Origin of the sequence: Flavobacterium facile (assembly GCF_036321945.1) — a bacterium.
In the GTDB taxonomy this organism is placed as follows: Bacteria; Bacteroidota; Bacteroidia; order Flavobacteriales; family Flavobacteriaceae; genus Flavobacterium; species Flavobacterium facile.
The window spans coordinates 1-457,209 of sequence record NZ_JAZAYT010000034.1 but is presented as its reverse complement, the minus strand read 5'-3'; the positions used below and the strand labels follow the sequence as shown (position 1 = coordinate 457,209).

Genomic DNA, 457,209 nt, shown 5'->3' with positions numbered 1-457,209 from the left:
ACTTACAAAGTAGCAAAAGAAGATTTGAAAAATTTTGAAAAAATTACAGAGCATGTGGTTGGTAGAATAAACGACACAATTAAAGACGCATTAATAGCAGCAAACTAATGGCAACAGAATATAACATCCCGAATTTGTTTTTAGAAGCCTTTGGGCTAAAAATACGTGATTCGTATGGTATTGAAATTGAGGACAAACCTAACGACCCTAACGGGCTGTTTAATGGAATTTCCGTAATTGAATCCGATGAAGTTACTGATGTTACAGCTTTAGGAACTCCTATAGTTTCACCAATAACGTTTTTGGAAGGAACTTATAAAGCATACAATACAAATGGCGAAATAGTTGATATTCAAAAATCGGATTTTCGTTTACCAATTTCAACGGTAGTTTCATTTAATCGTGAAAAAATAATTGGAGTTACCAAAGTTAACGGTGGTCGTGGAACCGTAAAAGAACAATATGGATTTGATGATTGGAAGATTACAATAAATGGTTTTTTTATTGAAGAATCTGGACAGCCTCAAGGTTTTAAAAAACCAAAAGACCAAGAAAAAGAAGTAATAAGTTGGGAAACATTAGCGGATTCAATAGGTGTTATCAGTCCAATTTTCAGAGAAAAAAACATTAATTATTTAACAATTTTAAGTGTTTCTATTGAAGGAATGCGAGGTAAGCCAAATATTAGAGCTTTTACAATAAACGCATTATCAGACGAACCAATTGAATTAAATATAAAATCAACAGTATGACAGTGGCTATGGTTTCTAAAATTATATTTCCAGCTCGAGAAAACCGAGAGGAAATAATAATTAGAAAAGTAAACGGAGTTACTATTGAAGAAACATGGGAAAATTTGACTAATACAGCAATTATAAAATTACCCAGAAACGTAAAGGACTTTGATAAAAAAAATGTAAAAACCATTTTTAAAAAAGGTGATCCTGTTTTAATTTATTTAGGTTATGACGAAAATTTGATATTAGAGTTTGATGGTTTTATAAATGAAGTTTCTGCAGATTTTCCAATAGTTATCAAATGTGATGATTATATGTATTTGTTAAAAAAGCATCAAGTAAACATTTCAATGCGTTCAACAAAGCTAATTGATTTAGTCAGAGCCATAATTCCTGCAGGAATTGAAATTGATGTCGCTGATATTAATATAGGGACAAAAAGGTTTCCAAATACTACTACAGCAAAAGTATTGGAAGAGTTACAAGGTATAAACATTTACAGCTATTTTAAAGGTAGAACATTAGTAGTTGGTAAAATTTATACAGATGATACGGCAATTCCTGTTGTTTTTAATTTTAATCAAAACATTGTTGATCATCAATTACAGTACAAAAATAAAGAAGACGTTTTAATAAAAATCAAAGGGGTTTCCACCTTACCAAACGGAAGAAAAATAACAGCAGAATTTGGCGATGATAAAGGCACAGAACAACATTTGTCTTATTATAATATAAAATTAGAAGCCGAAGTTTTAAAACTTGTAAAAGCAGATTATGAAAAATTTAAAGTTGAAGGCTTTGAAGGTCATATAACTGCTTTTGGGTCGCCAAGCGTTCATCATGGAATGAAAGCTAAATTGATTAGTAATGAATATCCAGATAGAAAAGGTTTGTATTTTATTAAAAAAGTGGTAAAGAATTTTGACGATTCTCCAAAGTACCATCAAGAAATATATTTAGATAAAAAAGCAGAATAATGAGTAATAAATTACTAGAATTTAAAAAGTTATTAGCTAATAAAATTCATTCAAAAATACCTGTTCAAACGGAATGGGTAAAAGTAAGTGAAATTGATTGGGACAATAAGACAATGACTGCAATTGGCGAATTGAATAATTTGGAATACCATGATGTTGTTTTAGGAATTGGATCATTTAATATTAAACCAAAAATTGGAACAATTGCACTTGTTGGAGCAATTCATAATGGTGAAGCTTGTTTTATGATTTTGTGTGAAGAAATTGAAGAAATTGAAATCATTGATAAATCGGGTTTTAAATTCAGTTTAAACGATGGTTTAATGACAATTAATGGTGATGAATTTGGAGGTGTTGTAAATGCAAAAGAGTTAAAAACTCAATTGGACAAAAACACCTTAATTATAGAAAAAATACAAATGGCATTTCAAAACTGGACACCAGTACCTAATGATGGTGGCGCGAGTTTAAAAACTGCTTCATCAACTTTTGTTGGATTGGCAAAATCAAATTTTTCTAATATAGAAAATCAAACAATTAAGCATGGAAAAGGCTAAGGATATTTTATTAGGTAATGAGAATGATTTGCAAATTATAAATGGTGATTTTTTAATTGGCGAAAGCGAAATACAAGAAGTTGGTATTATTTTACAAATGAACCAAGGCGAATTGAAAAGTGATCCTTTGATTGGAGCAAATTTAGTAACAATGATTAGAGGTGGTTTTGACAAAGAAAAAATTGAAAGACATCTTGAAACACAAATGAATTTAGATAATAAAAATTTTCAAGATATAAAACAAAAAATTAGTTATGGTAGAATTGTTTAAAGATTACATCGGTCAAATATTAATACTAATTATTACATCTTTTATTACATGGTTTATAACTAAAAGAAAACAAAACGCCGATATAAACACTACCGAAATTGATAACGGTTCAAAAGTAGTAAAGCTATATAAAGACTCACTGGACGATTTAGGAGATCGATATCAAAAAAAGTATTTAGATATTGAATTACAAGCAAAAAACATAGCGATTCTTTTTGAAAATAAAGAACAATTATTAATGCAAGAAATCGCGTATCATAAAAAACAAACCATTTTATATAAAAAAATGTACGACGATAAAGTTCGAGAATTTAATAAATATAAAAAAGAACATCCTTAAATGACTGTAATTGAAAAACAATCGTTGATTGATATTGCTATTCAAGAGCATGGTACTTGTTTAGCTTGTTTTGACGTAGCATTAGTTAATGGTGTTTCTATTACAGATGAATTAATGCCAGGACAAAAATTAGACATAAAATTATCTGAACACAACAATCCAGATTTAACAAGATATTTTAAAAACAAAAGCCAAAAAATCGCAACTTATTTAAGTGCTGAGTTAATTGATGTTTTAAACGAAAGTGGACTAGGATATATGCAAATAGAAAATAATTTCAAAGTATCATAAAATGGCAAGAAGTATCAACGAAATACAAGCACAAATATTAAATGAAATTGCATCTAATGAAAATTTGCAGGATTTAAATTCTACAAGTAGAGTTTCAATTTATAGACTGATCATATTTATAGTTTCTTTTGCTATCTGGTCACTTGAAAAACTTTTCGACATCCATTCTGCTCAAATTGACACAGCAATAAATGAGCAAAAAGCTGGGCGACCAAATGATTACAAAAACGCAGCCTTAAATTTTCAATACGGATTTCCATTATTGCCAGACTCAATTGAATTTGATAATACGGGTTACACTCCAGAAGAAATTGAAGCTTCAAAAATTATAAAATATTGCTCGGTCAAAGAATCCAGCCAAAGTGCCCGCTTGATTATAAAAACGGCGGGCGAAGTTGGCGGCGAGCTGCAGGAGCTAACTCCAGAACAGGAAAGTGCCTTTATTGCTTATATGGAGGACTGGTTTAAATGGGCGGGTGTTAAATTATCGATTGTAAACTACCCAGCAGACGAACTAAAAATAATTATGCAAGTGTTTAGAAATCCCTTAGTAATTGACGCTAATGGGCAAAGCATTTTAGACGGTGATAGACCTGTAGAGCTACGAATTAATCAATATTTAAAGCAATTAGATTTTAATGGCGAATTAGTAATAAACGATTTAATTGAAAGATTGCGTGAGTTACCAGGAGTGGATAATGTGAATATCTTATCTATGAATTCAAAGGCATATAATGAAATTGATTTTACAAATATTTCAGTTTCAAAAACACCTGAAGCGGGCTACTTTAAAATAACAGATTTTACGAATATTACTTATGTGGTTTAATATTAATTATAATCAATTAGCAGCACTATTAACGCCTACATTTTTGCGAAAACCTAAAATATTAGCCTTTTTGTCGGCATTGGTTTTGCCAATTCAATTGCTGCATATTCAATGGCTTTCAAAGCGTGAACGTGATTGGTATATAATTAATCACACAGGTCAAGTTTATTCATTGAGAAATGCTTTAAATGATTTTTTAGACCCAAGTTTAAGACGGATATATATAAGTGATGGAGATTCTTTTCCAAGAGATTACATTTATACAACATCAGAAAATAAGCCAGTTTATTTAGGTAAAATTTTCATTAAAACCAGTTCTGAATATTTTGGCACGGGAGTAGATTTTTATGTTCATGTTCCGCCAGAAATCATTGCATCCAGCATTTACGAAATTAAACACATAGTTGAATTATATAGACTAGCAAGTAAACGATATCTAATTATTCCAATATAAAATGAATACATATAATTTTTTACAAACAGGCGGATTTCCATTTGAAGTTAACATACTTGAGGGTATGCAAAAAGCCTTTGAAATATTTAATTGTTTAGGTGCGTTAGCTGGTCCAAAAACAATTATTTCAGGTTGTGTTGCTACGGGCTCAAACATTAGTAACGGATTTGTTCATATTGATGGAGAAATTTATCCTTTTTTAGGCGGTACGGCTCAAGGTAGTGTTGTTATTATAACCACAACTCAAAGCGCCGAATTTGAAGATTTAACCACAAAAGAAATTAAAGAAATAAAACACGTACAGTTTGGAACTGGTGTTGGAAGTATTTTATGGGCTGATTTTAAACGTCCAGAAACAACTACTCAGTTGACAACATTGATACAAAATTTAACTACTCGTGTTGAAACTTTAGAGGCGCAACCTGATGCAATTCCCGTAGGAATGATAGCAATTTGGGACAGACCAGCTGTAGAAATTCCTGTTGGTTGGGCGGAATACTTACCATTAAGAGGACGTATGCCTGTTGGTGTGGATCCGTCTTATACACAAGGATCAGACAATACAAATTATGGATTAGAAATTTTAAATAATACTGGCGGAAAACGTGAGCATAAATTGACTAAGCCAGAATTACCAAATTATAATTTAACAAGAACCGTCGGTAACGAAACTGTACAACCAGGTGGTACAAGTATAGCGAGTTCAGGCGCGGGCGCAATGTTTACACAAAATATACCATCAGGGGGTGAAGATAAAGCACATACTAATATGTCACCTTACAGAGTAGTTCATTTCATTAAATACGTAGGATAATGGCAACATCAAAAAATACATTAAAGAACTGGTTTAAAACAGGAATGTTTCCAACACAATCACAATTTTGGGCTTGGTTAGATTCTTATCATCATAAAGATGAAAACATACCTGTCGCTAAAATTGAAGGCTTAAACGAATTGCTTACGCCAGTTAATGAGCATTTCAATGATCCAAATGCTCATACAGAATTGTTTGATAAATTTTCCGAAATCAATACTATAGTTGTTGATAGTGGATTCATAAAACAGGATAATGTATTTAAAGCTCTTGCTAATTCACGTTGGAATATAAAAGCTCAAGAGTTCACTAATTCAGCAGATATTGAAATACCCATTCCATTATGTGCTGCAGGTATGGTTAGAACTGATAGAGTTGTTTTAAACATGAATAATCAATTTGTTTTAGTACAAGGCGTTGAAGTATCTGATAACCCAGTTCCTCCAACGAAACCAGTAAATACATTAGAATATACTTTTATTCCTGTAAATGATTCCGAAGTTGGTGAGCCAGACACTCCAACTATAGGAAATATATTCAATAAAAAAGATTACGACAAGGTATATACTTTCAATGCTTCAGGTGCTGATGTTGAAATTCCTTTTAACGTAAGTGGTTTTGGGACAATAGAATTAACTGGTTCGTTGACTTCAGTAAAAGGATTTTCTTTAATAGATTTAGCAGCTAATCCAACTTTAGCGGAATGGCCTCATAAAGGAAAACCAATTTATTTAATAAACAGAAGCGGTCATAATGTTGAATTATTACACAATAATTTAACAGCAATTGTTCCCTTTAATTTCGATAGTAATTCAAGTATTATAATTCCTAATAATGGAAAAATTTTGCTTAAGGTAATGACTAATAATATAATTGATTTTTTTAAAAGCTGGGGTGATGATCCAGCAAAACTAGACAAAGTTTCAACAGTTGATGTAGATAAAGTTTATGTGAAAAATGCTGATGGAACTCAGGGTATGAAGCCTGTTAGTGAGTTGGGCGGTGGTTTAAGAAGTCATTTTATAAACTTCGAATTATACCAAAATAACGGAGCTCAACACTTTATAAATTTAACTCCTTTTGAAAGATTTGGTTCAACATTTACAGATTTCGGTAGATATATACAAGGTGGTATGGACGAGGTCAATGACTTGTTGTATGATTATCGAACATTAAGATTTATCGTTCCTTTTAAGTCAAAAATAAAAAGAGTTTTGTGTAATCATAATAATTTAGGTGTAGATATTACAATGAGTATTTATGCTTTTGATGTATCGGGAGTTTATACAATAAATAATAGAACCGTAGCGAAATTTTTAATAAATAACGGTAATGCTGGAACTAGAAAAAACGAGTTTACAAACACTTCTGATATTTATCCAAGTCAAACTTTAGAAAAAGGCTCTTTTTTAACCGTCCTTTTGAAAACCGACACAGGATATTTAACAATCCAAGCAAATAGTTTTTTAATTGAATTAGAAGAAATTATTTAAGATGAAAGCAACAGTTTTAAAAAACCCACCTGAAGGACACGAAAATAGATTTTCAGGAAATTACGAAGACGAAAAAATCCCAATTACCAAAAAAGCAGTTTCCGAATTATATAACGGAAAATCAAATTCTTTTTTTATAGATGGAAATTGGATAGAAATCGGGGAAGAATTTACTAAAAAACCTAAAGTTCCAGAAGAAATTTCACGCATGAAGTTTAAGATTCAAATTCGTAGAAGCACTATTTATTCGTATGATATTATTTTAGAATACTTGAAAAATTTAGCTTTAAATAAAACTTTTTCGCAAGATGATAAAGATGAACTCATAGATCGTTTAGAAGATGCCGTAAGCTTCAATCGATACCATAAAGACTTCATTAATCTTGCCAACATGTTAGGCGTTTCTGATGCAATCAAAGACGAAATTTTTGTAGAAGGAAATAAAATTGAATAATTATGGGAATATTACTTTACATCATCGCCACTATCTTATGGATAATTTTAACGCCAATTAATTGGGTAATAGTTTCGTTTAAACACGGTTTAAGTAACTCTTATTTTAAAGAAACTGCAATTGATATTGATAAGTTTGGCAATAGAAACTTTCGAACGTTTTTAAACGCCACTATGGTAAAAGTGAAAAAAGAATACTGGTCTTACGATAGAATAATTGAAATAGAACCGTACAAATTCGGAAATGTAAACGAAACAATTAGCAGCGCATTAGGAAAAAACCAACGTAATAACACGCTAAGTCGACTTGGAAAAATTATTGTTTTTATCCTGGACAAATTCGATAAAGAGCATTGTAAAAATAGTATCGTAGAGATATAACTTCAATGGAGTATGAAGTAAAAAATCCTCCAGCATTAAAAAAAGCTTCTCACACCTTTTTAAACAAACGAGCCAACGGCTACTGGAGGACAAAGTCTTCTAGTTGTCGTTGGCTTTTTTTGTTATAGGTGTGAGAAGTGCAAATATAGTCATCAAAAATTAATAATCAATCATCAATCAAAAAATCGAATGGAATTAAAAAAGAAAATTTTTACATCGGCACCTTTGCCGTTTATGGGCAAAAACGAAAATTCTTAAAACAATTTAAGCCAGCATTAGAAAATTATTCAAATACAGCTACTTATGTAGATTTGTTTGGCGGAAGCGGCTTGTTAAGTCATACCGTAAAATCACATTATCCAAATGCAAAAGTAATTTATAATGACTATGATAATTTTAGTTTAAGACTTAAAAACGTAGATAAGACTAATCAACTTATTGCGGATATTAGAGTTATTCTGAAAGATTATCCAAAAGACCAACGAATTATTGGCGACAAAAGAGATCAGGTATTTAAAAGGGTGGAGCAAGAAGAAAAAAGCGGCTATGTTGATTATATTACATTATCCAGTTCGATACTTTTTAGTATGAAATATGTTCTTTCATTTGAACAATTACAAAAAGAAACTTTATACAATACGGTTAGACAATCTAACTATGATGTTGACGGATATTTAGACGGATTAGTAATTGTAACTGAATGCTACAAAGAATTATTTACAAAATACAAGGACACTGAAAATGTTATTTTTTTAGTTGACCCACCGTATTTGTCAACCGATGTGAGTACTTATAAGAATTGTTGGAAGCTTCGTGATTATTTAGATGTTTTGGAAGTTCTGAATGGCACAAAATACTTTTATTTCACATCAAACAAGTCATCAATTATTGAGCTATGCGAATGGATTGAAACTAAAACACCAATGTCAAATCCATTTACAGGAGCATCAACGCAAACAATGAATGCGACTGTTACATATCAGTCAAGTTACACTGATATAATGCTTTACAAATATGAATAAGTACCATCAAATATTATCGAAAATTATTGATAAAGGCAAAGTCCAAACCAATAAAAAAGGATCAATAACGTATTTACTAAACCAAACTTTAGAATTAAAGCCAATTGACTTACTGGAGTTGTTTGAGGGACACTCTGTTGCTAAAAAGAAGCTAAAAGATGAATTAGTATTGTTTATGGCTGGTGAACGCTCTACAGAGGCGTATAGGAATATCGGTGTGAGTTGGTGGGATTATTGCGGTCCAATATTAGTAAATAGTTATCCAACCTATTTTGAGCAATTACCTAAGTTGATTGAAAAAATCAATAAAGAAAAGCGTACATCTAAGAATTATGTATTATTTCTGGGTTCTAACAACACAGAAAGCAATCAACAGCCTTGCCTTAGTTTGATTCAGTTCCAAATAGAAAAAGGTAAACTTATTGTTAGCGCATATCAGCGCTCAAGTGATGCGAGTTTAGGTTTGCCTTCAGATATTTATCATTTGTACTTGATAAGTAAGCAAATCGGTATACAATTGAAGTCGATTACATTGTTTTTAGGTAATGTGCACATCTATGACAACAATATAGACAACACAAAGGAGTTATTGAGTGGTGAGGTGGTTAAATTCAATTTAAACGTTGGTTAATTAGCATTTAAAAAGGCATCACGATTATGTGATGCCTTTGTGTTATATTTGTCTGGAAATCGCACAATTCGTTTTATACTTTTGTACAATTCGTTTTTGCGATTATATTGAATCCGATTTTGTGTCTTGAGCTTTTACTGTATTGGATAATAAAAAAGCTAAGAATGCGGCAGATATGATACGTTTTTTCATTTCTTTAAAATATTAATTGCAACCACAACCACCACCAGTTTTTCCACCATTGGCACCAGAACTTGCTTCGCGATACAACATAAATGTGTTTTCGAATTTCTCCGATTTTCTCGCAGCTAATTCCATATCAGAATCGTTAATTTTCGATTTCTGATATTCTTTTACTTCTGAACAACTGGCTAAAGTTATTAAAGCAAATACAAATACTAATTTCTTACTCATTTAGGTAATATTTATGTTTTTTGAACTATATGTTTTATCGTAATCATCGATAATTATGCAGCCAATATTCGGAATTTGATTGATAAAATTTAAACCGACTTCAATTCCCATTACGGTTACTGGTGTGGCTAATGCATCAGCAATTTCTGCATTTTCTGCTATTATGGTCACGCTTTTAATTCCAGAAATAGGATAACCTGTTTTCGGATCTATGGTGTGAGAATATTTTTTTCCGTCAATTAGTACAAATTTTTCGTAGTTTCCTGAAGTCGCTACCGAAGTATTTGTAATATTAAATGTAGAAAATACACTTTCTTTTTTATTTGGATCTGCAATTCCGATGGTCCAAGCTTCTCCGTTTTCTTGATAACCCCAAGCGGTTAAATCTCCGGCAGCATTTACTATTCCGCTTTCAATTCCATTTTGTTGCAATATTTTTTTGGCACATTCTGCAGCGTAGCCTTTTCCGATTCCACCAAAACCAATACGCATTCCTTTGTTTTTTAGAAATACGGTTTTGTCTTTTTCATTGAGAATGATGTTTTCGTAATTGATTAGTTCAACTGCTTTTTTGGCTACATTTTTATCTGGTAAAGACGTCATGTTTAAGTCGAAATTCCAGAATTTTTTATCGATACTTCCGTAGCTGATATCAAATGCGCCTTGTGTCATTTTCGAAATCATTTGGCACCGAAAAATTAAATCAAAAACTTCTTTTGGAACAACTACGGGTTGAATTCCTGCATTTTCATTAATTTGAAATGTAATACTATCTGTTGAGAAAGTAGTAAGTAGCTTTTCGATTCTGCTGATTTCGGCTACTGCTAAATCAATTGTGGCATTGGCGAAATCTTCATCGTTGGCCAAAATAGAAATCTCAAACCGATTTCCCATCAATTTTAGATTCTTTTTGTAACGCATTATTTTTTCAATTTACCAATAAATTCTTCAACTGTTTCTTTGGGATATTCTTCCCATTTTTTAATGACATTTCCTTCAGCATCTAATAATAATATTAAAGGAAAAATGCCTTTTGAATTGTATTTGTCTGCTAACGTTTCGTTTTCTTTTTCTACTTCTTTCGCTAATTTGTTTTTAGAAAGTCTAGGAAAATCGGCGTTATAAATTACTAAATTTTCTGTTGCAAAAGTTTGAAATTCAGGAGTGTTGACAATAAATTTTTTAAATTTCACACAAGGTGCACACCAATCCGAACCAGAGAAATAAAGTAAAACATTTTTATTTTCCGTTTTGGCGGTTTCTAATTTTTGTATAAAAGTTCCTGTTTGTTGCGCAAACCCAATATTTACTAACAAAAGTACTATGGCGATTAATTTTTTCATCTGTAATTGTTTATGTAAACGTAACGAAAAAAAATAGGTAATATTGTAACATTTGTTACAACTTAAGCAGTTTATAATTAGTCTAAGTTTTAATATTATTCAAAACTTTCAATCAAAAGTAAATTTCCTTTTTCATGAGTGATAGTAACGATTCCATCTTCGGTAACATGGTTACTACTTCCTGTTCTATAACCTAATTCTAAGCTTCCGTTTTGTAATGGATAAAAAAGATTTTCTGTTGTAATTCCTTCCACTTTTCCCAAAGGAATCAGTGAAATAATTGCATCTTTTGGATACCATTTTTTGAAGGAATTAGATAGTAAAAAGACTTTAGAATGGTCATCTAACAAAACAATTTTTAAATCATTTCGGTAAGATGCTAAAGTGGATAAGTTGTTTAAGGTATGATCAGCACGTTTGCCAGTTGCCCAAACTACATTTACAGCTTTATGACCTTTTTCTATTAAAAAATCGAAGGCTTTTTGTAAATCGGTTTTATTTTGATCTGGTGTGTGAACAATTTCAATAGGATAATGGTTTTCTTTGTAATAATGAGCATCAAAATCTCTGTCAAAATCTCCTAATAAAACATCTACTTTTATGCCTAATTCAATCACCCGTTCAATGGCAGAATCTAATACAATTACATAAGGTGACCATTCTAAAAGTTGTCCTAACAATTCGTTATTGCATTCTAAACCATTCGCAATTATTAAAGCAGGTTCTTGATCGTCGCGAACAATGTGGTGTGAAGACATGTTTTTTTGTTTAAGGTTTCAAGTTTCAAGTTTTCTTAGCTGGAAACTTTAATACTGATTTCAAAGTTATAGTTTTTTATTGACTTTAGGAGTTTGACTCAAAAAAAGAAACACAGATTTAAGAAATTATAAAAAATTAATATAATTTCCTAAATCTGTGTTGAAAACAAATGTTGCTTATGTTATTGAATTACGTAGTTTCTTACATCTACTTCAGATAATCTGAAATACCCTAACGGATAATCAACTGCATTAGTTTGATTGATGATATTTCCTTTTACGGTTGCTGGTGGTGTGCTGAAAGGGCCGTTACTTAATCCACCAGAAATGCCAATTAAGATATTCATATAATTGTGATAACGTTCTGAAATACCGTGTAACGTGAAATTAATGTTTTGTCCAACTTCTAAATCTTCATCGATAATTAAAGAAAACATTTCGTTTCCATTGGTAAATTCATCATTAAAAACGCCTAAAAGAGGAAAAGGTCTGAATGGTACTTTATATTCTTCCATATAGAAATTTTCTTCGGCTCCGTTATCTTGAAAATTATATTTTAATTCGATTTCATTGCCTGTAAAACCTCCTAAATCCTGTTCAATTGATATAATCGTTGGAACTGGATATAATTTATCAGTAGAAGTATAGTTTTGTCCTTTATAACTAACAGAAAGTGTATACACTTCATTTATAACTGGGTTGAAATTGGTGCATTTGTAATTTCCAGTTGCTCCATCTTCGATAAAAGAATAAATAATAGCATTCGAATCGGTGATAGTAACGATTGCGCCATTGGCAGCTGGAACGGTGTTGTTAAAATAATCGCCAGTAGTAGTTAAACGAATGGTCTGATCATTTCCTGTAGTGCCTTTTTCCCATTTAATAGAAGCGTCAATAACTAGTTTTGGTTCACTTTTGTTTAAATTTACATCAACCACTTCTTCGCATGAAACAGTGATGATACTTAGAAATAAGATGAAATATATTGATAGTTTTTTCATGGTCTTAAAATTTAAAATTATAGGTAACACTTGGTACCATTCCGAAAATGGATAATTTCACGGCTTCGTTCAATCCTGTATCTTGGTTTTGTCGGAAGTTGATGGAAGCTGCATTTTTTCTTCCATATAAATTGTACACAGAGAAAACCCATTCACCTTGCCATTTTCTACCTTTGTTTTTGGTTGGATTTAAAGTGGCTGAAACATCAATACGATGATATGCGGGTAAATTATCTTGATTTCTATTTCCATAAACAGGAACATTTATACCTTGATATTGATATTGCGCCGTTGGAAAAGTTACAGGTTGCCCTGTTTGATAAGTGAAAATACTTCCAAAACTCCATTTTTTATTGAGTTTGTAACTTCCAGTTACGTAGATATTATGGGTTTTATCCCAACCTGTTTTGTACCAATCTCCATTGTTTATTCCGGTTTCAATTGGTGTTCTACCTTCTGTTAATTGTTCTGAACGAGACAGTGTGTAGGAAATCCAACCTGAAAGTTTACCCACGTTTTTCTTTATCATTACTTCTAAACCATAAGCGCGAGTTTTTCCTGGAAGTAATACTTGTTCGATGGCTTCATTGGCAATTAAATCGGCGCCATCAATATAATCTAATCGGTTTTTTACGGTTTTGTAAAACGATTCGACTTCTAAAGTATAATCGCCATCTTTGAAGTTTTTAAAATAACCAACGGCAAATTGATCTAAAATTTGAGGTTTTAAGAAGTTATCACTTGGAGTCCAAATGTCTAATGGAGTTGGCGACTGCGTATTCGAAATCAAATGTAAATACTGACTCATTCTGTTATAACTCGCTTTAACAGATTGCTTATCGTTAATTGTGTATGCTACAGCAACTCGAGGTTCTAAGTTATCAAAACTTGCGATTGTTTTGTTTTTACCATAATATCTGGTGTCAATTGGTGTTGCTTTTTCGTAAATGCCTAAATCGGCATCATAAGTTACGGGTTGATTGTTGGCGTAAATGTTTACAGTTTCTTCGCCTAATCGATAAAACATACTGTATCTTAATCCGTAATTAATAGAAAGTTTATCGGTTAATTTTTGTTCTGCATCGATGTAAAAAGCAGGTTCGAAAGCGTGTTTCTTGGCTAATTGTTTTTCGTTAATTCCAGAATCTGAATCTATAGGTTCAATTCTTCCGGGATTGAAATCGTAATAAATGGCATTGGCACCATAAAATAATTTGAAATTATCTGATAAATAATGTTTGAAATCGTATTTGAAATTATAGTTTTTAATGCCACTTTCCCAATTGAAACCGATGAAATCTAATGTCAATCCGTAATAATAATCACTATAAATGAAGGAAGCATTTGAGAATAGTTTATTATTAAATAAGTGATTCCAACGCACGTTTAAAACGGAATTTCCATACGTATTTATGAATTGTTTGTTCAAACTAAAAACATCTCTACCGAAATATCCTGAGACAAATAAATTATTATTTTCGTTTAGTTTGTAATTGATTTTGGTGTTTAAATCGTAAAAATAAGCAGTGTTGTCATTGTCGGCAAGTTTCAAAAATAAGTGCGCATAACTACTTCTTCCAGCCACTAAAAAAGAACCTTTGTCTTTCACAATCGGACCTTCAGCTAAAATTCTACTAGAAATTAATCCGATTCCACCTGTCATTCCGAATTTTTTACTATTTCCTTCTTTCTGATAAATGTCTAAAACAGAAGCGACTCTTCCACCAAATCGCGCTGGAATTCCACCTTTGTATAATTTTAAATCTTTAATTGCATCGGCATTAAAAACAGAGAAAAATCCAAATAAATGCGAAGAATTATAAATGGTAGCTTCGTCTAATAAAATTAAATTTTGATCGGCAGCACCACCACGAACGTTAAATCCTGATTGTCCTTCACCAGCATTTGTTACACCAGGTAAAGTTAAAATAGATTTTATGACATCTACTTCACCTAAAATAGCTGGCATGGATTTTATTTGTGCGATGGTTAGCTTGTTGACGCTCATTTCTGGTTTGTCAATTTGTAGTTTTTTCGAATTTCCAACGACTACAACTTGTTCAATTTCGTTGTTTTTTTCGGTTAAAATTAAGTCTTTTTTGGTGTTAGTTTCTAAATTAATCGTTTCAGAGAATCCAGCATAATTTAAAGAATTAATTTGAATGGTGTATTCACCTTTTGGAAGAGAAATAGAATAAAATCCGTATTCATTGGTTAATGAAGTTCGATTTATGGTGCTGTTTTCAAATGAAATGGTAACTCCAATTAATGTTTCGTTAGATTTTTGATCTTTTACAATTCCGCTAAGTGTAACTTTTTCTTGTGAAAAAGCAGTTGTGATAAATAAGGAGAATAGGAGTATAAGAAAGCTGATTTTTTTCATCGTAAATAGTTTCAGAATTTGACGCAAATTTCGCAATAATGTTACGAAACATATGTTAAGTTGTAGTTAATAAAAAAGGCGATGTAAAATTAATTCACATCGCCTTGAAATATTTAATCAAACAAAATTTACATTTTATTTATAATGGCATTTAAAGTTGCGCTTGGTCGCATTGCTGCGTTTAACAAGTCTTCATTTGGTTGGTAATACCCGCCAATTTCTTGTGGTTTACCTTGTGCGTCAATTAATTCTGCGTCAATTTTTGCTTCATTTGCTGTCATTTCTGCAGCAATAGGAGTGAAGTATGCTTTTAATTCTGCGTTTTTATCTTGAGCAGCTAAAGCTTGAGCCCAATATAAAGCGATATAAAAGTGTGAACCTCTATTGTCTAATTGTCCAATTTTACGAGCTGGAGATTTGTCATTCGCTAAGAATTTTTCTGTAGCTTGATCTAAAGTATCAGATAAAACTAATGCTTTTTCGTTATTTAAAGTTTGACCTAAATGTTCTAAAGAAACACCTAAAGCTAAAATTTCACCTAATGAATCCCAGCGTAAATAACCTTCTTCCACAAATTGATCCACGTGTTTTGGAGCTGAGCCACCAGCACCAGTTTCGAACAATCCACCACCATTCATTAATGGAACAATTGAAAGCATTTTTGCAGAAGTTCCTAATTCTAAAATTGGGAATAAATCTGTTAAATAATCACGTAAAACGTTTCCTGAAACAGAAATGGTATCTTTTCCTTCTCTAATTCTTTTTAACGTTTCTGTCATCGCGTCTTTAACATCTAAAATTCTGATGTCTAAGCCAGTTGTATCGTAATTTTTTAAGTATTTCTCAACTTTTTTGATAATTTCTCTATCGTGAGCTCTGTCTTTATCTAACCAAAATAATGCTGGAGTATCAGATAAACGTGCTCTATTAACCGCTAATTTTACCCAATCTTGAATAGGTGCGTCTTTAGTTTGGCACATTCTGAAAATATCGCCAGCTTCTACTTTTTGAGAAAGTAAAGTTGCTCCGTTTTCATTCTCCACTTTAACAATTCCAGCTGCAGACAATTGGAACGTTTTGTCGTGCGAACCATATTCTTCTGCTTTTTGAGCCATTAAACCAACATTTGGTACAGAACCCATAGTTCTTGGGTCTAAAGCACCATTTTTTTTCATGTCGTCAATAACTGCTGTGTAAAAACCTGCATACGAACGATCTGGAATCATGGTAATGGTATCTTCTTCTTTTCCTTCTGTATTCCACATTTTTCCACCACTTCTTGCTAAGGCAGCCATTGAGGCGTCAACAATAATATCAGACGAAACGTGGAAATTAGTAATTCCTTTATCAGAATTTACCATTGCTACTTTTGGTCCTTTGGCTAGTGCAGTTGCTAAATCTTGTTTGATGGCTTCTTCTTCAGAAATTCCAGAAATTTTGTTGTATAAATCTTGTAAACCACTATTTGGATGAATGTCTAAAGATTTGAATAAGTTTGCATATTTAGTGTAAACATCTTCAAAATAGGTTTCAACAATAGCTCCAAAAATAATTGGATCAGAAATTTTCATCATCGTTGCTTTCAAATGTGCAGAAAGCATCACGTTTTTTTCTTTTGCGTAAGCAATTGTTTTTTTTGTATATTCTTTTAAAGCTCTTAAATTCATTACTGAACTATCGATAACTTCACCAGCTTTTAAATTTGAAAAATCTTTTAAAACAGTTGTTGAACCATCATTTCCTTCAAAAACAATTCTGAATTTCGAATCATTTTCTACGGTAGTTGAAGTTTCAGTTCCATAAAAATCACCTTCATTCATGTGTGCGACTTCTGTTTTAGAATCGGCACTCCAAGTTCCCATTGAATGTGGGTTTTGTTTCGCGTAATTCTTAACGGCTTTTGGAGCACGTCTGTCAGAGTTTCCTTCACGTAAAACCGGATTTACAGCAGAACCTAAAACTTTAGCATATTTGGTTTTGATTTCTTTCTCGGTATCGTTTTGAGGATCTTCTGGGAAATTTGGAATAGCAAAACCATGTGCTTGTAATTCTGCGATAGCGTCTTTTAATTGAGGAATAGAAGCAGAAACGTTTGGTAATTTGATGATGTTTGCTTCTGGTGTTGTAGCTAATTGACCAAGTTCGGCTAAATTGTCTGCTACTTTTTGATTGTCTTTTAAATATTCTGGAAAGTTAGATAAAATTCTTCCTGCTAAAGAAATATCTCTGGTTTCCACTTCAATATTTGCTGTCTTTGTAAAAGCTTTAATTATTGGTAAAAACGAGTGAGTTGCCAACATTGGTGCTTCATCCGTAATGGTATAAAAAATTTTTGACATGATTTATGTAGTTTGTTTGTTTCTAAAATTTTAGGTTAGCAAATATAAGAAATTCGAAGACTAAATTAAACACTAAAATACAATTAACGTTACATTTTCGAATTTGATAATTTAAGTTCGAAAAAATACAGAATTGATAATTTTGATATACGAAAAATAGGGATAAAAAAAAATCCCGACAGAATCGGGATTTTTTATAAGTACAAATAAAAAGATTAACCTCTTCTTTCTTTGATTTTTGCTTTTTTACCAGTAAGTTCTCTAAAGTAGTAAATTCTAGCTCTACGTACTTTACCTTTTTGGTTCATTTCAATTTTTTGTAAAGCTGGCATGTTAACTGGGAAGATACGCTCTACACCAATTGCTCCAGACATTTTACGAATTGTAAACGTTTCAGTAGAAGAAGATCCTCTTTTTTGAATTACAACTCCTTTAAAAAACTGAGTTCTTGTTTTTTCACCCTCTTTAATTTCGTAGTACACAGTAATTGTGTCTCCAGCGCTAAAGTTAGGAAAGTCTTTTTTTGATACCATTTCGTTTTGAACGAAATCCATTAAATTTGACATAATAATATGTATAAATCATTAATTTTAAGTAACATACGCGTCTTTCGCCAGAGGTTAGTTAAAGTGGATGCAAAAGTAATACTATTTTTTATTTCTTCAAAACATTTCTCAAGCAAAATGCTTTGAAGCGTTAATTTTATTGTAAAGTTGTAAAAACTTCCAACTTCTAACTTCTAACTTCTAATCTTTTAAATTATATTTGCCCATTAAAATAGTATAATGAAATTCGATTTATTAAAAACTGATGCTCAAAGCCAAGCCAGAGCAGGACTTATAACTACAGATCACGGTGTAATTGAAACACCAATTTTTATGCCAGTTGGTACAGTTGCTTCTGTAAAAGGTGTTCACCAACGCGAATTAAAAAACGATATTAATCCAGATGTTATTTTAGGAAATACCTATCATTTATATTTAAGACCAAAATTAGACGTTTTAGAAAAAGCGGGAGGTTTACATAAATTTATGAATTGGGATAGAAATATTTTAACCGATTCTGGTGGATACCAAGTTTATTCTTTGTCTGGACGAAGAAAAATAAAAGAAGAAGGTGTGAAGTTTAAATCGCATTTAGATGGTTCTTATCACTTTTTTTCTCCAGAAAACGTAATGGAAACGCAACGTACAATTGGTGCCGATATTATTATGGCTTTTGATGAATGTACGCCATATCCTTGCGATTATAGATATGCACAACGTTCTATGCACATGACACATCGTTGGTTAGACAGATGTATCAATCATTTAGATACGTTGCCTTTTAAATACGATTATTCTCAAGCCTTTTTTCCTATTGTTCAAGGAAGTACGTATAAAGATTTGCGTCAACAATCCGCTGAATTTATTGCAAGTAGAAATCAAGTTGGAAATGCAATTGGCGGACTTTCAGTTGGGGAACCAGCAGAAGAAATGTATGCCATGACAGAAGTAGTAACGGCTATTTTACCAAAAGATAAACCACGTTATTTAATGGGAGTGGGTACACCAGCTAATATTTTAGAGAATATTGCGTTAGGTATTGATATGTTCGATTGTGTAATGCCAACTCGTAACGCAAGAAACGGAATGTTGTTTACTTCTGAAGGATTTATCAATATCAAAAACAAAAAGTGGGAAGAAGATTTTTCTCCAATTGATACCATGGCACACACATATGTAGATACGGATTATTCAAAAGCTTATTTACGTCACTTGTTTATTGCTAACGAATTTTTAGGAAAACAAATTGCTACGATTCATAATCTTGGTTTCTATATGTGGTTGGTTCGTGAAGCAAGACGACAAATCTTAGCTGGAACTTTCAGAGAATGGAAAGAAAAAATGGTAAAACAAGTAACAACGAGATTATAAAATTTTGTTTAAAAGGTTAGTGTTTAAAAGTTTAAAAGGGATTGTGTAAACAATCTGAATTAATTTCAAAACAAGAAACACCAAAAAAATAATATGAAAAAAATAGATTGGTACATATTTAAAAGATACTTGATCACATTTACAGCGATGTTGTTTATGTTTATTCCTATTGGAATTATTATTGACGTGTCGGAAAAAATCAATCGTATGATTGAAAATAAAGTCGCTTTTAAAGATGTTTTGGTTTACTATTACGGATTTACCATTTATTTTGCCAATTTATTATTTCCTATTTTCCTGTTTTTATCCATCATTTGGTTTACTTCAAAACTGGCCAATAACAGTGAAATTATTGCGATTTTAAGTTCTGGAATTTCGTTTACACGATTTTTACGACCTTATCTTATCGGTGCAACTTTAGTTTCTTTCGTAACTTTATTAATGGGTTTCTTCATACTTCCAGATGCCAGCGAAAAATACTGGGATTTTAGGTATACGTATCTTAAAAAGAATGTAGAAACTAGGCAGACTTCCGATATTTTCAGACAAGTTACGCCAAATGAATATATGTATGTAAGTAGTTATAATGTGTTGTCAAAAACGGGTTTCGATTTTATTTACGAAAAATTTAATGGCAATAAATTAGAGTATAAATTATACGCCAATCGTGTAAAATATAATGAGAAAACAAAAGATTATTCTTTGTTTAATTATGTAAAAAGAACAGTTGGTAAGAACGGTGATGTTATTGAAAAACAAGAAAAAATAACCAGAAAATTTGAATTTGAGCCAGACGATTTAACGCCTACGGTTTATGTAGCTGAAACCATGAATATTTTCGATTTAGTTAAATTTATCGATAAAGAAAGAGCAAAAGGAAGTTCTAATTTAGATGTGTACTTAGTGGTTTTATATAAGAAATTTAGTATTCCAGCTTCAGCATTCATATTAACAATTATTGCTGTGGCGGTTTCTGCAATGAAACGACGTGGTGGAATGGGAGTCAACTTAGCTATTGGTATTTTGGTAGCTTTTTCTTTTGTGTTTTTTGATAAAATTTTTGGAACATTAGCAGAAAGTTCAAGTATTCCTCCAATAGTTGCTGTATGGTTTCCAAACTTTATTTTCGGAATATTAGCTTTTTACTTATTAAGAAATGCCAGACGTTAATTTAAAACATAACTTACATCTTCATTTAATTGTATTTATTTGGGGATTTACAGCTGTCTTAGGTAAGCTAATTTCATTAGATGCTTTGCCATTAGTTTGGTGGCGCATGTCGTTAGCGGTTTTACTAATTTTAGGCTACATTTATTATAAAAAAACAAGTTTCAAATTATCCAAAAAAGACATTGTTTTATTACTGATTTCAGGTCTAATAATTGCACTGCATTGGATTACGTTTTTTAAAGCCATTAAAGTTTCTAATATATCCATTACATTAGCTTGCTTGTCCACAGGAGCTTTTTTTACTTCCATTTTAGAACCTATTTTTTACAAAAGAAAAATGGTTTGGTATGAAATCGTTTTTGGATTAGTGGTTCTTATAGGTTTATATTTTGTAATAGAATCATCCGAACCCAACTTCATTCAAAAAAGTTTTAGTGATAATATGTCGGGCACCATGCAAGGTGTGCTTTTAGCCTTAACTTCTGCTTTTTTATCCGCTAGTTTTTCTATCATTAACGGGAAATTTGCGCAAAGAATTGATGCTACAATTGTTTCGTTTTACGAATTGTTTGGTGGTGTGTTATTTTTAAGTGCATTTCTATTGTTTAGCGGACAATTCACTACAGAATTTTTCACCATAACAGCTTCAGATTTAATGTGGTTGTTTGTTTTAGCTTCTATTTGTACAGCATATGCATTTATTGCTTCAGTTGCAGTAATGAAGTTCATTTCGCCTTACACAGTAATGCTTACTATAAATTTAGAACCTGTATACGGAATCGCTTTAGCCGTCTTAATTTTCGAGAAAAACGAACAAATGAGTTTCTCCTTTTATATAGGTGCAGCAATTATTCTTATCACGGTGATTTTGAATGGATTAATACGAAATAACAAAAAAAATAATTAGATAAGGGTTCAAAAATTATTCAAATAATTTTTAAATAGTATCTTTGTCATTACAAACAAATTAAACAAAACTAACTTTTATGGAATATTTAGATTTTGAATTGCCAATAAAAGAGCTGGAAGATCAAATGGAAAAATGCGTTGTTTTAGGGCAAGAATCCGATGTTGATGTTTCTGCAACTTGTAAACAACTAGAAGAAAAATTAGAACAAACTAAAAAAGATATATACAAAAATCTTACGGCTTGGCAAAGGGTACAAATGTCTCGTCATCCAAACAGACCTTATACCTTAGAATATATTACAAACTTAACTGACGGTACATTTTTAGAATTATTCGGAGACAGAAATTTTAAAGATGACAAAGCCATGGTTGGTGGTTTAGGAAGAATCAACGGTCAGTCGTATATGATTATCGGGCAACAAAAAGGAATCAATACGAAAATGCGTCAATTGCGTAATTTCGGTATGGCGAATCCTGAAGGTTACCGTAAAGCTTTACGTTTAATGAAAATGGCAGAGAAATTCAACCTTCCTGTATTAACATTAATTGACACTCCTGGAGCTTATCCTGGTTTAGAAGCTGAAGAGCGTGGACAAGGAGAAGCGATTGCAAGAAATATTTTTGAAATGGCTCGTTTAAAAACACCAATTATCTCAATCATTATTGGTGAAGGTGCTTCTGGTGGAGCTTTAGGAATTGGAGTAGGTGATAGAGTATTTATGTTAGAAAACACATGGTATTCTGTAATTTCTCCTGAATCTTGTTCTTCTATTTTATGGAGAAGTTGGGAATTTAAAGAACAGGCAGCTGAAGCTTTAAAATTAACGGCTATCGATATGAAAAAGCAAAAGTTAATTGACGATATTATCCCAGAACCTCTTGGAGGTGTGCATCGTGATAAAGAAACGATGTTCAAAACTGTTGAAAAGTACATTACCAAATCATATAAGGAATTAAAAGACTTATCAACAAAAGATTTAGTAGCGCAAAGAATGGATAAATACTGTAATATGGGAGAATTCTCCGATAAATAAGTAAAATATATTATAAAGCGCCTTGTCAATCACAAGGCGTTTTTTTTGACATATCAACAAATAGTAGTAAGTTGTTAACAGTGTTTCATTAACAAGTTAAATTTATTTTTTCTACTAATTACCTTACATTCGCATTATGGAAAAATCGTTAAATATAAACCCTGTTCGAGTAGATAAAACTACTATTATTAATTTAGAAAAAGGAAAATTACCTCCTCAAGCTGTAGATATTGAAGAAGCAGTTTTAGGAGCTATGTTAATTGATATAAAAGCACCAGGTGAAGTAATCGATTTACTAAATCCAGATGTTTTTTATAAAGAAGCGCACAAATATATTTACGAAGCAATTAACCAATTGTTCCATAGCACACCACCACAACCAATCGATTTATTAACTGTTTCTGCACAATTGAAAAGAAATGGTAAATTAGAAATGGCAGGTAGCGATTTTTATTTGATCCAACTTACACAAAAAATTGCCTCTTCGGCACATATTGTTTTCCATGCTCGTATTATTCTTCAGAAATTTATTCAAAGAAGTTTAATTTCTATTTCAAGTAAATTAATTGAAGATTGTTACGATGAAGGAATGGATGTTTTCGATTTATTAGATACAGCCGAAACGAATTTATACGAAATCACTCAAGGAAATCTTAAGAAAGGATACGAAACGGCTCAGAGTTTAGTAAACCAAGCCAAACAACGTATTGAAGAAATATCAAACAAAGAAGGTTTATCCGGAATTCCAACAGGATTTAGAAAATTAGATGATTTAACATCAGGTTGGCAACCCTCCGATTTAATTATTATTGCAGCGCGTCCAGGTATGGGTAAAACCGCTTTCGTATTGTCAATGGCAAGAAATATTGCCGTTACGAATAACGAACCTGTAGCATTATTCTCGTTAGAGATGTCTTCTGTACAGTTAATTACGCGTTTGATTTCGAGTGAAACCGGATTAACATCTGAAAAACTTCGTAAAGGAGATTTAGAACCTCACGAATGGGAACAATTAAACGTAAAAGTTAAAGATTTAGAAAAAGCACCTTTATATATTGACGATACACCCTCATTATCTATTTTCGATTTACGTGCGAAAGCACGTCGTTTGGTTTCACAACACGGAATTAAACTAATTGTAATTGACTATTTGCAATTAATGTCTGCTGGTCAATCTGGAAAAGGTGGTGGAAACAGAGAGCAAGAAATTTCGATGATTTCTCGAAGTTTAAAAGCTTTAGCGAAAGAATTAAGTGTGCCAGTAATTGCACTTTCTCAGTTATCTCGTGCCGTGGAAACTCGTGGATCAAGTAAAAGACCTTTATTATCAGATTTACGTGAATCGGGTGCGATTGAGCAAGATGCTGATATTGTATCGTTCATTTATCGTCCAGAATATTATAAAATTGACAATTGGGATGATGAAGAAGCAGCTCCAACGACTAATCAAGCTGAATTTATTGTAGCTAAACATAGAAATGGTAGTTTAGATAACATTCGTTTAAAATTCTTAGGACAATTTGGTAAGTTTGATAATTTAGATGATTTCGGAATGTCTTATGATGATTCCTTTACTTCTAAAATGAATTTAGATTCACAAACAAACCCATTTGCTACTCCAAATTTACCTTCTCCAAATGATGCTTTTGGTAGCAGTATGAATAGTAATTTTGATGAAAATAGTGATGTTCCGTTTTAATTGAAATTTTTGTTAATTTTTTGATTTTTGTATTAGTTTTTTTATTATTTTTAAGAAATTAACTATAAAAATTTAACAACTATGCCAAATTACATCATCCCTCTAGCCGATGCAGAAGCATGGGCAAAGTCATGGCAAACGAATCCGCCAAAACCATTAGCAAAAGCACATTTAATTCCATTAGATGTTTTAACAGAATTACTTGCCATTCCCGAAGTTGCAAATGTTAGAGCTTATATGGGAGTTGATACAAAAGGTCAACAAAAATTAATGTTTGTTGGAGTAGATGGAAGTGGTAACGATATGACAGATACTATTTATAGTGGCACAAAACCTTGTCCTTCTGATTGTGATATTAATAGTCCTTTATATAATCCTTAAAAATTGAAATTAAAATATTATATACATATTTTATCATTTATTGTAGCGATACTCTATCTTATAGGTTTTAAAAACAAAAGTAAAGCCTATAAGATTTTTTCGCTTTTTCTTATAATTAATGTAAGTTTGAATTTTATAAGCGATAAACTTCATCCTTGGTTTAAAATCTATAACCATTTTTTTATCAACATCATATTTCTCTTTCAATTTGGGTTTTTAAGCCTTTTTTATTCTTATTCTTTTGATAGTAAAAAATGGAGAAATTTAGTTGAAATATTGCTAATTCTTGTAGTTGGATATTTATCAATAAAATATTTAGTATTTCCAGAATCATTTTTTGTTTTTCATTATCAAGATATTTATATAACTGTTTTCCCAATTATAGTATATGGAATAGTATATTTATATAATGAATATGATTATCCACAAGAACTTTATTATGCTAATTTAGGAATTCTTATGTATCTAATTATGAATTTTTTAAATTATATAACTTGGCCATTACATAGTATTTCAATAAATCATACTTATATGATTGAATTTAATAAAACGATGAATAAATCATTGCAAATTCTTGATCCTTTAGGATTTGTATTTTCGTTCTTTCTTTTATATCAGTTGAAAAAACTTAAAACTAAATAATATGGAAGTTAATCAACTAGCAGTAGATCAAATCATCAAAGCATTCTTGTTTATATTATTTGCTTTTTTTAGTGTTTTTTTAACCTTGGTGCTTTTCTTTTATTTTTCTCGTAAGAAAATCGTACAAATAGCTGTTGAGAAAAAGAATCAAGAAATTCATTACCAAAAGGAAATATTGCAATCGGTAATTCAAACGCAGGAAGAAGAACGTATGCGAATTGCTCAAGATTTACACGATGATATCAGTTCTAAATTAAATATCGTTTCTTTAAATACGCATTTGCTAAAAACGCCTAATTTATCTGAAGTAGAATTCACGGAAATTACTAATAATATTATTAATTTAACTAAGAAAGCATTAGAAAATTCTCGTCGAATTGCACACGATTTATTGCCTCCAGTTTTTGAGAAATTTGGATTACATGCTGCGATCGAAGAATTAGTTTTAGAATTTTCAACAGCTAAAAATGTTCAAATTTATTATGAAAATGAATTAGAATTCAGTGCTTTAGATGTCAATAAGCAATTACATGTTTTCAGAATTTTACAAGAATTATTAAATAATTCAATGCGACATGGAAAAGCAACTAGTATTTCAATTACTTTTGTAAGTAAAAACAAACAAAACACTTGTATGTATACTGATAATGGTATTGGTTTTAATGCAAGTTTAGGAAATCAAAAAAGAGGAATCGGAATGCAAAATATAGAAAGTAGAGTCAATTTCTTAGGTGGAAATATAAATGTCCAGTCAGAAATAAGTAAAGGTGTTCAAATTGAATTTAATTTTTAAAAATGAATACTAAAATAAATATAGTTTTAGCAGATGATGAGGTGCTGTTTAGAAAAGGGATTTCGTTTTTATTACAACGTGAACCTAGTTTTAATATCGTTTTCGAAGCTAATGATGGTCAAGAATTGGTAGATTATTTAAAATCCGTGGAAACTTTACCAGATATTGTGATTACCGATTTAAAAATGCCAAATCTTAATGGAGTAGAAACCACAAAAATTTTACATGCAGAATTTCCAGAATTAAAAATTATTGCCTTAACGAGTTATAATACACCATCGTTTATTTCAAACATGATTCAAGTTGGAGCGGTTTCTTACATTGTGAAAAATGCATCACCTGAAGAAGTAGTGCTGACAATAAATGAAGTAGCAAATAAAGGTTTTTATTATAATGATGAAGTTATGAAAGTCATTTATAAAGATATTATTTCTGGAAAACATCCTTCTAAAAGCGATTTTGATACGACACAATTAACCACAAGGGAAATTGAAGTGTTAAAATTAATTTGTAAACAATTTAATGCGGTTGAAATAGCAGAGAAATTAAGCATTAGTCCGAGGACTGCAGAAGGACATAGAAATAATTTATTATTAAAAACACAAACGAAAAATATTGCTGGATTAGTAGTCTACGCTATCCAAAATAATATAATCACTTTAGAGGAAATAGATTTGTAATTTTTTTTGAATTCAGTTCGAACAATTTAAATACATAAAGAATTGTTGAATATAAATTGAATAATCAGGTTTTCCTAAGGACTAGGAGAGGAAAATTATTCGAACTGAATTCAAAAAAAATTTAATTTATAAATAAAAATTTAGCCACTAAAACAGCGTAAATACAAATCGTAATTCCTAGTAAAACTAATCCAATTAGCCTTAAGGTATTGTTGTCTTTTTTCTCAAACATCGGGTAAATATTCATATCATTAATTTTTTACTAAATTATATGGTTTGTATCTTATATTTTAGAGTAAAAATACCTGTTTTTAAAACTAGGTAGAATTACCTGGTTTTGCCTACGTAGAATTACCTATATTTTAACATCTAGTTATTTCATCTTTTCCTTATCTTTGGTTTGTTATTAGTAAATCAACGAATTAGAACTATTTAATGAATTCAAAATTTAAGTTTTTGGCACTAGTCATTTTTATGATTTTCTCTAGTTTTCAAGCAAGGGCTTCCTCTGTGCTACTACCAATGGACAATGAAGGACAACAAAATCATTTAAAAGCCTACGGAATTACCTATTGGGCTTTAGCTAAAAGTTATAAAGTCAACTGGTTATTAAATTATCGTGGTGGTTCTTTTCTATTGCCAGATGGTGATGATATTAGAAAAGAATGTCAAATCCGTGGCGTTTCTTTTGAAGTTTTAACTGATGGCGCAACAGCTGCAATTTTAGAAGAAATAAGTAGTCCATCTCAAAATATGGAAACGGTAGTTTTAGAAAAAGCGCCAAAAATTGCGGTGTATACTCCAAAAGGAAAACAACCATGGGATGATGCCGTTACAATGGTTTTAACGTATGCTGAAATTCCATATACAGAAATTTATGACGAAGAAGTATTGTCAGATCAATTGGTTTTATACGAATGGTTGCACTTACATCATGAAGATTTTACAGGACAATACGGAAAGTTTTTTGGAAATTATAGAAATGCACCTTGGTACATTCAGCAGAAATTAGAAGCTGAAGCTTTAGCTAAAAAGTTAGGTTTCAATAAAGTGTCTGAGGAAAAACGTGCTGTTGCTACAAAAATTAGAGATTATGTAATTGGTGGCGGATTTATGTTTGCCATGTGTTCTGCAACGGATAGTTTTGATATTGCGCTTTCTGCGGAAAGTACTGATATTTGTGAACCCATGTTTGATGGCGATGCAAGTGAACCCAATTATCAAGCTAAAATAGATTATACCAATACGTTTGCTTTCAAAGATTATATTTTGGAAAGGCAACCCATGAAATATGAATTTTCAGATATTGACACTACAGAAGAACACGGAAAAGGAAGTTTTTCAATGGAAGTAGATTATTTTACTTTAATGGATTTTTCTGCAAAATGGGATCCAATTCCAACTATGTTATGCCAAAATCATACGCAAATAGTAAAGGGTTTTATGGGACAAACTACTGCTTTTGCAGCAGATAAAATAAAGTCGAATGTGTTATTAATGGGAGAATGTAAAATAAATGGTGAAGCCAGATACATTCACGGTCAGAAAGGAAAAGGAATGTTTACCTACTACGGCGGTCATGATCCAGAAGATTATCAGCATAGAGTAGGAGACGCACCAACAGTTTTAGATTTGCATCCTAATTCGCCAGGGTATCGTTTGATTTTAAATAATGTTTTGTTTCCAGCAGCTAGAAAGAAAAAATTAAAAACCTAGTTTATAAAAAAATCCCAAATTCAAATTGAATTTGGGATTTTTATTATTTTAAAGAAATGGGTTTATTAGAAACCTCCTAATTCTTGTTGTAATTCTTCTTGAGTTACTTTTTTGTATCCTTCTGGAACTGTAAAACATGTTGCAGATGGTACTTTATCAAAAGCTGTCGCTAACATAATTATTTTCCCTTTTTCGCTATTCACTTCAATTTCTAATGGAAAACCAGCTAATTTAATTTTGTCCTCTGCTTTACCTTGAGTTGCAATCGCTTCAGTAACATAAAAATTACTAGTTGTTCCTCCTGTCATTTTAACTACAGCTTTATAGCATTTGTATCCTAAAATTTCTTTAGTATCTTTTTTATCATAAGTAACAGATTCGGCATCTTTTAAAGATGCTACTTCCGAGTTTCCAAAACCTGCAGATTCACCAGTTACTTCGTATTTTTTACCCATCATGTCCATTAACATTCTAGAATCTTTTACATTAGTTTTGTCTAAAGTAATTGTTTTAATAGAAATCATTCCACCCATCATATCTATTTGAGTAGCTGAAGATTTTTCGTTAAATGAAATTTTAATAGTGTTCGTTCCCATTGCAGCCATTTCTTCATTATCCGGCATAGTCATTTCATAAGTTACTGCACCAGTTTTAGTTTGTGCGTAAAATTGAGTAGAGAAAATTGCGAATGCAACTAAGGCAATTTGTTTTAAGTTTTTCATGGTTTTTGGTTTAATTTTAAGAATTAGTATGCTGTTTTAGTAAAAAGTTACAATCTATCTTTTTTTTAGTTAAACAGATTTTTTATTTCGTATAAAAATATAAAAAATATTGTTAAATTTACATATATAATATTTTCTTTAACGATAATTTACAAAATGCGTTTACTAGTTGTTTGTTTTTTTATTACCAATTTAGTCTTTTCACAAAAGGATGTTTTTTCAATTGCAAGAAATGGTTCTGTAAATGAAATAAAAATACTTTTTGAGAAAAATCCAAACTGTGTAAATGAGGTAGATAAAAACGGATTTTCGCCATTAATTTTAGCGTCTTATCGAGGCAATTTTGAGGTGGCTAAATATTTAACTACAATTGTTAAAGATGTCAATTATCAATCACCTGAAGGAACTGCAGTAATGGCAGCAGTTATGAGAAATAATACAGAATTAATTCAATTGTTAATTGATAAAAAGGCTAATTTAGATGCGACAAGTAGAACGGGTGTAACAGCATTGATGCTAGCCATTCAATTCAAGAATATTGAAGTTATTAAGCTATTATTACAACATAATGCCGATAAATTATTGAAAGACAAAGAAGGTAGAACTGCTTTTGAATATGCAGTAAACACTAAGAATGATGCAATTATTCAACTCTTAAAAAATTAAAAAGAAATATTTATGAAAAAGAAAATTACTTTATTATTAATTTTTGCAACAGCATTTTTAAATGCACAACAAAAAACTACAGGTCAACTAAATTTTGTTCCAGGTTTATCGGCCGAATTAAATTTAAATGATGGCACTTCACTAGCCACTTTAGTTATGTCTGGTCCCTCAGATCGTTGGTTCGGTTTTAAATTGGGAAGTTTTGCAACGGCAATGTCTGCTGGTGTTGATGGAGTTTATTATAATGGGACAGGATTAACAGATGGTAATGGCGGAACGCTTAATACTGATGTTATACAAAATTGGACATTAGTTTCAAATGATGTAGTTGGCCTAATAAGAACTATTACCGCAACAAGACCATTTAATACGGGAGATGCAAATGATTTTACAATTAATTTTGCGAATACAGATATTGATGTAGCTGCTGCTCATGGTAATATACCAAATGATTATTCTATTGCTTATCATGGAGTCAATAAATCAAAATTTTTAGATACGCCTTTGAATATCCTTGGAGTTGAAGATTTTTCTTTAAAAGCAGCTACCTTATATCCGAATCCAAGTAATGGAAATTTTACTATTGCCACTAAAACATATTTAAATTCTGTTGATGTTTACAATATTAATGGTGCTTTTATTAAAACTTTTAAAGTAAATGATTCATCTGAAAACGTTGAGTTTACTATTGCAGGACTTCCAGTTGGAGTTTACTTTTTGGAACTTAAAAATGAAACAGAAAAATCTTGGAAAAAAGTTATTATCGAATAATAATCAAAAAAATAGTAATTTTACAAAGTCCCTTAATTTCGGGACTTTTTTAATATATGGCACTACTTAAAAAAATAAATAAGAAAGCAAAAGCCGAAAATAATACGGGATTTGGTTCCAATTCTCAAAATTATGGTGGTCGATTTATAAATAAGAACGGAAATGCAAATATCCAAAAAGTGGGTATTGGGTTTTTAGACAGTATAAGTTGGTATCATATTATGTTGAAAATACCACGTTGGAAATTCCTTTTTATCATCATCCTTTTTTACTTTACGGTGAATTTGTTTTTTGCAGCAATTTACTTGTTTATTGGTGTAGAAAATTTACGCGGCGTGGATTCAATTTCAAGAATAGATAAATTTGGAGAAGCTTTTTTCTTCAGTATACAAACTTTTACAACTGTTGGGTATGGACACATCAGTCCTTCTGGTTTTTTGGCTAGTTTTGTAGCTGCAGTTGAAGCTTTATCAGGTTTGTTAAGCTTTGCTATTGCTACCGGATTGTTTTATGGACGATTTAGTAAACCAAATGCCTATATTCAATTTTCAGAAAATGCTATAATTGCTCCTTATAAAGATGGTAAAGGGTTAATGTTAAGAATGGCGCCACATAAAAACACAAATTTGTATGAAGCTGAAGCATCTATTACCGTTGGAATTATGGTAGAAGAAAACGGAGTTTCTCTGAATAAATTTTATAGTTTACCTCTAGAAATGACAAGGATAAATTCGTTATCTTTAAGTTGGACATTAGTGCATCCAATTGATGAGGAAAGTCCATTGTATAATTTAAATGCAACAGATTATCAACGTACAATTGGAGAAGTATTAGTTTATGTGAAAGCTTTTGACGACATGTATAGCGCAACAGTAGTGAAACGAACTTCTTATACGTTTAGTGAAGTTGTTTATGGTGCGAAGTTTTTGCCGATGTATGATAAAAATGAATCGAATACCAAAACCATATTGCATTTAGATTATTTGAACAAATTTGTGAAAGTAGATATATAAAAATAAAGGCTATCTGAATTTAGATAGCCTTTTTAAATTAATAGAATTTGAATTATTTTTTGATGAAATTCTCCGCAAATTTTTTCCCTTCTTTAGTTTCAATACTTAAAATATAAAGACCTTCACTTAAATTTGAAACATCCATTTTTGTGAAATTGGAAGCTATTGTTTTAATTGTTTTTCCAGTCGCATCAATAATACGAACTACAGAAATATTAATAGTTTCAACATTTGCAATTGTTAAATAATCTGTTGATGGATTTGGATAAATTTTAATCTCTTTTCCATCAAATGAAGCGGCACTTAATGCAAAATTTCCTTCTATAACATTGATCGTTTGGTTTGGACTTGGATTTGGAATTACATCAACAGTTCCAGAAGGCCAAATTATTTTAATTTCTGTAATAGCAGTTGCTGTACCAATTCCGAAATGTGTATTTAAAGTACTCATAAATTCAAAACCTTCTCCACTTCTAACGTCTCTAATTTGTTTTCCCCAAGCTCCATAAATCTCTACACGTGCTCCAATACCATTTCTGTTACTTTGGATACCTTGTAAAGTGATTTTCACCCAGTTGTTTCCATTTGGAACAGCTCTATGTATGTTGCTTCCGTTTGTAATGTCAAGAAATCCATCGTTATTTAAATCTCCAATCGGACCAAGAGAAAATCCTGCAGGATAATTGGCTGCAGAAAATATATTATTTCCTTGATTAAACATGATTTTATTTCCACCAGACATAACATCAATAAATCCGTTATTGTCAAAATCATAAGCTACATAATCTCTGTTTGTAATTGAATTGATATCCCAGCCCGAACCTAATGTGATATTTGTAAAAGCTTCTTCAACACTATTTGATGTGTCTAAATTGTTTCTATACAATCTACTTTGTCCACTTCCACCATTTGAGCCTATTAAAATATCCATATCACCATCGTTATCAAAATCTGCTACAGCTGAAGACCAAGATTGAACAGGAGTATAGTTTATTTGTGCAAGCGCAGAAACATCTGTAAAAACACCATTTCCATCGTTTCTATGTAATTCACATGGCGGTCCAGAACATTTTGAAATAAACATATCTGAATCTCCATCATTGTCGTAATCTGTCCAAATTGAAGCGTAATTTCCTCCTATAGAAAGTGTACCTAATGAATAAGCACCAGATGTAACGCCAGATTGATAATGAGTAAAGGAAGTTCCATTATTTATGTAATAAACATTTGGAGCCACATCATGACATGAAAAAGCATCTAAATTTCCATCGTTATTAATGTCAATGAAGTTAGTTCTTTGACAAAAGATATATTCTGATGGGTTAATATTTGAATAAGCTGTTCCAGTATTATTTGATTGCCAAAAAGTTAAACCACTTGATCCTCCTAAAACTAAATCGTTAAAACCATCTCTATTATAATCACCAGCTGCTAAACTCCATGAAGGCATGTCACTTGTTCCCGTTATTGCAAAATCACTGTAGGTAAATGCTCCGCCAACACCTTGGTAATGTACTCTTAAGTTATTTGCACTTACTCCAACAATATCATCTTTGTTATCACCATTCATATCAACAATACAACTATTATATGTACTATTAACTGTTGCAATGGTTTGAGTTGTATAACTTATTGGTGTTGGAATTGGAGGAATATAAGTTGATTCTGTTAATTGAAATGTGAATCCATTTGCAGTCCATTTATTATCCCATGCAATGTAATATGTTGTACCTGCATTAGCTGTGAAACTTCCAACAGACGAGAAGTTTGCCCCTGAATCATCATCACCACCAACACAAGTTAGAGTTCCACAAATTCCAGAGTATACATGAAAACGTGTGTCGACTTTTGGGTTGTTTTGTGTAATATTTGAACTAACAGTTGTAGTGTAAGTTTGCGATGGTATATAAATATACCATTCACCTGTTGTGGCTCCTGCGCCATTTGCTGCACAAATAGGATTTGGTACTTGTGTTCCATTAACGGCAGTTACAACATGTAAACCAGCAGATATTGTTGGTGCACTTGCACAAGTGTCTTGTCCAAATGAAAAATAACTTGAAGCAAGTAAAAAAAGTAGAGTAGTAGTTTTTTTCATTTTATAATAGTAATTTAGTGTTTACATTTTTATTGACAAGGTTGTAAAGAATTGATCCATTGACCAATTAAATTTAATCCTTCTTCATGGATAATTGTTCTTCCGTGAAGAGGCATTCTGTAGGTTTCATTTGTTGTGTTTAATCGGTAATACATCATTGAACGATTTACGTTTCCTGGTGTAACAATTTTACTTAAAGCTGGTGCGAAATTTTGCATATCTTGTGTGTCTACACAAACTCCCATATTAGTTAAACCGTTAGTATTTCCGGTTTCGTTAAAAGCAAATCTCATAGGTCTGTAATCACAATGTTTACCATTTTGATGGCAATGTGCGCAATTAATATCCACATAAGATCGCGCTCTTTTTTCTAAAGATTTTGAAGAGTCGTTATAATCTATTGTCGTATTATTTTCGGTAGGTAAAGTGAAATTGTTTTCCAAGTATCCTTGCTCTATCCATTTGGTTAATTGGTTTTGAGAAGAAGTTCCGTAAGTGTAATTGAAATTTAAATTTTGAGGTTTTATTCCGATTGGAATATGAATCGTTTGTAAATTTCCATTTACATTTTCTGTGCTTTTATGGCAAATGATACATTGAACTTCTGAAGGTATTCTGTAGTCTGTAGTTTTTATTACGTTGTTCTCATTTTTCCAAGAAATATTTACAAAACTCCCATTTAAATCTAAATATGCTTCCGTTTGTGCGTCGTTCCAAACATAATCGGCAAAAATCCAACCTGTTTGTTTTCGAATCATAATTCGGGTTTCTAAAATTCGAGTAGTATTATTTGGTTGAACATTTTCGTAATAAAAGGTTTTGATTAGCGCTGCACCAACAGGTAATTCTAAAACATTTGAATCACCATTAAATGTAGCTTTTACACCTATTGGCATCCATACAAATCTTTTTTTATGTGCATAATCTGTAAATAAAGAACTTGCAGGAGCATAAGGAATTACATTTAAAGAAGGTATTTGGTTTTTTATATCACCTTCAAAAAAATGATAATCGGAAAGTTTTGGATAAGGAACCTGAGTTAAATCAACTTTAACGGGTGAAGTTGGGATTTCAGTATAATCTTGTTTACTGTCGTCATTATTACATGAAAATAATAAAAACAGGTTGCAAAATATCAGTGTAGTTAGTATTTTTTTACGCATTTAATATTTTTTTTACTAAAATAGTGAAAAAAATATTAATAATAAGAAAATTTGTTGTAAAAATTATTCAGTCAATTCAATTTCTAAGCGGTCTATCTTTTTTTCATTTTTTTTATCAACCTTCATTATTATTTCTCGTTCATTAAAAATATAAATTGGAACACCAGGATTATAAACATAATCATATCCATTAGTATCGTTGACTTCAAAAACCATATTTTTTGCAAATTCTTTTAAACTTTTGTCTTTTGGAGCTAGTTTTTTAAAAACATCTGCAACTAATTCTTTTGTGTCTTTGGGATCAATACTCATATTTCTGTAAAAAACACATCTTGAATTTTCCTCATCAACTTCATCAAAATATAAAGTGGAAATAGCTTTTATTGGTTTTCCACCAAATGGATTTGGTAATTCTTCTTCATAAACTAATTCTTTTTCGGTATTAAATTCTGCACCAAAAGGATAATGGAACATTTGAATATCTTTTGTTAAATACGTTTCAATACCTTCTTTAGAATTATAGATATCAAAAAGTTGTTGCATGCCTTTTTTTATCTCTGAATCTTTGTCGTCAGGAAATAATTTCATTAATTCTGACGTCATTTCTTTCATTTTTTTTGAAATTTCTTCCCAATTTTCAACGCCTGTGAAATCGCCAACTTCTGAAGTAGTATAAATGATTTCTATATCTTTTAATTTTGAAAAGGCATTTGATAATGGCCCAGGTAAATTAAAAGTTTTAGTTGCGTCAATTTTATAGCTCCACTTTATTTTATAACTCGTAGCTGTAGAGTCTAATACAGTAAAAGTGGCATCGTAAATTATAGAGTCATTTTTTACAATTTTATCATCTTTCCATTTTTCTTCAAATTTTTTGACTTTAAATTTATAAACATCTCCTTTTGACCAATAGGAAATGAAAGGGATTTTCAATGAATCTTTCTTTTCTTGAGCATAGAAAGAAGTTGAAAATGCCATTAGAAATAGGATGTATAAGTTGAATTGTAGGGATTTCATTTATTTTAAATTAAGTACAACATTAAAGTTTTTTAATTTATCTAAGGCGTCTAGTGATGAAAAATCTAAAGTTATTTCCTCTTGTAGATATTCTTTTTTGGCAGCAATTCTATTTATACTTTCGTAAAAACGACGGACTTCTTCTAAATTTGATAAAACTAATTTTGGAACTTGAACATTTTCGCCTTTATCATTCTTGGCAACCATCGTAAAATAACTAGAATTAGTGTGTTTCACTTTACCAGTTTGAATGTTTTGCGAAGTCACTCGAATTCCAACTACCATAGAACTATTTCCAACATAGTTTACGCAAGCTTTTAAGGTAACTAATTCGCCAATTTCTACTGGATTTAAAAAGTTTACGGTATCAACAGAAGCTGTTACACAATAACTTCCACAATATTTGGAAGCGCAAGCAAACGCAATTTGATCCATCAAACTCAACAAATAGCCACCGTGAATTTTTCCACTAAAATTGCTATGAGAAGGCAACATTAATTCCGATAATGTGATTTTTGAAGCGGAAACAGTATTGGTTTTATTCATTATTTGACATTAAAATAAGGTGATTTTTCTGGAGTAACTTTGGTGATGTAATAATTGGTTTCGCCCCACCATGAAAAGGTTCCATAGCGTTCGATATATTCAATTTTTACGAATTTTCCTTGATTCAGTTTCATTTGTTCAATTACTTCTGGCTTATTGTCCATAACCGAAAAAGCAAATTTTTGAGAGCCTGAAAGTCCTTGACTTAATTCGCCTTCCCAAGTTTTAAAAATATATCCTTTATGACTAAATTTAATTAATTCGCCAGTTCTAATTCCGTCACTAAAAGTAGCGTAATATAAAGCGGCGATGTACGCTGAAGCAGCTAAAACTATAGCTAATATTCCATACACTAAAATCTTTCGTATTATAGTCATATTGTTCGGTTTTTAATCTGAGTTAGTTTTCAGATTCAGTTAGTAATTCTTCGTTGTTTTCGGCTCTTTTTAAAATGGCTTCCGGTAAAGCTTTTTTCGCTTTAGCCCCCATTTTTTTTAATTTTTCTGCACTTGTCACTAAGTTTCCTTTTCCTTCTGTCAACTTATTCATAGCTGCACCATATTCTGTTTTGGCTTCTTCCATTTTTTTACCAACTTTAATTAAATCGGTAACAAAACCTTCAAATTTATCATATAATGCTCCAGCTTGACGTGCAATTTCAATCGCATTTTCTTGTTGCTTTTGATTTGTCCACATACTGTCAATGGTACGTAAAGTCGCCAAAAGAGTAGAAGGTGTCACAATCACAATATTTTTTTCAAATGCTTTGTTGTATAAATTTAAATCTTCTTGTAAAGCTAAAGCAAAAGCGGGTTCAATTGGAATAAATAACAATACAAAATCCGGACTTTCCATATGGTAAATGTCTTGATAACGTTTGTCGCTCAATTGCTCCACATGACGTTTTACAGAATTTACATGTTCTTTTAAATAGATGTTTTGTTGCACATCGTCTTCTTCATTTACATATCTTTCATAAGCCGTTAACGAAACTTTACTATCTACAATCATCTTTTTTCCATCCGGTAAATTGATAATCACATCGGGTAAAATTCTGGTTCCTTCTTCGTTAGTAAATGATTGTTGTACTTCGTATTCGCGCCCTTTTTCTAATCCAGATTTTTCTAAAACACGTTCTAAAACCAATTCACCCCAATTTCCTTGCATTTTACTATCGCCTTTTAAAGCTTTAGTTAGGTTGATGGTTTCTTTACTCATTTGCGCATTCATTTCGCGTAAGCCCAATATTTGCTGACGTAAAGCAGCATGATAATCAATACTTTCTTTATGAGTATCTTCTACTTTTTTCTCAAAATGTAGAATTTTATCTTGTAAAGGCGATAAAATATTTTTTAAGTTTTCTTTATTTTGTTCGGTGAATTTCTGTGTTTTTTCTTCTAGAATTTTATTTGCTAAGTTTTCAAATTCTTTGCTGAATTTCTCTTGCAGTTCGTTTACTTCTTGTTTTTGTTCTTTATTTCTTTCCAATAAATTATCGAAATCATTTTCTTTTTTCGCTAATAAAATGGCAAATTCTTCTTTTTCAGCTTGTACTTTTTGTTTTTCGATTTGTACATTCTGAAGTGTGATTTTTAATTCGGAAAGTTGATTGTTTTGTGAAGTTAATTGTCCGTCTAAGTTGCTTTTTTCAGCATTAGATTGGGTTTTTGAAAGCAGTTTGCCAATGTAAAAACCAATGGCTAACGAAACTAAAATGGCGAATACTAAGAGAATGGATGTGTTCATTTTTGGGATATAATTTTATAAAAAGTAAAAATAGTATTTTTTTTAAAACCAAATGCAGATTAAAAAATAAAAGTACATAGTCATATAGAATTTTGATGTTTGTAAAGTCATTTTCTTCCATATGGAAACACATTTGTTATAAAAGTTCCCGATACGTATTATCAAGTTCCCGATACGTTTTATCAAGTTCCCGATGCATATTATCAAGTTCCCGATAATTATTATCTGATTTTTAAACAGTTAATCAAATAATAGTTAACTTTTAATGCTTAATTTTTGATTTTTTTATGTGTCTATGTGATTAAAAACTATTTTTGCACCATGAAAATACACCAGCATTTTATTTTACACAAGCCACACGGATTTATCTCTCAATTTATTTACGAACTAAAACGTAACAAACGAAAATTGGGTGAATTATACGATTTTCCGGAAGGAACTATGGCGATTGGTCGTTTAGATGAAGATTCAGAAGGCTTGTTATTACTGACAACTGACGGAATGATGAGTGAGTTAGTCCGAAGTAAAAAAGTAGAAAAAGAATATTATGCGCAAGTCGATGGAATTATTACCGAAGAAGCTGTCGAACAATTAAAAAATGGTGTAGAAATCGGTTTTCACGGTAAAAAATACATCACTAAAAAATGTGATGCGAAGTTAATTCCAGTTCCAACACATATTGGTGAAGGTAGAAGAATTAGAGATGAACGTCATGGTCCAACGAGTTGGGTTTCGATAACTTTAACCGAAGGGAAATTCCGTCAAGTACGAAAAATGACTTCTGCTGTTGGTTTTCCAACTTTACGATTAATCCGAGTTCGTGTTGGAAATATTGAAATGGGAGATTTAAAAGCGGGTGAAGTGAAGGAGATTTTTAAAGAGAATTTTGATAGGATTTTGGAGTAGATTTTACCATTAAGACATTAAGTAAATTAAGATTTTAAAATCAGCTAAACTATTCTTAATCTCTTAATGGTGAGTTTTCTATTTCACAATAAACTTACCATAAATTTTATCAAAAACGATATGTTCGTCTTTAAATAAGGTATTGAAAACACCTTTTTCTATTAAATTACATGGTTGGTCTTGCACGCAGAAATCTTCAGTCATTACAATCATTTCGTCACTCAATTGAATCGCCAAATCGATATCATGTGTCGAAAATAAAATGCATTTATTGTTTTCGTTGGCTAATTTCTTCAACAATTTAAAAACCGCCACTTTATGAAATAAATCTAAATGAGTTGTTGGTTCATCTAAAATAATTAGCGGTGTATCTTGTGCTAAAGCTCTTGCAATCATCACTTTTTGTAATTGACCATCGCTAATTTCTCTATATTTTTTATATTGTAAATGACTAATATTTGTGATTTTTATCGCTTCTTCAATATGATTCAAATCGGTTTCTGTTAAGTTTCCCATCCAATTCGTATAAGGATGTCGACCTAAAGCAATTAATTCCGAAACCGTTAAATTACTGGCTGGTAATTTTTCAGTCGTAACAATGCTTAAATTTTGCGCTAGAGTTTCTGGAGAATACTCCGCTATTTTTTTATCAGAAAGAAAAACTTCGCCTTCCAATGCTGGAATAATGGAAGTGATGGTTTTTAATAAAGTCGACTTACCAATTCCGTTTCCTCCAATTAAAGTAATTAATTTTCCGGCTTCTAATTCAATATTAATAGTAGAAGCAATTTGAATATTACCTTTTTTAGAAGTATATCCGATGTTTAGATTTTTAGTATGTAAGACTTTATTTTTCATTGACATATTGGCAAATTGACACATTAAATTTATCTAATTCCTTTCTTTCTAATAATTAACCAAATCACTACTGGCGCACCTAAAATAGAGGTAATCGCATTAATTGGAATAGTAAAATCTTGATTCGGCATTTGCGAAATGGTATCACAAACTAACATCGTTATGCCGCCTAAAAGCAACGTGGCTACAAAAAGTGTTTTATGCTGACTCGTTTGAAAAATCAACTTCGCCATATGCGGAATCGCTAATCCAACAAAAGCAATTGGCCCCACAAATGCAGTAATAGTTCCTGCTAAAATACTGGTGGCAATAATACTGATATTTCGGGTTCTTTTAATGGAGATTCCTAAACTTCTCGCGTAATTTTCACCTAATAATAATCCATCTAAAGGTTTGATAATCGTAAAACTTAAAAGTAAACCTATCGAAACTACAATTGTTAATAAATACACTTGATTTTGGTTCAAATTCCCTAAACTTCCTAAGGTCCAAAAGGTGAATTTTTGTAATTGTTCGGCACTCGAAAAAGAAGTTAAAACATTAATAATCGCACTTGTTAAACTACTAAACATCAATCCGACAATTAAAATCGACATCGTATCTTTTAATTTTGAAGCCACAAAGAAAACCAATAATAAAACTAAAAAACTTCCGAAGAAAGCACCAATTAATATTCCGTAATCATTCACTAATAAATCTGCAACAAATGTTGGCAGCAAGAAAGAACCCATAATCACAATGGCTACACCTAAACTCGCACCAGAACTTAAACCTAAAACATAAGGTCCAGCTAATGGATTTCGAAATAAAGTTTGCATAATTAAACCAGAAATACTCAATCCAACACCAGTTAAAATGGCAACAATAGCTTTTGGAAATCTGTAATCTAAAACGATATAAGTCCAAGTGTGTTTTTCATGGTTTTGATTTAGTAAAATTTCGCATACATCTCCAAATGGAATTAATACATTTCCTAAAGCTAAATTAGCCAGAAAAGCTAAGATAAGTAAGGAAAATAATCCTATAAAAAGCGAGCTATTTTTAAACGTTTTTTGCATTTATTTGATTTTTGTGGCAAAAGTAAATTCGTAGTTTTTCATCAATTCTGGATGTAAAATTTTTATAAAATCTTTCAAAACTAAATCAGGACGAGATGTACTTTGTTCGTAATAAATAACGCCACTTGTTTTTCCCTTCTTAACTTCAAAACTATATACTTCTCCTTTTTTAAAGGCATCGAAAGCGGCATAATTTGGGTTGGTAGTTTTCATGTTATTTAAAGAACTGAAACTGCTTGTTATCCATTTATCTGCGGCGTGAGCGGTTTCTAAAACTTTTTCAAAACCTAAAGGCGTACTTCCAGTTCCTTTCGTTTGTTTCCATAAATAATCGCCTTTTGCCTCCTTCATATAATACGCCAACCAACTATTTCCATTAGGAACAAACCATTGATCTTGATACAACGAGCCTAAAAATATGGAAGGTTGTTTCTTTATATTTTGAACTAAAGCTAGGGTTTCGTTATAATTTTTTTCAATCGAATTAAAAATGTCATCTGCTTCTTTTTCTTTTCCGAATAAAGCGCCATATAATTTAATCCATTCTGCTTTTCCAAGTGGGGTTTGTTCCATCCAATCCGCTTGAATGACAATTTTGATTCCGTTTCGTTCTAAGTTTTTTAAGGTTGGATTCACATTATCGACACAAAAAGAAACTAAAACATCAGGATTTAATTCTATGATTTTTTCAATATTCAAACTTTCATTTTGCCCTACATTTACTATCTTTTTTTGCTCAATTAAAGCTCTTGTTTTTTCTGACGAAATGTAATCGGTATGAGGAAATCCAATTAATTTTTCTTCCACTCCTAATTGCTCTAAAAATGGAATGATAGTCGTAGAAGTAACTATAGAATTTTTTAGAGGAACGTCAATAACTGGAAATTTTGAATAAGTACTTGGGATTTTACTATTATTTTTTCTTAAAACATAAGTAAACGTTTCTTTAGCATTCGGCCAAGGATTTGAAACTTTTACGATTGTAAAATCTTTTCCTTCTTCAATAGATAAACTTTTAGCATACTTGATGTTGTTTCTTTGAAGTTCAATTTCATTAGCAGAAGTTTCTTTCTTGCAATTAAATAGGAATAAAGATAAAAAGGTAAAAATAAATAAGTAAAAGCGATTCATTGTTGTTGTTTTTGCAAATGTATAAAAAAAATGAGGGTTTAATTTTTGAAATTCGTAAAAATACTATCTTTACGAAGTGATTAGATCTTAAAAATATTTTCATTAAAATTGGAAAGCCTTTTTGATCTTACAAACCTATAAAATTATAAGAATGATATATTTAATTACTGGTGGAGAACGTTCTGGAAAAAGTAGTTATGCTCAAAATGTAGCATTGGAACTTTCAAAAAACCCAATGTATGTGGCTACAGCCCGAAAATGGGATGGCGATTTTCAGAAAAGAATCGACAGACATCAGAGTGAAAGAGATGAAAATTGGACTAACATTGAAGAAGAAAAAAACTTGTCTCAAATTGATTTTAAAGGAAGAGTTGCCATTATAGATTGCGTCACTTTATGGTTAACGAACTTTTTTGTAGATACGAAAAATGACGTGGAACTTTCTTTAGAATTGGCTAAAGCCGAAATTGAAAAGTTAGCTTTAATGGAAGACACAACGATACTAATCATCACAAATGAAATCGGAATGGGCGTTCACGCAGAAACGCATATTGGTAGAAAATTTGTAGAATTACAAGGTTGGGTCAATCAGTTTATAGCCAAAAAAGCAGATAAAGTAACTTTTATGGTTTCTGGTTTACCGATGCAAGTTAAATAAGATGAGAGTATTAAGTTCTTGGAGTGGTGGAAAAGACAGTTGTTTCGCCTTAATGAAAGCAGCTGAACAAGGATTAAAACCGACAGTTTTGCTAAACATGATGAATGAAAACGGAAAAGTTTCGCGTTCACATGGTATTCCGTTGTCGATTTTAGAACAACAAGCCAAACAAATTGGTGTACCTTTAGTAGCAGTTCCGGCATCTTGGAATGAGTATGAAAAAAATTATATTGCGATTTTACACGAGATTAAAAAACAATACGAAATTAAAGGTGTTGTTTTTGGTGATATCGATTTAGAGCCACACCGAGAATGGGAAGAAAAGGTTTGTAATGCGGCAGAATTGAAAGCTTTTTTACCCTTATGGCAACAAGATAGAATGGAGTTGGTTTTTCAAATGATTGATGCTGGAATTGAAACCATGATCGTTTCGTGTAATGTAGAAATGGGCGAAGACTATTTAGGTAAAATCGTAACCAAAGAATTAGCACTCGAATTGCAGCAAAAAGGGATTGATGCTTGTGGCGAAAATGGAGAATATCATACTTTAGTGATCAATTGTCCGATATTTAAAAATAAGATTGAATTGCCAAAATTTACCAAGAAAACATACGATAATTATTGCTTTTTAATTTGGGAAGAATAAATGATGAGTTTACACGAAATTATGAAACAAAGAAGAGATACGCGTCATTTTACAACGGATGAAGTACCTCAAGAAGTTTTAGATAAAGCCATTTTAGCAGGACATTTTGCGCCAAGTGTTGGATTGACAAATGCGACCAGATTTTATATTGTTCGAAAAGCAGAAATTAAATCTGAAATAAAAAATATATTTCAAAATTATCACGAGAAAGCCGCTAATTTAACGGATTCTCCATCTCAAAAAGAAAAATATTTACAACTAAAGTTAGAAGCCATTGAAGAAGCGCCAATCGGATTGATAATTGCCTACGACAGAAGTGTTTTAGATACTTTCACCATTGGAACTGTTGGTAGCAACGAATCCATAAAATACAGTGCGGTTTGTGCGGCACAAAATGTTTGGTTGTCTTTAACTGAACAAGGTTTTTCGATGGGTTGGGTTTCTATTTTAAATCATTACGATTTTAAAAACCTATTAAATTTTCCAGAGTATATTGAACCTATTGGCTATTTCTGTGTGGGAAAACCCGCTACAAATTACGATAATCAACCCATGTTACAACAATTAAAATGGAATGAAAAAACCGTTTTACCAGTTGTGACTGAAATTGAAAATACAATTATAAAAAAAGAAATACATTTTGAAAACGAAATCACAGAAACAAGTGCTTCAAAAATTTCAAGCGAAATCATCCAAAAAAAAATAGATACTAAAACCAAACCATTAGGTGCATTAGGAAAGCTAGAAACTATTGCGCATCAAATTGCAACGATTCAACAAACGTTAGAAATACAAATCACAAAACCCACTTTAGTCGTTTTTGCAGCTGATCACGGAATTGCCAATCACGGAGTAAGTGCCTATCCGCAAGAAGTAACCCGTCAAATGGTAGAAAATTTTCTAACAGAAGGCGCAGCAATTAACGTGTTTTGCAAACAAAATAACATTGATTTAAAAATTGTAGATGCTGGTGTCAACTACGATTTTCCAAAAATTGAAAAATTAATTGATAAAAAAGTAGCGAAAGGTACACAATCGTTTTTGCAAACTCCAGCGATGAGTTTACAAGAATTGCATTTAGCGTTTCAATTCGGTAAAGAAATTACGGAACAAATTGCCAATTCAGGAACAAATTGTATTGGTTTTGGAGAAATGGGAATTGGAAATACTTCTTCGGCTTCGGTTTTAATGTCGGTTTTAACCCAAATTCCAATTGCAGATTGTGTTGGAAAAGGAACTGGAGTTGATATTGAAAAATATAATAGGAAAGTCCAACTTTTGTCGGATGCAATTTCGACTCATAACATCACTAATTTTGAGGAAACTATAGCTTGTTTTGGAGGTTTTGAAATCATACAAATGGCTGGAGCGATGTTAGAAGCAAACAATAAAAACATGCTTATTTTAGTGGACGGATTTATTGCGACTGTCAGTTATTTAATCGCATCAATCAAAAATCCTGAAATAAAAAAGAACGCGATTTTTTGTCATTGTTCTTCTGAAAAGGCACATATCACCTTATTAAATTATTTAAATGCAGAACCACTTATTAATTTAGAAATGCGCTTGGGTGAAGGAAGTGGAGTAGCAGTTGCTTTTCCAATTGTACATTCCGCCGTTGCCTTTTTTAACGAAATGGCAAGTTTTGAAAGTGCCGGAGTAAGTAATAAATAGAAGAGCCAAGTAAAAGGAGCCAAGTAAAAAGTTAAAAGAGTCAAGTAAAAAGTAAAAGAAATACTTTGCGAGCCTTGCGAAAAACTTTGCGTTCTTTGCGGTTAAATATAAAAAACATGAAAAAACAATTAGATATATTTTTTACAGCTTTAATGTTTTACACAAGAATTCCTTGTCCTAAAAACATTACACACGATCCAACGTATCTAAACAAAGCCACCAGATATTTTCCTTTAATTGGATATATAGTAGGTGGAATTGGCGCAATAGTTTTCGCCCTTTCTTATAAAATATTTTATTTAGAATTAGCTATTCTTTTTAGTTTGTTGGCTAATGTTTTAACAACTGGTGCGTTTCATGAAGACGGTTTCGCAGATGTTTGCGACGGTTTTGGTGGCGGTTGGACAAAAGAAAAAATCCTAAAAATAATGAAAGACAGCGCCATTGGTGCTTATGGTGCGATTGGTTTAGTATTGTTATTTGCAATTAAGTTTTTCGCTTTGAAAATGGTGCTAAATGAATTTATAACTCATCCTTACATTCAAGATGATATTGTTTTTGTTTCATTTTTATTCTTTATCGTAACACATTCTCTTTCAAGATTAACCGCAATATCTATTATTTTCACAACGGATTATGTTCGTGAAGATGAATTATCTAAAAGCAAACCCATCGCTAAACAAAATACTTGGAAAGAAATTGTTGGAGCATTTGTTTTTGGGTTAATTCCTTTTTTAAAATTAATTTCTATTTCTTGGTGTTTTCTTTATTTATTGATACCATTAATTTTGACAAATGTTTCACTAACACGTTATTTTAAAAAATGGATTGGCGGTTACACAGGAGATTGTTTAGGCGCCACGCAACAAATTGCAGAAGTAGTATTTTATTTATCATTTATAGCATTATGGAAATTTATTTAGTTCGTCATACGGAAACTATTTGTGAAAAAGGGATTTGTTACGGTCAAGCCGATGTGGATATCAAAGAACCATATTTAGATATTTTTCAAGAAATAAAAGCACAACTTCCTATTGATGCTAGTGTGTATTCTAGTCCATTACTAAGATGTAAAAAAATGGCTGAATTTATTTCTGACAATATCATTTTAGATAAACGCTTAATGGAAATGAATTTCGGAAATTGGGAATTGCAGCCTTGGAACGATATTCCACAAGAAGAAATCAAACCTTGGATGGATAATTTTGTTACCGTTCGCGTTCCTAATGGCGAATCCTTTGAAGATTTACATGAACGTGTAGGTGAATTTTATTCCGAATTACTTCAAAAAAAAGTAGCTAAAATTATTGTTATTTGTCATGCTGGCAGTATAAGAAGCATTTTATCTCGTTATCATAAAACCAATCTTGTGGATGCTTTTTCTTTGTATTCTGTAAATTATGGTGAAGTTTTTCGTTTGGAATTATAAGTAAAAATAGGAATTGTTGAATTTATTCGTATTTTTGACCTCGAATTATGGTTGGATTTTGCGTTTTTCGTAAAATTCATTAAAAGGGAATCAGGTTAAAAACCTGAGCTGTACCCGCAACTGTATGCTAATAAGGTTATTGTTACTACAAATCCACTGAGTTTGCTGAATTTTTTTCAGCATCTTGGGAAGGAAAACAATAATACGCAAGCCAGGAGACCTGCCTCAATTCATTGTATCAAGCTTTCGGGAGAAAAAGTTTGGGTATGGGTAATTCTATGCTTTTTTCCTATTTTTTAAAATTTAAAAATTAAAGATGAAAACAAATTTCATTAAACTTGCCACGTTTTTAACGTTGGGAACTTCTTTTGCTATTGCACAAGAACAAGATGCTACAAAAACTATTGAAGAAGTAGTAATTACGGATACTAAATTTGCTCAGAGCAAAGCAAAATCAGGAAGAAGTATTGAGAAAATCACACAAAAAGATTTAGAACAAAGAAAAGGTCAAAGTGTAGCTACTGTATTAAGTCAGTTGTCAGGATTTGAAGTAGTTGGTAACCAAGGAAGTGCTGGAAAAAATTTAGATTTATTTGTTAGAGGTGGAAACACCAATCAAGTTTTAATTTTAATTGATGGAAATCCGGTAGTTGATGCTTCAAGTATTTCATCAACATATGATTTACGTTTATTACCAGTAGATCAAGTAGAAAGTATTGAAATCTTAAAAGGAGCTTCTACCGTTTTATATGGACCAAACGGCGCTTCAGCTGTTATTAATATTACTTTAAAGAAAGCGGTAAAGAATAAAGTTTCAGGTACAGCATATATTAATGTTGGAACTCAAAACACAACAGAAAACCACAAATTACATGGAAAAGAATCTAATCAAGGTTTTTCATTTAATGGTTCTAATGGAAAAGTTTCGTTTTTAACTTCTTTAAATAGTACAGAAGTTAGAGGTTTAAGTGAAGCAGCTGGTGTAAATTTTGAAGATGATATTTTCTCAAGATTAAATTTAAACCAACAATTTGGAGTAAAAGTGAATGGAAAACTAAATTTAGATTTTTTCGCAAATTACGATAAATTAAAATCTACTTTTGATGACGGTTCTTTTTCAGATAATGAATTTAATTCGCTATCAAGTGAGCAATTTAGAGCCGGTTTTACACCAACTTTTAAATATAAAAAAGGGGAATTTAAAATTAATTCTTCATTTGGATTATTAGAAAGAGATTATACTAATTTTGACACTTGGAATGGTATTTCAAATTCTTTTTATAAATCAAGAAATGTGAATGTTGATGCCTTTAATAAATATAATGTATTAAGTTCATTATATTTAGTAACTGGAGTTCAATTTCAATTTTTTGATATGAATCAATTTACTCCATATGGTGATATTCTTGGAAATGTTGCTAAATTTAATGTAGTAGATCCTTATTTAACAGCTGTTTATGAAACCAAAATTGGATTAAATATAAATACAGGTATTCGTTACCACAAGCATAGTGTTTATGATGATTATTTAATTTGGAATTTTAATCCATCGTACTCAATTTCTAAATTAGGATTAAAATTTTATGGATCTATTGGTGGAGCAGTTGTTTCTCCTACGTTATACCAAGTATATTCTCCATACGGAAATTCAGCACTTACACCTCAAGAAAATACAACAGCGGAATTAGGTTTTGAAAAACAATTGTTTAACAAAAAAGTAATTTTTACTGGTGCAGCATTCTTCAGAGAACAAGATAATTCAATTGTTTTTGGAAATTTACCAAGTCCACCATGGGGACAATATGTTAATATTGCTGGTATTAATAAATCTAAAGGTTTTGAAACGAATGTAACTATTAAACCAATTCAAAAAGTTACAGTGAGCGGAAATTATACATTTGTTGAAAATGATGTGTTAATTGCAAGATTTGTTGCTAAACACAGAGCTAATGCAAATTTATCTGTAGATATTACTAAAAATATTTCTTGGAGTGCTCAATATCAATACATCAACCAAAGAGATGTAGCTTATTTTGATAGTACTACATTTGCAACTGTTGCTACTCAGGTTCCTGCTTATCAATTGGTACATACAAATTTAAGTGTAAAGTTATCAACGAATTTAAGTATGTTTGCTGCTGTTCAAAATGTATTCAATGAAGATTTTGTTGAAACAGTTGGATTTACTTCAAGAGGAAGAAATTATAAATTAGGATTAAATTTAAAATTCTAATTAACTGAAATAGAAAATTAAAGTTATGTTTCCAAAAGGATTTAAGGTTTTTACTTTAAATCCTTTTTTTCTGTAACAAAATCACAAAACGAATGTCTTATCTTTGGAATAGAATTTGATTACTTAAAATATAAAATTATTTAAAAATGAAAAAAATTATTGTTTACGTAGCTTTGTTAGTTTCTTCTTTGGCGTTTTCTCAAAATGCTTTTGATAAATTAGAAGATAAAGAAGGTGTAGAAAGCATTGTAGTTTCGAAAAAAATGTTCGAAATGATGAGCAAAGTGAAAGTTGATGCAAAAGATAAAGAAATGCAACAATATATGAACTTGCTTAAAAAATTAGACAATTTGCAAGCCGTTTATACGTCGCAACCAAAATTAAGTGGCGATTTAAATGGAGCTGTAGCTACCTATTTAAAAGGAAATCCGTTAGAAGCAATTTCTACAACTACTCAAGAAGGTAATGTAATTAAAATTTATGGTAAAACGGATACGAATCAAGCAAATGTTAAAGAAGTTTTAGTTGTGGTAAATGGAAATTTCAATGGTGTAAAAACTTCAGTTTTATCTATTAAAGGTGATTTTCCTTTAAGCGAGATTGCTTTAATCGTAAAGAAGTTAAACATTCCTGGAGCAGATATTTTAAGTAAAATTTCAAAATAAAACATCATGAAAAAATTAATTGGTATTGCTTTAGTTGTAGTAATGATGAGTTGTAAAGATGAAGAACCATCTTTGCAAAAATACTTCGTAAAAAGTGGCGAGAAAAAGGAGTTTATGTCTATGGATATTTCTTCATCGATTTTAAATGTGAACGAAAGTAAATTATCTGCTTCTGAGAAAAAAGCTTTAGCTTCATTTGAAAAAGTAAATGTTTTAGCTTTCAAAAAAGATGAAAAAAATAACGCGCAGTATTCAAAAGAAGTAAAAGAAGTAAAAGAGATTTTAAAAGATACGACTTTTCAACCTTTGATTAAATTAAATGGGGTGGGACATAACGCTTCAATTATGTTGGTTGGCGATAATAAAGAAATTGACGAATTAGTTTTATTCGGAAATCAAAAAGATCTTGGTTTTACTGTAATTCGTGTTTTAGGTGATAATATGAAACCAGAAGATGCGATGCAGTTTTTCAGCATCTTACAAAAATCAAATATAGATATGGAACAACTTAAACCTATTTTGAATTTCGTAAATAAGAAATAAGTAAGTTTTTATAAAAATACAAAATCCCGATTCTGTTGAAGTTTCGGGATTTTTTTATGTTAAATAACCTATTGTTTTAAATAGTTATTTTGCCGTCAGTTCGAGTGGTTTTTTGGTATCTCATTCCAAAATGAGATGCCAAAAAAATGTATCGAGAACCTTTTCTGTTGAAAATAACTTGATTACTCTGTATACTCCAAAATATCTCCAGGCTGACAATCTAACACTTTGCAAATGGCTTCCAACGTACTAAAACGAATGGCTTTTGCTTTTCCTGTTTTTAAGATGGATAAATTCGCTAATGTCAAATTGACCTTTTCTGAAAGTTCATTTAACGACATTTTTCGCTTTGCCATCATCACGTCTAAATTTACAACTATAGCCATAATTTAAACTGTTAAATCAATTTCTTCTTGCAATTCAATGCCCCTTTTGAAAACATAGGCAATCACAAATAAAATTACACCCATAAATAACCAAACATCTCCACCTGCAATTTTTAATACATGAATGGTAGGCATTTTAATATTTTGATTCGCTAACCATTCTGTATAATTCAAACCATAATTTGTGAAAAAACCAATTCCAAAAGAGATAAATGCTTCTAATAAAATAAATTTTCTTACGGAATGATTAAATGGTGAAGTTATGGAAAGTTCTTTGTTTTCAATAATTTTAATAATCAAGTAAAACATCAAGGCTTTTAGGATAGACACTATACTCATAATTGAAGTTACTACAATAAAATGACCTTTGTCAAATTGGTACAAAGATGAAAAATCAATTTGATTCCAGAAAAATCCTGCTCCAATTGGATTATAAAGTAAGGTATAAAAAAGATTAAATAGAATTCCACAGGCTTCAATACAAAGTCCAATAAAGATAATCCAACAAAGAATTCTTAACACGATAAGCATCTGCTTCGAACTAATTTTAATTTCCATAATTTTAAATATTAAAAGTTGATGATGCAAATATCAATAAAAATTTATTGAAAAACAATAAAAATATATTTTTTTTAGATTGATTTGTAAATAATTGTAAACCCGTTAATTTATTTACAACGTCAGTTCGAGTGTTTTTTGTGTAGTGAAACGTAACAAAAAATGTATCGAGAACCAATAATTTTACTAGTTTTCGATACATTCCAATTCATGTTTCATTGGAACACTCGAACTGACGAAAATTCCCATAAAATCTAAAGATATAATTTTTTAAAAATTAATTCGAATAGTTTTTGAACATGTAAATCCAAATCATTCTTGACAATCGAAGGTTGAGAGAAGACAATAATAAAATCACTACAGCAATAATTGGAATCATTCTTAAATCGATTGTTTTTTCAAAAAATTGATGTGCGATGACGTAGGTAATTATAGCTTCTCCAACGCCTAAACCATAACTAACAAACATAGAGCCAAAGAAATAACCAGGCTCTTTTTCAAATTTATTGTTGCAATGACTACAATATTCGTTCATTTTTGGAAAACCAATACTAAAGAAAAAACTTTTATCTCTAAAGACTTTTCCTTTATAACAATTTGGACAATCATTATTCAATATGTGTTTGATAATTTGTAACATGATCAATTATTTTTATGCAAAATTAAGACATATTTATGTGCTAAAAATTTCTTATATTCGCTAAAAATGGTAATATAAAGACATTTTGTAAGTATGGAAAAATTACCCGTTTATCAAATTAAGAAATTCAATTGTGATTCCGATACTAACGATTTATATTTCAATGATTTTAAATCACATTTACGTACTCATGATTTTATTGAGAATTCGCACAGTCATAATTTTTATTTGTTCGTGCTTTTTACGAAAGGTTCCGGATTTCATACGGTCGATTTTAACACTTATGCCATTCAACCGAATTCTTTGTTTGTATTGAAACCCGGTCAAGTACATAGTTGGCAACTTTCCGAAGATATAGATGGCTATATTGCGTTTTATTCTCAAGAAGTGTACAATGTGTATTTTGGTTCGAAACAAATTGAAAATTATTCGTTTTATCGAGATTCGAAAAATTCGCCTGAAATGATTTTAAACGAATTTCAAACCCGAGAAATTTCCAATTTTTTTGATTTGTTATTGGAAGAAAATAATATAAATGAATTCAAGAAATTAGATAAATTATTAAATATTTTAGATGTTATTCATATTGAATTAGCGAGAATTTATGAATCATTACAAGAACATAATTCGCATCCATATCATTTGAAAATTAAGGAATTAGAACAATTGGTCCATCAGTATTTTAAATCTGAGAAATTGCCTTCTTTTTACGCAGATAAAATGAATATGAGTTTAAAACATTTAAATCGCATTTGTAAGAATGTTTTAGATGTAACACTTACTGAATTTATTTACAGTAAAATTATTTTAGAAAGTAAACGCTTATTATCAGCCAATGACAAGACAATAGGAGAAGTGGCGAACGAATTAGGATTTGAAAATTATTCCTATTTTACTAAAGTTTTCAAAAAATATACCAATTTGACTCCGAAAGGTTTTAGAGAATTGGTGTAGATTTTAATGCAAACTTATCACTTTCACAATTTTCCAATCGGAATTTGTTTTTTTCCAGATTATTGTAAATCTTCCTACTTTTGGTAGGCTGTTAGGTTCTTCTTTATTATGAAATTTGTGTAATCCCATTTCAATCGCACCAAAGTCTTTTATTGGATATACTTCAATGCTTCCTTTTACTAATTCTCGAGTTACTTTTCCGCAGATATTGTTTTTTGTGCCTTCTACCAAATCTATTTTCGAATTTATAAAACCACCATTATCGTGATAAAATTTTATGTTTTCATCATAAAACGCTGCATAGGTTTCCAAATTGGTTTCGCAAGTATTATACGAATGAAAAAAGGCACTATCTAAAGCTACAATTGTTTTATAAAGTTCAACATCATCTGGTTTGTAATTTTTTGTAAGTTGGTACTTATTCTTTTTTGCAGAACAAGCTGTCAAGAATCCTAGGCTAAGAATAATTAATGCGATAAAGTGTGTTTTGATTTTCATTTTGTTTCAGTTTCGTATTCATCTTCAATCCATTCATTCACATCTTGTAAAACTTGATTTCTCATAAATTGAATAAAATCAAGATATTCATTTTCAATTATACTCCAATCCGTTGTGTTTTTTTGAAAAGAAGGATGAAAAACAATTATATTTTCGCAGACTTTTTCATTTATGATTTCAAATCCTGCATAAGTATCCATGTCTTGTCTGTGTCCAAATGTCAATACTTCACGATTCGAATTGTCTTCAATTTTAAACCTTTCATTGATATCAGATTTCAATTCTAAAGTTTCATAAAAATGCCATGGAACAAATTTTGTAAGTTGTTCTCGAACAAACCATTTGTATGATTTTGGGATTTCTAATTCCATAGTTTTTGTTTGAATTTATTTCACTGTAATCTCATCAATAAAAATAAACGCATCGCCGCCAAAACCTTGGTGCCATTCTGGTAATTTTCCGTAATTTTTAGCAATTACTTTTACAAATCTTGCTTTTTGTGGTTTGGCTAAATTGATTTCGTAGTTTTTGATAACAGTTTCGTTTTCTTTTGGATTTACATCATTAATTTTTAAAGAACCAACTGATGTAAAATTGATGTTATCTGTAGAAACTAAAAACTCTAATTCTGTAGGCATTAAAATCCAAGAACGACTGTCTTGCAAGAAATTTGCTTGAAAATGCGTTAAAGTTTTTTCTACTTGTAAATCAATAATAGCTTCAAAATCCTGACTTTGGTACCCATGCCATTCGCCTTTTTTCCAATTTTCAGTTCCTAAAATGCCGTCAATTAAGGCTTCTGGTCCGCCAGCGTGATATTGTGAGTTGTATTTCGATTTGATGTTTATGGAGTAATTGTTTGGTTTTTTGTAGAAGTTTGATTTTACTATATTGCTTTCTTTTCCATCGTTGTTAATTTTTGCAAGAATTTCAGTAGTTTCACTAATTGTTAATGGTTTTGTATATAAAACCCAAACTTTGTCTTTAGTAGCATCATTAATTCCTTTTATCCAATAGAAAATTTTATCTGTTGGATTTTGTGATTTTATTTCCACTATCATTTTATCTTTAAATACAATATTTTCAGCTTGAATAGTTGGAACTGGAACAATTTGCTTTACAAAATTTTCTTCCGTTGCAGCAACATCAATATCAACTTCTAAAGTCTTTTTCCAATTACTTAATTCACTATTTATAAAATAACCATATTTTGTGCCTTTTGGTATAGTTTCATAGCCATTTGTTTCTAATTTAATTTTAGCATTTTCAAAAATTGCTTCAGTTGTATTAAGATATTCTTGTCCTGGTGTAACTTGATATAAGCCAATAGAACTCAACACATACCACGCACTCATTTGTCCGCAATCTTCGTTTCCGATTAATCCGTCTGGTGTATTTTTGTAAAATTCATTTAAAATAAAATGTACTTTTTCCTTAGTTTTTTCTGGTTTGCCAATGTAATTATACAAATACGCCATATGATGACTAGGTTCGTTTCCTTGCGCATATTGTCCGATTAAACCGGTAACATCTACTTGTTCACGACCTGTTGTTTTACTTTCACTGTTAAACATTTCGTCTAATTTGGCTTCAAATTTTGCGGGTCCACCATAAGCTTCAATCATTCCAGGAATATCTTGTGGTACGAAAAAAGAGTAATGCCAACTGTTTCCTTCTGTGAAATTATTATTCACTTCTCTTGGATCGAAAGGTTTGTCCCAACCACCATTTTTCTTTGGTCGCATAAAACCAGTTTCTTTATCGAAAATATTTTTCCAATTTTGAGAACGTTTCATGAAATAGTCGTAATCTTCTTTATGATTTAAAATCTGCGCCATTTGTGCGATACACCAGTCATCGTAAGCATATTCTACTGTTTTTGAAACACTTTCGTGATCGTCGTCAATCGCGATAAATCCGTTTTTTTTGTATGCTGCTAATCCTAAAACATCTCGCATGGCTGAAGCTTTACTCGCTTGAAATGCTTTTTCGTAATCGAAACCTGTAATTCCTTTTGCCATCGCATCGGCAATCACTGAAACGGAATGATAGCCAATCATACAATCTGTTTCGTTAGAAGCCAATTCCCAAACTGGTAATCTTCCACCTTGTTCGTATTGTGCGATGAAGGTGTTGATATAATCGGAAGTTCGTTTTTTATCAATTAATGTGTAAAGTGGGTGAGCGGCTCTGAACGTATCCCAAAGTGAAAAAACGGTGTAGTAATCATACGTATCTGCTACATGAATTTGGTTATCACGACCACGGTATTTTCCATCGATATCTTCTGCAATATTCGGTTGCATCATGGTGTGATATAAAGCTGTGTAGAAAACCGCTAGTTTATCTTTGTTCGTTTCAGTGATTTCAATTTTTGATAATTCTTTGTTCCAAAGTGCTTGTGCAGCGGTTTTTGCTTTTTCGAAATCCCAATGTGGAATTTCAGAAATGTTCAATTTCGCACCATCATAACTTGTTGGGGAAAGGGACACTTTGACTAGAATTTTTTCACCTTTTTTGACTTGCTTTGAAAAACTTAATGCTAACTCAGTTCCTTTATATAGGCCTTCTAATTTTGTGTTTTCTCCCTTGACTAAATTAACTTTTAAAGGAACATTAAACTCAATTCTTGCATATACATATTGATCTCTTGCCCAAGCTTCACTTCTTCTTAAAACTTCTATAGTTTTATTATCGATGATTCGAATTCTTCCTTCCAATAATTTATCTCTATGATTTAAATCGAGAATAATATTTGCATTTCCAGATTTGTTGAAAGTATATTCGTGAAAACCAACTCGAGTCGAAGAGGTTAAACGCACATCGATATTATGTTTGTCTAATTTTACTGCATAAAATCCAGCTGAAGCTTTTTCGTTGGCGTGAGAAAATGTTGAAGAATACACTTTATTATCGAAAGAAGGTTCACCCATTGTTGGCATTAACATGATGTCGCCAAAATCGGAAACTCCTGTTCCATTTAAATGTGTGTGCGAAAATCCGTATATAGTGGAATCATCGTAATGATAACCACCACAACCGTCCCAACTGCCATCAATTCTAGTATCTGGTGATAATTGTACCATTCCATAAGGAACTGTTGCTCCGGGAAACGTATGTCCGTGTCCGCCCGTTCCAATAAATGGATTGACGTGTTCTTGGAAATTTTGGGAGAATAAGAAAGTAGGGAATAAAAGCAGTAAAAACACTTTTTTACTTAGGCTATTTTTATTGTTATTTTGGTGATTGTTTATCTTCAATTTCATACTGGTAAATGTTGTTGTCGTAAATTTCAACAAACAAATTGAAATAAGCAATTTTATGGGATATAAAATGAGATTATTGGGAATAAAAAAACCGCAGATTCTCAGATTTTATTTTGAGAATTTACGGTTATATTTTAAGTTTTGTCTTCCTGAGTGATGTTGAAGTATTAAAAAGTTTCGACTCCGCTCAACCTGACAATTTTTAAATCAAGTTATTTTCCAATTACACCAACTCGGTTGATTTTTTGTAATTCTGATATGTTTTCATCAGTTAATGAATTGGCTTCGAAAGTAAATTTTTTATCGTATAATTTTCCGTTTAGAAAATACGTTAACATAAAATGATTGTTCAATTGCAGTACGTTGTTTTCTAATAATTCTACTTTTATAGCAGATTCTGGTAAAACTTCTGCAAAAGCGTGACGGAAACTTCCGGTTTTTCTTTCTTCGTTATTAATAATTCCTTCTGCATTAGAAACCACCATGGCCATTTCTAGTTTTTCTGAATTATTGTTTAAGATGTAAGCATACCATGAGTTTTCGCCAAAATCTTCATTCCATTCTTTAATGGCTACAATATATACGTTTTCCACTTCTGGAATAATAATATCTTTTTTCATTATATTATTTTTCTTTCTTCGCTAAAATAGCACTGTTTGTGAACACTTTTAAATCTACTTTAGGTTCACCTAATAAATCGATTTCTGTTTTTCCTGATGCTGAAATTTCAATAGATTTTTGAGCGTTTACAGAACATTTTGTATAGCTTTCTGCGACTAATTCCATATCTTTTACCGTGAACTTTTTCGCAATTAAACTCGAATTATTATCCAATCTGATTTTAGCAATTTGCGCATCGCCTTCAATTTCAGCTTCCGCTTTTTGGTACAAATCGATTTTAGCTTCAGGTGAAGCAATTAAGCCTTTAACTTTAGCATCTTTACTTAATTCAACTACAGTTTTATCAGCTTTTACGTTAATTTCAGCTTTCGATTTATCAGTCATAATTAAAGTAAAATTGGTTGATTTTACATTTAAAAAAGATTGTGATTTATCGAAATTCTTAATCGTAATATTCTCTAAAGCAATATCTGCTAATGCATTAATTTTACTTTCGTGACGGGCTACAATAGTTTTTAAACTATCATTATAATTTACTCTAATGGCTAATTTTTTTTCACCTGTAGGTTGTTTTAATGCGGTAATTTTTAAGGTATTTCCTAGTACATTATAGCTGATAATGTCGTGTAAGTTATCGTCGGCTTCAATTTCTACTGATGTTTTTTCTGATTTTACAAAATACACATCTAAAAATTCTTCAATTTCTACATTTTCAAATGATTCCACTTCTTTAGTAGTAACAGTTACAATTTTTGAACCTTTTATTTTTTCTAATTTAACTTGTGCAGTAGCGATAGTTAAGCTAAATAAAGCAAGTACTAATAAGATACTATTTTTTGTCATTTTGATGTTTTTTATTTTATTGGCAAATATATTAAAAAAAATCCCGAAAAAAATCGGGATTTATAGTTATGTATTTTTAGAATTTAAGAGAAATTCTAAACCTTTAAATGTGTTTCTAAAATATGCTTTCTATAAATTGTATTACTAACTGTACGGCAATATCAATTACTTTTATAACAAATTGTATCATAGTTATTTAGATTTTATAGTTGTTAGTTTTATAGTTTGTGTAAAATTAATTAATTAATTTGAATTGAATGTTAAAATTAAATTAAATTATTCAATAGAAACTTCTCCGCCGCTGGTTTCTTCTTTTCTTACTTCTTTTGGTTTTTTTACTGAAGTGATTGAACCTGCACTTGCTGCTTTTGCATCTAATTTTACTATAGCATAAACTTTAGTATCACTTGCGCTTGTAGCTTGTGCAAAAACTTCGTTAGCTAATAAATCAGAAGCGTCAATTTCGCTGGCACTTGAAGCGCTGGTTTCTAATTTTAGAGTTTTTCCTTTTATAGTAATTTCTCCAGTACTCGTAGCTTCTAAATGAATTGTTTCATATTCTGCTTCAATTTCAACATCACTAGAACTTGAAGCTGCTATCCTAAGCGATTTACCTTTTAAAAGATTTACCGATTGTACGCTAGAAGCGCTTGTCGTTTCGATTTCAGTTACTTGCTTCATTTTAATTCTAACTAACAGTTTTTCTGCATCTTGAATGTTTGCATCAGAACTGATTTTTAAAACACCATTTTCAACTGTTGTTTTAATGTGATTTTGTAAGTTAGAATCGGTTTCGACTTCAATACTATAAGAATCGGCTTGCTCAATTTCTACATCAATAGCTTGACCAACCACTATTTTTGAGAAATTTCCTGTTACTTCTCTGGTATCAGTTGTTACATTTCCATTTCCTCTTTTTTGATTGTCAAAATCATGACAAGAAACAAGCGTTACAGTAACGATTAGAGTTGCAAAAAACTTTTTCATCTTACTTAGATTTTATGGTTACACCGTCTTTGTTAATTTTGATGCTTTCTACGTTTTGTTTTTCAACTGTTTTGTCGCCTTTTTTGATAAGAACTCCATCTTCATTTAATATGATTTCTGAATTATCTTCGAAATTTGAAATGGTATCATTTTCTAAATCGTCATACTCATTTTCTTCTGGAGGACAATTCGTACATAAAATTTTGTTTTCACCCACTTTATAAACATATTTGTCAGAACTATGATGTAAATTAAAATAAGAATTGTCAGATTGGTCAAAGTCAGAATAGTTTTCATCTACTTTAAACGTTACACCTTTTGGTAAATATAAAAACAATTCCACATCTTGATCGTGTTTTTTATTTGCTAATTCAGTTATCCAATAGTTGTCTAATATTAAGTTATTATTTTCTATTTTATACGTATACTTAATTTTTTCAGCTGATTGTTTTGCATTTTTAATACTACTTCCTTCTGCTGATTTTTCAATTTGAAGATAGGCAATTGGTTCTTCAGTTTCTAAAATTCTGATGGAAACGTCATTTGAAAAAATAATGGCATTGTTTTTATCATCATGAATTACTTCAAAACTTTCATAATTATTAAAATCTTTGCTGTATACATTATTTGCTTGAAACTTGATATTTAATGTATCTGTAGGCTGCAAATTAATAAGCTCTTTTTTGATGTCTTTTCCTGTATAGGCATTTTGACTAATTTCTTTTACAGTTAAAAACAATACGGCTGCTAATCCAATAATCCAAATCGCTAATAAAGAATAATTTGTTGTATTTCCTAAAGATTTTACTCTATTAGATAGTAATTTCAGACCTAAAATTAGTAAGAAAAATAAAGGTATTCCAACTACAATAATAAATAAGATGCCTTGTAACCAAATTGGAGTTTCAATATCAAATGGTGTGTGAATTTTATTGTAAATTAAATTATCTGGTAAAGTTGAGAAAAACATCATGGCAATTCCTCCAATTACAACACTTAACAAAGACATTGATGAAAAGAATACTATAAAACCTCCAATTATTTTAGAAATCACTTTAAATATAGATGTGATAATATCACTCAATGTTGAACTTACTCTTTCAGCCCCATATTTTGCATTGGCAGCAATCTTGTCGTGGTCTAAGTTGGAGAATTTATCTGAAATTTCGCTAAAACCTTCCTTTACTTTTTTCTCAATGTTTGAAATTGTAATAGGTTCACCTCTCATTTCTAACTTTTGTGAAGTGGTTGTAGCTTCAGGTACTAAAATCCATAAAATTAAATACAACACTAAGCCCGTTCCAAATCCGAAAAATAAGATAACCATTATTATTCTTAACCATAATGGATCTACTCCAAAATAATGACCTAAACCAGACATTACACCACCTAATAAAGAGTTTTCTTTATCTCTGTATAATTTCTTAGTTGAAGAACCTGAGTTAGAATAACTTGAATAATATTCGTTTTTTGGTGCTTCGTCTTCAATTTTATAGTCTTCTGGTTGTCCCATAATAGCAATAACATCGTCCACTTCTTTTAAACCAATGACTTGTTTTGTTGTCCCTAGTTTTTCTGTGAAAATTTCAGAAATTCTACTTTCTATATCTTTTATAATTTCTTCTCTACCGTCTGGAGATAATGATCTTCTAACCGCATCAAAGTAATTGCTTAATTTTCTAAAGGCATCTTCATCAATATGAAAAAAATATCCTCCTAAATTTATACTTGTTGTTTTGTTCATGACCTGTTAGTTTTGATTAGTTATTGTGTTTACAGCACCAGATAATTCGCTCCAAGTGTTGTTTAATTCTTTTAAAAATTCTTTTCCTTCATCTGTTAAACCATAATATTTTCTTGGTGGTCCAGAAGTTGATTCTTCCCAACGATAATTTAATAAGTTATCGTTTTTTAATCTTGTTAGTAAAGGATAAACTGTTCCTTCAACTACAAGCAATTTAGCGGTTTTTAAAGTGTCTAAAATTTCAGAAGTGTAAGCGTCTTTTTCTTTTAATACAGATAAGATGCAGAACTCTAAAACACCTTTACGCATTTGTGCTTTTGTGTTTTCAATGTTCATTTGTTGCTCATTTTTTTGTTAGTCCTGAAAACGTCAGGATTTCGTTTTTTGATTTGATGATTGAAACTTGATGATTTGAAAATAGTACTTTAGTAAGTATGTTATTTTCTTATGCAAATATATATCTAAAAGCAGTTACCTTGTATCGCATAGTACTAATATTTAACATTTTTTTAACATTTAAAATTTATTATGAATGCATAGTATTTTTTGTTATTTTTACAAAAAATATAAGTAATTATGGAGTTCACACCGATTAAACTAAACACTTTTACGTTTTTTAAATTACCTTCTGCTTTTTGGAGTGGCGTGAGAGTAAAGTCAATTTCACCTGAAATATGTCAAACAACAGTTAAACATGGTTGGTTCAATCAGAATCCGTTTAAATCCATGTATTTTGCAGTGCAAGCAATGGCTGCCGAGTTTACAACTGGTGCTTTAGTGATGTATCGTATCAAAGAAAGTGGAAAAGACATTTCTATGTTAGTGGCTCAAAACAAAGCAGTTTTTACAAAAAAGGCTACTGGAAGAATCACATTTACTTGTAATCAAGGGAATTTAATTGCCGAAGTTATTCAAAAAGCTATTGTTACAAATGAAGGACAAACGGTTTGGTTAACTTCTATTGGCGTAAATGAAAAAGGAGAACAAGTTTCAGAAATGCAATTTGAATGGACATTAAAAGCAAGAAGTAGAAAATAAACATTTGTTAATGTAAGTTAATCTTAGTTAATGTTTGTTGTTAACAGTCAGTATGTTGTAAATTTGTATACTAAATCTTATAGAAATGAACGTATTAATAACAGGTGCTACTGGATTGGTAGGTAATAAACTAGTTGCCTTGCTTCATACAGACAATCATGTAATACATTACTTATCTACTTCTAAATCGAAATTAAAAGACAATCTTAATTACAAAGGCTTTTATTGGAATCCATCTACGGGTGAAATTGATACCAAAGCATTTGAAGATGTTTCCGTAATTATACATTTAGCTGGAGCTTCTATTTCAAAAAAATGGACAACAGCTTATAAAAAGGAAATTATTGAAAGTAGAGTGGAAGGTGCGAATTTAATTTTCGAAACCTTAAAAAAGATTCCAAATAATGTCACACGATTTATTTCTGCTTCGGCAGTTGGTATTTATCCAAACGATTTAAATTATATCTATCACGAAAATAATACTCAAATTGACGATTCATTCCTTGGTGAAGTGACACAACTTTGGGAAGAAAGTGCCGAACAATTTAAATCGCTGTCAATTTCTGTATCAATTGTCAGAATTGGTGTTGTTTTTGCCAAAGAATCAGGCGCATTAGTTGAAATGACAAAGCCAATTAAATATGGTCTTGGAGCTGTTTTATCATCTGGTAAACAATATGTTTCTTGGATACATGTTGATGATTTGGTTGGCATTTTTAAATTTATTTTAGATACAAATTTAAAAGGTGTTTACAATGCCGTTTCTCCTTATCCAATAAGCAATGAAGAATTAACAAAAGCTATCGCCAAAACGATTAACAAACCTTTGTTTCTGCCAAATGTGCCAAAATTTATGTTGAATTTACTTTTAGGTGAAATGCATATTATTTTAACAAGTAGTCAAAACGTAAGTTGTAGAAAAATATTAGATGCTGGTTTTCAATTTCATTTTGCATCGTTGAATAAATCGTTACAGAATCTTCTGAAATAATAGTAAAATAGACTAAAAATAAAAAAGTGTTACGTTTCATTTAACGTAACACTTTTTAGTTATATAATTTAAGATGAAATAAATTATGATTTACTTTTCCAAATTTAAATAATTGATTTGGAAGAAACTCTTAAAGAAATATTAAATTTTCTTCTAAAACTCCTTAAATAAAAAAATAAAGTACTGACAATGTGTCATAAATTAAAGAATGGCAACACTTTTGCAATCTGAATTTGAAAATAAAATATACAATCATGAGTCAAGAAAATACTGAAAACATCGAAAAGGAAATCATTCAGGATGAAAATGTGGTAGAAAACCAAGATGTTCAAGAAAATAATGAACCAGAAGTGTCAGTTGAAGATCAATTGCAAGAGCAAAAAGATAAATTCATAAGACTTTACGCAGAATTTGAAAATTACAAAAAAAGAACTTCAAAAGAACGTGTTGAATTGTTTAAAACAGCTGGGCAAGAAATTTTACAATCAATGTTACCAGTATTAGATGATTTCGATAGAGCTTGGGCTCAAGTGTCTCAATCAGAAGATGAAGCTTTGGTAAAAGGAGTAGAATTAATTCATGAAAAATTAAAATCAACTTTAATGTCAAAAGGATTAGAAGTTGTTGAAATAAAAGCAGGTGATGCATTTGATGCTGATTTTGCTGAAGCTATTACTCAAATTCCAGCTCCAACTCCTAAATTAAAAGGGAAAATTGTTGATGTAATTGAAAAAGGTTACAAATTAGGTGACAAAATTATTCGTTTTCCAAAAGTAATCTTAGGTAATTAATTTTGTTTCAAGTTTAAAGTTTCAAGTTTGGTAAAACCTGAAACAAAAATGACTTGAAACCTGAAACTAAAAAAAATGAGTAAAAAAGATTTTTACGAAGTATTAGGAATAGCAAGAAATGCTTCTCCTGAAGAAATAAAAAAAGCTTACCGAAAAAAAGCAATTAAATATCATCCAGATAAAAATCCAGGTGATGAAACTGCTGAAGAAAACTTTAAAACTTGTGCAGAAGCATATGAAGTTTTAAGTGATCCAAATAAAAAAGCTAAATACGACCAATATGGTCACCAAGCCTTTGATGGTAATGGTGGTTTTGGCGGTGGTCATCATATGAACATGGACGATATTTTCAGTCAATTTGGAGATATTTTCGGTGGTGGTTTCGGCGGATTTGGCGGAGGCGGAGGCGGAGGTCAACGCAGAATGAAAGGAAGTAATTTGCGTATTAAAGTAAAACTTACTTTAGAAGAAATTGCCAATGGTGTAGAGAAAAAAGTAAAAGTTAAACGTAAAGTTCAAGCAGCTGGTGTAACTTATAAAACGTGTTCTACTTGTAATGGTCAAGGTCAAGTAATGCGTGTGACAAACACTATTTTAGGTCGTATGCAAACTGCAGCAACTTGTCCTAATTGTGGTGGAGCCGGACAAATGATTGACAGTAAACCTGCCAATGCTGATAGTCAAGGTTTTATTACAGATGACGATACGGTTTCAATTAAAATTCCTGCTGGTGTTGTTGATGGTATGCAATTGAAAGTTTCTGGAAAAGGAAACGATGCGCCAGGAAAAAATAGTATTCCAGGTGATTTAATCGTAGCTATTGAAGAAATTGAACATGAGTTTTTAAAGCGTGAAGGTGAAAATTTACATTACGATTTATATGTAAGTTTCCCAGAAGCAGCTTTAGGAATTTCAAAAGAAATAGAAACGGTTTCAGGAAAAGTTCGTATTAAATTAGAAGAAGGTATTCAATCAGGAAAAATTCTTAGATTAAAAGGAAAAGGAATTCCAAGTTTAAATAGTTACGGAAATGGAGATTTACTAGTTCACGTAAATGTTTGGACACCAAAAACCTTAAACAAAGAACAAAAACAATTTTTCGAAAAAATGATTGAAGACGAAAACTTTATTCCAAATCCGGAAAAGTCTGATAAATCGTTTTTTGAAAAAGTGAAAGATATGTTCTCATAAATAAAAAATATTTCATACATTTGATAATCAGTTTTTTAATGAAGCTGAGGTTTTTTTCATAGCAATTTTTCCCATCCTAATTTTTTAAAGTAAGGATGGGATTTGTTTTTTAAAATCAGTTGAGTTTTTATTTACTTTAATGTTTGAAAAAAATGTAACAAAATCCCTATATTCTATACTAACTAAGAAAAGAAATACTATATAATGAATAATATTTTAGAAGTTAAAAACGTAGTGAAACAATATGGCGATTATACCGCGCTAAATTCCGTTTCATTAAATGTTCCTGAAGGAAGTATTTATGGTTTATTAGGACCAAATGGAGCTGGAAAAACCTCATTAATTCGTATCATCAATCAAATTACTTTGCCAGATGCTGGTGAAATTATTTTAAATGGTGAAAAACTAAATCCAAATCATATTTCAATGATTGGCTATATGCCTGAAGAACGTGGTTTATATAAATCCATGAAAGTGGGCGAGCAATGTTTGTACTTGGCGCAATTAAAAGGCATGAGCAAACAAGAAGCTAAAAAACAGCTTAAATATTGGTTCGAAAAGTTTGAAATTGAAACGTGGTGGGACAAAAAACTGCAAGAACTTTCTAAAGGTATGGCGCAAAAAGTACAATTTATTGTCACCGTACTTCACAATCCAAAATTATTAATTTTAGATGAACCTTTTTCTGGTTTCGATCCTGTAAATGCGAATTTAATTAAGGATGAAATTATCGAATTAAACAAAAAAGGAACGTCAATAATATTTTCTACACACCGTATGGAAAGTGTTGAAGAAATGTGCGATTACATTGCTTTAATTCATAAATCGAATAAATTAATCGAAGGTAGATTAGAAGATGTAAAACGTGAATTCAGAACAAATACGTTCCAAGTTGGAGTAATGACTCAAAATGTAGAAGGTTTAATGTATCAGTTGACTCAAAAGTTCACTATCGGGCAAACCGACTTCAAATCATTGAATGACGATTTAAAACTAGAAGTGCAATTAGGAAATCATACTACAAATGAACTATTGTCTATTTTATCTCAAAACGGACAAGTAACACATTTCGCTGAAAAAATTCCAAGTGTAAACGATATTTTTATTCAAACTGTTAGTTAATTACAATTGCAATAGAAAAATCAATATAAATAGATTCGTCACTTCGAGTGATTTTTTGTTTCTCGTTTTTTGAGAACGAGAAACGAAAATTGTATCGAGAACTAAAATAAATATAAGTTGCTTTACAATTTTTATAATTTGAAACCAAAACAACTTTAAACTTGAAACAAAAAATAAAATGAACAAATTAGTATTAATCATACAAAGAGAATTTATTGCCAAAGTGCGCAACAAATCTTTTATCGTAATGACTTTTTTAAGTCCACTTATTTTCTTAGGAATGTCGTTTTTAATTGGCTATTTATCTAGTATCAATAAAGATGAAGCGACTAAAATTGCGATTTACGACCAAGGAAATATTTTAAAAAGCAGCTTAAAATCGGATAAAGAAACGGCTTATACAGATTTGTCTGCGATGCCTTTTAATGTGGCGAAAGATACTGCAAGTAAAAGCTACGAAGGTTTATTGTTTATTCCAAAAACAGCCACTATTCAGGATTTAAAATCTAAAGTAGAATTTATTTCTGATGAAAGTGCCAGTGCCGAATTTATAATAAATGTCGAAAATAAAGTAGATTCTATCTTAACTCAAGATAATTTCAAAACGAATAATTTAGACGTTGTTAAAATTGAAAAAGCAAAAGTTGAATCGTCATTAAAATTGAGTAAATATTCTGGAGACGTTAGTTTAAAAGGAATTAATGAAATTAAAATCGGATTAGGTTTTCTTTTTGGATACTTAATTATGATGTTCATTATCATTTACGGAAACTTTGTGATGAGAAGTGTCATTGAAGAAAAAACGAACAGAATTATCGAAATTGTTATTTCATCAGTGAAACCGTTTCAGTTAATGATGGGAAAAATTATTGGAAATTCATTAGCAGGAATTTTACAATTTACCATTTGGGCCATAGTTGGAACTTCAATTTTCTTTATTGTTTCCACCTTTTTTGGAGGCGAAACCGCTGCAAGTACAATGGCGAAAACCAATCCAGAAGCAGTAAAATTAGCCGCTGAAAATAGTGGTTTAATGGCAAAATTGCCTTTGTATTTAGATGAATTAGGAAATTTACCAATAGCCACAATCATCATTTCATTTATTTTCTATTTCATTGGTGGTTATTTCTTATACAGTTCTTTATATGCTGCAATTGGAGCAGCTGTTGACAACGAAACCGATTCACAACAATTTTTATTACCAATTATAATGCCTTTAATGTTAGGGGTTTATATCGGATTTTTCACCGTAGCAAGTGATCCACATGGAAATATTGCGACTATTTTTTCTATGATTCCTTTCACGTCACCAATTGTGATGCTGATGCGAATTCCGTTTGGCGTGCCAACTTGGCAAATAATTGTTTCTTTGATCTTATTATTTGGTACATTTGTTGGAGTAGTTTGGTTCGCCAGCAAAATTTACCGAGTAGGTATTTTAATGTATGGTAAAAAACCAACTTGGAAAGAATTATATAAATGGTTGAAATATTAAAAATAGTTTAAAAGGTTTTAGTTTAAAAGTTTAGAAGATATGGATTTTTTAGTTTATGGGTTACCAATAATTTTAGCTTTTAGTTTTATTTATTCAAATTATATAATTAAAAAAGCTGAGAAAAAGTTAGATTTTGAATTTGTTAATAAATTACAAGTAATTAAAGAAAAAGATAGAAAAAAAATATTTTTGTTTTTGTTTTTTCCTATTTATTATACTTCTATAAAAACGATTTTAAATAAATTTGAAATAGATTTTTACTTCATTATTGCTTTTGTTTTTCTAATTATTTTTCTAATTCTATTTTTGTCCTACAAAAAATATAATAACTTTAAAAATCAAAACTTTCCAAATGATTTTTTAAAAGAAATTATAAAATCTGAAACAATTAAATTAATTGGAATCGTTTCAGTTTTTGTCTTTATTTTTATATCATTTTAATTAAAAAGTTTATGAGAATTCTCTAGCCTTTTACCTTAATCCATTACCTTAAAAATCGAATGAGTAAAATCCTTATCATAGAAGACGAAGCGCCAATTAGACGCGTTTTAAATAAAATATTATCGGAAGAAAGCGATACGTATTTGGTGCAAGAAGCCGAAGATGGTTTGCAAGGTGTTGAAATGGTTAAAAACGAAGATTTCGATTTAATTTTGTGCGATATCAAAATGCCAAAAATGGACGGAGTGGAAGTTTTAGAAGCTATCAAAAAAATCAAACCTGAAATTCCAATGGTGATGATTTCTGGTCATGGTGATTTAGAAACTGCTGTGAACACCATGCGTTTAGGTGCTTTTGATTATATCTCGAAACCACCAGATTTGAACCGTTTGTTAAACACGGTTCGTAACGCTTTAGATAAAAAACAATTAGTGGTAGAAAACAAAATTCTTAAAAAGAAGATTTCTAAAAACTACGAAATGATTGGCGAGAGTGAAGCGATTTCTCATATTAAAACTATGATTGAAAAAGTAGCACAAACCGATGCTAGAGTTTTAATTACAGGTCCAAACGGAACGGGTAAAGAATTAGTCGCACACCAATTACATGATAATAGTAATCGTGCTTCGCAAGCAATTATTGAAGTCAATTGTGCTGCGATTCCATCAGAATTAATTGAAAGTGAATTATTCGGACACGTAAAAGGTGCATTTACTTCTGCCGTGAAAGACAGAGCAGGAAAATTTGAAGCTGCCAACGGTGGAACTATTTTCTTAGATGAAATTGGCGATATGAGTTTGTCGGCGCAAGCCAAAGTGTTGCGTGCTTTACAAGAAAATTTAATTCAAAGAGTTGGTGCGGATAAAGATATTAAAGTCGATGTTCGTGTTATTGCGGCAACAAATAAAGATTTAAAATTAGAAATTGCAGAAGGTCGTTTTCGTGAAGATTTATATCACAGATTGGCCGTAATTTTGATTAAAGTTCCAGCTTTAAATGATAGACGTGATGATATTCCAATGTTAATTGAACACTTCACAACTAAAATTTCTGAAGAACAAGGAAACGCTAAAAAAATCTTTTCAAAAGAAGCGATAAAGTTATTACAAGAATACGATTGGACAGGAAATATCCGCGAATTAAGAAACGTAGTGGAACGTTTAATCATCTTAGGAAACCATGAAATTTCAGAATCAGATGTGAATTTATTTGCTTCTAAATAATTTCTTTACTTTAAAATACAGAAAGAGATTCGCAAAATGATTGTGAATCTCTTTTTTTGTTTTTCTTTATGTATCTTTGCACACACTTTAGAGAATTTCTTCGAAATAAAAATACAAAATGCAATTAAAAAAAATAAACCCACTTTTACAGGAAGCATTAATTGAAAACGGTTTAATTGAAGCCAACGAAATGCAACAAGAAACTTTTTCAACTATAAAAAGTGGTGCTGATGCGGTGATTCAATCCGTAAAAAAATCAGGAAAATCTACGACCATTGTTTTAAATGTGATTCAACGATTGGAAAAACAATTTATGGAATCTCCAAGAGCTTTAATTGTTGTAGAAACAAAAGAAAAGGTTTTGGAAATGGTTGAAATGTTTAAAAAATACAACCGTTACACGCAATTACGAGTGTATGGCGCACATGATAAAGGTGATATGGATTGGGACAAAAACCAAATTTCTTTAGGAATTGATGTTTTAATCGGAACGCCAAATCGTTTAGATTTAATGTTTGCCACTGCCGGATTTGATGTAAATAAATTACTTATGTTTATTGTTGACGACGCCGATATTTTGTTTAAACTTAGATTAGATGCGAAAACCAATCGAATGTCAGAAAGTATTTCTAAATCACAACGATTGATTTTCTGTAACAAAATTTCTGATAGAGTAGAAGCGGTTGCTGATAGAACAATGATTGAGCCACTTTTCTTCGAGATGGAAGATTAGAAACATTCCAATGCAAAAAATAAAGTTACTTTTAAAAATTTTAGTTTCCATTTTTGGAGGTTTATATCTAATCATTATTGGATTATTATATTTCAATCAGGAATCTTTGTTTTTTCATGCGAATAAATTAGAAAAGAACCATCATTTTACTTTTTCAGAGAACCACCAAGAAATTACCATTAAAACTCCTGACAATATTCATTTACACGGACTTTTGTTTAAAACAGAAAAACCAAAAGGATTAATTTTCTATTTGCATGGAAATGCTGGAACAGTTGAAACTTGGGGAAGTATCGCTTCAAACTATACTAATTTAGGTTACGATATTTTTATTTTAGATTATAGAGGATTCGGAAAAAGTGAAGGTGAAATTTCTAGTGAAGCGCAATTGTTTTCAGATATTTCTTCATCATACAATCAATTGAAAAAACAATATAAAGAAGAAAATATAGTTATCACTGGATATTCTATTGGTTCTGGAATGGCAGCTTATTTAGCATCAAAAAACAATCCTAAATCACTTATTTTACAAGCGCCATATTATTGTTTAGAAGATTTAGCAACGGATAAATTCCCAATTGTCCCCAATTTTGCGATAAAATATAAAATCCCAACTTTTGAATTTATAAAGAAGGTAAAATCTCCAATTTATATTTTTCATGGTGATATCGATTATGTGATTCCGTACGAGAATTCATTGAAATTAAAAACTAATTTAAAATCAAATGACAAGTTGTTTTCTCTTGAAAATCAAGGTCATTTGGGTATTAATGAAAATGATACATTTCTATTCGAATTGAAAGAAATTTTAAAATAAAAATTTAATTTTCATTGACACATTGTTAATTGACTAATTGACTAATTATCCTATCTTTGCACCTCGAAAATCCAAATACAAATACATGGGACTTATTAAAATTTTTTCTGGAAAAGAAAGCATTGCCAAAAATTTACAAACGGTTATTGAAAAAGGTAATGTAACTGTTACACAACGTGAAAACAAACAAAATTCTGGAAGTGCAGCAATTATTGAATTATTTATTGAAGAAGACGATTTTATGAAAGTTCGCGATGCTATCGAGGATTTTAAAATGAATATGTAAATTAGTGAAGAGCCAAGTAAAAAGAGCCAAGTAAAAAGGATTTAGTAATTTTCTTTTTTACAAAACCTTTTAATCTTCTAAACACATAAACTTATAAACAGAAAAAATGATTACAGTTAACGATATAGCCGTAGAATTTGGCGGAACAACCCTTTTTAGCGATGTAACTTTTGCTATTAACGAGAATGATAAAATTGCCCTTATGGGTAAAAATGGTGCAGGAAAATCGACATTATTAAAAATTGTGGCAGGTGAAAGTAAAGCAACTCGTGGTACAATTTCTGCGCCTGGAGATGCTGTAATTGCTTATTTGCCTCAACATTTATTGACTTCAGACGATTGTACCGTTATGGAAGAAGCATCAAAAGCTTTTGCTGATGTTTTAGATATGAAAAAAGAAATTGACGAAATTAATGAGCAATTAACGGTTCGTACAGATTATGAAAGTGACGAGTATATGAAGTTAATCGAACGCGTATCGGAACTTTCTGAAAAATTCTATTCTATTGAAGAAGTGAATTATGAAGCGGAAGTAGAAAAAGTTTTAAAAGGTTTAGGTTTTGAACGTGAAGACTTTACTAGAAATACTTCTGAGTTTTCTGGTGGTTGGAGAATGCGAATTGAATTGGCAAAAATCCTATTGAAAAAACCCGATTTAATTCTATTAGATGAGCCAACCAATCACATGGATATTGAAAGTATTCAGTGGTTAGAGGATTTCTTAATCAATCAAGCGAAAGCGGTTATGGTAATTTCTCACGATAGAACTTTCGTAGATAACATTACCAATCGTACTATTGAAGTGACTATGGGACGAATTTACGATTATAAAGCGGTGTATTCTCATTATTTAGAATTACGAAAAGACAGAAGAATTCACCAACAAAAAGCTTACGACGAACAACAAAAATTCATTGCCGATAATCAGGCGTTTATTGATCGTTTTAGAGGAACTTTTTCAAAAACAGAATCCGTACAATCTCGTGTGAAAATGTTGGAAAAAATTGTTCCAATTGAAGTGGATGAAGTGGATACTTCTGCCTTAAAATTAAAATTTCCACCTTCGCCACGTTCAGGACAATATCCTGTGGTTGTGGAAGGTTTAAGAAAAAAATATGGTGATCACGTAGTTTTTGACGATGCCAATTTAGTTATCGAACGTGGACAAAAAGTGGCTTTCGTAGGTAAAAATGGGGAAGGAAAATCGACGATGATTAAAGCTATCATGAAAGAAATTGATTTTGATGGTGGAAAATTAGAAGTAGGTCACAATTCTCAAATTGGATATTTTGCTCAAAATCAGGCTTCGTTATTAGACGGTGATATGACTATTTTTGAAACGATTGATCAAATTGCAGTTGGAGATGTTCGTACGAAAATTAAAGATTTATTGGGTGCTTTCATGTTTAAAGGTGACGACATTCAAAAGAAAGTTAAAGTATTATCTGGTGGAGAAAAAACACGTTTGGCTATGATTAAATTATTATTAGAACCCGTAAATGTTCTGATTTTGGATGAGCCTACGAATCACTTAGATATGAAAACAAAAGATATCATTAAAGATGCGTTACGTGATTTTGATGGAACATTAATCTTAGTTTCTCACGACCGTGATTTCTTAGATGGTTTAGCTACAAAAGTTTTCGAATTTGGAAACAAGCGTGTGAAAGAACATTTTGAAGATATTAAAGGTTTCTTAGCACACAAGAAAATGGAAAACTTAAGAGAAATTGAGAAATAGTAATTAATAAGAAATAATTAATTGATAAAAAAAAGCTCCAGATGGAGCTTTTTTTTATGCGTTTTTGTAATGTTTAAATGGAAATAATAACATTCCGAAACATTCGCCTTTGTCTTTTCCTAAATGTTTGTGATGCATTTTGTGCGCTCTTCTTAAAGCTCGTGCATATTTGTTATTGGCATTTCTAAATAACTTAAAACGTTGATGAATGAAGATATCGTGGACTAAAAAATAAGTTAATCCGTAAGCGAAAATTCCTAATCCGATTGCTAAACCAATTTCTAAAATTCCGTTTTGCCATAAGAAGAAAAATGTCATACTTACGACTGCATAAAATATAAAAAACGTATCGTTTCTTTCAAACCATGAATCATGATCTTTTTTATGATGATCCGCGTGTAAGTTCCATAAAAAGCCGTGCATAACGTATTTGTGCGTAAACCACGCCATAAATTCCATTCCGAAAAAAGTCAGTATAAATACTATAATATATAACCACATAATTTTATTTTTTTAATTTAAATTGTCAACTTCGTAAATCTCAAATCGTAAATCGTAATTTACAATAAATTTAATCTATATTTTACATAACAACGCGCTAGAAGTTCCGCTTTTTGATAATTTGGTACTCTAATTCTGGTGTTTTTTATTTCTGCTGAAGGCGTTGCTTTTAAACGAGTAAGTAATCTTTTATAATAACGGTAAGCCGTATATACTCCGAATTTAGCTTCAATTGGTAAACGTAAAATGCCTTCATAAGCTAATTTGAAATCGTTTTCAATATCTTCAATGATTTCTTTTTTTGAAGATTCTGTTAGCTTTGTTAAATCGGTATTTGGAAAATAGGTTCGGTTTAAACCTTCAAAATCGGCTTTTAAATCTCTTAAAAAATTCACTTTTTGAAAAGCAGAACCTAATTTCATGGCAGAATCTTTCAAATCATTGTATTTTTTTTCATCTCCATTTACAAAAACCATCAAACACATTAAACCAACAACATCAGCGCTTCCGTAAATATATTCGTGATATTCTTCTGTTGTTTTGTATTCTTGTTTCTCCAAATCGAGTTTCATACTTTTCATAAAAGCATCAATTAATTCTCGTTTGATATGGTGTCTGTTTACGGTATGTTGAAACGAATTTAATATCGGATTTAAACTAATTTTATTTTTAATGGCATAGTCTAATTCGATTTCAAATTTTTCAAAAAGTTCCGATTTATTATAGTCGTGAAAACTATCAACAATTTCATCGGCAAAACGTACAAATCCATAAATGTTATAAATATCTTGACGGATAGATGGCGCCAACATTTTCACAGCAGATGAAAAAGAGGTGCTGTATGCTTTTGTAACATGTACGCTACATTCGTAAGAAACGGTGTCAAATAATGCCTTCATTTTATTGATATTTTTGTATTAATTGTGCGACTAATTTCCCTGATATTAATGCTGGTGGAACTCCCGGTCCCGGAACAGTTAATTGCCCGGTGAAATATAAATTTTTAACTTTTTTGCTTTTCAAATTCGGACGTAAAACAGCAGTTTGTAACAATGTATTTGCCATTCCGTATGCGTTTCCTTTATATGAATTGTATTCTGATTTAAAATCGTTGACACAAAATGATTTCTTAAAGATAATGTTTTTACGAATGTCTTGTTTAGTGATGGCTTCAAATCTTGAAATTATTTTTTCAAAGTATATTTCTCTAAGTGCTTCATTGTCTTCTAAATCGGGCGCAATTGGTACTAAAAAGAAGCCGTTTTCGCAACCTTCTGGTGCAGTATGTTCATTTGTTATTGATGTGAAATTTGCATAAAACAAGGGTTCTTCTGGCCATTTCGGATTGTCGTAAATATCAATAGCATGTTTTTCAAAATCTGAATCGAAAAATAAATTATGATGACAAACGTTTTGTAACTTTTTATCGAACCCAACATAAAACAATAGGGAAGAAGGGGCAAATGTTTTTTTATCCCAATATGCTTCAGAATATTGACGGTTTTCTTTTGGTATTAAGGTTTCTGTATGATGATAATCAGCTCCAGAAAGTACGATATCAGCATTTAAAATTTCTTTATTTATTTTGATTCCGACAGCTTTATTATTTTCTACTATGATTTCTTCAATGTTTGCATTGGTTTGATACGTAACACCTAATTCTGTTCCAAGCTTAATCATGGCTTCAATCACATCGAAAAAGCCATTCTTTGGTTGCCAAGTTCCTAATCCGAAATCGGCATAATTCATAAAGTTATAAAAAGAAGGTGTGTCTGAAGGTTTTGCACCTAAAAACAGCACAGGAAATTCTAAAATTTGTTGTAAGTTTTTATTTTTAATTTTCTTTCGAACATCTCTTTTAATGTTGGAAAAAAACTGATCTAATTTTAAGGCAGTTTGTGGAGTTATCAATTCTAAAATACTTTCTCCTGGTCGGTAAACCAAATCTTTTATAGCAATTTCATAATTGCTTTTTGCGTTAGAAATGAATTTTTCTAATTGTTTTCCACTGCCTTTTTCTATTTTCTCGAAGTCGGAAATAATCGTATTCAAATCGTCTGAAACATCAAAATGTTCGTTGTTCTCAAAAAACACTCTATAACCTGGAGATAACTTTTCTAAACTATAATAATCTGAAGGTTTTTTACCAAAATCAGCAAAAAAACTTTCAAAAACATCAGGCATCCAATACCAAGATGGCCCCATGTCAAAAGTAAATCCTTTTTCAGAAAATTGTCTGGCACGACCACCTAAGCTGTTATTTTTTTCAAATACAGTAACATTATTTCCTGCTTTAGCTAAATAACAAGCAGCTGCTAAAGATGAAAAACCAGATCCTATTATTTGTATTGTTTTTGGCATATATTTTTATTTATAAATTTTGACAAATATAGGTTTATAGTGTAGCAATAAAATCGTGAATATTTTCAATTGATTTAATGTTTTTAGGTAGTTTCTCGTTTTCTAAAGTTTTAGCTTTTCTTCCGAAAATAAGTAATTCATTAGTATTATCTTTTAAAATGGTATTGTTGAAATCGTTTAAGTAATTATCAATTTCATCTTCATTTGGTTCTACCGTTAAGTACGTTATATAGGTTATCTTTTTGAAATGATTGTTAAGTTCTATTAAATTTTCAATAGGTAAACTTCTACCTAAATATACAGAATGATGTCCTTTGGTAATGATTTCATGGTGTAGAAATAATAAACCTAAATCGTGTATTTCGTTGAAAGGTAAGTATAATATATAGGTTTTGTCAGATATATCTTTTTGTGAAATTTGATATTTCTCTATTTCAATTAATATTTTTTGTTTTATTAGATGAGAAATAAAATGTTCATGTGCTGGTGTTATGGTGTTGGTAGTCCATAAAACACCAATTTCTTCTAATAATGGAATAAAAGTTTCATAAAATATTTCACTAAACTTTTTGTTGCTTAAAAGCTCATTATAAGTTTTAACAAATAGAGACTGATCAAAATTTAACATGGCCATTTTAAAATTACTTAAAACATGGTTGTTTATTGTTTTCTCAGTTTGAATTTTTAAAACAAATTTTTCAATTTCTTCTTGATTAAGTTTAGAGATTTTAGAAATTTTATAGCCAAAATCTGTAAGCAAAACAACATTTAAAAGTTTTTGTAAATTTCGAACATCATATGATCTAATATTGGTATCAGTGCGCATAGGTTCTAGCAAGTCATACCTTTTTTCCCAAATTCGGATGGTATGTGCTTTGATACCTGAAAGGTTTTCTAAGTCTTTAATGCTGAATGTAGATTTTATATTGTTCATCTTTTTCTTCAAAAGTTTAAACAAATATATGTAAAAAAATCAAACGAACTATAAAAAAAGAAAAAATCCTGATAAAACAAGATTTTGTAAGTGATTAAAATGGGATTCGAAACTCAAACCAAATTTACATAATTACGATTTAATAAGTCAAAGTGGTCGCAATTACAAAGAAAATACTTTTGTACAGTTCTTAAAATCCATTTTTACAGATTGATAATTTGCAAAGTGTATGACACGGTAAAGTAATACACTATGTTAGCGATTCTTGAAAACGATATGAAGATTAAAATGGAAAATCTTTAATTCAGAGTGTCATAACTGTTTTGCATCACAAACACTTTAATATTTGTCAATGTTTATTTGGATTACACTTAATTGAAAATTTATTTTGCAAAACTATTGCAATTGTAGCATCTGAAAAAAAACAGCTATTGTTATGAGTTTATTTAAACCCGAGTATATTTGAATAACAACAGGAGAGAAGAGTCGTTTAAAAGATGATATGCTTCATCCAAATAAAGAATACAATATTGTAGTTTTTCCAAACAAAAGTGAATATGAAGATTGGTATAATAAACCAACAGGATTCAATTTTATTGGATATAAAATTGAAGTAAATAATTGGCTTGAAAATTCTGATTACAAAACTGGAACTGATTTAGCAGGTGTCTATATTGATTTAATTAAGCCTATTTAACCATGTGTTTAAAAACTTATATGATTTATATGTTGTAAATCGACGTAACTATAAATTTATTTTATAAAAAAAACTATACATTTGTAGTTTAATATTGAACAGTTATATGGATTTTACTACCGCAATACTTATAGCGGGATTTCTGCTGGTGATTGTATTTCTAATTTGGAAACTTAAAGCTTCTGAAAGCAATAGAGAAGAATTGCAACAGAAATTCACTACGTTGGAAACTAAAGTAAATGGTTTACAACTAGATAGTTTAGAATCTCGATTAAATCCACATTTATTTAAAAACATTCTGAATTCCATTCAGTCTCATGCGTATCAAACTTATTTTGCCTTAGATAAATTGGCGAATGTGTTGGATTATATTTTATATGACAGTCAGCAAAAATGGGTAACACCCAAAGATGAAATCGCTTTTGCTTTAAATTTGATTGAGATTAATAAAATCAAATTAAGTCCGCTTTTTGAGTTAACGGTAAAAACTAAAATTAACGAAAATGAAAAGTTGCTGGAAGAAGCATTATTGGCACCTTTATTATCTATAGATTTAATTGAAAATGCTTTTAAACATGCCGATTTACAAAGTCCTGACGCATTCATTACCGTAATTTTTGAATTTAAAAATGATTGCTTTATGTTAACGGTTTCGAATAAAGTATCGGATAAAAAAGCGATGAAAAAAGACCGTAGCGGTTTAGGTACGAATACACTCGACCAACGTTTAAAGATTATTTACAAAAACCAATACAAACTCGACCGATTGGTAGAAAACAACATTTATACTGCTCATTTAAAAATAAATCTCCTTGACCACAAAACTCAGATGCATACTGCTGGATGATGAACTACCAGGATTAACCTATTTGAAAATGCTTTGCGAAGAAATTGAAGCATTGGAAATAGTTAAAGTGTTTAATAATCCAGAAAAGTTACTTGAAGAAATACCTTTAATACCTTTCGATTTGTGTATTACCGATATTGAAATGCCGGGCATGGACGGTTTAACATTGGCCAGCCAACTTCAAAACAAATTGGTCATTTTCACCACAGCATATAAAGATTACGCCTCAGAGGCTTTTGATATTGATGTGGTAGATTATATTACGAAACCTGTTACCAAAGAACGCTTGCAAAAAGCAGTCCTGAAAGCCATTGACAAACATAAAAGCCATCTTCAAAACAATGCTTTTATTACTTTGAATACCGATAAAGGAAAAGGAATTGTTTACATCAATCAGTTGGCTTATATAAAAGCTGCGGAGCAAGATAGTAGGGATAAAGAAGCATTTCTTTCCGATGGAAGTGTGGTGCTTCTGAAGAATATAAATTTCGTAACGTTATTACACCAACTTCCCGAAAATGTTTTTTGTAGGGTCAATAAAAAAGAAATAATTGCGATTTCTCAAGTGAAGCATTACACACATAACGAAATCACACTTTCATTGCAAGATAAAACGGATGCTTTTATTCGAGTGGCGTTGAGTGAAACGTATAGTGGTGGGTTTTTGAGGTTGGTTGGGGTTTAGATTTTGAGAGATTTGGTAAAAGGGATAAGTGGATTACCGAAGTGGTTTGTGTGATTTTTTTTGCACGCAGATTTAAAGGATTAAAAGGATTTTGGTTTGCGTTTAGTTTGTCATCCTGAACTCGTTTCAGGATCTTACACAATCCACTTCCACAATTCAAAATTCACCGCTACCGTGCTAATACTTTTAAACCTTTCAATCTGCGTGAAATCCCTCATCGCAATACAAAGAAAATTTTCAGCGTAACCATAACCACAATACAAAGAAACAACAATCCGATAAATCTGCGTTCCTATCTTATGTGGTCTTTGTTGAGCGGAGCGACTTTACCCACAATCTAACCTATGTTCCTATGTGTTTAAAAAATTTTATTACAAAGTTTCCCCATCTTATTACAATACATTAAAAAGGATTTTCATACTCCAAAAACACTTCCCATATTTGTATCAAATTAGTGATAATCGAAATTTAAAAAGTATGCAAAAGTTAAAGAATTCGTTTTTTTATTTGGTAATTATAGGTGGGTTTTCAACATTAATCTATGCTATAATTAGCAATGGGAAAAAGTTAGAGGAAGGTCAGAATATAGTTCCACATGTTACTAATTCAAATCATTGGGATGATTTTTTGGTTACCATGCAACATAATTTGCAACATCCGTTATCGATACTATTGATTCAAATTATCACTATTATTTTAGTGGCGCGTTTGTTTGGCTGGTTGTGTAGAAAAATTGGGCAGCCATCTGTTGTAGGAGAAATAATTGCAGGTATTGTTTTAGGACCTTCTTTAGTTGGTATGTATTTCCCAGAGGTTTCGGGATTGTTATTTCCGAAAGAATCGTTAGGGAATTTACAATTTTTAAGTCAGATTGGTTTAATACTTTTCATGTTCGTAATTGGTATGGAACTCGACCTAAAAGCCTTACGAAACAAAGCACACGATGCAGTTGTGATTAGTCACGCCAGTATTATTATTCCGTTTGCTTTAGGAATGGGATTGGCTTTTTATATTTATAAATCATTTGCTCCTCAAGGTGTTGAATTTACTTCATTCGGATTGTTCTTAGGAATTTCGATGAGTATTACCGCTTTTCCTGTTTTGGCAAGAATCGTACAAGAAAGAAACATTCATAAAACCCGATTAGGAACGATTGTAATTACTTGTGCTGCCGCCGATGATATTACGGCTTGGTGTATTTTAGCAGCTGTTATTGCGATTGTAAAAGCAGGTTCTTTTACTAGTTCGTTATATGTAATTGGTTTGGCACTTTTATATGTGTTGCTAATGTTGAAAGTAGTACGACCTTTTTTAAAACGCGTTGCCGATATCAATAAAACCAAAGAAAGTTTGAATAAACCTATTGTGGCTATTTTCTTTTTGACTTTATTATTATCTTCTTATGCTTCAGAAATTATTGGAATCCACGCCTTATTCGGAGCGTTTATGGCGGGTGCGATTATGCCAGAAAGCGCGAAGTTCAGAACCATATTTATTGAAAAAGTGGAAGACGTTTCAGTGATTTTATTATTGCCTTTATTTTTTGTATTCACAGGTTTACGTACCCAAATAGGTTTGTTGAATGATGTAAGTTTATGGCAAATGACTGGTGTTATTATATTAGTAGCTGTGGTTGGTAAATTTTTCGGAAGTGCGCTAGCTGCGAAATTTGTAGGACACAATTGGAAGGACAGCTTATCCATTGGAGCATTAATGAATACCAGAGGTTTAATGGAATTGGTAGTTCTAAATATTGGTTACGATTTAGGTGTATTGTCTAATGAGATTTTTACCATGATGGTCATTATGGCTTTAGTTACAACCTTTATGACAGGTCCAGCTTTAGATTTAATTAATTATGTATTTAAAACGAAAACAAGTTTTGTTCCTGAAACTATTGGAGATAAAAGTAAATACAAGGTTTTAATTTCATTTGACACCGCTAATAAAGGGAAAAAATTGCTGAAAGTAGCGAATGGTTTAGTAAAAAAACAAACGGAAAACACTGTAGTTACAACAATGCATTTAGGAATGAGTTCGGAATTACACTCATTTGATTTGAAACATTATGAGAAAGATACTTTCTTACCCATCTTAGCCGAATCAGAAGTTTTAGATCAGAAAGTATTTACCGTTTTCAAATTGTCCAACGATATCAATTCCGATATTATTGAAACCGCTAATCAAGGCGAATATGATTTATTGTTAGTAGGTTTTGGTCAGTCTATTTTTGAAGGAACGCTATTAGGTAAAGTATTAGGATTCACGTCTCAAATCATCAATCCTGATCGATTTATTGACAAATTAACAGGGAAGGAACGCTTGTTTGAAAATTCTCCTTTCGATGAAAATACCCGACAAATTATCGCGAATACTAAAATGTCAGTTGGAATTTTAGTAGATAAAGGTTTAGAAAAAATTGAAAATATTTTTATTCCAATATTTGGTAAAGAAGATGCCTTTTTATTAGAATATGCTCAAAAAATGATTCACAATAATGGTTCTCAGATAGTTATTTCAGATGTATTAGAACAGGTGAAAAGTAATATTACGATTCAAGAAAGTGTTCGTGCGATTGAACAAGTAGCTCCAAATCACATTATGATTATGCAAGATAGAACTATCAGAAAAGAGTTCTTAGACCAACAAGATCTAATGATAATTAGTTTAGATAGTTGGAAAAAACAAGTAGATGCACAAAGCGTTTGGTTGAACAATACACCAACTATTTTAATTGTAAAACCTTAATGTGTTAGAATAATGAAAGTTATGTTTTTAGTCCTTTTGTTTTCTGTTGTAAGTATTGCTCAAACAGAAGAAAAAGTAAAATCAGAAAATAAAATCGAAGCCGGGTTTGAAGGAATTTTAGGTTTGTCTTATAATGAAAGAATTGTTGCACTTCATGTGGGTGGACCAAGTTTTAAATATAAGTTAAGTAGCAACTTTAAAATAGGAATGGGTGCTTTTCCATCTTTAATAATGTTAGATGATAAAGTGATGCCGAGATTGGGTTTTTCACCAATAATCGAATATAAAAAATGGAACTTTATTGCGCCATATTACGGTTTTGATTCTAAAAATAGCCAATTATGGTCTTTCGGATTGGGTTATAAATTTTCATAAACAAATAAGTTAACATTATTTTTTGCTCTTTATATTTTAAAATCACATTTATGTTAGTTTTAAAAATATATCTCTAATTTTGCAATAAATATAACAACCATCCTTTTGAAAAATATCTTAATAATTGATGACGAAGAAAAACTTCGTGGACTTCTTGGTCGAATTGTAAAATCAGAAGGATTTGAAGTCATTGAAGCACCAGATTTAAAATCAGGTTTAAAAAAATTGGAGCAAAACAATATTGATGTAGTGCTTTGTGATGTAAAACTTCCAGATGGAAATGGGGTTGATTTTCTTCAAAAAATAAAAGCTAATTTTCCACTTACAGAAGTGATTCTTTTAACGGCTTATGGCAATATTTCAGATGGCGTTCAAGCTATGAAAAATGGCGCTTTTGATTATATTGTAAAAGGCGATGATAATGACAAAATTATTCCATTACTCTACAAAGCAATTGAAAAAGTACAATTACAAAAGAAAGTAAAACAACTCGAAAAAAGAATTTCTGATACCTATTCTTTCGATACAATTATAGGTAAATCTAAAGCCCTTGAACAAGTTATTGATTTGGCTAAAAAAGTAGCAAAAACCAACTCAACCGTGTTATTAACTGGTGAAACGGGAACTGGAAAAGAAGTTTTTGCACAAGCCATTCACGAAAATAGTACACACGCCAATAAATCATTTGTGGCTCTAAATTGTAGTACTTTCAGTAAAGAGATTTTAGAGAGTGAATTATTCGGACACAAGCAAGGTGCGTTTACTGGAGCTACAAAAGACAAAAAAGGATTTATAGAAGAAGCCAATGACGGAACTCTTTTTCTAGATGAAATTGGAGAAATGCCTTTAGAATTACAAGCTAAATTACTTCGTGTGTTAGAAACCAATCAGTTTATTCCAATTGGTGATACAACTCCAAAAAAATCAAATTTCCGTTTAATTGCTGCTACTAATAGAAATTTAAAGGAAGAAAGCGAAGCACATCGTTTTCGTTCCGATTTGTATTTCCGATTAAATATTTTTGAAATCAATATTCCACCATTACGAGAACGGGTTAAGGATATTGCACCTTTAGTTCATTTCTTCGTAGATAAATTTTCGTCTTCTATCAACAAAAAAACTTTACAAGTAGATGATAACTTTCTTCACAAATTAGAAGTATATCATTGGCCTGGAAATGTACGTGAGCTAAAAAATGTGATTGAAAGAGCCGTAATATTAGCTAATGGCGACATATTAACCGTTGATGTTCTGCCTTACGAAATGCAACATCAATCGGATAATTCTACCAAATCGATGTCGGCGTTTTCTATGAATAGTGTGGAAAAATTACATATTCAAAAAGTTTTAAATCATACCAAAGGTAATAAAGCTGAAACTGCCAGATTGCTCGAAATTGGTATTGCTACTTTATATAGAAAATTAGACGAATATAATATTCAATAGAACATCTTATCATTTTAATAAAAGCCTATCATTTTGATAGGCTTTTTTATTGGCATGAACTTGTGTAAGAACTAATATCTAATTGTTTTACAGTGGTTTACTTGTTTTGTTTTATTTATGGAATACATTTTGGCAGTAGCGATGAAGAATAAATAAATTCATCACTATGAAAACTAAAATAAAAACCATTTACAAACAAGCCGAACGTTTTGCAGAGCTTACCAACAAAGCTATTGTTTCGGGAAACATTTCAAGAGCAAAGAAACTCTTAAACATTGCTGAAAATCTTTTAGTAACAGGAAGTAAGGAAACTCAAGAAGTGATTGCAACGGTTTACATCTATTCTGTTTCCTCATTCATGGAAATTCGCCATTGTAGCATTTCAAATTTATTTCCTAAAACTCTAAAAGCAGAATATGTGAAGCAAATTAATGCCATTTCCGCTTAAATTCTAATTTTAAATCCATTATATGATAAGTACAATTCTCTTACTCGCATTAGGAATTTTCCTTTTTGCAATCTTTTTTAAATCGGTCGAATTTTTTGAAAAAATTTAAATTATGATAGCACTATTTATTGTCGCTTTAGCCGTTTTTGGCTATTTGGTTTATGTTTTAATTAAACCTGAAAAATTTTAAAATGAACAAGGCAAATCTTAAAGAAATTATACTAATTGCTTTTGCATGGTTATTAGCATTTGCGATGGTTTACTTTGTTTATATGAAAGCCAAAATTTTATTAAATAACAAATAATTAATTATGAACACAGAAATTTTTGGAGTCGTAACAGTTTTTCTTCTAACTATAGTTTTAGCTATTCCTGTTGGAAAATATATAGCAAAAGTATATTTAGGAGACAAAACGTTTTTAGATTTCATTTTTAATCCCATTGAACGCTTTATTTTTAAAATAAGTGGTATCAATGATAAAGAAGAAATGAATTGGAAACAACATCTAAAAGCACTTTTAAGTGTCAATTTAGGATGGTTTATTCTTTGTTTTTTTGTTTTACTTTTTCAAGGAAATTTACCACTCAACCCAGATGGAAATCCTTCAATGAGTCCCGATTTAGCTTTTAATACAGCTATTTCATTCGTAGTAAATTGTAATTTACAGCATTATTCTGGTGAATCAGGCTTGTCTTATCTAGGACAATTAATGTTGATGTTTTTACAATTTGTTTCAGCTGGTGTAGGAATGGCAGCTGCAGCAATGGTTTTCAACGCCATGAAAGAAAGAACAACCGAACATTTAGGTAATTTCTATAATTACTTTATCAAAAGTTGTACTCGTATTTTATTACCACTTTCAGCCATTGTTGCTGTTGTATTGATTTTCAGTGGCACACCAATGACATTTGAAGGTAAAGATAAAATTACAACTTTACAAGGTGATACTGTTGAGGTTTCTCGTGGTCCAGCAGCGACATTTATTAGTATTAAACATATTGGTACAAATGGAGGTGGTTTTTTCGGAGCGAATTCGGCACATCCTTTAGAAAACCCAACGTACCTTACTAATGCAGTGGAACTTTGGGCGCAACTAATTATTCCATTTGCCATGATTTTTGCTTTAGGATTTTATCTTAAAAAACGAAAATTATCTTACGTCGTTTTTGGAGTAATGACAATCGGTTTCTTACTCTTAGTTATTCCAACCATGACATCCGAGTTAAACGGAAATCCAGCTATTGAAAGAATGGGAATTACCCAAACTACAGGAGCTATGGAAGGTAAAGAAGTGCGATTTGGTCCTGCTATTTCAAGTTTTTGGAGTATTGCTACAACAGTAATTTCAACAGGTTCAGTAAATAGTATGCACGACAGTTCTATGCCAATCTCTGGTTCCATGCAATTATTGTCTATGATGGTAAATGCCTTTTATGGAGGCTGTGGAGTAGGTTGGTTGAACTTTTATATTTTCATCATTCTTGCGGTATTTATTTCGGGCTTAATGGTTGGTAGAACGCCTGAGTTTTTAGGAAAGAAAATCGAAGCTCGAGAAGTTAAAATTGCGGCTTTTATTGCGATTCTTCATCCGTTATTGATTTTATCTGGAACAGCTTTAGCTTCTTATTTTGCTGCTAATGATACTCCAATGGGGTATTGGTTTGGCGGAAATGCAACAGGTTGGCTAAATAATCCAGGTAATCACGGGTTTTCAGAAATGTTATATGAGTTTACCTCAAGTTCTGCCAATAATGGTTCTGGTTTTGAAGGTTTAGGTGATAACAATCCGTTTTGGAATATCACAACAGGAATTGTATTACTATTAGGAAGATTTTTACCAATTATCGGTCCACTTGCGATTGCTGGATTATTAGCTAGTAAAAAATACATTCCAGAAAGTGCAGGAACTTTAAAAACAGATACGACTATTTTCGGAATTATGGTTTTCGCTGTAATTGCAATTATTGCGGCACTTTCTTTCTTTCCCGCTTTGGCTTTAGGTCCATTAGCAGAATATTTTACAATAAAATAATTTTAATAAAATGAGTAAAAATAAATCCAATTCATTATTTGAAAGTCAGCAAGTAAAAGAAGCTTTAGTGCAATCTTTTGTAAAGCTTAACCCGAAAGTAATGTTCAAAAATCCAGTCATGTTTACGGTGGAGATTGGAACTGCCATTATGTTCATTATGTGTATTGCCATTTTAATGGGTGCGCAAAATCAAGGTAGTTTTATCTATAATTTCATCGTGTTTATAATATTGTTTTTAACACTTTTGTTTGCCAATTTTGCAGAAGCTATTGCAGAAGCAAGAGGAAAAGCACAAGCAGATAGTTTAAGAAAAACCAGAGAAGAAACACCTGCTAAAAAAGTTATAGCTATTGGAAAAATTAGTTCTGGCGATATTGAAATGATTTCTTCTTCGCAACTTAAAAAAGGAGATATGTTTTTCTGTGAAGCAGGAGATGTAATTCCTACAGATGGAGAAATTATTGAAGGTTTAGCCACAATAGATGAAAGCGCTATCACTGGAGAAAGTGCTCCTGTTATTCGAGAAGCTGGTGGCGATAAAAGTTCGGTAACTGGTGGAACAAAAGTATTAAGTGACAGAATAACAGTAAAAGTAACTACTGAACCTGGTGAAAGTTTTCTGGATAAAATGATTGCTTTGGTAGAAGGCGCCAGTCGTCAAAAAACACCTAATGAAATTGCCTTAACTATTTTGTTAGCCGCTTTTACTTTAATTTTCGTAATCGTGTGTGTGACTTTAAAACCATTCGCAGATTATGCTAACGCGCCGATTACAATTGCTGCTTTTATTTCACTTTTTGTGTGTTTAATTCCAACAACCATTGGCGGATTATTATCAGCTATTGGTATTGCCGGAATGGACAGAGCCTTACGAGCAAACGTAATTACAAAATCTGGTAAAGCGGTGGAAACTGCTGGAGATATTGATGTGTTACTTTTAGATAAAACGGGTACAATTACTATCGGAAATAGAAAAGCCACTAGTTTTTATCCAACTAATGGCGTTTCTAAAGAGGATTTTATTCAATCAGCGGTTTTAAGTTCTTTAGCAGATGATACTCCAGAAGGAAAGAGTATTGTAGAATTAGCAGGAAATGAAGTTGCTCAAAAACTTTCTATTGATGGTGCAACTTTAATCAAATTTACAGCCGAAACCAGAACTAGTGGTGTAGTTTTAAAAGACGGAACCAATATTAGAAAAGGAGCACAAGATGCTGCTAAAAACATTTCGGAACAAGCGGGACATAAATTTCCAGAAGACACGGCTAAACAAGTAATAGAAATTTCTTCCAACGGTGGAACGCCATTAGTAGTGATTAAAAACAGCCAAGTTCAAGGTGTAGTGGAATTGCAAGACATCATCAAAACAGGAATGAAAGAACGTTTTGATCGTTTGCGAAAAATGGGTGTGAAAACCGTTATGGTTACAGGTGATAATCCGTTAACAGCCAAATTCATTGCAGAAAAAGCGGGTGTTGATGATTTTATTGCTGAAGCGAAACCAGAAGACAAAATGAACTACATCAAAAATGAGCAACAAAACGGAAAATTAGTTGCCATGATGGGTGATGGTACGAATGATGCACCCGCTCTTGCTCAAGCCGATGTTGGTGTAGCTATGAATAGTGGAACTCAAGCGGCTAAAGAAGCAGGAAACATGGTGGATTTAGATAATGATCCAACCAAATTAATTGAAATTGTTGAAATTGGAAAACAATTATTAATGACAAGAGGAACACTCACAACTTTCTCTATTGCTAATGATGTTGCCAAGTATTTCGCTATCGTTCCAGCACTTTTTATTGGATCTATTCCAGCGTTACAAGGTTTGAATATTATGCGTTTACATAGTCCAGAAAGTGCCATTTTATCAGCAGTAATTTTCAATGCTATCATTATTCCAATATTAATTCCGTTAGCATTACGTGGTGTGGATTACAAACCAATTGGTGCAAGTGCCATTCTAAAAAGAAATCTTTTGATTTATGGTTTAGGAGGAATAATTATACCTTTTATTGGTATCAAATTGATCGATTTAGTGGTAGCTATGTTTTTTTAAAAAATGAAATAAAATGAAAAATATAGTATCAATACTCATCATTCCCATACTCATTCCATTAAAATTTTATAAATCAGTTGGATCAAATGCTTACTTTAAAAGTAATCTTATGCTTTATGTGTTGGGAGGATTGATGGTTCCGTTTATTGGAATCAAATTGATAGAAGTAGTTATAACAATGTTCTTTAAAAATTAAATAAAATGAAAAATATAATATCAATACTAAAATTTACTGTTTTAATAGTAATTTTGTTTGCAGTCATCTATCCTTTAACCATCTTAGGGATTGCCCAATTTGCTCCAAACCAAGGTAAAGGAGAAACCCTTTCGGTAAATGGTAAAGTGGTTGGATATCAAAAAATAGGTCAAAAGTTTGATAAAGCAAACTATTTTTGGGGACGACCATCAGCTGTAGAGTATAATGCAGCAGGAAGTGGCGGAAGCAATAAAGGAGCAAGTAATGCCGAATATTTAGCTCAAGTTCAAAAAAGAATTGATACTTTTTTAGTGGTGCATCCCTATTTGAAAAAATCGGAAATACCAGCTGATATGGTAACGGCATCTGGAAGTGGATTAGATCCAAATATTTCGCCACAAGGTGCTTTAATTCAAGTAAAAAGAGTAGCTGATGCCAGAAAATTATCTGAAGAAAAAGTAAAACAATTAGTAGAAAAAATAAGTAACAAACCAACCCTTATGGGAACTGAAACCGTAAACGTTTTAGAATTGAACATCGCTTTAGAGCAATTGAAATAAAAAATTAAATGAAAAAAATAATATTGACAGCTTTAGGAGCTTTCGGATTTACAATAGGTAACGCTCAAGAAGCAGCAAAAGAGAAAAGTCCATTAACCTTTTCAGGATATTTAGAAGCGTATTACAGTTACGATTTCGGAAATCCAGATAATCATTTAAGACCCGGATTTGCGTATAGTCATAATAAACACAATGAGTTAAACCTGAATTTAGGAATGGCAAAAGTAAATTATGCAAAAGACAATATCAGAGGAAACTTTGCTTTAATGGGCGGAACGTATGCCCAATATAACTTAGCAGCCGAACAAGATTTAATGAAAAATATCTACGAAGCGAATGTTGGAGTTAAAATTTCAGCGAAACATAATTTATGGGTTGATGCAGGAGTTATGCCTTCGCATATTGGTTTTGAAAGTGCTATTGGAAAAGATTGCCAAACTTTAACTCGAAGCCTATTAGCAGATAATTCACCTTATTATGAAGCTGGAGCAAAAATTGGCTATACTTCTAAATCTGAAAAATGGTATGTAGCAGCCCTATATTTAAACGGTTGGCAACGTATTCAAAAAGTGGATGGGAATCAAACGCCAGCTTTTGGAACGCAAGTAACTTACAAACCATCTGGAAAAACGACATTAAATTGGAGTACTTATGTAGGAAATGAACAACCTAACAAAGATAGAAAATGGCGTTATTTCAATAATATTTACGGCCAATTTAAAGTTTCAGAGAAAACCAATTTACTTGCTGGTTTTGATATTGGAGCACAACAAACTCTAAAAGGTAGCAGTGCTTATGAAACTTGGTATTCACCTGTTATTATCGCACAATATAAACCAACTGCTAAAATTCAGTTGGCGGCAAGAGGCGAATATTATCAAGATAAAAACGGAGTAATCATCGCTACAGGAACTGAAAATGGTTTTAAAACTTTCGGTTATTCTGCTAACTTTGATTATCTAGTTTCGGATAATGCTATGTTCAGAATTGAAGCGCGTTCCTTAAATAGTAAGGATGCTATTTTCTTAAGAAACAATAATCCAACAGATAGTAATTTCTTTATTACTACTTCTTTGGCTATTTCTTTCTAGTTAAAATATTAAATATAATTTACAAATCCTACAAGGTTAATTTTGATCTTGTAGGTTATTTTCGTTAACTATGGATGCTGAAAAAGAAAAAAACGTAAAACATTTTCTAGATTTAATTCAAAAATCTAGAAAAGGAAAATTCAAAGTTTATATTGGAATGAGCGCCGGTGTGGGTAAAACTTATCGAATGCTACAAGAAGCTCATACACTTTTGAAGAAAGGCATTGATGTTAAGATTGGTTATATTGAAACGCATAATCGTAAAGAAACGCATGAATTATTGGCTGGACTTCCCGTAATTCCAAGAAGAACCATTTTCTATAAAGGAAAAGAATTGGAAGAAATGGATGTGCAAGCCATTATCAATCTTCGTCCAGAAATTGTCATTGTGGATGAATTAGCCCATACGAATATTGAAGGAAGCAAAAATGAAAAACGCTGGCAAGATGTTTTAGAAATTTTAGATGCTGGAATTAATGTGATTTCCGCAGTTAATATTCAACATATTGAAAGTTTAAATCAAAATGTAAAAGACATTACTAATGTTGATGTTCAAGAACGAGTTCCAGATAATGTTTTGCGTTTAGCAGATGAAGTAGTAAATATCGACTTAACTTCAGATGAATTAATCACACGATTAAAAGAAGGGAAAATTTATACTGAAGATAAAATTCAGGCGGCATTAAATAACTTTTTCAAATCCGATCAAATACTTCAATTAAGAGAACTTGCACTGAAAGAAGTGGCAAGTCAAGTGGTTAGAAAAGTAGAAAATGAAGTACCAAAAAATGCAGCTTTAAGACACGAAAAGCTTTTAGCTTGCATCAGTAGTAATGATAAAACGGCCAAAATAATAATCAGAAAAGCTGCGCGTTTAGCTAGCTATTATAACAGTAATTGGTATGTTTTATACATTGAAACGCCAAATGAAAGTAGTGATAAAATTGCTTTGGACAAACAACGCTATTTAATCAATAACTTTAAGCTTGCAACCGAGTTAGGTGCAGAAGTTATAAAAGTTCAAAGTTCTAATATAACGGATGCTATATTAGATATTGTGGAACAAAAAGACATTACAACGGTTTGCATTGGAAAACCACACTTAAATTTATTTAAAGTAATTTTGTCTACTAATGTATTTAATAAATTATTAAATAATCTTTCATCATCTAATATTGACCTTGTAATTCTTTCCTAATGAGAATAAAAACTAAATTAAATCTAGGTGTAGGTGTATTGTTCTTACTAATAATAATACTTTCTATAATAAGTGCTTTTTATATATATTCTATAAAAAAAGACACGCAAAACATCATTAAAGCTAATTACGAAACATTAGAGTATTCTAGAAATATGCTTTTAGCTTTAGATGAAATTAAGGAGAATGATTCAAAATCTGTTGCTTTTTTTGAAGTCAATTTGAAAAAGCAGTTGAGTAATATTACAGAAGCTGGAGAAAATAAGGCAACTTATAAATTAAGAGATAATTTTAATTATCTTAAAACCAATATGCTAAACGATAGTATTAAGTTTCAAATACATCAAAATATTTTTGAGATTATGAAACTTAATATGGACGCCATTAAACAAAAAAGTGATGTAGCAAAAAAAACAGCAGAAACCGCCAACTTTTGGGTGATTATTATTGGAACATTATGTTTTCTTATTGCCTTTAATTTATTAGTTAATTTACCTAATAATATAGCGAATCCCATTAAGGAATTAACCACAAGTATTCAAGAAATTGCGAATAAAAACTATTCTAAACGAGTACATTTTATAGATCATAATGAATTTGGAGATTTGGCTGATTCATTTAATACTATGGCAGAAAAACTGGAAGAATATAATAGTACTAATTTGTTTAAATTGTTGTTTGAAAAGAAACGATTGGAAACCTTAATCAATAATATGCATGATCCAATTATCGGATTAGATAATGAGGATAGTATTCTATTTGTAAATAATGAAGCTTTAAAAATTATTGGCTTAAAAAAGGAAGATGTCATAGGTAAATCGGCTCTTAAATTAGCTTTAGAAAACGATTTGATAAGAACGCTATTAAACACTAAAAATAACTCACAGAAATCAGCACCTATAAAAATATTTGCTGATGGAAAAGAAAGTTATTTTGAAACAGAAACAGTTAATATAACAATCACACCAACTGGAGAAGATAAAACGATTGATATTGGTGATGTAATTATTTTAAGAAATATTACTATTTTTAAAGAATTAGATTTCGCTAAAACTAATTTTATTGCAACTGTTTCACACGAATTGAAAACACCAATATCGTCAATTAAATTCAGTTTACAATTGTTAGAAAAAGCTGAAACAGGAGACATCAATGAAGATCAAAAACAATTAATTGAGAGCATTAAAGATGACAGCCAAAGACTTTTGAAAATTACTGGGGAACTATTAGATATTTCTCAATTAGAAACAGGTAACATTCATTTAAGTATCGAAAAAAGTAATCCATATCACATTGTAAATTATGCTTTAGAAGCGGTAAAAGTTCAAGCAGAGCAGAAACAAATTAATCTTATTGTTGAAGCTGAAAATGATTTACCTGATATTAAAGCAGATAGTGAAAAAACAGGTTGGGTTTTAATCAATTTTCTAACGAATGCCATTACGTATTCTTCAAGTAACAGTCAAATACTTGTCAAATTAAAAAAAGTAAACCATCAAGTTGTATTTCAAGTTATTGATAATGGAAAAGGAATTGATAAGCATTATCAATCGAAAGTTTTCGATAAATATTTTCAGATTCCTGGAAGTAATAAATCAGGGACAGGATTAGGTTTAGCAATAAGTAAAGAATTCATAGAAGCTCAAAATGGTACAATTGCAGTTGAAAGTGAACTAGGTTTAGGTAGTACTTTTAGTATTGGTTTGAATGTTCTTTAAAAAGACAGTATTAAAGAAGCTTTAATGTTTAAATAAAAAGGTTTTAATTCTATTTTTAACTCTTATTGTCTAAAACCTTAGTGTCTCACAGTTTTAAGTAATATCTATGGGAAATGTGCTAAAACACATGTTTTGATGCGTATTTTTAAGGCTAAAAATATTTGGTTAACCACATGAAGTTTATTATTTATATAAAATGCAAAATCCTATCAAATATCTGATAGGATTTTTTTTGTTTTATTTATTTAGTAGGCTTGTTTTTTAAAACGGTTAATTTAATATTAACTAAAAATACTTGTAAGCCCAATAAATACGTTGTTAAAGTGACCAAAATGGGATTCGAACCCATACGCCTTGCAGCACCACCCCCTCAAGATGGCGAGTCTACCAATTCCTCCACATGGCCTTAAATAAAAAAAGAAGCTAAACAATTTGTTTAGCTTCTTTTGTGACCCCGCTGGGATTCGAACCCAGGACCCCTACATTAAAAGTGTAATGCTCTACCAGCTGAGCTACAGAGTCGTAGCAATGAAGTTGTAATTTTTATGTTTTGAATATTTTTAGTGACCCCGCTGGGATTCGAACCCAGGACCCCTACATTAAAAGTGTAATGCTCTACCAGCTGAGCTACAGAGTCTAAAACTATTCCTTCATTGCGGGTGCAAATATAGGACGATTTATTTATTTTGCAATAGCTTTTGTATAATATTTTAATATTTTTTTTGAAATAATTTATAACCCCTTAATTTATAAGTATTTGTTGTTTTTCGAATTTAAATAATAATTAAAGTTTCATTAAATTATTATACATTTATACCATAAAAAGAGATAAAATATTATGAAAATTATTCTAGTTGGTTACATGGCATCTGGAAAATCTACGATTGGAAAGCTACTTTCTGAGTCGTTAGGTATTCTTTTTTATGATTTAGACGATTTAATAAAGAATAATTTGAATTTAAAGATAAATGAAATCTTTGAACAAAAGGGCGAATTGTTTTTTAGAAAAAAGGAAAGAGAAGTTTTAGAGCAATTTTTAAATACAACTGATAATTATGTTTTAGCCTTAGGTGGAGGAACACCATGTTATTATGATAATTTCGAATTGTATCAATCTTCAAGTATTCATTCTATTTACTTAAAAGCGTCTTTAAGCACTTTGTTGGAGCGATTACACCATCAGAAAGCATCAAGACCATTAGTATCTCGTTTTAATGAAGAAGAGCTTCAGGAGTTTGTAGCGAAGCATTTGTTTGAGCGTAGTTATTTCTATCATCAAGTACAAACAATAGTTTCAATTGATAATAAAAAGGAATTGGAAGTTGTAAATGAAATTGTTTCTAAGCTAACTTAAGTATACGTAAGAATTACTTTCCTCAAAAACCACTTGAACATGTTCTTGTAAAGAAGTTGATAACGATAATCCTTTAAAGTCTGCCTTTACAGGGTATTTTTTATGATTTCTGTCAATCAATACTGCTGTTTTAAATTTGTTTAAAGGAACATTTAAAAAGTGCTTAATCGCATAAATTAAAGTTCCACCAGAATTTAAAACATCGTCAACTAAAACTAAGTTTTTATTGGCATATTCGTCAGAATTTAAAGAAGTTGTAATGGGATCTGACGGATTTTGTTTATTAATATTAACTTCACAAATAGTAATTTTTATTTCGCTAATGGTTTCTAATTGCTTGGCAATTTTTTGAGCAAATGTAAATCCACTGTTTGAAATTCCTGCAATTACTAATTCAGAATCGTTCGCAAACGTTTCATAAATTTGATAAGCTATACGTTTTGTTTTGTGTTCTATTTCGGTGTGAGTTAATATAATGTGTTGCATGGTTTATTTTTTTTCAAATGTAAAAAACAATTCTTTATTTGCGCGTGGTTTTATCGAATTATATGCAGGTTCTAATGTTTTTATTGTAAATTTTTCTGAAAACAGATTTACATATTCTTCATAGCTTCCTCCAAAAGGTGGTCCAACTTCCGTTAACGGAAAATTAAAAAACAAACCCGCTATTTTTCCTTTTTCAGACAATAAATCAAACATTTTTGAGACATATTTTTCTCGGAGATTAGGTTGTAAAGCACAAAAGAAGGTTTGTTCAATAATTAAATCATAGGTTTTGGTATGATTAAAAAAATCATCACAAATTAAATGTTTCTCTAATGCATAGTTTCTTTTTATGATAGCATCAATGGGTTGTTGGGCATAATCAATCACAAAAACATTGTGGAAACCTTTTTCAATTAAATAATCTAATTCATAAGCATTTCCAGCACCTGGAATTAGAATTTTCAATTCTTTGTTTTCCAATTGATCAATATATTCCTTTAATGGCGTTGAAATATGCCCAATATCCCAAATAGCATCATTGTTTTCGTATCGGTTTTCCCAATATTCTTTATTCAATGTCGTCATCACTATCGTTTTCAGTATAATCGGAAATATCTCTTCGGTCTTTTTTAGTTGGCCTTCCTTCTCCTTTTGCTCTATAATGTTCTTTAGAAAGTTTTATCATTTCTAAATGCTCAAAAGATTCTGCTGGCGTTTCATCTTTTCTGTATAAATCTACTAATTTGGCGGCGACTCTATTTGGCGGAATATCTAAAACCTTAACTATATAGTTAATTTGATCTCTTCTTAAAGTAATTTTATCTAAAGGAAAAACATCTCTTGAAGCTTTTGCTTTGATATTATTTACCGAAACATGTCCTTTTTTAATGGCTTCAGCCGCAAGACCTCTTGTTTTATAGTATCTGATACACCATAAGTATTTATCAATTCGCATAAAATTCAAAAATCAATGTTAATATTTGTACAAAAATAAATGAAAATCGTATCTTGCGAGCACTTTTTTAAATTAAAATATTACAAAATGAAATTATCATTAAGATTATTACTTTTATTACCATTTATATTTGTCATGGTTGGATGTCCAACAGATGATCCACCAGCTGGAGTAGAAGCAAGACCTTATTCTGAGGTTTATAATGAAGATATTGCTGAAATTGAAGATTTTATGGATTCACACTTTATGACAGTAGATGGTGATTATAACGTTACTTTTACTGAAATTACTGCTAGTACTCCTGGAGTTGCAATTTCTGCTCATCCAGATTTAGATTTTAAAACAATCAATAAAGGTGGAGTAGATCATAAATTATATTTCATAAAATTAAGAGAAGGAGTTGGTTCTAATCCTACAAAATTGGATTCAGTTTTTAGTGCTTATAAAGGACATAAAACAGATTTGACGAATTTTGATGAAGCTTCTTCACCAGTTTGGTTTCAATTAGAACAAGTAATTCAAGGATGGCAAGAAATATTCCCGGAATTTAAAACAGGTAATGCTGTATTGGATAACTCAACAGGTATTACTACTTACAGTGATTTTGGTGCTGGTGTGATGTTTGTTCCAAGTGGTTTGGCATATTTTAATGGAAGTGTTAGCTCAATATCTAGTTATACTCCAATTATATTTAATTTTAAATTGATGAAGTTGCGATATAAAGACCATGATGGAGATAAATTACTTTCTAAAGATGAATATTTAGGAACTGGTTTGGTCACAGGAACCGCAATAGATAGTGATGGTGATGGAAAACCTAATTATGGTGATTTTGATGATGATAATGATGGTATATTAACTAAGAATGAATATAAAGATAAGACTGTAAGATTAACTTCTAATCCTTTAACTCCAATTAGTATTCCAACATCAAACGGAAAATATATTTACAATCAATTACCAGATTGTAGTGGTAATCAATTTGTTTTACCAAATAAACCTAAACATTTGAATTCAAGTTGTCAATAATTTAAATAAAAAAATCCTGCTTTTAGCAGGATTTTTTTATTTGTAATACTAATTGGAAACTTTATCTTTGTTAAAAAAATAAACATGACAAATTTACAATCCATTATTGAAGCAGCATGGGATAATCGTGCATTGTTACAAGAAGAAACTACTCAAAATGCCATTAGAGAAGTTGTTGATTTATTAGATAACGGAACTCTTCGTGTAGCGGAACCAGTTGCTTCTGGTTGGCAAGTGAATGAATGGGTGAAAAAAGCAGTAGTAATGTATTTTCCAATTCAAAAAATGGAAACATTAGAAGCAGGTATTTTTGAATATCACGATAAAATTCCATTAAAACGTAACTATGCTGAAAGAGGAATTAGAGTCGTGCCAAATGCTGTTGCACGTCATGGAGCTTATATTTCTTCAGGTGTAATTTTAATGCCATCTTATGTAAATATTGGTGCGTATGTTGATGAAGGAACCATGGTAGATACTTGGGCAACTGTTGGTAGTTGTGCACAAATTGGTAAACACGTACATTTAAGTGGTGGAGTAGGAATTGGTGGTGTTTTAGAACCTTTACAAGCCGCTCCAGTAATTATTGAAGACGGAGCTTTTATTGGTTCTCGTTGTATCGTAGTGGAAGGAGTTCGTGTGGAAAAAGAAGCTGTTTTAGGAGCAAATGTTTGTTTAACAGCCTCTACAAAAATTATTGACGTAACTGGAAGTGAACCAATTGAATATAAAGGTGTTGTACCTTCACGCTCTGTAGTAATTCCTGGAACTTATACTAAAAAATTCCCAGCAGGAGAATTTCAAGTTCCATGTGCTTTAATTATCGGGCAAAGAAAAGCATCTACAGATTTGAAAACATCACTAAATGATGCTTTAAGAGAATATAACGTAGCTGTATAATGAATATTGGGTTTGAAGCAAAAAGAGTTTTTCATAATAAAACCGGATTAGGTAATTATAGTCGAGATTTAGTTCGAATTTTAGCTACTTATTTTCCAGATCATCTTTATTTTTTATATAATCCAAAACCATATAAAAAGACTCTTTTTGTTTCCAACACTATTAATGTTTTTGAGAAAAATCCTATATCTAAATTCAATCAAAAATTTAAGAATATTTGGCGTCAAAAAACAGTTGTAAAAGATTTAGTTAAGGATCAAATTGCTATTTATCACGGACTTTCGGGCGAATTGCCAATAGGATTAGAAAAAAAAGGAATTAAATCTGTGGTAACTATTCACGATTTAATTTTTGTTCGCTATCCAAATTTATACTCTTTTTTTGATAGAAAAATACATTTTTATAAGTTTAAAAAAGCAGTGGAAAGAGCCAATTTGGTAATTGCAATTAGCGAACAAACTAAAAAAGATATTATTACTTATTTGCATATTGATGCGGATAAAATTAGAGTAGTTTACCAAGGCTGTCAGGATGTTTTTAAAAAAGAATATGCTGACGCTCATAAAAAACTAGTGGTTAAAAAATTCCATTTACCAGAATCATTTGTTTTAAATGTAGGAACAATTGAAGAAAGAAAGAACGCGTTAACGATTGTAAAAGCAATTAAAAATTTAGACGTTCATTTAGTGCTAATTGGAAAAGAAACAGAATATTCTCAAAAAATTCACCAATATATTTCTGAAAATAAATTAGAACAACGAGTTCATTTTTTAAAAGGATTATCAAGCGAAGAATTAGCGATTGTTTATCAATTAGCTTCCGTTTTCGTTTATCCGTCTATTTTTGAAGGTTTCGGAATTCCAATAATTGAAGCGTTGTATTCAAAAACTCCAGTCATAACAAATAAAACAGGTGTTTTTTCTGAAGCAGCAGGACCAAATTCTTTATACATTGAACCTTTCGATGTAGAAGATTTATCACATAAAATAGAAAAAATTTTAACAGATAAATCATTAGCTTCCAAAATGAAAGCAGAAGGATTTAAATTTGTACAACAATTTAATGATGAAGTAATCGCAACAAAATTATTTTCTGTTTATAACGAATTAGTATGATAAATAAAAAACCTAATATAGTTATAGATATCGACAGAATGAAGTATCCAAATACGGGTATGTTTGAATTTTGCTCTAATCTTTACGAATCATTTAAAAACAACAATCAGTTTCAATTTATTTTCTATAAACACAAAAAAACTATTTTAGATAATTTTTCTAAATCTATAAATATTAAGGTTTTAGATAGATTATTATTAAGGGTTTCACCAAAATACGATGTTTGGCATACAACCAACCAATTGGCTACAAGAATTCCTGTAAATGCTAAAAAATTGGTTTATACTATTCACGATTTAAATTTTTTGTATGCGAATAAATCGGAAAGCAAAAAAAATAAGCTTTTAAATAAAATTCAGACCAATATAAATAGAGCGGATTACTTGACATTTATTTCAGAATTCAGTCATCAAGATGTAAAAAACAGATTGAATATTGAAGGAAAAAAGTATAAAGTTGTTTATAATGGTGTCACAATTAAACAACCAGTTAGTGAGCCAAAAATACTTCCGAATAAACCATTTCTATTTAGTTTAGGAGTTATTGATCCAAAAAAAAATATTCATACGATATTACCGTTACTTCAAGTTTCAGATTATGATTTAGTAATTTCAGGTAAAGTAACAAACGAAAAGTATTTTCAGATTATTTTGGCAGATATTAAAAAAATGAATTTGGAAAATCGTGTCTTTTTTACGAATACAATTTCAGACAATGACAAGTATTGGTATTTGAAAAATTGCGAAGCTTTTCTTTTTCCTTCAATATCAGAAGGATTCGGAATTCCACCTATTGAAGCGATGCGATTTGGAAAGCCTGTGTTTTTATCTAATTTAACGAGTTTACCTGAAATAGGAGGAAATGCCGCTTATTATTTTGATAGTTTCGATTCGGATAAAATGCAACAAGTATTTTTAAACGGAATGAAAGATTACGCTGAAAATCTTAGCAAAAAAGATGAAATTATCAACTGGTCTTTGCAATTTACATGGGAAAAAGCGAGCAAAGAATATATTGAAATTTATAACGATTTATTGTAGTTTTCATTAGATTTTACCAACTTGGTAAACATATAATACGCTGAAAAAACTGCCCAATAAAAGCCTTCCTTACCATTTAGAAAATTTCTGTCTAAGAAATATTTCTTAAAAAATTCAAATTTTGTTTTTACTAGAATCGTAATGCCAGAGAACTTTTTGTTTTTCTCTTGCGCGTATAAAGTCGTGTATTTGTTCAATTTTGTGATGTATTGCTCAATTGAAAAATAGCTGTAATGTAAAAAATCATGTTTCAATTTACTCGTATTTCCTTCAATAAGTAAATTTTCATGTACCATATTATCTGTAAACTTTCCGTGTTTTTTATTGAAAAATCTTAAAATATGTTTGTTGCTTTCACTTCCATATTTGAATATCTTATTTAAAAACACATGAGTTCTCGGAATAAAATAACCATTACAATTTGAAGAAAGCTTTAAATTTTGAATTTCGTTTATTAAGTCATCCGACAAAACTTCATCTGCATCTAATGATAAAACCCAATCATTTTTAGTTTGATTTAAAGCGAATTGCTTTTGTTTACCAAAGTTTTCAAACTTATTATAAATCACTTTTGCACCAAATGATTCGCAAATAGCAACAGTTTTATCTGTACTTCCAGAATCTACTACAACAATTTCATCCGACCAATTTAATTTCTCTAAGCATTTAGAAATTATATTTTCTTCGTTATATGAAATGATAAAAATTGAAATCTTAGTTTCCATTGTTTGTGTTTTTAACTATTCCGTTCTCAATAAAAGTAACGTTATGTTTTTTATTGAATTCTCTAATTTTGAAATTTTCTTCCCAATTTTTTTGAGTGGCATATTTTCTGTCGTGTTCCAAATGTAAACAAATAGCGCTATATCTAATTTGCTTCGATTTTATACCAGAATTAAACAATCTTTCGCCTAATTCTCTATCTAAACCGCCATAATTCATGTCTTCATTAAAACCATTTACAGCTAATAAATCGGCTTTGTAACAAGAAGAATTATGTCCGTTAAATGTTTTTTTAGTTGGTGTAATCCAATTCATAAATTTTGCAAAAAAGGCATTATGTGTCAATTTTGTCAATTTAAAATTTAATTTCAACCCATTTTTTAACAACCAATTTATTTTAAAACAATTACTTGCTTCAATATCTTGATTGGTAATTAATTTAGAAATTATTAAAGGTAATTTATAATAGCCACCTGATAAAAAAAAGCCTTTTTCTTTGTTTTTCAAATGATTAGAAATGAAATCATTTCTAGGAATGCAATCGCCATCCGTAAATAATAAATAAGTACTATTGCTTTTTAAAATGGCTTTGTTTAGGATTTTTGTTTTCTGAAAACCATTATCTTCTTGCCAAACATGAATAATAGGATGTTGAAATTTATTTGAAAAACTATCAATTAGTTGTTTTGTTTTTTCAGTTGACCCATCGTCTGCTATTATGATTTCGAAGTTTTTTTCAGTTTGAAAAAGAAAACCTTGCAATACCTTAATTAACCATTCTTCAGAATTGTAAGTGGTTATTATAATAGATATTTTTAAGGTCATTTTATGGTTTTTGAAAGCATTATTTTTCAAAAATAAACTTTAATTATTTAATTTTTTACTTCAATTTGAATTTCTTTTTGAAATCTCGTCTTTTTTCAGATTTATTAAAGAAAGCACTCGTGTGTTTCCACATTAAATTGAAAACTTCTTCTTCAGTTTTTTGATATAATTTGGCATATTCTGCACTGATTATCTGTATCATATATTCAGAAGGCGTTAATCGGCAAAGGTTTTTCATTCTTAAATTGAAATCCATTTCTTTGTGAAACGACATTCGATTTAAATCGATTAGGAAAAAATCAAAGGAACCAGATGCATTTTTCTTAATCAAAGTATTTCCTGGAGAATGATCTTTAAACTCAATTCCAGCTTCATGAAGTTGAAAACAAAAATGAGCCAATTGTTTTAAAATAGTATCTAAATCGGCATTATAACCATCAAATAAATCTTTAAAAACATAATCAACTGTAATGTGTTCGCAAACATAATAACTGTCTAAAAGGCGTAGTATATTTTTGTTTTCATAATAGCCAATTGGTTTTGGAGTCCCAATGTTTTTTTGGAGTAAAATAGTAGCAAATTCAAATGATCTTCTAGCTTTTGATTTTCTAAAATATCGGTAAATGATTCCGTTAATAAGAATAGGAACTTTAAAAGATTTTATGTTTAAAACTATATCGTTATAAGGAAATGTTTTTATAATGTTTCTTTTCCCTGCAACTAATAAATCGCCTTGATTTTCAAAATTTTTAATGATGTCTACTACCGATTTATCCATAGGTTTTGTTTGATTTACAAATGTAATTGAAATCTTTGTAAAAAAACAATATCTTTGTTTTTTAAAAATGTAAATATGTTGCCTAAAATTGCTGTAATAAGTTTTGATCATTGGAATTATGATGTGCATATTGTTAATGCATTACAGGAAAAAGGTATCGAAAGTTTTCATATCAAAATTGGAGATTTCAAGTACAAAAACAAATGGGAAAGAGTTAAAAATAGTTTAAGTAAAATATTTTTAGGAAAAAATCCCAAACTAAAAAAAAGACAGGATTACATTTTAAATCAACTTCAAGAAAAAGGTTTTCAAGATCAAATTTTAGTAATTAATCCAGAATTAATTGATTTAGAATATCATCTTAAAATTAAAAAACACACAAAAAAATATATCGCTTATTTGTATGATAGCGTTTCAAGATGTCCAGTGGAACATTTGTTAGACGGAATTTTTGATGAAATATATTCTTTCGATAAAAATGATATTTCAACGTACGGATTTTCAGCAACTTCAAATTACATTTATTTTAAATTAGAAGAAAATACTCAAAAAACTACAAACGATTTTGTGTATATTGGTTCAATTGATAATCGCGTAAATCATTTAAACGCCATTGCACAAAAACTAAAAGATGAAGGTAAAACCTATACTTTTTATGCGATTGGTAAGAAAGCTTTTGTTTGCCAGTTGAAACAGTTTTTCTTAGGAGAAAATAAACATATTACTTTTCGAAAAAACAGATTTAATCAATCGGAAACATTAGATATTTATAGGAATAGTAACGTTATTATCGATTTAGTTAGAGAAAATCAAACGGGTTTAAGTTTTAGGGTTTTTGAAGCGATGGGTTTGCAAAAAAATGTAATCACAAACAACAAATCTATTTCAACTTATGATATTTCCGATTCAGGAAAGATTGTTTATCTTGACGATTTACTAAAGATAAATAATGTGTCTTTTAATGAAGGAAATTATCCGAATGAATTAAGAGAAAAATACCATATTAATAATTGGATACAAACTGTTTTTAAAGTGTAATATGATAAAAATAGGTGTAGCAATGTGTACTTTCAATGGAGAAAAGTATTTGAAAGAACAATTAGATTCGATATTAAATCAGACTATAAAAGTGGATGAGATTATTGTTTGTGATGATAAGTCTACGGATAAAACATTAGAAATATTAGAAGAATACAGCATAAAAAACCCAACAGTTTTTAAGATTTTTAAAAATGAAATTACTTTAAGAAGTGTCAAGAATTTTGAAAAAGCAATTTCACTAACTACTTCAGATTATATCTTTTTATCAGATCAAGATGATTTTTGGAAAGCCAATAAAGTTGAAAAAACTCTGTCTTTTTTCGATAGTAATCAAGATTTTGATGCGGTGTTTTCTAATGCGAATTTCATTGACGAAAATAGCAAAATATTAGGTAGTAATTTATGGAATTCTATTTATTTTAATAGTGATTTTGTAGGTTATGATGAGCTTTTTAAATATATTGTATTAAAGAGAAATGTTGTAACTGGAGCTACCTTTTGTTTTAAAAAACAAGTAAAAGAATATGTGCTTCCTTTTCCAGTAATTCCTCAATTTCATCATGATCATTGGATGGCTTTTTTAGTTTCACAAAAAAATAAATTAGGATTTATAATTGAAGAATTAATTTCATACAGATTACATGATAAACAACAAGTTGGTTCTTCTTTAAAAGAATCTAAGTTTAAAAAATTTAAAAGTGAAGTTGTAGAAAATTATATTATTGAAAACAGGAAAAATTTCTTTTTCAAAAGCAAAATTTCTAAAACATTAAAAAATAATTTAGAAATATATAGGGCCCTTCAACAAGTTAGCGCAACTAATAAAACGGAAATTTCAGCAGCTATCAATTTATTGCAACAAAAAATAAATAATCTTTAATATCATGAGAAGTCCTTTAGTTTCCATAATTATTCCAGTTTTTAATGATGAAAAGTTTATTAAAGAAACTATTCAATCGGTTAAAAATCAGGTTTATATTAATTGGGAATGTATTATTGTAAATGATGGTTCTGTTGATAGTTCTGAAAGTATTATACAGAATGAAATAAGTAATGATTCTCGTTTTACTTATGTTTTTAAAGAAAATTCAGGTGTTTCAGACACTAGAAATTTAGCAATTAAACAGGCAAAAGGAGAATTTATTTTGCCGTTGGATTCTGATGATTTAATAAGTGTCAATTATATTTTAGATTGTGTTGCCGTTTTTGAAAAACAACCCAACACAAAATTAGTCTATTGTAAAGCGGAGTTTTTTGGTGAGAAAAAGGGTGCTTTTAAACTTAGAGCATACTTTTACAAGGATTTAATTGTACGAAATTCTATTTTTTGTTCTGCTATGTATAAAAAAGCAGATTATTTGAATACAGATGGATACGATTCTAATTTGAAATTAGGATTAGAAGATTGGGAATTTTGGATTCAGTTGTTAGACGAAAATTGCAAAGTTGTAAAAATAAATAAAGTTCATTTTTATTATCGAATTAAGGAAATTTCTAGAAATTCAATTCACGAAAATGATTCAAAATTGAAGCAAATTCATGAATATATTTTTAATAAGCATAAAGCATTATATGAAGATTTATTATTCAAAGGTCATCCTAAATTAGATTCAGTTTATAATTTAGTACATGCTGTAAATGAATTAACTAAAATTAAAAAATCATTCGGCTATCAAATTTATAAAATGGAAAGAGAAATTAAAAAACTATTTGTAAAATGAAAATTTTGAGAATATTTAAATTGTTTATAACAATTTTGCCTAAATTAAAGAAACAAGAAATTTATTTTTTTTTCCCATTTTATCATTTAGGTGGAGCTGAAACGGTTCATAATGATATTTTAGAAGTTTTTTCAAAAAAAGATTCTGTTTGTTTTATTACGAATAAATCTGTAAATAAATTTAATAAAGCAAATTTCGAAAAATCTACCGTATTACTTGAAATTAATAAGATAATTAGAAGTAGATTTTTAAAAAAAATAGCTTTAAAAAAAATATCAAGCAAAATTAACGCCACTAATAATCCAATTGTATTTGGTTGTAATTCTGAGTTTTTCTATGAATTAATTCCTTATTTAGATGAGAAAGTTAAAGTCATAGATTTAATTCATGCTTTCTCATATGAAGAAAATTCTGCTGCTGAAAAAGTTAGTTTAAAAGTAGTTGAACGTATTAATAAGCGAGTTGTTTTAGGGGAAAAAACAAAAACAGATTTTAAAGAATTATATTTGAAAGAAAATAAAAATTTAGCTTTATTAGAAAGGATTAAAATTATAAAGAACAAAGTCAATGTTCCGGAAGTGAAAATAATTAAAGATTTTTTATCACCAATGGTTATTCTTTTTGTTGCAAGAGATAGTTATGAAAAAAGGCCTGAATTGTTTTTTGAAATAGCCAAAAAAAGCTATGAAATTAATCCAGATATAAAATTTAAAGTGATAGGAGACAATTTCGAGAATCATGAAATATCTCCAAATGTTGAGATAATTGGACCAATTCAAGAAAAAAATATAATTAATACTTACTATAAAGAAGCGGATTTAATTTTAATTACATCTTCAAGAGAAGGTTTTCCAATGGTTATTTTGGAAGGAATGTCTTATGGAGTTGTTCCAATTAGTACCAATGTTGGTGAAATTTCTACTTTTATAAACGATAAAAATCAGAATGGCTTTCTAATCGATAATCATACTGATAAACAACAAATAGTAGCTGATTTTTTAGAAAGTATTCAATACATAAATAAAAACAGAAATACTTTAGAAAAATATTCATTGAATGCGTATAACTCTGTAAAACAGGAATTTTCTTCAGAAACTAATAAAGAAAATTATCTAAATTTATTTTTCAATTAAAAAAGATGACACCAAAAGTAACCGTATTTATAGCATTGTATAATGCCGAAAATTATATAAAAGAAACAATTGAAAGTGTTTTAAATCAGACATTTAATGATTATGAAATCTTAATTATTAATGATGGTTCAACAGATAACTCTGTAGATGTTGTAAATCAATTTGATGATTCTCGTATAAGATTACTTCATAATGAAAAAAATAGCGGAGAAAGATTTACAAGGCATAGAGCGCTTACTGAAGCAAAAGGTAAATATATTGCTGTTTTAGATGCGGATGATTTAGCTTTACCAAATAGATTAGAAATGCAAGTTGATTTCTTAGAAAATAATCCTGATTATGTACTTTGTGGTGGTTGGGCAAAATGTATTGATGAAAATGGTAAATTAAATAATAATTTAATGACTCCTAAAACAGCAAACGAAGAGATTAAAATGAATATGCTTTTTCAAAATCAATTTGTAAACTCAAGTACCATGTATTTGAAGGATATTGGTTTAAAAGTTGGAGGTTATAATGGAGAAGATATCCCACCTGATTACGATTTTTTTTCAAAAATAACAGAGAAATACAATATTGCAAATTTGCCTCATTATTTTATTTTGTACAGACAACATTCTAATTCAATTTCAATTACGAATAGAGCTGCATTAAGAAAAGGAGAATTAAATATTCTTAGCTTTTTATACGAAAAATTTAATTTAGAGGAAAGCTTACTAAAAGTACCTCACAGCTTTTTTACAGAAGATTTTTCTGAATTAAAATATAATGAGATTAAAATCTTTTTCGAAAAAATAATTTCAGAAAATAAACGTAACAATTACTATAGTAATGAACAGTTTGTTGAAGTAGTTTTTAATAAATGGTTAAAAATAGTTATCAATAAAAAAAATAGAAAGATTGCATTAGATTTTATAAATAATCCAATTTTTGATTATAAAAAACTTAATTTTAAAGAAAAAAGAAAAATCTTTAAGATTGTAATAAATCCCTTTAGATAATGGACATCAATACTGAAATACATAACGCGTACGAAGTCATCAAAAATGGCGGAATTATACTTTATCCAACTGATACCGTTTGGGGAATTGGTTGCGATGCCTCCAATGAAGAAGCAGTTGCGAAAATTTACGCTTTGAAACAACGTGAAGAAAGTAAAAGCATGATTTGCTTAATGAATGGCGAAAAAATGATGTACAATGTTTTTGCTAAAATTCCAGAAGTTGCTTGGGAAATTTTGGATAATTCTGAAAGACCAACCACATTGATTTTAGATCAACCCAAAAACGTAGCAAAAAATATTATTGCTGAAGATAATACACTTGGAATTAGATTGGTAAAGGAACCTTTTTGCTTCAAATTAATGGAAAGAATGAAACGACCTTTAGTTTCTACTTCTGCTAATATTTCCGGACAACCAACTCCTATGAATTTCAAAGAAATTTCTCCAGAAATTATAAAAGGAGTCGACTATGTTGTAAATTTGCACCGCGATAAAGTTTGCAAAAAACCATCGGCAATTATAAAATTAACATTAGATAGTCAGGTAAAAGTGATTAGACGATAATTCAATTAGCCAATAAACCAATTTGACAATTAGTCAATTGATACTGTAAGAATACATATTGGGAATAAAATATACGCCACGAATTCACTAATTAAAATTAAATGTCAAATATCATTTATAAAAACGAAAGTTATAAATTGATGGGTATCTTGTTTGATATTCATTCCAATTTAGGAAAAGGTTTTTCTGAAATTGTTTATAAAGATGCAATTGAATACGAATTAGAAAAATCTTCGATTTTTTTCGAACGAGAAAAAGAATATAGCGTGAAGTACAAGGACATATTTTTGAAGCATAAATTTTATGCTGATTTTGTAGTTTTTGATGCAATTATTTTGGAAATAAAATGTTGTAATTCGATTTCTGACTCGCACATTGCACAAGCAATGAATTATTTAAAAGTATCAAATAGTAAATTAGCAATAATAGTTAATTTTAATAATAATTCTCTCGAATACAAAAGAATTGTTTTATAACATTTGAAAAATTCGAAATTTGCAAAGCAAAATAATTTATTAAGAAAAGGCATTCGAGAATTCGTGGCAAAAAAAAATACACAAACTGTGGTCAAAAACTATAAAGAAAAGTTAGAAAATAAAATTTTCAATATTATCTCACAAGCTGCTTTAGAACTTAACTTAGAAAGTTATGTCATTGGCGGTTTTGTTCGTGATATTTTATTAGAAAGAAATCATAAAAAAGACATCGATATTGTTGCAGTTGGTAGCGGTATCGAATTAGCCTTAAAAGTTTCCGAATTATTACCCAACAAGCCTAAAGTCCAAGTTTTTAAAAACTACGGAACAGCGATGTTGCGTTATAAAGAAATGGATATTGAGTTTGTGGGTGCGAGAAAAGAATCGTACACACATGACAGTAGAAATCCGTTAGTAGAAGATGGAACGTTAAAAGACGACCAAGAACGCCGTGATTTCACGATTAATGCCATGGCTTTTTCACTAAATGCAGAAAATTTTGGAGATTTAGTTGATCCATTTAATGGTGTTTCCGATTTGGAAAATAAAATCTTAAAAACGCCTTTAAATCCAGATATTACGTATTCTGATGATCCTTTACGAATGATGCGCGCGATACGTTTTGCTTCACAATTAAATTTCGAAATTGAAAGTGAATCTTTGGCTTCAATCACAAAAAATAAAGATAGAATTGCTATCATTTCTGGTGAAAGAATTGTGGATGAATTAAATAAAATTCTGTCTTCAGATAAACCATCAATTGGCTTTTTACATTTATTTAAAACAGGATTACTTGATATTATTTTACCGGAATTAACCGCGTTGAATAATGTAGAAGAAGTAGAAGGTCATACACACAAAAACAATTTTTATCACACGTTAGAAGTGGTGGATAATATTTGTCCGAATACAGATGATGTTTGGTTACGTTGGTCGGCATTGTTGCACGATATTGGAAAAGCACCAACGAAAAAGTTCAATAAAAAACAAGGTTGGACGTTTCACGGACATGAATTTTTAGGTGGAAAAATGGTAAAGAAAATCTTTGAAAGATTACACATGCCGTTAAACCAAAAAATGAAATTCGTACAGAAAATGGTAATGATGAGTTCTCGTCCAATTGTTTTGGCAGAAGATATTGTTACTGATTCAGCAGTGCGTCGTTTGGTTTTTGATGCCGGTGAAGATGTAGAAAACTTAATGACGTTGTGCGAAGCTGATATCACCACTAAAAACAGTAAGAAATTTCAAAAATACCATAATAACTTTAAAATTGTTCGTCAGAAAATTGTTGAAGTAGAGGAGAAGGACCGAGTTAGAGTTTTTCAACCGCCTATTTCTGGAGAAGAAATTATGGAAATTTTTAATTTGAAACCTTGTAGAGAAATTGGTGTATTAAAAGAAGCCGTGAAAGAAGCTATTTTAGAAGGAGAAATTCCAAATGAATACCAACCCGCTCTAGATTTTGTAATGAAAAGAGCTGAAAAGTTGGGGTTGAAAAAGATATAATTAGAGTAATAGATTAACGATTGTTTAGTAAGAATATTTCAATTTTGAGCGTATTTTTACACTATAAATTTTTTAAAAATGAATCAAAATAAATCGGTCATTTATTGGCTACTTTCAGGTTGTGTTTTACTATTTATAATGGTTACTGTTGGAGGAATTACTCGACTAACCAATTCAGGATTGTCAATGACAGATTGGCATTTAGTAACAGATACTTTTCCACCTTTAACTGATGAGAAATGGCAAGCTACTTTTGAAGAATACAAGAAATTTCCAGAATACCAAAAAATCAATATCCACAACGATTTTCAATTAAGCGATTATAAGTTTATTTACTTTTGGGAATGGTTTCACCGTTTTATTGGTCGAATTATTGGTTTGGTTTTTATCGTTCCATTCGTTTACTTTTTAATTAAGAAAAAACTAAATTCTGAAACGATTAAAAAATGTATCATTCTTTTAGGAATGGGCGCGTTTCAAGGATTTTTAGGTTGGTTTATGGTAAAAAGTGGCTTAATTGATAATCCAGATGTGAGTCATTTCCGACTTTCATTACACTTAACTTTTGCATTTATTACGTTTGCTTACACACTTTGGGTAGCTTTAGATATTATTTATCCCACAAAAAATGAAGTGATTCTTCCTTTAAGAAAAATTGCTAGAGTAGCTCTTGTGTTTTTAATCATTCAAATTATTTATGGTGGATTTGTAGCAGGATTAAATGCTGGATTAATTCACAATCATTGGCCATTAATGAGCGACGGACAATTGCTTCACGAAAGTGTAATCTTAGAAAAAGATTCGTGGTTACTTAGATTAACTGAAGGGAAAAGCGGTGTACAATTTGTACACAGAACAATGGCGTATGTAGTAGTTGGATTAATTTTGTTTTTATACTTTAAAAGTAAAAAATTCACACTTTCTAATCAGCAACAAAATGGATTGAACTTACTTGTAGTTATTGTGTTTTTACAATTTTTATTGGGAGTTTTTACGCTTTTATTTAGCGTACCACTTTGGTTAGGATTAACACATCAAATCATGGCTTTTATTTTATTAGCAACAATGACGTACACTTTACATAGATTTAGTAAATAGAATTGTTTATTTTGAAACAAATAAAAAAGGCGTAAAATATTATAATTTTACGCCTTTTTTAATTTTTTGAGATTCTTATTTTTTCACTTTAATCGAACAACCAATTGCTTTTGTTAAAGGAACTTCTATTTCTTGTCCTTTTTCTAAAGCTGCAATAGCATTTTCTAAAAATTTTACTTTTACAGCAGAAGCATCTTCTACATTATCGTCAATCGCACCAATATATTTCACAATTAAATTTTTATCTAATAAAAACACATGTGGCGTTTTTGTCGCTCCATATTGTGGAAATATTTTCTGACCTTCATCAAACAAATAAGGAAAAGTAAAACCTTTTTCTTTGGCTCTTACTTTCATTTTATCAAAACTATCTTCAGGAACTACTGAAGGATCATTCGGATTAATAGCTAATAAAACAAAACCTTTCGATTTGTATTTCTTTGCTAATTCAATAACTCTATCTTCATATTTTACAGCGAACGGACAATGATTGCAAGTGAAAACCACAATAAAGCCTTTTGCGTCTTTATAATCCGACATGCTGTACATTTTTCCATCTACTGATTTTAGTTTAAAATCGGTTGCCTTGTCGCCTGGTTGGTAACCTGAAGTATTGGTAAAACTCATTAGAATTACCGTTAGTAATGTTAAAATTCCAAATTTTTTCATACTATAATTATTTAGTTATTGATTGATTTACGAATGTATTCAGTTCTTCATAATTGGAGAAATCTTGTTCTACAAATATTTTTTTATCCTGATTAAAAATTACTGTTGCCGGAATGGAACCCGACCAATTTTTATCTATTTTCGGAAGCCAACTGTTATAATCTTTATCCGCTAAATAAATAGAAGTAGAAGCAATTTTTTTCTTTTTCAAAAAAGGAATTAGTTTACTTTCAACTTGTTTTTCGAAGTCTAAACTCACTAAAATCACTTTTACATTCTGGTTTTCTTTATTTAATTTTTCAAAATAAGGTAACTCTTTTACACATGGCGCGCACCAAGTTGCCCAAAAATTGACAACCAATGGTTTCGAATTATTTTCCTTTATATAAGTGCTTAATTCATCAAAAGTTTTAAAAGTAATTAAGTCTTGTCCTTTTACCGTGTTGATAAATGAAAATGTAAATAGAAAAAGGAATAGTAAACGCGCTTTCATAAAAGTAAGATATAGTTACGAATTTAATAATTTATGCACTACTTTACATACAGATTAACATAACATTATAATAATACAAATTTAAATATAGTTATATTTGCAGTCTGACTATATTGTCGCATTTTCGTGATTACCCGTTTTAATGTCTAAACTCGCAGCGCAGGATAAATTTTTAGATTTATCAGATTATGGAAGATCTTTTGGTAAATTTTTAGCCAATCTTTTAAAAAACACCCGTTTTACACCCATTCACGTTACTTTATTATTTGGAATTTCAGGTTTAATTGCCATTGGATGTATTTTAAATGGAAATTACTTTTGGGCCGGATTTTTTATCGTTTTAAAATCTGGAATTGACGCGGCTGATGGAGAATTAGCCCGATTAAAAAACACGCCTTCTTATTCTGGAAGATATTTAGATAGTGTTTTTGATATCATCTTAAACTTCCTAATTTTCATGACTATTTGCTATGTTTCTGAAAGTACGATTTGGTTTTCGATACTAGCATTTATTGGTATTCAATTGCAAGGCACTTTATATAATTATTACTATGTGATTTTAAGAAATAAATTGGTGGGCGGTGATACAACCAGTAAAGTTTTCGAATATAAAACACCGAAAGCCTTACCTGGCGAAAGTCAAAAATCAGTAAATATTTTATTTAAAATTTATACGATTGTGTATGGCGTTTTCGATAGAATTATTCACTTTTTAGACCAAGATGCGTACAAAGTAAAATCGTTTCCCAATTGGTTTATGACTTTAGTTTCTGTTTATGGATTGGGTTTTCAATTGCTAATAATTGCCGTGATGTTGCCATTAGGTTATTTACAATTTATTGTTCCATTTTTTATTCTTTTCACACTGCCAATTATCGTTTTAATTGGAATTAGAAAATATTTTTTAGGGCATAATTAATCAATCCAAGTTTTAAAATCAGAAACTTTTTCTCTGGCTACAATAACTTCGTCGTCTTTATAAGTTGGTAAAATAATTTTTAAACGCGAATTCGAATACATTTGAATTTCTTTTACCGAATGCAACGGAATAATAAATTTTCGACTAATTCTGAAAAACTGATTCGGATTTAGTTCCTTTTCAATAACTTCTAACGAGTTGTCAATTAAATAGTTTCTATTGTCTAAAGTATGAATGTAAGTGCCTTTGTTTTCACTGTAAATACATTCAATTTCTTCTACAGTAATTACTTTTAATTGCGTACCAATCTTTACTGAAAAACGTTTTTTGTATTCTTTTTCAGCTGGATTGACTAACATTCTTTTTATGGCTTCAAAATCTAAAGAAATGGTTGGAGAAGTAGTTCTCGCTTTGAATTTATTTATGGCAACTTCCAAATCTTCTTCATCAATCGGTTTTAATAAATAATCGATACTGTTTAATTTGAAAGCTCGCAACGCAAATTCATCGTAGGCTGTTGTGAAAATCACAGCACTTTTTATGTTAATAGCTTCGAAAATTTCAAACGATAAACCATCAGACAATTGAATATCAAGGAAAATTAAATCGGGATGCGGATTATTTTGAAACCAAGCAATAGATTCTTCTACAGAATGAAGCATTAGATTGACTTCTAATCCCAATTTTTCAACTTTGCGTTGCAACAATCTTGCAGCTGGTTTTTCGTCTTCGATTATAATTATATTCATTGTTTTAAAATTTCAAAATTCAATATTCGTTGTTTTTTATTCCCACTTATTTTGTTTTTCCTTTTCCATGAATTCATTTATTTTTCGTTCTTCCCAGTTTTCACCCATTATCCAATTTGGCATAAATACAGATAATCCGTGTGATAATAAACCAATTCCCCAAAAGAAAGCTGTTAAGAAATTTTTAAATTGAAAATAGCTTTCACCTTCTGCTAAATCTCTAACATTTAGAAATACAATCATAATATTTACTAATACGTAAACTGCTGCGTGAGAATAGAATCCTTTAATTTTTTTTACTCTTTTTAAGGCTTCTTGATATTTTATGTCTTCTTGAGTTGTCATAATTTTTAGTTTTAATTAAATTTTCCTCAACACAGATCAAACTGATTATATTAATTTCTATAATTTTTTCAATCTGTGTTTAAAATATTGATATTTGTTACTGAAATTTACTTTCTTGATTTTTCTCTTTATCCATCATTTCTTTAATCTTTCTTTCTTCCCAATTTTTTCCGAAAAACGGGATTAAATCAAATGTTTTCAAACCATGAAAAACCAATCCAATTCCCCAGAAAAAGGCTAATTTGAAAGCATGCCAAATCGTTTCGCCTTCATCTATATGTTGTGTTTTTTTTATGATAACATAGATGTTCACTAAAATAAAAACGATTAAGTGCGTGTAGAAACCTTTAATTTTTTTTACTTGTTTCTGTGCTTCCTGATATTTTATTTCTTCTTGAGTTGTCATGATTTTTAGTTTTAATTAAATTTTCCTCAACACAGATCAAACAGATTATATTAATTTCTATAATTTTTTCAATCTGAGTTTAAAATATTGTTATTGATATTTATTGTTTTGTCGATTTTCTTCTTCCATTAATTCTTTAATCTTTTTTTCTTCCCAATCTTTACCGATCAAAGGTATCCAATTAAACACTTTTGAAGCATGATCTAAAAGTCCAAATCCCCAACCAGCTGCAGACCATAAAAACCATAAATATTCTGGAGTGTATTTTAAATTAATAAAAATCAATACGCTTATTACTAAAACGTAAACTGTTAAATGACTATAAAATCCTTTGATTTTTTTGACTTTTTTTCGAGCTTCTTGATATCTTTCGTGTTCTTGATTTGTGTTTTCCATGTTTACTTCCATTTATTGTTACCTTGATTTTCTTTATTCAAGATTTCTCTAATTTTCTTTTCTTCCCAGGCTTTTCCATAACCAAATGTTTCAAAGGCATGCATGGTAACTCCAAATCCCCAACCTAACATGGGAAACCAAAACCATTGAAAGCCTGATGTGTTTACATTTATGATTATCAAAATTGGAATTACAGTACAATAAGAAATTAAATTTCCATAAAACCCTTTTAGTTTTTCAACACGTTCTTTTGCTCTTACATAAGACATATTTTCTGAAGCTATAGCTTTTGTTTCCATTGACATGACTTGTTTGGTAAGAATCGGTAATCGGACTTTAAAAACAGTTTCCGATTCTTGTATAATAACATTTCGTTTGGTTAAAATGGCATATCGACTAACAATATTTTGCAATCCAACGCCTTTTCTGTCTTGTAAAACTTCTTTTATTTGTTTGTTATTTTCAATGGTTAGTTCGTTTTCTTCGATATGAATTTTAATATGTAATGGCTTTTTCTCGCTAACAATATTGTGTTTGATGCAATTTTCCAAAAGCAATTGTAAGGAAAGTGGAACCACTTTTGCCTCATCATTTTGAAATTCTGGAACTTCAAAAGTGATGCTGTTTTCAAAGCGCATTTTTAATAAATTCATGTACGTTTTAGCAAACTTCAATTCTTCTTCAACAGAAACCAATTCTTTGTCTTTTTGTTCTAAAACATAACGATAGACTTTTGATAATGAAGTGGTAAACTTTTGTGCAGCATCTGGATTTTCCTCAATTAATGAACTCAATACATTTAAACTATTGAATAAAAAATGTGGATCAATCTGATTTTTTAAACTTTCAAATTGTGCAGATGCCGAACCTGCAATAATTTTTTGCTCTTTTACTTTGTTTTCGTTGTACGCTTTGTAAAAATAAAAAGCATGAAAAGCAAGTGAAACAATCAAAGTGATTATAATTGAAACCAAGTAATTCGACATGGTTTCGTTGCTTAAAAACTCTGAAAATGAGCGTTGTTCTATAATTACATCTTCAAAAACACGAAGAAGGAAAATCAATAAAATCGAAACTAGAAATGAGGATACAAAACCGATAATAATTCTTTTGCGTGTAAATCTTTCAGCTTGAAAAACTTTATCCAAATAAATGAATAACAAAGCATTAGCAAAATATAATGTAAATCCGTACAACATTACATAACCAAAATTTGTCAATAAATCGCGATTAAAATGTATAGCGTGTCCTGTAATAAAACGTATTAATAATAATACAAAAAATATAGTTATCGAGATTATTAAAGCTCTCGGAACTTCTTTTATTAATTTATTTATCATCTCTTTTTGTTTCAAATTTTATAAAAAGCGTTTTGTGAAAATAATTTATTTACAACCTTCTGCTTCTTGTTTCGCTCTTTCTAATCCCCATGTTGGGTGAAAAGGTGTTTCTGGCTTAAAATTAGCAAATAAATTGATAGATGCTTTTATTTTTTCACACATTGCTACTGTATCACCGCCAAAATATTCGGCACCACCTTTTTCAAAACTAGCTTTATTGAAAACTACTCTCGGATTTTCAGGTGCAATTTTTTCTGCTTTTCCGTATAAAAATAATACATCGTCATATAATTTTTGTCCGTTTGTCATTGGATCATAAACAATCCAAGCCGTATGAATCATAGCTTGCATTACTAATACTTCTGCATTTTCTGGAGCTAAAGTATTATTTTCATCTTGTGCTTTTTGAGCCGCTTCTAATAATGTTTTCATTTTAGTTTTGTCTTTTTCTCCGAAAGCTTGAAAGGTGTTAATCGCTGCGATATAATAATTAGGTAACCAATTTGTTTTTTCAACCGATGCAATTCTTTCAAATTGAGCAATGGCTTCTGTGTTTTTTCCTTCGCCCCATAATTTTAAAGCGCTTCCCATTCCTTTTTCGAATTGAGTTTGTGCCGATGCTACAAAACTTATTAATACGAATGCTACTGTTGTGACTAATTTTACCATGATTTCTAAATGTTAAATTGTTTAATCTGAACTCGTTTCAGATTCTATTATTTTTAGTTTATTGTTTTTTTTGGAACTTATTTTTTGACATTGATTTTTGACATTGATTTTTGAAATTGCCATTGAATTTGTTCTTGTTTTTTGATGAAGCAAAGTTGCATCAGAAAGTTTAGTTATAAAATTTAAAACTACCGAACTGTAATTTTTTATGGATGAATTGTAGATTTTGAGTGAATAGTGAAAAGTGAATAGTCAGTTGATTACGGATAATTTTGCGAATATTTGTGTAACTAAACTTAGAATTTTTTATTTTTACTATTGAAAAACAACAACCTATGCAAACACCTTACTACGCTGTAATATTCACATCTACAAGAACTGATTTAGATGAGAATTATGCTGAAATGGCAAATAAGATGGAAAATTTAGCGAAACAACAACCTGGGTTTTTAGGTGTTGAATCTGCGCGAAATGAAATTGGAATTACCGTTTCGTATTGGGAAAGTTTAGAAGCGATTGCCAACTGGAAACAAAATTTAGACCATTTAGATGCGCAATTTTTAGGCCGACAAAAATGGTATGAAAATTATGTGGTTAGAATTGCGAAAGTAGAGAAGGAGTATAGCTTTGTGAAGTAAATACAAACTACATAAAAATCCTTCTTTGTTTTTTATTCCATGAATATATAGAATCGTTATAGTTTTTGAAATCTTTGTTTTGGTTTAAAATTTGAAATAGTTTTTCTTTAAAATTATAAAATGAAGTTTCAAATTGATTTAATTCAGCTGTTTTTATATTAATTTGTTCTGAAATATAAATCTCAGAAACTGACTTTTTGTTTTTCTGAATGATGAATTTATTATTGAAGTTAGGCATAACTAATGGCTTTTTACCATAAATATGTTTTTCGCCATTTAATGTGTCAATATAATATTCTAAAAATAATTTATTGATGCTGTTTTTTTCTTGTTTTGTGAAATTCACCTTTCCTTTAAAGTCATTATACCAATCTATTTCAATATTGCCGTTTTCTAAATTTAGAGTATAATTTTGATTTGAAATGATGACTTCCAAATTATCAACAGATTTGTTTTCACAGTTTATAAGAAGTAAAAATGATGAAAGTATAATTAGCTTTTTCATTTAGTTTTTGTTTACTCAATCCAAAAATTACCAATAGAATATGTTATAGCTTGGCCGCTAATTATCACTCTATTCTCTTTATTTGTACAATTTAAATTTCCAATTCTATCAGATAATTGCATAGCTTTAAGTTCGTTTTTTTGTAAACGATTTGCCCAAAACGGAATTAAAGAACAATGTGCAGAACCTGTAACTGGATCTTCTAAAATGGTTGCTTGAGGTGTAAAAAATCTAGAAACGAAATCGCAATCATTTCCTTTTGCAGTTACAATTACGCCTCCATGACCTAAATTAATTTGGTCGAAAAATTGTCTGTTTATTTCTATTTTTTTGATGTCTTCCTCAGACTCATAAACTAAAACATAATCTCTAGATTTATAAACTTCTTTAGGCTGAATATTTAGCGATTTTGAAATTACTTCTGGTAAGTCACTTTTAATTGGCATTCTAGAAGGAAAATCTAAAAAATAAAAATCATTTTCAGCAAGAACTGTTAAGTCGCCGCTTAAGGTTTCAAAAATTATAGTATTACTTGGATATTTAAGTATTGCTTTTAAACAATGTGCTGTGGCTAAAGTCGCATGACCACATAAATCCATTTCTAAATCTGGTGTAAACCAACGTAAATGTATTTTTTCGCCTTTATTAACGAAAAATGCGGTTTCTGCTACAGCATTTTCTTTTGCGATTTTTAAAAGCATTTCGTCTGGTAACCATTTAGTTAATGGCACAACACAGGCAGGATTTCCTCCAAAAATTTTATTGGTAAAAGCATCTATTTGGTATAATTCAAGTTTCATAGGTTGTTGGGTGTGTTATAGTTTAAAGTTGATAGGTTTTGAGCTGCAGATGTTGTAATTAAGCTTCCTCAAATATATAAATTTATCCCATAAAAAAAGACTGCTTTCGCAGTCTTCCTTATTTTTAGATGTTATTCAACTTTTTCAGTTTGTCTTTCCAAAGTTGTAATTCTTCTTTATATTTTTCAATATTTTTTTGAACTTCTTTCACAAATGGATTGTTTCCTTTTGAGTTATTAAAGAATCCAATATTGTTTTCTAATTGGTTGATTTCATGTTTCAACTCGTCAATTTTTCTTTTCATGAAAATTTGCTCGTTTACAATCGCTCTTTGGTCGTTTCCTTCCGAAAGTTGGTCTAAACGGTTGCTAAATTTCATCATTTCAGAATCTTTTTTAGATAAACTTAGTTTTTCAAACAATGCATCTAAAATTTTATTGAATTTTCCTTCAATATGACGACGATTTTGTGGCACTTTACCAAATTCTTTCCAAGTAGCAATGTGCGCTTTTATAGCATCTAAATCCATTTTGTGGTCACCCACTAATTCAAATGCACGAACAACTTCTAAGTATTCTTTTTTCTTTTCGAAAGCTTCAACCTCTACACCAATTTCTTCTTTTCTTGATTCGTGTAATCTATCGAAATACGCATTACAAGTCTTTTTGAATGTTTCCCAAATTTCGTCCGATTGTTTTCTTGGCACATGACCAATTTTTTTCCATTCGTCCTGAATTTGCTTCATAATTGGAGTCGTAGCTTCGAAATCTTCCGTTTCAACATTTGCTTTTGCTTTTTCAATTAAAGCTAACTTCAATTCTAAATTCTGGTGTTGTTCGTTTTTAATGTCTTTGTAAAAGGCGTTTTTAGTCGCGTTAAAATTACGAACCGCATTTTTAAAATTACTCCAAGTTTCTTCCGTTGCTTCAGCTGGCACACGTCCGGCTTTAAAGAAAGCTTCGCGTAACGCTTCTAACTTCACAATCTGATTTTGCCATTCTCCGTGATTATTTACTTTTTCAGCGCTTAATGCGTTTACTTGAGCAATAATTTCATTTTTACTAGCTAAATTTTCTTGTTCTTTTTCTTTGAATTGAGAAGATAATGCTTCACGTTTGTCGTGTAACAATTTCGTAATTTCGCTAAATTCTTGCCAGATTTTTTCTCTGTTTTCCTTGTCAACTGGTCCGATTTCTTCTTTCCAAACACGGTGTAACAATTGTAATTCTCTAAAAGATTTCGTTACATCTGGTTGATCTACTAAAAGTTTCGCTTTCGCAATAATTTCTAACTTTTGTTCTAAATTATTTTTAAAATCGGCATCTCTAATTTCTCTATCTAAATGTACAATTTCGTAAAATCTATCGACATGGAAATGAAAATTATTCCACACTAAATTGTATTTGTCTTTTGGAATTGCTCCAGTATTTTTCCAACGTTCTCTAATTTCGTTGAATTTTTTGAACATGTCTGAAATGTTTGAATCCGTGCTAGCAATTAAAGCTTTTACTTCTTCAATCAGTTGTGTTCTTTCAGCCAAATTGTTTTTTAACTGATTTTCTATGTTTTTAAAATTGTTCGATTTTTTAGCACGATAGGTATCTAATAAATGATCAAATTTTACTTTTAAAGGCGAGTGGTATTCAAATTCAGTTGTCGCATCATTTTCTGCATAAAAAGCCGAACGTTTTTCCTCAATCATATGATGATAGTGATTTAAGAACGCTTTTTTTACATCTTCAATTTGATTTTTGAAAATTAATGCTTTTTCATGACCAACTAAAGTAGTCAATTCATCCACTAATTCTTCTAAAGAAAGACTGTCGTAATCTTTTGACACAATATCTAAATCGGCATGAATAGAACCATCTTCACTAGCTTCCGCCAAATGATTGTCTATTTCATCTTGAGCAGAAACAGGTGTGTTTACTACTATATCTTGCGAAACAGTTTCATTTTCAGTCACTTCAGGTTCCTGAATTTCTATTTCATTTTCAACCGATACAGTTGCGTTGTCTTCTATTGAAGCTGTTTGTTCTTGTCCATCTGCGTGTTGCAGGTTATCATTCAATTCTTCTAACATGTTATAATGCTTAAGTTTAGGGTTCGAAGATACCAAAAGAGGCTGAAAATTCAAAGAAATTATCCTAATATATGATTAAATGTTACTTATTCCAGATTAACCACGCTTTTTCAGCTTGAAAAATAAGCATTTCATGTCCGTTTTTAGTCACGGCTCCTGCTTTTCTGGCTTTCTTTAAAAAGGCCGTTTCTTCAGGATTATACACTAAATCGAAAGCGATGTGTTTGGGTGTAAATAAGGAATAATCTAATTTTGGTAATTCGGAAATATTAGGAAAAGTTCCTAGTGGAGTCGTGTTAATAATAATTTGATATTCGTTAAAAATATCTGCATTTATTTCATTGTAACCAATTTCATATTCAGAAGGATTTCTAGAAACAAAATCAAATTCAATTTTTAGTTTTTTCAAGGCATAAGCAATAGCTTTACTAGCACCGCCAGTTCCTAAAATTAATGCTTTTTTATGGTGACTTTTAAGTAAGGGTTTTAAAGCTTTTTTGAAACCAAAAAAATCGGTATTGTAGCCTTTTAATTTTTTACTTTTCGTTATAGAAATGCAATTTACAGCTCCAATTTTTTTGGCATTTTTAGAAATTTTATCTAATAATGGAATGATAGATTCTTTGTACGGAATAGTGACATTTAAGCCAATTAAACCTTTTGTGTTTTGAATAATTTGGCTTACTTCTTTTACGTTTTGAATGTCGTAATTTCCGTATTCACAATTGTCAAAATGATTGTGTAAGAATTTTTCAGTGAAATGTTTTTTCGAAAAAGAATAACTTATGTTCTTACCGATAAGTCCAAACTTTCGTTGTTTCTTAAGTGATTTCTTTTTCATTTTAGTTATGCTTTAGTAAATTTCGATTTGAAAATTTTAATAAAAATAGGTAAAATCGACAGTAAAACAATACCTAAAACAACTTTTTCGAAATTATTTTTTACGATTTCAAATTGTCCTAAGAAATAACCCATAAGCGTAATTCCGGCAACCCAAAGAATAGCGCCAAGAATACAATTGATGATATAATTTCTGTATTTCATGCTTCCAGCTCCTGCAACAAAAGGAGCGATTGTTCTTACTATTGGTACGAAACGCGCCATAATTACTGCTTTTCCACCATTTTTTTCGAAGAAATCTTCTGTTTTCTCGATATATTCTCTTTTTAAGAATAAAATTTTCTTTTTTTCTTTGATCAGTTCCCCGAATTTATGACCTACAAAATAGTTTAAATTATCACCTAAAAGTGCAGCTAAAATTAATAAAGGTATGATGATAATTAAACTCAATTTTCCTGTTGTAGCTGCAATAACTCCAATAGCAAAAAGCATCGAGTCGCCAGGTAAAAGTGGCATAATTACGAAGCCGGTTTCTACAAAAACAACTAGAAATAAAATGAAGTAAATTAACGTGTTGTATTGGTCAATTAATTGTGTAATTACGGTTAATGGGTCTTTTAAAAAGTGTAATAAAAAGTCGATAAATTCCATTGATTGGGCTTAAATATTATGGTTTTTGATAATTTTTTGTACGTTTTTTGATTCCCAAACATGTGGAAATAAATCTTTTAAAATGTAATTTTTATGAAAATCGGTAATTAAAGCTAGATTTAACGCATCAATGGCATTAAATTCTTCGTCAATATTGTAATATAAACCCACCATTCTGTATTGAATTTCTGATTCGTTAGGATATAAATCTTTTGCTTGATTTAAGATTTCAAAAGCAGCAGAAACTTCTCCTAGTACATATAAAACATCACTCCAGCAAAGGAAATTATCTAATTCAATATCGCCGTTTTCAAATGCTTTTCTGTAACCTTCTTCCGCTTCTTCAATAAAATTTAAATACTGATTGATATTCGCATATCTTCTCCAATATAGCGAGTTTTCACCATCTATTCCAATTGCTTTATTGATGTAATATAACGATTTTTGATAGTTTTTTTCAGAAATGTAAAAATCGGTAATTGCTAACCAAGCCTTATCTAACAATGGATCTTCGTGAACTGTTTTTAGATAAAAATTTAAGGCTTGTTCTTTATTTCCTAGCTTTTCATAGCATTTTCCAATGCGTAAAAAGGCAAATGAAGTGGGATCGTCCAATTCAATTGTAATGTTGTAACAATCAATAGCTTCTTGATAGCGTTTAAGTTTTTCTAACGATTTGGCTTTTTCTAAAAAGGCTCCTAAAAAACCTTCGTCAATTAAACAAGCGTAATCGAAAGCCCAAACTGCTTTTTCATACTCTTTTAAAGCATAAAATTGGCGACCTAATTGATGCCAAGCCACTTCGCTATATGGATTTTTGTCGATGAAATTTTCTAAATAAACAATGGCTTCTTTGTTCTGATCTAAGAAATCGAAACAATACACTACGTTGTATAAGGCAGAATAATCTTCTTCATCGTTTTCTAAACATAAAATAAAATTGTCTTTTGCTAATTCTAAATTATCCATGAACAAGTATTCCATTCCAATCATAGAATAGATATCGGCTTCGTCATCTGTATAACGAAGTGCGTTATTTAAATGTTCGATGGCTTTTTCGTGCTGGTCTCTTTTAGAGCAAATATTAGCACGCTGAATGAAAACTTCTTCGTTAGTTGGTTCTAATAAAGCGATTTCATTTAGTATTTTTTCAGCTTGTTCAATTTTGTCGTCGTAGATTAATATTTCTACGTGAACTAGTTTTAAACCTGTAGATTTTGGATGTTGTTCTAAGCCCAATCGTAAAGCTTTTTTGGCTAGATTGATTCTTCCCGTGTCCATATAGTGCAAAACAATGTCCTCGAATTCTTCTGAATCAAAGAAAAAGACCTTGTTGGTTTTTAACATCGATTCAAATTTAGAAAGCGATAAGTTGTTTTCTTCCTCTTCTTCTTCATGACTCATATTCATAGCACAACTATTTAAAGTTCATGTAATAAAATTACGTAATTAAATGCTCACAATTTCCTTGCCAAGTGTATGTTTTGAACAATTTAATTAACAAAAATCAAGTTCAAAAACAACTATATAACAACACAGAATAGAGAAATTTTAAAAATTAATATAATTTATCTATTCTGTGTTTCAAATAAATATGATGTATTAAAGATTTAAAGCTTGAACTTCATCCATAACTTTCAATAATAATTGACAACCTTCTTCAATTTCTTGGCTGGAAATAGTAAGTGGTGGTGTGATTCTAATAGCAGTTCCTTCGAATAATAACCAAAATAAAATTAGACCACGTTTGTGACAACGTAAAATAACTTCGTTGGTGATATTCGGACTTTTTGTCATAGCTGCTAACATTAAGCCTTTTCCTCGAACTTCAGTAATTAAAGGGTGCACCAATAATTTTCGGAATAGTTTTTCTTTTTCTAGCGTTTCCGCCATTAAATTGGTTTCGGTAATTTCTTGTAAGGTTGCTAAACAAGCGGCTGCAATTACGGGATGACCGCCAAATGTAGTAATATGTCCTAATTTCGGATTGTCGTATAATAAATCCATATGTTCTTCGGACGCAACGAATGCACCAACTGGCATGCCGCCGCCCATTCCTTTTCCGATGACTAATATATCAGGAATACATTCGTAATTTTCAAAACCGAATAATTTTCCAGTACGACCAAATCCGGGTTGAATTTCGTCTATAATTAACATCGCGCCAACTTCTGTACAACGTGCTCGAACTTTTTTTAGAAAATCGTTTTGTGGTTGAATAAATCCTGCACCACCTTGAATAGATTCTAAAATAATTCCGGCAGTTTTTGTGGTAATTTTTTGAATGTCTTCTTCGTTATTAAATGTAATGAAATCGACATCTGGAATTAAAGGTCGGAATACTTGTTTGCGTTCTTCGAATCCCATTACACTCAAACTTCCCATCGTATTTCCGTGATAGGCATTATGACAAGAAATGAATTGACTTCTTCCAGTTACTCTTCTTGCTAATTTTAAAGCACCTTCCGTAGCTTCTGTTCCAGAATTTACCAAATACGTTTTTTTTAACGGATGTGGAAGATGGTGTGCCAATAATTTACAATATTCTGTTGCTGGATTTTGAGCATATTCGCCATACACCATTACGTGAGAATATTTGTCTAATTGGTCTTTTATCGCATTGTTAACTCGCTCATTTTGATGTCCTAAACTACAAGCCGAAACGCCAGCTACAAAATCTAAATATTTATTTCCAGATGTGTCGTAAATATAAGAACCTTTAGCATGAGAAATTTCCATAGCTAATGGGTGAGGAGAGGTTTGCGCTTGATATTTAAAGAAATCTTGTAACATGTTTAGTTTAGAAGTTTATGAGGTTAAAAGTTTAAAAGGGTTTGCTAATTGCTTTTCACTAATCACTTTTTACTTTTTACTTTTGCCTTTTTACTTGGCTCTTTTTTATCTGATTTCCCATAATCCGTAGTTTCTTTCATTACGTCCATGGGTTTTTTCTCTTCTTTGTCTTTCTTTTTAGTTTCTGCTTTTATTTTTTCGTCGATGGCTTTTTCTTCATCTGGAAAAATATTGTCTAAAGAAGTTATTTTCTCCTCAATTCGCCAAACAAAACCACGAAGTCTTCTGGCATTTTTAGGAAAATCTTTATCTGGATAGGTATCACTTAAAATTTGTTTGAAAGAAGTTAATTCTAAAATTTTATTATCCTCTAATTGCATGTTAATGCTACTCGACACACCTTTGTCAATACCAACCATTTCATCGGCATCGTTATACATGAAATAGATTTTCTCGGTATTTTTTATTAAATCGACTTCGTATAATTTGTTTTCTCTAAATTTTCCGTACAAAAATTGCCCTTTCACTTGGTTATAATTGTCTTCTCCAAGTGTGTCTTTTTGAACTAAAAAGGCATTATTTAAAATTTTTAGGGAATCTAATTTTTCGGTTTTGTTATTTCCAACTAAATGAATTTCGTCTCCTGTCATTTGGTTATCGGCATTCCAAATAACGGGTTTTCCGATTAGTTTTGTCAATTGTGTTTTATTGTTAGCATGAATAGAATCACATTTTCCGCTCATGTCTTTTTTAAAAAAACGAACATTATCAAACGCTCTTGTTGTTCTGTCTTCAATTGGTCCTGTTACTAATATTTTTTTACCGTGTAAGTACATAGTATCTTTTTCAACTAAAGTTTTAATCAATGCTTTTTTGGTAATGAACATTGAATCTCTTTTAGTTCCGCCAATATTTCTGTAGACTTCTGCATAATGTCCGGTCGCAATCATATTATTGATGGTATCCGTAATTTTTACATTATTTGTGGCTTTCGCGAAGTTTTTCTTTCTGTCGTAATTGATAATATCGCCTTCCACTTTCCTATTATTATATACGATATTCGATTTGTCGAGCAGTTTTCCTACATCATTTTTAGTATCGTAAAATGCTTTCGTAGTATTGATAACATTATCTTGACTAGTGATAGTACTTGGTCCGTATACATAGGCATGACCAGAATTATCGTAAAAATCTAAATTATTCGTTTTAATAGTCACTTTCGGATTTACAACAGTAACCGCCGTTTTGAAAGAATATTTTTTATTGTTTAAATAGTATCTTCCTGATTTGCTTTTTAGGGTATTTTCTTTGTTGATAATTGTTCCCCAGCTCGTGTAATAAGCTTCTTGAGATTTTCTGTTGAAATGAATGGTATCTGTAGTTAAGTTAGAATCCGGTGAACGTAAATTCACATTTCCTGTTGCGAAGGCTTGTAATGTTTTTCCATCGTATTCTGCATAACGACTATTCATTACAATAGTATCACCTTGATTTAATTGTACATTTCCAAAGGCTTTTATATAGTCTTCATCAGTGTAATGATAAGCTTTGTTACAATTAATCAGTACGCCATTGTGTTGAACTTGAACATTTCCTGTAAATACAATCGCACCAGGAATTTCATTTTGGTTTTTATCAATAAAATCGGAATGTATAATTCTAATAGCATTTGGATTTGCTGGTGGTGATGTTTCAAAAGGAGTTTGTGCATTTCCAAATACAATGGAGAACAACAAAACGACAGCATATATATATATTCTCAAGGTTTCTATTTTTTGTCAAATTTAAGTAAAATGTATAAAAAGGAATACGGTTTAAGAATATTTTATGGTTTTTTTTATAAGATGCAGGTTTTGCCACAAAGACACGAAGGCACAAAGAAAATTTTTTTAGATTGTCTTGAGTTTTAAGCATAAAAAAAATCCCGATTGCTCGGGATTTTAGTTACTGAAATAAGTTCAGAATGAATTTATCTTGTGATAGTTTGTGTTCTGTCTGGTCCGACTGAAACAACTTTTATAGGCACTTCTAATTCTTTTTCAATGAATTCGATGTATGTTTTTAATTCTGAAGGTAATTCCTCATAAGTTGTCATACCTGTTAAATCTGCTTGCCAACCTTTCATTTCTGTATAAATTGGTTGTACGTTTTCTGGTTCAATATTATATGGGAAATGTTTTAATGTTTCTCCTTTATAGTTGTAAGCTGTACAAACGTTTAACGTTTCGAATCCAGATAAAACATCACCTTTCATCATGTATAATTCAGTTACACCATTTACTTCAACAGCATATTTTAAAGCTACTAAGTCTAACCATCCACAACGACGCGCACGACCAGTAACTGAACCGAATTCGTTACCGATTTTTGCCATATTAGCTCCAACTTCGTCAAAAAGTTCTGTTGGGAAAGGTCCACTTCCTACACGAGTAGTGTATGCTTTGAAAATTCCGAAAACTTCTTTTACTCTGTTTGGTGCAATTCCTAAACCTGTACAAGCTCCAGCTGCAGTAGTGTTAGAAGAAGTTACAAATGGATACGTTCCAAAATCTACATCTAATAACGAACCTTGCGCACCTTCAGCTAAAATTGTTTTTCCAGCTTTTAAGGCTTTGTTTAAATATTCTTCTGAATCTATGAAAGTTAGTGTTTTTAATTCTTCAACAGCTGTGAAAAATTCTTCTTCCATTTCTGCTAAATTGTATTGCAAATTTACATCGTAAAAAGCAATCATAGCTTCATGTTTGTCGGCTAAAGCGCGGTATCTTTCTTTGAAATCTGCCATTTCAATATCACCAATTCTTAAACCATTTCTACCGGTTTTGTCCATATAAGTTGGACCAATTCCTTTTAAAGTAGAACCAATTTTCGCTTTTCCTTTAGAAGCTTCAGATGCGGCGTCTAATAATCGGTGCGTTGGTAAAATTAAATGTGCTTTTCTTGAAAGTAATAATTTTGATTTGATGTCTAAATTGAATTTTTCTAATCCTTCAATTTCTTTTTGAAACACTACAGGATCCATTACTACACCATTTCCGATAATATTTACATTGTTTTTGTGAAAAATCCCAGAAGGAATGGTTCTTAAAACATGTTTAATTCCATCAAATTCAAGTGTATGTCCAGCATTTGGTCCGCCTTGAAAACGAGCAATAATGTCGTATTTTGAAGTTAATACATCGACGATTTTTCCTTTTCCTTCGTCACCCCATTGTAATCCGAGTAGTAAGTCTACATTCATTGTGTTGTTGTTTGTTGTTTGTATTTATGCTTTAAAGGGACAAGTCGCGACTTGTCCTTATTTATTTTTTTGTTCCGTAAAAATATAAGGAATGTGTTTCAATGTTAATTCCGAACATTTCTTCCATAGTTTGTTTGATTTGTTGAATACGAGGATCACAAAATTCAATCACTTCGCCTGTATCCGTTAAAATAATATGGTCGTGTTGTTTGTCGAAATAAGATTTCTCGTAATGCGCTTGGTTTTGACCAAATTGATGACGACGTACTAATTTACAATCTAATAATAATTCGATGGTGTTATATAAAGTGGCACGAGAAACACGATAATTCTTGTTTTTCATTTTGATATACAAAGATTCGATATCAAAATGTTCTTGATTTTCGTATATTTCTTGAAGTATAGCGTAGCGCTCAGGTGTCTTGCGATGCCCTTTTTCTTCAAGGTATTTTGTAAAAACGTTTTTAACCGTTTCTTGGTTTTGGTTGTTATCCATTTGCTGTTTAAATGAAAGGAAATGCAAATATAGTAAAAAGTGATTAGTGATTAGTGATTAGTGAAAAGTAAAAAATGTTTTTTTATTTAATTACGATTTTAGTGTTATTTACTAATCACATTTACTCTTTACTAATTATTATAAACTCTTGTAACTTTATCAATGCCATCTACAGTTTTTATGTTTTCGATTAATTTTTTAAGAATCATATTGTTTTGAACTACAACTGTAATTTGTCCGTTAAAAATTCCTGCATCGGTATTTAAGCTGATACTTTGAATGTTCACATGCATTTGATTTGAAATTACTTTTGTTAATTCATTTGTTAATCCCATCACATCCATTCCGGTAATTCTTAAGATGGCATTGAATTCTTCTTGAGTAGAATCAATCCATTTGGCTTGTACAATTCGGTACGCAAAATTAGATTGTAAACTTATCGCATTCGGACAATCGGTTTTATGTACTTTTATCCCTTCATTTATAGTAACAAATCCGAAAACACTATCACCAGGAATTGGATTACAACAAGGAGAAAGTTTGTACTCTAACTTACTTTGTTCCGTTCCGAAAACTAATAAATCTAATTTTTTAGTAGAATCGTTTTTTTGAGCTTTTTCATCGTTAGTACTCGGACTTCTTTTAATCGTTTTCTTGAAAAAGTTGACTAAAGTATTGCTTTTTTGAGCCGCATAATCCCGTAATTGCTGGTTTTCAATCGCACCAATTCCAACACGGTAAAACAAATCTAAACTTGTTTGTAGTTTAAAATAGTTTACCAGTTCGTTTATTGTTGCTTCGTTTAAAGTAACTTTTAAGTGGCGTAATTTTCGGGTAAGAATTTCTCTTCCGTCTTCGCCAATTTTTTTGATATTATCGTTTAATACGTTTTTAATTTTGTTTTTTGCTCGGGCTGTCGTTACATAATCAAGCCAATGGATTGTTGGTTTTTGATTTTGAGAAGTAATAATTTCAACTTGATCACCACTATTTAATACATAATTTAAAGGCACTAATTTCCCGTTGACTTTCGTACCACGAGTTTTTACTCCAATTTCTGAGTGAATACTAAAAGCAAAATCTAGCGAAGTTGCGCCTTTTGGTAACGATTTAATTTCCCCTTTTGGTGTAAAAATATATATTTCTTTTGCGTATAAATTCAGTTTGAAATCTTCCACAAAATCAACCGCATTATTGTTTGAATTTTCAAGTGCTTCTTTAAGTTGATTTAACCAAATTTCTAAGCTATTTTCTTCAGTAGCATTATTTTTATATTTGTAATGTGCTGCGTAGCCTTTTTCGGCAATTTCATCCATACGTTCACTTCGAACTTGAATTTCTACCCAACGACCCATTGGTCCCATAACGGTAATGTGTAACGCTTCATAACCCGTTGATTTTGGGGAAGAAATCCAATCACGTAAACGACTTGGACTTGGTCGGTAATGATCTGTCACAACTGAATAAATTTTCCAAGCTAGGAATTTCTCATCGTGAAGATTTGATTTATAGATAATTCTAAGCGCAAATTTATCGTAAACTTCATCGAAAGTTACTCCTTGAGCTTTCATTTTTCTTCGGATAGAATAGATAGATTTCGGTCGGCCTTTAATGATAAAATCGATACCTTCTTCTAACATCGATTTTCCTAAAACATCAGAAATAGCCTTAATATAAGCGTCTTGTTCTTCTTTTGTTTCTTTGATTTTACTAAAAATATCAGCGTAAACTTCTGGTTCTGTATATTTTAAACCTAAATCTTCTAATTGTGTTTTGATATTATATAAACCTAATCGATGGGCGAGAGGCGCATAAATATATAAGGTTTCTGATGCGATTTTGGCTTGTTTGTAATCTGCCATTCCGTCCATAGTTTGCATGTTGTGCAATCTATCCGCGATTTTAATTAGAATTACTCGAACATCATCGTTTAACGTCAGTAACATTTTTCGGAAATTTTCCGCTTGAAGAGAAATTTCTTGTTCGTTTTTTACTTTTGGAATTTTGGTTAATCCTTCAACAATTTTTGCAATTTTAGGATTAAACATTTTTTCAATGTCAGAAATGGTGATGTCAGTATCTTCCACCACATCATGCAATAGGGCAGAAGCAATACCAGTTGAGCCCAAACCAATTTGAGAAGCTACAATTTTAGCCACAGCAATAGGATGAAAAATATAGGCTTCACCTGATTTTCTTCTTTGTTCGCTATGTGCTTCTACAGCAACATCAAAAGCTTTACGAATTAGTTTTTTATCTTCATCTGTAAGATTTTGATAACTAATACGAAGTAGCTCTTTATATTCTTTGGCAATGGCTTTGTTTTCTGCTTCTAAATCTATCTCTGTCATATTTGAATATTGGGAAATATAAAAATAGTGTTTAAAATTTAGATATCAAAAAAAGATTAAAGAAATATTAAGGTAAGAACAGAGATAAAAATATGTTAAAACACGGATTAGAGAAATTTTTTAAATTTATATAATTTCTCTAATCTGTGTTGTTTTTATTAGTTTTTAAATTTGCTATTGTTTATTAAAATCTAAATCCTGAAAATCGTAGCTAAAATCGGTAAGTTCAGAAATTGCTGCCATTTTAATATTGGTGTTGTTGGCTGAAAAAGTGATTAAAGCATCAGCATTAAAACTTCTATTGAACCATTTTACGGCAAATGAGTTGTCTTTATAGAAGAAAATTTCACCAGCTAATTGTGGTGAACGCTCCGAATTAAAATACATTTTTCCTTTTTTCTCAGAAATCGTAATGTTTCCAAACCAATTGTCTTTGTAAGTTCCGATGTAATTCTTAGCTTCAATTTTTAATTTATTCTTCTTGTTTTCTGCAATTTTTGCCCAAACTTCTGTGGTTACTTTATCCGCTTCTGCGATGTTATTTTTTTCTCTTTCACTTAAAATTTTGACATAATCTTTATAATCGATTTTTAAATACGCATCTTTTATAGTGTTAGTAATCGCATTGAAAGCCGCACCAGATTGCTGATTGGTCAACACTACAATTCCTAAATTTAATTCTGGAATAAGAGTGACTTGCGTTACAATTCCTTCTAAACCACCAGTGTGCGTGACTTGTTTATAACCTTTCACATCACTTAAAAACCAACCTAAACCATAACCAGAAAAATGTGTAAAATAAGGTTCTCTCGTTCTAGCTGGAATGACAGTTTGTAATTGCCACATTTCGTTATGTTGCGCTTCCGAAAATAATTTATTTTGCTTTTCTGAACCATATTTTCCTTGTTGCAATTGCATAATCATCCATTTACTCATGTCGTTGACAGAAGAATAAATTCCGGCAGCTGCATCAAAAGTTTGATTTTTATATCGAGAAATGACTTTTAATTTTCCGTCTGTTGGTACGTGTGGATCGATAATATTTGTAGTGTCTTTCAAACGTAAAAAAGAACCTGCACTATTGTTCATTTCTAGAGGTTTCATCATTCTGTTTTCTATGAAATCGCACCATGATTGACCGCTTACTTTTTCAATTACTTCTCCAGCTACGATGTATAATAAATTATCATAATCGTATTTGGTTCTGAATGCAGAAACAGGTTTTAAATATTGTAAATTTTCAATGACATCTTTTGGTTTGAAATTACTTCCGTCAGGCCAAATCATTAAATCTCCAGCGCCTAAACCTAAACCACTTCTGTGCGTAACTAAATCGCGAACGGTGAATTCAGTCGTAACATATTCGTTATACATTTTAAAATTAGGTAAGTGTTTTATCACTTTATCGTCCCAATTCATTTTTCCTTCGTCTACTAACATGGCGATTGCAGCCGTTGTGAAGGCTTTACTGTTTGAAGCCACTCCGAAAAGTGTATTTCCGTCAACTTTATCTTTTTTTAGTATAGATTTTACGCCGTAACCTTTACTGTGAATGATTTTTCCGTCTTTTACAACGGCTACAGCAACACCAGGAACGTTAAATGCTTTTAGAGTGTTTTCTGCTACTTCATCAATTTGTTTTTCTGTAATTTGAGAAAAAGCAGTGAATGAGGTTAGAAGTGAGATTAATATTATTTTTTTCATTTTATGATGTTTTTGGTTTGTTGTTTTATTTGGAACACAGATTGGAGAAATTTTAAAAATTTATATAATTTCTTTAATCAGTGTTGTTTTTGTTTTTATAATTATTTAATCGGCTCATTGACTAATCGAAAATTGGCTAATTAAAAACCTCTTTGTCTTTTGGCTTCGAATAGTAAAATCGCAGCGGCTACCGAAACATTCATAGAATCGATAATGCCTTGCATTGGAATGTTGATGTTTTTGGTTGAATTTTGTCGCCAAACTTCTGTAATTCCTGTGGCTTCTGTTCCCACAACTAAAGCGGTTGGTTCGTTATAATTTTGGGTGTGATACGTGGCCGAATCTTGTAAAGTCGCACAGTAAATATTAATATTATGTTCTTTTAAAAAGGCAATGGCTTCTTCTGAAGTCGCCACAGCAATTTGTCGTGTAAACAAACAACCTACACTTGAACGCACAATATTTGGATTGTATAAATCCGATTTTGGATTGGCAATAATTACCGCATCAATATTTGCCGCATCGGCTGTACGTAATAATGCCCCTAAATTTCCTGGTTTTTCTAAGCCTTCTGCGACTAAAATTAATGGATTTTTAGATAATTTTAAATCTGATAATTGTAAAGGTTTCGATTTCGCAATGGCGATAATTCCTTCAGTTGTATCGCGATAAGCTAATTTTTGGTAGACTTCTTTCGAAATTTCAATCAATTCCACTTGTTGTGAAGTTAATTTTTTGATTTGATTTTCCGAGATGATTTCAGGTAAAAACAAAACAGTTTCTAATTTGTATCCGCCTTTTACGGCCAATTCAATTTCACGTTGTCCTTCAATAATAAAAGTTCCCGATTGTTTTCGTGCTTTGGCTTTGTCTTGCAATAAAACTAAGTTTTTTACAAACGGATTTTGAATGGAGGTGATTTGTTTCATTTTGAGTAACTAAGTTGCTAAGAATCTAAGTTACAAAGTTATCTTTTTTAGAGATAAAAACAAAGTCGCAAAACGAATGGCTTTGCGACTTTGAAAATTAGTAATTTGAGATTTAGTTTTTCACTTCCGACTTCACACTTCCAGTTTCATACTTCCCTTTATATCTTTCGTATAATTCTGTTTGATGGCTTTCTAAACTAATTTGTCTTCCATCAATAAAAGCGTGAGATAATTTATTGGTTTTCATATCTAAAGCATCACCTTCAGAAATGAATAGGGTAGCGCTTTTTCCAGTTTCTAATGTTCCGTATTTGGCATCAATTCCTAATATTTTTGCGGTGTTGGATGTGATTAATTTTAAGGCATCTTCTTTGTTCATTCCCCAAGCGGCGCAAGTTCCGGCATAAAAAGGTATGTTTCTGGTTTGCATACGTTCCATATCACCTGAATTTTCTAAACCAACTACAATTCCTTTATCGGTTAAGATTTTCGCTATTTTGTAAGGTAAGTTTACATCTTCATCTTCAGAATTAGGCACATCATGAATTCTTCTTAATAAAACAGAAACGTTATTTTCTTTCAATAAATCGGCAATTTTGTGTGCGTTATACCCACCAATAATCACTAACTTTTTAATTCCATTTTTCTTTTTGAATAAGATAATATCTGTAATTTCTTTTTCGCCATTTGCGTTTACATACAAGGTTTTATCTCCGTTTTGTAAACCATTCATGGCATCGTAAGGAATGTCTTTTACTTTTTTATCTGAATTTGAATAACCTAAAGCTTGGTCAAAAAATAACTGAATCGCTTTAGTTTGTTCGTCGTATTTTTTGTTTGGTTCGATGCCGCCTGGTTCAGCCCACCAACCTAATCTGGCATAGCTATTTGGCCAACGCATGTGGATTCCGTCATTTTCTTTAATAACGGCGTCTTCCCAGTTCCAAGCATCTAATTGAACAACAGACGAAGTTCCAGAAATTCTTCCACCACGAGGTGTAATTTGCGCTAATAAAACTCCATTTGGTCTTGCTGCTTCTGTTAATTTCGATTCTGCATTATAGGCAATTAAACTTCTAATATGTGGATTGAATTCTCCAATTTCGCTTTCATCATCTGAAGCACGAACCGCATCAACTTCTACTAATCCTAAAGTTGAATTAGGTGCGATGAAACCTGGATAAATGTGTTTTCCGTAAGCTTCAATTGTAATGTCATGTTTGGCAGGTCTGGCTAAAGTTCCATCTGTAATAGTGGCAATTTTTCCATCAATAATAGAAATTAAACTGTTTTCCTGTATTTTTCCATTACCTAAATGCGCGGTTCCACCCATAATTAAAATGGATTTTGTTTGCTTAGGTGCTGGTGTTTGTTGCGCAAAACTTACTAATGAAGTTAGTGCTAATATGTATGTTAATTTTTTCATTAGTTGTTGTATTTAGCGTGAAATTCTCTACATTTTTCACCAAGCGTATCACAGTGGTAATGTCCAGTCGATTTTTTCTTTGGTTCTTGCGTTTTTAAGCCTTTATTTTTGGCGTCTAACAATAAATTAATCAATTCATTTCTTTCTTTTTGAACCAATTCGTTTTTGGCGTTTTCTTGATCAATATCGAAGAATACAATTCCATCAACAACTGTTTTTTCTGCTTTTGCATAAATGGTTAAAGGATTATCAGACCAAAGCACCACATCGGCATCTTTACCCACTTTAATACTTCCCACTTTATCATCCACTTGTAATAATTTAGCTGGATTTAAGGTTACGAAATTCCAAGCTTGTTCTTCTGTAACCCCACCATATTTTAAAGTTTTTGCTGCTTCGTGATTTAATCTTCTAGACATTTCAGCATCATCAGAATTAATAGAAACGGTAACACCAACATTATTCATAAGTGCTGCATTATATGGAATCGCATCGTTTACTTCATATTTATAACCCCACCAATCTGCAAAAGTGGAACCACCAACTCCATGTTTCGCCATTTTATCAGCTACTTTATATCCTTCTAAAATGTGTGTGAAGGTTTGAATTTTGAAGTTGTATTTCTCAGCTACTTTTAATAGCATGTTGATTTCAGATTGTACGTAAGAATGACAAGTAATGAAACGTTTTTTGTTTAAAATTTGACTTAAAGTTTCTAATTCAATATCAAATCGTGGTGCAATTTTTCCTTTTTTCGCATTGTAAGTATCCCATTCTTTTTGGTAAGCCAATGCACGAGAGAAATAATCTTCATATACTTGTTCTACACCCATTCTAGATTGAGGAAAACGTAATCTTTCCACGTCACCCCAATTAGATTGTTTTACGTTTTCACCTAAAGCAAACTTGATATATTTTGGCGCATCTTTTACTAACATTTCCTCAGGATTGTAACCCCATTTTAGTTTGATAAAAGCGGCACGACCACCAATTGGATTAGCAGAACCGTGTAATAAATTGGCAGCAGTTACACCACCAGCTAAGTTTCTATAAATATTAATATCATCAGAGTTAACTACATCTTCAATGGTTACTTCGGCTGAAGAATTTTGTCCGCCTTCGTTTACACCATTTGAAATGGCAATATGTGAATGTTCGTCAATAATTCCAGCAGTTAAGTGTTTTCCAGTTGCATCGATAACTTTTCCTTTTTGAGGTAAGTTTTTACCGATTTTGACAATTTTTCCATTTTCAATTAAAACGTCAGTTTCTTTTAAAATTCCGTCTTTTTCTCCTGTCCAAACGGTTGCGTTCTTAAATAGAATCGTTTCTTGTTTTGGTTTTGAAGCATTTCCGAAAGCCATATTTGGGAAAGTTATCGGATAAAAAACAGGTGCTTTTTTCTCTTCTTTTTTGTCCGTAACTGCATCTTTCTTAACTTCTGTAGTTTCTGATTTTTTAACGGCTGACCAATAAACTTCTTTGCCATTTTCTAAAATAGCTTTTCCAGATAAACCTGTTTCTGATTTTAATCCAGAAATTCTAATGAATTTAGAAGCAACAGAATCTTTACTTTTAATCACCATGGTAATCCAAGGTTCGTTGTAAGTTAGTTTTGTTCCAAATTCTACTTTATCCTGAGAAATTTTAGCGTCTAATTTTGAAATTTCACCTTCAATTGCTAAATCGTATTTCGTATTATCAAAAGTCAAATCGTATTTTCCTCTAATATCTGAAGGTTGCATTTTTTCAATTACGAATCGGTTTCCTTGAATCCAGTTTTCTTGAATCGTATTTTTAGCATCAAAAATATCACCGCTAACAATAATAAAATTGGCTAAATTTCCTTTTTTCAAAGAACCAATATTTGATTGATTCGCAATTTTTGCTGGAATTTCAGTCAAAGCAGCAATAGCTTTTTCTTTTGGAAATCCTAATTCTACTGCTTTTCTTAAGTTCGTTAAAAAGTCTTTTGGATTTTTTAAATCGGCTGTAGTTAAAGCAAAATTGATGTTGTTTTCAGCAAGTACTTTCAAATTGTATGGCGCTTGATTCCAAAATCTCATATCAGACAAAACAACCTGTTCTGCTAAAAAGGAATCTGAAACATCATAAGCATCTGGGAAATTAATTGGCATAATCAAAGTAGCATTCGTTTTTTTAACTTCTTCAATTCGCTCAAATTCGTTTCCACTTCCTTTAATGATGTAGTTTATTCCAAATTCGTCACCAATTTTATCTGCTCTTAAAATGTTTAATTTATCTCCAGCATTAAAGATTTGAAGTAAATTTTTATTCTGATTGAAAACTTCTAATGAAGCATCTTTACTTTTTGAACCACCAGCTGCATACCATTTTGCATCGTGGTAAAACTGACGAATTAACGCCATACTTCCCATTAATGAGGAAGGATAAGATTGACTAGAAAGTGAGCTTCTTTTAAAAGTAAGATGTTGAGATATTTTTTTATTTAAAATACGATTTCCATTAGTTTCTCCGTCGTTTAATGTCCAAAGTAAACCTGTTCCGGCAACAATTCCATCGTTATTAAAACTTAAAACAGTTCCGAAACCTGTATCTCTTAAATCTTTAGCAACTTTTTCATCGTAGTTTGAATTTTCAAAGGCATTAAAATCGGCTCTAATATGGTCGTTCCAATAGTATCCGTTTCTTTCCGAATCGTATTGTGGTGCTCTTGAATTTCTTGGTTTAGCTTGAGGTTTTTGAATACCAAATTCGGTATACAAATCAATAAATGATGGGTAAATTGTTTTACCAGTAGCATCAATTATTGTAGCTTCTTTAGGAATGGAAACTTGGGCTCCAATTTCTAAGATTTTATCCTCTTTTATTAAAATTGTAGCTTTTTCAATTTTGACATTTGATGAAGTGTAAACGGTAGCATTTGTTACTGCTACAACGTTTTTGAAGGATTGTTTTACGCCGTCATTTTTCGGAAAATAATCTTGGCTAAAACTTAAATTAACAGTCAGAAGAACTATTAAGAGTTTAAATATTCGCATAGTTTTGGTTTTTTGTGTGCTAAAAATAGGAAAATTATTGATAAGATTTTCCTTTGAATAGATTTTTAACAGATGTTATATCTAAAGGGAATTCTAAAATAATGTGAGTTAAACTTAATAATAATCAAAGTTTTTAAAACTATCTTCATTAAGTTTATATTGAGAAATAAGAATTAGAAAAATATTGAGTAGGTCAATATTCAATTTCGGCATTATAAAATTCCTCTTGCTTTAATTTCTAAATATTGATTGATGGTATCAATAGTTAAACTTTCTGGCTGCGTTAATAAAGCGTAAATTCCGTATTTTCTTAATTCGTTTACGATTAATCGTTTCTCAAAATCGAATTTTTCTGCAATTACTTTATCGTAAACTTCTTGAATATTTTCTGCTTTTTTATCAATTAAATCGTTTAACTCTGTATTTTTAAAGAACACAACCATCAATAAATGATTTTTTGCGATTCCTTTTAAATAAGGTAATTGTCTGTTTAAACCATCTAAAGTTTCAAAATTCGTATATAAAATAATCAAACTTCTTTGATTAATATGCTTTTTTACATCGACATACAAACGGCTGAAATCGCTTTCAAAATAATTGGTTTTGATATTGTATAAATTTTCCAAAATCAGATTCATTTGGCTGCTTCTTCTTTCGGCAACAATTTTGTTTTCTACCTTTTTGGAAAAAGTAAACATTCCAGCTTTGTCGTTTTTCTTTAAAATTACGTTGGATAAAACTAAAGTCGCATTTATCGCATAATCTAATAAACTTAAACCATTAAAAGGCATTTTCATGACACGACCTTTATCAATAACCATATACACATTTTGTGATTTTTCGTCTTGAAACTGATTAATCATCAAAGCGTTTTTCTTGGCAGTTGCTTTCCAATTTATGGTTCTCATATCGTCACCTTGAACATATTCTTTAATTTGTTCAAACTCCATGGTGTGACCAATTCTTCTAATCTTTTTTAATCCGTGTTGGAATAATTTATTAGAAAAAGCAATCAAATCGTATTTTCTTAATTGAATGTACGATGGATAAGTTGGCACCATTTGACCGTTATCGAAAGTATATCTTTTCGAAAGTAATTTTAATGGCGAAATGGTATAAATATTTAGGTTTCCGAAAGAATATTCGCCTCTTTCTGTTGGTCGAAGGAAATAGTTAATATCGGTTTTTTCTTGAGCTTTTATTTTTTTCTGAATGGTAAAATTTCGAACCTGAAATTGAAACGGAATTTCGTCTACCACATTTATTCCAATTGGGAAGGTGTATTTATTTGAAACTTTGATTATGATTTCATTTTCATCACCATTAGATAATTTTTCAGGTGTATTTCTACTCGCTATTATTTTTTGTCCGAATGAAAACAGAATTATATAATCGATAATTGTAAAAACTAATAAAATAAAAAACACATACCAACTTGCAGAATATAAAGCTGGAAAAAAGAATGAAAGTATAAAACAAGTAATGACTCCCATTAAACAATAGAAGAAAAAGTTATTGATGAATAATTGTTTGTATAATTTCATTTCTTTATAATTTATCTAGGAATTTCTACAGAATCCACAATCTGTTTGATAATTTCTGAAGCACTAATACCTTCCATTTCTCTTTCTGGGGTAACTACTACACGATGTTGTAAAACAGGAATTGCTGCTTCTTTAATATCTTCTGGAGTTACGAAATCTCTTCCTTTTATCGCAGCAAAACCTTTTGAAGCATTTAAAATAGCAATAGAAGCTCTAGGTGATGCACCTAAATATAAAAACGGATTTTCACGTGTGTTTAAAACTACTTTTGCGATGTATTCAATTAAGTTCGGTTCAATAATAATTTGCTTTAGTAAGCCTTGAAATTCTTTGATTTCACTTTTAGAAACAATTGTAGCCACGTCGGCCATTTTGTTTCTGTTTTGTAATTCGTTTTCTTTTTGAAGAATAGTAATTTCTTCAGATAAATTGGGATAACCAATGCTAATTTTAAATAAAAAACGGTCTAATTGAGCTTCTGGTAAACGATAGGTTCCTTCTTGTTCAATTGGATTTTGAGTAGCAATTACCAAAAAGGGTTCGTCCATAATGTACGTTTTTCCATCAACCGTAATTTGTCTTTCTTCCATAACTTCAAACAAAGCGGCTTGTGTTTTGGCAGGCGCACGGTTTATCTCATCAATTAAAATGAAATTTGAAAAAACAGGACCTTTTTTAAATTCGAAACTAGATTTTGATAAATCGAAAACGGAAGTTCCAATAATATCAGAAGGCATTAAATCTGGCGTAAATTGAATTCTACTGAAATCTAAAGCCATTGATTTTGATAATAACTTAGCAGTCAATGTTTTGGCAACACCAGGAACTCCTTCTAATAAAATATGACCGTTTGCCAAAATAGAAACAATCAATTGATCAATCATTTTGTGCTGACCAACAATGACTTTTCCTAATTCGTGTCGGATTTTATCCACACTTGATTTTAAAAGTTCTAAATTAATTCTCGATTGAAAATTTACATTTTCGTTTGTTTCGTTCGTTTCGTTCACTTCGTTTGATTCAAATGATTCCATATTTTATAACTATAAATTAAGTTTTTCTATTAATGTATTTAGTTCTACTAAATCTTTTTCGGTTAAAGAAGAACTGTTTTTGATGTAATTTATTTTATTGTTTGTTTTTACAATATCTGCTTTATCTTTTGATGTTTTTTGATGCAATCTGTTCATGAAGGTTTCATCTAAAACAGTCGTTTCTAAGTAATATTCTTTTCTGATTTTCTCTAAGAAATACACTATTTTCTTTTCTGCAATGTCTTTATGATTTTTTTCAATAAAGTATAAATTTCCAATAGTTTTAGCAAATTCTACTGTGGTGTTTTTCACGGGTTCTGAAATTGGAATGACACGTTGTCTTCTTTTAGCATTGAAAAGCATAAAAATAATAATTCCAAATAAACCTAAATACCAAGCCCATTTTAAAGCGGGTTGACTAAAAATAAAACGCAACGGACTATCAGAAATGGAACTTCCTTGGCTTCCTTCCACATTCCAATAAATAGTTTCGGAATCAACATGTGAACAAACGGATTCAATATATTTATAATTGTTTTTTAATAAATAATAATTGGTAAATGCAATAGGTTGTAGGTGCAATAAAAATTTTCCTTCACCATATTTCACTTCTATGTAATTTGGTAAAGTGTATTTTTCATCGTGAATATTACCTAATATTTTTGTGGTGTTTTTATCGAATTTACTAAAATAATAATCGGAAGCGCCTTTGTCTAATTCGAAATTAGTATTTGAATTTACTAAAGTGCTTTTTAGTTTTGTTTCGATATGATTTCTTAGCATGATATCAAAGTTCAAAGAATCTTTTAACACATCGGACAACGTTGTGGAACTTATAAAAACGGTGTTTCCTTCTTCAACAAAATTTAATAATTCTTCCGTTGATTTATCATCAAATTTATAAAAATCGGAAATGGAAAAAATTGTTCCTTTTTTATCATTTCTAATTTCTACACTTTGAATAACATCTTCATTTTCATACGAACTTGTATCAACAATAGAAAGAGTGTCAATTATCTGACTTGCAATAGTATCTGATGGATTGTCGTAAGAAATTGTATCTAAAACAGGAGGAATATTTTCTTCATAATAAGTACTATCGTTTTCATAAGAATTTGTTTCGTATAAAAACTCATATGGCGTTTCTGAAAACTTCTCTAAATTTTGGTTTTTAAATAATCCAAAAACTTCATCATTAAAAACTTTCAAACCAAAAGGAATTTTATCATTTATTCCGTAAGTTGGACTCCAATTTATTGGTTTTTTCTTGTTCGAATCTGCAAAAATTATCAGAGCCAAAACCAGCACCAAAAAGAAAATAAGTGTTTTGATATTTTTACTCATAATTATCGGTTCTGAATGGCGTTTATAAAATGATTTTCTGCTTTGGCGAAGTCTTCTTGCGTTAATTCAAATTCACCATACCAGCAATAATCATAGATGTAGGACAAAAATTCGAATTCTTTTTTTAGTTCAGAATTTTTAATCTCGACTAAATAATCGGTGTTTGTTTTTTCAATATCCCAATCGATAATCGTTCTGTCAGTAAGAGATTTTAATAACCATAAATAGTAATATCTTGTAGCAATTCGGAATTCGTTTTTTGATTTCGCGGTAGCAATAACATCTTTAAAATTGATGAAATGAATGTTGTCTTCATCCACATTACCAACATTGATTTTTTTTGTATTTCGACTAAAAACCCAACCGCCTTCTTTGTTTAGGATTAATTTTACAATCATAAATATTACAAATCCAATAATAGCAAATCCTAACACTTTCATGATAATTTCAAAGTTCGAAAACACTTTTCCATTATTAGAAAAACTGAATAAGCGACTAAAAAAATCAGCTATTTTTTGTTTAAATTTCTCCCAAGCTGTAAGTTGTTTGTTTTCTAATTTTACTTGGTAATTATAGGCTTCGCTTTTATATTTCGATTGAAAATTAGTTTCAAATTTCTTTTCTTTTGGTTTGGAAGTGCTGTAGAATGCGGTGTTTTCTTTAGAACGAATAGCCAAAGAATCCACTTCTTCTTGCGCATTTGAAAAAGCAACTGAAAACAAGAATACTATGTAAATAAATTTACTCTTCATTACTTCCAATTAAGTCAATTTCCGAAAGATTACTCTTTTTTTCTGTTTCATCAATCATAGAATAATACATGATTCCTTGATTTACGGTTACGATATTTTGTAATAAATAATTCAAGCTAATGGATAACATAAAAGTAATTCCAATCATAATCATCATGAAGGAAATGGTTTCTTGTTGGTTTCCTGGGTTTTGAGTATCAATATTAAACATTACACTAAATATTCCAATAAAATAAGGAATAAATGAAATAACAGAAACTAATGTATTAACTATAAAATAAAGGATAACCGTTGAACCAATTAGTGGCCAAGGTTTTTTTATAAATAATCTGTAACCTTTTGATATCGAATCAAAATACCCATCATTTGTTGTAATATAAGTATAGTAAGCAAATGAAATGCAAGTAAAAATAGCTGGAATTACAATAAATAATAACGGAATTCCGATTAAAATGAATACTAATGCAAAACATACAATTCCTAAAAGAATTGCAATTGGAAAAAGTGTTACTAAAGATAAAAGCAAGAAAACAAGTGATTTACCAATTTTTGATTTGATATATTTCCAAATATTTATAGCGTTTGTTTCTTCGTTTTTCTCAATTAATTTTAAATAGGCAATTGGATATAAGCTATTGATGAAAGTTAGCATCAAAATTAATATAAATGCCACAATTCCGTATCCAATAAAAAGCTCCATATTTTCTAGAAAATAGTTTTCAAAACCAGTTCCAGTATTTAGATTTCCATTTGAAAATAATCCGTCATAGAAAATTTTCATAAAAAAATATAGCAAAACAATTAATACTAAAAGTAATCCTCCATTAATCACAATATAATTGGCGAAGTAATTTTTACCGTGGGCTTTAAAAAAGTTAAAAGTATCTCCGATTAATTCGCTTAAATTTCTTTTTTTATAGAGTTGGAACATGTGATTTTAATTTGCGATTAACAATAAATGGATAGACTAAATAATAAAAACTGATGATTGATAATGTAGTTAAGATGATTCCAATACTCAACCAATTTGGCATTTCTACAGAATATCGGGTGATATAACCTTCTAAAAAACCTGCAGCAATAGTAAAAGGGAAAGTGCTTAAAAATATTTTAAAGGTGTTTTTAAATCCGATTTTAAAAGAATTTAAACGCGAATAGGTTTTTGGAAATAAAATACTTGCTCCTAATGCAAAACCGCAAGCCGCTTCAATTACAATAGCGAAAATTTCCATTGAACCGTGAATCCAAATTCCTCTAACACTTTGCCATAAAACGCCTTGTTGGTAAAAGAAATATTGAAATGATCCAATCATAATGCAATTGAACATATAAATATAAAACGTACCAATTCCAGCAAAAATGCCGTAGAAATACGATTTAATTCCGACCATTAAATTATTAAAAGTAATACCTATGAAACTTCCCCAATTGCTTCCCGATTTATAAATAGCAACTGGATTTCCTTTTTTAATATTTTCTAAAGTTTCATTTACATAGCCATCAGAAAGAATTAATCTCACAAAAGAATCATCAAAATGAGCAGAAACTACACCAATTCCAGTAAGTAAGAAAAACAAAATAAAAGCATACAAAACATATCTTCTGTATTCATAAACAAGCATAGGAACTTCTTCTTTAAAGAAAAAAGCCAATCTATTTGAGTCTTGTCTTTTCGTTTTGTAAATTTTTTGATACGTTTGCGAAGCCAAGTGATTTAAGTATACAACGGTTTTACTTTTTGGGTAATACGTTTGCGCGTAAGATAAATCGTTAACTAAATGTATGTACAAATTAGCTAAATCATCAGGATTTTTTTTAGTTTTACCAAAAATTGCTTGCTCAAAGTCGAGCCATTTTGGTTTATTTTGCTTAATAAATGCTACTTCTCTCATGAAGTGCTAAAATATAAATTATGAATCAATTATCCATAACAACTACACAAAATGTTAATATAAATTTTACAGCAGCAAGTGTTGGTGATAGAATTATAGGTCAATTACTTGATATAATGGTTATAGTCGCCTATATAATTTCTATTTCTTATATTTTAGATTCTACTGGATTTAGTGTTAATTTAGATTTTAAAGATTCTTGGTCTACCAGAGCAGTATATATTATGATATTTTCTCCAGTTATTATTTATAGTTTAGTTCAGGAAAGTTTATGGGAAGGCAGAACTATAGGTAAAAAAATAATGAAAATGAAAGTCATTAAAATTGATGGTTATCAAGCTGGTTTTGGTGATTATTTGATTCGATGGTTATTTAGAACGATTGATGTATTAATTGGTAGTGGAATTATTGGTTTAATTTTTATAGCGACCAACAAAAAAAGTCAAAGGTTAGGGGATATGGCAGCTGGAACTGCCGTTATTTCATTAAAAAATAAAATTAATATTAATCATACGATTCTTCAAGAATTACAAGACGATTATGTGCCGGTTTATCCAGAAGTTATTAAGCTTTCAGATAACGATATGCGAATTATTAAAGATACTTTTGAAACCTGTTTACAAGCTAAAGATTATGTTACGATTTCTAAAATGAGAAAGAAAATAATTGATGTAACAGGAATTACCTATAATTCTAATACAGATGTGGAATTTATGAGAACCGTTTTAAAAGATTATAATTTCTACACAAGAAATATGTAAGTGGGTAGAAAAGCAACTACAAATAGCTTTTTTTAAAAAACTCTAAAGCCGACTTAAAGCCGACTTAAAGGCGACTATAATGGGACTATAATGGGACTAAATAGCGACTAGTACTAAATCTTAATAATTTTATCGTTTCAATAATAAATATCCAGTTAATGGCTCTGGATAATTAGGGTCATTTAAATGTAAGATATAATAGTAGGTGCCACCTGGAGCATCCTCATTACCAACACCATTTTCTGCTTTTCCGTTCCAGTCGGGTTTGCTATGATTGCCTGTCCAAATTAATCTTCCCCAACGATTATAAATTTCTAAACTGAAATTCAGATAAATATTTCGTAAACCATCAATAAAAAAAGTATCGTTTGAACCATCATCATTAGGAGAAACGGCATTGTAAATAATTATTTCACAATTTCGTGATTTTAATAAAAATGGAGTAATAGAGAAACAACCATCCGTATTTTCAATTCGAACCCAAATTGTTTTTGGAGTGGTTATGGCTTCAAAATTTGAAGTGTTCGTAATTTCATTTATTTCTGCAATTGCATCCGTTTCTAATTCGTAAAATGAAACGATATCAGTAGCTTCAATTTTTATAGAGTCTTCATACGAAGAGAAATCAAAAAGCGCACGAGTTAACCCTAAATTACAACTTACAAGATCTTCAAGTTGATTAAAATTTGGAGAAGCTAAAAGACGAATAGGCAAACTGAAAGAATTATTACTTTCCGAAATTTCATTTATAATTCCCGTTCCATTTCCAGTATCATCAACTTGTGCCATTAAATTAAATTGAAGTGGAACAGAAGCTGGAATTGTTACAGTTATTGTTCCTGTTTCAGAACCATCAATAGGAATAATATTTTGAGTAAAAGCAGAACCAATAACTACACCATCGGCATAAAAAGTGATTGGTGTATTTGCAAGTAAATCGGCTGTTGAATTTAAGTTAGTTACCGTATAATTTATAACTAATTCTCTAACATTACAACTTAAACTGGGTGTTGGAAAACTAATTCTGGCATCTGGTAACTGACTATTTAATTTAGTTACAATCGCATTAACCATTACATAATCTTGTTGAGAAGTTAATTGAATTAGTGCTGAACTATCTCCAACTGCTATATTGTTTTGAATGTTATAAATATCCAAATCCATATTATACAATTGGTTAGAATTAGTAACCGAATTTGTTCCGTTAAATGCATTGTTTCCTGGATTTAAAGGCGGATTGCTAATAACATTTCCGTTTATTTGTAATGACTCAATTAAACCGCTTCCAACAGCTGGAATTCCACTATCACCTTCCCAAGCTAAAAATCCAATTTTTGCATCCACATTATCAATAACATTTAAAGCATTTAATGTAACATTTAAATAGTTTTGCAAACGTGAAACCACTTGCATTCCATCATAAATATTCAATTGATTTAGTGGTAAAGCAGGATTTCTATACACCACAATTAATGCCCATCCAGCAAAATTTGTGCTATTTAGAGAATGATGATCGATAAAAGAACTTACGTCTAAATCTGAAAGTGTATAAACACCATTTCCAGTTGCTTGTACTTGTGATGTTACATCAGTAAAGGCGCTAAAAAAATTAAAAATATAGGGAGCACCTTGGTCTAATATGTTTGAAAAAGTTCTGGTAGCTGTAATATCAACTCCATTTAGTTTCACATTAAAATCGCCTGTTCCACAACCAGCCCAATATAAATAAGCACTTTCAATAATGTCTCCAGAGTTTAATGTTAAACTAGCGTCAGAAGTGGTTAATACAGCGGGAAAAGATTGAAAAGAATTTTCTATTGGATTTAATGTATTTCCCACAAATGTGAAATCGTATCTTCCATTAAATTGACTGTATAAACCAATATTTTGAGAAAAACTCAATTGAAAAACAAACATGATAAAAACAAGTAATTTTTTCATCAAATGGAACTAATTTTAATATTTATAGTGAATAATTTTACCAAAGTAATAAATTTTACTAATTTCCCCAAAGATTTGATAGATGAAATCGCAACTTATAACAGTTTGCTAGCAAACACCTATAAAAAATGCGATTCATTACTACATGTTAAATATGAACTCCATTAATGAATACATATAAAATTGTAAAATATACTTCCGAGCATTTTCAAATATGGAATAATTTTGTAGCCAATGCTAAAAACGCTACTTTTTTATTTCATAGAGATTTTGTGGAATATCATGCCGATAGATTTGAGGATTTTTCTTTGTTGGTTTTCGATGAAAAAGACAATTTAAAAGGGATTCTTCCAGCAAATATTTCAAATAACAAACTCTATTCTCATCAAGGATTAACGTATGGTGGAATTGTAATTGATTCTACTTTAAAAATAGAAAAATTCATTTCGATTTATTCAGCTATTCTTCATTTCTTGAATGAGAATAACATTGAACAGATTGATTTCAAGTTACTTCCTTCCTTTTATTGTTCGCAACCTTCGGAAGAATTAAAGTATGCTTTGTTTTTATCTGAAGCGAAATTAACTCGAAGAGATGCTTTGGTGACAATCGATTTACAATCTCATTTTAAAATTGATTCAAATAGAGTAGAAGGTGTGAAGCGCGCGGAAAAATTAGGATTAGAAATTAAAAAAGAAATTGGTTTTGCTGATTTTTGGAAGGACGTTTTAATTCCGAATTTGAATGCGAAACACGAAGCGAAACCGGTTCATAGTTTGGCCGAAATTCAAAGCTTACAAAGTAAATTCCCGAAAAATATTGCGCAATATAATGTATATCAAAATGATCAAATTATTGCTGGGACGACTTTATTTATTGATAAAAAAACGGTTCACGTACAATATATTTCTGCCATTGGCGATAAAAACCAGCATGGTGCTTTAGATTATTTATTTCATCATTTAATTACAGAAGAATTTGCTAATTATTCGTATTTTGATTTCGGAATATCGAATGAAAATCAAGGAAAAAACATCAATAAAGGCTTGCAATATTGGAAAGAAACTTTTGGTGCCAGAACTTTTTGTCAAGATTTTTATGAAGTGGAAACCAAGAATTTTGTTAAATTAAATCAGGTGTTTTTATGATTAAATTTCTCGATTTACAAAAACTGAATCAGCCTTTTGAAACGCAATTTTTATCTAAAACAAAAGAATTTTTAGATAAAGGTTGGTACATTTTAGGAAATGAAGTCAAACAATTTGAACAAAGTTTCGCCCAATATTCTAATGCAAAACATTGCATTGGAGTAGGAAATGGGTTAGATGCTTTAGTGCTGATTTTAAAAGCCTACATTCAACTTGGAAATTTGCAAAAAGGTGATGAAATAATAGTACCTGCAAATACATATATAGCAAGTATTTTAGCCATTCTACAAGCGGATTTAGTGCCTGTTTTTGTAGAGCCAAATATCGAAACTTATACGATTAATCCAGATTTAATTTCAGATAAAATAACGTCAAAAACTAAAGCCATTTTATTGGTTCATTTATACGGTCAATTGGCTGAAATGGATGCAATTATTGCATTAAGTAATCAATATAATTTACTTGTTATCGAAGATGCTGCGCAAGCTCATGGTTTACATTTCAAAGGAAATCATGCTCGTGCTTTTAGTTTTTATCCTGGTAAAAATTTGGGTGCATTAGGTGATGGTGGCGCGATTACAACAGATAATGATACTTTAGCTGAAGTTTTATTCTCTTTAAGAAACTACGGATCAAATAAAAAATATCATAACGATTATATTGGTGTAAATTCTCGTTTAGACGAATTACAAGCGGCTTTTTTAAGTATTAAATTACCACATTTAAATGCTGAAAACGAAGCACGTAAAAAAGTAGCAAAACGTTATTTATCAGAAATTAAGAATACTAAAATTGTTTTACCAACTTGTGAAAATTTCGATAAACATGTGTTTCATTTATTCGTAATTCGTACCGAAAACAGAGACGATTTACAAGAATATTTATTGAAAAACGGAATTGAAACGATGATTCATTATCCCATTCCACCACATAAACAAAAAGCAATGCAACATTTTAATCAGTTGAGTTTACCAATTACGGAGAAAATTCATCACGAAGTGTTGAGTTTACCCATAAGTTCAGTGCTTACCAATGAGGAAATTTCGAATATTATCACCACTTTAAATTGTTATTAAGTGTCTGAAATTCGAAAAATAATGCAACAACCGTTATTCAAAATCACTTCTTTGAATAGTGTACATATTTTGTTGAAATTGGTTTTTGGTTTCATCACTTCCAAAGCATTAGCGATTTTTGTGGGTGCCAACGGAATGGCTTATGTTGGGAATTTTAGAGCTTTTTTAAATGTTGTTGAAAATTTTTCCTTACTCGGAATTCAGAATGCAATTGTTAAATATGTTGCAGAATATCAACATGATAAGTCGAAATTAAAATCCGTTTTAGCCACTTTCGGATTGTTGCTTTTGGCTTCTTCAATTGTGATTAGTTTAGTTTTAATTTTTGGTGCGAATTATTTATCGAAGCAAATCTTTCATCATTCCGAAATCTATAGTTTTGTATTTTATGTTTTAGCGATTTTATTTCCCTTATATGTTTTTTCAACGTTTTGTATTTCAGTTGTAAACGGGTTTCAAGAATATAAAAAAGTAATTTACATTCAGATAATTTCAAGCAGTATTGCTTTGGGGTTTTCTGTTTTCTTAATCTATTATTACGATACTTTCGGAGCTTTAATTTCTTTAGTTTTAGCGCCTGTTTTCGTTTTTTTTGTGAGTCTTTTTTATCTAAGAAACTTGATTTCGTTTTCTGATGTTTTTTCGATAACATCTTTTGATTTTTCGGTGGTTAAAAACTTGTCTGAATATGTCTTAATGGCTTTAATTTCGGGCGTGATCGGTTCATTTGTTTTATTAGAAATTCGTACAGATGTAATTGAAATCACAGGATTAAAAAACGCTGGAATTTATGAAGGTTTACAACGTATTTCGTCTTATTATTTATTATTCATTTCTTCTATAATGGCGATTTATTTTTATCCAAAATTAGCGGAATCAAATTCGAATATGAAAGTCATTATTCTAAATTATTTTAAAACGATACTTCCTGTTTTTGCGATTGGATTAGTTCTTATTTATGTATTGAGAATTTTCATTATTCAAGTTCTATTTTCAACAGAATTCGAAACCATGGAATCTTTATTTTTATGGCAGTTGGTGGGCGATTTATTAAAAGCATCTTCCTTAATTTTCGGTACGATTTTAATAGCCACAAAACAAACAAAAGCATTTATAATTACCGAAATCGTTTCTTTATTTATTATGTATTATTCGTCCAATTGGATGTTGCATGTGAATGGAATTAACGGAATTGTTATCGCTCATACGTTTACTTATTTCATGTATTTGTTGGTTTTAGTAATTTATTTTAGAAAATTATTTTTTCTCAAAAACGAATAAAATATTAAGTCCTAATTCGAATCTTTTTTCTACGATTAAATCGAAACCATTTTCTGTAAATATTTTTTTCAATTCATTTCTATCGAAATCTTGATGATGCTCAATATCCATTCCATCAATCAATTTGAAAAAGAGTAAGATACTTAAAATATAGTCAACATTTTTACTTGGAATAGTTATAATTACTCTGCCTTTTGATTGTAAATAGTCACTTAAAATTTCAGGATAATTTCTTATTTCCTCAATTGGTATGTGTTCTAAAACCGCTAAAAAAGTAATGTTATTGTATTGTTTTTTTATTGGAAAATCTTGTGGAAAATAACCAGGAAATAAAGTATAATTTTCTTTAGTAATTACTTCAGATAAAACACTATCAATTCCATCACCAGTTATGTTTTTTTTCTTTAAAACAGATTCAAATAATTCACCATTATGGCAACCAATATCTAAAACAGAATCGCCAAAAAGATATTTTTTTGCTTGTCTGATTCTTTCATTTTGTAATATGTAATCAATTTTTTTCATTTCTCAAACCTAAAATACTAAAGAAAAAACTAAATAAAATAATCTCAATTCCAATAACAATAATGCTTACGGCAGGAATAATTATCCGTAATGTTTCGGTTACATTCAATGGACCGAAATTTTCTTTAGACCAAATTGAAAACCCAAATATGCTTAAAATGATTCCAATAATTGTGAATAAAAATCCAATGACAATACCTTTTTCTAAACTAATGAATTTAAAAATGGCATCGTAACGATCACTTTTGGGTAATAATTTATGAGTAACTGCAAATACTTTAGTTAAACCATAGAAAACAAAAAACTGAAAACCGATAATAAATAGTGCCGTTGAGTACAATAAAGTATGAACATCAAATACGATATTTCCAATTTTTATAGGTGCAATAATTAAGAATAGTGAGAGTATAAAACCTGTTAGCATCATCAAAACACTTGGGTAAAAGAATAGCCATTTCGGACTGTACAAAAGTAAAAATCGTAAATGTCTCCAACCATCTTGCCAAGTATTTAAATGAGGTTTTCTATTTCTCCCATCTTTATGTAAAATGGTTGGAACTTCGGCAATTGTTAAATTGTTTAAGTGTGCTTTGACTATTAATTCGGATGCAAATTCCATCCCAGAAGTTGTAAGCTCTAATTTCTGATAAGCTTCTTTTGTGAAACCTCTTAAACCACAATGAAAATCACCAATTTTTGAGTTGAAAAATAATCGTCCTAAAAAAGATAATACTGGATTACCAAGGTATTTATGTAAAAATGGCATGGCGTTTTTTTCAATGCCACCTTTAAAACGGTTTCCAATTACAAAATCGGCGCCTTCATTTAATTTATTGATGAATAATTCTAGCTTACTAAAATCGTAACTATCATCGGCGTCACCCATAATAATAAAATCTCCTTTTGCTTGATTAATTCCGCCTTTCAATGCGTTTCCATATCCTTTTTGTGGAATTGAAACTACTTTTGCACCTAATTTTTGTGCGATATCTTGTGAGCCGTCAGTACTTCCATTATCAGCAATGATTATTTCGCCATCAATATTGTTATTTGTGAAATAAAATTGTGCCTTTTTAATGCATGTTTCTAATGTTTGAGCTTCATTTAAACAAGGCATTACAACTGTAACTGTTTTAATCATTGTGTGTTTTTATATTATTCTGAAGTAAATATAAAATAATTACAATCAATACCCAATTATTATAAAAAGTATATCGGCTTATTACATGTTCGGCTAAAGTTACCAAGGTAATATTTGCCAATAAAAGTAGAAGCATCAAGACAATAATAACGGATGTTTTTTTATTATAATTATATAGAAAATAACCGAGTAAAATTAAATATAAAAGAAGCTGTTTTGAAGTACCAATTCCTTTAGTGAGATTTTGAAAATAGATTTTAAAATATGCTCCAAAATTATTTTTTATTAAGGGTAAAACCATGCTTTTAGACATTTTATCATTAGCAATTGTTTTATCATTAAGATCTGGTTGATTTGTGAAAAATGCATCACCATCACCACTTAATGTTTGATTGGCAATCTTCGTATAATTAGCAAAGTAAAAATCGGTTTTTGTAAAAGTTTCATCAGGAATTTGATTTATTAATAATTTTCTCTTTTCAAGTTTTGAATAAATTAATTTAAAATATTCTTGCTGTTTTTTGTTTTCAAAAATTTTATAATCTTGTTTTTTTGAAACGTAAAAGGGCAGACTTGCTATTTGAATTCCTGTAAATGGAGTTGTAGTGTTTTTATCATGTTTTATACTGTGGTAACAGAAATCAATTAGTATGGACATAATTGGAATACAACACATAATTACAATTGGTTTCCAAGTATTTATATTCCATACTTTTTTATGATTTATAATTAATTCAATACCAATAATTACTGGAATAATAAATAAAAATTGACTTCTAACTTGAAGCAGATTTAATAATATAAAATAAGAAATATATGTTTTTTTGTTGTCTTTATCTTGAATCCCTTTGCTGTAAAGTCCAATAAATAATAAGTATAACGAATAGGAAAGGGATTCGGTTAAAATACTATTAAGTAATTTTTGCTCATAAAAAACGGGAATTATCAGAATTCCAAAAAATAGTATGGATGATAAATCGTTAAGTTTTAGTATGTTTTTTATAGTTTTAAAAAAGTAATGTAAACAAAAGTAAAAAATAAGGAATTGAGATATTTTTATGGCAAACATAAAATGTGAACCAAATAGAAGTTCATGTATTTCTACAAAAAAGGGATAACCTAAACTTCTATATATATCTGCGTTTATATAACCGTATGTATCTGGTGAAACTAACGTTGTCCCAAAAACAGAAAATAATGCTGAAACGAAAATCAGTGCAAAATGAAAATAATAAAAGTATTTGTTACTATAAAGTTGTTCGAATAAATTCATTTAAATTAGATTTTTATTTTGTCTTCCAAATGTTTACATATTTCTCAGCCTGAGTAATATAATGATGTTCTTTTTGAATAAATTGAATGGCATTTTTACCAATTCGTTCAATTTCTTTTGGGTTTTCAATTAAATAGGATAGCTTTTCGACTAAATAGTCAACATCCGGTAAGGCGTTTATTGCTACTTCATTATCATATAAATTATAATGTTGTAAAAATTCAGTTTCGGCACCTGTAAATACTACTTTTCCTTTTGCCATAGCTTCTAAAGCATTGTAACCTTGATCGAAACCATAAACTTGATCTAATAAAATATGCGCTTTTTCGAAGTGTTTCTGATAGTCGGAATATGGAATGTTTTTCGTAACTATGATTTCGATTCTATTTTTGTACTTTTCTTGAAGAATAGCTACAGCTTTTTCAAAAAAAGTGATGCCTTTTTTAAATGAATTTCCAGTATTTATGCCTAAAAAAATATTGATTTTATAAGAAATTTTATTTTCAATAACTGTAATTTTATCTGTGTTTATTGGATTGGCAATAAGTCCTAAATATTTCTTATTTCCTTGTAATGGTGCCACATAATCTAAATCTGAAGCAATAACTCCACGAATATTTTTATAAAGAAACTTGTGAATTTTTTGATGTGGTTTATCTACGAAGTCGAAAAAGTAATCATATTGTTTTTTAGCTTCTGGAATGTTCTCAAAATAAGGATTCATAATTGAATAGCGATCTTTTTTTTGAAGCATGTGATTCACAGTAACATAATCAATTCCACAGCATAATAAGAATACTTTTTGGTTTTGTTTGAAAAGACGCTTTATTAAAAACAATTCTAATTTTGAGAAAGTTTGTATCGGACTTTCATTAATGAACTGAACTATATCAAAGTTCTTCAACTTTCTAGAAATCCACCAAAAACGAAGGCCATGTTCTAATAAAGCTACATCTTTTTTGAAAAGCTTAAACCAAATTTGTCTTGGAACATTTCCCAATCTCGATTTAAAGAAGTTGGCACGAATACTAATATCGGCAGGGTAATTTTTGAAGCCATCGCCATTATTCACTAAAAGTACTTCATGACCTAAAGCCATAAGTCCTTCTTTTAAGGAATTATGTAACCGACTAAATTCTCCTACGAGTAGTATTTTCATTTTTTTGGAACGCGGGTTTTACGGATGCTTCGCAACGCTAATTTAAACTAATTTTATTTAGAAGGACAAACTAAACGCAATCTTGTCATTCTCACTAAAGGAAGAATCTCATATCAAATGAATATATTTTTCTTCGTTCAAATATAAAGAAAAAACCTATAAGTAAAGCTACTTATAGGTTTTGATATTTGATAAATGGTTCTCGATACCTTCCGATAAAAAATCGAAACACTCGAACTGACGTTTTTTAATTATTTTTTGATATCAAAAGTAATCGCATTTTTTACTTTGTCTTTCAAAATAGCAATGTCAATTACTTCTTTCATCGTATCTACGTAATGGAAAGTTAAGCCCGTTAAATAATCAGCTTTTATTTCTTCAATATCACGTTTGTTGTCACTACACAAAATAATTTCTTTAATATTTGCGCGTTTTGCTGCTAATATTTTTTCTTTAATTCCGCCAACAGGTAACACTTTTCCTCGTAGGGTAATTTCACCAGTCATTGCAATATTTTTCTTAATTCTATTTTGAGTAAAACTAGAAACCATTGAGGTTAACATCGCAATACCAGCACTTGGTCCATCTTTTGGAGTGGCACCTTCTGGCACGTGAATATGAATGTTGTATTGACTTAAAACTTCTGGTTCTATGTTTAGTTGTTTAGCATTCGCTTTGATATATTCTAAAGCAATTGTAACTGATTCTTTCATGACAGTTCCTAAATTTCCTGTCATAGTCATCGCGCCTTTTCCTTTTGAAACTAGCGATTCTATAAATAAAATATCACCTCCGACAGATGTCCAAGCTAAACCTGTAACCACACCAGCTGTGTCATTATTTTCGTATTTATCACGTTCCATTCTTGGTGATTTTAATACTTCAAGAATATCGGCATCCGTTACTTTTTTGTTGTATTCTTCTTCCATGGCTACAGATTTTGCAGCATGTCGTACCATTTGTGCAATCGTTTTATCTAAACCACGAACTCCAGATTCACGAGTGTAACCTGTAACGATTTTTTCTAACTGTTTTTTACCAATTTGTAAATCTTTGGTAGTTAATCCGTGTTCTTTTAATTGCTTTGGTAATAAGAAGTTTTTCGCAATTTCAATTTTTTCTTCAATCGTATAACCCGACATGTTTATAATTTCCATTCTGTCTCTTAAAGCAGGCTGAATGGTTGATAAACTATTTGATGTTGCAATGAACATAATTTTAGAAAGGTCGTAACCTAATTCTAAGAAATTATCATGAAAATCACTATTTTGTTCTGGATCTAAAACTTCTAATAGGGCAGAAGATGGATCGCCATTATGACTCGAAGATAATTTATCAATTTCGTCTAAAACGAAAACAGGATTCGAAGTTTTTGCTTTTTTTATCGATTGAATAATTCTTCCTGGCATCGCACCAATATAGGTTTTACGGTGACCACGAATTTCCGCTTCATCACGTAAACCACCTAATGAAATACGTACATATTCTCTTCCTAAAGCTTCCGCAACCGATTTTCCAATTGAAGTTTTACCCACACCTGGAGGTCCGTATAAACATAAAATTGGCGATTTCATATCGTTTCTTAATTTTAAAACGGCCAAATGTTCAATGATACGTTTTTTAACATCTTCTAAACCGAAATGATCACGGTCTAAAATTTGTTGCGCTTTTTTCAGATCGAATTTATCTTTAGAAAAAACGTTCCATGGCAATTCTAAAAATAAATCTAAATAATTACGTTGGATTCCAAAATCAGGAGAATTTGGATTCGTACGCTGTAATTTATAAATTTCTTTTTCGAAATGTTCTGCCGTTTTTGCATCCCATTTTTTAGCTTTTCCTTTGTTACGCATTTCTTCAATTTCTGCATCGTGCGAAACGCCACCCAATTCTTCTTGAATGGTTTTCATTTGTTGTTGCAAGAAATATTCGCGTTGTTGCTGGTCTAAATCAAATCGAACTTTAGATTGAATATCGTTTTTTAACTCCAATTTCTGAAGTTCTAAATTCATGTAACGAAGTGTTTCTAAAGCGCGTTGTTTTAAATCTACAATAGAAAGTAAGTTTTGTTTGTCTTCTACATTTAAATTCATGTTAGACGACACAAAATTGATTAAAAACGGATTGCTTTCAATGTTTTTTATGGCAAAAGTAGCTTCCGAAGGAATATTCGGACTTTCTTTTATGATTTCAATTGCCATTTCTTTGATAGACTCAACAATTGTTGAAAATTCTTCATCTTTTTTCTTAGGACGAATTTCGTTTACTTCTTTAATTTTTGCTTTAAAGTAAGGTTCTGTTTGTGTAAATTCCTCAATTTCGAAACGTTTTTTTCCTTGTAAAATTATGGTAGTATTTCCATCAGGCATTTTCAGTACACGCATTATTCGGGCAACTGTACCTATGTGATGAATTTGATCAGTTGTAGGATCTTCATCATCTTCATCTTTCTGAGCGACTACACCAATAATTTTACCAGCTGCATTCGCATCGTTAATTAATTTTATTGATTTATCTCTACCTGCTGTAATTGGAATTACAACACCAGGAAACAAAACGGTGTTTCTTAATGGTAAAATGGGTAAATCTGCAGGTAATTCTTCATTGTTCATTTCCTCCTCATCTTCAGGAGTCATTAATGGAATTAATTCTGCTTCTGTATCTATTTCTTGCAATGACAAATTGTCAAGCGCTAGTATTTTATGGTTCGGCATATCTATTTATAAGTCATTTTGTCATTAAAAACGGGAAGTAAATTTACGAATAATAATTGTGAATTGATGCAATTATCAATAAATACAAGGATTGTAGTATAATTTACACTTGAAGTAGTCAAGATTTATGCCATAAAAAATCACGAAGGTTAATTCGAGATTTTAGTTTCTATTTATTATTTACAAATTATGAGGCTATAGGTATTGTGCAATAATAAATTTAATACAACTATTTTTGAACTTTTAATGTTCTGTAAAGTAAGAAAACACCTGCCACAAAAAACACTACTAAAAATAAAATAGCATTTCTCATGCTTCCAGTGATTTGATCTATGAAGCCATAAATAAGCATTCCGATTACAATTCCGACTTTTTCGGCAACATCGTAAAAGCTAAAAAAAGAAGTAGTGTCTTTAGTTTCTGGAATAAGTTTCGAAAATGTAGAACGCGATAGCGATTGAATTCCGCCCATAACCAAACCAACAATTGCGGCTGTTGCATAAAACTGAACGGGTTCTGTAACAAAAAATGCTCCAACGCAAATAAATATCCAAATAGAATTAATAACTATTAAGGTTTTAATATTTCCAAATTTTGACGCTAATTTAGAAGTCATAATTGCGCCAAAAACTGCTACAATTTGAATTACTAAAATACTAATAATTAATCCAGATGTTTTTTGTTCAGGAGTTGCCCAATTTATTTCTTGTTCACCAAAATAGGTTGCCACTAACATTACAGTTTGAACCGCCATGCTGTAAACGAAAAAGGCAAATAAAAACTTCTTTAAGACTTCATCTTTAAAAAACAAAACTTGTACTTTCTTTAATTCTTTAAAACCATTAAAAAAGATGGAAAAATTTATTGGGTTGTTATTTTTATTTCCTTTTGGTAGATAGTAAAAAGTGTACTGACTAAAAATTATCCACCAAATTCCTGTAAAAACAAAGGAAAGTCGCATAGCTGCTAAAGCTGCATCCCCTTTTTTACTTAAAATAAAAAACAAGCAAATAAGTAATAAAACTACGCTTCCAACATAACCTAATGAATAACCTTTGGCACTTAATTTATCATGTTGTTCTGTGAAAGCAATGTCTGATAAATAGGAATTATAGTATACCAGACTTCCCCAAAAACCTAATAATCCAAAATAGAAACAACAAATACCAAAAATCATATTTTCTTTGGTAAACCAATATAAACCAATACAAGAGAATGCTCCTAAGTAGCAAAAAAATTGCATGAAACGTTTCTTATTGCCTAAATAATCAGCTATTCCAGATAAGATTGGAGATAAAATGGCAACAGATAAAAAAGCAAAAGCGGTTACGAAACTTATTAACGCAGTTGCTTTTATAGGAGAACCAAAAAGGACAATGTTTGGATTTTCTTTAGTAAATAAATATCCAAAATATAATGGGAATATTGAAGAAGTTATCACTAATGAATAAACCGAATTAGCCCAATCATAAAAAGCCCATGCGTTTAATAGCTTACTATTTCCTTTTTCTAAGTGTTTCATGAAGTATATTTTTATAAAAAAAAAAGTCCCGATAAATATCGGGACTAATATAAGATAATATTTTTACTATTTAAATGTTACACCAAATTTAGCAGCTTCCGCTCTAGCTTGAGGTAAAAGAGCTGTTAATTCGTTTATTCTAGTTTGGTTGCTAGGGTGCGTACTCAAAATTTCAGGTGGCGCTTGTCCGCCAGATTGCGCTGACATTCTTTCCCAAACTTTAACTGCATTAATTGGATCATAACCTGCAATCGCCATTAAAGTTAAACCAATCATATCTGCTTCACTTTCATGAGATCTACTAAAAGGTAACATACCACCAACTTGTGAAGCTGCACCATAAGCTTGCATGGCTAAAGCTTGAGTTTCTTCACTTTTATTCCCAACTGCAAGTTGTGCTCCAACCGCTCCAACTTGTTGTAATAATCCAGCGCTCATACGTTGTTGCCCGTGATTTGCTAATGCGTGTGCAACTTCATGTCCCATAACAGCAGCAATTCCTGCGTCGTCTTTACAAATAGGTAAAATACCTGTGTAGAAAACTATTTTTCCTCCTGGCATACACCAAGCATTTACTTCTTTACTATCCACTAAATTATATTCCCAGGCATAATCTTTCAAATAATCTGATTTTCCAATGGCATTTAAATATCTTTCTGATGCGACTTTAATTTTCATTCCAATAGTAGTAATTCGCTTTGCATCAGCAGTTCCTTTTACTACTTTGTTCTCAGATAAGAACTGACCATATTGTTGAAATGCTGATGGAAATATTTGACTATTTGGTACAAATGCCATCGTACTTTTACCTGTAAAAGGATTTTTAGCACATGAAGCAACTAATATCCCAACGATTAATACTGATTTTATTACTGTTTTCATTTTTTTTTAGATTTTATAAAACAAAGTTATTGTATTTTTTTTGTTAAATTCAAAAATCATTCCAAAATTTATTACCTACTTTTGTTTAAAATTTTTATTATGCCAAAAAAAGCATCTAAAGTCGATGATAGAGTTCCTAAATTGATAATCTTAATAGGCCAATTTCTATATAAAATCTCCCCAGTTTTAGCAGAAAAATATGCTCGAAAATTGTTTATCACTCCAATTAAACATAAAATTCCTAAACGCGAATTTCACATGGAGGCTGAAGCTGTTCAAACGAAATTATTTGTTCCTGCAATAAATAAAGAAATTGTGGTGTATTCCTATGGGAATTCCAATAAGAAAATACTTTTAGTTCACGGATGGTCGGGCAGAGGCACTCAATTAGTCAAAATTGCTGATGCCTTTTTAGAAAATGGTTATTCCACTATCAGTTTTGACGCACCTGCTCATGGAAAATCTGGAACCAAAACGACTTTAATGTTAGAATTTATTGAATCTATTTTAGAAGTTGAAAAATCATATGGACCTTTTGAATTTGCTGTAGGACATTCACTTGGCGGAATGTCAATTTTAAATGCCATTAAAAAAGGATTGCAAGTTAAAAAAGCGGTGGTTATTGGAAGTGGAAATAGCGTCATAAATATTGTAAACACTTTTGTGGAGAAAATAGGTTTGCCAAATAAAGTTGCTGTTTTAATGAGAGAGAGTTTTGAAAAAAAGTATCAATTTGAAATGGAAAGTTTTTCTGCTTATGTAGCCGCGAAAGAAGTCAAAATTCCAGTTTTGGTCATTCATGATAATGATGATGATGATATTCCGGTTTCGGAAGCACATCATTTAGCTGAAAATTTATCCAATAAAGAAATTATAATCACAAATAATTTAGGTCATAGAAAAATTCTTGGCGACACAACAGTTATTAGTAAAATTGTTGAATTCTTATTGATAAAAAAATAAAGGCACATTAGTATAAACAGATTATTAAATTTATTTTTGCAAAAAACTTTTTACAATGACACAACAAATTTCTAATTTAGAACAATTTACACAACAAGTTCGAAGAGACATCTTAAGAATGGTTCATGCAGTTAATTCAGGTCACCCAGGTGGTTCTTTAGGCTGTGCAGAATTCTTAGTTACTCTGTATCAACACGTAATGAAAAGAAACGAAGGTTTTGATATGAACGGAATGAATGAAGATTTATTCTTTTTATCAAACGGACACATTTCTCCAGTATTTTACAGCGTTTTAGCAAGAAGCGGTTATTTCTCCGTTTCGGAATTAGCTACTTTCCGTAAATTAAATACACGTTTACAAGGTCACCCAACAACTCATGAAGGTTTAGAAGGTATTAGAATGGCTTCTGGTTCTTTAGGACAAGGTTTGTCAGTGGCAATTGGTGCAGCACAAGCTAAAAAATTAAATAACGATACGAATTTAGTGTACGTTTTAACTGGTGATGGTGAATTACAAGAAGGACAAAATTGGGAAGCGATTATGTATGCATCTGCTAAGAATGTAGACAACTTAATTGCAACTGTCGATTTAAACGGTCAACAAATTGATGGTTCTACAAAAGATGTTTTAAATATGGGTAATATTAAAGCCAAGTTTGAAGCGTTTGATTGGGATGTTTTAGAAATTACAGAAGGAAATAATATTGAAGCTATTATTAACGGAATGGCTGATGCAAAATCTCGTTCAGGGAAAGGAAAACCAGTTTGTGTGTTGTTACATACAGAAATGGGTAACGGAGTAGATTTCATGATGCATACACACGCTTGGCACGGTAAAGCTCCAAGTAATGAGCAATTAGAAAATGCCTTAAACCAAAATCCAGCAACTTTAGGAGATTATTAAATGAGAAAAGTTTTTCTTTTATTTTTATTATTTTCTGTTTGTACTTTTTCACAAAAGAAAGATTATAGTTTTTATTTTGATTACTTTTCAAAAGTAAGTAGTAAAATTTATGGCAATGTAATTAATGAAGATGCTTATATTTTTAAAAATTCAAAAGATTCAACTTATTTTTTGGAATTAAGATATTCTAAAACAGATACAATTGCTCAAATACATATTAAAAACAAAAACGATATTATAAAATTTAAAATTGATTTTAAATATGAAAAAATTAGTGATTTAAATAAATTAAAAGATCCTATTCTTTATGAAACTGTAATTCCAGGCTCTCCAAAAAAATATAAAAATTTTCACGAAGTAATGGAACATGAAATCGATTCAATAAACGATCAAGTTTTAGTTCATATTACACAATATAAAAATAAAAAGAAGAATAAAATAATTAACGAACATTACTATTATTTTTCTAAAAAAGATAATATTGAACCAGTAGAAATACCAATATTTAAAAACAATCTGATATCTAAATATAAATTAGATATATTAGTAAATTATAATTTTGAAAAACAACTCTGTTTAATTGATGATAAGTTAAGTTCAGAATTTACAATTCAAAAAATTGAAAAGATAAGTTCTAATTTAAATTTTACAGTTATAAAAACAATTAGATAGTTTAAATAAAAACACACACAATGAAAAAATACGAAAATACAGGAAGTAAAGATACACGTTCAGGATTCGGAGCAGGAATGACCGAATTAGGACAAAAAAATGAAAATGTTGTGGCACTTTGTGCCGATTTAATTGGTTCGTTAAAATTTGACGATTTCAAAAAAAATCACCCAGAGCGTTTTTTCCAAATCGGAATTGCAGAAGCCAACATGATAGGAATTGCAGCTGGTTTAACTATTGGTGGAAAAATTCCTTTCACAGGAACTTTCGCTAACTTTTCTACAGGAAGAGTTTATGATCAAATTCGTCAATCAGTAGCTTATTCTGATAAAAATGTAAAAATTTGTGCATCTCACGCCGGTTTAACTTTAGGAGAAGACGGAGCAACTCACCAAATTTTAGAAGACATTGGTTTAATGAAAATGTTACCAGGAATGACGGTAATCAACACATGTGATTACAACCAAACGAAAGCAGCAACTTTAGCTTTAGCAGATCATCATGGTCCAGCTTATTTACGTTTCGGTCGTCCAGTAGTGCCAAATTTCACTCCAGCTGATGAACCATTCGTAATTGGAAAAGCTATTTTATTAAGCGAAGGAACAGATGTAACGATTATCGCAACAGGACATTTAGTTTGGGAAGCCTTAATTGCTGCTGAAGAATTAGAAAAACAAGGCGTTTCTGCTGAGGTAATTAATATTCATACCATTAAACCTTTAGATGAAGAAGCGATCTTGAAATCTGTTGCAAAAACAGGTTGTGTCGTAACTGCAGAAGAACATAATTTCTTAGGAGGTTTAGGAGAAAGTGTTTCAAGAACATTATCTTTAAACAATCCAACTCCACAAGAATTTGTCGCTACAAACGATACATTCGGAGAAAGTGGAACTCCAGAACAATTAATGGAAAAATACGGATTAAATAGTGCAGCTATTATTGAGAAATCATTAAAAGTTATCGCAAGAAAATAATTCGATTACAATAGATATTTAAAATCTCGTTATGCAAATAGCGAGATTTTTTGTTTTTTACGACATGTGTAATTTTTGTGCTATATTTTGAACAATTTGTGCTATTTTAGGTTGGTTTTTGATGCTAAATTTGAATAAATCAAAACAAACTAATTATGAGTAATTTAATTCAAAGACCACAATTAAAAGAAAAGTACGATAATTACATCAATGGAAAATGGACAGCGCCTTCTACAGGACAATATTTTGAAGTTGTTTCACCAGTTGATGGAAAATTATTAGCCAAAGCGGCACATTCTGCAAAATTAGATGTAGAAATGGCTGTTGATGCTGCGAGCGCTGCATTCAAATCTTGGAGCGAAACTTCTGCTACTGAAAGAAGTATTATCTTAAATAAAATCGCCGACAGAATTGAAGCGAATTTAGAATATATCGCAGCCGTTGAAACACTAGATAACGGTAAAGCCGTAAGAGAAACTTTAGCAGCAGATATTCCATTAGCGATTGATCATTTCAGATATTTTGCAAGTGTAATTCGTGCCGAAGAAGGTTCGATTACCGAATTAGATAAAGACACGGTTTCTATTATTGTTCACGAACCTCTTGGTGTTATCGCACAAATTATTCCTTGGAATTTCCCTATTTTAATGGCAACTTGGAAATTAGCGCCAGCTTTAGCTGCTGGAAATTGTGTAGTTTTAAAACCTGCAGAAAGTACACCCATTTCAATCTTGGTGTTAATGGAATTAATTGAAGATTTATTGCCTGCTGGTGTTATCAATATCGTAAATGGTTTTGGTGCAGAATTAGGTAGAACTTTAGTAACTAATCCGAAAGTAAATAAAGCCGCTTTCACAGGTTCAACTGCAACTGGTAGAATGGTCATGCAATACGCAACAGAAAATATCATTCCAGTAACTTTAGAATTAGGTGGAAAATCGCCAAATATTTTCTTCCCATCTGTAATGGATGCCGACGATGAATTTTTAGATAAAGCCGTTGAAGGTGCCGTACTTTTTGCTTTAAATCAAGGTGAAATTTGTACGTGTCCATCTCGTTTATTAATTCACGAATCTATTTATGATAAATTTATTGCCAAAGTTTTAGAAAGAGTAAAAGCAATTAAAGTCGGACATCCCTTAGATCCAACAGTTATGATGGGTGCTCAAGCTTCGCAAATTCAGAAAGATAAAATCCTTTCGTACATTAACTTAGGGAAAGAAGAAGGTGCGGAATTATTATGCGGTGGTGATGTGAATCATTTAAGTGAAGAATTAGGTGGTGGATATTATATTCAACCTACATTATTCAAAGGGCACAACAAAATGAGAATTTTCCAAGAAGAAATTTTTGGACCTGTTTTAGCGGTAACGACTTTCAAAACCACAGAAGAAGCATTAGAAATTGCTAATGATACTTTATACGGTTTAGGAGCTGGAGTTTGGACACGTGACGCACACGAATTATATCAAGTACCTAGAGCAATTCATGCAGGTCGTGTTTGGGTAAATCAATATCATGCTTATCCTGCTGGAGCACCATTCGGAGGTTATAAACAATCAGGAATTGGAAGAGAAAATCATAAAATGATGTTAGACCATTATCGTCAAACTAAAAACATGTTGATTTCTTACAACAAAAATAAATTAGGATTCTTTTAATTGATAGTAATTGAATTTTCACAAACCGCAATGTCAAAGATGTTAGTATTGATGATGTTGCGGTTTTTATTTTAAAAGTATGGAAAAAATTAAGAGGTTAGAAGCTACTGAAAAAGCATTGAATTTGATAGAAAGGCTTCAAGAAAAATTTGGCGATTTAATGTTTTATCAAGCTGGAGGTTGTTGCGAAGGAACTCAACCACAATGTTTTGAAAAAGGTGGGTTTTATTTGCGATACGAAGATGTTTGCATCGGAACAATCAATGGTTTTGAATTTTGGGTAGATAAAGATTTATTTGAATATTGGAAACACGCCCATTTTACTTTAGATGTAACTGATGCAATAGGAGCAGGCGGATTTTCTTTAGAAACGCCTTATGGCAAAACTTTTATTATAAAATACCGACTTTTCACAGAGGAAGAAAGCCAAAATTTAGAAGAAATAAAACTGAATTTGTAATCTTAATGTGAAGTAAAATTCATCAATTGGTATTGTTTGGGAGTTACGCCTTCGTATTTTTTAAACAAACGGATAAAATAATTATAATCTTCAAAACCAGTCGCGTAAGAAACTTCTGCAATGTTTATTTTCGGATTACTTAATAGTTTTTTAGCGTATTTTATTTTTTCGTTCAGAATGAATTCAATCGGACTCATGCCTAATTCTCTTTTAAAACTTCTGTAAAAAGAGGTTGTACTCATGCAAGCTTTTCCGCTCAATTGCTTTAAGTTAATCGATTCGCGAATGTTTTCTCGAATAAAATTTATAGATGCCGTAATTGGACTTGTAACATCAATAATTTCGTTTTCATACTTTTTTAAACTTTGTGTTTGAACAATTCTAATGATTAATTCTTGTAAGGTAATATCAGCAATGGCATCTTTTGTTATCGATGTGCCCATACATTCTTTAATTAGCTTATTAATCGTACCCGCTAATTCGATATTATTATAAAAAAAGTAGTTGTCTTGGTCGAGTTTCCATAGATTGTTTTTATCTTCTTTTGGGTATTTTTCATTCAAAAAACCTAAAGTATCAGTTATGATTTTATGGTCAATGGCTAATGCGATGCATTGGGTTGGGTTTTCTTTGGAAGCTTCAGGAAAATCAATTTTCATTTCCACATTGGATGGTACAATTACAGTTTCACCAGGTAAATATTCAAATTGAGGCGTATCAAATAAATGCATTATTTTTTTTCCTCGCAACATACTTGTTACCACCAAATCATTAAACTTCAACGGTACTAAATCTGATTTTTCGTAAGTTTCGAATATGTTTAATTCACAATGGTTTAAGGAGAAAATAGTTCTATTTTCCACTAAAGTTTTTAGCGATTTTTCTTGAGTTAGCGCAGGTGTTTGAAGTAATACTTTTGAGGACATTGATTTGTTATATAATTTAAAAATACAAAAAAATCCCGTTCAGAAATTAATCAGAACGGGATTTTTTATTTTATTTAACTTTTACAGAATTTCTTCTACATGTTTTTTAATATTACTCGCAATTTTTGCAATTGGTAAATCGTTTTCATCTGTTCCAAAAGGATCTTCAATTTCTTCTGCAATTAGCTCTAAACTGGCTAAAACATAAAAGATAAACACGACAACAGGAACTACATAATAACCTAAACTAAATACATATCCGAAAGGCAATGTCATCACGTAAAAGAAAATAAATTTCTTGATAAATGCACTGTAAGAATAGGGAATAGGCGTGTTTTTAATTCTTTCACAAGCACCACAAACATCTGTAAACGATTGAAGTTCAGAATTTAAAATGATTAATTGGTCGCCAGAAATTTTATTGGATTTATATAAATCATTTATCTTATTGAAAATCATTTTTGCCACCTGATTTGGTTTGTGTTTGTTGTGGTCGATTTCTAAATCTAAACCATCAAACAACACTTTTCCAACTTCTTCATTAGTTAAATGTTTTGCTAAAATGGAAGCGTAACCTGGGATTATTTTTCTGAAATAGTTTTTATCCGATTCATTTTCTAAAATGGCTGATAGTTTAATGGCTAAATTTCGAGAATTATTCACTAAACTTCCCCATAATTTTCTTCCTTCCCACCAACGATCATAAGCCGTATTAGTTCTGTACGCTAAAAGTAAAGACAACACAAATCCAACTGTAGTGTGCATGATAGAAATATTTTTCACATGACTGTCTTCTTTCAATTTAAAATAATGAATTTCAAAATAACAAACCGCTGCAGAATAGGCGCCAATTAATAACATCATAGGAATTAATTGTCTAAATGTATCTGATTTATGGAACTTAAAAATAAATGTAATCCAATCTTTTGGGTTGTATTGTACCATGGTTTAAGGTAAATGTAAAAAGTTAAAAGAGCCAAGTAAAAAGAGCCAAGTAAAAAGTAAAAAGAGCCAAGTAAAAAGTAAAAAGAGCCAAGTAAAAAGTAAAAAGAGCCAAGTTTAAAGTAAAAGTAAAAAGAAACAAGTGTTTTTACTAATTTAATTTTAAAGTTCCCGCCAATTCTTTTAAGTTGATTTCAGAAAGTTTCGTAACGTATTGTGCGTTTGAATATCTCACAGAAGCTTCTACAAAATTTTGTTGCGCCGTTCTGAATTCAATAGTTGTTATGGTTCCGATTTTAAATTTCGCTAACGTGATATCTAAATTTTGTTTGGCGATTTCTAAATTCTTTTCTTCGACTTTTACCAATTCTAAATTCGTTTGATAACTCGCAAATAATGTCGCTAATTGTGAGGTCAAAGATAATTTTTGTTGTTCTAAAAGTAAAGTCGCATTTTCCACTTGATATTTCGCGACTTTTTCATTTCTGTTTTGAGTAAAACCGTTGAAAATTGGCAATGAAGCTGAAACTCCATACACAAAACCTTGTCCTGATGATTGGGTTACGAATCCTAATGAAGCTTCCGAACGTGTGAAATTATAACCAGAAGTCAATCGAACAGTTGGATAACGATTGCCTTTTACTTGTTTCAAATTTAAATCAGCGACTTTTTTAGTTAAGATTTGCGCTTGCAATTGCGGGTTTTGTTTTTCAGCTGTTGTCTTTAATTCGTTGAAATCTAAACTTTGTTCCACCGTAATTTCTTGGTTGACTTTAAAATCAGTTTGACTATCTCGAACCAATAATTCGTTCATTCTAATTTTTGTAATTCTGTATAATTCTTTCTGTTTTAGCAATAAACTTAAATCAGTATTCAAATCTACTTGAGCGTTTAAAACTTCTAATTTCGAAGCTTTTCCGATAGTAAATCTGTTTTTAGCCGTTTCCACTCTTTGGTTTGAAATCACAATTGCCGTATCAATCGAAGCCATCATTTGTTGTTGCTGTGCTAAATCGAAATACGTTAAATACACATCACTAATTTTTGTTAAAATAGCCGATTGCAATTCCGATTTTCCTTGTTCTTCTAAAACTTTCAATTGTTCTCTTCTCGAAAACATTTTCAAACCATCAAAAATGGTCCAATCTAAACCTACACCATAACTCAAGTTCATGTTTTTAGCGCCGTCTAATTCTCTAACTGAACCACCAGCTTGGGTTTGCTTGGTGTCAATTTGACTATTATTATTCGTAAAATTTGCGGTAACGGAAGGTAAAAAACCAGCAGTTCCCAAATTATTATTAGTTTCATCGATTTTCAAATTGTTTTGAGCAATTTTGATATCGTAATTATTTTCTAAGGATATTTTCACAGCTTCTTCAAGTGTCAATATTTCTTGAGCTTGCGCTGAAAATCCTAGGAATAATAGAAACGTTATTTTATATAAATTTTGCATAATATTTTTTGTTTTTGCTGCGAATTGTTTTGCTTTTTGCCACGAATTGTCGAATTTTTTTACTGTTTTATTAGGTAATTTTAATTCGTGAATTTGTGGCTTGTATTATATTCTGTTATTTTTTTTGCCACGAATTCACGAATTTTTTTTACTGTTTTACTTAGTAATTTTAATTCGAATTAATTATCGACTTAGTCGATTCGAATTGCGTTAATCCAAAATTATTAATTCGTGAATTCGTGGCAAAAAAATAATGTTTACATTGAATTCACGATTTTTTTTTATCTTCCATCTTCCGACTCTAAACCTATTTCTCTAATGCATCTAAATTATCAAATTCTGGTCGGTGTTTTTTGGCTTTCGACCACATTAAATAAAATGCTGGAATTACAAATAAAGTCAAGACTAATGAAAACATCGTACCTCCAACAATTACAACTCCCATTCCAATTCTACTTGTAGAAGCGGCTCCAAGCGACATCGCAATTGGTAACGCTCCTAAAGCAATCGCTAAACTTGTCATTAAAATTGGTCGTAAACGGGCTTCTGATGCTTCAATAATGGCTTCGTATTTGGGTCTGCCTTGTTCTCGTAATTGATTCGCAAATTCTACAATCAGAATTCCGTTTTTGGTTACTAATCCGATTAACATGACGGTTCCAATTTGACTGAAAATATTCCATGTTTGTCCGAATAACCAAAGTGAGAATAACGCTCCAGCAACCGCCATCGGCACAGTCAAAATAATAATAAACGGATCAATGAAACTTTCAAATTGTGCGGCTAAAATCAAATAAATTAATAATAAAGCCAATCCAAATGCGAAAGAAGTATTCGAACTACTTTCCACGAAATCTCTCGATTCTCCACCTAAATCTGTAGTAAAGGTTTCATCTAAAACTTTAGCTTTGATTTCATCCATCGCTTCAATTCCGTCACCCATACTTTTCCCTGGTGCTAAACCTGCAGAAACTGTTGCCGACATATATCTATTATTGTGAAATAATTGTGGCGGATTACTTTGTTCTTCCACATCAACTACATTGTCTAATTGAATTAGTCCTCCCACTTTATTTTTTACAAACATCGAAGTTAAATCTAAAGGCGCATCACGGTCTTTTTGATCGAATTGTCCAATGACTTGATATTGTTTTCCGTTTTGCATAAAATACCCAAAACGTTGTCCGCTCAAGGAAAGTTGAAGTGTTTGCGCGACATCTAAAACCGAAATTCCTAAACTTTCTGCTCTTTCACGATTAATTGTTACGTTAATTTCTGGTTTGTTGAATTTCAGATTCACATCTACATTAGAGAACGTTTCATTTTTACTTGCTTCTTCCATAAATTGAGGAATTTTTTCTCGTAACTTCTCAAAATTGGGCGCTTGAATAATATATTGAATCGGTAAGCCACCTCTACGGTTTACCGCAATGGTTGGTTGTTCTGAAACATTGACTTTCGCTTGCGGATATTTCTTCGTCCACTTATTTAAATTATCTACGATTTCTTTTTGCGATTTTTTTCTGTCTTCAGGTTCGACTAAAGCCAAACGCACACGACCTGTATTTACAGACGAAGACATAAAACCTGGTGAAGTAATGACTAACGCCACTTTTTTCTCAGGAATAGAATCGTTAATCAAATCGGATAATTCGGTCATGAATTTATCAGTGTATTCATATGTTGCGCCTTCTGGTGTAGAAACACTTACAACTCCTAAACTTCTGTCGTCATAAGGTGCCGTTTCTTTTGGTAAGATTTTGAAAAACAACACAATCAATCCAATACAAGCAATGACAATTGGAAAACTCAACCATTTTCTTTTCATGAAATTCGTTAAAGCATTCGCGTAACCTTGATTTAAACCTACGAAATACGGCTCTGTAAAATGATAAAATTTCGTTTTCTTTTGTTCGCCACCTTTCATTAAATAAGCGTTCAACATTGGTGTTAAGGTTAACGATACGAAAGCGGAAATTAAAACCGCCGCACCAATTACCACACCAAACTCTCGGAACAATCGTCCTACGAATCCTTCTAAAAATACGATGGGTAAGAAAACCGCAGCAAGCGTAATTGAAATCGAAATTACAGCAAAGAAAATTTCGTTCGAACCTTTAATCGCAGCTTCAATTGGCGACATACCTTCTTCGACTTTTTTGAAGATATTTTCCGTGACCACAATTCCATCATCAACGACTAATCCTGTTGCTAAAACGATAGCTAAAAGCGTTAATACATTGATAGAAAAGCCACACAAATACATGATGAAAAACGTCGCAATTAAGGAAACCGGAATATCAATTAACGGTCGGAATGCGATAGACCAATCTCTAAAAAATAAGAAGATAATCAAGACTACTAAAATAATCGAAATCAATAAGGTTTCAGCAACCTCAACCACTGATTTTTTAATGAAAAGTGTATTATCTAAGGCAATATCAATCTTAATATCTTTAGGTAATTCTTTTTTCAATTTATCGAATTGCGCATAAAACTGATCGGCAATTTCTAAATAATTACTTCCCGGTTGAGGCACAATCGCTACGGCAACCATCGGATTTCCGGATTCGGTAAACTTGGTTTCTAAATTTTCTGATTCTAAAGAAGCCTTTCCAATATCGCTTAAACGAACGGTTTTGTTTTCATTAGAAATAATAATAATATCGTTAAATTCCTTTTCAGTCGATAAATTCCCAAGTGTTTTTACCATTAATTCGGTATTCGCACCCGTTAATTTTCCTGATGGTAATTCTACATTTTGTTTGTCTAAAGCGGTTCTAACATCGGAAACGGTAACTCCGTATGAATTTAGTTTGATGGGGTCAATCCAAATTCGCATCGAATATCTTTTTTGTCCCCAAATTTGTACGCCACTTACACCAGGAATCGTTTGAATTCTTTCTGCAATTACGTTTTCTGCATAATCACTCAATTCTAATGCATTTCTTGAATTACTTTGCACGGTCATCGAAATAATCGCATCCGAATCGGCGTCCGCTTTAGAAACTACTGGTGGTGCATCAATATCTTGTGGTAAACTTCTAACGGCTTGCGATACTTTATCACGCACATCATTCGCCGCTTCTTCTAAGTTTTTTTCTAGTTTAAATTCGATAGTAATATTACTCGAACCTTGATTACTCGAAGACGTAATATTTCGAATTCCGTCAATCGAATTAATCGCTTTTTCAAGTGGTTCCGTAATTTGCGACTCGATAATATCAGAATTCGCACCGGTATAATTCGTACGAACAGAAATTTGCGCCGGATCAATCGAAGGGAATTCTCGAACACCCAAATAGGTGTACCCCAAAATACCAAACAGAATAATTAAAAGATTAATTACGATGGTAAAAACGGGTCTTTTTATACTTAAAGTTGATAAAGTCATCTTTGATTTACGATTTGTGATTTTGGATTTACGAATTGTACTTTTTACTTGGCTCTTTTTACTTTTTACTTTTTACTTGGCTCTTTCAACTTCACCTTAATATCTGCTTCATCTTTTATTGCCATTACGCCAGAAGTCAATAGTGTATCGCCAGATTTGATGCCACTTGTTACCACAACATCTTTAGCAGTACGCGCTAACGTTTCAATTTTTACTTCTTTTGCTTTTCCGTTATTGGCAATATATACGACTTTTCCATTCTGAATAGGTACAACCGCTTCTGTTGGAATTACAATTGCATCTTTAATATTTTTTAGAGAAAGTTCGATAGTGGCGAACGTTCCCGGTAATAATTTTCCATTTGAATTATCAGCGATGGCACGAATTTTTAAGGTTCTTGTTGCTGTTTCAATTTCTGGTTCGATAGCGTAAATTTTGGCTGAGAACTTTTGTGGATTATTTGGAATCGTAAATAGGATAGAAGCGTTATTTTCAATTTCCGAAGCATATTTTTCAGGAATTGAAAAACTAATTTTCACTTGACTAGAACTTACTAATTTGGTGATAAGTGTTGTTGGAGTTACATATGTTCCTGGAGAAATATTTCGTAAACCAATTTTTCCAGAAAAGGGTGCTCTGATGGTTGTTTTAGCAATTTGAGCTTGAATCAATTGGGTTTGTGCTTTTAAACTTCTGAATTCTGCGCTAGCAATCTCATATTCTTCTTGACTAATCGCTTCTTTTTGTAGTAATAACTTCGCTCTTCTTTCGTTTTCCGAAGCTAATTTTTGTTTGGTAAACGCTTGAGATAATTGGGCTCTCAATTCAATATCGTTGACTTTTAATAAAACCTGACCTTTGCTTACTTGCGTACCTTCCGAAAAAGAAATTTTTTCTACAATTCCAGAAACTTCACTTCTAATTTCAACGTTTTCATTGGCTTCAATTGAACCTGATAACGAAATCGCATTAGAAAAATCTTTTGAAGAAACTACAATAGCTGTAACTGTTAAAGGCGGTTTTTTGTCCCCTTTTTTATCATTTTTTTCAGATTCCGATGAATTTTTTGTAATTCGGTAACCAATTAGTCCTAAAAGTGCTAGGGAAATTAACGTGATACTGATAGTTTTAATCTTCATAATATAAAAGCTTAGATTTGATACAAATCTAACTCTACAAAATTATACTGCCAAAACCTTACAATTTATTTAACATACTTGTAGGTACAAGTGTTTGAAATATTTGGATTAAAAATGAGTTTGTTATAAAATGGTTTTTTAGCTGCGATTACACGATTTTTTTTGATATTTTATTTGTGAATTAGTGGTAATAGTTATTTGTAACATTTTCTTTTTTTTCTTTTTTTGTTACACTTTTTGTGGCAATTATTTATTTATAACTTATTTGCCACAGTTTTCGTGGCAATTTTTCTAATTTAAAAAAATCGCCACAACTTTTTTGAGAGTTGGATTTAAAAAACTTCTAATTTTGAATATGGCTTAAAAAGTTAGGCACTATTTGGGGCATTTTTATGGAAAGAAAAGTAAAGTATAATTTTAGATTTTAGATTGAATCTGAAAATTTAATTCAAAAAAAAACTGTCATTAGAGTATCTCCAATGACAGTTTAAGAATTAAAAAAATTTGATGGTTATTATTTAACCCAAATATATGTTTTTGGTATTAAATTAGGTCCTTGAGAACTCCAGTGGGCACCTGCTCCGCTACTGGCGGTATTTAATTTTCCAGTAGCATTACCACCAAGGAATGGATCGGTAGAATTGTCTTGTCCTGAATATATCCAATGAGGATTTGCCGTGTCCCAAGCATCTCCAAGTGCATTAATTGTGCTTGGCCCAAAACAAATGTAAGCCCAGTCAGAACTATCACTGTATGGCGGAAATGCACCAGATTGTGCTCTCCAATAAAATGCAGTTAACCTACTGTCTGAACTTGTTACTGTAGCAGCGCTAGGTGTACTTGTATATGTTCCAAAAGTTGTATTTAATCCATTTAGTGTTTGATTTGATCCAAAAGTTGCAATAGCGTTATCGCCTGAATCATTTGTAAATCTTATTCTTGTAAAATTAAGGGTTGCATTTGTTGCTACCATTGCATTTCCTAAAGAACCATTATTTGCACTAGGTAACAACGGATTTTGAGGGGTATTATATGGAGCAAAATTGGTTGTGTTTGCTACAGCCATAAGTGTCCAGCCACCTCCATTTGTGGTATTGTCACAATAACAACTAAAAGGAGCGTTTCCGCCATTTCCATCTGGGTCAATTGTGTATGTACCAGAGGGTTGTCCAGCAGCAAGGTCTTTGCAGGTAGTTAGTCCTCCTACAATAACTCCAGTACAAGTTTGCGCTCCAAAAGTTAACGTATAAGTTTCTAAAATATTACTTCCTGTATGTGTTCCGGATATAGTGTATACTATGTTACCGCTTGGAGCAGTATAGGATCCAGCATTTCGGGTGAGTACCAAACCGTTTATAGTTAATGTTTCGGCTATATAGTTATTACCGTTTGCAGCAACGGTATAAGGTACCGTTACCGTTCCAGTGTAAGGTGTTATATTCTGTAATATACCGCTAGGTGTAAGAGATACAGTAATTCCTGCGCAATTTATTGTTGGAAGACTTACTGCTACAGGCACTGTTTTTACACAATTAAGTGAAATCTTAGACCAATTTCCTTGTAAGGTTCCGCTAGCAGAAGGAGTACCAGTTAGTGTGTAAGTTATTAATTGTGCTTGCCCAGCATTTAAAGTAACAGAAGCAGGGCTTACTGCACTTACTGTTATACCAGAAATTCCACTTAAAACCAAATCCCCAACTCCAAAATTAAGATTAGCTGTAGCAAACGAGTTATTTGTGACTGTTACTGTAAATTTATTAGATGCAGTAAGGGCTATACCCGATATGTAAACCCCTTCAAAACCATTAATATTACAATTACCAACCACATTTGCTTCTGGCGATGCAAAACATCCTGACCACGCGTTATTTTCATATACTTTCATACAATTAGATGAAAGATCATATATCATCATTCCGTTTACTGGCGCAGTGATTGCGGCTGTTGTTGCTACTCGAGTTAATAAAAATGCTTTGTCAGTACTTGTTAAATCAAGTATCGCAGAGCTGTTGGGAGTAGCAGTACCTATTCCTAGACTTCCTGAATTAGTAAGGCGCATTCTCTCATTAAAAAAAGGCGTTGTCGATTTTCCAGTAGAGAATATAATCGATTTACTATTGTTTGCATTGGCGATATGCATATCTTGTCCACTTCCTATGTAGGATACATCGTTAGCAAACCCAATATTGTATGCCGTAGGGTAATTAAAGTTCGAATTGTTAATTCCTAACCAAGCAAAACCTGCGTAAGCAGTTCCGTTATCTGCAGTTGCAGAATAACCACTTTGCGCTTGTGTTCCTGTATTAGTATTTTGAACGTTTATTTGTAAAAAATCATTAATATTTCCAGTCGCATTTATAACAGAGTTTGAAGCAGTTACACCTGCCGCAATATCTAATTTTGCTGTAGGAGTTGTAGTCCCTATTCCTACATCCCCAGCAGAAGTAACTCTCATTTTCTCTGTATTATTTGTTTTGGTTACCAAGTCTACAGCATCAGTAGTTCCAATGAAATTTGTTGCAGCGGATGTGCTAGAATTACCAGCTAATGACCAATTTGAAATACTACCTGTTGAAATAGGTATCCATAAACTTCCATTCCAATAATAAAATCCAGGAACAACTTGATTTGGTCCTACAGCCGAAGTAAAAGTATTGTAAATAAGTTCAGATACCGCTGGGGTTAAAATTGTTGCAACATTAGTTGCAGACAATGCAACTCTAGGAACTAATAAACCATCTGTGGTAGATATTATATCTAATGCTCCTTGTGGGGTTGTGGTACCTATTCCTACTTGACTAAAAGAGGTTAGTTTAGTCAGAATTAAAAAGATACAAAGTAGTGTTTTTTTCAAAATTAAATTTGTTAGTTGTTTTTGTATAGTTCTGCAATTTGTAATACAAAGATATAAAAATTGAAACAATATTTAATTTATCGTCTTCATAAAATACTTCTTAACGCTATGCTTTTTATATATTTTTTTTGTTATTTCTCCCAATTTTAAATTCTAATATTCTTAAAATATCTTTATTTAAGCCTTAATATATCTAAATTCCTATCATTTTTTATCTATCTAGTGTTTTCCTAATATTAATTAAAACAATATTTCCCTCTTTTACGTAAAGTAAAATATTTATTCTATCATTTTTTAAAAGGTTCTATGATTTTTAAATGTACCAATTGTTAAAAAAAATCAATCGCCCAACGATATAAAAGTATTTAGTGCCATTATATTTGTTTTTATCAAAGATACCAAGTCTTGTTATTTTATGCATTTTATTTTAGTTTTTTTGAGATTCTGAAACAAATTCAGAATGACAAACATTGTGTCTATTCTCTATATTCTTTAATCTATTTTCTCTTTAAGAAATATAATTCCAAATACTTTTCTTCTTACTAATTTCTAAGAACACTTCTTTTAGTTTGGCGTATTTGGGTTGGCATAAAAAAACTCCTAAGTGGGTAGGAGTTTTTGGGTTTTTGTTTACCACGCGAAAGGATTCGCGCGGGAGCGTGGGTTATTTTAATTCGTGAATTAGTGGCAAAATTTTTTTATAACATTTTTTGCTCTTTATTTTTTTGTTACTTTTTTTGTGGCAATTTTTTATATATAATTTTTTTGCCACACTTTTCGTGGCAATTTTTCTAATTTAAAAAAACCGCCACAACTTTTTTGAGAGTTGGAATAAAAAAAACTCCTAAGTGGGTTAGGAGTTCGGGGTTTTGTCATTTATTACGGATTACAAATTGTTACCATCTGGTTTAGCAATTTTGAAAGTTATTTATGTAAATGTTTACATATAATATTTAAGAACATACTCAATAAACCAATTTGGTAGTTCAGTCGGTTCTATTTCTAATGATAATTTATTATTTGTAATTTTAGCTATTAATTTGTATTCTTCACTTGAATTATCAAATAGATAGCATTTATCAACATTTTCAATCATTTTAATTAAATTTGTTAATGTGTTATAATAACGACTGGAAATTTTTTCAGCAGCTACGTTATGCCCACCTTTTTCAACTCTATTTTCAACTCTAGATACATTTACTTCTGGATCATCGATACAAATAAAATATAAATAAGTTTTATATCCTTTTTGTTTAGCTTCTTTTATTTCTTCAATTTTTGAAGGATGACTCATTACAGTTTCAAAACAAAAATCAATTTTGTTTTCTTGTAAGCAATGTCTTAAAAATGAACTTATTAATGCACCCTCGTAACTATGAGTTTCTTTTTCTGCATCAACTATGATGTTTTGTTTTATTGAAAAATCTATTTTATGATTGTCTTCAATTGATTTTTCTATTAAAGAAATAGCTCTTTCTGTTTTTAAAAATTTATTTAAATCATCTTGAGTTAGATTTAAATTAAATTCGCTCAAATCAATATAGCCTTTAGTTGATAGTTCGTTTTCTATTAAATCTGCATTAAGAAAAACTCCAGCATTATATTTTTTTGAAAAGGAATCAAATAATGTACTTTTTCCTGAACCATTTGGGCCTGCAAATATTCTTAATCTTGATTCAGGCATACTATTTTCGTTCTAAAATCATTCCTTTTTTTAGAGAGGATATGTCAATTGTTGGTTTTGAAATTTTTCTTAAAACTTGTATTGATGCATCAGGATTTATTGAAATAATTTCGTGACTTCTAATTACTTTAATAGTAATTCCTAAAGCCATCGAACTTCTAACAGCTTTTGAGGAAGCAATTTTTGCTGAAGCTAACAAGACGCTGTCTTCTTTAGTAGATAAAATAGAATTATTTATACTTCTTCTATTTTTTAAAAATTTTCTTCTGTTCATAAGAATTGAAACTATTTGTTCAAAATTACGAAATATTATGTTTGTTTTATACAAATTTTGGTTAATTCTATAAATTTAGAATGCTATTATTTATTTTCGTTTTTTAATTTTAGTCTTTCTTCAATATTTAGTATAAATTTGAATACAAATTTAAAATATTCAAAGGCATTATTTTTTGCAAATTCATCCATTTGTATAGATTGAAACACAGGAATAATCTTTTGATTTACATTAATCTTCTTAATTTTATTTGGATTTGAAAATGTTGATTGAAAGATTGGTGTTTCATCAGGTAAATCTTTTAAAATTTTACTTGGGTCAGAATGAGAAAATCCATTTCTCATTAATTCTCTAATTTTGTCAAAAAGTATGTTTTTTTCGATTTCAGTAATTAAATTTTCTTTTTTGCATTTTTCGATAGAGTTTCCCAAAGGAATTGAAGAGTGTTTTTTATTAGGTTCCAAAAATATAGAATCCCATTCTTCTAATGGTTTTGGTCCTATTCCAGTTTCGTTATATATTAATGCTAATTTTAAAACTCTTTCTAACACATTATTAGTTAAAGTTATTGATGCTCTGTTAAATCCAAGAATAAGACATTTGTTAATTTCAAAAATTGAACTACCTAATTCTGGGAAAGTGTAAAACTCAAAATTGAAATATTCAGAATGAATATCAAAGTTTTTATTTAAACTTTCAATAAATGCTTTTTCAAATATTTCTTTCTCCATAATTGTATATCTATGTTCGGTAATCTATTTTCTCTTTAAGAAATATAATTCCAAATACTTTTCTTCTTACTTATTTCTAAGAACACTTCTTTTAGTTTGGCGTGTTCGGGTAGGTTCATGCTTGGGTCTTCTTTTAGGAGTTTTACGGCTAAATGTCGTGCTACTTGTAAAATATCTCGGTCTTTTACTAAATCGGCAATTTGTAGGTTTAGTACGCCGCTTTGTTGTTTTCCCATAATATCTCCCGGACCACGTAATTTCAAATCGACTTCTGCGATTTCAAATCCGTCATTGGTGCGCACCATGGTTTCCATTCGGGTTTTGCTGTCTTCGGAAAGTTTGTAATCGGTCATTAAAATGCAATAACTTTGTTCGGCACCACGTCCAACGCGTCCACGTAACTGGTGTAATTGTGACAAGCCAAAACGTTCGGCACTTTCAATTACCATTACGGAAGCGTTTGGTACATTTACACCAACTTCAATAACGGTTGTAGCGACCATAATATTGGTTTTTCCTTCGGCAAAGCGTTTCATTTCTTCATCTTTGTCTGCTGGTTTCATTTTTCCATGTAAAATAGAAATAGAATATTGAGGCAAAGGAAAATCGCGAGAAATACTTTCGTAACCGTCCATCAAATCCTTATAATCCATTTTTTCCGATTCCTGAATTAACGGATACACAATATAAATTTGTCGGCCTTTGGCAATTTCATCTTTCAAGAATTTCCAAACCACCAAACGCTTACTATCAAATCGATGTACGGTTTGAATTGGTTTTCTTCCTGGCGGTAATTCGTCTATGACAGAAATATCTAAATCGCCATACAAACTCATCGCTAAAGTTCTCGGAATTGGTGTCGCAGTCATCACAAGTACGTGAGGAGGAATCTCCGACTTTGTCCAAAGCTTGCTTCTTTGTTCCACACCAAAACGATGTTGCTCATCAATTACAGCTAAACCTAAATTTTTAAATTGGACTTTATCTTCCAATAAAGCATGTGTTCCGATAATAATATCTAAACTTCCGTTTTCTAATTCTTCGTGAATGATTCTTCGTTGTGCAATTTTTGTAGAACCGGTTAGAATTCGAATGTTGATGTTTAAATCTTTGGCTAATTCGGTAATGCCATTAAAATGCTGATTGGCTAAGATTTCCGTTGGTGCCATCAAACAACTTTGAAAGCCGTTATCTTTCGCGATAAGCATACACATTAAAGCGACAATGGTTTTTCCTGAACCAACATCACCTTGTAATAAACGATTCATTTGTGCGTGGCTTCCTAAATCGTTTCGAATTTCTTTCAATACTCTTTTTTGAGCATTCGTCAATTCAAAAGGCAAATGATTGTTGTAGAAATTATTAAAATTTTCGCCAATAATTTCGAATGGGAAACCTTTAATTTTATGTTTTCGAATTAAGTTCTTCGTTATTAATTGTAGTTGAATAAAAAACAATTCTTCAAACTTTAATCGGAATTGCGCTTTGGCTAAAAGATCTTGATTTTTCGGAAAATGAATGTTGACTAAAGCTTCTTTTTTCGGAATCAATTTTAATTCTTCCATAATAGAAATAGGCAACGTTTCCGAAAATAATTGATGGGTTTCCGAAAACAATTGCATCATCATTTTATTGATGACTTTATTCGTAACGCCTTTGTTATTAAGTTTTTCAGTACTTGGATAAACAGGTTGCATCGCACTTCTTAAAGCGCTTTTGTGTTCTTCCAACAATTCCATTTCTGGATGTGCCATATTGAAAACCGAACCAAACTGTGTGACTTTTCCGAAAATGACATAAACAGTATTAATTTTCAAACTTTCTTTCACCCATTTCTGACCTTGGAACCAAACCAATTCCATTTGACCGGTATTGTCTAAAAATGTCGCGACTAATCTCGATTTTCCTTTACCTTGATCGATGGTTTTGATATGAACGACTTTCCCAACAATTTGAACCTCAGAATTGCTATTCACCAACTGATTGATTTTAAAATAGCGCGTTCTGTCGATGTATCGATTCGGATATAAATTGATTAAATCGCCATATTTATGAATGTTCATTTCCTTGCGCAGCAAATCGCCACGTTGCGGACCAACGCCTTTTAAATATTCTATGGGAGTTTCGAGTAGGTTCATTTTTTTATTTTATTGAAGGGACAAGTCGCGACTTGTCCTTACTATTTATTTTTCGGTAATAAATCGATATACCAAAAGCCATAACTAGGTTCGTCCGAATCTACATCACAAGCTGTGTTGGAAGCTGTGGTGTTTTTTGGTTTTTCGTATTTTTTATGAACGATTTCTCCGATTTCAAATGCAATAGGATTTTTAAAAATTGGACCATCAAAAGTGAAGGTGTGAAATTCGCCGTTTTCTCCACAAACATCTACATTTTCTGGTAAATCATTGATGAAACTTTCATCTATAATTCGGCCTACGAAACTTTGGTCTAAATATTTTTCGTTAACACACGTTACTATTGTTTTAAAACCTAAATGGATAAAATCGTGGATAAGTTCTGTCGTATCAATTTTCCACAATGGGAATTCGCCTATAAAACCGCCTTCTTTTAATTTGTCTTCTCGGTATTTTCTAAGATCTTCTAAAAAGATATCGCCAAAAATAGAATGCGTTACACCGTTTTCCTTAAATTTAGATAACGTGTTTTTCATTACATTTTCATAAACTTCCATAGTTGGCATTTCTGGAATCATCATTTTGGTTAGCGGCAATTGTAAACTTTCTGCTTGTAAATCTAACAATTCCACACGAACGCCATGCATTGAAATGCGTTGGTATTGTTCGCTTACGCTGGTTAGTAAGGAAACAATTTCGAATTCGTCGTTTTGTGAGATTTTGTATAAAGCAAAGGCAGAATCTTTTCCGCTGCTCCAGTTAAATATAGCTTTCTTTTTCAAGGTAAATGGCAATTATAAATTTCACTTCGTAAATAGTAAATCACAAATCGTAATTTGAAAGCGAAGATAGTTTATAATTTATAAATTAAGAAAGGAGAGAATTTGAAAATGTTTATATTCGTATCAGATTTTAAACACATATATGAAAACTTTATTTTTTCTGCTTTTTTCGATACTTACTTTTTCGCAACAAACCAAATCCGTTGATTTTTTGAAGTGTGAGGCTTTTTTGAATCCAAATGAAACTAACAAATCAATTTCGGGACAAATCAGATATGAATTTAAGGTAAAAACTAAAATTGATACGATTAGAATTGACGCAAAGAATATGCAATTTACTGAAGTATTGATCAATCGAAAAGAAGTGAAACACAAAAATAATAGCAAAGAATTACTTTTGTTTGAAGGATTTAAAAAAGGGAAGAACAAATTAACTTTTAACTATTCTGCCACACCTAAACAAACTTTATATTTTACAGGCGATTTTTCAAATGGCTCAGATCAAATTTGGACACAGGGTCAAGGACGTTATACGAGTCATTGGTTACCAAGTTTTGATGATGTAAACGAGAAAGTGATTTTTAATTTAAATATTGATTATTTAAAGTATTCAAAAGTAATAGCAAACGGAACTTTTGTAAAATATAATAATGTAAAAACTCTTTGGCAATACAAAATGCAAAAACCCATGTCGTCTTATTTAGTGATGTTGGCGATTGGTAATTTTGAAAAGCAAGAAACCAAAAGTAAATCGGGAACACCTTTAGAGTTTTATTTTGATAAGAATGACGTTTCTAAATTTGAACCAACCTATAGATATTCCAAACAAATTTTCGATTATTTAGAACAAGAAATTGGTGTGAAATATCCTTGGGGAATTTACCGTCAAGTTCCGGTTAGAGATTTTTTATATGCTGGAATGGAGAATACAACTTCAACTATTTTCTCTCAAGATTTTGTAGTCGATTCAATTGGTTTTAATGATAAAAATTATATCAATGTGAATGCTCACGAACTGGCACATCAATGGTTTGGCGATTTAATTACGGCGCAATCTGGAAAACATCATTGGTTGCAAGAAGGTTTCGCCACTTATTATGCTTTATTAGCTGAAAAAGAAGTTTTTGGCGACGATTATTTCTATAACGAATTGTACGATTATGCTTTACAATTGAGAAGTGCAGCTAAAACAGATACAATTCCAGTCATGAATGAAAAAGCGAGTTCGTTATCGTTTTACAAAAAAGGTGCTTGGGCTTTGCATACGTTAAGAGAAGATATCGGTGCGAAGAATTTTCAAAAAGCAGTAAAAATCTATTTAAAGAAATACCAATATAAAAATGTCATTACCGATGAATTTCTAGCGGAAGTCAAAAAAGTAGTTAAAGATTTTGATACCGAAAATTTCAAAAAGAAATGGCTAGAAACTTCCGGTTTCGATATGGTTTTAGCGGAAAGTTATTTGGTAAAGAATAAATCGGTTGCGGGTTATATTCAATTGACGAAAGAGAAAAAAGATTTAGAGAATTACAAAGCGATTTTGGAATCGGAAACGTATTTCCCAATCAAACAATACATTTTCTACAAATTGGCAAACACACCTTTTGAAGACAAAAAAGAATTAATTGAAATTGGTATGAAGCAAAATCTATATGTTCGTCAAGCGATTGCTGAAACGATGACTAAAATTCCAGTTGAATTCAAAGCACAATATGAAACGTTTTTAGATGACGCTTCGTACAATACCAAAGAAATGGCTTTAGTAAATTTATGTAAAAACTTTCCTGAAGATAAAGACAAATACATCAAAAAAATGTATAAAATAGTTGGGAATAATGATAGAAGTTTACAAATTACTTGGTTAAGTTTAGCGATTGTTTCTGAAGAAGATGAATTTATAAAAAAACAAATGTATCTTGATTTAATTGATTATTCTTCTGATAAATATGAAAGTTCAATTCGTCAAAATGCTTTAGAAGTTTTACTAAAATTATATCCAAATGACGGAAATGTAATCGCATCTTTATTTCATGCCACATCGCATCACAAATGGCAGTTCACGAAATTTTCAAGAGATAAAATTCGAGAATTATTGAAAAAACCAGAGTTTAGAAGTCGAGTAGAAGAGTTGGCCAAAACGGCTGATGAAAAAACGGCTGCTTTGTATATGAAGTTTTTGAAGGAGTAAAGTAATAAAACACAAATTTCACAGATTTACACAAAATAAAATCTGCGTTAATCTGTGAAATCTGTGTAAAACTTTTAAAAAACGCGTTTCAATTCTTCTTTTATAAAACTAATGGCAACGGCACTTGCGCTTTCCGTTTGTGTTAGTTCTGTAAGTAAAAAAGTTCTTAATTCACTACCCGTTTTTACTTCACCATTAACAGAAGTTTGACGAATTTGTGTGATGATACTGTTTTTAGCTTTCATTACAATTTCCCAACAATCTGCAGTCAAGTAAATCTGTTGTGCGATATTATGTTCGTATTCGGTTTGAATGTTGTGAATTAAAAATGTAGCATAATTCGGTGCATCTAAATCGCTTGGTTCAACTCGCATCATTAAGTTGATAGGATTAATTCTTTCTAAAAACAAAACCACACGTTCATATGCTTGTAATCTGATCGGTAATGCTTGTTGTTGGTTTTCGCGTAATAATTCAAATTTGCGCTTATTCTCTTCATTCCTAAAGAATTTATGTAACATTACAAAAGCAACACCACCTGTGATTATCGCTGGTAAAGTGTATGTAGCAATTTCGAGTAATTTATCTTCAATAACCATATTTAGTTTTTTTTACAAATCTAAAATATTTTTTTTAAAAACATACTTAATATTAAATTTCTTATATTTGTTTGTTTTTCAATACGATATGATGAAAAAACCCCTATTTTTTTATGTATTACTCTTTACTGTTTTGTCATTTTCTCAGACAAAGGAGATAGTTTTAATCTTTAAAGATAAAGCTACAGGGAATGTTATTGAAAATGTTTTGGTGACTATTCTTCGAACCGATGAAAACTTTCAAAGTAATAAAGAAGGAAGTATCAAATTTAAACTTCCAAAACCCTCCAGAATAGTCATTAAACATTTCGAATACAAGCAAATATCAATCAACTCCGCTACATTAAAAGAATCAGAAATTATAATAAGTTTAGAAAGTATTTCTCAAGAAATAGAAGATATTGTAATTACCAATAGACAATCGTTTAGTATTTTAAAATCGTTAATAAACAAATCAATGAAGCAATTAACCGCTCCAATTAATTTGAAAATTTATACGCGAGAATTCTTCAAATACAACAATGAATATACTTCCTATTCAGATGGTTTAGTCAATTTTTGTTTGAAAGAAAAACCAGATAAATTTGCAGCAGATATTTTGGTAGAACAAAACCGAACGTACAATTTAATCAATAACGAAAAGATTGAAAAAAAGACGTTGAGTTATAACATGTACGATATCATTCAGAATTATTACGACTTTAAATACATTTCTCAATTAGCCGAATCGAAAGCCAAAAAGAAGTTCGATTTTGAAATTAAAACCGTTAAAGGAAAAGATGATTTTTATCAAATGGTAATTGCTCCAAAGCCAGAAATTGAAGAGTTTTTACCAACTGTTACTATCATTTATAATTTTAAGAAAAATGTCATTTTAGAAATAGAATATTTTGTAGAACCAAGTCGTTTTGAATTTTCAGATACTTCTAATTTGAAAGTAATTAAAGGAAAAGTGTTCAATTCTACTTTCCGAGCCTTGTATATTTTAGATGGTGAAGATTATTTTTTAGCGAGCACCAAAGAAGAAATTGGTGTGATGGTAAAAGATAAAAAAAACGAAGAAAATAAAATTGAAATTGCCAATTATTTAATGACCACACGTCATAGCAGAAAATTAGTGCCTTATGATAAAGAAGATGTTTTTAAAGAAAAATCGCTAATCAACAAGAAAAACTCAATAATTACGGAATATTGGGAAGTAAATTCGGGGTTGTTATTGACTACCGAAGAGAAAAAAATTGTTGATAATTTGCAACTAAATGACGATTAAAAATACTTGAAATCACTTCATAATCTGTATTTTTGCTATCTTAAATATCCTTTTTTAAAATGCAACAATACATAGATCAATTAAATGAAGCACAACGTGCGCCAGTTCTACAAAAAGACGGTGCCATGATTGTTATTGCAGGTGCAGGTTCAGGTAAAACGCGAGTTCTAACCGTTCGAATTGCCAATTTGATGTATCAAGGCGTTGATGCTTTTAATATTTTATCCTTAACGTTTACCAACAAAGCAGCACGTGAAATGAAAAAACGTATTGCTGAAATTGTAGGTAATAACGAAGCTAAAAACCTTTGGATGGGAACGTTTCACTCTGTTTTTGCTAAGATTTTACGAAGTGAAGCAGAAAAGTTAGGCTATCCCTCAAATTTTACCATTTACGATTCTCAAGATTCTTTACGTTGTTTAGGAAGTATCATCAAAGAAATGCAATTGGATAAAGATGTTTACAAACCGAAACAAATTTTAGGTCGAATTTCCCAATATAAAAACTCCTTAATTACAGTTCGAGCGTATTTTAATAATCCCGAATTACAAGAAGCTGATGCGATGAGCAAAAAGCCTCGAATGGGGGAAATTTACAATAATTACGTAGAACGTTGTTTCAAATCGGGTGCGATGGATTTTGACGATTTGTTATTGAAAACCAACGAATTATTAAACCGTTTCCCTGATGTTTTAGCGAAATACCAAGATCGTTTCAGATATATTTTAGTGGATGAGTACCAAGATACCAATCACTCACAATATTTGATTGTAAAAGCACTTTCTGATAGATTTCAGAATATTTGTGTAGTGGGTGATGATGCGCAAAGTATTTATGCGTTCCGAGGTGCGAATATCAATAACATTTTAAACTTTCAAAAAGATTACGAAGGTGTAAAAATGTACCGATTAGAACAAAATTATCGTTCTTCGAAAAATATTGTAGAAGCGGCGAATAACGTTATCGATAAGAATAAAACCAAATTAGATAAAATTGTTTGGACAGCCAATAGCGATGGTCCGAAAATCAAAGTACATCGAAGTGTAACTGATGGTGAAGAAGGGCGTTTCGTAGCTGGTACTATTTTCGAACAAAAAATGCAAAACCAATTACCGAATTCGCATTTTGCTATTTTGTATCGTACCAATGCGCAATCTCGTGCGATGGAAGATGCGTTGAGAAAAAGAGATATTCCGTATAGAATTTATGGTGGTTTATCATTTTATCAACGTAAAGAAATTAAAGATGTTTTATCTTATTTGCGATTGGTTATTAATCCGAAAGATGAAGAAGCTTTAATTCGAGTAATTAATTATCCTGCAAGAGGAATTGGTGATACAACCGTTGAAAAACTTACTGTTGCAGCCAATCATTATAAACGTTCCATTTTTGAAGTGATGGAACACATTGATAAAATCGATTTAAAATTAAATTCGGGAACCAAAACTAAGTTGCAAGATTTTGTAACGATGATTAAAAGTTTCCAAGTCATCAATGAACAACAAGATGCGTTTACTTTAACGGATCACGTGACTAAGAAAACAGGTTTAGTTCAAGAATTGAAAAAAGACGGAACGCCTGAAGGAATTGCTCGTATCGAAAACATAGAAGAATTACTAAACGGTATTAAAGATTTTACCGAAGGTCAGAAAGAAATTGATGGTGCTCGTGGTGCTTTAGCAGAATTTATGGAAGATGTGGCTTTGGCGACAGATTTAGATAAAGACACAGGTGATGATGATAGAGTCGCGTTAATGACGATTCACTTGGCGAAAGGATTAGAATTTCCACACGTTTTTGTGGTGGGAATGGAAGAAGATTTGTTTCCAAGTGCAATGAGTATGAACACACGAAGCGAATTGGAAGAAGAACGCCGTTTGTTTTATGTAGCTTTAACTCGTGCCGAACATCAAGCGTATTTGACGTATGCGCAATCGCGTTATCGTTGGGGAAAATTAGTAGATAGTGAACCTTCTCGTTTTATTGAAGAAATTAATGGGGAATATTTAGAATACATGAATCCGATTGATTCAGGTTACCGATACAAACCTACTATGGATATTGATATTTTTGGAGATGTGGATAAATCGAAATTACGATTAGCGAAACCAACATCCGGAACACCACCAGAATATATTTCTAAAAACGAACCGATTTCGTCTGTAAATATCAGAAGATTAAAACCCGTAAGTAGCGGTGCAAGTTCTTCGGATAAAGCGAATTTATTTGATAACAATTTAGCCGTTGGAAACATCGTCATGCACGAACGCTTTGGAAAAGGTGAAATTGTAGGACTAGAAGGCGTTGGCGCCGACAAAAAAGCAGAAATTCGTTTTGATGTGGGCGGCTTGAAAAAGTTGCTATTGCGCTTTGCGAAGTTGAATGTGATAGGGTAAATTAAGGGATAAGTTAAAAAGCAAAAGGGATAAGGCAAAAGTAAAAAGTATGAAAAAAGTAATATTGATTTTTAGTTTGATGCTTTTTGTATTTTGTGATAAAAAACAGGACCTAAAAACAGAAAATATAACTTCAGATAGTTTAAGAACTAAAACTGAGAAACCAATATTCGAGAATATTTTTAAAAATCACTTATACATAGTTGGTCCGCAATTAGATCTTGATGGAAATTTAGAATTAGGCTGTGATTGCTGTTCAAGTGAAATTTATTTTTGTGATTCGATTCATTTTGTAGAAATAGTTTATTGTTTAGAAGTTGTTGATTTATTGGTTGGAGAATATTCAGTCATAAAGAATGGAGTAGAATTTCAATATTATGATAAGAGTTTTTCAATGGAATATGATTTTGAAAATCAAACGGATTCATTAACTGTCTACAAACCTATTTACTCTGAAATTAATAATAAAGAATTTAAGGCAAATTGGACAAAACATAATAACACAAGATTTTATAATACATCAAATGATGAGGTTTCTGAGCAAAGAGATTCTTTAAAAAGCTCTTTTATTGAAACAATTCAAAACGATAAAGAAGTTTTAAAATTCTTAAGAAAAAATAATATAAAAATTTAAGAGCTATTTTTTACTTCAAAATAAACTTAACTAATTCTTCTACTATAATTAAAATTAGAGCAAAAAAAGAAGCTCTGATAAATGAAGAATATGATAAGTTACCTAATTTAGCAAAAAAGAAATTCTAAGGTTCTCGATACAATTTTAAGCCTCTCGTTTTGGGAACGAGATACTTAAAACCACTCGAACTGACGGGCGATAAAGAATTTCTAAGAAAAAACAATATAAAAATTTAAGAGCTATTTTTATATCAAAATATATATAACTAATTCTTTTACTATAATTAAAATTAGAGCAAAAAAAGAAGCTCTGATAAATGAAGAATATGATAAGTTACCTAATTTAGCAAAAAAGAAATTCTAAGGTTCTCGATACAATTTTAAGCCTCTCGTTTTGGGAACGAGATACTTAAAACCACTCGAACTGACGGGCGATAAAGAATTTCTAAGAAAAAACAATATAAAAATTTAAGAGCTATTTTTATATCAAAATATATATAACTAATTCTTTTACTATAATTAAAATTAGAGCAAAAAAAGAAGCTCTGATAAATGAAGAATATGATAAGTTACCTAATTTAGCAAAAAAGAAATTCTAAGGTTCTCGATACAATTTTAAGCCTCTCGTTTTGGGAACGAGATACTTAAAATCACTCGAACTGACGGACGAACAATAATGTAAAATTTCTAAGAAAAAACAAAATTCAAATATAATAGGTTAAACTTTTTTATCTTTACTACTTTAACCTGAAACCAATAAACTTGAAACTAAAATATCATGGCTGAATTTCTAAAAATTTACGAAGACAAACCAAGCGAAGCTGCCATTAAAAAAGTGGTTGAGGTTTTAAGAAATGGTGGATTAGTCATATATCCGACCGATACGGTTTATGGATTAGGTTGTGATATTACCAATTCTCGTGCATTGGAAAAACTTGCGAAAATTAAAGGTGTTAAGTTGGAAAAAGCCAATTTCTCATTTGTTTGTAGTGATTTAAGTAATATTTCCGATTATGTGAAACAAATTGACACCGCTACATTTAAAATTTTAAAAAGAGCTTTACCAGGAGCTTATACGTTTATTTTACCTGGAAATAACGATTTACCAAAAGACTTCCGTAAGAAAAAAACCGTCGGAATTAGAGTTCCAGATAATAATATTGCCATTCAAATTGTGGAAATGTTAGGGAATCCAATTGTGTCAACATCTATTCATGATGAAGATGAGGTAATTGAATATTCAACAGATCCAGAATTAATTTTCGAGAAATGGCAAAACCAAGTCGATCTAGTTATTGATGGCGGTTACGGAGAAAACATAGCGTCAACCATTATCGACTTAACCGGACACGAACCGATTGTGGTAAGAGAAGGTAAAGGTGATGTGAATGTGATATAGTTCACCCCTAAAAAAACACCATTCACTAAACCTTTTTTTTTATTTTATAGTTTCTTTATGACTTTTGACTTGAATTTAAAATTTTATTTATGAAACAGTTCAAGTCGTTTTTAGGGTATTGGGTAAGTATTTTCACCATATTTTTCTTTTTATTATTATATTCTGAAAAAAATGAATCTGCAAATTTAGATGGGAAATTACATGTTCTTTTTTTCATTATTAGTTATTCTGCAATTATCGCTTTTATTCTTGAGTTTGTAAAAGTAAAATTTGTAAATGATAAATGGTTTTGGTTTAAAACAATATTTTTAAATTTACTAATCAATGTTTCGCACAGTATCTTATATCAATTAATAACTGTTGGTGATATTGAATCCATTCATGCTATTGTTTTTCAGTCTTCTCTTTCTACTTTAATTTTATTTGCATTACTTGTATTAAGAAAATATAAATTATTAAAGTTTAATTATGTAGAATTTAATTATGGTATCAAGCAAAATTTATTGCTAATTGGGAAAAGTTACTTACTATTTTGCTTAATTTTATTTCCTTTCTATCTTGAATTTTTTAAAGATTTTGAGGATTATTCGGTAGCTTTTAAATTTGTCATTTCTCCTTTAGGATTGTTATTCTCAAATTACTTTTTTTATTATTTTTTAAGAAATGTAAAAATAAGTAATTTAATTAAAATTCTATCTTGTTGTTTTTTAACGTTTCTAGTATTTAGGGGAATAAATATTCTAAATTTTGATATAAAGGATAGTAGTATTATAATACCAATTTTGATTGTTTATTTTTTTCCTGCAAGTTTTATTTTATTCTACATTTTTAATTCTTATCATAAAAGGAACGAATTAAAAAAAGAAAATTTTAATTTATCTGTATCAAAAATTCAATTATCTCAAGAATATCAAGAATTAAAAAACCAAATCAATCCTCATTTTTTGTTTAACAATTTGAATACAATGATTTCTTTTATCGAAGAAAATCCTAAAAAAGCAATTGCATTTGGACATCATTTAGCTGGAGTTTACAGACATTATTTAAAAAACTCAAATGAAGATTTTATTTCATTAATTGATGAACTTTCTTTTATTCAAAATTATTTAGATATTTATAAAGCAAAATTTAATAACTCATTAGAATTCGCAATTCCATCTGAAATTTCAAAGTCAGATTATATTTTGTCATCGGTTTTACAAGAAATCATTGATAATATTTTCAAACACAATGTTATTGATGCTGAAAACATAATGAAAGTTGATATTTCAATAAATGATGATTTTTTAGTGATTACAAATTCTAAAGTCTTAAAAAACAAGATTGATTCAACAAAAATGGGTTTAAATAACATTTCTAAACGATACGAATTATTGACAAATCAAAAATTGATAATTAACGATTCTGATATTGCTTTTGAAGTTCAAATTCCAATTTTAAAATATGAAGATTAGTACGGCTTTAATTATAGAAGATGAGATTCCGGCTTCAGCACGTTTAAAACGTTTATTAGAAGAAAAAGATATTGTTGTTGTTGGTCAAGAGCAATCTATTAAAAAAGGAATTCATTGGTTACAAAATAATTCACATCCTGATTTTGTGTTTTCAGACATAAAATTATCAGATGGTTTATCTTTTGAAATTTTCGAACGAATCAATGTGAATTCGAAAATTATATTTACTACTGCTTATGATGAATTCGCATTAAAAGCATTCGAATATAAAGGTTTAGCTTATTTATTAAAACCAATTGAGATAGATAAATTGGAAAATGTATTGTCTAATATTTCATTTTATACATCTATTTTTAATGATGGAATTCCACCTGTTTCAAACCATCAAGAAGAGTTTTTGGTGAGTTTTGGAAGTAAATTAAAGAAAATCAAATCGGAAGATATTATTAGTTTTTTTAGTGAAAACAATACCACTTTTATTCAAAGCAATGAGAACAGAAATTATCCTATTTCAATGTCATTAGATAAATTAGAAACTTCTATTAATTCTGGTATTTTTTTCAGAATTAATAGAAGTGTCATTATAAATAAAAAGTATATTGAATTTGTAAAAAATTCCGAAATCGTTCTTAAGGAGCATCTAATTCTTAAAGATAATTCCATTAGTAGAAGTCGAGTTACGGCATTTAAAAATTGGTTTTAAATTAAATAAATCGTAAATCCCAAATCGTAAATTATTTAGGGCTTACAATTTCCACATCACTAAACGCAATCGCTCCACGAACTACACCTTGTATAGTCGTTTTTAACGCATCAATGATATGAATTTTTAATTCGTTTTTAGAGAAAATTAAACTCACTTCTCTAGATGGTTTTGGGTTTGCAAATTGTTTTAGTTTTGCCTTGTTTTTTTCGTTTAAATCTAACGTATGTAAATAGGGAAGTAGTGTAGTTCCTAAACCTTCATCTGATAATTTGATTAAGGTTTCGAAACTTCCACTTTCTAATTGAAAATGGTTTTCACCAATGAAATTGTTTGTTTTACAAAGGTTCAAAACACTATTTCTAAAGCAATGACCGTCTTGTAAGAGCAATATTTTTTCGACATCTAAATCGGAAACTTCAATTTCTTTTTTAGCATTATTCTGACTACTTTCTGGTATATAAGCTACAAAAGGTTCGTAGTATAATACAATTTCTTTTAACTTTTCTTCGTCTAAAGGCGTAGCAGCAATGGCACAATCTAAATGACCATTTTTCAGTTTTAAAATGATGTCTGCTGTATTTAATTCTTCAACAATTAAGTTTATTTTCGGATACTTTTTAATGAAAGTATTTAAAAACATCGGTAATAAAGTTGGCATAATCGTTGGGATAATTCCAATACGAAAATCGCCACCAATAAACCCTTTTTGTTGGTCTACAATGTCTTTAATTCTGTTAGCTTCGTTTACTATGTTTTTGGCTTGTGTTACAATTTTACTTCCAACATCAGTTAAGCCGATTGGTTTCTTTGTTCTATCAAAAATTTGAATGCCTAATTCATCTTCTAATTTCTGAATTTGCATACTTAAAGTAGGTTGCGTCACGAAGCATTTTTCGGCAGCTAGTGTAAAATTTTTGTTTTCGGCAACAGCTAAAACGTAGTATAATTGGGTAATTGTCATTGTATCAATATTTGTGATAAAAGTAAATATTTTGATTGTAAAAAACTATTGTTTAAGAAAAGTTTATAAAAAAAACTCTTTCCGTTAAGAAAGAGTTTTGATTACTATATTGATTGTAAGCTTATTGAATAACTTTGATTTCAACTCTTCTGTTAGCTGATTTTCCAGCAGTAGTTTTGTTTGAAGCAATTGGTTTTGCTGCTCCAAATCCTTGAGAATTCAATCTGTTTTCGTTAATTCCTTTAGAAATTAAATAGGTTTTAATTGCTAAAGCTCTTTCAGCAGAAAGTTCTATGTTGCTTTCTGGTTTTCCAACATTATCTGTATAACCTTCAATGCTAAAGTTAGTCGCTTCATATTCTTTCATAATTTCAGCCATAGCGTCTAAAGTTACATAAGAATCTGCTTTTACAGTTGCTTTTCCAGAATCGAATAATACTGATTTAGAATAGTCGTTTAGTTTTTTAATTACTTTCGTATCAATAACCGGACAACCGTTATTTTCAATTGTTCCCACAACATCCGGACATTTATCATCTTTATCTAAAACTTTGTCGCCATCTTTATCTGTGTAAGGACAACCTTTATTATCTTTTTCTCCGAATAGAGTAGGGCAATTGTCTAAATTATCTGTAACTCCATCTTTGTCTTCGTCTCCCCAAGGACAACCTTTATTTTCAACAGCACCAACTATATCTGGACAAGAATCGTCTTTATCTAAAACTTTGTCACCATCTTTATCTGTCCAAGGACAACCGTTATTTTCTGTTGGTCCAAATTCTGTAGGACATTTGTCTAAGTTATCAGTTAAGCCATCATTATCAGCATCACCCCATGGGCAACCTTTGTTTTCAACTGGTCCGGCAACTTCTGGGCAACTGTCATCTTTATCATTTACACCGTCAAAATCTATATCTTTAATTTTACTTTGGTAAATTGGAATTTTTAATCCTACATGAACATCTAAAGCTTGAGTTTCAGAAAGCATTGCACTTATAATTGATCCTGAACCAACAAATAATGGTCCTGCTCTAAAACCAAATCCAGCTTGTAAACCAGAATATTCTAAATAAGAAATTGGAGTATATAAACTTAACCATTTCACTTCATAGCGTGGCGTTAAACTTACGTTATTGTTGATGTAAGAAGAGTTTTTGTCTTTTGCAGCAACTGCGCTGAAATCTGTATTTAAGTTTAAATAGAAACGTTTGTTCATTCTCCAATCTGCATTTAAATGAATGGCAGTTGGTAATTTAAATTTCACTGATTTTGTTTCTGAAATTTTAGTGTATAAATTATCAAAACTTGGGTCAGTATCATATTGTGTATCTGTATATGAAGTATTTACATTATATACACTTACAATAGCATCTTTATAGTTGATAGCACCAATATCGGTTACAGAAACACCTAATTTGAATTTGTATTTATTTTGGTCTTTATGGTAACTTTTTCCACCTTCTTTATTGGTGTATTGATATTTACCATAGTCAGGACGGTATTCGTAGGTGAAACCAAAATCGGCACCAAAACCTGTTCCTGTATTTTCTGTTGGATCATCAAAATTATCAAGAGAAGTAAGGTTTCCGGATTCTAAATATCCAGTAGATGAAGTTGTACTAGTGTTTGGATCACCAGTATAATTATAAGCAATATTAATGTTATTGGCTTTTGCATAACCTGTAAAGGCTCCGTATAAATATTTTGCTGAAAGTCCACCTTTTAGGAAATGTTGTCCTTTATCCATTAAAATTCTGGCATAAGAAACACCAAATTCTCCCCAAGCATTTGCGGCAATACTAAAATTTTGATTGTTTACTTGGTAACTTTCATCTATTCCATCCTGAATATCGTTTAAAGCTTTTCCACTAATATTACTTAAGTGGGTTATACTTCTGGCTCTTGTAAATAGTGCTAATGAACTTTTTTTGTTTAAATTGAACATAAATGAGGGTCCTAATACATCTACATTTATTAAAAAATTATTGGCATCCGTTGGAAATTGTTTTCCATCTTTTTCAAAATCATAATCACTTTTTAATAGGTCGCCAAATTTCACACTATAATAATCGTTAGTAACTAATCCGCTAAATGAAACGATATTAATGTCTGCTCTAAACCTAGAATCTACAATATTTGCTGGATTATTAATTACGGAATGGACTCCGGCATAGTTATCATTTAAATAACCAAAGTAACTTTGTGCATTAGCATAACTTATGCTAAAGAAAGTAATTGCGATTAAAATTTTGTTTTTCATAGGATGAATTTTAATTAGTAAAAATAACGATATAATTAGTGTTTAAAATTTAATTTAAGATTAAAAAAAAAGTCTAAATAATATTGAAAACTTGTTTGATATAGTATCTGAAATACATTCAGATTGACAAGCTTTCGTTATTCTTTAGACAGTTTTTTTGTTTAGAACTTCGTAATTTATTAATACACTTCAGATTCTTTTAATTTTTCTGTATTGGCTACTAATTGTAATTCGTCAATAAACTTGTGAATTTTTCCTGACATAACACCATCCATATCAAAAACATCTACACCAATTCTATGATCTGTTACACGACCTTGAGGATAATTATACGTTCTAATTTTTGCAGAACGGTCACCTGAACTTACTTGTGAAGTACGCGTTATAGCATCTTCAGCTTGTTTCTTAGCTAATTCTTGTTCGTACAAACGAGAACGTAAAACCGTTAAGGCTTTGTCTTTATTTTTATGTTGCGATTTTTGATCCTGACATTGCGCTACTAATCCAGAAGGAATGTGTGTTAAACGAACCGCTGATTTTGTAGTATTTACCGATTGTCCACCTGGTCCTGAAGAACAGAAGAAATCTACACGAACATCGTTCATGTCAATTTGTACATCAAATTCTTCCGCTTCTGGCAAAACCATTACCGTTGCAGCAGATGTGTGTACACGACCTTGCGTTTCTGTTTGAGGAACACGTTGTACACGGTGTACCCCAGCTTCATACTTTAAAGCACCATAAACATCTTCACCGGTAACTTCAAAAATCACCTCTTTGAATCCACCAGAAGTTCCATCACTCATATCTACTACAGAACATTTCCAACCACGACCTTCACAGTATTTCGTATACATTCTATATAAATCTCCAGCGAAAATAGAAGCTTCATCTCCACCAGTACCCGCACGAATTTCCACCATAACGTTTTTCGCATCTTCTGGATCTTTAGGAATCAACATAAATTTGATTTCTTCTTCCAATTGAGGCAAACGTTCTTTTGCTTCGTCTAATTGCATTTTAGCCATTTCTACCATTTCGGCATCAGAACCATCAGCAATTATTTCTTGTGCTTCCTTAATATTGGAGTCAAGGTTGATATATTCTTCACGTTTTTGAACCAACGCGTTTAAACTTTTGTATTCTTGATTTAATTGTACATAACGTTTTTGGTCGGCAATAACATCAGGTTGTATAATTAAATCTGATATCTCGTCGAAACGTTGTTTTACGTATTGTAATCTGTCTAACATCTTTATTCTTTATTTTTCGACTGCAAAGTTACAATTTTAGTTTAAAGTTTTAAAATTTAAATTTTAAAACTTTTTCTTTTTGAAAATCAATTAGTTAGAATTATTATTTTTATTTATTCTAAATAAACTTGTTTTTTTAATTTCTGCGTTTTACTTTTGCACTGTTATTTTAAATTATTCTAAATAAAAATGAAAAAGTATATATTATTATTAGCTGTGTTATCTAATGTAACCATTTCTTTCGCACAAACAGAAAGTTCAAAAAATGATGTAGCATTAGAAATTGAAAATGATACAGTTAAGAAAAGAGGACAGGTTATTGAAGAAGTAGTTGTTATTTCTAAATTACAAAAACAAGCCGTTAAAGTAGGAAAATCACCAATCAAAGCTTTGGATTTACCACAAGCAACTGCAGTAATAGACAGAGCAACAATAGATCAACAACAAGTTTTACGTTTGTCTGATGCTATAAAAAACGCAAATGGAATTTATGTTTCTGGAAATAGTACAGCCTCAGGAAACAATCAAGAAGAATTTGGTTCACGAGGATTTACATTTGGAGGTGGAAATACATTTAAAAATGGCGTTAGGTTTAATGGTTCTTTACTTCCAGAATCGGCTTCATTAGAAAGTATTGAAATTTTAAAAGGGAGTTCAGCTTTATTGTTTGGAAATGTGTCGCCAGGAGGAATTTTAAATTTATTAACTAAAAAACCTAAGTTTCAACAAGGTGGTGAAGTGAGTTTTAGAGTATCAGAATACGATTTTTTTAAACCTACAATTGATGTTTACGGAAGTGTGAATGAAAGTAACACAGCAGCTTACCGAGTTATTACAAGTTACGAAAAAGGAAATAGTTTTAGAGATGTTGTGAATAGTGAACGTTTTTATATTAATCCGTCTTTTCTATTCCATTTATCAAACAAAACTACTTTATTAGTTGAAGGGGATTACTTAAAAGACTCTAGAACTCCAGATTTTGGTATTACTACAATAGATTATAAAATAGTTAATTTACCAAGAAATACGTTTTTAAATTTCGATTGGGCAAAATTTAATAGTAAACAAGAAAGCGTAACTTCAACATTAACACATCAAATAAATAGTGCTTGGCAAGTAAAAGGAATTTTATCTTACCAAGGTTATGATACTCATTTATTATCGAGTTTACGACCAAACAGTACAAATTTAGTTGCTGCAAATGGCGATTGGACTCGTGGTGTACAACAAGTACAAACAAGTCAGGATTATGCTTTGGCAGAAATTGATTTAACCGGTAATTTTAATACAGGAAATATTAAGCATACTTTACTTTTAGGTGCAGATGCGGATAGAAGTAGTACTAATACTTTAAATTATAAAAACATAACAAAATACGATAAAATTAATATTTTTAATCCTACAGTAGCTGTTAAAAACACAACTTATGTAAATACAATTGTGCCAGTAATGGATAAAAACACAACTGCCGATGCTCAAATTAAACGTGCCGGTTTTTATGTACAAGATTTAGTAGAATTAACGAGTAAATTAAAAGTTTTAGCAGGTTTACGTTATAGTTATTTAGAAAATGTTACAAATACTTTTACACACACTTCTGGAACTGTTTCACCATCTTCTACAAATGATAATGTAATTTCATCTAAATTAGGAATTGTGTTTCAACCTATAAAAACTTCTTCAATTTTCGCAAGTTATTCTGATTCATTTGTATTAAATACAGGTACTGATAAGTTTTTAAACGCTTTACCAACTTCAACGATTAATCAGTATGAAGTAGGGGTGAAAAACGAATTGGTTAAAGGACATTTATCGGCTAATGTTACAGGTTACGTTATCGATTATAGTAATTTAGCGCAAACTGACTTTTCTAATGCTAATACAAATACAAATATTAAAGAATTAGCAGGTTCTTATACAAGTAAAGGTGTAGAATTAGATATAACAGCAAATTTAAATAATTTTAAAGTATTGGCGGGTTACAGTTTTAACGAAACGAAATACACAAAAAGTAATATTTATAATAAAGGTACTCAACTACGTTTTACTCCAAAAAACACAGCTAATACAAGTGTATTTTATACTTTTGCAAACACAAAATTAAAAGGTTTAGAATTAGGAATTATTTCTTCTTACTTTGGTAAAATTTATGGTGGAAGGTTAAGACCAAATAATGCTGTAACACAAGCAGAAAAAGATAGAAAACCAATTCCGGTTAACGGGTTTTTACAATTTGATGCATCTGTTGGTTACACTATAAAATCATTATCTATTAGAGCAAAATTATCTAATTTAGGAAATGTTACTAGTTATTATGTTTATGATGATAATACAGTTACTCCAATTGCTCCAAGAATGATTTCTACTTCGATATCTTATAAATTCTAATAATAAAGTAAAAAAGACATGACATTTAATAAAAGAAACATTCACCGCGATTTAGGCTATTTTTATGTAGGTTTAATTATTTCATTTGCCTTTTCAGGAATTTTAATGAACCATAGAGAACATTGGCATCCAGAAAAATATACAACGGAGACGAAAAGCATATCTGTAAAACTTCCTGAAGAAAGCCAAATTACGGAAGAATATGCGGAAAATCTTGGTAAAGAATTAGGTATTGATGATAAAATACGTCGTCATAATGTTAAGAAAGGAACGTTTAAAATCTCTTTTGAAAAGCACGATGTAGAAATCGATATGGAAACGGGAAAAGGTGAAATTGTTGCCTTTAACAAAACGCCAATTATTAGTCAGACTATGAAGTTACACAAAAGTACTTCTAACTGGTGGATTTATTATTCAGATATTTTCGGAATTTCATTAATTACAATTGCATTTACTGGCGTTATCATGATAACACATGGTAAAAACACCTTTGCTCGTAGAGGTTGGAAATTAGCATTAGCAGGAATTATTATTCCGTTACTTGTTTTAATTTTTGTTGGATAAATTTTAAAGTTAGTTATATAAAAACACCATCTTGTTTTAAAATGAGATGGTGTTTTTTGTTTTATGTTGTTTTTTCTTTAACAGAAAAGTTGTCATAATTCGTTTTTTTTAATTGTATTATCAAGTTCCCGATACGTATTATCAAGTTCCCGATGCGTATTATCAAGTTCCCGATACGTATTATCAAGTTCCCGATACGTTTTTAGAAGTTGTCGGAACGTTTTTAGACTTTGTCGGAACGTTTTTAGACTTTGTCGGAACGTTTTTAGAAGTTGTCGGAGCGTTTTTAGAAGTTGTCGGAGTGTTTTTAGAAGTTGTCGGGACGTTTTTAGAAGTTGTCGGAGCGTTTTTAGACTTTTCTGATATATTTTTGAAAAAAGGGTCCAACTTTAATTAAAAAGTCAAACCCCTATATTTTTAACTTACACACTTTTTAGGATAGTGTATTGATTCGTGAAAAAACGAAATATAATTCTTACTCAAAGTTGTTACTAACTTTATGATGTTTTACATAGAAAGCTTTGTTAGTGACTGGTATTTTTTAACGTCCAAATTGCTCCATTTTTCGTAGTCAATTTTTCTAATTTTCCGTTAGAGGTTAAGTTGTCTAAATATTTTTCACATTCGTTTCGTGGTGTTTCTGTCAGTTCTGAAAACTCTTTTGCTGTTAATGAATGATATATAGAAAATACAAAACTCCAAGTTTTGTCATAAGCTGTTTTGGTTGAAGTTGGATGCAATTTAAGCAAAGCGTTTTCATATGTTTGGTATGGTTTTGAACCATACACCATTTCTTTATTTCCTGTTGTGTCTGTAAAAAAAATTGTCGGGAATCCTCTTACACCTAATTCTCTACCTAATTTCAAATCTTCTTCAAAAAATTCTTTTGCTTTTCCTTCATAATCAGTTTTAAGCTTAACAATGTCAAGTCCAACTTTCTTTCCGGCCAATTCTAAATGTTCCCATTTTGTGATATTCTTTTTTTGAAGAAAAACCATTTCTCGTATTTCACGAAGAAACAAAATCGCCTTTTCATTGTTTTGCATTTGTGCTGCTTTAAATGCAATTGAAGGTGGATATGAGGAAGATAAAGGGTCTTCTAGCCAAACATTTCCGTCTATTGGCATATCATAATAAACACTCACTTCGTCCCAATGGTGTGCTACGTCAGAAGGTTTACTAATTCCACCACTATTGTAACTCCAATTCGGAAGCAAGCCACCCATTCTGTATTCAATTTCTATACTGTTTCCGTATTCTAATTTGAGTTTTCTTAGTTGTGGTTCAATTCCCCAACAAGAAGAACAGATTGGGTCGGTATAGTAAATTATTTTTACTGGTTTTTGGTTTGATTTTATCAAACTGTTATCTGCTGAATTTGTATTGTTAGTTGGAATTTCGCAAATACCACTTTCAGGGTCACATATTAAGGGGTTGTTATTTTCCATTTTCTTTTTTGTTTGAGATTGACAACTTGTATTGCCAAAAGTTAATATTGTGATTAAAATAAGATAAGTTATTTTCATTTGTTATGAGTGTCTTACACCGTTTGTTTATCTTTGTGCAAAGTTGAGGACTTAATTTCAACTACGCAATAAGTCAGAAAATTATGACTACTAAAAAAGAAATTATTGAAAATGAAACTTGTCCTGCACAAGGCCTATTGAAGTTGTTGTCTGGCAAATGGAAACCTGAAATTTTTCGTTTGGCTGTTGAAGCACCTTTGCGATTTAGCAGTTTGTTGCGTCAAATTGAAGGTTCAAACAAGCAAACTTTGTCGGTTGCTTTAAGGGAATTAGAAGAAGTTAGTTTACTAGAGAAAAATATCATTAAGCAAAAGCCATTGCATATTGAATATAATCTTACCGAAAAAGGGAAGTTGTTAATACCTGTTTTTAAGCAGTTAGAAATTCTTGGGTAGTGTCTGATATACTTGCTGCTATCGTTCCGTCGCTTGCAGAAGTGGCGAACTACGAAACTGATTATTTTCTAACAAATATAAAATTTCTTGCGAAATGTAAACGGGAACTTACTACTAAAAATGCAATCTTGCCAGACGGCTGTTGGTGGCAGGCTTTTTTCTATAAAAACATATCATTTTTCTAATTATTTACTACTTTTATCTATATTTACAGCTATTTAAGATTTTAAATGATTCTTACACAACAAAGTTTATATCGTTCAGAACATATGTACACAACAGGAGACAACCCAATTTTGGTTACTTGTTCTGATATGTCTGATTGGGTTTGTAAACATGGTAGAATGTATAGTTCGGTTTTATTTAGTGAAGTTATTGGCTCTACTTTTGCTCAATTATGGAATTTGAAGACTCCTGAAGTTTCTTTTGTTAATGTTTTGACTGAACATTTACCTAATGAATACCTGAATATAGTTCAACCAGCTTTTTTTAATAAACCATGTTTTGGTTCTAAATTAATAATAGAAAGTCAAGTTGTTGATAAAACATTATTGCCATCTTTTAGAAATGCTTTATTTAGAACTAAGATTGTAAATAAAACGGACTTATTAAAAATTGCTTTATTTGATATTTGGTTAGGGAATGAGGATAGACATCATGGAAATACTAATTTATTATTAGATCAAAGTTTGACTAATGAATATTATTTTAATGTATTTGATCACGGAGCTATTTTTAATTCTAACGCGTTGTCTTATGGTATACAATTAATTTCTGATAATGAATCCATTATATGCTCTGACTTGGCACAGATATTATTTAAAAAAGGTAAGACTTTAACAAAAAATGTTGATAACATTGTTAAAGATTTCTATCTTTGTACTTTGGATTGTGAGGCTCAATTAAGTAATATTCTTGTTGATATTCCAATACAATGGGGATTAAATGTACAAAATTTAGAAGTACTTATTCGTAATAATTTGTTTACTCAAAGTTGGAAAACTGATTGTGAAAATCATTTTAGAGTATTAATCCAAGCTAATATTTAATATAACATGAAAACATTTTTTAGTATAATTTATCTTCCTTTAAACTCTAATTTACAAGAAAAAATTAGTGTAGGTTTAGTTATGTCTAATGGTGAGCAAAGTATATTTAAAGTTTCAAATCCTAAAATGCAAATAATTAAAGGATTGATTTCATCAAATAAGTTCAGTATTTTAAAAAATTATTTTAATAATATAATGAATGAAATTGAACCTAAAATTGATGAATTTAGATTAAATATTAAATCTGAAATTTCAAATAATTGGATAAATGAGTCATATTTTAGTTACTTAAATAGATATTCTAATAATTTAGTAATTTATTCCGAACCGAGAAATATAGATTCTGAAGTTACTTTAGAAAATTTTAAGTCTATTTTCAATAAATATGTTTTTGAATTTGACGAAGAAGTTAATATTATAAAAAGTGAAGATATTTTATCTAAAGTTAGAACTAGATTATTTACTAAAATAGAAGATAGAGTAAATTTAAATGTTACTGTTAGTTCAAATGATTTCCATGAATTACTAACTCCAGTAGATGTAAATTTTATTGGCAAAAATGGAGTTATTGTTGCTGGTCAAACAATTGATTTTGTAAAAAGAATGTATAATTTAGAAAATGATTTAACAAGATATATTTCATTTACAAAAGCTGTAGATTATTCTTCTGCTAACAAAGGAAAATATTTTATTGTTGGCCAAGAACCTAATAAAATTGAAAACCCTTCAAATCATAGAACCTGGAAACATGTTAGAGAAAGTCACTTAGTAGAATATGTTGATTTGACTGAAACTGAAAAAATACAAGAATATATAATTTCCAAAGGTGTTTCTCCTTTTTTTGCTAAAGTCGAAGATTCTATTTAATAGAATTTCTCACGATTTTCGTTAAGCTTGCCACCAACTAGTATATACTCGCTACTTTATATCGCATTCCGTCCAAGTTTATATTTTGTAGCGTTTTTTCAAATATATTAATTTCTTTCATTTATACCTGTAGCAATTTTATTTTATTTTTAAAATGCTACAGGTTTCAAATTTCAATTCTTAAACGGAATATTTGCTATATAAAAAAAACACCTTCTCATTTTAAATTGAGAAGGTGTTTATAGTTTTGTGTTTTAATAGAGCTTATTAATTTTTGAAAAGGGTTTTTCCGTTTTTTGTAAGTTCTACATTTTCTCCTTTTCCTCGTAATTCATATTTGTCGTTTTTGTACCATATTCCTGAAGCTGGTTTTTGTCCCGCTAATTCAATCGTATCGCCTTTAAAATAGAGAGTTGCAATATCTTTAGTATTGTTAAATGATATTTCTAATTTATTTCCTTCTTTGTCTGTTGTGGTATTTGTGACTACATTATCATCAGTTTTTTCAGCTTTTTCTGTGGTTTTACCAGTTGTTTCTTGTTTTTGACTTTCTTTACAAGAGATTAAAAACAAACTTGAAAGCATAACGAGCGTTAAGATTTTATTTTTCATAGTTTTATAATTTAGGAATGAATAATTTGAACCCAAATTATCAAAAAGTATGCCCAGTTTTCACATAAAAACAAAAACCTCGAAAAATTACTTTCGAGGTTTCTATTATTTAGTATTTTGATTTCGTAAATCGTTAATCAAAAATCGTAACTTCTTATTTTTTCATTGGAATATTCTCCAAAATCTCTAATACAAATTTCCAGTATTTTTGAGCTGAAGCGATATTCGCTCTTTCATCAGGACTGTGAGCACCTTTGATAGTTGGTCCGAAAGAAATCATATCCATATCTGGGTAATTTGTTCCTAAGATTCCACATTCTAATCCAGCGTGACACGCCACAACGTGAGCCTTACTTCCGTTTTGTTTTTCGTAAATAGAAGTTAAAACGTCTAATATTTCCGAGTTAGCGTTTGGTGTCCAACCTGGGTAAGAACCTCCAAAAGTTACTTCGCAACCCATTAATTCAAAAGCAGAACGTAACGCATTCGCTAAATCGAATTTTGAAGTTTCTACAGAAGAACGTGTTAAATTTTCTACTTGTAATTTTCCATTTCCAACCGTAACTTTCGCAATATTGTTTGATGTTTCTACTAAATTATCAAAATCTGCACTCATTCTGTACACACCATTATGCGCTGCATAAATAGAACGAACCATATAAAATTGAGCCATTGGAGGCATAACTTTAGTTGGAGTAGTCGCCGATTTTTCAATAACAATTTCTAAGTTTGGTTCTGTAGTTTTAAATTCTGTTTTAATTTCGTTTACAATCTCTTGCATATCGAAAGTAAAAGCTTCATCATAAATAGGAGCAATGGCAATTTGAGCAACACTTTCTCTTGGAATTGCATTGCGTAAACTTCCACCATTAATCGTTGAAATTTGTAAACCAAAATCTTCAAAACCATTAAATAATAAACGGTTCATAATTTTGTTGGCATTTCCTAAACCTTTATCGATATCCATTCCTGAATGGCCACCATTTAAACCTTTTACAGTTATCGTGTAACCAACAGAATCAGCCGGAGTTTCTTCTTCATCGTATTCAGCAACAGCTGTTACATCAACACCACCAGCACATCCAATATCAATTTCGTCGTCTTCTTCTGTATCTAAATTTAATAAAATTTCACCTTGTAATAAACCACCTTTTAAGCCCATTGCACCAGTCATACCAGTTTCTTCGTCAATAGTAAATAATGCTTCAATAGCAGGATGAGGAATTGTGGTACTTTCTAAAATAGCCATAATAGTCGCCACTCCTAAACCGTTGTCGGCTCCTAAAGTAGTTCCTTTTGCACGAACCCAGTCACCATCAACATACATTTCAATTCCTTGTCTATCAAAATCGAAGTTCGTATCATTGTTTTTTTGATGTACCATATCTAAATGCGATTGCATTACGATAGTTTTACGGTTTTCCATTCCGGCAGTAGCAGGTTTTTTGATAATTACGTTTCCTACTTCGTCATTAATGGTTTCAAATCCTAATTTCTTACCAAATTCCATCATAAATGCAATTACACGTTCTTCTTTTTTAGACGGACGAGGTACAGCGTTTAAATCGGCAAATTTGTTCCAAAGCTCTTTTGGTTCTAAATTTCTTACTTCTTGACTCATTTTATTTTTGTTCTGTTTGTTGTTATTTTTTATTGTTCAAAATTCGTTATTCAACATTCAAAATTCGTTTTTTTTGAATATTTAAGCATTGTTTATAAATCGTAATATGTATTTGGATTTTTAGAAGTGTTAAATATAGAAATAATGTGAATTTTTTTGGTTTCTTCCGTAATGTAATAAAACACAATAAAAGGAAATTTCTTCAAAGGTAAACCTATATAATCTTTATATCTAATTTGAAAGTTTGGATTTATAATTATGGTTTCAATTGCGTTTTCTAAAGAATTATAAAAAACTTCTCCTAAACCTTCTTTTTTTAAGTCATAATAAGTAACAGCTTCTTGAATATCATTAATAGCATTTTGTTCAAAGAAAACGGAATAACTCATTATTTTTTATTGAAAATTATCTTTGATTTTACTTCACTCCAAGGAATGTAATTTTCTTCATTTGAGTTTTTTCGTCGCGTATCAAGTATGTTTTTTATTTCAGATGTCATTTCGAAATCAGAAATAGTAGTATCATAATTAAACTTTTCAATTAATTGCATAAAAAAGTTTAAATCTTGATCAGGAATATTTAAAGTAACTTGTGTCATAAGATTAATGCCTATGCAACAAAATTATAAAAAATATTACTATTTATTAGTCGATTTATAATAATTTTAGCAAATGAAAAAAAAGCTAAGTTTATTTTTATTCGTTCAAATTATTCTGATGAAGGTTTTGGCTTTTTTTCCAGAATTTGTGGAACGTTATTACAGTAATGGTTTGTATTTGTATCTCTCTGAAATTAGTCGAATTATTTTCGGTTGGATTCCTTTTTCTGTAGGCGATTTGTGTTATACGATATTGTTTTTCTTCATTTTTAGATGGATTTATAAAAACAGAATCGGGTTTTTTAAAAATTGGAAAGCGAATGGATTAACCGTTTTGAGTTTCATTTCGATTTTATATTTTTTGTTTCATTTTTTATGGGGAATCAATTATTACAGAATTCCATTGCATGAAAAAATCGGAATTGAAAAAGAATATTCCAAAGAACAATTAATCGCTTTAACGGAAAAGTTAATAGCAAAAACGAACGAATTACAATTTCAAATTGAAAAGGATTCCACTAAAAAAGTAGTGTTCAACTATTCAGAACAAGAAATGTATGAGATGTCGCCAAATGGTTATGATTTAATGAAGAATCAATTAGCTACAATCGAATATAAAAACGAGAGTATAAAATCTTCATTATACAGTTTGCCGTTGAGTTATATGGGTTTTGGAGGTTATTTGAATCCGTTTACTAATGAAGCGCAAGTCAATTATTTAAAACCTAAATACACTTCGCCGTTAACTATTTGTCATGAAATGGCGCATCAAACTGGAATTGGTTCTGAAAGTGATTGCAATTTCATAGGTTTTATGGCGGCTTCAAGTAATAAAGATGTTTATTTTCAATATTCGGCGTATGCTTTTGCTTTGAATTATTGTTTGTATAATTTAGAAGTGATGGAAGAAGGAAGTAGTAAATCGTATCGTAAATTCATAAACAAAGGTGTTTTGGAAAACTTTAATGAAAATAAAACCTTTTGGAAACAATATCATTCGTGGATTGATACATTTTTTGAATACTTTTACGACAAGTTTTTAAAATTCAACCAACAAAAAGACGGAATGGAAAGTTATAGTAAATTTGTTGGGTTGTTAATTAATTACGATTTAAAACACGATGTAATTCATGCAAATTAACCCATCAATAAACGGCTGGATTGAAAAATATATCAATCAGTATGCAAATGAAATTTCTCATTATGCAACTGAAGAAGAATTTTTTGTGGCTTGTCAGAATTCCGGATTAATTTATGGTTATGTTGTGAATTATCATTTAAATTCTGAGGTTGATGATAAAAAATGGGATACTGAAGAAAAGATTAAAGTTGGTTTTTTATCTACTTTAATTGCTTTGTATAAAGTCCAAAAAGGTAAAGATGTAGAAGAATTTATAGAAACAATTATTCAGTTTTATAATCAAATTTCTAAAGGGAAATTCAGTTTCATGAAAATGGTTTTGCCAGATGCGAATTCGTTTCAAAAATTGGAAAGTATTATCAATGAGCGTTTGCAAACCAATGACAATATTGTGACCAAAAATTTCACACACATGGTTACGAATGCGATGCTTTTTATTGATGTTTTGGCCTTTGAATTTTACCTAAAAAACAACACCATAAGTTTAGATTTTTTTAAAGATTTAGAACGTAAATGTTTGGCTTTAATAATGCTTTCTTTGAACGTGAAAATTGATAAGTCGGAATACGATATGATGTTGTTAAAAATGTTTGAAAATTCGTTGCGTTATTCTAAAGTTTCGAAGATAAATGAAGCGGAAATATTTGAATTAATTTTTGAAGGAAACAGAACAAATTTAGAAAGTTTATACTTGTATGAAGTAGCGCATATGACGCTTTTAAGCGATGGTGTTGTGTACAATAACGAACAAGTATTCTTAGAAGATTTTGCTTTAAAATTAAATTTAATTAAAACAAGTCAAAATACTGGTTATGAATTGGTTAATTTTATCAAAAAACATAAAAAAGAATTACCATTTTTTAACTTGAATCATCCCGTAAAACAGTTTTATAATAACACGCAGGATAATATTGGAAAGCTGGTTAGTAGGAATAAAACGCGCTTAATTAAGGAGCTTTCTGAAAGTAAAGAATTAGTGAAATTATTGCGAAAATCTACCCAACATGATTTGAGTTTTGAGGAAAAAAAGAAAGTAAAAAAACAGCTATTAGACATCTGTAAATCGATACCTTCATTGACTATTTTTTTACTTCCAGGTGGAGGTTTATTATTACCAATTTTGATAAAATTTATACCTCAATTATTGCCTTCTGCGTTTAATGAAAATTTAAACGATTAGTTTTTTTTAGCCACGAATTCACGTCTTTTTTTACTAACTAAAATCGAAAATTTATTCGAATTAATTATCGACGAAGTCGATTCAAATTATGTATTTAATTAGTTTTATAATTTGAGAATTCGTGGCAAAATTTTTTAAAAATTTAATTTAAACATTGAATCTAAATCTTTATTACAACTAAAATTCACATTTAAATCGGTTACATAACCTGAATTTAATCCGTAAACTCAACCGTGTAAATGTAATTCTTGATTGATGTTCCAAGCATTTTGAACAATTGATGTTTTGGCTAAATTGAAAACTTGTTCAATAACATTTAGCTCAACCATTCTGTTGAATTTTTTATCTTCATCAACTATTTCATTTAACTCTTCTTTATTTACTCGGTAAACATCTTTAATGTTTCTAATCCAGTTGTCAATTATTCCAATAGATTGATTTCCCATGGCCGCTTTTACACCACCGCAACCATAATGTCCACAAACAATTACATGCTTTACTTTTAGTGCATTCACAGCATAATCTAAAACACTAAGCATATTAATATCTGTATGAACCACTAAGTTGGCAATGTTTCTGTGTACAAAGACTTCGCCAGGTTTTGCTCCAATAATTTCATTTGCGGGGACTCTACTATCAGAACATCCAATCCATAATAAGGGCGGGTTTTGTCCTTTTGAAAGATCTTCAAAATAATTTTCGTCAACGGCTAATTGTTGCTCTACCCATTCTTTATTATTTTCTAATATTTTTTTATAAAAATCGCTCATTTTTTTTGGGTAAAATCCTTTTTGTTATTCAAATATAAGAAATTAACTGGAGTGTTAATTTTTAATATTTTAAATCGTTAATACTAAAATTTGGGTTTTGTTCGTCATTTATAAAAGTAACTTCATCATAAAAACTAACTTCACCTGTTTCAATATTGTGCATGGCACCTACGATACCAATTTCTCCGTTTTCTATCATTTGTTCTAAAACAAAACTACGTTCGATAATGTTTTTTACATTTCGTTTTACGTTGATTTCAGAAACATTTTCCACAAATGTTGCATTTTTTGAACTTCTGTCTTCAGTAGTTGTTTTTTCTTGGTAAACTGCTGGTTGAATTTTAGATAATAATTCTGTTAAATTACCCATTTCAACGTGGTCACATGCACCTTTTACAGCTCCACATTTTGTATGTCCCAGAACTACAATTAATTTCGAACCTGCCACTTTACAAGCAAATTCCATACTTCCTAAAATATCAGTATTCACAATGTTTCCTGCAATTCTCACAGAAAAAACATCACCTAATCCTTGGTCGAAAATTAATTCTGCTGAAGTTCTACTGTCAATACAACTTAAAATTGTGGCAAATGGCCATTGTCCGTCTCTAGTTTCATTAGCTTGCTCTAATAAATTCCTATGTGCTTTTAGATTGTTAATAAAACGGTTGTTACCTTCTTTTAAAATTTCTAAAGCTTTTCTTGGTGATATAGACGTTTGTAATTCTTTATTTAATGTTTTCATGTTGTTTTATTTTTTTAATTTATGTTCTACAAAAACGTGTTTTTCCTCTTCAGAAGTATCTTCTAGTTCGTAGGCTTCTTTAAAACCGATTAGTTTTACTTTTATGTTTTCTTCTTTTGATCTATTTTTTTTAAATTCTTTAATTAAATCTAAAACATCGTGAGCGATATAAACGGTATCCGATGCATTTATAATTACTTTTGAATTTTCAGGAATTGAAGCTATAGTTTCTTTAATTGCAGCTTTGTTTAAAAAAGATACTTCTTGAGCTAAATCAATATGAATGATGTCGCCATCTTTGTATTCTTCTTTTCTAAAATTATAAGCACGTTTCAAATTTCCTTTCAAGACAAAAATTACGCTGATAATCATTCCTAAAGCTACACCTTTTAATAAATCGGTGAAAACTACTGCTGCAAAAGTAGCAATAAATGGAATAAATTGGTATTTTCCTTTTTCCCAAAAATGCTTAATTGTTGATGGATTTGCTAATTTATAACCAACCAACAATAAAACAGCAGCTAATGTGGCTAGCGGAATTTTGTTTAAGATAGCTGGAATTGCCAAAACACTCACTAACAATAATGCACCGTGAATAATGGATGACATTTTCGATTTAGCTCCAGCGGCATTATTAGCAGACGTTCTTACTACTACAGAAGTCATTGGTAATCCTCCTAAAAGAGCACTCACAATGTTTCCAATTCCTTGTGCTTTTAATTCAACATTTGTATTTGTATATCTTTTTAAAGCATCCATTCGGTCTGCAGCTTCAATACATAATAAGGTTTCAATTGAAGCAACTACAGCAATTGTTATAGCGACTATCCAAACTTTTGAATTTGTAATGGCTGTAAAATCTGGTGTAACCAAAATGTTATTAAATTCTTCAAATGTAGTAGGAACAGGTAAACTCACTAAATGTTCTTTCGCTATAGCGAAATTACTTCCCGATTGAATAAAAAACTCATTTAATAAAATACTAACAATTACAGCTACTAAAGCGGGTGGAATTAATTTTATTTTCTTTAATACTTCTACTTTATTCCAAAGAATTAAAATAGCCAATGAGATTAAAGCAATAATAATGGAACCTAATTGAATGTGGTCAAATACTTGAAAAAGTTCTGAAAATGTGTTTTGTCCATCAGGTTGAAAAAAAGATTCATCTCCTTCAAAATCTGGGTCATAGCCAAAGGCGTGTGGAATTTGTTTTAAAATAATAATAACTCCAATTCCGGCTAACATGCCTTCAATGACATTGTTTGGAAAATAGTTTGAAATGGTTCCGGCTTTTATAAAACCAAGGGCTAACTGAATTAATCCGGCAATTAAAACAGCTAAAAGAAAGGCGTTAAACGAGCCTAAATCGGTTATTGCAGTTAAAACAATTGCAGTTAAACCTGCTGCTGGACCAGAAACACTTAAATGAGATTGACTTAAATATCCAACGATAATACCGCCAATAACACCTGAAATAATACCTGAAAATAAGGGTGCTCCACTTGCTAAAGCAATACCGAGACACAATGGCAAAGCCACTAGAAAAACCACTAAACCTGAAGCAAAATCAGATTTAAGGTTTGCAAAAAGATTGATTTTTTTTGACATACCAATAAATTAATTTAATACATAAACGATCGTTCCAAATACTTCGGAAACGTAAAAAAGCGCAATGTTTAAATTAATTCGGGTGGTGGGGAAAAAAAGTCTAAATAATGAGGGATATAATTTGCTGGAATATGAGAATTGATTTTTTTCTTTTTCAATTCTAAAGTAACAACTGCATTGAAATTATAACATTTTGTAAATAAATTTAAATCGTGTGATTTAATTTCTTCTTCAAAAAAGTTATTAATGTTCACATCAGTATATTTTTCAATATCTTCATTAATCATAATAATACCAAATACAGGTGGTGTGAACAAGCAGGTCACAAACACAAATATGATAATATGTACGAAAAATTTCTTCACTAATGTTAAACTTATTTCTGCAAAAATAAACAAAAAAGTTTTTTTTCAATTTTAAAAACTAATAATTTTTTGTTAATACCATTTTAAGATTAGAATTTAATGTAAAGAAATATGTTCCGAGTCGATAATGTTTTATAAATTTGCACAACAACAAAAACAAAATGACTACACCACAACTTATTGAGCAAATTCGTCTAAAAAAATCGTTTTTATGTATTGGTTTAGATGTCGATTTAACTAAAATACCAACACATTTATTAGAAACCGAAGATCCAATTTTCGAATTTAATAAAGCCATAATTGATTCGACACACGATTTATGTGTTTCGTATAAACCAAATACCGCTTTTTATGAAGCATATGGGTTAAAAGGTTGGCAATCGTTAGAAAAAACTATCAATTATATCAATGAAAAGTATCCAGAAATTTTCACCATTGCTGATGCCAAACGCGGTGACATCGGTAATACATCAACCATGTATGCCAAAGCTTTTTTGGAAGATTTAAATTTTGATTCGGTTACCGTTGCGCCATACATGGGAAAAGATTCTGTTGAACCTTTTTTAGCTTTTGAAAACAAACATACGATTATGTTAGCGTTAACTTCCAACGAAGGTGCTTTCGATTTTCAAACATTAGAAACAAACGGAAAAGAATTATATAAAAAAGTTTTGGAAACTTCTAAAAATTGGAAAAATAGTCAAAATTTAATGTACGTTGTAGGTGCGACAAAAGCAGAATACTTTACTGAAATTCGTAAAATTGTACCAAATAGTTTTTTATTAGTTCCAGGTGTTGGTGCACAAGGCGGAAGTTTAGCCGAAGTTTGTAAATACGGAATGAATGAAAATGTTGGTTTATTAATTAATTCTTCACGAGGAATTATTTACGCTTCAAACAAAAATGATTTTGCTGAAAAGGCTAGGGAAGAAGCGTTGAAGTTGCAAGTGGAAATGAGTGAAATTTTAAGTAAAAAGTAAAAAGTAAAAAGAGCCAAGGAAAAAGTTATATTTAAATGAAACAATTCACAGATCAACTAGGAAATATTCATACTTTCGAAAACACACCTAAAAGAATTATTTCTTTAGTGCCGTCACAAACCGAATTGTTATACGATTTAGGTTTGGAAGATGATATTGTTGGAATTACTAAGTTTTGTGTGCATCCGTTTCATTTTAAATCGACTAAAACGATAATTGGTGGTACGAAAAATATCAAATACGATAAAATAAAAGCGTTACAACCGGATATTATTATCGCCAATAAAGAAGAAAACACGAAAGAAATCGCAGAACAATTGAAGGATATTTGTCCAGTTTGGGTAACGGATATTGTTTCCATTGAAGAGAATAACAAAATGATAGAAGATTTTGGAAATCTGTTTAACAAGCGTACGAATGCGCAAAAATGGATTGATAAAATTAACTTCGGATACGAAAAATTTCAAAAGGTTGTCGCTTCAAAATTTGAAGAGAACTCAAAGCAAAAAGTGGCTTATTTTATTTGGGCAAACCCTTATATGGTTGCTGCTGGTGATACTTTTATCAACGAAATGCTAAAACTTAACGGCTTAGAAAATATCTATGATAATAACCCTAAATACGAAGGAAGATATCCAGAAGTTGTCGTCAATAAAATGCGTATTCAAGGTGATCCTGATTTTGTGTTTTTATCTTCAGAACCTTTTCCATTTAAAGACGAGCATGCTTTTGAATTAGGTCGACACACACATCACGCTAAAACCATTTTTGTAGATGGTGAAATGTTTTCTTGGTATGGAAGTCGTTTAGTAAAGGCATTCGATTATTTCACTTTGTTACAAGAAAAGCTATACATTTACAAATAAAAATGATAGCCTACACCACTTACGAAAACAAAAATACAACAGAATGGGTGACATTTGTTCACGGTGCTGGCGGAAGTTCCTCTATTTGGTTCAAGCAAATTAAAGAATTTAAAAAGCATTTTAATGTTTTACTACTAGATTTACGTGGTCACGGAAATTCTAAAGAAAAAATCTCTAAAAAATATACTTTTAAAGCTATTGCCAATGATGTTTTGGAAGTTTTAAATCATTTAAATATCGAGAAATCACATTTTGTTGGTATTTCTTTAGGCACCATTGTGATTCGTCAATTTGCAGAAATGTATGAAAACAGAGTGCAGAGTATGATTATGGGCGGCGCTATTTTAAAAATGAATTTTCGCTCGCAAGTATTAATGAAATTAGGAAACATTTTTAAATATGTATTGCCTTATTTGGTTTTATATCGCTTTTTTGCTTTTGTAATTATGCCCAATAAAAACCATAAACAATCTCGATTGCTATTCATAAACGAAGCAAAAAAACTCTACCAAAAAGAATTTATAAAATGGTTTAAATTGACTGCTGAAATTAACCCAATTTTAAAATGGTTCAGACAAGTAGAATTGCAAGTTCCCACTTTATATGTAATGGGAAATGAAGATTACATGTTTTTGCCTTCTGTACGAAAAGTAGTGGAAAGCCATTATAAATCTTCTAAATTGGTAGTTATTGAAAACTGTGGTCATGTTGTAAATGTCGAAAAATGGGAAGTTTTTAATACAGAAGTGATTCAGTATATAAAAAGTCAAAAACAGACAATTTAAGGCATAAAAAAAACAACTGAAACCTAAATCTCAGTTGTTTTTAAACTAAAAACTAACCTTAAACTAACCTATTTATTATGTTACAAATATCTGTATTTTAAATAGTTAATTCTGTTAAGGTTTTGTTATACTTCTGTTTTTGTTGTTAAATTTATTTTTTGTCTTGTAGCGCAAATACTTTTTTCAATAAATCGGATGTTCTTGCCGAAAAATTAGTTCTAATGTCTTTTTCTTCCACAGCAATCATTTTAAAAACACCTTCCATAGCTTTGTTTGTGGTATAATCTGTTAAATCTGGATTTACCTTTTTTACCAATGGAATACTATTGTATTTTGTGATAATTTGAGTCCAAATTTTATCTGCACCCACTTTTGCAAACGAGTTTTTAATTACAGGACTGAACTTTCCATATAAAGCGGTTGAAGTTGACGTTTGTAAATAATTTGTAGCAGAACTTTCGTTACCTAATAAAATATTTTTAGCATCTGTAAAAGTCATTTGTTTCACAGCATCTACAAAAATTGGAGTTGCTTCTTTCACCGCATCTTCAGCAGCTCTGTTTAAAATTCTCAAACCGTCATCTGCTAGTTTTGTCATTCCTAATTGACGTAATTTGGTATCTACTTTTTGTAATTCTTCGGGTAATAAAATCTTCACAGCTTCATTTCTAAAAAAACCATCCGTTGCTGTTAATTTTGAAACTTGTTTGGTGATTCCATTGTTTAAAGCTTCTTTTAAACCGTTACCCATTTCGGCTTGGCTTAAAATTCCAGTTTGTTGTGGCAATTGCTCTAAAACTTGTTGCATTTCGGCACAACTAACTAAGGACAAAAAAGCTATTGATAAAACTATTTTTTTCATGATTTTTGAATTTTATTTCTTGTCTTGTAAAGCAAAAACTTTCTTTAATAATGCAGAAGTTCTAGCATCTAATCCACTTCTGATGTTTTTTTCTTCCACAGTAATCATTTTAAAAACACCTTCAAGCGCTTTATTTGTGGTATAATCTGTTAAATCTGGATTCACCTTTGTTACTAGTGGAATTGAATTATATTTATCTATTATTTTAGTCCAAACCGCATCCGCACCAACATTAGCTAAAGAGGTTTTGATAACAGGATTAAATTTATCGTAAAGTGCTTTATTTGTTGAAGTTTGTAAATACGTTGTCGCAGCATTTTGATTTCCTAATAAGATGTTTTTCGCATCAGTAAAACTCATGTTCTTAATCGCATCAATAAATATTGGGGTTGATTGTTTTACAGCATCTTCAGCAGCTCTGTTTAAAGTTAAAATCCCTTCATCAGCTAAACTTCCTAAGCCAATTTGACGTAAGCGTTTATCTACTTTTTGTAATTCTTCAGGTAATAAAATTTTAACCAATTCGTTTTTATAAAAACCATCAACTGCTGTTAATTTGGTTACTTGTTTTTTTACACCGTTATCTAAAGCTTCTTTTAAACCATTTGCGATTTCTAAAGTAGATACTGCTGCTGTTTTTGTTGTTGCTTTTGTGGCAGCTTTTTTTATTACATTTTTTAATTGCGCATTACCAAATAAAGGGATACAAACTGCTAATAAAATAATTTTTTTCATGTTTTTAAAATTTATGGTTTGGCAGAATTAAAACAAAATTTATGCCGTTAATTGAAAATCTGAAACAAAGATACTTTCTTTTGATAAATTGTTGATTTTTTAGTGCAATTTATTAGAAATAAAAATTATTAAATTCGTAAATTGCACCCTTAAAATCGAATAAAATTTAAAAATGGAACCACAAATACCTTATATTCCTATTAATAAAGTAAGAATTGTTACTGCTGCATCTCTTTTCGACGGACATGATGCCGCAATTAACATTATGCGAAGAATTATTCAATCTACTGGTGTAGAAGTGATACATCTTGGACACGATAGAAGTGTTGAAGAGGTAGTAAACACTGCTATTCAAGAAGATGCGAATGCTATCGCCATGACTTCTTACCAAGGTGGACATAACGAATATTTCAAATATATGTACGACTTGCTTAAAGAAAAAGGAGCAGGTCACATCAAAATATTTGGTGGTGGTGGTGGTGTAATTCTACCAACTGAAATTGCAGAATTAGAAGCGTACGGAATTACTAAAATTTATTCTCCAGATGATGGTCGTGCTTTGGGTTTACAAGGTATGATTAACGATTTAGTAAAGCGTTCTGATTATGCTGTTGGTGATGTAATTACCGATGAAGTGGCCGAATTAGAAAACAAAAATCCTCGTGCTTTAGCAAGAATTATTTCTTCTGCGGAAAATTTCCCAGAAATTGCTAAGCCGATTTTAGATAAAATTCGTGAGAAAAACAAAGATAGCAAAACGCCAGTTTTAGGTATTACCGGAACAGGTGGAGCTGGAAAATCGTCTTTAGTTGATGAAATTGTTCGTCGTTTTTTAATTGATTTCCCTGAAAAAACTATCGGTTTAATTTCTGTAGATCCATCAAAAAGAAAAACAGGTGGTGCTTTATTAGGTGATAGAATTCGTATGAATGCGATTAACAACTCTAGAGTTTTTATGCGTTCGTTAGCAACTCGTCAATCTAATTTAGCTTTATCAAAATATGTAGCTGATGCGATTGAAGTAGTAAAAGCAGCGAATTACGATATCATCATTTTAGAAACTTCTGGAATTGGACAATCGGATACAGAAATTATGGACCATTCTGATGTTTCTTTATATGTGATGACGCCAGAATTCGGAGCGGCTACGCAGTTAGAGAAAATCGACATGTTAGATTTCGCTGATTTAGTTGCTTTAAATAAATTTGACAAACGTGGTGCTTTAGATGCGATTCGCGATGTGAAAAAACAATACCAACGCAATCATAATTTATGGGATGAAAACCCTGATTCTATGCCAGTTTTCGGAACAATTGCTTCGCAGTTTAACGATCCTGGAATGAATACGTTGTACAAATCTATCATGGATAAAATTGTAGAGAAAACCAATTCTGAATTGCAATCTACATTCGAAATTACTCGTGAAATGAGCGAGAAAATCTTCGTTATTCCACCACATAGAACGCGTTATTTATCTGAAATTGCAGAAAATAATAGAAAATATGATGAAACTGCTTTAACTCAAGTTGAAGTGGCACAAAAATTATACGGAATTTTCAAAACTGTGGAATCGGTTAATGGAAATTTACCTGAATTAGACAAGGCTGGAATTGTTGAAAGTTCTTTAAAAGTTACGGATGATAACAAAGATTTCGTTTCATTATTAACTAAAGAATTCGACAGAGTAAAAATGAATTTAGATCCATACAATTGGGAAATCATTTTAACTTGGGATGAAAAAGTAAACAAATACAAAAATCCAATTTACAGTTTTAAAGTTCGTGATAAAGAAATTAAAATTGCTACACATACAGAATCACTTTCACATTCTCAAATTCCAAAAGTAGCGTTACCAAAATACCAAGCTTGGGGTGATATTTTAAAATGGAATTTACAAGAAAATGTTCCTGGAGAATTCCCATTCGCATCTGGATTATATCCATTTAAACGTGAAGGAGAAGATCCAAGTAGAATGTTTGCTGGTGAAGGTGGACCAGAAAGAACAAACAAACGTTTCCATTATGTAAGTGCTGGATTACCAGCGAAACGTTTATCAACAGCTTTTGACTCGGTAACGCTTTACGGAAATGACCCTCATATTCGTCCTGATATTTATGGGAAAATTGGTAATGCCGGAGTTTCTATTTGTTGTTTAGATGATGCGAAGAAATTATATTCTGGTTTCGATTTAAGTCATCCAGCGACTTCAGTTTCGATGACCATTAACGGACCAGCGCCTATGTTGTTAGGGTTTTTCATGAATGCGGCAATTGACCAAAACTGTGAAAAATACATTGTTGAAAACGGTTTACAAAAAGAAGTTGAAGCAAAAATTGCTGAGATTTATAAGAAAAAAGGAGTAGCTCGTCCGTCTTACCAAGGCGATTTACCAGAAGGAAATAATGGTTTAGGTTTAATGCTTTTAGGAGTAACTGGAGATCAAGTTTTACCTTCAGCTATTTATACAGATATTAAAATTAAAACGTTAGCGCAAGTTCGTGGTACTGTTCAAGCTGATATTTTAAAAGAAGATCAAGCTCAAAATACTTGTATTTTCTCTACAGAATTCGCTTTACGTTTAATGGGTGACGTGCAAGAATATTTCATTAAAGAAAACGTTCGTAATTTCTATTCGGTTTCTATTTCAGGATATCATATTGCCGAAGCAGGAGCGAACCCAATTACGCAATTAGCATTCACCTTAGCAAATGGTTTCACTTACGTGGAATACTATTTAAGTCGTGGTATGAATATCAACGATTTCGGACCAAACTTATCTTTCTTTTTCTCAAACGGAATTGACCCAGAATATGCGGTAATTGGTCGTGTTGCACGTAAAATTTGGGCGAAAGCTTTAAAGAACAAATACGGAGCCAACGAAAGAGCGCAAATGTTGAAATACCACATTCAAACTTCTGGACGTTCGTTACACGCGCAAGAAATTGACTTTAACGATATTCGTACAACTTTACAAGCGTTATATGCGATTTACGATAACTGTAATTCGTTACATACGAATGCTTACGATGAAGCAATTACAACTCCAACGGAAGAATCAGTGCGAAGAGCAATGGCGATTCAGTTGATTATTAATAAAGAATTAGGTTTAGCGAAAAACGAAAATCCAATTCAAGGTTCATTCATTATTGAAGAATTAACCGATTTAGTGGAAGCTGCCGTTTTACAAGAATTCGACAGAATCACAGAACGTGGTGGTGTTTTAGGAGCGATGGAAACGATGTACCAACGTAGTAAAATTCAAGAAGAAAGTTTGTATTATGAAACATTGAAACATACGGGTGAATTTCCGATTATTGGTGTGAATACGTTCTTGAGTTCGAAAGGTTCACCAACGGTTATTCCTGCGGAAGTTATCCGTGCTACAGAAGAAGAAAAAGCATATCAAATTGAAATGTTAAACCATTTACAAGAAGCGAATACTGAAATAGTTGCGAATCAAATTGAGTTGCTTCAAACTGCTGCCATTAAAAACGAAAATATATTTGCTTTGCTAATGGAAGCCACGAAAGTGTGTTCGTTAGGACAAATTACAAGTGGTTTGTTTGAAGTAGGAGGACAGTATAGACGTAATATGTAATTTGGATTTACGATTTGTGATTTGTGATTTTCCGAATATTAAATTTATAAAAAAACCTTTCAGAAATGGAAGGTTTTTTTATGGAATTTTATGCACTTTCATCAAACATAATCTCATCAGAACTACCAATTTTGTATGGTGGTTCTTCAATAAGTAAACTGAAGTAAAAAGAGGAACCTTTACCTTCTACGCTTTCCACCCAAATTTCACCACCATTTTTCTCTAGAAATCCTTTCACTAATAAAAGTCCAATTCCGGCACCTTTATTTTTCTTTCTGGTTTCTGAAAGTGCTTTCATTTGTGGTGTGAATAATTTTTTTATTACTTCTTCAGACATTCCAATTCCATTATCTTGAATGCAGACAATAATTTTATCCTCTTTTGGTGTTGCAGAAATGGTTATACAACCCCCTTTTTCCGTATGTCTAATTGCATTCGAAACTATATTTTGAAAGATAGAAATCAACATTTTACCATCAGCAAAAACGATGGTCTTCTCTTCAATTTGATGCGTTAGATTTATTGTGTTTAGAAGTGCGGTTTCGTTTAAACTCTCAAAAACTTTACCAATATATTCTGTAAGTTCAATTTGCTTCGGATTAAAAACATCTGAAGCATATTTTATTCTGGCCCATTCTACTAAATAATCTAACATTTCTAATTCATCTGTGGTCGATTTATGAAGTAAATTCAACATTTCCTGTACTAATTCAGGTTTCATTCTTTGAAAATTATCTTTCAAATATTTTGCTGTTCCTATTATTGCAGAAAGTGGACTTCTTAAATCGTGGGATAAAATTGCTAAAACACTTTCTTTGTGTGTATTTAAATCTTCAAGTTCTCTAACATATTTTTTTATAGCATCTTCAGATTGCTTTCTTTCTGTTAAATCACGTAAAATTTTCACATAACCCATCATTTCTCCATCTAAACCAATAAGAGGAAAAACCAATCCGTAGGCATAAAATAATTTTTTATCTTTAGTAATGTGCCATCTGTTATCTGTAGCTCTTCCTTCTTCTAAAGCAGTTTCAATTTCTTTTTTAGGAATACCAGATTTTAAATCTTCCTCTGTAAAAATGATATCAAATGGTTCTCCAATTACTTCTTCTGTTTCATAACCAAATATTTTTGTAGCGCCTGAACTCCAGCTATTTATATTGAAATCTTTATCTAAAGTAAAAATTGAATAATCTTGTAAGCTATCAATAATTTGACTGTAAAATTCAGCCGTTGGGATGTATTTATTTCTAAGGTTTTTTTGTTGATTTAGTTTATTTTCCATGGGATTTATTTTAATCGTAGTGTTAAATTATTCCGTTATCATCTATATTTCAGACAACGTTCCCAGGTTTAGCGAGGATGTTGATTAAAGATTGCCAAATTTCTGTTAATCAATGAAATTCAAAGGTAGTTAAAAACTTCCTTTAATGTTTTAATCTAAGTGGCTTTTAAAGTTGTATAGAAAAGAATGTTATTCATTCGGTTCAACATGAATTAAGACATGGCCTAATTCTAAAATTTCACTTCTTAATGCATCTTTTAATTTGTGAGCTAAATCATGACCTTCTTTTACGGAAATATTTGCATCCACAATAGCGTGTAAATCTACGTGGTATTTCATTCCAGCTTTTCTGATAAAACATTTTTCTGTTCCGATAATTCCTTCCACTTTTAAGGATTCTTGACGGATATTTTCTACTAAATCGTCATAGCGATGTTCGTCCATAATTTCACCAAGTGCTGGTCGGAAAATCATATAACTGTTATATAAAATAAAGAAAGAAGCAAACAAAGCGGCCCAATCATCAGCAGATTCGTAGCCTTTTCCAAAGATTAAAGCAATTGAAATCCCAATGAAAGCTGCGATTGAAGTAATGGCGTCACTTCTATGATGCCAAGCATCTGCTTTTAATGAAGAACTATTGGTGATAATACTTTTTTTCATCACGATTTGAAACGAATATTCTTTCCAACCAATAATTAATGCTAAAACAATTAATGTCCATGCTTTTGGTAAATCGTGTGGTGTGCCAATATTAAGAATACTTTCATAAGCAATAATGGTAGCAGAAGTAATCAAAAATCCAACAACTAAAAAAGTGATTAAAGGTTCCGCTCTTCCATGACCATAAGGATGGTTATCATCTGCAGGTCGGTTCGAATATTTAATACCAAACAAAACTAAAAACGAAGCGAAAATATCTGTAGTAGATTCAATAGCATCAGCAACTAAAGCATAAGAGTTTCCAAAAAAACCAGCCAATCCTTTTATAAGTGCTAAACTTGTATTGCCAATAATACTAAAATAGGTGGCTTTTATGGCAGTTTGTTCGTGTGTCATTTTTTATTTAGGCTTTTTTATTGCAGTTTTCAAAGGTACGAAACAAAAAGTTGTTGCGTAATTTGAATAGAGAAAATAGTTTTAATTATTATTAAACATTTACACCAAAAAGATACCCTACAAAAGCAGAAAGTCCCATCGCGATTGTTCCCCAAACTGTGATTCTTAAAATCGCTTTAAAAACACTAGAACCTCCAGTTTTTGCAGCGGTTGTTCCTAAGATAATTAGAAAAATAGTAGTAAATCCATACAACCAATATTCCATTCCAGTTAATGGTGCAAAAAGAATGACTAATAAAGGCAAAACGCCTCCAACAGTAAAGGCACCACCAGAAGCTAGAGCTGCTTGAATAGGATTGGCTTGACTAATTTCATTAATACCTAGTTCGTCTCTGATATGAGTTCCTAAAGCGTCAACTTCGGTTAATTCGAGTGCGACTTGCATAGCCGTTTCTTTTTTCAAACCTCTTTTTTCATAGATTTGAGCCAATATTTTTAATTCTTCTTCTGGCATTTCTTCCAGTTCTTTTTTTTCTCTTTCGATATCGGCTTTCTCTATGTCGGTTTGTGAACTTACAGAAACGTATTCACCTGCAGCCATAGATAACGCACCAGCTACAAGGCCTGCTACTGTAGCCAAAACAATAGGTTCTCTAGTTGAACTTGCTGCGGCTACACCAATAGCCAAACTTGAAATAGAAATAATCCCATCATTTGCACCAAGTACTGCTGCTCGAAGCCAATTACTTCTGTGAATATAATGACTGTCTAAATAGTTATCAATTGTTACCATAGTGTTGTTTTTTTAAGTCTAATTAATTAGAAATCATAGGATTCAAAAATGTGTATTGAAAATATATAACCAAATGTAGTTAAAAAAAGCCTGTAAAATGGAAGCTTTTTTTTGTAGTGAAGAGATTCATTAGATTGATTTGAACTAATTGCTTGAATCAAGTGAGTGAATTACCCATGAACTGTAACGCCATCGCCATAATTAGCAATAATTTCCGCTTCATGTTCTAACCAAGCTTTCCATCTACTTTCCACATCAATATTTCCAGCATATTTTCGGGCTAAGTTGATAAAAGTGGTATAATGTGCGGCTTCACTTTCCATTAAATCTCTATAAAATTGAGCTAGTTTTTCGTCTTTTAAATTTTCTGAAAGGACTTTAAAACGTTCGCAACTTCTAGCTTCAATCATCGCGGCAAAAAGTAAACGTTCAATTAAACCGCCTTCGCGACTTCCGTCAGAAGATTTTTTGCAAAATTTCATCAAATCATTTACATAGTCGTCTTTACGTTCTCTTAAAAATTCGTAACCACGTTCTTTAATAATATCATGAACCATTTGAAAATGCTGCATTTCTTCAATAGAAATTTCCGTCATGGCAGTTACCAAATCTTCTTTTTCTGCATTATTAATGATAAGCATTATGGCATTAGTTGCTGCTTTTTGTTCGCACCAAGCATGATCACTTAAAATATCTTCTAAGTTTTCTTCTACTATATTGGCCCAACGTGGATCGGTTGGTAATTGCAATCGTAAAATGGACATAATCTTAAGTTTATGAGTTTATATGTTTAAGTGTTTAAAAGGTATTGCGTATAGTTTGCGATTAATTAATATCAAATTTAAAATGTTTTAAAGTTTAAAAGGTATGGAACATCAACTTTTTTTGACAAATATCAAAATTTGCATTTCTACTTTAAAAAAGTAAAGTTTAAAAGGTATCATATTCACAATACCTTTTAAACTCATAAACTCATAAACTTTTAAACTAAATTAAAAAACAAACATGGCTCTTTCGCCCATCAGCTCGTTAACTTCTTCAGCAACTTGTTCTAATAAATCTTCATCTGTATGATTCATTAAAACTTTATCAATTAAAGCCACAACAGTTTCCATATCTTCTTCCACTAAACCACGTGTAGTGATTGCTGGAGTTCCAACACGAATTCCTGAAGTAATAAATGGTGATTTATCATCAAAAGGAACCATATTTTTATTTACAGTAATTTCAGCTTTTACTAAGGCGTTTTCCGCTTCTTTACCAGAAATGTTCTTATTACGTAAATCAATTAACATCATGTGATTGTCCGTTCCGCCAGAAATTAAATTATAACCTCTTTTGTTAAATGCTTCCGCCATAGCTTTAGCATTTTTTTGAACTTGTAACGCATAACGGAAAAACTCATCTGTTAAGGCTTCACCAAACGCCACCGCTTTAGCAGCAATAATATGCATTAATGGTCCACCTTGATTTCCTGGGAAAACAGACATGTCTAAAACATGACTCATCATTCTGATTTCACCTTTTGGAGTTGTTAATCCCCATGGATTTGGGAAATCTTTACCCATCATAATTAATCCACCACGTGGTCCACGTAAGGTTTTATGAGTAGTAGTTGTAACGATATGACAATGTGGAATTGGGTCATTCAATAATCCTTTAGCAATTAATCCTGCAGGATGAGAAATATCAGCTAACAATAAAGCACCAACTGAATCCGCAATTTCACGGAAACGTTTGAAATCCATATCACGAGAATACGCAGAAGCACCAGCGATAATGATTTTTGGTTGTTCTTTTGTAGCTATTTCTTGAATTTTATCGTAGTTTAATAAACCCGTTTCTTGATCTACACCATAAAAACTTGGCGAATACAATTTACCAGAGAAATTTACTGGAGAACCATGAGTTAAATGCCCACCGTGAGATAAATCGAATCCTAAAATTTTATCTCCAGGTTTTAAACAAGCTGCGAAAACAGCCGTATTAGCTTGAGAGCCAGAGTGAGGTTGAACGTTTGCATATTCCGCTCCGAATAATTCTTTTACTCTATCGATTGCAATTTGTTCTACAACATCTACTACTTCACAGCCTCCATAATATCTCTTTCCAGGATATCCTTCAGCGTATTTATTGGTTAAACAAGAACCAGCAGCTTCCATTACTTGGTCGCTCACAAAGTTTTCTGAAGCAATTAATTCAATTCCATGAATTTGTCTGTCTTGCTCGTCTAAAATTAAGTCAAAAATAAGTTCGTCGCGTTGCATTTGTATAGTTAAATTTAAATTTTGTCAAAAATACAAAAAATGTTTGGTAAATTGAATGGATAGTTTAATTTTGATTACTTAAATAATAACAAAAAAATACAACATATAGATATGCCAAATTTTGCTAATGATCCAAGTAGAAAATCTTGGTTAGATATTAAAAAAGATAGCGATTTCCCAATTCAAAATATTCCTTTCGGTGTTTTTATTACCAAAGAAGATGTAATTACTATTGGAACAAGAATAGGTGATTATGCTATCGATATGGGGGCTTTACAACAATTAGGGTATTTTGAAGGTATCGAATTAACAGACGATATGTTCATGCAAGATACACTTAATGATTTCATTTCTGATGGAAGAAAAACGTGGCGTTTAGTTAGAAACAGATTGTCTGATATATTTTTAGATTCTAATGCAACATTAAGAGACAATTCTAAACATAAAGATGTAGTTATTTTCAAAATTGAAGATGTAGAAATGTTATTACCAGTTCAAATTGGTGATTATACTGACTTTTATTCAAGTAAAGAACATGCTACAAATGTGGGAATGATGTTCCGTGATCCAGCAAATGCATTATTGCCAAACTGGTTACATATTCCAGTAGGTTACCATGGTAGAAGTTCTACAATTGTACCAAGTGGAATTCCAGTTCACAGACCTTACGGACAAACTTTACCAAATGGAGAAACAGAACCTGTTTTTGGACCATCAAGATTAGTAGATTTCGAATTAGAAACGGCTTTTATTACTACGGATGCCAATATAATGGGTGAACCAGTTTCTGTGGCTAATGCTGAAGAAGCTATTTTCGGAATGGTCTTATTTAACGACTGGTCTGCACGAGATATTCAAAAATGGGAATATGTGCCATTAGGACCCTTTTTAGCTAAGAATTTTGCATCGTCAATTTCACCTTGGATTGTAACTTTAGATGCCTTAGAAGATTTTAAATGTGAATCACCAGAACAAAATCCAAAACCATTACCTTATTTACAACAAACAGGTAAGCATGCCTACGATATTAATTTACAAGTAGCCATTCAACCAGAAAATGCAGTGGAAACTGTAGTTTCTAACTCTAACTTTAAATACATGTATTGGACAATGAGTCAGCAATTGGCACATCATACAATCAATGGATGTAGAGTGAATTCTGGAGACATGATGGGAAGTGGAACGATTTCTGGACCAACTCCAGATTCTTTCGGTTCCATGTTAGAATTATCTTGGGGCGGACAAAATCCAATCAAAATGAATGATGGTTCTGAACGTAAATTCATTAACGATAACGATACAGTTATTATTAGAGGATATTGCCAAAATGATAGTGTTAGAATTGGTTTTGGAGAAGTGTCTAGTAAATTATTACCAGCAATTGAATTGAAATTTTAAGCAGATATATTAATTAAAAAAAAAGTGTTTAGCAGTTTGTTGTTAAACACTTTTTTAAAATAAACTTTTGAATATGAGGAAAATACTATTTATTGTATTACTAACAATTATATATTCTTGCGGTGTAAAGCAAACTCAATCTATGTTGAGTAATGGTGATTATGATGGTGCTATCAACAGAGCATTAGACGGATTAAGAACCAATAAAAACTCAAAAGGAAATCAAGATTATGTGTATCTTTTAGAAGAAGCCTTTGCAAAAGCGAAAGAACGTGATTTAAATGATTTGTCTTTATTAATCAAAGAAAAAAATCCAGCAAATTTGGAGAAAATCTATAATTTATATAATCAATTACACAATCGTCAAGACAGAATTAGAGGTGTTTTACCTTTAAAATTGATCAAAGAAAACAGAAATGCTATTTTTCCTTTCAATGATTATTCTAATGAATTAATTGCTAGTAAATCTGACTTGTCTGTATATTTATATAACAATGCGAAAAAACTTCTTGCTTCTAAAAATAAGTTAGTAATTCGTGAAGCTTTTGATGATTTAGCTTATTTAGATAAATTGAATCCAAATTATAATGACGTAAGAAGTTTAATGGATCAAGCGCAATTTAGAGGAACAGACTTTATTTTAGTTTCTACTAAAAACGATACACAAATGGTTATTCCAGTTCGTTTACAAGATGATATGTTAGATTTTAGTACGTACGGAATCAATGACAAATGGACCGTATATCACAATAAAAAGCAAAGTAATATAACTTATGATTTTGCAATGATTGTGAACTTTAGAGAAATTAAAATCTCTCCTGAACAAGTTCGTGAAAAACAATTTATTAAAGAAAAACAAATTAAAGATGGTACCAAACCACTTTTAGATGCTAACGGAGTTCAAGTAAAAGATTCAGAAGGTAAACCAATGGTTGTGGACGTTATGAAAACGATCACGGCAAGTATTTATGAATTCACTCAATTTAAATCAGTACAAACTACTGCTAAAGTGGAATATATGGATTTAAATAGTAAGCAATTAATTGATGCCTATCCATTATCTAGCGAATTTGTTTTCAGCTATATTTATGCCAATTATAATGGTGATAAACGTGCTTGTGAACAAGATTATTACCAATATTTCGATAGAAGAGCCGTACCGTTTCCAACCAACGAACAAATGGTTTATGATTCTGGTGAAGACTTAAAAGCAAAATTAAAAGCGATTATAACTGGTAACAGATTTAGAAGATAATTTAAGAATATATTAAAGTTTTAGTAAAAGCGTATTTGAAGTTCAAATGCGCTTTTTTTTGTATACTTGTTTTTGCAAAAGTTTGATTTTTAATAAATTCCATTATTTTTGTAAGAATTAATTTTAAAAATATATAAATATGAAAAGTAAATTATTACTACTTTTTGCTTTGGCGAGCAATCATTTCATTTTTTCTCAAAAGATAGAAAAAATGAACCGTGTAGATGTGGATGGATTCTACACCAATCCTGTTGTTTCTCCTAATGGAAAGTTCGCTTTGGTAACCGGGCATCATTTCAAGGGAGCCTATGTTTTAAATCTAAAAACAAACAAAATCACTCAAATTTCCGATAAAGAAGGAAGTGGTTATGGCTATTCTTGGGATAACAATAACGAAATGGTCTATTTCAAACAAAAAGAAGCAAAAGAATATTTCTCAGATTCTAAAGTCTACAGTTATTCTTTAAAAGATAAAAAAGCAACGTTAAGAACAGATATCGACATCAATATGTTGTCGTCTTATCATGGAATTGAAAAAAAGGCGACAAGTCAAATTGTGGTTTATACCAACATAACAACTCTTAAAATTGAAGCTAAAGATTTAATTTCGAAAAAAAGTTGGGTGATCACTTCAGAAGAAGGTCAATATTACAATGCGCTTTTATCGCCAGATGGAAAAAAAGTAGCTGTTCATAAGGGCTCTGATATTTATGTGTATGATATCAATGGAAATGGGAAAGGTCAGAAAATTGGAACTGGTATTGCAACATCTTGGTCGGCAGATAATCAACATTTAGTTGGATTTTTAGATACAAGTGAAGACGGACACACTGTTACCAATTCGGAAATTTATCTGTTCGATATTAAAACATTACAATCGAAAAAAGTATCTAATACAGAAGTGTTATTAGAAATGTTTCCAAGTTTCATTGGTAAAAACAAAGTACTTTTTACAGATGACAAAACAGGTGCTATTTATATGGCTAAATTAAAAATGTAATTCCGATGAAAAATATATTTAAAATAGTAATGGCTGTTTTGTTTTCAGTAAATGTACAGTCGCAAATTATAGTAATTGATCCAGGTCACGGTTATGGTGCCACAACAACAGACAATCCAGACGGAAGAACCGCAATTGAAATTGAAACCTCTTTAGAAGTAGGTTTACGTACCAGAAATTTAATTCAAAATAGTTGTACTTGGACCGTTCAAATGACAAGAACCACCAATTTAAATAGTTGGATTTCGGTAACGCAACGCGGACAAATGGCTAACAACTGGAATGCCGATAGATTATTAAGTATTCATTGTAATGCTGGTGGCGGAACTGGAACCGAAACATTTTATTGTACACAAGACGATACGAACACACCTCCAGATGTAGCTTTTGCACAAAAAATTCAAACGAATATGGTTTCTGGAGGTTCATGGAACAACAGAAGATGTGTAGAAGATAATAGCTTCTTAGCCTATCATTTGGGAGTTTTAAGATATTCAGCAGCAACAGGATGTTTAAATGAAATTGGCTTTGTTGATTCTGCTACAGATGCTGCAAAATTAACGAGTTCGACTTGGAGAGACGCTTTTGCTTTATCGTATTTCAATGCGTTAAAATCAGATTTAAATTTAACGTGTGCTACAACTCCAGCTCCAGGTAGTTTTACTTTAACGGCATCACCTCAATGTAATGGAACAACTTCTCAAGTAGCTTTAAGTTGGACAGCATCTGCCAATGCAACAAGTTATGATATTTATAAAGATGGCGCTTTGTGGGATTCAAATATTACCACTACAACTTATACGAATACAAGTGGAGTAGTAGCGGGAGTAACTTATGCCTATTCTGTAAAAGCTAAGAATGCTGGAACTACACAAACTACAAATTCAAACGGAACCGTTTCTGTTACAGCTTTAAATTGTGCAATTCCAGGAGCGTTCACCATAACTGTAACTCCAGAATGCAGTGGAACGGGAACGCCAAGAAACAAACTAACTTGGACAGCTTCTGCCAATGCGACTGCTTATAATGTGTATAGAAATGGTGTTTTATATGCCAGTAGTTTAACAGGAACAACTTATACGAATACAGCTGTAACTTCAGGAACAAGTTATTCTTATTATGTTGTTGCGAAAAACACAACAGCGACACAAACTACCAATTCAAACGGAACACAAACGGTTGTAGCTTTAAATTGTGCAGCACCAGGAGCGTTTACTATATCGGCAACGGCTGAATGTAGTGGAACTACGAGTCGAGTAAATTTATCTTGGACGGCTTCTGCCAATGCAACTTCTTACGATGTGTATCGAAATGGAAGTTTGTATGCTTCAGATGTAACAGGCACACAATTCCTAAATACGTTTGTTACTGTTGGAACTACTTACACATATTCAATGATGGCTAAAAACAATATTGGAACGGTTGCCAATTCTAATGTAACGGTTTCAGCAACAGCAATACTTTGTACACCTGGTTCGTTTACCGCGACTGCCACACCAACTTGTAGTGGAACAACAAGTGCTATTAATGTTACTTGGACAGCATCTTTAAATGCTACTTCTTATGATATTTACAGAAATGGAAATTTATATGCTTCAGATATTGCTGGAACGTCTTTCTTAAATACGTATTTAATTACGGCTGGCACTACGTATACGTATTATGTAAAAGCTAAAAACTCAGCAGGAACTTTAAATAATTCTAACGGAACTTTATCTGCAACGGCTACAAATTGTTCAGGTGCGAAAATTTCTGAAGGAAATGAAGTAAAAGAAGCAATTACGATTTCTTTCTACCCAAATCCAACCGACGGAATTTTGAATTTAGAAATCAATAGAACTGAAGTTCAAAATATTCATTACCTGATTATGGATATAAATGGGAGAGTTGTAAAAGAAGCCAATTTAGAAACGGAAAGAACTATTCATCTTTCGCAATTCCCAGCAGCAACTTACTTCATTAGAGTTGTTGTTGACGGACAAGAATTTGTAAAACAGATTATCAAGAAATAACAAATAGTTGAATAATAACAAAAAGCACTTTTGAGAAATCGAAAGTGCTTTTTTATTTAAGTTTTGATACTTTTGTAACTACTAGTGATGAAATATAAATCATAAATGAAAATAATTACACTTCCTGAAGAAATTAATATAGAAAAGATAACAACTAATTTACAAGTTTTTGATTATCATAATTCTCAAAAAATAATTAAACAACAAATTATTTTAAATCAAAATGCATTTAGTTTTTTAATTGAAGGTACTAAAGAAGTAATCTCTGGAAATTCATCTTTATCTATAGATAATTCTAAATTTCTTTTAATGAAATCAGGACATTGTTTAATGACTGAAAAACTATCCGACTTTAAGAGCTATAGAAGTATTCTGTTTTTTTTTACGAATGAAATCTTATTTGAGTTTGTACAAAAAGCGAAACTTAATTCAGAATTAAGTGCCGATACATCTGTTAGTGCATTTCAATATGATGGTTTTATAAAACGATTTGTTGCAAGTTTATTAGATGTTTCAAAACTTTCAAATAATGCGAAGTCAAAATTATTGAAGGTAAAATTTGAAGAGATTATGCAATATTTAATTGAAATGCATGGTACACAATTTTTGTTTTCACTCTTGAAAAATAGTGACAACTATACTCAGAAGTTTATCAGAACAATTGAAACTAATAAATTAAATAAATTGAAATTAAAAGAATTAGCTTTTTTGTGCGATAGGAGTGAGTCTACTTTTAAAAGAGAATTTGAAAAACATTATAATGAATCCCCAATAAAATGGTTTCAAAATGCAAGATTAGAACATGCTAAATATTTGCTCAATCAGGAACGAAAAAGTTCTTCTGAAATTTATTTAGAAGTGGGTTACGAGAATTTGTCAAGTTTTATTCAGGCCTATAAATTGAAATACGGAATTACTCCAAAACAACATAACAAATAATGAACTTTTAGCAACATTTTTTGACTAAAACACTAAATTTATTTACAATAAATACAACCTAAATTTGTTTAAGATTTTAAAAAAAAATATCTCATGAAAAAAACAAATTTTATTTTAGTGTTATCGTTGATTTTTTCAACTACACTATTTGGTCAAAAAACATTTACATTATCAAGTAAGGATTTGGGTGGTGAAGCTTCTAAAATTCAAGAATTTAATGGATTTGGTTGCACTGGAAATAACCAATCTCCTCAATTGTCATGGAAAAATGTTCCAGATGGAACTAAAAGTTTTGCAATAACAATGTACGATCCTGATGCTCCAACAGGAAGTGGGTTTTGGCATTGGTTAGTTTTTGATATTCCTGCAACTAGTAGTGAATTAGTAACAAATGCAGGAAATGTACAGCTTAACTTGGCACCAAAAGGCGCTATTCAAAGTAAAACAGATTATGGAATTAATGGTTTTGGAGGACCTTGTCCGCCAGAAGGACATGGATTTCATCAATATATTATAACAGTTTATGCTTTAAAAACGGATAAATTAGGATTAGATGCAAACATTAATCCTGCTATAGTCGGATTTAATCTTTGGAATAATACAATTGCAAAGGCAAGTATTATCGTATATTATAAAAGATAAAGTTAATTTTAAAGTAAAATTACAGTTTCAAATAAAACTATTAATCTCTCACAATTACCAGCAGCAACTTACTTCATTAGAGTTATTGTTGACGGACAAGAATTTGTAAAACAGATTATCAAGAAATAACTATTAGTTTTATAAAAACAAAAAGCACTTTTGAGAAATCGAAAGTGCTTTTTTATTGGTGTGAAATAGGTTTAAGTTAAACGCGTCGGGAAGTTCTAAAAAGGCATCGGGAACTTCTAAAAATGTATCGGGAAGTTCTAAAAAGGCATCGGGAACTTCTAAAAACGTATCGGGAAGTTCTAAAAATGCATCGGGAAGTTCTAAAAACGCATCGGGAAGTTCTAAAAATGAATCGGGAACTTCTAAAAACGCGTCGGGAAGTTCTAAAAACGTATCGGGAAGTTCTAAAAAGGCATCGGGAAGTTCTAAAAATGTATCGGGAAGTTCTAAAAATACATCGGGAAACTCTTAATCATATAGTAAACACGTTTAACTACAAGTAAACAAAAAAACCTTCCATTTCTGAAAGGTTTTTATATATACTAAAATTTCAAATTTCAAAATTTCAATACCGAAACTTCGGGAGAATATTCGTTCTTCAAAATCAAAAATAACAAATCAAAATTTCGTAAATCCCAAATCGTAAATCCCAAATCGTAAATCTTAAATTTTAAGTAAACTGCTTCAAATCATCTACAGAAATGCTATCATGCGATTCATTAAAAACCGCTTTTCCATTTCTAATTACTACAATTTGTGGCGATTGATGCACCACATTATATCTGCTTGCAATTTCATTAGACAAATCTCTATGGTTCAATAAGTCTAACAAATACCAATCTATTTTATCTTCTGGAAATTGAAACTCCGCATCAAATTGTTTTAAAACGGTTCTACTGATAATACAACGTGTACTATGTTTGAAAAGTACAACGGGTTTGGTATGAGAAATTTCATCAATTTCATCAAATTGTTCTATTTTGTTTAAAGTGAAAAATTTAGCTTCCACATTTTCATTTTGCTTGTCTTCAGATTTGTTTTCTCCAAAGATATTTTTAAAAAAACTCATATTTCGTCATGTTTTAAGACATTTTGTCGTATTTATATAAGAATAATACTTAAAAAACAGACAATTTGTCGTTTAATTTAATTTGGAATATAAATTGACCAAATTCTAGACAAATATACTATATCAATTGTATATATTAATGTTAGTTTAATTACAAAATATATGAGTTTAAATAATTTAACCATTAAATCGCAAGAAGCTTTGCAACAAGCACAGCAAATTGCACAAAGTTTCGGACAACAACAGCTGGAAAATGAACACATTTTTAAAGCTATTTTGGAAGTTGATGCAACAGTTACACCCTTTATTTTAAAGAAAGTAAATGTGAATGTCGATTTGTTCCAAAAAGTTTTAGATAGCACCATTCAGAGTTTTCCAAAAGTTTCTGGTGGAGACATTATGTTTTCTCGAGACGCTTCTTCAACCTTAAATGAAGCTTCTATTTTAGCGAAAAAGATGAACGATGATTTCGTGTCTATCGAACACATAATTCTAGCTATTTTTAAATCGAAAAGTAAAGTCGCACAAATTTTAAAAGATCAAGGTGTCACCGAAAAAGATTTACTAGCCGCTATTACGGAACTTCGAAAAGGAGAACGCGTGACTTCTTCATCGGCCGAAGAAACGTATGATGCTTTAAATAAATACGGAAAAAACTTAAATGAATTAGCCAAAAGTGGAAAGTTAGATCCTGTTATTGGTCGGGATGAAGAAATTCGTAGAGTGTTACAAATCTTAACACGTAGAACCAAAAATAATCCGATGTTAGTGGGAGAACCTGGAGTAGGTAAAACCGCTATTGCAGAAGGTTTAGCACACAGAATTGTAGATGGAGATGTACCAGAAAATCTGAAAGATAAAGTGGTTTATTCTTTAGATATGGGTGCATTAATCGCAGGTGCAAAATACAAAGGTGAATTTGAAGAACGTTTGAAAGCGGTTGTGAAAGAAGTAACTTCTGCAAACGGTGATATCATTCTTTTCATTGACGAAATTCACACGCTTGTTGGTGCTGGAGGAGGAGATGGCGCTATGGACGCAGCCAATATTTTAAAACCAGCTTTAGCTCGAGGCGAATTACGTGCAATTGGAGCCACAACTTTAGACGAATATCAAAAATATTTCGAAAAAGACAAAGCTTTAGAACGTCGTTTTCAAAGAGTTACGGTGGATGAACCTGATACAGAAAGTGCGATTTCAATTTTACGTGGAATTAAAGAAAAATACGAAGCACATCATAAAGTACGAATCAAAGACGACGCCATTATTGCTGCGGTAGAATTATCACAACGTTATATTACGAATCGATTTTTACCAGATAAAGCTATCGATTTAATGGACGAAGCGGCTTCAAAATTACGTATGGAAATCAATTCAAAACCAGAAGAATTAGATGTTTTGGATAGAAAAATCATGCAATTGGAAATTGAAATCGAAGCCATTAAAAGAGAAAAAGATGAATCAAAATTAAAAGTATTACATATCGATTTATCGGAATTGAAAGAACAACGTAATGAAATTTACGCGAAATGGAAATCGGAGAAAGATATTGTTGATGCGATTCAAAGTTATAAACAACAAATTGAAGACTTCAAACTAGAAGCAGAACGTGCAGAACGTGAAGCAGAATATGGAAAAGTTGCCGAATTGAGATATGGTAAAATCATCGAAGCACAAAAGAAAGTAGATGAATTACAAATCGAATTATTAGAGAATCAAACGGAAAAATCGTTAATAAAAGAAGAAGTTACGCAAGAAGATATTGCTGAGGTTGTGGCCAAATGGACTGGAATTCCAGTAACTAAAATGCTACAAAGTGAACGTGAAAAATTACTGAATTTAGAAGACGAATTGCATAAAAGAGTTGTCGGACAAGAAGAAGCTATTGAAGCCATTTCTGATGCTGTACGAAGAAGTCGTGCGGGATTACAAGACATGAAAAAACCTTTAGGAACGTTTCTTTTCTTAGGTACAACTGGAGTTGGAAAAACAGAATTAGCGAAAGCGTTAGCCGATTATTTATTCGATGACGAAAATGCGATGACGCGAATTGATATGAGTGAATACCAAGAACGTCATAGTGTAAGTCGATTAGTCGGAGCACCTCCAGGATATGTAGGATATGATGAAGGCGGACAATTAACAGAAGCCGTAAGAAGAAGACCGTATTCTGTAATTTTGTTAGATGAGATTGAGAAAGCACATCCGGACACCTTTAATATTTTATTGCAAGTATTAGATGAAGGAAGATTAACCGATAACAAAGGAAGGTTAGCAGATTTCAAAAACACAATTATTATTATGACCTCTAATATGGGAAGTCATATTATTCAAGAGAAATTTGAAAACCTGAAAGGAAGTGTAGATTCGGCTATGGAATTAGCAAAAGTTGAGGTTTTAGCGTTGTTGAAACAAACGGTTCGACCTGAGTTTATCAATAGAATTGACGATATTGTGATGTTTACACCATTAACGAATGCGAATATTAAACAAATTGTAGGTTTACAATTGAAATCGGTATTCAAAATGTTAGAACAACAACATATTTCAATGACAGCAACTGATGAAGCGATTGATTATTTAGCCGTAAAAGGGTACGAACCAGAATTTGGAGCACGACCAGTGAAAAGAGTCATCCAGCGAGAAGTGTTGAACAAACTGTCTAAAGAAATTTTAGCAGGAAATATTAAAACAGATTCAGTAGTTTTAATTGATTGTTTTGATAACCAATTGGTTTTTAGAAATCAGGAATAAGCAAAAAGTAATAATAATTAAAAGTCTAATCGTCGAAAGATGACTAGACTTTTTTTATATTTACTTCATCCGATAGGTATAATTATTAAATTTAATATTTATTTTTTTATTTGCCACGAATTCTCGAATATTAAAAAATAACGCAAAAATTAGTTCATCTTTGATGAAAATTCGAATTAAATCGAAAAGTTGACCCAGAAAATTCGAAAATTCGTGTCGAAATTATTCTTAAATTTATTTCATCCAATGGGTTTACATAAATTAAACTACAACTATGCATCCAGATATTCAAAAATATAATAACAATCAAATTGGAGAATGTTATCTAATTTGTACACTTCTGTCTGAGATAATTATGAAAAATTTCCCGGAAGCAGAAAATAAAGTATGGCATGCGCATCCCGTTTGGTTTTTAGAAGGTAATCCAATTGTAGGTTACGATAAATTAAAAGATAGTGTACGATTGCTGTTTTGGAGTGGCGCCAGTTTCGAAGAAGAAGAATTGAAAATCGGAACAGGAAAATTTAAAGATGCTTCTAAACGCTATACAAATGTATCTCAAATACATAAAGAAGATATTGTTCGTTGGATTGAAAAATCGAAAGTCATTCAATGGGATTATAAAAATGTTGTGAAACGAAAAGGTGTTTTGGAACGCTTGGTTTAATGAAAATTTCTGTAGATTTGAACTAAATTTTTTATCATGATACATCTAATTGTTGGAAATACAGGTTCTGGAAAAACCACCTATTGTAACCAATTGAAAGCTCAAAATAAAGGAATTATTTTTTCAATAGACACTTGGAATAAAACCTTGTTTATGCCAGACAAAAAGGAAACGGATGGTTTAGATTGGTTTTTAGAGCGTATTGATAGAGCAGAAGCAATGATTCAAAATTTACTTCTTCAATTAGAAAATGCTGGTACGGATGCTATATTAGATTTAGGTTTATCAAAGTTCTCCCATCGAGAAAAATTTAGAAAATTTGCCTTAGACAATAATATAGAAATTCAATTGCATTATTTAGATGTTTCTAAAGAAATACGTTGGCAAAGAGTTCAAAACCGCAATCAAGAAAAAGGATCTTCTTTCGAATTTGAAGTCTCTGAAAGCGATTTTAATTTTATGGAAACTTGGTTTGAAGTTCCAACAAATGAAGAATTAAAGGAAGCAATTCTTATTTCTATATAATTTGTTATATTTGAAATTCAACCTAAAATAATACAATTATGAACAAAATTATTTTAAAGTATGGAATTTTAGGAGGTATTGCTGCTTCTATAGTTATGTCATCCATAACTGTATACATGAAGTTGCATCCTGAAAAAACGGTAGGTATGTTTATGGGTATGTTTATGGGTATGTTTACCATGATATTAGCCTACACTTTCATTGTTTTAGGAGTTCTAAAATTAAGAAACGAAAACAACGGAATACTCCCATTTGGTAAAGCGTTTTTATGTGGATTAGGTATTGTTTTTATTACTTCAACAATATATGTTTTAGTTTGGTTAATCATTTATTATAATTTCTTTCCAAATTTCATGGAACATTATTGTGATTTAGCCTTAAAGCAAACGCCACCTGAAGAATTAGTGGCTAAAAAAGCCGAAATGGAACAATATAAAGAAATGTATAAGTCACCAATTGGAGTCATTTTACTTACGTATATGGAAATTTTCCCATTTGGAATTGTAGTTGCTTTAATTAATGCAGCCGTATTAAAGAAGAAATAAATTTAAATGATAAATAAACTATTCGCACTATTCCTATTTAGTACAATTTTTGTTTTTGGACAAGATAATAAGGAGAAACCAATAAAGGAAAAAATTTCAATAACACTTTCTCCTTTGTCTTTAATTGATATTTTTGACGGTTCTTCTTTGAGAATTGGTGCCGAAAAACAATTAAGTAAAAATTTATCGGCACATTTTGAGCCTGGATTTTATTTAGGAAATGTCAATGTTTATAAAAGAAACCCAAAAGGATTTTTGTATAAAGTTGGAATTAATTATTGTATCAACAGAGATTTAGATGAAGACAGTTTCAAATATATTGGTCTTGAATATCAATATAAAAATCAAGATTATGAATATGTTGATAGTTTTGCTGTAAATACTGTTCGTTTTGAGAAGCAATATAAAATGAATAGAAAAATGAATTGTATATCTCTAAAATATGGAGTAAAATATAATAGTGATGGCCATTTTTATAGTGATATGTTCCTCGGTTTAGGTGTTCGATTTATGAATTCTACAAACAATTTATCACAACAAGAAAATGACGGTTTACTTAATGGTGAAGAAAATGGATCAACACAAGCAGATAGTATCCTAACACCAATTGGAAATTATGGAACTATAAATTTTATTTTCGGATTTAAATTTGGTTATCGCATCTTTTAAATGAACCTACTCGAACTCTTTGCCCAACACGACATTTCTATATTAATTATAATTGGAATCGCATCTCTTTTTGCTGGATTTATTGACGCTATTGTTGGCGGCGGTGGCTTAATTCAGTTTCCAGCGTTTATGATTTTATTTCCAAATTCAACCATACCAACCGCTTTTGGAACCAACAAAATTGCCGGACTTTCAGGAACTTCCATCGCAGCGGTTCAATATGCTAAACGCGTAAAATTCAATTGGAAATTACTCACAATTACTGCTATAACTTCTTTTGTGTTTTCTTTTATAGGTGCGAAATTAGTCAGCTGTATCGATGTCAATATTCTCAAACCGTTTATCTTTTTTTTATTAATTGCGATTGCTATTTATACCTTTAAGAAAAAGGATTTCGGTTCCATTTCCACAAAAAAACTTACTGAAAATAAAAAATACCTTTTCGGATTCTTATTAGGTATAATTATTGGTTTCTATGATGGCTTTTTAGGTCCAGGAACAGGAAGTTTTTTAGTTTTAGGATTTGTAGCGTTATTAGGTTTCGAATTTTTAGAAGCTTCGGCTTATGCGAAAGTAATCAATTGTGTGACCAATATTTCAGCCTTGTATGTCTTCATTTCTCAAGGAAATTATATTATAGAAATTGCTATAATTATGGCGGTTTCCAACGTAATTGGAAGCATAGTTGGTTCTCGAATGGCCATTTTAAAAGGAAATATCTTTATTAGAAAAATATTTCTATTTGTAGTTTGTATTATGATTCTTCGTTATGGATATGATGTTTTTTTTAGTTAGATTTGTTTCACTCAAAAAAAACACCTCTTTTCATGAAGAAAATTCTAGTACTAGCTGTATTGCTATTTATATCTTGTAATTCCATCAAACAATTTAATGAAGGTATTTCGCAGCCTATTCCTGTCGCTAAACTACAAAGTGATGTCGATTATTCGTATCAAAAATTAAAACAATTACACCCAAAATTATACTGGTACATTTCTAAAGAAAAGTTAGATTATAAATTCGACAGTTTAAAAAAATCGATTCAAAAACCGATGACGGGTTTGACTTTTTATAAACAGTTAAGTCAGGTTACAAAAAGTGTAGGTCAAGGTCATTTAGGCATTTCACCAAGTTTAAAAAAGTATTCTAAAAAAGAATTAAAACTCCTAAAAAAAGAAGGTAAAGCGGCATTAAATCAATTTGATTTTGAATTTATCGATAACAAATTAATTATTCTAAAAAATCGCTCTCGTCATAATATAAAAGAAAATACAGAAGTGGTTTCAATTAATAATGAAAAACCTTCGGATTTAATTGCGACCTATAAAAAAAGAGTAGCCTCTGACGGTTATAATACTACTTTTCACAACCGATATTTAGGTAAAAGTTTTGGAATGTTTTATACGCTTGACAAAGGTAAACTTCAAGATAGCATTCAATTGGTTTTAAAATTAGAAGACAAAGATTCTCTTTTTGTTGTGAAACGAGATACTTTCGGTACAAATTCAAAGGAAGATAAAATCAAATTGTCTAAAAAAGAAACCAAAGAAAAAGCAAAGTTCAATAGCAAATACGGATTTAATAAAGAGACGAAAACGTTCACTAGAGAATTAAAGTTTATCGAAAACGATAGTACAACAGCTTTAATGACCATCAAACAATTTAACAACGGAAATCCGCATGATTTTTATGAAGAATCATTTAATAAATTATCCGTTGCCAATGCTAAAAATTTAATTATCGATTTACGCAATAATCCAGGTGGGAGATTGTTTGAAATTGGCGATTTATACGGCTATTTAGCCAACGAACCTTTCGTTTTTATTGACGATTATGAAGTGGTTTCTAGAACCAGTAAATTACATGTCGATTATTTTAAAGGTGGTGGACCAATTATGAAGTTTTTTAAAGTATTAGGCGCACCATTTTTCTATTCTATCAATTATTTTAGGGTACGAAAAGAAGATGATAAATATTTGTTTAGTACAAAACATTCAAAGATAAGTCAACCTAAACCAAACAATTTTAAAGGAAAAGTGTACGTATTAATCAATGGAGGAAGTTTTTCAGCATCTAGTATAATTTCATCCAATTTAAAATCAACGAAACGTGCCTTTTTTGTTGGAGAAGAAACCGGTGGAGCCTATAATGGAACCGTTGCAGCACAAATGCCTTTGGTACAATTACCCAATAGTAAAGTAAATTTACGAATCGGATTAGCATTAGTTAGCGCCAATGGTAAAACGGATATTGAGGGAAGAGGAATTTTCCCAGATAAAGAAATAATCCCAACAATTGAAGACAGAAAAAACAACATCGACCCCGAATTAAAATGGGTTTTAGACGACATTAAAAGGGATAAAGAAGTAGAGGAGTTGTTGAAAGAGCCAATTAAAGAGCCAAGTAAAAAGTAAAAAGTAAAAAGTAAAAAGAAACAAGTAAAAAGTAACAAGTAAAAAGTAACTACGATAAAAAGTTAACTGATGTTTTTTGAATCCTTATATTGTAAATAGAAATCAGTAAAATCTGCGTTGTGCAGCATCTGTTAAACCCGCGTGCCAATTATGAAAAAATTAAAAATATACCTCGTTGTATTCCTTCTCGGATTAGCACTTTCTGCTATTCAACCGAAAGAATATTTTACCTGGTTTTTAGAAGTAGTACCAGCAATTATCGGACTTTTAATATTGGTATTTACATATAAAAAATTCCAATTTACAAATTATACTTACTTTTTTATTTTACTACATTGTATCATTTTGTTTATAGGTGGTCATTATACGTATGCTGAAGTACCTTTGTTCGATTGGATAAAAGAAACGTTCGATCAAACCAGAAATAACTATGATAAAGTGGGACATTTTGCACAAGGTTTCGTACCTGCTATGATTGTCCGCGAATTGTTCATCAGAAAAAATGTAATTGCCAATAAAAGCTATTTCAATTTTATAATTGTTTCGATTTGTTTAGCGATTAGCGCTGCTTACGAATGGATAGAGTGGTGGGTTTCTATTTGTACGGGTGATGGTGGCGATGCGTTTTTAGGTACACAAGGCTACGTTTGGGACACACAATCAGATATGCTTTTAGCAACAATCGGTGCGATTTGTATGGTGTTGTTCTTTAGTAAAAGCCAAGACAAAGCGATTGTTTTTATTAAAGAGCCAAGTAAAAAGTAAAAAGAGCCAAGTAAAAAGTAAAAAGAGCCAAGTAAAAAGTAAAAAGAGCCAAGTAAAAAGAGTTACAACACAGATTTAAGAAATTATATAAATTTTAAAAATAAAACCCTAGCGCGCCTTGCGAAAATCATTGTGTACTTTGCGGTTAAAAAATAAATAGATTGTATCAACACAGATTTAAGAAATTATATAAATTTTAAAAATAAAATCCCTAGCGAGCCTTGCGGAAATCTTTGCGAACTTTGCGGTTAAAAAATATATCAATTAGTCATCATAAACATAAAAAATCATGCTTACCATAAATTTTCAACCCTTTCCAAATTTAGAATCTGAACGATTAGTTTTGAGAAGACTTAAAGACTCGGATGCTCCTGAAGTTTTTAAAATAAGAAGCAATCCAGAAAGAATGAAATACATACCACGACCGATTTTACAAAATGAAGAAGAGGCACTGGCTATGATTCAAATGATGAACTCAAAAATTGATGAAAACACCGATATTAATTGGGGTGTTTGCTTAAAAAACACCGATACAATAATTGGTTTTATGGGATTTTATAGAGTCCAACCCGAAAATTATCGTACCGAAATTGGTTATATGGTTTTACCAGAATATGATGGAAAAGGGTATGTGTCCGAAGCTGTAAATGCGATGGTGAATTACGCTTTTCATACTGCCGGATTTCACTCTGTTGAAGCTGTTATTGATCCAAATAATTTCGCTTCAGAAAAAGTATTATTAAAAAATGGTTTCAGAAAAGAAGCGCATTTTGTGGAGAATTTCTTCTGGAATAATGAATTTATTAGTTCGGTACATTATGGAATATTAAATAGAGAATTTGTAAAATGATTATAACCATCTCCAATTCGCAACTTTCAGCAACTATTAATACTTTGGGTGCCGAATTACTTTCACTAGTTAAAAACAACAAAAACTACATCTGGCAAGTAGACGAAACCTATTGGAATAAAACCTCACCCGTTTTATTTCCAATTGTGGGTCGCTTGAAGAAGGATAGTTTTACTTATAATGGAAATTCGTATCAGTTACCACGACACGGTTTTGCCAGAAATATGGAATTTTCTTTCGATAAAAAAAGTGAGCATCAAGTCATTTTTGAACTTAACGAAACTGAAGAAACGAAAGGCAATTATCCATTTGATTTTAAATTGTTAATGGCCTACACATTAATGGATAACGAATTAGTGATTGAATATTTCGTACGAAACCAATCGGATGAAGTGTTGCCTTTTTCAATTGGCGCGCATCCTGCCTTTGCAATTGAAGGAAATTTTGAAGATTATTCTTTGCAATTTAATAAAGAAGATAGTTTCGAAACCCACCATTTAGAAAATGAAAGTTTCAATGGAAAAACGACTTTAGTTGAAACGAAAAACAACAGTATCACTCTAAATTATCAGTTATTTGAAAAAGATGCCTTGGTTTTTAAACAATTAAAATCGAATGAAGTTGTTCTTTCACATCAAAACAAAAACATTCTAAAAGTAAATTTTGATCATTTCCCATATTTAGGAATTTGGACGAAACAAAACGCTCCATTTTTATGTTTGGAACCTTGGTGCGGTTTAGCTGATTCGATAGATCATAACGGAAATTTAGAAGAAAAAGAAGGTATCAATCATCTACCAGCTGGAGAGGATTTCTTAAGAGCAATACGAATAGAAGTTTTAGAATAGATTTTAAACACATAGGCTCATAGGTTGGATTGCGGATAAAGACGCTTCGCTCAAAATAGTTCACAAAAGCTATGCGTATAGTTTGTCATAATGTAAGCATCTTGCTCAATCTAATTCATTACTCTACTCTTACACCCCTAAAGTCCCCTCAAGGGGACAATCCTTCTAAGAAAATTTTGTATTAAATAGAAAATAAGAATTTAAAGATAAACGTCTTCGTAGGAATTGTCAATTCAAAGCGACAATCCAACTAATAGAATTTTGTATTAAATAGAAAATATGAATTTAAAGATAAACGTCTTCGTAGGAATTGTCCCCTTGAGGGGACTTTAGGGGTGTCTTAATCCACTTCCACAATCTTACCCTCAAACTTGTCATGCTGAGAGCATCTCACGTAATCTAATTCACTACTAATTTTACACCCCTAAAGTCCCCTCAAGTGGACAATCCTTCTAAGAAAATTTTGTATTAAATAGAAAATAAGAATTTAAAGATAAACGTCTTCGTAGGAATTGTCAATTCAAAGCGACAATCCAACTAATAGAATTTTGTATTAAATAGAAAATATGAATTTAAAGATAAACGTCTTCGTAGGAATTGTCCCCTTGAGGGGACTTTAGGGGTGTCTTAATCCACTTCCACAATCTTACCCTCAAACTTGTCATGCTGAGAGCATCTCACGTAATCTAATTCACTACTAATTTTACACCCCTAAAGTCCCCTCAAGTGGACAATCCTTCTAAGAAAATTTTGTATTAAATAGAAAATAAGAATTTAAAGATAAACGTCTTCGTAGGAATTGTCAATTCAAAGCGACAATCCAACTAATAGAATTTTGTATTAAATAGAAAATATGAATTTAAAGATAAACGTCTTCGTAGGAATTGTCCCCTTGAGGGGACTTTAGGGGTGTCTTAATCCACTTCCACAAACTTACCCTCAAACTTGTCATGCTGTAAGCATCTCACGTAATCTAATTCACTACTAATTTTACACCCCTAAAGTCCCCTCAAGGGGACAATCCTTCTAAGAAAATTTTGTAATGAATAAGAAAATAAAATATTAAGATTAACGTCTTCGTAGGAATTGTCTATTCAAAGCGACAATCCAACTAATAGAATTTTGATGAAATTGAAAACATGAATTTAAAGATAAACGTCTTTGTAGGAATTGTCCCCTTGAGGGGACTTTAGGGGTGTCTTAATCCACTTCCATAATCTTACCCTCATTTTTGTCATGCTGAAAGCATCTCACGAAAAGTCGCAGAGTCGCAAAGTTTAACAACAAAGAGCTTCACGTAAATCCCAAATAATTAAATCTTTAAGATTTTTTAATTCGAAAAATTCGAAAATTCGTGGCTAACAATTAACCTATAGTTTGTCATGCTGTAAGCATCTCACACAAACAACTTCCGTAATGATTTTAAACATATAAGTCATATAAGTTTTTTTTAACCACATAGTTTTATGTTGGATTGCGGATAAAGACGCTTCGCTCAAAATAGTTCACAAAAGCTAAGCGTTTAGTTTGTCATAATGTAAGCATCTTGCTCAATCTAATTCATTACTCTACTCTTACACCCCTAAAGTCCCCTCTAGGGGACAATCCTTCTAAGAAAATTTTGTAATAAATAGAAAATAAGAATTTAAAGATAAACGTCTTCGTAGGAATTGTCTATTCAAAGTGACAATCCAACTAATAGAATTTTGTATTAAATTGAAAACATGAATTTAAAGATAAACGTCTTCGTCGGATTGTCCCCTTGAGGGGACTTTAGGGGTGTCTTAATCCACTTCCATAATCTTACCCTCAAACTTGTCATGCTGAGAGCATCTCACGTAATCTAATTCACTACTAATTTTACACCCCTAAAGTCCCCTCAAGGGGACAATCCTTCTAAGAAAATTTTGTAATGAATAAGAAAATAAAATATAAAGATTAACGTCTTCGTAGGAATTGACTATTCAAAGTTAGAAACCTTCTAATAGAATTTTGTATGAAATTGAAAACATGAATTTAAAGATAAACGTCTTCTTAGGAATTGTCCCCTTGAGGGGACTTTAGGGGTGTCACAAACTACTTCACGTAAATCCCAAATTCCAAATCCCAAATATTAATACAATTTAATCAATTCTCTAATCAACAACCTTACATTTGGTTCTGCCATTTTAGCGGCTTTTAGGACTTCTTCGTGAGAAACTTCCGCCATGCTGTTTTCGTTACCCATATCGGTAATGACTGAAACGCCGAAGGTTTCCATATCCATATGTCGGGCGACAATGACTTCAGGAACAGTGCTCATTCCCACGCAATCACCACCGATGTTTTTAACCATTTTATATTCGGAAAGGGTTTCATAGGTTGGACCTTGTAAAGCTACATAAACACCTTCTTCAACTTTTATGTTATTCGTTTGTGCGATTTCTTTGGCTTTGGCAATCATGTGATAACTGTACGGCTCACTCATGTTTAAAAATCGAGGACCTAATCGTTCATCGTTTGCGCCTCTTAACGGATGTTCGGGCATCATGTTGATGTGGTTGTTGATTAGTACGATAGAACCCACTTTATAATTCGAGTTCACACCTCCAGAAGCATTCGAAACAATTAATTTCGAAACGCCTAAATACTTCATAACACGAATAGGAAACGTAACTTCTTTCATGTTATAGCCTTCATAATAATGAAAACGCCCTTGCATGGCTACTACTTTCTTATCGCCAACGGTACCAAACAATAGCGCACCTTTATGTCCAGAAACAGTAGAAACCGGAAAGTTGGGTATTTCTGAATAGGGTAGCGTGTATTCAATGTTGATGTCTTCCGAGAAATCTCCTAATCCAGAGCCTAAAACCACGCCGTATTCTGGAGTGAATTTGGTTTTCTCTTTAATAAATTCGCAGGTTTCTAATATTTGATTAATCATGATCGGACTTTTTTATGTTACTCAAATATACGAAGATTATTGGAGGTAATTTATGATAATTGTCATGTGGTTTTTATTTGCCGCTAAGCCGCTAAGGCACGAAGTTTATTTTTTTTCACGCAGATTGAAAGGATTAAAAGGATTTTGTTTTGCGTATAGTTTGTAATAATGGAAGCATCTTACTCAATCTAATTCATTACTAATCTTACACCCCTAAAGTCCCCTCAAGGGGACAATCCTTCTAAGAAAATTTTGTAATAAGTAGAAAATAAGAATTTAAAGATAAACGTCTTCGTAGGAATTGTCAATTCAAAGCGACAATCCATCTAATAGAATTTTGTATGAAATTGAAAACATGAATTTAAAGATAAACGTCTTCGTAGGATTGTCCCCTTGAGGGGACTTTAGGGGTGTCATAATCCACTTCCACAATCTTACCCTCAAACTTGTCATGCTGAGAGCATCTCACGTAATCTAATTCACTACTAATTTTACACCCCTAAAGTCCCCTCTAGGGGACAATCCTTCTAAGAAAATTTTGTAATAAATAGAAAATAAGAATTTAAAGATTAACGTCTTCGTAGGAATTGTCTATTCAAAGCGACAATCCAACTAATAGAATTTAGGATGAAATTGAAAATATGAATTTAAAGATAAACGTCTTCGTAGGAATTGTCCCCTTGAGGGGACTTTAGGGGTGTCATAATCCACTTCCACAAACTTACCCTCAAACTTGTCATGCTGTAAGCATCTCACGCCAAACACTTCCACTTTCAACAAAAAAAAACTGGTCACATTCTACGTATTATCAAGTTGTCGGAGGGTTTTTAGACTTTGTCGGAGAGTTTTTAGAAGTTGTCGGAGGGTTTTTAGAAGTTGTCGGAAGGTTTTTAGACTTTGTCGGAGGGTTTTTAGAAGTTGTCGGAAGGTTTTTAGACTTTGTCGGAGGGTTTTTAGAAGTTGTCGGAGGGTTTTTAGACTTTGTCGGAGCGTTTTTAGACTTTGTCGGAAGGTTTTTAGACTTTGTCGGAAGGTTTTTAGGCTTTGTCGGAGGGTTTTTAGAAGTTCCCGACGCGTATTATCAAGTTCCCGATGCGTATTATCAAGTTCCCGATACGCATTATCAAGTTCCCGATGCGTTTTATCAAGTTCCCGATACGTTTTATCAAGTTCCCGACGCGTTTTATCAAGTTCCCGATGCGTATTATCATGTTCCCGATGCATATTATCAAGTTCCCGATGCGTATTATCAAGTTCCCGATGGGTTTTTAGAACTTCCCGATAGGTTTTTAGAACTTCCCGATGCGTTTTTAGAACTTCCCGATGCGTTTTTAGACTTTCCCGATAGGTTTTTAGACTTTCCCGATATGTTTTTAGACTTTTATTTTGACGTTGCCTGAGCGTTTTTAGAAAATAGATTTATGTGTTTGAACTAATTTCAGTATCATTTTAAACTCTTTTTATTCTTAATTTACCCTTTAATGCACTTAATTTCAAAAACCATAAATGGTAGTACGGAAAACCGTAAAACCATCTCAACCCCTTTATTTATATTTACCGAAATATAAAACCAAGAGAAATATTCAAACAAAAACAGGTAGAATTACCTATTGGAACTCACATTTATTATTGGTAAGTTTGAAGAATAACTATAAGATACTACAAGCCGCATGACTTTATCTCAATATATTGAAAAAATAAATACGCTTTACAAAACAGGAAATGCACGAGAACATTCGTATCGTGGTGATTTACAGAATCTTTTAATGGCAATTTTGCCAGATGTTTTAGTAACCAATGAGCCTGCTCGAGTAGCTTGTGGTGCTCCTGATTATGTTCTAACTCGTAAGGATATTCCTATTGGATATGTAGAAGCTAAGGATATTGGTGTAGATTTAAAAGATAAAAAACTTAAAGAACAATTTGACAGATACAAAGCGGGTTTAACCAATTTGATTTTTACCGATTACATGGATTTCCATTTTTATAAAGATGGAGAATTTGTCACAAAAATTGAAATTGCACGTTTACAATTCCCCTCCTCTGGAGGGGTGGCCGAAGGTCGGGGTGGATCTTCTCTTGCAGAAATAGTTCCTATTGCCGAAAACTTTGAACAGTTTACTAATTTAATTAAAAACTTTGCAGAAACCATTTCTCAAACCATTAAAAGCCCAACCAAATTGGCGCAAATGATGGCGGGTAAAGCAAAGTTAATGGCAGACGTTATTGAAAAGTCATTAAATAATGATGACAAAGAAGAAAAACGTTCGCAAATAAAATCGCAAATGTTGTCGTTTCAACAAATGTTGATTCATGATATTGATAATAAAGCTTTCGCAGATATTTATGCGCAAACTATTGCTTACGGAATGTTTGCCGCACGTTACCACGACCCAACACTTCCAACCTTTTCTCGAATGGAAGCTGCTGAGTTGATTCCGAAAAGTAATCCGTTTTTACGAAAACTGTTTCAAGATATTGCAGGTTACGATTTAGATACACGTTTGGTTTGGATAGTAGAAGAATTAGTTTCTATTTTCTTAGCTTCTGATGTGGCGCAGATTATGAAAAATTTTGGGAAAAGTACTAAGCAAGAAGACCCAGTTGTCCATTTTTACGAAACCTTTTTAGGAGAATACAATCCAGCCTTACGAAAAGCGCGCGGTGTTTGGTACACGCCACAGCCTGTAGTAAATTTTATTGTTCGTGCTGTTGATGATATTTTAAAAACAGAATTCAATTTACCACAAGGTTTAGCTGATACGAGCAAAATTAAGATTACCAAAAAAGCTGTTACACAAACTGGAGTAGGTGCTAAATCTAAAATTAAAGAAGTGGAAACCGAAGTGGAAGTACACAAAGTACAAATTTTAGACCCAGCCACAGGAACAGGAACCTTTTTAGCAGAAGTAGTAAAACACATACACAAAAAGTTTGAAGGACAACAAGGTATTTGGAGTAAGTATGTTACCAACGATTTAATACCAAGATTAAATGGTTTTGAATTACTAATGGCTTCTTACGCTATGGCACACCTAAAAATGGATATGTTGTTAACCGAAACAGGTTACAAACCCACAGACGACCAACGTTTTAGAATTTTCCTAACCAACAGTTTGGAAGAAGCCCATCCCGACACACAAACCTTATTTAGCAGCTGGTTAAGTGACGAAGCCGACCAAGCCAACGCCATAAAACGCGATGCACCAGTAATGGTGGTGATGGGAAATCCGCCGTATGCAGTTAGTAGCACTAATAAAAATGAATGGATTCAAAACTTAATTGCAGATTATAAGAAAGATTTAAACGAAAGAAAAATTAATCTTGATGATGATTACATAAAATTCACCCGTTTTGGACAACATTTTATTGATAAAAACGGTAGTGGTGTTTTAGCTTATATCTCTAATAATAGTTTTATTGATGGTATTACTCATCGACAAATGCGTAAACATTTATTAGAAAGTTTTGATAAAATATACATTTTAGATTTACACGGATTTGCAAAACTTAAAGAAGTAAGTCTTATTGCTGAAAATGATGAAAACGTATTCGACATTCAACAAGGTGTAAGTATAAATATTTTTGTAAAAACAAGTAAAAAAGCAAGTGGAGAGTTGGCTTCAGTTAAATACTATGAACAATATGGTAAAAGGATTGAAAAATATAATTTTCTATCTGAAAATCATTTAAAAGACATTAACTGGCTTCCAATAATTCCAATAGAACCTTATTTCTTTTTTGTAGAAAAGGACTTTTCAGAAGAAGAAAGTTATAATAAAGGATTTAAAATTAATGACTTTTTTATCGATTCAAATTCAGGTATAAAAACTGATAGAGATAGTTTGTTTTACGATTCAAATAAGGATAATTTACAAAGGAGGTTTCAGCTTTTATTATCAAATGAATTTAATCAATCATTTATTGATAAATATAACATTAATGATTCTGGTAGTTATAAGATAACATCTGTAATAAAAAACAAAATATTTGACTCAAAATACATTCAAAAAAGCACTTATCGCCCATTTGATACTATATCAACTTATTATGATCCAAAAATTATAAGTCGTCCTGCACAAAAGGCTATGGTTCATTTTGATGGAAAAGAAAATGTTGGTTTAATCTTAGGAAGGCAGGGACAAGTTATCGGACATATGCCATGGAATTTAATTTTATGTACTAATTCTTTAACTGATTATAATGTGTTTTATAGAGGTGGTGGTTATGTTTTTCCACTCTATCAATACCCAGAAAAAACAGACCAACAAAGTTTATTAGATGAAGTGGTTCGTACGCCTAATTTAAATATGGAAATTGTAAATCAAATTGGGGAGCAATTGGGTATTGGGTTTAGCCCCCTAACCCCCGAAGGGGGAATTACCCGTACTGCGCAAACTCCCCCTTTGGGTGTTGGGGGGCTTTTGCCTATTGATATTTTGGATTATATCTATGCGGTTTTACACAGTCCAAATTACAGAGAGAAATACAAAGAATTTTTAAAAATAGATTTTCCACGTGTGCCGTATCCAAAAGATCAAAAGTCCTTTTTTGATTTGGTAGATTTAGGTTCGCAACTTCGCCAAATCCACTTATTAGAAAGTGAAGTAACAGAAAAATACATCACACAATATCCAGAAGATGGAGATAATATAGTGGTTAAACCAACATACAAAGACGGGAACGTTTATATCAATCCAACTCAATATTTTGCCAACGTTCCCGAAGTCGCTTGGAATTTCTACATAGGCGGTTATCAACCCGCACAAAAATGGCTAAAAGACCGCAAAGATAGAGAACTAAGCTACGAGGATATTTTACATTATCAAAAGATTATTGTAGCATTAACGGAAACGGGTAGGATTATGGGGGAGATTGATAATCTTGTACAATTTTAAAAATAAAAAATAATGGAAATTTTAAATCGTTACGCCATAACAGTAACTGCAAAACAACCTTTTATAGAATGGGCGAATAAATTGACTCCAGAATTACCAATTGAGATAAATTTTTTTAGTGAAAGTCATACTTATTTAACCAATCCTGATTTAAATAATGCTGAAGAGCATATTAAAAAATACTACAAACATATTTTTGAAGAAGAATTAGAAAGCATTTGGACTGACGAAAATGACTGGCCAAAGGAAATAGATTTTAATACTTTTTGCGAATGGTTTGATTTTGTTATTAGTGATTGGGTGCAAGATTTAAGTATAAAACCCTTATTTGAAGGTTTTTAGTGCAAAATAGCCCCACAAATTAAAATATTTTTTAGAATATAAAATACTCTATAAACCACGATTTAATAACCACGCAAAAAAAGAAGAAAAAATGAATACTGGCGAAATACTCATATATCAAAATCAAGAAGGCAGCATTAAAGTGGATGTTCGGTTGGAGGAAGAAACGGTTTGGTTAACGCAAGACCAAATGGCGCAATTGTTTGGGAAAGGAAGAAGCACCATTACGGAACATATTGGCAATATTTTTAAAGAAGGGGAATTAGATGAAAAAGTGGCTAGTCGGAAATTCCGACATACCACTCAACACGGTGCTATTGCAGGTAAAACACAAGAAAAAGAAGTTACCATTTACAACCTCGATGTTATTATTTCATTAGGTTACAGAGTAAAATCGCAACAAGGTACACAATTTCGTATTTGGGCAACGCAACGTTTAAAAGAATACATCATTAAAGGTTTTGCTTTGAATGATGAACGTTTTAAACAAGGAACTTCGATGAATTATTTCAACGAATTACAAAACCGTATTCGCGAAATTAGATTGTCTGAAAAATTCTTTTACCAAAAAATTAAAGACATTTATGCCACAAGTATTGATTATGACCCAAAAGACGAAAAAACAATTTCATTTTTTAAAATAGTACAAAATAAATTACTTTGGGCTATTTCACAAAATACTGCTGCTGAGTTGGTTTACAGAAGAGTTGATGCTAGTTTACCTTTGATGGGCATGCTATCTTATGATAATAAAACATCTAAAAGCATCCAAAAACAAGAGATAAGTATTGCCAAAAACTATTTAAACGAAGAGGAAATGAAGTTGCTGGGTTTATTGGTTGAGCAATATTTAGCCTTTGCAGAAACTATGGCGCAACAACAAACACCTATGTATATGAACGATTGGATTGCTAGATTGGATGGTTTGTTGCAATTAAATGGAAGAGAAATTCTAACCCATGCAGGAACTATTTCCCATCAAATGGCATTAGATAAATCGGAAGAAGAATTTCAAAAGTTTAAGATTGAACAAAAAACTATTGAACAAGAACAAAGCATGAAAGAAATTGAAGAAGATGTCAAACGATTAAAAAAATAAAATGCAAAAATACTCCGTAAACCAACATTTAATTGAAACGCTTTTAACTTGGGTAAAGTCAGGTGAAATTGCCATACCAGAAATACAACGCCCTTTTGTTTGGGATAGTTCTAAAGTGAGAGACTTAATGGATAGCTTGTATCAAGGATTTCCTGTAGGTTATGTAATTGCTTGGCGTAATCCAAATGTCCGTTTAAAAGACGGCAGTATGAGTGAAGGAAAAAAAATACTTATTGATGGACAACAACGTGTTACCGCATTAACAGCTGCTTTATTAGGAGAGTATGTTGTGGACAAAACCTATCAGAGAGTTAAAATAAAAATTGCCTTCAATCCTTTACAAGAAAAGTTTGAGGTACAAAACCCTGCTATTTTAAAAGACCATACTTGGATTCCAAATATCTCGGAAGCCATTAGTGGTGAAATTAGCATATTGAAATTAGTACGTAATTATTTAGCCGTTAATCCAAATGTTAATGAAGATGTGGTAGAAAGAGCGTTTACTAATTTGATTAACATACCAAAAAAGCAAATTGGAATTATTGAATTGGCTCATGACTTAGATATAGAAACGGTTACTGAAATCTTTATTCGTATCAACTCAAAAGGAGTAGTGTTAAGTCAAGCCGATTTTGCCATGAGTAAAATTGCTTCTAACACAGAATACAATGGAAATGTATTGCGTAAAGCGATTGATTATTTCTGTCACTTGGCTATTTCTCCTGAGTTTCATAAACACATTCAAGATAACGACAAAGATTTTGCGGCTACAGATTTCTTTAGTAAAATGCAATGGTTAAAATCTGAAAATGAAGATTTATACGACCCAGAATATACAGACATGATTCGTGTAGCGTTTACTTCGCAATTTAATAGAGGAAGATTATCTGATTTGGTAAGTTTACTATCTGGAAGGAATTTTGAAACTCGTTCTTTTGAAGACACCATTGCAGAACAATCATTTGAAAAATTAAAAACTGGTGTCATTAACTTTATGAATGAAACGAATTTCAAAAGGTTTTTGATGATTATTAAATCAGCAGGATTTATTTCTCCAAAATTGATTCGTTCGCAAAACACTTTAAATTTCGCTTATATTTTATATTTAAAACTAAGAGAGTTAGGCGTCAATTCTGTTTTGATTGAAAGTTATGTTCGTCGTTGGTTTGTGTATTCAGTTTTAACAGGACGTTATTCAGGTTCACCAGAATCGGTATTTGATTTTGATATTAAACAAATTCATAATCGTCCATTTGACGAGTATCTAAAAGAAAAAGAAGAAGGAGAAATGTCAGAAGCTTTTTGGAATGCATCCTTACCACAAAGTTTAGATACTTCTGTTGCAAGTAGTCCTTATTTTAATGTGTTTTTAGCATCACAAGTAAAAGCAAATGATAAAGGGTTTTTATCTAAAGATGTTTTAGTAAGTGATTTGGTTTCATTACGTGGAGACATTCATCATTTGTTTCCAAGAGATTTCTTAAAGAAAAATGGTTTAGAAAGAGGAAAATACAATCAGATTGCAAATTATGTTTACATGCAGTCAGAAATTAATATAAAGGTTGGTAATAAACCACCTAAAGAGTATTTTGCATTGATTCATCAGCAAATGGCAGAGGATAACAGATTGGTAAGTGGTCTTTCGACAGAACAAGAATTATTAGATAATTTAAAAGCTAGTTGTATTCCTGCTGATATTATCACTATGGGAATAGATGATTATAATGATTTCTTGATTGCAAGAAGAAAGTTGATGGCTCAAAAAATTAAAGAATATTATTTTTCATTGTAAAATAGTATTAAAATCAAAAACAACAAATATTAAAATGAACAAGTATTACTTACAAAATGGCAATGAGAATATTGGACCATTTACAATTGAAGAATTAAAAGCAAAAGGGATTACTAAAAACACACTTGTTTGGTGTGAAGGCATGAGTGATTGGTCGGAAGCTACTAATGTAACCGAATTAGCTAGTATACTAAACGCCACTCCGCCACCGATAAAAAAAACAACTCCACCACCAGTAATTACTAAAAAATCAAGTGGTTTAAATTTTATTCAAAAGATTGCTTTAGTTTTATTGTTGTTTATAGTTGGGGCTATTTTATATTCAAATATGAATCAATCAAATAACGAAGTATCATTTGAAAAGGAATCTATTGATAGTGTTGTGGATAGTGCAGCTACAGTTGTTGATGATTCTGATTCTGAAGAAAGTAATAAAAGAGCTGCAAGAAATTCTGTAGGGTCTAATGTAGGTGTTAATCCAAATAAATATACTGTAGATGCGTTGTTGGGAGGCATTACTAATTTAGAAGTTACATTTGTTAATAATATGGATTATCAAATTGATGAATGTGAAATTCAAGTAGATTATATTCAGGAAAATGGTTCAGTGTTTAAAACGGAATATTTAATAATAAATAATATTCCAGCACACCAAGATAAAACTATATCTGCTCCAGATAGCAACAGAGGATTAGAAGTTAATGTTAAAATTAATTTTATCAAATCTAAAAGGTTAGACCTTTGTTATTCTAGTTTAGAAGCTCCTGCAGCAGGAGATATTGATCCTTATAAATGTAAATAAATATTAAAAGATTAAAATATTGTATTTAAACCCTTCCAGAGTTCCAAACTCTTGAAGGGTTTTTTGTTTGATGAGGTTTGTGGAAGTGGAAAATTTGACACCCCTAAAGTCCCCTCAAGGGGACAATACCTACTAACACTTTTAGTTTTAAATAGAATTTTATAGACTTGTACCTAATTTTCTTAGAAGGATTAACCATTGATACGGTTTTAACATGACACAATTATTCTAAAAAAGAAACCCTTCAAAAGCACTAAACTCTTGAAGGGTTATTTTTTTGAAGTGGTTTGTGGAACTTGAAAACTTGACACCCCTAAAGTCCCTTCAAGGGGACAATACCTACTAACAGCTTTTAGTTTTAAATAGAATTTTTATAACTTGTACCAAATTATCTTAGAAGGATTAACCACTGATACGGTTTCATCATGACACAATTATTCTAAAAAAGAAACCCTTCAAAAGCACTAAACTCTTGAAGGGTTATTTTTTTGAAGTGGTTTGTGGAACTTGAAAACTTGACACCCCTAAAGTCCCCTCAAGGGGATAATTCCTACTAACACTTTTAGTTTTAAATAGCATTTAAAAATGTTGTACAATTAAAAAATACAAAGGCATTCCTATCGTAATGTTTACAGGGAATGTTATGGCTAGTGCCATGGGTAAAAACAAACCTGGGTTAGCTTTGGGTACTGTTATTTTCATAGCTGCTGGTACGGCGATATAAGAAGCACTGGCGGCTAAAATGGCGAAGATAAATCGGTTAGTGATGTCAGTTGTGATGAATCCGCTTAACCAGGCAAAGATACTTCCGTTTAGTAAGGGGATAAAAATGGCAAACACAATGGGAAACCATCCTTGTTCAAAAAACGATTTTAATTTGTGTCCGCTAGTAATTCCCATATCTAAAAGGAAAATAGCTAAAAAGCCTTTAAATAAATCGTTGGTAAAAGGTTGTATGCCTTGAGCTGCTTTCGCATTTGCTAAGAATCCGATAACTAAACTTCCTAGAATTAACAGTACACTTCCGTTGGTTAGCGAGTGTTTTAAGATATTGGTTTTATTAATTTTTTCAGAAGATTCTTTATTGAAAATGGAGATTAAAATTAAACCTACAATGATGGCTGGCGATTCCATAATAGCCATTATCGCCACCATATAGCCATGCACTTCTAGTTGTTGCGATTCTAAAAAGTTAGTCGCGGTGACAAAGGTTACGGCACTAATAGAACCATAAGCTGCGGCAATGGCACCGGCATCGTACACGTTGAGTTTCTTTTTTAAGATGAAGAACGTATATAGAGGAATTAGCGTAGCAATGGCAATTCCGAATAACATCGACCATAGGATTTCATTGGTGATGGTTTCGTGAGAGAGTTCTTGTCCGCCTTTAAAACCAATCGCAAATAAAAGATATAACGATATGAATTTGGAAGAATTTTTGGGTATTTCTAAATCGCTTTTTAAATACACTGCAACAATTCCTAAGATAAAATAGAGTAGAGCAGGGTTGGTAAGGTTTTCAAATAATAAGTTTAAGTTCATGAGTTTGTTTTTAGTTTATTGTTCTGTTTTTGTTGCGCGTTCTAGCCTGTCGTTTATAGTATTTCCTAAACCGTGTTCTGGGAAACGTTCGGCAATAATAATATCTAAATCCATATTGTCTAATTGATGTAAGGCATTGTACAAGTTGGCGGCCGCTTCTTTTAAATTACTTTCTGGAGAAAGAATTATTTGATACGAACTGTCTATATTAGGTTGAGGGGTATCAAAAAGGACCAATCCTATTTTTTTAGAAGCATGAAAATTGATGGCTTCCGACACATTTTTAGTTACTACGATACTTGTTTTAGGCGCATAATGTTTTAAAGTCATGCCAGGTGCAATGGGCGTTTTGTTGTTATTGTTTTGCACGATAATTTTACCAGTTACTTTTTGAATGTCTTCTAAAGCAAGAGCACCCAAGCGATACAAAATGGTTTTGTTGTTTTCAAATCCGATGATGGTCGATTCTACACCAGCGGAACACGTGCCACCCTCTAAAACTAATTTCACATCGTTTGGAAAATAATTGTGAACATGACTCGCTTTTGTCGGACTAATAGCCGTGTACGGATTCGCACTTGGCGCTACTAAAGGAAAACTTAAATGGTTTAATAATTCTAAGGCTACAGGATGGTTGGGCATTCTAATCGCCACCGTGTCTTGATTAGCGGTGATTAAATTAGAAATATGAGCTTTCTTTTTTAAAATTAGCGTTAAAGGTCCTGGCCAAAATTTATTTGCAAGTTCATAGGCTAGGTCTGGAATTTCTTGTGCAATTTCATCCAGTTGTGCGATGTTTTTAATGTGCACAATTAAGGGATTAAACGTAGGCCTTTTTTTAATGCTAAATATTTTAGCAATGGCTGTTTCACTATAGGCATTGGCAGCCAATCCGTAAACCGTTTCTGTAGGCAAACCAATTACTTCGTTTTCGTTTAATAAGGTTGCTGCTTTTAAAATATCGTTACTAATCATACTAATTATGGGTTACAAAAATCACAATACATGGGATCTTCAGAAGTTTTACCGTTTGGAAATGCTTTTTTGTTTTCGAAATCACATTTTTTACAGGCATACACATGAGCTGAGGTTGAGCGAGTTGGCATGCCGCATTGGTTACATTTTAAACCTGCTTCAGCTCGTACCACTCCAAACCCTGGTGTTTTACAACTAGGACAACCTGATTTAATTTTAGTGACCAGTTTTTTACAAGCCTGTTTAATCACTCGCATTCGGGTTGGATTATAATTGGCACGCATGTCGGTTTCAATAAAAAAGGATTGTTGGTTTTTAGCAAACGTTTCAAAAAGGGCGTTGAGTTGACTCTTCTTCTGAATTCCTTTTTCCATAAATTTCCAATTACTGCTCGTATCTTTTACGATGACGCCATGAGATGGAAATTGTACCACTTTTAAAAATTCGTTTAGACTTTCTTTATGGTTAATTTCTGCCATTTTAAAGTTGGTTTCTAAACTTAAAACGCGTTCCACAATTTCTAAGTTGTTTTTTAAATCGATTAACATGATGAACTCGTCATTTGCAGGGGCAAAAAATACGGTTGGATGATTGCCAAAGGAACCTTCAGTAGCCACAGCCAAATCATAACCTTCTATTTTCATGGCGAGTAAACACTTATCTCTTAGCGTGCTTAGGGCATCTTTTTTTCGTTCGATTTCCCCACTAAAGGTTCCTAAACTATCCGTATCAAATTTTTCCGGAAGAAAGCATTTTACACCCAGTTCTTTTTCTAGCATTGGGGCAATGATTTTATTCTTGTTGTGTTTGGTAACAAGTAATAGAGGTCTATATAAAAACACATCCGGATTAATCTTCATATTCAATTTCTATAAAAGAATGGATGACTAAGTTTTTATTAAGTGCTTTAGCTTCTTTTACGATGGTAGCAATATGAGCCGAGTTTTCTTTTAAAATTTCAATTTGATTCAGCGCTTTTGTATCGTCTTCTCCAAATCTGACTTGAGAACTAAAGTTTTTAATTTTATTGAAATTGATGTTTTTGTGATGTAAATCCAGAAGTATTTCTTGTGCTTCTAAAGGATTAAATTGTCCGTTAATGAAATTGAATTTTCTAGTTTCCATGATTGATTTCTGTTAAGTTAGCTAATGTTTTAAAAATGATAAGTAAGAAAAATACAGTAAGACCTGAAAAGAGTTGTTGGTGCATTACATTTGAAGTTTCAAACATTTTATAAATTGAAAATACTTCTATACTTATACACACGATCAAAGTAATTTGTATTGTTATTTTTTTCATAGATTAAATATTTGATGCAAATCTCTGTACTTTAGTTCATGTATTTTTATTTATCTTTGCTATGTTTATTATAAAATATTTTTATGAATTATACTTTAAACCAGTTGCGAATTTTTTTAAAAGTGGTACAACTACAAAGTGTTACAAAGGCTTCAGAAGAATTGCATTTGACTCAGCCTGCTGTTTCTATTCAGTTAAAAAATTTTCAAGATCAGTTTGAAATTTCATTGACAGAAATCGTAGGAAGAAAAATTTATGTTACCGATTATGGTAGAGAAATTGCGGAAGCAGCCGAAGAAATTATCAATCAGGTAAATGCGATAAACTATAAAACACTTGCTTATAATGGACAGTTATTTGGGAAAATAAAGATTTCTATAGTTTCTACTGGGAAATATGTAATGCCTTATTTTTTAACTGATTTTTTAAGACTTCATAGTGGTATTGAATTAGAAATGGATGTGACGAATAAAAATAAAGTGGTAAAAAGTTTGCAAAATAATGAAGTCGATTTTGCTTTAGTTTCTATTTTACCAGATAAAATGCAAGTTGATAAAATTGACTTAATGCAAAATAAATTATTTTTTGTGGGAAATAATGAAGTGGAAAGTAGCAATAAGAAGAAAGATTTAGACACTATTTTTAATGAACGACCTTTAATATTCAGAGAAAACGGATCGGGAACCCGACAAGCGATGGAACGTTATATTGAAAAGCATTCCTTAAAAATTGATAAAAAGATGGAACTTACTTCTAACGAGGCGGTAAAACAAGCCATTTTAGCAGGATTGGGTTATTCCATAATGCCATTAATTGGAATTAGAAAAGAAATACAAAATAACGATTTACAAATTATTCCCGTAAAAGGCATGCCAATAAAAACCAATTGGAGCTTAATTTGGTTGAAAGGGAAAAAGCACAGTCCTCAAGCACTTGCCTATTTAGAGTATTTAAGAAAAGAAAAAGACGAAGTAATTAAAAAACAGTTTAGTTGGTATGAAACGGTTTAGTTTTCGTAAACGAAAGATTTAAGCAGCAGACCATTGGTCAATTTCTGAAACAAGTTCAGCATCAAAAGCTTGAGGGTAAGATTGTAGAAGTAGATTATGAGATTCCTCCTAAGGTCGGAATGACAAACTATACGCAATACAAAATCTTTAGATTTTCAAAAATCCGCGACAATCCCTCACCACAATACAAAGAAAATCCAATCCGCCAAATCCGCGTACCAATAACCACAATCCAACCTATGAGTCTATGTGTTTAACTATTTACAAGTTAAGCTCATTGCAGAATTATTCAGGGTGAAAGGAATTTGATGAGGGTACTAATAATTCAGGGAAGCTCCAATTCCAAAACCCATATCACTATCATAATGCGCTCTGGCGCTAAAATTTCTTTTAATGATATAACGTAATCCAGTCATGTATTCTTTATCGGTATTCCACATTAAGTCCATTCGAACTCTTTTAGAAACTGGAATGTCCATTCGTTCGAATTGAATTCTGAAATTACCATCTGTAAATACTTCGGCTTGCGCTTTTACTAGCATTGGCAAAGTGTATTCTATACCCGCACTAAAAACCGCCCGATTGTCTTTTGTATTGGATTGGTTGAACAGATTTTTTTCCATTTCGCCTGCTTCCATTTTTCTATATCGCCAATCGAAACCTACAAACGGCATGAGCCATTGCATTTTACCCATATACCTTCCAATATGTGTTTCTGTTTCATAACCGTGGTGATCGGTATAACCTAAACGCCATTCGGTACCAATGCTCCAACGGGTATTGCTTAACATTGCCATTCCATCATTTCCATTAGTGGCAAAATCGTTTTCAGCCATCAAATGAAAAGCCCTGTCATCTGCAAATAGTTTTCTTTTCGCCAACTTCGGATTTGGAAGTAATGGATTTGGCGCCTGATTTTCATACGTAAAAACCCGACCCATTCCAGCCATCATGTGATATAAAATATGGCAATGAAAAAACCAATCGCCTTCTGCATTCGCATTAAACTCAATCACATCTGTTTCCATTGGCATGATGTCGAGGATGTTTTTTAAGGGCGCATAATCGCCTTGACCGTTTAAAATTCTGAAATCGTGTCCGTGTAAGTGCATCGGATGGCGCATCATGGAACCATTATATAAAGTGATTCTCACATTTTCCCCTTTTTTAATGAGGATTTTATCCGTTTCAGAAACCACTTTATTGTCCAAACTCCAAACATACCGATTCATGTTTCCAGATAATTCAAATCGTAATTCTTTTATAGGTGCGTCTTTTGGAAGTGAGGTTTTAGTTGGCGACTTCAGCATCGCATAGTTTAATGTTGTAATGTCCGACAGTTCATTGCTGTTATACTCTTGTTCCGACATTTTCATCTCACTTTTCATTTCTGCTTCACCTGTAATTTCTGGATACATAACTACATTCATGTCCATTTGATTGTACGACATTTTCATGCCCATATCATCCAAATCGCCATTCATTTTCATCATGCTGTTCATCATTTTCATGCCTTCAAAATATTTCAATTTTGGAAGAGATGAAGCTAATTGTTTGATTCCGTTACCAATAAATAAAGATGCCGATTTAGTTCGATCTTCAGATGTAGCTAAAAATTCAAAAGCCGTATTTTCTTCTGGAATTTCTACCACAACATCATACGTTTCAGAAACCGCGATGAGTAATCTATCGACTTCAACAGGTTCCACATCGTTTCCGTCATTCGCCACAACTGCAATTTTTCCGCCGGCATACGTGAGCCAAAAATAAGTAGATGCGCCACCGTTAGAAATGCGCAATCGGACTTTATCACCACCTTTAAATTGTGAAAGTTGACTTTCGTTTTTACCATTGATGAGAAATTTATCGTAATAGACGTCGCTCACATCCATGGCGTTCATGCGTTTCCATTCGTTTGCAATTTTGGTTTTGAAATGTCCTTGTTGAATGGCTTCAGCATAACTTTGAGTCGTTCCTTTTTTGATAGCAAACCAATCGGTAGCATTGTGTAACATTCGATGGACATTTTCTGGTTTAACATCTGTCCATTCGCTTAAAATTATTGGAATGGTTGGTAAATCGTCAATCCCATTTCTGAAAGTTTCGTCTTCTGGTTTTTTGTTTAAAATCATAGAACCATACATTCCAATTTGTTCTTGTAATCCGGAATGACTATGGTACCAATGTGTGCCATGTTGGATAATGGGAAAGAAGTATTTATGTGTGGTTCCGGGTTCAATTGGCATTTGTGTTAAATTAGGAACGCCATCTTCTTTGTTGGGTAAAAATAAGCCGTGCCAATGTAAAGAGGTTGTTTCTTTCAATTCATTATGTACATATATTTCCGCCATATCGCCTTCCGTGAAAGTTAAAGTTGGCATTGGAATTTGCCCATTTACAGCAATAGCTCTTTTGGGTTTGTTTCCGATAGTTACAATTGTATCACGAACATATAAATCGTATCGAACGGTTTTTGAGATGGTTTTAGTAACCGTTTTAATTTCGATAGTTGGTTGGTCTTTTGGTGTTTCCTCAATTATTGGTGTTTCTTTTTTAGGTGGAGTAACTTCTTTTTTAGGAGTTGTAACGGTCTTTTTGACTACAATTGGTTTTTTAGCAATTGCTTTTTTAGTGGTTTTTACTTTTTCTTTCACCAATGCCATGCCACATTTTGGACATTTTCCAGGTTTCTTTTCGTGGATTTCTGGATGCATTACGCAAGTATAATACGTTTCTTGCGTTGCATTTTTTGATTGTGCCTGAGCGAAAATTCCAAAGAAAAGCAAGAAGACGAGTTGAATTATTTTTTTCATTTTATTTAAAGTTTTAAGCTTCGTAGTCGAAGTGCATTCGCAATTACAGAAACGGAACTTAATGACATGGCTAAAGCGGCAATCATAGGTGATAATAGGATTCCAAAAAACGGATATAAAATCCCTGCGGCAATAGGCACGCCTAACACATTATAGAAAAAAGCAAAGAATAAATTTTGCTTGATATTTTTCATCACAGCATGACTTAAGTTTTTAGCTTTCACGATGCCTTGTAAATCGCCTTTGACTAAAGTGATTTTGGCACTTTCAATCGCTACATCCGTTCCCGTTCCCATAGCAATTCCGATGTTGGCTTGTGCTAATGCTGGAGCATCATTAATTCCATCTCCAGCCATGGCTACAATTTTGCCTTCCGCTTGTATTTTTTTAATTTCGTTTAGTTTATCTTCTGGTAAACAACCGGCTTTATAAGAAGTTAGATTTAGTTCTTCGGCAACAGCTTTTGCTGTATTTACGTTATCTCCAGTCATCATAATTACTTCCACACCTTGACGTAAAAGTTCTTTTATAGCAGCTGCACTTGATTCTTTAATAGCATCGAAAATAGATACAAAACCAACAGCAATGCCATCTACGGCAATATAAGAAACGGTTTTTCCCAGTTTTTGTTCGGCAATAATTTTACTTTCGATATCGTCAGAAATGGTAGCTTTTACTTGTTCCATTAGTTTTTTGTTTCCTAGGGCTACTTTTTTATTCGTCACTGTTCCAATAACTCCTTTCCCAGAAATGGCTTCAAAGTCTTTTACTTCAGTTAATGAAATGGATTTAGCTTTCGCGAAATTGACTACGGCTTGCGCTAATGGATGCTCGCTGTATTGGTTTAAGGAAGCTATGTTTTGTAATAATTCAGTCTCCTTATTATTTGTCGCATATATTTTTTCGACGGATGGTTTTCCTTCAGTTATTGTGCCGGTTTTATCTGTGATAAGTACATTGACTTTATTCATGTTTTCTAGGGCTTCTGCATTTTTAATTAAAACACCAGATTGTGCCCCTTTGCCCACACCAACCATCACAGACATGGGAGTAGCTAAACCTAAAGCACAAGGACAAGCAATGATTAATACCGCAATAGCATTTATAAATCCGTAAACCAAACTAGGTTCTGGACCAAATTTTAACCAAATAAAAAAGGTAATTATAGAAACTAAAACTACAGTTGGGACAAAATATTTAGAAATGCTATCCGCTAATTTTTGAATGGGAGCTTTGGAACGAGAAGCATCGTTTACCATTTGCACAATTTGAGAAAGTAAGGTTTCGGAGCCTACTTTTTCGGCCATCATTACAAATGTTTTGTTTCCATTTATAGTTCCGGCAATGACTTTATCGTCTTTCTTTTTATCAACAGGAATCGGTTCTCCTGTAATCATGGCCTCGTCGATACTACTTTCGCCATCGGTTATTTTTCCATCAACAGGAATTTTATCTCCTGGTTTTACTCGTAATATATCGCCTTTCTTAATATCGTGAATAGAGATTACTTTTTCGTTTCCATCAATTACCAAAATAGCCTCCGTTGGCGCCAATTTTAATAATTCTTTTATGGCTCCGCTAGTTCGACTGTGTGCTCTGGCTTCGAGCAATTGTCCCAACATAACTAAGTTAATAATTACGGTTGCTGCTTCGAAATACAAGTGAATGGTTCCGTGTTCGGACTTAAATTCTTCGGGAAAGATATTTGGAAATAACATGCCTAAAATACTAAACAAAAAAGCAACTCCTGTTCCGATTCCAATTAGTGTGAACATATTTAGATTCCAAGTGATTATGGATTTCCAAGCTCGCACAAAAAACATCCAACCCGCATAGAAAATGACGGGAATAGAAAGGAAGAATTGAACCCAATTCCATTTGTTACTATCCATTATTAGGAGTAGCGGATTGTTATGCACCATTTCCATCATGGCAATTATAAAAATAGGAAGCGTACAGAGTGTAGCAATCTTCATTTTTTTAAGCAAATCCAAATAGGTTTTATTTTCTTCACTATCGCTGGGTGCCATTGGTACTAAATCCATTCCACAAATTGGACAAGATCCTGGACCATCTTGAATTACCTCAGGATGCATGGGACAAGTATATAAAGTTTTGCTTATCTGGGTTTCTTCTTTAACTAAAGGCATGCCACAAACCGGACAATCGCCTGCTTGATCATACGTTTTTTCGCCTTCGCAATGCATGGGGCAATAGTATTTTCCTTTGGCATTACTTGGTGTGTGTATTTCCTTTTTATGACTATAAGAAGGAGTGGAGCAGCAAGATTTTGCTATTGGTTCAGCTGTAACTTCAGGTTTTTGATTTTTGCCATTGGTCATTTCAATGGTATATTTTCCAGCAGCAGCTAACACTTCTTGCAACTGTGTTGTTGGAATGTGTTGATCCATTGTTATGGTTGCAATTGGTGGATTCAATGTTACTGTAGCTTCAATTCCATCAATAGTATTTAGTGTTTTTTCAACTTTAGTACGACATCCATCGCAAGTCATTCCTGTAATAGTATAAGTATGTATCATCTTTAAAATTTTATACTACAAATTTCCAAAACAGTTATTTTGTTTAGTTACACAATTTTGGGTTTGATTTACAATATTTATAAATCTTCAATTTGCTTGCGTTTATTGTTTTTGAGTTGTTTGAAATAGGTAGGGGAAAAGCCGGTGACTTTTTTAAATTGATTACTTAAATGTCCTACACTGCTATACTTTAATTGAAAAGCAATTTCGCTTAAACTCAATTCGTCATACATCAGTAATTCTTTTACTTTTTCTACTTTTTGATGAATAAAGTATTTTTCAATGGTACTGTTTTCTACTTCCGAAAATAAATTACTAATGGTATTGTAATCTTGTGATAAATGACTGACTATATAGTCTGACAAATTGGTGTTAATTTCGTTGTTTTTGTGATGAACTAAATCGATAATTAGAAGTTTTATTTTTTCTATTGTTCTACTTTTTTTATCATCAATTAATTCAAATCCAAATAGTTTTAACTGTTGGGCAATTTCTTTTTTTTGTAAATCTGAGATTTCTGTACTGGTTTCAACTTCACCTAATTCGACAGAAAATAAGTGAAGTCCGAGCTTTTCTAACTCGAACTTCACCACCATTTTACACCGACTACAAACCATGTTTTTGATGTATAGTTTCATACTGTTTTAGTGGTTTTTTGCTTTTTTATTTTTCAACAGGTTCCGTTAATTTCATTCCACATTTATGGCAAGTGTCATTTAATTTTCCATGAACTTCTGGGTGCATTGAGCAAGCAAACGTTTTTGTATCATGGTTCATTTTCATAGAATCCATTTCCATAGAATCCATTTCCATTGTCATGCCGTCATTTTCCATTTTATGGGTTGAGTTTTCGTCGTTTTTCTTATTACACGAAACCAATACAGATGCCATTATAAAGGCTAAAAAGATTGTTTTTTTCATTTTTTTAAAAGTTTAAATTCAGAAAATTTCTGGTTAGTAAGTTACAAAATAGTAGCGAGTAAATACTTGTATAATTTTGGTGATGATTTGTAATATTCCTGCTTAGAAGAAATAAAAAAAACTACAAATAGAAGCGTTCTTTTGAAAATAGAATTGAAATATACTACCAAATTTAGTAAAAAACCCTGTGAAACGAATCACAGGGTTTTTATTATTTTCAATTTTAAACAGCAGACCATTGGCCAATTTCCTTCATTTTGAAGAAAATTAATCTCGTGCAGGATTGTCCTGATTTCGAATCGTCCCAATACGATTCGTGCATGTAGATTTGCTTTAGTGCAAAAAAATCGAAAACGTTGCGGTTATTTTCGTAGTTAATATTGATAGGAATTTCTTGATTGTTTAAGATTCCAAAATTGGCTTCACCAGCTTTATTATCGTATCGGAAGTTGCTCGCAAAAGCATCTAATAAAGAATAGACATTGATCCATTGAATTTTTTTGGTCATGCTATCCTTTCTGTTTTTGTAAAAATTGGGGTAGTAATTATTTATAAATTCATACGGGGCACCTATAGTTACTAACAAGTTTACTCGGTTTTGAATGTTTTTGGTAGGTTCTGAATCAATTGGAAACAGTGTATCCAAAGCAATAATGCTACCGAAACTATAGGTGTGAAAATGAATTTTTTTATTTGTTTCGTGTTGTACAATATAGTCTACTAAATTGTCTAAGTTCACCCGAATGTTTTGTTTTTGCTCTTTATTTTGAATGTAGCCTTCTAAGGTAATACATTCAGCAGCAATTTTGGTGAGAATAATATTCGACTCAGGCATGAATAAAATAAAAGTGATAGTAAGTAGAATGCCATATTTTATGGCTAAATCTAATCCGTTTTTAGGGGAAATAGTATTAAGATTTTCAACTGCAATGGTGCTGTCAAATGTCATTATTAATAAAGGTAATAAGGATAAAACAGCCAATGACATTATAAGAAACATAAAAAATAAATATATGGTTTTTCCACCTTTTTGATAGGTTGATTTTTTAAATAGATTTACCAGAATTCTTGGGAATCTTCTAAGAACTAGAAGGAATAAGCTAATGTTTTTAATTAATAAACTTTTATTTTGGTAGTTTTGGTTGAGGAGTTCACTATATTCAAAATCATATAGTTTATAAACCAGTTTGTCTGTATCTGATTTTTCAGTTTCTTTAGCGTGTTCAAAAATTTTTATGACCAAGCTACTTTGTTCGTTATTGTAATAGATTTTTTCAATTTTGGTGTAGTAGTCCATTTCAAAAGTAGCATTCTCGAGTTCTTTTACATATCGAGCAGCATATTTTTCTACGGTTTCATTTTCCGAAGTGTGTTCTAATCCAGATATATATATACCAACAACCATAATCTATAGAATAACTATAAAGTTACTCTATAGTTGGAAATAAATTTTACGGTTTTTGGAACTAATACTTACGGTTGAGAAATTTATATCAATTTTAATTTTTTACAAGTGCTAATTAGCTCTTCATCAGTTATTTTTTGATTCCCTAATTGCCTTTTAATACTAGCTTTACGTTTTTCGATTGTACTTAATGCTAGATCAATATAATCTGGCATACTTTTGGTTTGAATCCCTTTTTCTAACAACAAAATAATTTGTGTATCATATTCATCCCAATTTACAGTATTCTGCATTAATTCATGTAAAGATTGAGTAATAGTAGGACTAAAATAATTTTCATTATTTTTTATTTTAAAAAAGATATCAGGAAAAGTAGAAAAATCAATATCGTTTTTGGAAATGAAACCTTCCGGATTTACTGATTTTAGGACTCTATTTAATATTAAATGTTCACTATGCATCGTTAACATAATAATTTTACACAACGGAAACTTTGTTCGAATATGAATCGCTAAATCTATACCTGTTAATATTCTTTCTTCTTCATAAGGCGGTAAATTAATGTCTACCAATGCCATATCTAAAGTTTTACCTTTTATAAATAGAGATTCTATGTTCTTAAAAGCCACTTCACAACTTGTTGCTTTAACAAAAGTATAATTGCTATTTTCTTTAGCTCTTGATATCAAATTGATGTAGGCATCAGATGTAAATGGGTGATCGTCTACCACTAAAACTGTTAAATTTTCGAATTTATTCATAACCGTAAGTATTTGTCCCAAAAACCGTAAAATCGTTTTACTAAATGGTATTAAATTGCATCAAATTTATATAACATAGTGCTAATTTCCTATATAATAATTGATGCCACTCAAAAATTAACACAAGAAAGTGACAGATTTCTTGAGTTTAATGAGTTATTATGTGTTGGAAATAGCGCTACTTACGATGAAGCCATAGATTTAATTTTAGAAAAAAAACCACAACTTATTTTCTTTCATTTTTCAGATGAAATTCCATTACACTTATTAATGAACATTCAGCAATATTTAGATAAGTTGCCTTATGTGATTGCTTTAAATGCTATGGAAGAAAATGCATATAAAGCTTTGAAACATGGAGTTATGGATTATATATTAACTCCGCTTTTAGAATCGGAATTAAGAAAGTCTGTTTTGAAATTCATTAAATTTTATAAAGACACTTCAGTTGAAAAATTATGCATTAAATCTAATGGCGATTATAATTTTATTCCTTTAGATGAAATTATCTATTTAAAAGCAGATAACAACACTACCGATTTTTACTTGCAATCTGGGAAAGTGATTTCGGGTTTTAAAACCATGAAATATTTTGAAGGGCAATTGCCTTTCTATTTTTTTAGAGTGCACAACAGTTATATTGTTAATATCAAATTTGTTACAAGAATTAATTTAGGCAAGTTTAATTGTTTTCTTTTTGATAGTCTATATAAAATTCCTTTTTCTAGAACGTATCGAGAGAATATTGATGCTATAATTAATAGAATAGGTAAAATTTAAATAATAAATGTGACTTACTTCTAAAAATAGGTGAGTTACTAATGATTGCATAACAACGACTTAATAGCCAGTATTTTATACGTTCTTCCGTTTTCTGTTTCCTAATTTTGATTAACTAATAAAAACAAATAATCATTGTCAAACTTAAATTATCAAATTATGAAAACGTATACTTTTATTGCAGTAATAGCTTTTGCTTTAGTTTTAACTTCTTGTTCTGCAGATGGTGAAGATACCAATTATGCAAAACCAGAAAATGTAAAACAATTTGATTCATTTGATATGTATGCCAAAGAAGGTGATACAATTAATGAGGGTGAACCTGTAAAACCTAAAACAAGGGATTAATTTAATTAAATACTCCAATATATTTTTATACTTTTGGAAAGTAAATGTTTAAATATTGAAAAAAATATTCTTATTAATTATTTTTATCATCTCTTTCTTTTCATGTAAAAAAGAAAGAGATGATTTTGTTATTGATAAAAATATATTTGCTTCTAAAGATTACACCAAATTATCAAAAAAACAAAAAAATATTTATTTAGATTCGATAGAAAAAATATTAAATAAAATAAATATTGATTCTGTGAAAATGAATAAATTATTTACTTTATCATCAGAATATTATTTTTTAAAAAATAATCAAAAATCTTTAAAATTAACAAAAGATGCTTATGAAATTGCCTTACAAAATAAAGACTCTTTTAGTATGGGAAGGGCTTTATACTACATGGGTGATTGTTACGAAAACTTCCAAAAAGATAGCGCGTATTACTTTTATAAAGAATCTGAAAAAATATTTAAACTTATTAAAAACGAAGATCGTTTAGCTAAGGTACACTATAATAAAGCTTATTTGTTATTTTATGAGGGTAATTATACAGAAAGTGAAAGTGAAGTTATAAAGGCTTTAAGGTATTTAAAAAGTAGTGATAATTTAGAACTTTTATACATGTGTAATTCGTTGCAAGGTTCTAATCATACAGAATTAGAAGAGTATGACAAAGCCTTAGATTATTTTAATCGAGCATCAATTGTCTTAAAAAAAATGCAACGATCAGGATTGAATTTAGAAAGTACTTTTGATTATAATTTGATTAACACAATTGATATTTGTAATATCTATGATAAAAAAGGGGATTACTCGAAATCTGTTGTCACTTTAAAAAGCACTCTTTCAGATGATTTAAAGGCTAAGAATTCTAATCGTTATAGCTCAATACTGGGAAATATTGCTTATTCATTAATGAAAAGTGGTAATTATAAAGAAGCAAAAAAGTACTTTCAAATAGCTCTCCAAATATCAAATAAAAATGAAAATTCACAAAGTTATTTATATAAAATTATAAACTTCGGTGAATATCATTTGCTAACAAATGACACTATAAAAGCTAATGGTTTATTTAATGAAGCTTTACAATTATCTAAACAATTAAAAAGTGGTAATGAAGAATTAAAAACGTTAAACTTTTTAGCAGCAGCTAACCCTACAAAAGCTACTTTTTATAATAATGAATACGTTCGTATTAGTGATAGCATTGTAAAAAAGCAAAGAGCGAGTAGAGATAAATTTTCCCGTATTGAATTTGAAACCAGTCAAGTAGAAGACGAAAACAAGTTACTTACCTACAAAAATATTATTCTAGTTTTAAGTATAGCTGTTTGTATTATCGTATTTCTTTTAATCATTTACATCAGACACCGAATCTCCTTGAAAAAAGAATTGTATCTTTTAGAACAGAAAAATATTGCAGATAAAGAACTGTTTAAATTGACAAATGATTTTCAAATTGAGTTAGTCAATACGAAACAAAATGAACAAAATCGTATTTCCAAAGAATTGCATGATGGAATTATGAATCAGATTTATGGTGTTCGACTAAACCTAGGTTTTTTAAATCAATTTGATGATGCAGAATCGAAAGATAAAAGATTAATTTTAGTAAAAGAATTGCAAAAAATTGAAGCAGAAATAAGAACCTTGTCTCATGATTTAAGCTCGAAAAATAATTTTAACAATTCTGATTTCACCTTTTTATTACATAATTTAATTAAGTCATATAATGATATTTCTAATACCGAATTTACTATAGATATAGATGAATCTATCGATTGGGATAACTATTCTTCACTATTAAAAGTTAATGTTTATAGAATTCTTCAGGAATTATTTTTGAATGTAAATAAATACGCAAATGCCAAAAAATGTGTTTTAAAAATGAAAACTCAAGATTCGGTTCTTTATGTTTCTGTTTCAGATGATGGAGTTGGATTTGAAGTGGCTAAATCGACAGACGGAATTGGTTTGAAAAATATAAAAGAACGTTTAGAACTTATTAATGGCAATCTCACTATTTTGAGTAATCGAAACGAAGGTGCAAAATTTGATATTTTAATTCCAATAGCATAGTTTTTAATTTTAACAATTGTTTGACTTAAAAATGTTTTAACAGAAAAATAATTATGAATATGTTTTTATTACTTTATAAAAATTATATATTTGATTATTATAACTAATTAATACAATTTATGAAAAAACAATTTATTGCTATCGTATTTATGATAGGTGCTTTTGTTAATGCACAATCTGTAAAAGAGGCTACTGGAAGTTTAGCTACATTAAAAGATCAAACATCTGTTAATGTAGAATTTGATTATTCAAATTTAAAATTATTAAAAGAAAATCTTACTGAAGCGGAATACATAAAAAACCGTTCTGAAGATTTAAATAAAAAAACACCAGGTGTTGGAGATTCTTGGATTAAAAAATGGAATGGAAGTAAAGAGATGATCTGGAACCCTAAATTTTTAGAATTAGTAAACGTTGTTTTATTTAAAGAAAAGAAAAATATTGTTTTTAAAGAAGATAACAAATCTGCAAAATACACAATTGAAGTAAAAGCAAATTGGATTTTTCCAGGTTGGGATGTTGCGATAATGAAACAACCAGCAAAAGTGACTACTACAATTAGATTAGTAGAAACGGCTAATAGATCAAATGTATTATATTCGGCTAAATTTGTTGAAGCTCCAGGAGATCAATGGGGAAATAACTTTAGTAATGAAAGTAGAATTGGTGAAGGATTTGCAAAAACAGGTAAAACGTTAGCAAAGCTTATCTTAAAGCAAATTAAATAAATAAAAAAAGGGCAATTTTAAATTGCCCTTTTTTTTATTGTTGTTTTTCCATGTTTAACATGTGTGCCATGTTTTTAATTACATTGTCATGTTTTTTAACAAATGGGTTTTCTTCATCCCACACATAACCAGCAAGTACAGCACATATTTTTCGTTTTACATCTGCGTTTTCTGGTTGATGAAAGAAAAGGGTTTGTAAATTTCCGGTATACCATTCTTTTACATAAGTGGTGAAAACACCAATACCTCTTTTCATGTATTCGGTAAAATCTTTTTCCCAATCTACTACAGTTCCATTTAATTCTTTATGAATTAATTTTGCAGCCAACATTCCAGATTCTGTAGCAAAAGCTACTCCTGACGAAAATACAGGATCCAAAAATTCTGAACTATTTCCTGTTAAGGCAAAACCATCTCCGTACATTTTTTTCACTGAACGAGAATAATTTTCCAATTTCACTGGTTCAAACAAAAATTCTACATCTCCAAATCGTTTTATATAATAATCAGATAATTGAATCGCATTTCTTAAAGCTTCTGCATTATTTCCTTCTGATAAAGAATTTACAAATGAAGTTGGACCTACTACACCTAAACTCGTATTTCCATTAGAAAAAGGGATTACCCATAACCAAACTTCAGTTTCTAAAATATCAAATGATATTAAAGTTCCTTCTTCACCTTCTGGTCTGTTTTTATCTTGAACGTGTGTGAAAATAGAAGAGTGTGGGTCTAATTTTGAGGGTGTGTCTAAATCTAATAATCTAGGTAAAACTCTACCATAACCACTTGAATCAATAATAAATTTAGCATGAATTTCTTTTAAATTCCCGTCTTTATCTTTAACAGTAGTAACAGAATTTTTACCATTAAATTCCACAGCAATTACTTCCGATTCAAATTCTAAATCAATTCCTTTGTTAATAACTTCTTTTGCTAAGGTATTATCAAAATCTGCTCTTGGAACTTGCCAAGTCCAATCCCAACCTTTAGAAAATTTATTACTAAAATCAAAAACACAAATTTCATTTCCTCGAATAAAACGAGCGCCTAATTTTTTTTCAAAATTCATTTTGTCTAATGCCGGAAATAAACCCGCTTCTTCAAAATGATCCATTACTCTAGGAATTAAACTTTCACCAACAACTAGTCTTGGGAATTTTGTTTTTTCAACTACTTTTACTTTCACATTATTGTTATGTAAATAAGAGGCTGAAACACATCCTGACGGACCCGCACCAATTACTAAAACATCTATAAATTCTTGAGTCATATTTTTCTTTTTTGTTTGTAAGAATATGTTACCTTTGTGGCTTCAAATTTAATCACATATTTTTATTAATCTATAAATAATTTGTGATTTTTTAATTAAAATTAAATCGTTAATAATGAGCATGTTAAACGAATATTTAACTATAGAAGATTTTACTTCAATAATTTTTAATAATAATAAAGTAGACGTTAGTAGCGCTGTAATTGATAGAGTTGAAGAAAGTTTCGCTTTTTTAAAGGAGTTTTCTGAAAATAAAGTTATTTATGGTGTTAATACAGGTTTTGGTCCAATGGCCCAATACAGAATTAAAGACGAAGACAGACTACAACTTCAATATAATTTAATAAGAAGTCACTCTTCTGGTACAGGTAAACCGTTAGATGCAGTGAATGTAAAAGCGGTTATTTTAGCAAGATTAAACACACTTTCTTTAGGGAATTCTGGAGTACATCCTTCAGTTATTCATTTGATGAAAGAGTTTTTGAATAGAGACATTACGCCATTAATTTTTGAACATGGTGGTGTAGGAGCAAGCGGAGATTTAGTGCAGTTAGCACATTTGGCACTTGCACTAATTGGTGAAGGAGAAGTGTTTTATAAAGGTAAAAGACTACCAACAAAAGAAGTTTTTGAAATAGAAAACTTAAAACCAATTAACGTTGAAATTCGTGAAGGTTTAGCTTTAATGAACGGTACTTCAGTAATGACAGGTATCGGAATCGTTAATATACACAATTCAAGAAAAATATTAGACTGGTCTGTGAAATGTTCTTGCGCAATTAACGAAATTGTAAAAGCTTATGACGACCATCTTTCTTTGGAATTAAACAATGCAAAAAAACATTTCGGACAGCAAGAAATTGCTAGAATAATGAGAGAAAATTTGTCTGATAGTACTTTAGTCAGAAAAAGAGAAGACCATTTATATTCAGGTGATAATAATGAAGATATCTTTAAAGAAAAAGTACAAGAATACTATTCTTTACGTTGTGTACCGCAAATTTTAGGTCCAGTTTTAGATACGATTAATTATACGTCACAAGTACTTGAAAACGAAATAAATTCGGCAAACGACAATCCAATTGTAGATGTGAAAAACAAACATGTTTATCATGGTGGTAATTTCCATGGAGATTACATTTCACTAGAAATGGATAAATTGAAAATTGTTATTGCTAAACTAACAATGTTGTCAGAACGTCAATTGAATTATTTATTAAATTCGAAATTAAACGAAATTTTACCTCCGTTTGTAAACTTAGGAGTTTTAGGATTTAATTTTGGAATGCAAGGTGTTCAATTCACAGCTACATCAACAACTGCGGAAAGTCAAATGCTTTCTAATCCAATGTATGTGCACAGTATTCCTAATAATAATGATAACCAAGATATTGTTAGTATGGGAACTAATGCTGCTGTAATTACAGGAAAAGTTATTGAAAATGCTTTCGAAGTTTTAGCTATTGAATTAATTACAATCGTTCAAGCCATTGACGCATTAAACTATAAAAACGAGATATCTTCTGTAACCAAAAAAATGTACGATGATATTAGAGCTATCGTTCCTGAATTTAAGGAAGATCAAATCATGTATCCAATTGTTCAAAAAGTAAAAGAATATTTAATGCAATAATCTATTTTTATTTTTAATATAAAAGTTTAAATTGCTTTAAATTTCAAATCAGTCAAGTCAAAATTTAATATGCGTTTTTATATCCAAAGATGGTAAAACATTAGGAAATAAATGGTTTGAAAACGCAGAATTATTTCAATAAAATATAAAATATGAAGTGTGCATTAGTTACAGGAGGTTCAAGAGGAATTGGAAGTGCGATTTGTAAAAAATTAGCAGAATCTAAGGAATATCATATATTAATAAATTACCAATCCAATGTTGAAGCTGCAGAAAAAACATTAGAAGAAGTAAAACAATTTGGAGCAACAGGAGAAATTATTAAATTTAATGTTTCTGATGCAAATGAAGTAAAAGAAGCATTAACAAATTGGCAAGATGCTAATCCAAATGCTATCGTAGAAGTTATCGTAAATAACGCCGGAATCACAAAAGACGGTTTGTTTATGTGGATGTCTTACGAAGATTGGAACAATGTAATCAATACAAGTTTAAACGGTTTTTTCAATGTTACGAATTTTTTCATACAAAAAATGTTGCGTAATAAATACGGTAGAATCGTAAATATGGTATCGGTTTCTGGTGTGAAAGGAACTCCAGGACAAACGAATTATTCAGCAGCTAAAGGCGCAGTAGTTGCAGCAACTAAAGCATTAGCTCAAGAAGTTGCTAAAAGAAATATTACTGTAAATGCAGTAGCACCAGGTTTTATTAGAACAGATATGACAGGTGAATTAGACGAAAAAGAATTAGTTAAAATGATTCCTGTAAATCGTTTTGGAGAAGCAGAAGAAGTAGCCGAATTGGTTGGTTTTTTAACCTCTAAAAAAGCGAGTTATATTACAGGGGAAGTGATCAATATTAATGGTGGTATTTATTCTTAATAAGTAAATTATGGACAGAAGAGTTGTTATAACTGGAATGGGAATTTATTCTTGTATTGGAACATCCATAGAAGAAGTAAAGCAATCCTTATTCGAAGGCAAATCTGGAATCATTTTTGACGATGAAAGAAAAGAATTTGGTTTTCAATCCGCGCTAACAGGAACCGTCCCAAAACCAGATTTAAAAAATCACTTGAGTAGAAGACAAAGAATTAGTATCGGAGAAGAAACGGAATACGCCTATCTAGCTACTATTGAGGCATTAAAAAATGCCAAAATTGATGATGCTTTTTTTGATGAAAATGAAGTCGGAATTCTTTACGGAAATGATAGTGTTTCAAAAGCAATAATTGACGCAATTGATATCGTAAAAGAAAAAAAAGATACAGCTTTAATTGGTTCAGGTGCTATTTTTAAGTCAATGAACTCAACTGTCACCATGAATTTATCTACAATTTTTAGATTACGTGGTGTGAATATGACAATTAGTGCAGCTTGTGCAAGTGGTTCTCATTCTATCGGTTTGGCTTATCTTTTAATAAAAAGTGGCCTTCAAGATATTGTAATCAGCGGAGGTGCTCAAGAAATTAATAAATATGCCATGTCTAGTTTTGATGGATTAGGCGTTTTTTCACCTAGTGAAGACAATCCTCCAAAAGCATCCAGACCATTTGATGCCAACAGAAATGGTTTAGTGCCAAGTGGTGGTGGTGCAACATTAATTATTGAAAGTTACGAATCGGCTGTGAAAAGAGGAGCGCCCATTTTAGCTGAAATTATAGGTTACGGGTTTTCTTCAAATGGTGGACATATTTCAACACCAAATGTGGAAGGACCAGCAACAGCTATGAAAAGAGCATTGGATCAAGCTAATGTTGAACCATCTGAAATAGGCTATATAAATGCTCATGCAACATCAACTCCTTTAGGTGATGCTAACGAAGCAAAAGCTATTTTAGAAGTTTTTGGAGAAAATGGACCACATGTGAGTTCCACAAAATCTATGACAGGACACGAATGTTGGATGGCAGGAGCAAGTGAAATTATTTACTCTACAATTATGATGTTAAACGACTTTGTAGCGCCAAATATTAACTTTGAAAACCCTGATGAAGATTCAAAAAAATTAAATATTGCAACCAAAACAATAAATAAGAAATTTGATGTATATTTGTCAAATTCTTTTGGATTTGGTGGAACAAATTCAGCAATTGTAGTAAAAAAATATAAAGTTTAAAAAAGGTTATGGTAATTGAAGATATTATTGAAAAAGTAAATGAAATTTTTATTGATGAGTTTGAAGTGGATGGTGATGTAATTTCCCCAGAATTAAATTTAAAAGATACACTTGGTTTAGATAGTTTAGATTATGTAGATTTAGTGGTTTCTATTGAATCCAATTTTGGTGTTAAATTAGGTGAAGCGGATTTCGTTGGAATTGCTTCCTTTCAAGATTTCTATAACTTAATCGAAACAAAAATCCAGAACGCTAATAACTAAAATATCATGAGTCAGTGGGATGGCAAATCTAAAGGTACTGTACTTGGATATAAAATATTCGTTTTTTGCATAAAAAAGCTCGGGATTAAAACAGCTTATTCTGTTTTAGTTTTTGTAGCTTTTTATTATTTTATATTCCTAAAAGAAAGCAATAAACAAATATTTTATTATTTTCATAACAGGCTAAATTACACTTATTTCAAATCCAAAATTATGGTGTTCAAAAGTTATTTTACTTTCGGACAAACTATAATTGATAAAATTGCGATATCAGCTGGATTAAGAAAAAAATTCACATACGAATTTGATGGTATTGAAATTTTAAATGATTTATTAGCTGAAAAAAAAGGTGGCGTACTTATTAGTGCTCATATCGGAAACTTCGAAATTGCAGAACACTTTTTTGGAGATATAAATTTTGATTGCCAAATTAATTTAGTTACAACAGATCAAGAACATTCTACAATAAAACAATATTTAGAATCGGTGACTCAAAAATCGTCAATAAAATTTATTATCATCCAAAATGATTTATCACATATTTTCGAAATTAATAATGCATTATCAAATAATGAATTAGTTTGTTTTACAGGTGATAGATACTTTCCAGGATCTAAAATCATGCAAGAAGAATTATTAGGGAAAAAAGCAAGTTTTCCTTCAGGACCTTTTTTAATCGCTTCAAGATTAAATGTTCCAGTAATTTTTGTGTACGTAATGAAAGAAGCTAATTTGCATTATCATTTATATGCTAGAAAAGCAAATGCCAAGCATCGTGATGAAAAAGCTTTACTGAAAGCATATACCGAAAATTTAGAAGGAATGATCAAGAAGTATCCGCTTCAATGGTTCAATTATTTTGATTTTTGGAAATAAATAAGTAATAATTTAAAGGCAAAATTGTATTTTCAGTTATTGCTATTATGGAATAATGGAAAAATTTGATACAATTGTAATAGGTTCTGGCGCAGGAGGCTTAGCAACAGCTTTATGTTTGGCACGTAGTGGACAAAAAGTTTTAGTTTTAGAACAACATTATGTTCCAGGCGGTTGGTGTCATACTTTTACACTTAATGGTCAACGTTTTAGTCCAGGTGTTCATTATATTGGCTTGTTAGACGAAGGACAATCAACGAATCAACTTTATAAAGGATTAGGAATTGCCAATGATTTAACTTTTTTCAGAATGAACAAAAAAGGGTACGATCATTGTGTAATAGGCGACCAAAAATTCGATTTACCTGCCGGTTTTGATAATCTTCAAAATAAATTAATTACCACTTTTCCAAAAGAAGAAAAAAACATTAAAGAATATCTATCTCTAATTCAAAAAGTTAACTATGAACTTCAATTAATGCCTAAATTAAAAGGTTTATGGCAAAAAATTACAGTTCCTTTTCGAACAAAAAACTTTGGTAAATTTTCTTTATTTAGTTTAAAACGTGTAATCGGTTGGCATATTAAAGATCCTATGCTGCAAGCGATTCTTAATTCGCAATGTGGTGATCACGGTGTTCCTCCAGCGCATGCTTGTTTTCCGGTTCATTGTTCTGTGATGAATCATTATTTTGATGGTGGTTTCTATCCAATGGGAGGCGGAAGTAGTATCGTAAAAGCGATGACTAAGAAAATTAAAAGTCATAATGGAGAAATTAGAGTAAGCCAAAATGTGACTAAAATTATTGTTGAAAATAACCAAGCCAAGGGTGTTGTTTTAGCAAACGGTGAATCTATTTTTGCGAACACAATTGTTTCAAATGCCGATCCTTCAATTACTTATTTAAAATTAATTGGAAAAGATAATATCAGCAAAAAATTAAATAAAAAACTGTCTAAAACTAAATATTCGGTAACTTCATTGATTCTGTTTCTAACAGTAGATTTAGATGTTACACAATATGGTATAGACTCTGGAAATATCTGGAAATTTAAAGATGAAAATATTGATGAGCATTTTACAACTTTAACAGAAGGAAATATTCTTGAAGGTGACAAATTCCCAGCTCTTTTTGTTAGTTGTACGACTTTAAAAGACCCAGTGAGTTTTAATGGTAAGTACCACAATTTTGAAGTAGTTACTTATGTAGACTTCGATAGTTTTAAAGAATTTGATCACGCAGAAGATTATCATTCTGAAGCGTATGAACTCTTCAAGAAAAAAATTATCGAAAAGTTTTTAAATAATATGGAAGAATTTATTCCTAATCTTCGTAACCATATTGTTCAAGTAGAATTAGGTACTCCAAAAACCAATCAGTTCTATATAAATTCTACAAATGGAAATGTTTATGGAACTCATAAAACACTGAATCAAGTTGGTCCTTTTTCGTATAAAAATAAAACAGAAATTGAGAACTTGTTTTTATGCGGAGCGAGCACTTTATCGCATGGTGTAACGGGTGCAACTTATTCCGGATTAGCAACAGCTGCTCAAATTTTAAATTGTACATCAGATGATTTATTAATTCATGATGAAGCACAGAAAATTAAAATATTTGACGCCGAAGATAGTGCTACTTGGAGTGATTTTGTTCACAAGAAAAGAGAAGATAAAATCAGAAATTTTAAAGAGATAAACTTAAGTTAATTGCCGTAAACATGAAAAACGTTTTAGTCATACACTATTCACAATCAGGTCAATTAACTCAAATTCTTGATAATGTAATTTACCCATTTTCTTCAGATGAGGAAATTAATGTGACACATTTTACTATCGAAATGGAAAAGGAATTTCCGTTTCCATGGAATAAAACTGCTTTTTTTGATGCGTTTCCTGAATCCTTTTTACAAATTCCAGCACCAATAAAACAACCTTCGACTACTATTTTAGAAAAGCAATACGACCTGATAATTTTAGGCTACCAAGTTTGGTATTTATCACCTTCAATACCTGTAAATTCATTTTTGAAGAGTGCATTTGCAAAACAACTTTTTAAAGATACTCCAGTTATTACCGTTATTGGAGCTAGAAATATGTGGGTGAAAGCTCAAGAAAAAATGAAAATCTTACTAAAAGATTTAGAAGCTAATTTGGTTGGGAATATTGCCTTAGTTGATAGAAATATCAATCATATTAGTGTAGTTACAATTGTACATTGGATGTTTTCAGGTACAAAAACTAAATATTTAGGCATTTTTCCAATGCCAGGTGTTTCAGAATTGGAAATCAAAAAGGCAACAAAATTTGGAAATGTTATTAAATTTGCACTTAAAAATAATGATTTTGTAAATTTGCAAAATGAATTATTAAAATTAGACGCTGTTGAAATTCGACCTTTTTTAGTCGAAATGGATAAAAAAGCGAATAAAATGTTTAAAATTTGGTCAAATTTTATCATAAATAAAAAAAAATCAAGAGAATTTTGGTTGAAAATTTTTAATGTTTATTTGTGGGTTGCTATTTGGTTAATATCTCCAATTGTGTTTATCTTGCATCTTTTAAAATATCCATTTATAGCTACCAAAATCGCTAAAGAAAAAAACTTATACAAAAAGATATAATCATTAATAATAATGTCTGAAGTTTACATAACAAAATCTAGTAAATTCTTACCAAATCATCCAGTTTCTAACGACGAAATGGAGAATATGTTAGGGTTAATTAATGATGAATCCTCAAAAGCACGAAGAATCGTCTTGAGAAATAACGGAATTACAAATAGATACTATGCTTTAGATAGCAACGGTAATCCAACTCATTCCAATGCAGATTTAACTTTTTTAGCAATTGAAAAGTTATTTGATGACCAATTTCCATCACATAAAATGGAATTGCTTTCTTGCGGAACATCAACACCCGATTTACTTTTGCCTTCACAAGCCGCAATGGTTCATGGTTTGTTAAAAAATCAATCCGTAGAATTAAATTCTTCTTCTGGCGTTTGTAATGCTGGAATGAATGCTTTAAAATTTGGATATTTATCAGTTAAATCTGGAAATACATCAAATGCCATTTGTACAGGTTCTGAAAGAGTTTCTACCTGGTTCTTAGCAGAAAAATTCGAAAACGAAATTATCAATCTAAAAAAACTAGAAGAGCAACCTATCGTAGCTTTCAAAAAAGATTTTTTAAGATGGATGTTGTCTGATGGTGCTGGAGCTTTTCTATTGGAAAATAAACCAAACGGAAAAATATCATTAAAAATAGAATGGATGGAAGCCTTTTCATACGCTTATGAATTAGAAACCTGTATGTATGCTGGTGGCGATAAATTAGCTGATGGAAGTATAAAACCTTGGAGCAATTATAAATCTGATGAATGGTTATCAGAATCCGTTTTTGCCATAAAACAAGATGTAAAATTGTTAGATGCACATATTTTACAAAAAGGCGCTTTAAGTATGAAAACAGCCTTAGATAAAAATAATTGTAGTGCCAATGATATCACTTATTTTTTACCACACGTTTCTTCACATTATTTTGTAAAAGGACTGTATGCTGCTTTGAAAGAAGAAAATATAGAAATTCCAATGGAACGTTGGTTTATGAATTTAAAGCAAGTTGGAAACGTAGGTTCTGCATCAATTTACTTGATGTTAGAAGAATTAATGAATTCTGGAAAATTAAATAAAGGAGATAAAATATTACTATCTGTTCCAGAAAGTGGACGTTTTTCTTATTCATATGCTTATTTAACTGTGTGCTAATGCAAAATTTAGTTTTACCAATTTTAGACCGTAATTTTGTTGGAAATCTTATCCCGCAAAAATTTCCATTTGTAATGGTGGATAAAGTACTTGAATTTGGAGAGAATTTTATTACTTCTGGATTTACAATAGAAGAATCAAATATTTTCACCAAAGAAACTACTTTTCAAGAAGCAGGATTAATAGAACACATGGCGCAATCAGTTGCACTCTATACAGGTTATCAATTTTATTTAAAAAATGAACCTGCACCAACAGGATATATCGGAGCCATAAAATCAATCGAAATTTTTGCATTACCGAAAGTCAATGACAATCTTACAACTAAAGTAAAAGTACTTCACGAATTTTCTGGAGTAACTTTAGTTGATATATCAGTTCTATTAGATAATGTAGAAATTGCTCGCGGGCAAATGAAAACAGTTTTAGCGTAATACAATGAGTGAAGTTTTGAAGGATTCAGTAATACATATCAATGATTTTTTACCACATAGAGCACCTATGTTAATGGTAGATTTTTTAACAGAAATAAACGCTACTTCAGTAACTTCAGTTTTTAAAATTAAAGAAGATAATGTTTTCGTTGAAAATAATTATTTTTCTGAAGTTGGTTTAATTGAAAATGCAGCTCAAACTTGTTCTTCAATTGTTGGACAAACTTTCTTTTTTACTTCAGATAATGAAGTAAGAGAAGACGTCAAATTAGTTGGTTTTATTAGTGGAATTAAAAAAGCTACCGTTTCGATGTTACCAAAAGTCAATCAAACGATTAAAACATCAGCAACTTTAGTTTCTCGATTTGATTCTGATCAATATAGTATTTGTACTATGAAATGTGAAACGTTTCAAGAGGAAAATCTTTTATTAGAAGCAGAAATAAATTTATTCATTCAAGAAGTAAAGTAAAATGAAGAAAGAAGAAATACCTCAAGATGAAAGTAATTTATCTAAAAGTAATGTAAAAGAATTATGCTACGCTACTGATGAAAACGGAAATTATACAACTGGATTAAGTACCGGTTGGGAAGCAAAAACGATTGCATTAGAAAGTTCTATCAATACCATAAATGAACGTATTGAAGAAGCCAAACAAAATATAAAATTAGGTAAAGAAAGTCCAATTGTATATTACATGGAACTTCATAGAATGGATTGGCCAACATTAGCCGATTATGTTGGAATGTGGCAATGGCGAGTGAAAAGACACGTTAAACCATCAGTATTTAAAAATCTAAATACTAAAATTTTACAAAAATATGCCGATGCATTTCAAATTTCGGTAGACGAATTAATAAATTATAAAGGAGCCTAATGAACACCAATTTTACACATCATCAATCTGCACATTGTGAAAACGGAGTGGCTTCTAATTTATTAAAATTCAATGGAATTAATATTAGTGAACCAATGGTGTTTGGTATTGGTTCTGGTCTTTTTTTCTTTTATTTACCACTCTTAAAAGTAAATCAAGCTCCAGCAATTAGTTACAGACCAATGCCTGGATTCATTTTCAATAAAGCCGCAAAAAGATTAGGAATTACAGTCAAAAGAATTAAATTTTCAAGTCCTGAAAAAGCTCAAATTGCTTTAGAAAATAATTTAAAAAATAATATTCCAACTGGGTTACAAGTTGGGGTTTACAACTTAACGTATTTTCCAGACGAATATCGTTTTCATTTCAATGCCCACAATTTAGTGGTTTATGGTAAAAACGAAAACACTTTTTTAATTAGCGATCCTGTAATGGAAACTGTAACAACTCTTACAGAGGCAGAATTAGAAAAAGTCAGATTTGCAAAAGGTACACTTTCTCCAAAAGGACAAATGTATTATCCAACGCATATTCCATCTCAAATTAATTGGGAAATTGCTATAAAAAAAGGAATTAAAAATACCTGTAACGATATGCTTGCACCAGTGCCAATTGTTGGTGTTGCTGCTATGCGCTATTTAGCCAAAAGTATTAGAAAATGGCCAAAAGCTAAAGGAATAAAAGTGGCCAATCACTATTTAGCCCAAATGATTCGTATGCAAGAAGAGATTGGAACTGGCGGTGGTGGTTTCAGATTTATTTATGCAGCATTTTTACAAGAAGCCGCAGTAATATTAAAAAAAGAACAACTAAAAGATCTTTCATTTGAAATGACTCAAATTGGAGATTTATGGAGAGATTTCGCACTAAATGCATCACGAGTTTGTAAAAACAGAAGCAATTTAGAAGATGTTTATAATGTTTTAGCGGATCAATTGCTTCATATCGCAGATTTAGAAGAAAAGTTTTTCAAAAAACTTAAAAAAGCCATCTAAAGTGAGTAGTATCAAAAATATAATTCAAATCAACCAACTTTATAAGCAATATAAAGATGCAGATAGTTTTTCAGTAAATAATCTAAATCTTGTTATTGAAGAAAAAGAAATATATGGTTTATTGGGCCCAAATGGCGCAGGGAAAACTACTTTGTTATCTATGCTTTGCGGAATAATAAAACCAACTTCTGGTAATTTCAGTATTAATAATTTGACTTACGAAAAGAATGCTTTTGAAATAAAAAAGTCAATTGGTGTTGTCCCTCAAGAATATGCACTTTATCCAACACTTACAGCCAGAGAAAATTTATTGTATTTCGGAAGTATGTATGGACTTAAAGGAAAAAACCTGAAAGAAAAAGTCAATGTCGCATTAGATCAACTTGGTTTGTTAAAATTTGCTGATAAAAAAATTGATACATTTTCAGGCGGAATGAAACGTAGAATAAATCTTATTGCTGGTATTTTACACGAACCCTTAATTTTGTTTTTAGACGAACCAACGGTTGGAGTAGATGTACAATCTAAAAACGTAATTATCAGTTATTTAAAAGAATTAAACGCTAAAGGAACTACAATAATTTATACATCGCATCATTTATCTGAAGCACAAGATTTTTGCACGAAAATTTCTATCATTGATAGAGGAACAATTTATGCAGAAGGAACGCCAAATGAATTAATTCAAAACACAGCTGGCGCTCATAATTTAGAAGATGTTTTTATTTCATTAACCGGTAAAGAACTTCGCGATGATGTATAAATTATGGATGTCAGTTTACAAAGAATTTCTTTTACTGAAAAGAGATTTTGGAGGTTTAATCATTTTATTTGTGATGCCTTTAGTATTAATTATTACCATTACATTAATTCAAGATAGCACTTTCAGAACGGTTACTGAAAGTAAAATCCCTGTTATTTTAGTTGATAACGATAAAGGTGAAATTTCTAAAACAGTTATAGAAAATCTTAATAAAAGTGGTCAATTTGAAATAGTTTCATCTTTAGATGGAAAAAATTTAACTGAAATTACAGCGAAAGAAGCTGTTTTTAAAGGAAAATTTCAATTGGCTATAATTATTCCTAATAATCTAAGTACAGATTTACAATTAAAAGTAAATCAAAATGTAGATAAAATAATTTCCAATTTTGGAATTGGAGATCTTTCAGAAGAACCAAAAAAAGAAGCTTCACCAAAAAAAATCAACAAAAAAGAAGTCAGACTTTATTTTGATCCAGCTACTCAAGCGACTTTTAAAAGCAATGTAAAAAGTAGTATTGATAAAATGATTTCTCAAATAGAAACCAAATCCATCTACGCTACTTTCCAAGATCAATTAGGCGAAGGTGAAGAACCTATTTTTGAACAGGAAAGTTTTATCACGTTTAAAGAAATTATGCCAACAGTAAATAATAAAGAAGTGCTTCCAAATTCAGTACAACATAATGTACCAGCTTGGACTTTATTTGCCATCTTTTTTATAATTGTACCTTTGTCAATTAACATTGTAAAAGAAAAAGGGCAAGGCACACAAATTCGATTATTAACTAATCCTGTTTCATATTCCATAGTTATTGCTGGAAAAACAATTACCTATTTAGTAATTTGTATGATTCAATTTTATCTAATGGTTTTAGTTGGAATATATTTATTTCCTTACTTAAGTTTACCTACTCTAGATTTAGACGGAAAATTCATTTTAATGAGTGTTGTCGCTCTATTTTCTGGATTAGCCGCAATCGGATTTGGAATTTTATTAGGAACTATAGCCAAAACTCAAGAACAATCCGCTCCATTTGGAGCAACATCAGTAGTCATTTTAGCCGCAATTGGTGGAGTTTGGGTTCCTGTATTTGCGATGCCAAAAGTAATGCAGGTTATTTCACATATTTCACCTATGAATTGGGGATTAAATGCATTTTACGATGTTTTACTTCGTAATGCAAACGCTGTAGAAATTCTTCCAGAAATATTTTTATTACTTTTGTTTTTTATAATTACAATTTTCATTGCCATTCAATATGATAAAAAGAAAAGAGCAGTATAGCGAAGCTTCACATTTAAATGTTTCTAGTGATATTAGAATCAGATTTAACGAAACAGATCCATTAGGAATTGTTTGGCACGGCTGTTATATAACATACTTTGAAGATGGAAGAGAAGCTTTCGGAAGATTGCACGGAATTTCCTATTTAGACGTTCAAAAACACGGATTTACAACACCAATTGTAAAATCGGTTTGCGAACATAAATTGTCATTACGCTATGGCGATGTAGCTCGAATTGAAACTACAATTGTAGATTCTCCAGCTGCTAAAATGATTTTTAGATATGTAATTTACGACAATAATAATGAAGTAGCTTGCACAGGAGAAACCGTTCAAGTGTTTTTAGATAGCGACGGAAATTTAGTTTTAAACGCGCCTTCTTTTTATGAAGAATGGAAAAAAAGTGTAGGATTATTAAAATGATAACAAATATACCAATTTACATTACCGATGCTAATTGCGTTACTCCTTTAGGTTTTGACTTAGAAACCAATTGGGAAGCACTTGTAAATGGGCAATCTGGCATTCAATTTCACGAAAATTTCGGGAATCTTACTTCTGTTTATACTTCAAATATTGATGTGCAAAAACTAAATGAAAGTTTCCAAAAAGTTACGAATGAAAGCCAATTTACGAAATTAGAAAAAATGCTAATTTTAGCATTGCATCCTATTGTAAGTAAAAATATAATTACAGAGAAATCAGTTTTAATTCTTTCTACAACAAAAGGAAATATTTCTTTGTTAGAAAATCAGGATTTACCAATTGAAGACGCACAATTAAGTACATTAGCAAAAAAAATCAATACATTTTTCGGATTTAAAACAGAGCCAATTGTAGTTTCTAATGCTTGTGTTTCTGGAGTTTTAGCCGTTTCTGTTGCAAAAAGAATGATCCAATTTGGTGCTTATGAAAATGCATTTGTCATTGCTGGTGATGAAATCTCAGAATTTGTTTTGTCAGGTTTTAATTCTTTTCAAGCGATGAGTAATTCACCTTGTACACCTTATGATGCGGAACGAAATGGAGTGACATTAGGAGAAGCAAGTGCAGCTGTTTTTATTACAACTCAAAAACCAATAAATAATGCCGTTGCAATTATTGGTGATGGAGCCATAAACGATGCCAATCATATTTCTGGACCTTCTAGAACTGGGGATGGATTACATAAAAGTATAGAAAGTGCTTTTAAAGAAGCAAACATTGGAAAAGACAAATTAGATTATATTTCAGCTCATGGAACAGCAACTTTGTATAATGATGAAATGGAAGCCATTGCGTTTTCAAGATCAAACATTGATACCGTTGCGATAAATAGTCTAAAAGGATATTTCGGTCATACGTTAGGAGCATCGGGATTATTAGAAATTGTAATAGGTTTACAATCGTTATACCACAATGAATTATTAGCTTCAAAAGGATTTGTAAGCTCTGGAGTTTCAATTCCGATTCCTGTTTTAAAAGAAAATAGAAAAAAAGAAATTACATATTTCTTAAAAACAGCATCAGGTTTTGGTGGATGTAATACAGCAGTATTATTTGAAAAAATAAATTAAATTTGACAACAAATTATCACATATCAAACTATTGTAAAATAGAAAATAATTCGCTTCATGTAAACGGAACTTCCGTTTTAGAAATGAAAGATGTCTTGTTTCCTGAGTTTATAAAAAATGCCTCAAAAGCGATTGGCTTAGAATATCCAAAATTTTTTAAGATGGATAATTTAAGTAAATTAGCCTTTTTAGCTGCAGAAGCAATTTTGAAAAACAATATTAATTTGGAAGAAGAAAACAACATCGCACTTGTTTTTGCCAATAATTCTTCCAGTTTAGATACAGATGTAAAATACCAAGAATCCATTTCAGATAGTGAAAATTATTTTCCAAGTCCTGCGGTTTTTGTTTATACCTTACCAAATATTTGCGTGGGTGAAATAAGTATTAAAAATCAATTGAAAACAGAAAATGCGTTTTTTGTTTTTGATGATTTTAAAGCAGATTTTATGTCTGATTATGCTTCGTATTTATTAGAAAGCGGAAAAGCAGAAAAAGTACTTTGTGGTTGGGTTGAATACTATAAAAATGAATACAAAGCTTTTGTTTATTTGGTTGAAAAATCAGGAACAATTGCACACAATAAAGAAATATTACAAACATTATATAACAAATAAACATGGAAGCATTAAAGTTAGAATTGAAAACAAAAATTATTGAAGCACTTAATTTAGAAGATATTGCAATTGAAGATATAAACGATAACGATCCATTATTTGGTGAAGGTTTAGGATTAGATTCTATTGATGCTTTAGAATTAATTGTTCTTTTAGATAAAGAATACGGAATCAGATTAGCAGATCCAAAAGAAGGAAAATCTATCTTTGAATCTGTGGAAACAATGGCAAAATATATTTCTGAAAACAGAACAAAATAATATATATAAATATATGAAAGTTGCAATAACAGGCATGGGAATTATTTCTTCAATTGGTACTACAGTTGAAGAAAATTTTCATTCATTAGTTTCTTTAAAAACAGGTCTCTCAACAATTTCAAATTTTGAAACCATTCATAAAGATGTGATTAAAGTAGGAGAAATTAAACAAACCAATGAGCAATTAGCCGAGCAACTTAATTTACCTAGTGATAATAATTTTTCACGAACCGCATTATTAGGCGCAATAGCAGCAAAACAAGCTGTGAAAGACGCAAACATTACGAATATAAATGAATATAAATCAGGACTAATTTCAGCAACAAGTGTTGGTGGAATGGACATGACTGAAAAATATTTTTACGAATATTTCGAAAATGAAGCGTGTCAAAAATACATCGCGAGTCACGATATCGGAGATAATTCTCAAAAAATCGCCAATTGTATCGGATTAAAAGGATTAGTTACCACAATAAGCACAGCTTGTTCTTCTGCGGCAAATTCAATTATGCTTGGCGCGAGATTAATCGAATCAGGTGAGCTAGATAGAGTAGTGGTTGGTGGAACTGATGCTTTAGCAAAATTTACTATCAATGGGTTTAAAACTTTAATGATTTTATCTGACGAGTATAACGCTCCTTTTGATAATAATAGAAAAGGTCTTAATTTAGGTGAAGCTGCAGCTTTTCTAGTTTTAGAATCTGAAAAAATCGTACAAAAAGAAAATAAAAAAGTGTTGGCTTATGTGACTGGTTTCGGAAATGCGAATGATGCTTTTCATCAAACTGCTTCTTCTGAAAATGGTGATGGTGCTTTTTTAGCTATGAATAAAGCTTTTAAAATGGCTAAAATTCAACCAAGTGAAATTGACTATATCAACGCACACGGAACGGCAACACCAAATAACGATTTATCCGAAGGAAGAGCCATTATCAGAATATTCGGTGATAATGTTCCAGATTTTAGTTCTACAAAACCTTTTACGGGTCATACTTTAGCGGCAGCTGCAGGTATTGAAGCCGTTTATAGTGTTTTAGCACTTCAAAATAATATCATTTTTCCAAACTTGAATTTTAAAACAAACATGGAAGAATTCAATTTAACACCACAACTTTCACTTAAAGAGAAAGAAATCAATCATGTACTTTCTAATTCTTTCGGATTTGGAGGAAACTGTTCTACTTTAATATTTTCTAAAAACTAATGGGAAAGTGCTACATTAATGGCATGGGATGCGTCTCTGCTCAAGATACTTATGAAACTTCTTTCTTAGAATCGGTTATAATCAATACAACGGAAAATGTTGTGTATGCGATTCAACCCTCTTATAAAGAATTGATTCCACCAGCAGCAGCAAGAAGAATGGCAAAAGGTGTGAAAATGGGCTTAGCAGCTTCTACAAAAGCTTTAAAAGAAGCGAATGTTACTCTTCCAGATGCGATTATTACCGGAACTGGAATGGGATGTATTGAAGATTCAGAAAAATTCTTAAAAGCATTAATTGATAATAGCGAAGAATATTTAACGCCAACCAATTTTATACAATCAACTCATAATACAGTTGGTGCACAAATTGCTTTAGGATTAGGTTGTAAAGGTTATAACTTTACTTATGTGAATGGTGCCATTTCTTTTGAATCGGCTTTGTTAGATGCAAAAATGCAAATTGAAAATGAGGAAGAAAATACTATTTTAGTTGGTGCTGCAGATGAAACGTCTTCACATACCATGGAGTTATTTAAACTTACTAATGTTATAAAAAATGAAAGTGATGCACCCTATTCTGTTTTAAATTCCAATTCTTCTGGAGTGGTTTATAGCGAAGGTGCAACATTCGTTACTTTAGAAAATGTTCAAAAAGAAAGTACATATGCTGTTTTAGAAGCTTTACAAATTCAAAATGAATTAGAGCCTAATGAAATTGAAAGCTTTATAAGTGAGTTTTTAAATAAGAATAACTTAAAAAAAGAAGATATTGAAGCTGTTGTTTTTGGAAACAATGGTGATATCAATTTTGATGCATATTACAAAATAGCAGGTGAAATTTTTAATGAAGTTCCACAAATTTATTACAAACATTTATGTGGCGAATTCAATACGGCTTCTGCCTTTGGATTTTGGGTTGCCGCTTCAATTCTTAAAAATCAAGTTGTTCCATCAAGTGTAAAAATGAATGCTATTGAGAAATCTAATTTTTCAAAAGTACTTTTATATAATCAGTTTCAAGGTAAAGACCATAGTTTAGTACTATTATCAAAATGTTAAGACATAAATATTCTGTTTTTATATTTTTTATTCTGCTACTATTTTTCTTTTTTTTAAAAGTTAGTATAGTTTCTTACGTTTTATTGTGTTTAGCCTTTTTAGGAATTACAACTTGGGGTGCTTTCGATATGAGATTGAATTATTTTTCAAGAAATATTTCTAAATCAAACACATGTAAAGTCAAAGTAATAGCACTTACTTTTGATGATGGTCCGCACGAAAAAACGATTGAAATTTTAGATTTATTATCGAAATATAATGCAAAAGCTACTTTTTTTTGCATCGGAAAACAAATTGAAAAATATCCAAAAACTGTTGAAAGAATAATTGCTGAAGGTCATAATATTGGTAATCATTCGTACTCTCATTCTAATTGGAATGGTTTTTTTTCAACAGAAAAAATAGTTTCTGAAATTGTACAAACTAATGAATTAATAACGCAACTGGTAAATGTAAAAAACAGATTGTACAGACCACCATTTGGAGTCACAAATCCGAATATCGCAAAAGCTATTTCTAAAACCAATCAAATAACTATTGGTTGGAATATACGTTCATTAGATACGGTTATTAAAAGTGAAAACTTAATTTTAGAAAGAATAATAAAAAGAGTGCAACCAGGAAGTATTATCTTATTGCATGATACTTCTACAAAAACTGTTTCGGTTTTGGAACAGTTATTGCTATTTTTGCAATCAGAAAGTTATAAAACGATAACTATTGATGAATTACTTGAAATTTCGAAAGATGAAAATTAAAATATTACTTTTAGTACTGGCCATTTGTAGCTTTAAAATTTTACCACAAGAGCAAAAAATGTCTGCTCAAGAAATTGTTAAATTTAAGGAAACAGTTGAAAGTCAGTCTAAAACTATTAAAACCATTAAAACGGATTTCGTTCAACTAAAACACATGGATTTTTTAACGAAAGACATTGAAAGTTCTGGGAAATTAAATTTTAAATCACCTAATTTATTAAGTTGGCAATATACAAAGCCTTATCAATACAGTATTATTTTCAAAAATAATAAAGTTTATATTAATGATCAAGGTAAAAAAAGTACAGTTGATGCTAAAAGTAAAATTTTCGAAAAAATCAATAAACTTATAATAGGAAGTGTAAGCGGAAATATGTTTGACGATAAAGAATTTGATATTTCTTACTTTAAAAACAAACAACATTATATTGCAAAATTAATTCCTAAAACAGCAGCAATCAAAAAAATGATTAAGCAAATTGATTTACATTTTCCATTAAAAGAAAATACTGTTTCAGAAGTAAAATTAATTGAATCATCAGGAGATTACACAAAAATTACATTTAAAAATAAAATAATAAATGCAAAAATTGATGATTCGGTATTTACTAATTAGCGCTTTTTTTAGCCTTTTTTTATCGTGTAAATCATATCAAGTTCCTGATGCAGTAGAAGTTGAAAATACGACTTCAATTGTTCAAAATCAATATTTTTTAGAGGAATCAATTGATTATGTTTATAAAACTCATATTGAAATTTATGGAAATCAATTAAGCGGAATTTTTATAACTAAACGAATAAATGATAGCCTTCACAGGATGGTTTTAACAACAGATTTTGGTAATAAATTATTAGATTTTGAAATTTCAGAAAACAGTTTTAAAGTAAACTTTATTGTGGATAATCTGAATAAGAAGCTTATCATTAATACTCTTGAAAATGATTTCAGAACTTTATTACAAGTCAACCATAACGTAATGAAAACCTATAAAACGAAAAACGAAATCATATATCAAACCCAAAACAAACTGTACTTTTATAATGATTTGATTACAAATAATTTAAGTAAAATTATTAAAACCAATAAAAGAAAGGAGAAGGTAATTTTTACATTTCATTCAAAAAAACCTACTTTTGCTGAAAATATAACAATTCAACATAATAATATTAAACTAAAAATAGAATTTAATCAAATAATCAATTAAACAATTAACATGAAAAAGGCACTTTATTTATTTGCAATTATTTTAGGAGGAATTACAATTGGTAATGCTCAAGTTACTTTTAAACCTGGTATTAGAGGTGGTTTAAATATGTCTCATTTTTCAAAAGGAAATGATGCTAATTATTATAGTTCTTATTATGGAAATAATGGAAACAGAGGTTTTGAATCTGAATCGAAAACAAGTTTATATGTTGGTTTTTTTGGAGATTTAAAACTTACTAAATATTATTCATTACAACCAGAATTGAACTATTCTAGACAAGGTTCTAGTGTGTTTAATTATGATAATAATGGAGCTAAATATACTACAGATTATGATTTGTCTTATTTATCTGTTGGTGTAGCTAATAAATTTACTTTCAATAAATTTAATGTTCATGTTGGTCCAACTATTGATTTTTTAATTGATAATAAAGTTACAGCAACAAACATTAATAATAACTATAATAATTATTATGGTTGGGATGGTACTCCAATTGATTTATCTTTCTTTTTAGGAGCTGGTTATGATATTACTTCAAATTTTGGAGTAGAAGCAAGGATTAAAAAAGGAATTATTCCTGTCATAGATTCTTCTTATGGAAACCATACTAATGTTGTTTTCTCTGTTGGAGCTTTTTATAAATTTGACGTAAAATAATAATACAAAAACTTATGTTGTTACAGGATTTTTATAAAGTTGATAAAATTGATACAATTAATGAAGGCAAATATTTAGCCTCTATTACATTGAATAAAGATCATGATATTTTTAAGGGACATTTCCCTGGAAATCCTGTAACACCAGGAGTTTGTATGATGCAAATTATCAAAGAAATAACTGAAAGCGTTTTGAATGTAAGTCTAACTATGGTTAGTACTTCTAACGTTAAGTTTATGGCTTTAATAAACCCAGAAGTTAATTCAAAATTAGTTTTAGATTTAGAAATTTCTGAAAATGAAAATTCTGAAATTAAAGTTAAAAACACTACAAGTTTTGAAGATACCGTTGCTTTGAAATTATCAAATACTTATAAAAGAACTACTTCTTGAAAGTAATTTTTTCCATAGTATTTGCTATAACTTTTTCTGTTTTTCAGAGTTATAACGTAACAGACATTCGAAAAATGTATGTTGCTTCTTCTGATTCCAAAACAAACACAAATACGTTTTATGATTTTATGAATAAATATTCAAAAAATGATGAAACTTTATTAGCTTATAAAGGTGCCTCAATCGCTTTGAAATCAAAATTTACTTCAGGAATAAAACAAAAAAAAGAAGGTTTTATTAAAGGAGTGACTATTTTGGAAGCTGTGATAAAAGCCAATCCTAATAATTTGGAAGCGCGACTAATCAGATTAAGCATTCAGGAAAACACACCTAAACTACTAAAATACAAAGGAAATATAGAAGCAGATAAAAAACAAATTCTACTTTTGTTTTCTAAACAATCACCTGATTTAAAGGAATATATAAAAAAATACGCAACTCAATCTTTAGTTTTTAATACTGCTGAAAAGCAACAATTAAATAAATAGAATGCTTTCAAATTCAACTATTTCAGAAACATTGAATCTTAAAAAAGTTTGTGTAATTATTCCAACGTATAATAACCACAAAACTTTAAAAAGAGTAATCGACGGTGTATTGCAATATACTTCAAATGTTATTGTTGTAAACGATGGTTCAACAGATAGTACTTTTGAAATAATCAAATCCTATTCTTCCATAGAATCTATTACGATTAAACAAAATAAAGGAAAAGGAAATGCGCTTCGTTTAGGATTTAAAAAAGCTATTGAAAGCGGTTTTCATCATGCGATTACAATTGATTCTGATGGACAACATTTTCCAGATGATATTCCGGTTTTTTTAGAAGAATTAGCTAAAAATGAAAGTAATATTTTACTTATCGGTAGCCGAAATATGAACCAAGAAAATGTGCCTAAAAAAAGTAGTTTTGGCAATAAGTTTTCTAATTTTTGGTTTTGGTTTGAAACCGGTATTAAATTAGAAGATACACAATCTGGTTATAGATTATATCCGTTATTACATCTTCCAAAAAAATATTTTACTAATAAATTCGAATTTGAAATTGAGGTAATTGTCCGAGCTGCTTGGGAAGGAACTCTTGTGAAAAACATTCCTGTAAAAATTTTGTACGATCCAACAGAACGTGTAACTCATTTCAGACCTTTTAAAGATTTCACCAGAATTAGTATTCTAAATACTGTTTTAGTTCTAATAACCCTTTTATACATAAAGCCAAGAGATTTTTTTAGAAATTTCAAAAAAAAAAAAATAAAACAATTCATCAATGAGGAAATCTTACAGAGTAACGATTCTAATCTAATTAAATCCCTTTCAATTGCTTTGGGTGTTTTTATTGGGATTGCTCCATTTTGGGGATTTCAAACAGTTTTAGTTTTTTTTTTAGCGATAGTTTTAAAATGGAATAAAATGTTAGCTTTTGCTTTTTCGAATATTAGCTTTCCACCCTTGATTCCTTTTATCATTTACGCTTCTTTACAAGTTGGTTCCTTCTTTGTAAAAGGAAATGAAAATTTTTCATTTTATCACAATTTGACATTCGAATCTATAAAAAATCATACTTTTCAATATCTTGTTGGAAGTTTTATTTTAGCTACAATATCAGCAATTACTTTCGGATTATGTAGTTATTTCTTACTTTCGCTAAAAGGTAAATCAAACAAATAAATTAAAATGCATAATTTTTTTATTAAGGTTCATTATTTTATTCAGAAACATAAATTGCTCTCTTTGGCAATGGCGTTTTTGTTTTTATTAGTATTCGGATTTTTTGCTTCAAAAATTAGATTTGAAGAAGATATTACGAGAATTATTCCAAAGAATGAAAATGCAGATGTAGCTACAAAAGTCATTAAACAATTAAATTTTTCGGATAAAATTACTGTAATTATTGAGAAAGATAAAAATGGTTCCATTGATGATTTAACAGAAACTGCCACAAATTTTATTGATAGTTTAAAATCTTGCGAACCTTATATAAAAAACATTCAAGGTAAAGTTGAGGATGAAAACATTCAACAAACGTTTGATTTTGTTTACCAAAATTTACCTTACTTTTTAGATGAAAAAGATTATGCTAATTTAGAGAAAAAGCTAGTTAATGATAGTATTTCAAAACAAGTTGAAAATAATTATAAAACCTTAATTTCACCAACTGGAATTATAGCAAAAGATTTTATTGTAAACGATCCAATAGGAATTTCTTTCATCGCCTTAAAAAAATTACAACAATTAAGCATCGGTGACGATTTTATTTTAAAAAACGGTTTCATTATTACAAAAGATGAATCAACACTTTTATTATTTATCAATCCAAAATTAAGCGGAAGCGAAACCGAAAAAAACACGCTTTTTGTTGACGAACTAAATAAAATTAAATCACAGTTTAATAGCTTAAATAAAGGTAAAGTTTCTTTAGATTATTTTGGATCTTCATTAATTGCCGTTGCCAATGCAAAGCAAATTAAAACGGATATTATTACTACCATTTTAGTTTCATTAGGGACTTTAATGCTAATTTTAATTGTGTTTTATCGTAAAATACTAATTCCCGTAATTATTTTTATTCCAACCATTTTTGGAGTAGTAACCGCAATTGCTTGTTTATACTTTTTACGACAAACTATTTCTGCCATTTCATTAAGTGTTGGTGCCGTTTTATTAGGTGTTACCATCGATTATTCTTTGCATATTCTTACACATTATAAACATCATAACGATTTAAAAACGGTTTATAAAGACATTACAATGCCTTTAATAATGAGTAGCACAACAACTGCTTTGGCATTTTTATGTTTGCTTTTTGTGAATTCGGAAGCGTTAAAAGATTTAGGAATTTTTGCCGCAATTAGTGTTATTGTATCCGCTTTTTTCTCCCTTTTAATTATTCCACATTTATATAAACCAAAGGATAGTTTGTTACCAGCTAAAGAAAATATCTTAGATAAAGTGGCTAAATTTTCTTTCGAAAACAATAAAGCTTTAATCGGAATTACTTGTATCATAATTGTTCTATCATTTTTTACTTTCGGAAAAGTTACGTTCAACAACAATTTGTCAGATTTGAATTTTATTCCTGATGATATTAAAAAAACGGAAGAAAAACTAGAGAAGAGAACCAATCTAACTTCAAAGTCAATTTATTTGGCCGCTTATGGAAATTCGATTGAAGAAGCCATACAAAATAACGGTAAACTTTTTGATAAACTTTCAAATCAAAAAGCAGAAAATAAAATCATAAATTTCAGTTCTATTGGCGGAATCGTTTTATCAAAAGAAGCTCAAGAAGAAAAATTAAAATTGTGGAATGCATTTTGGTCAAATAATAAAAAACAATTTGTTCAGAACGCACTTATTTCTCATGGAAATGCAATTGGTTTTAAACCAGAAATGCATCAAGGATTTTATAATTTATTGAATCAGAAATTTGAGTTATTGAATTTTGAAGATTACAAAAAAATTACTGCGCTTTATCTGGATGAATTCGTAGCTTCTAAAAACGGGTTTTATACCATTACATCAGTTGCGAAAGTTTCGGATGCTCAACGCGATAAATTTGTAAGTTCAATTGAAACAAAATCCAATGTTTTAGCTATCGATAGGCAACAAATGAATGAAACCTTTTTAGGTAAACTAAGAGACGATTTTAATTCTTTAGTGAATTATTCATTTATCGCTGTCGTTTTAATCCTTTTTGTATTTTTTAGAAGAATAGAATTGGTTTTAGTCAGTACTATTCCAATTGTACTAACAGGTGTTGTAACAGCTGGAGTTATGTGGTTTTTCAACATACAATTAAACATTTTTAGTACGATTGTTTGTACACTAATATTCGGTCATGGTGTCGATTTTAGTATATTTATGACAAGTGCTTTACAAAAAGAATACACAACAGGTAAAAATGAAATGCCAACTTATAGAACTTCTATCATTTTAGCTGCTTTAACCACAATTTTAGCAATTGGTGCTTTAGTTTTTGCCAAACATCCTGCCTTAAAATCAATTTCATCTGTTTCTTTAATTGGTGTATTTGCGGCGTTATTAATCACGTTCATTTTTTATCCTTTACTATTTCGTATTTGTTTTATTAATAGAGTCAAAAAAGGAAAATCGCCAATTACATTACGATTGTTAATTCATTCTACTTTATCGTTTTTATATTATGGTTTAGGTGGTTTGTTTTTCTCATTTTTCGGAAAAATGTTCTTGTTTTTAATACCAGTAAACAAGGAAAGAAAAATGATGTGGTTTAGAATTATCATTTCAAATTTCATGAAATCGGTTTTATATTCTAATCCTTTTATGAATAAAAAAATTGTAAATAATTTTAAAGAAGATTTTAGTAAACCTGCTGTTATTATTTCAAATCACACATCGTTTCTAGATATTTTAGCGGTTGGAATGATTACGCCTAAAATAATTTATTTGGTTAACGATTGGGTTTATAATTCTCCGTTTTTTGGTAAAATTGTAAAATTAGCGGGTTATTATCCAGCTTCGCAAGGTATTGAAGGTAGTGTGGAACATTTGAGAGATAAAATTGAAAAAGGATATTCATTAATGATTTTCCCAGAAGGAACACGTTCCAATACTAACGAAATTAATAGGTTTTATAAAGGAGCTTTTTATTTAGCGGAACATTTCAATATTGATATTTTACCTGTTTTTATTCATGGAAATTCTGAAACGTTACCAAAAGGAGATCATATTATTTATGATGATAATATTACTGTTGTTATAGATAAAAGAATAAAAGCAGAAGATAAATCGTTTGGTGAAAATTATTCGCAAAGAACAAAATCTATTAATAAATATTTTAGAACTGAATTTAATAAATTACGACAAGAATTTGAAGGTGAAAACTATTTTAAAGACAAATTATTCTTAAGTTTTTTATATAAAGAAAGAGAAATTATTTCAGAAGTAAAATCGGATTTTTTAGTTAATAAAAATAATTATTACAAACTAAATTCTTACATTAATCCTGATGCCAAAATTTTACATATCGCATCTGATTACGGACAAATAGATGTTCTTTTGTGTTTGCAACAAGCAAAAAGAAAAATAAAATCGTATAACCAAAATTTAGAAAAAAGAGCTATTTCCAATTCAAGTTATTTGGTTCAAAAATATACTATTAATTATGTAGATACTATCGAAAAAGATATTTTAGAAAATGATACGTTGTTAATTTCTGATAATAATTTTAATTTCGACCAAATTTCTCGTAATTTAAATAATTTTCAGACGGTAATTTTGTTAAATAGTTCTGATTTATTACATAAATTTGAGCAGGCAAGTTTTGAAATCCATTCAAGTGATGGTGACATTATTGTTTTAAAAAATAAGTTAAGTGAAAGATAAATACGACATAGTAATTGTAGGAAGTGGTTTAGGCGGTTTGGTTTCTTCGATTATCTTAGCAAAAGAAGGATACAAAGTTTGTGTTTTGGAAAAAAACAATCAATTTGGTGGAAATTTACAAACTTTTGTAAGAGATAAAACCATTTTTGATACAGGAATTCATTACATCGGTGGCTTATCTGAAGGTCAAAATTTATACAAATACTTTAAGTATATTGGTATAATGGATGAACTTCGTTTAAAAAAAATGGATGAAGATGCTTTTGATATTGTTTCATTTGAAGATGAGGGCGAAGAATATCCTCATGCGCAAGGTTATGAAAACTTCGTAAATCAGTTACTTAAAAGTTTTCCGAATGAAAAGGAAGCTTTGGAAAAATATTGTAAACTGGTAGTTGATATTTGTGATACTTTTCCTTTGTATAATTTAAATGCTGAAGGAAAATACCAAAGTGAAATTTTAGCATTAAACGCCAAAGATTGTATTGATGAAATTACGCAAAACGAAAAATTAAGAGCTGTTTTAGCAGGAACCAATTTTTTATATGCCGGTATTCCTGAAAAATCACCTTTTTATGTGCATGCATTATCTGTAAATTCATACATACAAAGTTCTTGGAGATGTGTAAATGGCGGTAGTCAAATTACGAAACAACTAATCAAGCAATTAAAAAAATATGGTGGAGAAATCTATAAATATAAAGATGTTGCAACTTTTCAAGTAGAAGAGAATAAAGTTGTGTCTATAACAACCAAAGAAAATGAAGTCGTTAAAGCTGATTTGTTTATTTCAAATATAGATCCAAAAGCGACATTAAAAATGGTTGGATTATCTCATTTTAGAAAATCGTATTATGAGAGAATTGATAAATTAGAAAGTGTAATTTCAGCTTTTAGTTTGTATATTGTTTTTAAACCAGACACTTTTAAATATTTAAATTGTAATTATTATCATTTTAAAAAGGCTAATGATGTTTGGTCTGCCTACGATTATGATGATGCAAGCTGGCCAAAAGCTTATATGTCATCTATGAATTATTCTGGAAAAAATGAAGAATGGGCTGAAGGAATGACTTTTATTACTTACATGAAATATGATGATGTAAAAGAATGGGAAGAAACCTTCAATACTACAGCTGAAAAGAATGATAGAGGAATTAGTTACGAAGAATTCAAAGCTCAAAAAACAGAAAAATTTCTAAAGGAAATAGAAGTTAAGTTTCCAAATATTAGAAGTTGTATTAAATCAATTCACACTTCAACACCACTTTCTTACAGAGATTATATTGGTGGAAGTAGTGGAAATATGTACGGTTATGTAAAAGATTGTAACAATCCAATGCTCTCTTTTATCGCACCAAAAACAAAATTAGACAATTTGTATCTTACCGGACAAAGCATCAATATGCATGGTGTTTTAGGAGTAACTATTGGTGCTGTTTTAACTTGCTCAGAAATTATAGGAAAAGAATATTTAGTAGATAAAATAAATCAAGAAACTGCATAAACGTTATGAAGAGTAAAATCTTTTTTCTTTTTTATTTAACTGTTGTATTTAAACTTACCGTGTCTTGTGGGATTTCAAGATCTTTAAAGCATCAGCCAATTACAGCTGGTTATAACCAAACAATTCCTGTTGTAGATAAAAAAGCAGATACTTTATTTGTTTCTGGAAAAAACACTTTACTTAAAAATAAACACCAACTTTGGGAATTATATGTGGAAGGTGATCCATTACAAGTTGGTTTAATTTCTGGAGCTTTATCAGATTCTTTATTGAAAAAACAAGAAACTATTTTCTTTTCTAAAATTAAAGATTTGGTTCCTTCCCAATCAAAGCAAAAGCTATTGCGTTTTTTCTTAAAATGGTACAATCGAAAATTATATCGAAACATTCCAGAAGAATATAAAACAGAAATTTATGGTTATTCAAGATACTCTTCTAAACAATTTGATGCTATTGCACCAGCTTATTTAAGAAGTTTGTATTTACATGGCGCTCATGATATTGGTCACGCTTTACAAGATTTAGCTTTAGTTGGTTGTTCTTCATTTGCAGCTTGGGATTCAAAATCAGAAGATGGAAATTTAATTTTAGGAAGAAATTTCGATTTTTATGCTGGAGACGATTTCGCAAAAGATAAAGTTATCGCCTTTATAAAACCAACTCAAGGAAATCCATTTATGATTTTCACTTGGGCAGGAATGACAGGTGCCGTTTCTGGAATGAATGTTAAAGGTTTGACTATAACATTAAATGCTGGTAAGTCAAAAATTCCATTGGTAGCCAAAACACCGATTTCGATTTTAGCGAGAGAAATTTTGCAATATGCAACCAATATTGACGAAGCAATTGTTATAGCAAAAAAAAGAAAAGTTTTTGTTTCCGAATCGTTAATGATAGGAAGTGTTGCGGATAATAAGGCTATTCTTATTGAAGTTTCTCCCAATAATTTTGGCGTTTTTGAAGTAGAGAATAGAAATCAAATCATTTGTGCCAATCATTTTCAAAGTGACGAGCTTAAAAATGATAGAAGAAACCTGAAGCAAATTAGAGATAGCCATTCGAAATATCGATTTGATAAAATGACGGAATTGTTTGATGCAAATCCGAAAATTAACCCAACTATAGCTGCTGAAATATTAAGAAATACAAAAGGATTAAACAATAAAGAAATTGGATTTGGAAATGAAAAAGCATTGAACCAATTATTGGCGCATCATGGAATTATTTTTAAACCCAAAGAATTATTGGTTTGGGTATCCGCAAATCCGTACCAATTAGGAGAATTTGTTTGCTACGATTTAAATCAAATATTCAAGGAACAAAAGAATTTTGAAAGAGTAGAATCGTTTGAACGCGCCGATTTATCAATTGCAAAAGATCCTTTTTTAAATTCGGATGAGTACAAAAATTATGAGCAATTTAGAATTGCAGACGCGAAAATTGATTTGGATTTAAAACAAAAGAAAATATTAGATTTTAATCAAATTGCAAATTACCAAGCTTTAAATCCAAATTTTTGGTTAGTTTATTACAAAGTGGGTTTGTATTTTTACAAAATTAAAGATTTTACTCAAGCTAAAGTGCAATTTGAAAAAGCTTTATTATGTGAAATTACTACAAGAACCAGTAAATTACAAGTTGAAAAATTATTAAAAAAATCAAAAAAGAAACTGAAATGATACCACATATTGAAAAACAATCTTTAGCCGAAATTAAAGCATTTCAAGAATTGAAACTGCAAGAAGTTTTGCAATATGTGAATACATATTCAGTGTATTACAAGAATTTATTTCAAGAACATAATATTGATATTACTAAAATATCTGGTTTAGAAGATTTACAGCGTATTCCAACCACAACAAAAGAAGATTTACAAAAAAATAACGATGATTTTTTATGTGTTCCAACGCATAAAATAATTGATTTTGCTACAACTTCTGGAACTTTAGGTGATCCTGTAACTTTCGGATTAACGGACAATGATTTAGATAGATTAGCTTATAATGAAGCGATTTCTTTTGATTGTGCCGGTATAAAAGAAGGTGATGTTGTTCAGTTAATGACAACAATGGACCGAAGATTTATGGCAGGTTTAGCCTATTTTCTAGGACTTCGAAAAATGAAAGTTGGTGTAATTAGAGTAGGTGCTGGTATTCCGGAATTACAATGGGATTCTATATTAAAATATAAACCAACCTATTTAATAACAGTTCCATCGTTTCTTTTAAAATTAATAGAATATGCCGATTCACACGGTATTGATTATAATAATTTAGGAATTAAAGGTGCGATTTGTATTGGCGAATCGTTACGCAACCAAGATTTTACAAATTCAATATTAGCAGATAAAATTGCAAGCAAGTGGAACATAAAATTGTTTTCAACTTATGCTTCTACGGAAATGAGCACTGCTTTTACAGAATGTGAACACGGAGTTGGTGGTCATCATCATCCAGAATTAATTATTGTGGAAGTTTTAGATGATGAAAATAAACCTGTTAAAGAAGGAGAAAGTGGCGAACTAACAATTACAACAATTGGAGTAGAAGCAATGCCTTTAATTCGTTTTAAAACGGGAGATATTGTGAAATTACATACTGATACTTGTGCTTGTGGTAGAAATACGTTGCGTGTTGGACCAGTAGTTGGAAGAAAGCAGCAAATGATTAAATACAAAGGAACAACTTTGTATCCGCCTGCAATGAATGATGTTTTGAATGATTTTGCAACTATTGATAATTATTTAATTCAAATTTTTACAAATGAATTAGGTACAGATGAAATTGTAATTCAAATTGCTGTAAATAATCCGTCAGAAGGATTTTTAAATGAAGTAAAAGATCATTTCAGAGCTAAATTACGTGTAACACCAAAAATTGAATTCGTAGCTAAAGAAGTTTTAAATCCGATTGTTTTCAATCCAATGAACAGAAAACCAACCCGTTTTATAGATTCAAGGAAATAATTTTTTATTGAATTACATAAGCTAACACATAGTTTTCAATCTCTTTTAATTGTACAGTATAACTTGTGATTTTATTATTAAATGTCACATTCACAACACACGAACTTTCATTCAATTGAAATGGTTTTATTGAAATATTATCTTTAAAACTAACGTCGTTTTCAGGAAGTATTTTGAATATGGCTTCTTTAATTCCCCAACAAAATGTGGTTAAGGTTTTAGTTTCTTCCAAACTTCCTTTAAAGGTTAGTATAAAATCTTCATCAAAAAGTAAGGTTGCATTTTTTATGATTTTTTCATTTTTTAATTCGATGTCAATTCCAACATGATTTTCGCTAATTATGACACATGCAAAATCATGAGAATGAGAAATTGATATGTGTTTACCGTCTTTTAAAAAGGGTTTTCCAAAAGCATCATAAAATAAATCAGCATCAGAATAGTTTGCCATATTTAAAAGTTTTCTAACAGCTAAAAATCCTTTAACATGATTTGAAGATTTCATTTTTTCCAATCTATTTAAAGAAACTTCACTTAAAAAAAGATCTTTTTTTAAATCTGAAATTTCTTCATTGATTTTCCATAAATAAACAGAAGTATTATGCTGAAGTGAAATTTTCTTATAAAAAGGCATTATTTTAACATTTAATCAAAATTATTACGGCAACAAAAACGTCCCCTTAAATTTGAAAACCCTGTAAAACAAGTGCTTTACAGGGTTTTCAGTGGAGTCGGAGAGAACCTGACCATGAAAAAAATCCCTTATTTTAAAGGGGTTTAAAACGATTGGTTTTTTAGGGTAACCGATTTTTCCACCTTATGAATACTATTCAAATTTGTAATATCTTATTATGTAAATTTAAGTATTTTATTTTAGAATTAATAGAGAAAGTTCAAATTTTAAACTAGTTAATTTTAAATAATTTTTCTTCAGGAGGGGTTAATATTCTTACTAATTATACTTAATTTTTTAGCCAAAAATTAAGTGTTCTACTTGTTCATATTTTAATCCTGTGTAAGTACAGAACTCCTCAATGCTTACAAGTTGATTTGGCTGCTTATTAGCGTCAGTTTTTATCATTTGTAATATTCTTATGCTTTGACGATAACTTTTCCCTGTGATGCGCTGTATGTCTTTCGGATAGATACATACTCTTTTGTTTTCTGTTTTCATACTTTATATATGCCTTTGGCTGGGATTTGATATACTTAATCTACTTGGATGAATTTTTATAAAATTATTAAAAATAATAATCAGTTTGAAGTGGACTTTTAAGTTTTATTTAGTCAATTATAGCATTGTAAGACATATAGAAACTTGTTGTTATATAACTTATTACTTTAATTATAAAATTTGTGTTCAAATCGTCTGAAATGTTGCAACGAAGATGTGTTTATTGAATTATTAATTTTTAAATTTTAGGAATTATGGCAAGACAGAAAGGCATAATTAAATTGAAAGGTACTATCGGAGATATTACCTTTTACAAAACTCAAGACGGGCATTTGGCTCGTGAAAAAGGTGGAATTGATGCAAGCAGAATCGCGAGCGATCCTGCGTTTCAAAGAACGCGTGAAAATGGTTCCGAGTTTGGTAGAGCTGGGAAGGCAGGAAAAATGTTGAGAACAGCTTTAAGACCTTTACTTTTAAATTCTGCAGATGGTAGAATGGTGAGTAGATTAACGCAATCTATGATGAAAGTTATTCAAGCTGATACAGTAAGTGACAGAGGTTTAAGAAACGTAATTGATGGTGAAGCTGAATTATTATTTGGATTCGAATTCAATATCCGTGGAAAGCTTGGTACTACCCTATTTGCTCCATTTGTTCCAACTATTGACCGTGTTGCAGGGGAAATTAAAGTTGATTTAGTTTCATTCAATGCTGGAAATATGATTGCAGCTCCAAGTGGAACCACTCATTATAAAATCATTTCCGGAGGTGCAGAAATTGATTTTGAAGCTGAAACATATGTTGCAGAAACTTCAGAAACTGCAATATTACCTTGGGATGGAACTGCTACAGCTCCAATCAACCATGTTAATACAGTTACTCCTAACTCAACAAAACCACTTTTTTTAGTGCTTGGTGTTGAGTTTTATCAGCAAATTAATGGACAAATGTACCCATTGAAAAATGGTGCATTTAATCCTTTATCTATTGCAAAAGTAGATAGCGGAGTTTAATATTCAATCTTAAATTTTAATTATGAAAAAAGTATTATATAGAGCTAAAAAACCCACTCCAAAATTTTTTAAAGTGCTTCGAAATATTGGTCTAGTTTTAGCTGCCACTGGTGGAACCATTTTAACAGCTCCAATTGCATTACCTGCAATTGTTGTTACAGTTGGTGGTTATGTTGCAGTAGCAGGTGGTGTTTTATCTGCAGTTAGTCAATTGACGACTGAGAAAGATGATGCAGCACAATAATACCACTTTAGTGGGAACTGCAAGTGGAACATTTTTAAGTGTCATTCCGAATCTAAATTCGGAGGATATTTTAAGAACAATTATTTTAGCCACCCTGGGTGCGATAGTAAGTTTTTTAATATCTTTGTTACTCAAAATTGTAATCAAGAAGCACAAAAAATAGTCTAATTCTAGTTGTGGTGACCGAGAGTTAGACCATATAAAAGCCCAATCCGAAAGGAATGGGCTTTTTTAGTTTACAACTATTTTTTGCAATAGCGATGAACTATAACCCTGCGTAAATCGTTAATAAGATTGATGTTTTGATGAAATTGTGCTTCTTTTTGTTCCAATATCTGAAGTGCTTTAATATTCTTTTGATGATTTTCAAAATCTGATAACATCTCAGTTACTTTTTTAGAAAAATTAGATTTAAATTCTTGAATTTTTAAGAACGGAATTACAGAACCAACCAAAAATTGGTGCCAGAATTTCGACTTACATAATGATAATGATAACCAGTACACACTTTCTGCATCTTCTTGATTTGAAAAAATAATTACAAAGCTGTTTGTAAACGGCTCCTTTTGAGGTTTTCCACTATTCAATCCTTTATTTAGGATAAATAAATGAGGTTGCGTGTAAATCGTTCCTGTTCTGTGGCTTTTAATGATGTAATTCGGCATAACAATAAAATTTTAGAGATTAAATTTCTCTCTAGACCGATTTTTCTACTGAAAACTGCTCCGCATAAAATTTTTCAAAAGAAAAAAGGAAAAAAAAGAAAGCCATCACTTCATGTGGAAGGTTTCAAAAAAGCAAGTTTTTCAGAAAAAATACTACCCGATACTTGTTACAAGTTGTAAGTATCTAGTCGGGTAGTGGAAGTGCTTTGGAATTGTTAGGGTGGAGATTTTTTCTGAAACCCGTAGGGCTTGAACTTGCTTTTTTGAATACCTGCAACGGACCTTTGTTTTCTTTTTTTTACTATTTTTTATTTTTGAAATATCTTTAAATAATACGTCTATCTGAAATGAGGACGTGTGAAAAGGGTGTCAAATTTTGGAAGCAATTTTAAATTACTAAATAATCAAACTGAATGTCTTTTCAAATTGCTCCAAAATTTGATACGCTTTTGTGGGTTTGATTTTTGTGGATGCCTTTTAGTCAGTTATCAGTCGCAGTTTACAGTTTATAGAAAATAGTCTATTGAAATTGGTAAGCATCTTCAAAAAACAATGCATTATATTCCTAGTGTGAGGATGCAGTAGCGCGGACAAGGGTATTGTTTTTGATTTGCTATTTGAGATGTTGTGATTGCTTTTATGATGGATAGATGCCTTTTTGCGAGTGTGTTGTAAATTGTAATTAGTGAATTGCGCTTTTGTAAATGATTAAGGCATCTGGCCATCGTGAAAGCAATTTATTGAAGTATTTCTGGCAAATCAAAAATAATACTCTTGTTTTGGTTATTGATTTTGTATGTGCCTTGTAGAAGTGAATTGAAAACTATAAATAAGATAGAGTTGTATTGAAAAATGGAAGGCACTTGCAAAAACAATGAAAGTACTTACTATTCTAACCATTAAGAATATAAAACCATTAATTAAACGTTATAGAAATTGTTATTTAGACATTTATCTTTTGAAAACTGGTTGTGTTTGGGGCGTGCCGAATGGTGTTTTTTTTATTGCCGGGTGATGCGAGGAAGCAATGAAAAAAGTTGCCATGGCAGGCACGACCTTGCGGGTGGGTGGAGCGGCTTTTTTACATAATGTTATTATGGTTTTTTTCTGAACCATAATGCCACATTATGTAACTAAGCTTGGGAAAAAAAATTACTGGCGCAAGTTGTGAAGCATACGTGTTTTTTCTAAAAACTGTGCCAGTAATTTTTTTTATGTGCGGTGGGGAAGGTGTGCCAACGGAAAACTAAAACTTTTCTTTATTATCGAACAAAATAAAATGTTCTTATCATGCATTAATTTTCCATTAAAATGCTTAAAAAAGTTTAGTGACGGCAATTATTTTCCACTATAGATGGATTTTACGCAAAATTTTTCCAGTAAATATATCTATTGATTTTTAAAGTAATACTAAATGTTATGTTCTGGAAATAAAATGTTTTGTAATTTGTTGAATGCTTCTTTATGCTTTTGAGTTGGCATTTTTTCTAGATTTATCATTTTCCAAAGTACTGATGGAAGATTGGCAATTACATCAACATTTTCAATTTCTAGTAAATTCCAATCAGGAGTTTTGTTTTTGAAAGACAAAAGAAATTTCTTTTCATTTTCTGTCATTTGAGAATTGATTTGATGAATTAGATTTTCTCTCGCTTCTTCCAACTGCTCTAATGGAACATCTATTTCAGCCATTTGCTTGAACTCTGTTTCGTAAATTTCACTAATATCTTTTCGATTTGGTGCCAAGAGTTCCGACATTGGGCGTTGATGGCTTATTAGAAATATTAAGAATGTTTTTCTTAAATCATCCGTTAAGCCTTCATTTTCGAGAAGAAATTTCACATCAAATAAATCTCTAGGATGCTGTCTGTCTAAAGCGGCACAGAGTTTTCCTGCATATAAATCAGGGTGTGATGCTACTTGCATTTCAACATATCCAAATTCTTTTTCCACTTCTTCGACTACTTCCATTCTAACTTCTGAAAAAACAGTTCCTCTAATAACTGGAGATAATTCTACTTTAATACGAATTTCATCTTGACTTACTATTAATCTTAATGCATCGCTTTGGTCGTGCGTATTTTGTACTTTAGTTCCAGGTATTTTTTGTTCTATCAATTTACTGATTCTAGATAATGCAGCTCTAATATTTATTAATGCAGTTTCTCGATCATCCATCGGGATATACAATAAGTCGATGTCAACTGAAAGACGAGGCAATGCTCTGTAAAACAAATTGATTGCGGTTCCGCCTTTTAAAGCAAAACATTTTTCAGTATCCACCAATGGTAAAACACGAACCAAAAGTTGTACTTGTTTGCGGTATATATTGTTTGCGTCTAAAGCCATTCTGGAACTGTTATTTTATATTTATTATCTAATTTTCCGCCTTGTATTATCATTCTGTTTCCAGAACCGAATGTTATACTTTCTCGATTTATTTTATCCAACCAAACATAATTTTGGCGGTCTGCAAACCAAAAGAAAAGTCGTTTTACTTTTATATTTTTACACGATTCTAATACTTTTTGTAGATTTCTTGGCGACAAGGTTGTTAGCCCTTGCATTAATTGATCTGCGTGTTCAAAAGTAGTTTTCTGAGGCACATTTAACAATACTTCAAGATATGCTCTTTCTGGTGATGATATGATTAATTTTCTATTTTCATTATCCCACTCTCTTTCTATTGTAAAAAGTTGTTTTTGATTATTTTCTAAAAGGTTTTTATCAAACAAACTATTGGTTGTATGTCTAACAAATTTTATTTTTAAATCTAAATTTATTGTCCAATCTGGTAGTATATCATTTCCAAATAAATGTACTACTTTGGTTTCAGATAATGATAAGTAATGAGATAACCCTTGCATTTCAAGACCTGTTAGACCACCAACAACTAAATCGGTTTTCAATATAAATTGCAAGGAATACACCACTGATTGCCAAGTTAATTTATTTGCATTTCTAACATAAACCCCTTTACTTATAGATTCAAGTTGATTGCTTTTTACCAAATTATCTATTGCATGTCGGGTGAAATTGTTTTCCATCAGCCATTTACGAGTAGTTATTAAACCCTCAGGCATTATTTCATACAATTCTTTTCTACGTATTACATTTACAGCCATAATTTAATAATTTAGCTTATTGCGGTGTTCATCGCCGGTATACAAAGATAATGTAAATTAATTAATTTGCATAAATTATTTTAAACGGCGATTATCGCCGTTATTATCTGTTTATTTAAATTTTTATAAAACATTAGACTGTTTACATACCAAACGTTGATTAACTATAAGCATATGCTTATCTATTAAAGTAAAAGGAACCATACTCTCTATAAAAGTGAGAATGCCTCCTAAAGACAGAATAGGATTTTTATTTTGAAAAAATAAAATGATTTTATTAATAACTAAATTAATTTTAACTAATATTAAGATTAAAACGAATGCCTGAAAATTGATTTATTGATATTAGTTTAACTGAATTTCCTGAAGTAACTAAAGAATTAATTACATTAGAAGATGGATGGTTATCTCTGTTACCAATGCCATAATTTATAAAATTGTTTGTTTTTTTTGGAATTAGAGAATGTAATATTCCGTTACTATTTCTTTCAGAACCATGATGTGGAATTTGAAATAGCCAATAATCATCCCAATGATTTCTGTAGTGATTCATAAATTCACTTACTTGTTCCTCAGTAAGTAAAAATGAATCAGAAGTTAGAAGTACATTTGGATAAATAAAATTATTTGTGGGATTATTATCATAATAATATGGAAACGGATATGTGTTATGAAAGTTTTGTGTTTCTACTCTTGAACCGTCAGAAGAAATAAATTTTTGTATATGAGTTATTCCATTTATTACAAAATGATTCAACATATCGTAGTAATGACGTCTAAAGGTATCTACAGGACAACCAACAAAAAGAAAAATTCCATCAAGGTTTTTGTGTAAAAGAGATAGTGCAGTAGTGTTTAAATCAACAATGTCTAAACCTTTAAATTTTTCAAACCCATCTACTTCTTTAGCTTCTTTAAATATATCTTTAATCTTTGTTCCGGAATCTATTTTCTTTACATCGGACATAATTTCATCCAAATGATTAACTTCATCAATGTTGGAATCAATTGAAAATTTCTCAAAAAATAATTCTTTTACTTTGTCATAGAATTTTTCTTCATCCTTACCAACAGTCCTTCTGTAAAATAAAAACTCCATTAGCTTGATGTAGTTGGCAGATATTATACTTCCTTTTTCGGAATCCTTAATTTTAAATATTTTTAATTCAGATTTGGATGTTAAATAGTGTTCTGTAAATGGTTCTTTATTGTCAAAAGAAAAGTCAAATCTCTCTTCATTGTTATTGTTTGGTCCTGATTCTTGTGATTCAAATGAACCATTTTTAGTTAAAGGAATTGGTTCATCTGGTCCATTTTCAATTAGAAAAATTTCTGAATCTCCATCAAGATTTTCATTCATTGCTCCTAATGGGTCGATTACAAATCTTATAAAGAAATCATCATCTGGATTAAAACCGTCATTTAAATCAATGAATTTTGCAACAAGGAAAAGTCTTTCTGAAAAAGAAATAAAAGGCATTGCTAGCTTTTTAACTTTAATTCCATCAGCTAATAATCTCCCAATATGATTAACATGATCTTGGTCAAAATGAGATATAACCAATAAATCCAAAACTTTTTTGCCCAAAAAATCTGCATCCCGATACAACTCAACTTCTTCTTGACCTGCACCAGCTGTAATGCTACCACAGTCAAAAACCATTCGGAATTTAACTTGGTTATTATGTGTTATTTTTCCACTATAAAATAAGCCTTGTCCTACAGGATGTATTGTGAATTCTTGATTAAATGACATGTTTGTAAATTTATTTCTATTATGGAATTATTTCTATTTATTTTTTTTAGAATTAATTTTCTTTTTTACAAAGACTGCTGATAAAATTGTTATTGCCGTTGCTATAACAGCTTGAACAATTTTACCAGCATCGGCACCACTTTGAGATTTAGTTCCTTTGAACATAATGTTTTATTTATTTAAGTTTAAAATAATACCTGAATTTTTGATTTTCTGAAACTCAGGTATTTGATTAATTTTTGCTTGAATTGTTGAAATTGCAACACTCCAATTTATTTTTGGATGCCATTCTGATAGAGATTCAATTGTCTTATTTTTTTTCATAAAATTAATAACATCACTATAATCAGCTAAAGATTGAATCATACCACTGGGTTCTCCTAATTCCTGTTTTACAGCCATTATTACCTGAGTAGCTCTTTGAATATAGAACATATTAGTTGCAATGTCATTACCTATGCTTTCGTTAACTTCTTTGTATTTCCAAGATGTTAAACTACCGAAAAATGAAGACCAAAAGCCAGTTGGTTTATTTGAAATTAGATTTACTTTGGTTTTCAAGCTTTCAATTAATTGAGATCTCCCTTCTGTAAGTTTGCTTAACGCATTTGTTAAAATGTTTTTTTTAGTTTGAATATCGTTTGTCTGTAGTGCTATTAAATAATCACTATATCCCGATTGTATTTTACCAATTCTATCATTATTAAATTCTTGAACGATCAATGTTAATTGTTCTTCGAAACGTTCTAATATTTTTGTAATTGTTTGTAATTGCTGCATTACAGCTATATTTTGAAGTGAAGTAGAAATATTATTCCATTTTTCAATATCAGCAGCTTCTGAAATATCCTTAATTCGTAATTGAGCAGCAATTGAATTTGTTTTATTGTCTCTTACAAACGCTACTAATTCATCGGATGCTTTAGTGCTTTTTACAAAAGATAATTCACCTGAATTAATTTTTTCTAAAATCCCTTTTGGGAATACGACTTCAAATTTTTGCCATGGTTGATTTATGTTTGTAACTAAGTTTGCAAATGCCGGAAAAAATTTTAAAGAATCTACTATTTTATCAAAATGATTATTATTCTTATTTAAAGAATAATCATTAAGATTTTTAAAAATTGTTGAATTTGGATTTTTTAAGTCATTACTCCCCAATTTTGCGATATCTGCAGATTGCTTTATTGGATGTTTTGATATGTTTATGCTTAAATCACTCATTGTTAGTTTATAAATTGATTCCTACCTAAATGAAAATTTTATCTGAGTACAATAATAATCAAAATATTGGCATTATAAAAATATATTTGCCAAAGTTTTGAAATTAAAAATAATTTATTATATTTGATGAATCTAACTCTTTATATGAGAAATATAGAATTAGCATTTGCTATAAAAGAAAAATTTTCAAAACAAACCGTTATCACTTCAAAAGAACTGGTTTTGTTCCTTTCTACCTTTTTTCCCGAGCTGTCAACTAGTACTATATCATGGAAAATCAATCAGTTAAAAGCTGAAAATCTTATCTATCAAACTGGAAGAGGTTTGTATACTTTTGATTTTAAGCCTGAGTTTAATCCAGAGGTGAATCTAAAGACAAAAAGGATTTACAATAAAACCAAATCATTTGTTTCTTCGGAATTGGTCGTTTGGGATACTGAAATTCTTGATTTAATTCTTGAGAAAGAAAGTGAAAAACGGACTACTTTTTTATTAGTACAGAAAGATGATCTTGCTGAGCTGTTTAATCAAATGCAATCAATTAGCAAGCCTGTTTATTTAGAGCCAAATATTGAAATTATTCAACGCTATATTCTTCCGCAAAATGATGTGATATTATTGTATTCTTTGATTTCAGAAACACCATTGCAACATAATGGCGATTATATACTACCAACTTTAGAAGGTGTTTTAGTTAATGCCTGGTTACTTTCTGAAAATTATTTGAAACCTTTGGGGTATTCAATTGAGGGAATTTTTGAAAGTGCTTTTAAAAAATACAATGTAAATAAAAATAAGCTTCTTCGCTATGCTGCTAGAAGAGACCAACGAAAAGAAATTGAACAACTTATACAAACAATAAATAATGACTAACGAAACTGTTACCCAAGAAGAAATAATTTTAGAAGATAATCAAGTATTATGTTTGTTAACATCTGAAGCTAAGAAAGCTACCAGTGCCGAAGTGAATCTTCAATCGGTTGTTCGTATGCTAAATGAAGAATATGGTTTTGATTTGGATGATATGGAACGAGATTTTAAAATCGAGTTTATTGATCCTGATAATGGAAAAGCCAAAAAACAGAAAGTAGAATTGGTTGTTTTTGAAAAAGGTACAACTCATACACAAGATAACATCATTCGAATTTGTGTTATTCAAGATGATAAAATAAAAGAAACCGATTCTAAAAAAGGATTAACCGCTACTCTTGAAAATGCTATGGCTGCTGTTGAAAGTTGTCATTTTGGATTGTGGGCTAATGGTTCGAGTTATCATTTTCTTCAAAAGGAAGATGATGCTATAGGTTATGATTTTGAGTTTACAGATTTATCTGATTTTCCTGGAGAAGGAGAAACATTGGCAGATATTGACCGAGCTGACCGTTCTTACAGTAGAAAACCTGCAAATGATTCATTGATTAAAGTATTTAAAAGAGCTCATGATTATATTTATGGGAATGAGGGAAGAAAGAAAGATGCCTTTTGGCAATTATTAAACCTTATCTTCTGTAAACTCTATGATGAAAAACGAAGATTTATTGAAACGGATGTTAGCTATCGAAGAGAATTTTGGGTTGGTGTAAAAGAACAAAATACTGAAGCCGGTAGAAAAGCGGTTGCTGAACGTATAAAAGCCATTTTCCAAAAACTAAAAGATAACTCTATGTTTTCTGAAGTATTTACAGGAAATGAAGGAATTGAATTGACGGATAAGGGTGTTGCCTTTATTGCAGGTGAGCTAGCTAAATATTCTTTCTTGGATGCTTCTATTGATGTTAAAGGAATGGCATATGAGACCATTGTAAGTAATACTTTGAAACAAGAAGCTGGACAGTTCTTTACACCAAGAAATATAGTGAAAGCAATGGTTGAGATGTTAAATCCAACTGAGAAACACCGTGTTTTGGACCCAGCTTGTGGTTCTGGGGGGTTCATTGTGATGGTATTGGAACATGTTAGAAAACAAATAGCCCAAGAATTGTATCCTGATTTAAACGGACCTTTATTGATGGCTAAATACAATTCTTTTGAAGTTAATGTGCGTGTAAAAGAATATGCAGAAAACAGCATATTTGGATTTGATTTTGACCCTGATTTGAAAAAAGCTGCTCGAATGAATATGGTGATGGCTGGTGATGGGCATGCTAATGTATTTCACGTTAACTCCCTTGCTTACCCAAAATGGGATCACCCGGAAGAGATTGCTAAAATTGAAACAGCTATAAACCGAAGTTTGGAAGTAATGGGTGATGTTGAAGAAAGGTATTTTAATGATGCTCGTGGTACTTTTGATATGATATTTACTAATCCGCCTTTTGGTGCCAAAGTAAAAGTTGAGAAAGAAGTTGCGGAACGTTATTTTCTTTCAGAGTATAGTGATGCACCAGAAGTATTATTTATAGAAGCCTGTTATGACTATTTAAAACCAGGAGGTAAAATGGCTATTGTATTACCTGATGGTATATTAGGAAATCCTAATATGTATAAGGTAAGAGAATGGATTCTTAATAAATTTAAAATATTGGCCTCTGTAGATTTAGCTGTAGAAGCTTTTTTACCTCAAGTTGGCGTACAATCTTCTTTATTGTTTTTAGAAAAGAAGACAGAATTGGCAATACAATTAGCTCAAGATAGTACAGAGGATTATGAGGTATTTATGGCAATAGCTGATAAGTTAGGTAAAGATAGAAGAGGGAATCCAATTTATCTCAGAGATGAAGATGGAGCTGAATTATTATTCGATACTATAACTGAATATTTACTTACCAAAAAAGATGGTACCTATCTAGTAAAAAGAAGAAAAGAGAAAATTAAACAACTGGATGATGATTTACCAAAAATAACCGAAGCTTACCTTAAATTTTGTAATTATTAAAAGTATATGAAAATCTTAAATATTAAAAATAACTGGTTTTCTGAAAGTGATTTAAGACTTGATGCGTCGTATCATTTGTCCGAGGGCAGGGTTACTAAATTAATGATTAATAATTGTCCTTATGATATTGAACCGTTACAAAATGTGACAAATAAAATATTCAATGGAGCTCGTTTTAAGAGATATTATGTTGATAATCCAGAGAAAGGAATACCTTTCATGGGAAGCTCAGATATGCTTAAGACGGACCTTAATGGGCTAAAATTTATTTCGAAAAAACTTTCTAAAAATATTAACTCATTAAAGATTGAAAAAGATTGGATTTTAGTTTCTTGTTCAGGTACGATAGGTAAAACAGTTTTTTCAAATGTTGATTTTCACAATAAAACGGCCTCTCAACATATTATGAGGATTGTTGCTAATAAAAAAATACAATCAGGATACTTGTATGCTTTTCTGAGTTCAAAATACGGTTACTCATTATTAACACAAGGAACTTATGGAGCAGTTATTCAGCACATTGAGCCTAATCATATTGTAGATTTACCAATACCATTAATTCCTGATTCAAAACAAATAATAATACATAATTTAATTAAAGAAGCATCTAATTTGCAAAGTGAAGCAAATAATCTACTTAGTGAAGCTGAAAATGATTTTCATAGCAACAACAATATAAGTTATTTATTAAATCAAATTGCTCAAAGTGAAAATGCTATTCAAACAGGTTTCATAGTAAATAAATCTGAGCTATTTACAAAGACAATCAAAGCAAGAAATCATTCATTGAGAGCTAGACAAATTATTGATATTTGGAATAGTAAACCAGGTATTTTATTTAAAGATTTTGTATCAGAAGAAGGTCTAACAAGAGGTATGGGCGGTTTTTTTAAAAGAGTGTCAGGTTCTAATATTATTGGTTTAGATATAATTTCTCAAGGTGATATTCATGAGCGAAAACCAATTTATAAAAAAGTAATAAAAAAAAATATTAAGGATAGTGAAATTGCCAAGACAGGAATGGTAATAATTCCATCTGCGGGCACATTAGGTGAAAATGAAATATTTTTAAGACCCCAATTAATATACAAAAATTTTGAAGGAAAAATTCTATCCGAAGTCGTAGGCAAAATAAGGCCTAAAAATTTAATTTATGCAGCTTATTTATTTACTGCATTAAAAAGTATAGGAGGATTCAGAATATTGAGAACTTTAGTTTATGGTACAAATTTAATGTACCCAAATTGGGAATTAATGAAGAACATAAATATTCCCTGTAAGGATGAAAGCACAATGATAAAAATTGCTGAAAAAGTTATAGAGGGTTATGAAAAATTAGCTTTAGCTGCGGAAAAAGAAATTAATGCTATTAAATTGATAGAAACAGAAATAGAATCATGGCAAAAATCTTAAAACCACCTTATTTTGAGTCAGTCGTTAATAATGGTGAAAAGCGGTTATTGGATTTTCTTGAAGTAAATCTTCCAGAGAATTATTTCTTAATACCAAATGTAGAAATTGCTTCAACTAATCCGCGAAACAATAGAACTCAGTACTGGGAATATGACCTTATCGTTGTAGCTCCTCATGCTGTTTTTAATATTGAAAACAAGGATTGGAAAGGCCGTATTGAAGGAGATGATAATTATTGGTATTTGAATGATCGACAGATGCCGAATCCTTTGAAAACGGGGCGTCAAAAAACTGCTATTTTGGCTTCTAAGTTAAAAGAAGAAAACTCTAATTGGGGGCAAGCCTGGATCATGAATGTGGTTACACTTTCTTATCAGAATTCATATCAACCGATTATTTCTCAAGAGGCACAAAAGTTGACATTTGAGTTAAATACTCGATTGCTTGAATTTATTACTAACCCTTACAGTGTTGGAAAAGTAAAAGATGATATTGTTTCGATTCAAAAAAATATTGTTGATTTTTTGACTGGACAACAGAGCAAGAAATCACCTAATGAAAAACGTGAAGTTGAAGGTTATGAGATTGTTGAAGTTCTGGAACAGGAACCCAATTTTACAGAATATTTGGTAAAACCTAAAGGCATTAACTCTAACGTAAGAAGACGCATTAAAGAATATTCGCTTCAAGTTAGTGGTCTTTCTAAAGAAGAGCTACAAAATCGAGAAGAGCGTATTAAAAATCAGTATAATGCTTTGAGTAAAATTAAAGCAAAGCCTTTTATCCTTAATGTAGAATTTAGAATTGATGAAGAGAATCATTTGTTTTATGAAATTACCGATTTTCTTGAAGAAAATTCACTTCGTTCTGAAGAAAGACATAAAACGTTTACTTTTCCAGAAAAAATAAATATCATTCGAAACGTTATGGTTGCTTTGAAGGAAGCACATAAGGAAAATATCTTTCATAGAGATATTAATCCAGATAACATTTATTTGAGTAGTGGTTATGCTTATCTAGGAAATTTTGGTAAATCTTACTTTATAGATCATAGCGATGAAGGTTACACTGTGATGCCTACAATTAACGTTAATAATGCTACAGCTTATCATCCATTAGAATTAACTGTTGGTGATGCTAATCAAGCATCCGATATTTATTCTTTAGGGGTTTTGATATACTGGTTGTTTACTAATGTTGAACCGTTTAAAAGCCCTTATGAATTAGATAAGTTGGGTGGTAAATTACCAAATGAAAAATTACCTACGAAACTTAACTCGAATTTACCAAAATGGTTGGATGAGGTTTGTTATAAAACTATTCAAACAGACGACACTACCCGTATTGAAAGTGTAGATGCTTTAGAGGATTTTATCTTACATTCACTTGAGAGTTCTTCAACTGAACACCCTAAACCTATACCATCTATAACTGTACCTTCAACACATGATTATGCAGAGTTGAAGGAAGGTGATACTATTGGAACTTATACTATTTATGAAACATTGGGTAAAGGTGGCTATTCAAAAGTTTTTAAAGTAAAACATCGTATTCAGGATGAATATTACACTTTAAAACTATTTAATGAGAGTGTTACTTTTTCTTCTGTAAAGGATGAGTATGAAGCTTTAAAAGATTTGAATCATAACAACATAGTAAAATTTATATGGAATGATGAGTCTGCTAGCGGACAATTCTTTACTGTAATGGAGTACCTTGAAGGAGAAAACCTTAGTAATTACACACGCACCGATGCTCGTTTGCCTATCCATAACGTTTATCAAGTTGGTAAAGATATATTATCTGCTTTGATTGCTATGCAATCTAAAGAAAATCCTTTAATGCACCGTGACATTAAACCTCACAACATTATTTGGGATAATTCTAGCCGATTTGTCCTTATTGATTTTAATGTTGCTTCTTCAAGTGCTGAAAACAAAGATTTTGTAGGAACAAATCCTTATTTAGCTCCCGATTTAATTACAGATAATTACAAAGTAAATTGGGATTTGTCTGCTGATACTTTTGCACTTGGTGTAACACTATACGAATTGATTTGTAAACAATATCCTTGGCATCCAGGTAAAATGCCTCTAATTAGTAAAACCTCAAATAATCCAAAAGAAATAGAGCCAAGGATCTCTAATGAATTTGCTAACTTTCTACTTAAAGCAATTGGGACAAACCGAGAAGAGCGCTTTGTTTCTGCAAAAGAAATGTATGATGCGTTAGTTTTATTAGAAGACCGATTGCTTGATAGTACACCTACTGATGAAGATGGTGTTAGTGTTCGCAATAAATTATATCATACCCAATTGATTATCCATCAAGGAAGTTCATTCAATTTGAAGTTGTATGATAAAATGACAACCTATGTTGATTTACACGAAGCTGTTGAAAATGCACTTCTGCGTTTTAAAACAAAACTTGAAAATTACAAGACTACTATTGATTTATCAAATCCTATTAAAATATTATTAAAAGTTGATGATGAGACTATAATCAGTGATGTTTTTTGGAAGGGCGGCGCCAAGTCTTTTACTGCAGGTAATATTGACCGAGTTTATGATAGTATTAAACTCCTTTTCGATAACAATAAGGATAAAATTAAAGCCTTTAAAATAAGTGTAGAAGGTGCAAATATTGTTGATTATTTGAACTCGTTGTACAGTCAATCCCGTTATGGGAATTCTGGAACCAGAGTAAACTTTAATTCTAGTGAATTTGATGACCTTACCTATACACCTACAAAACTGGACAAAAGCTTAATTCCTGCTATTGTTGATGGTCAATACAAACTGTTAATCATAACTGGTAATGCCGGTGATGGAAAAACTGCTTTTATTAAAAAAATAGAGAATGACTCCAATGTAAAAGAAGTTGTTCAGTATTCTCATAGAAATGGCGCTAAATTTAAAATTAATGGTGTGGTCTTTGAAAGTAACTATGATGGTTCACAAGATGAAGAAAACAATATCAATAATGAAGTTTTAGATACTTTCTTCTCTCCTTTTGAAGGATTAACAAATTATAACCAGGCAAAGGAAGGAAGAATCATTGCTATTAATGAAGGAAGATTAGTTGAGTTCTTAACCACTTCAGCTAAACACTCCAAACTAGCTACTACAATTGAAAATTACTTTTACGAAGAAGGACATGCCAAATTGCCAGAAGGTGTAATGATAGTAAATTTGAATTTGCGCTCAGTAGTTGCCCAAAATGACGAAAGCGGCAGTTTGTTTCGTAATCAGTTTAAAGCACTCACTAAAAAGGATCTTTGGAAACAATGTGACGGCTGTTCTTTGGCAAAAGAATGTTTTATAAAATATAATGTAGATAGTTTTAATGATAGCGCTGCAGGTGATACCATTATTTCGAGAATGGAATGGTTGATTAAAACGGTTAGTTTAAAAAGAGAACTTCATGTTACTATGAGGGATATGAGGTCTTTAATAGCCTATACTTTAACACGTGATTATTCTTGTGAGGATTTAAAATCTTTAACCCAATTAACCGATAATGAACCGGAAAAATATTGGCAATATTATTATTTCAATATTACTAATCCTTCTGTGCAGGATAGTGCTAATCAAGACCGACTTATTAAATTATTAAGAGAAACCGATATTGGTGAAGTAGCAATACCGCATTTGGATAAGGATTTGTTTTTCGGCAAACATTTGTCGAAAAATTATCTTGAATTTGCAGAAAGAGAATTCTCTTTATTAGAGGTGTTTAATGCTAATAAACTCTATATCCCAGCTCATGAACAAACCTCGGAAGTTATTCATGAAATTAAGGATAAACATAAAAGTTTTGTTAGACATCAATACTTTGAAGGGAAAGCAGAATTGATAGAAACTAGTTTTATAGATGAGATAACATTTGAATTGCTTAAAATGCCCTCCTATCTTTTAAGATTGCCGTATCACTCAGTGTTTACTTTTGTTAATATACTTAAAAGCTCGAATAACGAAGAGTCAATTAAGCGAAGTATCTCGAGAGCTGTTTCATTAAATGAAGGTTGTAATAACGAAAATTTGGATAAAGATAGTTTGGTTTTATCTTCTTCGGATGTTAAAGACGCAATTGGACAGTCTTTTAAATTGTTCAAGTTGAATGATTTTGAATTGTTTGTTAATAAAACGGAACACTTGGTTAAGTACTTAGAGTATGAACCGGACAGTCTTATTTTCAGACATAAAGAAGAGAAACACATTCGATTAACTATTTCACTTGATTTATATGAGATGCTATATTTTATTGAACAAGGATTTAGTCCATCTCTAAATGATTTAAAAGGTAAATTCATTGAATTAATTGTCTTTAAAAATTTGCTTGAGAATTTAAGTTACAATGAAATAGTTGTAACACGAGACAATATTACTTTCTATACTATTAAAAAAGATAATACCAATCATATTCACATTGAACCCGTAACTTTTTAACTATGGCTATCAAATTAAATAAAGATGAAAGTGTTTTTAGAAATGAGCTGTTATTTACTGCTGATGCTAAAGCCATTAATATTGATTATACCATGGTTAATTTGTTTATGTTGTTACGGCATGACGGAATAAGACCTAAACAGAGAAACAGAGCCGGTGAAAATGCTTTTGTAGAAATTAACAAATTGAAAAAAGCCTTCAGTATTCTTGAAGAAGAAGGATCAATTTCGGGGTTTACAGAAAATTCTGATGCAGTTGAAATATGGATGCGTACCAATTTGGTTAATATGGTATTTAGGGGAAATTTGGACAAAGAAAAAATATCTTCTTTGAGACCGATTCACCTAGAAAGTTATCGTGTTAGAAATGCACAGAATACTCGTGATTATTTCTCTGCCGATCAGGTCTATTTGATGTTGGGTCAAAACCCACAAGTAAAGGAAGATTTGAAGCAATTTCTGATGGAAGGATGGGATAAAACTACTAATAGCATCAGTAATACCAGAACCCTAGATGTGGATAGTCTTGGTATTTTGCATTTGATAAAAAAGTTTAATCCAGGTTTTATTGAAAGTTCTTCTTCATTAAATCAGATAAAACCAATTCTGAAACAACAGGCTGAATTGTATTGTGATGATGTTAGACGAATTTTGGTTTATAAAAGAGAAATTCCAAGAAATGTATTGATTGATTATTTGAAAACTATTACTTCTTTTCATTTGTCCTTGTATATACAAAAGCTAATTTATTTATTACCTAAAATTGTTACTGAAGGTAGTTTCGACATAAAAGACGACTGGACTATTGTTTTGGATAGTACTGATGATTTTGAAAGTAAAATTTCTAAGGTTGCCATAGAAGATGCGGATAGAATGTATAATTCTATATATGACTATATCAAGGCTACTTTTCAAATAAATGCTGTATTGAAAAAAGAAAATTTAGAGAAAAATAATTCTAATCATTTGGATCGGGCTTTAGAAGTATTAAAAAATCCACCACATGATTTTGACGTGTATTTTAAAATGAGATGGGACTATATTTTAGGTTCATTAGATGATGAAGATAAAGAATTGTTGAATTCCATGGTAAAATATGAGACTTCATATTTTGACAAATACATTGAATTACTTGTGAAAACAAGAGGACCTTATCAATATAAATACCATGTTCAGTTTATTGATAATTTGTCTCAAAAAAATAATGAGAGAGGCTTTATTGCTCAAGGGAGAAGTAAAAAGCATCCGAGACGATTTGTATTAGGAACACGATTATTAGAAGCTTTAGTACAAATTCAAGTTTTACACAGAGAAGATGATGGTTTTATTACTAAGAGTTTGTCTATTGAAGAATTGACCAAAAAAATTAAAGAACGATATGGTTTGATTATAAATGGCTTGTCTGAATCAAGGTTTGAAGATGCTGATTTGAATACTCATTTGGCATTTAAAGAAAATGTTGATGCATTTAAACAAAAATTAAGACAAATAGGTTTCTATAACGATTTGAGTGATGCCTATATTTTACAAAAAATCAGACCTCGTTACGAACTAAAATAACATTTCTATGGAACTTACAACTATTAATTCCTATTACCAAAATATTATAGATCTTGTGATCTCCTTAAATCATATTGAGCTTGATACTGCCAAAGCTGGCCACTGTATGAAAATTACTGGTTTTGGAAATAATGAGCTTTTATATTTATTTAATGAACTCTCTGAGAAATATCCTAGTATCAATACTTTTATTGTTTCTGAAGAAGATAAAGGAGACTGTTTTATATCTGCCACGAAATTGGTTGAATTTAGGAACCAACAAGAAAAACCATTGCTTGTTCTTGTTCCCTCTAATAGCAGAACTGCTGCTGAAGATTCTTATGGTAATGCTACTTTTAAGGAAATATCGTTAGATGGTATTGAACTTAAACTAAAAGAAGATCTTTTAGCCAAAATTCCAGGTGATAAAAAACGTCTTATTCATTCTATCTTTTCTTATTTATATGTTAACGTATTAGAAACTTCAAAAGTTATTGATTATTTAATATCGATTGAAGAAAGTAATTATGATTCTCAAACTATAGGTAGAAATCTATTTCAATTGGATTTATTACCTGATGAAAAATTACTGGAACAGGAAGATTTGATTCGTTCTCGATTAAATTTCAATCAAACCAGCATAAAAATATTGAGTTCATTTAACAGGCCTTTATACGATAGAATAAATGAATTACCAATTGAAAAAGAAACTCTACAAAAAGATTTTATTGATTTTTTCAGAACAGAAAAAGAAGCCAAATCTCCAGAACGTATTTGTCAACTTATAGCTTCTTCATATACAAATTTATGTTTTGATAATTGGTCAATCCCAAGTTTGAATTTTAAAGAAATTAAACTTTTCATTGAAGAGATTCGATCTACTGATTTTGTTACTGAAGAAGGAAAAAAAGTTTTAATAGCTAATCCGAACCAAACTTCAAAAGTCACCATTCGTTATAGTACTAACCCACCGCCAAAAGACATTGAAGATTTAAAATTTTTTAGAGTTGTTTTAATGTCTGTAGATGGTCATTCGGGAGAAGAAATTTCAACTTTAAGAAAATTAAAAAACACCAATTCGAATAGACCTTATCAGGAAGCAAAGATTGAATTGAACCCGAATATGTTTGATGAAGGATCCTATTTTTTCAAGGTTTTAGCCGAAGATGAACATGGTAATATTTTAAATTCAAATGATGATTTTAAAGATGCTTCGATTCAGAAAGCATGGGAATTAGATAATAAAACTTCAGAAACAAAAAGCAACTATAGTTACAAGTTAACTTGTGATTCAGATGATTTTGATTATTTTTTTGATGAAAATCCGGAAAAAGAGGAAACACAACGTAAAGATAAATTAAATAATGTTTTACAAGCTTTTTTCAAATACAATGTTGAACGATTAAAGAATAGTGAATCTATAGAAATACCTGCTGTTAGTGATCTATCCAATGTTTGGGTAAATGATGATAAGCCTAAGCATATATCTACATTCCATATTAATTATTCTTCAAAACATAATTATCAAATCAATCTATCGTCTAAGTTACGTTTATTAGAAAATGAATTTTTAAAGCATAGTAATCAATTAGGTCATATTAATTGTTCTTTAAGTAATAATCTTGCTTTTGTAGGACTACAAGGTATTAGTTTTGAAAATAGCGCTTTAACGGATATTGCACCAAAAGAGCTTATTCACTTGAGATATCAGCTTTTCGAAGCTATTAAAAACTCTAATGAAAATACTAATGGTATTATTGAAACTTGTAATCTTTATCTTTTTAAGAATGAGATTACAAGTTATTTAAAGGCTTATGATGATTGGTTATCACAATTAAAAAGCAATCTTTTTAGTGAAGTTTTAAATGAGGACGAAAAGGAAACTATAAAGCATTTTTTAAGTGAAATTCAAATATTAGACTTAGTAAAAGTTAAAACGAAGCTTCCTGATGCAAACTCGGTTTCTTGTTTACTAATGTCACCTTTGCATCCATTGCGATTATCGTGGTTTTTACAATTAATTGAATTGTTTGATGACTGGTATCAAAAAACAATAGATTATCAAGTGCATTTGGAGGAATGGAGTAAACTTGAAGAGCTTTTCTTAGGAAGTTTATCTCCTGAAATTAATCCATTGGTTTATGTTGAACCAAGTACATTCAAAAATTATGATTACACTGGTGAACTGTCATTTGGATGGGCTATTTATTTAGATAATTCAAATGTTAGCACCAATGATTCTTTAGTTCCCGCAACACAACAACTCAAGCATTATTTTAGAACACTTTTTAATATTTCAACTGATAATTATGTTGAAACTGACATCAGTAAGAAATTAGTAGTAAGACATATTAAGAATTTCCTTGTCCAGCATCCATACACAGATAAGTTGGTTGTAAATTTATTCAATGTAGGAGATGCAAGTATATTTTCAGATTCTTTTGTAGAAATAGGTAAAAATCCAGATTATGTAGACATCAAATTTGAAGTTCGTATTTTTATCGGAGGTGATTCCATTATAGAACACGGTAAAGCATTAAAGAACTTATTAAATCCGGAAACTAATATTTCTGAAGAAGCTGAATTGTTTTCTCAACCTTCTAAAAATAGATTGTTTCCGAAATTAAGATTCTCAATTAATAATATTAATGAGTACCTGCAGACTCCTTCAAAATATGGAGCTCATTTAAGTTTTTTAGTTAATCCTTTTGCAGTTAATGTTACTCTTTTTAAACCTCATCGGGATATTAAGTCATTTTATTTGAATGGTTTACTATTGGAGCATTCAATAGAAGTTGAAGAGGTTGATGATAATATTAAATGGAACAGATATATTGATGTTGATACAGTTGAAGATTATAAACAAAATATTTTGTGCAGTTCTTTATTTTCATCTTTACAATTTTTTGTTGCCGGTTCACTAGCAATAAATTCGACTGAGGCCATACCATCTATAGAATTAAGACTTTCCAATAGAGACAAGGTATTACTTTCACAATTACATGAGTTTTCCGATTGGGTTATAACTTTTGATAAAAATTTAGGTCCACAAATTTTTGACCAACCTTCAATAGATGGAAACATACCATTCCTTTTAGATTATGTACCTGGAGAGGAAATTTCAGGCATATCTTCTTTCTTAACTACAAAACCATCATCAGAAGTTTTAGGTTTGTTGGGGCCCCATTTTGAAGAATTTAATTTGAATATTCACAATGCTGAAGATGAAAAGAAAATCAAAATAATTCTAGAAGATTTAAGAGCTGTAAGTAGTTCACTTGTATTGCAGCTTAATTCAACAAAGAATAAGGCCTTTGAGGTAATTGGTTCTGCTTTTACTAAGAGAGTTTTGGAGAAAAAAGGGTTTCTTGAAGAAGCAGTTTTAGTACCTATTGACTTACATCAAAATATTTTTGAAAATCTTTCTTCTAATTCAAAAAGTAGAGCTGATAATCTTTTGTTTTCAATTGATAACGACAAACGAGAAATTTCAATATCTATTATTGAAATAAAATGCAGAAAATCTATTGGAGCTGCTGAGAAGGAAGATTTGAAATTGAAAATGAGAGAGCAGATAGAGAATACTATTCTAGCTATAAAGCATCATTTTGATCCTAATGATTATACTTCAGTAGACAGACTTGATCGAGAAATTAAAAACAAGGAATTTAAAGCATTGTTGAGTTTTTATATAGAAAGAGCTTATCGTTATAATTATCTTTCGGAAAATGCTTATAGTACTTATTGTTCATTCCTTCAAACACTTGATGCGGGTTTTAATTTAAAGTTTAATCAATTAGGCTTTATTTTTGATTTTTCATTTGCAAAAAGGCATGAAAAAGAAGTTGTTGATGACAGCCTTACGTTCTTTACTTTTGGCGCAAAACTAATTGAAGATATTTTAGATCCGGATTCAGATTTAAATACTACTAGATTAGAAGAAAAAGAGTTTGACAAGGAACTTGGAGCTGCATTAGGAACAAATGAAGCTTTAAAACCCTTTTTACAAAGATTTAAATCAAAGATTAAGCAGCAACATGATGTAACGGCAATAGTAGAAACTAATGTTGAGAATAAAGATTCAATTATAAAAGATACTACTTCCAATGAAACTAATGGAAATGATAATAACGACGATTTAAATGATGATGATCATGATGATAATGAGACTCCTGTTGTTCCAACACCGGATAGTCCAAATGAAGTTATAAATGAATTAAAGGATGAGGTCATACACGATACTAGTACTCTCGTAAAACCTGATTATGATATTATTGTTGGGAAAAGTTCAGAAAGTCAGCAATTTGGTATTTTAGGAAAGAGTATTCAAAACAAAAAAATTGCTATCGACTTAAGTGAAACCAATACAATAAGTTTGTTTGGTGTACAAGGTGGAGGAAAAAGTTACACTATTGGTACTATAACCGAAATGGTTTTGAAGCAGTTTTCAAACATTAATACTTTGCCATCACCATTAGCCGGAGTTATTTTTCATTATAGTGAGAGTATGGATTATGAACCTGAATTTACTTCAATGATATATCCTAATGATAATAGAACAGAATTACAAAAGTTGAAAGATGAGTATGGTGCTGAACCTGATTCAATCAAAGATGTAATTTTGTTAACCCCTAGAGATAAAATAGAAGAAAGACGTCTTGAATATCCTTCCATTGATATTAAGCCTATCTCGTTTAATTCAATGGAGTTAAATGTTCAAGATTGGATGTTTTTACTTGGCGCTGTTGGTAATGATTCTGCTTATATCAAACAATTGAAGTCACTAATGAGAGAACAAAGAAGAAACATTACTATGGAAGGTTTGAGTGAAAGTGTTGAGTCTTCTGAATTACTTTCAAATGGTCAAAAAGCTTTGGCAAGACAAAAATTGAGTTTTGCAAGAGAATACATTGACGACAGTTTTTATATTCGAGAAATTTTGAAACCTGGAAGATTAATTATCGTTGATTTGAGAGATGAATTTATTGTTAAAGATGAAGCTCTTGGATTATTTGTTATTATGCTTAATATCTTCTCAGGTGTAAAGACCTATAACGATAAACATTTCAATAAATTTATTGTTTTTGATGAGGCTCATAAGTATATGGACAATAAAGATCTTACCGGAAATATTGTTACGGCCATTAGAGAAATGAGACATAAAGGTGTCAGTATTATGATTGCCAGTCAAGATCCACCGAGTTTACCAAATGAAATTATCGAATTGAGCAGTGTTGTTTTATTACACAAATTTAATAGTCCACAATGGCTTAAACACATACAAAAATCAATTACTCAATTGAGTAATTTAACGCCTGCTGATATGAGTATTTTGAAACCTGGAGAAGGATTTTTATGGTCAACAAAAGCTTCTGAACAAAGCATTACTTTGAAACCAATTAAGATTTCCACTCGACCTAGAGTTACAAAACATGGAGGCGCAACAAAACAAGCAACAGGAGATCATTAATGGTATATTCATTCTCACATAAAGGCAAAAGAAAAAGCAATCAGGATTATTTGTTTTCAAAAGCAATCAATTCTGATTGCAATTTACATTTGGTTGTAGATGGAATGGGAGGTTATGAATATGGTGATATTGCTTCCAAACTGGTAGCTGAGAACATTCACACTTATCTGTCAACTGTAAATGAAATTACTGAGAAAGAAATACAAAAAGCAGTTAATAAATCTAATCTAATAATTAAGCAGAAATCAGATGACTTAAAGACAAAAATTGGTGCTACTTTGGGCGGTGCTATTATTTTTAAAAATACAGCATTTTTATTTTGGGTAGGGGACGTTAAAATTATTCATGTGAGTAATAAGGAAGTACTTTTTGAAACACATTCTCACACTTTAATTAATCAAATGATTGATAACGGAAACGTAATTAATAATATTGAGCGATATAAACATGTTGTAACTCGTTCTGTGTATGGAAACATTAAAGATAGTATAATCGATTGTCATTCTATTTCTAATTTACTCCCAAATGATTTAATTATCATTTACTCTGACGGTGTTTCTGATATATTAAATTCTTATCAAGTCAACACTGTTTTTAATTCTTCAAATACAATTCAAGAGGGTATTAATCAGGTTGAAGCTTTGTGTGAAATTGAAGCTAAAGATAATTTCTCGATGATTGTGACTCAAGTTTAATAATTATGAAAACTATTCTTCAACATATTAAAGATTTACCTAGAAGTGAATGGGATTACTATTATGACTTAGGCCAATATAATGAGCTACAAAACCCGTTTTTAGATGAAGATTTTTCACATGAGGATTTTATTTTTCGTTATTTTAAGCGTGGTGGAAAAGTTGAAGTTTTTAATACCATTGGTAGTGATTTTTCAAATTTAAGATATCCAAATCATATTAATTCTGTTTTCTTTTTAGGTCTATTAGTTTATAATAATACTGGGTTAAAAGAAAAATTTAGATTAGGAAATAACGCTCCCGGATATCAAATTTTTCCTTTTATCTGGTTTTTAATTTCTTTATATCATGATAATGCGTATCATATCGAAAAAGATCAAGAATTGATTATAGATAATAATAATTTAACTCAATTACGCACAAATTTCAATATTGAACATTATTTATTCGAAAATAGACTTTGTGGAGTTTCAATAAGTTTAATGGATAGTTGCGAAAATTATTTTAAGTATAGAATTGAAGAAAGTAATGTGATTGATCATGGTATTTTTGGAGGTTTATTACTATACGATAGACTATTAAAAATTAGAAGAAGAAAAGCTAATGCTCATGAAGAGACTCTGTTTTGGGGCGAAGCCTTAGAGGATCAATATAAATTAGCAGCAAGTGCAATTGCTACCCATAATATTTGGATGCCAAAGAAAAACCAACATGAATTGTACTCACATTATGGTTTAAATGACTTGATAAATTTTACTCCACTCAAATTTAATGATTTCAACTTTTTATACCTTCTTGGGATTATTGACACCATTGATCCAATTAAAACTTTTATTGATGATGATGTGAATGAAAAATATATTTTTGAAAACCTAAAAATGGAGTTTAAAAAATCATCTATAGTTTTTTCAGTAGTCGATAATTCAAAATTAGATTTTCAGAAATTGATTAATAAATGTAATTCTTATGTTGGGTGGTTAGATGTAAAAGTAAATTTTGACCATATGAATTTAGAAATTATATTCAGATAACCAGCCTAAAATTTACTAGTATTTTAGACTGGATTTTTTAAATTTTAAGTTCATATTATTTACAACCTAGATAAAATAATTTCAATATTCATATTAGATATTTATCATTTAGTTATCTTTTATCAATTGAATTTGAATCGAAAGCAATAACATTGAACATTTGCCTCATTCTGGACCTCACGCGATTGCCGTATAGTTTTTCGATTTCTGAAGCTGACAAGTTTGTGGTTAAATGTGTAACCGTTTTGTTTTCAATAAATTGTTCGTAACGGCTGATTATGATTTCTGCCATTACATTGCAATCGTTACCAAAATGTTTGATTTGTTGTTCGGCACCAAAGTCGTCAAAACAATAACCGGGTAAACGGATTTGTTTGTAGGTTTTTTGTGTGTAAGGCTGAAGAGCTTCGAAACCGTTTTTAGCGAATTCAAATGAAACTTCTCTGCAGGTTTTTATTTTGTAATCGAATTTTGGATGTATGAATGGTTTTAATAAATGCATTATGGATGTTTTCCCGCAACCAATTTTTCCAGACAATAAGATACCTTTTGAGAGGTCAATATTTAATTTGGCGGCTGTGGTTTCATCCTTAATCGCGTGAATGAGTAGTTTGTGAATTACTGTTAAATCAGATTGATAAATTTTAAATGCTTGTCCGAATTTAATTTTACCTTGGTATTCAAGAAATTCAACACATTTGTTGAAATTGTAATTTCGAATATTGTCAATTACTTCGAAAGTTTCAGCGAAATTTTTACAGCGGTTCGTCATAGTTTTTTTCGTTTTGAGTGTGCAAATGATTTGGTTGAGGTGCGTTAGTAGGTTTAGAATATTTATTACTGTTGAGCATCCAGTTTTTGGCTGCTGCTTTCCAGTTTTTCATTTTGGTTTTTCCGCCAACTAACCAACCGTTACTTTCGAAATAATTGAAAAACTTTTCAGCTTCGATTCGTGTGTGATTATTTTCATGAAAAAACGAGATCACATTTTCTAAAATTGGAATTGTAGAATCAGCTTCATTTTTCTTTTTTTCGCGCAACTTTTTTTCTTCATTTTCTGAATTATTTAATAAATTATTTTCGTTTTTATTTTTTGTGGGTTCTATATCATGTTTATAATGTTTAATATGTTTATTAATGTTTATAGAAGATACTAGCGCTTGTTCAGTACTTGTTTGATGCTTGTTTAGTTCTTGTTCATTAGGTTGTTCAATAACTTGTTCGTTAACTTGTTCATTTTTTACTTTGGTTTTACTACTATTTTTTTTGACTTTTAATTCTTCAGTTAAGTCAATTATGTGGACTAAACTTCCCTTAAATGGATTATAAGATGGTTCGTATTTTATGTAGCCTTTTGCGTCTAAATCCTTAATACATTTATGATATGTTGCGAATGATGCAATTTTGCTTATTCGCATAATTTCTCCTCTACAAATTGAAACAGGATTTTGAAAGCGGTTGTAATTCCAAGATTGAAACAATGCTACATAAAGACTGATGTGAGTAGGGTTGAGGTCGTAATCCTGAGAGACTCTTTCAAAAAATGCTGTAAGGTGTTTTATGTAATTCATGTTTTTAGAATTAAGATATTTTCGCAGTCACATGCTTCGCAAGTTCCATTGCAATTGGTTATATTATTTTCCATATTTATTCATTCAACATTTTTAAAATATCGTCATGTTTGTAATAGAGAATACCGCCAATTTTGCTAGGGGTAAGGGTTCCATTAATACGCAAGTTTTGTAAAGTACCTGGAGAGATTTTTAAGAGTTTGCGAACTTCAGAAGATTTTAGCCATTGGGCTGGTTGTTCTTCTATACCTTGTGTGTTTTTTAATTCTTCTAAAAGTAGATTACCGAAGTTTAGTAAGTCTTTTTTAGTTACCATTTGATGGTTAAGAAGTTCGATGTTTTCCAGTTCTGGAAAGAGTTTTTTTGGATGTAAGTTCATTTTGAAATTGTTTGAATTATTATGGTTCAAAACAACTTCATTTGTGTGAGTTTAATTCACAAGTTGTGATTCAACTTGTGAACGATTTATAAAAAAAGCCAAGTCTGTGACTTGGCTTTTACTTAATATTCTTCTTGTAAGATTTTGTTATTTAAGCTATTAGATAGTGATTGTATGAATTTAGCTTTTGTTTCAGTTTTTCTTCTTTTAATATCAGTATAATGCCTGTAAATACTGTCATCATACTTAATATTGAACGTTTTACATAACTGCATAGCCACTTCTTTTAATTCAACTTCACCATTATTGATTGCTTTTTGTAGATGTAGTGCATAAATAAGTTCTGTAAAATCTACTTTTGTGGCTGTCCAATTAAGATTAGAAATTTCTTCTTTATTTTTTGAATTGCTATTGTTTAGTTCCTCCAGTTTGTTTTCCAGATAAACAATTATTTGCTTCTTTGCGATAATTTCCGATAATGGATATTCCATTTTAGTTGTTATTCTTTCATCAAAAAATAAAAATTGATATTGATCATTATCTTGGGTGTCATTATTTATTCTCAAAAAATATTCTTTGTCGTGATAGGTTGATTCGTTCCTGTAGTATTTGTAGAAATAATATTGTTTTTTGGGAATTTGCGAATGCTTGTCAATTAATTTATTGTAGTAGTCCGGAATTGCTTTTTTAGAATTTGGAAGGTTCAGAAGAATATCAATTTTAAACTTAGTAACTATAATTTTAGCTAAAAGTTCAGCTTTAATATTTTTGAAGAAGTAAATTTCTTCGGATTCGGATTCGAATTCATAATTTCTTAGCCATGAATTGATTTCAGAAGCTTTTTGTTCCAAGCATTTTTTAATTGATTTGAATGTTTTAATTGAGTCTGGAGCTTGTTTGCATATTTGTTTTAATTCTTTTTCGACTTCAATTAATGTAGTAGAATAGTTAAGGCGCATAAAATGTTAATTGGTTTATAATGATACCAAAATAAACCAATTAACATCAAATTTATTGTATTAAAATTCTTAAATATTTACTAAATGTTTTAATTTATTGATTTTGAACCTTTTGTAAAACTACTGGAATATTGTTGAATTTCTGCTTTAAAATCTGCATATCGTCGCTTACTTTTCTATCTAATACCTTAGCATAATGTTGAGTGGTTCTTAAGTTTTTGTGACCGAGCATTTTACTGACTGATTCAATTGGAACACCATTTGTGAGTGTAACAGTTGTAGCAAAAGTATGGCGAGCAATGTGATAAGTTAGTTCTTTATCAATTTTGCATATATCGGCTAATTCTTTTAAATAAGCATTCATCTTTTGATTTGATAAAATAGGTAGCAGCTTATTTTGATTTATGCTTTGTGGATGATTTTCGTATTTTTCAATTATCATTTGAGTTAATGGAAGAATTGGAATCTTTGAAGCTCCATCAGTTTTTTGTCTATGGGTTGAAATCCATTTATCACCATCTATACCTATTATTATATTAGATTTTTTTAGATTGAATACATCGATATAAGCAAGCCCAGAAAAACAACTAAATAAAAACATATCTCTAACTAAATCCAATCTTTGAATGTTTATGTCTTTATTTATTAAAGTTTCAATATCCTCCTGGCTTAAGAATACTCTTTCAACTTCTTTAACTTTACCTTTATAATTAAGGTAAGGATCTTTTTCAATCCATCCATTTACATAACACTGTTTTACTATTTTTCCAAAATTTCTCATATACTTTACTGTAGAGTTGTTATTACAGTTTTTAATTGTTCTCAAGTAGAAATCAAAATCATTTAAAAATGCAATATTTATTTGAGTAATGGATATGTCATTAAGCGAATATTGATGTTTTAAAAATTCCTTGGTATGGCTTAAAGTTGTTTCGTATTTCTTAAAAGTATTAATTGAAAATTCTTTTCCTATTAATTCTTCCATCCTTTTATTATGTTGTTCGAATATTGAAATTAATTTTCTTTGTTTTTCTTCAATACCTAAAAGTTTGTTCTTAAAGGATTGTGCATTAATTTCTACATTATTATTTATTAAGTATTTCTCGGTTTCATAAATTTTATATTTCAGTAAATCAAGATGACCATTTATTAATCTAGCTTCTTCCGAATTACCTTTCATTTTACCAGCTGAAATATTCCATTTTGATTTTTCTACAAAGCGAGAAGTAGATAATTCTATTCTTTCACTATTAATAGTTATTCTTTGGTAAATAGGTAATAAACCATTTTTTGCTGCTTTAGAACTTCTCACATAGAAAAGTAATGATAATTTGTGTTTCATTTTGTGGTGACTTTAATTTATTATTAAATTACTTAATGTTTCAATTTGTGTCAAGATGTTCATTTGTTGTACACCTTGATATGATTGAGCTGAGAGGAAATTCGGGTACCCAAGAAATAAGGATTTTAGGGTACCCGATTTTACCACCTTTTGTTTAAGATTTAATGAATAAATTGAATAGTAGTAAAAACAAAAAAGCCTGTAAATCATAAGATTTACAGGCTTTTAATTTGATTTGATTTGTTTTTAGTGGAGTCGGAGAGAATTGAACAACTTATATTTTGATGTTTTGTTAATAACTTAAATACTATATAATTCAACACTTTAGACAATTTTTTATATTTGCTTATATCAAATTTTTATATCTAAATATATAAAAAACGGCAACTAAAACGGCAACTCTTACCGTGACCCTAAAAGCAAATATATGAAATATACTTTTAAGTTAAAAGCTCCAAACTCAGATAAAGAAACGCTAATTTTATTTACGTGTTCTTTCAAAGAGGAAAATAAGAAGTTTGTCTATTCAACAGGAGAGAAAATAAATCCTAATAATTTCGATTTTAGTAATAAATTTCCATTTGCTTCAGGAAAAAATAGAGCTAAAAATTTTGAATCAATTAAGACACAATTAAATCGATATTCAGATTTATTTTTAGAAACGGTTAGTCTTTATAAAAGAATTAATGAGTCATTTACTTCTCAGATTTTAAAGAAAGCCTTTGACGAAAAATTTAAGAAGACTATTTCAGGTAAGAATGTATTTTTTGATGCTTATGATGTTTTTACTGCTGAAAAAACAAAAGGAAAAGAATGGTCAGCTTCAACAATCAAAAGGTATAAAAATATTAAAAACATATTAGAGAATTTTGAAGAAACAAAAAAGTTTAAATTAACTTTTAGTAAAATTGACCATGCTTTTCACAGAGAGTTTACAACTTATTGTATGGATGATTTAGGACATATTAATAACACTTACGCCCGAAATCTTGGTTTATTCAAAACATTTATGTTTTGGGCGAAGAAAAACAAATATACTTTTAATGACACCTTTACCGAATTTAAAAAAGTGGAGCGTGTAATTACAAATCAAATAGCATTATCTAAAGATGATTTGCAGAGAATTTTTGAGTTTGAATTTGAAAGCAAAAAATTGGAAAGAGTTAGGGATGTTTTTTTGTTTTCGTGTGTTACTGGTATGCGTTATGGTGAACTTTTTTTAGTTTCAAAAAGTAATGTAACTGAAAATGAAATTCTTTTGAAAGAGGATAAAGATAAAAATAAGCCTGGGCGAAATATCCCTTTGTCATATATCTCAAAATTTATGTTAGAAAAGTACGATTATAAACTACCTCTAATTGCTAATCAAAAGCAAAATGAATATGTAAAAGAGATGTTTAAAGTAATGGAATACAATCAAATTGTTCAAAAAATTACTACTAAGGGAAAGGAAAATATAATTGAGGAACTTATGTTTTACAATAGAGTAAGTACTCATACAGGACGTCGTACATTTATTACTATGATGAAGCGAGATGGGAAAAGCGATAAATTAACTGCTTCTATTACAGGGCATACTGATATTAAAACTTTAAATCAATATTATCAAACTGATGATATCCAAGCAAGAGAAGCAGTTGAAGATGTATTTGATATTAAACCAAAATTAAAAGTAGTATAATGGAAATGTCTTTAAATTTTATTAGAACCAGGTTTGATAAACAGCTTGATTCTTTAGGGAAAGAAAATTGTATAGCTTTTTTAGGATTTTTTCTTCTTTTTATAGCTGTTTCATTTAAAGTGAATGTAAATAAAAATGAATATTACTGGTTTTTTATAATAGCATATGGTTATTTCGCTATTTATTTATTAAGATTTTCATTTGAAAGTCTTAAAAAACCTCACAAGAATATTGAAGAAAATTTCATTGAAAACAATTATACTCAAAAGGTTGATGTAGTTACAAATGTTTTAATTAATGATATTTCGCAAAATAACTTTACTGAAAATAATTATATCAATAATTTAGAGTTTGTAACAAATGATTTTAGTGATAAAATAAAAGATAATAATCAAAGTTTAGAAAAAGAAAAGTGTGAAATTAAAAAATTAGACAAGGAATATAAATTTAATATTAGATTAATAAAAAAGATAAATAAGGTTAAATCAAATTTAAAATTAAGTAGTAAAACCGATTTTGCAATTTTGTTTTTATATGTTCAACACTATGTTTTAATATCTAAGATTAGTAATTCCGAAATGATTAGGCAAATTAATAATTTATTTGAATTTGAACAATTCTCTGATGCTTATTACAGTCAAATTTCAAATGATTTGTTTGAATGGAAGGATGATAATTCAATGATAAAGAGTGTGGAAAATGTTTTAAAAGGTTCAAAATATTATGAGAAATTTAATGAGATTATGTTAAGTTTCAAGAATCTTAAGTAATATAACCTTCATTTTATATGAAATTTACTTTACATATACTTATATAAAGCTTTGTAAAGTATAATCAGTCATATCATTGCAATGAATTTCAAAACAATGTTATTATGACTTACGCAAATCCATTTGAAGCAATTCATTCAGAGTTAAATGAATTGAAAGGTTTAGTAAAACAAATTCTTACTGCACCTAAAGAAGATTTATCTTCAAAAATGTACACCGTTAAAGAAGCTGCTGATATTTTAAAAGTAGACAAGCAAACGATTAATAACCACATTCTTCGTGGGAATATTAAAGCGACTACTATTGGTCGTAGAATACTTATTAATCATAATGAATTATACAATTCGTTAAACGAAGTAAAATCCGTAAAATATAAAAGACAAGTATAGAACTGCAATTCTGTACTTGTCTTTTTACGTTTAATCCTTTTGTATACTGCAAATATACAAAATAATCCATAATTGTATATGAGTAAAACTGCTATGTATCTACGTATTGGTACAACTTACTTTAAAAAATCAAATTTTCCCACGCTTACAGGCGATAAAATAGAAACATTAATTCCTTGGAGTCCTGAACTAATTAGGCAAGACCATGGAAAAGATGCGTTATCAAAAATTGAAAAATTTGATGGCTTTATTTGTTATCCAGAAAACCGACCTGAACATTATCTAAAAATGGTTGAAGGCTATTACAATACTTATCATCAAATGAGTAAAAAGCCTGTTCCAGGAGAAATTAAAAACACGATGGTTTTTCTTAAACATATTTTTGGGGAACAATTGGAATTAGGTATTGATTATCTTCAGATTTTATACTTAAAACCTTTACAGATATTACCAATTCTGTGTTTAGTTTCTAAAGAAAGAGCTACTGGTAAATCAACATTTTTAAAATGGATGAAGGAAATTTTTGAATTGAATCTAACTTACATCACTAACGATTCGTTTTCAAGCAATTTTAACGCTGATTGGGCATCAAAATTACTTATTTGTGTAGACGAAGTCCTTTTTCAAACCGAACAGCTTACAGAACGTATTAAATACCTTTCTACAACGAATGTAAATAAAATTGAAGCTAAAGGAAAGGATAGGAGAGAAATTGAGTTTTTCGGTAAGTTTATTTTATGTTCAAATAACGAAACTTCATTTATTAAAATTGATCCTGATGAAATCAGGTTTTGGGTTCGTAAAATAAACCCTTACGAAAAAGAAGATGTTTACTTTTTGAGTAAGCTACTTTCAGAAATTCCACATTTTCTAAATTTTCTTGCAAATAGAAAACTCTCAACTGAAAACAGTTCAAGAATGTGGTTTACACGAGAACAAATAAAAACCGATGCTTTGACTAATTTAATCAGGCATAATTGCAATAAACTGGAAACGGAATTGTGCAATATGTTGATAAATATTATTGAGGTTTTAAATGTTGAAGTACTGGATTTTACTTTAAGTGATTTACAAAACGCTCTAAATAAATTCAGAATAAAATATGATGCTACTGAAATAAGAAGAATAATTCGAAAGAAATGGTGTCTGCAACAACAAGAGAATCCAAACAAGTACGAAAAGGTATTTGTAACCCAAGATTTAGACATTGGATTTAACCCATCAAAAGGAAGGTTTTATTCAATTTCAAGACAATTTTTACTTGAAAAAGTGTAGAAGTGTAGACAAACTTCATTAAGCCCAGTAATAGTAAGGGCTAACGTGTCTACACTTTTGTCTACACTTTTTCAATTAAATAAAAAGTGTAGACAAAAAGTGTAGAATATCATTGTTTTTGTCAAAAGTGTAGACAAAGTGTAGACGCCGAACCATTAATGTTTTCAATAGTTAACAAGGTTTGTCTACACTTCTACACTTTCTACACTTTTTTTTAACCAATTCTGAAACTAAAAATGAACATAGAAAAAGCGAAGCAAATTCCAATAGAATTAGTGCTACAAAAAATGAATTATACACCATCAAAAACTAACGGATTTGATGTTTGGTTTATAAGTCCTTTTCGAGATGAAAAAACACCCTCTTTTAAAGTTAACACTAAAATTAATCGATGGTACGACCACGGACTTCAGAATGGCGGAAACGTTATAGATTTTGTTTCCATTAAATTCAATTATACCATTTCTGAAGTATTAATTTTTTTAAAAAATTATTCGGATGAAACTATTTTTTCTTTTCAAAAGCAAAAAAATATTGAAACAAAATTTATTGAAAGTAAAACTAAAATTAAAATCATTAAAGTAATTGAAATACAACATTATGCTTTAAAACAATATTTAGAAAACAGAAAAATTTATCATTACGAAAACGAATCAAATTTAAAAGAAGTGCATTATGAAGTAAATGGAAAAAAATACTTCGGAATTGGGTTTCGAAACAGAAGTAATGGATTTGAAATTCGTTCTAAATATTCAAAAATTTGTATCGAAAAAAAGGATATTACTTTAATAAAATTGGTAAAAGGTGATAAAAACAAATTAAGAATATTTGAAGGTTTTTTTGATTACTTATCGTTCATAAATTTAGAAAAAAAATCAAGTGATTATTTAATTCTTAATTCAATAGCAATGATAAATCGGTGTGATGAAATTTTATCAAAGTATGATGAAATTGAATTGTATTTTGATAATGATGAATCAGGAAATTTATATACAAAATTGACTTTAGAAAATTTTAAAAATGCAATCGATTCTAGAAAATTTTATGAGGACTTTAAAGACTTAAATGAATGGCTTATTAATGCTCATTTATAAGGGTGGTTTAAGATACGCAAGACGGAACGGAGTGAGCCTCCATTCTACCAGTAAATACGACATTAGTTTTTTGAATCTTACGGAAATAATACGGAAATATAATTTAATTAATTTATAATCAATAATTTAACAATACGGAAATGAAAAAAATGACACAAAATAAAGACATCCGTTTATCGGGAACTTTAACAGACAGATGGGTAACATTACAAAACAGATTTGGTTACAAAACCAATATTCATTTAATTGAAGATATGATGTATTTTTTTGAAACAAATCCAGTAAATCCAAAACAAAGTTTTGGTGGACTTTTGAAAAAATTAGAAGATAAAATGATTGAATTTAATTCAGATAATAATAGAGTTATTGCAATTGTGCGTAACATTGAAAAGAATAAAATTGATTCAATCTATAGATATATAAGTGGAGAAGTTACGGGTGATTTAAGAGCAATAAAAAAGAGAATATTACTTTCAGATGAGTTTAAAAAGCCAACAGAAAATAATCACGAAATTCAAAAAGAGGCTGAAGATAAAGTTACAAAGTTGCTTACAGATAAATATGAAAAAAAATTAAATGATAGTAGAAATGAATACATGAACTTAAAAAAAGAACAGGATATTATTACATTAGAAAACGCCAGAATTTTAAACAAACTTACTAAATTAAGTAAAATTTATTCTGTTGAAAAATCTACTTTTAGTTCTAAAAATAAAATTGTTTTCGAAATGAGTGAAAGTGATTTTTTAGAATTAATTTCTTTGAAATAATATTTTAAATTTATTTAAGCGGTAATTTTTTTGTAGTGTAAATTTTCAAAATGGATTTGTATTCTTGTTCTGAAATTTGAAAAAATTTTGAAAATTTTGTTTCATATAAATCAGCGAAATATAATTTGAAATAGATAAGAATAAATAAATTCAATTGGTTGTCAGATTGATAATAAAGCAACATTTTTAAGAACTCAGCTTGAATATTATCAGGCTTATTTTTGAATTGTTTTTCAATTTCCATTGCGAAAAAAAATAATAACACATCATAACTATTTTTGTCCTCTAATATGGTATCAATGATTTTTCCTCTATCTTCATAGTCCAGGTTAAGTAATTGAATTTTAAATATGTCAATTAATTTTGAATTCAGGACTTCGTCAGTTGATGCACCAGTTTTGTTGCTCTCAATAAAACTTTCAGATAGCTTGATATAACCAGAACTAAAATCTGGAGTATTAAAATCTTGAAACAATAAATAGTTTAGGATTTTCTTAAAAGCTGTTTTACTGCTTTTTTGTGTTGCTTTTTCTTTCATAAGTACCAAAAAAATGCGTGAAGCAATAGCCATCAGTAAAAGAGGTACTAGGAGACCCAACAACCAAATGACTACGCCCACGCAAGTATTTTGCACAGGCGTAAGTCCATTAAGTTTGGTTGTTGAGAAGATTCCTAGTTTTCTTTTACCAAATTAATAGCTTACGCGCTTAAATATATTTTCTGCTGTAAAAATAGTGAAAATCTAAACTAATTCTTTTTAATCAGTCATCTTTCTTTTATCAACAATTTAAAATTTGTAAATTATAGGTTTGAAAAAAACAAATAGCTGGATTTACTTTTTCATTACCTTTTACGGATTTCCACATTTTATTATCATCTCTTTGTTTACTTTTGTTTACACTAGTAAGCAAAAATAGCAAGATTAAAAATCAGGTAGTTTTACGTATTGTAAATGCTTGTTTTTTCGCTATTTTTGAAAGCTTATTTCATTCAAATAGTATTAAGATTTAAATAAATGTCAAAAGAAAAGATAAACCTTTCACAATTAGAACAATACCTATCAAAAGCTGCCTGGATTCTAAAAGGACCTGTAGATGCTTCTGATTTTAAAATCTATATATTTCCACTTTTATTTTTCAAAAGATTGTCTGACGTATTTGATGAAGAGTATCAAATTGCCTTAGACGAATCAGATGGAGATAAAGAATATGCTTTATTACCAGAATTTCATAGATTTATAATTCCTGATGGTTGTCATTGGAATGATGTAAGAGAAAGTACAACGAATGTTGGTTTAGCAATTGAAAAAGCATTACGTGGTATAGAACAAGCTAATCAAGAATATTTGTATGGTATTTTTGGTGATGCACAATGGAGTAATAAAAATAAATTGTCGGATAGATTACTAACCGATTTAATTGAACATTTTTCTCAATATAGTTTATCTAATTCACTAGTTGAACCTGATATTTTAGGTCAAGCCTATGAATATTTAATTAAGCATTTTGCGGATTTAACAAATAAAAAAGCAGGTGAGTTCTATACACCTCGTTCTGTAGTTCATTTACTAGGATTGATATTGGATCCTCATGAAGGAGAAACTATTTACGATCCTGCATGTGGAACTGGCGGTATGCTATTGGAATGTGTAGACCATCTAAAAGACAATAATGAAGATTATAGAACATTACAATTGTATGGTCAAGAAAAAAACTTAACTTCAAGTTCTATTGCTCGTATGAATATGTTTTTACACGGCATTGAAGATTTTCAAATTGCTCGTGGCGACACCTTGAAGAATCCTGCTTTTTTTGAAGCTGATGGATTAAAGACTTTTGATTGTGTCATTGCTAATCCTCCTTTCTCATTGAAAGATTGGGGTGCAGATATTTGGGTTAATGATCCTTTTGGAAGAAATATTGCTGGCGTACCACCACAAGGTAATGGTGATATGGCTTGGGTGCAACACATGATTAAATCTATGAATGCTAAAGGAAGAATGACAGTTGTTTTACCTCACGGTGCATTGTTTAGAAAAGCATCGGAAGGAAAAATTCGTGAAGCTTTATTAAAGAAAGATGTCTTAGAAGCTGTCATTGGTTTAGGCCCTAATATTTTTTACGGTACTCAGTTAGCCGCTTGCGTTTTAGTTTTCAAACAACAAAAAGAAAAACACAAACAAGGAAAAGTATTGTTTATAGATGGTTCTGAACAAGTAAGAGTTGGTAGAGCGCAAAATTTCCTTGAACCACAAAATGTGCAGCAATTGTTTGATTGGTACAGCCAGTTTGCAGATGTAGAAAATTTTGTAAAAGTTGTTAGTATAGATGAGATTAAAGAGAATGATTATAACCTAAATATTCCACTTTATGTGGAAAAAATTATAGAAGATAATCTTCCTTCAGTTGAAGAAGCTCTTATCGATTTGAAAAAATCTTGGGATGAAAGTTTAAAAGCGGAAGAGAAATTTAAAACAATATTAAATCAATTTATTTAGATGACCCAAGAAGAATTTGTAGAAAAAATACACGCTCATACCAGAAATGCTAAGAATTTGATTGAAGGTGATGGAGGTTATAATATTAAACGTGGTATGGCACACGTAACTTCAGGCTATGTTGAAGATTTATTTGCTTTATACGTTGCTAAAAAGGTTGACAGATCTGATTTATTGTATTTGGTTGATAAGGTTACTTCAATTCGTTTTAGTAAAAATGGAAAAGCTACAACTTTCAAGCCCGATTTGTCTATTATTAATCCTGATAATGTTTTGACGCATTATTTTGATTTAAAAACCAATTTAGGATGGAACAGAGATTTGGCAACATACCTTAAAAACAAAAATGAGTTTATCAATAAAATCAAAGGTAGAAAAGCTTGGATTCATTTTGATAATGATAATGTTCAAGAAATTACAATTTCAGATAAACTAAAGTATAAGATGGTTGTTGTTTATGGATGGAATATAAATAAAAATCAAATGGAAGAAAACATTCGATTAGCAAGCGAGTATGAAAATGTAGAACTTTATGTTTTGAATAAAGTTGATGAAAACAAAAAGTTAGTGATTGGTAATCAGGATTTTGAACGATTACATATTGAAACTTTAAATCTTTGTAATTAAATGACCCAACAACAATTAGAAAAATATCTTTGGGGTGCTGCTACTGCATTACGAGGTACCATAGACGCTGGAGATTACAAACAATATATATTTCCTCTTTTGTTTTTTAAACGCATTTGCGATGTGTATGATGAAGAATTTGAAAAAGCATTAGAAGATAGTGATGGCGATTTAGAATATGCTGCATTTGCTGAGCATCATCATTTTTTGGTGCCAGAACAAGCACGTTGGAAAAAAGTACGTGAAACTACTGTAAATATTGGTATGGCTATACAAGAAGCTATGCGTGAAATTGAAAAAGCCAATCCAGAAACTTTGTTTGGAATTTTTGGTGATGCCAGTTGGACAAACAAAGACCGACTTTCAGATGCTACATTAACCAACCTTATTGAGCATTTTTCGCAACACCAATTGAATCTTAAAAACGTTCCTGACGATAAATTAGGTAATGCTTACGAATATTTAATAAAAGAGTTTGCCGACGATAGCGGACATACTGCAGCAGAATTTTACACGAATAGAACCGTTGTAAAGTTAATGACAATGATTATGGACCCGCAACCAGGCGAAAGTGTTTACGATCCAACCTGTGGAAGCGGTGGTTTATTGTTAAACTGTGCTTTACATTTGAAAGAAGAAGGCAAAGAATACCGCAACTTAAAATTGTACGGACAAGAAATTAATTTGATTACATCAGCCATTGCACGAATGAACATGTTTATGCACGGGATTGAAGAATTTGAAATTATACGTGGCGACACTTTAGCCCAACCAGGATTATTAGAGAATGACGAACTAAAAAAATTCAACGTCATTTTAGCCAATCCGCCATATTCCATTAAGGCTTGGGATAGAAAAAGTTTTGAAACCGACCCTTATGGACGTAATCTTTGGGGAACACCTCCACAAGGTTGTGCCGATTATGCTTTTCAACAACACATACAAAAAAGTTTGAATCCAGATAACGGACGTTCTATTTCACTTTGGCCACATGGTATTTTGTTTAGAGATTCCGAAGCCGAAATGCGCCGCAAAATGGTAGAAGAAGATTTGGTAGAATGTGTAATTGGTTTAGGACCTAATTTGTTTTACAACTCACCTATGGAAGCGTGTTTGTTGATTACGAATAACAATAAACCAAAAGAAAGAAAAGGAAAAGTTTTAATTGTGAACGCTTTAAAAGAAGTGAAACAAGAAAAAAACATTGGTTACTTAGAGAAAAACCACATTCAAAGAATTTATAATTCTTATAAATCATTTACTGATGAAGATGGGTTTTCAAAGATTATTTCAAATGAAACTGTTATAGAAAACAAAGGAAGTTTGAACATCGCTCAATATCTTAGCAATGTAACAATTGATGTAAATAAAATGTCTTTTAATGATGCTTTTTCTAATTGGGAAACCAATTCTGAAAAACTAAAAGAAAGCATGGATGAATTATTTCAAATCTTAAAGTAATGGAAGCAATAATGACAAAAATAGATTTGAATAACTTAGATAAATCAACTTGGATGACTTTTACTTTTGAAGAAATTGCATCTAAAGTTTCTGAAACGATTGATCCCAACAAAACAGAACTTGAAATTTATATAGGTTTAGAACATATTGATGCTGAAGATATTCATATTAGAAGAAAAGGAAGACCAGATGATGTAAACGGTCAAAAACTGAAATGCTATCCTGGAGATGTTATTTTTGGCAAACGTAGAGCGTATCAACGCAAGGCTGCTATTGTAGATTTTGAAGGAATTTGCTCGGCTCACGCATTTGTGTTGAGAGCCAATCAAGAAGTAATTGACCCTAATTTATTTCCTTTCTTTTTACACTCCGATCAGTTTATGCACCGTATGGTAGATATTTCTGTAGGAGGGCTTTCTCCTACTATTAATTGGGGGGACTTAAAACACCAAGAATTCCAACTACCACCCAAAGATCAACAAGCCCAATTAACAGATTTGCTTTGTGCTATGGATGAAGTGATTGAGAAGGAAAAATTATTATTAGTTGAGATTAAACAATTTCTTCATGTTAAGATGATTGAATTGTTAAATGGATACAATCTAGTAAGTGATAAAACTAAATTGCCTAATGGTTGGACAATTAAAAAAATATCTGAACTTGGTAAATTAAATACAAGTAGTGTTGATAAGAAAATCATTGAAAATGATAAAATGATAAATCTTGTTAATTATATGGATGTTTATTCTAGTATGGATAAGAAAATTGATAATAGAATAAATTTTATGAGAGTAACTGCAAATGAAAATCAGTTAATTAAAAATCAATTAAAAAAAGGAGATGTCTTATTTACTCCAAGTTCAGAAACTTCAGACGATATTGGTCATTCAGCTGTTGTTTATGAAGATTTAGTAGACACATTACATAGTTATCATTTAGTTAGATTGAGTTTTAAGGATGAAATGGATTTAAACTTTAAAAGGTTCATTTTTAATAACCCAAAAGTATTATACCATTTTGCTATTCTTTCAAAGGGAGTAACAAGAATGACTCTAAGCCTTGAAGATTTCAATAATACAGAAGTAAGAATACCTTCAAAAAAAGAACAAATTGAGATTGCGGAAAAATTATCATTGATTTTGAATAATAAATTTTTCGTTGAAAATAAAATAAAAAGTTCAGAATCCTTACAAAAAAGTTTAATTAATCAGGTGTTTTAAAATAGAAAATTATGGCAAAAACAACAACCGATAAAATAGGAATTGATCTAAAAGGAAGAGTAAATAGATTAAAACTGGCAGAGCGTAACATGCTTCTTCCATTGTTTGAAGCCATAGTTAATTCTATTCACGCAATTGAAGATACAAAAAATCCTAAAGGAGAAATAAATATTAAACTTGTTCGCTCCTCACAATCAAGTATAGAGTTTGAAGGAGGAAGGTCAACACCTGAGATTATCAGTTTTGAAATAGAAGATAATGGTATTGGTTTCAATGAAGATAATTATGAATCATTTAAAAGAGAATATTCAACTCACAAAGCTGATAGAGGTGGTTTAGGTATTGGTAGATTCATATGGCTAAAAGCTTTTCATAATGTATCTGTTGAGAGCATTTACTATGAAGATTCTAAACCAAAAAAAAGAAATTTTTCTTTTAATCTTAGAACAACAGATGGAATTGAAGAACCAAATATAGTTCCTGTTGATGGTAAACCTGAGAAAAAAACTTTAATAATCCTTAGTGGCTACAAAGATCCATATAAATCAAAGTGTCCAAAACGAATTGATACAATTGCCAATAGAATTATTGAACATTGTTTAATTTATTTTTTAAATGAAAATTGTCCTAATATAAATTTATTTGATGGTTCAGATAAAATTAATCTGAATAGTTATTTTGACAAATTGACAAGTGGAAATAGATTTACAGAAAAGTTTAATGTAGGTCAAAATAGTTTTAAAATCACACTTTTGAAATGGTTTGAACATGAAGAATTTACATTTCATAGGATTTCAATGTGTGCCAATAATAGAGAAGTTGAACACTTCAATATCAATAAAGTACTTCCAGATGTTAGTAGCAAAATCAAAGATGATATAACAACTCAAAATTACCTAATTGTAGGGTATATTGAAGGTGAATATTTTGATAAAAACATTAATGATGAACGAACAGAAATTACGTTTAGTAAAAATGGAATTTTGGATGAGGAATTTATTTCAGAGAGCGATTTACACAAAGAGCTTGTTCCAGTTATTAAAAAACATTTTAACGAAGAAGTAGAAAAATTTAAAGCTGAAAAATTAGAAAGAATTTCAGATTTCATAGCAGAAAAAGCACCACAATATAGAATATTAAATAAGTATGTTGAATCGTTTGACGATGTAGTAGTTACTGATAACACTAGTGAACAAGATTTAGATTTAAAATTATACAGACTTTTACAAGATGTTGAATTTAGCTCAAGAAAAGACGTTATTTCGGTTTTAACTGAAGACGATAAAAATGAGAGTGCAGATGTTTTAAAACAAAAATATTTGAAGATATTTGAAGAGCTTACTGATTTGAACAAATCTAAACTTTCACAATATGTTGTTCATAGAAAATACATTTTAGAGTTGTTTGAAAAATCACTAGGATTAAATGCTCAAGGAAAATATGAATTAGAAGATACAGTTCACAGCATTATATATCCTACAAAAACGACTTCAAATGAAATAGATTATAACAATCAAAATCTTTGGATTCTAGATGAACGATTAAGCTTCCATACTTTTTTGTCTTCTGATAAAGCATTAAATACAATAAAAGATTTTGAAGGAGGTTCAAAAGATAGACCTGATTTAATGATATTCAACAATCCAATTTCATATATTGAAGGTGATGAAGCTCCATTTAATTCTGTTGTTTTAGTAGAGTTTAAAAGACCAATGCGAAAAGGTTATGATGAATATAAAGATAATCCGATTGTTCAATTATATGATTACGTTAGAGATATTAGAAAAGGAAAAAAAATGACAACTGATGGTAGAACCTATGATATAAATGAACATACAAGATTTTACTGTTACTTAGTTTGTGATATAAATGAAAAGATAGTTGAATATTCTGAAAATGCCCAACTTGAAAGAACTTACGATGGACTTGGTTTTTATGGGTACAATAAATCATTAAAATGTGTGATTGATGTTATGCCTTTCAATCAAGTATTATCAAATGCTAAGAAAAGAAACAAAGTACTGTTTAATAAGCTAGGGATATAATGAAATGGTTTGAAGCTGATACTATTTGGGGTTCTCTTTACAAAATAACTACTAAAGAAGATTTTGTAGAAAAATTTGTTGTAGAAAGTAAATTTCATAATAATGTTCCCAAAGATATTGTTGATGCTTTTGAAACAGTTAGTTATTTATTGGCAAATTCCTATTACCATTACAACTTATTAGATGTAGCATTAAATAAAATGCTTTTGATAATTGAAATGGCTGTAAAGCTCAAAGCTAAAGAGTTGAACATTCCATTAAAATTACCGCCAAATAAACATGGAAAAGCTATTGACAAAAAGTTATTTAAATTAATTGATGAAGTTTGTAAAGAAGCAAAACTTGAATTTTTAATTCCTGATTTTGATAGGGCGAGAAATTTAAGAAATAGTTTCATGCATCCAGAAGGGTATTCTGTAATGGGTATATTCTCAGCTACAAAAAAGAACTTTGTTCATTTTAATAATGTAATCAATCAACTTTTTTTAAATTCAGATGAGATTAGTTTATTGGTGTCAAATAGAGCTGTATTGAAAGAAAAGTTTGAAGCCTTTAAAGAAAATTTTTCTTCAAAACTTTTCATTCTAAATGATTCTAATCAAAAGGCTTTAATTAATGATATTCATTATCATAAGTATTTTGCATTTGATCAAAAAAAATTATTGTTTTTATTGGTTAATCCTTTGTTATTAGATGTTTATGATAGATTAACTAATCACAAGTTTGGAGCGCCTTATTTATTAATTCTAAAAGAATTTGACTTTAGTAATTCCAAAATTACTGGTGTTGATTTAGATAATAACCAAATTGAAATTTATGAAACTGAGAATCCCTTAGATTTGGAGCAGTTAAAAGTATATTTAAATGAAATGGAACTAGTTTCTGTGAGTGATAAGCAGCTTTTTAATGCTCATCGCTCATCTGAAGTATTATGGAAAATAGATAAAACTGTTTATGATTACTCTTGGAAATAAGAAACAAAATGATTTAAGTTTAATTTATGTAAAAAACACACAAAAAAAGCTAATTAAACCTTAAAAAGTATTTTTTAAACGGAATATTTGTTAGATTTGTGCTATAATTTAAAAATTAGCGATTATGATACTTCAATTAAAAGTTAAAAACTATCGTTCATATAAAGATGAAACTATTTTTTCAATGGAAGCAAATAATTCATCTTATAAATCATTTAATGTATGTCAAATACAAAATGATAAACAAGATTTTAAATTGCTAAAATCTGCTGTTATCTATGGAGCTAATGCTTCTGGTAAATCTAATATTATTAGAGCTTTATTTGAGTTAACTCATTTAATATTAAATAAACCTGTTATTGAACAAAAAATTAGAATCTACAATCCATTTTTATTTGACACAAATTCAAATAATAAACCAACAGAATTTGAATTAAGATTTATAGGACCAAATAGTATAAAATATGAATATAGAATATCAATTCATAATAATACTATATTGGAAGAAGATTTAAATTTTTATCCAAATGGTAAAATTACAAATCTTTTTTCAAGAAAACCTTTTAATCCAGAGACACATTTTCAAAAAGGTGTTTTAGGTGATTTATACAAAAAGAAAGAATATAATATTTTTGAAAATCAATTATTATTATCAAAATTTGGAGATGATGAACCACACGAATTGTTGACAGAAGTGTTTTTATATTTTAGAAAATATAGTGTAATTAATGCCACTAATAAAATTCATAGACAATCTATAGAAACAGAATTAACTGATTATTTATATAATAACGAAACGATTAAAGATCGATTATCGAAATTAATTAAGGGAGCAGATACAAAAGTTAATAATATTTTAATTGTTAAAGAACAAGATAAATTATCTAGAAGTTTTGCTAAAGAGAATTACTCTGTTTTTGGTATTCACGATGTATATGATAAAGATGTAGTTTTAAATGAATATAATTTACCTTTAAAAGAAGAGTCAGTTGGAACACAATCTTTATATTATATTGGTGCTGAAGTTCTGAAAGTTTTAGATAATGGCGGAGTCATGGTGGTCGATGAATTAGACACAAGCTTACATCCTTATTTGACTAAAATGATTGTAATGCTATTTCAATCAGAAGCCACTAATCCAAAAAATGCTCAATTAATTTTTACTACTCATGATGTCTCTCTTTTAGATAGAGATTTAATTCGTCGAGATCAAGTTTGGATAGCAGAAAAAAATGAAAAAGGAAGTACTGACTTATATTCTTTACAGGATTTTGAAGGACTAAGAGAAGATACACCATTTGAAAAATGGTATTTGGCTGGTAAATTTGGAGGATTACCTCAAATAAAATCGATTGAATCTTTATTCGAATAATGTATGTCACAACATTTTAGAAAAACCATACTAATTGTTTGTGAAGGAGCAAGAACAGAACCGGACTATTTTAAAGAGTTCCGTGATATTATTATTGAAAAGGATAAGACTATTTTTATAACGATAGATCCAATACCAAAAGATGATAAAATAAAAGAAGAAGAAGAAATAGCACAGAAAATTAGAGAAGGTGGTAGAAGTAGAACTTTAAAAAATCCTCAGATTCAATTTCCAGATTTAGAAGTAGAAGAAGAGTATTTAACACAACCAATTTACTATGTGCGAAAAGCTCAATTAGGTCTAGTTGATTCAGTTTATGATGAAGTCTGGGCAGTATATGATAAAGATGGGCATGCAGCACATGAACAAGCTTTTGATTTAACCAATAATGTAATTGAGGGGAAAAAAGTAAATGTAGCTTTTAATAGTATAGCTTTTGAATACTGGGTTTTACTACACTTTGAAAGTAATAGTACTGCTTTTCAAAAATCAATGTGTAGAACTAATTTACCTAATGATAAAAAGGATTATCATTTTTGTGGAGAAAACACACACGCTTTAGATTGCCAAGGCGTTTCTTGTGTTTGTGGTAGAATTGTAAATCAAAACTATCTTAGTTATATTGGAGGTAAAAAAGAATTTCTTTTTTCTGATTATTTTGGAAATGTTAACCATGCTATTGAAAATGCTGTAATATTGAGAAATAGTTATATTGGTAATCAAACACCAATATATGATTTAAACCCATATACAAATACATATAGAATCGTTTTCAAATTATTGCAACTACCTGAAACAGATTATACTTGGTTTGACTTTACTGAAGTCCAAAGTGTTGACTTTTTTTCATATAGTTTTGAAATTCAAAATCCTATAGTAAAAATAAGTGTGATAAATACAGAGCTTCAAAGAAATTTTCTAAACGTTAACGATATATGTTTAATCTCTAGTAATGGCGATAAATTAGATTGTGGAATAAGACACTTGATGGATAGTAATGAGAATTATAATTTTGAAATTGACTTAAATACAATCCGAAATTTCACTCCATTTTTTATTGGTATAAGAAAAAATGAGCAGGAATATTACATTACAGAACTACCTATTTAAATAATTAATATACTATGGCATTCAACGAATTAAACAGTGTAGAGCATTATATCATTCACCAATTAAGTGGTGTGAATCTGAATGCAACAAATTATGTTGCGGAAGATAGATCACCTTACGGTACAGATTGGAAATTCGTTTCCTCATCTAATCTAAATAGAGGAGTAAATGAAGTACTTTTAGAATCAGAACTAAAGGCTGCTTTAATTCGTTTAAATCCAGAAATTAATCAGAATGAGCAGTTTGCTGATGAAGTAATTTATAAATTGAGAGCTATTTTGCTATCGGTTAATCAAATAGGTTTAGTCAAAGCTAACGAAGAGTTTTTCAAATGGATGTGTGGTGATAAAACTATGCCATTTGGTGAGAATAATCGTCATGTTCCTATTAAGTTAATTGATTTTGATGATATATTAAACAATACTTATTTAGTAACCAATCAATATCGTGTTCATAGTAGAGAAACAAAAATTCCAGATATTGTACTATTAATAAATGGATTGCCTGTAGTTGTGGGGGAAGCAAAAACTCCAATACGTCCTTCAGTTAGTTGGTTAGATGGTGCTCATGAGATTCATGATATTTATGAAAATAGTATACCTCAATTGTTTGTTCCTAATATTTTATCTTTTGCTACTGAAGGAAAAACATTTTATTATGGAGGTATTAGAACTCCATTAGAATTTTGGGCACCTTGGCGAATTGATGATGAAGAAGATAAATTAGCGAAACAATTAGGTTTAGGAGAGATTGGTAAGGAACTCTCTAATTTGTTACATCCAGTACGATTATTGGATATCTTACAAAATTTTTCATTATTTACTTCAAACAAAAAGAAACAACGAATAAAAATATTATGTCGCTTTCAACAATATGAAGGTGCTAATAAAATTGTAGAAAGAGTTAAAGAAGGCAAAATCAAGAAAGGCTTAATATGGCATTTTCAAGGTTCTGGTAAATCTTTATTAATGGTTTTTGCAGCACAAAAGTTGCGAAAAATGCAAGAACTCAAAAGTCCAACTGTTATTGTTTTAGTTGACAGAACTGACTTAGATACGCAAATTACAGGAACATTCAATGCTGCAGATATTGCTAATGTAGTAACAACTGAAAGTATTTCTGAATTACAAACATTATTAGAAAGAGATACTCGAAAAATAATTATTTCTATGATTCATAAGTTTAGAGATGCTAAACCTGATATGAATACTAGAGATAATATCATTGTATTAGTTGACGAAGCTCACAGAACTCAAGAAGGTGATTTAGGAAGACAAATGAGAGCGGCGTTGCCTAATGCTTTCTTATTTGGATTGACAGGTACACCAGTTAATAAAGCGGATAAAAATACATTTTGGGCTTTTGGAGCTTCAGAAGATGAAGGTGGTTATATGTCACGTTATACTTTTCACGATTCAATTAGAGATTCTGCCACTTTACCCTTGCATTTTGAACCTAGGTTAGTAGATGTACATGTGGATAAAGAAACTATTGATAAAGTTTTTAAAGTCTTCAAAGATGAAGCTGCTTTAACTGATGAAGAAGCAGATGCCTTAAATAAAAAATCAGCTAAAATGGCTGCATTCTTAAAATCTCCAGAACGAGTTGCTAAAATTGTAGAAGATATTGCTAAACATTTTAATGAAAAGGTATTGCCACATGGCTATAAAGCTATGATTGTTACACCAGACCGTTATGCATGTGTTCAATACAAAGAAGAATTAGATAAATACTTTGCAACTGAAGCAAGTAAGGTCGTGATTTCTACAACTGCAAATGATGATTTTGAGTTTAAACAAAAATGGGGATTAGATAAAAGTCAGCAAGAGAAAGTTGTAGATGATTTTAATACGGCTAATTCAGAACTTAAATTTTTAATTGTTACAGCTAAACTATTGACAGGTTTTGATGCACCAATTTTACAAACATTATATTTAGATAAATCAATTAAAGACCATACACTATTACAAGCCATATGTAGAACCAATAGATTGTATCCAGGAAAATCATTTGGTCGAATAGTAGATTATTTTGGTGTTTTTGATGATGCTGCTAAAGCATTAGAATTTGATGAAAAAAGCGTAAGTCAAATGATTACTAATCTTTCTGAATTAAAAGAGCAATTACCTGAAGCAATGGAAAAAGCATTGTCTCATTTTATAGGAGTAGATAAAACCATTCATGGCTTTGAAGGATTAGAACTAGCCCAAAATGCTATTAATACTGATGATAAAAAAGATGCTTTTGCAAAAGATTATAAGTATTTATCAAAATTATGGGAATCTTTATCTCCAGATAGAGTATTAGACCAATATCAAGCAGAATATAGATGGTTATCGCAAGTTTTTGAATCTGTTAGGCCATCATCAGATCATATTGGAAAATTATTGTGGTTTACTTTGGGGGCACAAACAACCAAGTTAATTCATGAGAATATACATGTTGGTGAAGTACATCAATTAGAAGAGTTTGTATTAGATGCAGATGTGATTGAAAACATCTTTAATAATCCAGATCCTAGAAATGCAAAAAAACTTGAAAAAATATTAGTAAAGCGTTTCAAAAAAAATGCTGGAAATCCGAAATTCAAAAAGTTGAGCGAACTTTTAGAAGCATTAAGAGATAAAGCAGAACTTGGATTAATAACTTCTATAGAATTTGTAAAGGAATTATGTAAATTAGCGAGAGAAGTACTTCAAGCTGAAAAAGAAGTTGAATCGGAATTACAAGAGAAAACACCACAAGCAGCACTTACGGAATTATTTTTAGAGTTAAAAACAGAGCAAACTCCAGCAGTTGTAGAAAGAATCGTTAATGATATTGATGCAATAGTAAGACATGTGAGATTTCCTGGATGGCAAAAAACAGCTTCAGGTGAAAGAGAAATTCAGAAGTCATTGCGTCAAGCTTTATTAAAATACAAACTACACAAAGAGCAAGTGCTTTTTGACAGGGCCTATGAGTATATAAAAGAGTATTATTAAATTATATAAAATATTTTTGTCACAAATATTTACCAAATTTGTGACAAATTATAATTATTAGATACTCAAACCTTTATATATTACTAATAAATAGAGAGATTAGTAAATAATTAAGGCTAAAATATTTTTCGCAAAATAATATACTTTATTGAGAATTATATCTTTTTATTAAATAATCAAAATGATTGTTATTTACAACAAAAAGACTAATCCTGTATAGAATAACAATCATTTTATATGAATTCTAAAAAGCAAATTATTTTTCCTAAGTACAATTTACTCCTTGAAAAATTAGGTGAAAATATAAAATTGGCCCGTAAAAGAAGAAAGTTGACTACTTTGCAAGTTGCTGAACGGGCTAATATTTCACGTTCCACATTGTACTTAATTGAATCTGGAAATCCAGGTGTAGCGATAGGAGCATATTTTAATGTTTTGAGAGTATTTGGACTTCAAGATGACTTTTTAAAGTTAGCTGCTGATGATATTTTAGGTCAAAAACTTCAAGATATTGAACTTTTATAAGTAAAAGTTATATCTTTTTATACAAATCAATACGGCAACAAAAACGGCAACTGTAAATTAAAAACCCTGTAAAACAAGTACTTTACAGGGTTTTTAGTGGAGTCGGAGAGAATCGAACTCTCGTCCAAACAAGTCATCAAAGAGCTTTCTACATGTTTAGTTTTTGTTTAAATTTTCGACAACTAGCCCGGCCAAAAACAGCCACTAGATGCTTAACTTTATCAGTGTCAGAGCGGATTTAAAGTTTTACCGTTCCTAGGTTTATTTTTACCATTCCTCTTAATCAACCGCCACAAACCAAGGCTTTTGAGAGAAATCCAGCTTCCCAACCTGGTTGGGACATGGCATTATCGTACTATAGTTCGGATTATGCAGCTAAAGCGTAAGTATTTTCGCCGTTTAAAAAGTGTGTATCATTGATATTTACGAGCCAAAAATACAATGCTCGACATGCTTACTTTTTAGTGCCACTCGCTGTCAAAACCAGTCGACCCCATTTTGTAAAATAGTTTTTCAACAAACGCTATTCTTCAAATTCAATGCCAAAGATACTAATTTTCATAATATTTGAAAGGAAACGACGATTTAATTAAATTAGTTTGTTATACCTTTTTTATTTTAAAATTTTCTTATAGAGTTTTAATAAAAATGTTAAAAAAATATGCAAATATCTATAAATAACTTAAAAAACAATAAAGTTGATTATTCTGCTTCCTAATTGTTTATAAAGTAATGGTAATCTTTAATTTTAATTGTTAAATTGTTATATTTGTAAGCTATTGAATAAATAATGTTTAAAAAATGAAGTTCGGAATAATTAAAGAAAGAAAAAATCCACCAGATCGTAGAGTTGTTTTCTCCCCAACAGAGCTTTTGGATTTTAAAAATCAATTCCCAGATGCTGAAATTAAAGTGGAAGCATCAGATATAAGAGTTTTTTCAGATTTAGAATATACAGAAAAAGGCTTTGAAGTTTCAGAAGACATCTCCGATTGTGATGTTTTGCTTGGAGTAAAAGAAGTTCCAGTTGATGCTTTAATTCCAAATAAAAAATATTTTTTCTTTTCTCATACTATAAAAAAACAAGCTTATAATAGAAAATTACTTAAAGCATGTATCGATAAAAACATCGAATTATATGATCACGAAACGATTGTTAATGAAAATAATACCCGATTAATTGGTTTTGGTCGTTACGCAGGTATTGTTGGTGCTTATAACGGATTTAGAGCTTTCGGTTTAAAATACGAAATTTTTAATTTACCAAAAGCAGAAAAACTTCCTAATCAAGAAGCTTTAATTACGCAACTTAAAAAACCATTCTTGCCACCAATTAAAATTGTTTTATCTGGTAAAGGTAAAGTGGCAATGGGTGCGAAAGAAATGTTGGATGGTATGAAAGTAAAGGAAGTATCGGTTGAAGATTATTTGTCAACCACTTATACTTACCCTGTTTATACGATGATTGATGTAAAAGATTACAACATTCATAAAGAGGGTTCTGCTTTCGATAAGAAAGATTTTTATGCTAATCCACAAAATTATAATTCAAATTTTGAGCGTTTTGCTGAAGTTTCAGATATTTTTATGGCTGGACATTTTTATGGAAATGGAGCACCAATAATTTTATCGAGAGAAATGTTGGCTTCTCCAAAATGTAAAATAAAAGTTGTAGCAGATATTTCTTGTGATATTGATGGACCAATTGCTTGTACACTAAGAGCAAGTACAATTGCAGAACCAAATTATGGTTATTTACCTAGCGAACACAAGGAAGCTGATATGTTTCATCCAAGTGCTATCGTAGTAATGGCTGTGGATAATTTGCCTTGTGAATTACCAAAAGATGCTAGTGAAGGTTTTGGAGAAATGTTTTTAGCACATGTTATCTCTGCTTTTTTTAATAATGATGCAACAGGTGTTTTAGTCAGAGCTAAAATTACTGAAAACGGAAAACTCACACCTCGTTTTGCTTATTTGCAAGACTATTTAGATGGTAAAGAATAATTTTAAAATCCCAAGTAATTGGGATTTTTTTTTGGCAATAAATTTTAAAACTTCAAAATAAATATGTAAATTTGCTTATTGTTAAATGTAAAAATACATATTATGAAAAAAGATAAAAATTACATTATTCATGAGGAAACTTTAAATATAGCCTCTGAACCTATGGCTATTTATTTGCCTTCATCATTTATTAAAAATAATGTATTAGATAATATTGCTCAAAACTCAAAAGAATTATTTGTAAAAGTTTTGGCAGTTACTGGTTTAACAATCAAAATTCTTGCTGAAAATATTTTTGAAATTACGCCAAAAACATTCATTAAATATAAAAACAATGAAACTAAAATTCCTTCAAGAATTGCAGAATTAGCTATTGAGTTAAGTACTTTATATGAATTAGGGAATGTTGTTTTTGGTAATTCAACAGTTTTTAATCAATGGTTAGATAAAGAAAATCCATTTTTCAATAACAATAAACCGGCTCAATATTTAAATACTTCAACGGGTATTCATTTAATATACGAAGAATTAAAACGAATAGAATTCGGAGCAACCGCATAATTTATGGAGGTTTTTAGAATTGTTCATACAAAATGGGCGAATAGTTTAACAGCTTCTGGTTATGCCGCAAGATGGAATTCAACAGGATTATTTGTCATTTATGCAGCCGAAAATTGTTCGTTAGCGTGTTTGGAAAACTTGGTGCACAGAAATGGTTTTGGTAGCGATGCAGATTATAGTTTACTGACCATTACGTTTCCAAATACCATAAAATCTTCGGAAATTAACACAAAAGATTTACCAAAAGAGTGGGATAATGCAACGGAGAATGGACATCTAGTTTGTAGAGCAATTGGCGATTCTTGGATAAGAAATCAGCAATCGGCCATTTTGTTTGCCCCATCAGCGATTATTCCAAAGGAAAGAAATGTGTTAATAAATCCAAATCATCCCGATTTCAAAAAAATTAAATTTACAATTCAAGAATTTGCATTCGATAAACGATTAACAAAATAGTATTTAACTTCATTTTTATTATTTAAAGCAATTAAAAACTATACAAAAACACAATATTGGACATTTCCTTAAAAATTTAACTTCAATTTTATGAATTTTTGTCATATTATTTTGTTATTTAGCATCCAACTAAAATTTAAAACTATAAACTACTACTTATGAATTTAGAAAACAAACAAACTAATTATCCAGCTTTATATACACTGATTACAGTGTTCTTCTTTTGGGGATTTATTGCTGCTGGTAACAGTATTTTTATCCCATTTTGTAAAAACTTTTTCTCCTTAGATCAATTTCAATCGCAATTAATTGATTTTGCATTTTATACGGCCTATTATATTGGTGCTTTGTTGCTTTTTGCAATGGGAAATAGCTCAGGAAAAGATATTGTAGGAACTTGGGGATACAAGAAAAGTATTGTTTACGGTTTGTTATTTTCTGCTTTAGGTGCAGGCGCTATGATTGTGGCTGTTGAAGCAAGTGTTTACGCCGGAATGTTAGTCGGATTATTTATTGTGGCTTTAGGATTTTCATTACAACAAACTGCTGCAAATCCGTTTGCGATTTTATTAGGTAATCCAAAAACGGGTGCGAGTAGAGTCAATTTAGGTGGTGGAATTAATTCATTAGGAACAACTATAGGTCCGATTTTAGTAGCATTCGCTTTATTTGGAAGTGCCAAAGCCGTTTCAGATGAACAGATTAAAAGTTTGCCTTTAGATAAAGTAGTAATTTTGTATGTAGTTGTTGGTTTGTTATTTGTTGGCTCAGCAGCTTTATTCTATTTTTCGAAAAAAGTTCCTGCTGGAATTGCTACAGAACCAATGGAAAAAGCCAATAAAGCTTTAAGAACTTTGGTGATTATGACAGTTCTATTAGGTGTGATGTTTACTCCAATTTTCCAAAGTTATAAAAGTGTTGAAGCTTTGAAAATTGAAACTTTGAATAAAGAAATTGATCAGGCAAAAGAAACATTAAAAGTGGCTAGATTCACAGAAGAAGGTTTGATAAATCATAATGCGGCTATTAGTCAGAAAGAAGCTGAAGTTTCAGCCTTAAAAGTTCCTTTAGAACAATCTCGTATGTTATGGCTTTCAGGAGCACTATTAGTTGTTTTAGGCGGAATTTTATATTCCTATTTATCAGCTAAGAAAAATGTAAACGGTTGGGGAGCGATGCAATATCCGCAATTGGTTTTGGGAATGTTAGCCATTTTCGTTTATGTTGGAGTAGAAGTGGCAATCGGAAGTAATTTAGGAGAATTATTAAAATTACAAGAATTCGGAAGTATGCAGTCTTCTGATATTGCGCCCTATATTTCTATGTATTGGGGTGGATTAATGATTGGTCGATGGGCTGGAGCTATTTCAGTTTTTAATTTACAAGGATTTAAAAAAACAATTGCTTTAATCATTGTGCCATTAATTGCTTTTGCAGTTATTTTAGGTGTGAATATCATTTCTGGAAAAGACATGAAACCTTTGTATTATTATGTGGTTTGTATTTTTGTTCAAATTATTGCTTTTTTCTTAAGTAAAGATAAACCAGCAAGAACTTTAATGATTTTCGGAAGTTTTGGTATTATCGCTATGTTAATTGGTTTGTTTTCAACCGGAACAGTTGCTATTTATGCCTTTTTAGCGGGTGGATTAGCATGTAGTATTATGTGGCCAGCTATTTTTAGTTTATCAATTATTGGTTTAGGAAAATATACGTCTCAAGGTTCTGCTTTTTTAGTGATGATGATTTTAGGTGGTGGAATTATTCCTCCAATTCAAGGAAAATTATCTGATATTATTGGGATTCACCAATCGTATATTGTAGCTGTTGTTTGTTTTGCTTATTTAACTTTATTTGCCATTTTGGTTAAAGGAATTTTGAAAAAACAAAACATTGATGTAGATGCAATTGAAGTAGAAGGAAGCCATTAATTTCAATATGTATTCATATAAACTCCGTTAGTCTTTTAGATTAGCGGAGTTTTTTTTTAGATATCCTGTTTATATCATTAACAATCTTTAAAATTAAGTTAAGTTTTTCAAAAATATTTTTTTAGATTTTTTTTTAACTTACTTTTGCACCCGTTATCACGAATCTTTCAAAGATAGCAACCTGCAACAACAAGCAAGGTGCTAAAACGATAAGCCAATTTATTTGGAAAAAATGTTGTTTACTTTCATTTTTATTGTTTTTTGATGAATTATTCGTGTGAAATAATTTTAATAGAAAATAATATTTTATGAATTCAAATCAAAATCAAGGCAGTCTTTATGCTTTGTTGCCTTTGGCAGTTTTTATTTTCACTTTTTTAGGAAGTGGAATTTTATTTAATGATTTTTATGCTTTGCCTTCTTCTGTGGCTGTAACGTTAGGAATTATTGCCGCTTTTATTTTATTTAAAAATAGTACAGATGAAAAAGTAGATCAATTGATTGCAGGTTGTGGAGATTCCAAAATTATCACCATGTGTTTGATTTATCTTTTAGCTGGTGCTTTTGCGACTGTAACTTCTGTAACTGGAGGTGTTGATGCCGTTGTAAATTTAGGGATAGAAAATATTAATTCTTCTTTTTTTCCTTTAGGAATTTTTGTCATTGCCTCTTTTTTATCTACCGCTACGGGAACTTCTGTAGGTTGTATTGTTGCTTTAGGTCCTATTGCTATTTCGTTGGCAGATAAATCGGGAGCTTCTTTGCCTTTAATTGGTGGTGCTTTATTAGGTGGTGCCATGTTTGGCGATAATTTATCTATGATTTCGGATACTACTATTGCGGCTACTCAGTCGTTAGAATGTCAGATGAAAGATAAGTTTAAGATTAACTTATTAATTGCTTTACCAGCGGCTATATTAACGCTTTTGGTCTTACTGTTTTTAGGTTATGGTGGCAGTCAAATTCCTGTACAAGCTGGTAGTTATCAATTGATTTCTATTTTACCTTATATTATAGTAATTGTTTTAGCTGTCATCGGTATAAATGTTTTCGTCACTTTAATTATTGGAATTGTTGCAGCTGGTATTTTAGGATTTACGATTGGTGATTTTACAATATTAACTTTTTCTAAAGCCATTTATCAAGGATTTACGAGTATGACAGATATATTTCTGTTGTCGATGTTAACCGGTGGTTTGGCTACTTTGGTTGAAAAAGCAGGTGGTATTGCTTTTTTATTACATCAGATTAAAAAACGTTTAAAATCAAAACGTTCTGCACAAATGGGTATTGGTGCACTTGTAGGTTTGGTAAATGTGGCTATTGCGAACAATACGGTTTCGATTGTAGTAACAGGTGGAATCGCTAAAGAAATTAACGATGAATTTGGACTTAATGCTAAAAAAACAGCAACCATTTTAGATATTTTTTCATGTATTTTTCAAGGTTTATTACCTTACGGTGCTCAGGTTTTATTAATCATTAGTTTTTCAAAAGGAGCGTTAAGTTGGATAGATTTAGTGTCTAATGCTTGGTATTATTTCTTTTTATTTTTAGTTACAATTTTAGCTATTTATACCAAATTTTGGGATAAATGGATTGTTAGATACATCAAATAATTTCTCAAATTAGAATTTTAAAACTCCGATAGTTTCTAAACGCTATCGGAGTTTTTTTATGTTTTCAAATTACTTCCAATCAATCTTTCTTGAAAAGTACATTACGGCTGCTAAAATGGCAAATAAACCAATACTTCCGACTAATAAAGCATAATCTTCTAATTGTATGATTACAAAGATAAACGAATACAACACACTTAATGAAATCGCAATAAAGGTTGGGAATTTCTTATTCTTCAAAATCGAAATCGAATACAAGGAAATCAAAGCAATTACGGCAATGGCAGCGATGATGTAAGCCAACGAAAAGCTACTGTGTTCAGTAATGGAAATCAATAACGTGTAAAACATAATTAAAGCAATTCCTATCATAGAATATTGAAAAATATGAATGTTAATTTTACTAATAGATTGAATTAAAAAGAAGATTAAAAACGTTAATCCAATTACTAAAAAGCCATATTTACTTGCACGTTCGTTTTGTTGGTATTCGTCAACTGGTGTGATGAAATCTGTGGCAAAAGCATAGTTTGATAATTCTGGTAAGTTTTCAAAATACTGTTGTGCAAAAGGTCTGTTGAAATGTAATATTTTCCAATTGGCTTTAAATCCATCAGCAGTAATTTCACGTGAAGTAGGAGAGAAGTTACCATTAAAATTTGGTGAATTCCAATCAGAAGTCATTTTAGAATCTGTTGTTTTTCCAATCGGAACAATTTTGATTTGTTTACTTCCATTAAAAGCAATATCAAAACTAAAGTTACTTGAATTGGCAATCGATTTATAATCGAAAGTAGTGGATTCTAAAGTTTGAATACTATCATTATTTTCAGAATTTCCTGGTTCGAATTTAAAACATTGGCTGCCAAATTTAATTTTGACTTCATCTTTCAAACTTTTTAAATTTGTTGTTCGGATAATAATTTTCGCTTGATTCCAATATACATTCGCTTCCGGAATATTTCGCATTTGAAAATTAGGCTGTGAATAAGAACCTGTGAAATTCATTTTCGTAGAAAATACATTCGATTTAAAAATACCACGTTCTAAAGGTTTTTCCATGGTTGCTGTTACCGAATTATTCAATTCTTCTGGAAAGAAATACGCAAAATTCGATTTTCCTGAGATTGGATTTTTATACGGAATTTTTAAAATTGGTCCGTATACATAAATCCCGACACCCCATTTTGATGTGGTTTCTGAAACTACTTCTTTTTGTCGGATGCTTCGTTCTGTAATTAAATCTTGTACGAAGAACAGCGGAATTAACAAGACTAAAGTTAGTATTCCAACCATCATCATTTTAGCGGTTGATGATTGAAAAAATGATTTGTTTTCTGTTTGATCTGGTGTTTTGATGTTGATTTCCATAAATTTAATTTTTAGATTGGTATTTTTAATTGTTATTGATTTTTCTATTTTTCTGTTTCCAATGATAGAAAATGACATAACTTACTAGAATTATTATTCCGAGTTGAAGTGTGTAAATTATCGTTTCGAAACTAAATAATGCGTAAATTGAAGTGTTAAAAAGGGCAATTGGTTTGGAAATTATATCCCAACTGTTAAAGCGTAAAATTCTTCCCAAGTAAATTCCAAAAGCAGATAAAAAACTCATACTCAAAATAAATAGGTTTCCTGTTTTATTGCCATATTTAGCCATTGTTAAATGATGCATGTGATATAAGGAAAGCAAACCTACATAGAATCCTGCGAAGCTAAAACTCGAAATTATGAGTAAATCTAAACCAAATTGAAAGGTGTTTTTGAAATGTAAATGCGTGAAATCTGTCAGTATATAAAAGGTGTTTGGAATGAATAATAACCACACTAATGCATAAAAAGTATTTTGTATTTTCTTGCTTTTATCGAAGAAGTTATTGTGAATATTAGACGATAATAAATAAGGAACAATGGCTAAAAACAGATTCCAAATTAGAAATAACAAATACATGGAATGTGTAATTTTTACTCGAAGTAATAACAACGTAATTGCAACTAAAGAGGCTAACCAAACCGCAGTGTCTTGTTTGCGATTTAAAATGTAAAGTGTGACAATTTTGTTCATAATAAGTGAAGTTAAAGTACTTTGTTTTTCAAAGTGTAAAGATAAAAAAATAGCGTTATTTCTGATGTAATAATTTTTCTAATGCCGCAATATGATCCTGAAAGGCTTTTTTGCCAATAGGAGTAATGCTGTATTTTGTATTTGGTTTTTTACCGATAAATTGTTTTTCGACTGAAATAAATTCATCAGCTTCTAATGCTTTTATATGACTGGCTAAATTTCCGTCTGTGGCGCCTAAAAACTCTTTCATCGTATTAAAATCCACAGATTCATTCACCATCAAAACCGACATAATTCCAAGTCGTATTCTGTGATCAAAGGCTTTGTTGATGTTTTGGATGATGTTTTTCATGGTTTTTTGAGGCACGAATGCCATCTTTAAATTAATTGTTTTGTGTAAATTTTATTTGTTTGATTTTAAAACATAAATTTCTTGTTTCGGATTTTTTAAGCGAATTTTAATTTCATTATATTTCCATTCTTTTCCAGACTTGATTGCATAAATATCTATTTTTCCAGACTTAGTATCACTTTTAACTCTAACAGAACTTTTTACAGTATTTCCATTGTTAGAATAAATGGTATTCCCTTCTGCTATAGCTAGCATATCAATTTCCTGAATTTTCCCGAATTCTTTCATAACCGAATGACTTTTATTGGCTAATTCAACTGCCTTTTCAAACAAGTTAGTTTCAGAATATGCTTTCCCAATATCAGTTGTATTACCACTTGTTGAAAAATTAATTATTAAACTAATTATCAATAGAATTCCAATAAAACCTATAATGTATAACGTGGTTTTTTTCATATTCATTTAATCTATTGGTTTCCAATTTCCTTTTGTAAAGAAAACATTTTTATATTTATCCGATTCAAATACATAATAAAAACTCCAAATTTCTCTATATAATGTTGGGTTTTCTTGAAGAATATGAAATTTTGGTTCTTCTAATTCTATTTTTAAATGTGGACTATGATCATATTCTGTAAATTCCACTTTTCCTTCAATTGTTTTAATAATGTTTTCCTTTTCTGTAATATAAAAGAAAATTTTATTGTCTTCTGTTATTTTAAATCGGTAATGATTGTATTGCCAATCTGCTTGTTTTCCTGCACACTTTTCTCTGTCAATTATGTATTCGCCATAAATATCATCTTTTTCGACTTCTTTTTTAGATGTAAAAAAAGATACAATTGCTAATAAGAACGGAAGAGAAACAAAGAAAACCCACCATAATACGTTTAATGTGCTAAATATTTTCTTCTTAAAAATTAATTTTAAAATGAATAAAAAAAGGGATACTATTACAAAAAAAACAAATAGAAATACTGCTGCAATTAACCACATATTTACTTTCTCTCATATTTAAACCACATTATTCCACCATAAAAAATATGACAAAATCCAAATCCTAAAGCGCCAAATAATAAGCCGTAACCCACAAAAAATGTATTTGCAATTCCTAATATAATCATTGTTAAGCCTAAATATCTTACGTCACCTAATGTATATTTACTTGCGTTTACACAAGCTAATCCATAAAATATTAATGTAAGTGGTGTTAGTAAAGCAAAATTTTCTTTTTCAATTAAATACAGTCCCATATATCCACCAACTGAAAGTGGAATCATAAAATTAATTACCAAGCGTTTTGATGTGGCATTCCAAATGCTATCATTGCTTTCTTTTGCTTTTCTTAAACTTAATAGAATTCCTGTTGCAATGGATAAAAGTAAAACTGATATAGCAATTATAAATAATTTAATCACTGCATTTTCTGAAATTACCAAATTAGCATAACTATCTGATGTGGAGGTGTCAAAATAAATTGTTTTGTAAGCCATATAAGCTCCAATCAACGCATAAAATCCGGCTAACACACCAGACAAACCACTTAAAGAAATAAACTGAGAACTTTTGCTCATCATTTCTTTAATGTCTTTTAAGTCGTTTAAATAATTTTTATTCTCCATTTTAAAGTGCTTTGAAATACAAAGTAAATGATTAATTTTTAATTGGACAACTTTTTTTAATTATTTTTAAATAAATATTTAAACCATGAAACCCTCAGAAGAATATATTTTAAAACAAAGTCCAGAATTTCAGGAGATTATTTATTATGTGATTTCTGTTATAGAACAAGAAATGGATACAATAGAATTGTTATTCAAATGGGGAATTCCTTATTTTTATTACGACAAAAAGCCTTTTATATATATCGCTCCAAATAAATCTAAAGGTTTTGTAGATATCGGTTTTGCAAAAGGATATGAATTGACAGTACATCAAGATGTTTTAATTGGAGAAAAACGGAATACAATTAAATCCTTACGCTATTTTAAGATTGATTCTATTAAAGATAAAGTTTTAAGAGAAGTTATTCAAGAAGCAAAGTTATTGCATAAAAAAACGTGATAAAGAAATCCTTATCACGTTTTATATATTGGTTTAAATCTTTTTATAATCTAAATATTCCTCCAATAGCAACAATACTTTGAATGAACCAAAAGTTTTGTTCAGCTTTATAAGTTGGATTTGCTGATGTTTTAATATTATTCATATCAATATATCCAGCTTTTAGTTCTGTTTGGATGAAAAAGTATTTAAAGAAAGTTAAATTTAAGCCAGCTTTGGCAGAAATTCCATAACCAGCGACATTAAATTTATCATGACGCTCTTCTTTAAACATAGTTGCATTAGTTTTCGGATAAATAAATCCACCACCAATTCCTTCGGTTAAATTAATTTGAAATTTATCAGTATTTGGTAAATTAAAGACTTTAGAAATATCGTCAACTCTAGAAATTTCTGTATTTACATAATTTAAACCATCAGTATGTTCGTATTCTAAAAAGTCCTTAGTAAGAAGTAATTGATCTCCTGGTAAACTTTCTCCATACGTACCTTCATTTGGATAATAACCAGAATAATCAACAACTTTATCTTGCATCATTACATATTTCATATGATCAAATCCAATGGTAATATTGTACTTGTCATTTATGTAATAACCAATTCTAAAATTAGTTTGAGGAATTGTCATTCTACTCGGATTGATATAATCTAAATGATATCCTTTTGGTTTATCTTGTGATTCAACATTATATAAAGTAAAATCGTGATTCTCACCTGAGAAATGAATATCTGACTTGCTATAACTTTCTCTATTTCCACCCCAAAAAATAAAGAATTTACCTTTATTATGTGCGGTATATCTTTCTTTAATGACAGGTAAATCAACTAAATTTTCTGTTTGTGCGAAACTTGTTATAGAAATTAATGTAATAACAAGAATTATTGTTTTTTTCATTTGTGTTTTAGGCTCTTTTATTCTTAAAATTTATTTATAGTTTGTCTGATGGCAACTAATTTGGTCATTAATCCTTCAAAATAATCTAAATGTAACATGTTGGCACCATCACTTTTTGCGTTTGCTGGATCAAAATGTGTTTCGATGAAAATTCCGTCTACACCTGTTACAATTCCTGCTTTAGCAATTGTCTCAATCATATCTGGTCTTCCGCCGGTAACACCGCTAGTTTGATTCGGTTGTTGTAAAGAATGCGTTACATCTAAAACCGTAGTTCCAAATTCTTTCATAGTAGGAATTCCTCTGAAATCTACAATCATATCTTGGTAACCAAACATTGTTCCTCTATCGGTAATCATAAAATTATCGTTTCCACAATCTTTTACTTTTTGAGCAGCGTGTTTCATGCTTTCCGGACTCATAAATTGTCCTTTTTTCAAGTTTACGGTTTTACCTGTATTTGCAGCTGCTACAACTAAGTCTGTTTGACGAACTAAAAATGCTGGAATTTGTAATACATCAACATAAGCTGCGGCCATAGCTGCATCTTCATTGGTGTGAATATCAGTTACTGTTGGTACGCCAAATTCTTTAGAAACTTTTTCTAATATTTTTAAGGCTTTTTCATCTCCAATTCCAGAAAAACTATCAATTCTAGATCGGTTTGCTTTTTTGAAACTTCCTTTAAAAACGAAAGGAATTTGTAAATTATCTGTAATAGTAACTAATTTTTCAGCAATTCGTAATGCCATTTCTTCACCTTCAATGGCACAAGGTCCTGCTAATACGAAAAAGTTACCGCTATTTAAATGTTTTATTTGTGGGATATTATCTAAGTTCATATGTAGTTGTTTATTGTTTTTTAATTCTTGTGCAAAGGTAATTAAAGTTAGATGTTTAGTTGTTAGAAGTTTAAACTTTTTTTATCGAAAATCCTTTGGGACACATTACTTTACCTTTTTCAAATGTATTGATGTAAACTTTTTTATTTGAAGCTTTTCCATCAAGGTAAATTTCATACAGATCTAATGTTCCGGCTCCCATTTTATTGTTTTTACTAGGAAAAGGACAACATGTTTCTAATAATTTATAAGTCACTTTTTCTCCATTCGGACCAGTTATTGCACTGAAAAAGCGATTTACATTCAAATTATTACTATTTTCAAATTTTGAAAACCCAATATTTACAGGGTAAAATTCACTGTAACCATATTCGATATCTGTTGCTGTCTCTGTTAAAACAAATTGACCGTATAAGATTTTTGGTAAAACGGCAGTGTCATCAATATTTTGAATGGTGTTTTTTGTGCTTACACAAGAAGCGAATACTATAAGTAAACTTAGTGCGATTATTTTGCGCATGATAAAATTATTTTTTAGTTTTTACGATTGATGAAGCCAAAGCTGCAAATATTATACCAAACGAAAACGTTCCAAAAGAAGAAAAAATCATATAAGCAGTTGTACCAAACATGGCTTGTGCATTTTCAAGTTTCATTCCTTTTGAAACAGAATAGTTGATCATGTTAGTGAAAAAATCTGGATTGATATATTTTAAACAAAAATAAGTAGCAAATGGTGTCAAAATCATAGCGAAAATTGCCAAAATAACACCAGAAAGTAAGCCTTGTTGCCAAGTTATGATGCCATTAAAAAAATTTTTCTTTTTGTCTAATAAAAAAAGGATATAAATTCCGAAAATGAAAACGTACATTAAGTTAGTAAAAACCGGATGGTTAGCTATGTTTTTGTCATGAAAACCTAAATATTTTTCTAGCTGGAACCACATGATTACTAAAAAAGTGTAGTATATTGCCCATTTAAATTCTATTTTAAATTTATTCATTTTGTGTATCTTTGAAGTCGAAATTAAAAGTGTTTGCGCAAGTAATTAGAAATCATCAAAATGCGATGATAAATAAAATTACTTGAGAGAAACATTTAAGGTTAAAATGCAATTCATATGATAATTAAAATAACATGTGAATTCGAAAACAAATATAGTAATTCAAATAATAATATTTAAGAATATATGGAAGTAATTCAAGGTACTTGGCACTGGTCGGTTTCTGGATTTTTAATCGGACTGATTATGTTAGTGTTAACCTATTTTGGTAAAACTTTTGGAATGTCATCTAACTTAAGAAATATCTGTAGTATGACATTTGCTAAAAAGAAAATCGAATATTTTGACTTTGATTGGAGAGCGCAAAAATGGAATTTATCTATTGCATTAGGTGCTGTTGTAGGAGGATTTATTGCCTCTTATTTTTTGATGGATTCTACTGATATTCTACAAATTAATCCGAAAACAATTGAAAATTTACAACATTTAAATATTGATGTACCAAATGGGAAATTAGGTCCAGATGCCTTATTTAGTTTAGAGAATGCCTTTACAGTAAAAGGATTTTTTATCTTATTAATTGGTGGATTTTTAATTGGTTTTGGAACGCCTTATGCTGGTGGTTGTACTTCTGGTCACGCCATTTCTGGATTAAGTAATTTACAAATTCCATCACTTATTGCTGTAGTTGGTTTTTTCCTTGGCGGATTAATTTCTGCCCATTTTTTAATTCCGTTAATTTTTGGATAATATGAAGTTGTTAAAGTTTTTTATTGTTGGTATCGTTTTCGGAATTGTATTAACAAAAGCAGAAGCCGTTTCTTGGTATAGAATATATGAAATGTTCATGTTTCAAAGTTTTCACATGTATGGAATTATTGGAACAGCCATTTTTGTTGGTGTTTGTGGAATTGTTTTCATTAAGAAAAAAGATATTCAAGGTTTTAAAGGTGCCGAAATTGATATTCAAGATAAAGATTTCTCGTATTCAAGATATATTATTGGTGGCACTATGTTCGGGTTAGGTTGGGGATTAGTAGGGAGTTGCCCTGGACCTATTTTTATTTTAATTGGAAATGGTGTTTTATCTATCTGTATCGTTTTAATTGGAGCTTTATTAGGAACCTATATTTATGGAATTTTAAAAAATAAATTGCCTCATTAATATTTGGTTAATGTGATAATTGTCATAGTATTTTAATTATTGTTTTCGTAATTTTATGTTTTAAATCTTTAAGAATGAAAACAATAGTTCATATACAAAACTTGAAATGTGATGGTTGTATCAATACGATCACAAAGAATTTAAATGCTTTAGATGATGTTTCTGAAGTAGTTGTAGAAGTAGCCGATAATTCTGTCACTTTTGAATATTCTGAAGCACATACTTTAGATGTCGTAAAGAAAACATTATTGAATTTAGGTTATCCTGAAGATGGAGATGTAAATAATTTAACTTCAAAAGCTAAATCCTACGTGAGTTGTGCATTTGGAAAAATAACTTCATAAAAACTAAAAAAGCGACCAATTGGTCGCTTTTTTTTATATGATTACAGCACTTAAACCTGCATCTTGTAACGATATGCATTGTGGTTTAAGTTTTGGTAATTCTCCAGTTTTTACGGTACATTGCCCTTTGTAATGAACCAAAATGGCGCATTGTTCGGCTTGTTCCCAAGTGTGGTCGCAAATTTTGACTAACATTTCAATCACATGATCAAACGTGTTTACATCGTCGTTGTATAAAACAATTTCGTTGTTTACGCCAACGGCTTCTTGAACTAATACTTCTTCTAATGTTTCTGTTAAGGTGCTCATAACTAATAGTTTATTCTAGTGCAAAATTACTAAATTTTTGTAATTTATCTTAGTTCAATTTGTATTTTTCATCTTTTTGATTGATTTTCTTTTCTCATTTTTTTATTTAGAGAAGAAAATTGTATCTAGAAGTATAGCTGTTCTCGATACATTCCGATGAAAAATCGGAACACTCGAACTGACGCTTATGAATTATTTTTTTGAATATTTCAATCCTAACCAATTATTTCTTTCTTTTTTCGATTCAAAAGTCAGACCTAATTTTTCACAACATTCGTTTATCGCTTCAAAATCTTCCGTATAAAATCCACTTAATAATAAAACAGAATTGTCATTCATACAGTTTACATAAGTCGCCATGTCATTCAATAAGATATTTCTATTGATATTCGCAATAAACACATCGTATTTCTGACCGTCATTTAACCAAGAAGCATCACCTTCATATACTGAAATATGTTTACAATTATTACGTTCAGCGTTTTCAATGGAGTTTAAATAACACCAATTGTCAATATCAACCGCATCAATTGGTTGAGCGCCTTTCATTTCAGCTAAAATGGCTAAAATGGCAGTCCCGCAACCCATATCAATGGTTTTTTTATTCGTTACATCTAATTCTAAAAGATGTTGAATCATCATATGAGTCGTTTCGTGATGACCTGTTCCGAAACTCATTTTTGGTTCAATTACGATTTCATACTTCGCGTTAGTTGCTGGATGAAATGGTGCGCGAACATGACAAATTCCGTCCACATCAATAGGAGAGAAGTTCTTTTCCCATTCTTCGTTCCAATTTACAGGTTCAATTTCATTTGTTGTATAAGAAATTTTGAAATTTTCATTCGTAAGAATTTCAATATCATTTAAAATATTCTCAGACCAAACATCTTTTTGAACATAAGCCGAAACACCTTCTTCGGTTTCTTCAAAACTTTCAAAAGCAGTTTCTTCTAATTGAGCAATTAAAATTTCAGAACCAAGTTCATTTGGTTCAATTGTAAAGTGGTATGCGATATAGGTATTTGCCATTCGGTTTTAAATTTTAGTCATAAAAAAATAGGAAGCAAAATTACTACTTCCTATTTTAATATTTGAGTTTTTAATTAATATAATTTTGGAAACTTGTTCGGATTTGATTCGTTCATCATTTCGTACACTTTTTCAAAAATATCTTCGGCACTTGGTTTAGAGAAATAATCACCATCTGTTCCATAACTTGGGCGGTGTGCCTTAGCTGTTAAGGTTTGTGGCGCGCTATCTAAATGTTTGTACGCGTTTTGATTTTCAATAATTTCTTGTAAAATAAAAGCACTTGCTCCACCAGGAACGTCTTCATCAATGACTAATAAACGGTTGGTTTTTGCTACTGATTTTACAATATCGTGAGAAATATCGAAAGGTAATAAACTCTGAATATCAATAATTTCAGCGTCAATTCCGTTTTCTAATAATTCTTTTGCTGCTTGTTCTACAATTCTTAAAGTGGAACCGTAAGAAACTAATGTAATATCTTTTCCTTCTTTAATGGTTTCTACTACACCAATTGGCGTTTGGAATTCACCTAAGTTGGTTGGCATTTTTTCTTTTAAACGGTAACCATTTAAACATTCAATTACTAAAGCAGGTTCGTCTGTTTTTAATAATGTATTATAAAAACCAGCGGCTTTTGTCATGTTTCTTGGAACCAAAACGTGAATACCACGAATTGCATTTATAATCATTCCCATTGGAGAACCAGAATGCCAAATACCTTCTAAACGGTGACCACGAGTTCTGATAATTAATGGCGATTTTTGACGACCATGAGTTCTGTATTGAAGCGTTGCTAAATCATCACTCATAATTTGAATGGCGTATAACAAGTAATCTAAATATTGAATTTCAGCAATTGGACGTAAACCACGCATCGCCATTCCAATACCTTGACCTAAAATAGTCGCTTCACGAATTCCTGCATCTGAAACACGCATTTCTCCGTATTTTTCTTGCATACCTTCTAAACCTTGATTTACATCACCAATATTTCCTGCATCTTCTCCAAAAATTAAAGTTTCAGGATAGGTTGCGAAAATTTTATCGAAGTTATCTCTTAAAATTAAACGGGCATCGACTTCTTCGGCAGCATCGTCATAAATTGCTTTTACTTCAGTAGTTGAAGCAATATTTTGTTTTGATTCTGAATGTAAATGTGAACTGTATTTTGGTTGAATTTTCTCAATGAAATTAGAAATCCAAGTCGCTAAAGTTTCTCTATTAGAACCAGAAAGCATTCTTAAAACTTTTCTTGTAATAACTAATAAATCTTTTCTGATTGGTTCTTTTATCGCAGCAATATCATTCGCATATTTTTCAATGAAAACTTTATTTTCAGAGTTTTGTGCGACTTGATTTAAGATAGCAACTGTTGTCGCTTGATCTTCTTTAATTGCTGATAAATAATTCGCCCAAGCTTCTTTTTTACCTTCTAAAACTTCTTTTTTAGATGCTGATTCAATTTCTTCTAATTCTTCTGCAGAAGAGATATTGTTTTCAATCATCCATTTTTTCATTTGCGCTACACAGTCGAACTCTGCTTCCCAAGCCAAACGTTCCGCGTTTTTGTATCGCTCATGTGAACCTGAAGTGGAGTGTCCTTGTGGTTGTGTTAATTCGTTAACGTGAATTAAAACAGGCACGTGTTCTGCTCTTGCAACTTCTGCTGCTTTTTGATACGTATCCACTAAAGCTGGATAATCCCAACCTTTTACACGGAAAATTTCGTAACCGTTAGCTTCTTCATCACGTTGTAAACCTTTTAATATTTCTGAAATATTTTCTTTTGTTGTTTGATATTTAGCGTGAACTGAAATTCCGTATTCGTCATCCCAAACACTCATTACCATTGGAACTTGTAAAACTCCAGCGGCATTTATGGTTTCAAAAAATAAACCTTCTGAAGTAGAAGCGTTTCCAATTGTTCCCCATGCTACTTCGTTTCCTTTTACCGAAAAATTATTTTCAGCAGGAATTTCTGCAACATTTCTATATATTTTTGATGCCTGAGCCAAACCTAATAAACGAGGCATTTGCCCAGCAGTAGGAGAGATGTCGGCACTTGAATTCTTTTGTTTGGTTAAGTTTTTCCAATTTCCGTTTTCGTCTAACGAATGTGTAGCAAAATGCCCACCCATTTGACGACCCGCGCTCATTGGATCAAAATTTATATCGGAATGACCGTATAATCCTGCAAAAAACTGAACGATTGACAATTCGCCAATAGCCATCATAAACGTTTGGTCACGATAATATCCGGAACGAAAATCACCATTTTGGAAAGCTTTTGCTAATGCCAGTTGTGGCACTTCTTTTCCATCACCAAAAATACCAAATTTAGCTTTTCCAGTAAGTACTTCTTTTCTTCCAAGAAGACTACATTCACGGCTAACAGATGCAATTTTAAAATCGGTTAAAACCTCTTTTTTGAAATCTTCGAAAGATAATGTTTCTGCAGTTTTTGATTTGCTCATAATAATACATTGCTTTGATACAAATTTAATTATTTTATTGCAATATTTTCATTTGAAAGTAATTTTTATGAATAATGTATAATTTTATTCTGTTTTGAGTAAAAATAGTGCAGTAGAATTAGGATATATTACACATTATATAGGAATAATGCAAAAATATTGATAGTTAAAACCATCTTCTTGTAAATAAAGAGGTTAAAGTTTTCGGACTTACAGTAATTATAAACCTGATTCTTTCTCCGTAATTTTTGTCGTTTAATTCAAATCCGTTGGAAGAATAAACGGGGAAAAATAATTCGAAATAATCTTGAACTAAATTCAAATGCACGCCGCTATCATAAATATATTTGGAGTTAAACCCTTGGTTTTTATAGGTTCCAACATCACCATATAATTCAATCCAATTCCAAATATTAAAACTCGCATTGACTGTAAAAATGTATTGATTGGCAAATCGAGTATCAAAAATCGACTTAAAAGCACCTTCTGCATTAACAAATTGTCGGCTGAACAAACCAGTACTTTCGCTACGACCAACTAAAGCATAATCAAACATATAATCTGATGGTCTGTCAATTCCGAAACTAAAAAAATCGTTGGTATTGTCGTTATGTGTGAAAAATCCACCGAAAGCTCTTAAATTTATGTAGCGGTTGTTTTCGAACAGTTTTCTGTATTGAATTTGTCCTGATACTTTTCCAAAAGTGCTTGAAACTTGTAAATCAGTTCCATATGAAAATTGCTTAACTAATTCGCTATTTCCATATCCATATCGTAAGTTAAAAACCGAATAATTCTCTGTGTTTTGAGTAGTTACAAAGTTCGATTTTTCTCTATTTACATAAACTTGTCTGATTGTAACGCCTTCACCTTCATTTTTTCTGAAATTCGGATTTCTAAAACTGAAATTTATACTTGGAGTAATTTTAGTATAAAACGCATCTGGAGCATAATGTAAGCGAGTTCCCGAAATTCCATAACGCGTATTATAAAGTGTGCTTTTGCGATTTTGATCGTGAAAACCAAAGCCAGCACTTCCTGCTATTGTTCCTGTTTTTGTGGAATAATTTGGTGTTAAGTCGTACGTGAAAGGTTTGTTGATTATTGATTTGTTATTGATTTTCATCCCTAATAAAATACCATCATACAAATTGAATTCTGCGGTAGGAACATAAAAAACCTGATTGAATTTTGCATTTTCTATGTCTTTGAAAAACGTAAATCGAATTTTTCTATTTCCTAAAAATCGATTTTTTAATTTATAACTATTATTATTGTTATTAATCTCTGGAATTTCATAAGTATCATTTAAAACAAATTTGGTAATGCTATCGTTTTTTATAGAAAATTTGAAGGTTTCAGAGTCGTTTTCAATCCAATTTTTACTAACTAATTTGTTTTTATTATAGCCATAAATTGAAACAGGAACTTTTGCATCACCTACATTTTTTATAGTAACTTCAATAGAATCATTTCTTTTTTTCGCCTGACTAATTTTATAATCTATTTTGTTACGAGAATAAATTAATTCATCAAAAAACCAATCTAATTTTCGATTTGAATTATTTTCTATTATTTTTTTAAAATCTTTATTATTAGTATTTTTAGTTGCATTTATTTTAACAAATTGTTTAATAGAATTTTCAAGAATATCATTTCCTAAATAGTTGTTTAGATAATGTAAGGAAAGTCCGGATTTAAATTTTCCAGCAATTTTTTCATTAAATTTTATTTGCGTATTTTTTTCTGATCCAACAGATTGGTCGATGTTTTTTCTTGCCATTAATAAATAATTATAAATGAATTGTTCAGTGAAGTTCATGTTAATTATTTTATAGCTTTTTAAAATTCCAAAACGTGATAATCTTCCAAAAGCTTTAGTATCTGGATAATTGTCATCTATGTATTTTTTAATGTAATAATGTTGTATTCCTTCTAAAATCCAATGGTCTTTTCGAAAATTAATTTTCAAGTTTGCCGCTAAATAATTGTTCAAATATGTTTTTAAGAATTTCAATTCAAAAACAAAATCATCGTTAAAAGGCGAGATAAAAGAAGGTAGTTCATTTAAACCATAAAAAGCTTCACGATCATAATCTTCTTGAGAAACCATTATTTTTTCTTGGTTGGAAATACCAATATTTTCTGCTACATAATTGGTGATTTTTTCAATAACTAAAACCTTGTAATAAATTGGAACATCTTTAGATTTTAAATTTGTAATTACATTGATTCTTTTATTTTTAAACTCTTCATAACTAATTTCCTTTTCTAATGCGATAAAAAAATTAGTACGTGAATTTCCAATTAACTGAGAAGAATTACTTGTTGAAAAGGCAACATCTAAATCGGTAGTTAGAAATAAATTATCGTGTTGAATGTCAAGTTTATAATTGCTGATTTCTGAGGTTAAATCATCACTGTTTTCTTCACTTTGTGTTTCTGTATCGAAAGGAGAAATAGTTAAAAAACAGTTTTTCAATAATATTTTATTTTCCGAATAGCCGAATTTTGTAAATTTAGTATTGGGTAAAGTTATTTGGTATTTAATTTTTAATAATGTTGTTTCGCCAATTTGTAGCGGATTTTCCAACTTCACTCTTACTATATCTACTTGGTTTTCATTTCTATAAAAGGAAAGCGGTTTCGAAAATTGGTTGGTGATTTCAAAAATTTGCGTTTCACCTCTGTCGGCTTTTTTAGATAAATGAAAACTTCTATTGTATTCATCTGAGAATTTGCTGGCTAGTGCCGATTTCTTACTAGAATAAGCATGATTCCAATCATTCAGAGCAATTTCAGTTAAAACGGAAGTAGAAGTGTTTTTTAAAATGATTTCTTCAACTACATCTATCTTCTTTCCGTTGTCTAATAATTTTGCGTTAATTTTAATTTCATTTTGAGCAAATGAAACCATTGTTAACATAAAAAATAATAATATTTTAAGTTTTGTCATCTTTTTCTTAATAGCCTTCAATATTACTAAAAATAATTGAAAATTTCATAAGAAATTAGTGTTATCTTATCTATATTTGTTATTCACCTCAAATGAAATTTTAATGAAAACAAAATTACGATTATTGTTTTTTATAGTTTTTTCTTCACTTTCTTATGCTCAAGTTGTGATTAATGAAATTGATCCCGATACACCTTCAACAGATCAAAAAGAATTTATTGAATTAAAATCATCGACACCTAATTTTTCATTAAATGGCTATGTGTTGGTTTTGTATAATGCAACTGGTACAGCTCCATATAGTGGAACATTAAGTTATTATGCAATTGATTTAGATGGTTTTACAACTGATGTAAATGGAAATTTCTTAATTGGAAATGTACTACTTTCACCTACTCCTGGTTTGTCTATCCCAGATTCGATTTTACAAAATGGACCTGATGCTATTGTTTTATATTTGGGTAATGGTTCAGATTTTCCAATAAATACACCAGTAACTTCTACAGGTTTAATTGATGCTATTGCATATTCTAATAACGCAACAAATCAACCAACGGCATTAATGACAGCTTTGGGTTTGTCTGTTTGTGTAAATGAAAACGTAACATCAAATGCTGCAAATCATTCTATTCAAAGAAAATCGGATGGAACGTACGAAGTAAAAGTGCCAACTCCAGGAATGAATAATGATGGAAGTGGAATTGTTTTAAATTATATGACTACTACGTTTAACTCAGCAAGTTATACAGAGGGACAACCTGTAAATATTACTTTTACAACTACAACACCTGTAACATCGAATACTACTTTTACGATTTCTTTAAACAATGGAAATTTTAATACTTCAGATTTTACTTTCGATACGAATAATTCTGTTACCATTAATTCTGGTTCTACAACTGCTTTAAAAACAATTAATCTTACAGATGATGTTTTAGACGAAGGTGATGAAGAGTTTGTTTTATTTATTTCGTCTTTACCAGTTGATGTAGTTTCGAGCAATAATTCAATTTTACGAAGAGTTAGAGATACAGATTTTCAAGTCGCTAATTTTGGGACACCTTTAGCGCCAACTTTTGGTCAAGTTTCAAGTACAGCTCCAGTTGGGTATTATGCTTCTTTGGAAGGATTATCTGGTGTTGCGTTGAAACAAGCTTTACAAGCGATTATTGCGAATCCTTCTGAAGTACACTTACACAGTTATGCCGATATGTGGGATATTATTAGAGTTGCTGATACGAATCCCTTAAATAGTGGAGAAATTTGGGATATGTATTTAGAAGTTCCTATGTCGAAAATTGATCAACAAAACGGAAGTAGTATTGTTGGAAAATGGAATAGAGAGCATATTTTTTGTCAATCGAGAGGTGGATTTAATGTGGCAATGGGTGATTATGCAGATGGAATAGGAATTTGGAACAATACAAGTGCTGCTGCAACTGTTGATGGTGTTTCTGATGCCCATCATATTAGAGCTGAAAACGGTCAAGAAAATTCCTCTAGAAATAATAAAAATTACGGAACAGTAAATTCACCAACAGTTTATGCTGGACCAGTAGGAACGCAAGGTTCTTGGCATGGAGATGTAGCAAGAGCTTGTTTTTATATGGCGGTTCGTTTCAATGGTTTAAATGTTTTGAATGGTGATCCTAGTGAATATTTACCAAGTACAACCACATCTTCAGGAAATATAGGAGATTTAGCAACATTATTATCATGGAATGTGTCAGACGCAAGAGATGATTACGAAATGAATAGAAACAATTATGTGCAAACATGGCAAAACAATAGAAATCCATTTATTGATTATCCTTTGTTAGCTAATTATATTTTTGGTGCGCAATATGGACAACCTTGGTTTGCAGCATTAGCTTCGGAATCTTTTGATATTTCGGAAGTAAAAGTTTATCCAAATCCGGCAGCAGAACATATTTTTATTTCAGGTTTATTAGGTACATCTAAAGTGGAAATTTTCTCTGTTTCAGGGGCAAAAGTATTCGAAAAAACCATAAATGAAGACCAAATGATTCCAATTGATTTTGAAACTGGAATGTATTTTGTAAAAATCAGTAACGAAGACAAACAAATTGTAAAAAAAATAATAGTGAAATAACGTAAAATTGTTTCATAATCAATATTTTTGTAAAAAATAACAACATCAATATTTAATTTATCAAAATGAAAGTAACAATAGTAGGAGCAGGGAATGTAGGTGCATCATGTGCAGACGTAATTTCATACAGAGGAATTGCAAGTGAAGTAGTATTATTAGACATTAAAGAAGGATTTGCAGAAGGAAAAGCAATGGATATCATGCAATGTGCTACAACTACAGGTTTTAATACACAAGTTTCTGGAGTAACTAATGATTATTCTAAAACAGCTAATTCTGATGTAGTAGTTATTACTTCTGGAATTCCAAGAAAACCAGGTATGACTCGTGAAGAATTAATTGGTATCAACGCTGGAATTGTAAAATCAGTAGCTGAAAATATCTTAAAATTTTCTCCAAATACAATTATCGTGGTAGTTTCTAATCCTATGGATACTATGACGTATTTAACTTTAAAAGCTACAGGTTTACCAAAAAATAGAATTATTGGTATGGGTGGAGCTTTAGATAGTTCTCGTTTCAAATATTATTTATCAAAAGCTTTAAACAAACCAGCTAACGACGTACAAGGTATGGTTATTGGTGGTCACGGTGATACTACTATGATTCCATTAACACGTTTAGCTTCATATAACGGTGCGCCAGTGGCAAACTATTTATCTCAAGAAGAATTAGATAAAGTTGCTGCTGACACAATGGTTGGTGGTGCAACTTTAACAGGTTTATTAGGTACTTCAGCTTGGTATGCGCCAGGAGCTTCTGTAGCGTATTTAGTAGATTCTATCTTAAATAACCAAAACAAAATGATTGCTTGTTCCGTTTTATTAGAAGGTGAATACGGACAATCTGATATTTGTTTAGGTGTTCCATGTATTATTGGTAAAAACGGAATTGAAGAAATCGTTGACATCAAATTAAACGATGCTGAAAAAGCAACTTTCGCTAAATCTGCAGATGCAGTAAGAGCTATGAATGGAGATTTAAAAGCGGTTTTAGCTTAATCACTTTTCAACTATATATAAAGCCTACAGGATTTTCTTGTAGGCTTTTTTTGTTTTGATTAGGTACACAGATTTAGCAGATTTTTATTGTTTGGTTTGTGGTTAATGATTTCACGCAGCTTTCCTTTGCGTTCTTTGCGAAAGCTTTGCGTTCTTTGCGGTTAATTTTTTTCACGCAGATAAAAAGAATTTTGTATTTCTCTGAGGAATTACATAAATTTATGAAATGAAGCAAAAAATTCAAATTTCCATTCCAGAACCTTGTCAGGAAGGTTGGCAAAATATGACGCCTGTTGAAAAGGGTCGATTTTGTGCGTCTTGCCAGAAAACGGTTTTAGATTTCACTCATTTATCGGATAATGAAATTATCAATTTGGTTGCTAAAAATGATACTTTATGTGGAAGAATAAATGTTTCTCAACTCAATAGAAATTTAATCGAAACAAAAACAAAATCTAATTATTTTGGCTATTTCGCGACTTCTATTTTAGCGTTTTTAGGATTAGGAACAGAAAGTAGTGTTGCTCAAGAAAAACCAGCACAAGAACAAACGGATTTAAAACATTTAAATAAAATTATAGATTCTGATAAGAAAATAACTGTTACTGGTGTTGTTACTAGTGAAGGAGTACCTTTGCCTGGAGTCACTGTTAGAATAAAAAATAAAAAAGAATTTGTCCAGACGGATGAGTTTGGTAGATATAGTATTAAAGTTAAAAAAGGTAAAATTCTTGTTTTTTCATATATTGGACTAGAAGACATGGAAGTTAAAGTCGTTTGTAGTACTGTTAATGCTACTCTTCATGATGGAGAAACTTTTATTGGAACTGTTGTTATAGATTAGTTTTTCTATTTTTTTAAACTTCTTTTTTGTTTATAATACGCTTTTGTAGAAATATATAACGTTTTGTCTAATTCGGCGAAAATAGTTCCGTTTTTATCTGTGATGTGGAGAATTTTGGTATAATCTACTTCGTTTTCAGATTGTACTCTTTGTAGTATTTCTTCAATTTCAATAGTCGAGAATTCAAACGTTGCAAATGCATTTTCATAGGCTGGTCGTTTAAATTTAATATGTGTTTTTTTATCCCAAACCACATACTCTTTTCCTAATATCTGCATCAATTGGATCATGTAAATTGGATCCGTAGCAGAAAACAAACTACCACCAAAAATAGACCCTACATAATTTTTATTCTTATACGATAACGGAATTTTTATTTTTACTACATGTAAATCTTCCGATGCGAAAATAATTTTCCCACAACTTCTTTTATACATGGGTGACATATTAAACAAGACTCTGAAAAGTGTTGCTTTCTTGAAATATTTGTTTAAAAATGTAAAAAGTTGGTCGTACATCTTAAATCATTTTCTTTACAATTTCTGAAACGGGTAAAATCGCGTGCGTGTCTTCTATAGTTGGTCCGGCAACCCAAACCGTTTTGTAAGTTACTTCTGTCGCTGCTTTTTCTGTGGCTTTCATACCGATATAAAAACGAATCATTTTGACCCATTTTTTCAAGCTTTTATTTTTGTTTAGAAGTTGTTCTAACCAAGTGGTTTTTGTACCTACTTTTTGAACGTAAGGTGTATTTATTACTGAACAAGGTGTACCTGAAATACGTTCTGTCATTACGATATCTTTTGCGCCATAATCGACGCAAGCTTGTTTGTATTCTTGAGAAACGCCGGATTCTATTGAAGCTATGAAGGGACTTCCAACAGAAACTCCAATCGCACCATAAGAAAGCATCTTGTCAATATCCGATTTTTTACTCACACCACCAGCAGAAATTACTGGTAGGGAAGTGCCTTCATTTAATTGTTTGATTAATTCTTCAGGACTAATATTCCCTCTGTGTCCGCCAGCTAAGTTGTTTACAGCAACTAACGCATCGCCGCCTAAACTTTCCACTTTTTTAGCGAAACTTAAGTCAGTTACATCACAAAAAACTTTGATGCCAGCTTTATGTGCCTCATTAATAGTTTCTTCTGGAGAACCTAGAGAAGTTAAAATAAAGTCGACTTTTTCTTCGCATAAAATGCGCAATTGCTCTTTATATTTTACATTGGATTTGTTTACAATTAAATTGAATCCGAAACTTCCACCTTCCACTTTTGCATTTTTCAATTCAATGATGGCGCTTCGTAATTCTTCTAAAGTTCTGTAGTTTAATGCTGGAATACAACCTGCTACGCCACTTTTCATACCTTCAATTACCATTTTAGTATTCGACACCAAAAACATAGGTGCCATAATAATTGGATGTTTAATATTTAGAATTTCTGTTAATTGTAATTTTTGCATAATTGTAAAGTTTTTTCAAATATACTAAAAAATAATATGCATGCATATAAAAAAAGAGCTTCAAATACTGAAACTCTTTTATAATGATGAAGAATAATTATTTCTTTGGATCGTAACGACGAGTAGTTGGGTTAAATTTATATTTGTTAGTTTGTGTTTTAGTAGATAGAAATACTTCAAAATCTTTTGTTAGTGTAAATTCAAAACCTTCTCTACGAGTTTTTTCTACAGTTTCTGTAGCAGTAGATTTTCCTAATTGCTTAATTTCTTTAATGTTAGATACAGTTTGTATGTTACCTAAAATCTTAAGTTTAGTTGCTGATAAATCCCAAATTTCATTAGAAGTAATTAGAGCGTTTTCTTTTTTAAGTTTGGTTTCAGAAATGATATTTTCAGTGTAAGTAAAGTGATATAATTTTACACCAGAAACCGTAAATGATTTAATTTTAAAATTAGTGGGTTGTTGTGCTTTGTCTTTTGTGGTAATTTCTTTTAAGATGATATTTTCTTTTTTTCCAGCATTGTCCATGACAATAGCTAGTTTTTGTTTACCACCTTCGGTAATAATTTCAGCTTTTAAGTTTTCAAATGTGGCTAAAGCAGAGGATGTTGTTGATTTTGGTTTCGCTTTTTGAGCAAAACTTAGTGTAGTAGTGACTAAAAGTAATGCAATACATAGTTTTTTCATTGTGTTGAGTTTTATGATTTTGGTGCTTCCAATGTACAAATTTTTTTCAATAAAAAAACCGTGCTAAAAAATTTAACATGGTTTCTTCAAAATAAAATAAACTAAAAACTTAATCTTTCTGTGATTGAACGGCTAAATTATAAATTACCAATCCAAATCCAATTTTGTTGATAGCATCAGCTATGTTGTAAGCGATATCAACACTTCCTTTTCCTAATATGCTAGTATACCAACCATCAGTTCCTAACATGTATCCTAATGGATAAATTGCCCAACCTACTAATACAAACCAGCATAAAATTTTGTGAGCTGCTAAAACATTTCCACCAGCTTCTTTTGCTAATTTTGCAGCAGAACCTAGCCATATTTCATATACAATTACAAAATAAGCTACTCCTGAAATGAATCCCCATAAGGCTGCAGCATCTTTATATACTGTTTCTCCTAAGTATCCAGTAACTAACATAATTACAGATAAACCTATCATTTTCCACAATAAGTTTGTTTTTGCACCTGCCACTTTAAGTATTAAATAAAACTCTAAACACATTAATGGAACTGTTAAAATCCAATCAACGTATCTAAAAAACGTTGGTGATTCTCCAAATTCTGCCCAGTATTCTTTCATATAGAAGTAATGCACAGCTGCAATAAAAGTAATTAATCCTGAAACTAGTACCGAAGTACGCCATTTCTTATCAAACTGGTTTAATGATAAGAAGAAAAATGCTGAAGCAGCCATCATAGCCATACAGCCTACGAAGAAAGTAAAACCTACATAATCGTTTGGTAACATTTTTGAAATTAAGCTAAAATTTGTCATAAAATTTGTTTTTAATTGTTAGTAATGTTAATTGTTTAATCAAAGTTAATAAATGTTAAACATAATAACTAACTTTGTTTATCTTTTTTTAATATTATTTAAACAAAAATATTTATTATGAATAATTATCCAAGTATTGCTATAGTTCTGAGTTTTCTTGGATTATGGATTACCTCTTTTTTTTCTAATGATTTACAAGTTGGAATTGGGTTTGTTTTAATTCTGTCTTTTGGAATTTTGCACGGTGCAAACGATATCTTAATTTCAAAAAGTATAATGAATAAGAAGAAACAGTTTTCTAAAATGAAAATCATCTACTTATATGTTTTTGTTGTAGTTTGTGGTGCCATATTTTTTTATTTTTTACCAATTATAACATTGCTTCTATTTGTAATAATTAGCGGATACCATTTTGGAGAGCAACAATTTGATTTTTTAAAAGGAGAATTAATACAATATAATTTTGTTTTTAAAACCTTATATGGGTTGTTAGTGTTGTTTCTATTGTTTGGTTTTCATATAAATAATGTAATTACTGTAGTGTATGAAATTACTTCATATAGTATTGATGAGTCCTTAATTATAAATACACTTTATTTGATTTCAATTTTATTTACAATTAATTATATTTTCGTTTTTTTGAAGTTAAAAACAAAACAAACTATATTTTTAAAAGAACTTTTTTATCTATTAGTTTTTGCGATTATTTTTAAAGTTTCGTCGCTTATTTGGGGTTTTGCAATCTATTTTATAGTTTGGCACAGTATGCCTTCCATTATAAATCAGACTAAATTTTTATATGGTAGTTTTAATTATTTTAATTTCATTAAATACATAAAAGCGGCATTTTTTTATTGGGTAATATCACTTGTTGGTTTATGTTTTTTTTATCTACTTTTTCAAGATATTAAGCTTTTTAATACGTTGTTTTTTTCTTTTTTAGCAGCCATAACTTTTCCTCATGTTTTAGTTATTTTAATGATGTTAAAGGATAAAACTAGGCAATAAAAAAACCGAGTAATTTCTTACTCGGTTCTTAATTATTTAATTTATTCTTTACTTGTAAATTTCACTTCGTAAATCGTAAATCTTCAATTGTAAATTATTTTACTTCTTCGAATTCAACATCTTGAGTTGTATCACCTGAAGCTTGTGGTTGTGCTTGTGCAGCTCCTTGAGCGTCTCCTGTGTTATACATTTCAGCTGATGCGTTTGTCCAAGCTGTATTGATTTTTTCTAAAGCAGGCGTAATTGCAGCAACATCTTTTGCTTCGTAAGCCATTTTTAATTCAATTAAAGCTAAGTTGATGGCAGTTTTGTTATCGTCAGATAATTTCTCACCAAATTCACCTAATTGTTTTTCCGTTTGGAAAATCATAGAATCTGCTTCGTTTACTTTATCTGCAGTTTCTTTAGCGATTTTATCCGCTTCAGCATATAATTCTGCATCTTTTTTCATTCTTTCGATTTCTTCAGCTGTTAAACCAGAAGAAGCTTCGATACGAATATCGTGAGATTTTCCAGTTCCTTTGTCAGTTGCAGAAACTTTAATGATACCATTAGCATCAATATCGAAAGTTACTTCAATTTGAGGAATTCCTCTTGCTGCTGGTGGAATACCATCTAAATGGAAACGACCAATAGTTTTGTTATCTGCTGCCATTGTTCTTTCACCTTGAATAACGTGAATTTCAACACTTGGTTGGTTATCTGCTGCAGTTGAGAAAACTTGAGATTTTTTTGTTGGGATAGTTGTGTTAGACTCAATTAATCTAGTCATAACGTTACCCATAGTTTCGATTCCTAATGATAAAGGTGTAACGTCTAATAACAATACATCTTTTACATCACCAGTTAAAACTCCACCTTGAATAGCTGCACCAATAGCAACAACTTCATCAGGATTAACTCCTTTTGATGGTTTTTTACCGAAGAATTTCTCCACTTGTTCTTGGATAACTGGGATACGAGTAGAACCTCCAACTAAGATAACTTCATCAATATCAGAAACTGATAAACCAGCATCTTTTAAAGCTTTAACAACTGGTTCCATTGAACGCTTGATTAAAGAATCAGCTAATTGTTCAAATTTAGCACGAGTTAAAGTTTGTACTAAGTGCTTTGGTCCTGAAGCCGTAGCCGTAACGTATGGTAAGTTAATTTCTGTTTGAGCAGAAGCAGATAATTCAATCTTAGCTTTTTCAGCAGCTTCTTTTAAACGTTGTAAAGCAGTTGGGTCTTTTCTTAAATCTAAACCTTCAGCAGCATTAAAGTCGTTTGCTAACCAGTCAATAATAACTTGGTCAAAATCATCACCACCTAAGTGAGTATCTCCGTTAGTAGATAATACTTCAAAAACTCCATCTCCTAATTCAAGGATAGAAATATCAAATGTACCACCACCTAAATCGAATACTGCAATTTTTTGATCTGTAGCTTGTTTGTCTAATCCATAAGCTAATGCCGCAGCAGTTGGCTCATTGATAATTCTCATAACTTTTAAACCTGCAATTTCACCAGCTTCTTTTGTAGCTTGACGTTGTGCATCGTTAAAATATGCAGGAACAGTAATAACCGCTTCTGTAACTGAATGACCTAAATAGTCTTCAGCAGTTTTTTTCATTTTTTGTAAAGTCATTGCAGATAATTCTTGTGGCGTATATAAACGACCATCAATATCAACACGTGGCGTGTCGTTATCTCCTTTAACTACTTTGTAAGCAACAGTAGAAGCTTCTTTAGAACTTTCCGAGAACTTGTTACCCATAAATCTTTTGATAGATGCGATAGTTTTAGTTGGGTTAGTTACAGCTTGTCTTTTTGCAGCGTCTCCAATTTTAATTTCTCCACCTTCTACAAATGCAATTACAGATGGCGTTGTTCTTTTTCCTTCTGCATTAGCAATTACAACTGCTTCTCCACCTTCCATTACAGAAACACAAGAATTGGTTGTACCTAAATCGATTCCAATAATCTTACTCATTTTATTTAATTTTAAATTTTATTCGGTTTATTTTTTAAACTCTTTTTGGATAAGTCAAGTTTTGTGCCAAGATAAAATATCACTAGAAATTGGCAGAAATTCTTTTTTTGACAGAAATTCATCTGACAAAGTGTCATTTGATTTTAAGCTAACTTGTTGGTTTTCTGTCAGAAAGTGTTTTAGGATTATATCTGTTAAAAACGATAATCGTAAAAAAAGCGATAGTATAAATGATTAAATCTTCAAGCGAAAAGGTATTTCCCGCCACAATTCTTAAAATTCTATTTTTTTCTAAATTAAAATACAACAAAACTTGAAAATATTGAATGATTTCAACTGTAAACGCAAATACTAAAACACCTAAAGCAATTTTATTTTTATCGGCATTAATAAAACTCAGTAAAAAGTAATAGACTAAGAAAATTACCAAATAATCACCAAAATAAGGTCTGATGAAATTGTCTTTAATATATATAGCGATGAAAACTTCAATAATAAATATCGAAATGAAAATCAGAAAGTATTTTAAATTGAATTGGAACATTACTTATTCGAATTAAAAAGGACTTTTTTATTGAACACAATAATTGAAATCCCAATTAAACTGTAAGCAATCAATTGCGAAAACTGAATGTCTTCTTTAAAGTAGAAGAGTGCCAAAAAGAAATTTATCAGCGGATTCGTATACATTAAAATCCCAACAGCTGAAGAATTCATTCCTTTAAGTGCGAATAAATTCAAGAATAAAGGTATAATCGTAAATAAAACTACAATTAATCCCATCATCATATAAAATAAATTTTCAGTCGGAACTGCAGCACTAAATTTCGGATAAAAAGGCAATAAAACCAAACTCGCAATGACCAATTGAATGGTTAAAACTAAGAATTTATCAAACTCATTATTTCTTCGTTGACTAATTAAATACAGCGCAAATGAAGTAGCGATAACAAAACTATAAATCAATTCTGTAAAATGGCCATAAGATAAAATCGCACAGCTAATTACGCAAATCGCAACCGCTAACCATTGCCAATTGTCTAGTTTTTCTTTTAAAATAACAAAAGCTAAAACAGTTGTAATAATTGGACAAATTAAATACGCTAAAGATGCCGATTGCAAACTCACATGGTTTACAGCATACATGAATAAATACCAATTGAAAACTAATAAAAATCCGCCAGCAGCAGTTAGTAAAAGGGTATTTCGTTTTTTCTTTTTGGAAAAAGACTGAAATAATTCTAAACTCTTTTTCAATAAATTGATTCTGAAAACAAAATTAATAACCAGTAAAACTACGGTTGAAAAAAATACACGATAAAATAAAATATCTAATGAAGGATACTCGTGCAAGGGTTTTAAAGCTAAACTGAAAAATCCCCAAATGATAAAAGCTATTAAGGCAGATGAATAATATTTGTTAAACTTCATTTGATTTTTAATATTTTAAGGTTTAAATGTTTTTTTGAGCCAATTTTTGTCCATACATGGTTTTTCAACAAGTAGAAAAAAAACTGAGGAAATAAACATTATTATTAATAGTAATAGAACTGAATAAATTGAAATATTGATAAAAGTATATTTTGAAAAGGAATGTTTTAAAATTTGATTGCCAAATATACTGATAATAGGATAATGAAGTAAGTAAATAGAGTAACACATCCCACCTATATTTGTAATTAATTTTAACGAAAGGAATTTGAAAATTTTATGAAATAAAACATAGTAATACAAAAAGAAAATACAAATAAGTTGTATCAGTTCCCAAAAAAACGTTTGAGTAGCAGTTTTGAAATCACTATTATCAAATAGCCAAATAACTAGAAATAAAAACACACCAATTAAATTGTCAAATTTTGTCTTTGGTACTACTATTGAATTTGACACAAACAAATCAACTAATAAAAATCCTATTAGAAAGTATTGAAAATAATTAATCAAACTCAAAAAATGAAAAGGATTAAAATTAAAATGATTAATGATAATGAAAACTATGGCAACTAGAAATATTGTTAATCGTCTTATTATTAAAGATTTGATAGAAAAAACAAATGCTAATAAAGGAGCTAAAATATAAAACTGAACTTCAATTTCTAAACTCCAAGCAACAATATTTAATTTAGGCAAACAATCAGGATAAATGAAATTATGAGAATAAATTATTGAGGACAAATAACTTTCAATTCCATTTTTTAAAGATATAGTTTTAGCAATATAAACGGCACCAAATAATAGTGCTGTCATAACTAGGATATAGGGTGGTTCCAATCTAGTTAATCTTCGTATAAAATAATTTTTAAGGTTAACCGAATCACCATTTTTAAGATAATATTTTGCAAAAGGCATTCCTAAAATATAACCACTAATAACAAAGAAGAGAGGCACACCAATGTGACCATGTGAAAGTATATTCTTTAAAAAAGAAAAGTCTAAATTATCAGTGTTTTTATTTACATATTTAGTTGTTATGAAGTTACTTAAATGAAGTAAAACAACACTTATAATTGCTATAAATCTTAATCCATCAATCTCAGGTATAAAATTCCCAGAAGAAGTAATTCGCTTAAACGATAATCTCATGAATACAATTTTCTAAAATAAATTTTATTATTTTTAATATAAACGTTATACTATAAAAAATTGTTGGTATAGCAATTGTTTTTTTACAAAGATAGGTTTTCAAAAATCAATGCCAAAAATCAAACTCAAAAATAAAAATCAAACTCAAAAAATATTTTTTAAATCTGTTAAATCCTTAAAATCGGCTTATCAATAATTTGTCAATTTTCCACATCAAACAAAAATAAACTATCTTTGCCATTCAAAATACAAATATGACATTTCAAGATTTAAATTTACATAGAAATATACTTCAGGTTTTAGAAGAAGAAAACTATATTTCGCCAACACCCATTCAACAACAGGCGATTCCTGTTATTTTAGAAGAACACGATTTAGTAGGTTGCGCACAAACAGGAACAGGAAAAACAGGGGCATTCGCCATTCCAATTTTAAATTATTTACATCCAATTGTAGGTTCAAAAACCAAAAGAAAAGTAATTAGAACTTTAGTTTTAGCACCAACACGTGAATTAGCACACCAAATCCAAGATAGTTTTGCTACTTACGGAAAATATATGAATACCAAATCAATGGTAATTTATGGTGGTGTGAGTCAAGTGCCACAAGTGAATCAACTTAAAGAAGGTGTGGATATTTTAATTGCTACTCCAGGTCGTTTTTTAGATTTGAATAAGCAAGGATTTTTAGACATGAATAACTTACATCATTTGGTTATTGATGAAGCCGATCAAATGTTAGATATGGGTTTCATTAATGATGTAAAGAAAATCATCAAGTTAATTCCAGAAAACCGTCAAACGTTATTGTTCTCTGCAACAATGCCAGTCGCGATTAGAGAATTAGCAGATCAGTTTTTGAAAAAACCAAAATATGTTTCGGTTGCACCGATTTCTAGCACAGCAGAACGAGTGAACCAAAAAGTATACATGGTTCAAAAAGAAGACAAAAGAAAATTACTAATTCATTTAATTGAAGAAGAAAATATAAATAATGTGTTAGTTTTCGTAAGAACGAAACACAGTGCGGATAATGTGGTAAAAGCTTTAAAAGCGAAAAACATTTCGGCAGAAGCCATTCACGGAAATAAATCTCAAAACAACAGAATCAAAACTTTAGACGGATTTAAAAGTCAAGAAATTTCGGTTTTAGTGGCGACAGATATTGCAGCTCGTGGAATTGATATCGATTTATTACCTTATGTGATCAATTTCGACTTACCAAATATTCCAGAAACGTACGTTCACAGAATTGGTAGAACAGGAAGAGCAGGAAATGAAGGTTTAGCGATTTCATTTTGTAGTAAAGATGAATTACCTTTTTGGAAAGACATTGAAAAATTAACACGTCAGCAAATTAAAATCGTAAAAGAAAATCCATATCCATACAGAGAATTCACAGAAGACGAATTAAAAAACAAAGAAACGGATACGCGTGGTAAGAAAAACCCAGTAAAACAAAAACAAAATCACGCGCCAAAAGCAGCTAAAACAGCTAAGACTGCTGATTCTTCAAATTCCAGAAAATCAGATACGTCAAAGCAAAATAAAAAGCGTTGGTATTAAAAATTTTGGTTTAAGAGTTTGAAGGTTAAAAGTTTAAAAGGGATAAGTAAAAAGTAGAGATGCGATTCATCGCGTCTAATTCTAAATTGGTTTTACAAGATATTTAAAGTAAAAAGAGCCAAGTAAAAAGGCAAAAGTTAAAAGGAATAAGTTCAGTTTTGAATTTGTTCCTTTTTTTATGCAGTTTTCAAACTATAACAAATCCACTTTAATTAGTTTCAAAAATTTTCACTTCCTACTTCTAACTTCCAACTTCAAATGCTATCTTTGCTACTATAACGATTTAGTATATGGAATGTATTTCAGTTTTTGATATGTTAAAAATAGGCGTTGGCCCTTCAAGTTCTCATACTTTAGGACCATGGCGCGCTGCGGAACAATTTTTAGCAGAATTACGTAGTCAAAATATAATCAATGACGTACATCGCTTAAAAGTCGATTTGTATGGTTCGTTGTCGTTAACAGGAAAAGGGCATGCTACAGATTTAGCAGTGATGTTAGGTTTAAGCGGCGCCGATCCTGAATATGTACCAATTGACGCGATTGATTCCATTATCGAAGATATTAAAACCAATAACGAATTGCTTTTAGACAATGAGTTTAAAATTCATTTTAATATTGTTTCTGATATTTTTTTCAATAAGAATTTTTTACCTTTTCATGCTAACGGATTAATCTTTACAGCGTATACAAACGACTCAGAATACAGTTCCACTTTTTATTCAATTGGAGGTGGTTTTGTAGTTAAGGAAGAAGAAGATACGAATGTAAAATCAGAAATAAAATGTGCTTTTCCTTTTCCAGTTGATAAAGGGGCAGAGTTACTAGCTTTTTGTCATTCCGAAAATAAAAAAGTTTCTGAAATCGTTTACGAAAACGAAAAATCAATGCGTTCCGAAGAAGTAATTCACACCGAATTAATGCGAATTTGGAATACGATGTTAGAATGTATGTACATTGGCGCACATACTGATGGAATTTTACCAGGCGGATTAAATGTAAAAAGACGTGCATACGATATGCACACCAATTTAATCGGAATTGCCAATTATAATTCTCCTCAAGAATGGTTGCAATGCATTCGCCAAACCGAAGTTAAATTCCGACAGATATTAAAATGGGTGTCTTGTTTTGCCTTGGCTGTTAATGAAGTAAATGCTTCTTTAGGTCGAGTAGTGACAGCACCAACAAACGGAAGTGCTGGTGTTATTCCTGCTGTTTTAATGTATTATTTATGTATTGAAAATCATACAGCGGGAGAAAAAGAAATCAAACAATTTTTAATGGTAGCTGGAGAAATTGGAAGTATCTTCAAAAAAGGCGCGACTATTTCCGCAGCAATGGGCGGTTGTCAAGCAGAAATTGGCGTTTCATCAGCAATGGCTGCAGCTGCATTATGTGAATTAATGGGCGGAACTCCAGACCAAGTTTTAGTTGCTGCCGAAATCGCTATGGAACATCATTTAGGTATGACATGTGATCCGATTGGTGGTTTAGTACAAGTGCCTTGTATTGAACGTAATACAATGGGTGCAATTAAGGCCATAAACGCAGCAGAGTTAGCTTTAGAAACTGATGCGAAAAACACGCTAGTACCTTTAGATAAAGTTGTTGCAACCATGTGGGAAACCGCAAAAGATATGAATTCGAAATACAAAGAAACTTCCGAAGGTGGCTTGGCTATTGGAGTTGGTTTAGCGGATTGTTAAAATGAAATTTATTTACTTTTTACTAATTTGTTTGTTTTCTCAAAGTCTAAATGCTCAAGAGAATAAAGATTTATGGATTGTACAAGACACTCGTTTGTATTCAAAACCCGATTTAAAATCTGATTTTTATGGTTATTTTAGATACGGTTCTCGTGTTAAAGTTTTAGAACAAAAAGGAAATTGGACTAAGGTTGAAAGTGACAATCAAACCATTGGATTTGTTCCAACAAAACATCTGAATCATTCTATGATGTATAACGATGTTAATATTCTAGATCATGAAAATCCAATTTTAGAAAAAGATAGTACTTATGGAAGTTTCCATATGTATGTTACAGTTGCTGGTTTAAAAGCAAGAAAAGGTAAAACAAGTAGTAGTAAAGTTGATAGAGTTCTTTTAAATGGAGATGTACTTTCGGTTACTTATTTTCCTAGAAACCCTGAAGAATGGGTTAACATTGAAGGTAGTGGATATGGAATAACTTACACATACGTTCAAGCGAAATATTTAGGAGAAAAACCTGTTTTCGAAGAAATATTGAAGAAATTTGATGCCATTCCAGATGAAAAAATAGAGGAACAAAAAAAATGTATTGAACGATTAGTGGAATTATCTTGGAATAATAAACGCGAAAAATTAATACCAGCTTACAAACGTTATATTAAAGTGGCTGAAAAATTGAATGATGAAAAACTACTTCAAGATGTTAAAATGACATATGAAATAGTTCAAGCCTTAAATTCTAGAGGTACTAATTATAGTGAAGTTGAAATTCCGTCATATAAATATGAATTTTTATACAAAGGCAAAAAAATTGGTTTAGAAAAAAAACAATATTCTAATCTTATTGAAGTTTTTGGTGCGCCTATATCCAAAGAAATTGAATCGAATGATTGTGGTGTAAATATTTCAGATTTATTATATCATTACACCAATTTTGATGTTTATGTAGATGAAAAAGAAAATAGTATTGATGTGGTGTCATTTAAATTTGCTCCTGATTATTCTTTTAAATTAGATGAAAAGCACCTTTTTACTCATAATTTAACAGAAGAAAATTTTATTAAAGACTTTAAAGGAATGTTTGATTATCATGCAAGAAGTCCACATAGATTTTATTTAACTTTAGGAGATAGTAATCTTATTTTTTACTTTGAAGGTGGACTAATTTCGACTGTAGAAATTTTTTACTATTGTTAATTATTTAGCCTTTTTCAACTCCATAATTTCCAATTGTAATTTCTTGATTTCCTTACCTAAATCTTGATTTTCCTCAGTAGATTGATGAATAGTAATATCAATGTTTTTGATATTATTTCGAACAAAAAAAGCGTTAATATTTTGATTAATTTTCGCATCAAATGTTGGGGTAGAAATGTCTAATTCAATGGTTTTAGATTCAGCATTAATATCGTAATTGATAACATGGTATTTAGTTTCAATTTGATTGTTAATAATATGTTCTACTTTGGATTGAAACATATTTTGAACCGCTAAAACATAAGCAAAATATACTGCTGGAATCAAAGCTAAAATTCCCAAAACAAAAAACCATCCATTTACATGTTTAATATTTTGAGCAGAATGACGTTCAAATTTTAAATATTTGGTCATCAATAAAGTTCCAAATCCAATAAAAAGTGAGTTGATACTATAAGTATATAATCCGCCTAAAAAATAATCTAAGTTTAATGTTGCTAATCCAAAACCTGCTGTGCATAATGGTGGAATACAAGAAGTTGCCACTGCTACAGCGATAATTACTTGTGTGCCACTTTCTCTAGAAATCGCCAACATAGCGGCTAAACCTCCAATAAAGGCTAATAATACATCAAAAAATGTAGGTTTAGAAAAACTAATTAATTCTTCTGTTTCAATAGAATACGGATTAATTAAATAATATAAGGTTGAAAAAAACACACTAACCAAAACAATTCGAAATGCGTTTTTTAAACTGGTTTTGAATAAATCAGAATTTGATACACCTAAAGAAAAACCAATTCCAAAAATGGGTCCCATAACTGGCGATAAAATCATGGCTCCAATTACCGCACTTTTAGAATTAATATTTAAACCAATACAGGCAATAAAAATAGCAAAAGCTAATAACCACAAGTTTTTACCTTTGAATTCAACACCTTCTTTAATTTCTAAGTAGGTTTTGTTTTCTTCTTCTTGTGTCGATTTTAAATCGAATAATTGTCGAATAAAACGTTTGATTATAGCTGTTTTTTGAAGCATTCTTTTTAGTTATGAAATATTAAAATTTCTATTTTTTTCTTCTCGTATCAATAATATGAACAATTTTCCAAACATTATTCTCTAAAAGCAAAGTAAAGGAATTTGTTCCAAAATGACTTAGTTTATCATTTATATAAAATTCATAAGGTGTCCAAACTTGCGCCATCGAACCATCAATTTGAATCTTGTAGTCTAAAATTCGCTCTTCAATTTTTAGGTTTTTCGGAATGGAAGCAATCGATTTATAAAACTCTTCATTGGTTTTGAAAGATAAATTACCAATCGTATTTTTCTCCATAATGGATTGTAATTTCATTTCTTTATGACAAACTGATTGGATTTTCAACGTATCTGCTGATTGTAAACCTTTAAAAAACACAGAAATCGATTGTTTAATTTCCTTTTCTTGTGCAGAAATCGATAAACTAAAACCAAAAAATAGTAAAATAAGTAAATGTCTCATAATTGTAGAATTTAATTATTGGTATTAAATGTAGAAAAATTGTTACAATCCATATCTTTATATTAATTTTGTACCATTAATTTTCAGAAAAGCGGTTCGGAACAAATATTTCCAACTTCTAACTTCTGACTTCTAACTCAAAAAGAATGTCTGTAGCAAAAAAAGATTATAAAAAAATTACAACGAAGTCGTTAATTGATATGAAAGCCAATGGTGAAAAAATTTCTATGCTAACGGCATACGATTTCACTATGGCGAAAATTGTTGATACAGCAGGTATTGATGTAATTTTAGTTGGAGATTCGGCAAGTAATGTAATGGCTGGTCACGAAACGACTTTACCAATTACATTAGACCAAATGATTTATCACGCAAGTAGTGTGGTTAGAGCGGTTGACAGAGCTTTAGTTGTGGTAGATTTACCTTTTGGAAGTTACCAATCTGATTCTAAAGAAGCGTTACGTTCTTCTATCAGAATTATGAAAGAAAGTGGCGGACATGCTGTAAAATTAGAAGGTGGTAGAGAAATCGAATCTTCTATTAAAAAAATATTAAACGCTGGAATTCCAGTTATGGGACATTTAGGTTTAACACCACAATCGATATATAAATTCGGAACATATACGGTAAGAGCTAAGGAAGAAGAAGAAGCGGCTCAATTACTAGAAGATGCCAAAATGTTAGAAGAAATTGGATGTTTTGCTTTAGTTTTAGAGAAAATTCCAGCTCAATTAGCCCAAAAAGTAGCCGAAAGTATTTCTATTCCAGTAATTGGAATTGGAGCTGGTGGTGGAGTAGACGGTCAGGTTTTGGTTTTACACGATATGATTGGAATGACTCACGAATTTAGTCCAAGATTTTTACGCAGATATATGAATTTATTTGAAGATATGACAAAAGCTATCGGACAATATGCTGCTGACGTGAAATCAAAAGACTTCCCTAATGCAAGTGAACAGTATTAAATAAAGTTGTCACATTGAGCGAAGTCGAAATGCTTTTAAAATGTCTTCGACTCCGCTCAGACTGACAATAAGTAAAAAACAATTAAGAATTTTAGAAAGTCTAAAAATCTAAGAAATCAAACAATCTAAAAATCTAAGATGAAAATAGTTTCAGATTCAAAAAATCTTCAAATCCTACATGAAGACAATCATATAATTGTAGTGAACAAGCGAGTTGGAGATATTGTACAAGGCGATAAAACAGGTGATGAGCCTTTATCTGAAATTGTAAAATCTTACTTAAAAGTCGCATACGATAAACCAGGTGAAGTTTTCTTAGGAGTCGTACATCGTTTAGACCGACCAACAACAGGAATCGTAGTTTTTGCAAAAACTTCAAAAGCATTAACGCGTTTAAATGAGACTTTTAAAAACAGAGAAACGCAAAAAACATATTGGGCTATCGTAAAAAATGCGCCACCAAAAACAGAAGATACTTTAGTTCATTTCTTAAAAAGAAATACGAAGAACAATACTTCAAAAGCGCATTTAAAAGAAGTTCCAGAATCTAAAGAAGCTAAATTATCATATAAAACGATTAAAAAGTTAGATAATTATTATGCTTTAGAAATCGATTTGCATACCGGTCGTCATCATCAAATTAGAGCGCAATTAACAGCTATTGGTTGTCCAATTAAAGGTGATTTAAAATATGGTTTTGATAGAAGTAATCCAAACGGAGGAATTCATTTACATGCCAGAAAACTAGTTTTAACACATCCTGTAACTAAAGATCCATTAGAAATTATTGCGCCTGTTCCAGAAGATGTTTTGTGGAAATTAGTATAATAAAACTAAAATAATTTTTGTATTTTTGAAACTTAAAATTTAAAACCATGTCAACAGTAACTTTAGGAGGAAATCCTGTACATACAAATGCAACTTTACCAACAGTTGGTTCAGTAGCACCACAATTTCAATTAGTAGGAAACGATTTATCAGATGTTTCTTTACAAGACTTTAAAGGGCAACGTGTTATCTTAAATATTTTTCCAAGTATTGATACCGCGACTTGTGCCACTTCAGTAAGAACTTTCAATAAAATGGCTAACGATTTAGAAAACACTAAAGTTTTGTGTATTTCTAGAGATTTACCATTCGCGCAAAAACGTTTTTGTGGTTCTGAAGGATTAGAAAATGTAGTAAACTTATCAGATTTTAGAGATGGAAGTTTCGGAAATGCTTACGGTTTAACTTTAACGGATTCAGCTTTAAAAGGTTTACACGCAAGAGCGATTGTTGTTGTTGATGAAAACGGAGTAGTTTCTCATACAGAATTAGTAAGCGAAATCGCTAACGAACCAAATTACGAAGCGGCTTTAAAAGCATTATAATTTTATGATTCAAGACAAAAGATTTGTATCTGGAAGAATTAAAAGTATTGGTTTTGCCGTAAAAGGTGCTTATAAATTAGTGACTACAGAACATAGCGTAATGGTGCAATTTTCATTAATGATTTTAATGATACTTGCAGGTTTTTACTTTAAAATATCTCGAGAAGAATGGATGTTGCAAATTTTAGCATTTGGTTTAGTTTTGGGTATTGAAGGGTTAAATACAGCTGTAGAAAAAATTGCCGACTTTATTCATCCAGAATTTCACAATAGAATAGGTTTTATTAAAGATATTGCTGCCGGAGCGGTTTTGTTTGCCGCTTTTAGTGCAATTGCTGTTGGCGCATTAATTTATGTCCCAAAAATATTCAATTTTTAAAATTTAATGGCTAAAAAAGAAGTTTCAAATACAACTGAAAATAAATTAAGTAATTCAATTTTCAAAACATCACGTGGACAAAAATTCATTGTTGGTGTTTTGTTCGTTTTACTTGCTGTAATTTTATTATTGTCCTTTATATCATATTATATATCAGGAAATAATGACCAAAGTCAAATTACCGAATTGAGCAACAGAAATGTTGTAGTTGAAAATTGGTTAGGTAAAATTGGCGCTTGGCTGTCAGATGCTTTTTTACATAAAGGATTTGGTGTAGCTTCTTTTCTATTTGTAAAAATCTTCTTTTTAATTGGCGCCTATTTAATTGTCGATTTACCTTTAAAAAAACTTAGAAAATCTACTTTTTGGGATTTATATTTAATTGTTACTATTTCAATATTATTCGGTTTGTTATGGGATTTTATTCCACATTTATCTGGAATTATTGGTTTTGAAATTAACGATTTATTCCAGGATTATTCAGGGAAAATTGGTTCCATATTATTTTTAGTTTTTGCAACAATTGTATTTCTTATTTTTAAAATAAAAGTTTCTCCAGATAAAGTAAAAGATTATTTAGAATCGAAAGCAACTCCAGTTGAACTAAATTCTGAAGTTGAAAATACAGATGAAGTTGTCGCTCCAATTCTTGCAGATATTGATGATGTTAATGAATCTGTAGTTCCAATTTCAACTATTAAAAAGCCAATCATTTCTGAAGAAGAAGATGACGAATGGACCAACATGCAAGTGATTAATCGTCCAGAACCGACTTCTTCATTTGAAGTTGATAAAGCTTCTTTAAAACCAACCATTCAGCATTCTTCGGAAATTAATTTGGAAACACAACCCAAACCAGTTATTGAAGAAATTACTCCTAAACAACCAGAACTTATTCAAACTGAAGACGCTTCTTTCGTCATTGAAAAACCTGAAGAAGAAGATATTGTTGAAGAAAGTTTAGCACAAAGATTGGTTGAAGATTTTGGTTTATTTGATCCAACTTTAGAACTTTCGAATTTTAAAATGCCTTCAATTGAATTGTTGAAAGATTATACAGGCGTTGGAATTACTATCAATCAAGCAGAATTAGAAGAAAATAAAAACAAAATTGTAGATACATTAAAAAACTACAAAATTGAAATCGCACAAATTAAAGCAACTGTTGGTCCAACTGTAACTTTATACGAAATTGTACCAGAAGCAGGAATTAGAATTTCTAAAATTAAAAGTTTAGAAGATGATATTGCGTTGTCTTTATCGGCTTTAGGAATACGTATTATTGCGCCAATTCCAGGAAAAGGAACAATTGGTATTGAAGTACCAAACGCGAATCCGTCAATGGTTTCCATGAAAAGTGCGATTGCTTCGCCAAAATTCCAACAAGCAGAAATGGAATTGCCAATCGCTTTAGGAAAAACGATTTCAAATGAAACTTTAGTTGTCGATTTAGCGAAAATGCCACACTTGTTAATGGCAGGAGCAACTGGACAAGGAAAATCTGTTGGGTTAAATGCGGTTTTAACTTCGTTATTATACAAAAAACATCCAGCTGAAGTGAAATTCGTTTTGGTGGATCCGAAAAAAGTAGAGTTAACGCTTTTCAATAAAATTGAACGTCATTATTTAGCCAAACTTCCTGATACAGAAGAAGCTATTATTACAGATAATGCGAAGGTAATTAATACATTAAATTCTTTATGTTTAGAAATGGATAATCGTTATTCATTACTAAAAGATGCGATGGTTCGTAACATTAAAGAATACAATGATAAATTCAAACAAAGAAAATTAAATCCAGAAAACGGTCACCGCTTTTTACCTTACATCGTATTAGTAGTAGATGAGTTTGCCGATTTAATTATGACGGCAGGAAAAGAAGTGGAAATGCCAATTGCACGTTTAGCTCAACTTGCCCGTGCTATCGGAATTCACTTAATTATTGCTACGCAACGACCATCTGTAAACGTAATTACAGGTATGATTAAAGCGAATTTCCCTGCGAGAATTGCATTTAGAGTAACTTCAAAAATTGATTCAAGAACGATTTTGGATTCTGGTGGAGCCGATCAATTAATTGGTCGTGGAGATTTACTGTTTTCAAACGGTAATGATTTAATTCGTGTACAGTGTGCTTTTGTAGATACGCCAGAAGTGGAAAGAATTTGCGATTTTATTGGTTCTCAGAAGGCTTATGCGAATGCGTACTTACTTCCAGATTATGTTGGTGAGGAAAGTGGCATAAAACTTGATATGGATATTTCCGAAAGAGATTCTTTATTCAGAGATGCAGCAGAAGTTGTGGTTTCGGCGCAACAAGGTTCGGCATCTTTAATTCAAAGAAAATTAAAATTAGGATATAACAGAGCTGGTAGAATTATTGATCAGTTAGAAGCCGCTGGAATTGTTGGTCCTTTCGAGGGAAGTAAAGCCAGACAAGTGCTAATCACGGATTTGAATTCTCTTGAAACATTTTTTAATAACGAAAAATAGATAATTTATTTTATGAAAAATATATTTACAATAACAGCAGTTGCCTTATTCTTAGTGTCTTTTAGCACATTGGAAGTGGAGCAAAAAAAAGATGCTAATGTTGCCAAAAACTTATTAGATAAAGTGTTTGCGAAAGCAAAATCATATAAAAATATGGATATTGACTTTAAATATGCAATTAATAACGCTAAAGAAAATATCAATCAAGAAAGTAAAGGAACAGTACTTTTACAAGGAAATAAGTATCATTTAAGTTTCATGGGGATTACCAAAATTTTTGATGGAAAAAAGATATACACTATTGTTCCTGAAGATGAAGAAGTAACAGTTTCTAATCATGACGAAAGTGATGCCAATGCGATGTCGCCAAATAAAATTTTTACATTTTTCAAAAAAGGATTTAAATATTCTATGGATATTAAGCAACCAGTTGCTGGAAAAACGATTCAATACGTAAAATTAACACCATCAAGTGTGGTAGATAAAAGAAAAGAAATTTTAATTGGAATTGATACGAAAACCAATCACATCTATAATTTAATTGAAGTAGGTAAAAACGGAACGAAAACAACTTTAACAGTATCTTCGTTTAAATTTAACCAAACTTTAGCAAAAAATCAGTTTACCTTTGTGAAAGCAAAATATCCTAATTATTACATAAATAAAGCGGATTAATTTTAAAACACATTATACTTAGCAAATTGATATTGCTATAAAACTTGATTAAATGAAAATAATAGATAAATATTTATTAAAATCTTTCCTGATTACATTTACTACGGTATTTGTAATCCTTTTTTTTATATTCGTTTTGCAAAGTATTTGGCTTTTTATTGCCGAATTAGCGGGTAAAGATTTAGATTTTGTTACCATTTTTAAATTTATTTTCTACTATTCGCCAATAATGGTTCCGTTGGTTTTACCTTTATCTATCTTATTGGCTTCCATTATGACATTTGGTAGTTTTGCAGAAAACTATGAATTTGCAGCGATGAAATCTGGCGGAATTTCTTTAGGAAGAGCTATGAAATTTTTAATAGTTTGTACGTTTGTATTTAGTGCTGTAGCTTTTTTGTTTGCCAATAATATTATTCCAGAAGCGCAATACCGATTTGTTAATTTAAGAAAAAGTATCCTTCAAACTAAACCAGCTATGGCAATTGGTGAAGGGCAATTCAATAAAATTGGAACAACAACAACCATAAAAGTTGATAAAAAATCTGGGGAAAATGGCGAGTTTTTAGAAGGCATCACGATGCACATGAAAAAAGGCGAATTTGGTCCTATTACAACTGTAATTAAAGCCAAAAAAGGAGTTTTAAAAAGCGACGAAACTACCAATTTATTACAATTAGATTTGTTAGAAGGTAATTATTACGAAGACATTCAACCTCAAAAAATGGAAGAACGTGAAAGATTACCCTTTGCAAAAAGTAGTTTCAAAAAATACACGATTAATATTGATTTAGCGAAACTTAATGGAGCATCTGATGATGGTGGTGAAATTATCAATGCATTCAATATGTTAACTATGGGTGAATTAAAATACACTATCGATTCATTAAAGTTAAATTATAATAAAGATGTTATTTCTTATAGTGAAAACATCGATAAAAATTCTCAAAGTTTAACAGACGTTTTACAAGCTGCAAATCAATCTCCAACAGTTGTTAAAATTAATTCAAAATCAACAACAGATTTATTAGCCATTTTTCCAAAAGAAAAACAAACGATACTAATTGATGTTGCAAAAAGTAACATATCTAATACCATATTTTCATTAGACAATTATACTACTGATTTAGATATGAAAAAGAAATACATTAATGATTTCTGGATTGCCTACTATGATAAAATTTTAGTAGCTTATTCTTGTTTGTTAATGTTTTTTATTGGTGCGCCTTTAGGAGCAATTATTAGAAAAGGAGGACTAGGTTTACCAATTGTTTTCGCTGTTTTAATTTTTATTGTATTTAATTTCGCCAATACTTTTGGGAAAAAATTAGCCGGTCAAGATGCTATTCATCCATTTATTGGGGTAGCAGCTGGTGCTTTAATATTAACACCTTTTGCCATTTTACTAACTTACAGAGCCACAAATGATATGGGATTAACAATTGATTTAGATTGGTTAATTAATCCTATAAAAAATATATTCACAAAACTTACAAACAACAAACTACAAAGTTCTAACACACAAACTAATGAGCAATAAAATACAACTCAACACAATTGAAGAAGCCATAGAAGACATTCGTCAAGGTAAAATGATTATTGTGGTTGATGATGAAGATAGAGAAAATGAAGGTGATTTTTTAGCTGCCGCTGATAAAGTAACGCCAGAAATGATCAACTTTATGGCAACACACGGTAAAGGTCTAATTTGTGTACCTTTAACTGAATCGAGATGTAAAGAATTAGAATTACACTCTATGGTTACTAACAATACCGATAATATGGAAACTGCATTTACGGTTTCTGTAGATTTAAAAGGGAATGGCGTAACTACCGGAATTTCTGCTGCCGACAGATCAAAGACAATTGAAGCCTTAGTTGATCCAGAAACGAAACCATATGAATTAGGTCGTCCTGGACATATATTTCCTTTAATCGCACGTCAAGGTGGTGTGTTGAGAAGAACTGGTCATACAGAAGCTGCAATTGATTTTGCACGATTAGCAGGATTCTCTTCTGCTGGTGTAATTTGTGAAATCATGAATGATGATGGAACAATGGCGCGTTTACCAGAATTAGTAGAAGTGGCGAAAAAATTCGATTTAAAACTAGTTTCAATTGAAGATTTAGTAGCATACAGAATGCAACACGATAGTTTAATCAAAAAGAAAGAAGATTTCGAGATTAAAACGCGTTTTGGAAACTTCAGATTAAGAGCTTATTTACAAGTTACTAATAAGCAAGTTCATATTGCCTTAACTAAAGGAAGTTGGAGTACAGGAGAAGAAATTGTTACGAGAATTAATTCAACTCAAGTTACTAACGATATTTTAGGGAGTTTAACGGATACTTTGCACAAGAAAATGGAAGACATTTTCAAGGAATTTGAATCTCATGATAAGTGTGCTATTTTGTTTATCAATCAAGAATTACAATCTGTTGAATTACTAGATCGATTAGCTGAATTAAAAAGAATGCAGGAATCAGGCGATTTTACGGCACCAAAAATAAAAATTGACACTAAAGATTTTGGTATTGGAGCCCAAATTTTACATGATATCGATATCACTAAAATTAAATTATTAACCAATTCATGGCAAAACAAACGTGTTGGTATGATAGGATATGGTCTTGAAATCACTGAATATTTGAATTATTAAGATCTAATCAAATGTAAATGAAAGGATTATAAAAGTCGGGTTAAATATATTATAAAAAATAGGCAAATTCGTTTGCAGATAATAAAAAAGCACTTATATTTGCACCCGTAATAATCAGGAAGATTATTAGGAGAAATGGCAGAGCGGTCGAATGCGGCAGTCTTGAAAACTGTTGACTGTAACAGGTCCGGGGGTTCGAATCCCTCTTTCTCCGCAACATTTACTGGAATAGACCAAATATCTTTAAGGATATTGGAGGAATGGCAGAGCGGTCGAATGCGGCAGTCTTGAAAACTGTTGACTGTAACAGGTCCGGGGGTTCGAATCCCTCTTCCTCCGCCAGTGTAAACCGATTCAGCAATGAATCGGTTTTTTTTATGGGTTACATTTTAAATGTGAAAATTTTGTTGGTTGTTTTCTAACACTTTTTTTTATAGCTATTTCTTCCTACTATGTAGGCTTTATCTACTTAGTTGGTTCGGGATAGTTTGGGGACTGATTTATTTTATGTAGCCTATTACATCTTCTACTTTTAAACCTGAATATTCGCAAAATTCTTTAACATTGATCATTTGGTGTTTTTGTTTTCTAAAATACGCTTTGATGTCGTTAATAATGTTTCGTGCTTGTCTTTCGCTTTTTCCTGTGATAAGCATCACGTCGGTTGTGTAAATGCAGATTCTCTTCATTTGTTTGGCTTAAAATTACAACAGTTACTACTTTGTTTGGTTTTGTAACTTCGTTTCGTATCAATTTGGTTTTCGTTTTATTCTTATTAAGAACTGTACTAAAGTACGCATTTTTTGGATAGCTATTACGTGCCAAATCGGAAATTTTATACCTTTTTGTATGCATTCGGAAGTATTGGTTTTACTGGGTTTTAGAGGTTGCTATCTTTGTGTATGTTTAATTTTAAAACGACTTAAAAAATGGCAAGAAACACTAGTTTGTTTAAGATTGAAGGTACATTAGATAATGTGACTTTCTACAAAAGTGCTGACGGGTACTTTGTGCGCACCAAAGGTGGTGTAAGTAAAAAGAGAATTATGAATGATCCAGCGTTTGTAAGAACAAGGGAAAATGGCAAAGAGTTTGGCAGAAGCGCTAGTTCTGGAAAGTTGTTGCGAGATGCTGTGGGGAGTTTTGTGTTTAAAGCGAAAGATAGTAAGTTATCGAGTCGCTTGATGAAAGTTATGTTTGATATTAAGAATCAGGATTTGGTATCGGTGCGAGGAGAACGTAATGTGGTGAATGGTTTGACTACTGCCACGGGTAAAGCCTATTTAAAGGGTTTCGATTTTAATATTCGAGCCACCCTTCGAAGTGTGTTTTTTAATCCGTTTGTATTTGATGCTGTAACTGGAATTATAACTCTTACGGATTTGAAACCTACAGAAGAAATACGTTATTTAGAAGGTGCTACCCATTTTAGTTTGCAAAGTGGCTTTGTGAATTTGGATTTTGCAACAGGCGCTTCAGATATTACTTATAGTGCTGTAACAAATCTTCCAATAAATGGTTCTGTTTCCACAATTACTTTAACTCCAAGTGGTGTGCCTTCCGGAACTGGTATTGTGTTTATGGTTTTGCTTCTTGAATTTTTTCAGGAGGTGAATGGCGAACAGTATTCTTTGAATAATGGAGCCTTTAATGTACTAAATATAGTAGAGGTGCAATAGCTTGTAATTGATTTGATTTGATGCAATTGTTTTTGTATTCCAAAATGTAATGTTTATCTCCCTGCTAAGGTGGGGAGTTTTTATTCTTTGTGCCCTTATCTTGTTTTTGCTTTTTATTTGGATTGCACTGATTTCAAAACAAAACGGATTCATTTTGTATGATTTCAGCTCGCTTTTAAACTGAATTTTAGTTCAACCTACAAGGTGCGTGTATTAAAAAGGTTGTAAAGGCAAAAAAAAACAGAAAATTTAAAGCTAAAGCGAAATCCATCTCATTTCTTTACAATTACTTGATTACTAAAATCTTATCTTACTAAAAAGGAGTAGAAGAAATGTCGTGACATTCGTTTTTTATAAAAATCGTATACAAGGTGTATACAACTTGTATATAAAAGTCATTTATTCTTTTTTGATTTGCAGCTATAATTTTAAAAAGATATTGCTATGATTTTTGCCACCTAGAAAATTTGAAATCAAATAATAAAAAATAACTAACCGCCAAACCCTTTAACTCATCCAGCCATGAATTACATTAAACACCTCACTGCCTTTTTCGAGAAAGTTTCACAAGAACCCGATCTGAATCCCACACATATTAGCTTGTATTTGGCTATGTTTCAATCATGGAACAGCAAACGCTTCCAAAATCCAATTACTATTTCTAGAGTTGACATGATGCGAATTAGCAAAATTGGTTCTTTTGCAACCTATCATAAATGTATAAAAGATTTAGATGCAAAAGGCTACATCAAATACGAACCATCTTACAATCCGTACAAAGGAAGCATAGTTCATATTATTGACTTAACCATCGTACAAAAAAAGTCAAATAAAACAGCTAAAACCAAATTAAAAATTGAACAAGTTATTGAACAAGTTGCTGAACATCATAATGAACAAGTTACTGAACAGGCACTAGTGAAGCAATGTACAAGTACAGAACAAGAACTAGTATCTTATATAAACATTAATAAACATATTAAACATTATAAACATGATATAGAGCCCACAAAAAATAAAAACGAAAATAATTTATTAATTAATTCAGAAAATGAAGAAAAAAAGTGGCGCGAAAAAAAGACACCCGTTTCGGGTTCTCCGATTCAATTTAAAAACAATGAAAACGACAGAGGTAAATCTGATTCGGATTCCAGTATCCCAATTTTAGAAAATGTAATCACCTTTTTTAAAGAAAATAATCAAAACCAAATCGAGGCTGAAACCTTTTTCAATTCTTTCGAAAGTAACGGCTGGTTATTGGGTGGAAAAACCAAAATAAAATATTGGAAAGCAGCAGCCAAAAACTGGATGCTCAATCGTCAAATCTATTCTACAAATTTTCGTAATCCTGAGCAAGCTAGTGCTAAGCATAGTCGAAGTGTTGAAGGGCAAAATCCAATTATTTGCACTCTCGATACCCAAAAAACGATTACGAATCGCTGTACAACTTTCGAGGAAACTTTCGAGGTTATTGCTACTACTCGAATTTACAATTTCAACAAATGTGTTGCATTTATAACCTACCAAGGTAAAAAGAAATTCGGTCAAGCCTTTAAGATTTATGAATCCGATTTGTCAGTTTTGCACCAGCTACTTGTTTACGCCATTAAAGATGAAAAATCTGCCGCTGCGTTAAATATTGACCTATCCAAAGGTATTTTGTTGTCTGGAAAAAAAGGATGCGGGAAAACGGCTATAATGCATTTGTTGAAACCTTTCTTACATTCCAAATTTGATTACAAAATTAAAACCTGCCGGGAAGTTTCTTTTGAATTTGCGAAAAAAGGTTCCGAAGCTTTGGAAATTTACACCCAAAAAACAAACAACCAAAACCGATTGACGGGTTATTGCTTTGACGATTTTGGCACTGAACAACAAATCAAACATTTCGGAAATGATTCAAATGTACTAGCGAAAATAATTATAAACCGCTACGAGCAATTTGTTGAAAATAAAACAGTTACTCATTTAACCACTAATTTATCAATGTTAGAAATCGAAAAGCTTTATGGCAGTATGGTTAGTACAAAAATAAAACAAATGTTTAATGTAATATCATTTAACTCAGATACAATAGACAAAAGATGATTGAATTTTATCATGTCAAAAATCATTATTTTAAAACATCCAGACTAAAGCAGTAATTCATTTTAACACATTTTGTTTATAAAATGTTGCTTGTTTACGGATTTCCACAATTTAATATCCTACCCTTTTTTGTATGTTTGTATTATTCTCAAACCACTACCATTTTGGCAACCAATACATCCATCAAAATCCTATAATTTTGAAGACAATAAATAAAATAATAAACCTAATTATGAATTAGTAGTGTTTCTACTTTCTCATGGTGAAAACTTAAAAGGATAAAAACCAACTACAAATTGTAGCACATTTAATAGAAAAAATAGAATAAAATGATAACAGGCGAATTAAAATCTCAAATTGACAAAATCTGGAACGACTTCTGGACCGGTGGAATTTCCAATCCACTTACGGTAATTGAACAATTTACCTACCTAATCTTCTTGAAACAATTAGACGATAAACAAATTCTTATTGAAAAAGAAATTAGTATGCTAGGCGGTTCTAACAAGAAACCAATTTATGCAGAAAGTCAAAATGAATTGCGTTGGAGTTATTTTAAAGATAAAGATCCTGAAGTAATGTTCAATTTATTTGTACGTCCGCAACGTCATTTGAACGATTTAACCGTGTTTGATTTCATGAAAACATTAGGTGAAGATGGTGGTAAATTCACGGAATACATTAAAGGTGCAACTTTCATGATAGCTACTCCTAAACTATTAGATAGAGTGGTCCAACAAATTGATAAACTGCCTTTACAAAATAGAGATACCAAAGGTGATTTATACGAATACATGTTGGGTAAAATTGCCGAAGCAGGTACTAACGGACAATTCCGTACGCCACGCCATATAATCCAAATGATGGTGGAATTGACTCAACCAAAAGCTGATGATACTATTTGCGACCCATCTTTAGGAACAGCTGGTTTCTTAGTGGCAGCCGGACAATATTTTCACGATAAACACAACGATTTGTTTTTAGATAAAAACTTTCGTGAACATTATAATACGCAAATGTTTAACGGATTAGAAATTGATCCTTCTATGATGCGTATTGCCTCTATGAATTTACAGTTGCATGGTATCGAATCGCCTCAATTAGTTGGTGGAAGTGCTTTAGCAGAAAATAACACTATCAACGGAAAATATTCTTTAGTCTTAGCGAATCCACCATTTAAAGGCGCATTGGATTATGACGAAGTAGAAAGTAGCTTATTACAAGTCACTAAAACCAAAAAAACGGAATTACTCTTTTTAGCTTTAATTTTAAGAATGCTAAAATTAGGTGGACGAGCAGCAGTAATTGTTCCTGATGGTGTATTGTTTGGAAGCTCAGGCGCACACAAAAACATCCGTAAAGAATTAGTAGAAAACCAACAATTACAAGGTGTAATTTCTATGCCAAGTGGTGTTTTTAAACCGTATGCAGGAGTTAGTACAGCTATTTTGTTATTTACCAAAACCAATTCTGGTGGTACAGATAACGTTTGGTTTTATGACATGCAAGCCGATGGTTTTAGTTTAGATGACAAACGTAATGCTTTAATTTCTGATGAGCAATTAGAACAAGTTTTCGCCAATCCAGAAAAAGTAGCCAACGAAGTAGCCGATAAATGTGATATTCCTTTTATTCTTAACGATTGGAGACACCCCGCCCTATCGGGCACCCCTCTGGAAGAGGGGAAGTTTACGGACAGAACCCAAAAATCTTTCCTTGTACCCAAAGCAGACATTGTTGCCAACGATTATGATTTAAGCATCAACCGCTACAAAGAAATAGTGTACGAAGAAGTGATTTATGAAAAACCACAAACACTTATTGCAGATATTAAAGCGATAGACCAAAAACGTTTGGAAGCTATGGAAGAATTGGAAAAGATGTTATCCAAATAATTATGAGTATTAATCATTACATACAAACACAAGTGTCGTTCGATTTTGAAAAGTTGCATGAAATACTTTCAAAAAATGCACCTGAAATTTCATTTGAACAAAGAAGTGATAACCTTTCCTATTTTTGGCAAAACAACAACTCTACACGTGGAGTAGATGTAAGTATAGAAAATGGATTAGTAGAGTTGCGAAATACCGCAATGTCTAACACCACAGATTATAATATAACGCAATACATTGCAAACCTCATTTGTGAAGTTTTTGAAGGAACTATTTTTATAGAGGATGAAGAGGAAGATAATGAGGATGATGAAAGTTTAAAATTAATTCCTATTGAAGACGAAATGTTTCCTATAAATGAAATTAATGAAATGCAACTTCATGACGCTTCGTTGATGAAAACTATTATTGAACAAATAGGTGATTACATTACAATTGATGGTCCCAAAAGAAAAGTTCATTTTGGAGTAGATTTTATGTCAACATATCATACAAATAGTGATGAAGAACTTTTAGTTATTATGCACAATTTAATTAAAAAAGTTAATTATGAACTTCCCGATTATTCTTATGGTACTGTAATGGAAGTAGGTAATGATGAAAGTGAAAAGAAAATTGTAAAACTACTAACTAACCAAGTAGCTTGTATTATTGATAAGTATGATTATATTTTGTTTCAGAAAAACGATAAGGAAATCATTGCTATAACTAACGATGATTTGAATGCTATTTTACCAAACACTTGGACGCGTATAGATGAATATACCATAGTGGCACCAATAATAGCCAACGAAACATTCATCCAGTTGATGGCAAATGCAGAAAAGGTAAACAAGTTTAAGGATTTGGCCTCGTAGCGAAAGAATTATTTTTTTGTGACCTTGTCTGGATTCAAACCAAAAACCTCTCAAAATTGCAATCGCGCCAGGATTCGAACCTGGGACTTACTCATTAGAAGTGAGTGGGCGTATAAAAAATTATATTACAAATATACTAAAGATAGAAGTAATGCAGAAAGTTAAATTAAATCAACTTTGTACTATGCAAAGTGGCGGTACTCCATCAAGAAGTAAAGCTGAATATTATCATGGTACAATTCCTTGGTCTAAAATTAGTGATTTAGAAAAAAGTAATGATGGTTATATTTATAAAACAGAAGAACACATAACAGATTTAGGTTTAAAATCTATAAATAATAGATTGTTTAAAAAAGGAACTCTTCTTCTTGCAATGTATGGTTCAGTTGGTAAAACAGCAATAGCTAAGATTGATTTATCTACAAACCAAGCAATACTTGGTATTAATATCAAAGATAAAAACCAATTAGATATCAAATATTTAAAATATTGGTTTACGACTATAAAAGAACAATTATTAAACAGAGCTGTTGGAGCTGCATTAGCCAATATTTCATTAGGTATTGTTAAAGAACTCGAAATCCCACTCCCAAACCTCGCCAACCAACAAAAAATAGCCAACATCCTTGACAAAGCGGATGAACTACGCCAATACAATAAACAACTTATTGAAAAATACGAGGCGCTAACGCAAAGTTTGTTTTTGGATATGTTTGGAGATCCTGTGAAGAATGAAAAAGGGTGGAATCTTACTAAATTTTCTAATGTGCTAACAAAAATTGAAAGTGGATGGAGTCCAGTTTGTGAAAATTATTCAAGAAGGGATGAAAATGAATGGGCAGTGTTAAAACTTGGTGCGGTTTCTTATGGAACATACAATCCCAATGAGAATAAAAAATATGAATTTGATATTCCTAACTCAAAAATTGATTGTGAAGTTAAACAAGGGGATTTATTGTTTACAAGAAAAAATACTTATCATATGGTTGGGAAAACTGCTTTTGTTTATGAAACTGAATCTCGATTATTATTGCCTGATACTGTATTTAGGCTTGTTTACAATCTCGAAAAAGCTAATCCTCTATTTTTATATTATCTTTTAAATCACAATAAATTTAGTTCAGAAATTCAATCTTTAGCTTCTGGAACATCAGGATCAATGCCAAATATCTCAAAAGCAAAATTACTTGCGAAAGATTTAATTTGTCCTTCGGTTGACCTCCAAAACCAATTTGCAGAACGTGTAGCAGTTATTGAAACCCAAAAACAACAAGCACAAGAGGCATTGGCAAAAAGTGAGGCTTTGTTTCAAGGGTTGTTGCAACAGGCTTTTAATGGGGAGTTGAACACCCCGCCCTACGGGCACCCCTCTTAAAAAGAGGGGAAGTAGGAACGGTAAGTTAGCGCAATACTTCCCCTCCTTCGGAGGGGTGCCCGTAGGGTGGGGTGGAAAATACTCCAGAGAGGTGTTCGTAGGGTGGGGTGGAAAAACACACAGCAAACACACACACCCTAGCCATCTACTAACCCTTCTTAAAAAAAGAGGGGAAGTAGAAACTGTAAGTTAGCGCAATCCTTCCCCTCCTTCGGAGGGGTGCCCGTAGGGTGGGGTGGAAAATACTCCGTAGGGTACCGTGGAAAATATCCTCTGGAGGTTGCCCATACTGTGGGGTGGAAAACATACTTCGATAGGTGAATAGGAACGAAAAAATAAGTATTAAAATGAAAACTGTATTATTTACACACATTCATAATAATCCAATATATCGGAGACAAATCCCAATACTGCCCGCCAATCAAGCGTTACGAAATAGAGCAAGAGCATTACGTAAAGCGGGCGTGCTATCGGAAGTTGTTTTCTGGAGACAAGTGCGTGCAGGCACTTTTTGGAATATCGATTTTGATAGACAAAGAATCATTGGAAGTTTTATTGTTGATTTTTATGTAAAATCATTAGGTTTAATCATTGAAATTGATGGTTCTAGTCATAATGGAAAAGAAGAATATGATGCTATGCGGGAAGAATTTTTAATTAATTTAGGATTAGTTGTTTACAGAATTTCTGATTTTAGAGTAAAACACGATTTAGAAAAAGTAATGTCAGAATTGGAAAACTATATTATTGAAAACTATGGGGTATCAGAGTAAAAAAGACACTTTGGTTTTCATAAAAAAAGAAAAACACATCCCGTAAGGTACGTTTCTTGAAAATGGGATAAGCTCACTAAAAAAGAGGAAAAAACACCCCACCCTACGGGCACCCCTCTTAAAAAGAGGGGAAGTAGGAACGGTAATTTTACGCAATACTTCCCCTCCTCTGGAGGGGTAGCTGAAAGCCGGGGTGGAAAATACTCCGGAGAGGTGTTCGTAGAGCGAGGTGGAAAATCTATATCAACATTTTGCCATGAAATAACACCTAAATGTTGATAGAAATGTTGATAGAAAATATAAAAAACAAGAAACACACAACTAAAAACTATAAAAAATCATGAATGAAATCATTTGTCCTAATTGTCATAAAGCCTTTAAAGTAGATGAAGCAGGTTTTGCAGATATTGTAAAGCAAGTACGTGATCATCAGTTTGAAGAAGAACTACAAAACAGATTAAACCTTGCCGAAAAGGAAAAAGAAAGTGCCGTTAAATTAGCTGAAGCAACTATTAAAAATTCGTTGCAAGAACAATTAGCTCAAAAAGATGCCGCATTAGCCAAACTTAAATCGGATAAGGAAATAGAATTATCTCAAAAGCTTTCGCAAAAAGATAACGAGTTATTACAACTTAAAACGCAAAATGTAAATGAAGTTACGCAACTACAAGCAAAATTAGAAAATGCTGAGGTGGCGAAAAAATTAGCGGTAACGGAAGCCGTTCAATTAATTGAAAAAGAACGCGACCAATTAGTCAACGAAGTAAAAGCAAAAGACACGGACAAACAATTATTAGAAAACACACTCAAAGATAAATTTTCGGCAGAGCTTAAAACCAAAGACGAAATTATTAAACTGAAGGACGAAGAAATTGCACTACGCAAAGACATGAAGTTAAAGCTATCCACAAAAATGATAGGAGAAACTTTAGAGCAACACTGCGAAACAGAGTTTAATAAACTGCGTGCCACCGCTTTTCAAAATGCGTATTTCGAAAAAGATAACGATTCAAAATCGGGAAGTAAAGGTGATTTCATTTACAGAGAAACAGATGAAGCTGGAAATGAAATTATTTCCATCATGTTTGAAATGAAAAACGAAGGAGATGAAACGGCCACCAAAAAGAAAAACGAAGATTTTTTTAAAGAACTGGACAAAGATCGTAACGAAAAAAAATGTGAATATGCGGTTATGGTTTCTCTTTTAGAAGCAGAAAGCGAGTATTATAATTCAGGTATTGTAGATGTTTCTCATAAGTTTCCTAAAATGTATGTAGTACGTCCTCAATTTTTTATTCCTATTATTACGTTATTACGAAATGCGGCAATGAATTCGCTAAAATACAAAGCAGAACTGGCATTAGTAAGAAATCAGAATGTTGACATCACCAACTTTGAGGAAAAAATAAACATATTCAAAGAAGGTTTTGCCAGAAATTACGAATTAGCCAGTAAAAAATTCAAAACTGCTATTGATGAAATAGATAAAACCATTGACCATCTACAAAAAACAAAAGATGCTTTATTATCATCAGACAATAATTTACGTTTAGCCAATCAAAAGGCGGATGATTTAACGATTAAGAAACTAACACACGGAAATCCTACTATGAAAGCTAAGTTTGATGAGTTGTAAAGATGTTATTTTTATAATCTTGATAGGACTAATTTTCTAAACTCTATTAAAAATCAAAAAATAAATGAAAACTATAAAAATAATCGATCAATTAGACATAAAAAAAGGATTTCTTGTAGCGAAAACGGAACAAGTCTTTCTGAAACAAGGTTCTGTAGATGGTGCTTGTGGTCCTTATTGTTTATTTATGACATTAATAATTTTAGGAGTTATTAAATATAATGATGCTACAAATTTATGGTGGACAAAGCGAAGTTCTAGATTTGGAAAAATGCTTACCAAAATGCAAGAACATGATACTTTGTTTCAGAATGGCACACATCTAAATCAATTGCAAGATTTATTAGAGCATAGTTTTAAAAACACATTAGAATTAAATGTTTCTGAACAAAAAGGAAGAGCTTTAATTGATTTTTGCATTGAGCAACTTAAACAAAACAAACCTACAATTATTGGAGTAAATGGAGTTGATTTAGCACACTGGTTATTGGCTGTGGGTTTTGAAGAAAATGAAGAAGGTAAAGTTTGTAAATTATTTTTTTTAGATCCAAGTGGTGTAGATAATAGCAATTATTGGAATGCAGTAATAGAGGTAAATGAAACCTTTTACGGTCGATATTCTTATGCGTGGGTGGATTGTTCCGATGAAAGATTGGTGAGTTTTGAACATGGAATTTCTTTGGGATTAAAATAAATAAGTTTTCAAATAAACAGTAAAATGGCAGTAAATTACAAGCAAATAGTAAGACAAATAGAGGAAATGCAGCACAGCACTTTTTGCCCATTTAACGAATTTGATATAAAAAAACTACCAAGAAAACGTAGAGGTTTGTATTGGATTTGGACAAGTTTATCCTTGGAGGAATTAGCTAACTCTATCGATGACACTAATAAAAGCACCAAAAAAGTTCCCTTAGTTAAATTAATAAATCAGCGAAAAGGACTGGAAAATATATGTGGTATTAAAAAGGAGGGTTTTACTTTAGTGTATAACGGCATTGGTGGTTTTAAAAGTGAAACAAAAAAATCCGGATTAAGAGAGCGACTTTTGCAAGAGTTTAATGCAAAAAATGCTAAAACCGGATCGTTGAATATTTTCGAGCGTTATGAAGACAAGAGTAATTGGGCGGTAAGTTTTTTTGATTTTGATGATGAGGAAAATAAAAAACTTTTACCTTTTTTAAATGATCCTGATGCATACCTGAATTATGCTTCAGACTTAGAAAAATTATGGAGATTAGAATTTGGTCACCCAATTTTATGTAGACATTAACTATTTAATAAAAAAAGTAGTATTTTAGTACAAAATTTAATGAATGAACTCTAACTTTCTATTTCTTCAAAAAGAATTCCCTGCCATTTTTAACGAAATAAGCGATGCTGAAAAACATACTTTTACAGCACCTCGTTATGCCGCTTTATTGTGTAGAAGCACCTTAGAGAAAACCATTTTTTGGTTGTATCAAAATGATGAAGATTTAGAATTGCCTTATGATACTAAACTTGGTGCTTTACTGCACAACGATAGTTTCAAAGCCATACTAAAACCAAGTATGTTGATTGAGTTAGATGTAGTTCGTTTGTATGGAAACAATGCGGCTCACGGGAAAAACATAAGAGCTTTAGAAGCCTTACAATCACTCAAAAACACCTTTCGTTTTTTATCTTGGTTAAGCAAATATTACAGTGAAAGTAATCCTGACATACCTGAGTTTGATGAACGATTGATTCCGTATGGAGATGTTAATGATAAAAATAAAAAAGAACTACAAGCAGTAACCGAACAATTCGAAAAAGAACGAGAACAAGCCAAAAGAAACGCAAAGCAAAATGCGATTCTAGCAGAAGAAAATGAAAAACTAAAACAGCAACTTGAAAATCAATTACAGTTAATTGCTGAACGTAAAGAAGAAAGAAAAACAATTTTCAAAACTCAAGAGGTTGTTCCTGAATTAACTTCTGAAATACAAACTCGAAAAGTCTTAATAGATTTATTACTAAAAGAAGCAGGTTGGGAAAAGCTACGTCCAGGTATCGAAATTGAATATGAAGTACAAGGAATGCCAATCACTACAAATAAAACTGGATTTGGTTATGTCGATTACGTACTTTGGGATGATAATGGAAAACCCTTAGCAGTTGTGGAAGCAAAAAGCACTTTACACGATGCGAAAAAAGGAAAACATCAAGCCAGTTTATATGCAGATTGTTTAGAGAACAAAACAGGACAACGACCTATAATTTTTTATACAAATGGATATGAAACCTTTCTTTGGGACGATTCGTTTTATGCAGAACGTCAAGTACAAGGTTTCTACACTAAAGAAGAATTACAATTACTAATGAAAAGACGTTTTGAACGTTTAGACATTAGAAATTTTTCTGTAAATACAAATATTGCTGGACGTCCTTATCAATTAGAAGCTATTAAAAGAATAGCCGAAACTTTAGTAGTCTCAAAAAATGGTAAACTGATTGGAAAAAACAGAAAAGCATTACTAGTTATGGCTACAGGTAGTGGTAAAACACGAACCGCTGCAGCAATGGTTGATATGTTTACTAAATGCAATTGGGCAAAGCGAGTACTTTTCTTAGCGGATAGAAATGCCTTAGTTACACAAGCTAAAAATGCTTTTAAAGAACATTTACCTCATTTAAGTGCTATCGATTTAACTAAAGAAAAAGAAGATAATAATACCAGATTGGTCTTTTCTACTTATCCTACAATACTAAACAAAATTGATACTCTCAAAAGTGAAAACGAACGTTTTTATGGGATTGGTCATTTTGATGTCATTATCATTGATGAAGCACACCGTTCCGTTTACCAAAAATACCAAGCGATTTTCGATTATTTTGATGCAGTTTTAATTGGCTTAACAGCAACGCCTAAAAAGGAAATAGACAAAAATACCTATCATCTTTTTCAAATTGAAGATGATAATCCCACGTTTGCTTATGAATTGACTCAAGCGGTAGAAGCAAAATATTTAGTGCCGCCAAAAGCATTTGAAATTCCACTTAAATTTCCAAGAAAAGGATTAAAATATTCAGAACTAAGCGAAAGAGACAAAGTTCGTTTTGAAGAACTTTTTGGTATAAAAGGAGATGAATCTGATACAGGAATACCCGAAATCTCAAAAAGTAAAATCAATTCATTTTTATTTAATGATGATACAGTAGATAAAGTATTAGAATATTTAATGAAATATGGTCAGAAAATTGAAAGTGGCGATAAATTAGGAAAAACAATCATTTTTGCTAAAAATCATCAGCACGCTATATACATAGAAGAACGTTTTAATAAAAATTATCCAGAATTTGGAGGTAAATTTTTACGTGTTATTGATAACTACGAAGATAAAGCACAAGATTTATTAGAACGTTTTTGTTTTGATAAAGGAGAAGAAAAAGATCCTCAAATTGCTGTTTCTGTAGATATGATGGATACAGGTGTAGATGCGCCAAGAGTCTTAAATTTGGTGTTTTTCAAAGAAGTAAAATCGTATGCAAAATATTGGCAAATGATTGGAAGAGGCACACGATTGTGTCCTAATATTTTCGGAAAAGGAAAGGATAAAGAATTCTTTTTGATTTTTGACATTTGTGGCAACTTTGAATTTTTTGATGAATTTCCTGATGGCTTTATTCCTTCTACAACAAAGCCTTTGCACCAATTACTTTTTGAAACACAATTAGAAATTATTCTGAGTATTCAAAACAATGCAGATGCAAATGAACAAGATGATGAATTGGCTAAAATATACAAGGAAAACTTGTTTGAAAAAGTAAATCAATTAGATACCAATCGATTTGAAGTAAGAAAGCATTTGCGTTACGTAAATAAATATAAGAGTTGGTCCAACTGGAATGCTTTAACGCATAGTGATGAACTTGATGTACGACAAAATATTTCTCATTTAGTCGCCTATTCTGAAGATACAGATGAATTAGCCAAACGATTTGATTTGTTAATTTACCAATTAGAATTAGCTATAATCCATCAAAGCAATAAACAAATTCGTCATATCGAAAATATTAATACTATTGGAAATATGCTTTTTACAAAAAGAAATATCCCTGCAGTTGCCCAAAAGATAAATACCATAAATGCTATTATTTCAGACACGTTTTGGCAAAATATTTCCTTATTGCAATTAGAGAAAACAAGGGAGGAATTAAGAGGGCTAATTCAGTTTCTTAAAGACGAAAACAAGGAAAAACCTATATATTCAGATTTTACAGATGAACTTCCACTTGATGAGGTAAAAGAACATTTTATTTTAGACAACTATACTAAACTTCAAAGTTATCGTGATAGAGTGGAATCATTTATCAGAAAAAATAAAAATCATTTAGTAATTGATAAGCTATATAAAAATATTCCAATTACATCTTCTGAATTAATTATTCTGGAGCATTTTTTAATGCAGGAAGCTGAAAGTAAAGACCGTTTGTTTTCAGAATATGAAGAGCAACCTCTTAGTGTATTTATAAGAAGAATTTTAGGCTTAGATATTGAAGTAGCACAAAGTCATTTTGCAACCTTTATTCAAAATGAAAATCTTAATTCCAATCAAATTACCTTTATTCAAAAAATCATTGATTATTTAAATAAAAACGGCATACTTGAAAAAACTATGTTAACGCAACCACCTTTTAATGATTTAGATGATAATGGAGTAATAGGTATATTTCCAGATGAAGAAAAGTTAGTTAAAGTGATTAAATTAATTGAGGAAGTTAATCAAAATGCAGGTATGGGATAATATGATTTTAATATAATTTTCTCACATCTACACTTATTTTTTAAACGTAAAGATTCTTACTTTATTACCTTGATTTGATAGATAATTCTATTCCAATATATCTATATTCTAATCTTTTAATTCCTATTAAAATTAAAATTTTTATTGATTTTACGGTTTTCCGTAAAATCAATTTTTTTTTATATGGTAGTTTTGAAAAGTAGAACTTGTTTAAGATTGAATAGGTTTATATTAAGAGAATGTAAGATTAGCATTTTATAAATACCATTATAGTACATTTAATGAAAAGAATTTCACTTATTTCAAATACCAGTATTCAATATATAAAATTTGAAGCAACTATAGATTTAGAATTTTCTAAAATAAATAAAGTTCATTTTCATGAACCACTAGATACAAATATTTCTAATTTTATATTTGATCCACTCTATAAGGTTTCTAAAGAAGGAAATGAATGCTTTTATAAGAAAGAGGATTTAATTAAAAATAATTATTTAATAAATGAAATATTAAGAGAGGATGCCGATTTATCATCTCTTGAAGAAATCAATTCTAATTTTACGGTTAATAACTTAAAAAAAGTATTAAAACATTATAAAAAAAAATGGATTCCTTTACCTTTTTTCAAGGACAACTCCATAAACAAGAATATATTATATCCTACAGATTGGATTAGAGTTTATATCGATACTGATGAGGAATATAATAATGCGAAAATTATTTTAGCAATTGACACTACAACTGCAAAAAACTCCTTTGACAAAACTAGCCCAAGTTTAAGCCAAAATCCCGAAGAAAATATTTTCAAGCTAAATGCTAAAGAAATCGAATTAAGAGATTTTTTATTTACACCTCAAAATAATTGGCTAGATAAATATTTGGCAGAAGTATATTATGGTAATAATGAAGATTTAAAACTTGAAAAACCTTATAAACAATATATTGCAAATTATGTTTTATTATGTAAATGGCTATTTTCATTAAAAGATTTACCTGAAATTCAGTTGTTTACAGATGATTCTAAAAAAATTGAAGTGGATTTAGTTGTAGATTTAGGTAACTCAGCTTCTTGTGCGTTATTATTTGAAAACAACGAAGCAACAAGTTTTCAATTTGATAAGGTAAAAAAATTAAAAATTCAGAGCTTTACAAATCCTCATTTGGAATATGAAAATTCATTTCCAATGAACATAATTTTTTGTGAATCAAATTTTGGAAATTTTAAAAACACGAATTACCACAATGATAAATTTAAAATACCAAGTTTAGTAAGAATTGGTTATGAAGCTCAAGATATTATTAATGAAGCTTCCATTAATTTAAATCATGGAAAGGAAATTATTTCCTATAATTCAAGTCCTAAAAGATACTTATGGGATAAACAAACGGCAAATTTCGAATGGGAATTTTACCCTTTTAAAAACAAAACTATCAAAAAAGTTTATTTGCCAGGTATTTCAGAACAATTAAATACTAAAGGTGATTTAATTAATAAAAATGAGGTCTTTGGTGCTAAGTCTTTATATTCAAAAAACTCATTAATGAAGTTTGTGTTTTTAGAAATATTAATTCATGCTTATGTTCAAATTAACTCTTTTAAATTCAGACAAGAGCATGGAAACTTAACAAGACCAAGGACTCTAAAAAGAATAACGATTTCTTGTCCAACTGGAATGATTCAAGAAGAACAAATTGAGTTAAGAAAAGCAGCACAAGATGCTTGCATGTTATTGAATAATTATGTTAAATATTATTTTGAAGAAGAAAATAATAAATTTTGGTTTGAAATGCCAGAAATTATTCCATCTATTAAAGATTTAGAAAAAAAGCTTTCGCAGCAAGAAGAAAGAAAAGATTGGAACTATGATGAGTCAACCAGTTGTCAACTAGTTTTTTTATATGATTTACTTTCAAATAAATTAAAAAATCATAAGTATGTTATTGAAAATTATCTTCTAAATAAAAACAATTCGCTTACTATTGGTTCAATTGATATTGGAGCTGGTACATCAGATTTAATGATTAATACTTATGACTTTTCTTTTAATGATAAAGTAAAAGCAACCCCAAAACCTCTATTTTGGGAAAGCTTTAAATTAGCAGGAGATGATTTGTTAAAAGAAGTTATTCAGAGAATAATCATTGAAGGTACAATACAGAACGAGAATGATAATGGAACTTGTGGTGTAATTGAAAACCACGCAAAGTCCATCGGTATAGAAAATATTAATGAAAAATTAAACGGTTTTTTTGGTCAAAACACTAATAACATTGGACTAGTTGCAAGGTTAATGAGAAAAAATTTCATCAATCAAGTGGCCATACCAATTGCTTATTATTATTTGACTAATTCTAATGAGAAATCAAATAATCAGTTTGTAAAATTTGAAGATATTTTAGGAAAAGAATTTAAGAATAAAGAGCTTTTGGATTATTTTGAAAAGTATTTTGGATTTAGCTTTTTAGACATAAAATGGAATACAAATAATGCTAAAGTAAATGAGATTATTAGTTCGGTTTTTGATGGTTTAGTTAAGCAAGTGGCTTTAATTTTAAATCAATACAATTGTGATTATATTATTCTCTCTGGAAAGCCATGTTCTTCTAATGTTTTAGAAGCTTTATTTATGAAGTATCTAGATTGTTCTCCAAATAAATTAATAAATTTAAATCATATTTGGATAGGCAAGTGGTTTCCTTTTGCAGATGATAATGGTAATATGAAAGATGCAAAAACAGTTGTTTCTGTTGGAGCAATCATCGCTCTTATGTCAGGTAAATTAAAGAAGATGAATGATTTTGAATTGAATATTGAATATTTAAAAAATAATATTATTTCAACTGCCGATAACATATTAAAAGTTTCTAATTACTCCAATGAAGTAATATTATCTTCAAAGAAAAATGACGTTACTATTAATATAAATAAAATTCCTGAGTATTTTGGCTATTCTAAGTTCAATTCAAAAAATTATCCACTTTTCAATCTTAACTGTTTGTCATTTAATGATGATGAAATATTGAAAATTTTAAAAAATAGAAATCCGAATAAAGAAAATGCCTATTATTTGAATGAATTAAATGTTGAAAAAAATAAAATATTGCAAAATTTACCATTGAAAATTAATATTGTTAGAGACTTTGATGAATCAAAAGAATCATTAAAAATTGAAAGTATTGAAGATAGTGAAGGAAATGATAAACCAGTTAAATATTTAAACTTTACCTACCAAACTTTAAAAGATGAAAAAGGATACTGGTTAGATACTTGTGAGTTTATTTTAAATGTAAATTAATGTACAACATGGAAAATTTTTCAAACAACGATATTAGCAAAATAAAGAACACTATTGGTTTAAGTATAGATACTATAAAAGAGGCTTTAAATTGGAGTAATAACAATCTAAAATACGATAGTCATAATAAATTAAATAGTAAATTAAAAAACACTATTAATGTTTTAAATAAAATTGATTCAAATATAAACTCTAAACCAGTTATAGCAGTTTTTGGTGCTAGTCAAGTGGGCAAATCCTATTTAATTAAAAACCTATTAAGTGAAAACAATACACCTTTTTATATTTCAAATGGTACTCAAAAATACGATTTTTTAAAAGATATAAACCCACCTGGTACAGGTGCAGAAAGTACAGGGGTTGTAACACGTTTTACCATTGATAAAAACGAAAAATATTCTGATTTTCCAATTAAAGTAAAATTACTTTCACCAAAAGATTTACTAACCGTTAGCTTAGATTCTTTTTATCTTGATTCCAAAAAAATTACAACAATAATTGAAAAAAATGAAATTGAAAACCATCTTATAAAGTTAAATAAATTAGTTAACGATAACTATAAACAAAATAATTTTACTGAATTTGAAGTGCTTGAAGTTAAAGAATACTTTAAAAAACACTTAAATAAGTTTGCCTTACATTTTCAAAATTTTGAAGAAACCTTGTTTTTTGAAAAAGTGGGAAAAATAATTCATAAAATTAATCCACAAGATTGGACTTTGATTTTTGAAATATTATGGAATAAAAATAAATATTTTTCAGAATTATTTACTACTTTAATTAAGTCACTAGATTCTTTAGATTTTTCTAGAACTGTTTATGTGAAATTTGAAGAAATATTAAGAGAAAAAGGAAATGAAATTCTTGATGTTAAAAGAATAAACGAAATCTATAAAATTTCAGAAAACACTACAATAAAGGGTGATAATGGTAATTCCTATCAAATTCAGCCTTCTTTTTTAGCTGCCTTAATCGAAGAGTTAATTTTAACTATACCAGAAGAATTAGCAGAAAACAAACAGTTTTTAAATAACTCTGATTTATTAGATTTTCCTGGCGCAAGAAGTAGAAAAGCAATTGAAATTGAAGAAATAAATAATGAAGCAATTCCTGAAATGTTATTAAGAGGAAAAGTTTCTTATTTGTTTAATAAATATTCAGACGATTTTAATATTAATAATTTATTGTTTTGTACTAATGATCAACAGTTGTCAGTAAATGAATTACCTTATTTATTAGAAAATTGGATTAATAATAATATTGGAACAAATCCACAAGAAAGAATTAACTCTTTAAATAGTTCAGAGATTCCACCTTTATTTATTGTGTTTACTTTTTTCAATAATCAATTAAAATTCGATTCAACTAATGATATTAATTTTGAAACTACTGAAAATAAATTAGAGTACAAGTGGAATACAAGATTTAATACGTTTTTTGAAAATGAATTAGTTACTCCTACAAGAAATTGGCACAATGAGTGGGTTAACAATAGTTGTTTTAAGAATTTTTATTTATTAAGAGATTTTAAATATTCAAATGATTTTTATTTAGGTTTTGAAGTAAATGGTTTAGAAAAAGAGTTTAACCCAATAAGAACTAATTATTTTAAAGAACTAGAGAATTCTTTTGTAAATCATAATTTCGTTAAGAAACATTTTAATAATCCTGTAGAATCTTGGAATAATACAACTTCTATGAATTCAAATGGTGTGGAATTAATTATTAATAATCTTTCAAAAGTTTCAAATAATACAAGTAAAATAAATAGATATATTACAAAAATTAACGAGCTAACAAATGAGTTGGTATATGATTTAAAACAACATATTCATACAGATGACATAAATGAAATAAGAGCAAGAAACATGAAAGATGTGAATGAAATTCTTTTTTCTTTTAGTGCGCTTATAGTTAAAAACATTCATGCTTTTAATGATTTGATTATGTGCTTGTCTGTTGATTCTAAAGATGTTTTTAATCATTTAAATAAAAATATGACTATTGATGTTGGAGAAAAAAACATGGAAGGAATTGACGAATCAAATATTTTAATCACTCAATTTCCTGAACTTAAAAATGTCCAGACATTACAAGAAGCCATTATAATTTTAAAAAAAGCATTATGGTTAACAACTGATGATGAAGTTTTAACATTATTAGAAAATCATAAAATAGATAAAAATATTTTTGTAAAGTCCAAAAAAAGCAAATCAAAATCGGAAATCTTAACGGACTTAACTTTTGAGTATTGGAAAGAAAATATAACAAAAAATGAACTAGAGAAATTTTCTTATTTCTTAAAAAATGGAATTACTAAAAACAGCATCCTGTTTTTAATTGATTTCTTTGAAAAAATCATTAATCAAAGAAATATAAAAAATAAATACGAGCAGATTGTAAATAATGTAATTTCTAATATTGAATCTAATAAAGAAATAACAATATTTTTATCCGAAACCTTTACATTAATAATAAATGACTTAATTTATAATTTTGACAAAAATTATATTCAGCAAGAAGAAATTAATGAATTAGAAAAATTTAATTTAAATTTAAAATACTACAATAATACTGAAACAGTTACTGATGAGCAACTAAAAAAATTGTTTGAGGACACAGAAGAAAGTATTGATGTTCAAAAAGTTATTTTAGGTAAATACAACAAGTGGATTGATTTATTACGAATTGCAACAATTACTAATAGTGGTTTTGTTACGTATGATGAAGCAGCAAATAATCAATTGAAGAGTATTTTAACAAAATTCCAACCACTAAATTTTAATTAAATTATGGAAAAATTTCATCAAATTGCTACTGAACAATATATTCCAATATCCCATGACAAATCTTTTTTATTTGATTTGTTTGATAAAATAGCCAGTTTTATTGCTAAAGATTTAAGTTCTGAAAAAAATTATAGAAACGTACTTGCTAAACCTGTTAAAAATAATTTTGAAATTGATTTCTATTCTGTTTTTCCAAATTTAGTAAGTATCGATTCCACTGAAAACAAAAATTCAATATTACATGAATATTGGAATTTGATGCAATTAATAAATGATAAAATTGCAACTCTAAGTACATCAAAAGATGAAAATAATATATATTGGGCAAATTTACTAGCTTTAGTTTTTAATAAAAAAAACAATTTAATATTTAGCAACGGCACTAATTTTTGTATTGTATGGGGTTGGGAATTTGAAAACAATAATAATTACAAACCAATTTTTGACAATAATCCTAAAGTAGAAGAACAGAATTCAATAAAAGCAGATCCAAATGGAATTCCTGTTTCAGAACCAATAAAAGAACCAATTGAAGTTGATAATGTTTCAGATGTTACTTCTGAGGAGGATAATGAAAAAGAAATAGATGATCCTAAAAGTCCAATTGATAAACCTGAAGAAATTGAACCTGAAGTTGTAGCTGAAATTGAAACACAAGAACCCAACTCATTTTTAGAATTTTTAAAATGGTTTGCATCCAACTATTGGTGGTTACTTTTGGTATTAACAACTTTGATAATTATTGTGTTTTTTGTTAAATCATTAAAATATTAAAATGAAAGATTTTTTTTATAAAAACTGGATATTGTATTACATATTATTTTTTCTATTATTAGGATTACTTATTTATGCTTTATTATGGAATCCGACTTGTCCTGATTATCAACAAAAAATTAATGATTTAGAACAAAAAATAGAAGAATGTCAAAATATTGAATCTATTGATACAACAGCAGTTGTTGTCGATTCGTCTTCTGTAAAAAATGAAATAGTTGATTGTGATGCAACAGTAAAATCGGGTGGTAAAGGTACAACTGAAACAACACATCAATTAGGGCAAAATTCTGGAAAAGTAGTGATTAAATATAATATGCAAAATATACCAGATCAAATGATTGTGTATTATAATAATGAAATAGTAGCACAAACCGATGGATTGGTAAGTGGTTTAGGAACATTAGAATTTGAATACAATCCATCGGGTTCTAACTATAATTGCAAAGTAATTGTAAATGCACCACAAGATAAAACCAATTGGGAGTATATTGTAAACTGTCCAAATTAGCACATGAAACCAACTAAATTCCCTTTTTATTATTATCTAACCTTATTGTTAGCTTTTTTGCTTATGATTGTTTTTTGGATTTCAATTTTAAAAAATTTAAAATTTCAGAGTTCCAATTCTGAAATTATAGTTGAAAAGGTATATTGGCAACAAGAATATTTGCCTAAAGAAATTGGAAAATTAATTCCTATAGATACATCAAAAATAGTTATTGATTCAACCAATAATAAACAAATTGTCTCAAATTTAGTAAACATTGCACTAAAAGATAAAAAAGGTTCAATAGCAAAATTTGCTCACGATTTAAAACAAGAATACACTTCTGAGGATTATAAAATTGTTTATATTGATAGTGTAATTAATAGATTACAAGTTCAACTACCACAAGAAGATAGAAATGTTTTTAAAAATGAAGTTAAATCTAAACTAACCAATTATAAACTTTTAATTTGGGACGAAACGATATTTGGTTATACTAAAACATATTCTGACCCTTTATTAAAAAAATCAGAGGTAAATTGGTATTTTAATGCTATCAATGTTCAAAAAATTTGGGACAAAAGCACCGGCAATAAAGATGTTTTAGTTGCAGTTATTGATAATGGTTTTGATATAAATCACCCTGAACTTAAAGGTAAAATTAAACAAGCTTTTAATAGTATTTCTAAAGGCACTAATGTAAGTCCGAGTAATGTAAATCATGGTACTCATGTAGCCTCAACTATAGCTTCAAATGGAAATAATAATCAAGGTGTAGTAGGGATTTGCCCAGATTGTTCCATTATGCCAATTAAAGTAGAAGATGAAAATGGGTTCATGACTAATTCTTACATAATAGATGCTGTACTTTATGCAATAAAAAATAATGCTGATGTAGTAAATCTTTCTTTAGGTATGAATATTCCATTAGGTGTTAATGTTTCTTTAGAGCAACAAAAAAACATTATTAATTCTTCCGCTAAAGATGAAGAAGAATTTTGGGACGATTTATTTACTTATGCTGCAGAAAATAATACTATTTGTGTTTTAGCATCTGGAAATAGTAATGTATTAACAGGCATTGATCCATTCCAACGTTCAAAGAACACGATTAAAGTTGGAGCATTTAACCAACAAAATCAAAAAGCACAATTTTCAAATTTTGGTGACTTTACAAATATTTATGCTCCAGGAACAAATATTTTAGGAGCAAAACCTAATAATAAATACGAATTCTTAGAAGGTACAAGTATGGCAGCTCCAATAGTTTCTGGAATAGTCGCGCTTCTAAAATCTAAAAACAAAAACATCACAGTTGAAGAGGTGAAAACTTATCTTTCAACAAATAGTATTCAGAAAAACAACATTAAACAACTATACATAAACAATTTTTAATATTTACAAAATGAAACAAAAAAATTATGCCTTTGTCGATATTGTATCAAATACTTTTTTACTTATTTTACTTTGTTCTAACTTTTTAGCACTTTTATATATAACCAAAGGAAATACAGTTTTTAGTTTTATAATAAGTTTCTTTATAACAGTTTTATATTATTTTACAGTAGCAAAAATGACTGAAAATAAAGAAGCCTTAGTAAGACAGAATTACAAACATCCTGCTATTATATTTATTGTGTTTTTCACAGTTTTAGCTTTTGTTAGTTTTATTTTTATGTCACATTTTTTAAACATAGAATTTAATGCTAAACCAAAAATACAAGAAGAAGCAATTCAAAAAATAAAACTAACTTCATATTTTGTAGACACTTATGATAAAAGAAGTAAAACCGAAATACAAGATTTTGAAGCAGATCTAAGAACAAAACTAACAAATTATAAAAAATATCAAAGTAATGTATTGCGTAATAAATTAGAAAATAGTCCTTTTAATGTAAGTACTACTGTTTTAAATTCACCTAGTTATATTGATGTAAACCAGGTTACTATTGCTACTATATCTCCATTACATATTAAAGTAGAAGCAAACAAAAAATATTTTAATGTAAATATCGCAAAAAACAGTGAAAAATTCATGAAAGTATTTCAAAATTGGCAACGTTTAAGTATTATGACTACTTATGCCAATTTAAATAATTATGTAGAAGAAAGTTATAATAATGTTAACGAAAAAATTAAACTTTTACCTTTTGATAATACTCCAATACCTAATGTAGGAAGTTCAAAATTATTACCCCTTGATAGTCCTTCTAAGCTAACCATATTATACAAACCAAACTATGGCTTTATTGGTTTTGTTATTTTAATTATACATTTAGGAATACTACTTCCTTATATTTTAGGTAAAATTAGAAGAACGTTGAAAACAGATTTTTCTTTATCTGAACAAGCAAAAAAATTAGTAAGAGAAATTGAATAATAATAGACATCAAGATGAACGATATAATTAAAAAACAAATATTACTTGAATGTAATAATTTAGAAATTCAACAATTAGTAAAATTAATTAATGAAAATAATTTTACTATTCTAGATTTTCAAGAAGCAGGTTTAGATTTTACTAAATTAGAAGCTGTAAAAACGGAATTTGATATAGTTGCAAAAGCAAAAATTCAAGCAGAAATAGAGCGAAAAAGGAAAGAAGAAGAAGAAATGCAATTAGCTCATAAAAACCACGCAAAAATTGAAATATTAGAAAAAATAAAAAATAATAAAATTAATGCAGATGATATTAAAAGTGCTATAAAATCAAAATTCATTTCAATTTCAGATATCGAAGAAATTGATTTATCTAATAGATTAAAAAAAGCTTTAGTGAATTATGTAGAATCAGATACAACTATTACATCTTATAGTGTAAATGAATTACCTGAAATGCAAGAAGGTAGAACAGATATTTATTGCATAGGTTTAGCAGGAACGGGTAAAACAACTATGCTAACAGGTTTATTAAAAGTAGCACATGAAAAAGGCGCATTAATATCAGATACTTATGCTGGAAACCAAGGTATTAATTTTCAAACAACTATTATACAAAATTTAAGTAGAGGCTTTATTCCACCTAGAACTGCACATAATTCATATATTTATGTACCAGTTTCAATAAATGACGAAAATGGTATTGCGCATCCATTAAATATTGTAGATGTCCCTGGAGAAATTTTCAAAAACATAACTGAAACAGGAGAAGCACAAGATTTTTTAAAATATATTAATAACAATAATAAAAAAATATTTTTTATAGTAATTGATTCCATGATTCATGGAAATTATGATGCTAAAACTTTAGACCAATCTTTAGTGTATCCAAATATTTTACAAATATTAAAATCAGAAGGAATTGCAGATTCAATTGATGCGATTTATTTCGTAACCAATAAATTCGATTATTTAAAAGACAACGAATATGGTTTTGACGATAGAGAAGATGGTGATTTAGCATTAGAATATATCAATACTCATTTTAAAGCGTTAATAACAAATTGCTTTAACTTAAGAGATAACTCAAAATACAAGTTTAGAATAAAATCATTGCCATTTTCAATCGGTAAATTACGTTGGGGTGCAGTAGTCGAAGAATTTGATAAAAAGTATTCTGAAACTTTATTAGAAATCTTATTAAACGATTCCTTTATTGTAAAAGGGGGCTCTCATAAAGTATTCAATTAAGTATGCAAGTAAAAATTATTATCCAACAAACCGAAAGTGGTTTAGCAGTTGTATATCCAAGAGATTATAATCAATATGCACCAGAAAATAAAAAATTTCAAGATTTTTTAAGAGATGAAGCTAATATTTCTGATTTTGCTGATGCTTATTCTATTCAAATAAATAATGATTTAAAAGTATATTCTTTAATTTCATCAGATATTAAAGACTTTTTAAATAGAGCTGGTTCTTTTTTTGCTGTTCGTGTTATTGTTGCTAAAGACAAGAATATAGATGAAATACAAAGTTTATTAAACAATATAAAAGATAGATATAAAGAGTTTTATCAGAATAATGACATGAATAGTTTAAACTTTACAGATTTAACGGAAGGAATTTCTGAAAGTTTAATTAATAATTCAAATGATTTCAAAAACGATATAGTATTAGGATTCAATAAAGATTCCTACGCCTTTAAAAACCAAAGTCCTTTAAATGTTTTCTTTAACGAACCAAGCATAAAAATGGCTAAATGTTTGTATCTTTTTGATGAAGAAAAAACTCAAAAAGGTGTTTTTGAAAGAATGATCCCTTTGGAAGAAGTAAAAAATAACTATTTAAAAACTAAGGTAAATACAAGTAGTTTATTAGATTTATTAAAAGTAAACGATATAGAAATAGAAAAACCATATCCTTCACAATTTAATCTTTGGACTACTAAACAAAGTAGTATTTCATACAAAAGAGGAGGTGAAAAACAAATCCAAAACTATATACCAAATATAAATGGTATTAATTTATATCCTAAAAATCCAGAGTCTAAAGTAAATCCATCAAAAAATAGAAGAAAGAAAAATAATGATGCGGTAATTTATACTTTATTAATAATTTCTGTTTTAGGTATTTTAAGATATTTATCTTGGGAATTTTCTAAACCTGAAGTTATCAAACAACAAAACATACAAATTGGTACTCCAACTTCTCCCATAAATAAAACTAAAAATGAAATAAAGTTTGAATTTAGTACAGAAAAAGTTGGAACTGATTTTGAATATTCCGTTGTAAAACCAGAAAATTTAAAAAAATACAAATTCAAATATGCAGGAAAAAAATGGTCATTTATAAATAATACAACTAAAAAACCATTTTTAGATTTTAATAAAGAAATTGTTTCAGATATTTTTAAAAATGAAAATATTAACGACACTTTACAAAATAAATTTATTTTAGCTTTAGAAAATATTTCTAAAAAAGAAATTCCAGAAAAAGTATCTGAAATAGTAAAAGAAAACAAACCTGTAACAAAACCTAAGCAAAACAAAAAAACAAGTAATTCAGTTGAATCAAATAAAAAAACAAATTCAGCTACAGATAAAATAAATTCAAATAGTAACAATTTAAATTTTAATCCTAATAAAAAGAATAATAATGGATAAAATTAAAAACATTTTCAAAAACAATAGAAATATAGCCATGTTAGGAAGTATATTCCTATTTGGCATTTTAGCCATTGGCATTATGACGGTTATGGAAAATCCTGATTCTGTTTTTGGAACAGAAGAAAATGAAGGAACAACTACTAATTACAAAAATCTACAAGAAAAAATCAAGTTGTTTGAAAAGGAAAACTATAAACCAGAAAATTATCAAACTTTGTTAGCTGAATTTGATGCATCATATAGTAATGATTTAATTACGGTTAATGCAAAAAACAATTTAATTTTAGAATTAAATAATGTGTTAGAAAAAAAAGTATTTAATGAATGTGAAAAATTTTTGATATCCAATTCAACATATGGAATAAATGAAGTAAAAGGTTTTTTACAACAATTACAATCTGCAACAGCTACGAGTGCAAAAATTAGTTATTATAATGGTCAACTTATAAAATACAGTTATTATTCGGAAACGTTACCTAATAAAATTAAAACATTTACAAGTGACATTTATAATTATAATGAAAATAAATTAAAGTTATATCTAAATGAAATAGAAAACATGCCTGGTTTTGATTCAAAATATAAAAATCAGCAAAAATTTAAAAATATTAAAAAACAATTAAAAGACGATATTGATAAGTTTGAATTTAATTATTTAAATTCTCCAGTAGATACAACAGAAATTAATTTTGATGAAATAAGAAAAGATATATGAAAAAAATAATATTCCTTATGTTTTTGAGTGTATATGTAAATGCTCAAAATACAAAGTACGATGAATTAAGCAAAAATGACTTAAAAAAAGAATTAATTTTAAGAGATACTAAAATTAAAGAACTGGAAATAATAATAGAAAACAAAAATAAATCTAATGAATCAAATATTATAATAGAAAAAATAAAAAATGAAAATGCAGAATTAATAGAAATTATTAATTTAACAAACGATAAATTCTTTTTAAGTAATTTTAAAGAAAAGTATTCTAAAGATATTAATGTTTTTAAAAATACGAATTTAGAGAAAGAAGATGATTATGTTTACCATAATTATAATCTTATTTTGAAGGGAATAATAAAAGGTACTAAAACTAGTTCTGAAGACAAACAATTAGCGGAAAAAGCTTTAAATTTTAACTACAGTTATTTAAAATTATTTGCTTTTAAACCAAAGTTTGATGAAGCAATAGCTACTAAGTTTGATGAAGTTAAAATTAATAATTTAATTAAAGAATTAGATTCAATATTTTTTGATTTGGGGTCAAATTTAGAAAAGAAAAAATCTGACTTTAGTGGCGTTTTAAAAAATTATTCAAAATTTACATGCGAATTAAAACAAGAATTATCGAAAGAATTATTTAAAAAAGGACGCCCAGAAAATCCTTTAGTAAAAAACGAATTCGAAAAATTAAAAAAAGCAAATAGTTATTCAAAATACCCCTATTTAGTTAAAATAATAGAAAAAGCAAAAAGTAACTATATTTCATACGTAGCAGAAGAAGATCTTCCTTGTAAATTAGCAAAAAAGGTTGAAACACCTAAACAAAAGGAAGAAGAAGTAAATAAAGATGCACCAAAAAAATAAAATTAACAATTAAATAATTACAAATGAGTTTAGCAGAAATATTTTTAATACTATTAGTTTTAGTATTATTAATTCTAATAATAGTATTTTTATCAAAACTTGAAGACGTTTTTGAAATTATTATTAAATTTTTGATATGTGTTTTTATTTTTTGCTTTCTATATGCGATTACAAAAACATTAAATATTATATAATAATATGAAATCAAACCAAAACGGACTTTTCGTAATCTTAGGTGCAGTACTTTTATTTGCAAGTATGTTTTTTATCTACGATTATTTAATGAATCAGGAAGAAACTACTGTAGTGGATCCAAAAGTTGAGAATAATGAAGCTACAGTAGAAAATAATGATTCGTTTGACAATAATGAACTATTGGAAAAACAAAAACCTAAAGTAATTGAAGTTGTAAATAATAAAAACGAGATAGTTAAAAGTAATAAATCTACAATAGTTGTAATGCCTAGTACTCCAAAAACTATTTCCGTAAGTAGTTTGTTCAATGAATATTCTGAAAAAAAATCAAACGAATTAAAAACGAAGTTTTTTGTAAAAGAAATTTTACCCAATTATACAAAATGTTCTAGCTCGGAATTAAAAGAAATGGCTTCAAACATATATGATGATTTATCAAATAACTTCCCAGATAAATCAGAAGTAGCTAGGTATGCAATTATTTGTAGTAAACAAGATAGTATTATTACATTTTTAAATAAATATGGTTTTAACACATCACAAATTCAAACTAAATTCACAGAAAAATGTCCTTAAAAAAAATAGCATTCATGAAAAAAATATTAGTTATACTTACATTGGTATTTTTAACAATATCTTGCTCTTCAACATTAACTTTAAAAGATTATGATCATATTCGAGAAGTTGTAAATAGAAATGATGTAAAAACTTACAAACCAAAATATTATGATAATGGTGGTGATGTAAAAACTAATATTTTAAATAAAAAAAATGTTGTAGTTGAAAAAGCGGTAATTACAGAATTATTAAGAAAAGAGAAAATTAATTTAGCTGCTATTCCAAAAATTAATAATGATGGAGAAACTACAAATGCAATTAAAAAAGAAATTGAAGAAATAAACAGGCAAATTGAACAACTAGAAAGTAGGTTAAATAATATCAGTAACACTGATACTGATGCACATCAAAAAATGATAGAAATTCTTACTGAGATTAATGATTTAAAGTGTAAGCTGATTGATGGTACAAATAGGTTATTAATTAAAACTAATAAAATATTTGGTGATGTTTCATTTAATACAGGTAAGTCTAACTTAACAAAAAGAGGTAAAGAAGAATTAGACGAAATAGCAAGTTCTATTGAGATAGAAGTTAACGGATGGAAAAACTATTTAAACACTTGCAACGAACGTGTTTTCGAAAATGATGTATTTGTGGTAGTTATCGATATAGATGGGTATGCTGATGCAGTTGGAGGTTCTAAATTAAATTTAACACTTTCAAAAGATAGAGCTTTGGAAGTAAAAAAACAATTGGAAAATAGATTCTTTGAACTAGTAGAAAACAAAAGACTAAACATTGTCTTCAAGAAAATAAACGCAAAAGGTTATGGTGAAAAATTACCACCAGGTATTTCAGCTTCTACAAAAAATGATCCGGAAAGAAGAGTTTGTTATATTTATTCTGTTGTTGGACCATCAAAATTATTAAACAATTAAAAGATACATAGTAATCAAAACCGACTTTCCAAACCAACTAACTCAAAGATGGAAGGAAATCATCAAATAGTAATGAACGACCAGAAATTGGTTTTAAAAACAAGTAAAAATGGAACCATCGAACCAAGTATGTTATTTGAATCGCCATTCACTGATATGAATGATCAGGGATTAATTGGAATATTTGAAGATAGTGAAGCACACAAAGTAATAAGCATCATCGAGAAGATAAACGAAAATGCTTGTATAGCGTAATACAAGAATGAATAGTATAAAGCAATTCAAATTTTGAGGTTATTCAATAAGAACTTAATTAAAATGTTAATGAATTATATTTTGAATACTTTAGTTTACAAGTTGTATGCATTATCCTATGATGAGAGGTTAAAGGTGGAATAAAAATATAGTATTTGTATTATAAGCCTTGAGGCTTATAATGTGTTTTTATAAGTTTTAAGGCTTATAATTTTAAAATATAAGTTTTAAGACTTATATTTGTTAAAAATAAGTCGTGTGGCTAATAGGTTACAATTACCTCAGCAATTGCTAACGAATAAAAAAAAGAGTATGGAAGCGGTTATAAGTGCAGATATTATTGGCTATACAAAGCTCGGTGAGGAGCAACAAAATGTTGTATTAATAGAAATAAAAAAACTATTTGAAAGCATAGAGGGTGTGCGAGATAATCTTGAAAATAATTTTAAGATATATCGAGGTGATTCAGTACAAGTAGAAATAAAAAATCCGAAAGAGGCTTTAAAAATAGGGTTGTTATTAAAAGCAGCAGTTACTCAAATTACTTTTGAAACGGATTCTTATAAAAGAAAAAGACCAATAATAGACATACGAATGGCTATTGGACTAGGTAATATTACTAATAAAAGATCATTAGTTGATGAGTCAATGGGAAGGGCTTATAGTCATTCAGGAAGAACACTTGACGAAATGAAAAGAGAGAAAACAATATTTACTTTAAAAAGTGATACCATTGCGCTTGATGAAGAATTGAATGTTGCTTTTAAACTGCTTGATGAAATACTGCTAAGTTGGAATATCACTTCGGCAGAATTGATGTATTGTTTATTAATGGGAATGACAGAAAAAGAAATAGCTTTTAAACTAAATATATCACAATCAGCAGTAAATCAGAGGAAAAAAAGAGCAGGATGGTATGGTATAGAGGCTTTGCTAGAACGCTATGAGATATTAATAGGAAGAGAATTATAACTACTTATGGAAGTACTGGCTATAAAATTGCTGTTGGCTCATTTGTTGACAGATTATTTTTTTCAACCGACAAAATGGGTGGAAGATAAAAATGAAAATAAACACACATCAAAATTCTTTTGGTTGCATGTGTGTGTAGCGTTTGTTATTCCGCTTGTGTTATTAATAGGAGAATGGTTTCAATGGAGAGCCGCTTTTCTCATAGCCATTACTCATGGGATAATTGATTACTGGAAAATAAAACAAGAAGGAAAACTTACTGAAAAAAAGAGCAGAAAAAAAAGAGATTTATTTTTAATTGACCAATTATTACACATTGGAGTACTGTTAGTGATATGGGTGATTTTTCAATTTACTTATGATAATTTCCTGTTGTGGTTGAAAGAAGTTGTACTGATAAAGAGAAATCTATTTATTATAACAGCAATTTTGGCCTTATTATCACCTACAGGCATACTAATAGGAAAAGTAACAGACACTTTTAGAAAAAAAATAAAAAAGGACAATAGTCTTAAAAATGCTGGTAAATATATAGGGTATTCGGAAAGACTTTTGGTTTTGCTTTTTATATTGTTAAATCAGTACGAAGCAATAGGCTTTTTGTTGGCAAGTAAATCTATTTTAAGAATAAGCAAAGACGCTGATGATGAAGGTAGAAAAAAGACGGAGTATGTATTGGTAGGCACTTTATTAAGTTTTTTTATAGCGGTAGTAGTTGGATTGGCTTGCAGAAGTTTGTTGAAGAGTTGATAGTGCATTTTAATTGTTAGATCAAGCAGTAGATTTCGTATTGTCAAAATTGTATTATTCCGTAGGAACTCGAACAGAAAAAATTGAATTTCCTGGAAAATATGAAATCCCAAAAGAAATTGTATCGGAAGCCATTTTAAATGCCATTGCCAAAGAGATTATACAAATAATGGAATAGTACAAGTTATGTTGTTAAGTGACCGTTTGGAAGTAATAAACCCAGGAGCTTTAACGTTGGACTGGACCAACGAAAAACAAAAAATATTGCACACTTCGGTTTCAGCCAATACGCTTTTAGTTGAACCCATGTGTAATTTAAAAAAAGAAATAATCTTTTATTAGCTTTGGTTTTATCTGCCTCATTTTGTCAGAGTAAAATACTACTTTAGCAAAATATAAATAATTTAGTATGGCAAAAGTTGGATTTTATAAACGCTACTTATACATTATTGACCGATTAAAAACGGTGCCAAGTGACTTTTTAGAGTTGCATAAATATGTGATGCAAAGATTAGAAAATGACGATTTAGATGATAAGTTCGAGTTTTCTATTCGTACTTTCGATAGAGATAAAAAAGACATTTTCGATTTGTTCGGAATATTGATTCAATATAACCGAAAAGACAAAGTCTATTATATCGATGAGGAAATTGAAGATCCTTCCGTATCCAGAATGGTCGAAGCTTTTTCTATCCATCAAGCGCTTAAGGAAGGAGATAAAATTAGCACAAGCATTTATTTGGAAAGTCGAAAAGCATCTGGAACCCACTTAATAAGTGGGATTTTATACGCGATTCAAAACAATTTTCAAATCACATTTACACATACCAAATTTTGGGACATGGAAATTACCCAGAGAACAGTTAAACCAATTGCAATAAAAGAATCGCAACATCGTTGGTATTTAATTGCTAAAGATAACAAAGATGGTAGTATCAAGAATTTTGGTTTCGATAGAATTTCAGATTTAAGAATTTCAGGCACCAAATTTAAACCCGTTGTTTTCGATGTTGAAAAAGCCTACAAACATGCTTTTGGAGTAGAAACCTATGCACCTGAACAAAAGGTAATATTGGAATTTTCTTGGCAACAAGGAAACTATATTAAATCATTTCCTTTGCATAGTTCGCAAAAAATAATAACTGATACGCAAGAAAAATTGGTAATTCAATTGTTACTTCATCCTACGAATGATTTTACTATGGAGTTAATGCGATTTGGTGCCGAAGTAAAAGTTATCGAACCAGAAGTATTACGCAATACCATCAAAGACCGAGTAACAAATATGATAAAACTATATAAATAAGATGCATACTTTTACAGCCATAGATTTCGAAACCGCCCAAGGCTACCGTTGGAGTATTTGTCAAGTTGGACTTGTTAGAGTTGAAAATGGTATTATTACTAAAGAACTAGATATTTTAGTGCAACCGCCTGATAATTATTATTGGTCCAATTTTACAACTATTCACGGTATTTCAGCAAAAGATACTCGTCAATCTCCAACTTTTAATCAAGTTTGGCATCTGATAGAACCCTATATTAAAAACCAAAATGTAATTGCTCATAATGGTTTTGGTTTTGATTTTCCAGTTTTGAGTAAAACATTGGAATATTATAATATGTCCACACCAGAGTATACTAAATTTTGCACGTATAAAATATATAAATCAAATTTGGCTAATTTGTGCCAAGAACACAACATTCCACTGAATCATCATGATGCTTTGAGCGATGCTAGAGCATGTGCGGAGTTGTATTTGAGATTTTTAAAAAATAGATAAAAAATAATTATAAAATATTAATTATGAACGCAGTTAAAGTAGATAGCATAACACTAGAAAATTTGTTAAGTAATTATCAATTAGCCATTCCAGAATACCAAAGACCATATGTGTGGACAGAAAGAGAAATAAATAAATTATTATTTCAATTTTCAGAACATAAAAACAGAATTGATAATAAGCCAAATTTTTATTTAGGAAGTATTGTACTGCATTACGATGGTGAAAAATACAATATTATTGACGGACAACAACGCATAACCACAATGCAAATTTTGAGTATTGTAAATAATGTAAATTCAAAATATAATATTACATATAATCACCCAATAACTTTAAATCATATTAAAGAAAATTATATCTCTTTTAAAAGTAAAAAAGAAGAGTTAAATTTAATAGATTTTGATAAAATAAATGTAACAATTGTAATAACAGAAAGTGAAGATATGGCATACAATTTTTTTGAAACCTTAAATACAGGTGGAAAAAGATTGGGTGGGACCGATATTTTAAAAGCACATCATTTAAGAAGTATTTCTGAAAATGATGAAAGAAATTCATATGCTTTAAAATGGGAAAAAAAACAAAAAAACCTCGAAACGGTAAACAGAATGTTGAGTAAAATTAGACGAATGGATTATTTAAATAAATCTAAATTTGTTCCAGATAAGTTTACAGATGATAACAAATGGAAAAACGTTTTAACTGATGATTTTGCTGATAAAACTAAAAAAAGCAATAGAGATATTGGTTATTCTTTTGTAGAGATTGAAGAAAATACACATACAATAACCGCAGATAAATACGCTATTAGACAACCTTTAAATCAAGGTGTTAATTATATAAATTACTTGTTGAATTTTACTGATGATTATAATTTTTTGTTTGAATCAGATGAAGTAATTAAAAATAAATATTCATATTTCAATAAAAAAATTATAGATATTATTGATGGTACAGTCGATTTAAGATATTTTTATCAACTCGCTTTACTGTGCTTTGTGGACAGATTTGGTAGGAAAAATGTATTAGAATTTTCGCTTTATCTTTTTCGCTTTATTTATAGTTTACGATTAAATGACCTTTCTAGAGTTTATGAAGCAACCGTTAGAAATTACATAACAGAAACCTTGATTTTTGAACGGATACTTAATGCTTATACTTATGAAGAAATATTGATTTTCTTAAAAACCTATGAAGTGAAAATAAGTACTAAAGAAATTTCAGGAGTAAAACAACGCTTTCATGAAAGAATCCATTTGTTTTTTAAAAATAATGCTGAAACAACCATTTCAAAAGAAAATTACGACCAAGATTTAATAATCGCTATCAAAAACTATCTAAAAAAATAACTGGATGAACTTTATAACAAATACAATCAATATACAATCAATAGTAGAAAAAAACTTTGAATTTTTAATACCTGTTTATCAACGTCCTTATGTTTGGGATGATACAGAAATAAAAAAATTGTTAGAAGATTTAAAACATAATTTTGAAGTTGACACAACTGAATATTTTGTTGGAAATACTTATGCCATAAAATCAAATAATGAAAACAAACCCAATCAATATGAAGTAATAGATGGACAACAACGTTTTACAACATTTTGGCTAATTTCTTTATGTTTTGAATTATTAAATGTTAAAACGAAATTAACCGAATACTTAAGAATTGAAAAAAACAAAGACATTCGCTTTGATTTTGATATTAGAAAAGAAGTTTACGAATATCTAAAAGGGCAATTAGATGGTTCAGCACATAGAAGATTTGAAAATGTTGAAAAACTTGAATTTTTAAAAAACATTGCTGCTGGTATTGAGACAATTAAAGGGATTTTAAATTCAAGTACAGCAAGCCAAAATAAAATAAACTTGGAAGCTTTTGGAGATTATATCTATGAAAAAGTGATGTTTGTTTTTAATGAAGCACCCGATAATACTGATTTAAACGCCTTGTTTGTTGCACTTGGAACTAGCGGTATACAATTGCAACAATCAGATATTCTTAAAGCTAGACTATTAGATAAAATAATCGAAAAAGATAAAAGAATTATTTATGCAAAAATTTGGGAAGCTTGCGAAAACATGAATAATTATTTTGAAAGTAATGTTAAAATTTCATTTCCATATGACACCAGCAAAGTGACTGAAATTGATTTTAAAAAATATAATGCAGAAAAATTCAATTACAATTCGGATTTCGAAGAATTAAATATTGAAAAAGCTATTACTATTTCAGAAATAATAGAATTTGATACAAGCGTAGAAATAAAAACAAAAAACAAATCTGATAGTAATACCGAATGTCGTTCTATTATCACATTTAATTTGTTTTTGTTACACGCTTTGCGAATTTTCAAAAAACAAATTCATTCAAATAATGATATTATTTCTATGGATAGTAAGAAATTATTAGAAATTTTTGACCACGAGAAGCAAGTTTTTAAAAATGAAAATGAAGAAGTAACCAGTAAAAATGTTAAAGATTTCTTTGAATTACTCTGGCAAATCAGATACAATTTTGACAAACACATTGTAAAATGGTTAAAAGACGAAGATGAAAGTACAGATGAAGATGAAAAACTACTTTTATCATATATCAATACTTCTAAAAATAACGATAAATCATATTTTTCAAGAAGCGAAAAAGAATTTTCAAGCATTCAAATGTTACAATCGGTTTTGTATTTTAATAATATGCCTACTCAATTTTGGTTAACACCTTTTTTAAGTTTTTTAATTGAAAATCATACAGTAACAGATGTTTCTATTTTAAAAGAATTAGAAAAAATAGACAATATTATGATTCCAGGTAACAAAAAAGAAATGACTTGGAATATTTTAAATAATCAATTTTTGATGCCAAATTTTGAAAAAATAGCTTCAGATTTAAATATAAGTAGAGGCACTAGTTTTGATCATTACTGGTTTTATAAATTAGAATATTTACTTTGGAAAAATTGGGATAAAAATGACCTTAAGTATAAAAAATATCGAATTACTTCAAAAAATTCTATTGAACATGTTTTTCCGCAAAATCAAGAATACAAAATAAGTCTTAATGATTTAGGTGATGATATTGATTGGTTAAATTCTATTGGCAATTTAGCTTTATTATCAGTTGGACAAAATTCAGAATATAGTAATCATAGTTTTATTGTAAAAAAAGATAGATTTAAAGCAAAGGAATATTATGATTCTTTAAAAACTGCTAAAATTTTTAATTGTATTAATTGGAATACCGAACAAATTAAACAACATCAAGAAGAAATGATTTTAATACTAAATGAACATTACAAAAATTAAATACAAATAATTTTACCTCATGAAATTCGTAATCATTTCTGACACCCACGGACAACATAAAAACTTGACCTTACCAAAAGGTGATGTCATCATTCATGCTGGTGATATAAGTCAACGTGGTAAAGAAAGTGAAATTTTGGATTTTCTGAATTGGTTTAAAGACTTAGATTTCAAGTACAAAATTTTCATAGCTGGTAACCACGATTTCTTTTTTGAAGAAACTTCAGATAAAGACATTCAAAAGATCATTCCAGAAAACATTATTTATTTATGTGACAGTGGAGTAGAAGTTGAATATTTTAAAATTTGGGGTTCTCCAATTACTCCTTGGTTTTATGACTGGGCTTTTAATAGACCTCGCGGAGCACAAATTGCGCATCATTGGCAATTAATTCCACTTGACACTGACATCCTGATTACTCATGGTCCCGCATTTGGTATATTAGATAAAACCACACGTGGAGAAAATGTTGGATGTGAAGATTTATTACATACTATTGAAAGTATACAACCAAAAGTTCATATATGCGGACACATACACGAAGGTTATGGACAAACCACTTCATCGAAAACAAAGTTTATAAATGCTTCTGTACTTGATAAAAAGTATGGTTTAACGAATCCGCCAATAACTTTCGAGCTTTAAATATTATCTAAACGGCACTTTTTTAAGTGTCGTTTTTTTTTTATGAAAAATTTACAATGCCAGCTATTGTCTGAGGCTCCAAGTAATTTTGTGTGATATAAACTTAAAAACAAAATTATGGGACTAATACTTTCAGAAACACTACTTATAGATTTTAAAAATATAATTAGTAATAATGATGACATTTTCATTGGTTCATCAGTTGCATCAGGAAATAATAGAGCTGAAAAAGCTATAAAAAAGGCCTTGCTTTCCCCTTTACAGAAAGGCGCTACAATTACAAATAGTGAACATATAGTAGTGTTAATCAGTATTGGTTTGGAAGAAATAACTTTAGATGAAATAAGTGAAATAAGTGATTATATCCAAAAGGAATCAACTAATCAACCAAATATAATTTTGAATGTTACAGAAGATAACAATTTAGAAAATGCTATTGGAATTATTATAATCGCCACTGGTTTTAAAAGTAAAATTAATTTATCAGAGATTCCTAATTCCTAATTTTTACACTGTCATACTTTGACTGATGCTCTAGGTAATTTTGTCTTATAACAATTAAAAACATAAAATTATGGGACAAATGATCCAACTAGAAGAAGAGTTAATTCGTATCAACACTTCAAAAAACTGTATTGAATATTCAAACAATAATGGTAGAAGCTGGCATAATAGAAGCAGTGCATCTTCCATGATGGGAATAATGCAAGATTTAATTCATAATGGAAAAGAATTACTTGTTACGACTTCAAAAGGACTATATTATTCATCCAACAAAGGAAGATCTTGGCATAAAAGGAGTTAATTATTATGATAGTCTATTACTGCTTTTTGGAGGTTTTTGATGAAGAAATTGGAAAATGGGAACATGTTAAAACTCCCAATCAGCAACCTGAAGACTTACATTATGGTCAGTTTTTCACTGAAATGGATAGGGAAAGCTTGTTTTTCTTTTTTCAAGATGTAGAAAACCAACAAGAAGCAGTACTTCTTACAAAATGGAAAGGTTTGCCAAATGATGCCTCTAATTTTGTGAAGAATCAATATGATTTTTTATTTGAAGAAGTCTCTATTTGTGATGTGGCTTCCTTTATTTATCTTAACGAATTCTCAGATTTTGAATATGATAGCACATTTAACCTCTACAAATTGCCTAAGTGGGAATACAAGAATTATAAGGAGTATTGTTATGCCGATAAATTGAAACTTAATAGGAAACAGATTTCTTATAAAAGTTATTTGGGAGATTCTTTTTTTGAAGACTTGAATGCTATTAAAAGCTATGAACGTTTTGGAAAGTGTAGAATAATTTATTTTGCAGATTCTGGAAATAGATGGCGTGATGGTATAATTGAACCCGAACCTTATTTTAAAAGACATCATCAAACAGAAATTGACATTGACATCACAGTCGATGATTATGGTAAAATTGGTTTGATTAATTATTTAATGTTAAGTGGTTTTATTGAAAAGTATGCCACATTTGACAAGGAAGAAGATGTTGAAAGAATTGAAAATTTAGGCATTAAAATAAGAGATATCTTTTTAGATTATTTAAAAGGAATAATTCCCATTCAAGAGTATAATATAAACAACGCTCAATTAACGCAACGATTCTGGATTTTAGAAAAGCTTTTTGCTTTTGGGTATCATAATGGAGTAGTTAATAAGGAATCCATTAAGGATTATTGTGGCCATGCTTCTGTTTTTAATGACGGTAGTTTCGAAGCAACGGAACATTTTTCACAGTATTCAAACTACGAAGATATTGAAGTAGATTGTGGTCGTTATGCATTTAAAAGTTTATTCGAGTTTGAAAAATTCATATTAATCTTGCGTGGGTTTTGTGAGAAATGGGAGCGAGAAATACAAATACTATCATGGTTGTTTTCAAGAATTGCAGAAACAGATAATTATGACGAATTGCTGTTAGAACTTAAGGAAAAACTGAAAATTTAAATACACATCATTGTTAGAAAATAAACTCAAAATAAACCTTTTAGGAGAAGCCTGGAAACTAAAAAAAGTAGAGTTTTCAGATGCACTTTTACATACTTTTGAAGAAGTGGCTACCAAAATGAAACAACCTTTAACAGAAGTACTTATTGATCCTTTCTTCTACTATTACCTTAAGAATAAATCAATCCAATCCATAGATGATTTACAAGGAAATTGTTTAGAAGGACTTATTAATTCGCCAAAAAATCAAATAGAAATTTGGTATAAAAACAAGAAGGTACAAAAATTAAAAATCAATGATTTAAAGGAGGAACTATTACTTTTTCCTTTATATAAAACAATAACTCAAAAGACAAATCTAAATTTAGAAAAGGGTTTTTATATTGAACAAAAAGAAATAGGTTTAATTGGAAGTTTCGAAATTTATACGGATAATTTTAGTATTGATGATTTAGAATTCAAGTTACTCCAAACGAACGAACAGACTATTTTGGAAAAGCTGGTTTATAAAAATCAAGTTTTAGTTTGTAAGAAGAAAGACTCGTTACTCACGTTTCAAAATTGTTTTGAAATTAGTAATGCGGTTATATGAATCTAGTGTTTTTAAGGAATTTGGAATACACACATAGACAATCATTTATGTGTTAAAAAAGGTTCTATTTCTTTATAGTCCACTCAATATCTTGCATTCGTTCAGCAAGGAATAGTAAAGAATTTAAAACATCATTTTCATCAGGAAGTGTGCCGGTAACTAACTCTTTAAATGAAGTGACATATACTTTTTTCAATGTATTCCATACAACTTCAGTATCTTTAAATAGCAAAGCTTCTTTAGGATGAACATACAACCAATCTTTATCATTAGGTATAGCCTTATCATCATCTTTAGCCACTTGATGTAACATGACATCAAAGTTAGAGGATTTTAGAAAACCTTGTATAGCTGGTAATTGTAATAATTGATGTAAATCATAAGTATGACGAACCTTTTTTGATAAATCATCTAAAGGGTTTTCAGTATAAGAAAATCGTACTAAACTAATTATTTTTTCGCAAAAAGTACGTTCAATAGATAATGCATTCACTTCAAAATCAGCTAATCCAAATTGAGTAATTAATTCAATATTTGGAGTTGTTTTAATATAATCAGCAATCAGTGTACAAATTGGTTTTACTATACTAGGTTTTGTATTTCCAAGATGTGAAACTTCCAAAGCAATATTTTCTCTTACTTCTCCATATTGACCTTTCATACCAACTTTTGGAAAGGAATAAATAATTTTTCTAATACTCCCTTTTTTATTTGTATTTGGATCATCCGGAACAACATCAAGAATAGATTTGTCAATCACATTGGTGATGTTTTTTAATCTTTCTTTCAAAGCATTTCCGCTATCACCATCTTTTTTTACAACGACTATATCTATATCTTCTGAAAACCGCTTAATTATGCCATAGCATTTTGATAACGAAGTACCACCTTTAAAAACAATTAAGTCTTTAACTTCAGAATGAAACAATTCATGTAAAGCGTAAGTAACCCAATACTCTTTTTCAATAAAAATTTCAGGAATTTTAAAATAGTCAGCTGCAGCAATTATAGCACTTTCAAAGTTGTCTTTGTCTAAATGTAAGTTCATTATATAATATTCCAGGAATTAGCAGTCGAAAGCATTTTAGGAGTAATACCATATTCATAGCTACTCGAAGGATTTATCGATTTTTTCAAAAGAGAAAGGTTAGCAGCAGCAATATTCATCGCTTCCAAAAGCGCACCAAGTAAGGCTCTAACTTTTGGAGGATAAGCCGTTCCATAAGTAACTAGTTTTTTTATTTCAGTAGTTTCAAATTTAGAAATGACTTTCTTTATATATACTAGTCCATCACTTTTTTGCAAGTCAGGTATGGTATTCAAATCTTTGATAACATCCAATAGTTCTAAATATTTAATAGTATCAGAAGTAACTTTTACATAACTTTTAGCAGGCTTAATCACAACATTACCTACTTTACCTTTAACTTGTTTATCTAATGAAGCAATACGTATAGAACTAGGAACCTGTGTGGTTAAACCTAATCTATTGTATAATCGAGTTCCAGTAATATAAGCAACCTGCTTTTTTCCTTCAAATAAGTATAGAAAAAGAAGTGCATCTTCTCTCGGTTTTTGTTCACCAAAAACAGAAGTTTTTGGCTTATAATAATAACCTTTTCTAGCTCTTTTAATTACTCCTTTATTAACTAACCTGCTTAATGCTTTAGAGCCAGCAATAATCTCATCTGAAGTTAATCCAAGTGTATCATATCCGAATACATCACCTGTATCTATTCGATTTATTTTAGCTACTATTTTATCTGTTACTTTCATATTTAGAAACAAAGATAATTAATTTAATTTAAATGTCAAGTTTTTTCTATACTTTACCTGACATGTCACCTGTGTTTTCAACTATACAACCATTATTAAATACTTCTTTAAATTCAGTCCAATTTAATTACCTCATTCACCTGTACAAAAAACCTCTTTTGTCAATTATTTCTAAATCATCTGCCGCCATTTGTTTTATTTTACTAATTTCTTTTCTATTATAAAATTAGTAGGTATGTCAATCTATATTATTCATAAAAAAAAGCTTTTCTTACAAAAAAAATTAATATTTTGGACCTCTATTAAAGTTATAGCAACTTCGATAAAAAAATAAAAAATTTAAACTAGTATATGATTCTAGAAAAATACCAAATTTGCCGAAAAAAAGAAGCAAGAGGTTATTCAATAACTGCTGTTGTAGAAGACGAATTTGAAAACAAATATTTTGCCAAATGGATAAAAGGTATTGAACAAAATTCTCAAGCCAGTAAAATTCTGTTTGATAAATTAAGAAATTTAAAGAAAGCAACACATAAAAATTTAGCAAAAATTGTAGCCTACGATTGGGACGAAAACGAACAAGCCTATTGTATTATTTTTGAATTCATACAAGCAAGAACCTTAGAAAATGAATTTCAATCATTAAAGCCAACTGTTTTTTTAAAGGGTATTGAAAATAGTGTGGCTTGTTTAAAAGAACTTAATCAGGTCTATAGAATAACCCATGGTGATATCAACCCCGCAAATATATTAATAGATGAAAATGAAGATTTCTTTCTAATCGATTTTGGAATTGCAGATATAGCCACTACGTTAAGTCAAGAAAAAGAATTAGAAATATTTGCAAGAGATTTTGCCGCACCTGAAAAATGGGATAGAAAAATTACTAAAGGCTTTCCACACCAATCAGATATTTATTCTATTGGTAAAATAATGGAATGGTATTTTGAAAAAAGAGAACTTACAAATTTTTCATCTATTAATGAGCTTATTGATAAATGTTGTGAAATTGCTCCAGACCAACGAATAAATTATTCGAACTTAAAAGAAGACATTGGATCCATATTGTTTAGTAGTCCCTTTGAAAAAACCAATGCAATAGAAGTAAAAGGAGATTTTACAAACGAAATAATTAAGGAATTAAACGGTCTTGATGATAAAAAATGGTTGCCAAAAATAAATGTTTTACCCAAATCTCAAAACAATACTAAAGAGAATTACTTATTAGATATTTATACCAAAAACTATTATTTGCATTGTTTGTGGTTAGTTAGTGATAAACAATTGCTTATTAGAAACTATTCCAAAAAAGACAATCTAGACGAAAACAAAAAGGCATTTGAAAAAAATGCGGCTAAAATTGGCGTACCGGTTAAATTTGATAGCTACAGTTACACAACTTTTAATTTAACGGCTACACTTAAAAAAATACTAAAAGAAAAAGAAAAAGAGGGCAGTTATAAAAAAGGAAAACAAGAAATCAATAAAGAATTAAAATTTTACAAAGATTTAATCAAAAAAGAACTCGAAGTAATTGAAAAAAACTCACTTCGATTAGTGTACACTAGTTTTGAAAAGAAAAGTGAAGATGAGGTTTGGTTTAAAGTAGCGGATAATGAAAAATATAGTAAACAAGGATTAATCTTTGATCATATAGATCAATCATTACCACCGCATCCAGAAGAATTTGAATATATTTTAAGTGAAACTGCGGATAAAAAACAAATAAAAAAGCCTCTTAAATTTTCAGGTATAGCTTATAATTTTGATATTAAACTAAGAATCATAAAATTTAAAGATTGTGAAAATTTATCTTTTGAAACACTTCCTTCAAAAGGATTCTTATTTCAAAATATTAGCAAACAAGAAGAAGAAAAAAAGCGCCAATTAGAAGCTATTAAAAAAGTAGAATTCAATGATGTTCAAAACAGAGATTTAATTCACTATTTATTTAATCCGAGAGATTTACAAAGTAAGTTTTTAGATATACATACTCTTGAAGATATTTATCAAACAGATGATAAAGGCAATCCATTTGTATATAGCGATAACCAACAAAAAGCGGTTATTAATGCTTTAAACAGAGAACCGTTAACCATCATTCAAGGTCCACCAGGAACAGGAAAAACTACTGTAATTACCGAAATTGTATTTCAAATTTTAAACAAACAACCTAATGCAAAGATTTTAATTACGTCTCAAACTAATGATGCGGTAGATAATGTATTGGATAATCTTTTAGAAAAAGACATACCACTTGTAAGATTAAGTGGTGTAAGACAACCTAAACCAAGTTTAGCAAAACATACATTAGAGAGAAAAATTGAAGGTTGGAAAGAAAAAGTAAGAAAAAAAGCGAAAGAAAACTGGAAACCAATAAAAGAGGCTTTTTTATCTGAAGTTAAAAATCAGGCTGATTATTTAGAACCTATAATTGAAGTTCTTTCAACCGATAAAAGTTGGGAAATTAAGAAAAACAAGCTAATAGAACTCCTAACTAAAAATCAAATACTTAGTTTCTTTAGTGCAACTTTAGAAAATGAGACTGATTTTATTTCAGCACTTTCCAAAAAAACTAGAATAGATTTTACAAGTTATTTTACAAAACAAGGGCTTTACAAAGATTGGTTAGCGACTATTAGTTCATTAAATGAAAATAGTAATTTAAGTCAAAAATTAATTGACAGTATTCGAGTTATTGGAGCAACTACTAATCATATTGCTTCAAAAAAATATGCTAAATACAATTTTGAATTTGATTATGTGATTATGGATGAAAGTGGTAAAGCAACTACGGCTGAATCACTCATACCACTTGTATTAGCCAATAAAGCCATTTTAGTTGGAGACCACAGGCAACTCAGACCTATGCTAACAGGCACAAGAGAAGTTGAAAAATGGTTAAGAGAAAACTTTAAGAAAGAAGAGGAGTATGATAGTTTTGATGACTATTTCAACAGGCCTAGTTTGTTTGAACAAATCATTACAAATATTGATGACGATTTTAAAAGCCAATTAGAAGTGTGTAGAAGAAGCTCACACGATCAAGTTGTTTTAACTTCAAAGTGTTTTTACGAACCTTATGGAGATGAACCAATTTTACCAGCCAAAAGACCTATTGAAAAAGAACATAATTTAGATTTAAAAGTTAACAGTTCTATCATTTTTATAGATATTGGCAATGAAAATAAAAGTGAAACGAATGGTAATGGTTCTTCTAAAAATAAAGAAAGTGCCAAATTAATTCCAGAAATTTTACAACGTTTAGACGAACATCCAATAGTAAAAAAATACTCTATTGGGATTATTACCGGCTATTCTGCTCAAGTAAGTGAAATTAAAAATGTGTTATCAAAAAATCTAGATTACAGAAAATGTAAACATCTTAAATCGGAAAATGTAACATTATCCGTAGTTGATAAATTTCAAGGTTTAGAAAAAGATATAATCATTTTTGATTTAGTAAGAAGTCGTCAAAACACTTTAGGTTTTCTTGCCAATGCTAATCGTATTAACGTAGCATTATCACGTCAAAAAAAACTATTGATAATTATTGGAAATTACAATTGGTTAATGTCAGCGGAAGCGCCACATCTTAAAGGAGAAATACCCGCATTAAGAAGGTATTTAAAAGAAATTAAAAAAGAATGGATAGTTACAAATATGGAACAAATTTTCTAATGGATAGTAAAGAAATATATAAAAAACTAGAGGACCAATGTCCAAGTAATTACCGTATTAATGAAATTATTCCTATAGCGTATCCTTATCGAAAAATAGTGATTACTGCCACGGTTAATGAATCACCAGAAGAAGCTATTCAACAGGTGTATGCTATTTTTATTAAAGCAATTAAATCCGGAATTAACACAGAAAATGAGTTAACGCATTTTTTAGGATTAGACAAAGACGATTTTATTTTAAGAGAACTTTATTTTCTTAGAGAACGAGGCTATTTAGATTTTATATCTAGTAAATGGATGATTACTGAAGCAGGTGAACATTTCATAAAAGATAATTCAATTCTTAAAATTCTTTCAGAAGTTGATTTTGAATTCTATTTAGATGCTTATACAGATGAGGTTTTACAAAAAGATCTTTCAATTTATACTACCAACTCCTTCCAAAATAAAATACAGCCTAAAATAAATTTTAAAAATAAGAGTCCAGAATTATTAAAAGGGAAAAGTGAGCAATTGGGTGACATCTATAAAAAAGAAAAAGCAGGAAAAGCATTTTTAGTAGATTATAATGAAAATGAAATCAAGTTTGATAAAGAAGTTTTTAACGATTATTATTTAATTGAATATGTTCCAACAAGAGAAAAAGAAAATGAATTGGAACCAAGAATTGAAATCAGAAATAAAGAGTATTCACTAGATAAAAGACTAACCAAAATTCTCTCACAAGAATACCCAAATATTATTTATGATTTTACCGATTCAGAAAGAGCAATCGTTGCAAACATTGAGTTAGAAACAAAAAATAATGAGATTGCTTTTGACAGAGTTCCAATTATAGCGAATACATCCCAAATTGAAACTTTATCTATATGGGAAACCAAAGCGAAATTTATTAATGCAATACAAAGCGCAAAAGATAAATTATTAATTGAGAGTCCATGGATAAAAAGAGCGGCCTTAAATTACATTCCTGAAATAGAAATAGCCTTAAAAAGAAAAGTGAATGTTTGTGTATTATATGGTATTGAAGGGAATGATGAACATGATGTAAAAGCAATTAAAGAAATGGAACGGTTAGCCCAAACCTTTAAGAATTTTCAATTCATTCATTTACCAACACATTTTGAACAGACCGGTAATAAAAAAATGGTTGGATCCCATAAAAAATTAGTGATAAAAGACAATGATTATTACATTCATGGCAGCTTTAATTTTTTATCATTTAATAAAAATGAAGGTCAAAAAGTAGCTAATGAAGAAACCTTATTGATAAGCCTAGATGTAGAAAAAAAATGGAAACAAGTTTTTGCGCAATACCAGATTGATGATATAATAAAGGCTTCATTTTAAATTATTAAAAAATTTCGGGTATCATTCGATATAAAGACACAAACGATAAATTAATAAAGAAAGAATCTTAAAAAGATGGGATTTTAAGAGAATAATTATAATAATCAATTCAACTAAATTTTAAAGGCTAAAGAAATATTGTCAATTCATTATTTCTTTAGCCTTTATTTATTTTACCATCTAATATCTTTTAGTTTCATTCGATAATTATCACAATCTCTACAAGTATATTTGGACTGCCAAGTCAAAGTAAGTTCATGAACCCCTTGATTTTGGCCAAATCTTGAGGTGTTAATATCATACGAATATCCAAATTTAAATTCTCCAGCTCTCATAGAAATAAAAGGATTAAGGGAAGTAACAATATGACTATTAGAACTTCTGCCTTCAGGGTTTGTAGCTGCAACGACACCAAATGAAAACGTATTCATTTCTATAGAAGTACCAATGTCTAATCGGTTAAATTGAGATTGTCTCATGTAATTAAAAGATACTAATAAATCGGTATCAGGAGGCAAAATCATTGTGGGTGAATTATCCAAAGCAAAATAATACCCCCCATGAACAGATAAAAACAAGTCTAAAGGTACATTCTTGTTTTCAAGATAAGAAATGTTAGGTCGGTTTAAGTGTTTTAAGGCTGCTCCAAACCAAGCATTTTCCTCTTCTACTAAAACTCCAAAAGAAAAATCTACAAAATTAATTTGATCATTAGATCTTAAAAAGCCAGGGTCAATACTGCTTCCAGAAATTGAACCATCATTGATGTTTATTTGATCTTCTAATAATAAATTGCCAAAGTTAAAATCTTTATGTCCAAATCCACCTTCAATTCCTAATCTTAATCTCCAATTATAATTAAGATTTACTCGATACGACACCGCTCCATTGAATTGAAGGTAATTATAATCCGTAAAAGTTTCCTTTTGATTTAGTAAAGTGATTCCAAGACCCAGATTGTCGGTTATTAAGTTATTTGCGAATCCATATTGCGAATCAATTCGTCTGTTCCCTTTTGGCCATTGTCTTCTATGAATAATACCAGCATTCCACGAACTTGCAGCACCAGTAAATGCTGGATTTATAGTTTCTGGTACTAAAAAAAATTGTGTAAATACAGGGTCTTGAGCCCTAACTTCAATAAAAGCACTCACAAAAACTAGTAATATATATAATTTAAATTTCATTTTTTTTCTTTCTTATTTAATTAAGACAAAAGTTTCCTCCGCTTCTATTATACTTCCATAAAACGTATCAGCGCTTACTTTACAATGGTAATTTCCGTTTTCAGCATTAACACCTTTAATCGTTCCATCCCAACCGCGAAGAACATCTCCCGTTTCTGAATAGATTAAAGATCCCCATGTATCATAAATAGTTAGCCTAACATTTTTTAAACCTTTAGTAACCGGTCGATACGTGTCGTTAAGTGAGTCATTGTTTGGTGTAAATGCTGTTGGAACCACAAGTAGATATCCTTTTTCAACTAGTAAACTTATAGTATGAACATATACACAACCAAAAGGATAGGTCACGGTTTGTGTTACCACATAATCACCTTCCAGAACATAAGTATGAATTGGATTTTCTTCGTTTGAAAATGTTCCGTCACCAAAGTTCCATAATATACTAACATAATCCCCTGTGGCGGTATTTGTAAATTGAATCGGATCTAAAATTGAATATATCCCATAAGTAGTATAACCATATGAGTTTTGATTAAATGACGCATTTCCTAAAACAGGTATATCAACGTTTAAACTATAAGTTGTTGTACACCCTAATGCATCTGTTGCAGTTAAAACAACTAGTCCGTCTTGGTCTGTGGTCATAAATTCATTATTTGAACCGCTAACAGTTCCGCTTGACCAGTTTAATTGAATTGGAGGAACTCCTCCAGAAACTTGAGCTTCAAAAATTTGACTAATTTCTCTTGTTTCACAATTAACATTCGTATCCGTTTCAACATTTAAAGTTAAAGGTTGTGGACGGTTCACACTATATTGTGCTGTTTTTGTACATCCTCTTGAATCAGTGACTACAACAGCATAATTTCCAGAAGGTATATTTATTAAATCTTCAGTTGTAGTACCATTTGTCCAGCTATAAGTAAATGGGGGAGTTCCTCCAGACACTAATAAATTAATAGCTCCGCTATTAGCATTATTACAATCTAATGCATTTTGAATATTTGCACTTAAAACTAAAGGTTGAGGTTCAACAATGATAAAAGTTCTAACAATGGTACATGGTTTTGAGTCAATAATGGTTACCGTATAGGTGCCCGCGACTAAATTATTTCGTACCAAACCAGCAGTACTTCCATCATTCCAAGTTAATGAAATCGGTTGAATTCCACCAACTAAATTTAGATTGATACTACCATCATTTGCGCCATAACATGAAATATTAACAACTACCGGATTGATTGTAAAAATAGGAGCTTCAGGAATATTTACTACAATTGTTTTGGTACAACCATTGTTATCTGTCACTAAAATGGAATAATTACCAGCAGCTAAATTATTTTGATAAAACCCAGTAGCTAAGTTATCCCATTGTGCTTGGTATGGACCAGTACCGCCTGTTACTGTCAATGTTATTGAGGCATTGTTGGCGCCATAACAAGTGATTGGTGTTGTAGTTGCCGTTATTACAATATCATTAGGTTGAGTAACTGTAAGTCCAGTCACTATTTTTTGTCCTCCATTTGCATCAATAACTTTTAGCGAATAAACCCCTGCAATTAATCCTGTAAACTGAGGATTTAAGTTAGTAGAGTCTATAATAGAACTTACGAGTATTCCACTACTATTATATAATTCATAATCATAAGGAGGAACAGATTCTTGTGTTATTAATACTCCAACAGCACCATTGTTATTTCCATAACAAATCAAATTTATCGTTAGATTTAAATCGGGTTGAATTAGTAATTCAGGTGGTTGTGTAAGCGTGAAAGTTAAAATTATTGGAGCACAGTAACCATCATTAATTGTTACGGTGTAAGTTCCAGCAAATAAACCAGATACATCTTCATTTGTTGAAGTATATCCGTTTGGTCCAGTCCAACTATAAGTATATGTTCCCGAACCACCAACTGTAGTAAGGTTTATTGATCCATCGTTTGCACCAAAAACACTTACATTATATCCGTTGTAATTTGAAACTACTCCGGAAGATGTGAATGTAGGATTAACTGTTATAGAATAGGTATAAACATTTCCTTCACAAGAAGATCCATTATTGTTAAATGTAGCTGTAGCACTATAGGTAATTGTTAATGGAGCATTTGTTGTGTTTATTAATGTTTGAACAGGTATAGTGTTTGTCCCAGAACTTAACGCACCAGTAATTCCTGTTGGAATTGTTGCAGTCCAATTATAAGTAATGTTTCCTGGCAAACTTGAATTTAGCGTAACTAATGATGTATTTGTTTCATTACATATGGTTTGTATCGGAAGATCAAATGTAACATCTGGTCTGGGATATACCTCAATCGTAATAGTAAATGGATTACCAGTACAAATGCCAGCTATTGGGGTTACTTCATAAACTAATGTTGTAATACCATTAGAATTGTTGACTAATTGTTGACTAAATTGATTTTGTAAAGTCCCATTGTTAACCGAACCTGATACCGTTCCAGCTGGCGTCATTGATGTTAAATTCCAACTATATTGTAATCCAGCAGGTAATACATCATTTGAATTTGTCGAATTAAAAATATACTGTTCATCACTACAAATAATTGCAGCAACATTATTTACAACTGGAATTTGATTAATCACTACTTCAGCAGTATTTGAAAGCACACTAGTACAACCACCCGAAGAGAAAGTAATCTCACAATAGTAGTACAAAGTACCTACTGTTGTTGAAGGTGGGCTATAAGAAGCTGTTGTTGCACCAGAGATTAGAGTTCCACCAATTGTACTGTTAGTAGTATTGCTAAACCATTGATAAGTAGGAGTTCCAGTTCCGTTTGTGTAAGCTACAGTTAATTGCGTAGGTGTTCCATTTTCACAAACCGAGCTAGAAGCAGGTTGTGTAGTAATAGCAGGCGCAGCTACAATGATTACTTGAGATACGGCACTAGTTACATTACAACCTACACCACTTTGAGTAACCACACAGTAATAAT

The 457,209-nt window shown here is 30.4% G+C and carries 417 protein-coding genes, 5 tRNA genes, 1 other RNA gene, 1 pseudogene and 2 riboswitches; of the genes and pseudogenes, 256 read left to right on the top strand and 168 right to left on the bottom strand.

Translation table 11 applies throughout. The features are described 5' to 3' along the window. Positions 1 to 107 precede the first annotated feature (107 nt). From UEQ13_RS12635 to UEQ13_RS12570, 14 genes are all read left to right on the top strand, one after another. A complete protein-coding gene (locus UEQ13_RS12635) occupies positions 108 to 752 on the top strand; it encodes a DUF6046 domain-containing protein (protein WP_329804644.1) in 645 nt (214 codons plus the stop codon). Continuing rightward, entirely contained in the window at positions 749 to 1,714 is a 966-nt protein-coding gene (locus UEQ13_RS12630) for a hypothetical protein (RefSeq protein WP_329804643.1), read from the top strand. Before UEQ13_RS12635 ends, UEQ13_RS12630 begins: the two co-directional genes overlap by 4 nt. Then, complete coding sequence (locus tag UEQ13_RS12625; protein WP_329804642.1) at positions 1,714 to 2,271, top strand: hypothetical protein; 558 nt, start codon at positions 1,714 to 1,716, stop codon at positions 2,269 to 2,271. Before UEQ13_RS12630 ends, UEQ13_RS12625 begins: the two co-directional genes overlap by 1 nt. Then, the gene (locus UEQ13_RS12620; RefSeq protein WP_329804641.1) at positions 2,258 to 2,542 is read left to right on the top strand and encodes a hypothetical protein; all 285 of its coding nucleotides are present in this window, start codon (positions 2,258 to 2,260) and stop codon (positions 2,540 to 2,542) included. The genes UEQ13_RS12625 and UEQ13_RS12620 overlap by 14 nt, the downstream gene beginning before the upstream one ends. Continuing rightward, positions 2,526 to 2,882 (top strand): hypothetical protein, encoded by a 357-nt coding sequence (locus UEQ13_RS12615; RefSeq protein ID WP_329804640.1) that lies wholly within the window; start codon positions 2,526 to 2,528, stop codon positions 2,880 to 2,882. The genes UEQ13_RS12620 and UEQ13_RS12615 overlap by 17 nt, the downstream gene beginning before the upstream one ends. Continuing rightward, complete coding sequence (locus UEQ13_RS12610; protein ID WP_329804639.1) at positions 2,883 to 3,173, top strand: hypothetical protein; 291 nt, start codon at positions 2,883 to 2,885, stop codon at positions 3,171 to 3,173. It begins immediately after the preceding gene. A gap of 1 nt (position 3,174) precedes the next feature. After that, complete coding sequence (locus tag UEQ13_RS12605) at positions 3,175 to 4,002, top strand: nucleotidyltransferase (RefSeq protein WP_329804638.1); 828 nt, start codon at positions 3,175 to 3,177, stop codon at positions 4,000 to 4,002. Next, positions 3,992 to 4,456: a hypothetical protein gene (locus tag UEQ13_RS12600; RefSeq protein WP_329804637.1), complete on the top strand. Its 465-nt coding sequence runs from the start codon at positions 3,992 to 3,994 to the stop codon at positions 4,454 to 4,456. Before UEQ13_RS12605 ends, UEQ13_RS12600 begins: the two co-directional genes overlap by 11 nt. 1 nt (position 4,457) lies before the next feature. Further along, positions 4,458 to 5,270, top strand: a complete 813-nt coding sequence (locus UEQ13_RS12595; protein WP_329804636.1) for a hypothetical protein — start codon at positions 4,458 to 4,460, stop codon at positions 5,268 to 5,270. Beyond that, complete coding sequence (locus UEQ13_RS12590; RefSeq protein WP_329804635.1) at positions 5,270 to 6,763, top strand: hypothetical protein; 1,494 nt, start codon at positions 5,270 to 5,272, stop codon at positions 6,761 to 6,763. Before UEQ13_RS12595 ends, UEQ13_RS12590 begins: the two co-directional genes overlap by 1 nt. A 1-nt stretch (position 6,764) precedes the next feature. Next, positions 6,765 to 7,217, top strand: a complete 453-nt coding sequence (locus tag UEQ13_RS12585; RefSeq protein WP_329804634.1) for a hypothetical protein — start codon at positions 6,765 to 6,767, stop codon at positions 7,215 to 7,217. A 2-nt stretch (positions 7,218 to 7,219) separates the two neighbouring features. Beyond that, the gene (locus UEQ13_RS12580; protein ID WP_329804633.1) at positions 7,220 to 7,597 is read left to right on the top strand and encodes a hypothetical protein; all 378 of its coding nucleotides are present in this window, start codon (positions 7,220 to 7,222) and stop codon (positions 7,595 to 7,597) included. Positions 7,598 to 7,908: 311 nt separating this feature from the next. Continuing rightward, the gene (locus UEQ13_RS12575) at positions 7,909 to 8,619 is read left to right on the top strand and encodes a DNA adenine methylase (RefSeq protein ID WP_329804632.1); all 711 of its coding nucleotides are present in this window, start codon (positions 7,909 to 7,911) and stop codon (positions 8,617 to 8,619) included. Next, on the top strand, positions 8,612 to 9,250 hold the full coding sequence (locus UEQ13_RS12570; RefSeq protein ID WP_329804631.1) for a thymidylate synthase: 639 nt from the start codon (positions 8,612 to 8,614) through the stop codon (positions 9,248 to 9,250). The genes UEQ13_RS12575 and UEQ13_RS12570 overlap by 8 nt, the downstream gene beginning before the upstream one ends. A gap of 204 nt (positions 9,251 to 9,454) precedes the next feature. On the opposite strand, the gene UEQ13_RS12565 is transcribed toward UEQ13_RS12570, so the two are convergent. The 8 genes from UEQ13_RS12565 to rplS form a co-directional block, all read right to left on the bottom strand. Beyond that, positions 9,455 to 9,664, bottom strand: a complete 210-nt coding sequence (locus UEQ13_RS12565; protein WP_329806688.1) for a DUF4266 domain-containing protein — start codon at positions 9,662 to 9,664, stop codon at positions 9,455 to 9,457. Beyond that, positions 9,665 to 10,558 (bottom strand): FAD:protein FMN transferase, encoded by an 894-nt coding sequence (locus UEQ13_RS12560; RefSeq protein WP_329806687.1) that lies wholly within the window; start codon positions 10,556 to 10,558, stop codon positions 9,665 to 9,667. It abuts the gene before it with no gap. A gap of 26 nt (positions 10,559 to 10,584) precedes the next feature. Then, positions 10,585 to 11,007 carry a thioredoxin family protein gene (locus UEQ13_RS12555; RefSeq protein ID WP_329806686.1) on the bottom strand — a complete coding sequence of 141 codons (423 nt, stop codon included), beginning with the start codon at positions 11,005 to 11,007 and terminating at the stop codon, positions 10,585 to 10,587. A 95-nt stretch (positions 11,008 to 11,102) separates the two neighbouring features. Next, positions 11,103 to 11,765: a thiamine diphosphokinase gene (locus tag UEQ13_RS12550; protein WP_329806685.1), complete on the bottom strand. Its 663-nt coding sequence runs from the start codon at positions 11,763 to 11,765 to the stop codon at positions 11,103 to 11,105. 182 nt (positions 11,766 to 11,947) lie between these two features. Beyond that, positions 11,948 to 12,766, bottom strand: a complete 819-nt coding sequence (locus tag UEQ13_RS12545) for a DUF4249 domain-containing protein (protein WP_329806684.1) — start codon at positions 12,764 to 12,766, stop codon at positions 11,948 to 11,950. Between the two features lie 4 nt (positions 12,767 to 12,770). Then, entirely contained in the window at positions 12,771 to 15,149 is a 2,379-nt protein-coding gene (locus UEQ13_RS12540; RefSeq protein ID WP_329806683.1) for a TonB-dependent receptor, read from the bottom strand. A 128-nt stretch (positions 15,150 to 15,277) separates the two neighbouring features. Continuing rightward, entirely contained in the window at positions 15,278 to 17,488 is a 2,211-nt protein-coding gene (locus tag UEQ13_RS12535; protein WP_329806682.1) for an NADP-dependent isocitrate dehydrogenase, read from the bottom strand. 215 nt (positions 17,489 to 17,703) lie between these two features. Beyond that, positions 17,704 to 18,054 carry a 50S ribosomal protein L19 gene (rplS, locus tag UEQ13_RS12530; RefSeq protein ID WP_166124690.1) on the bottom strand — a complete coding sequence of 117 codons (351 nt, stop codon included), beginning with the start codon at positions 18,052 to 18,054 and terminating at the stop codon, positions 17,704 to 17,706. A 219-nt stretch (positions 18,055 to 18,273) separates the two neighbouring features. Here rplS and tgt point away from each other — a divergent pair, with 219 nt between their 5' ends. From tgt to UEQ13_RS12485, 9 genes are all read left to right on the top strand, one after another. Further along, entirely contained in the window at positions 18,274 to 19,404 is a 1,131-nt protein-coding gene (gene tgt / locus UEQ13_RS12525) for a tRNA guanosine(34) transglycosylase Tgt (protein WP_329806681.1), read from the top strand. A 93-nt stretch (positions 19,405 to 19,497) separates the two neighbouring features. Continuing rightward, on the top strand, positions 19,498 to 20,574 hold the full coding sequence (locus tag UEQ13_RS12520; RefSeq protein ID WP_329806680.1) for an LptF/LptG family permease: 1,077 nt from the start codon (positions 19,498 to 19,500) through the stop codon (positions 20,572 to 20,574). Then, positions 20,561 to 21,481 (top strand): DMT family transporter, encoded by a 921-nt coding sequence (locus tag UEQ13_RS12515; RefSeq protein WP_329806679.1) that lies wholly within the window; start codon positions 20,561 to 20,563, stop codon positions 21,479 to 21,481. The genes UEQ13_RS12520 and UEQ13_RS12515 overlap by 14 nt, the downstream gene beginning before the upstream one ends. 79 nt (positions 21,482 to 21,560) lie before the next feature. Continuing rightward, the gene (locus tag UEQ13_RS12510) at positions 21,561 to 22,517 is read left to right on the top strand and encodes an acetyl-CoA carboxylase carboxyltransferase subunit alpha (RefSeq protein ID WP_166124694.1); all 957 of its coding nucleotides are present in this window, start codon (positions 21,561 to 21,563) and stop codon (positions 22,515 to 22,517) included. 136 nt (positions 22,518 to 22,653) lie between these two features. Further along, positions 22,654 to 24,216 (top strand): replicative DNA helicase, encoded by a 1,563-nt coding sequence (gene dnaB / locus UEQ13_RS12505; protein WP_329806678.1) that lies wholly within the window; start codon positions 22,654 to 22,656, stop codon positions 24,214 to 24,216. Positions 24,217 to 24,297: 81 nt separating this feature from the next. Then, entirely contained in the window at positions 24,298 to 24,597 is a 300-nt protein-coding gene (locus UEQ13_RS12500; protein ID WP_329806677.1) for a hypothetical protein, read from the top strand. A 276-nt stretch (positions 24,598 to 24,873) separates the two neighbouring features. Continuing rightward, on the top strand, positions 24,874 to 25,239 hold the full coding sequence (locus tag UEQ13_RS12495) for a hypothetical protein (protein WP_329806676.1): 366 nt from the start codon (positions 24,874 to 24,876) through the stop codon (positions 25,237 to 25,239). Position 25,240: 1 nt separating this feature from the next. Continuing rightward, positions 25,241 to 26,032: a sensor histidine kinase gene (locus tag UEQ13_RS12490; RefSeq protein ID WP_329806675.1), complete on the top strand. Its 792-nt coding sequence runs from the start codon at positions 25,241 to 25,243 to the stop codon at positions 26,030 to 26,032. 2 nt (positions 26,033 to 26,034) lie between these two features. Next, on the top strand, positions 26,035 to 26,712 hold the full coding sequence (locus UEQ13_RS12485; protein ID WP_329806674.1) for a response regulator transcription factor: 678 nt from the start codon (positions 26,035 to 26,037) through the stop codon (positions 26,710 to 26,712). A 121-nt stretch (positions 26,713 to 26,833) separates the two neighbouring features. On the opposite strand, the gene UEQ13_RS12480 is transcribed toward UEQ13_RS12485, so the two are convergent. Further along, on the bottom strand, positions 26,834 to 26,959 hold the full coding sequence (locus tag UEQ13_RS12480; RefSeq protein WP_329806673.1) for a hypothetical protein: 126 nt from the start codon (positions 26,957 to 26,959) through the stop codon (positions 26,834 to 26,836). Between the two features lie 227 nt (positions 26,960 to 27,186). Here UEQ13_RS12480 and UEQ13_RS12475 point away from each other — a divergent pair, with 227 nt between their 5' ends. Then, the gene (locus UEQ13_RS12475) at positions 27,187 to 28,428 is read left to right on the top strand and encodes an asparagine synthetase B (protein ID WP_329806693.1); all 1,242 of its coding nucleotides are present in this window, start codon (positions 27,187 to 27,189) and stop codon (positions 28,426 to 28,428) included. A 65-nt stretch (positions 28,429 to 28,493) separates the two neighbouring features. Here UEQ13_RS12475 and UEQ13_RS12470 read toward each other — a convergent pair whose 3' ends face one another. After that, positions 28,494 to 29,150 carry a hypothetical protein gene (locus UEQ13_RS12470; RefSeq protein WP_329806672.1) on the bottom strand — a complete coding sequence of 219 codons (657 nt, stop codon included), beginning with the start codon at positions 29,148 to 29,150 and terminating at the stop codon, positions 28,494 to 28,496. 156 nt (positions 29,151 to 29,306) lie between these two features. Here UEQ13_RS12470 and UEQ13_RS12465 point away from each other — a divergent pair, with 156 nt between their 5' ends. Genes UEQ13_RS12465 through UEQ13_RS12455 form a run of 3 tightly spaced genes read left to right on the top strand, consistent with a single transcriptional unit; the run spans position 29,307 to position 31,600 of the window. Next, positions 29,307 to 29,816: an ankyrin repeat domain-containing protein gene (locus tag UEQ13_RS12465; RefSeq protein WP_329806671.1), complete on the top strand. Its 510-nt coding sequence runs from the start codon at positions 29,307 to 29,309 to the stop codon at positions 29,814 to 29,816. Between the two features lie 12 nt (positions 29,817 to 29,828). Continuing rightward, positions 29,829 to 30,587, top strand: coding sequence for a T9SS type A sorting domain-containing protein (locus UEQ13_RS12460; RefSeq protein WP_329806670.1), 759 nt, complete (start codon positions 29,829 to 29,831; stop codon positions 30,585 to 30,587). Positions 30,588 to 30,643: 56 nt separating this feature from the next. Next, a complete protein-coding gene (locus UEQ13_RS12455) occupies positions 30,644 to 31,600 on the top strand; it encodes an ion channel (RefSeq protein ID WP_329806669.1) in 957 nt (318 codons plus the stop codon). 52 nt (positions 31,601 to 31,652) lie between these two features. Here the strand turns inward: UEQ13_RS12455 and UEQ13_RS12450 are convergent, their stop codons facing one another. The 6 genes from UEQ13_RS12450 to rmuC form a co-directional block, all read right to left on the bottom strand. Further along, on the bottom strand, positions 31,653 to 33,698 hold the full coding sequence (locus tag UEQ13_RS12450) for an FG-GAP-like repeat-containing protein (RefSeq protein ID WP_329806668.1): 2,046 nt from the start codon (positions 33,696 to 33,698) through the stop codon (positions 31,653 to 31,655). 29 nt (positions 33,699 to 33,727) lie between these two features. Continuing rightward, entirely contained in the window at positions 33,728 to 34,861 is a 1,134-nt protein-coding gene (locus tag UEQ13_RS12445) for a hypothetical protein (RefSeq protein WP_329806667.1), read from the bottom strand. A 63-nt stretch (positions 34,862 to 34,924) separates the two neighbouring features. Further along, the gene (locus UEQ13_RS12440; protein ID WP_329806666.1) at positions 34,925 to 35,878 is read right to left on the bottom strand and encodes a hypothetical protein; all 954 of its coding nucleotides are present in this window, start codon (positions 35,876 to 35,878) and stop codon (positions 34,925 to 34,927) included. Next, entirely contained in the window at positions 35,879 to 36,424 is a 546-nt protein-coding gene (locus UEQ13_RS12435; protein WP_329806665.1) for an acyl-CoA thioesterase, read from the bottom strand. It lies immediately after the preceding gene. Then, complete coding sequence (locus UEQ13_RS12430; protein WP_407934658.1) at positions 36,424 to 36,801, bottom strand: 6-phosphogluconate dehydrogenase; 378 nt, start codon at positions 36,799 to 36,801, stop codon at positions 36,424 to 36,426. Before UEQ13_RS12430 ends, UEQ13_RS12435 begins: the two co-directional genes overlap by 1 nt. Positions 36,802 to 36,823: 22 nt before the next feature. Beyond that, positions 36,824 to 38,170, bottom strand: a complete 1,347-nt coding sequence (rmuC, locus tag UEQ13_RS12425; protein ID WP_329806664.1) for a DNA recombination protein RmuC — start codon at positions 38,168 to 38,170, stop codon at positions 36,824 to 36,826. 321 nt (positions 38,171 to 38,491) lie between these two features. Here rmuC and UEQ13_RS12420 point away from each other — a divergent pair, with 321 nt between their 5' ends. Then, positions 38,492 to 39,076: a pseudouridine synthase gene (locus tag UEQ13_RS12420; protein WP_329806663.1), complete on the top strand. Its 585-nt coding sequence runs from the start codon at positions 38,492 to 38,494 to the stop codon at positions 39,074 to 39,076. 78 nt (positions 39,077 to 39,154) lie between these two features. Here UEQ13_RS12420 and UEQ13_RS12415 read toward each other — a convergent pair whose 3' ends face one another. From UEQ13_RS12415 to UEQ13_RS12405, 3 genes are read right to left on the bottom strand one after another with little or no spacing between them, the layout of a single operon-like run. Next, positions 39,155 to 39,934, bottom strand: coding sequence for an ABC transporter ATP-binding protein (locus UEQ13_RS12415; RefSeq protein WP_329806662.1), 780 nt, complete (start codon positions 39,932 to 39,934; stop codon positions 39,155 to 39,157). Between the two features lie 29 nt (positions 39,935 to 39,963). Beyond that, the gene (locus UEQ13_RS12410; RefSeq protein ID WP_329806661.1) at positions 39,964 to 40,992 is read right to left on the bottom strand and encodes an iron ABC transporter permease; all 1,029 of its coding nucleotides are present in this window, start codon (positions 40,990 to 40,992) and stop codon (positions 39,964 to 39,966) included. Further along, the gene (locus UEQ13_RS12405) at positions 40,993 to 42,123 is read right to left on the bottom strand and encodes an ABC transporter substrate-binding protein (protein WP_329806660.1); all 1,131 of its coding nucleotides are present in this window, start codon (positions 42,121 to 42,123) and stop codon (positions 40,993 to 40,995) included. A gap of 151 nt (positions 42,124 to 42,274) precedes the next feature. On the opposite strand from UEQ13_RS12405, the gene UEQ13_RS12400 reads away from it, so the two are divergent. The 8 genes from UEQ13_RS12400 to UEQ13_RS12365 all read left to right on the top strand — a co-directional run bounded on the left by UEQ13_RS12400 (position 42,275) and on the right by UEQ13_RS12365 (position 49,971). Beyond that, on the top strand, positions 42,275 to 42,781 hold the full coding sequence (locus tag UEQ13_RS12400) for a bifunctional adenosylcobinamide kinase/adenosylcobinamide-phosphate guanylyltransferase (RefSeq protein ID WP_329806659.1): 507 nt from the start codon (positions 42,275 to 42,277) through the stop codon (positions 42,779 to 42,781). Between the two features lies 1 nt (position 42,782). Then, positions 42,783 to 43,427 carry a Dph6-related ATP pyrophosphatase gene (locus UEQ13_RS12395; protein ID WP_329806658.1) on the top strand — a complete coding sequence of 215 codons (645 nt, stop codon included), beginning with the start codon at positions 42,783 to 42,785 and terminating at the stop codon, positions 43,425 to 43,427. Between the two features lie 21 nt (positions 43,428 to 43,448). Further along, positions 43,449 to 45,101: a nicotinate-nucleotide--dimethylbenzimidazole phosphoribosyltransferase gene (cobT, locus tag UEQ13_RS12390; RefSeq protein ID WP_329806657.1), complete on the top strand. Its 1,653-nt coding sequence runs from the start codon at positions 43,449 to 43,451 to the stop codon at positions 45,099 to 45,101. 116 nt (positions 45,102 to 45,217) lie between these two features. Continuing rightward, positions 45,218 to 46,024, top strand: coding sequence for an adenosylcobinamide-GDP ribazoletransferase (locus UEQ13_RS12385; protein WP_329806656.1), 807 nt, complete (start codon positions 45,218 to 45,220; stop codon positions 46,022 to 46,024). Beyond that, a complete protein-coding gene (locus tag UEQ13_RS12380; protein ID WP_329806655.1) occupies positions 46,009 to 46,530 on the top strand; it encodes a histidine phosphatase family protein in 522 nt (173 codons plus the stop codon). The genes UEQ13_RS12385 and UEQ13_RS12380 overlap by 16 nt, the downstream gene beginning before the upstream one ends. A 31-nt stretch (positions 46,531 to 46,561) precedes the next feature. Further along, positions 46,562 to 46,772: riboswitch (cobalamin riboswitch) on the top strand. Positions 46,773 to 46,846: 74 nt separating this feature from the next. Then, entirely contained in the window at positions 46,847 to 48,763 is a 1,917-nt protein-coding gene (locus UEQ13_RS12375; RefSeq protein ID WP_329806654.1) for a TonB-dependent receptor plug domain-containing protein, read from the top strand. A 146-nt stretch (positions 48,764 to 48,909) separates the two neighbouring features. Further along, on the top strand, positions 48,910 to 49,428 hold the full coding sequence (locus UEQ13_RS12370) for a DUF4252 domain-containing protein (protein ID WP_166124735.1): 519 nt from the start codon (positions 48,910 to 48,912) through the stop codon (positions 49,426 to 49,428). A gap of 6 nt (positions 49,429 to 49,434) precedes the next feature. Continuing rightward, the gene (locus UEQ13_RS12365) at positions 49,435 to 49,971 is read left to right on the top strand and encodes a DUF4252 domain-containing protein (protein ID WP_329806653.1); all 537 of its coding nucleotides are present in this window, start codon (positions 49,435 to 49,437) and stop codon (positions 49,969 to 49,971) included. Positions 49,972 to 50,153: 182 nt separating this feature from the next. Here UEQ13_RS12365 and UEQ13_RS12360 read toward each other — a convergent pair whose 3' ends face one another. The 3 genes from UEQ13_RS12360 to UEQ13_RS12350 form a co-directional block, all read right to left on the bottom strand. Beyond that, complete coding sequence (locus UEQ13_RS12360; protein ID WP_329806652.1) at positions 50,154 to 50,357, bottom strand: helix-turn-helix domain-containing protein; 204 nt, start codon at positions 50,355 to 50,357, stop codon at positions 50,154 to 50,156. A 3-nt stretch (positions 50,358 to 50,360) separates the two neighbouring features. Then, complete coding sequence (locus UEQ13_RS12355; RefSeq protein ID WP_329806651.1) at positions 50,361 to 50,915, bottom strand: hypothetical protein; 555 nt, start codon at positions 50,913 to 50,915, stop codon at positions 50,361 to 50,363. A gap of 277 nt (positions 50,916 to 51,192) precedes the next feature. After that, positions 51,193 to 51,555, bottom strand: coding sequence for a DUF983 domain-containing protein (locus tag UEQ13_RS12350; protein ID WP_329806650.1), 363 nt, complete (start codon positions 51,553 to 51,555; stop codon positions 51,193 to 51,195). Positions 51,556 to 51,648: 93 nt separating this feature from the next. Here UEQ13_RS12350 and UEQ13_RS12345 point away from each other — a divergent pair, with 93 nt between their 5' ends. After that, positions 51,649 to 52,509, top strand: a complete 861-nt coding sequence (locus UEQ13_RS12345) for an AraC family transcriptional regulator (protein WP_329806649.1) — start codon at positions 51,649 to 51,651, stop codon at positions 52,507 to 52,509. A 3-nt stretch (positions 52,510 to 52,512) separates the two neighbouring features. On the opposite strand, the gene UEQ13_RS12340 is transcribed toward UEQ13_RS12345, so the two are convergent. The 8 genes from UEQ13_RS12340 to UEQ13_RS12305 form a co-directional block, all read right to left on the bottom strand. After that, positions 52,513 to 53,007 (bottom strand): nuclear transport factor 2 family protein, encoded by a 495-nt coding sequence (locus UEQ13_RS12340; protein ID WP_329806648.1) that lies wholly within the window; start codon positions 53,005 to 53,007, stop codon positions 52,513 to 52,515. After that, positions 53,004 to 53,378, bottom strand: a complete 375-nt coding sequence (locus UEQ13_RS12335) for a hypothetical protein (protein WP_329806647.1) — start codon at positions 53,376 to 53,378, stop codon at positions 53,004 to 53,006. Before UEQ13_RS12335 ends, UEQ13_RS12340 begins: the two co-directional genes overlap by 4 nt. A gap of 15 nt (positions 53,379 to 53,393) precedes the next feature. Further along, entirely contained in the window at positions 53,394 to 56,273 is a 2,880-nt protein-coding gene (locus UEQ13_RS12330; RefSeq protein ID WP_329806646.1) for a GH92 family glycosyl hydrolase, read from the bottom strand. A 212-nt stretch (positions 56,274 to 56,485) separates the two neighbouring features. Beyond that, entirely contained in the window at positions 56,486 to 56,893 is a 408-nt protein-coding gene (locus UEQ13_RS12325) for a hypothetical protein (protein WP_329806645.1), read from the bottom strand. A 4-nt stretch (positions 56,894 to 56,897) separates the two neighbouring features. Further along, on the bottom strand, positions 56,898 to 57,737 hold the full coding sequence (locus UEQ13_RS12320) for a GIN domain-containing protein (protein ID WP_329806644.1): 840 nt from the start codon (positions 57,735 to 57,737) through the stop codon (positions 56,898 to 56,900). A 276-nt stretch (positions 57,738 to 58,013) separates the two neighbouring features. Then, positions 58,014 to 58,724, bottom strand: a complete 711-nt coding sequence (locus UEQ13_RS12315; protein WP_329806643.1) for a head GIN domain-containing protein — start codon at positions 58,722 to 58,724, stop codon at positions 58,014 to 58,016. 1 nt (position 58,725) lies between these two features. Beyond that, positions 58,726 to 60,468 (bottom strand): PspC domain-containing protein, encoded by a 1,743-nt coding sequence (locus tag UEQ13_RS12310; protein ID WP_329806642.1) that lies wholly within the window; start codon positions 60,466 to 60,468, stop codon positions 58,726 to 58,728. Between the two features lie 6 nt (positions 60,469 to 60,474). Continuing rightward, the gene (locus UEQ13_RS12305; protein WP_166124743.1) at positions 60,475 to 60,804 is read right to left on the bottom strand and encodes a PadR family transcriptional regulator; all 330 of its coding nucleotides are present in this window, start codon (positions 60,802 to 60,804) and stop codon (positions 60,475 to 60,477) included. 240 nt (positions 60,805 to 61,044) lie between these two features. Between UEQ13_RS12305 and UEQ13_RS12300 the strand changes: the two genes are divergently transcribed. The 11 genes from UEQ13_RS12300 to UEQ13_RS12250 all read left to right on the top strand — a co-directional run bounded on the left by UEQ13_RS12300 (position 61,045) and on the right by UEQ13_RS12250 (position 72,337). Continuing rightward, entirely contained in the window at positions 61,045 to 61,506 is a 462-nt protein-coding gene (locus UEQ13_RS12300) for a DUF4442 domain-containing protein (RefSeq protein ID WP_329806641.1), read from the top strand. Positions 61,507 to 61,591: 85 nt separating this feature from the next. Further along, positions 61,592 to 62,497, top strand: coding sequence for a TIGR01777 family oxidoreductase (locus UEQ13_RS12295; protein ID WP_329806640.1), 906 nt, complete (start codon positions 61,592 to 61,594; stop codon positions 62,495 to 62,497). Positions 62,498 to 62,751: 254 nt separating this feature from the next. Beyond that, positions 62,752 to 63,288: a nucleotide exchange factor GrpE gene (locus tag UEQ13_RS12290; protein ID WP_329806639.1), complete on the top strand. Its 537-nt coding sequence runs from the start codon at positions 62,752 to 62,754 to the stop codon at positions 63,286 to 63,288. Positions 63,289 to 63,363: 75 nt separating this feature from the next. Beyond that, entirely contained in the window at positions 63,364 to 64,479 is a 1,116-nt protein-coding gene (gene dnaJ, locus UEQ13_RS12285) for a molecular chaperone DnaJ (RefSeq protein WP_329806638.1), read from the top strand. 204 nt (positions 64,480 to 64,683) lie between these two features. Then, on the top strand, positions 64,684 to 65,601 hold the full coding sequence (locus UEQ13_RS12280; protein ID WP_329806637.1) for an ABC transporter ATP-binding protein: 918 nt from the start codon (positions 64,684 to 64,686) through the stop codon (positions 65,599 to 65,601). Positions 65,602 to 65,779: 178 nt separating this feature from the next. Next, a complete protein-coding gene (locus UEQ13_RS12275) occupies positions 65,780 to 67,096 on the top strand; it encodes an ABC transporter permease (protein ID WP_329806636.1) in 1,317 nt (438 codons plus the stop codon). A gap of 500 nt (positions 67,097 to 67,596) precedes the next feature. Beyond that, on the top strand, positions 67,597 to 68,760 hold the full coding sequence (locus tag UEQ13_RS12270; RefSeq protein WP_329806635.1) for a sigma-54-dependent transcriptional regulator: 1,164 nt from the start codon (positions 67,597 to 67,599) through the stop codon (positions 68,758 to 68,760). Positions 68,761 to 68,878: 118 nt separating this feature from the next. Continuing rightward, complete coding sequence (locus tag UEQ13_RS12265) at positions 68,879 to 69,493, top strand: DEAD/DEAH box helicase (protein ID WP_329806634.1); 615 nt, start codon at positions 68,879 to 68,881, stop codon at positions 69,491 to 69,493. 10 nt (positions 69,494 to 69,503) lie between these two features. Beyond that, positions 69,504 to 70,310, top strand: a complete 807-nt coding sequence (locus UEQ13_RS12260) for an alpha/beta hydrolase (RefSeq protein WP_329806633.1) — start codon at positions 69,504 to 69,506, stop codon at positions 70,308 to 70,310. An 85-nt stretch (positions 70,311 to 70,395) separates the two neighbouring features. Continuing rightward, positions 70,396 to 70,596: a DUF2007 domain-containing protein gene (locus UEQ13_RS12255; RefSeq protein WP_329806632.1), complete on the top strand. Its 201-nt coding sequence runs from the start codon at positions 70,396 to 70,398 to the stop codon at positions 70,594 to 70,596. 106 nt (positions 70,597 to 70,702) lie between these two features. After that, the gene (locus tag UEQ13_RS12250) at positions 70,703 to 72,337 is read left to right on the top strand and encodes an ABC-F family ATP-binding cassette domain-containing protein (protein WP_166124754.1); all 1,635 of its coding nucleotides are present in this window, start codon (positions 70,703 to 70,705) and stop codon (positions 72,335 to 72,337) included. A gap of 54 nt (positions 72,338 to 72,391) precedes the next feature. On the opposite strand, the gene UEQ13_RS12245 is transcribed toward UEQ13_RS12250, so the two are convergent. From UEQ13_RS12245 to UEQ13_RS12230, 4 genes are read right to left on the bottom strand one after another with little or no spacing between them, the layout of a single operon-like run. Further along, a complete protein-coding gene (locus UEQ13_RS12245) occupies positions 72,392 to 72,838 on the bottom strand; it encodes a sterol desaturase family protein (protein ID WP_329806631.1) in 447 nt (148 codons plus the stop codon). A gap of 59 nt (positions 72,839 to 72,897) precedes the next feature. Continuing rightward, on the bottom strand, positions 72,898 to 73,737 hold the full coding sequence (locus UEQ13_RS12240; RefSeq protein ID WP_329806630.1) for a phytoene/squalene synthase family protein: 840 nt from the start codon (positions 73,735 to 73,737) through the stop codon (positions 72,898 to 72,900). 1 nt (position 73,738) lies between these two features. After that, complete coding sequence (locus UEQ13_RS12235; RefSeq protein WP_329806629.1) at positions 73,739 to 75,199, bottom strand: phytoene desaturase family protein; 1,461 nt, start codon at positions 75,197 to 75,199, stop codon at positions 73,739 to 73,741. 34 nt (positions 75,200 to 75,233) lie between these two features. Further along, positions 75,234 to 76,133, bottom strand: coding sequence for a MerR family transcriptional regulator (locus UEQ13_RS12230; protein WP_329806628.1), 900 nt, complete (start codon positions 76,131 to 76,133; stop codon positions 75,234 to 75,236). A gap of 302 nt (positions 76,134 to 76,435) precedes the next feature. On the opposite strand from UEQ13_RS12230, the gene UEQ13_RS15525 reads away from it, so the two are divergent. From UEQ13_RS15525 to UEQ13_RS12160, 15 genes are all read left to right on the top strand, one after another. Continuing rightward, positions 76,436 to 76,573 (top strand): DUF6371 domain-containing protein, encoded by a 138-nt coding sequence (locus UEQ13_RS15525; RefSeq protein ID WP_407934662.1) that lies wholly within the window; start codon positions 76,436 to 76,438, stop codon positions 76,571 to 76,573. A 62-nt stretch (positions 76,574 to 76,635) separates the two neighbouring features. Then, complete coding sequence (locus UEQ13_RS12225) at positions 76,636 to 76,830, top strand: hypothetical protein (RefSeq protein WP_329806627.1); 195 nt, start codon at positions 76,636 to 76,638, stop codon at positions 76,828 to 76,830. Between the two features lie 106 nt (positions 76,831 to 76,936). Beyond that, positions 76,937 to 77,677 carry a histidine kinase gene (locus UEQ13_RS12220; protein ID WP_329806626.1) on the top strand — a complete coding sequence of 247 codons (741 nt, stop codon included), beginning with the start codon at positions 76,937 to 76,939 and terminating at the stop codon, positions 77,675 to 77,677. Positions 77,678 to 77,705: 28 nt separating this feature from the next. Then, entirely contained in the window at positions 77,706 to 78,362 is a 657-nt protein-coding gene (locus UEQ13_RS12215; protein ID WP_329806625.1) for a LytR/AlgR family response regulator transcription factor, read from the top strand. Between the two features lie 477 nt (positions 78,363 to 78,839). Beyond that, complete coding sequence (locus UEQ13_RS12210; RefSeq protein WP_329806624.1) at positions 78,840 to 81,110, top strand: cation:proton antiporter; 2,271 nt, start codon at positions 78,840 to 78,842, stop codon at positions 81,108 to 81,110. A 12-nt stretch (positions 81,111 to 81,122) separates the two neighbouring features. Continuing rightward, on the top strand, positions 81,123 to 81,485 hold the full coding sequence (locus UEQ13_RS12205; protein ID WP_329806623.1) for a hypothetical protein: 363 nt from the start codon (positions 81,123 to 81,125) through the stop codon (positions 81,483 to 81,485). Between the two features lie 105 nt (positions 81,486 to 81,590). Continuing rightward, positions 81,591 to 82,931 carry a sigma-54-dependent transcriptional regulator gene (locus UEQ13_RS12200; protein ID WP_329806622.1) on the top strand — a complete coding sequence of 447 codons (1,341 nt, stop codon included), beginning with the start codon at positions 81,591 to 81,593 and terminating at the stop codon, positions 82,929 to 82,931. A 166-nt stretch (positions 82,932 to 83,097) separates the two neighbouring features. After that, entirely contained in the window at positions 83,098 to 83,379 is a 282-nt protein-coding gene (locus UEQ13_RS12195) for a DUF7674 family protein (RefSeq protein WP_329806621.1), read from the top strand. Between the two features lie 112 nt (positions 83,380 to 83,491). Then, positions 83,492 to 83,569, top strand: a complete 78-nt coding sequence (kdpF, locus tag UEQ13_RS12190) for a K(+)-transporting ATPase subunit F (RefSeq protein WP_091314114.1) — start codon at positions 83,492 to 83,494, stop codon at positions 83,567 to 83,569. A 121-nt stretch (positions 83,570 to 83,690) separates the two neighbouring features. Then, on the top strand, positions 83,691 to 85,412 hold the full coding sequence (kdpA, locus tag UEQ13_RS12185; protein WP_329806620.1) for a potassium-transporting ATPase subunit KdpA: 1,722 nt from the start codon (positions 83,691 to 83,693) through the stop codon (positions 85,410 to 85,412). Positions 85,413 to 85,422: 10 nt separating this feature from the next. Then, entirely contained in the window at positions 85,423 to 87,471 is a 2,049-nt protein-coding gene (gene kdpB / locus UEQ13_RS12180; protein ID WP_329806619.1) for a potassium-transporting ATPase subunit KdpB, read from the top strand. A 201-nt stretch (positions 87,472 to 87,672) separates the two neighbouring features. Further along, entirely contained in the window at positions 87,673 to 88,227 is a 555-nt protein-coding gene (locus UEQ13_RS12175; RefSeq protein ID WP_329806618.1) for a K(+)-transporting ATPase subunit C, read from the top strand. Between the two features lie 8 nt (positions 88,228 to 88,235). Further along, positions 88,236 to 89,318: a porin gene (locus tag UEQ13_RS12170; RefSeq protein WP_329806617.1), complete on the top strand. Its 1,083-nt coding sequence runs from the start codon at positions 88,236 to 88,238 to the stop codon at positions 89,316 to 89,318. Positions 89,319 to 89,388: 70 nt separating this feature from the next. Further along, complete coding sequence (locus UEQ13_RS12165; RefSeq protein ID WP_329806616.1) at positions 89,389 to 90,516, top strand: sensor protein KdpD; 1,128 nt, start codon at positions 89,389 to 89,391, stop codon at positions 90,514 to 90,516. Continuing rightward, entirely contained in the window at positions 90,516 to 92,234 is a 1,719-nt protein-coding gene (locus tag UEQ13_RS12160; protein WP_329806615.1) for a sensor histidine kinase, read from the top strand. Before UEQ13_RS12165 ends, UEQ13_RS12160 begins: the two co-directional genes overlap by 1 nt. A 324-nt stretch (positions 92,235 to 92,558) precedes the next feature. Here the strand turns inward: UEQ13_RS12160 and UEQ13_RS12155 are convergent. From UEQ13_RS12155 to UEQ13_RS12145, 3 genes are all read right to left on the bottom strand, one after another. Beyond that, positions 92,559 to 92,640 (bottom strand) — tRNA-Leu (locus UEQ13_RS12155). A gap of 43 nt (positions 92,641 to 92,683) precedes the next feature. Further along, positions 92,684 to 92,756 (bottom strand) — tRNA-Lys (locus UEQ13_RS12150). A gap of 42 nt (positions 92,757 to 92,798) precedes the next feature. Further along, positions 92,799 to 92,871: transfer RNA gene (locus UEQ13_RS12145), tRNA-Lys, on the bottom strand. A 201-nt stretch (positions 92,872 to 93,072) separates the two neighbouring features. Between UEQ13_RS12145 and UEQ13_RS12140 the strand changes: the two genes are divergently transcribed. Beyond that, positions 93,073 to 93,588 carry a shikimate kinase gene (locus tag UEQ13_RS12140; protein WP_329806614.1) on the top strand — a complete coding sequence of 172 codons (516 nt, stop codon included), beginning with the start codon at positions 93,073 to 93,075 and terminating at the stop codon, positions 93,586 to 93,588. Here UEQ13_RS12140 and UEQ13_RS12135 read toward each other — a convergent pair. Genes UEQ13_RS12135 through UEQ13_RS12125 form a run of 3 tightly spaced genes read right to left on the bottom strand, consistent with a single transcriptional unit; the run spans position 93,580 to position 95,029 of the window. Continuing rightward, positions 93,580 to 94,074, bottom strand: a complete 495-nt coding sequence (locus tag UEQ13_RS12135) for a phosphoribosyltransferase family protein (protein WP_329806613.1) — start codon at positions 94,072 to 94,074, stop codon at positions 93,580 to 93,582. The genes UEQ13_RS12140 and UEQ13_RS12135 overlap by 9 nt on opposite strands. Before the next feature lie 3 nt (positions 94,075 to 94,077). Then, a complete protein-coding gene (locus UEQ13_RS12130; protein ID WP_329806612.1) occupies positions 94,078 to 94,659 on the bottom strand; it encodes a class I SAM-dependent methyltransferase in 582 nt (193 codons plus the stop codon). Continuing rightward, on the bottom strand, positions 94,643 to 95,029 hold the full coding sequence (locus UEQ13_RS12125) for an RNA-binding S4 domain-containing protein (RefSeq protein WP_329806611.1): 387 nt from the start codon (positions 95,027 to 95,029) through the stop codon (positions 94,643 to 94,645). The genes UEQ13_RS12130 and UEQ13_RS12125 overlap by 17 nt, the downstream gene beginning before the upstream one ends. An 87-nt stretch (positions 95,030 to 95,116) precedes the next feature. On the opposite strand from UEQ13_RS12125, the gene UEQ13_RS12120 reads away from it, so the two are divergent. The 4 genes from UEQ13_RS12120 (at position 95,117) to UEQ13_RS12105 (ending at position 99,113) form a co-directional block, all read left to right on the top strand. Continuing rightward, positions 95,117 to 96,058, top strand: a complete 942-nt coding sequence (locus UEQ13_RS12120; RefSeq protein WP_329806610.1) for an FKBP-type peptidyl-prolyl cis-trans isomerase — start codon at positions 95,117 to 95,119, stop codon at positions 96,056 to 96,058. An 84-nt stretch (positions 96,059 to 96,142) separates the two neighbouring features. Further along, positions 96,143 to 96,958 carry a 2,3,4,5-tetrahydropyridine-2,6-dicarboxylate N-succinyltransferase gene (locus UEQ13_RS12115; protein WP_329806609.1) on the top strand — a complete coding sequence of 272 codons (816 nt, stop codon included), beginning with the start codon at positions 96,143 to 96,145 and terminating at the stop codon, positions 96,956 to 96,958. Next, on the top strand, positions 96,958 to 98,073 hold the full coding sequence (locus UEQ13_RS12110) for a glycosyltransferase family 4 protein (RefSeq protein WP_329806608.1): 1,116 nt from the start codon (positions 96,958 to 96,960) through the stop codon (positions 98,071 to 98,073). Before UEQ13_RS12115 ends, UEQ13_RS12110 begins: the two co-directional genes overlap by 1 nt. After that, a complete protein-coding gene (locus tag UEQ13_RS12105) occupies positions 98,070 to 99,113 on the top strand; it encodes a glycosyltransferase family 4 protein (RefSeq protein WP_329806607.1) in 1,044 nt (347 codons plus the stop codon). The genes UEQ13_RS12110 and UEQ13_RS12105 overlap by 4 nt, the downstream gene beginning before the upstream one ends. Here UEQ13_RS12105 and UEQ13_RS12100 read toward each other — a convergent pair. Genes UEQ13_RS12100 through UEQ13_RS12090 form a run of 3 tightly spaced genes read right to left on the bottom strand, consistent with a single transcriptional unit; the run spans position 99,095 to position 101,439 of the window. Further along, a complete protein-coding gene (locus UEQ13_RS12100) occupies positions 99,095 to 99,838 on the bottom strand; it encodes a glycosyltransferase family 2 protein (RefSeq protein WP_329806606.1) in 744 nt (247 codons plus the stop codon). The genes UEQ13_RS12105 and UEQ13_RS12100 overlap by 19 nt on opposite strands. Beyond that, positions 99,828 to 100,661: a glycosyltransferase family 2 protein gene (locus UEQ13_RS12095; protein WP_329806605.1), complete on the bottom strand. Its 834-nt coding sequence runs from the start codon at positions 100,659 to 100,661 to the stop codon at positions 99,828 to 99,830. The genes UEQ13_RS12100 and UEQ13_RS12095 overlap by 11 nt, the downstream gene beginning before the upstream one ends. Before the next feature lie 55 nt (positions 100,662 to 100,716). After that, positions 100,717 to 101,439: a lipopolysaccharide kinase InaA family protein gene (locus UEQ13_RS12090; protein WP_329806604.1), complete on the bottom strand. Its 723-nt coding sequence runs from the start codon at positions 101,437 to 101,439 to the stop codon at positions 100,717 to 100,719. A gap of 75 nt (positions 101,440 to 101,514) precedes the next feature. Here UEQ13_RS12090 and UEQ13_RS12085 point away from each other — a divergent pair, with 75 nt between their 5' ends. From UEQ13_RS12085 to UEQ13_RS12045, 9 genes are all read left to right on the top strand, one after another. Next, positions 101,515 to 102,477, top strand: a complete 963-nt coding sequence (locus UEQ13_RS12085; RefSeq protein WP_329806603.1) for a hypothetical protein — start codon at positions 101,515 to 101,517, stop codon at positions 102,475 to 102,477. Between the two features lies 1 nt (position 102,478). Beyond that, entirely contained in the window at positions 102,479 to 103,360 is an 882-nt protein-coding gene (locus tag UEQ13_RS12080; protein ID WP_329806602.1) for a glycosyltransferase family 2 protein, read from the top strand. Between the two features lie 4 nt (positions 103,361 to 103,364). After that, complete coding sequence (locus UEQ13_RS12075; protein WP_329806601.1) at positions 103,365 to 104,201, top strand: glycosyltransferase; 837 nt, start codon at positions 103,365 to 103,367, stop codon at positions 104,199 to 104,201. Beyond that, positions 104,198 to 105,334, top strand: a complete 1,137-nt coding sequence (locus tag UEQ13_RS12070) for a glycosyltransferase family 4 protein (protein WP_329806600.1) — start codon at positions 104,198 to 104,200, stop codon at positions 105,332 to 105,334. Before UEQ13_RS12075 ends, UEQ13_RS12070 begins: the two co-directional genes overlap by 4 nt. Positions 105,335 to 105,339: 5 nt before the next feature. Then, a complete protein-coding gene (locus tag UEQ13_RS12065) occupies positions 105,340 to 106,335 on the top strand; it encodes a glycosyltransferase family 2 protein (RefSeq protein WP_329806599.1) in 996 nt (331 codons plus the stop codon). Continuing rightward, positions 106,335 to 106,901, top strand: a complete 567-nt coding sequence (locus UEQ13_RS12060; protein WP_329806598.1) for an L-threonylcarbamoyladenylate synthase — start codon at positions 106,335 to 106,337, stop codon at positions 106,899 to 106,901. Before UEQ13_RS12065 ends, UEQ13_RS12060 begins: the two co-directional genes overlap by 1 nt. 101 nt (positions 106,902 to 107,002) lie before the next feature. After that, positions 107,003 to 107,377 (top strand): GxxExxY protein, encoded by a 375-nt coding sequence (locus tag UEQ13_RS12055; protein ID WP_329806597.1) that lies wholly within the window; start codon positions 107,003 to 107,005, stop codon positions 107,375 to 107,377. 87 nt (positions 107,378 to 107,464) lie between these two features. After that, entirely contained in the window at positions 107,465 to 108,886 is a 1,422-nt protein-coding gene (locus tag UEQ13_RS12050) for a CCA tRNA nucleotidyltransferase (RefSeq protein ID WP_329806691.1), read from the top strand. Between the two features lie 78 nt (positions 108,887 to 108,964). After that, positions 108,965 to 109,984: a COX15/CtaA family protein gene (locus UEQ13_RS12045; protein WP_329806596.1), complete on the top strand. Its 1,020-nt coding sequence runs from the start codon at positions 108,965 to 108,967 to the stop codon at positions 109,982 to 109,984. A 75-nt stretch (positions 109,985 to 110,059) separates the two neighbouring features. On the opposite strand, the gene UEQ13_RS12040 is transcribed toward UEQ13_RS12045, so the two are convergent. Beyond that, positions 110,060 to 110,653, bottom strand: a complete 594-nt coding sequence (locus UEQ13_RS12040; protein ID WP_329806595.1) for a thioredoxin family protein — start codon at positions 110,651 to 110,653, stop codon at positions 110,060 to 110,062. 7 nt (positions 110,654 to 110,660) lie between these two features. Next, a complete protein-coding gene (locus UEQ13_RS12035; protein ID WP_329806594.1) occupies positions 110,661 to 111,146 on the bottom strand; it encodes a TlpA family protein disulfide reductase in 486 nt (161 codons plus the stop codon). Between the two features lie 142 nt (positions 111,147 to 111,288). Between UEQ13_RS12035 and UEQ13_RS12030 the strand changes: the two genes are divergently transcribed. Continuing rightward, entirely contained in the window at positions 111,289 to 112,065 is a 777-nt protein-coding gene (locus UEQ13_RS12030) for a CDP-alcohol phosphatidyltransferase family protein (protein WP_329806593.1), read from the top strand. Here UEQ13_RS12030 and UEQ13_RS12025 read toward each other — a convergent pair. The 6 genes from UEQ13_RS12025 to UEQ13_RS12000 form a co-directional block, all read right to left on the bottom strand. Next, complete coding sequence (locus tag UEQ13_RS12025) at positions 112,062 to 112,814, bottom strand: LytR/AlgR family response regulator transcription factor (RefSeq protein ID WP_329806592.1); 753 nt, start codon at positions 112,812 to 112,814, stop codon at positions 112,062 to 112,064. The genes UEQ13_RS12030 and UEQ13_RS12025 overlap by 4 nt on opposite strands. A 36-nt stretch (positions 112,815 to 112,850) precedes the next feature. Beyond that, the gene (locus UEQ13_RS12020; protein WP_329806591.1) at positions 112,851 to 113,159 is read right to left on the bottom strand and encodes a 2TM domain-containing protein; all 309 of its coding nucleotides are present in this window, start codon (positions 113,157 to 113,159) and stop codon (positions 112,851 to 112,853) included. A gap of 97 nt (positions 113,160 to 113,256) precedes the next feature. Further along, on the bottom strand, positions 113,257 to 113,565 hold the full coding sequence (locus UEQ13_RS12015) for a 2TM domain-containing protein (protein WP_329806590.1): 309 nt from the start codon (positions 113,563 to 113,565) through the stop codon (positions 113,257 to 113,259). Positions 113,566 to 113,655: 90 nt separating this feature from the next. Then, a complete protein-coding gene (locus UEQ13_RS12010; RefSeq protein WP_329806589.1) occupies positions 113,656 to 113,973 on the bottom strand; it encodes a 2TM domain-containing protein in 318 nt (105 codons plus the stop codon). Beyond that, on the bottom strand, positions 113,964 to 115,301 hold the full coding sequence (locus UEQ13_RS12005) for a 2TM domain-containing protein (RefSeq protein WP_329806588.1): 1,338 nt from the start codon (positions 115,299 to 115,301) through the stop codon (positions 113,964 to 113,966). The genes UEQ13_RS12010 and UEQ13_RS12005 overlap by 10 nt, the downstream gene beginning before the upstream one ends. Before the next feature lie 45 nt (positions 115,302 to 115,346). After that, positions 115,347 to 115,970, bottom strand: a complete 624-nt coding sequence (locus UEQ13_RS12000) for a hypothetical protein (protein ID WP_329806587.1) — start codon at positions 115,968 to 115,970, stop codon at positions 115,347 to 115,349. A gap of 335 nt (positions 115,971 to 116,305) precedes the next feature. Between UEQ13_RS12000 and UEQ13_RS11995 the strand changes: the two genes are divergently transcribed. After that, on the top strand, positions 116,306 to 116,608 hold the full coding sequence (locus UEQ13_RS11995; RefSeq protein ID WP_329806586.1) for an antibiotic biosynthesis monooxygenase family protein: 303 nt from the start codon (positions 116,306 to 116,308) through the stop codon (positions 116,606 to 116,608). A gap of 7 nt (positions 116,609 to 116,615) precedes the next feature. On the opposite strand, the gene UEQ13_RS11990 is transcribed toward UEQ13_RS11995, so the two are convergent. The 21 genes from UEQ13_RS11990 to UEQ13_RS11890 form a co-directional block, all read right to left on the bottom strand. After that, positions 116,616 to 117,113, bottom strand: a complete 498-nt coding sequence (locus UEQ13_RS11990; protein WP_329806585.1) for a hypothetical protein — start codon at positions 117,111 to 117,113, stop codon at positions 116,616 to 116,618. Between the two features lie 11 nt (positions 117,114 to 117,124). Beyond that, positions 117,125 to 117,913, bottom strand: a complete 789-nt coding sequence (locus UEQ13_RS11985; protein ID WP_329806584.1) for a PhzF family phenazine biosynthesis protein — start codon at positions 117,911 to 117,913, stop codon at positions 117,125 to 117,127. Between the two features lie 124 nt (positions 117,914 to 118,037). Further along, entirely contained in the window at positions 118,038 to 119,996 is a 1,959-nt protein-coding gene (locus UEQ13_RS11980; protein WP_329806583.1) for a DUF349 domain-containing protein, read from the bottom strand. An 82-nt stretch (positions 119,997 to 120,078) separates the two neighbouring features. After that, positions 120,079 to 120,837 carry a shikimate dehydrogenase family protein gene (locus UEQ13_RS11975; protein WP_329806582.1) on the bottom strand — a complete coding sequence of 253 codons (759 nt, stop codon included), beginning with the start codon at positions 120,835 to 120,837 and terminating at the stop codon, positions 120,079 to 120,081. A gap of 5 nt (positions 120,838 to 120,842) precedes the next feature. Continuing rightward, complete coding sequence (locus UEQ13_RS11970) at positions 120,843 to 121,487, bottom strand: VTT domain-containing protein (RefSeq protein WP_329806581.1); 645 nt, start codon at positions 121,485 to 121,487, stop codon at positions 120,843 to 120,845. A 9-nt stretch (positions 121,488 to 121,496) separates the two neighbouring features. After that, positions 121,497 to 122,891, bottom strand: coding sequence for a tetratricopeptide repeat protein (locus UEQ13_RS11965; RefSeq protein ID WP_407934661.1), 1,395 nt, complete (start codon positions 122,889 to 122,891; stop codon positions 121,497 to 121,499). Between the two features lie 198 nt (positions 122,892 to 123,089). Beyond that, positions 123,090 to 124,280, bottom strand: a complete 1,191-nt coding sequence (locus UEQ13_RS11960) for an aspartate aminotransferase family protein (RefSeq protein ID WP_329806579.1) — start codon at positions 124,278 to 124,280, stop codon at positions 123,090 to 123,092. Positions 124,281 to 124,342: 62 nt separating this feature from the next. Beyond that, positions 124,343 to 126,043 carry an OstA-like protein gene (locus UEQ13_RS11955; RefSeq protein WP_329806578.1) on the bottom strand — a complete coding sequence of 567 codons (1,701 nt, stop codon included), beginning with the start codon at positions 126,041 to 126,043 and terminating at the stop codon, positions 124,343 to 124,345. A 206-nt stretch (positions 126,044 to 126,249) separates the two neighbouring features. Then, positions 126,250 to 127,521 (bottom strand): adenylosuccinate synthase, encoded by a 1,272-nt coding sequence (locus UEQ13_RS11950; protein ID WP_329806577.1) that lies wholly within the window; start codon positions 127,519 to 127,521, stop codon positions 126,250 to 126,252. A gap of 61 nt (positions 127,522 to 127,582) precedes the next feature. Beyond that, positions 127,583 to 128,017 carry a Fur family transcriptional regulator gene (locus tag UEQ13_RS11945; protein ID WP_329806576.1) on the bottom strand — a complete coding sequence of 145 codons (435 nt, stop codon included), beginning with the start codon at positions 128,015 to 128,017 and terminating at the stop codon, positions 127,583 to 127,585. A gap of 131 nt (positions 128,018 to 128,148) precedes the next feature. Further along, entirely contained in the window at positions 128,149 to 130,368 is a 2,220-nt protein-coding gene (locus tag UEQ13_RS11940) for a RelA/SpoT family protein (RefSeq protein WP_329806575.1), read from the bottom strand. A gap of 174 nt (positions 130,369 to 130,542) precedes the next feature. Further along, positions 130,543 to 132,072 carry a serine hydrolase gene (locus tag UEQ13_RS11935; protein ID WP_329806574.1) on the bottom strand — a complete coding sequence of 510 codons (1,530 nt, stop codon included), beginning with the start codon at positions 132,070 to 132,072 and terminating at the stop codon, positions 130,543 to 130,545. Between the two features lie 140 nt (positions 132,073 to 132,212). After that, entirely contained in the window at positions 132,213 to 133,001 is a 789-nt protein-coding gene (locus UEQ13_RS11930; RefSeq protein ID WP_329806573.1) for a TrmH family RNA methyltransferase, read from the bottom strand. A gap of 112 nt (positions 133,002 to 133,113) precedes the next feature. Next, on the bottom strand, positions 133,114 to 134,427 hold the full coding sequence (locus UEQ13_RS11925; protein WP_329806572.1) for an amidohydrolase family protein: 1,314 nt from the start codon (positions 134,425 to 134,427) through the stop codon (positions 133,114 to 133,116). Continuing rightward, positions 134,427 to 137,450 carry an amidohydrolase family protein gene (locus UEQ13_RS11920; RefSeq protein WP_329806571.1) on the bottom strand — a complete coding sequence of 1,008 codons (3,024 nt, stop codon included), beginning with the start codon at positions 137,448 to 137,450 and terminating at the stop codon, positions 134,427 to 134,429. The genes UEQ13_RS11925 and UEQ13_RS11920 overlap by 1 nt, the downstream gene beginning before the upstream one ends. A 212-nt stretch (positions 137,451 to 137,662) precedes the next feature. After that, entirely contained in the window at positions 137,663 to 138,994 is a 1,332-nt protein-coding gene (locus tag UEQ13_RS11915; RefSeq protein ID WP_329806570.1) for a DUF58 domain-containing protein, read from the bottom strand. A gap of 11 nt (positions 138,995 to 139,005) precedes the next feature. Continuing rightward, the gene (locus UEQ13_RS11910) at positions 139,006 to 140,028 is read right to left on the bottom strand and encodes an AAA family ATPase (RefSeq protein ID WP_329806569.1); all 1,023 of its coding nucleotides are present in this window, start codon (positions 140,026 to 140,028) and stop codon (positions 139,006 to 139,008) included. A gap of 9 nt (positions 140,029 to 140,037) precedes the next feature. Further along, positions 140,038 to 141,372, bottom strand: coding sequence for a DUF4350 domain-containing protein (locus UEQ13_RS11905; protein WP_329806568.1), 1,335 nt, complete (start codon positions 141,370 to 141,372; stop codon positions 140,038 to 140,040). A 2-nt stretch (positions 141,373 to 141,374) separates the two neighbouring features. Next, positions 141,375 to 142,124 carry a DUF4129 domain-containing protein gene (locus UEQ13_RS11900; RefSeq protein WP_329806567.1) on the bottom strand — a complete coding sequence of 250 codons (750 nt, stop codon included), beginning with the start codon at positions 142,122 to 142,124 and terminating at the stop codon, positions 141,375 to 141,377. Next, positions 142,114 to 143,055, bottom strand: a complete 942-nt coding sequence (locus UEQ13_RS11895; protein ID WP_329806566.1) for a hypothetical protein — start codon at positions 143,053 to 143,055, stop codon at positions 142,114 to 142,116. Before UEQ13_RS11895 ends, UEQ13_RS11900 begins: the two co-directional genes overlap by 11 nt. Next, positions 143,039 to 144,016 (bottom strand): stage II sporulation protein M, encoded by a 978-nt coding sequence (locus tag UEQ13_RS11890; protein ID WP_329806565.1) that lies wholly within the window; start codon positions 144,014 to 144,016, stop codon positions 143,039 to 143,041. The genes UEQ13_RS11895 and UEQ13_RS11890 overlap by 17 nt, the downstream gene beginning before the upstream one ends. Positions 144,017 to 144,036: 20 nt before the next feature. Here UEQ13_RS11890 and UEQ13_RS11885 point away from each other — a divergent pair, with 20 nt between their 5' ends. After that, on the top strand, positions 144,037 to 144,777 hold the full coding sequence (locus UEQ13_RS11885) for an RDD family protein (RefSeq protein ID WP_329806564.1): 741 nt from the start codon (positions 144,037 to 144,039) through the stop codon (positions 144,775 to 144,777). 129 nt (positions 144,778 to 144,906) lie between these two features. On the opposite strand, the gene UEQ13_RS11880 is transcribed toward UEQ13_RS11885, so the two are convergent. Continuing rightward, positions 144,907 to 146,718, bottom strand: coding sequence for a gliding motility-associated C-terminal domain-containing protein (locus UEQ13_RS11880; protein ID WP_329806563.1), 1,812 nt, complete (start codon positions 146,716 to 146,718; stop codon positions 144,907 to 144,909). A gap of 167 nt (positions 146,719 to 146,885) precedes the next feature. Between UEQ13_RS11880 and UEQ13_RS11875 the strand changes: the two genes are divergently transcribed. Genes UEQ13_RS11875 through UEQ13_RS11865 form a run of 3 tightly spaced genes read left to right on the top strand, consistent with a single transcriptional unit; the run spans position 146,886 to position 150,223 of the window. Beyond that, positions 146,886 to 147,866: a GNAT family protein gene (locus tag UEQ13_RS11875; protein WP_329806562.1), complete on the top strand. Its 981-nt coding sequence runs from the start codon at positions 146,886 to 146,888 to the stop codon at positions 147,864 to 147,866. Beyond that, positions 147,863 to 148,942 carry a DegT/DnrJ/EryC1/StrS family aminotransferase gene (locus UEQ13_RS11870; RefSeq protein WP_329806561.1) on the top strand — a complete coding sequence of 360 codons (1,080 nt, stop codon included), beginning with the start codon at positions 147,863 to 147,865 and terminating at the stop codon, positions 148,940 to 148,942. Before UEQ13_RS11875 ends, UEQ13_RS11870 begins: the two co-directional genes overlap by 4 nt. A 21-nt stretch (positions 148,943 to 148,963) precedes the next feature. Then, positions 148,964 to 150,223, top strand: a complete 1,260-nt coding sequence (locus UEQ13_RS11865; protein WP_329806560.1) for an O-antigen translocase — start codon at positions 148,964 to 148,966, stop codon at positions 150,221 to 150,223. On the opposite strand, the gene UEQ13_RS11860 is transcribed toward UEQ13_RS11865, so the two are convergent. From UEQ13_RS11860 to UEQ13_RS11830, 7 genes are all read right to left on the bottom strand, one after another. Continuing rightward, positions 150,200 to 150,748, bottom strand: a complete 549-nt coding sequence (locus UEQ13_RS11860) for a methyltransferase domain-containing protein (protein ID WP_329806559.1) — start codon at positions 150,746 to 150,748, stop codon at positions 150,200 to 150,202. The two genes, UEQ13_RS11865 and UEQ13_RS11860, sit on opposite strands and share 24 nt — an antisense overlap. After that, complete coding sequence (locus tag UEQ13_RS11855; protein WP_329806558.1) at positions 150,735 to 151,889, bottom strand: glycosyltransferase family 2 protein; 1,155 nt, start codon at positions 151,887 to 151,889, stop codon at positions 150,735 to 150,737. The genes UEQ13_RS11860 and UEQ13_RS11855 overlap by 14 nt, the downstream gene beginning before the upstream one ends. Beyond that, the gene (locus UEQ13_RS11850) at positions 151,882 to 153,162 is read right to left on the bottom strand and encodes a hypothetical protein (protein WP_329806557.1); all 1,281 of its coding nucleotides are present in this window, start codon (positions 153,160 to 153,162) and stop codon (positions 151,882 to 151,884) included. Before UEQ13_RS11850 ends, UEQ13_RS11855 begins: the two co-directional genes overlap by 8 nt. Before the next feature lie 13 nt (positions 153,163 to 153,175). Further along, on the bottom strand, positions 153,176 to 154,321 hold the full coding sequence (locus UEQ13_RS11845; protein ID WP_329806556.1) for a glycosyltransferase: 1,146 nt from the start codon (positions 154,319 to 154,321) through the stop codon (positions 153,176 to 153,178). A 251-nt stretch (positions 154,322 to 154,572) separates the two neighbouring features. Beyond that, positions 154,573 to 157,035, bottom strand: coding sequence for an endopeptidase La (lon, locus tag UEQ13_RS11840; RefSeq protein WP_329806555.1), 2,463 nt, complete (start codon positions 157,033 to 157,035; stop codon positions 154,573 to 154,575). A gap of 229 nt (positions 157,036 to 157,264) precedes the next feature. Next, positions 157,265 to 158,557, bottom strand: a complete 1,293-nt coding sequence (locus UEQ13_RS11835; protein ID WP_329806554.1) for an MFS transporter — start codon at positions 158,555 to 158,557, stop codon at positions 157,265 to 157,267. Positions 158,558 to 158,623: 66 nt separating this feature from the next. Continuing rightward, positions 158,624 to 159,439, bottom strand: a complete 816-nt coding sequence (locus tag UEQ13_RS11830; RefSeq protein ID WP_329806553.1) for a M48 family metallopeptidase — start codon at positions 159,437 to 159,439, stop codon at positions 158,624 to 158,626. A gap of 99 nt (positions 159,440 to 159,538) precedes the next feature. Between UEQ13_RS11830 and UEQ13_RS11825 the strand changes: the two genes are divergently transcribed. The 6 genes from UEQ13_RS11825 (at position 159,539) to UEQ13_RS11800 (ending at position 165,073) form a co-directional block, all read left to right on the top strand. After that, positions 159,539 to 160,402, top strand: a complete 864-nt coding sequence (locus UEQ13_RS11825) for an alpha/beta fold hydrolase (protein ID WP_329806552.1) — start codon at positions 159,539 to 159,541, stop codon at positions 160,400 to 160,402. Positions 160,403 to 160,457: 55 nt separating this feature from the next. Then, positions 160,458 to 161,306: a transketolase gene (locus tag UEQ13_RS11820; RefSeq protein WP_329806551.1), complete on the top strand. Its 849-nt coding sequence runs from the start codon at positions 160,458 to 160,460 to the stop codon at positions 161,304 to 161,306. Further along, positions 161,307 to 161,978, top strand: a complete 672-nt coding sequence (locus UEQ13_RS11815) for a hypothetical protein (RefSeq protein WP_329806550.1) — start codon at positions 161,307 to 161,309, stop codon at positions 161,976 to 161,978. 20 nt (positions 161,979 to 161,998) lie between these two features. Continuing rightward, positions 161,999 to 162,952, top strand: coding sequence for a transketolase family protein (locus tag UEQ13_RS11810; RefSeq protein WP_329806549.1), 954 nt, complete (start codon positions 161,999 to 162,001; stop codon positions 162,950 to 162,952). Positions 162,953 to 163,107: 155 nt separating this feature from the next. Further along, entirely contained in the window at positions 163,108 to 164,613 is a 1,506-nt protein-coding gene (locus UEQ13_RS11805; protein ID WP_329806548.1) for an aldehyde dehydrogenase family protein, read from the top strand. A gap of 79 nt (positions 164,614 to 164,692) precedes the next feature. Next, positions 164,693 to 165,073, top strand: coding sequence for a DUF779 domain-containing protein (locus UEQ13_RS11800; protein WP_329806547.1), 381 nt, complete (start codon positions 164,693 to 164,695; stop codon positions 165,071 to 165,073). 2 nt (positions 165,074 to 165,075) lie between these two features. On the opposite strand, the gene UEQ13_RS11795 is transcribed toward UEQ13_RS11800, so the two are convergent. The 11 genes from UEQ13_RS11795 to UEQ13_RS11745 form a co-directional block, all read right to left on the bottom strand. Continuing rightward, positions 165,076 to 165,999: an AraC family transcriptional regulator gene (locus UEQ13_RS11795; protein WP_329806546.1), complete on the bottom strand. Its 924-nt coding sequence runs from the start codon at positions 165,997 to 165,999 to the stop codon at positions 165,076 to 165,078. 81 nt (positions 166,000 to 166,080) lie between these two features. Continuing rightward, positions 166,081 to 166,944 (bottom strand): bestrophin family protein, encoded by an 864-nt coding sequence (locus UEQ13_RS11790; protein WP_329806545.1) that lies wholly within the window; start codon positions 166,942 to 166,944, stop codon positions 166,081 to 166,083. A gap of 148 nt (positions 166,945 to 167,092) precedes the next feature. Beyond that, the gene (locus UEQ13_RS11785; protein ID WP_329806544.1) at positions 167,093 to 168,397 is read right to left on the bottom strand and encodes a TolC family protein; all 1,305 of its coding nucleotides are present in this window, start codon (positions 168,395 to 168,397) and stop codon (positions 167,093 to 167,095) included. A 307-nt stretch (positions 168,398 to 168,704) separates the two neighbouring features. Next, positions 168,705 to 171,791, bottom strand: coding sequence for an efflux RND transporter permease subunit (locus UEQ13_RS11780; protein WP_329806543.1), 3,087 nt, complete (start codon positions 171,789 to 171,791; stop codon positions 168,705 to 168,707). 65 nt (positions 171,792 to 171,856) lie between these two features. Next, positions 171,857 to 172,930 (bottom strand): efflux RND transporter periplasmic adaptor subunit, encoded by a 1,074-nt coding sequence (locus UEQ13_RS11775; RefSeq protein ID WP_329806542.1) that lies wholly within the window; start codon positions 172,928 to 172,930, stop codon positions 171,857 to 171,859. A 514-nt stretch (positions 172,931 to 173,444) separates the two neighbouring features. Then, positions 173,445 to 175,784 carry a fibrinogen-like YCDxxxxGGGW domain-containing protein gene (locus UEQ13_RS11770; protein ID WP_329806541.1) on the bottom strand — a complete coding sequence of 780 codons (2,340 nt, stop codon included), beginning with the start codon at positions 175,782 to 175,784 and terminating at the stop codon, positions 173,445 to 173,447. Between the two features lie 940 nt (positions 175,785 to 176,724). Then, a complete protein-coding gene (locus tag UEQ13_RS11765) occupies positions 176,725 to 177,468 on the bottom strand; it encodes a zeta toxin family protein (protein ID WP_329806540.1) in 744 nt (247 codons plus the stop codon). Position 177,469: 1 nt separating this feature from the next. Then, on the bottom strand, positions 177,470 to 177,742 hold the full coding sequence (locus UEQ13_RS11760; protein ID WP_329806539.1) for a hypothetical protein: 273 nt from the start codon (positions 177,740 to 177,742) through the stop codon (positions 177,470 to 177,472). An 86-nt stretch (positions 177,743 to 177,828) separates the two neighbouring features. Continuing rightward, the gene (locus UEQ13_RS11755; RefSeq protein ID WP_329806538.1) at positions 177,829 to 178,473 is read right to left on the bottom strand and encodes a hypothetical protein; all 645 of its coding nucleotides are present in this window, start codon (positions 178,471 to 178,473) and stop codon (positions 177,829 to 177,831) included. Between the two features lie 35 nt (positions 178,474 to 178,508). Beyond that, the gene (recG, locus tag UEQ13_RS11750; RefSeq protein WP_329806537.1) at positions 178,509 to 180,611 is read right to left on the bottom strand and encodes an ATP-dependent DNA helicase RecG; all 2,103 of its coding nucleotides are present in this window, start codon (positions 180,609 to 180,611) and stop codon (positions 178,509 to 178,511) included. 41 nt (positions 180,612 to 180,652) lie between these two features. Then, a complete protein-coding gene (locus tag UEQ13_RS11745; RefSeq protein WP_329806536.1) occupies positions 180,653 to 181,393 on the bottom strand; it encodes a Dph6-related ATP pyrophosphatase in 741 nt (246 codons plus the stop codon). 142 nt (positions 181,394 to 181,535) lie between these two features. On the opposite strand from UEQ13_RS11745, the gene UEQ13_RS11740 reads away from it, so the two are divergent. Beyond that, entirely contained in the window at positions 181,536 to 183,581 is a 2,046-nt protein-coding gene (locus UEQ13_RS11740; RefSeq protein WP_329806535.1) for a M1 family metallopeptidase, read from the top strand. A 74-nt stretch (positions 183,582 to 183,655) separates the two neighbouring features. Here the strand turns inward: UEQ13_RS11740 and UEQ13_RS11735 are convergent, their stop codons facing one another. Beyond that, entirely contained in the window at positions 183,656 to 184,180 is a 525-nt protein-coding gene (locus tag UEQ13_RS11735) for a DUF7935 family protein (RefSeq protein ID WP_329806534.1), read from the bottom strand. A gap of 91 nt (positions 184,181 to 184,271) precedes the next feature. Here UEQ13_RS11735 and UEQ13_RS11730 point away from each other — a divergent pair, with 91 nt between their 5' ends. From UEQ13_RS11730 to UEQ13_RS11705, 6 genes are all read left to right on the top strand, one after another. Beyond that, a complete protein-coding gene (locus UEQ13_RS11730) occupies positions 184,272 to 185,450 on the top strand; it encodes a hypothetical protein (protein ID WP_329806533.1) in 1,179 nt (392 codons plus the stop codon). Between the two features lie 59 nt (positions 185,451 to 185,509). Beyond that, positions 185,510 to 187,846 carry an ATP-dependent helicase gene (locus UEQ13_RS11725; RefSeq protein ID WP_329806532.1) on the top strand — a complete coding sequence of 779 codons (2,337 nt, stop codon included), beginning with the start codon at positions 185,510 to 185,512 and terminating at the stop codon, positions 187,844 to 187,846. A 49-nt stretch (positions 187,847 to 187,895) separates the two neighbouring features. Next, positions 187,896 to 188,480, top strand: a complete 585-nt coding sequence (locus UEQ13_RS11720) for a hypothetical protein (protein ID WP_329806531.1) — start codon at positions 187,896 to 187,898, stop codon at positions 188,478 to 188,480. Between the two features lie 777 nt (positions 188,481 to 189,257). Beyond that, positions 189,258 to 189,878, top strand: a complete 621-nt coding sequence (locus UEQ13_RS11715) for an L-threonylcarbamoyladenylate synthase (protein ID WP_329806530.1) — start codon at positions 189,258 to 189,260, stop codon at positions 189,876 to 189,878. An 89-nt stretch (positions 189,879 to 189,967) separates the two neighbouring features. Next, positions 189,968 to 191,332 carry a sensor histidine kinase gene (locus UEQ13_RS11710; RefSeq protein ID WP_329806529.1) on the top strand — a complete coding sequence of 455 codons (1,365 nt, stop codon included), beginning with the start codon at positions 189,968 to 189,970 and terminating at the stop codon, positions 191,330 to 191,332. Continuing rightward, complete coding sequence (locus tag UEQ13_RS11705; protein WP_329806528.1) at positions 191,322 to 192,035, top strand: LytR/AlgR family response regulator transcription factor; 714 nt, start codon at positions 191,322 to 191,324, stop codon at positions 192,033 to 192,035. Before UEQ13_RS11710 ends, UEQ13_RS11705 begins: the two co-directional genes overlap by 11 nt. A 31-nt stretch (positions 192,036 to 192,066) precedes the next feature. Here UEQ13_RS11705 and UEQ13_RS11700 read toward each other — a convergent pair whose 3' ends face one another. The 3 genes from UEQ13_RS11700 to prfA form a co-directional block, all read right to left on the bottom strand. Then, the gene (locus UEQ13_RS11700) at positions 192,067 to 192,999 is read right to left on the bottom strand and encodes a LysR substrate-binding domain-containing protein (RefSeq protein ID WP_329806527.1); all 933 of its coding nucleotides are present in this window, start codon (positions 192,997 to 192,999) and stop codon (positions 192,067 to 192,069) included. Between the two features lie 121 nt (positions 193,000 to 193,120). Beyond that, entirely contained in the window at positions 193,121 to 195,259 is a 2,139-nt protein-coding gene (locus tag UEQ13_RS11695) for a DUF5723 family protein (RefSeq protein WP_329806526.1), read from the bottom strand. Between the two features lie 179 nt (positions 195,260 to 195,438). Next, positions 195,439 to 196,512 carry a peptide chain release factor 1 gene (gene prfA / locus UEQ13_RS11690; protein ID WP_329806525.1) on the bottom strand — a complete coding sequence of 358 codons (1,074 nt, stop codon included), beginning with the start codon at positions 196,510 to 196,512 and terminating at the stop codon, positions 195,439 to 195,441. A 189-nt stretch (positions 196,513 to 196,701) separates the two neighbouring features. Between prfA and UEQ13_RS11685 the strand changes: the two genes are divergently transcribed. The 3 genes from UEQ13_RS11685 (at position 196,702) to UEQ13_RS11675 (ending at position 199,861) form a co-directional block, all read left to right on the top strand. Next, positions 196,702 to 198,900: a TonB-dependent siderophore receptor gene (locus UEQ13_RS11685; protein ID WP_329806524.1), complete on the top strand. Its 2,199-nt coding sequence runs from the start codon at positions 196,702 to 196,704 to the stop codon at positions 198,898 to 198,900. A gap of 18 nt (positions 198,901 to 198,918) precedes the next feature. Further along, positions 198,919 to 199,464, top strand: coding sequence for a PepSY-associated TM helix domain-containing protein (locus UEQ13_RS11680; protein WP_329806523.1), 546 nt, complete (start codon positions 198,919 to 198,921; stop codon positions 199,462 to 199,464). Between the two features lie 112 nt (positions 199,465 to 199,576). After that, positions 199,577 to 199,861: a hypothetical protein gene (locus tag UEQ13_RS11675; RefSeq protein ID WP_329806522.1), complete on the top strand. Its 285-nt coding sequence runs from the start codon at positions 199,577 to 199,579 to the stop codon at positions 199,859 to 199,861. A gap of 127 nt (positions 199,862 to 199,988) precedes the next feature. Here the strand turns inward: UEQ13_RS11675 and UEQ13_RS11670 are convergent, their stop codons facing one another. Then, positions 199,989 to 200,912 (bottom strand): ClpXP adapter SpxH family protein, encoded by a 924-nt coding sequence (locus tag UEQ13_RS11670; RefSeq protein ID WP_329806521.1) that lies wholly within the window; start codon positions 200,910 to 200,912, stop codon positions 199,989 to 199,991. Positions 200,913 to 201,073: 161 nt separating this feature from the next. Between UEQ13_RS11670 and UEQ13_RS11665 the strand changes: the two genes are divergently transcribed. The 3 genes from UEQ13_RS11665 (at position 201,074) to UEQ13_RS11655 (ending at position 203,301) form a co-directional block, all read left to right on the top strand. After that, positions 201,074 to 201,385, top strand: a complete 312-nt coding sequence (locus tag UEQ13_RS11665; protein WP_329806520.1) for a winged helix-turn-helix transcriptional regulator — start codon at positions 201,074 to 201,076, stop codon at positions 201,383 to 201,385. 269 nt (positions 201,386 to 201,654) lie between these two features. Then, positions 201,655 to 202,434 carry a HipA family kinase gene (locus tag UEQ13_RS11660; RefSeq protein WP_329806519.1) on the top strand — a complete coding sequence of 260 codons (780 nt, stop codon included), beginning with the start codon at positions 201,655 to 201,657 and terminating at the stop codon, positions 202,432 to 202,434. Positions 202,435 to 202,440: 6 nt separating this feature from the next. Then, positions 202,441 to 203,301 carry a hypothetical protein gene (locus UEQ13_RS11655; protein WP_329806518.1) on the top strand — a complete coding sequence of 287 codons (861 nt, stop codon included), beginning with the start codon at positions 202,441 to 202,443 and terminating at the stop codon, positions 203,299 to 203,301. A gap of 267 nt (positions 203,302 to 203,568) precedes the next feature. Here UEQ13_RS11655 and UEQ13_RS11650 read toward each other — a convergent pair whose 3' ends face one another. The 4 genes from UEQ13_RS11650 to UEQ13_RS11635 all read right to left on the bottom strand — a co-directional run bounded on the left by UEQ13_RS11650 (position 203,569) and on the right by UEQ13_RS11635 (position 206,132). Then, a complete protein-coding gene (locus UEQ13_RS11650; RefSeq protein ID WP_329806517.1) occupies positions 203,569 to 203,913 on the bottom strand; it encodes an MliC family protein in 345 nt (114 codons plus the stop codon). Positions 203,914 to 204,067: 154 nt separating this feature from the next. Beyond that, positions 204,068 to 205,534: an aminoacyl-histidine dipeptidase gene (locus tag UEQ13_RS11645; RefSeq protein ID WP_329806516.1), complete on the bottom strand. Its 1,467-nt coding sequence runs from the start codon at positions 205,532 to 205,534 to the stop codon at positions 204,068 to 204,070. 92 nt (positions 205,535 to 205,626) lie between these two features. Further along, entirely contained in the window at positions 205,627 to 205,923 is a 297-nt protein-coding gene (locus UEQ13_RS11640) for a type II toxin-antitoxin system RelE/ParE family toxin (RefSeq protein WP_329806515.1), read from the bottom strand. After that, positions 205,923 to 206,132: a hypothetical protein gene (locus tag UEQ13_RS11635; protein WP_166124874.1), complete on the bottom strand. Its 210-nt coding sequence runs from the start codon at positions 206,130 to 206,132 to the stop codon at positions 205,923 to 205,925. The genes UEQ13_RS11640 and UEQ13_RS11635 overlap by 1 nt, the downstream gene beginning before the upstream one ends. Before the next feature lie 73 nt (positions 206,133 to 206,205). Between UEQ13_RS11635 and UEQ13_RS11630 the strand changes: the two genes are divergently transcribed. After that, positions 206,206 to 207,273 carry a DUF3810 domain-containing protein gene (locus UEQ13_RS11630; RefSeq protein WP_329806514.1) on the top strand — a complete coding sequence of 356 codons (1,068 nt, stop codon included), beginning with the start codon at positions 206,206 to 206,208 and terminating at the stop codon, positions 207,271 to 207,273. Next, entirely contained in the window at positions 207,263 to 208,453 is a 1,191-nt protein-coding gene (locus UEQ13_RS11625) for an LETM1-related biofilm-associated protein (protein ID WP_329806513.1), read from the top strand. The genes UEQ13_RS11630 and UEQ13_RS11625 overlap by 11 nt, the downstream gene beginning before the upstream one ends. Before the next feature lie 134 nt (positions 208,454 to 208,587). Here the strand turns inward: UEQ13_RS11625 and UEQ13_RS11620 are convergent. The 4 genes and pseudogenes from UEQ13_RS11620 to UEQ13_RS11605 form a co-directional block, all read right to left on the bottom strand. Next, positions 208,588 to 209,223 (bottom strand): annotated as a pseudogene (locus UEQ13_RS11620) (carbonic anhydrase). A gap of 61 nt (positions 209,224 to 209,284) precedes the next feature. Beyond that, positions 209,285 to 209,968 (bottom strand): carbonic anhydrase family protein, encoded by a 684-nt coding sequence (locus UEQ13_RS11615; RefSeq protein ID WP_329806512.1) that lies wholly within the window; start codon positions 209,966 to 209,968, stop codon positions 209,285 to 209,287. A gap of 6 nt (positions 209,969 to 209,974) precedes the next feature. After that, complete coding sequence (locus UEQ13_RS11610; protein WP_329806511.1) at positions 209,975 to 211,579, bottom strand: SulP family inorganic anion transporter; 1,605 nt, start codon at positions 211,577 to 211,579, stop codon at positions 209,975 to 209,977. Between the two features lie 68 nt (positions 211,580 to 211,647). Then, positions 211,648 to 211,977 (bottom strand): hypothetical protein, encoded by a 330-nt coding sequence (locus UEQ13_RS11605; protein ID WP_329806510.1) that lies wholly within the window; start codon positions 211,975 to 211,977, stop codon positions 211,648 to 211,650. A 128-nt stretch (positions 211,978 to 212,105) separates the two neighbouring features. On the opposite strand from UEQ13_RS11605, the gene pyrF reads away from it, so the two are divergent. The 3 genes from pyrF to UEQ13_RS11590 are packed head-to-tail and all read left to right on the top strand — an operon-like array spanning position 212,106 to position 214,575. Beyond that, on the top strand, positions 212,106 to 212,924 hold the full coding sequence (gene pyrF / locus UEQ13_RS11600) for an orotidine-5'-phosphate decarboxylase (RefSeq protein WP_329806509.1): 819 nt from the start codon (positions 212,106 to 212,108) through the stop codon (positions 212,922 to 212,924). 35 nt (positions 212,925 to 212,959) lie between these two features. After that, a complete protein-coding gene (locus UEQ13_RS11595; RefSeq protein ID WP_329806508.1) occupies positions 212,960 to 213,790 on the top strand; it encodes an ABC transporter substrate-binding protein in 831 nt (276 codons plus the stop codon). A 2-nt stretch (positions 213,791 to 213,792) separates the two neighbouring features. Continuing rightward, a complete protein-coding gene (locus UEQ13_RS11590) occupies positions 213,793 to 214,575 on the top strand; it encodes an alpha/beta fold hydrolase (protein WP_329806507.1) in 783 nt (260 codons plus the stop codon). 151 nt (positions 214,576 to 214,726) lie between these two features. Here the strand turns inward: UEQ13_RS11590 and UEQ13_RS11585 are convergent, their stop codons facing one another. Next, on the bottom strand, positions 214,727 to 215,437 hold the full coding sequence (locus UEQ13_RS11585) for a DUF4197 domain-containing protein (RefSeq protein WP_329806506.1): 711 nt from the start codon (positions 215,435 to 215,437) through the stop codon (positions 214,727 to 214,729). 12 nt (positions 215,438 to 215,449) lie between these two features. Then, the gene (locus tag UEQ13_RS11580) at positions 215,450 to 216,172 is read right to left on the bottom strand and encodes a DUF4197 domain-containing protein (RefSeq protein ID WP_329806505.1); all 723 of its coding nucleotides are present in this window, start codon (positions 216,170 to 216,172) and stop codon (positions 215,450 to 215,452) included. Positions 216,173 to 216,344: 172 nt separating this feature from the next. On the opposite strand from UEQ13_RS11580, the gene UEQ13_RS11575 reads away from it, so the two are divergent. Then, a complete protein-coding gene (locus tag UEQ13_RS11575) occupies positions 216,345 to 219,770 on the top strand; it encodes a methylmalonyl-CoA mutase family protein (protein WP_329806504.1) in 3,426 nt (1,141 codons plus the stop codon). An 88-nt stretch (positions 219,771 to 219,858) separates the two neighbouring features. Here UEQ13_RS11575 and UEQ13_RS11570 read toward each other — a convergent pair whose 3' ends face one another. From UEQ13_RS11570 to glyA, 5 genes are all read right to left on the bottom strand, one after another. Next, positions 219,859 to 221,055, bottom strand: a complete 1,197-nt coding sequence (locus tag UEQ13_RS11570; protein WP_329806503.1) for a PAS domain-containing sensor histidine kinase — start codon at positions 221,053 to 221,055, stop codon at positions 219,859 to 219,861. Positions 221,056 to 221,244: 189 nt separating this feature from the next. Next, positions 221,245 to 222,114: a cation diffusion facilitator family transporter gene (locus tag UEQ13_RS11565; RefSeq protein WP_329806502.1), complete on the bottom strand. Its 870-nt coding sequence runs from the start codon at positions 222,112 to 222,114 to the stop codon at positions 221,245 to 221,247. Positions 222,115 to 222,205: 91 nt separating this feature from the next. After that, positions 222,206 to 222,907: a VIT1/CCC1 transporter family protein gene (locus UEQ13_RS11560; protein WP_329806501.1), complete on the bottom strand. Its 702-nt coding sequence runs from the start codon at positions 222,905 to 222,907 to the stop codon at positions 222,206 to 222,208. A 170-nt stretch (positions 222,908 to 223,077) separates the two neighbouring features. Further along, the gene (gene miaE / locus UEQ13_RS11555) at positions 223,078 to 223,665 is read right to left on the bottom strand and encodes a tRNA-(ms[2]io[6]A)-hydroxylase (protein WP_329806690.1); all 588 of its coding nucleotides are present in this window, start codon (positions 223,663 to 223,665) and stop codon (positions 223,078 to 223,080) included. A 234-nt stretch (positions 223,666 to 223,899) separates the two neighbouring features. Next, complete coding sequence (gene glyA / locus UEQ13_RS11550; RefSeq protein WP_166124892.1) at positions 223,900 to 225,174, bottom strand: serine hydroxymethyltransferase; 1,275 nt, start codon at positions 225,172 to 225,174, stop codon at positions 223,900 to 223,902. A 111-nt stretch (positions 225,175 to 225,285) separates the two neighbouring features. Between glyA and fahA the strand changes: the two genes are divergently transcribed. The 7 genes from fahA to UEQ13_RS15520 all read left to right on the top strand — a co-directional run bounded on the left by fahA (position 225,286) and on the right by UEQ13_RS15520 (position 232,549). Next, positions 225,286 to 226,572, top strand: coding sequence for a fumarylacetoacetase (fahA, locus tag UEQ13_RS11545; RefSeq protein WP_329806500.1), 1,287 nt, complete (start codon positions 225,286 to 225,288; stop codon positions 226,570 to 226,572). Positions 226,573 to 226,645: 73 nt separating this feature from the next. Next, on the top strand, positions 226,646 to 227,827 hold the full coding sequence (locus UEQ13_RS11540; protein ID WP_329806499.1) for a hypothetical protein: 1,182 nt from the start codon (positions 226,646 to 226,648) through the stop codon (positions 227,825 to 227,827). A gap of 139 nt (positions 227,828 to 227,966) precedes the next feature. Then, positions 227,967 to 228,827, top strand: a complete 861-nt coding sequence (locus UEQ13_RS11535; protein WP_329806498.1) for a TolB family protein — start codon at positions 227,967 to 227,969, stop codon at positions 228,825 to 228,827. Positions 228,828 to 228,832: 5 nt separating this feature from the next. Further along, positions 228,833 to 230,839, top strand: a complete 2,007-nt coding sequence (locus tag UEQ13_RS11530) for an N-acetylmuramoyl-L-alanine amidase (RefSeq protein ID WP_329806497.1) — start codon at positions 228,833 to 228,835, stop codon at positions 230,837 to 230,839. Positions 230,840 to 230,944: 105 nt separating this feature from the next. After that, a complete protein-coding gene (locus tag UEQ13_RS11525; protein ID WP_329806496.1) occupies positions 230,945 to 231,778 on the top strand; it encodes a helix-turn-helix domain-containing protein in 834 nt (277 codons plus the stop codon). A 93-nt stretch (positions 231,779 to 231,871) separates the two neighbouring features. Beyond that, on the top strand, positions 231,872 to 232,420 hold the full coding sequence (locus tag UEQ13_RS11520) for a YbhB/YbcL family Raf kinase inhibitor-like protein (protein WP_166124897.1): 549 nt from the start codon (positions 231,872 to 231,874) through the stop codon (positions 232,418 to 232,420). An 18-nt stretch (positions 232,421 to 232,438) separates the two neighbouring features. Continuing rightward, positions 232,439 to 232,549 carry a T9SS type A sorting domain-containing protein gene (locus UEQ13_RS15520; protein WP_407934660.1) on the top strand — a complete coding sequence of 37 codons (111 nt, stop codon included), beginning with the start codon at positions 232,439 to 232,441 and terminating at the stop codon, positions 232,547 to 232,549. A gap of 550 nt (positions 232,550 to 233,099) precedes the next feature. On the opposite strand, the gene ytxJ is transcribed toward UEQ13_RS15520, so the two are convergent. Further along, positions 233,100 to 233,498 (bottom strand): bacillithiol system redox-active protein YtxJ, encoded by a 399-nt coding sequence (gene ytxJ, locus UEQ13_RS11515; protein WP_329806495.1) that lies wholly within the window; start codon positions 233,496 to 233,498, stop codon positions 233,100 to 233,102. A 162-nt stretch (positions 233,499 to 233,660) separates the two neighbouring features. Between ytxJ and clpB the strand changes: the two genes are divergently transcribed. The 10 genes from clpB (at position 233,661) to UEQ13_RS11465 (ending at position 243,535) form a co-directional block, all read left to right on the top strand. Next, complete coding sequence (clpB, locus tag UEQ13_RS11510) at positions 233,661 to 236,252, top strand: ATP-dependent chaperone ClpB (RefSeq protein ID WP_329806494.1); 2,592 nt, start codon at positions 233,661 to 233,663, stop codon at positions 236,250 to 236,252. 274 nt (positions 236,253 to 236,526) lie between these two features. Next, entirely contained in the window at positions 236,527 to 236,919 is a 393-nt protein-coding gene (locus tag UEQ13_RS11505) for a DUF1801 domain-containing protein (protein WP_329806493.1), read from the top strand. Positions 236,920 to 236,955: 36 nt separating this feature from the next. Then, the gene (locus UEQ13_RS11500; protein ID WP_329806492.1) at positions 236,956 to 237,444 is read left to right on the top strand and encodes an AAA family ATPase; all 489 of its coding nucleotides are present in this window, start codon (positions 236,956 to 236,958) and stop codon (positions 237,442 to 237,444) included. A 38-nt stretch (positions 237,445 to 237,482) separates the two neighbouring features. After that, entirely contained in the window at positions 237,483 to 237,989 is a 507-nt protein-coding gene (locus UEQ13_RS11495) for a DUF4199 domain-containing protein (protein ID WP_329806491.1), read from the top strand. A gap of 6 nt (positions 237,990 to 237,995) precedes the next feature. After that, on the top strand, positions 237,996 to 238,658 hold the full coding sequence (locus UEQ13_RS11490) for a hypothetical protein (RefSeq protein WP_329806490.1): 663 nt from the start codon (positions 237,996 to 237,998) through the stop codon (positions 238,656 to 238,658). After that, complete coding sequence (locus UEQ13_RS11485; protein ID WP_329806489.1) at positions 238,659 to 239,453, top strand: sulfite exporter TauE/SafE family protein; 795 nt, start codon at positions 238,659 to 238,661, stop codon at positions 239,451 to 239,453. A gap of 32 nt (positions 239,454 to 239,485) precedes the next feature. Next, a complete protein-coding gene (locus UEQ13_RS11480; RefSeq protein ID WP_329806488.1) occupies positions 239,486 to 241,072 on the top strand; it encodes a S41 family peptidase in 1,587 nt (528 codons plus the stop codon). A gap of 150 nt (positions 241,073 to 241,222) precedes the next feature. Beyond that, on the top strand, positions 241,223 to 241,837 hold the full coding sequence (locus UEQ13_RS11475; RefSeq protein WP_329806487.1) for a DUF2238 domain-containing protein: 615 nt from the start codon (positions 241,223 to 241,225) through the stop codon (positions 241,835 to 241,837). A gap of 289 nt (positions 241,838 to 242,126) precedes the next feature. Further along, on the top strand, positions 242,127 to 242,687 hold the full coding sequence (locus UEQ13_RS11470; protein ID WP_329806486.1) for a GNAT family N-acetyltransferase: 561 nt from the start codon (positions 242,127 to 242,129) through the stop codon (positions 242,685 to 242,687). Then, the gene (locus tag UEQ13_RS11465; RefSeq protein ID WP_329806485.1) at positions 242,684 to 243,535 is read left to right on the top strand and encodes an aldose 1-epimerase family protein; all 852 of its coding nucleotides are present in this window, start codon (positions 242,684 to 242,686) and stop codon (positions 243,533 to 243,535) included. Before UEQ13_RS11470 ends, UEQ13_RS11465 begins: the two co-directional genes overlap by 4 nt. A gap of 2,113 nt (positions 243,536 to 245,648) precedes the next feature. On the opposite strand, the gene UEQ13_RS11460 is transcribed toward UEQ13_RS11465, so the two are convergent. Beyond that, on the bottom strand, positions 245,649 to 246,461 hold the full coding sequence (locus tag UEQ13_RS11460; RefSeq protein ID WP_329806484.1) for a purine-nucleoside phosphorylase: 813 nt from the start codon (positions 246,459 to 246,461) through the stop codon (positions 245,649 to 245,651). A 1,670-nt stretch (positions 246,462 to 248,131) separates the two neighbouring features. On the opposite strand from UEQ13_RS11460, the gene UEQ13_RS11455 reads away from it, so the two are divergent. The 5 genes from UEQ13_RS11455 to UEQ13_RS11435 all read left to right on the top strand — a co-directional run bounded on the left by UEQ13_RS11455 (position 248,132) and on the right by UEQ13_RS11435 (position 255,394). Continuing rightward, entirely contained in the window at positions 248,132 to 251,359 is a 3,228-nt protein-coding gene (locus tag UEQ13_RS11455; protein WP_329806483.1) for a type ISP restriction/modification enzyme, read from the top strand. A 12-nt stretch (positions 251,360 to 251,371) separates the two neighbouring features. Then, entirely contained in the window at positions 251,372 to 251,701 is a 330-nt protein-coding gene (locus UEQ13_RS11450; protein WP_329806482.1) for a hypothetical protein, read from the top strand. A gap of 91 nt (positions 251,702 to 251,792) precedes the next feature. Then, positions 251,793 to 252,800 (top strand): virulence RhuM family protein, encoded by a 1,008-nt coding sequence (locus UEQ13_RS11445; RefSeq protein WP_329806481.1) that lies wholly within the window; start codon positions 251,793 to 251,795, stop codon positions 252,798 to 252,800. A 1-nt stretch (position 252,801) separates the two neighbouring features. Next, the gene (locus UEQ13_RS11440; protein WP_329806480.1) at positions 252,802 to 254,592 is read left to right on the top strand and encodes a GmrSD restriction endonuclease domain-containing protein; all 1,791 of its coding nucleotides are present in this window, start codon (positions 252,802 to 252,804) and stop codon (positions 254,590 to 254,592) included. A 34-nt stretch (positions 254,593 to 254,626) separates the two neighbouring features. Beyond that, positions 254,627 to 255,394: a DUF4339 domain-containing protein gene (locus UEQ13_RS11435; protein ID WP_329806479.1), complete on the top strand. Its 768-nt coding sequence runs from the start codon at positions 254,627 to 254,629 to the stop codon at positions 255,392 to 255,394. A gap of 579 nt (positions 255,395 to 255,973) precedes the next feature. Here the strand turns inward: UEQ13_RS11435 and UEQ13_RS11430 are convergent. Genes UEQ13_RS11430 through UEQ13_RS11415 form a run of 4 tightly spaced genes read right to left on the bottom strand, consistent with a single transcriptional unit; the run spans position 255,974 to position 259,036 of the window. Continuing rightward, complete coding sequence (locus UEQ13_RS11430) at positions 255,974 to 256,936, bottom strand: sodium-dependent bicarbonate transport family permease (protein ID WP_329806478.1); 963 nt, start codon at positions 256,934 to 256,936, stop codon at positions 255,974 to 255,976. 15 nt (positions 256,937 to 256,951) lie between these two features. After that, a complete protein-coding gene (locus UEQ13_RS11425; protein ID WP_329806477.1) occupies positions 256,952 to 257,911 on the bottom strand; it encodes an L-threonylcarbamoyladenylate synthase in 960 nt (319 codons plus the stop codon). Positions 257,912 to 257,916: 5 nt separating this feature from the next. Continuing rightward, positions 257,917 to 258,771 carry a DUF6671 family protein gene (locus UEQ13_RS11420; RefSeq protein WP_329806476.1) on the bottom strand — a complete coding sequence of 285 codons (855 nt, stop codon included), beginning with the start codon at positions 258,769 to 258,771 and terminating at the stop codon, positions 257,917 to 257,919. Continuing rightward, the gene (locus UEQ13_RS11415; RefSeq protein ID WP_329806475.1) at positions 258,761 to 259,036 is read right to left on the bottom strand and encodes a hypothetical protein; all 276 of its coding nucleotides are present in this window, start codon (positions 259,034 to 259,036) and stop codon (positions 258,761 to 258,763) included. The genes UEQ13_RS11420 and UEQ13_RS11415 overlap by 11 nt, the downstream gene beginning before the upstream one ends. Positions 259,037 to 259,294: 258 nt before the next feature. On the opposite strand from UEQ13_RS11415, the gene UEQ13_RS11410 reads away from it, so the two are divergent. Then, positions 259,295 to 260,221, top strand: a complete 927-nt coding sequence (locus UEQ13_RS11410; protein WP_329806474.1) for a LysR family transcriptional regulator — start codon at positions 259,295 to 259,297, stop codon at positions 260,219 to 260,221. Positions 260,222 to 260,538: 317 nt separating this feature from the next. Here UEQ13_RS11410 and UEQ13_RS11405 read toward each other — a convergent pair whose 3' ends face one another. The 6 genes from UEQ13_RS11405 to UEQ13_RS11380 all read right to left on the bottom strand — a co-directional run bounded on the left by UEQ13_RS11405 (position 260,539) and on the right by UEQ13_RS11380 (position 268,661). Next, complete coding sequence (locus UEQ13_RS11405) at positions 260,539 to 263,034, bottom strand: multicopper oxidase domain-containing protein (protein ID WP_329806473.1); 2,496 nt, start codon at positions 263,032 to 263,034, stop codon at positions 260,539 to 260,541. 5 nt (positions 263,035 to 263,039) lie between these two features. Next, positions 263,040 to 265,574 carry a heavy metal translocating P-type ATPase gene (locus UEQ13_RS11400; protein ID WP_329806472.1) on the bottom strand — a complete coding sequence of 845 codons (2,535 nt, stop codon included), beginning with the start codon at positions 265,572 to 265,574 and terminating at the stop codon, positions 263,040 to 263,042. 77 nt (positions 265,575 to 265,651) lie between these two features. Then, complete coding sequence (locus UEQ13_RS11395; protein ID WP_329806471.1) at positions 265,652 to 266,212, bottom strand: helix-turn-helix domain-containing protein; 561 nt, start codon at positions 266,210 to 266,212, stop codon at positions 265,652 to 265,654. 25 nt (positions 266,213 to 266,237) lie between these two features. Then, positions 266,238 to 266,495: a heavy metal-binding domain-containing protein gene (locus UEQ13_RS11390; RefSeq protein ID WP_329806470.1), complete on the bottom strand. Its 258-nt coding sequence runs from the start codon at positions 266,493 to 266,495 to the stop codon at positions 266,238 to 266,240. Between the two features lie 223 nt (positions 266,496 to 266,718). Continuing rightward, complete coding sequence (locus UEQ13_RS11385; protein ID WP_329806469.1) at positions 266,719 to 267,900, bottom strand: hypothetical protein; 1,182 nt, start codon at positions 267,898 to 267,900, stop codon at positions 266,719 to 266,721. 83 nt (positions 267,901 to 267,983) lie between these two features. After that, positions 267,984 to 268,661 (bottom strand): response regulator, encoded by a 678-nt coding sequence (locus tag UEQ13_RS11380; RefSeq protein WP_329806468.1) that lies wholly within the window; start codon positions 268,659 to 268,661, stop codon positions 267,984 to 267,986. Between the two features lie 78 nt (positions 268,662 to 268,739). Here UEQ13_RS11380 and UEQ13_RS11375 point away from each other — a divergent pair, with 78 nt between their 5' ends. From UEQ13_RS11375 to UEQ13_RS11360, 4 genes are all read left to right on the top strand, one after another. Then, the gene (locus tag UEQ13_RS11375) at positions 268,740 to 269,441 is read left to right on the top strand and encodes a LytR/AlgR family response regulator transcription factor (RefSeq protein ID WP_329806467.1); all 702 of its coding nucleotides are present in this window, start codon (positions 268,740 to 268,742) and stop codon (positions 269,439 to 269,441) included. Between the two features lie 159 nt (positions 269,442 to 269,600). Beyond that, positions 269,601 to 269,789, top strand: coding sequence for a hypothetical protein (locus UEQ13_RS11370; protein WP_329806466.1), 189 nt, complete (start codon positions 269,601 to 269,603; stop codon positions 269,787 to 269,789). 55 nt (positions 269,790 to 269,844) lie between these two features. Next, positions 269,845 to 271,854: a tetratricopeptide repeat-containing sensor histidine kinase gene (locus tag UEQ13_RS11365; protein WP_329806465.1), complete on the top strand. Its 2,010-nt coding sequence runs from the start codon at positions 269,845 to 269,847 to the stop codon at positions 271,852 to 271,854. A 119-nt stretch (positions 271,855 to 271,973) separates the two neighbouring features. Beyond that, positions 271,974 to 272,582 (top strand): hypothetical protein, encoded by a 609-nt coding sequence (locus UEQ13_RS11360; RefSeq protein ID WP_329806464.1) that lies wholly within the window; start codon positions 271,974 to 271,976, stop codon positions 272,580 to 272,582. 34 nt (positions 272,583 to 272,616) lie between these two features. On the opposite strand, the gene UEQ13_RS11355 is transcribed toward UEQ13_RS11360, so the two are convergent. Beyond that, a complete protein-coding gene (locus UEQ13_RS11355; RefSeq protein WP_329806463.1) occupies positions 272,617 to 273,855 on the bottom strand; it encodes an NAD(P)/FAD-dependent oxidoreductase in 1,239 nt (412 codons plus the stop codon). Positions 273,856 to 273,970: 115 nt separating this feature from the next. Between UEQ13_RS11355 and UEQ13_RS11350 the strand changes: the two genes are divergently transcribed. The 31 genes from UEQ13_RS11350 (at position 273,971) to UEQ13_RS11200 (ending at position 304,424) form a co-directional block, all read left to right on the top strand. Further along, positions 273,971 to 275,488 carry an HAL/PAL/TAL family ammonia-lyase gene (locus tag UEQ13_RS11350; RefSeq protein WP_329806462.1) on the top strand — a complete coding sequence of 506 codons (1,518 nt, stop codon included), beginning with the start codon at positions 273,971 to 273,973 and terminating at the stop codon, positions 275,486 to 275,488. A gap of 152 nt (positions 275,489 to 275,640) precedes the next feature. Then, positions 275,641 to 276,372 (top strand): 3-oxoacyl-ACP reductase FabG, encoded by a 732-nt coding sequence (fabG, locus tag UEQ13_RS11345; protein ID WP_329806461.1) that lies wholly within the window; start codon positions 275,641 to 275,643, stop codon positions 276,370 to 276,372. A gap of 10 nt (positions 276,373 to 276,382) precedes the next feature. Then, complete coding sequence (locus UEQ13_RS11340) at positions 276,383 to 277,609, top strand: beta-ketoacyl-[acyl-carrier-protein] synthase family protein (RefSeq protein ID WP_329806460.1); 1,227 nt, start codon at positions 276,383 to 276,385, stop codon at positions 277,607 to 277,609. 8 nt (positions 277,610 to 277,617) lie between these two features. After that, positions 277,618 to 277,872, top strand: coding sequence for an acyl carrier protein (locus UEQ13_RS11335; RefSeq protein ID WP_329806459.1), 255 nt, complete (start codon positions 277,618 to 277,620; stop codon positions 277,870 to 277,872). A 6-nt stretch (positions 277,873 to 277,878) separates the two neighbouring features. Next, the gene (locus UEQ13_RS11330; protein WP_329806458.1) at positions 277,879 to 278,748 is read left to right on the top strand and encodes an LpxL/LpxP family acyltransferase; all 870 of its coding nucleotides are present in this window, start codon (positions 277,879 to 277,881) and stop codon (positions 278,746 to 278,748) included. Positions 278,749 to 278,803: 55 nt separating this feature from the next. Beyond that, positions 278,804 to 280,459, top strand: a complete 1,656-nt coding sequence (locus UEQ13_RS11325) for a phytoene desaturase family protein (protein ID WP_329806457.1) — start codon at positions 278,804 to 278,806, stop codon at positions 280,457 to 280,459. An 11-nt stretch (positions 280,460 to 280,470) separates the two neighbouring features. Further along, entirely contained in the window at positions 280,471 to 281,373 is a 903-nt protein-coding gene (locus UEQ13_RS11320) for a dialkylrecorsinol condensing enzyme DarA (RefSeq protein WP_329806456.1), read from the top strand. A 12-nt stretch (positions 281,374 to 281,385) separates the two neighbouring features. Continuing rightward, a complete protein-coding gene (locus tag UEQ13_RS11315) occupies positions 281,386 to 282,519 on the top strand; it encodes a beta-ketoacyl-ACP synthase III (RefSeq protein WP_329806455.1) in 1,134 nt (377 codons plus the stop codon). After that, a complete protein-coding gene (locus UEQ13_RS11310; protein WP_329806454.1) occupies positions 282,519 to 282,953 on the top strand; it encodes a hypothetical protein in 435 nt (144 codons plus the stop codon). Before UEQ13_RS11315 ends, UEQ13_RS11310 begins: the two co-directional genes overlap by 1 nt. 16 nt (positions 282,954 to 282,969) lie before the next feature. Then, complete coding sequence (locus UEQ13_RS11305) at positions 282,970 to 283,425, top strand: ABC transporter permease (protein ID WP_329806453.1); 456 nt, start codon at positions 282,970 to 282,972, stop codon at positions 283,423 to 283,425. Position 283,426: 1 nt separating this feature from the next. Next, the gene (locus tag UEQ13_RS11300; RefSeq protein WP_329806452.1) at positions 283,427 to 283,831 is read left to right on the top strand and encodes a hypothetical protein; all 405 of its coding nucleotides are present in this window, start codon (positions 283,427 to 283,429) and stop codon (positions 283,829 to 283,831) included. Next, positions 283,831 to 284,826 carry a BtrH N-terminal domain-containing protein gene (locus UEQ13_RS11295; RefSeq protein ID WP_329806451.1) on the top strand — a complete coding sequence of 332 codons (996 nt, stop codon included), beginning with the start codon at positions 283,831 to 283,833 and terminating at the stop codon, positions 284,824 to 284,826. The genes UEQ13_RS11300 and UEQ13_RS11295 overlap by 1 nt, the downstream gene beginning before the upstream one ends. A gap of 10 nt (positions 284,827 to 284,836) precedes the next feature. Beyond that, positions 284,837 to 285,589: an ABC transporter ATP-binding protein gene (locus UEQ13_RS11290; RefSeq protein ID WP_329806689.1), complete on the top strand. Its 753-nt coding sequence runs from the start codon at positions 284,837 to 284,839 to the stop codon at positions 285,587 to 285,589. Positions 285,590 to 285,596: 7 nt separating this feature from the next. Then, positions 285,597 to 286,874 (top strand): ABC transporter permease, encoded by a 1,278-nt coding sequence (locus UEQ13_RS11285; protein WP_329806450.1) that lies wholly within the window; start codon positions 285,597 to 285,599, stop codon positions 286,872 to 286,874. Beyond that, positions 286,849 to 287,298, top strand: a complete 450-nt coding sequence (locus tag UEQ13_RS11280) for an acyl-CoA thioesterase (protein ID WP_329806449.1) — start codon at positions 286,849 to 286,851, stop codon at positions 287,296 to 287,298. Before UEQ13_RS11285 ends, UEQ13_RS11280 begins: the two co-directional genes overlap by 26 nt. Continuing rightward, positions 287,295 to 288,431, top strand: coding sequence for a beta-ketoacyl synthase N-terminal-like domain-containing protein (locus UEQ13_RS11275; RefSeq protein ID WP_329806448.1), 1,137 nt, complete (start codon positions 287,295 to 287,297; stop codon positions 288,429 to 288,431). The genes UEQ13_RS11280 and UEQ13_RS11275 overlap by 4 nt, the downstream gene beginning before the upstream one ends. A gap of 2 nt (positions 288,432 to 288,433) precedes the next feature. Beyond that, positions 288,434 to 289,048: a 3-oxoacyl-ACP synthase gene (locus tag UEQ13_RS11270; protein ID WP_329806447.1), complete on the top strand. Its 615-nt coding sequence runs from the start codon at positions 288,434 to 288,436 to the stop codon at positions 289,046 to 289,048. 2 nt (positions 289,049 to 289,050) lie between these two features. Continuing rightward, positions 289,051 to 289,308, top strand: coding sequence for a phosphopantetheine-binding protein (locus UEQ13_RS11265; RefSeq protein ID WP_329806446.1), 258 nt, complete (start codon positions 289,051 to 289,053; stop codon positions 289,306 to 289,308). Positions 289,309 to 289,321: 13 nt separating this feature from the next. Beyond that, on the top strand, positions 289,322 to 290,512 hold the full coding sequence (locus UEQ13_RS11260) for a beta-ketoacyl-[acyl-carrier-protein] synthase family protein (RefSeq protein WP_329806445.1): 1,191 nt from the start codon (positions 289,322 to 289,324) through the stop codon (positions 290,510 to 290,512). Then, positions 290,512 to 291,573, top strand: coding sequence for a beta-ketoacyl synthase N-terminal-like domain-containing protein (locus UEQ13_RS11255; RefSeq protein ID WP_329806444.1), 1,062 nt, complete (start codon positions 290,512 to 290,514; stop codon positions 291,571 to 291,573). Before UEQ13_RS11260 ends, UEQ13_RS11255 begins: the two co-directional genes overlap by 1 nt. After that, positions 291,567 to 292,331, top strand: a complete 765-nt coding sequence (locus UEQ13_RS11250) for a polysaccharide deacetylase family protein (RefSeq protein ID WP_329806443.1) — start codon at positions 291,567 to 291,569, stop codon at positions 292,329 to 292,331. Before UEQ13_RS11255 ends, UEQ13_RS11250 begins: the two co-directional genes overlap by 7 nt. Then, complete coding sequence (locus UEQ13_RS11245) at positions 292,321 to 292,947, top strand: LolA family protein (protein WP_329806442.1); 627 nt, start codon at positions 292,321 to 292,323, stop codon at positions 292,945 to 292,947. The genes UEQ13_RS11250 and UEQ13_RS11245 overlap by 11 nt, the downstream gene beginning before the upstream one ends. After that, positions 292,925 to 293,536, top strand: coding sequence for a hypothetical protein (locus UEQ13_RS11240; protein WP_329806441.1), 612 nt, complete (start codon positions 292,925 to 292,927; stop codon positions 293,534 to 293,536). Before UEQ13_RS11245 ends, UEQ13_RS11240 begins: the two co-directional genes overlap by 23 nt. 9 nt (positions 293,537 to 293,545) lie before the next feature. After that, entirely contained in the window at positions 293,546 to 294,196 is a 651-nt protein-coding gene (locus UEQ13_RS11235; RefSeq protein WP_329806440.1) for a porin family protein, read from the top strand. Between the two features lie 14 nt (positions 294,197 to 294,210). Beyond that, a complete protein-coding gene (locus UEQ13_RS11230) occupies positions 294,211 to 294,588 on the top strand; it encodes a 3-hydroxyacyl-ACP dehydratase (RefSeq protein ID WP_329806439.1) in 378 nt (125 codons plus the stop codon). Beyond that, positions 294,585 to 295,076, top strand: coding sequence for a hypothetical protein (locus UEQ13_RS11225; protein ID WP_329806438.1), 492 nt, complete (start codon positions 294,585 to 294,587; stop codon positions 295,074 to 295,076). Before UEQ13_RS11230 ends, UEQ13_RS11225 begins: the two co-directional genes overlap by 4 nt. A gap of 1 nt (position 295,077) precedes the next feature. After that, the gene (locus tag UEQ13_RS11220; RefSeq protein WP_329806437.1) at positions 295,078 to 296,256 is read left to right on the top strand and encodes a DUF2062 domain-containing protein; all 1,179 of its coding nucleotides are present in this window, start codon (positions 295,078 to 295,080) and stop codon (positions 296,254 to 296,256) included. 6 nt (positions 296,257 to 296,262) lie between these two features. After that, a complete protein-coding gene (locus UEQ13_RS11215; RefSeq protein ID WP_329806436.1) occupies positions 296,263 to 299,952 on the top strand; it encodes a 1-acyl-sn-glycerol-3-phosphate acyltransferase in 3,690 nt (1,229 codons plus the stop codon). After that, entirely contained in the window at positions 299,942 to 301,459 is a 1,518-nt protein-coding gene (locus tag UEQ13_RS11210) for a phytoene desaturase family protein (protein ID WP_329806435.1), read from the top strand. Before UEQ13_RS11215 ends, UEQ13_RS11210 begins: the two co-directional genes overlap by 11 nt. A gap of 5 nt (positions 301,460 to 301,464) precedes the next feature. Beyond that, on the top strand, positions 301,465 to 303,138 hold the full coding sequence (locus UEQ13_RS11205) for a C45 family peptidase (protein ID WP_329806434.1): 1,674 nt from the start codon (positions 301,465 to 301,467) through the stop codon (positions 303,136 to 303,138). Then, positions 303,135 to 304,424 (top strand): phenylacetate--CoA ligase family protein, encoded by a 1,290-nt coding sequence (locus tag UEQ13_RS11200; RefSeq protein ID WP_329806433.1) that lies wholly within the window; start codon positions 303,135 to 303,137, stop codon positions 304,422 to 304,424. Before UEQ13_RS11205 ends, UEQ13_RS11200 begins: the two co-directional genes overlap by 4 nt. 4 nt (positions 304,425 to 304,428) lie before the next feature. Here the strand turns inward: UEQ13_RS11200 and UEQ13_RS11195 are convergent, their stop codons facing one another. Both UEQ13_RS11195 and UEQ13_RS11190 read right to left on the bottom strand, forming a co-directional pair. After that, positions 304,429 to 305,058 carry a 4'-phosphopantetheinyl transferase family protein gene (locus UEQ13_RS11195; RefSeq protein WP_329806432.1) on the bottom strand — a complete coding sequence of 210 codons (630 nt, stop codon included), beginning with the start codon at positions 305,056 to 305,058 and terminating at the stop codon, positions 304,429 to 304,431. Positions 305,059 to 305,394: 336 nt separating this feature from the next. After that, on the bottom strand, positions 305,395 to 305,598 hold the full coding sequence (locus UEQ13_RS11190) for a hypothetical protein (protein WP_329806431.1): 204 nt from the start codon (positions 305,596 to 305,598) through the stop codon (positions 305,395 to 305,397). A 254-nt stretch (positions 305,599 to 305,852) separates the two neighbouring features. On the opposite strand from UEQ13_RS11190, the gene UEQ13_RS11185 reads away from it, so the two are divergent. Both UEQ13_RS11185 and UEQ13_RS11180 read left to right on the top strand, forming a co-directional pair. Next, positions 305,853 to 306,611, top strand: a complete 759-nt coding sequence (locus tag UEQ13_RS11185) for a hypothetical protein (RefSeq protein ID WP_329806430.1) — start codon at positions 305,853 to 305,855, stop codon at positions 306,609 to 306,611. Between the two features lie 22 nt (positions 306,612 to 306,633). Further along, the gene (locus UEQ13_RS11180; protein ID WP_329806429.1) at positions 306,634 to 306,855 is read left to right on the top strand and encodes a hypothetical protein; all 222 of its coding nucleotides are present in this window, start codon (positions 306,634 to 306,636) and stop codon (positions 306,853 to 306,855) included. A 242-nt stretch (positions 306,856 to 307,097) separates the two neighbouring features. Here UEQ13_RS11180 and UEQ13_RS11175 read toward each other — a convergent pair whose 3' ends face one another. The 6 genes from UEQ13_RS11175 to UEQ13_RS11150 form a co-directional block, all read right to left on the bottom strand. Continuing rightward, positions 307,098 to 307,520, bottom strand: coding sequence for a DUF6943 family protein (locus tag UEQ13_RS11175; RefSeq protein WP_329806428.1), 423 nt, complete (start codon positions 307,518 to 307,520; stop codon positions 307,098 to 307,100). Between the two features lie 1,410 nt (positions 307,521 to 308,930). Continuing rightward, complete coding sequence (locus tag UEQ13_RS11170) at positions 308,931 to 309,869, bottom strand: nucleotidyl transferase AbiEii/AbiGii toxin family protein (RefSeq protein WP_329806427.1); 939 nt, start codon at positions 309,867 to 309,869, stop codon at positions 308,931 to 308,933. Further along, positions 309,860 to 310,645, bottom strand: coding sequence for a type IV toxin-antitoxin system AbiEi family antitoxin domain-containing protein (locus UEQ13_RS11165; protein ID WP_329806426.1), 786 nt, complete (start codon positions 310,643 to 310,645; stop codon positions 309,860 to 309,862). Before UEQ13_RS11165 ends, UEQ13_RS11170 begins: the two co-directional genes overlap by 10 nt. Positions 310,646 to 310,940: 295 nt before the next feature. Continuing rightward, on the bottom strand, positions 310,941 to 312,401 hold the full coding sequence (locus tag UEQ13_RS11160; RefSeq protein WP_329806425.1) for a ComEC/Rec2 family competence protein: 1,461 nt from the start codon (positions 312,399 to 312,401) through the stop codon (positions 310,941 to 310,943). Positions 312,402 to 312,434: 33 nt separating this feature from the next. Further along, positions 312,435 to 312,566 carry a hypothetical protein gene (locus UEQ13_RS11155; RefSeq protein ID WP_329806424.1) on the bottom strand — a complete coding sequence of 44 codons (132 nt, stop codon included), beginning with the start codon at positions 312,564 to 312,566 and terminating at the stop codon, positions 312,435 to 312,437. A gap of 6 nt (positions 312,567 to 312,572) precedes the next feature. Continuing rightward, positions 312,573 to 313,625, bottom strand: coding sequence for a hypothetical protein (locus UEQ13_RS11150; RefSeq protein WP_329806423.1), 1,053 nt, complete (start codon positions 313,623 to 313,625; stop codon positions 312,573 to 312,575). A gap of 144 nt (positions 313,626 to 313,769) precedes the next feature. On the opposite strand from UEQ13_RS11150, the gene UEQ13_RS11145 reads away from it, so the two are divergent. From UEQ13_RS11145 to UEQ13_RS11110, 8 genes are read left to right on the top strand one after another with little or no spacing between them, the layout of a single operon-like run. Further along, on the top strand, positions 313,770 to 314,498 hold the full coding sequence (locus UEQ13_RS11145) for a DUF6577 family protein (RefSeq protein ID WP_329806422.1): 729 nt from the start codon (positions 313,770 to 313,772) through the stop codon (positions 314,496 to 314,498). Further along, the gene (mads2, locus tag UEQ13_RS11140) at positions 314,491 to 316,500 is read left to right on the top strand and encodes a methylation-associated defense system DNA methyltransferase MAD2 (protein WP_329806421.1); all 2,010 of its coding nucleotides are present in this window, start codon (positions 314,491 to 314,493) and stop codon (positions 316,498 to 316,500) included. Before UEQ13_RS11145 ends, mads2 begins: the two co-directional genes overlap by 8 nt. A 6-nt stretch (positions 316,501 to 316,506) precedes the next feature. Continuing rightward, a complete protein-coding gene (gene mads5, locus UEQ13_RS11135; RefSeq protein ID WP_329806420.1) occupies positions 316,507 to 317,913 on the top strand; it encodes a methylation-associated defense system restriction endonuclease subunit S MAD5 in 1,407 nt (468 codons plus the stop codon). Beyond that, on the top strand, positions 317,898 to 322,361 hold the full coding sequence (gene mads6, locus UEQ13_RS11130; protein WP_329806419.1) for a methylation-associated defense system protein kinase MAD6: 4,464 nt from the start codon (positions 317,898 to 317,900) through the stop codon (positions 322,359 to 322,361). The genes mads5 and mads6 overlap by 16 nt, the downstream gene beginning before the upstream one ends. A gap of 2 nt (positions 322,362 to 322,363) precedes the next feature. Next, a complete protein-coding gene (gene mads7 / locus UEQ13_RS11125; RefSeq protein ID WP_329806418.1) occupies positions 322,364 to 323,920 on the top strand; it encodes a methylation-associated defense system protein MAD7 in 1,557 nt (518 codons plus the stop codon). A gap of 7 nt (positions 323,921 to 323,927) precedes the next feature. Continuing rightward, complete coding sequence (gene mads8 / locus UEQ13_RS11120) at positions 323,928 to 329,369, top strand: methylation-associated defense system ATP-binding protein MAD8 (RefSeq protein WP_329806417.1); 5,442 nt, start codon at positions 323,928 to 323,930, stop codon at positions 329,367 to 329,369. Beyond that, positions 329,369 to 330,064: a PP2C family protein-serine/threonine phosphatase gene (locus tag UEQ13_RS11115; protein WP_329806416.1), complete on the top strand. Its 696-nt coding sequence runs from the start codon at positions 329,369 to 329,371 to the stop codon at positions 330,062 to 330,064. Before mads8 ends, UEQ13_RS11115 begins: the two co-directional genes overlap by 1 nt. A 5-nt stretch (positions 330,065 to 330,069) precedes the next feature. Then, positions 330,070 to 331,095, top strand: a complete 1,026-nt coding sequence (locus tag UEQ13_RS11110; RefSeq protein ID WP_329806415.1) for a hypothetical protein — start codon at positions 330,070 to 330,072, stop codon at positions 331,093 to 331,095. Between the two features lie 112 nt (positions 331,096 to 331,207). Here the strand turns inward: UEQ13_RS11110 and UEQ13_RS11105 are convergent, their stop codons facing one another. The 5 genes from UEQ13_RS11105 to UEQ13_RS11085 form a co-directional block, all read right to left on the bottom strand. Next, positions 331,208 to 331,867, bottom strand: a complete 660-nt coding sequence (locus tag UEQ13_RS11105) for a P-loop NTPase family protein (protein ID WP_329806414.1) — start codon at positions 331,865 to 331,867, stop codon at positions 331,208 to 331,210. After that, the gene (locus tag UEQ13_RS11100; RefSeq protein WP_329806413.1) at positions 331,851 to 332,666 is read right to left on the bottom strand and encodes a transcriptional regulator; all 816 of its coding nucleotides are present in this window, start codon (positions 332,664 to 332,666) and stop codon (positions 331,851 to 331,853) included. Before UEQ13_RS11100 ends, UEQ13_RS11105 begins: the two co-directional genes overlap by 17 nt. A 76-nt stretch (positions 332,667 to 332,742) precedes the next feature. Then, on the bottom strand, positions 332,743 to 333,045 hold the full coding sequence (locus UEQ13_RS11095; protein ID WP_329806412.1) for a helix-turn-helix domain-containing protein: 303 nt from the start codon (positions 333,043 to 333,045) through the stop codon (positions 332,743 to 332,745). Between the two features lie 122 nt (positions 333,046 to 333,167). Continuing rightward, positions 333,168 to 334,004 carry an RteC domain-containing protein gene (locus UEQ13_RS11090; RefSeq protein ID WP_329806411.1) on the bottom strand — a complete coding sequence of 279 codons (837 nt, stop codon included), beginning with the start codon at positions 334,002 to 334,004 and terminating at the stop codon, positions 333,168 to 333,170. A 94-nt stretch (positions 334,005 to 334,098) separates the two neighbouring features. Next, a complete protein-coding gene (locus UEQ13_RS11085; protein ID WP_329806410.1) occupies positions 334,099 to 335,346 on the bottom strand; it encodes a site-specific integrase in 1,248 nt (415 codons plus the stop codon). 427 nt (positions 335,347 to 335,773) lie between these two features. On the opposite strand from UEQ13_RS11085, the gene UEQ13_RS11080 reads away from it, so the two are divergent. The 6 genes from UEQ13_RS11080 to UEQ13_RS11055 all read left to right on the top strand — a co-directional run bounded on the left by UEQ13_RS11080 (position 335,774) and on the right by UEQ13_RS11055 (position 341,325). Beyond that, entirely contained in the window at positions 335,774 to 337,027 is a 1,254-nt protein-coding gene (locus tag UEQ13_RS11080; RefSeq protein ID WP_329806409.1) for a tyrosine-type recombinase/integrase, read from the top strand. Beyond that, the gene (locus UEQ13_RS11075) at positions 337,027 to 337,797 is read left to right on the top strand and encodes a hypothetical protein (protein WP_329806408.1); all 771 of its coding nucleotides are present in this window, start codon (positions 337,027 to 337,029) and stop codon (positions 337,795 to 337,797) included. The genes UEQ13_RS11080 and UEQ13_RS11075 overlap by 1 nt, the downstream gene beginning before the upstream one ends. Positions 337,798 to 337,901: 104 nt before the next feature. Beyond that, the gene (locus UEQ13_RS11070) at positions 337,902 to 338,186 is read left to right on the top strand and encodes a helix-turn-helix domain-containing protein (RefSeq protein ID WP_329806407.1); all 285 of its coding nucleotides are present in this window, start codon (positions 337,902 to 337,904) and stop codon (positions 338,184 to 338,186) included. Positions 338,187 to 338,264: 78 nt separating this feature from the next. Further along, positions 338,265 to 339,461, top strand: a complete 1,197-nt coding sequence (locus UEQ13_RS11065; RefSeq protein ID WP_329806406.1) for a primase-helicase family protein — start codon at positions 338,265 to 338,267, stop codon at positions 339,459 to 339,461. 236 nt (positions 339,462 to 339,697) lie between these two features. Beyond that, positions 339,698 to 340,555 carry a toprim domain-containing protein gene (locus UEQ13_RS11060; protein ID WP_329806405.1) on the top strand — a complete coding sequence of 286 codons (858 nt, stop codon included), beginning with the start codon at positions 339,698 to 339,700 and terminating at the stop codon, positions 340,553 to 340,555. Between the two features lie 140 nt (positions 340,556 to 340,695). Beyond that, entirely contained in the window at positions 340,696 to 341,325 is a 630-nt protein-coding gene (locus UEQ13_RS11055; RefSeq protein ID WP_329806404.1) for a BfmA/BtgA family mobilization protein, read from the top strand. Positions 341,326 to 341,335: 10 nt separating this feature from the next. Here the strand turns inward: UEQ13_RS11055 and UEQ13_RS11050 are convergent, their stop codons facing one another. Then, a complete protein-coding gene (locus UEQ13_RS11050; RefSeq protein WP_329806403.1) occupies positions 341,336 to 341,863 on the bottom strand; it encodes a hypothetical protein in 528 nt (175 codons plus the stop codon). Between the two features lie 477 nt (positions 341,864 to 342,340). On the opposite strand from UEQ13_RS11050, the gene UEQ13_RS11045 reads away from it, so the two are divergent. The 10 genes from UEQ13_RS11045 (at position 342,341) to UEQ13_RS11000 (ending at position 356,140) form a co-directional block, all read left to right on the top strand. Next, on the top strand, positions 342,341 to 343,822 hold the full coding sequence (locus tag UEQ13_RS11045; RefSeq protein ID WP_329806402.1) for a type I restriction-modification system subunit M: 1,482 nt from the start codon (positions 342,341 to 342,343) through the stop codon (positions 343,820 to 343,822). Beyond that, positions 343,823 to 344,449, top strand: coding sequence for a hypothetical protein (locus UEQ13_RS11040; protein ID WP_329806401.1), 627 nt, complete (start codon positions 343,823 to 343,825; stop codon positions 344,447 to 344,449). Continuing rightward, complete coding sequence (locus UEQ13_RS11035) at positions 344,450 to 345,910, top strand: type I restriction-modification system subunit M (RefSeq protein ID WP_329806400.1); 1,461 nt, start codon at positions 344,450 to 344,452, stop codon at positions 345,908 to 345,910. Beyond that, entirely contained in the window at positions 345,910 to 347,130 is a 1,221-nt protein-coding gene (locus UEQ13_RS11030; RefSeq protein ID WP_329806399.1) for a restriction endonuclease subunit S, read from the top strand. Before UEQ13_RS11035 ends, UEQ13_RS11030 begins: the two co-directional genes overlap by 1 nt. A gap of 11 nt (positions 347,131 to 347,141) precedes the next feature. Then, positions 347,142 to 349,175 (top strand): ATP-binding protein, encoded by a 2,034-nt coding sequence (locus UEQ13_RS11025; protein ID WP_329806398.1) that lies wholly within the window; start codon positions 347,142 to 347,144, stop codon positions 349,173 to 349,175. Then, on the top strand, positions 349,175 to 350,149 hold the full coding sequence (locus tag UEQ13_RS11020; RefSeq protein ID WP_329806397.1) for a hypothetical protein: 975 nt from the start codon (positions 349,175 to 349,177) through the stop codon (positions 350,147 to 350,149). The genes UEQ13_RS11025 and UEQ13_RS11020 overlap by 1 nt, the downstream gene beginning before the upstream one ends. 124 nt (positions 350,150 to 350,273) lie before the next feature. After that, positions 350,274 to 351,521: an AAA family ATPase gene (locus UEQ13_RS11015; protein WP_329806396.1), complete on the top strand. Its 1,248-nt coding sequence runs from the start codon at positions 350,274 to 350,276 to the stop codon at positions 351,519 to 351,521. A 3-nt stretch (positions 351,522 to 351,524) separates the two neighbouring features. Continuing rightward, a complete protein-coding gene (locus tag UEQ13_RS11010; protein WP_329806395.1) occupies positions 351,525 to 352,631 on the top strand; it encodes an RloB family protein in 1,107 nt (368 codons plus the stop codon). A 14-nt stretch (positions 352,632 to 352,645) separates the two neighbouring features. Further along, complete coding sequence (locus tag UEQ13_RS11005; protein WP_329806394.1) at positions 352,646 to 355,615, top strand: type I restriction endonuclease subunit R; 2,970 nt, start codon at positions 352,646 to 352,648, stop codon at positions 355,613 to 355,615. A gap of 237 nt (positions 355,616 to 355,852) precedes the next feature. Next, the gene (locus UEQ13_RS11000; RefSeq protein ID WP_329806393.1) at positions 355,853 to 356,140 is read left to right on the top strand and encodes a helix-turn-helix transcriptional regulator; all 288 of its coding nucleotides are present in this window, start codon (positions 355,853 to 355,855) and stop codon (positions 356,138 to 356,140) included. A 94-nt stretch (positions 356,141 to 356,234) separates the two neighbouring features. Here UEQ13_RS11000 and ssrA read toward each other — a convergent pair. Further along, positions 356,235 to 356,635: a transfer-messenger RNA gene (ssrA, locus tag UEQ13_RS10995) on the bottom strand. Positions 356,636 to 356,941: 306 nt separating this feature from the next. Between ssrA and UEQ13_RS10990 the strand changes: the two genes are divergently transcribed. The 5 genes from UEQ13_RS10990 to UEQ13_RS10970 all read left to right on the top strand — a co-directional run bounded on the left by UEQ13_RS10990 (position 356,942) and on the right by UEQ13_RS10970 (position 362,714). Continuing rightward, positions 356,942 to 358,147: an NAD(P)-dependent oxidoreductase gene (locus UEQ13_RS10990; protein WP_329806392.1), complete on the top strand. Its 1,206-nt coding sequence runs from the start codon at positions 356,942 to 356,944 to the stop codon at positions 358,145 to 358,147. Positions 358,148 to 358,249: 102 nt separating this feature from the next. Continuing rightward, the gene (locus tag UEQ13_RS10985) at positions 358,250 to 358,708 is read left to right on the top strand and encodes an MbcA/ParS/Xre antitoxin family protein (protein ID WP_329806391.1); all 459 of its coding nucleotides are present in this window, start codon (positions 358,250 to 358,252) and stop codon (positions 358,706 to 358,708) included. Between the two features lie 3 nt (positions 358,709 to 358,711). Next, the gene (locus UEQ13_RS10980) at positions 358,712 to 359,164 is read left to right on the top strand and encodes an RES family NAD+ phosphorylase (RefSeq protein WP_329806390.1); all 453 of its coding nucleotides are present in this window, start codon (positions 358,712 to 358,714) and stop codon (positions 359,162 to 359,164) included. 158 nt (positions 359,165 to 359,322) lie between these two features. Next, entirely contained in the window at positions 359,323 to 361,095 is a 1,773-nt protein-coding gene (locus UEQ13_RS10975) for an MFS transporter (protein ID WP_329806389.1), read from the top strand. 148 nt (positions 361,096 to 361,243) lie between these two features. Beyond that, a riboswitch (SAM-I-IV-variant riboswitch) is annotated at positions 361,244 to 361,338 on the top strand. A 65-nt stretch (positions 361,339 to 361,403) separates the two neighbouring features. Next, on the top strand, positions 361,404 to 362,714 hold the full coding sequence (locus UEQ13_RS10970) for a Na+/H+ antiporter NhaC family protein (RefSeq protein ID WP_329806388.1): 1,311 nt from the start codon (positions 361,404 to 361,406) through the stop codon (positions 362,712 to 362,714). Between the two features lie 69 nt (positions 362,715 to 362,783). Here the strand turns inward: UEQ13_RS10970 and creD are convergent, their stop codons facing one another. From creD to UEQ13_RS10940, 6 genes are read right to left on the bottom strand one after another with little or no spacing between them, the layout of a single operon-like run. Beyond that, positions 362,784 to 364,079 carry a cell envelope integrity protein CreD gene (creD, locus tag UEQ13_RS10965; protein WP_407934659.1) on the bottom strand — a complete coding sequence of 432 codons (1,296 nt, stop codon included), beginning with the start codon at positions 364,077 to 364,079 and terminating at the stop codon, positions 362,784 to 362,786. Positions 364,080 to 364,110: 31 nt separating this feature from the next. Continuing rightward, positions 364,111 to 364,782 (bottom strand): DUF1361 domain-containing protein, encoded by a 672-nt coding sequence (locus tag UEQ13_RS10960; protein ID WP_329806386.1) that lies wholly within the window; start codon positions 364,780 to 364,782, stop codon positions 364,111 to 364,113. A 55-nt stretch (positions 364,783 to 364,837) separates the two neighbouring features. Further along, positions 364,838 to 365,134 carry a winged helix-turn-helix domain-containing protein gene (locus tag UEQ13_RS10955; protein WP_166124986.1) on the bottom strand — a complete coding sequence of 99 codons (297 nt, stop codon included), beginning with the start codon at positions 365,132 to 365,134 and terminating at the stop codon, positions 364,838 to 364,840. A 51-nt stretch (positions 365,135 to 365,185) separates the two neighbouring features. Continuing rightward, a complete protein-coding gene (locus UEQ13_RS10950) occupies positions 365,186 to 365,590 on the bottom strand; it encodes a hypothetical protein (protein ID WP_329806385.1) in 405 nt (134 codons plus the stop codon). Between the two features lie 6 nt (positions 365,591 to 365,596). Then, complete coding sequence (locus UEQ13_RS10945) at positions 365,597 to 366,130, bottom strand: hypothetical protein (RefSeq protein ID WP_329806384.1); 534 nt, start codon at positions 366,128 to 366,130, stop codon at positions 365,597 to 365,599. Positions 366,131 to 366,132: 2 nt separating this feature from the next. Next, entirely contained in the window at positions 366,133 to 366,756 is a 624-nt protein-coding gene (locus UEQ13_RS10940) for a hypothetical protein (protein WP_329806383.1), read from the bottom strand. An 85-nt stretch (positions 366,757 to 366,841) separates the two neighbouring features. Here UEQ13_RS10940 and UEQ13_RS10935 point away from each other — a divergent pair, with 85 nt between their 5' ends. Next, on the top strand, positions 366,842 to 367,198 hold the full coding sequence (locus tag UEQ13_RS10935) for a DUF1801 domain-containing protein (protein WP_329806382.1): 357 nt from the start codon (positions 366,842 to 366,844) through the stop codon (positions 367,196 to 367,198). A gap of 43 nt (positions 367,199 to 367,241) precedes the next feature. On the opposite strand, the gene UEQ13_RS10930 is transcribed toward UEQ13_RS10935, so the two are convergent. The 4 genes from UEQ13_RS10930 to UEQ13_RS10915 all read right to left on the bottom strand — a co-directional run bounded on the left by UEQ13_RS10930 (position 367,242) and on the right by UEQ13_RS10915 (position 369,939). Continuing rightward, positions 367,242 to 368,093 carry a hypothetical protein gene (locus UEQ13_RS10930; RefSeq protein WP_329806381.1) on the bottom strand — a complete coding sequence of 284 codons (852 nt, stop codon included), beginning with the start codon at positions 368,091 to 368,093 and terminating at the stop codon, positions 367,242 to 367,244. 23 nt (positions 368,094 to 368,116) lie between these two features. After that, on the bottom strand, positions 368,117 to 368,935 hold the full coding sequence (gene kdsA / locus UEQ13_RS10925) for a 3-deoxy-8-phosphooctulonate synthase (protein WP_329806380.1): 819 nt from the start codon (positions 368,933 to 368,935) through the stop codon (positions 368,117 to 368,119). Between the two features lie 70 nt (positions 368,936 to 369,005). Further along, positions 369,006 to 369,455 (bottom strand): 2-dehydro-3-deoxyphosphooctonate aldolase, encoded by a 450-nt coding sequence (locus UEQ13_RS10920; RefSeq protein ID WP_329806379.1) that lies wholly within the window; start codon positions 369,453 to 369,455, stop codon positions 369,006 to 369,008. Between the two features lie 7 nt (positions 369,456 to 369,462). Continuing rightward, on the bottom strand, positions 369,463 to 369,939 hold the full coding sequence (locus tag UEQ13_RS10915; RefSeq protein ID WP_329806378.1) for a DUF4199 domain-containing protein: 477 nt from the start codon (positions 369,937 to 369,939) through the stop codon (positions 369,463 to 369,465). Between the two features lie 186 nt (positions 369,940 to 370,125). Here UEQ13_RS10915 and UEQ13_RS10910 point away from each other — a divergent pair, with 186 nt between their 5' ends. The 3 genes from UEQ13_RS10910 (at position 370,126) to UEQ13_RS10900 (ending at position 371,448) form a co-directional block, all read left to right on the top strand. Next, positions 370,126 to 370,689, top strand: coding sequence for a YeeE/YedE family protein (locus UEQ13_RS10910; RefSeq protein WP_329806377.1), 564 nt, complete (start codon positions 370,126 to 370,128; stop codon positions 370,687 to 370,689). Between the two features lies 1 nt (position 370,690). After that, positions 370,691 to 371,104 carry a DUF6691 family protein gene (locus UEQ13_RS10905; protein ID WP_329806376.1) on the top strand — a complete coding sequence of 138 codons (414 nt, stop codon included), beginning with the start codon at positions 370,691 to 370,693 and terminating at the stop codon, positions 371,102 to 371,104. Between the two features lie 74 nt (positions 371,105 to 371,178). Next, positions 371,179 to 371,448 (top strand): heavy-metal-associated domain-containing protein, encoded by a 270-nt coding sequence (locus UEQ13_RS10900; RefSeq protein ID WP_329806375.1) that lies wholly within the window; start codon positions 371,179 to 371,181, stop codon positions 371,446 to 371,448. Between the two features lie 33 nt (positions 371,449 to 371,481). Here the strand turns inward: UEQ13_RS10900 and UEQ13_RS10895 are convergent, their stop codons facing one another. From UEQ13_RS10895 to UEQ13_RS10880, 4 genes are all read right to left on the bottom strand, one after another. Beyond that, entirely contained in the window at positions 371,482 to 371,757 is a 276-nt protein-coding gene (locus UEQ13_RS10895; RefSeq protein WP_329806374.1) for an ATP-dependent Clp protease adaptor ClpS, read from the bottom strand. Between the two features lie 192 nt (positions 371,758 to 371,949). Continuing rightward, on the bottom strand, positions 371,950 to 372,789 hold the full coding sequence (gene prmA / locus UEQ13_RS10890; protein ID WP_329806373.1) for a 50S ribosomal protein L11 methyltransferase: 840 nt from the start codon (positions 372,787 to 372,789) through the stop codon (positions 371,950 to 371,952). Positions 372,790 to 372,863: 74 nt separating this feature from the next. Further along, complete coding sequence (locus UEQ13_RS10885) at positions 372,864 to 375,266, bottom strand: alpha-ketoacid dehydrogenase subunit alpha/beta (RefSeq protein WP_329806372.1); 2,403 nt, start codon at positions 375,264 to 375,266, stop codon at positions 372,864 to 372,866. A gap of 166 nt (positions 375,267 to 375,432) precedes the next feature. Beyond that, entirely contained in the window at positions 375,433 to 378,222 is a 2,790-nt protein-coding gene (locus UEQ13_RS10880) for a gluzincin family metallopeptidase (RefSeq protein WP_329806371.1), read from the bottom strand. Positions 378,223 to 378,325: 103 nt separating this feature from the next. Between UEQ13_RS10880 and UEQ13_RS10875 the strand changes: the two genes are divergently transcribed. From UEQ13_RS10875 to UEQ13_RS10865, 3 genes are all read left to right on the top strand, one after another. After that, positions 378,326 to 380,335: an endonuclease gene (locus UEQ13_RS10875; protein WP_329806370.1), complete on the top strand. Its 2,010-nt coding sequence runs from the start codon at positions 378,326 to 378,328 to the stop codon at positions 380,333 to 380,335. Between the two features lie 65 nt (positions 380,336 to 380,400). Further along, on the top strand, positions 380,401 to 381,336 hold the full coding sequence (locus tag UEQ13_RS10870) for a malate dehydrogenase (RefSeq protein ID WP_329806369.1): 936 nt from the start codon (positions 380,401 to 380,403) through the stop codon (positions 381,334 to 381,336). A 226-nt stretch (positions 381,337 to 381,562) separates the two neighbouring features. After that, a complete protein-coding gene (locus UEQ13_RS10865; protein ID WP_329806368.1) occupies positions 381,563 to 382,180 on the top strand; it encodes a carboxypeptidase-like regulatory domain-containing protein in 618 nt (205 codons plus the stop codon). A 5-nt stretch (positions 382,181 to 382,185) separates the two neighbouring features. On the opposite strand, the gene UEQ13_RS10860 is transcribed toward UEQ13_RS10865, so the two are convergent. From UEQ13_RS10860 to UEQ13_RS10845, 4 genes are all read right to left on the bottom strand, one after another. Then, positions 382,186 to 382,698 carry a DUF4442 domain-containing protein gene (locus UEQ13_RS10860; RefSeq protein ID WP_329806367.1) on the bottom strand — a complete coding sequence of 171 codons (513 nt, stop codon included), beginning with the start codon at positions 382,696 to 382,698 and terminating at the stop codon, positions 382,186 to 382,188. A 1-nt stretch (position 382,699) separates the two neighbouring features. After that, positions 382,700 to 383,647 carry an NAD(P)H-dependent flavin oxidoreductase gene (locus UEQ13_RS10855; protein ID WP_329806366.1) on the bottom strand — a complete coding sequence of 316 codons (948 nt, stop codon included), beginning with the start codon at positions 383,645 to 383,647 and terminating at the stop codon, positions 382,700 to 382,702. A 97-nt stretch (positions 383,648 to 383,744) separates the two neighbouring features. Beyond that, positions 383,745 to 384,335, bottom strand: a complete 591-nt coding sequence (locus tag UEQ13_RS10850) for a hypothetical protein (RefSeq protein WP_329806365.1) — start codon at positions 384,333 to 384,335, stop codon at positions 383,745 to 383,747. Between the two features lie 109 nt (positions 384,336 to 384,444). After that, complete coding sequence (locus UEQ13_RS10845; protein ID WP_329806364.1) at positions 384,445 to 385,158, bottom strand: bacteriorhodopsin-like; 714 nt, start codon at positions 385,156 to 385,158, stop codon at positions 384,445 to 384,447. Between the two features lie 117 nt (positions 385,159 to 385,275). Here UEQ13_RS10845 and UEQ13_RS10840 point away from each other — a divergent pair, with 117 nt between their 5' ends. Next, positions 385,276 to 386,166 (top strand): Brp/Blh family beta-carotene 15,15'-dioxygenase, encoded by an 891-nt coding sequence (locus tag UEQ13_RS10840; protein ID WP_329806363.1) that lies wholly within the window; start codon positions 385,276 to 385,278, stop codon positions 386,164 to 386,166. Between the two features lie 94 nt (positions 386,167 to 386,260). On the opposite strand, the gene dnaK is transcribed toward UEQ13_RS10840, so the two are convergent. The 4 genes from dnaK to UEQ13_RS10820 form a co-directional block, all read right to left on the bottom strand. Next, on the bottom strand, positions 386,261 to 388,141 hold the full coding sequence (dnaK, locus tag UEQ13_RS10835; RefSeq protein ID WP_329806362.1) for a molecular chaperone DnaK: 1,881 nt from the start codon (positions 388,139 to 388,141) through the stop codon (positions 386,261 to 386,263). 148 nt (positions 388,142 to 388,289) lie between these two features. Further along, on the bottom strand, positions 388,290 to 388,685 hold the full coding sequence (locus UEQ13_RS10830; protein ID WP_329806361.1) for a ribosomal maturation YjgA family protein: 396 nt from the start codon (positions 388,683 to 388,685) through the stop codon (positions 388,290 to 388,292). After that, a complete protein-coding gene (locus UEQ13_RS10825) occupies positions 388,685 to 389,572 on the bottom strand; it encodes an EamA family transporter (protein WP_329806360.1) in 888 nt (295 codons plus the stop codon). Before UEQ13_RS10825 ends, UEQ13_RS10830 begins: the two co-directional genes overlap by 1 nt. Positions 389,573 to 389,587: 15 nt before the next feature. Continuing rightward, positions 389,588 to 390,721, bottom strand: a complete 1,134-nt coding sequence (locus UEQ13_RS10820; protein ID WP_329806359.1) for an acyltransferase family protein — start codon at positions 390,719 to 390,721, stop codon at positions 389,588 to 389,590. 254 nt (positions 390,722 to 390,975) lie between these two features. Between UEQ13_RS10820 and UEQ13_RS10815 the strand changes: the two genes are divergently transcribed. The 3 genes from UEQ13_RS10815 to UEQ13_RS10805 all read left to right on the top strand — a co-directional run bounded on the left by UEQ13_RS10815 (position 390,976) and on the right by UEQ13_RS10805 (position 395,196). Continuing rightward, complete coding sequence (locus UEQ13_RS10815; RefSeq protein WP_329806358.1) at positions 390,976 to 392,286, top strand: DEAD/DEAH box helicase; 1,311 nt, start codon at positions 390,976 to 390,978, stop codon at positions 392,284 to 392,286. Between the two features lie 290 nt (positions 392,287 to 392,576). Further along, positions 392,577 to 393,995, top strand: a complete 1,419-nt coding sequence (locus tag UEQ13_RS10810) for an L-serine ammonia-lyase (RefSeq protein WP_329806357.1) — start codon at positions 392,577 to 392,579, stop codon at positions 393,993 to 393,995. A gap of 1 nt (position 393,996) precedes the next feature. After that, positions 393,997 to 395,196, top strand: a complete 1,200-nt coding sequence (locus tag UEQ13_RS10805; RefSeq protein WP_329806356.1) for an SH3 domain-containing protein — start codon at positions 393,997 to 393,999, stop codon at positions 395,194 to 395,196. Here UEQ13_RS10805 and UEQ13_RS10800 read toward each other — a convergent pair whose 3' ends face one another. Next, entirely contained in the window at positions 395,197 to 396,237 is a 1,041-nt protein-coding gene (locus tag UEQ13_RS10800; RefSeq protein WP_329806355.1) for a DUF389 domain-containing protein, read from the bottom strand. A gap of 28 nt (positions 396,238 to 396,265) precedes the next feature. Continuing rightward, positions 396,266 to 396,700 carry a nuclear transport factor 2 family protein gene (locus tag UEQ13_RS10795; protein WP_329806354.1) on the bottom strand — a complete coding sequence of 145 codons (435 nt, stop codon included), beginning with the start codon at positions 396,698 to 396,700 and terminating at the stop codon, positions 396,266 to 396,268. A 146-nt stretch (positions 396,701 to 396,846) separates the two neighbouring features. On the opposite strand from UEQ13_RS10795, the gene panB reads away from it, so the two are divergent. The 10 genes from panB (at position 396,847) to UEQ13_RS10745 (ending at position 405,587) form a co-directional block, all read left to right on the top strand. Continuing rightward, a complete protein-coding gene (panB, locus tag UEQ13_RS10790) occupies positions 396,847 to 397,665 on the top strand; it encodes a 3-methyl-2-oxobutanoate hydroxymethyltransferase (RefSeq protein WP_329806353.1) in 819 nt (272 codons plus the stop codon). Positions 397,666 to 397,803: 138 nt separating this feature from the next. After that, entirely contained in the window at positions 397,804 to 398,493 is a 690-nt protein-coding gene (locus tag UEQ13_RS10785; protein WP_329806352.1) for an RluA family pseudouridine synthase, read from the top strand. A 47-nt stretch (positions 398,494 to 398,540) separates the two neighbouring features. Then, positions 398,541 to 399,038 (top strand): thiol peroxidase, encoded by a 498-nt coding sequence (tpx, locus tag UEQ13_RS10780; RefSeq protein WP_329806351.1) that lies wholly within the window; start codon positions 398,541 to 398,543, stop codon positions 399,036 to 399,038. A gap of 4 nt (positions 399,039 to 399,042) precedes the next feature. Continuing rightward, positions 399,043 to 399,417, top strand: a complete 375-nt coding sequence (locus tag UEQ13_RS10775) for a diacylglycerol kinase family protein (RefSeq protein WP_329806350.1) — start codon at positions 399,043 to 399,045, stop codon at positions 399,415 to 399,417. A gap of 6 nt (positions 399,418 to 399,423) precedes the next feature. Beyond that, the gene (locus UEQ13_RS10770; protein ID WP_329806349.1) at positions 399,424 to 401,910 is read left to right on the top strand and encodes a DNA translocase FtsK; all 2,487 of its coding nucleotides are present in this window, start codon (positions 399,424 to 399,426) and stop codon (positions 401,908 to 401,910) included. Positions 401,911 to 401,922: 12 nt separating this feature from the next. Then, positions 401,923 to 402,585, top strand: a complete 663-nt coding sequence (locus UEQ13_RS10765; protein ID WP_329806348.1) for a LolA family protein — start codon at positions 401,923 to 401,925, stop codon at positions 402,583 to 402,585. Positions 402,586 to 402,637: 52 nt separating this feature from the next. Then, entirely contained in the window at positions 402,638 to 404,125 is a 1,488-nt protein-coding gene (locus UEQ13_RS10760) for an LptF/LptG family permease (protein WP_329806347.1), read from the top strand. Next, positions 404,115 to 405,245 carry a 3,4-dihydroxy-2-butanone-4-phosphate synthase gene (gene ribB / locus UEQ13_RS10755; protein WP_329806346.1) on the top strand — a complete coding sequence of 377 codons (1,131 nt, stop codon included), beginning with the start codon at positions 404,115 to 404,117 and terminating at the stop codon, positions 405,243 to 405,245. The genes UEQ13_RS10760 and ribB overlap by 11 nt, the downstream gene beginning before the upstream one ends. A 129-nt stretch (positions 405,246 to 405,374) precedes the next feature. Continuing rightward, positions 405,375 to 405,459: transfer RNA gene (locus UEQ13_RS10750), tRNA-Ser, on the top strand. Positions 405,460 to 405,499: 40 nt separating this feature from the next. Then, positions 405,500 to 405,587 (top strand) — tRNA-Ser (locus UEQ13_RS10745). Positions 405,588 to 405,745: 158 nt separating this feature from the next. On the opposite strand, the gene UEQ13_RS10740 is transcribed toward UEQ13_RS10745, so the two are convergent. Beyond that, positions 405,746 to 405,934 carry a hypothetical protein gene (locus tag UEQ13_RS10740; RefSeq protein ID WP_329806345.1) on the bottom strand — a complete coding sequence of 63 codons (189 nt, stop codon included), beginning with the start codon at positions 405,932 to 405,934 and terminating at the stop codon, positions 405,746 to 405,748. Between the two features lie 240 nt (positions 405,935 to 406,174). Between UEQ13_RS10740 and UEQ13_RS10735 the strand changes: the two genes are divergently transcribed. From UEQ13_RS10735 to UEQ13_RS10565, 36 genes are all read left to right on the top strand, one after another. Next, positions 406,175 to 406,924 (top strand): hypothetical protein, encoded by a 750-nt coding sequence (locus UEQ13_RS10735; protein WP_329806344.1) that lies wholly within the window; start codon positions 406,175 to 406,177, stop codon positions 406,922 to 406,924. A gap of 522 nt (positions 406,925 to 407,446) precedes the next feature. After that, positions 407,447 to 409,012: a hypothetical protein gene (locus tag UEQ13_RS10730; RefSeq protein WP_329806343.1), complete on the top strand. Its 1,566-nt coding sequence runs from the start codon at positions 407,447 to 407,449 to the stop codon at positions 409,010 to 409,012. A gap of 329 nt (positions 409,013 to 409,341) precedes the next feature. Then, positions 409,342 to 410,907 carry a class I SAM-dependent DNA methyltransferase gene (locus tag UEQ13_RS10725; protein ID WP_329806342.1) on the top strand — a complete coding sequence of 522 codons (1,566 nt, stop codon included), beginning with the start codon at positions 409,342 to 409,344 and terminating at the stop codon, positions 410,905 to 410,907. 2 nt (positions 410,908 to 410,909) lie between these two features. Further along, on the top strand, positions 410,910 to 411,764 hold the full coding sequence (locus UEQ13_RS10720; protein ID WP_329806341.1) for a hypothetical protein: 855 nt from the start codon (positions 410,910 to 410,912) through the stop codon (positions 411,762 to 411,764). Positions 411,765 to 411,915: 151 nt separating this feature from the next. Beyond that, positions 411,916 to 413,139, top strand: coding sequence for a restriction endonuclease subunit S (locus tag UEQ13_RS10715; protein WP_329806340.1), 1,224 nt, complete (start codon positions 411,916 to 411,918; stop codon positions 413,137 to 413,139). Positions 413,140 to 413,486: 347 nt separating this feature from the next. Further along, positions 413,487 to 413,912 carry an endonuclease domain-containing protein gene (locus UEQ13_RS10710; protein ID WP_329806339.1) on the top strand — a complete coding sequence of 142 codons (426 nt, stop codon included), beginning with the start codon at positions 413,487 to 413,489 and terminating at the stop codon, positions 413,910 to 413,912. 340 nt (positions 413,913 to 414,252) lie between these two features. Next, on the top strand, positions 414,253 to 415,548 hold the full coding sequence (locus tag UEQ13_RS10705; protein ID WP_329806338.1) for a DUF2130 domain-containing protein: 1,296 nt from the start codon (positions 414,253 to 414,255) through the stop codon (positions 415,546 to 415,548). Positions 415,549 to 415,612: 64 nt separating this feature from the next. Then, positions 415,613 to 416,242, top strand: coding sequence for a hypothetical protein (locus tag UEQ13_RS10700; RefSeq protein ID WP_329806337.1), 630 nt, complete (start codon positions 415,613 to 415,615; stop codon positions 416,240 to 416,242). 24 nt (positions 416,243 to 416,266) lie between these two features. Next, positions 416,267 to 416,821, top strand: a complete 555-nt coding sequence (locus UEQ13_RS10695; RefSeq protein WP_329806336.1) for a hypothetical protein — start codon at positions 416,267 to 416,269, stop codon at positions 416,819 to 416,821. A gap of 43 nt (positions 416,822 to 416,864) precedes the next feature. Then, complete coding sequence (locus UEQ13_RS10690; RefSeq protein ID WP_329806335.1) at positions 416,865 to 420,317, top strand: DEAD/DEAH box helicase family protein; 3,453 nt, start codon at positions 416,865 to 416,867, stop codon at positions 420,315 to 420,317. Positions 420,318 to 420,598: 281 nt separating this feature from the next. After that, complete coding sequence (locus UEQ13_RS10685; RefSeq protein WP_329806334.1) at positions 420,599 to 423,613, top strand: virulence factor SrfB; 3,015 nt, start codon at positions 420,599 to 420,601, stop codon at positions 423,611 to 423,613. 8 nt (positions 423,614 to 423,621) lie between these two features. Further along, positions 423,622 to 426,402, top strand: coding sequence for a virulence factor SrfC family protein (locus UEQ13_RS10680; RefSeq protein WP_329806333.1), 2,781 nt, complete (start codon positions 423,622 to 423,624; stop codon positions 426,400 to 426,402). Between the two features lie 3 nt (positions 426,403 to 426,405). Continuing rightward, positions 426,406 to 427,176, top strand: coding sequence for a hypothetical protein (locus UEQ13_RS10675; protein WP_329806332.1), 771 nt, complete (start codon positions 426,406 to 426,408; stop codon positions 427,174 to 427,176). A 1-nt stretch (position 427,177) separates the two neighbouring features. Continuing rightward, positions 427,178 to 427,687: a hypothetical protein gene (locus tag UEQ13_RS10670; RefSeq protein WP_329806331.1), complete on the top strand. Its 510-nt coding sequence runs from the start codon at positions 427,178 to 427,180 to the stop codon at positions 427,685 to 427,687. 3 nt (positions 427,688 to 427,690) lie between these two features. Continuing rightward, positions 427,691 to 429,061 carry a S8 family peptidase gene (locus UEQ13_RS10665; protein WP_329806330.1) on the top strand — a complete coding sequence of 457 codons (1,371 nt, stop codon included), beginning with the start codon at positions 427,691 to 427,693 and terminating at the stop codon, positions 429,059 to 429,061. Between the two features lie 10 nt (positions 429,062 to 429,071). Continuing rightward, a complete protein-coding gene (locus tag UEQ13_RS10660; RefSeq protein WP_329806329.1) occupies positions 429,072 to 430,046 on the top strand; it encodes a hypothetical protein in 975 nt (324 codons plus the stop codon). Between the two features lie 14 nt (positions 430,047 to 430,060). Continuing rightward, a complete protein-coding gene (locus UEQ13_RS10655; RefSeq protein ID WP_329806328.1) occupies positions 430,061 to 431,296 on the top strand; it encodes a TRAFAC clade GTPase domain-containing protein in 1,236 nt (411 codons plus the stop codon). Between the two features lie 2 nt (positions 431,297 to 431,298). Next, entirely contained in the window at positions 431,299 to 432,711 is a 1,413-nt protein-coding gene (locus UEQ13_RS10650) for a hypothetical protein (RefSeq protein WP_329806327.1), read from the top strand. Beyond that, complete coding sequence (locus UEQ13_RS10645) at positions 432,704 to 433,429, top strand: hypothetical protein (protein ID WP_329806326.1); 726 nt, start codon at positions 432,704 to 432,706, stop codon at positions 433,427 to 433,429. Before UEQ13_RS10650 ends, UEQ13_RS10645 begins: the two co-directional genes overlap by 8 nt. Continuing rightward, positions 433,426 to 434,295 carry a hypothetical protein gene (locus UEQ13_RS10640; RefSeq protein ID WP_329806325.1) on the top strand — a complete coding sequence of 290 codons (870 nt, stop codon included), beginning with the start codon at positions 433,426 to 433,428 and terminating at the stop codon, positions 434,293 to 434,295. The genes UEQ13_RS10645 and UEQ13_RS10640 overlap by 4 nt, the downstream gene beginning before the upstream one ends. A gap of 198 nt (positions 434,296 to 434,493) precedes the next feature. Beyond that, positions 434,494 to 435,066: a transcription elongation factor SPT4 gene (locus tag UEQ13_RS10635; RefSeq protein WP_329806324.1), complete on the top strand. Its 573-nt coding sequence runs from the start codon at positions 434,494 to 434,496 to the stop codon at positions 435,064 to 435,066. A 14-nt stretch (positions 435,067 to 435,080) separates the two neighbouring features. Next, positions 435,081 to 435,989, top strand: coding sequence for an OmpA family protein (locus UEQ13_RS10630; protein ID WP_329806323.1), 909 nt, complete (start codon positions 435,081 to 435,083; stop codon positions 435,987 to 435,989). 48 nt (positions 435,990 to 436,037) lie between these two features. Then, a complete protein-coding gene (locus tag UEQ13_RS10625) occupies positions 436,038 to 436,244 on the top strand; it encodes a hypothetical protein (protein WP_329806322.1) in 207 nt (68 codons plus the stop codon). A 312-nt stretch (positions 436,245 to 436,556) separates the two neighbouring features. Further along, positions 436,557 to 437,216 (top strand): hypothetical protein, encoded by a 660-nt coding sequence (locus UEQ13_RS10620; RefSeq protein WP_329806321.1) that lies wholly within the window; start codon positions 436,557 to 436,559, stop codon positions 437,214 to 437,216. Positions 437,217 to 437,222: 6 nt separating this feature from the next. Beyond that, on the top strand, positions 437,223 to 437,966 hold the full coding sequence (locus UEQ13_RS10615; protein ID WP_329806320.1) for a DUF3307 domain-containing protein: 744 nt from the start codon (positions 437,223 to 437,225) through the stop codon (positions 437,964 to 437,966). Positions 437,967 to 437,979: 13 nt separating this feature from the next. Continuing rightward, entirely contained in the window at positions 437,980 to 438,144 is a 165-nt protein-coding gene (locus UEQ13_RS10610; RefSeq protein WP_329806319.1) for a hypothetical protein, read from the top strand. 8 nt (positions 438,145 to 438,152) lie between these two features. Beyond that, on the top strand, positions 438,153 to 438,308 hold the full coding sequence (locus UEQ13_RS15515) for a hypothetical protein (RefSeq protein WP_407934657.1): 156 nt from the start codon (positions 438,153 to 438,155) through the stop codon (positions 438,306 to 438,308). A gap of 67 nt (positions 438,309 to 438,375) precedes the next feature. Further along, positions 438,376 to 439,272 (top strand): helix-turn-helix transcriptional regulator, encoded by an 897-nt coding sequence (locus tag UEQ13_RS10605; RefSeq protein WP_329806318.1) that lies wholly within the window; start codon positions 438,376 to 438,378, stop codon positions 439,270 to 439,272. Between the two features lies 1 nt (position 439,273). Next, a complete protein-coding gene (locus UEQ13_RS10600) occupies positions 439,274 to 439,750 on the top strand; it encodes a 3'-5' exonuclease (protein WP_329806317.1) in 477 nt (158 codons plus the stop codon). Positions 439,751 to 439,773: 23 nt separating this feature from the next. Next, entirely contained in the window at positions 439,774 to 441,102 is a 1,329-nt protein-coding gene (locus UEQ13_RS10595; RefSeq protein ID WP_329806316.1) for a DUF262 domain-containing protein, read from the top strand. A 4-nt stretch (positions 441,103 to 441,106) separates the two neighbouring features. Then, complete coding sequence (locus UEQ13_RS10590; protein ID WP_329806315.1) at positions 441,107 to 443,059, top strand: DUF262 domain-containing protein; 1,953 nt, start codon at positions 441,107 to 441,109, stop codon at positions 443,057 to 443,059. Between the two features lie 19 nt (positions 443,060 to 443,078). Continuing rightward, entirely contained in the window at positions 443,079 to 443,705 is a 627-nt protein-coding gene (locus tag UEQ13_RS10585) for a metallophosphatase domain-containing protein (RefSeq protein WP_329806314.1), read from the top strand. Positions 443,706 to 443,822: 117 nt separating this feature from the next. Continuing rightward, positions 443,823 to 444,209 (top strand): hypothetical protein, encoded by a 387-nt coding sequence (locus UEQ13_RS10580; RefSeq protein WP_329806313.1) that lies wholly within the window; start codon positions 443,823 to 443,825, stop codon positions 444,207 to 444,209. 70 nt (positions 444,210 to 444,279) lie between these two features. Further along, entirely contained in the window at positions 444,280 to 444,510 is a 231-nt protein-coding gene (locus UEQ13_RS10575; protein ID WP_329806312.1) for a beta propeller repeat protein, read from the top strand. Positions 444,511 to 444,515: 5 nt separating this feature from the next. Next, complete coding sequence (locus UEQ13_RS10570; RefSeq protein ID WP_329806311.1) at positions 444,516 to 445,664, top strand: hypothetical protein; 1,149 nt, start codon at positions 444,516 to 444,518, stop codon at positions 445,662 to 445,664. A gap of 10 nt (positions 445,665 to 445,674) precedes the next feature. Next, positions 445,675 to 446,256 carry a hypothetical protein gene (locus UEQ13_RS10565; protein ID WP_329806310.1) on the top strand — a complete coding sequence of 194 codons (582 nt, stop codon included), beginning with the start codon at positions 445,675 to 445,677 and terminating at the stop codon, positions 446,254 to 446,256. A 64-nt stretch (positions 446,257 to 446,320) separates the two neighbouring features. Here UEQ13_RS10565 and UEQ13_RS10560 read toward each other — a convergent pair whose 3' ends face one another. Continuing rightward, entirely contained in the window at positions 446,321 to 447,304 is a 984-nt protein-coding gene (locus UEQ13_RS10560) for a nucleotidyl transferase AbiEii/AbiGii toxin family protein (protein WP_329806309.1), read from the bottom strand. Continuing rightward, positions 447,304 to 448,032, bottom strand: a complete 729-nt coding sequence (locus tag UEQ13_RS10555; protein WP_329806308.1) for a DUF6088 family protein — start codon at positions 448,030 to 448,032, stop codon at positions 447,304 to 447,306. Before UEQ13_RS10555 ends, UEQ13_RS10560 begins: the two co-directional genes overlap by 1 nt. Positions 448,033 to 448,383: 351 nt before the next feature. Here UEQ13_RS10555 and UEQ13_RS10550 point away from each other — a divergent pair, with 351 nt between their 5' ends. Both UEQ13_RS10550 and UEQ13_RS10545 read left to right on the top strand, forming a co-directional pair. After that, positions 448,384 to 451,713, top strand: coding sequence for an AAA domain-containing protein (locus UEQ13_RS10550; protein ID WP_329806307.1), 3,330 nt, complete (start codon positions 448,384 to 448,386; stop codon positions 451,711 to 451,713). Continuing rightward, positions 451,713 to 453,065, top strand: coding sequence for a phospholipase D-like domain-containing protein (locus UEQ13_RS10545; protein WP_329806306.1), 1,353 nt, complete (start codon positions 451,713 to 451,715; stop codon positions 453,063 to 453,065). The genes UEQ13_RS10550 and UEQ13_RS10545 overlap by 1 nt, the downstream gene beginning before the upstream one ends. A gap of 173 nt (positions 453,066 to 453,238) precedes the next feature. On the opposite strand, the gene UEQ13_RS10540 is transcribed toward UEQ13_RS10545, so the two are convergent. Beyond that, a complete protein-coding gene (locus tag UEQ13_RS10540) occupies positions 453,239 to 454,252 on the bottom strand; it encodes a PorP/SprF family type IX secretion system membrane protein (protein WP_329806305.1) in 1,014 nt (337 codons plus the stop codon). 12 nt (positions 454,253 to 454,264) lie between these two features. After that, a partial coding sequence (locus UEQ13_RS10535) for a PKD-like domain-containing protein (protein WP_329806304.1) occupies positions 454,265 to 457,209 on the bottom strand: 2,945 nt, incomplete at its 5' end.

Excerpts from the sequence above, each read along its gene's own strand:
- UEQ13_RS12635 (WP_329804644.1), top strand. The coding sequence starts at position 108 with ATGGCAACAGAATATAACATCCCGAATTTGTTTTTAGAAGCCTTTGGG.
- UEQ13_RS12630 (WP_329804643.1), top strand. The coding sequence starts at position 749 with ATGACAGTGGCTATGGTTTCTAAAATTATATTTCCAGCTCGAGAAAAC.
- UEQ13_RS12625 (WP_329804642.1), top strand. The coding sequence starts at position 1,714 with ATGAGTAATAAATTACTAGAATTTAAAAAGTTATTAGCTAATAAAATT.
- UEQ13_RS12620 (WP_329804641.1), top strand. The coding sequence starts at position 2,258 with ATGGAAAAGGCTAAGGATATTTTATTAGGTAATGAGAATGATTTGCAA.
- UEQ13_RS12615 (WP_329804640.1), top strand. The coding sequence starts at position 2,526 with ATGGTAGAATTGTTTAAAGATTACATCGGTCAAATATTAATACTAATT.
- UEQ13_RS12610 (WP_329804639.1), top strand. The coding sequence starts at position 2,883 with ATGACTGTAATTGAAAAACAATCGTTGATTGATATTGCTATTCAAGAG.
- UEQ13_RS12605 (WP_329804638.1), top strand. The coding sequence starts at position 3,175 with ATGGCAAGAAGTATCAACGAAATACAAGCACAAATATTAAATGAAATT.
- UEQ13_RS12600 (WP_329804637.1), top strand. The coding sequence starts at position 3,992 with ATGTGGTTTAATATTAATTATAATCAATTAGCAGCACTATTAACGCCT.
- UEQ13_RS12595 (WP_329804636.1), top strand. The coding sequence starts at position 4,458 with ATGAATACATATAATTTTTTACAAACAGGCGGATTTCCATTTGAAGTT.
- UEQ13_RS12590 (WP_329804635.1), top strand. The coding sequence starts at position 5,270 with ATGGCAACATCAAAAAATACATTAAAGAACTGGTTTAAAACAGGAATG.
- UEQ13_RS12585 (WP_329804634.1), top strand. The coding sequence starts at position 6,765 with ATGAAAGCAACAGTTTTAAAAAACCCACCTGAAGGACACGAAAATAGA.
- UEQ13_RS12580 (WP_329804633.1), top strand. The coding sequence starts at position 7,220 with ATGGGAATATTACTTTACATCATCGCCACTATCTTATGGATAATTTTA.
- UEQ13_RS12570 (WP_329804631.1), top strand. The coding sequence starts at position 8,612 with ATGAATAAGTACCATCAAATATTATCGAAAATTATTGATAAAGGCAAA.
- UEQ13_RS12565 (WP_329806688.1), bottom strand. The coding sequence starts at position 9,664 with ATGAGTAAGAAATTAGTATTTGTATTTGCTTTAATAACTTTAGCCAGT.
- UEQ13_RS12560 (WP_329806687.1), bottom strand. The coding sequence starts at position 10,558 with ATGGGAAATCGGTTTGAGATTTCTATTTTGGCCAACGATGAAGATTTC.
- UEQ13_RS12555 (WP_329806686.1), bottom strand. The coding sequence starts at position 11,007 with ATGAAAAAATTAATCGCCATAGTACTTTTGTTAGTAAATATTGGGTTT.
- UEQ13_RS12550 (WP_329806685.1), bottom strand. The coding sequence starts at position 11,765 with ATGTCTTCACACCACATTGTTCGCGACGATCAAGAACCTGCTTTAATA.
- UEQ13_RS12545 (WP_329806684.1), bottom strand. The coding sequence starts at position 12,766 with ATGAAAAAACTATCAATATATTTCATCTTATTTCTAAGTATCATCACT.
- UEQ13_RS12540 (WP_329806683.1), bottom strand. The coding sequence starts at position 15,149 with ATGAAAAAAATCAGCTTTCTTATACTCCTATTCTCCTTATTTATCACA.
- UEQ13_RS12535 (WP_329806682.1), bottom strand. The coding sequence starts at position 17,488 with ATGTCAAAAATTTTTTATACCATTACGGATGAAGCACCAATGTTGGCA.
- rplS (WP_166124690.1), bottom strand. The coding sequence starts at position 18,054 with ATGTCAAATTTAATGGATTTCGTTCAAAACGAAATGGTATCAAAAAAA.
- tgt (WP_329806681.1), top strand. The coding sequence starts at position 18,274 with ATGAAATTCGATTTATTAAAAACTGATGCTCAAAGCCAAGCCAGAGCA.
- UEQ13_RS12520 (WP_329806680.1), top strand. The coding sequence starts at position 19,498 with ATGAAAAAAATAGATTGGTACATATTTAAAAGATACTTGATCACATTT.
- UEQ13_RS12515 (WP_329806679.1), top strand. The coding sequence starts at position 20,561 with ATGCCAGACGTTAATTTAAAACATAACTTACATCTTCATTTAATTGTA.
- UEQ13_RS12510 (WP_166124694.1), top strand. The coding sequence starts at position 21,561 with ATGGAATATTTAGATTTTGAATTGCCAATAAAAGAGCTGGAAGATCAA.
- dnaB (WP_329806678.1), top strand. The coding sequence starts at position 22,654 with ATGGAAAAATCGTTAAATATAAACCCTGTTCGAGTAGATAAAACTACT.
- UEQ13_RS12500 (WP_329806677.1), top strand. The coding sequence starts at position 24,298 with ATGCCAAATTACATCATCCCTCTAGCCGATGCAGAAGCATGGGCAAAG.
- UEQ13_RS12490 (WP_329806675.1), top strand. The coding sequence starts at position 25,241 with ATGGAAGTTAATCAACTAGCAGTAGATCAAATCATCAAAGCATTCTTG.
- UEQ13_RS12485 (WP_329806674.1), top strand. The coding sequence starts at position 26,035 with ATGAATACTAAAATAAATATAGTTTTAGCAGATGATGAGGTGCTGTTT.
- UEQ13_RS12480 (WP_329806673.1), bottom strand. The coding sequence starts at position 26,959 with ATGAATATTTACCCGATGTTTGAGAAAAAAGACAACAATACCTTAAGG.
- UEQ13_RS12475 (WP_329806693.1), top strand. The coding sequence starts at position 27,187 with ATGATTTTCTCTAGTTTTCAAGCAAGGGCTTCCTCTGTGCTACTACCA.
- UEQ13_RS12470 (WP_329806672.1), bottom strand. The coding sequence starts at position 29,150 with ATGAAAAACTTAAAACAAATTGCCTTAGTTGCATTCGCAATTTTCTCT.
- UEQ13_RS12465 (WP_329806671.1), top strand. The coding sequence starts at position 29,307 with ATGCGTTTACTAGTTGTTTGTTTTTTTATTACCAATTTAGTCTTTTCA.
- UEQ13_RS12460 (WP_329806670.1), top strand. The coding sequence starts at position 29,829 with ATGAAAAAGAAAATTACTTTATTATTAATTTTTGCAACAGCATTTTTA.
- UEQ13_RS12455 (WP_329806669.1), top strand. The coding sequence starts at position 30,644 with ATGGCACTACTTAAAAAAATAAATAAGAAAGCAAAAGCCGAAAATAAT.
- UEQ13_RS12450 (WP_329806668.1), bottom strand. The coding sequence starts at position 33,698 with ATGAAAAAAACTACTACTCTACTTTTTTTACTTGCTTCAAGTTATTTT.
- UEQ13_RS12445 (WP_329806667.1), bottom strand. The coding sequence starts at position 34,861 with ATGCGTAAAAAAATACTAACTACACTGATATTTTGCAACCTGTTTTTA.
- UEQ13_RS12440 (WP_329806666.1), bottom strand. The coding sequence starts at position 35,878 with ATGAAATCCCTACAATTCAACTTATACATCCTATTTCTAATGGCATTT.
- UEQ13_RS12435 (WP_329806665.1), bottom strand. The coding sequence starts at position 36,424 with ATGAATAAAACCAATACTGTTTCCGCTTCAAAAATCACATTATCGGAA.
- UEQ13_RS12430 (WP_407934658.1), bottom strand. The coding sequence starts at position 36,801 with ATGACTATAATACGAAAGATTTTAGTGTATGGAATATTAGCTATAGTT.
- rmuC (WP_329806664.1), bottom strand. The coding sequence starts at position 38,170 with ATGAACACATCCATTCTCTTAGTATTCGCCATTTTAGTTTCGTTAGCC.
- UEQ13_RS12420 (WP_329806663.1), top strand. The coding sequence starts at position 38,492 with ATGAAAATACACCAGCATTTTATTTTACACAAGCCACACGGATTTATC.
- UEQ13_RS12415 (WP_329806662.1), bottom strand. The coding sequence starts at position 39,934 with ATGAAAAATAAAGTCTTACATACTAAAAATCTAAACATCGGATATACT.
- UEQ13_RS12410 (WP_329806661.1), bottom strand. The coding sequence starts at position 40,992 with ATGCAAAAAACGTTTAAAAATAGCTCGCTTTTTATAGGATTATTTTCC.
- UEQ13_RS12405 (WP_329806660.1), bottom strand. The coding sequence starts at position 42,123 with ATGAATCGCTTTTACTTATTTATTTTTACCTTTTTATCTTTATTCCTA.
- UEQ13_RS12400 (WP_329806659.1), top strand. The coding sequence starts at position 42,275 with ATGATATATTTAATTACTGGTGGAGAACGTTCTGGAAAAAGTAGTTAT.
- UEQ13_RS12395 (WP_329806658.1), top strand. The coding sequence starts at position 42,783 with ATGAGAGTATTAAGTTCTTGGAGTGGTGGAAAAGACAGTTGTTTCGCC.
- cobT (WP_329806657.1), top strand. The coding sequence starts at position 43,449 with ATGAAACAAAGAAGAGATACGCGTCATTTTACAACGGATGAAGTACCT.
- UEQ13_RS12385 (WP_329806656.1), top strand. The coding sequence starts at position 45,218 with ATGAAAAAACAATTAGATATATTTTTTACAGCTTTAATGTTTTACACA.
- UEQ13_RS12380 (WP_329806655.1), top strand. The coding sequence starts at position 46,009 with ATGGAAATTTATTTAGTTCGTCATACGGAAACTATTTGTGAAAAAGGG.
- UEQ13_RS12375 (WP_329806654.1), top strand. The coding sequence starts at position 46,847 with ATGAAAACAAATTTCATTAAACTTGCCACGTTTTTAACGTTGGGAACT.
- UEQ13_RS12370 (WP_166124735.1), top strand. The coding sequence starts at position 48,910 with ATGAAAAAAATTATTGTTTACGTAGCTTTGTTAGTTTCTTCTTTGGCG.
- UEQ13_RS12365 (WP_329806653.1), top strand. The coding sequence starts at position 49,435 with ATGAAAAAATTAATTGGTATTGCTTTAGTTGTAGTAATGATGAGTTGT.
- UEQ13_RS12360 (WP_329806652.1), bottom strand. The coding sequence starts at position 50,357 with ATGGCTATAGTTGTAAATTTAGACGTGATGATGGCAAAGCGAAAAATG.
- UEQ13_RS12355 (WP_329806651.1), bottom strand. The coding sequence starts at position 50,915 with ATGGAAATTAAAATTAGTTCGAAGCAGATGCTTATCGTGTTAAGAATT.
- UEQ13_RS12350 (WP_329806650.1), bottom strand. The coding sequence starts at position 51,555 with ATGTTACAAATTATCAAACACATATTGAATAATGATTGTCCAAATTGT.
- UEQ13_RS12345 (WP_329806649.1), top strand. The coding sequence starts at position 51,649 with ATGGAAAAATTACCCGTTTATCAAATTAAGAAATTCAATTGTGATTCC.
- UEQ13_RS12340 (WP_329806648.1), bottom strand. The coding sequence starts at position 53,007 with ATGAAAATCAAAACACACTTTATCGCATTAATTATTCTTAGCCTAGGA.
- UEQ13_RS12335 (WP_329806647.1), bottom strand. The coding sequence starts at position 53,378 with ATGGAATTAGAAATCCCAAAATCATACAAATGGTTTGTTCGAGAACAA.
- UEQ13_RS12330 (WP_329806646.1), bottom strand. The coding sequence starts at position 56,273 with ATGAAATTGAAGATAAACAATCACCAAAATAACAATAAAAATAGCCTA.
- UEQ13_RS12325 (WP_329806645.1), bottom strand. The coding sequence starts at position 56,893 with ATGAAAAAAGATATTATTATTCCAGAAGTGGAAAACGTATATATTGTA.
- UEQ13_RS12320 (WP_329806644.1), bottom strand. The coding sequence starts at position 57,737 with ATGACAAAAAATAGTATCTTATTAGTACTTGCTTTATTTAGCTTAACT.
- UEQ13_RS12315 (WP_329806643.1), bottom strand. The coding sequence starts at position 58,724 with ATGAAAAAGTTTTTTGCAACTCTAATCGTTACTGTAACGCTTGTTTCT.
- UEQ13_RS12310 (WP_329806642.1), bottom strand. The coding sequence starts at position 60,468 with ATGAACAAAACAACAAGTATAAATTTAGGAGGATATTTTTTTCATATT.
- UEQ13_RS12305 (WP_166124743.1), bottom strand. The coding sequence starts at position 60,804 with ATGAACATTGAAAACACAAAAGCACAAATGCGTAAAGGTGTTTTAGAG.
- UEQ13_RS12300 (WP_329806641.1), top strand. The coding sequence starts at position 61,045 with ATGGAGTTCACACCGATTAAACTAAACACTTTTACGTTTTTTAAATTA.
- UEQ13_RS12295 (WP_329806640.1), top strand. The coding sequence starts at position 61,592 with ATGAACGTATTAATAACAGGTGCTACTGGATTGGTAGGTAATAAACTA.
- UEQ13_RS12290 (WP_329806639.1), top strand. The coding sequence starts at position 62,752 with ATGAGTCAAGAAAATACTGAAAACATCGAAAAGGAAATCATTCAGGAT.
- dnaJ (WP_329806638.1), top strand. The coding sequence starts at position 63,364 with ATGAGTAAAAAAGATTTTTACGAAGTATTAGGAATAGCAAGAAATGCT.
- UEQ13_RS12280 (WP_329806637.1), top strand. The coding sequence starts at position 64,684 with ATGAATAATATTTTAGAAGTTAAAAACGTAGTGAAACAATATGGCGAT.
- UEQ13_RS12275 (WP_329806636.1), top strand. The coding sequence starts at position 65,780 with ATGAACAAATTAGTATTAATCATACAAAGAGAATTTATTGCCAAAGTG.
- UEQ13_RS12270 (WP_329806635.1), top strand. The coding sequence starts at position 67,597 with ATGAGTAAAATCCTTATCATAGAAGACGAAGCGCCAATTAGACGCGTT.
- UEQ13_RS12265 (WP_329806634.1), top strand. The coding sequence starts at position 68,879 with ATGCAATTAAAAAAAATAAACCCACTTTTACAGGAAGCATTAATTGAA.
- UEQ13_RS12260 (WP_329806633.1), top strand. The coding sequence starts at position 69,504 with ATGCAAAAAATAAAGTTACTTTTAAAAATTTTAGTTTCCATTTTTGGA.
- UEQ13_RS12255 (WP_329806632.1), top strand. The coding sequence starts at position 70,396 with ATGGGACTTATTAAAATTTTTTCTGGAAAAGAAAGCATTGCCAAAAAT.
- UEQ13_RS12250 (WP_166124754.1), top strand. The coding sequence starts at position 70,703 with ATGATTACAGTTAACGATATAGCCGTAGAATTTGGCGGAACAACCCTT.
- UEQ13_RS12245 (WP_329806631.1), bottom strand. The coding sequence starts at position 72,838 with ATGTGGTTATATATTATAGTATTTATACTGACTTTTTTCGGAATGGAA.
- UEQ13_RS12240 (WP_329806630.1), bottom strand. The coding sequence starts at position 73,737 with ATGAAGGCATTATTTGACACCGTTTCTTACGAATGTAGCGTACATGTT.
- UEQ13_RS12235 (WP_329806629.1), bottom strand. The coding sequence starts at position 75,199 with ATGCCAAAAACAATACAAATAATAGGATCTGGTTTTTCATCTTTAGCA.
- UEQ13_RS12230 (WP_329806628.1), bottom strand. The coding sequence starts at position 76,133 with ATGAACAATATAAAATCTACATTCAGCATTAAAGACTTAGAAAACCTT.
- UEQ13_RS12225 (WP_329806627.1), top strand. The coding sequence starts at position 76,636 with ATGCTTCATCCAAATAAAGAATACAATATTGTAGTTTTTCCAAACAAA.
- UEQ13_RS12220 (WP_329806626.1), top strand. The coding sequence starts at position 76,937 with ATGGATTTTACTACCGCAATACTTATAGCGGGATTTCTGCTGGTGATT.
- UEQ13_RS12215 (WP_329806625.1), top strand. The coding sequence starts at position 77,706 with ATGCTTTGCGAAGAAATTGAAGCATTGGAAATAGTTAAAGTGTTTAAT.
- UEQ13_RS12210 (WP_329806624.1), top strand. The coding sequence starts at position 78,840 with ATGCAAAAGTTAAAGAATTCGTTTTTTTATTTGGTAATTATAGGTGGG.
- UEQ13_RS12205 (WP_329806623.1), top strand. The coding sequence starts at position 81,123 with ATGAAAGTTATGTTTTTAGTCCTTTTGTTTTCTGTTGTAAGTATTGCT.
- UEQ13_RS12195 (WP_329806621.1), top strand. The coding sequence starts at position 83,098 with ATGAAAACTAAAATAAAAACCATTTACAAACAAGCCGAACGTTTTGCA.
- kdpF (WP_091314114.1), top strand. The coding sequence starts at position 83,492 with ATGATAGCACTATTTATTGTCGCTTTAGCCGTTTTTGGCTATTTGGTT.
- kdpA (WP_329806620.1), top strand. The coding sequence starts at position 83,691 with ATGAACACAGAAATTTTTGGAGTCGTAACAGTTTTTCTTCTAACTATA.
- kdpB (WP_329806619.1), top strand. The coding sequence starts at position 85,423 with ATGAGTAAAAATAAATCCAATTCATTATTTGAAAGTCAGCAAGTAAAA.
- UEQ13_RS12175 (WP_329806618.1), top strand. The coding sequence starts at position 87,673 with ATGAAAAATATAATATCAATACTAAAATTTACTGTTTTAATAGTAATT.
- UEQ13_RS12170 (WP_329806617.1), top strand. The coding sequence starts at position 88,236 with ATGAAAAAAATAATATTGACAGCTTTAGGAGCTTTCGGATTTACAATA.
- UEQ13_RS12165 (WP_329806616.1), top strand. The coding sequence starts at position 89,389 with ATGGATGCTGAAAAAGAAAAAAACGTAAAACATTTTCTAGATTTAATT.
- UEQ13_RS12160 (WP_329806615.1), top strand. The coding sequence starts at position 90,516 with ATGAGAATAAAAACTAAATTAAATCTAGGTGTAGGTGTATTGTTCTTA.
- UEQ13_RS12140 (WP_329806614.1), top strand. The coding sequence starts at position 93,073 with ATGAAAATTATTCTAGTTGGTTACATGGCATCTGGAAAATCTACGATT.
- UEQ13_RS12135 (WP_329806613.1), bottom strand. The coding sequence starts at position 94,074 with ATGCAACACATTATATTAACTCACACCGAAATAGAACACAAAACAAAA.
- UEQ13_RS12130 (WP_329806612.1), bottom strand. The coding sequence starts at position 94,659 with ATGACGACATTGAATAAAGAATATTGGGAAAACCGATACGAAAACAAT.
- UEQ13_RS12125 (WP_329806611.1), bottom strand. The coding sequence starts at position 95,029 with ATGCGAATTGATAAATACTTATGGTGTATCAGATACTATAAAACAAGA.
- UEQ13_RS12120 (WP_329806610.1), top strand. The coding sequence starts at position 95,117 with ATGAAATTATCATTAAGATTATTACTTTTATTACCATTTATATTTGTC.
- UEQ13_RS12115 (WP_329806609.1), top strand. The coding sequence starts at position 96,143 with ATGACAAATTTACAATCCATTATTGAAGCAGCATGGGATAATCGTGCA.
- UEQ13_RS12110 (WP_329806608.1), top strand. The coding sequence starts at position 96,958 with ATGAATATTGGGTTTGAAGCAAAAAGAGTTTTTCATAATAAAACCGGA.
- UEQ13_RS12105 (WP_329806607.1), top strand. The coding sequence starts at position 98,070 with ATGATAAATAAAAAACCTAATATAGTTATAGATATCGACAGAATGAAG.
- UEQ13_RS12100 (WP_329806606.1), bottom strand. The coding sequence starts at position 99,838 with ATGGAAACTAAGATTTCAATTTTTATCATTTCATATAACGAAGAAAAT.
- UEQ13_RS12095 (WP_329806605.1), bottom strand. The coding sequence starts at position 100,661 with ATGACCTTAAAAATATCTATTATAATAACCACTTACAATTCTGAAGAA.
- UEQ13_RS12090 (WP_329806604.1), bottom strand. The coding sequence starts at position 101,439 with ATGGATAAATCGGTAGTAGACATCATTAAAAATTTTGAAAATCAAGGC.
- UEQ13_RS12085 (WP_329806603.1), top strand. The coding sequence starts at position 101,515 with ATGTTGCCTAAAATTGCTGTAATAAGTTTTGATCATTGGAATTATGAT.
- UEQ13_RS12080 (WP_329806602.1), top strand. The coding sequence starts at position 102,479 with ATGATAAAAATAGGTGTAGCAATGTGTACTTTCAATGGAGAAAAGTAT.
- UEQ13_RS12075 (WP_329806601.1), top strand. The coding sequence starts at position 103,365 with ATGAGAAGTCCTTTAGTTTCCATAATTATTCCAGTTTTTAATGATGAA.
- UEQ13_RS12070 (WP_329806600.1), top strand. The coding sequence starts at position 104,198 with ATGAAAATTTTGAGAATATTTAAATTGTTTATAACAATTTTGCCTAAA.
- UEQ13_RS12065 (WP_329806599.1), top strand. The coding sequence starts at position 105,340 with ATGACACCAAAAGTAACCGTATTTATAGCATTGTATAATGCCGAAAAT.
- UEQ13_RS12060 (WP_329806598.1), top strand. The coding sequence starts at position 106,335 with ATGGACATCAATACTGAAATACATAACGCGTACGAAGTCATCAAAAAT.
- UEQ13_RS12055 (WP_329806597.1), top strand. The coding sequence starts at position 107,003 with ATGTCAAATATCATTTATAAAAACGAAAGTTATAAATTGATGGGTATC.
- UEQ13_RS12045 (WP_329806596.1), top strand. The coding sequence starts at position 108,965 with ATGAATCAAAATAAATCGGTCATTTATTGGCTACTTTCAGGTTGTGTT.
- UEQ13_RS12040 (WP_329806595.1), bottom strand. The coding sequence starts at position 110,653 with ATGAAAAAATTTGGAATTTTAACATTACTAACGGTAATTCTAATGAGT.
- UEQ13_RS12035 (WP_329806594.1), bottom strand. The coding sequence starts at position 111,146 with ATGAAAGCGCGTTTACTATTCCTTTTTCTATTTACATTTTCATTTATC.
- UEQ13_RS12030 (WP_329806593.1), top strand. The coding sequence starts at position 111,289 with ATGTCTAAACTCGCAGCGCAGGATAAATTTTTAGATTTATCAGATTAT.
- UEQ13_RS12025 (WP_329806592.1), bottom strand. The coding sequence starts at position 112,814 with ATGAATATAATTATAATCGAAGACGAAAAACCAGCTGCAAGATTGTTG.
- UEQ13_RS12020 (WP_329806591.1), bottom strand. The coding sequence starts at position 113,159 with ATGACAACTCAAGAAGACATAAAATATCAAGAAGCCTTAAAAAGAGTA.
- UEQ13_RS12015 (WP_329806590.1), bottom strand. The coding sequence starts at position 113,565 with ATGACAACTCAAGAAGAAATAAAATATCAGGAAGCACAGAAACAAGTA.
- UEQ13_RS12010 (WP_329806589.1), bottom strand. The coding sequence starts at position 113,973 with ATGGAAGTAAACATGGAAAACACAAATCAAGAACACGAAAGATATCAA.
- UEQ13_RS12005 (WP_329806588.1), bottom strand. The coding sequence starts at position 115,301 with ATGATAAATAAATTAATAAAAGAAGTTCCGAGAGCTTTAATAATCTCG.
- UEQ13_RS12000 (WP_329806587.1), bottom strand. The coding sequence starts at position 115,970 with ATGGTAAAATTAGTCACAACAGTAGCATTCGTATTAATAAGTTTTGTA.
- UEQ13_RS11995 (WP_329806586.1), top strand. The coding sequence starts at position 116,306 with ATGCAAACACCTTACTACGCTGTAATATTCACATCTACAAGAACTGAT.
- UEQ13_RS11990 (WP_329806585.1), bottom strand. The coding sequence starts at position 117,113 with ATGAAAAAGCTAATTATACTTTCATCATTTTTACTTCTTATAAACTGT.
- UEQ13_RS11985 (WP_329806584.1), bottom strand. The coding sequence starts at position 117,913 with ATGAAACTTGAATTATACCAAATAGATGCTTTTACCAATAAAATTTTT.
- UEQ13_RS11980 (WP_329806583.1), bottom strand. The coding sequence starts at position 119,996 with ATGTTAGAAGAATTGAATGATAACCTGCAACACGCAGATGGACAAGAA.
- UEQ13_RS11975 (WP_329806582.1), bottom strand. The coding sequence starts at position 120,837 with ATGAAAAAGAAATCACTTAAGAAACAACGAAAGTTTGGACTTATCGGT.
- UEQ13_RS11970 (WP_329806581.1), bottom strand. The coding sequence starts at position 121,487 with ATGGAATTTATCGACTTTTTATTACACTTTTTAAAAGACCCATTAACC.
- UEQ13_RS11965 (WP_407934661.1), bottom strand. The coding sequence starts at position 122,891 with ATGAGTCATGAAGAAGAAGAGGAAGAAAACAACTTATCGCTTTCTAAA.
- UEQ13_RS11960 (WP_329806579.1), bottom strand. The coding sequence starts at position 124,280 with ATGTTACAAGATTTCTTTAAATATCAAGCGCAAACCTCTCCTCACCCA.
- UEQ13_RS11950 (WP_329806577.1), bottom strand. The coding sequence starts at position 127,521 with ATGAATGTAGACTTACTACTCGGATTACAATGGGGTGACGAAGGAAAA.
- UEQ13_RS11945 (WP_329806576.1), bottom strand. The coding sequence starts at position 128,017 with ATGGATAACAACCAAAACCAAGAAACGGTTAAAAACGTTTTTACAAAA.
- UEQ13_RS11940 (WP_329806575.1), bottom strand. The coding sequence starts at position 130,368 with ATGACAGAGATAGATTTAGAAGCAGAAAACAAAGCCATTGCCAAAGAA.
- UEQ13_RS11935 (WP_329806574.1), bottom strand. The coding sequence starts at position 132,072 with ATGAAAAAAATAATATTAATCTCACTTCTAACCTCATTCACTGCTTTT.
- UEQ13_RS11930 (WP_329806573.1), bottom strand. The coding sequence starts at position 133,001 with ATGAAACAAATCACCTCCATTCAAAATCCGTTTGTAAAAAACTTAGTT.
- UEQ13_RS11925 (WP_329806572.1), bottom strand. The coding sequence starts at position 134,427 with ATGAAAAAATTAACATACATATTAGCACTAACTTCATTAGTAAGTTTT.
- UEQ13_RS11920 (WP_329806571.1), bottom strand. The coding sequence starts at position 137,450 with ATGCGAATATTTAAACTCTTAATAGTTCTTCTGACTGTTAATTTAAGT.
- UEQ13_RS11915 (WP_329806570.1), bottom strand. The coding sequence starts at position 138,994 with ATGAAATTATACAAACAATTATTCATCAATAACTTTTTCTTCTATTGT.
- UEQ13_RS11910 (WP_329806569.1), bottom strand. The coding sequence starts at position 140,028 with ATGGAATCATTTGAATCAAACGAAGTGAACGAAACGAACGAAACAAAC.
- UEQ13_RS11905 (WP_329806568.1), bottom strand. The coding sequence starts at position 141,372 with ATGAGTAAAAATATCAAAACACTTATTTTCTTTTTGGTGCTGGTTTTG.
- UEQ13_RS11900 (WP_329806567.1), bottom strand. The coding sequence starts at position 142,124 with ATGAAGAGTAAATTTATTTACATAGTATTCTTGTTTTCAGTTGCTTTT.
- UEQ13_RS11895 (WP_329806566.1), bottom strand. The coding sequence starts at position 143,055 with ATGTTCCAACTCTATAAAAAAAGAAATTTAAGCGAATTAATCGGAGAT.
- UEQ13_RS11890 (WP_329806565.1), bottom strand. The coding sequence starts at position 144,016 with ATGAGAGAAGTAGCATTTATTAAGCAAAATAAACCAAAATGGCTCGAC.
- UEQ13_RS11885 (WP_329806564.1), top strand. The coding sequence starts at position 144,037 with ATGAATCAATTATCCATAACAACTACACAAAATGTTAATATAAATTTT.
- UEQ13_RS11880 (WP_329806563.1), bottom strand. The coding sequence starts at position 146,718 with ATGAAAAAATTACTTGTTTTTATCATGTTTGTTTTTCAATTGAGTTTT.
- UEQ13_RS11875 (WP_329806562.1), top strand. The coding sequence starts at position 146,886 with ATGAATACATATAAAATTGTAAAATATACTTCCGAGCATTTTCAAATA.
- UEQ13_RS11870 (WP_329806561.1), top strand. The coding sequence starts at position 147,863 with ATGATTAAATTTCTCGATTTACAAAAACTGAATCAGCCTTTTGAAACG.
- UEQ13_RS11865 (WP_329806560.1), top strand. The coding sequence starts at position 148,964 with ATGCAACAACCGTTATTCAAAATCACTTCTTTGAATAGTGTACATATT.
- UEQ13_RS11860 (WP_329806559.1), bottom strand. The coding sequence starts at position 150,748 with ATGAAAAAAATTGATTACATATTACAAAATGAAAGAATCAGACAAGCA.
- UEQ13_RS11855 (WP_329806558.1), bottom strand. The coding sequence starts at position 151,889 with ATGATTAAAACAGTTACAGTTGTAATGCCTTGTTTAAATGAAGCTCAA.
- UEQ13_RS11850 (WP_329806557.1), bottom strand. The coding sequence starts at position 153,162 with ATGAATTTATTCGAACAACTTTATAGTAACAAATACTTTTATTATTTT.
- UEQ13_RS11845 (WP_329806556.1), bottom strand. The coding sequence starts at position 154,321 with ATGAAAATACTACTCGTAGGAGAATTTAGTCGGTTACATAATTCCTTA.
- lon (WP_329806555.1), bottom strand. The coding sequence starts at position 157,035 with ATGCCGAACCATAAAATACTAGCGCTTGACAATTTGTCATTGCAAGAA.
- UEQ13_RS11835 (WP_329806554.1), bottom strand. The coding sequence starts at position 158,557 with ATGAAACACTTAGAAAAAGGAAATAGTAAGCTATTAAACGCATGGGCT.
- UEQ13_RS11830 (WP_329806553.1), bottom strand. The coding sequence starts at position 159,439 with ATGAAAACAGTAATAAAATCAGTATTAATCGTTGGGATATTAGTTGCT.
- UEQ13_RS11825 (WP_329806552.1), top strand. The coding sequence starts at position 159,539 with ATGCCAAAAAAAGCATCTAAAGTCGATGATAGAGTTCCTAAATTGATA.
- UEQ13_RS11820 (WP_329806551.1), top strand. The coding sequence starts at position 160,458 with ATGACACAACAAATTTCTAATTTAGAACAATTTACACAACAAGTTCGA.
- UEQ13_RS11815 (WP_329806550.1), top strand. The coding sequence starts at position 161,307 with ATGAGAAAAGTTTTTCTTTTATTTTTATTATTTTCTGTTTGTACTTTT.
- UEQ13_RS11810 (WP_329806549.1), top strand. The coding sequence starts at position 161,999 with ATGAAAAAATACGAAAATACAGGAAGTAAAGATACACGTTCAGGATTC.
- UEQ13_RS11805 (WP_329806548.1), top strand. The coding sequence starts at position 163,108 with ATGAGTAATTTAATTCAAAGACCACAATTAAAAGAAAAGTACGATAAT.
- UEQ13_RS11800 (WP_329806547.1), top strand. The coding sequence starts at position 164,693 with ATGGAAAAAATTAAGAGGTTAGAAGCTACTGAAAAAGCATTGAATTTG.
- UEQ13_RS11795 (WP_329806546.1), bottom strand. The coding sequence starts at position 165,999 with ATGTCCTCAAAAGTATTACTTCAAACACCTGCGCTAACTCAAGAAAAA.
- UEQ13_RS11790 (WP_329806545.1), bottom strand. The coding sequence starts at position 166,944 with ATGGTACAATACAACCCAAAAGATTGGATTACATTTATTTTTAAGTTC.
- UEQ13_RS11785 (WP_329806544.1), bottom strand. The coding sequence starts at position 168,397 with ATGCAAAATTTATATAAAATAACGTTTCTATTATTCCTAGGATTTTCA.
- UEQ13_RS11780 (WP_329806543.1), bottom strand. The coding sequence starts at position 171,791 with ATGACTTTATCAACTTTAAGTATAAAAAGACCCGTTTTTACCATCGTA.
- UEQ13_RS11775 (WP_329806542.1), bottom strand. The coding sequence starts at position 172,930 with ATGAAGATTAAAACTATCAGTATCACGTTAATTTCCCTAGCACTTTTA.
- UEQ13_RS11765 (WP_329806540.1), bottom strand. The coding sequence starts at position 177,468 with ATGCCTGAATCAAGATTAAGAATATTTGCAGGCCCAAATGGTTCAGGA.
- UEQ13_RS11760 (WP_329806539.1), bottom strand. The coding sequence starts at position 177,742 with ATGAACAGAAGAAAATTTTTAAAAAATAGAAGAAGTATAAATAATTCT.
- UEQ13_RS11755 (WP_329806538.1), bottom strand. The coding sequence starts at position 178,473 with ATGGAGAAAGAAATATTTGAAAAAGCATTTATTGAAAGTTTAAATAAA.
- recG (WP_329806537.1), bottom strand. The coding sequence starts at position 180,611 with ATGAACCTACTCGAAACTCCCATAGAATATTTAAAAGGCGTTGGTCCG.
- UEQ13_RS11740 (WP_329806535.1), top strand. The coding sequence starts at position 181,536 with ATGAAAACTTTATTTTTTCTGCTTTTTTCGATACTTACTTTTTCGCAA.
- UEQ13_RS11735 (WP_329806534.1), bottom strand. The coding sequence starts at position 184,180 with ATGGTTATTGAAGATAAATTACTCGAAATTGCTACATACACTTTACCA.
- UEQ13_RS11730 (WP_329806533.1), top strand. The coding sequence starts at position 184,272 with ATGAAAAAACCCCTATTTTTTTATGTATTACTCTTTACTGTTTTGTCA.
- UEQ13_RS11725 (WP_329806532.1), top strand. The coding sequence starts at position 185,510 with ATGCAACAATACATAGATCAATTAAATGAAGCACAACGTGCGCCAGTT.
- UEQ13_RS11720 (WP_329806531.1), top strand. The coding sequence starts at position 187,896 with ATGAAAAAAGTAATATTGATTTTTAGTTTGATGCTTTTTGTATTTTGT.
- UEQ13_RS11715 (WP_329806530.1), top strand. The coding sequence starts at position 189,258 with ATGGCTGAATTTCTAAAAATTTACGAAGACAAACCAAGCGAAGCTGCC.
- UEQ13_RS11710 (WP_329806529.1), top strand. The coding sequence starts at position 189,968 with ATGAAACAGTTCAAGTCGTTTTTAGGGTATTGGGTAAGTATTTTCACC.
- UEQ13_RS11705 (WP_329806528.1), top strand. The coding sequence starts at position 191,322 with ATGAAGATTAGTACGGCTTTAATTATAGAAGATGAGATTCCGGCTTCA.
- UEQ13_RS11700 (WP_329806527.1), bottom strand. The coding sequence starts at position 192,999 with ATGACAATTACCCAATTATACTACGTTTTAGCTGTTGCCGAAAACAAA.
- UEQ13_RS11695 (WP_329806526.1), bottom strand. The coding sequence starts at position 195,259 with ATGAAAAACAAAATTTTAATCGCAATTACTTTCTTTAGCATAAGTTAT.
- prfA (WP_329806525.1), bottom strand. The coding sequence starts at position 196,512 with ATGTTAGACAGATTACAATACGTAAAACAACGTTTCGACGAGATATCA.
- UEQ13_RS11685 (WP_329806524.1), top strand. The coding sequence starts at position 196,702 with ATGAAAAAGTATATATTATTATTAGCTGTGTTATCTAATGTAACCATT.
- UEQ13_RS11680 (WP_329806523.1), top strand. The coding sequence starts at position 198,919 with ATGACATTTAATAAAAGAAACATTCACCGCGATTTAGGCTATTTTTAT.
- UEQ13_RS11670 (WP_329806521.1), bottom strand. The coding sequence starts at position 200,912 with ATGGAAAATAACAACCCCTTAATATGTGACCCTGAAAGTGGTATTTGC.
- UEQ13_RS11665 (WP_329806520.1), top strand. The coding sequence starts at position 201,074 with ATGACTACTAAAAAAGAAATTATTGAAAATGAAACTTGTCCTGCACAA.
- UEQ13_RS11660 (WP_329806519.1), top strand. The coding sequence starts at position 201,655 with ATGTACACAACAGGAGACAACCCAATTTTGGTTACTTGTTCTGATATG.
- UEQ13_RS11655 (WP_329806518.1), top strand. The coding sequence starts at position 202,441 with ATGAAAACATTTTTTAGTATAATTTATCTTCCTTTAAACTCTAATTTA.
- UEQ13_RS11650 (WP_329806517.1), bottom strand. The coding sequence starts at position 203,913 with ATGAAAAATAAAATCTTAACGCTCGTTATGCTTTCAAGTTTGTTTTTA.
- UEQ13_RS11645 (WP_329806516.1), bottom strand. The coding sequence starts at position 205,534 with ATGAGTCAAGAAGTAAGAAATTTAGAACCAAAAGAGCTTTGGAACAAA.
- UEQ13_RS11640 (WP_329806515.1), bottom strand. The coding sequence starts at position 205,923 with ATGAGTTATTCCGTTTTCTTTGAACAAAATGCTATTAATGATATTCAA.
- UEQ13_RS11635 (WP_166124874.1), bottom strand. The coding sequence starts at position 206,132 with ATGACACAAGTTACTTTAAATATTCCTGATCAAGATTTAAACTTTTTT.
- UEQ13_RS11630 (WP_329806514.1), top strand. The coding sequence starts at position 206,206 with ATGAAAAAAAAGCTAAGTTTATTTTTATTCGTTCAAATTATTCTGATG.
- UEQ13_RS11625 (WP_329806513.1), top strand. The coding sequence starts at position 207,263 with ATGCAAATTAACCCATCAATAAACGGCTGGATTGAAAAATATATCAAT.
- UEQ13_RS11615 (WP_329806512.1), bottom strand. The coding sequence starts at position 209,968 with ATGAAAACATTAAATAAAGAATTACAAACGTCTATATCACCAAGAAAA.
- UEQ13_RS11610 (WP_329806511.1), bottom strand. The coding sequence starts at position 211,579 with ATGTCAAAAAAAATCAATCTTTTTGCAAACCTTAAATCTGATTTTGCT.
- pyrF (WP_329806509.1), top strand. The coding sequence starts at position 212,106 with ATGACTACACCACAACTTATTGAGCAAATTCGTCTAAAAAAATCGTTT.
- UEQ13_RS11595 (WP_329806508.1), top strand. The coding sequence starts at position 212,960 with ATGAAACAATTCACAGATCAACTAGGAAATATTCATACTTTCGAAAAC.
- UEQ13_RS11590 (WP_329806507.1), top strand. The coding sequence starts at position 213,793 with ATGATAGCCTACACCACTTACGAAAACAAAAATACAACAGAATGGGTG.
- UEQ13_RS11585 (WP_329806506.1), bottom strand. The coding sequence starts at position 215,437 with ATGAAAAAAATAGTTTTATCAATAGCTTTTTTGTCCTTAGTTAGTTGT.
- UEQ13_RS11580 (WP_329806505.1), bottom strand. The coding sequence starts at position 216,172 with ATGAAAAAAATTATTTTATTAGCAGTTTGTATCCCTTTATTTGGTAAT.
- UEQ13_RS11575 (WP_329806504.1), top strand. The coding sequence starts at position 216,345 with ATGGAACCACAAATACCTTATATTCCTATTAATAAAGTAAGAATTGTT.
- UEQ13_RS11570 (WP_329806503.1), bottom strand. The coding sequence starts at position 221,055 with ATGGAAAATAAACTAAATCAACAAAAAAACCTTAGAAATAAATACATC.
- UEQ13_RS11565 (WP_329806502.1), bottom strand. The coding sequence starts at position 222,114 with ATGACACACGAACAAACTGCCATAAAAGCCACCTATTTTAGTATTATT.
- UEQ13_RS11560 (WP_329806501.1), bottom strand. The coding sequence starts at position 222,907 with ATGGTAACAATTGATAACTATTTAGACAGTCATTATATTCACAGAAGT.
- glyA (WP_166124892.1), bottom strand. The coding sequence starts at position 225,174 with ATGCAACGCGACGAACTTATTTTTGACTTAATTTTAGACGAGCAAGAC.
- fahA (WP_329806500.1), top strand. The coding sequence starts at position 225,286 with ATGCCAAATTTTGCTAATGATCCAAGTAGAAAATCTTGGTTAGATATT.
- UEQ13_RS11540 (WP_329806499.1), top strand. The coding sequence starts at position 226,646 with ATGAGGAAAATACTATTTATTGTATTACTAACAATTATATATTCTTGC.
- UEQ13_RS11535 (WP_329806498.1), top strand. The coding sequence starts at position 227,967 with ATGAAAAGTAAATTATTACTACTTTTTGCTTTGGCGAGCAATCATTTC.
- UEQ13_RS11530 (WP_329806497.1), top strand. The coding sequence starts at position 228,833 with ATGAAAAATATATTTAAAATAGTAATGGCTGTTTTGTTTTCAGTAAAT.
- UEQ13_RS11525 (WP_329806496.1), top strand. The coding sequence starts at position 230,945 with ATGAAAATAATTACACTTCCTGAAGAAATTAATATAGAAAAGATAACA.
- UEQ13_RS11520 (WP_166124897.1), top strand. The coding sequence starts at position 231,872 with ATGAAAAAAACAAATTTTATTTTAGTGTTATCGTTGATTTTTTCAACT.
- ytxJ (WP_329806495.1), bottom strand. The coding sequence starts at position 233,498 with ATGAGTTTTTTTAAAAATATCTTTGGAGAAAACAAATCTGAAGACAAG.
- clpB (WP_329806494.1), top strand. The coding sequence starts at position 233,661 with ATGAGTTTAAATAATTTAACCATTAAATCGCAAGAAGCTTTGCAACAA.
- UEQ13_RS11505 (WP_329806493.1), top strand. The coding sequence starts at position 236,527 with ATGCATCCAGATATTCAAAAATATAATAACAATCAAATTGGAGAATGT.
- UEQ13_RS11500 (WP_329806492.1), top strand. The coding sequence starts at position 236,956 with ATGATACATCTAATTGTTGGAAATACAGGTTCTGGAAAAACCACCTAT.
- UEQ13_RS11495 (WP_329806491.1), top strand. The coding sequence starts at position 237,483 with ATGAACAAAATTATTTTAAAGTATGGAATTTTAGGAGGTATTGCTGCT.
- UEQ13_RS11490 (WP_329806490.1), top strand. The coding sequence starts at position 237,996 with ATGATAAATAAACTATTCGCACTATTCCTATTTAGTACAATTTTTGTT.
- UEQ13_RS11485 (WP_329806489.1), top strand. The coding sequence starts at position 238,659 with ATGAACCTACTCGAACTCTTTGCCCAACACGACATTTCTATATTAATT.
- UEQ13_RS11480 (WP_329806488.1), top strand. The coding sequence starts at position 239,486 with ATGAAGAAAATTCTAGTACTAGCTGTATTGCTATTTATATCTTGTAAT.
- UEQ13_RS11475 (WP_329806487.1), top strand. The coding sequence starts at position 241,223 with ATGAAAAAATTAAAAATATACCTCGTTGTATTCCTTCTCGGATTAGCA.
- UEQ13_RS11470 (WP_329806486.1), top strand. The coding sequence starts at position 242,127 with ATGCTTACCATAAATTTTCAACCCTTTCCAAATTTAGAATCTGAACGA.
- UEQ13_RS11465 (WP_329806485.1), top strand. The coding sequence starts at position 242,684 with ATGATTATAACCATCTCCAATTCGCAACTTTCAGCAACTATTAATACT.
- UEQ13_RS11460 (WP_329806484.1), bottom strand. The coding sequence starts at position 246,461 with ATGATTAATCAAATATTAGAAACCTGCGAATTTATTAAAGAGAAAACC.
- UEQ13_RS11455 (WP_329806483.1), top strand. The coding sequence starts at position 248,132 with ATGACTTTATCTCAATATATTGAAAAAATAAATACGCTTTACAAAACA.
- UEQ13_RS11450 (WP_329806482.1), top strand. The coding sequence starts at position 251,372 with ATGGAAATTTTAAATCGTTACGCCATAACAGTAACTGCAAAACAACCT.
- UEQ13_RS11445 (WP_329806481.1), top strand. The coding sequence starts at position 251,793 with ATGAATACTGGCGAAATACTCATATATCAAAATCAAGAAGGCAGCATT.
- UEQ13_RS11440 (WP_329806480.1), top strand. The coding sequence starts at position 252,802 with ATGCAAAAATACTCCGTAAACCAACATTTAATTGAAACGCTTTTAACT.
- UEQ13_RS11435 (WP_329806479.1), top strand. The coding sequence starts at position 254,627 with ATGAACAAGTATTACTTACAAAATGGCAATGAGAATATTGGACCATTT.
- UEQ13_RS11430 (WP_329806478.1), bottom strand. The coding sequence starts at position 256,936 with ATGAACTTAAACTTATTATTTGAAAACCTTACCAACCCTGCTCTACTC.
- UEQ13_RS11425 (WP_329806477.1), bottom strand. The coding sequence starts at position 257,911 with ATGATTAGTAACGATATTTTAAAAGCAGCAACCTTATTAAACGAAAAC.
- UEQ13_RS11420 (WP_329806476.1), bottom strand. The coding sequence starts at position 258,771 with ATGAAGATTAATCCGGATGTGTTTTTATATAGACCTCTATTACTTGTT.
- UEQ13_RS11415 (WP_329806475.1), bottom strand. The coding sequence starts at position 259,036 with ATGGAAACTAGAAAATTCAATTTCATTAACGGACAATTTAATCCTTTA.
- UEQ13_RS11410 (WP_329806474.1), top strand. The coding sequence starts at position 259,295 with ATGAATTATACTTTAAACCAGTTGCGAATTTTTTTAAAAGTGGTACAA.
- UEQ13_RS11405 (WP_329806473.1), bottom strand. The coding sequence starts at position 263,034 with ATGAAAAAAATAATTCAACTCGTCTTCTTGCTTTTCTTTGGAATTTTC.
- UEQ13_RS11400 (WP_329806472.1), bottom strand. The coding sequence starts at position 265,574 with ATGATACATACTTATACTATTACAGGAATGACTTGCGATGGATGTCGT.
- UEQ13_RS11395 (WP_329806471.1), bottom strand. The coding sequence starts at position 266,212 with ATGAAACTATACATCAAAAACATGGTTTGTAGTCGGTGTAAAATGGTG.
- UEQ13_RS11390 (WP_329806470.1), bottom strand. The coding sequence starts at position 266,495 with ATGAAAAAAACAATCTTTTTAGCCTTTATAATGGCATCTGTATTGGTT.
- UEQ13_RS11385 (WP_329806469.1), bottom strand. The coding sequence starts at position 267,900 with ATGGTTGTTGGTATATATATATCTGGATTAGAACACACTTCGGAAAAT.
- UEQ13_RS11380 (WP_329806468.1), bottom strand. The coding sequence starts at position 268,661 with ATGAATAAATTCGAAAATTTAACAGTTTTAGTGGTAGACGATCACCCA.
- UEQ13_RS11370 (WP_329806466.1), top strand. The coding sequence starts at position 269,601 with ATGAAAACGTATACTTTTATTGCAGTAATAGCTTTTGCTTTAGTTTTA.
- UEQ13_RS11360 (WP_329806464.1), top strand. The coding sequence starts at position 271,974 with ATGAAAAAACAATTTATTGCTATCGTATTTATGATAGGTGCTTTTGTT.
- UEQ13_RS11355 (WP_329806463.1), bottom strand. The coding sequence starts at position 273,855 with ATGACTCAAGAATTTATAGATGTTTTAGTAATTGGTGCGGGTCCGTCA.
- UEQ13_RS11350 (WP_329806462.1), top strand. The coding sequence starts at position 273,971 with ATGAGCATGTTAAACGAATATTTAACTATAGAAGATTTTACTTCAATA.
- fabG (WP_329806461.1), top strand. The coding sequence starts at position 275,641 with ATGAAGTGTGCATTAGTTACAGGAGGTTCAAGAGGAATTGGAAGTGCG.
- UEQ13_RS11340 (WP_329806460.1), top strand. The coding sequence starts at position 276,383 with ATGGACAGAAGAGTTGTTATAACTGGAATGGGAATTTATTCTTGTATT.
- UEQ13_RS11335 (WP_329806459.1), top strand. The coding sequence starts at position 277,618 with ATGGTAATTGAAGATATTATTGAAAAAGTAAATGAAATTTTTATTGAT.
- UEQ13_RS11330 (WP_329806458.1), top strand. The coding sequence starts at position 277,879 with ATGAGTCAGTGGGATGGCAAATCTAAAGGTACTGTACTTGGATATAAA.
- UEQ13_RS11325 (WP_329806457.1), top strand. The coding sequence starts at position 278,804 with ATGGAAAAATTTGATACAATTGTAATAGGTTCTGGCGCAGGAGGCTTA.
- UEQ13_RS11320 (WP_329806456.1), top strand. The coding sequence starts at position 280,471 with ATGAAAAACGTTTTAGTCATACACTATTCACAATCAGGTCAATTAACT.
- UEQ13_RS11315 (WP_329806455.1), top strand. The coding sequence starts at position 281,386 with ATGTCTGAAGTTTACATAACAAAATCTAGTAAATTCTTACCAAATCAT.
- UEQ13_RS11310 (WP_329806454.1), top strand. The coding sequence starts at position 282,519 with ATGCAAAATTTAGTTTTACCAATTTTAGACCGTAATTTTGTTGGAAAT.
- UEQ13_RS11300 (WP_329806452.1), top strand. The coding sequence starts at position 283,427 with ATGAAGAAAGAAGAAATACCTCAAGATGAAAGTAATTTATCTAAAAGT.
- UEQ13_RS11295 (WP_329806451.1), top strand. The coding sequence starts at position 283,831 with ATGAACACCAATTTTACACATCATCAATCTGCACATTGTGAAAACGGA.
- UEQ13_RS11285 (WP_329806450.1), top strand. The coding sequence starts at position 285,597 with ATGTCAGTTTACAAAGAATTTCTTTTACTGAAAAGAGATTTTGGAGGT.
- UEQ13_RS11280 (WP_329806449.1), top strand. The coding sequence starts at position 286,849 with ATGATAAAAAGAAAAGAGCAGTATAGCGAAGCTTCACATTTAAATGTT.
- UEQ13_RS11275 (WP_329806448.1), top strand. The coding sequence starts at position 287,295 with ATGATAACAAATATACCAATTTACATTACCGATGCTAATTGCGTTACT.
- UEQ13_RS11265 (WP_329806446.1), top strand. The coding sequence starts at position 289,051 with ATGGAAGCATTAAAGTTAGAATTGAAAACAAAAATTATTGAAGCACTT.
- UEQ13_RS11260 (WP_329806445.1), top strand. The coding sequence starts at position 289,322 with ATGAAAGTTGCAATAACAGGCATGGGAATTATTTCTTCAATTGGTACT.
- UEQ13_RS11255 (WP_329806444.1), top strand. The coding sequence starts at position 290,512 with ATGGGAAAGTGCTACATTAATGGCATGGGATGCGTCTCTGCTCAAGAT.
- UEQ13_RS11250 (WP_329806443.1), top strand. The coding sequence starts at position 291,567 with ATGTTAAGACATAAATATTCTGTTTTTATATTTTTTATTCTGCTACTA.
- UEQ13_RS11245 (WP_329806442.1), top strand. The coding sequence starts at position 292,321 with ATGAAAATTAAAATATTACTTTTAGTACTGGCCATTTGTAGCTTTAAA.
- UEQ13_RS11240 (WP_329806441.1), top strand. The coding sequence starts at position 292,925 with ATGATTCGGTATTTACTAATTAGCGCTTTTTTTAGCCTTTTTTTATCG.
- UEQ13_RS11235 (WP_329806440.1), top strand. The coding sequence starts at position 293,546 with ATGAAAAAGGCACTTTATTTATTTGCAATTATTTTAGGAGGAATTACA.
- UEQ13_RS11230 (WP_329806439.1), top strand. The coding sequence starts at position 294,211 with ATGTTGTTACAGGATTTTTATAAAGTTGATAAAATTGATACAATTAAT.
- UEQ13_RS11220 (WP_329806437.1), top strand. The coding sequence starts at position 295,078 with ATGCTTTCAAATTCAACTATTTCAGAAACATTGAATCTTAAAAAAGTT.
- UEQ13_RS11215 (WP_329806436.1), top strand. The coding sequence starts at position 296,263 with ATGCATAATTTTTTTATTAAGGTTCATTATTTTATTCAGAAACATAAA.
- UEQ13_RS11205 (WP_329806434.1), top strand. The coding sequence starts at position 301,465 with ATGAAGAGTAAAATCTTTTTTCTTTTTTATTTAACTGTTGTATTTAAA.
- UEQ13_RS11200 (WP_329806433.1), top strand. The coding sequence starts at position 303,135 with ATGATACCACATATTGAAAAACAATCTTTAGCCGAAATTAAAGCATTT.
- UEQ13_RS11195 (WP_329806432.1), bottom strand. The coding sequence starts at position 305,058 with ATGCCTTTTTATAAGAAAATTTCACTTCAGCATAATACTTCTGTTTAT.
- UEQ13_RS11190 (WP_329806431.1), bottom strand. The coding sequence starts at position 305,598 with ATGAAAACAGAAAACAAAAGAGTATGTATCTATCCGAAAGACATACAG.
- UEQ13_RS11185 (WP_329806430.1), top strand. The coding sequence starts at position 305,853 with ATGGCAAGACAGAAAGGCATAATTAAATTGAAAGGTACTATCGGAGAT.
- UEQ13_RS11180 (WP_329806429.1), top strand. The coding sequence starts at position 306,634 with ATGAAAAAAGTATTATATAGAGCTAAAAAACCCACTCCAAAATTTTTT.
- UEQ13_RS11175 (WP_329806428.1), bottom strand. The coding sequence starts at position 307,520 with ATGCCGAATTACATCATTAAAAGCCACAGAACAGGAACGATTTACACG.
- UEQ13_RS11170 (WP_329806427.1), bottom strand. The coding sequence starts at position 309,869 with ATGGCTTTAGACGCAAACAATATATACCGCAAACAAGTACAACTTTTG.
- UEQ13_RS11165 (WP_329806426.1), bottom strand. The coding sequence starts at position 310,645 with ATGGCTGTAAATGTAATACGTAGAAAAGAATTGTATGAAATAATGCCT.
- UEQ13_RS11160 (WP_329806425.1), bottom strand. The coding sequence starts at position 312,401 with ATGTCATTTAATCAAGAATTCACAATACATCCTGTAGGACAAGGCTTA.
- UEQ13_RS11155 (WP_329806424.1), bottom strand. The coding sequence starts at position 312,566 with ATGTTCAAAGGAACTAAATCTCAAAGTGGTGCCGATGCTGGTAAAATT.
- UEQ13_RS11150 (WP_329806423.1), bottom strand. The coding sequence starts at position 313,625 with ATGAGTGATTTAAGCATAAACATATCAAAACATCCAATAAAGCAATCT.
- UEQ13_RS11145 (WP_329806422.1), top strand. The coding sequence starts at position 313,770 with ATGAGAAATATAGAATTAGCATTTGCTATAAAAGAAAAATTTTCAAAA.
- mads2 (WP_329806421.1), top strand. The coding sequence starts at position 314,491 with ATGACTAACGAAACTGTTACCCAAGAAGAAATAATTTTAGAAGATAAT.
- mads5 (WP_329806420.1), top strand. The coding sequence starts at position 316,507 with ATGAAAATCTTAAATATTAAAAATAACTGGTTTTCTGAAAGTGATTTA.
- mads6 (WP_329806419.1), top strand. The coding sequence starts at position 317,898 with ATGGCAAAAATCTTAAAACCACCTTATTTTGAGTCAGTCGTTAATAAT.
- mads7 (WP_329806418.1), top strand. The coding sequence starts at position 322,364 with ATGGCTATCAAATTAAATAAAGATGAAAGTGTTTTTAGAAATGAGCTG.
- mads8 (WP_329806417.1), top strand. The coding sequence starts at position 323,928 with ATGGAACTTACAACTATTAATTCCTATTACCAAAATATTATAGATCTT.
- UEQ13_RS11115 (WP_329806416.1), top strand. The coding sequence starts at position 329,369 with ATGGTATATTCATTCTCACATAAAGGCAAAAGAAAAAGCAATCAGGAT.
- UEQ13_RS11110 (WP_329806415.1), top strand. The coding sequence starts at position 330,070 with ATGAAAACTATTCTTCAACATATTAAAGATTTACCTAGAAGTGAATGG.
- UEQ13_RS11105 (WP_329806414.1), bottom strand. The coding sequence starts at position 331,867 with ATGACGAACCGCTGTAAAAATTTCGCTGAAACTTTCGAAGTAATTGAC.
- UEQ13_RS11100 (WP_329806413.1), bottom strand. The coding sequence starts at position 332,666 with ATGAATTACATAAAACACCTTACAGCATTTTTTGAAAGAGTCTCTCAG.
- UEQ13_RS11095 (WP_329806412.1), bottom strand. The coding sequence starts at position 333,045 with ATGAACTTACATCCAAAAAAACTCTTTCCAGAACTGGAAAACATCGAA.
- UEQ13_RS11090 (WP_329806411.1), bottom strand. The coding sequence starts at position 334,004 with ATGCGCCTTAACTATTCTACTACATTAATTGAAGTCGAAAAAGAATTA.
- UEQ13_RS11085 (WP_329806410.1), bottom strand. The coding sequence starts at position 335,346 with ATGAAACACAAATTATCATTACTTTTCTATGTGAGAAGTTCTAAAGCA.
- UEQ13_RS11080 (WP_329806409.1), top strand. The coding sequence starts at position 335,774 with ATGAAATATACTTTTAAGTTAAAAGCTCCAAACTCAGATAAAGAAACG.
- UEQ13_RS11075 (WP_329806408.1), top strand. The coding sequence starts at position 337,027 with ATGGAAATGTCTTTAAATTTTATTAGAACCAGGTTTGATAAACAGCTT.
- UEQ13_RS11070 (WP_329806407.1), top strand. The coding sequence starts at position 337,902 with ATGACTTACGCAAATCCATTTGAAGCAATTCATTCAGAGTTAAATGAA.
- UEQ13_RS11065 (WP_329806406.1), top strand. The coding sequence starts at position 338,265 with ATGAGTAAAACTGCTATGTATCTACGTATTGGTACAACTTACTTTAAA.
- UEQ13_RS11060 (WP_329806405.1), top strand. The coding sequence starts at position 339,698 with ATGAACATAGAAAAAGCGAAGCAAATTCCAATAGAATTAGTGCTACAA.
- UEQ13_RS11055 (WP_329806404.1), top strand. The coding sequence starts at position 340,696 with ATGAAAAAAATGACACAAAATAAAGACATCCGTTTATCGGGAACTTTA.
- UEQ13_RS11050 (WP_329806403.1), bottom strand. The coding sequence starts at position 341,863 with ATGAAAGAAAAAGCAACACAAAAAAGCAGTAAAACAGCTTTTAAGAAA.
- UEQ13_RS11045 (WP_329806402.1), top strand. The coding sequence starts at position 342,341 with ATGTCAAAAGAAAAGATAAACCTTTCACAATTAGAACAATACCTATCA.
- UEQ13_RS11040 (WP_329806401.1), top strand. The coding sequence starts at position 343,823 with ATGACCCAAGAAGAATTTGTAGAAAAAATACACGCTCATACCAGAAAT.
- UEQ13_RS11035 (WP_329806400.1), top strand. The coding sequence starts at position 344,450 with ATGACCCAACAACAATTAGAAAAATATCTTTGGGGTGCTGCTACTGCA.
- UEQ13_RS11030 (WP_329806399.1), top strand. The coding sequence starts at position 345,910 with ATGGAAGCAATAATGACAAAAATAGATTTGAATAACTTAGATAAATCA.
- UEQ13_RS11025 (WP_329806398.1), top strand. The coding sequence starts at position 347,142 with ATGGCAAAAACAACAACCGATAAAATAGGAATTGATCTAAAAGGAAGA.
- UEQ13_RS11020 (WP_329806397.1), top strand. The coding sequence starts at position 349,175 with ATGAAATGGTTTGAAGCTGATACTATTTGGGGTTCTCTTTACAAAATA.
- UEQ13_RS11015 (WP_329806396.1), top strand. The coding sequence starts at position 350,274 with ATGATACTTCAATTAAAAGTTAAAAACTATCGTTCATATAAAGATGAA.
- UEQ13_RS11010 (WP_329806395.1), top strand. The coding sequence starts at position 351,525 with ATGTCACAACATTTTAGAAAAACCATACTAATTGTTTGTGAAGGAGCA.
- UEQ13_RS11005 (WP_329806394.1), top strand. The coding sequence starts at position 352,646 with ATGGCATTCAACGAATTAAACAGTGTAGAGCATTATATCATTCACCAA.
- UEQ13_RS11000 (WP_329806393.1), top strand. The coding sequence starts at position 355,853 with ATGAATTCTAAAAAGCAAATTATTTTTCCTAAGTACAATTTACTCCTT.
- UEQ13_RS10990 (WP_329806392.1), top strand. The coding sequence starts at position 356,942 with ATGAAGTTCGGAATAATTAAAGAAAGAAAAAATCCACCAGATCGTAGA.
- UEQ13_RS10985 (WP_329806391.1), top strand. The coding sequence starts at position 358,250 with ATGAAAAAAGATAAAAATTACATTATTCATGAGGAAACTTTAAATATA.
- UEQ13_RS10980 (WP_329806390.1), top strand. The coding sequence starts at position 358,712 with ATGGAGGTTTTTAGAATTGTTCATACAAAATGGGCGAATAGTTTAACA.
- UEQ13_RS10975 (WP_329806389.1), top strand. The coding sequence starts at position 359,323 with ATGAATTTAGAAAACAAACAAACTAATTATCCAGCTTTATATACACTG.
- UEQ13_RS10970 (WP_329806388.1), top strand. The coding sequence starts at position 361,404 with ATGAATTCAAATCAAAATCAAGGCAGTCTTTATGCTTTGTTGCCTTTG.
- UEQ13_RS10960 (WP_329806386.1), bottom strand. The coding sequence starts at position 364,782 with ATGAACAAAATTGTCACACTTTACATTTTAAATCGCAAACAAGACACT.
- UEQ13_RS10955 (WP_166124986.1), bottom strand. The coding sequence starts at position 365,134 with ATGAAAAACATCATCCAAAACATCAACAAAGCCTTTGATCACAGAATA.
- UEQ13_RS10950 (WP_329806385.1), bottom strand. The coding sequence starts at position 365,590 with ATGAAAAAAACCACGTTATACATTATAGGTTTTATTGGAATTCTATTG.
- UEQ13_RS10945 (WP_329806384.1), bottom strand. The coding sequence starts at position 366,130 with ATGTGGTTAATTGCAGCAGTATTTCTATTTGTTTTTTTTGTAATAGTA.
- UEQ13_RS10940 (WP_329806383.1), bottom strand. The coding sequence starts at position 366,756 with ATGGAGAATAAAAATTATTTAAACGACTTAAAAGACATTAAAGAAATG.
- UEQ13_RS10935 (WP_329806382.1), top strand. The coding sequence starts at position 366,842 with ATGAAACCCTCAGAAGAATATATTTTAAAACAAAGTCCAGAATTTCAG.
- UEQ13_RS10930 (WP_329806381.1), bottom strand. The coding sequence starts at position 368,093 with ATGAAAAAAACAATAATTCTTGTTATTACATTAATTTCTATAACAAGT.
- kdsA (WP_329806380.1), bottom strand. The coding sequence starts at position 368,935 with ATGAACTTAGATAATATCCCACAAATAAAACATTTAAATAGCGGTAAC.
- UEQ13_RS10920 (WP_329806379.1), bottom strand. The coding sequence starts at position 369,455 with ATGCGCAAAATAATCGCACTAAGTTTACTTATAGTATTCGCTTCTTGT.
- UEQ13_RS10915 (WP_329806378.1), bottom strand. The coding sequence starts at position 369,939 with ATGAATAAATTTAAAATAGAATTTAAATGGGCAATATACTACACTTTT.
- UEQ13_RS10910 (WP_329806377.1), top strand. The coding sequence starts at position 370,126 with ATGGAAGTAATTCAAGGTACTTGGCACTGGTCGGTTTCTGGATTTTTA.
- UEQ13_RS10905 (WP_329806376.1), top strand. The coding sequence starts at position 370,691 with ATGAAGTTGTTAAAGTTTTTTATTGTTGGTATCGTTTTCGGAATTGTA.
- UEQ13_RS10900 (WP_329806375.1), top strand. The coding sequence starts at position 371,179 with ATGAAAACAATAGTTCATATACAAAACTTGAAATGTGATGGTTGTATC.
- UEQ13_RS10895 (WP_329806374.1), bottom strand. The coding sequence starts at position 371,757 with ATGAGCACCTTAACAGAAACATTAGAAGAAGTATTAGTTCAAGAAGCC.
- prmA (WP_329806373.1), bottom strand. The coding sequence starts at position 372,789 with ATGGCAAATACCTATATCGCATACCACTTTACAATTGAACCAAATGAA.
- UEQ13_RS10885 (WP_329806372.1), bottom strand. The coding sequence starts at position 375,266 with ATGAGCAAATCAAAAACTGCAGAAACATTATCTTTCGAAGATTTCAAA.
- UEQ13_RS10880 (WP_329806371.1), bottom strand. The coding sequence starts at position 378,222 with ATGACAAAACTTAAAATATTATTATTTTTTATGTTAACAATGGTTTCA.
- UEQ13_RS10875 (WP_329806370.1), top strand. The coding sequence starts at position 378,326 with ATGAAAACAAAATTACGATTATTGTTTTTTATAGTTTTTTCTTCACTT.
- UEQ13_RS10870 (WP_329806369.1), top strand. The coding sequence starts at position 380,401 with ATGAAAGTAACAATAGTAGGAGCAGGGAATGTAGGTGCATCATGTGCA.
- UEQ13_RS10865 (WP_329806368.1), top strand. The coding sequence starts at position 381,563 with ATGAAGCAAAAAATTCAAATTTCCATTCCAGAACCTTGTCAGGAAGGT.
- UEQ13_RS10860 (WP_329806367.1), bottom strand. The coding sequence starts at position 382,698 with ATGTACGACCAACTTTTTACATTTTTAAACAAATATTTCAAGAAAGCA.
- UEQ13_RS10855 (WP_329806366.1), bottom strand. The coding sequence starts at position 383,647 with ATGCAAAAATTACAATTAACAGAAATTCTAAATATTAAACATCCAATT.
- UEQ13_RS10850 (WP_329806365.1), bottom strand. The coding sequence starts at position 384,335 with ATGAAAAAACTATGTATTGCATTACTTTTAGTCACTACTACACTAAGT.
- UEQ13_RS10845 (WP_329806364.1), bottom strand. The coding sequence starts at position 385,158 with ATGACAAATTTTAGCTTAATTTCAAAAATGTTACCAAACGATTATGTA.
- UEQ13_RS10840 (WP_329806363.1), top strand. The coding sequence starts at position 385,276 with ATGAATAATTATCCAAGTATTGCTATAGTTCTGAGTTTTCTTGGATTA.
- dnaK (WP_329806362.1), bottom strand. The coding sequence starts at position 388,141 with ATGAGTAAGATTATTGGAATCGATTTAGGTACAACCAATTCTTGTGTT.
- UEQ13_RS10830 (WP_329806361.1), bottom strand. The coding sequence starts at position 388,685 with ATGTTCCAATTCAATTTAAAATACTTTCTGATTTTCATTTCGATATTT.
- UEQ13_RS10825 (WP_329806360.1), bottom strand. The coding sequence starts at position 389,572 with ATGAAGTTTAACAAATATTATTCATCTGCCTTAATAGCTTTTATCATT.
- UEQ13_RS10820 (WP_329806359.1), bottom strand. The coding sequence starts at position 390,721 with ATGAGATTATCGTTTAAGCGAATTACTTCTTCTGGGAATTTTATACCT.
- UEQ13_RS10815 (WP_329806358.1), top strand. The coding sequence starts at position 390,976 with ATGACATTTCAAGATTTAAATTTACATAGAAATATACTTCAGGTTTTA.
- UEQ13_RS10810 (WP_329806357.1), top strand. The coding sequence starts at position 392,577 with ATGGAATGTATTTCAGTTTTTGATATGTTAAAAATAGGCGTTGGCCCT.
- UEQ13_RS10805 (WP_329806356.1), top strand. The coding sequence starts at position 393,997 with ATGAAATTTATTTACTTTTTACTAATTTGTTTGTTTTCTCAAAGTCTA.
- UEQ13_RS10800 (WP_329806355.1), bottom strand. The coding sequence starts at position 396,237 with ATGCTTCAAAAAACAGCTATAATCAAACGTTTTATTCGACAATTATTC.
- UEQ13_RS10795 (WP_329806354.1), bottom strand. The coding sequence starts at position 396,700 with ATGAGACATTTACTTATTTTACTATTTTTTGGTTTTAGTTTATCGATT.
- panB (WP_329806353.1), top strand. The coding sequence starts at position 396,847 with ATGTCTGTAGCAAAAAAAGATTATAAAAAAATTACAACGAAGTCGTTA.
- UEQ13_RS10785 (WP_329806352.1), top strand. The coding sequence starts at position 397,804 with ATGAAAATAGTTTCAGATTCAAAAAATCTTCAAATCCTACATGAAGAC.
- tpx (WP_329806351.1), top strand. The coding sequence starts at position 398,541 with ATGTCAACAGTAACTTTAGGAGGAAATCCTGTACATACAAATGCAACT.
- UEQ13_RS10775 (WP_329806350.1), top strand. The coding sequence starts at position 399,043 with ATGATTCAAGACAAAAGATTTGTATCTGGAAGAATTAAAAGTATTGGT.
- UEQ13_RS10770 (WP_329806349.1), top strand. The coding sequence starts at position 399,424 with ATGGCTAAAAAAGAAGTTTCAAATACAACTGAAAATAAATTAAGTAAT.
- UEQ13_RS10765 (WP_329806348.1), top strand. The coding sequence starts at position 401,923 with ATGAAAAATATATTTACAATAACAGCAGTTGCCTTATTCTTAGTGTCT.
- UEQ13_RS10760 (WP_329806347.1), top strand. The coding sequence starts at position 402,638 with ATGAAAATAATAGATAAATATTTATTAAAATCTTTCCTGATTACATTT.
- ribB (WP_329806346.1), top strand. The coding sequence starts at position 404,115 with ATGAGCAATAAAATACAACTCAACACAATTGAAGAAGCCATAGAAGAC.
- UEQ13_RS10740 (WP_329806345.1), bottom strand. The coding sequence starts at position 405,934 with ATGAAGAGAATCTGCATTTACACAACCGACGTGATGCTTATCACAGGA.
- UEQ13_RS10735 (WP_329806344.1), top strand. The coding sequence starts at position 406,175 with ATGGCAAGAAACACTAGTTTGTTTAAGATTGAAGGTACATTAGATAAT.
- UEQ13_RS10730 (WP_329806343.1), top strand. The coding sequence starts at position 407,447 with ATGAATTACATTAAACACCTCACTGCCTTTTTCGAGAAAGTTTCACAA.
- UEQ13_RS10725 (WP_329806342.1), top strand. The coding sequence starts at position 409,342 with ATGATAACAGGCGAATTAAAATCTCAAATTGACAAAATCTGGAACGAC.
- UEQ13_RS10720 (WP_329806341.1), top strand. The coding sequence starts at position 410,910 with ATGAGTATTAATCATTACATACAAACACAAGTGTCGTTCGATTTTGAA.
- UEQ13_RS10715 (WP_329806340.1), top strand. The coding sequence starts at position 411,916 with ATGCAGAAAGTTAAATTAAATCAACTTTGTACTATGCAAAGTGGCGGT.
- UEQ13_RS10710 (WP_329806339.1), top strand. The coding sequence starts at position 413,487 with ATGAAAACTGTATTATTTACACACATTCATAATAATCCAATATATCGG.
- UEQ13_RS10705 (WP_329806338.1), top strand. The coding sequence starts at position 414,253 with ATGAATGAAATCATTTGTCCTAATTGTCATAAAGCCTTTAAAGTAGAT.
- UEQ13_RS10700 (WP_329806337.1), top strand. The coding sequence starts at position 415,613 with ATGAAAACTATAAAAATAATCGATCAATTAGACATAAAAAAAGGATTT.
- UEQ13_RS10695 (WP_329806336.1), top strand. The coding sequence starts at position 416,267 with ATGGCAGTAAATTACAAGCAAATAGTAAGACAAATAGAGGAAATGCAG.
- UEQ13_RS10690 (WP_329806335.1), top strand. The coding sequence starts at position 416,865 with ATGAACTCTAACTTTCTATTTCTTCAAAAAGAATTCCCTGCCATTTTT.
- UEQ13_RS10685 (WP_329806334.1), top strand. The coding sequence starts at position 420,599 with ATGAAAAGAATTTCACTTATTTCAAATACCAGTATTCAATATATAAAA.
- UEQ13_RS10680 (WP_329806333.1), top strand. The coding sequence starts at position 423,622 with ATGGAAAATTTTTCAAACAACGATATTAGCAAAATAAAGAACACTATT.
- UEQ13_RS10675 (WP_329806332.1), top strand. The coding sequence starts at position 426,406 with ATGGAAAAATTTCATCAAATTGCTACTGAACAATATATTCCAATATCC.
- UEQ13_RS10670 (WP_329806331.1), top strand. The coding sequence starts at position 427,178 with ATGAAAGATTTTTTTTATAAAAACTGGATATTGTATTACATATTATTT.
- UEQ13_RS10665 (WP_329806330.1), top strand. The coding sequence starts at position 427,691 with ATGAAACCAACTAAATTCCCTTTTTATTATTATCTAACCTTATTGTTA.
- UEQ13_RS10660 (WP_329806329.1), top strand. The coding sequence starts at position 429,072 with ATGAAACAAAAAAATTATGCCTTTGTCGATATTGTATCAAATACTTTT.
- UEQ13_RS10655 (WP_329806328.1), top strand. The coding sequence starts at position 430,061 with ATGAACGATATAATTAAAAAACAAATATTACTTGAATGTAATAATTTA.
- UEQ13_RS10650 (WP_329806327.1), top strand. The coding sequence starts at position 431,299 with ATGCAAGTAAAAATTATTATCCAACAAACCGAAAGTGGTTTAGCAGTT.
- UEQ13_RS10645 (WP_329806326.1), top strand. The coding sequence starts at position 432,704 with ATGGATAAAATTAAAAACATTTTCAAAAACAATAGAAATATAGCCATG.
- UEQ13_RS10640 (WP_329806325.1), top strand. The coding sequence starts at position 433,426 with ATGAAAAAAATAATATTCCTTATGTTTTTGAGTGTATATGTAAATGCT.
- UEQ13_RS10635 (WP_329806324.1), top strand. The coding sequence starts at position 434,494 with ATGAAATCAAACCAAAACGGACTTTTCGTAATCTTAGGTGCAGTACTT.
- UEQ13_RS10630 (WP_329806323.1), top strand. The coding sequence starts at position 435,081 with ATGAAAAAAATATTAGTTATACTTACATTGGTATTTTTAACAATATCT.
- UEQ13_RS10625 (WP_329806322.1), top strand. The coding sequence starts at position 436,038 with ATGGAAGGAAATCATCAAATAGTAATGAACGACCAGAAATTGGTTTTA.
- UEQ13_RS10620 (WP_329806321.1), top strand. The coding sequence starts at position 436,557 with ATGGAAGCGGTTATAAGTGCAGATATTATTGGCTATACAAAGCTCGGT.
- UEQ13_RS10615 (WP_329806320.1), top strand. The coding sequence starts at position 437,223 with ATGGAAGTACTGGCTATAAAATTGCTGTTGGCTCATTTGTTGACAGAT.
- UEQ13_RS15515 (WP_407934657.1), top strand. The coding sequence starts at position 438,153 with ATGTTGTTAAGTGACCGTTTGGAAGTAATAAACCCAGGAGCTTTAACG.
- UEQ13_RS10605 (WP_329806318.1), top strand. The coding sequence starts at position 438,376 with ATGGCAAAAGTTGGATTTTATAAACGCTACTTATACATTATTGACCGA.
- UEQ13_RS10600 (WP_329806317.1), top strand. The coding sequence starts at position 439,274 with ATGCATACTTTTACAGCCATAGATTTCGAAACCGCCCAAGGCTACCGT.
- UEQ13_RS10595 (WP_329806316.1), top strand. The coding sequence starts at position 439,774 with ATGAACGCAGTTAAAGTAGATAGCATAACACTAGAAAATTTGTTAAGT.
- UEQ13_RS10590 (WP_329806315.1), top strand. The coding sequence starts at position 441,107 with ATGAACTTTATAACAAATACAATCAATATACAATCAATAGTAGAAAAA.
- UEQ13_RS10585 (WP_329806314.1), top strand. The coding sequence starts at position 443,079 with ATGAAATTCGTAATCATTTCTGACACCCACGGACAACATAAAAACTTG.
- UEQ13_RS10580 (WP_329806313.1), top strand. The coding sequence starts at position 443,823 with ATGGGACTAATACTTTCAGAAACACTACTTATAGATTTTAAAAATATA.
- UEQ13_RS10575 (WP_329806312.1), top strand. The coding sequence starts at position 444,280 with ATGGGACAAATGATCCAACTAGAAGAAGAGTTAATTCGTATCAACACT.
- UEQ13_RS10570 (WP_329806311.1), top strand. The coding sequence starts at position 444,516 with ATGATAGTCTATTACTGCTTTTTGGAGGTTTTTGATGAAGAAATTGGA.
- UEQ13_RS10560 (WP_329806309.1), bottom strand. The coding sequence starts at position 447,304 with ATGAACTTACATTTAGACAAAGACAACTTTGAAAGTGCTATAATTGCT.
- UEQ13_RS10555 (WP_329806308.1), bottom strand. The coding sequence starts at position 448,032 with ATGAAAGTAACAGATAAAATAGTAGCTAAAATAAATCGAATAGATACA.
- UEQ13_RS10550 (WP_329806307.1), top strand. The coding sequence starts at position 448,384 with ATGATTCTAGAAAAATACCAAATTTGCCGAAAAAAAGAAGCAAGAGGT.
- UEQ13_RS10545 (WP_329806306.1), top strand. The coding sequence starts at position 451,713 with ATGGATAGTAAAGAAATATATAAAAAACTAGAGGACCAATGTCCAAGT.
- UEQ13_RS10540 (WP_329806305.1), bottom strand. The coding sequence starts at position 454,252 with ATGAAATTTAAATTATATATATTACTAGTTTTTGTGAGTGCTTTTATT.